The organism is Streptomyces sp. NPDC088707 (assembly GCF_044752725.1).
Lineage (GTDB): Bacteria > Actinomycetota > Actinomycetes > Streptomycetales > Streptomycetaceae > Streptomyces.
Genome location: NZ_JBIVLV010000003.1, coordinates 225946 through 680501, shown reverse-complemented (window position 1 = coordinate 680501; position 454556 = coordinate 225946). Strand labels below are relative to the sequence as shown.

Annotated in this window: 411 protein-coding genes, 19 tRNA genes, 1 other RNA gene, 1 pseudogene and 3 riboswitches (1 of these 435 running past the window's edge); of the genes and pseudogenes, 211 read left to right on the top strand and 221 right to left on the bottom strand. The window is 71.7% G+C overall.

All coding sequences use genetic code 11. The features are described from left to right. Nucleotides 1-1175 carry the 5' portion of an NAD(P)/FAD-dependent oxidoreductase gene (locus ACIP84_RS13940; RefSeq protein WP_401797966.1) on the bottom strand. The gene continues 190 nt to the left of window position 1, outside the view, so the window shows 1175 of its 1365 coding nt (coding positions 1-1175); the start codon lies at nucleotides 1173-1175; its stop codon lies beyond the left edge, outside the window. Nucleotides 1176-1527: 352 nt separating this feature from the next. Here ACIP84_RS13940 and ACIP84_RS13935 point away from each other — a divergent pair, with 352 nt between their 5' ends. Both ACIP84_RS13935 and ACIP84_RS13930 read left to right on the top strand, forming a co-directional pair. Beyond that, entirely contained in the window at nucleotides 1528-2322 is a 795-nt protein-coding gene (locus tag ACIP84_RS13935) for a helix-turn-helix domain-containing protein (protein WP_355969185.1), read from the top strand. Between the two features lie 209 nt (nucleotides 2323-2531). Beyond that, a complete protein-coding gene (locus ACIP84_RS13930) occupies nucleotides 2532-4625 on the top strand; it encodes a sigma-70 family RNA polymerase sigma factor (RefSeq protein WP_401797965.1) in 2094 nt (697 codons plus the stop codon). On the opposite strand, the gene ACIP84_RS13925 is transcribed toward ACIP84_RS13930, so the two are convergent. Together ACIP84_RS13925 and ACIP84_RS13920 are read right to left on the bottom strand one after the other, a co-directional pair. Then, complete coding sequence (locus ACIP84_RS13925) at nucleotides 4612-8031, bottom strand: AfsR/SARP family transcriptional regulator (RefSeq protein WP_401797964.1); 3420 nt, start codon at nucleotides 8029-8031, stop codon at nucleotides 4612-4614. The two genes, ACIP84_RS13930 and ACIP84_RS13925, sit on opposite strands and share 14 nt — an antisense overlap. Before the next feature lie 269 nt (nucleotides 8032-8300). Next, entirely contained in the window at nucleotides 8301-10571 is a 2271-nt protein-coding gene (locus ACIP84_RS13920; protein WP_401797988.1) for an asparagine synthase-related protein, read from the bottom strand. Between the two features lie 569 nt (nucleotides 10572-11140). Between ACIP84_RS13920 and ACIP84_RS13915 the strand changes: the two genes are divergently transcribed. The 6 genes from ACIP84_RS13915 to ACIP84_RS13890 all read left to right on the top strand — a co-directional run bounded on the left by ACIP84_RS13915 (nucleotide 11141) and on the right by ACIP84_RS13890 (nucleotide 17113). Beyond that, a complete protein-coding gene (locus ACIP84_RS13915; protein ID WP_401797963.1) occupies nucleotides 11141-12628 on the top strand; it encodes an MFS transporter in 1488 nt (495 codons plus the stop codon). A 213-nt stretch (nucleotides 12629-12841) separates the two neighbouring features. Next, nucleotides 12842-14026: an L-2-hydroxyglutarate oxidase gene (gene lhgO, locus ACIP84_RS13910; RefSeq protein ID WP_355969175.1), complete on the top strand. Its 1185-nt coding sequence runs from the start codon at nucleotides 12842-12844 to the stop codon at nucleotides 14024-14026. Nucleotides 14027-14072: 46 nt separating this feature from the next. Next, nucleotides 14073-14876, top strand: coding sequence for a tRNA (guanosine(46)-N7)-methyltransferase TrmB (trmB, locus tag ACIP84_RS13905; protein ID WP_401797962.1), 804 nt, complete (start codon nucleotides 14073-14075; stop codon nucleotides 14874-14876). Nucleotides 14877-14942: 66 nt separating this feature from the next. After that, a complete protein-coding gene (locus ACIP84_RS13900) occupies nucleotides 14943-16271 on the top strand; it encodes a PrsW family intramembrane metalloprotease (protein ID WP_355969169.1) in 1329 nt (442 codons plus the stop codon). Nucleotides 16272-16378: 107 nt separating this feature from the next. Further along, nucleotides 16379-16594, top strand: coding sequence for a hypothetical protein (locus ACIP84_RS13895; RefSeq protein ID WP_355969166.1), 216 nt, complete (start codon nucleotides 16379-16381; stop codon nucleotides 16592-16594). A 30-nt stretch (nucleotides 16595-16624) separates the two neighbouring features. Beyond that, on the top strand, nucleotides 16625-17113 hold the full coding sequence (locus ACIP84_RS13890) for a hypothetical protein (RefSeq protein WP_355969163.1): 489 nt from the start codon (nucleotides 16625-16627) through the stop codon (nucleotides 17111-17113). A gap of 72 nt (nucleotides 17114-17185) precedes the next feature. Here the strand turns inward: ACIP84_RS13890 and ACIP84_RS13885 are convergent, their stop codons facing one another. From ACIP84_RS13885 to ACIP84_RS13850, 8 genes are all read right to left on the bottom strand, one after another. Next, on the bottom strand, nucleotides 17186-18346 hold the full coding sequence (locus ACIP84_RS13885; RefSeq protein WP_355969160.1) for a M23 family metallopeptidase: 1161 nt from the start codon (nucleotides 18344-18346) through the stop codon (nucleotides 17186-17188). Between the two features lie 11 nt (nucleotides 18347-18357). Continuing rightward, nucleotides 18358-18503: riboswitch (cyclic di-AMP (ydaO/yuaA leader) on the bottom strand. 201 nt (nucleotides 18504-18704) lie between these two features. Continuing rightward, entirely contained in the window at nucleotides 18705-19952 is a 1248-nt protein-coding gene (locus ACIP84_RS13880; RefSeq protein ID WP_401797961.1) for a PP2C family protein-serine/threonine phosphatase, read from the bottom strand. Nucleotides 19953-20082: 130 nt separating this feature from the next. Beyond that, entirely contained in the window at nucleotides 20083-21306 is a 1224-nt protein-coding gene (locus ACIP84_RS13875; RefSeq protein ID WP_401797960.1) for an MFS transporter, read from the bottom strand. A 28-nt stretch (nucleotides 21307-21334) separates the two neighbouring features. Continuing rightward, entirely contained in the window at nucleotides 21335-22375 is a 1041-nt protein-coding gene (locus tag ACIP84_RS13870) for a PLP-dependent cysteine synthase family protein (RefSeq protein WP_401797959.1), read from the bottom strand. Between the two features lie 60 nt (nucleotides 22376-22435). Next, nucleotides 22436-22816, bottom strand: a complete 381-nt coding sequence (locus ACIP84_RS13865) for a hypothetical protein (protein WP_401797958.1) — start codon at nucleotides 22814-22816, stop codon at nucleotides 22436-22438. 112 nt (nucleotides 22817-22928) lie between these two features. Continuing rightward, nucleotides 22929-23669, bottom strand: a complete 741-nt coding sequence (locus ACIP84_RS13860; protein ID WP_401797957.1) for a MerR family transcriptional regulator — start codon at nucleotides 23667-23669, stop codon at nucleotides 22929-22931. 106 nt (nucleotides 23670-23775) lie between these two features. Further along, a tRNA-Met gene (locus tag ACIP84_RS13855) sits at nucleotides 23776-23849 on the bottom strand. A gap of 53 nt (nucleotides 23850-23902) precedes the next feature. Continuing rightward, complete coding sequence (locus ACIP84_RS13850) at nucleotides 23903-24397, bottom strand: rhodanese-like domain-containing protein (RefSeq protein WP_401797956.1); 495 nt, start codon at nucleotides 24395-24397, stop codon at nucleotides 23903-23905. Nucleotides 24398-24597: 200 nt separating this feature from the next. Here ACIP84_RS13850 and sigJ (ACIP84_RS13845) point away from each other — a divergent pair, with 200 nt between their 5' ends. After that, complete coding sequence (sigJ, locus tag ACIP84_RS13845) at nucleotides 24598-25551, top strand: RNA polymerase sigma factor SigJ (RefSeq protein ID WP_355969142.1); 954 nt, start codon at nucleotides 24598-24600, stop codon at nucleotides 25549-25551. Nucleotides 25552-25560: 9 nt separating this feature from the next. On the opposite strand, the gene ACIP84_RS13840 is transcribed toward sigJ (ACIP84_RS13845), so the two are convergent. The 6 genes from ACIP84_RS13840 to ACIP84_RS13815 form a co-directional block, all read right to left on the bottom strand. Continuing rightward, nucleotides 25561-26160 carry a phosphatase PAP2 family protein gene (locus ACIP84_RS13840; RefSeq protein ID WP_355969139.1) on the bottom strand — a complete coding sequence of 200 codons (600 nt, stop codon included), beginning with the start codon at nucleotides 26158-26160 and terminating at the stop codon, nucleotides 25561-25563. Then, nucleotides 26157-27551: a diacylglycerol/lipid kinase family protein gene (locus ACIP84_RS13835; RefSeq protein ID WP_401797987.1), complete on the bottom strand. Its 1395-nt coding sequence runs from the start codon at nucleotides 27549-27551 to the stop codon at nucleotides 26157-26159. The genes ACIP84_RS13840 and ACIP84_RS13835 overlap by 4 nt, the downstream gene beginning before the upstream one ends. Nucleotides 27552-27726: 175 nt before the next feature. After that, a tRNA-Lys gene (locus ACIP84_RS13830) sits at nucleotides 27727-27799 on the bottom strand. Between the two features lie 223 nt (nucleotides 27800-28022). After that, on the bottom strand, nucleotides 28023-30275 hold the full coding sequence (locus ACIP84_RS13825) for a DEAD/DEAH box helicase (protein ID WP_401797955.1): 2253 nt from the start codon (nucleotides 30273-30275) through the stop codon (nucleotides 28023-28025). 197 nt (nucleotides 30276-30472) lie between these two features. Beyond that, on the bottom strand, nucleotides 30473-31186 hold the full coding sequence (locus ACIP84_RS13820) for a hypothetical protein (protein WP_401797954.1): 714 nt from the start codon (nucleotides 31184-31186) through the stop codon (nucleotides 30473-30475). Between the two features lie 112 nt (nucleotides 31187-31298). Beyond that, on the bottom strand, nucleotides 31299-31649 hold the full coding sequence (locus ACIP84_RS13815; protein ID WP_187622110.1) for a metallopeptidase family protein: 351 nt from the start codon (nucleotides 31647-31649) through the stop codon (nucleotides 31299-31301). A gap of 104 nt (nucleotides 31650-31753) precedes the next feature. On the opposite strand from ACIP84_RS13815, the gene ACIP84_RS13810 reads away from it, so the two are divergent. The 3 genes from ACIP84_RS13810 to ACIP84_RS13800 all read left to right on the top strand — a co-directional run bounded on the left by ACIP84_RS13810 (nucleotide 31754) and on the right by ACIP84_RS13800 (nucleotide 32036). Next, nucleotides 31754-31826: transfer RNA gene (locus tag ACIP84_RS13810), tRNA-Glu, on the top strand. Nucleotides 31827-31866: 40 nt separating this feature from the next. Then, a tRNA-Asp gene (locus tag ACIP84_RS13805) sits at nucleotides 31867-31940 on the top strand. 22 nt (nucleotides 31941-31962) lie between these two features. Continuing rightward, nucleotides 31963-32036: transfer RNA gene (locus ACIP84_RS13800), tRNA-Phe, on the top strand. Between the two features lie 131 nt (nucleotides 32037-32167). On the opposite strand, the gene ACIP84_RS13795 is transcribed toward ACIP84_RS13800, so the two are convergent. From ACIP84_RS13795 to ACIP84_RS13785, 3 genes are read right to left on the bottom strand one after another with little or no spacing between them, the layout of a single operon-like run. Further along, nucleotides 32168-33010 carry a cytochrome c biogenesis CcdA family protein gene (locus ACIP84_RS13795; protein WP_355968951.1) on the bottom strand — a complete coding sequence of 281 codons (843 nt, stop codon included), beginning with the start codon at nucleotides 33008-33010 and terminating at the stop codon, nucleotides 32168-32170. Beyond that, nucleotides 33007-33789 carry a DsbA family protein gene (locus ACIP84_RS13790; protein WP_401797953.1) on the bottom strand — a complete coding sequence of 261 codons (783 nt, stop codon included), beginning with the start codon at nucleotides 33787-33789 and terminating at the stop codon, nucleotides 33007-33009. The genes ACIP84_RS13795 and ACIP84_RS13790 overlap by 4 nt, the downstream gene beginning before the upstream one ends. 55 nt (nucleotides 33790-33844) lie before the next feature. After that, the gene (locus ACIP84_RS13785; protein WP_401797952.1) at nucleotides 33845-34195 is read right to left on the bottom strand and encodes a hypothetical protein; all 351 of its coding nucleotides are present in this window, start codon (nucleotides 34193-34195) and stop codon (nucleotides 33845-33847) included. A gap of 183 nt (nucleotides 34196-34378) precedes the next feature. Between ACIP84_RS13785 and hrpA the strand changes: the two genes are divergently transcribed. The 3 genes from hrpA (at nucleotide 34379) to ACIP84_RS13770 (ending at nucleotide 38870) form a co-directional block, all read left to right on the top strand. Continuing rightward, entirely contained in the window at nucleotides 34379-38317 is a 3939-nt protein-coding gene (hrpA, locus tag ACIP84_RS13780) for an ATP-dependent RNA helicase HrpA (protein WP_401797951.1), read from the top strand. Nucleotides 38318-38404: 87 nt separating this feature from the next. Then, nucleotides 38405-38478 (top strand) — tRNA-Asp (locus tag ACIP84_RS13775). A gap of 128 nt (nucleotides 38479-38606) precedes the next feature. After that, nucleotides 38607-38870: a DUF6274 family protein gene (locus tag ACIP84_RS13770; RefSeq protein ID WP_355968961.1), complete on the top strand. Its 264-nt coding sequence runs from the start codon at nucleotides 38607-38609 to the stop codon at nucleotides 38868-38870. Between the two features lie 340 nt (nucleotides 38871-39210). On the opposite strand, the gene bldC is transcribed toward ACIP84_RS13770, so the two are convergent. Then, nucleotides 39211-39417, bottom strand: a complete 207-nt coding sequence (gene bldC, locus ACIP84_RS13765) for a developmental transcriptional regulator BldC (protein WP_003949541.1) — start codon at nucleotides 39415-39417, stop codon at nucleotides 39211-39213. A gap of 385 nt (nucleotides 39418-39802) precedes the next feature. Between bldC and ACIP84_RS13760 the strand changes: the two genes are divergently transcribed. Further along, nucleotides 39803-39997: a hypothetical protein gene (locus ACIP84_RS13760; protein ID WP_401797950.1), complete on the top strand. Its 195-nt coding sequence runs from the start codon at nucleotides 39803-39805 to the stop codon at nucleotides 39995-39997. 2 nt (nucleotides 39998-39999) lie between these two features. Here ACIP84_RS13760 and ACIP84_RS13755 read toward each other — a convergent pair whose 3' ends face one another. Beyond that, entirely contained in the window at nucleotides 40000-40920 is a 921-nt protein-coding gene (locus ACIP84_RS13755) for a hypothetical protein (protein WP_401797949.1), read from the bottom strand. A gap of 156 nt (nucleotides 40921-41076) precedes the next feature. On the opposite strand from ACIP84_RS13755, the gene ACIP84_RS13750 reads away from it, so the two are divergent. Together ACIP84_RS13750 and ACIP84_RS13745 are read left to right on the top strand one after the other, a co-directional pair. Further along, on the top strand, nucleotides 41077-42168 hold the full coding sequence (locus ACIP84_RS13750; protein WP_266967439.1) for a Glu/Leu/Phe/Val dehydrogenase dimerization domain-containing protein: 1092 nt from the start codon (nucleotides 41077-41079) through the stop codon (nucleotides 42166-42168). A 322-nt stretch (nucleotides 42169-42490) separates the two neighbouring features. Then, nucleotides 42491-42745 (top strand): DUF3073 domain-containing protein, encoded by a 255-nt coding sequence (locus ACIP84_RS13745; RefSeq protein WP_030318267.1) that lies wholly within the window; start codon nucleotides 42491-42493, stop codon nucleotides 42743-42745. A 186-nt stretch (nucleotides 42746-42931) separates the two neighbouring features. Here ACIP84_RS13745 and purM read toward each other — a convergent pair whose 3' ends face one another. The 4 genes from purM to ACIP84_RS13725 all read right to left on the bottom strand — a co-directional run bounded on the left by purM (nucleotide 42932) and on the right by ACIP84_RS13725 (nucleotide 47585). Then, nucleotides 42932-44005 (bottom strand): phosphoribosylformylglycinamidine cyclo-ligase, encoded by a 1074-nt coding sequence (gene purM, locus ACIP84_RS13740; RefSeq protein WP_401797948.1) that lies wholly within the window; start codon nucleotides 44003-44005, stop codon nucleotides 42932-42934. A gap of 73 nt (nucleotides 44006-44078) precedes the next feature. Continuing rightward, complete coding sequence (purF, locus tag ACIP84_RS13735) at nucleotides 44079-45605, bottom strand: amidophosphoribosyltransferase (RefSeq protein WP_355968970.1); 1527 nt, start codon at nucleotides 45603-45605, stop codon at nucleotides 44079-44081. A 218-nt stretch (nucleotides 45606-45823) separates the two neighbouring features. After that, entirely contained in the window at nucleotides 45824-46708 is an 885-nt protein-coding gene (locus ACIP84_RS13730; RefSeq protein ID WP_401797947.1) for an META domain-containing protein, read from the bottom strand. Nucleotides 46709-46793: 85 nt separating this feature from the next. Further along, the gene (locus ACIP84_RS13725) at nucleotides 46794-47585 is read right to left on the bottom strand and encodes a sterol carrier family protein (RefSeq protein ID WP_401797946.1); all 792 of its coding nucleotides are present in this window, start codon (nucleotides 47583-47585) and stop codon (nucleotides 46794-46796) included. A 79-nt stretch (nucleotides 47586-47664) separates the two neighbouring features. Between ACIP84_RS13725 and ACIP84_RS13720 the strand changes: the two genes are divergently transcribed. Next, a complete protein-coding gene (locus ACIP84_RS13720) occupies nucleotides 47665-48075 on the top strand; it encodes a nuclear transport factor 2 family protein (protein ID WP_355968979.1) in 411 nt (136 codons plus the stop codon). On the opposite strand, the gene ACIP84_RS13715 is transcribed toward ACIP84_RS13720, so the two are convergent. The 5 genes from ACIP84_RS13715 to purS form a co-directional block, all read right to left on the bottom strand. Further along, nucleotides 48063-48893: a M23 family metallopeptidase gene (locus ACIP84_RS13715; protein ID WP_401797945.1), complete on the bottom strand. Its 831-nt coding sequence runs from the start codon at nucleotides 48891-48893 to the stop codon at nucleotides 48063-48065. The genes ACIP84_RS13720 and ACIP84_RS13715 overlap by 13 nt on opposite strands. Nucleotides 48894-48923: 30 nt before the next feature. Next, nucleotides 48924-49529 carry an ArsR/SmtB family transcription factor gene (locus ACIP84_RS13710; protein WP_401797944.1) on the bottom strand — a complete coding sequence of 202 codons (606 nt, stop codon included), beginning with the start codon at nucleotides 49527-49529 and terminating at the stop codon, nucleotides 48924-48926. 102 nt (nucleotides 49530-49631) lie between these two features. After that, nucleotides 49632-51881 carry a phosphoribosylformylglycinamidine synthase subunit PurL gene (gene purL, locus ACIP84_RS13705; RefSeq protein ID WP_355968986.1) on the bottom strand — a complete coding sequence of 750 codons (2250 nt, stop codon included), beginning with the start codon at nucleotides 51879-51881 and terminating at the stop codon, nucleotides 49632-49634. Beyond that, a complete protein-coding gene (purQ, locus tag ACIP84_RS13700; protein WP_030318250.1) occupies nucleotides 51881-52561 on the bottom strand; it encodes a phosphoribosylformylglycinamidine synthase subunit PurQ in 681 nt (226 codons plus the stop codon). Before purQ ends, purL begins: the two co-directional genes overlap by 1 nt. Next, nucleotides 52558-52803 (bottom strand): phosphoribosylformylglycinamidine synthase subunit PurS, encoded by a 246-nt coding sequence (gene purS, locus ACIP84_RS13695; RefSeq protein ID WP_017240564.1) that lies wholly within the window; start codon nucleotides 52801-52803, stop codon nucleotides 52558-52560. The genes purQ and purS overlap by 4 nt, the downstream gene beginning before the upstream one ends. 366 nt (nucleotides 52804-53169) lie before the next feature. Between purS and ACIP84_RS13690 the strand changes: the two genes are divergently transcribed. From ACIP84_RS13690 to ACIP84_RS13670, 5 genes and pseudogenes are all read left to right on the top strand, one after another. After that, nucleotides 53170-53511 carry an Lsr2 family protein gene (locus ACIP84_RS13690; protein WP_401797943.1) on the top strand — a complete coding sequence of 114 codons (342 nt, stop codon included), beginning with the start codon at nucleotides 53170-53172 and terminating at the stop codon, nucleotides 53509-53511. A gap of 122 nt (nucleotides 53512-53633) precedes the next feature. Further along, nucleotides 53634-53705: transfer RNA gene (locus ACIP84_RS13685), tRNA-Gly, on the top strand. Nucleotides 53706-53785: 80 nt separating this feature from the next. Continuing rightward, a tRNA-Gly gene (locus tag ACIP84_RS13680) sits at nucleotides 53786-53861 on the top strand. Nucleotides 53862-54162: 301 nt separating this feature from the next. Continuing rightward, nucleotides 54163-54608: pseudogene (locus tag ACIP84_RS13675) on the top strand (DNA-binding response regulator); the annotation flags it as partial. Nucleotides 54609-54630: 22 nt separating this feature from the next. Continuing rightward, nucleotides 54631-54706, top strand: a tRNA-Gly gene (locus ACIP84_RS13670). An 84-nt stretch (nucleotides 54707-54790) separates the two neighbouring features. On the opposite strand, the gene ACIP84_RS13665 is transcribed toward ACIP84_RS13670, so the two are convergent. From ACIP84_RS13665 to ffs, 6 genes are all read right to left on the bottom strand, one after another. Beyond that, nucleotides 54791-55699, bottom strand: a complete 909-nt coding sequence (locus tag ACIP84_RS13665; protein ID WP_401797942.1) for a phosphoribosylaminoimidazolesuccinocarboxamide synthase — start codon at nucleotides 55697-55699, stop codon at nucleotides 54791-54793. A gap of 88 nt (nucleotides 55700-55787) precedes the next feature. After that, nucleotides 55788-57248 (bottom strand): N,N-dimethylformamidase beta subunit family domain-containing protein, encoded by a 1461-nt coding sequence (locus ACIP84_RS13660; RefSeq protein ID WP_355968993.1) that lies wholly within the window; start codon nucleotides 57246-57248, stop codon nucleotides 55788-55790. Between the two features lie 284 nt (nucleotides 57249-57532). Further along, nucleotides 57533-59605: a hypothetical protein gene (locus ACIP84_RS13655; RefSeq protein ID WP_401797941.1), complete on the bottom strand. Its 2073-nt coding sequence runs from the start codon at nucleotides 59603-59605 to the stop codon at nucleotides 57533-57535. 251 nt (nucleotides 59606-59856) lie between these two features. Continuing rightward, nucleotides 59857-61107, bottom strand: a complete 1251-nt coding sequence (purD, locus tag ACIP84_RS13650; protein WP_401797940.1) for a phosphoribosylamine--glycine ligase — start codon at nucleotides 61105-61107, stop codon at nucleotides 59857-59859. Between the two features lie 61 nt (nucleotides 61108-61168). Beyond that, nucleotides 61169-63328 (bottom strand): DNA polymerase III subunit gamma and tau, encoded by a 2160-nt coding sequence (locus ACIP84_RS13645; protein WP_401797939.1) that lies wholly within the window; start codon nucleotides 63326-63328, stop codon nucleotides 61169-61171. Between the two features lie 144 nt (nucleotides 63329-63472). Then, nucleotides 63473-63571: signal recognition particle sRNA small type (gene ffs, locus ACIP84_RS13640), an RNA gene on the bottom strand. Nucleotides 63572-63868: 297 nt separating this feature from the next. Between ffs and ACIP84_RS13635 the strand changes: the two genes are divergently transcribed. From ACIP84_RS13635 to ACIP84_RS13625, 3 genes are all read left to right on the top strand, one after another. After that, nucleotides 63869-63956 (top strand) — tRNA-Ser (locus tag ACIP84_RS13635). 262 nt (nucleotides 63957-64218) lie between these two features. Further along, nucleotides 64219-64980 carry a hypothetical protein gene (locus tag ACIP84_RS13630; RefSeq protein ID WP_401797938.1) on the top strand — a complete coding sequence of 254 codons (762 nt, stop codon included), beginning with the start codon at nucleotides 64219-64221 and terminating at the stop codon, nucleotides 64978-64980. 129 nt (nucleotides 64981-65109) lie between these two features. Continuing rightward, complete coding sequence (locus ACIP84_RS13625) at nucleotides 65110-68094, top strand: phosphotransferase (protein ID WP_401797937.1); 2985 nt, start codon at nucleotides 65110-65112, stop codon at nucleotides 68092-68094. Nucleotides 68095-68273: 179 nt separating this feature from the next. Here the strand turns inward: ACIP84_RS13625 and ACIP84_RS13620 are convergent, their stop codons facing one another. After that, a complete protein-coding gene (locus tag ACIP84_RS13620) occupies nucleotides 68274-68909 on the bottom strand; it encodes a TetR/AcrR family transcriptional regulator (protein WP_401797936.1) in 636 nt (211 codons plus the stop codon). A gap of 152 nt (nucleotides 68910-69061) precedes the next feature. On the opposite strand from ACIP84_RS13620, the gene ACIP84_RS13615 reads away from it, so the two are divergent. Further along, entirely contained in the window at nucleotides 69062-69253 is a 192-nt protein-coding gene (locus ACIP84_RS13615; RefSeq protein WP_401797935.1) for a hypothetical protein, read from the top strand. Nucleotides 69254-69410: 157 nt separating this feature from the next. Beyond that, nucleotides 69411-69839, top strand: a complete 429-nt coding sequence (locus ACIP84_RS13610) for a VOC family protein (RefSeq protein WP_401797934.1) — start codon at nucleotides 69411-69413, stop codon at nucleotides 69837-69839. A gap of 158 nt (nucleotides 69840-69997) precedes the next feature. Here ACIP84_RS13610 and ACIP84_RS13605 read toward each other — a convergent pair whose 3' ends face one another. Then, the gene (locus tag ACIP84_RS13605) at nucleotides 69998-70570 is read right to left on the bottom strand and encodes a hypothetical protein (RefSeq protein WP_401797933.1); all 573 of its coding nucleotides are present in this window, start codon (nucleotides 70568-70570) and stop codon (nucleotides 69998-70000) included. Between the two features lie 203 nt (nucleotides 70571-70773). Here ACIP84_RS13605 and ACIP84_RS13600 point away from each other — a divergent pair, with 203 nt between their 5' ends. The 4 genes from ACIP84_RS13600 to ACIP84_RS13585 all read left to right on the top strand — a co-directional run bounded on the left by ACIP84_RS13600 (nucleotide 70774) and on the right by ACIP84_RS13585 (nucleotide 74494). Beyond that, a complete protein-coding gene (locus tag ACIP84_RS13600; RefSeq protein ID WP_401797932.1) occupies nucleotides 70774-71184 on the top strand; it encodes a hypothetical protein in 411 nt (136 codons plus the stop codon). A gap of 55 nt (nucleotides 71185-71239) precedes the next feature. Next, entirely contained in the window at nucleotides 71240-71914 is a 675-nt protein-coding gene (locus ACIP84_RS13595) for an ABC transporter ATP-binding protein (RefSeq protein WP_401797931.1), read from the top strand. Then, complete coding sequence (locus ACIP84_RS13590; protein ID WP_401797930.1) at nucleotides 71911-74163, top strand: FtsX-like permease family protein; 2253 nt, start codon at nucleotides 71911-71913, stop codon at nucleotides 74161-74163. Before ACIP84_RS13595 ends, ACIP84_RS13590 begins: the two co-directional genes overlap by 4 nt. A gap of 121 nt (nucleotides 74164-74284) precedes the next feature. Further along, nucleotides 74285-74494: a DUF4287 domain-containing protein gene (locus ACIP84_RS13585; protein WP_355963310.1), complete on the top strand. Its 210-nt coding sequence runs from the start codon at nucleotides 74285-74287 to the stop codon at nucleotides 74492-74494. Nucleotides 74495-74503: 9 nt separating this feature from the next. Here the strand turns inward: ACIP84_RS13585 and ACIP84_RS13580 are convergent, their stop codons facing one another. Next, nucleotides 74504-75742 carry an MFS transporter gene (locus ACIP84_RS13580; protein WP_401797929.1) on the bottom strand — a complete coding sequence of 413 codons (1239 nt, stop codon included), beginning with the start codon at nucleotides 75740-75742 and terminating at the stop codon, nucleotides 74504-74506. An 86-nt stretch (nucleotides 75743-75828) separates the two neighbouring features. On the opposite strand from ACIP84_RS13580, the gene ACIP84_RS13575 reads away from it, so the two are divergent. From ACIP84_RS13575 to ACIP84_RS13555, 5 genes are all read left to right on the top strand, one after another. Then, nucleotides 75829-76812: a DUF5937 family protein gene (locus ACIP84_RS13575; protein ID WP_355963305.1), complete on the top strand. Its 984-nt coding sequence runs from the start codon at nucleotides 75829-75831 to the stop codon at nucleotides 76810-76812. 14 nt (nucleotides 76813-76826) lie between these two features. Beyond that, entirely contained in the window at nucleotides 76827-77789 is a 963-nt protein-coding gene (locus ACIP84_RS13570) for an alpha/beta fold hydrolase (RefSeq protein ID WP_401797928.1), read from the top strand. A gap of 181 nt (nucleotides 77790-77970) precedes the next feature. Next, complete coding sequence (locus ACIP84_RS13565; RefSeq protein WP_401797927.1) at nucleotides 77971-79029, top strand: aldo/keto reductase; 1059 nt, start codon at nucleotides 77971-77973, stop codon at nucleotides 79027-79029. Nucleotides 79030-79164: 135 nt separating this feature from the next. Continuing rightward, a complete protein-coding gene (locus ACIP84_RS13560; protein WP_401797926.1) occupies nucleotides 79165-79302 on the top strand; it encodes a hypothetical protein in 138 nt (45 codons plus the stop codon). Nucleotides 79303-79318: 16 nt separating this feature from the next. Next, a complete protein-coding gene (locus ACIP84_RS13555) occupies nucleotides 79319-80554 on the top strand; it encodes a winged helix DNA-binding domain-containing protein (RefSeq protein ID WP_401797925.1) in 1236 nt (411 codons plus the stop codon). A 64-nt stretch (nucleotides 80555-80618) separates the two neighbouring features. Here ACIP84_RS13555 and ACIP84_RS13550 read toward each other — a convergent pair whose 3' ends face one another. After that, complete coding sequence (locus tag ACIP84_RS13550; RefSeq protein WP_401797924.1) at nucleotides 80619-81248, bottom strand: MarC family protein; 630 nt, start codon at nucleotides 81246-81248, stop codon at nucleotides 80619-80621. Between the two features lie 143 nt (nucleotides 81249-81391). Between ACIP84_RS13550 and ACIP84_RS13545 the strand changes: the two genes are divergently transcribed. Both ACIP84_RS13545 and ACIP84_RS13540 read left to right on the top strand, forming a co-directional pair. After that, nucleotides 81392-81808, top strand: a complete 417-nt coding sequence (locus ACIP84_RS13545) for a YciI family protein (RefSeq protein WP_355963294.1) — start codon at nucleotides 81392-81394, stop codon at nucleotides 81806-81808. Nucleotides 81809-81997: 189 nt separating this feature from the next. After that, a complete protein-coding gene (locus ACIP84_RS13540; protein WP_401797923.1) occupies nucleotides 81998-84154 on the top strand; it encodes a TerD family protein in 2157 nt (718 codons plus the stop codon). Between the two features lie 38 nt (nucleotides 84155-84192). Here ACIP84_RS13540 and ACIP84_RS13535 read toward each other — a convergent pair whose 3' ends face one another. Then, nucleotides 84193-85650, bottom strand: coding sequence for an MFS transporter (locus ACIP84_RS13535; protein WP_401797922.1), 1458 nt, complete (start codon nucleotides 85648-85650; stop codon nucleotides 84193-84195). Nucleotides 85651-85715: 65 nt separating this feature from the next. Here ACIP84_RS13535 and ACIP84_RS13530 point away from each other — a divergent pair, with 65 nt between their 5' ends. Both ACIP84_RS13530 and ACIP84_RS13525 read left to right on the top strand, forming a co-directional pair. Beyond that, nucleotides 85716-86477, top strand: coding sequence for a TetR/AcrR family transcriptional regulator (locus ACIP84_RS13530; protein ID WP_401797921.1), 762 nt, complete (start codon nucleotides 85716-85718; stop codon nucleotides 86475-86477). A gap of 79 nt (nucleotides 86478-86556) precedes the next feature. Then, nucleotides 86557-86844, top strand: coding sequence for a metal-sensitive transcriptional regulator (locus tag ACIP84_RS13525; protein ID WP_401797920.1), 288 nt, complete (start codon nucleotides 86557-86559; stop codon nucleotides 86842-86844). Nucleotides 86845-87054: 210 nt separating this feature from the next. Here ACIP84_RS13525 and wrbA read toward each other — a convergent pair whose 3' ends face one another. Next, nucleotides 87055-87663, bottom strand: a complete 609-nt coding sequence (wrbA, locus tag ACIP84_RS13520; RefSeq protein WP_355963283.1) for an NAD(P)H:quinone oxidoreductase — start codon at nucleotides 87661-87663, stop codon at nucleotides 87055-87057. A gap of 202 nt (nucleotides 87664-87865) precedes the next feature. On the opposite strand from wrbA, the gene ACIP84_RS13515 reads away from it, so the two are divergent. Continuing rightward, the gene (locus ACIP84_RS13515) at nucleotides 87866-88501 is read left to right on the top strand and encodes a TetR/AcrR family transcriptional regulator (RefSeq protein WP_401797919.1); all 636 of its coding nucleotides are present in this window, start codon (nucleotides 87866-87868) and stop codon (nucleotides 88499-88501) included. Between the two features lie 82 nt (nucleotides 88502-88583). Here the strand turns inward: ACIP84_RS13515 and ACIP84_RS13510 are convergent, their stop codons facing one another. Then, nucleotides 88584-89363, bottom strand: coding sequence for a TetR/AcrR family transcriptional regulator C-terminal domain-containing protein (locus ACIP84_RS13510; RefSeq protein WP_355963277.1), 780 nt, complete (start codon nucleotides 89361-89363; stop codon nucleotides 88584-88586). A gap of 139 nt (nucleotides 89364-89502) precedes the next feature. Between ACIP84_RS13510 and ACIP84_RS13505 the strand changes: the two genes are divergently transcribed. From ACIP84_RS13505 to ACIP84_RS13485, 5 genes are all read left to right on the top strand, one after another. Beyond that, entirely contained in the window at nucleotides 89503-91773 is a 2271-nt protein-coding gene (locus ACIP84_RS13505) for an ATP-binding cassette domain-containing protein (RefSeq protein WP_401797918.1), read from the top strand. Between the two features lie 420 nt (nucleotides 91774-92193). Next, nucleotides 92194-92766, top strand: coding sequence for an RBBP9/YdeN family alpha/beta hydrolase (locus tag ACIP84_RS13500; protein ID WP_401797917.1), 573 nt, complete (start codon nucleotides 92194-92196; stop codon nucleotides 92764-92766). 10 nt (nucleotides 92767-92776) lie between these two features. After that, nucleotides 92777-93739: a prolyl aminopeptidase gene (gene pip / locus ACIP84_RS13495; protein WP_355963269.1), complete on the top strand. Its 963-nt coding sequence runs from the start codon at nucleotides 92777-92779 to the stop codon at nucleotides 93737-93739. Between the two features lie 57 nt (nucleotides 93740-93796). Next, on the top strand, nucleotides 93797-94447 hold the full coding sequence (locus tag ACIP84_RS13490; RefSeq protein WP_401797916.1) for an HhH-GPD-type base excision DNA repair protein: 651 nt from the start codon (nucleotides 93797-93799) through the stop codon (nucleotides 94445-94447). A 115-nt stretch (nucleotides 94448-94562) separates the two neighbouring features. After that, nucleotides 94563-96116, top strand: coding sequence for a M28 family metallopeptidase (locus ACIP84_RS13485; RefSeq protein ID WP_355963266.1), 1554 nt, complete (start codon nucleotides 94563-94565; stop codon nucleotides 96114-96116). Between the two features lie 17 nt (nucleotides 96117-96133). Here ACIP84_RS13485 and ACIP84_RS13480 read toward each other — a convergent pair whose 3' ends face one another. Then, a complete protein-coding gene (locus ACIP84_RS13480; RefSeq protein ID WP_401797915.1) occupies nucleotides 96134-97717 on the bottom strand; it encodes a helicase HerA-like domain-containing protein in 1584 nt (527 codons plus the stop codon). Nucleotides 97718-97813: 96 nt separating this feature from the next. On the opposite strand from ACIP84_RS13480, the gene ACIP84_RS13475 reads away from it, so the two are divergent. Continuing rightward, nucleotides 97814-98110 (top strand): type II toxin-antitoxin system VapB family antitoxin, encoded by a 297-nt coding sequence (locus ACIP84_RS13475; RefSeq protein WP_015034993.1) that lies wholly within the window; start codon nucleotides 97814-97816, stop codon nucleotides 98108-98110. Between the two features lie 117 nt (nucleotides 98111-98227). Beyond that, entirely contained in the window at nucleotides 98228-98857 is a 630-nt protein-coding gene (locus tag ACIP84_RS13470) for a LytR C-terminal domain-containing protein (RefSeq protein WP_355963260.1), read from the top strand. 89 nt (nucleotides 98858-98946) lie between these two features. Here the strand turns inward: ACIP84_RS13470 and upp are convergent, their stop codons facing one another. Further along, complete coding sequence (upp, locus tag ACIP84_RS13465) at nucleotides 98947-99582, bottom strand: uracil phosphoribosyltransferase (protein WP_150268034.1); 636 nt, start codon at nucleotides 99580-99582, stop codon at nucleotides 98947-98949. A 93-nt stretch (nucleotides 99583-99675) separates the two neighbouring features. Between upp and ACIP84_RS13460 the strand changes: the two genes are divergently transcribed. The 4 genes from ACIP84_RS13460 to ACIP84_RS13445 all read left to right on the top strand — a co-directional run bounded on the left by ACIP84_RS13460 (nucleotide 99676) and on the right by ACIP84_RS13445 (nucleotide 101336). Next, nucleotides 99676-99885, top strand: a complete 210-nt coding sequence (locus ACIP84_RS13460) for a hypothetical protein (RefSeq protein WP_355963258.1) — start codon at nucleotides 99676-99678, stop codon at nucleotides 99883-99885. Nucleotides 99886-100168: 283 nt separating this feature from the next. Next, nucleotides 100169-100702: a hypothetical protein gene (locus ACIP84_RS13455; protein ID WP_355963255.1), complete on the top strand. Its 534-nt coding sequence runs from the start codon at nucleotides 100169-100171 to the stop codon at nucleotides 100700-100702. A 62-nt stretch (nucleotides 100703-100764) separates the two neighbouring features. Beyond that, nucleotides 100765-101193 (top strand): tRNA adenosine(34) deaminase TadA, encoded by a 429-nt coding sequence (gene tadA / locus ACIP84_RS13450; protein ID WP_401797986.1) that lies wholly within the window; start codon nucleotides 100765-100767, stop codon nucleotides 101191-101193. Between the two features lie 55 nt (nucleotides 101194-101248). After that, nucleotides 101249-101336: transfer RNA gene (locus ACIP84_RS13445), tRNA-Ser, on the top strand. A gap of 232 nt (nucleotides 101337-101568) precedes the next feature. On the opposite strand, the gene ACIP84_RS13440 is transcribed toward ACIP84_RS13445, so the two are convergent. Beyond that, a complete protein-coding gene (locus tag ACIP84_RS13440; RefSeq protein ID WP_355963202.1) occupies nucleotides 101569-101733 on the bottom strand; it encodes a hypothetical protein in 165 nt (54 codons plus the stop codon). Nucleotides 101734-102565: 832 nt separating this feature from the next. Between ACIP84_RS13440 and ACIP84_RS13435 the strand changes: the two genes are divergently transcribed. The 5 genes from ACIP84_RS13435 (at nucleotide 102566) to ACIP84_RS13415 (ending at nucleotide 106148) form a co-directional block, all read left to right on the top strand. Further along, nucleotides 102566-102730: a hypothetical protein gene (locus tag ACIP84_RS13435; RefSeq protein ID WP_319315040.1), complete on the top strand. Its 165-nt coding sequence runs from the start codon at nucleotides 102566-102568 to the stop codon at nucleotides 102728-102730. Nucleotides 102731-102739: 9 nt separating this feature from the next. Then, nucleotides 102740-103033: a Dabb family protein gene (locus ACIP84_RS13430; protein WP_355963198.1), complete on the top strand. Its 294-nt coding sequence runs from the start codon at nucleotides 102740-102742 to the stop codon at nucleotides 103031-103033. Between the two features lie 223 nt (nucleotides 103034-103256). Then, entirely contained in the window at nucleotides 103257-104102 is an 846-nt protein-coding gene (locus ACIP84_RS13425; RefSeq protein ID WP_030318136.1) for an RNA polymerase sigma factor SigF, read from the top strand. 235 nt (nucleotides 104103-104337) lie between these two features. Beyond that, nucleotides 104338-105243 carry an RNA polymerase sigma factor SigF gene (locus ACIP84_RS13420; RefSeq protein WP_401797913.1) on the top strand — a complete coding sequence of 302 codons (906 nt, stop codon included), beginning with the start codon at nucleotides 104338-104340 and terminating at the stop codon, nucleotides 105241-105243. 50 nt (nucleotides 105244-105293) lie between these two features. Further along, nucleotides 105294-106148, top strand: a complete 855-nt coding sequence (locus ACIP84_RS13415) for a hypothetical protein (protein WP_401797911.1) — start codon at nucleotides 105294-105296, stop codon at nucleotides 106146-106148. Here the strand turns inward: ACIP84_RS13415 and ACIP84_RS13410 are convergent. Continuing rightward, entirely contained in the window at nucleotides 106135-107073 is a 939-nt protein-coding gene (locus ACIP84_RS13410; protein ID WP_401797909.1) for an oxidoreductase, read from the bottom strand. The genes ACIP84_RS13415 and ACIP84_RS13410 overlap by 14 nt on opposite strands. Before the next feature lie 206 nt (nucleotides 107074-107279). On the opposite strand from ACIP84_RS13410, the gene ACIP84_RS13405 reads away from it, so the two are divergent. Then, nucleotides 107280-107876 carry a TetR family transcriptional regulator gene (locus tag ACIP84_RS13405; protein WP_401797985.1) on the top strand — a complete coding sequence of 199 codons (597 nt, stop codon included), beginning with the start codon at nucleotides 107280-107282 and terminating at the stop codon, nucleotides 107874-107876. Between the two features lie 146 nt (nucleotides 107877-108022). Here the strand turns inward: ACIP84_RS13405 and ACIP84_RS13400 are convergent, their stop codons facing one another. Then, nucleotides 108023-108253, bottom strand: a complete 231-nt coding sequence (locus ACIP84_RS13400) for a hypothetical protein (RefSeq protein ID WP_401797907.1) — start codon at nucleotides 108251-108253, stop codon at nucleotides 108023-108025. Between the two features lie 214 nt (nucleotides 108254-108467). Here ACIP84_RS13400 and ACIP84_RS13395 point away from each other — a divergent pair, with 214 nt between their 5' ends. Next, nucleotides 108468-108911 (top strand): MarR family transcriptional regulator, encoded by a 444-nt coding sequence (locus ACIP84_RS13395; RefSeq protein ID WP_355963329.1) that lies wholly within the window; start codon nucleotides 108468-108470, stop codon nucleotides 108909-108911. A 15-nt stretch (nucleotides 108912-108926) separates the two neighbouring features. After that, nucleotides 108927-110558, top strand: coding sequence for an MDR family MFS transporter (locus ACIP84_RS13390; RefSeq protein WP_401797905.1), 1632 nt, complete (start codon nucleotides 108927-108929; stop codon nucleotides 110556-110558). An 81-nt stretch (nucleotides 110559-110639) separates the two neighbouring features. Here the strand turns inward: ACIP84_RS13390 and ACIP84_RS13385 are convergent, their stop codons facing one another. From ACIP84_RS13385 to ACIP84_RS13365, 5 genes are all read right to left on the bottom strand, one after another. After that, nucleotides 110640-111470, bottom strand: coding sequence for a TetR/AcrR family transcriptional regulator (locus tag ACIP84_RS13385; protein WP_401797903.1), 831 nt, complete (start codon nucleotides 111468-111470; stop codon nucleotides 110640-110642). A 35-nt stretch (nucleotides 111471-111505) separates the two neighbouring features. Next, on the bottom strand, nucleotides 111506-113032 hold the full coding sequence (locus ACIP84_RS13380; RefSeq protein WP_401797901.1) for an MFS transporter: 1527 nt from the start codon (nucleotides 113030-113032) through the stop codon (nucleotides 111506-111508). A 75-nt stretch (nucleotides 113033-113107) separates the two neighbouring features. Beyond that, nucleotides 113108-115255 carry an ArnT family glycosyltransferase gene (locus ACIP84_RS13375; RefSeq protein ID WP_401797899.1) on the bottom strand — a complete coding sequence of 716 codons (2148 nt, stop codon included), beginning with the start codon at nucleotides 115253-115255 and terminating at the stop codon, nucleotides 113108-113110. Next, nucleotides 115252-116535: a glycosyltransferase gene (locus tag ACIP84_RS13370; protein WP_401797897.1), complete on the bottom strand. Its 1284-nt coding sequence runs from the start codon at nucleotides 116533-116535 to the stop codon at nucleotides 115252-115254. The genes ACIP84_RS13375 and ACIP84_RS13370 overlap by 4 nt, the downstream gene beginning before the upstream one ends. Before the next feature lie 26 nt (nucleotides 116536-116561). Next, nucleotides 116562-118079, bottom strand: coding sequence for a sensor histidine kinase (locus ACIP84_RS13365; protein ID WP_401797984.1), 1518 nt, complete (start codon nucleotides 118077-118079; stop codon nucleotides 116562-116564). On the opposite strand from ACIP84_RS13365, the gene ACIP84_RS13360 reads away from it, so the two are divergent. Further along, nucleotides 118015-118287, top strand: coding sequence for a hypothetical protein (locus ACIP84_RS13360; RefSeq protein WP_401797989.1), 273 nt, complete (start codon nucleotides 118015-118017; stop codon nucleotides 118285-118287). The two genes, ACIP84_RS13365 and ACIP84_RS13360, sit on opposite strands and share 65 nt — an antisense overlap. On the opposite strand, the gene ACIP84_RS13355 is transcribed toward ACIP84_RS13360, so the two are convergent. The 4 genes from ACIP84_RS13355 to ACIP84_RS13340 all read right to left on the bottom strand — a co-directional run bounded on the left by ACIP84_RS13355 (nucleotide 118263) and on the right by ACIP84_RS13340 (nucleotide 121372). Further along, entirely contained in the window at nucleotides 118263-119006 is a 744-nt protein-coding gene (locus tag ACIP84_RS13355; RefSeq protein WP_355963175.1) for a response regulator transcription factor, read from the bottom strand. The two genes, ACIP84_RS13360 and ACIP84_RS13355, sit on opposite strands and share 25 nt — an antisense overlap. Nucleotides 119007-119090: 84 nt before the next feature. Then, nucleotides 119091-120095, bottom strand: a complete 1005-nt coding sequence (locus ACIP84_RS13350; protein WP_401797895.1) for an amidohydrolase family protein — start codon at nucleotides 120093-120095, stop codon at nucleotides 119091-119093. Beyond that, a complete protein-coding gene (locus ACIP84_RS13345; protein WP_355963172.1) occupies nucleotides 120082-120417 on the bottom strand; it encodes an antibiotic biosynthesis monooxygenase in 336 nt (111 codons plus the stop codon). The genes ACIP84_RS13350 and ACIP84_RS13345 overlap by 14 nt, the downstream gene beginning before the upstream one ends. 85 nt (nucleotides 120418-120502) lie before the next feature. Beyond that, on the bottom strand, nucleotides 120503-121372 hold the full coding sequence (locus ACIP84_RS13340; protein WP_401797893.1) for a DUF2797 domain-containing protein: 870 nt from the start codon (nucleotides 121370-121372) through the stop codon (nucleotides 120503-120505). A 25-nt stretch (nucleotides 121373-121397) separates the two neighbouring features. Between ACIP84_RS13340 and ACIP84_RS13335 the strand changes: the two genes are divergently transcribed. Continuing rightward, nucleotides 121398-121793, top strand: coding sequence for a hypothetical protein (locus ACIP84_RS13335; RefSeq protein WP_401797891.1), 396 nt, complete (start codon nucleotides 121398-121400; stop codon nucleotides 121791-121793). Here ACIP84_RS13335 and ACIP84_RS13330 read toward each other — a convergent pair. The 4 genes from ACIP84_RS13330 to ACIP84_RS13315 all read right to left on the bottom strand — a co-directional run bounded on the left by ACIP84_RS13330 (nucleotide 121778) and on the right by ACIP84_RS13315 (nucleotide 123781). Further along, nucleotides 121778-122602, bottom strand: a complete 825-nt coding sequence (locus tag ACIP84_RS13330) for a BRO family protein (RefSeq protein WP_401797889.1) — start codon at nucleotides 122600-122602, stop codon at nucleotides 121778-121780. The two genes, ACIP84_RS13335 and ACIP84_RS13330, sit on opposite strands and share 16 nt — an antisense overlap. A 143-nt stretch (nucleotides 122603-122745) precedes the next feature. Further along, nucleotides 122746-123111 (bottom strand): PH domain-containing protein, encoded by a 366-nt coding sequence (locus ACIP84_RS13325; protein ID WP_030318096.1) that lies wholly within the window; start codon nucleotides 123109-123111, stop codon nucleotides 122746-122748. A 274-nt stretch (nucleotides 123112-123385) separates the two neighbouring features. Next, nucleotides 123386-123458, bottom strand: a tRNA-Arg gene (locus ACIP84_RS13320). A gap of 232 nt (nucleotides 123459-123690) precedes the next feature. After that, nucleotides 123691-123781 (bottom strand) — tRNA-Ser (locus ACIP84_RS13315). Between the two features lie 341 nt (nucleotides 123782-124122). On the opposite strand from ACIP84_RS13315, the gene ACIP84_RS13310 reads away from it, so the two are divergent. After that, nucleotides 124123-124548, top strand: coding sequence for an SSI family serine proteinase inhibitor (locus tag ACIP84_RS13310; RefSeq protein ID WP_355963321.1), 426 nt, complete (start codon nucleotides 124123-124125; stop codon nucleotides 124546-124548). Between the two features lie 147 nt (nucleotides 124549-124695). Next, a complete protein-coding gene (locus ACIP84_RS13305; RefSeq protein WP_401797887.1) occupies nucleotides 124696-128643 on the top strand; it encodes a PAS domain-containing protein in 3948 nt (1315 codons plus the stop codon). Nucleotides 128644-128746: 103 nt separating this feature from the next. On the opposite strand, the gene ACIP84_RS13300 is transcribed toward ACIP84_RS13305, so the two are convergent. The 13 genes from ACIP84_RS13300 to ACIP84_RS13240 form a co-directional block, all read right to left on the bottom strand. Next, the gene (locus ACIP84_RS13300) at nucleotides 128747-130399 is read right to left on the bottom strand and encodes a long-chain fatty acid--CoA ligase (RefSeq protein WP_355963161.1); all 1653 of its coding nucleotides are present in this window, start codon (nucleotides 130397-130399) and stop codon (nucleotides 128747-128749) included. Between the two features lie 210 nt (nucleotides 130400-130609). After that, on the bottom strand, nucleotides 130610-131155 hold the full coding sequence (locus ACIP84_RS13295; RefSeq protein ID WP_073908966.1) for a SigE family RNA polymerase sigma factor: 546 nt from the start codon (nucleotides 131153-131155) through the stop codon (nucleotides 130610-130612). A gap of 125 nt (nucleotides 131156-131280) precedes the next feature. Beyond that, complete coding sequence (locus ACIP84_RS13290) at nucleotides 131281-132390, bottom strand: DUF1906 domain-containing protein (protein ID WP_401797885.1); 1110 nt, start codon at nucleotides 132388-132390, stop codon at nucleotides 131281-131283. A gap of 292 nt (nucleotides 132391-132682) precedes the next feature. Continuing rightward, entirely contained in the window at nucleotides 132683-133849 is a 1167-nt protein-coding gene (locus ACIP84_RS13285; protein ID WP_355963155.1) for a lipid-transfer protein, read from the bottom strand. Beyond that, nucleotides 133846-134253, bottom strand: coding sequence for a MaoC family dehydratase (locus ACIP84_RS13280; protein ID WP_401797883.1), 408 nt, complete (start codon nucleotides 134251-134253; stop codon nucleotides 133846-133848). Before ACIP84_RS13280 ends, ACIP84_RS13285 begins: the two co-directional genes overlap by 4 nt. Beyond that, nucleotides 134250-135278 (bottom strand): acyl-CoA dehydrogenase family protein, encoded by a 1029-nt coding sequence (locus tag ACIP84_RS13275; protein WP_401797881.1) that lies wholly within the window; start codon nucleotides 135276-135278, stop codon nucleotides 134250-134252. The genes ACIP84_RS13280 and ACIP84_RS13275 overlap by 4 nt, the downstream gene beginning before the upstream one ends. A 1-nt stretch (nucleotide 135279) precedes the next feature. Then, on the bottom strand, nucleotides 135280-136365 hold the full coding sequence (locus tag ACIP84_RS13270) for a bifunctional MaoC family dehydratase N-terminal/OB-fold nucleic acid binding domain-containing protein (RefSeq protein WP_401797879.1): 1086 nt from the start codon (nucleotides 136363-136365) through the stop codon (nucleotides 135280-135282). Further along, nucleotides 136362-137528: an acyl-CoA dehydrogenase family protein gene (locus ACIP84_RS13265; RefSeq protein ID WP_355963144.1), complete on the bottom strand. Its 1167-nt coding sequence runs from the start codon at nucleotides 137526-137528 to the stop codon at nucleotides 136362-136364. Before ACIP84_RS13265 ends, ACIP84_RS13270 begins: the two co-directional genes overlap by 4 nt. 197 nt (nucleotides 137529-137725) lie before the next feature. Further along, the gene (locus tag ACIP84_RS13260) at nucleotides 137726-138031 is read right to left on the bottom strand and encodes a hypothetical protein (protein ID WP_319315113.1); all 306 of its coding nucleotides are present in this window, start codon (nucleotides 138029-138031) and stop codon (nucleotides 137726-137728) included. Nucleotides 138032-138472: 441 nt separating this feature from the next. Next, nucleotides 138473-139039, bottom strand: coding sequence for an O-acetyl-ADP-ribose deacetylase (locus ACIP84_RS13255; RefSeq protein ID WP_401797876.1), 567 nt, complete (start codon nucleotides 139037-139039; stop codon nucleotides 138473-138475). Nucleotides 139040-139154: 115 nt separating this feature from the next. Next, nucleotides 139155-139364, bottom strand: a complete 210-nt coding sequence (locus ACIP84_RS13250; protein WP_355963140.1) for an antitoxin — start codon at nucleotides 139362-139364, stop codon at nucleotides 139155-139157. A 203-nt stretch (nucleotides 139365-139567) separates the two neighbouring features. Next, nucleotides 139568-139654, bottom strand: a tRNA-Ser gene (locus tag ACIP84_RS13245). A 48-nt stretch (nucleotides 139655-139702) separates the two neighbouring features. Beyond that, the gene (locus ACIP84_RS13240; protein ID WP_401797874.1) at nucleotides 139703-141124 is read right to left on the bottom strand and encodes a S1C family serine protease; all 1422 of its coding nucleotides are present in this window, start codon (nucleotides 141122-141124) and stop codon (nucleotides 139703-139705) included. Nucleotides 141125-141330: 206 nt separating this feature from the next. On the opposite strand from ACIP84_RS13240, the gene ACIP84_RS13235 reads away from it, so the two are divergent. From ACIP84_RS13235 to ACIP84_RS13225, 3 genes are all read left to right on the top strand, one after another. Continuing rightward, nucleotides 141331-142152: a glycerophosphodiester phosphodiesterase gene (locus ACIP84_RS13235; protein ID WP_355963136.1), complete on the top strand. Its 822-nt coding sequence runs from the start codon at nucleotides 141331-141333 to the stop codon at nucleotides 142150-142152. Between the two features lie 102 nt (nucleotides 142153-142254). Continuing rightward, on the top strand, nucleotides 142255-142857 hold the full coding sequence (locus ACIP84_RS13230; protein WP_355963134.1) for an ATP-binding protein: 603 nt from the start codon (nucleotides 142255-142257) through the stop codon (nucleotides 142855-142857). A gap of 305 nt (nucleotides 142858-143162) precedes the next feature. Further along, on the top strand, nucleotides 143163-144140 hold the full coding sequence (locus ACIP84_RS13225) for a DUF5926 family protein (protein ID WP_355963133.1): 978 nt from the start codon (nucleotides 143163-143165) through the stop codon (nucleotides 144138-144140). A gap of 219 nt (nucleotides 144141-144359) precedes the next feature. Here the strand turns inward: ACIP84_RS13225 and ACIP84_RS13220 are convergent, their stop codons facing one another. Continuing rightward, the gene (locus ACIP84_RS13220) at nucleotides 144360-145064 is read right to left on the bottom strand and encodes a hypothetical protein (protein ID WP_401797871.1); all 705 of its coding nucleotides are present in this window, start codon (nucleotides 145062-145064) and stop codon (nucleotides 144360-144362) included. A 219-nt stretch (nucleotides 145065-145283) separates the two neighbouring features. Further along, a complete protein-coding gene (locus ACIP84_RS13215; RefSeq protein WP_355963127.1) occupies nucleotides 145284-145964 on the bottom strand; it encodes a bifunctional DNA primase/polymerase in 681 nt (226 codons plus the stop codon). A gap of 565 nt (nucleotides 145965-146529) precedes the next feature. On the opposite strand from ACIP84_RS13215, the gene ACIP84_RS13210 reads away from it, so the two are divergent. Together ACIP84_RS13210 and ACIP84_RS13205 are read left to right on the top strand one after the other, a co-directional pair. Continuing rightward, entirely contained in the window at nucleotides 146530-147981 is a 1452-nt protein-coding gene (locus ACIP84_RS13210) for a PP2C family protein-serine/threonine phosphatase (protein ID WP_401797869.1), read from the top strand. A 139-nt stretch (nucleotides 147982-148120) separates the two neighbouring features. Continuing rightward, nucleotides 148121-149581: an aminopeptidase P family protein gene (locus ACIP84_RS13205; RefSeq protein WP_355963121.1), complete on the top strand. Its 1461-nt coding sequence runs from the start codon at nucleotides 148121-148123 to the stop codon at nucleotides 149579-149581. 63 nt (nucleotides 149582-149644) lie between these two features. Here the strand turns inward: ACIP84_RS13205 and ACIP84_RS13200 are convergent, their stop codons facing one another. Then, the gene (locus tag ACIP84_RS13200; RefSeq protein ID WP_355963119.1) at nucleotides 149645-150094 is read right to left on the bottom strand and encodes an ATP-binding protein; all 450 of its coding nucleotides are present in this window, start codon (nucleotides 150092-150094) and stop codon (nucleotides 149645-149647) included. Nucleotides 150095-150307: 213 nt separating this feature from the next. Here ACIP84_RS13200 and ACIP84_RS13195 point away from each other — a divergent pair, with 213 nt between their 5' ends. The 9 genes from ACIP84_RS13195 (at nucleotide 150308) to ACIP84_RS13155 (ending at nucleotide 160134) form a co-directional block, all read left to right on the top strand. After that, complete coding sequence (locus tag ACIP84_RS13195; RefSeq protein WP_355963117.1) at nucleotides 150308-151102, top strand: hypothetical protein; 795 nt, start codon at nucleotides 150308-150310, stop codon at nucleotides 151100-151102. A 113-nt stretch (nucleotides 151103-151215) separates the two neighbouring features. Then, the gene (locus tag ACIP84_RS13190) at nucleotides 151216-152013 is read left to right on the top strand and encodes a YcnI family protein (protein ID WP_355963115.1); all 798 of its coding nucleotides are present in this window, start codon (nucleotides 151216-151218) and stop codon (nucleotides 152011-152013) included. Between the two features lie 37 nt (nucleotides 152014-152050). Further along, nucleotides 152051-152782, top strand: a complete 732-nt coding sequence (locus tag ACIP84_RS13185; protein WP_355963112.1) for an SCO family protein — start codon at nucleotides 152051-152053, stop codon at nucleotides 152780-152782. Beyond that, nucleotides 152779-153246 (top strand): copper chaperone PCu(A)C, encoded by a 468-nt coding sequence (locus ACIP84_RS13180; RefSeq protein ID WP_355963109.1) that lies wholly within the window; start codon nucleotides 152779-152781, stop codon nucleotides 153244-153246. The genes ACIP84_RS13185 and ACIP84_RS13180 overlap by 4 nt, the downstream gene beginning before the upstream one ends. Before the next feature lie 45 nt (nucleotides 153247-153291). After that, complete coding sequence (locus tag ACIP84_RS13175) at nucleotides 153292-155253, top strand: copper resistance protein CopC (RefSeq protein WP_401797866.1); 1962 nt, start codon at nucleotides 153292-153294, stop codon at nucleotides 155251-155253. 3 nt (nucleotides 155254-155256) lie between these two features. Next, on the top strand, nucleotides 155257-156528 hold the full coding sequence (efeB, locus tag ACIP84_RS13170) for an iron uptake transporter deferrochelatase/peroxidase subunit (protein WP_401797864.1): 1272 nt from the start codon (nucleotides 155257-155259) through the stop codon (nucleotides 156526-156528). 81 nt (nucleotides 156529-156609) lie between these two features. Further along, nucleotides 156610-157545 (top strand): prephenate dehydratase, encoded by a 936-nt coding sequence (gene pheA / locus ACIP84_RS13165; RefSeq protein WP_055602630.1) that lies wholly within the window; start codon nucleotides 156610-156612, stop codon nucleotides 157543-157545. A 496-nt stretch (nucleotides 157546-158041) separates the two neighbouring features. After that, a complete protein-coding gene (serS, locus tag ACIP84_RS13160; RefSeq protein WP_355963101.1) occupies nucleotides 158042-159331 on the top strand; it encodes a serine--tRNA ligase in 1290 nt (429 codons plus the stop codon). Next, nucleotides 159328-160134, top strand: coding sequence for an HAD family hydrolase (locus ACIP84_RS13155; protein WP_355963099.1), 807 nt, complete (start codon nucleotides 159328-159330; stop codon nucleotides 160132-160134). Before serS ends, ACIP84_RS13155 begins: the two co-directional genes overlap by 4 nt. Nucleotides 160135-160291: 157 nt before the next feature. Here the strand turns inward: ACIP84_RS13155 and ACIP84_RS13150 are convergent, their stop codons facing one another. Both ACIP84_RS13150 and lpdA read right to left on the bottom strand, forming a co-directional pair. Beyond that, nucleotides 160292-160951, bottom strand: coding sequence for a rhomboid-like protein (locus ACIP84_RS13150; RefSeq protein WP_355963096.1), 660 nt, complete (start codon nucleotides 160949-160951; stop codon nucleotides 160292-160294). 55 nt (nucleotides 160952-161006) lie between these two features. Then, nucleotides 161007-162410: a dihydrolipoyl dehydrogenase gene (gene lpdA, locus ACIP84_RS13145; protein ID WP_401797861.1), complete on the bottom strand. Its 1404-nt coding sequence runs from the start codon at nucleotides 162408-162410 to the stop codon at nucleotides 161007-161009. Nucleotides 162411-162533: 123 nt separating this feature from the next. On the opposite strand from lpdA, the gene ACIP84_RS13140 reads away from it, so the two are divergent. Both ACIP84_RS13140 and ACIP84_RS13135 read left to right on the top strand, forming a co-directional pair. Continuing rightward, a complete protein-coding gene (locus ACIP84_RS13140; RefSeq protein ID WP_401797859.1) occupies nucleotides 162534-163214 on the top strand; it encodes a FadR/GntR family transcriptional regulator in 681 nt (226 codons plus the stop codon). After that, nucleotides 163211-164509 (top strand): CynX/NimT family MFS transporter, encoded by a 1299-nt coding sequence (locus tag ACIP84_RS13135; protein ID WP_401797857.1) that lies wholly within the window; start codon nucleotides 163211-163213, stop codon nucleotides 164507-164509. Before ACIP84_RS13140 ends, ACIP84_RS13135 begins: the two co-directional genes overlap by 4 nt. 73 nt (nucleotides 164510-164582) lie before the next feature. Here the strand turns inward: ACIP84_RS13135 and ACIP84_RS13130 are convergent, their stop codons facing one another. Genes ACIP84_RS13130 through ACIP84_RS13115 form a run of 4 tightly spaced genes read right to left on the bottom strand, consistent with a single transcriptional unit; the run spans nucleotide 164583 to nucleotide 168148 of the window. After that, nucleotides 164583-165302, bottom strand: a complete 720-nt coding sequence (locus ACIP84_RS13130) for an ABC transporter permease subunit (RefSeq protein WP_355963089.1) — start codon at nucleotides 165300-165302, stop codon at nucleotides 164583-164585. Nucleotides 165303-165316: 14 nt separating this feature from the next. Beyond that, nucleotides 165317-166228, bottom strand: coding sequence for an ABC transporter ATP-binding protein (locus tag ACIP84_RS13125; RefSeq protein WP_401797855.1), 912 nt, complete (start codon nucleotides 166226-166228; stop codon nucleotides 165317-165319). A 49-nt stretch (nucleotides 166229-166277) separates the two neighbouring features. Then, nucleotides 166278-167189: an ABC transporter permease gene (locus tag ACIP84_RS13120; RefSeq protein WP_355963085.1), complete on the bottom strand. Its 912-nt coding sequence runs from the start codon at nucleotides 167187-167189 to the stop codon at nucleotides 166278-166280. Next, nucleotides 167186-168148: an ABC transporter ATP-binding protein gene (locus ACIP84_RS13115; RefSeq protein ID WP_355963319.1), complete on the bottom strand. Its 963-nt coding sequence runs from the start codon at nucleotides 168146-168148 to the stop codon at nucleotides 167186-167188. Before ACIP84_RS13115 ends, ACIP84_RS13120 begins: the two co-directional genes overlap by 4 nt. Before the next feature lie 285 nt (nucleotides 168149-168433). On the opposite strand from ACIP84_RS13115, the gene ACIP84_RS13110 reads away from it, so the two are divergent. From ACIP84_RS13110 to ACIP84_RS13085, 6 genes are all read left to right on the top strand, one after another. Next, a complete protein-coding gene (locus ACIP84_RS13110) occupies nucleotides 168434-169267 on the top strand; it encodes a M24 family metallopeptidase (protein WP_401797852.1) in 834 nt (277 codons plus the stop codon). Then, nucleotides 169267-171060, top strand: a complete 1794-nt coding sequence (locus ACIP84_RS13105; protein ID WP_401797849.1) for an SDR family oxidoreductase — start codon at nucleotides 169267-169269, stop codon at nucleotides 171058-171060. Before ACIP84_RS13110 ends, ACIP84_RS13105 begins: the two co-directional genes overlap by 1 nt. Nucleotides 171061-171218: 158 nt before the next feature. Beyond that, entirely contained in the window at nucleotides 171219-172166 is a 948-nt protein-coding gene (locus ACIP84_RS13100; RefSeq protein WP_401797847.1) for a MerR family transcriptional regulator, read from the top strand. A gap of 122 nt (nucleotides 172167-172288) precedes the next feature. Continuing rightward, entirely contained in the window at nucleotides 172289-172861 is a 573-nt protein-coding gene (locus tag ACIP84_RS13095) for an RNA 2'-phosphotransferase (protein WP_401797845.1), read from the top strand. A gap of 189 nt (nucleotides 172862-173050) precedes the next feature. Further along, nucleotides 173051-173503, top strand: coding sequence for a hypothetical protein (locus tag ACIP84_RS13090; protein ID WP_401797843.1), 453 nt, complete (start codon nucleotides 173051-173053; stop codon nucleotides 173501-173503). A gap of 25 nt (nucleotides 173504-173528) precedes the next feature. Beyond that, nucleotides 173529-174422 carry an LLM class flavin-dependent oxidoreductase gene (locus tag ACIP84_RS13085; protein ID WP_401797841.1) on the top strand — a complete coding sequence of 298 codons (894 nt, stop codon included), beginning with the start codon at nucleotides 173529-173531 and terminating at the stop codon, nucleotides 174420-174422. Between the two features lie 159 nt (nucleotides 174423-174581). Here the strand turns inward: ACIP84_RS13085 and ACIP84_RS13080 are convergent, their stop codons facing one another. Then, nucleotides 174582-175103 (bottom strand): DUF6083 domain-containing protein, encoded by a 522-nt coding sequence (locus ACIP84_RS13080; RefSeq protein ID WP_401797839.1) that lies wholly within the window; start codon nucleotides 175101-175103, stop codon nucleotides 174582-174584. 260 nt (nucleotides 175104-175363) lie between these two features. Between ACIP84_RS13080 and ACIP84_RS13075 the strand changes: the two genes are divergently transcribed. Beyond that, entirely contained in the window at nucleotides 175364-176245 is an 882-nt protein-coding gene (locus ACIP84_RS13075) for an HAD hydrolase family protein (RefSeq protein WP_401797837.1), read from the top strand. Between the two features lie 106 nt (nucleotides 176246-176351). On the opposite strand, the gene ACIP84_RS13070 is transcribed toward ACIP84_RS13075, so the two are convergent. The 4 genes from ACIP84_RS13070 to ACIP84_RS13055 are packed head-to-tail and all read right to left on the bottom strand — an operon-like array spanning nucleotide 176352 to nucleotide 184308. Then, entirely contained in the window at nucleotides 176352-178064 is a 1713-nt protein-coding gene (locus ACIP84_RS13070) for a GAF domain-containing protein (protein ID WP_355963063.1), read from the bottom strand. Between the two features lie 48 nt (nucleotides 178065-178112). Beyond that, nucleotides 178113-181760, bottom strand: coding sequence for a thiol reductant ABC exporter subunit CydD (cydD, locus tag ACIP84_RS13065; RefSeq protein WP_401797835.1), 3648 nt, complete (start codon nucleotides 181758-181760; stop codon nucleotides 178113-178115). A gap of 19 nt (nucleotides 181761-181779) precedes the next feature. After that, nucleotides 181780-182781 (bottom strand): cytochrome d ubiquinol oxidase subunit II, encoded by a 1002-nt coding sequence (gene cydB, locus ACIP84_RS13060; RefSeq protein WP_355963057.1) that lies wholly within the window; start codon nucleotides 182779-182781, stop codon nucleotides 181780-181782. Nucleotides 182782-182799: 18 nt separating this feature from the next. Then, complete coding sequence (locus tag ACIP84_RS13055) at nucleotides 182800-184308, bottom strand: cytochrome ubiquinol oxidase subunit I (RefSeq protein ID WP_355963054.1); 1509 nt, start codon at nucleotides 184306-184308, stop codon at nucleotides 182800-182802. Between the two features lie 205 nt (nucleotides 184309-184513). Here ACIP84_RS13055 and ACIP84_RS13050 point away from each other — a divergent pair, with 205 nt between their 5' ends. Next, a complete protein-coding gene (locus ACIP84_RS13050; RefSeq protein WP_355963052.1) occupies nucleotides 184514-184894 on the top strand; it encodes a cyclophilin-like fold protein in 381 nt (126 codons plus the stop codon). 156 nt (nucleotides 184895-185050) lie between these two features. On the opposite strand, the gene hisC is transcribed toward ACIP84_RS13050, so the two are convergent. After that, on the bottom strand, nucleotides 185051-186154 hold the full coding sequence (hisC, locus tag ACIP84_RS13045; protein ID WP_401797832.1) for a histidinol-phosphate transaminase: 1104 nt from the start codon (nucleotides 186152-186154) through the stop codon (nucleotides 185051-185053). A 628-nt stretch (nucleotides 186155-186782) separates the two neighbouring features. Here hisC and ACIP84_RS13040 point away from each other — a divergent pair. The 3 genes from ACIP84_RS13040 to ACIP84_RS13030 all read left to right on the top strand — a co-directional run bounded on the left by ACIP84_RS13040 (nucleotide 186783) and on the right by ACIP84_RS13030 (nucleotide 190353). Next, entirely contained in the window at nucleotides 186783-187889 is a 1107-nt protein-coding gene (locus ACIP84_RS13040; RefSeq protein ID WP_030317999.1) for a LacI family DNA-binding transcriptional regulator, read from the top strand. Nucleotides 187890-188147: 258 nt separating this feature from the next. Continuing rightward, entirely contained in the window at nucleotides 188148-189539 is a 1392-nt protein-coding gene (locus ACIP84_RS13035) for a metallophosphoesterase (protein ID WP_401797983.1), read from the top strand. A gap of 160 nt (nucleotides 189540-189699) precedes the next feature. After that, nucleotides 189700-190353, top strand: a complete 654-nt coding sequence (locus ACIP84_RS13030) for a hypothetical protein (RefSeq protein ID WP_401797830.1) — start codon at nucleotides 189700-189702, stop codon at nucleotides 190351-190353. Between the two features lie 95 nt (nucleotides 190354-190448). On the opposite strand, the gene thiC is transcribed toward ACIP84_RS13030, so the two are convergent. Further along, nucleotides 190449-192242, bottom strand: coding sequence for a phosphomethylpyrimidine synthase ThiC (thiC, locus tag ACIP84_RS13025; RefSeq protein WP_355957295.1), 1794 nt, complete (start codon nucleotides 192240-192242; stop codon nucleotides 190449-190451). After that, nucleotides 192236-192382: riboswitch (TPP riboswitch) on the bottom strand. Its footprint overlaps the gene before it by 7 nt. Nucleotides 192383-192453: 71 nt before the next feature. Between thiC and ACIP84_RS13020 the strand changes: the two genes are divergently transcribed. Beyond that, complete coding sequence (locus tag ACIP84_RS13020; protein WP_401797828.1) at nucleotides 192454-193908, top strand: YibE/F family protein; 1455 nt, start codon at nucleotides 192454-192456, stop codon at nucleotides 193906-193908. Nucleotides 193909-194007: 99 nt separating this feature from the next. Here the strand turns inward: ACIP84_RS13020 and ACIP84_RS13015 are convergent, their stop codons facing one another. From ACIP84_RS13015 to ACIP84_RS13000, 4 genes are all read right to left on the bottom strand, one after another. Beyond that, complete coding sequence (locus ACIP84_RS13015; RefSeq protein WP_055599121.1) at nucleotides 194008-194451, bottom strand: SsgA family sporulation/cell division regulator; 444 nt, start codon at nucleotides 194449-194451, stop codon at nucleotides 194008-194010. 138 nt (nucleotides 194452-194589) lie between these two features. After that, nucleotides 194590-195327 carry an IclR family transcriptional regulator gene (locus tag ACIP84_RS13010; protein WP_401797982.1) on the bottom strand — a complete coding sequence of 246 codons (738 nt, stop codon included), beginning with the start codon at nucleotides 195325-195327 and terminating at the stop codon, nucleotides 194590-194592. Nucleotides 195328-195597: 270 nt separating this feature from the next. Then, nucleotides 195598-195816, bottom strand: a complete 219-nt coding sequence (locus ACIP84_RS13005) for a DUF5326 family protein (RefSeq protein WP_073908814.1) — start codon at nucleotides 195814-195816, stop codon at nucleotides 195598-195600. 144 nt (nucleotides 195817-195960) lie between these two features. Beyond that, nucleotides 195961-196278 carry a cupin domain-containing protein gene (locus tag ACIP84_RS13000; RefSeq protein WP_030317985.1) on the bottom strand — a complete coding sequence of 106 codons (318 nt, stop codon included), beginning with the start codon at nucleotides 196276-196278 and terminating at the stop codon, nucleotides 195961-195963. Nucleotides 196279-196329: 51 nt separating this feature from the next. Between ACIP84_RS13000 and ACIP84_RS12995 the strand changes: the two genes are divergently transcribed. The 5 genes from ACIP84_RS12995 (at nucleotide 196330) to ACIP84_RS12975 (ending at nucleotide 200059) form a co-directional block, all read left to right on the top strand. Next, entirely contained in the window at nucleotides 196330-196707 is a 378-nt protein-coding gene (locus tag ACIP84_RS12995) for a phage holin family protein (protein WP_355957288.1), read from the top strand. Between the two features lie 9 nt (nucleotides 196708-196716). Then, on the top strand, nucleotides 196717-197208 hold the full coding sequence (locus ACIP84_RS12990) for a low molecular weight protein-tyrosine-phosphatase (RefSeq protein WP_355957286.1): 492 nt from the start codon (nucleotides 196717-196719) through the stop codon (nucleotides 197206-197208). Further along, a complete protein-coding gene (locus ACIP84_RS12985; RefSeq protein ID WP_401797825.1) occupies nucleotides 197205-198338 on the top strand; it encodes a cystathionine gamma-lyase in 1134 nt (377 codons plus the stop codon). Before ACIP84_RS12990 ends, ACIP84_RS12985 begins: the two co-directional genes overlap by 4 nt. A 234-nt stretch (nucleotides 198339-198572) precedes the next feature. Further along, entirely contained in the window at nucleotides 198573-199469 is an 897-nt protein-coding gene (locus ACIP84_RS12980; protein ID WP_355957282.1) for a LysR family transcriptional regulator, read from the top strand. Nucleotides 199470-199564: 95 nt separating this feature from the next. Further along, nucleotides 199565-200059 carry an NUDIX hydrolase gene (locus ACIP84_RS12975; RefSeq protein WP_355957280.1) on the top strand — a complete coding sequence of 165 codons (495 nt, stop codon included), beginning with the start codon at nucleotides 199565-199567 and terminating at the stop codon, nucleotides 200057-200059. Here ACIP84_RS12975 and ACIP84_RS12970 read toward each other — a convergent pair. Then, nucleotides 200002-201294: a globin domain-containing protein gene (locus ACIP84_RS12970; RefSeq protein ID WP_401797822.1), complete on the bottom strand. Its 1293-nt coding sequence runs from the start codon at nucleotides 201292-201294 to the stop codon at nucleotides 200002-200004. The two genes, ACIP84_RS12975 and ACIP84_RS12970, sit on opposite strands and share 58 nt — an antisense overlap. 106 nt (nucleotides 201295-201400) lie before the next feature. Then, nucleotides 201401-202057: an HAD family hydrolase gene (locus ACIP84_RS12965; protein WP_401797820.1), complete on the bottom strand. Its 657-nt coding sequence runs from the start codon at nucleotides 202055-202057 to the stop codon at nucleotides 201401-201403. A gap of 149 nt (nucleotides 202058-202206) precedes the next feature. Between ACIP84_RS12965 and ACIP84_RS12960 the strand changes: the two genes are divergently transcribed. The 3 genes from ACIP84_RS12960 to ACIP84_RS12950 all read left to right on the top strand — a co-directional run bounded on the left by ACIP84_RS12960 (nucleotide 202207) and on the right by ACIP84_RS12950 (nucleotide 204194). Beyond that, complete coding sequence (locus tag ACIP84_RS12960; protein WP_401797818.1) at nucleotides 202207-203070, top strand: GNAT family N-acetyltransferase; 864 nt, start codon at nucleotides 202207-202209, stop codon at nucleotides 203068-203070. 139 nt (nucleotides 203071-203209) lie between these two features. Further along, the gene (locus tag ACIP84_RS12955; protein WP_401797816.1) at nucleotides 203210-203668 is read left to right on the top strand and encodes a MarR family winged helix-turn-helix transcriptional regulator; all 459 of its coding nucleotides are present in this window, start codon (nucleotides 203210-203212) and stop codon (nucleotides 203666-203668) included. A gap of 73 nt (nucleotides 203669-203741) precedes the next feature. After that, a complete protein-coding gene (locus ACIP84_RS12950) occupies nucleotides 203742-204194 on the top strand; it encodes a GNAT family N-acetyltransferase (RefSeq protein ID WP_355957268.1) in 453 nt (150 codons plus the stop codon). Between the two features lie 82 nt (nucleotides 204195-204276). Here the strand turns inward: ACIP84_RS12950 and ACIP84_RS12945 are convergent, their stop codons facing one another. Further along, a complete protein-coding gene (locus tag ACIP84_RS12945; RefSeq protein ID WP_401797814.1) occupies nucleotides 204277-205659 on the bottom strand; it encodes a serine hydrolase domain-containing protein in 1383 nt (460 codons plus the stop codon). A gap of 102 nt (nucleotides 205660-205761) precedes the next feature. Beyond that, nucleotides 205762-207246 carry a replicative DNA helicase gene (gene dnaB, locus ACIP84_RS12940; protein WP_355957252.1) on the bottom strand — a complete coding sequence of 495 codons (1485 nt, stop codon included), beginning with the start codon at nucleotides 207244-207246 and terminating at the stop codon, nucleotides 205762-205764. 423 nt (nucleotides 207247-207669) lie between these two features. Here dnaB and ACIP84_RS12935 point away from each other — a divergent pair, with 423 nt between their 5' ends. Then, nucleotides 207670-209007, top strand: a complete 1338-nt coding sequence (locus ACIP84_RS12935) for an MATE family efflux transporter (RefSeq protein ID WP_401797812.1) — start codon at nucleotides 207670-207672, stop codon at nucleotides 209005-209007. Between the two features lie 104 nt (nucleotides 209008-209111). Here ACIP84_RS12935 and rplI read toward each other — a convergent pair whose 3' ends face one another. The 4 genes from rplI to rpsF form a co-directional block, all read right to left on the bottom strand. Further along, on the bottom strand, nucleotides 209112-209558 hold the full coding sequence (rplI, locus tag ACIP84_RS12930) for a 50S ribosomal protein L9 (RefSeq protein ID WP_030317964.1): 447 nt from the start codon (nucleotides 209556-209558) through the stop codon (nucleotides 209112-209114). An 18-nt stretch (nucleotides 209559-209576) separates the two neighbouring features. Then, a complete protein-coding gene (gene rpsR / locus ACIP84_RS12925; protein ID WP_003967857.1) occupies nucleotides 209577-209813 on the bottom strand; it encodes a 30S ribosomal protein S18 in 237 nt (78 codons plus the stop codon). Between the two features lie 55 nt (nucleotides 209814-209868). Continuing rightward, nucleotides 209869-210471 (bottom strand): single-stranded DNA-binding protein, encoded by a 603-nt coding sequence (locus ACIP84_RS12920; protein WP_401797810.1) that lies wholly within the window; start codon nucleotides 210469-210471, stop codon nucleotides 209869-209871. Between the two features lie 74 nt (nucleotides 210472-210545). After that, nucleotides 210546-210836 (bottom strand): 30S ribosomal protein S6, encoded by a 291-nt coding sequence (rpsF, locus tag ACIP84_RS12915; RefSeq protein ID WP_015034882.1) that lies wholly within the window; start codon nucleotides 210834-210836, stop codon nucleotides 210546-210548. Between the two features lie 283 nt (nucleotides 210837-211119). Between rpsF and ACIP84_RS12910 the strand changes: the two genes are divergently transcribed. The 3 genes from ACIP84_RS12910 to ACIP84_RS12900 all read left to right on the top strand — a co-directional run bounded on the left by ACIP84_RS12910 (nucleotide 211120) and on the right by ACIP84_RS12900 (nucleotide 213786). After that, nucleotides 211120-211434: a hypothetical protein gene (locus ACIP84_RS12910; RefSeq protein ID WP_355957241.1), complete on the top strand. Its 315-nt coding sequence runs from the start codon at nucleotides 211120-211122 to the stop codon at nucleotides 211432-211434. Between the two features lie 119 nt (nucleotides 211435-211553). Continuing rightward, nucleotides 211554-212672 carry a peptidoglycan bridge formation glycyltransferase FemA/FemB family protein gene (locus ACIP84_RS12905; RefSeq protein ID WP_355957240.1) on the top strand — a complete coding sequence of 373 codons (1119 nt, stop codon included), beginning with the start codon at nucleotides 211554-211556 and terminating at the stop codon, nucleotides 212670-212672. Between the two features lie 82 nt (nucleotides 212673-212754). Further along, nucleotides 212755-213786: an alanine racemase gene (locus tag ACIP84_RS12900; protein WP_355957237.1), complete on the top strand. Its 1032-nt coding sequence runs from the start codon at nucleotides 212755-212757 to the stop codon at nucleotides 213784-213786. Nucleotides 213787-213816: 30 nt separating this feature from the next. Here ACIP84_RS12900 and ACIP84_RS12895 read toward each other — a convergent pair whose 3' ends face one another. Both ACIP84_RS12895 and ACIP84_RS12890 read right to left on the bottom strand, forming a co-directional pair. Then, entirely contained in the window at nucleotides 213817-215319 is a 1503-nt protein-coding gene (locus tag ACIP84_RS12895; RefSeq protein ID WP_401797808.1) for a glycosyltransferase family 87 protein, read from the bottom strand. Nucleotides 215320-215454: 135 nt separating this feature from the next. Next, the gene (locus tag ACIP84_RS12890; protein WP_401797806.1) at nucleotides 215455-218223 is read right to left on the bottom strand and encodes a transglycosylase domain-containing protein; all 2769 of its coding nucleotides are present in this window, start codon (nucleotides 218221-218223) and stop codon (nucleotides 215455-215457) included. Between the two features lie 372 nt (nucleotides 218224-218595). On the opposite strand from ACIP84_RS12890, the gene ACIP84_RS12885 reads away from it, so the two are divergent. The 3 genes from ACIP84_RS12885 to ACIP84_RS12875 all read left to right on the top strand — a co-directional run bounded on the left by ACIP84_RS12885 (nucleotide 218596) and on the right by ACIP84_RS12875 (nucleotide 221741). Continuing rightward, nucleotides 218596-219276: a PadR family transcriptional regulator gene (locus tag ACIP84_RS12885; protein ID WP_189833684.1), complete on the top strand. Its 681-nt coding sequence runs from the start codon at nucleotides 218596-218598 to the stop codon at nucleotides 219274-219276. 48 nt (nucleotides 219277-219324) lie between these two features. Further along, complete coding sequence (locus ACIP84_RS12880) at nucleotides 219325-220407, top strand: inositol-3-phosphate synthase (protein ID WP_355957230.1); 1083 nt, start codon at nucleotides 219325-219327, stop codon at nucleotides 220405-220407. Nucleotides 220408-220481: 74 nt separating this feature from the next. Then, nucleotides 220482-221741 (top strand): MFS transporter, encoded by a 1260-nt coding sequence (locus ACIP84_RS12875; RefSeq protein ID WP_401797804.1) that lies wholly within the window; start codon nucleotides 220482-220484, stop codon nucleotides 221739-221741. 81 nt (nucleotides 221742-221822) lie between these two features. Here ACIP84_RS12875 and ACIP84_RS12870 read toward each other — a convergent pair whose 3' ends face one another. After that, on the bottom strand, nucleotides 221823-223289 hold the full coding sequence (locus tag ACIP84_RS12870) for a CCA tRNA nucleotidyltransferase (protein ID WP_355957225.1): 1467 nt from the start codon (nucleotides 223287-223289) through the stop codon (nucleotides 221823-221825). A 210-nt stretch (nucleotides 223290-223499) separates the two neighbouring features. Between ACIP84_RS12870 and ACIP84_RS12865 the strand changes: the two genes are divergently transcribed. The 7 genes from ACIP84_RS12865 to trxA all read left to right on the top strand — a co-directional run bounded on the left by ACIP84_RS12865 (nucleotide 223500) and on the right by trxA (nucleotide 233171). Next, complete coding sequence (locus ACIP84_RS12865) at nucleotides 223500-225896, top strand: DUF6049 family protein (RefSeq protein ID WP_401797802.1); 2397 nt, start codon at nucleotides 223500-223502, stop codon at nucleotides 225894-225896. Between the two features lie 45 nt (nucleotides 225897-225941). Further along, nucleotides 225942-228194, top strand: a complete 2253-nt coding sequence (gene murJ, locus ACIP84_RS12860; RefSeq protein WP_401797800.1) for a murein biosynthesis integral membrane protein MurJ — start codon at nucleotides 225942-225944, stop codon at nucleotides 228192-228194. Between the two features lie 118 nt (nucleotides 228195-228312). Next, nucleotides 228313-230001, top strand: a complete 1689-nt coding sequence (locus ACIP84_RS12855; RefSeq protein WP_355957218.1) for a serine/threonine protein kinase — start codon at nucleotides 228313-228315, stop codon at nucleotides 229999-230001. Nucleotides 230002-230026: 25 nt separating this feature from the next. Continuing rightward, a complete protein-coding gene (gene sigM, locus ACIP84_RS12850; protein ID WP_401797798.1) occupies nucleotides 230027-230731 on the top strand; it encodes an RNA polymerase sigma factor SigM in 705 nt (234 codons plus the stop codon). Beyond that, nucleotides 230728-231687 (top strand): hypothetical protein, encoded by a 960-nt coding sequence (locus tag ACIP84_RS12845; RefSeq protein ID WP_401797796.1) that lies wholly within the window; start codon nucleotides 230728-230730, stop codon nucleotides 231685-231687. Before sigM ends, ACIP84_RS12845 begins: the two co-directional genes overlap by 4 nt. 139 nt (nucleotides 231688-231826) lie before the next feature. Beyond that, nucleotides 231827-232792, top strand: coding sequence for a thioredoxin-disulfide reductase (trxB, locus tag ACIP84_RS12840; protein ID WP_401797794.1), 966 nt, complete (start codon nucleotides 231827-231829; stop codon nucleotides 232790-232792). Nucleotides 232793-232838: 46 nt separating this feature from the next. Beyond that, nucleotides 232839-233171, top strand: a complete 333-nt coding sequence (gene trxA, locus ACIP84_RS12835) for a thioredoxin (protein WP_030321223.1) — start codon at nucleotides 232839-232841, stop codon at nucleotides 233169-233171. 127 nt (nucleotides 233172-233298) lie between these two features. Here trxA and ACIP84_RS12830 read toward each other — a convergent pair whose 3' ends face one another. From ACIP84_RS12830 to rpmH, 9 genes are all read right to left on the bottom strand, one after another. Beyond that, entirely contained in the window at nucleotides 233299-233916 is a 618-nt protein-coding gene (locus ACIP84_RS12830; protein ID WP_073908727.1) for a GNAT family N-acetyltransferase, read from the bottom strand. 159 nt (nucleotides 233917-234075) lie between these two features. Next, nucleotides 234076-235173 (bottom strand): ParB/RepB/Spo0J family partition protein, encoded by a 1098-nt coding sequence (locus ACIP84_RS12825; protein WP_401797792.1) that lies wholly within the window; start codon nucleotides 235171-235173, stop codon nucleotides 234076-234078. Next, complete coding sequence (locus tag ACIP84_RS12820) at nucleotides 235170-236246, bottom strand: ParA family protein (RefSeq protein WP_401797790.1); 1077 nt, start codon at nucleotides 236244-236246, stop codon at nucleotides 235170-235172. The genes ACIP84_RS12825 and ACIP84_RS12820 overlap by 4 nt, the downstream gene beginning before the upstream one ends. A 236-nt stretch (nucleotides 236247-236482) precedes the next feature. After that, entirely contained in the window at nucleotides 236483-237199 is a 717-nt protein-coding gene (rsmG, locus tag ACIP84_RS12815) for a 16S rRNA (guanine(527)-N(7))-methyltransferase RsmG (protein WP_055601064.1), read from the bottom strand. A 118-nt stretch (nucleotides 237200-237317) separates the two neighbouring features. After that, on the bottom strand, nucleotides 237318-237827 hold the full coding sequence (locus ACIP84_RS12810) for a R3H domain-containing nucleic acid-binding protein (RefSeq protein ID WP_148003353.1): 510 nt from the start codon (nucleotides 237825-237827) through the stop codon (nucleotides 237318-237320). Between the two features lie 29 nt (nucleotides 237828-237856). Continuing rightward, complete coding sequence (gene yidC / locus ACIP84_RS12805; protein WP_401797787.1) at nucleotides 237857-239185, bottom strand: membrane protein insertase YidC; 1329 nt, start codon at nucleotides 239183-239185, stop codon at nucleotides 237857-237859. 3 nt (nucleotides 239186-239188) lie between these two features. Continuing rightward, nucleotides 239189-239515 (bottom strand): membrane protein insertion efficiency factor YidD, encoded by a 327-nt coding sequence (yidD, locus tag ACIP84_RS12800; RefSeq protein WP_015034858.1) that lies wholly within the window; start codon nucleotides 239513-239515, stop codon nucleotides 239189-239191. Beyond that, the gene (rnpA, locus tag ACIP84_RS12795) at nucleotides 239512-239883 is read right to left on the bottom strand and encodes a ribonuclease P protein component (RefSeq protein WP_266967060.1); all 372 of its coding nucleotides are present in this window, start codon (nucleotides 239881-239883) and stop codon (nucleotides 239512-239514) included. The genes yidD and rnpA overlap by 4 nt, the downstream gene beginning before the upstream one ends. 21 nt (nucleotides 239884-239904) lie before the next feature. After that, nucleotides 239905-240042 (bottom strand): 50S ribosomal protein L34, encoded by a 138-nt coding sequence (gene rpmH / locus ACIP84_RS12790; protein WP_079045023.1) that lies wholly within the window; start codon nucleotides 240040-240042, stop codon nucleotides 239905-239907. Nucleotides 240043-240438: 396 nt separating this feature from the next. Between rpmH and dnaA the strand changes: the two genes are divergently transcribed. From dnaA to ACIP84_RS12735, 11 genes are all read left to right on the top strand, one after another. Continuing rightward, nucleotides 240439-242217 (top strand): chromosomal replication initiator protein DnaA, encoded by a 1779-nt coding sequence (gene dnaA, locus ACIP84_RS12785; RefSeq protein WP_355957196.1) that lies wholly within the window; start codon nucleotides 240439-240441, stop codon nucleotides 242215-242217. A 1011-nt stretch (nucleotides 242218-243228) separates the two neighbouring features. Next, the gene (gene dnaN, locus ACIP84_RS12780) at nucleotides 243229-244359 is read left to right on the top strand and encodes a DNA polymerase III subunit beta (protein WP_030205035.1); all 1131 of its coding nucleotides are present in this window, start codon (nucleotides 243229-243231) and stop codon (nucleotides 244357-244359) included. Between the two features lie 120 nt (nucleotides 244360-244479). Beyond that, nucleotides 244480-245358 carry a phosphogluconate dehydrogenase (NAD(+)-dependent, decarboxylating) gene (gene gnd, locus ACIP84_RS12775; protein ID WP_355957193.1) on the top strand — a complete coding sequence of 293 codons (879 nt, stop codon included), beginning with the start codon at nucleotides 244480-244482 and terminating at the stop codon, nucleotides 245356-245358. A gap of 60 nt (nucleotides 245359-245418) precedes the next feature. Further along, a complete protein-coding gene (gene recF / locus ACIP84_RS12770; RefSeq protein WP_355957190.1) occupies nucleotides 245419-246540 on the top strand; it encodes a DNA replication/repair protein RecF in 1122 nt (373 codons plus the stop codon). Continuing rightward, entirely contained in the window at nucleotides 246537-247100 is a 564-nt protein-coding gene (locus ACIP84_RS12765) for a DUF721 domain-containing protein (protein WP_401797783.1), read from the top strand. The genes recF and ACIP84_RS12765 overlap by 4 nt, the downstream gene beginning before the upstream one ends. A 396-nt stretch (nucleotides 247101-247496) precedes the next feature. Further along, nucleotides 247497-249527, top strand: coding sequence for a DNA topoisomerase (ATP-hydrolyzing) subunit B (gene gyrB, locus ACIP84_RS12760; RefSeq protein WP_355957185.1), 2031 nt, complete (start codon nucleotides 247497-247499; stop codon nucleotides 249525-249527). A gap of 41 nt (nucleotides 249528-249568) precedes the next feature. Beyond that, complete coding sequence (gene gyrA / locus ACIP84_RS12755; protein ID WP_401797781.1) at nucleotides 249569-252208, top strand: DNA gyrase subunit A; 2640 nt, start codon at nucleotides 249569-249571, stop codon at nucleotides 252206-252208. A gap of 106 nt (nucleotides 252209-252314) precedes the next feature. Next, nucleotides 252315-252881, top strand: a complete 567-nt coding sequence (locus ACIP84_RS12750) for a DUF3566 domain-containing protein (RefSeq protein WP_209495854.1) — start codon at nucleotides 252315-252317, stop codon at nucleotides 252879-252881. 109 nt (nucleotides 252882-252990) lie between these two features. Continuing rightward, nucleotides 252991-253064, top strand: a tRNA-Ile gene (locus tag ACIP84_RS12745). Between the two features lie 158 nt (nucleotides 253065-253222). Further along, on the top strand, nucleotides 253223-253357 hold the full coding sequence (locus ACIP84_RS12740; protein ID WP_003958712.1) for a DLW-39 family protein: 135 nt from the start codon (nucleotides 253223-253225) through the stop codon (nucleotides 253355-253357). 104 nt (nucleotides 253358-253461) lie between these two features. Further along, entirely contained in the window at nucleotides 253462-254814 is a 1353-nt protein-coding gene (locus ACIP84_RS12735; RefSeq protein ID WP_401797779.1) for a hypothetical protein, read from the top strand. A gap of 56 nt (nucleotides 254815-254870) precedes the next feature. On the opposite strand, the gene ACIP84_RS12730 is transcribed toward ACIP84_RS12735, so the two are convergent. Together ACIP84_RS12730 and ACIP84_RS12725 are read right to left on the bottom strand one after the other, a co-directional pair. Next, the gene (locus tag ACIP84_RS12730; RefSeq protein ID WP_401797777.1) at nucleotides 254871-256304 is read right to left on the bottom strand and encodes a protein kinase; all 1434 of its coding nucleotides are present in this window, start codon (nucleotides 256302-256304) and stop codon (nucleotides 254871-254873) included. A 60-nt stretch (nucleotides 256305-256364) separates the two neighbouring features. Next, nucleotides 256365-256913: a DNA-binding protein gene (locus ACIP84_RS12725; protein ID WP_055601717.1), complete on the bottom strand. Its 549-nt coding sequence runs from the start codon at nucleotides 256911-256913 to the stop codon at nucleotides 256365-256367. A 128-nt stretch (nucleotides 256914-257041) separates the two neighbouring features. Between ACIP84_RS12725 and ACIP84_RS12720 the strand changes: the two genes are divergently transcribed. Together ACIP84_RS12720 and ACIP84_RS12715 are read left to right on the top strand one after the other, a co-directional pair. Further along, a tRNA-Ala gene (locus ACIP84_RS12720) sits at nucleotides 257042-257114 on the top strand. Nucleotides 257115-257489: 375 nt separating this feature from the next. Beyond that, a complete protein-coding gene (locus ACIP84_RS12715) occupies nucleotides 257490-257876 on the top strand; it encodes a DUF6344 domain-containing protein (protein WP_401797775.1) in 387 nt (128 codons plus the stop codon). A 404-nt stretch (nucleotides 257877-258280) separates the two neighbouring features. Here the strand turns inward: ACIP84_RS12715 and ACIP84_RS12710 are convergent, their stop codons facing one another. Continuing rightward, nucleotides 258281-258994: a DUF5324 family protein gene (locus tag ACIP84_RS12710; RefSeq protein WP_355957172.1), complete on the bottom strand. Its 714-nt coding sequence runs from the start codon at nucleotides 258992-258994 to the stop codon at nucleotides 258281-258283. A gap of 175 nt (nucleotides 258995-259169) precedes the next feature. Between ACIP84_RS12710 and ACIP84_RS12705 the strand changes: the two genes are divergently transcribed. Continuing rightward, nucleotides 259170-259697 (top strand): peptidylprolyl isomerase, encoded by a 528-nt coding sequence (locus ACIP84_RS12705; protein ID WP_401797773.1) that lies wholly within the window; start codon nucleotides 259170-259172, stop codon nucleotides 259695-259697. 22 nt (nucleotides 259698-259719) lie between these two features. Further along, the gene (locus ACIP84_RS12700; RefSeq protein WP_401797771.1) at nucleotides 259720-260604 is read left to right on the top strand and encodes a rhomboid family intramembrane serine protease; all 885 of its coding nucleotides are present in this window, start codon (nucleotides 259720-259722) and stop codon (nucleotides 260602-260604) included. A gap of 315 nt (nucleotides 260605-260919) precedes the next feature. Here ACIP84_RS12700 and crgA read toward each other — a convergent pair whose 3' ends face one another. Further along, on the bottom strand, nucleotides 260920-261174 hold the full coding sequence (crgA, locus tag ACIP84_RS12695) for a cell division protein CrgA (protein WP_030321260.1): 255 nt from the start codon (nucleotides 261172-261174) through the stop codon (nucleotides 260920-260922). Between the two features lie 140 nt (nucleotides 261175-261314). Here crgA and ACIP84_RS12690 point away from each other — a divergent pair, with 140 nt between their 5' ends. The 6 genes from ACIP84_RS12690 (at nucleotide 261315) to ACIP84_RS12665 (ending at nucleotide 265631) form a co-directional block, all read left to right on the top strand. Continuing rightward, the gene (locus ACIP84_RS12690; RefSeq protein WP_355957165.1) at nucleotides 261315-262082 is read left to right on the top strand and encodes a DUF881 domain-containing protein; all 768 of its coding nucleotides are present in this window, start codon (nucleotides 261315-261317) and stop codon (nucleotides 262080-262082) included. Nucleotides 262083-262136: 54 nt separating this feature from the next. Then, a complete protein-coding gene (locus ACIP84_RS12685; RefSeq protein ID WP_401797768.1) occupies nucleotides 262137-262805 on the top strand; it encodes a class E sortase in 669 nt (222 codons plus the stop codon). A 64-nt stretch (nucleotides 262806-262869) separates the two neighbouring features. Beyond that, complete coding sequence (locus tag ACIP84_RS12680; protein ID WP_355957161.1) at nucleotides 262870-263031, top strand: hypothetical protein; 162 nt, start codon at nucleotides 262870-262872, stop codon at nucleotides 263029-263031. Continuing rightward, the gene (locus ACIP84_RS12675; protein WP_318208237.1) at nucleotides 263028-263666 is read left to right on the top strand and encodes an aminodeoxychorismate/anthranilate synthase component II; all 639 of its coding nucleotides are present in this window, start codon (nucleotides 263028-263030) and stop codon (nucleotides 263664-263666) included. The genes ACIP84_RS12680 and ACIP84_RS12675 overlap by 4 nt, the downstream gene beginning before the upstream one ends. Then, nucleotides 263663-264919 carry a class E sortase gene (locus tag ACIP84_RS12670; RefSeq protein WP_401797766.1) on the top strand — a complete coding sequence of 419 codons (1257 nt, stop codon included), beginning with the start codon at nucleotides 263663-263665 and terminating at the stop codon, nucleotides 264917-264919. Before ACIP84_RS12675 ends, ACIP84_RS12670 begins: the two co-directional genes overlap by 4 nt. 37 nt (nucleotides 264920-264956) lie before the next feature. Beyond that, the gene (locus ACIP84_RS12665) at nucleotides 264957-265631 is read left to right on the top strand and encodes a class E sortase (RefSeq protein ID WP_355957155.1); all 675 of its coding nucleotides are present in this window, start codon (nucleotides 264957-264959) and stop codon (nucleotides 265629-265631) included. A 97-nt stretch (nucleotides 265632-265728) separates the two neighbouring features. Here the strand turns inward: ACIP84_RS12665 and pknB are convergent, their stop codons facing one another. The 6 genes from pknB to ACIP84_RS12635 all read right to left on the bottom strand — a co-directional run bounded on the left by pknB (nucleotide 265729) and on the right by ACIP84_RS12635 (nucleotide 273918). Beyond that, nucleotides 265729-267753: a Stk1 family PASTA domain-containing Ser/Thr kinase gene (pknB, locus tag ACIP84_RS12660; protein ID WP_401797764.1), complete on the bottom strand. Its 2025-nt coding sequence runs from the start codon at nucleotides 267751-267753 to the stop codon at nucleotides 265729-265731. Nucleotides 267754-267908: 155 nt separating this feature from the next. Beyond that, on the bottom strand, nucleotides 267909-269375 hold the full coding sequence (locus tag ACIP84_RS12655; RefSeq protein WP_401797762.1) for a peptidoglycan D,D-transpeptidase FtsI family protein: 1467 nt from the start codon (nucleotides 269373-269375) through the stop codon (nucleotides 267909-267911). Continuing rightward, nucleotides 269372-270814, bottom strand: a complete 1443-nt coding sequence (locus ACIP84_RS12650; RefSeq protein WP_319315426.1) for an FtsW/RodA/SpoVE family cell cycle protein — start codon at nucleotides 270812-270814, stop codon at nucleotides 269372-269374. Before ACIP84_RS12650 ends, ACIP84_RS12655 begins: the two co-directional genes overlap by 4 nt. 26 nt (nucleotides 270815-270840) lie before the next feature. Then, nucleotides 270841-272334, bottom strand: coding sequence for a Stp1/IreP family PP2C-type Ser/Thr phosphatase (locus ACIP84_RS12645; protein ID WP_355957148.1), 1494 nt, complete (start codon nucleotides 272332-272334; stop codon nucleotides 270841-270843). Nucleotides 272335-272513: 179 nt separating this feature from the next. Further along, nucleotides 272514-273038 carry an FHA domain-containing protein gene (locus ACIP84_RS12640; RefSeq protein WP_401797759.1) on the bottom strand — a complete coding sequence of 175 codons (525 nt, stop codon included), beginning with the start codon at nucleotides 273036-273038 and terminating at the stop codon, nucleotides 272514-272516. Between the two features lie 10 nt (nucleotides 273039-273048). Further along, nucleotides 273049-273918, bottom strand: a complete 870-nt coding sequence (locus ACIP84_RS12635) for a DUF3662 and FHA domain-containing protein (RefSeq protein ID WP_355957145.1) — start codon at nucleotides 273916-273918, stop codon at nucleotides 273049-273051. A 659-nt stretch (nucleotides 273919-274577) separates the two neighbouring features. Here ACIP84_RS12635 and ACIP84_RS12630 point away from each other — a divergent pair. Continuing rightward, nucleotides 274578-274664 (top strand) — tRNA-Leu (locus tag ACIP84_RS12630). 176 nt (nucleotides 274665-274840) lie between these two features. On the opposite strand, the gene ACIP84_RS12625 is transcribed toward ACIP84_RS12630, so the two are convergent. The 3 genes from ACIP84_RS12625 to ACIP84_RS12615 all read right to left on the bottom strand — a co-directional run bounded on the left by ACIP84_RS12625 (nucleotide 274841) and on the right by ACIP84_RS12615 (nucleotide 275912). After that, nucleotides 274841-274914 (bottom strand) — tRNA-Met (locus ACIP84_RS12625). An 88-nt stretch (nucleotides 274915-275002) separates the two neighbouring features. After that, the gene (locus tag ACIP84_RS12620) at nucleotides 275003-275650 is read right to left on the bottom strand and encodes an MBL fold metallo-hydrolase (RefSeq protein ID WP_401797757.1); all 648 of its coding nucleotides are present in this window, start codon (nucleotides 275648-275650) and stop codon (nucleotides 275003-275005) included. 19 nt (nucleotides 275651-275669) lie between these two features. After that, nucleotides 275670-275912, bottom strand: coding sequence for a hypothetical protein (locus tag ACIP84_RS12615; protein WP_401797981.1), 243 nt, complete (start codon nucleotides 275910-275912; stop codon nucleotides 275670-275672). A 166-nt stretch (nucleotides 275913-276078) separates the two neighbouring features. Here ACIP84_RS12615 and ACIP84_RS12610 point away from each other — a divergent pair, with 166 nt between their 5' ends. The 5 genes from ACIP84_RS12610 (at nucleotide 276079) to ACIP84_RS12590 (ending at nucleotide 281850) form a co-directional block, all read left to right on the top strand. Beyond that, nucleotides 276079-277869, top strand: coding sequence for a sensor histidine kinase (locus tag ACIP84_RS12610; RefSeq protein WP_401797755.1), 1791 nt, complete (start codon nucleotides 276079-276081; stop codon nucleotides 277867-277869). A gap of 37 nt (nucleotides 277870-277906) precedes the next feature. Then, complete coding sequence (locus ACIP84_RS12605; protein ID WP_355957135.1) at nucleotides 277907-278566, top strand: response regulator transcription factor; 660 nt, start codon at nucleotides 277907-277909, stop codon at nucleotides 278564-278566. A gap of 241 nt (nucleotides 278567-278807) precedes the next feature. Then, nucleotides 278808-280307 carry a DUF2252 domain-containing protein gene (locus ACIP84_RS12600; RefSeq protein ID WP_401797753.1) on the top strand — a complete coding sequence of 500 codons (1500 nt, stop codon included), beginning with the start codon at nucleotides 278808-278810 and terminating at the stop codon, nucleotides 280305-280307. A 346-nt stretch (nucleotides 280308-280653) separates the two neighbouring features. After that, nucleotides 280654-281448, top strand: a complete 795-nt coding sequence (locus tag ACIP84_RS12595) for a hypothetical protein (RefSeq protein WP_401797980.1) — start codon at nucleotides 280654-280656, stop codon at nucleotides 281446-281448. Nucleotides 281449-281505: 57 nt separating this feature from the next. Continuing rightward, nucleotides 281506-281850 (top strand): rhodanese-like domain-containing protein, encoded by a 345-nt coding sequence (locus ACIP84_RS12590; RefSeq protein WP_055599075.1) that lies wholly within the window; start codon nucleotides 281506-281508, stop codon nucleotides 281848-281850. 36 nt (nucleotides 281851-281886) lie between these two features. Here ACIP84_RS12590 and ACIP84_RS12585 read toward each other — a convergent pair whose 3' ends face one another. The 6 genes from ACIP84_RS12585 to paaA all read right to left on the bottom strand — a co-directional run bounded on the left by ACIP84_RS12585 (nucleotide 281887) and on the right by paaA (nucleotide 286813). Beyond that, nucleotides 281887-283020 (bottom strand): acyl-CoA dehydrogenase family protein, encoded by a 1134-nt coding sequence (locus ACIP84_RS12585; RefSeq protein WP_401797751.1) that lies wholly within the window; start codon nucleotides 283018-283020, stop codon nucleotides 281887-281889. A gap of 124 nt (nucleotides 283021-283144) precedes the next feature. Next, nucleotides 283145-284248, bottom strand: coding sequence for a 2Fe-2S iron-sulfur cluster-binding protein (locus tag ACIP84_RS12580; RefSeq protein ID WP_401797749.1), 1104 nt, complete (start codon nucleotides 284246-284248; stop codon nucleotides 283145-283147). Next, nucleotides 284249-284746, bottom strand: coding sequence for a 1,2-phenylacetyl-CoA epoxidase subunit PaaD (gene paaD / locus ACIP84_RS12575; RefSeq protein WP_401797747.1), 498 nt, complete (start codon nucleotides 284744-284746; stop codon nucleotides 284249-284251). It abuts the gene before it with no gap. After that, the gene (gene paaC, locus ACIP84_RS12570) at nucleotides 284740-285480 is read right to left on the bottom strand and encodes a 1,2-phenylacetyl-CoA epoxidase subunit PaaC (protein ID WP_401797745.1); all 741 of its coding nucleotides are present in this window, start codon (nucleotides 285478-285480) and stop codon (nucleotides 284740-284742) included. Before paaC ends, paaD begins: the two co-directional genes overlap by 7 nt. Beyond that, nucleotides 285477-285764 carry a 1,2-phenylacetyl-CoA epoxidase subunit PaaB gene (paaB, locus tag ACIP84_RS12565; protein ID WP_055599070.1) on the bottom strand — a complete coding sequence of 96 codons (288 nt, stop codon included), beginning with the start codon at nucleotides 285762-285764 and terminating at the stop codon, nucleotides 285477-285479. The genes paaC and paaB overlap by 4 nt, the downstream gene beginning before the upstream one ends. Continuing rightward, entirely contained in the window at nucleotides 285761-286813 is a 1053-nt protein-coding gene (gene paaA / locus ACIP84_RS12560) for a 1,2-phenylacetyl-CoA epoxidase subunit PaaA (protein ID WP_401797743.1), read from the bottom strand. Before paaA ends, paaB begins: the two co-directional genes overlap by 4 nt. A 112-nt stretch (nucleotides 286814-286925) precedes the next feature. On the opposite strand from paaA, the gene ACIP84_RS12555 reads away from it, so the two are divergent. From ACIP84_RS12555 to ACIP84_RS12545, 3 genes are read left to right on the top strand one after another with little or no spacing between them, the layout of a single operon-like run. After that, nucleotides 286926-287762 (top strand): DUF5819 family protein, encoded by an 837-nt coding sequence (locus tag ACIP84_RS12555; RefSeq protein WP_401797741.1) that lies wholly within the window; start codon nucleotides 286926-286928, stop codon nucleotides 287760-287762. Then, the gene (locus ACIP84_RS12550; protein ID WP_401797739.1) at nucleotides 287759-289009 is read left to right on the top strand and encodes an HTTM domain-containing protein; all 1251 of its coding nucleotides are present in this window, start codon (nucleotides 287759-287761) and stop codon (nucleotides 289007-289009) included. The genes ACIP84_RS12555 and ACIP84_RS12550 overlap by 4 nt, the downstream gene beginning before the upstream one ends. Further along, nucleotides 289006-289683, top strand: coding sequence for a TrmH family RNA methyltransferase (locus ACIP84_RS12545; protein WP_355957108.1), 678 nt, complete (start codon nucleotides 289006-289008; stop codon nucleotides 289681-289683). Before ACIP84_RS12550 ends, ACIP84_RS12545 begins: the two co-directional genes overlap by 4 nt. Before the next feature lie 79 nt (nucleotides 289684-289762). Here ACIP84_RS12545 and paaN read toward each other — a convergent pair whose 3' ends face one another. Next, the gene (gene paaN, locus ACIP84_RS12540) at nucleotides 289763-291460 is read right to left on the bottom strand and encodes a phenylacetic acid degradation protein PaaN (protein WP_401797737.1); all 1698 of its coding nucleotides are present in this window, start codon (nucleotides 291458-291460) and stop codon (nucleotides 289763-289765) included. 124 nt (nucleotides 291461-291584) lie between these two features. On the opposite strand from paaN, the gene ACIP84_RS12535 reads away from it, so the two are divergent. Continuing rightward, the gene (locus ACIP84_RS12535; protein WP_401797735.1) at nucleotides 291585-293192 is read left to right on the top strand and encodes a 3-hydroxyacyl-CoA dehydrogenase; all 1608 of its coding nucleotides are present in this window, start codon (nucleotides 291585-291587) and stop codon (nucleotides 293190-293192) included. After that, complete coding sequence (locus ACIP84_RS12530; RefSeq protein ID WP_401797733.1) at nucleotides 293189-293782, top strand: TetR/AcrR family transcriptional regulator; 594 nt, start codon at nucleotides 293189-293191, stop codon at nucleotides 293780-293782. Before ACIP84_RS12535 ends, ACIP84_RS12530 begins: the two co-directional genes overlap by 4 nt. A 188-nt stretch (nucleotides 293783-293970) precedes the next feature. On the opposite strand, the gene ACIP84_RS12525 is transcribed toward ACIP84_RS12530, so the two are convergent. Further along, nucleotides 293971-294573 carry an Lrp/AsnC family transcriptional regulator gene (locus tag ACIP84_RS12525; protein WP_355957101.1) on the bottom strand — a complete coding sequence of 201 codons (603 nt, stop codon included), beginning with the start codon at nucleotides 294571-294573 and terminating at the stop codon, nucleotides 293971-293973. A gap of 177 nt (nucleotides 294574-294750) precedes the next feature. On the opposite strand from ACIP84_RS12525, the gene pdhA (ACIP84_RS12520) reads away from it, so the two are divergent. From pdhA (ACIP84_RS12520) to ACIP84_RS12490, 7 genes are all read left to right on the top strand, one after another. After that, on the top strand, nucleotides 294751-295911 hold the full coding sequence (pdhA, locus tag ACIP84_RS12520; protein ID WP_209499113.1) for a pyruvate dehydrogenase (acetyl-transferring) E1 component subunit alpha: 1161 nt from the start codon (nucleotides 294751-294753) through the stop codon (nucleotides 295909-295911). Then, the gene (locus ACIP84_RS12515; RefSeq protein WP_374194155.1) at nucleotides 295911-296975 is read left to right on the top strand and encodes an alpha-ketoacid dehydrogenase subunit beta; all 1065 of its coding nucleotides are present in this window, start codon (nucleotides 295911-295913) and stop codon (nucleotides 296973-296975) included. The genes pdhA (ACIP84_RS12520) and ACIP84_RS12515 overlap by 1 nt, the downstream gene beginning before the upstream one ends. Beyond that, the gene (locus tag ACIP84_RS12510) at nucleotides 296975-298378 is read left to right on the top strand and encodes a dihydrolipoamide acetyltransferase family protein (protein WP_401797731.1); all 1404 of its coding nucleotides are present in this window, start codon (nucleotides 296975-296977) and stop codon (nucleotides 298376-298378) included. Before ACIP84_RS12515 ends, ACIP84_RS12510 begins: the two co-directional genes overlap by 1 nt. 208 nt (nucleotides 298379-298586) lie before the next feature. Continuing rightward, nucleotides 298587-299486, top strand: coding sequence for an NTP transferase domain-containing protein (locus ACIP84_RS12505; protein ID WP_401797729.1), 900 nt, complete (start codon nucleotides 298587-298589; stop codon nucleotides 299484-299486). Then, nucleotides 299483-300874, top strand: coding sequence for a molybdopterin molybdotransferase MoeA (locus tag ACIP84_RS12500; RefSeq protein WP_401797727.1), 1392 nt, complete (start codon nucleotides 299483-299485; stop codon nucleotides 300872-300874). The genes ACIP84_RS12505 and ACIP84_RS12500 overlap by 4 nt, the downstream gene beginning before the upstream one ends. Next, a complete protein-coding gene (locus tag ACIP84_RS12495; protein WP_355957092.1) occupies nucleotides 300871-301956 on the top strand; it encodes a potassium channel family protein in 1086 nt (361 codons plus the stop codon). Before ACIP84_RS12500 ends, ACIP84_RS12495 begins: the two co-directional genes overlap by 4 nt. Nucleotides 301957-302089: 133 nt before the next feature. Further along, complete coding sequence (locus ACIP84_RS12490; RefSeq protein ID WP_355957089.1) at nucleotides 302090-303082, top strand: NAD(P)H-quinone oxidoreductase; 993 nt, start codon at nucleotides 302090-302092, stop codon at nucleotides 303080-303082. Nucleotides 303083-303315: 233 nt separating this feature from the next. Here the strand turns inward: ACIP84_RS12490 and ACIP84_RS12485 are convergent, their stop codons facing one another. The 5 genes from ACIP84_RS12485 to ACIP84_RS12465 all read right to left on the bottom strand — a co-directional run bounded on the left by ACIP84_RS12485 (nucleotide 303316) and on the right by ACIP84_RS12465 (nucleotide 308941). Continuing rightward, nucleotides 303316-303864 carry a bacterial proteasome activator family protein gene (locus tag ACIP84_RS12485; protein WP_015034799.1) on the bottom strand — a complete coding sequence of 183 codons (549 nt, stop codon included), beginning with the start codon at nucleotides 303862-303864 and terminating at the stop codon, nucleotides 303316-303318. A 97-nt stretch (nucleotides 303865-303961) separates the two neighbouring features. Further along, a complete protein-coding gene (locus ACIP84_RS12480) occupies nucleotides 303962-306826 on the bottom strand; it encodes an FtsX-like permease family protein (RefSeq protein ID WP_401797724.1) in 2865 nt (954 codons plus the stop codon). After that, entirely contained in the window at nucleotides 306823-307557 is a 735-nt protein-coding gene (locus ACIP84_RS12475) for an ABC transporter ATP-binding protein (RefSeq protein WP_355957081.1), read from the bottom strand. The genes ACIP84_RS12480 and ACIP84_RS12475 overlap by 4 nt, the downstream gene beginning before the upstream one ends. Before the next feature lie 140 nt (nucleotides 307558-307697). Next, complete coding sequence (locus ACIP84_RS12470; RefSeq protein ID WP_401797722.1) at nucleotides 307698-308432, bottom strand: PadR family transcriptional regulator; 735 nt, start codon at nucleotides 308430-308432, stop codon at nucleotides 307698-307700. Between the two features lie 95 nt (nucleotides 308433-308527). Further along, the gene (locus ACIP84_RS12465; protein WP_401797720.1) at nucleotides 308528-308941 is read right to left on the bottom strand and encodes a hypothetical protein; all 414 of its coding nucleotides are present in this window, start codon (nucleotides 308939-308941) and stop codon (nucleotides 308528-308530) included. Between the two features lie 37 nt (nucleotides 308942-308978). Here ACIP84_RS12465 and ACIP84_RS12460 point away from each other — a divergent pair, with 37 nt between their 5' ends. Continuing rightward, nucleotides 308979-309281 carry a hypothetical protein gene (locus tag ACIP84_RS12460; protein ID WP_401797718.1) on the top strand — a complete coding sequence of 101 codons (303 nt, stop codon included), beginning with the start codon at nucleotides 308979-308981 and terminating at the stop codon, nucleotides 309279-309281. A gap of 161 nt (nucleotides 309282-309442) precedes the next feature. Here ACIP84_RS12460 and ACIP84_RS12455 read toward each other — a convergent pair whose 3' ends face one another. Further along, on the bottom strand, nucleotides 309443-311107 hold the full coding sequence (locus tag ACIP84_RS12455) for a protein kinase (protein WP_401797716.1): 1665 nt from the start codon (nucleotides 311105-311107) through the stop codon (nucleotides 309443-309445). Nucleotides 311108-311382: 275 nt separating this feature from the next. Between ACIP84_RS12455 and ACIP84_RS12450 the strand changes: the two genes are divergently transcribed. After that, entirely contained in the window at nucleotides 311383-313011 is a 1629-nt protein-coding gene (locus tag ACIP84_RS12450) for a protein kinase domain-containing protein (protein ID WP_355957069.1), read from the top strand. A gap of 36 nt (nucleotides 313012-313047) precedes the next feature. Here the strand turns inward: ACIP84_RS12450 and ACIP84_RS12445 are convergent, their stop codons facing one another. The 3 genes from ACIP84_RS12445 to ACIP84_RS12435 form a co-directional block, all read right to left on the bottom strand. After that, entirely contained in the window at nucleotides 313048-314109 is a 1062-nt protein-coding gene (locus ACIP84_RS12445; RefSeq protein ID WP_401797979.1) for a phosphotransferase, read from the bottom strand. Between the two features lie 225 nt (nucleotides 314110-314334). After that, the gene (locus ACIP84_RS12440) at nucleotides 314335-314787 is read right to left on the bottom strand and encodes a pyridoxamine 5'-phosphate oxidase family protein (RefSeq protein ID WP_401797713.1); all 453 of its coding nucleotides are present in this window, start codon (nucleotides 314785-314787) and stop codon (nucleotides 314335-314337) included. Nucleotides 314788-314965: 178 nt separating this feature from the next. Continuing rightward, on the bottom strand, nucleotides 314966-315625 hold the full coding sequence (locus ACIP84_RS12435) for a response regulator transcription factor (protein WP_355957064.1): 660 nt from the start codon (nucleotides 315623-315625) through the stop codon (nucleotides 314966-314968). Nucleotides 315626-315962: 337 nt separating this feature from the next. On the opposite strand from ACIP84_RS12435, the gene pdhA (ACIP84_RS12430) reads away from it, so the two are divergent. The 5 genes from pdhA (ACIP84_RS12430) (at nucleotide 315963) to ACIP84_RS12410 (ending at nucleotide 321681) form a co-directional block, all read left to right on the top strand. Further along, nucleotides 315963-317141: a pyruvate dehydrogenase (acetyl-transferring) E1 component subunit alpha gene (gene pdhA / locus ACIP84_RS12430; RefSeq protein ID WP_355957062.1), complete on the top strand. Its 1179-nt coding sequence runs from the start codon at nucleotides 315963-315965 to the stop codon at nucleotides 317139-317141. A 2-nt stretch (nucleotides 317142-317143) separates the two neighbouring features. Beyond that, on the top strand, nucleotides 317144-318124 hold the full coding sequence (locus tag ACIP84_RS12425; protein WP_319315523.1) for an alpha-ketoacid dehydrogenase subunit beta: 981 nt from the start codon (nucleotides 317144-317146) through the stop codon (nucleotides 318122-318124). Between the two features lie 31 nt (nucleotides 318125-318155). Next, nucleotides 318156-319598, top strand: a complete 1443-nt coding sequence (locus tag ACIP84_RS12420) for a dihydrolipoamide acetyltransferase family protein (protein WP_401797978.1) — start codon at nucleotides 318156-318158, stop codon at nucleotides 319596-319598. 95 nt (nucleotides 319599-319693) lie between these two features. Further along, nucleotides 319694-320368: a GntR family transcriptional regulator gene (locus ACIP84_RS12415; protein WP_355957058.1), complete on the top strand. Its 675-nt coding sequence runs from the start codon at nucleotides 319694-319696 to the stop codon at nucleotides 320366-320368. Then, nucleotides 320365-321681 (top strand): nitrate/nitrite transporter, encoded by a 1317-nt coding sequence (locus ACIP84_RS12410; RefSeq protein ID WP_401797710.1) that lies wholly within the window; start codon nucleotides 320365-320367, stop codon nucleotides 321679-321681. Before ACIP84_RS12415 ends, ACIP84_RS12410 begins: the two co-directional genes overlap by 4 nt. Nucleotides 321682-321733: 52 nt before the next feature. Here ACIP84_RS12410 and ACIP84_RS12405 read toward each other — a convergent pair whose 3' ends face one another. Then, complete coding sequence (locus ACIP84_RS12405; RefSeq protein ID WP_401797708.1) at nucleotides 321734-322561, bottom strand: maleylpyruvate isomerase family mycothiol-dependent enzyme; 828 nt, start codon at nucleotides 322559-322561, stop codon at nucleotides 321734-321736. A 155-nt stretch (nucleotides 322562-322716) separates the two neighbouring features. On the opposite strand from ACIP84_RS12405, the gene ACIP84_RS12400 reads away from it, so the two are divergent. Then, nucleotides 322717-323514: a carbon-nitrogen family hydrolase gene (locus ACIP84_RS12400; protein ID WP_355957051.1), complete on the top strand. Its 798-nt coding sequence runs from the start codon at nucleotides 322717-322719 to the stop codon at nucleotides 323512-323514. Between the two features lie 100 nt (nucleotides 323515-323614). Here ACIP84_RS12400 and ACIP84_RS12395 read toward each other — a convergent pair whose 3' ends face one another. The 5 genes from ACIP84_RS12395 to ACIP84_RS12375 all read right to left on the bottom strand — a co-directional run bounded on the left by ACIP84_RS12395 (nucleotide 323615) and on the right by ACIP84_RS12375 (nucleotide 328873). Further along, nucleotides 323615-324466, bottom strand: a complete 852-nt coding sequence (locus ACIP84_RS12395) for a histidine kinase (protein WP_355957049.1) — start codon at nucleotides 324464-324466, stop codon at nucleotides 323615-323617. 205 nt (nucleotides 324467-324671) lie between these two features. Further along, a complete protein-coding gene (locus ACIP84_RS12390) occupies nucleotides 324672-325280 on the bottom strand; it encodes a hypothetical protein (protein ID WP_401797706.1) in 609 nt (202 codons plus the stop codon). Nucleotides 325281-325329: 49 nt separating this feature from the next. Then, on the bottom strand, nucleotides 325330-326787 hold the full coding sequence (locus tag ACIP84_RS12385; protein ID WP_355957044.1) for a hypothetical protein: 1458 nt from the start codon (nucleotides 326785-326787) through the stop codon (nucleotides 325330-325332). A 14-nt stretch (nucleotides 326788-326801) separates the two neighbouring features. After that, nucleotides 326802-327206: a hypothetical protein gene (locus tag ACIP84_RS12380; protein ID WP_355957042.1), complete on the bottom strand. Its 405-nt coding sequence runs from the start codon at nucleotides 327204-327206 to the stop codon at nucleotides 326802-326804. 140 nt (nucleotides 327207-327346) lie between these two features. After that, nucleotides 327347-328873, bottom strand: a complete 1527-nt coding sequence (locus tag ACIP84_RS12375) for a PLP-dependent aminotransferase family protein (RefSeq protein ID WP_401797703.1) — start codon at nucleotides 328871-328873, stop codon at nucleotides 327347-327349. 63 nt (nucleotides 328874-328936) lie between these two features. Here ACIP84_RS12375 and ACIP84_RS12370 point away from each other — a divergent pair, with 63 nt between their 5' ends. Next, on the top strand, nucleotides 328937-330229 hold the full coding sequence (locus ACIP84_RS12370; RefSeq protein ID WP_401797701.1) for a trans-sulfuration enzyme family protein: 1293 nt from the start codon (nucleotides 328937-328939) through the stop codon (nucleotides 330227-330229). Between the two features lie 12 nt (nucleotides 330230-330241). Here the strand turns inward: ACIP84_RS12370 and ACIP84_RS12365 are convergent, their stop codons facing one another. Next, entirely contained in the window at nucleotides 330242-330733 is a 492-nt protein-coding gene (locus tag ACIP84_RS12365) for an LURP-one-related/scramblase family protein (protein WP_401797699.1), read from the bottom strand. A 109-nt stretch (nucleotides 330734-330842) separates the two neighbouring features. On the opposite strand from ACIP84_RS12365, the gene ACIP84_RS12360 reads away from it, so the two are divergent. Then, a complete protein-coding gene (locus tag ACIP84_RS12360) occupies nucleotides 330843-332651 on the top strand; it encodes an NHL domain-containing thioredoxin family protein (RefSeq protein ID WP_401797697.1) in 1809 nt (602 codons plus the stop codon). Here ACIP84_RS12360 and ACIP84_RS12355 read toward each other — a convergent pair whose 3' ends face one another. Both ACIP84_RS12355 and ACIP84_RS12350 read right to left on the bottom strand, forming a co-directional pair. Beyond that, nucleotides 332652-332996: a hypothetical protein gene (locus tag ACIP84_RS12355; protein ID WP_355957030.1), complete on the bottom strand. Its 345-nt coding sequence runs from the start codon at nucleotides 332994-332996 to the stop codon at nucleotides 332652-332654. Nucleotides 332997-333054: 58 nt separating this feature from the next. Continuing rightward, nucleotides 333055-334362, bottom strand: coding sequence for a M18 family aminopeptidase (locus ACIP84_RS12350; protein ID WP_401797695.1), 1308 nt, complete (start codon nucleotides 334360-334362; stop codon nucleotides 333055-333057). Nucleotides 334363-334451: 89 nt separating this feature from the next. Here ACIP84_RS12350 and ACIP84_RS12345 point away from each other — a divergent pair, with 89 nt between their 5' ends. Beyond that, nucleotides 334452-335027: a YciI family protein gene (locus ACIP84_RS12345; RefSeq protein ID WP_401797693.1), complete on the top strand. Its 576-nt coding sequence runs from the start codon at nucleotides 334452-334454 to the stop codon at nucleotides 335025-335027. A gap of 119 nt (nucleotides 335028-335146) precedes the next feature. Here the strand turns inward: ACIP84_RS12345 and ACIP84_RS12340 are convergent, their stop codons facing one another. The 4 genes from ACIP84_RS12340 to ACIP84_RS12325 all read right to left on the bottom strand — a co-directional run bounded on the left by ACIP84_RS12340 (nucleotide 335147) and on the right by ACIP84_RS12325 (nucleotide 339898). After that, the gene (locus ACIP84_RS12340; RefSeq protein ID WP_401797691.1) at nucleotides 335147-336976 is read right to left on the bottom strand and encodes an acyl-CoA dehydrogenase; all 1830 of its coding nucleotides are present in this window, start codon (nucleotides 336974-336976) and stop codon (nucleotides 335147-335149) included. A 207-nt stretch (nucleotides 336977-337183) separates the two neighbouring features. Further along, nucleotides 337184-337756 (bottom strand): hypothetical protein, encoded by a 573-nt coding sequence (locus ACIP84_RS12335; RefSeq protein ID WP_401797689.1) that lies wholly within the window; start codon nucleotides 337754-337756, stop codon nucleotides 337184-337186. Beyond that, entirely contained in the window at nucleotides 337756-339537 is a 1782-nt protein-coding gene (locus ACIP84_RS12330) for an alpha/beta hydrolase (RefSeq protein WP_401797687.1), read from the bottom strand. Before ACIP84_RS12330 ends, ACIP84_RS12335 begins: the two co-directional genes overlap by 1 nt. A 4-nt stretch (nucleotides 339538-339541) precedes the next feature. After that, nucleotides 339542-339898: a hypothetical protein gene (locus ACIP84_RS12325; RefSeq protein ID WP_356549435.1), complete on the bottom strand. Its 357-nt coding sequence runs from the start codon at nucleotides 339896-339898 to the stop codon at nucleotides 339542-339544. Nucleotides 339899-340276: 378 nt separating this feature from the next. Between ACIP84_RS12325 and ACIP84_RS12320 the strand changes: the two genes are divergently transcribed. The 3 genes from ACIP84_RS12320 to ACIP84_RS12310 all read left to right on the top strand — a co-directional run bounded on the left by ACIP84_RS12320 (nucleotide 340277) and on the right by ACIP84_RS12310 (nucleotide 343184). Beyond that, nucleotides 340277-340780, top strand: coding sequence for an SseB family protein (locus ACIP84_RS12320; RefSeq protein ID WP_030321391.1), 504 nt, complete (start codon nucleotides 340277-340279; stop codon nucleotides 340778-340780). A 139-nt stretch (nucleotides 340781-340919) separates the two neighbouring features. Continuing rightward, complete coding sequence (locus ACIP84_RS12315; protein WP_073908507.1) at nucleotides 340920-341882, top strand: pirin family protein; 963 nt, start codon at nucleotides 340920-340922, stop codon at nucleotides 341880-341882. A 216-nt stretch (nucleotides 341883-342098) separates the two neighbouring features. Then, nucleotides 342099-343184 (top strand): AI-2E family transporter, encoded by a 1086-nt coding sequence (locus ACIP84_RS12310; RefSeq protein WP_401797684.1) that lies wholly within the window; start codon nucleotides 342099-342101, stop codon nucleotides 343182-343184. 70 nt (nucleotides 343185-343254) lie between these two features. On the opposite strand, the gene ACIP84_RS12305 is transcribed toward ACIP84_RS12310, so the two are convergent. Both ACIP84_RS12305 and ACIP84_RS12300 read right to left on the bottom strand, forming a co-directional pair. Then, a complete protein-coding gene (locus ACIP84_RS12305) occupies nucleotides 343255-344070 on the bottom strand; it encodes an MBL fold metallo-hydrolase (RefSeq protein ID WP_401797683.1) in 816 nt (271 codons plus the stop codon). A 166-nt stretch (nucleotides 344071-344236) separates the two neighbouring features. Then, nucleotides 344237-346357 (bottom strand): SpoIIE family protein phosphatase, encoded by a 2121-nt coding sequence (locus tag ACIP84_RS12300; RefSeq protein WP_401797681.1) that lies wholly within the window; start codon nucleotides 346355-346357, stop codon nucleotides 344237-344239. A gap of 171 nt (nucleotides 346358-346528) precedes the next feature. Here ACIP84_RS12300 and aspS point away from each other — a divergent pair, with 171 nt between their 5' ends. Continuing rightward, complete coding sequence (aspS, locus tag ACIP84_RS12295; RefSeq protein ID WP_401797679.1) at nucleotides 346529-348337, top strand: aspartate--tRNA ligase; 1809 nt, start codon at nucleotides 346529-346531, stop codon at nucleotides 348335-348337. A gap of 76 nt (nucleotides 348338-348413) precedes the next feature. Here the strand turns inward: aspS and ACIP84_RS12290 are convergent, their stop codons facing one another. From ACIP84_RS12290 to ACIP84_RS12265, 6 genes are all read right to left on the bottom strand, one after another. Then, complete coding sequence (locus tag ACIP84_RS12290; RefSeq protein ID WP_401797677.1) at nucleotides 348414-348854, bottom strand: hypothetical protein; 441 nt, start codon at nucleotides 348852-348854, stop codon at nucleotides 348414-348416. Then, nucleotides 348851-353470 (bottom strand): putative T7SS-secreted protein, encoded by a 4620-nt coding sequence (locus ACIP84_RS12285; RefSeq protein ID WP_401797675.1) that lies wholly within the window; start codon nucleotides 353468-353470, stop codon nucleotides 348851-348853. Before ACIP84_RS12285 ends, ACIP84_RS12290 begins: the two co-directional genes overlap by 4 nt. Next, on the bottom strand, nucleotides 353470-354117 hold the full coding sequence (locus ACIP84_RS12280) for a hypothetical protein (protein ID WP_401797673.1): 648 nt from the start codon (nucleotides 354115-354117) through the stop codon (nucleotides 353470-353472). Before ACIP84_RS12280 ends, ACIP84_RS12285 begins: the two co-directional genes overlap by 1 nt. Next, nucleotides 354114-354653, bottom strand: a complete 540-nt coding sequence (locus ACIP84_RS12275) for an SseB family protein (protein WP_401797671.1) — start codon at nucleotides 354651-354653, stop codon at nucleotides 354114-354116. The genes ACIP84_RS12280 and ACIP84_RS12275 overlap by 4 nt, the downstream gene beginning before the upstream one ends. Before the next feature lie 158 nt (nucleotides 354654-354811). Further along, nucleotides 354812-355696: a hypothetical protein gene (locus ACIP84_RS12270; protein ID WP_401797669.1), complete on the bottom strand. Its 885-nt coding sequence runs from the start codon at nucleotides 355694-355696 to the stop codon at nucleotides 354812-354814. Nucleotides 355697-355750: 54 nt separating this feature from the next. Next, nucleotides 355751-356584 carry a helix-turn-helix domain-containing protein gene (locus ACIP84_RS12265; RefSeq protein ID WP_401797666.1) on the bottom strand — a complete coding sequence of 278 codons (834 nt, stop codon included), beginning with the start codon at nucleotides 356582-356584 and terminating at the stop codon, nucleotides 355751-355753. Nucleotides 356585-357113: 529 nt separating this feature from the next. Here ACIP84_RS12265 and ACIP84_RS12260 point away from each other — a divergent pair. Both ACIP84_RS12260 and ACIP84_RS12255 read left to right on the top strand, forming a co-directional pair. Then, nucleotides 357114-357272, top strand: a complete 159-nt coding sequence (locus ACIP84_RS12260; protein ID WP_401797664.1) for a hypothetical protein — start codon at nucleotides 357114-357116, stop codon at nucleotides 357270-357272. Nucleotides 357273-357372: 100 nt separating this feature from the next. Further along, complete coding sequence (locus tag ACIP84_RS12255; protein ID WP_355956993.1) at nucleotides 357373-357723, top strand: DoxX family protein; 351 nt, start codon at nucleotides 357373-357375, stop codon at nucleotides 357721-357723. A 76-nt stretch (nucleotides 357724-357799) separates the two neighbouring features. On the opposite strand, the gene metG is transcribed toward ACIP84_RS12255, so the two are convergent. Continuing rightward, a complete protein-coding gene (gene metG, locus ACIP84_RS12250) occupies nucleotides 357800-359404 on the bottom strand; it encodes a methionine--tRNA ligase (RefSeq protein ID WP_401797660.1) in 1605 nt (534 codons plus the stop codon). Between the two features lie 89 nt (nucleotides 359405-359493). Between metG and ACIP84_RS12245 the strand changes: the two genes are divergently transcribed. Further along, nucleotides 359494-360150 (top strand): response regulator transcription factor, encoded by a 657-nt coding sequence (locus ACIP84_RS12245; protein ID WP_355956988.1) that lies wholly within the window; start codon nucleotides 359494-359496, stop codon nucleotides 360148-360150. Continuing rightward, entirely contained in the window at nucleotides 360147-361274 is a 1128-nt protein-coding gene (locus tag ACIP84_RS12240) for a sensor histidine kinase (protein ID WP_401797657.1), read from the top strand. Before ACIP84_RS12245 ends, ACIP84_RS12240 begins: the two co-directional genes overlap by 4 nt. A 55-nt stretch (nucleotides 361275-361329) precedes the next feature. Here the strand turns inward: ACIP84_RS12240 and ACIP84_RS12235 are convergent, their stop codons facing one another. The 3 genes from ACIP84_RS12235 to ACIP84_RS12225 form a co-directional block, all read right to left on the bottom strand. Beyond that, the gene (locus tag ACIP84_RS12235) at nucleotides 361330-363021 is read right to left on the bottom strand and encodes a methyltransferase (RefSeq protein ID WP_401797654.1); all 1692 of its coding nucleotides are present in this window, start codon (nucleotides 363019-363021) and stop codon (nucleotides 361330-361332) included. Between the two features lie 157 nt (nucleotides 363022-363178). Further along, complete coding sequence (locus ACIP84_RS12230) at nucleotides 363179-364366, bottom strand: 4-hydroxybenzoate 3-monooxygenase (protein ID WP_355956983.1); 1188 nt, start codon at nucleotides 364364-364366, stop codon at nucleotides 363179-363181. Between the two features lie 221 nt (nucleotides 364367-364587). Further along, complete coding sequence (locus tag ACIP84_RS12225; RefSeq protein ID WP_401797650.1) at nucleotides 364588-366621, bottom strand: VWA domain-containing protein; 2034 nt, start codon at nucleotides 366619-366621, stop codon at nucleotides 364588-364590. A gap of 257 nt (nucleotides 366622-366878) precedes the next feature. Here ACIP84_RS12225 and ACIP84_RS12220 point away from each other — a divergent pair, with 257 nt between their 5' ends. Then, complete coding sequence (locus tag ACIP84_RS12220) at nucleotides 366879-368945, top strand: PhoX family protein (RefSeq protein WP_401797977.1); 2067 nt, start codon at nucleotides 366879-366881, stop codon at nucleotides 368943-368945. Between the two features lie 31 nt (nucleotides 368946-368976). On the opposite strand, the gene ACIP84_RS12215 is transcribed toward ACIP84_RS12220, so the two are convergent. From ACIP84_RS12215 to ACIP84_RS12180, 8 genes are all read right to left on the bottom strand, one after another. After that, entirely contained in the window at nucleotides 368977-369966 is a 990-nt protein-coding gene (locus ACIP84_RS12215; protein ID WP_030323755.1) for a hypothetical protein, read from the bottom strand. A gap of 90 nt (nucleotides 369967-370056) precedes the next feature. Next, nucleotides 370057-371532: an APC family permease gene (locus ACIP84_RS12210; protein WP_401797646.1), complete on the bottom strand. Its 1476-nt coding sequence runs from the start codon at nucleotides 371530-371532 to the stop codon at nucleotides 370057-370059. 197 nt (nucleotides 371533-371729) lie between these two features. Beyond that, nucleotides 371730-373682: an FUSC family protein gene (locus tag ACIP84_RS12205; protein WP_401797643.1), complete on the bottom strand. Its 1953-nt coding sequence runs from the start codon at nucleotides 373680-373682 to the stop codon at nucleotides 371730-371732. Between the two features lie 123 nt (nucleotides 373683-373805). After that, nucleotides 373806-374042: a DUF2630 family protein gene (locus tag ACIP84_RS12200; RefSeq protein ID WP_030323750.1), complete on the bottom strand. Its 237-nt coding sequence runs from the start codon at nucleotides 374040-374042 to the stop codon at nucleotides 373806-373808. 18 nt (nucleotides 374043-374060) lie between these two features. Beyond that, nucleotides 374061-374996 (bottom strand): endonuclease/exonuclease/phosphatase family protein, encoded by a 936-nt coding sequence (locus tag ACIP84_RS12195; RefSeq protein WP_401797640.1) that lies wholly within the window; start codon nucleotides 374994-374996, stop codon nucleotides 374061-374063. Nucleotides 374997-375192: 196 nt separating this feature from the next. Continuing rightward, a complete protein-coding gene (locus ACIP84_RS12190; protein ID WP_355956967.1) occupies nucleotides 375193-375630 on the bottom strand; it encodes a hypothetical protein in 438 nt (145 codons plus the stop codon). A 10-nt stretch (nucleotides 375631-375640) separates the two neighbouring features. Further along, nucleotides 375641-376072 carry a hypothetical protein gene (locus tag ACIP84_RS12185; protein ID WP_355956965.1) on the bottom strand — a complete coding sequence of 144 codons (432 nt, stop codon included), beginning with the start codon at nucleotides 376070-376072 and terminating at the stop codon, nucleotides 375641-375643. A 37-nt stretch (nucleotides 376073-376109) separates the two neighbouring features. Continuing rightward, nucleotides 376110-376916 carry an alpha/beta fold hydrolase gene (locus tag ACIP84_RS12180; RefSeq protein ID WP_401797636.1) on the bottom strand — a complete coding sequence of 269 codons (807 nt, stop codon included), beginning with the start codon at nucleotides 376914-376916 and terminating at the stop codon, nucleotides 376110-376112. Between the two features lie 88 nt (nucleotides 376917-377004). On the opposite strand from ACIP84_RS12180, the gene ACIP84_RS12175 reads away from it, so the two are divergent. The 5 genes from ACIP84_RS12175 (at nucleotide 377005) to ACIP84_RS12155 (ending at nucleotide 381233) form a co-directional block, all read left to right on the top strand. After that, on the top strand, nucleotides 377005-378345 hold the full coding sequence (locus ACIP84_RS12175; protein ID WP_401797633.1) for a PLP-dependent aminotransferase family protein: 1341 nt from the start codon (nucleotides 377005-377007) through the stop codon (nucleotides 378343-378345). A gap of 69 nt (nucleotides 378346-378414) precedes the next feature. Beyond that, nucleotides 378415-378888 carry an Rrf2 family transcriptional regulator gene (locus ACIP84_RS12170; RefSeq protein ID WP_355957318.1) on the top strand — a complete coding sequence of 158 codons (474 nt, stop codon included), beginning with the start codon at nucleotides 378415-378417 and terminating at the stop codon, nucleotides 378886-378888. A 50-nt stretch (nucleotides 378889-378938) separates the two neighbouring features. After that, nucleotides 378939-380231: an MFS transporter gene (locus tag ACIP84_RS12165; protein ID WP_401797630.1), complete on the top strand. Its 1293-nt coding sequence runs from the start codon at nucleotides 378939-378941 to the stop codon at nucleotides 380229-380231. Next, a complete protein-coding gene (locus tag ACIP84_RS12160; protein WP_401797627.1) occupies nucleotides 380228-380683 on the top strand; it encodes a RidA family protein in 456 nt (151 codons plus the stop codon). Before ACIP84_RS12165 ends, ACIP84_RS12160 begins: the two co-directional genes overlap by 4 nt. Before the next feature lie 145 nt (nucleotides 380684-380828). Next, a complete protein-coding gene (locus ACIP84_RS12155; RefSeq protein WP_355956950.1) occupies nucleotides 380829-381233 on the top strand; it encodes a hypothetical protein in 405 nt (134 codons plus the stop codon). On the opposite strand, the gene ACIP84_RS12150 is transcribed toward ACIP84_RS12155, so the two are convergent. Then, nucleotides 381191-381769 (bottom strand): hypothetical protein, encoded by a 579-nt coding sequence (locus ACIP84_RS12150; RefSeq protein WP_401797623.1) that lies wholly within the window; start codon nucleotides 381767-381769, stop codon nucleotides 381191-381193. The two genes, ACIP84_RS12155 and ACIP84_RS12150, sit on opposite strands and share 43 nt — an antisense overlap. A 226-nt stretch (nucleotides 381770-381995) precedes the next feature. On the opposite strand from ACIP84_RS12150, the gene ACIP84_RS12145 reads away from it, so the two are divergent. Both ACIP84_RS12145 and ACIP84_RS12140 read left to right on the top strand, forming a co-directional pair. Further along, complete coding sequence (locus ACIP84_RS12145; protein WP_401797620.1) at nucleotides 381996-382964, top strand: ATP-binding cassette domain-containing protein; 969 nt, start codon at nucleotides 381996-381998, stop codon at nucleotides 382962-382964. Then, a complete protein-coding gene (locus ACIP84_RS12140; protein WP_355956943.1) occupies nucleotides 382961-383824 on the top strand; it encodes an ABC transporter permease in 864 nt (287 codons plus the stop codon). The genes ACIP84_RS12145 and ACIP84_RS12140 overlap by 4 nt, the downstream gene beginning before the upstream one ends. 7 nt (nucleotides 383825-383831) lie before the next feature. Here the strand turns inward: ACIP84_RS12140 and ACIP84_RS12135 are convergent, their stop codons facing one another. After that, complete coding sequence (locus ACIP84_RS12135) at nucleotides 383832-384203, bottom strand: VOC family protein (RefSeq protein ID WP_355956941.1); 372 nt, start codon at nucleotides 384201-384203, stop codon at nucleotides 383832-383834. Between the two features lie 173 nt (nucleotides 384204-384376). Between ACIP84_RS12135 and ACIP84_RS12130 the strand changes: the two genes are divergently transcribed. After that, on the top strand, nucleotides 384377-385624 hold the full coding sequence (locus tag ACIP84_RS12130) for a MerR family transcriptional regulator (RefSeq protein WP_401797976.1): 1248 nt from the start codon (nucleotides 384377-384379) through the stop codon (nucleotides 385622-385624). 10 nt (nucleotides 385625-385634) lie between these two features. Here ACIP84_RS12130 and ACIP84_RS12125 read toward each other — a convergent pair whose 3' ends face one another. The 3 genes from ACIP84_RS12125 to ACIP84_RS12115 are packed head-to-tail and all read right to left on the bottom strand — an operon-like array spanning nucleotide 385635 to nucleotide 387846. After that, the gene (locus ACIP84_RS12125) at nucleotides 385635-386063 is read right to left on the bottom strand and encodes a universal stress protein (RefSeq protein WP_401797616.1); all 429 of its coding nucleotides are present in this window, start codon (nucleotides 386061-386063) and stop codon (nucleotides 385635-385637) included. 52 nt (nucleotides 386064-386115) lie between these two features. After that, on the bottom strand, nucleotides 386116-386754 hold the full coding sequence (locus ACIP84_RS12120; RefSeq protein ID WP_355956936.1) for an FMN reductase: 639 nt from the start codon (nucleotides 386752-386754) through the stop codon (nucleotides 386116-386118). Nucleotides 386755-386757: 3 nt separating this feature from the next. Beyond that, complete coding sequence (locus ACIP84_RS12115; protein WP_355957314.1) at nucleotides 386758-387846, bottom strand: LLM class flavin-dependent oxidoreductase; 1089 nt, start codon at nucleotides 387844-387846, stop codon at nucleotides 386758-386760. Between the two features lie 109 nt (nucleotides 387847-387955). Here ACIP84_RS12115 and ACIP84_RS12110 point away from each other — a divergent pair, with 109 nt between their 5' ends. The 3 genes from ACIP84_RS12110 to cobM all read left to right on the top strand — a co-directional run bounded on the left by ACIP84_RS12110 (nucleotide 387956) and on the right by cobM (nucleotide 390173). Then, nucleotides 387956-388093 carry a DUF6126 family protein gene (locus tag ACIP84_RS12110; RefSeq protein ID WP_355956934.1) on the top strand — a complete coding sequence of 46 codons (138 nt, stop codon included), beginning with the start codon at nucleotides 387956-387958 and terminating at the stop codon, nucleotides 388091-388093. Nucleotides 388094-388200: 107 nt separating this feature from the next. After that, the gene (cbiE, locus tag ACIP84_RS12105; RefSeq protein ID WP_401797612.1) at nucleotides 388201-389427 is read left to right on the top strand and encodes a precorrin-6y C5,15-methyltransferase (decarboxylating) subunit CbiE; all 1227 of its coding nucleotides are present in this window, start codon (nucleotides 388201-388203) and stop codon (nucleotides 389425-389427) included. Beyond that, nucleotides 389424-390173 carry a precorrin-4 C(11)-methyltransferase gene (gene cobM / locus ACIP84_RS12100; protein WP_401797609.1) on the top strand — a complete coding sequence of 250 codons (750 nt, stop codon included), beginning with the start codon at nucleotides 389424-389426 and terminating at the stop codon, nucleotides 390171-390173. The genes cbiE and cobM overlap by 4 nt, the downstream gene beginning before the upstream one ends. A gap of 70 nt (nucleotides 390174-390243) precedes the next feature. Here the strand turns inward: cobM and ACIP84_RS12095 are convergent, their stop codons facing one another. Beyond that, complete coding sequence (locus ACIP84_RS12095; RefSeq protein ID WP_015034725.1) at nucleotides 390244-390318, bottom strand: 50S ribosomal protein bL37; 75 nt, start codon at nucleotides 390316-390318, stop codon at nucleotides 390244-390246. Nucleotides 390319-390417: 99 nt separating this feature from the next. Between ACIP84_RS12095 and ACIP84_RS12090 the strand changes: the two genes are divergently transcribed. Beyond that, nucleotides 390418-391095 carry a hypothetical protein gene (locus tag ACIP84_RS12090; protein ID WP_401797607.1) on the top strand — a complete coding sequence of 226 codons (678 nt, stop codon included), beginning with the start codon at nucleotides 390418-390420 and terminating at the stop codon, nucleotides 391093-391095. 70 nt (nucleotides 391096-391165) lie between these two features. On the opposite strand, the gene ACIP84_RS12085 is transcribed toward ACIP84_RS12090, so the two are convergent. Continuing rightward, the gene (locus tag ACIP84_RS12085) at nucleotides 391166-392299 is read right to left on the bottom strand and encodes a cobalt-precorrin-5B (C(1))-methyltransferase (protein WP_401797604.1); all 1134 of its coding nucleotides are present in this window, start codon (nucleotides 392297-392299) and stop codon (nucleotides 391166-391168) included. A gap of 12 nt (nucleotides 392300-392311) precedes the next feature. On the opposite strand from ACIP84_RS12085, the gene ACIP84_RS12080 reads away from it, so the two are divergent. Then, nucleotides 392312-393037 carry a cobalt-precorrin-6A reductase gene (locus tag ACIP84_RS12080; RefSeq protein WP_401797601.1) on the top strand — a complete coding sequence of 242 codons (726 nt, stop codon included), beginning with the start codon at nucleotides 392312-392314 and terminating at the stop codon, nucleotides 393035-393037. A 3-nt stretch (nucleotides 393038-393040) separates the two neighbouring features. Here the strand turns inward: ACIP84_RS12080 and ACIP84_RS12075 are convergent, their stop codons facing one another. Further along, a complete protein-coding gene (locus ACIP84_RS12075; RefSeq protein WP_401797598.1) occupies nucleotides 393041-394459 on the bottom strand; it encodes a fibronectin type III domain-containing protein in 1419 nt (472 codons plus the stop codon). Between the two features lie 199 nt (nucleotides 394460-394658). On the opposite strand from ACIP84_RS12075, the gene ACIP84_RS12070 reads away from it, so the two are divergent. Next, nucleotides 394659-396224 carry a serine hydrolase gene (locus tag ACIP84_RS12070; RefSeq protein ID WP_401797595.1) on the top strand — a complete coding sequence of 522 codons (1566 nt, stop codon included), beginning with the start codon at nucleotides 394659-394661 and terminating at the stop codon, nucleotides 396222-396224. Nucleotides 396225-396237: 13 nt separating this feature from the next. Here the strand turns inward: ACIP84_RS12070 and cobJ are convergent, their stop codons facing one another. From cobJ to ACIP84_RS12055, 3 genes are read right to left on the bottom strand one after another with little or no spacing between them, the layout of a single operon-like run. Then, on the bottom strand, nucleotides 396238-397722 hold the full coding sequence (gene cobJ, locus ACIP84_RS12065; RefSeq protein WP_401797592.1) for a precorrin-3B C(17)-methyltransferase: 1485 nt from the start codon (nucleotides 397720-397722) through the stop codon (nucleotides 396238-396240). Next, complete coding sequence (locus ACIP84_RS12060; protein WP_401797975.1) at nucleotides 397719-398354, bottom strand: precorrin-8X methylmutase; 636 nt, start codon at nucleotides 398352-398354, stop codon at nucleotides 397719-397721. Before ACIP84_RS12060 ends, cobJ begins: the two co-directional genes overlap by 4 nt. A 14-nt stretch (nucleotides 398355-398368) precedes the next feature. Then, nucleotides 398369-399640 (bottom strand): cobalamin biosynthesis protein CobG, encoded by a 1272-nt coding sequence (locus tag ACIP84_RS12055; RefSeq protein ID WP_401797974.1) that lies wholly within the window; start codon nucleotides 399638-399640, stop codon nucleotides 398369-398371. A 256-nt stretch (nucleotides 399641-399896) separates the two neighbouring features. Continuing rightward, a riboswitch (cobalamin riboswitch) is annotated at nucleotides 399897-400055 on the top strand. Nucleotides 400056-400090: 35 nt separating this feature from the next. On the opposite strand from ACIP84_RS12055, the gene cobN reads away from it, so the two are divergent. Continuing rightward, complete coding sequence (gene cobN / locus ACIP84_RS12050) at nucleotides 400091-403702, top strand: cobaltochelatase subunit CobN (protein ID WP_401797589.1); 3612 nt, start codon at nucleotides 400091-400093, stop codon at nucleotides 403700-403702. Here cobN and abc-f read toward each other — a convergent pair. Together abc-f and ACIP84_RS12040 are read right to left on the bottom strand one after the other, a co-directional pair. After that, on the bottom strand, nucleotides 403699-405306 hold the full coding sequence (gene abc-f, locus ACIP84_RS12045) for a ribosomal protection-like ABC-F family protein (RefSeq protein WP_401797586.1): 1608 nt from the start codon (nucleotides 405304-405306) through the stop codon (nucleotides 403699-403701). The genes cobN and abc-f overlap by 4 nt on opposite strands. Before the next feature lie 223 nt (nucleotides 405307-405529). Then, nucleotides 405530-405877, bottom strand: coding sequence for a DoxX family protein (locus tag ACIP84_RS12040; RefSeq protein WP_401797583.1), 348 nt, complete (start codon nucleotides 405875-405877; stop codon nucleotides 405530-405532). Between the two features lie 92 nt (nucleotides 405878-405969). Here ACIP84_RS12040 and ACIP84_RS12035 point away from each other — a divergent pair, with 92 nt between their 5' ends. The 4 genes from ACIP84_RS12035 to ACIP84_RS12020 all read left to right on the top strand — a co-directional run bounded on the left by ACIP84_RS12035 (nucleotide 405970) and on the right by ACIP84_RS12020 (nucleotide 409027). Continuing rightward, nucleotides 405970-406413: a MarR family winged helix-turn-helix transcriptional regulator gene (locus ACIP84_RS12035; protein ID WP_401797580.1), complete on the top strand. Its 444-nt coding sequence runs from the start codon at nucleotides 405970-405972 to the stop codon at nucleotides 406411-406413. 168 nt (nucleotides 406414-406581) lie between these two features. Further along, on the top strand, nucleotides 406582-407457 hold the full coding sequence (locus tag ACIP84_RS12030; protein ID WP_401797577.1) for an alpha/beta fold hydrolase: 876 nt from the start codon (nucleotides 406582-406584) through the stop codon (nucleotides 407455-407457). A 140-nt stretch (nucleotides 407458-407597) separates the two neighbouring features. After that, the gene (locus ACIP84_RS12025) at nucleotides 407598-408668 is read left to right on the top strand and encodes a hypothetical protein (RefSeq protein WP_401797574.1); all 1071 of its coding nucleotides are present in this window, start codon (nucleotides 407598-407600) and stop codon (nucleotides 408666-408668) included. Nucleotides 408669-408670: 2 nt separating this feature from the next. After that, nucleotides 408671-409027 carry a GntR family transcriptional regulator gene (locus ACIP84_RS12020; protein WP_401797571.1) on the top strand — a complete coding sequence of 119 codons (357 nt, stop codon included), beginning with the start codon at nucleotides 408671-408673 and terminating at the stop codon, nucleotides 409025-409027. A gap of 52 nt (nucleotides 409028-409079) precedes the next feature. On the opposite strand, the gene ACIP84_RS12015 is transcribed toward ACIP84_RS12020, so the two are convergent. From ACIP84_RS12015 to ACIP84_RS12000, 4 genes are all read right to left on the bottom strand, one after another. Then, nucleotides 409080-410039, bottom strand: coding sequence for a D-2-hydroxyacid dehydrogenase family protein (locus ACIP84_RS12015; protein ID WP_401797568.1), 960 nt, complete (start codon nucleotides 410037-410039; stop codon nucleotides 409080-409082). Nucleotides 410040-410136: 97 nt separating this feature from the next. Further along, nucleotides 410137-410574, bottom strand: coding sequence for a hypothetical protein (locus tag ACIP84_RS12010; RefSeq protein ID WP_401797566.1), 438 nt, complete (start codon nucleotides 410572-410574; stop codon nucleotides 410137-410139). Then, nucleotides 410571-412037 carry an APC family permease gene (locus tag ACIP84_RS12005; RefSeq protein ID WP_355956893.1) on the bottom strand — a complete coding sequence of 489 codons (1467 nt, stop codon included), beginning with the start codon at nucleotides 412035-412037 and terminating at the stop codon, nucleotides 410571-410573. The genes ACIP84_RS12010 and ACIP84_RS12005 overlap by 4 nt, the downstream gene beginning before the upstream one ends. Before the next feature lie 288 nt (nucleotides 412038-412325). Further along, on the bottom strand, nucleotides 412326-413288 hold the full coding sequence (locus tag ACIP84_RS12000; RefSeq protein ID WP_401797563.1) for a GlxA family transcriptional regulator: 963 nt from the start codon (nucleotides 413286-413288) through the stop codon (nucleotides 412326-412328). A 163-nt stretch (nucleotides 413289-413451) separates the two neighbouring features. Between ACIP84_RS12000 and ACIP84_RS11995 the strand changes: the two genes are divergently transcribed. Next, nucleotides 413452-414051, top strand: a complete 600-nt coding sequence (locus tag ACIP84_RS11995) for an MBL fold metallo-hydrolase (RefSeq protein ID WP_355956888.1) — start codon at nucleotides 413452-413454, stop codon at nucleotides 414049-414051. A 69-nt stretch (nucleotides 414052-414120) separates the two neighbouring features. Further along, complete coding sequence (locus ACIP84_RS11990) at nucleotides 414121-414480, top strand: hypothetical protein (protein WP_401797560.1); 360 nt, start codon at nucleotides 414121-414123, stop codon at nucleotides 414478-414480. 59 nt (nucleotides 414481-414539) lie between these two features. Here the strand turns inward: ACIP84_RS11990 and ACIP84_RS11985 are convergent, their stop codons facing one another. The 6 genes from ACIP84_RS11985 to ACIP84_RS11960 all read right to left on the bottom strand — a co-directional run bounded on the left by ACIP84_RS11985 (nucleotide 414540) and on the right by ACIP84_RS11960 (nucleotide 417663). Continuing rightward, nucleotides 414540-414815, bottom strand: a complete 276-nt coding sequence (locus ACIP84_RS11985; protein ID WP_355956883.1) for an SCO5918 family protein — start codon at nucleotides 414813-414815, stop codon at nucleotides 414540-414542. 158 nt (nucleotides 414816-414973) lie between these two features. Next, nucleotides 414974-415177 carry a cold-shock protein gene (locus tag ACIP84_RS11980; RefSeq protein ID WP_055598357.1) on the bottom strand — a complete coding sequence of 68 codons (204 nt, stop codon included), beginning with the start codon at nucleotides 415175-415177 and terminating at the stop codon, nucleotides 414974-414976. 371 nt (nucleotides 415178-415548) lie between these two features. Further along, on the bottom strand, nucleotides 415549-416016 hold the full coding sequence (locus ACIP84_RS11975; RefSeq protein WP_355956879.1) for a DUF1801 domain-containing protein: 468 nt from the start codon (nucleotides 416014-416016) through the stop codon (nucleotides 415549-415551). A gap of 123 nt (nucleotides 416017-416139) precedes the next feature. Then, nucleotides 416140-416769: a glyoxalase gene (locus ACIP84_RS11970; RefSeq protein WP_401797555.1), complete on the bottom strand. Its 630-nt coding sequence runs from the start codon at nucleotides 416767-416769 to the stop codon at nucleotides 416140-416142. 5 nt (nucleotides 416770-416774) lie between these two features. Next, nucleotides 416775-417221 (bottom strand): helix-turn-helix transcriptional regulator, encoded by a 447-nt coding sequence (locus ACIP84_RS11965; RefSeq protein ID WP_401797552.1) that lies wholly within the window; start codon nucleotides 417219-417221, stop codon nucleotides 416775-416777. 31 nt (nucleotides 417222-417252) lie between these two features. Next, nucleotides 417253-417663: a VOC family protein gene (locus ACIP84_RS11960; protein WP_355956870.1), complete on the bottom strand. Its 411-nt coding sequence runs from the start codon at nucleotides 417661-417663 to the stop codon at nucleotides 417253-417255. A gap of 243 nt (nucleotides 417664-417906) precedes the next feature. On the opposite strand from ACIP84_RS11960, the gene ACIP84_RS11955 reads away from it, so the two are divergent. Continuing rightward, on the top strand, nucleotides 417907-418437 hold the full coding sequence (locus ACIP84_RS11955; RefSeq protein WP_401797973.1) for a DM13 domain-containing protein: 531 nt from the start codon (nucleotides 417907-417909) through the stop codon (nucleotides 418435-418437). 62 nt (nucleotides 418438-418499) lie between these two features. Here the strand turns inward: ACIP84_RS11955 and ACIP84_RS11950 are convergent, their stop codons facing one another. Both ACIP84_RS11950 and ACIP84_RS11945 read right to left on the bottom strand, forming a co-directional pair. Continuing rightward, on the bottom strand, nucleotides 418500-418679 hold the full coding sequence (locus ACIP84_RS11950) for a hypothetical protein (protein WP_401797549.1): 180 nt from the start codon (nucleotides 418677-418679) through the stop codon (nucleotides 418500-418502). Nucleotides 418680-418725: 46 nt separating this feature from the next. Further along, nucleotides 418726-419637 (bottom strand): alpha/beta fold hydrolase, encoded by a 912-nt coding sequence (locus ACIP84_RS11945; protein ID WP_401797546.1) that lies wholly within the window; start codon nucleotides 419635-419637, stop codon nucleotides 418726-418728. A 70-nt stretch (nucleotides 419638-419707) separates the two neighbouring features. On the opposite strand from ACIP84_RS11945, the gene ACIP84_RS11940 reads away from it, so the two are divergent. Further along, nucleotides 419708-420361: a TetR/AcrR family transcriptional regulator gene (locus ACIP84_RS11940; RefSeq protein WP_401797543.1), complete on the top strand. Its 654-nt coding sequence runs from the start codon at nucleotides 419708-419710 to the stop codon at nucleotides 420359-420361. Here ACIP84_RS11940 and ACIP84_RS11935 read toward each other — a convergent pair. Further along, nucleotides 420340-420792: a hypothetical protein gene (locus tag ACIP84_RS11935; RefSeq protein WP_401797972.1), complete on the bottom strand. Its 453-nt coding sequence runs from the start codon at nucleotides 420790-420792 to the stop codon at nucleotides 420340-420342. The two genes, ACIP84_RS11940 and ACIP84_RS11935, sit on opposite strands and share 22 nt — an antisense overlap. Nucleotides 420793-420978: 186 nt before the next feature. On the opposite strand from ACIP84_RS11935, the gene sigJ (ACIP84_RS11930) reads away from it, so the two are divergent. Next, entirely contained in the window at nucleotides 420979-421911 is a 933-nt protein-coding gene (sigJ, locus tag ACIP84_RS11930) for an RNA polymerase sigma factor SigJ (RefSeq protein WP_401797540.1), read from the top strand. A gap of 111 nt (nucleotides 421912-422022) precedes the next feature. Here sigJ (ACIP84_RS11930) and ACIP84_RS11925 read toward each other — a convergent pair whose 3' ends face one another. The 7 genes from ACIP84_RS11925 to ACIP84_RS11895 all read right to left on the bottom strand — a co-directional run bounded on the left by ACIP84_RS11925 (nucleotide 422023) and on the right by ACIP84_RS11895 (nucleotide 428281). Further along, nucleotides 422023-423225: an NAD(P)/FAD-dependent oxidoreductase gene (locus tag ACIP84_RS11925; protein WP_401797537.1), complete on the bottom strand. Its 1203-nt coding sequence runs from the start codon at nucleotides 423223-423225 to the stop codon at nucleotides 422023-422025. Between the two features lie 123 nt (nucleotides 423226-423348). Further along, complete coding sequence (gene sigJ, locus ACIP84_RS11920) at nucleotides 423349-424293, bottom strand: RNA polymerase sigma factor SigJ (RefSeq protein ID WP_401797534.1); 945 nt, start codon at nucleotides 424291-424293, stop codon at nucleotides 423349-423351. Between the two features lie 170 nt (nucleotides 424294-424463). Beyond that, nucleotides 424464-424802, bottom strand: coding sequence for a MerR family transcriptional regulator (locus ACIP84_RS11915; protein ID WP_355956851.1), 339 nt, complete (start codon nucleotides 424800-424802; stop codon nucleotides 424464-424466). Nucleotides 424803-425502: 700 nt separating this feature from the next. Further along, nucleotides 425503-425814, bottom strand: coding sequence for an SCO5918 family protein (locus ACIP84_RS11910; protein ID WP_401797531.1), 312 nt, complete (start codon nucleotides 425812-425814; stop codon nucleotides 425503-425505). 49 nt (nucleotides 425815-425863) lie between these two features. After that, nucleotides 425864-426265 (bottom strand): CBS domain-containing protein, encoded by a 402-nt coding sequence (locus ACIP84_RS11905; protein ID WP_401797528.1) that lies wholly within the window; start codon nucleotides 426263-426265, stop codon nucleotides 425864-425866. Between the two features lie 35 nt (nucleotides 426266-426300). Continuing rightward, entirely contained in the window at nucleotides 426301-427821 is a 1521-nt protein-coding gene (locus ACIP84_RS11900) for a DEAD/DEAH box helicase (RefSeq protein ID WP_401797526.1), read from the bottom strand. A 256-nt stretch (nucleotides 427822-428077) separates the two neighbouring features. Continuing rightward, nucleotides 428078-428281 (bottom strand): cold-shock protein, encoded by a 204-nt coding sequence (locus tag ACIP84_RS11895; protein ID WP_030036716.1) that lies wholly within the window; start codon nucleotides 428279-428281, stop codon nucleotides 428078-428080. Nucleotides 428282-428816: 535 nt separating this feature from the next. On the opposite strand from ACIP84_RS11895, the gene ACIP84_RS11890 reads away from it, so the two are divergent. The 3 genes from ACIP84_RS11890 to ACIP84_RS11880 all read left to right on the top strand — a co-directional run bounded on the left by ACIP84_RS11890 (nucleotide 428817) and on the right by ACIP84_RS11880 (nucleotide 432157). Further along, nucleotides 428817-430091, top strand: a complete 1275-nt coding sequence (locus ACIP84_RS11890; RefSeq protein WP_401797522.1) for a M23 family metallopeptidase — start codon at nucleotides 428817-428819, stop codon at nucleotides 430089-430091. Between the two features lie 394 nt (nucleotides 430092-430485). Next, on the top strand, nucleotides 430486-431193 hold the full coding sequence (locus ACIP84_RS11885; RefSeq protein ID WP_401797519.1) for a DUF998 domain-containing protein: 708 nt from the start codon (nucleotides 430486-430488) through the stop codon (nucleotides 431191-431193). Between the two features lie 136 nt (nucleotides 431194-431329). After that, complete coding sequence (locus ACIP84_RS11880) at nucleotides 431330-432157, top strand: hemolysin III family protein (protein ID WP_401797517.1); 828 nt, start codon at nucleotides 431330-431332, stop codon at nucleotides 432155-432157. A 13-nt stretch (nucleotides 432158-432170) separates the two neighbouring features. On the opposite strand, the gene ACIP84_RS11875 is transcribed toward ACIP84_RS11880, so the two are convergent. Together ACIP84_RS11875 and ACIP84_RS11870 are read right to left on the bottom strand one after the other, a co-directional pair. Next, on the bottom strand, nucleotides 432171-432509 hold the full coding sequence (locus ACIP84_RS11875) for a MerR family transcriptional regulator (protein ID WP_355956841.1): 339 nt from the start codon (nucleotides 432507-432509) through the stop codon (nucleotides 432171-432173). A 1224-nt stretch (nucleotides 432510-433733) separates the two neighbouring features. Next, nucleotides 433734-433804 (bottom strand) — tRNA-Gly (locus tag ACIP84_RS11870). 402 nt (nucleotides 433805-434206) lie between these two features. On the opposite strand from ACIP84_RS11870, the gene dcd reads away from it, so the two are divergent. Together dcd and ACIP84_RS11860 are read left to right on the top strand one after the other, a co-directional pair. Further along, nucleotides 434207-434782 carry a dCTP deaminase gene (dcd, locus tag ACIP84_RS11865; RefSeq protein ID WP_017240230.1) on the top strand — a complete coding sequence of 192 codons (576 nt, stop codon included), beginning with the start codon at nucleotides 434207-434209 and terminating at the stop codon, nucleotides 434780-434782. Between the two features lie 13 nt (nucleotides 434783-434795). Then, nucleotides 434796-435293: a phosphoribosyltransferase gene (locus tag ACIP84_RS11860; RefSeq protein WP_015034639.1), complete on the top strand. Its 498-nt coding sequence runs from the start codon at nucleotides 434796-434798 to the stop codon at nucleotides 435291-435293. 86 nt (nucleotides 435294-435379) lie between these two features. On the opposite strand, the gene ACIP84_RS11855 is transcribed toward ACIP84_RS11860, so the two are convergent. From ACIP84_RS11855 to ACIP84_RS11845, 3 genes are all read right to left on the bottom strand, one after another. Next, nucleotides 435380-436285, bottom strand: coding sequence for a Yip1 family protein (locus tag ACIP84_RS11855; protein ID WP_355956836.1), 906 nt, complete (start codon nucleotides 436283-436285; stop codon nucleotides 435380-435382). A 375-nt stretch (nucleotides 436286-436660) separates the two neighbouring features. Continuing rightward, nucleotides 436661-438937 carry a (Fe-S)-binding protein gene (locus ACIP84_RS11850; RefSeq protein ID WP_355956834.1) on the bottom strand — a complete coding sequence of 759 codons (2277 nt, stop codon included), beginning with the start codon at nucleotides 438935-438937 and terminating at the stop codon, nucleotides 436661-436663. Between the two features lie 107 nt (nucleotides 438938-439044). After that, nucleotides 439045-439524 carry a sugar transferase gene (locus ACIP84_RS11845; RefSeq protein WP_355956832.1) on the bottom strand — a complete coding sequence of 160 codons (480 nt, stop codon included), beginning with the start codon at nucleotides 439522-439524 and terminating at the stop codon, nucleotides 439045-439047. A 202-nt stretch (nucleotides 439525-439726) separates the two neighbouring features. On the opposite strand from ACIP84_RS11845, the gene dnaK reads away from it, so the two are divergent. The 4 genes from dnaK to ACIP84_RS11825 are packed head-to-tail and all read left to right on the top strand — an operon-like array spanning nucleotide 439727 to nucleotide 443917. Beyond that, the gene (gene dnaK / locus ACIP84_RS11840) at nucleotides 439727-441574 is read left to right on the top strand and encodes a molecular chaperone DnaK (RefSeq protein ID WP_055602963.1); all 1848 of its coding nucleotides are present in this window, start codon (nucleotides 439727-439729) and stop codon (nucleotides 441572-441574) included. Further along, nucleotides 441574-442227, top strand: coding sequence for a nucleotide exchange factor GrpE (gene grpE / locus ACIP84_RS11835; protein ID WP_389032680.1), 654 nt, complete (start codon nucleotides 441574-441576; stop codon nucleotides 442225-442227). Before dnaK ends, grpE begins: the two co-directional genes overlap by 1 nt. A gap of 57 nt (nucleotides 442228-442284) precedes the next feature. Beyond that, complete coding sequence (gene dnaJ / locus ACIP84_RS11830) at nucleotides 442285-443466, top strand: molecular chaperone DnaJ (RefSeq protein WP_355956829.1); 1182 nt, start codon at nucleotides 442285-442287, stop codon at nucleotides 443464-443466. 4 nt (nucleotides 443467-443470) lie between these two features. After that, complete coding sequence (locus tag ACIP84_RS11825; RefSeq protein WP_355956827.1) at nucleotides 443471-443917, top strand: heat shock protein transcriptional repressor HspR; 447 nt, start codon at nucleotides 443471-443473, stop codon at nucleotides 443915-443917. 58 nt (nucleotides 443918-443975) lie between these two features. On the opposite strand, the gene ACIP84_RS11820 is transcribed toward ACIP84_RS11825, so the two are convergent. Both ACIP84_RS11820 and ACIP84_RS11815 read right to left on the bottom strand, forming a co-directional pair. Continuing rightward, nucleotides 443976-444449, bottom strand: a complete 474-nt coding sequence (locus tag ACIP84_RS11820; protein ID WP_401797508.1) for a hypothetical protein — start codon at nucleotides 444447-444449, stop codon at nucleotides 443976-443978. A 44-nt stretch (nucleotides 444450-444493) separates the two neighbouring features. Then, nucleotides 444494-445498: a helix-turn-helix transcriptional regulator gene (locus ACIP84_RS11815; protein WP_355956823.1), complete on the bottom strand. Its 1005-nt coding sequence runs from the start codon at nucleotides 445496-445498 to the stop codon at nucleotides 444494-444496. Nucleotides 445499-445865: 367 nt separating this feature from the next. On the opposite strand from ACIP84_RS11815, the gene ACIP84_RS11810 reads away from it, so the two are divergent. Further along, nucleotides 445866-446186 (top strand): hypothetical protein, encoded by a 321-nt coding sequence (locus ACIP84_RS11810; RefSeq protein WP_030323603.1) that lies wholly within the window; start codon nucleotides 445866-445868, stop codon nucleotides 446184-446186. A gap of 174 nt (nucleotides 446187-446360) precedes the next feature. Here ACIP84_RS11810 and ACIP84_RS11805 read toward each other — a convergent pair whose 3' ends face one another. Next, nucleotides 446361-446765: a TIGR03618 family F420-dependent PPOX class oxidoreductase gene (locus tag ACIP84_RS11805; protein ID WP_355956820.1), complete on the bottom strand. Its 405-nt coding sequence runs from the start codon at nucleotides 446763-446765 to the stop codon at nucleotides 446361-446363. A gap of 122 nt (nucleotides 446766-446887) precedes the next feature. Between ACIP84_RS11805 and clpB the strand changes: the two genes are divergently transcribed. Together clpB and ACIP84_RS11795 are read left to right on the top strand one after the other, a co-directional pair. Further along, nucleotides 446888-449482: an ATP-dependent chaperone ClpB gene (gene clpB, locus ACIP84_RS11800; RefSeq protein ID WP_401797503.1), complete on the top strand. Its 2595-nt coding sequence runs from the start codon at nucleotides 446888-446890 to the stop codon at nucleotides 449480-449482. Between the two features lie 267 nt (nucleotides 449483-449749). After that, a complete protein-coding gene (locus ACIP84_RS11795) occupies nucleotides 449750-450286 on the top strand; it encodes a YbjN domain-containing protein (protein ID WP_073908242.1) in 537 nt (178 codons plus the stop codon). An 84-nt stretch (nucleotides 450287-450370) separates the two neighbouring features. Here the strand turns inward: ACIP84_RS11795 and ACIP84_RS11790 are convergent, their stop codons facing one another. Then, the gene (locus ACIP84_RS11790; RefSeq protein ID WP_401797499.1) at nucleotides 450371-452905 is read right to left on the bottom strand and encodes a tetratricopeptide repeat protein; all 2535 of its coding nucleotides are present in this window, start codon (nucleotides 452903-452905) and stop codon (nucleotides 450371-450373) included. 73 nt (nucleotides 452906-452978) lie between these two features. After that, nucleotides 452979-454148: a pyridoxal phosphate-dependent aminotransferase gene (locus ACIP84_RS11785; protein WP_401797497.1), complete on the bottom strand. Its 1170-nt coding sequence runs from the start codon at nucleotides 454146-454148 to the stop codon at nucleotides 452979-452981. Nucleotides 454149-454556: the final 408 nt, after the last annotated feature.

Sequence of the window (454556 nt, the reverse complement as noted above, 5' to 3'; positions counted from 1 at the left end):
AACCAGGCCGGATATCCCTTGAGTTTCCGTCCGTAGACGTGGGCGACGCCCTGGTGGAGGCCGAGGGACGCCACGGAGCCGACGTACGCGTGCGCGTACTCCTTGAGCGGCTGCCCGCGCAGGGAGGCCGCGATGTTCTCGGCGAGGACCTTGGCCTGGCGGACGGCGTGCTGCGCGTTGGGCGCGCACTCCGTGCCGGGTGCCTTCGAGGTCACGTCGGGGACGGCGGCGGCGTCGCCGGCGGCCCAGGCGTGGGCGACGCCCTCGACGGCGAGCTCGGCCGTGCAGCGGAGCCGGCCGCGCTCGTTCAGCGGCAGGTCGGTCGCGGCGAGCACGGGGGCGGGCTTCACGCCCGCGGTCCAGACGACGGTGCGGGTGGGCAGCCGGGTGCCGTCGCTGAGGACCGCGATCCGGTCCTCGCAGGATTCGAGGCGGGTCTCCAGGCGTACGTCGATGTTCCGGCCGCGCAGCTCGCGGATGGCGTACTTCCCCATCTCCTCGCCCACCTCGGGCAGGATGCGGTCCGAGGCCTCGACGAGGACCCAGCGCAGGTCCTCCGGCTTGATGTTGTGGTAGTACCGCGCCGTGTAGCGGGCCATGTCCTCCAGTTCGGCGAGCGCCTCCACGCCCGCGTAGCCCCCGCCGACGAAGACGAAGGTCAGGGCGGCGTCGCGGATCGCGGGGTCACGGGTCGAGGAGGCGATGTCCATCTGCTCGATGACGTGGTTGCGCAGGCCGATGGCCTCCTCCACGGTCTTGAAGCCGATGCCGTGGTCGGCGAGGCCGGGGACCGGGAGGGTGCGGGAGACCGAGCCCGGCGCGATGACCAGTTCGTCGTACGTGAGGTCGACGGTGCCGGTGCCCTCCTCGGCGGTCGCGAGGGTGGAGAGGGTCGCGGTCCGCTTGGCGTGGTCGACGGAGAGGACCTCGCCGATGACGATCCGGCAGCGGTCGAGGACCCGGCGGAGCGGCACGACGACATGCCGCGGGGAGATCGAGCCGGCGGCGGCCTCGGGGAGGAACGGCTGGTACGTCATGTACGGCTCGGGGGTGACCACCGTGATCTCGGCGTCGCCGGCTCTGAGCTCGGCCCTGAGCTGCCGCTGGAGGCGCAGCGCGGTGTACATGCCGACGTAGCCACCGCCGACCACGAGAATGCGCGCAGGTTCCGTCACTGTCCCATGACGCACCGCCGTCCGTGGTTTGTCCACAGCCCCGGCAAATTGTGTGACCGGAGGGGTACGGAGGCGCGGGGTGGCGCGCAAGGGGAGGACGGGAGCAACGGCGCAGGTCAGGGTGGACGCGCCGGGTCGAGTGGAGGGCCGGAATCGGGAGTGTTCCCCTCCTTGCTCCGATCGGGGGGCGCACCGTACGGAACTCCCCCTTCTGAATTGACCCGGACTCAACTATGTTCGTACTTCGTCGGGGTGTCGGATGAGAGCGCGTGGACCGAAGCGCTCGCCGCCGGAAGCCCCGTTTCAGGGCGGGGAGTCTCCGGGGGGAGACATCATGAGCGGGGGAACGCTTATGCATATTCAGGATTCACGATGGCAGACGGGCGCCGGGACGGCGACCGTGGACGACGGCCCGCACACGGGCCTCGGCGGCTCGGAGCGCAACGGCGCACCGGTGTCCGGCAGGTCCGCGCCGCTGCGGGTGGACGCCCAGCGCAATCTGGAGCACGTCCTGCGCGCCGCGCGCGAGGTCTTCGGCGAGCTCGGTTACGGGGCTCCGATGGAGGACGTGGCGCGTCGCGCCCGCGTCGGTGTCGGCACCGTCTACCGCCGCTTCCCGAGCAAGGACGTGCTGGTCAGACGGATAGCCGAGGAGGAGACCTCCCGGCTGACCGAGCAGGCACGGGCCGCGCTCGGCCAGGAGGACGAGCCGTGGTCGGCGCTCTCCCGGTTCCTGCGGACCTCGGTGGCCTCGGGCGCGGGCCGGCTCCTTCCGCCGCAGGTGCTGCGGGTGGGCGTCGACGACGTCACGGTGCTGCCGCTCGGCGGCGGCTCCCAGGACGCGGGCGACGCGGCGCGGGTGCCGCACCAGCGGGTCATCGGCGAGCAGGCCGACGCGCGCGTGGTCGCGCCGCGGGCCGTACCGGCCGAGGAGAAGGACGACGCGGGTGCCGCGGAGCTCCTGGAGGTGGTCGGCCGGCTGGTCGACCGGGCGCGTGAGGCGGGTGAGCTGCGGACCGACGTGACCGTGGCCGACGTCCTCCTCGTCATCGCCACGGCCGCTCCGGCGCTGCCGGACGCGGTGCAGCAGGCGGCGGCCTCGACGCGTCTCCTCGACATCCTGCTCGAAGGGCTGCGCTCCCGGTAGGAGTCGGCTGCCCGCGCCCCGGCGCGGGTAGGGGTCCTTCGTGGTCCGGGCGGATCAACGAGCATGCCACGAACGTGTGAGCGGTTACGCCCGGATACCCGAAGTCACCCCGGATGAGTGGTAAGTGGACGCGGCGCTTCGGCGTGCCCGCGCTCTGTGGCACGCTTGGCCGGTGTTCGGGTCCGAGCGTGCGTACGGGGGCTTCCGCGATGAGCGGTGACAGTCGGGACGAGCCGCTCGGCGGCCCCGCCGAGGCGGAGGATCCGCCCTCCCGGCAGGTGCCGAGCCAGGGTGGGCCGGGAGGCCTCTCCGGTGTACCGGACACCGCCGGACCGGGTTCCGTGGGCGCGGGTTCGGCCGGTGCCGCCGGTCCCGTGGAGCCGCTCGACCCGAGTGTGCCGCAGCAGCGCGAGGGCAAGGCCTCCAGGTGGGGCGCCGGCTCCGGGGCGGAGGCCGGGTTCGGCACGGCCGGGACCGGTCCCGCCGCCGAGGACCACCACGAGCACGACACCGTCCTTCCGCCGCCCGTCGAACTGCCGCCCTCCGACTCCGAGCTCGTCCAGCTCATGCGGGACGGCGACGACTCCGCGTACGAGGAACTCTTCCGCAGACACTCCGACGCCGTACGCCGGTACGCCAGGACCTGCTGCCGGGACGCCCACACCGCCGACGACCTGACCGCCGAGGTCTTCGCCCGCACGCTCCAGGCGGTCCGCGGCGGAGCCGGTCCCGAACAGGCCGTACGCGCCTATCTGATGACCACCGTCCGGCGCGTGGCCGCGAACTGGACGAAGACGCAGAAGCGGGAACACCTCGTCGAGGACTTCGCGGTGTTCGCGGCCGAGGCCGCCCGCTCCTCCGAGGTCTCCGACCAGACCGCGTCCTTCGGGGCGGGCCTCGACCTCGGCGCCGACGTCCTGGCCATGCACGAGGCGGAGCAGTCGCTCGCCATGCAGGCCTTCCGCTCGCTGCCCGAGCGCTGGCAGGCCGTGCTGTGGCACACCACCGTCGAGGAGGAGTCCCCGAGCGAGGTCGCGCCGCTCTTCGGCCTGACCGCCAACGCCACGGCCGTACTCGCCAGCCGCGCCCGCGAAGGCCTCAAGCAGGCCTACCTCCAGGCCCACGTCAGCCAGTCCCTGACGGCCGGCGGCGACTGCGCCCGCTACGCCGACCGGCTCGGCGCCTACGCGCGCGGCGGTCTGCGGATGCGCGCCGAACGCGGACTGCGCAAGCACCTGGACGAGTGCGCCAAGTGCCGGCTCGCCGCCGGTGAGCTGGCCCACGTGAACGCAGGGATCCCCGCGCTGCTTCCGGTCGCCGTCATCGGCTGGTTCGCCGCCGGGTACTCGCTCAAGGCCGCCGGCGTCGTCGCCGGTGGAGCCGTCGGCGCGGGCGCGGCCGGTGCCGCGGCCGCCGCCACCGGGTCGTCCGGCGGTGCGGCCTCCGGGGGCGCCGCCGCCGAGGGACTCGGCGCGCCCGCCAAGGCCGGGATCGCGGCGGCCGTGGCCGTCGCCGCGGCCGCCGGACTCGTCTGGGCCATGGCCGGGGACCCGCAGCCCGTGGCAGCGCCCAGACCCAGCCAGCCCGTCGTCACCCCCGTCGTACCGGCGGAGCCCCCGCCGCCGGCGAAGCCGACGCCGAAGCCCGTACCGCCGCCGCCCGTGACGTCCGAGCCGCCGCCCGCGCCGACGCCGGCCCCCACATCGCCTCCCGCGAAGCCCACGCCGAAGCCGACGCCCGCGAAGCCGTCACCGAAGCCGCCGCCGCCGAAGCCCAGCCCCACGCCGGAGCCGGCACCCACACCCACGCCGACGCCCAGCCCTGAGAAGCCCTCGCCCAAGCCGGCGCCGCCGCCCGCCCCGCCGAAGGTCTACCAGGTCAACGAGCTGGACTACGGGATCTTCGGCGACGGCACGAAGCCCGAGGTCGCCCTCTCCGACAGCAGCTGGATGTGGCAGCGCGAAAGCCTGTCCATCGGCGGCACCCCGTACGCGCACGGGGTGAGCGTCCACGCGCCCTCGTCCCTGCTGATCGACCTCAACCGCCAGTGCACGAGTTACGACGCGATCGTCGGCGTCGACGACCTGAGCGCACTGCTCGGCGTCGGCGGCGTCCGGTTCTCCGTGTACGGGGACGAGGAGCGGCTCTGGCGCTCCGACGTGGTCCGGGCCGGCGACCCGCCGGTCCCGGTGCACGTCGACGTCTCCGGCCGCCGCACGATCCGCCTGGTGGTGGAGGAGCACACGCCGTTCGGGCGGGCCGCGGTCGCCGACTGGGCGCAGTCGCGGATCAGCTGCTCCTGACGGTCCCGTCCGTCTCGGGTCCGCCCGGTTCGGGCCGCGCGGCGGCGCTCTCCGCGAGGGCGAGGACCTCGTCGACGCCGAGGCCCTCGCCCGCCGCGCGGGCGGCGGCGACGCCCGGCGGACCGAGCGCCGCGAGCGCCCGGTCGGTCACGTCCCGGAGGTCCTTCAGGCCGGGGACCGAGCGGGGCAGCTCGGTGCGCCAGCCCTCGACGGCCGCCATGATCCTCACCGCCAGAGCCGGTTCGCCCGCCGAGGACAGGACGACCGCGAGGCCCTCCCCCAGGCCCGAGACGATGAAGTCCGCGCACTGCGCGTCCCGCGCGCTGCGCAGCGCCTCGGTGGCCGTGGCGACGGCGGACGCCCGCCCCTCGCCCGCCTCGACGCGCGCGGACAGCCCCACGAGGACCGCCTCGAAGTGCGGTGGCGGTGCCCCGGTCGCGACCGTGCGGCCCGCCTGCTCCAGCTGGGCGCGGGCCTCCGCGACCTCACCGCGGTACAGCGCGAGGGCCGCCCGCAGGAAGCAGACGAACACGCCGGTGTCCCGCACGCGGTAGCGCTCCGCCTCCCACGAGGCCTCGTCGAGCCCCTTCTCCGCGGCCTCCATGTCTCCCGTTTGATAGGCGAGTTCGGCCAGACGGGCGAGGAGGAACGGCGACTCGGCGTGCGCGCCGACCTCACGGGCCAGCCGGAGGGCCTCCTCGTACGCCTCCCCGGCCTCCTCGGTGCGGCCGCGCAGCATATGGGCCTCGCCCACCGCGCTCGCGATCTGGGCGCCCATCCAGCGGTCGCCGACGCTCCGGGCGAGGTCGCGGAGCTCGGCCAGGTCCTCGTCGATGCCGGGCATGCCGCCGGGCATGTCGACGACCATGTGCGTACGGAACATGAGGCTGACGCCGACCTCCCAGTCGCCGCCGTGGCGGCGGCAGTTGGCGACGGCCTGGTCGAGGAGGTCACGGACCACGGCCGGTTCCTCGGTGAGGTACGCGGTGAACGGCCAGAGCAGGCCGGGGAACCGGGCGCCCTCGGGGCCGGGCGGCTCGCCGAACGCCGTCCGCACGCGGCGGGCGAGCGCGAGCGCCTCCGGTTCCTCGAAGTCCCGCAGGGTGCGGCTCTCGACCTCCAGGAAGAACTGCAGCATGCGCAGGCGCATCCGGGGCCAGTAGCGCGGGTCGTCAGGGTCGTCCGGATCGTCGCCGAGCGCGACCGTGCGGTCGACCCAGGTGAGGCCCTCGGGGCGGTAGTTGCGCAGCCACCAGAACCAGCCCATGGCGAAGACCAGGCGGTGGGCGGTGGCCTCGTCGGGGGAGGTGACGACGGTGCGGTGCAGGGCGGCGCGGATGTTGTCCAGATCGCGTTCGATCCGCTCGATCCACGGAAGCTGCTCGGCCGAGCGGAGTTTCGGCTCCGCGGTCTCGGCGAGGGCCGCGAAGTGGGCGGTGTGGGCCGCCTCGACGGCGGCGAGGACCTCCGGGGCCTCGGCGGCGCGCTCGACCGCGTACTCGTGGATGGTCTCCAGGAGCCGGTACCGCATCTCGCCGCCCTCGACGGGGGTGGCGACCACGAGGGACTTGTCGACCAGGGCGCCGAGCGGATCCGCCGCGCGCGGGGAGAGGGCCTCGGCGGCGGCGAGGTCCCAGCCGCCGGCGAAGACCGAGACCTGGCGGAGCAGGGTGCGCTCGTCGGGGTCGAGCAGGTCCCAGGACCAGTCGACGACCGCGCGGAGCGTCTGCTGGCGGGGCAGGACCGTGCGGGAGCCGGAGGTGAGGAGACGGAAGCGGTCGTCGAGGCGGTCGGCGATCTGGCGCGGGGTGAGGAGCCGGAGCCGGGCGGCTGCCAGTTCGATGGCGAGGGGCAGGCCGTCAAGGCGGCGGCAGATCTCGTCGACGGCGGCGCCGCCGTCCCGGGTGAGGTCGACGTCGGGGCGTACGGCGCGGGCGCGCTCGGCGAAGAGGCGGTGCGCGGGGTCCGGCGGCAGGGGTTCGAGGGGGCGGACCGACTCCCCCGGGATGCCGAGGGGTTCGCGGCTGGTGGCGAGGATGCGGAGCTGCGGGCAGTCGGTGAGGAGGGTCTCGGCGAGGGCGGCGGCCGCGTCGATCACGTGCTCGCAGTTGTCGAGGACGAGGAGGAAGGGGCGGCGGGCGAGGTGCTCGACGAGATGGGCTGTGGGGTCGTCCTGGAGGGTCACGCCCTCGCGGGTGATCAGGTTGACCTCGCGGAGCCGGAGCGCGGAGAGGACGGCGCCGGGGACGGCCTCGGGGTCGTCGAGCGGGGCGAGTTCGGCGATCCAGGCGGCGGGGGCGAGGGGGTCGGGGGCGGCGGACTCGACGGGGGCGGGGGCGGCGGGGGCGTCCGGGGCGTCGGCCGGGGCGAAGACCCTCAGGGCGGCCTCTTCGGCGAGCCGGGTCTTGCCGGAGCCGCCGGGGCCGGTGAGCGTGACGAGGCGGAAGCGGTCCAGATCGGCGTGGATCGCGGCCAGCTCGGGCTCCCGGCCGACGAAGGAGGTGAGGCGGGGGCGGATGTTGCCGGGGGCGGGAGTGAGAGTTGAGGAGGAGGAGGAGGTGGCCGGGGGTGTCGGGCGACGCGGGTGGTCCGGCGGTGACGTGGGCCGCGCGTCGGCAGCGGTCTGCGGCCCCCACGGGGCGCCCGTACGCGCAGGAGTCGGGGGCGGGCTCGGGGCAGGGGTCGGGGGCGGACCCGCGAGGAGCTCCCGGTGGAGGGCGGCGAGTTCGGGGCCGGGGTCGGCGCCGAGGGCGTCCGCGAGGGTACGGCGGGCCGACTCGAAGGCGGCGAGGGCGTCGGCGTGCCGGCCCTCGGCCCGCAGGGCGCGGATCAGCTGGGCGTGGAAGGGCTCGTCGTACGGGTACGTGGTGGTGAGCCCGGTCAGCTCCGGTACGAGTCCGTCGGTGGCGCCCCGGCGCAGGTCGGCCTCGACGCGCTGCCGCAGCGCCGCGAGCCGCTGCGCCTCGGGACGGACGCCGGCCGGGCCGGACAGGTCGGCGAGGGCGGGCCCCCGGAAGAGGCCGAGGGCCGGGCGGAGAAGGGCGGCGGCCTTCTCCGGGGCGCCGGCGTCGAGGTGGGCCGCCGCGTCCTGGACCTGGCGCTCGAAGACGTACAGGTCGATGTCCTCGGGAGCGGCCACGAGCCGGTAGCCGGGGCCGGGGGTGGAGGCGACGGCATCGCTGCCGATGGTCCGCCGGAGGCGGCCGACGAGGGCCTGGAGGGCGGCTGGGGCGTCCTGCGGCGGGGAGTCCCCGTACACGTCGTCGGCGAGCTCGGTGACGGATGCGGGGTGTCCGCCGCGCAGCGCGAGGGCGGCGAGCAGGGCACGCAGCCGGGCGCCGCCGAGGGGGAGGCGGCGGCCGAGGGGGTCGAGGGCCTCGGTGGTGCCGAGGATGAGATACCGCACCGGCTCATTGTGTCCGGCGGCCGTTGCGTGCGCCTCGGGGTTTACCCCGGTGCGCCCTCGGGGTCCGCCGTCAGAAGCCCGAGGTGTCCAGGGCGGAGCCGGGGGCGGTGAGGCGGCGCGACGAGTGTCCCCGGCTTGTGGATGGACCTGTGTCCTCAGTCGCCGCCGGAGGGTTCGGTGCACACGCGGTCGACGGGGTCGGTGGCCCGCCGGGCGGGTTCGTTGCGGACTCCGCCGTGGTCATGGCGTCTCGTCTCGCGGTCAGGGTTTCACGCCGGGAGGGACCTCGTCGCCGGGATCAGGGGACCCTGGACCGCGCGATGGGCGCGGGGTTCTGTCGTGCTGGTCCAGCAGGAGCCCCGGCGGGACATGAGGCGGCGGAGCCAGAGTTCGGTGGAGACGAGGTCCGCGAGGCCGTCGAGGGGGACGGGGGCGCCGTCGGCCGCTGCGCGGAGGGCCTCGCGGACCACGCGTGCCTCGATCAGGCCCGCGTCGGCGAGCAGCGGGGCGTCGAAGAGGACGATCAGCTGGGGGAGCGCCGCGCGCAGGCCCGCGCGGGTGGCGCCGGCCGGGACCGCCGGGTGGGGGGCGCCCCAGCCCGCGGGGAGGTCGTGGATGCCGGCGCCGGACAGCACCGTGCGCAGGACGCCCGCGCGGGCGTCCGGCTGGACCCGGAGCGCTTCCGGGAGGACGCGGCAGGCCCGTACGACCTGGTTGTCGAGGAAGGGGGCGTGCAGGCGCTGGCCACGGATCTCCGCGGCCTGTTCCAGGACCCGGTGGTCGGCCGCCGCCCGCGCGAGCGCGGCACGCGCGCGTGCTTCGCCGGGGCGCTGGACGGAGGTCGGCAGGGTCGCCGCCCGGTTCAGACGAACCGATACTTCAGCCAGCGCCTCCCCCGTCAGCCACCGCGCCGCGGGCCCCGGCCGGGACCAGGTGAGCGCCGAGAGGGACGCCTCCAGGGGGCCGAAGCCGTCCGGAGCCGTGCGGTTCGCCTCCAGGACCCGCTGGGCGGCCGCCTCCAGGCCCGTCCGGTACGGGGTACGGGCCAGCTTCCGCGCCGCCCGGTACACCGTCAGCGGCACCAGGAGCGAGCCCGCCGACGTCCCCGAGGCCTTCGCGAGCGCCGTCACCGGACGCACCAGGGAGCGGCGCCTGCGGTCCATCAGGAGGTCCGCGAGGCGTGCCGGGTGCGCGTCCAGGACCTGCTTGGCGCCCATGCCGGTGAAGTGGTCGGCGCTGCCTCCCGCGAGCCGTCTCCGATGCCGTTCGGCCGTCACGAGGGACGGCCCCGGCTCGTCCGTGAGCGGCCCGTCGAGCGCGGCGTACGGGAGCGCCTCCTCGCCGCCTGCGACGACCACGTGATGCAGCCGCGGGTCGGCCGCGAGCGCCCCGGCCCGCTTCAGTTCGTCCTCCCGTTCCGCACCCGCGCGCGTGGCCAGGTCGTTGAAGGTGACGGCGAGCAGCCGCTCCCCCGCGCCCGTGCCCTGCCCGGTGATCGTGCCCGGCACCCCGGGGAGGCCCGCCGCGAGCAGCGCGAGGGTGCCGGACGCGCTGCCGCCCGAGAGGTCGGCGCCGATGCCGGGCGCCGGGCCGGCGCCCCGGGCCGCGCGCCGGTCGGCCGGCCCCATGCCGGGCACCGGGCCCGGGTCGGGCAGTGGCGCCTCGGGCGCGTGCCGGGGGGCGGTGAGCCGCGCGCGTACGGCTTCGATCAGGGCGTCCTTGACCCCCTCCACGGCCTGCCGGGGGTCGGCCTGGGCCGCCGCGACCGCGAGCGAGGCGACCTGCTCGTACCCGGTGATCTCGCGCGAGCCCTCCCGCAGGATCAGCGCGTGCCCCGGCGGCACCCGCCTGACCCCCTCGTACGGGGTGGAGTCGCGCAGCGCCTCCGGGGTCTCCGGGCAGGCGAGCAGCGCCGCGAGGTGGCCGATGTCGAGCTGGGCCTCGACCAGGTCGGCGAGCGGCAGGGCGGCGGTGGCGAAGGCGGTGCCGCCGGCCCACGGGGTGTGGAACACGGGCCGGGCGCCCGCGAGATCACCGGTGACGGTGACCCGGCGGCCGGCCTTGACGACCGCGGTGTAGCTGCCGGGCCATGCCGTGAGATGCCGCAACGCGCCCCCGCGCGCGGTGAGCAGGCCGATCCGCAGTTCCTCGTCGCTGGCGGCGCAACAGCCGAGGACGGCGAGACGGGTGTGGTCGTCGACGGCCACGACGCGCACCTCGTCGGGGCGCCAGTCGCCGACCGCCCACAGCGGATCGGGGTCGCCCCAGAGGAGTTGTGCGCCGACCGGTTGCACCGTGCGCCCCTCGGTGGCGGCCGCGTGGCCGTAGCCGGGGCCGTAGCCGGAGCCTGAGCCGAGGTCTGCGCTTGAGCCCGAGACGTGGCCGGCGCCCGCGCCGGAGCCGTATCCGGCACCCGAGCCGTATCCGCCCGAGCCGGAGCCGTATCCGCCGCCGTACGGGCCGCTCACCGAGCCCGCCCGGGCCCCGGCCGTCGTTGCGAAGCCCGCGGCGACACTGCTCCAGCCCACCAGCCATCGCATCGGCGCCTCCACATCCGTTTCGGTGGGAGACATGCTGCCACGACAACGGCGCACGGGGCGGAGTCCGGGTGCACGCGCGCGAAAGCCGAATGCGCCCCTGGCATGGGCCAGTTGGACACCGGCGTCATTCGGCCAAATATCGACCCTCCCCGAGGGGGTTGAGAAGCGTCCGGGACACCTGCCCACGCACACCGCCTCACACCTGCCACCGGCAGCCCGGGAGGCGCTCCCGCCTCCCGGTGCCGTCCGCCGCCCGCGGGGAATGGGGCGGCGGTATCCCCCAGCCCACTGGTCCGGGACACTTCCCGGCCGAGCGGGCCGACCCACGCGCTACTCATGGAAGCGCTCCCCCGGGCACGCCGAGAGAGCGCACGGCCGGGCGCACGGCCACACGGCGGGAGCACGAGCCGGTCCGCCGAGCCCGGCTGTCGGTCTTTCACACAACAATCTCGCCATACGGAACACCGCCCCTTAACGGTAGGGATGCGGCGAACTACGCTGTGTTTACGAATGCCGCACGCCTATGCCCGGCGTCGTGGCGGCCGTCTGGGTTGTCGAGGGGTGGCGTCATGTCCAGGGAGCAACGCGGGCCGAACGAAAAGCTCGGCACGGTTCTCGCCCTCGCGGGAATCAGCAACGCCGGGCTGGCCCGGCGCGTCAACGACCTCGGTGCGCAACGGGGCCTGACGCTTCGCTATGACAAGACATCGGTCGCCCGGTGGGTGTCGAAGGGCATGGTGCCGCAGGGCGCCGCGCCGCATCTGATCGCCGCCGCGATCGGGCAGAAGCTCGGCCGGCCCGTGCCGCTGAACGAGATCGGGCTCGCCGACGCCGACCCCGCGCCCGAGGTGGGCCTCGCGTTCCCGCGCGACGTGGGCGAGGCGGTGCGCTCGGCGACCGACCTGTACCGGCTGGATCTCGCCGGGCGGCGGGCCGGCGGCGGCGGGATCTGGCAGTCGCTCGCCGGCTCCTTCGCGGTGAGCGCGTACGCGACGCCCGCGTCCCGCTGGCTGATAACCCCGGCCGACCCTTCGGTGGAGCGCGAGGCACCGCGCCCACCGGGAGCCGGGATCACCGGCGGGGGCGGGAGCGGGGGCGCCACGGGCGGCGCGGCGGCAGCCTCGGTCGCCGCCGAGTACGTGCGCGTGGGGCACAGCGACGTCGCCAAGCTCCGCGAGGCCGCCGAGGACGCGCGCCGCTGGGACTCCAAGTACGGCGGCGGGGACTGGCGTTCGTCCATGGTCCCCGAGTGCTTACGCGTGGACGCGGCCCCGCTGCTGCTCGCCTCGTACTCCGACGAGGTCGGCCGGGCCCTCTTCGGCGCGACCGCCGAGCTCACCCGGCTCGCCGGCTGGATGGCCTTCGACACCGGACAGCAGGAGGCCGCCCAGCGCTACTACATCCAGGCGCTGCGGCTCGCCCGCGCCGCCGCCGACGTGCCCCTCGGCGGCTACGTCCTCGCCTCGATGTCCCTCCAGGCCACCTACCGGGGCTTCGCCGACGAGGGCGTCGACCTCGCCCAGGCCGCGCTCGAACGGAACCGGGGCCTCGCCACCGCCCGCACCATGTCCTTCTTCCGGCTCGTCGAGGCACGCGCGCACGCGAAGGCCGGTGACGGGGTCGCCGCGGCGGCCGCGCTCAAGTCCGCCGAGGGCTGGCTGGAGCGCTCCCGCGAGGGCGACGGCGACCCGACCTGGCTGGGCTTCTACTCGTACGACCGGTTCTGCGCCGACGCCGCCGAGTGCTACAGCGATCTGAAGGCGCCGCGCGAGGTGCGCCGCTTCACCGAGCAGGCGCTCTCGCGGCCGACCGAGGAGTTCGTCCGCTCCCACGGGCTGCGGCTGGTGGTCTCCGCCGTCGCCGAGCTGGAGTCGGGCAACCTGGACGCGGCCTGCGCGGCGGGCACGCGCGCGGTGGAGGTGGCGGGGCGGATCTCGTCGGCGCGGACGACGGAGTACGTACGGGATCTGCTGCACCGGCTGGAGCCGTACGGGGACGAGCCCCGGGTCATGGAACTGCGGGAGCGGGCCAGGCCGCTCCTCGTCGCACCGGCGTGAGGGGCGGGGGCGCCGCTCGTCGCCCCCGACGCGAGGGGTGTGACGTGAGCCGACGGGCCCCGCGTCGGCGCGGCCTGCGTCGGCGTGGCCTGCGTCAGCCCGCCCCGCGTCGGCGCGGCCCGGTTCGGCGTGACCTGCGTCTCGTGCCGTCGTGCGAGGTTTCACGGCATTGTCAGTGGGCCAGTGCACTATCGGGGGTGGGAGGTGGCGCTGGTGTTTGACTGTGACGTGCTGGTGATCGGCGGCGGGATCGTCGGTCTGTCGACGGCGTACGCCCTGACGCGCGCCGCTCCCGGCACCCGGGTCACGGTCCTGGAGAAGGAGCACGCGCTCGCGAGCCACCAGACCGGGCGCAACAGCGGGGTGATCCACAGCGGGATCTACTACCGGCCGGGGTCGCTCAAGGCCCGGTTCGCGGTCGAGGGCGCGGCCGAAATGGTCAAGTTCTGTGCGGAATGGGGCATTCCGTACGAGGTGACGGGCAAGCTCGTCGTCGCCACCGCGCGCGAGGAGCTGCCCCGGCTGCACGCGCTCGTGCAGCGCGGCAGGGAGAACGGCATCCCGGTGCGCGAGCTCGGTCCCGCCCAGATCAGCGAGTACGAGCCGCGGGTGACGGGCCTGGCCGCGATCCACGTCGGCACGACCGGCATCTGCGACTACGGGGCGGTGTCCCGGCGGCTCGCCGAGTCCTCGCGGGCCCGGATCCTGTACGGGGCGGAGGTCACCGTCATCGACCGGCGGCCCTGGGGGGTCGCCGTGCGGACGGCGGACGGCCGGGTGGTGCGGGCGCGGGTCCTGGTCAACTGCGCGGGGCTGCACTGCGACCGGATCGCGCGGCTCGCGGGCGACGACCCGGGCATGCGGATCGTGCCCTTCCGGGGGGAGTACTACGAGCTCAAGGACCCCTCCCTCGTGCGGGGCCTCGTCTATCCGGTGCCGGACCCGGCCTTCCCCTTCCTCGGGGTGCATCTGACGCGGGGGATCGACGGCGGCGTCCACATCGGGCCGAACGCGGTCCCGGCGCTCGCCCGGGAGGGGTACGGCTGGTCCGTCGTCCGCCCGCGCGAGCTGGCCGGCACGCTCGCGTGGCCCGGCTCGTGGGCGATCGCCCGGGCCCACTGGCGGTACGGGGCGGGTGAGCTGCGGCGTTCGGTGTCGAAGCGGGCCTTCACGGAGGCGGTGCGACGGCTGCTGCCGGTGGTGTCGGAGTCGGACCTGCGACGGGCGGACGCGGGGGTGCGGGCGCAGGCCGTGCTGCGGGACGGGACGCTGGTCGACGACTTCCTGATCCGGGAGGCACCGCGGACGGTCCACGTCCTGAACGCGCCGTCGCCCGCGGCGACGGCGTCGCTGCCGATCGGACGCGAGGTGGCGGGGAGGGCGCTGGCGCGGCTGTAGCCCACCGCCGGGCGGTCGGCACGGTTCGCCGTAGAATCGGGGCATTGTGTCTGAGCAGCCAGAGAACTTCGCGCGCCCCGTCGCCGACCCCGCCGAGTCCGTACGGCCCGTCTCGCAGCGGGGCAGCCAGCGGTTCGCGGCCGGTGAGGGCCCCCTGCCCGATCCCGCCGGGTCTCACCACGAGCGGCGGATCCGCAGCTTCCAGCCGCGGCGCAGTCGCGTCACCACGGGTCAGGCCGAGGCCCTCCTGAAGCGGTGGCCCGACTGGGGTCTCGACATCGACGGCAAGCGGGTCCTCGACCTCGGCGAGATGTTCGACGGGCTCCCCGTCGTCCTCGAGATCGGCTTCGGCATGGGCGAGGCGACCGCGCAGATGGCCGCCGCCGACCCCGGCACGGGCATCCTCGCCGTCGACGTCCACACCCCCGGCCAGGGCAATCTGCTCGGTCTCGCCGACCGGAACGGCCTGACCAACATCCGGGTCGCCAACGGCGACGCGATCATCCTGCTCCGCGAGATGATCGCCAAGGACTCCCTCGACGGCTGCCGCGTCTACTTCCCGGACCCCTGGCCCAAGGCCCGCCACCACAAGCGGCGCCTCATCCAGCCCGAGTTCCTCAGCCTCCTCGCCACCCGGCTCAAGCCCGGCGGCGTGCTGCACTGCGCCACCGACTGGGAGTCGTACGCCGAGCAGATGCTGGAGGTGCTCTCCGCGCACCCCGACTTCGAGAACACCCGGGCCGACGGCGGTTTCGCGCCGCGGCCCGACTTCCGGCCGCTCACCCGCTTCGAGGGGCAGGGGCTCGACAAGGGCCACGTCGTGAACGATCTCCTCTTCCGGAGGAAGTGACCCGGGGCGATCCCGGGGGCTCAACCCCTTTCCCGGCTGTCGGTGGAGGTCGTTAGGGTCGCTCACGTGTCCTTCCCCGTCCCCACCGAAGCCGGTGCCGCTCCCGTCCCCCACCGGGACACCGAGGAGCCGGCCTTCCCTGCCGCCGCCGACCGGTCCCAGTGGCGCTACCGGCCCCGCCGGGACTTCTGGCGCAGCAGGCTGGTCCGGGCCGTCGCCCTGGTCACCGTGCTCGCGATCTGCGCGCTGTTCATCCTCGGGCTGGTCCGCGAGCAGACCGGCACCGAGGGCTTCCTCGTCGGCCTGGGCCTCGCCGTCCTGCCCGTACCGCTGCTGATGGCGGCGTTCCGCTGGCTCGACCGGGTCGAGCCGGGTCCCTGGAAGAACCTGCTCTTCGCGTTCGCCTGGGGCGCCTTCGCCGCCGCGCTCGTCGCGATCCTGGCGAACTCCTTCGCGGTCCGCTGGATCGCGACGGCCACCGCCGATCCCGCCTCGGCGGACACCCTCGGCGCGACCGTCGTCGCGCCCGTGGTGGAGGAGACCGCGAAGGCCGCCGCGATCCTGCTGCTCTTCCTCTTCCGCAGGAAGCACTTCGGCGGGCTCGTCGACGGGGTCGTGATCGCCGGGTTCACCGCGACCGGTTTCGCCTTCACCGAGAACATCCTCTACCTCGGCAACGCCTTCGGCGAGGACCAGGAGTTCGGCTCCACCGGCCTCGGCTCGGTGACCGCGGCGACGTTCTTCGTCCGGGTCGTCATGTCGCCGTTCGCGCATCCGCTGTTCACCGTGCTCACCGGCATCGGCTTCGGCTTCGCCGCCCTCGCGCCGCGCGGCAGGCGCCTGCGCCGGGTGCTGCTGCCGCTCGCCGGGCTGCTGCTCGCGATGGGCCTGCACGCCGCCTGGAACGGCTCGGCCACCTTCGGCGGCCCCCTGACCTTCTTCGCGGTGTACGGGGCGCTCATGGTCCCCGCCTTCGGCCTGCTGACCTGGCTCGCGGTCTGGAGCCGGCAGCGCGAGCTGCGCACGATATCCGGCGAGCTCCCGGCGTACGCGGCGGCCGGCTGGCTCTCCCCCACCGAGCCGCTCGCGCTCTCCTCGATGCGCGCCCGCCGGCTGGCCCGCTCCTTCGCCGCCCGTACGTACGGGGCACCGGCGGCGCGGGCCGTAGGCGAGTACGAGTCCTTCGCGACGACCCTGGCGTTCCTGCGGGACCGGGCCCGGCGCGGCACGGCCGGACCCGACTTCCCGGCCCGGGAGCAGGAGTTGCTGCACCACCTGTGGCAGCGCCGGACGGTCGCCTCCCCCGCCCTCACGTACGCGGCGCGGGCGACGGGCCAGGTCTGGGCGCCGCCGCAGTATCTGGACTACGACGGCTTCAATCCGTACCGCAGCTAGCCGCGGACGCGACCGCCCCCCAACAGCCGCCGCGAACTGCCGGTGGCGGTCCGCGGGGCCTCCTAGCGTGCCGGTACACCTTTCGTACCCATCCAGGAGGTTGCAGCATGAAGTACACGAGTCGCCCCGCTGTCGGGGGTACCGCGGCCGCGCTCGCGGCCGCCGCGCTGGTTCTCGGCGGAGCGGGTGCCGCGTCCGCGCAGTCCTCGCCCAAGCCCGGGCAGATCACCTCGGCGCAGCTGGAGGCGCACCTGGCCAAGGCGGTCGAGCAGGAGCGCACGGCGGCGGCCTGCACTCCGGCCTGCGCCGGTCAGATCGTGTAGCGGTCCCACCCGACGGACGAGGAGGTGGAGATGAGCACCGCGGACCGTTCCGGAGCGGGCAGGACATGGTGCCCGAGCGGCAAGGCCGACGCACCGGAGTCGGTCGTCCTGGGAGTGCGGTCGGGGCAGGGCGGCGAGGTGGTGTACCTCGCCGATCCCGTGCCGGCCCGAGACGTCCTGCCGGTCGTCCCGAAGGATGTCGAGCCGACCCGGGTCCTGCGCTTCGCGTCGCACTGCGTCAGCAACTGTCTGCACCGCAGGGGCAATGACTGCGGCCTGGTGGAGCGGGTGGCCGCGACGCCGGCGGACGAGCAGCGGAGCGTGCCGCGGTGTCATCTGCGCCCCCACTGCAAGTGGTGGGTGCAGGTCGGTGTGGACGGCTGCCGCAGGTGCCCGGCCCTGGCGACCACCGTCGTCGAGGGCGACGACCTGGGTGCGCTGGTCGCCGACCCCGGCACCACCCAGGAGCAGTTGGACGCCTGGATCGCGGAGGCCGGAGCCGGCGTGCCCGCACGGTAGGGCGGGCGGACCCGCGTCGCCCTCGTGGCGACGCGGGGTGGGCCGGAGGCCGGTGGGCCGGAGGCCGGTGGGTCAGAGGCTGAGGCCCTTGGAACGCAGCCACTCCGCCGGGTCGAGGCCGGAGCCGCCGGGCGTGTGCACCTCCATGTGGAGGTGGGCGCCGGTGACGTTGCCGGTGGCGCCGACGCGGCCGATCGTCTCGCCGGTGCCCACGGTCTGGCCCGCGGAGACCGTCATGGAGGACATGTGGGCGTACCAGATCTCGGTGCCGTCCGAGAGCTCCAGGACGACGCGGTAGCCGTACGAGCCGGACCAGCCGGCCGACTTGACGGTGCCGCCGTGGACCGCCTTGAGCGGGGTGCCGGTGGGAGCGGCGAAGTCGAGGCCGGTGTGGTAGCCGGAGGACCACATCGAGCCGGACTGCATGTAGGTGGCGCTGAGGCTGTAGGAGGAGAGCGGCAGCGTGTAGCTCGCGGCCAGTTTGGCGAGGCGCTCGGCCTCGGCCGCCGCCTCGGCCTTCGCCCTGGCCTCGGCTTCCGCCTTCGCCTTGGCCTCCGCCTCGGCCTTGGCCTTCGCCTCGGCGGCCGCCTTCTCCGCCGCGTCGGCCTTGGCCGCGGCCTCCGAGGCGGCCTTCTCGGCCGCCGCCTTCTCCGCCGCGGCCTTGTCGGCGGCGTCGGCGGAGGCCTGCTGCTGCTCGGCCTGCTGGAGGATGCGGGCGCGCAGGGCCTCGCCCGCGTCGCCGGCGCCGGGCGCGGCCTTCGTGGCCGGGCCGTCCTGGGTGACCAGGCCGGCCTGCTGCATCTGCGGGGCCTTGGCGCCCTGCTCGTCGTCGAGGGTGGCGTACGTGGCGCCGGTGAGCGGGTTCGGGTTGGCGCGGGCCGCGCTGACCGTCTCCTGGGTCTCCTCGGGGAGGAGGTCGCCGACACCGGGGAGGTCGTGGGCGTCCGGCAGGTGGAGGTCGGGCAGGTCCGGGAGCGATATGGCCACCGGGGGCTTCTCCTGCGCGGTGGCGAGGCCACCCGCACCGACGGCCGCGATCACACCGACGCCGAGGACGGTGGAGGAGCGGGCGAAGTTGGAGCGCTGCTTGACGACACGGTGGCGGCCGCCGGAGCGGCTCTCGGCGCGGAGGGATCCCTCGGTGGGGTTCCACTCGGTGTCCGGGGCGGCAGGACCCGCACCACCACCGAAAGCATCGAAGGGGGCTTCGGGTGCGGGAGTGTTGGACGCCACGAAGGCGCGCTCCTTTCCTTCCTTCTCGCCTACCGGGTTAGCTGACGGGTTCGGAGCAGGAAGGTCTCCTACGGGCACGGTCGCACGAGTGCGAGGGCCCGATTCACCCCAAGTAGTGGTTCCCCGGTTCCTTTTCAGGATTCGGCGCGTGCGCACGGTGCCGCCTCTTGCGACGGCTGGGACGACCGCGCTGCGTTATCGAACGTTAATAGACACGGGGTGCCGATTCCAAGCTGTTCCTCTTGATCATTCATTGAATTGGGAGGGAATGGTCCGAGTTGACCCCCCTTCAGCAAGGAAGGCCCAAACCCTCGCGATCTGACGTTATGTCAATTGTTATCGCAGTGACACCTTGCGGCTACGGCCGGTGACCGGGCCCGCCGCCGGGGGATCCGGACCCGCCAGGGGATCCGGACCCGCCCGGCGGCACCACCGGCATCGTCCGGCGCCGCTCCGGCTGCCCCGTCGCCGGACGGCTCACCGCGAGCAGCGCCATGTCGTCGGTCGACCCGCCGCCCGTGTGCAGCCGTACGTCGTCCACGAGCGCGTCGAGCAGCTCCTCGGGCCCGGGGAAGATCCGCCCGGCGAGCCGTTCCCCCGGGTCGTAGAACACGCCCCCGGCGTTCCGCGCCTCCGAGAGGCCGTCGGTGTAGAGGAGCAGGGTCGCGCCCGGCGGGTACGGCCGCGCCTCGGCCCGGTCCGGCCACGCCGCCAGATCGCCCATGCCGAGCGGCAGCGCCGGCTCGCCTGGCTCCATCGTGTCCAGGCGCCCGTCCGCGTACAGCATCAGCGGAGGCGGGTGCCCGCGGTTGACGACCCGTACGAAACCGTCGAAGGTGCCGCTCCCGTCACCGCGCGGGATCTCGGCGAGCACGGCCGTGGTGAAGCCCTCGAAGGCGTCGAGCCCGTGCCGGCGGGTGCCTTCCCGGGCGAGGGCCCGCTCCAGCCGCTGCGCCACGCCTTCCAGGGTCCGCTCCTGCTCGGCCGCCTCCCGGAACGCCCCGATGACGACGGCGACGGCCTCGACCGCGTCCATGCCCTTGCCCCGGACGTCGCCGACCACGAGCCGTACCCCGTAGGGCGTGTCCTGGACGGCGAACAGGTCGCCGCCGATGAACGCGTCCGCCTGCGCCGCCTCGTACCGCGCCGCGCACTGCAGCCCCCCGATCCGCTCGGCGGGCGTCGGCAGCACCGCCTTCTGCGCGGTCTCCGCGATCACCCGCGCCGAGGCGAGCCGCTCGCCGCTGCGGAGGACGACCCGGTTGATGAGCATGGCGAGCGCGGAGACCGTGAGCACGGTCAGGACCTCGGTGAGCGAGGGGATCTCGGTCGCGGTGTCGTTGTAGACGTGCAGCCCGACGGAGGCGAGGACGGCCGCGATCCCGGTGAGCAGCGTCGTGAGGGTGGAGAAGAACGGCGCCGCGATCAGCGGGGCCGCCGAGAACATCGGCGCCGCGCTGTACTTCGGCGGCGTCAGGACGTCGAAGAAGACCCCGCCCACGATGATCAGCGGCGGGAGCGCCCGGATGAACCTCCGGGCGCTCCCGTACGGGCGGCGGCCCTCGCCGCCCCGCCGCCCGCCGATCACTCCTGGGGGGTGCCCCACCTGTGCTCTCCTGCCCGGTCCGTACCCGGCCGCGGCCCGTACCGCGCCCTCCCAGGGTGGCCGCCACCGCCCGGGGCGGCGACTCCCACGGGGCCGACTGGCGTACGGCCCGGGAGTGACCCGCCCCCGCTCAGTCCGCCGGTGCCGCTCCCTCCGCCAGCCGCCCGCCCCTCGCCAGGAGGGCCATCGCCGCAGCGCACCCCCACCCCACCGCGCACAGCGCGAGCCACGGCGCCGCCGACCACCCGGTCACGTCGAGCAGCGCGCCCGTCCCCAGGTTCCCCAGGGTGATCCCGATCCCGCACACCGTGTTGTAGAGCCCGTAGTGGGTGGCCACCCAGCGCCCCCGGGACAGGGCGACGACGGTGTCCATCTCGTACGGGTAGAGCACCGCGTTCGCGACGGCCAGGACGGCCGCGCACAGCAGCAGCCCCACCAGGCCCCGGCCGAGGGCCGCCGGGAGCAGGAACGCCCCGCCCATCAGGGCGAGCCCGAGGACCAGACAACGCTCCCGGCTCAGCCGCCGCCCGCACCAGGCGGTGATCCGCAGCTGCCCGGCGAGCGCGACCAGCGCGGAGACGACGAAGAGCGCCGTCGTGGGCCCCGCGCCGCCGGCGGCGAGCGGCAGCGCCAGATAGACCTGGAAGGACAGCACGTAGGAGCCGGTCATCGCGAGCGAGAAGAGCCAGAAGGTGCGGTGGGAGAGCACCGTGCGGAACTGCCCGCGCCCCTCCCCGTCCCGCTCCCGCCGCTCCCCCCGGGCGGGCATGTACCGGAGCTGTACGAGGGTCAGCCCGGCGAACAGCAGCGCCGCCACCCCGCACGTGAGCCGGAACGACACCCCCGTCAGGGCCACCCCCACGAGCGGCCCGAGCAGGATGCCCGCCTGGTAGTGGACGTTGAACAGCGCGAAGGCCTCGACCCGGCGCTCCTCCCCCGCCTCCGCCGCGAGGCAGGCCCGTACGGCGGGGTTGAACAGCGCCCCCGCGAGCCCGGTCGCGAGCGAGGCGGCGATCAGCATCGGGAGCGACTGCGCGAACGCGAGCGCCCCGAAGCCCGCCGTCCGCAGGGCGCAGCCCGCCACGATGAGCGGCTTGAAGCCGAGCCGGTCGGCGAGCGCCCCGCCGACGAGGAACATGCCCTGCTGGGAGAGGTTCCGGGCGCCGAGCACGAGCCCGACCGCCCAGGCCGCCATGCCGAGCCCGTCCGCGAGGTGCGCGGCCAGGTACGGCATGAGCATGTAGAAGCCGAGGTTGATGGTGAGCTGGTTGAGGAAGAGGAGCCGGACGGCCGGGTCGAAGGTGCGGCTCTGTTTCCAGACCCCGCCCTTGGGCGGCGTTGCCGTGGTGGTCATCGCGCCGCCCCCGTCCGCGCCGTCGTGGTCAACGCGCCGCCCCCGTCCGGTCCATGACCCTGCGGGTCCAGCCGCTGACCGTGTCCGCGGAGACGTACCCGGCGGGGTCCTCCCGCACGGGCCCGTCGAGGAGGCCGTGGGCCGCGCAGAACTCGTCGTTGAAGACGGTGTCGAAGTACCGCTGCGGCCCGTCGGGGAAGACGGCCGCGATCCGCGTCCCGCGCGGCCGGGTGCGGGCCAGCCAGCCGGCGACCAGCGCGACCGCGCCGACGCTCCAGCCGCCCGTGGCGAACTGGCGCGAGGCCAGGCGGCGGGCTGCCCGTACCGCCTCGGCGGGGCCCACCCAGTGGATCTCGTCGAAGGCGCCGTGGTCCACGTTGCCCGGGTGGATGGAGGAGCCGAGGCCGCGCATCAGCCGCTCCCCGGCCGGCAGGCCGAAGACGGTGGAGCCGACGGAGTCCACGCCGACGAGTTCGAGCGCGGGGCTGCTGGTGGCGCGCAGGGCCCGGGAGATCCCGGCCGAGTGGCCGCCGGTGCCGACCGCGCAGACGAGGACGTCGATCCGGTCGAGCTGCCCGGATAGCTCGGCGGCGAGCCCCGCGTACGCGTCGGGGTTGTCGGGGTTGCCGTACTGGTCGGGCCACCAGGCCCCGTCGAGGCTCACGAGCAGCTCGGCGACCCGGTCCATCCGGGCCTGTTGCCAGCCGCCCAGGGGGCTCGGCTCCCGTACGACGTGGACCCGGGCGCCGTGGGCGACGAGCATCCGCTCGACGATCGGTTCGAGGCCGGGGTCGGTGACGACGTGCACCGGATGGCCGTGGAGGACCCCGGCGAGGGCGAGGCCGAGGCCGAGGGTCCCGGAGGTCGACTCGACGATCGGGGCGCCGGGCCGCAGCTCCCCGCGCCGGCGGGCCTGTTCGACCATGTAGAGGGCGGCGCGGTCCTTGATGCCGCCGAAGTTGAATCCTTCGAGCTTGGCCCAGTAGCCGTCGTCCGTGCGGAGGACGGGGGTGTTGCCGACGGTCTGCTCGGCGACGGGCGGCAGGCTGCCGGACAGCAGGTTGTTCATGGGGGCGTCCTTGGGGTGAGTACGCGGAAGGGGCCTGGTCACGCGAGGGCGAGACCCGGCTCAGTTCCGGTCCACTCCGAGGGCGATCAGCAGCCGGCCCGGCTCGGGGCCGGGTCCCGCCCCGCCCCGGACGCAGCGCGCGCGGGGGCCGGTGCGGAGGTCGGCCGCGTACGGCAGGAGCACGGCTCCGCCGGCGTCCGGCGCGGCGAGGGGCGCGGCGGCGGTCTGCGCGGGGAGGTGGATGTCGAAGGACCATCCCTCTCCGGAGCGCTCGCAGCCGTGCGGCGGCGCGGGGGCCGAGACGGCGGCCGCGGAGCCCGAGGGCGGCAGCAGGTGCCCGTGGGAGCCGTGGCAGACGCTGGCGAGGAGGGCGAGGAGCGCGAGCAGGACGAGGACGGCGGGCGCCCGCCGGCGTACGTCACTCACTCGCTCGTCACTCATGGTGCGGGTGACACTACGGTGAGGCAGGGTGCGTGCACAAAGGGACAGGCACGGTTCTGGCCACCGTTCACCTCCGGCATCCGGAGGCGTTCGGACAGCCCGGCCGGAAGGACTACAGGTTCCGCTCCGCGTAGATCTCCATCGCGTCCCGGACGAGGACCGCCGTGCCCTCACCGTGCTTGTCGTAGTGCGCGGTGAAGCGCGGGTCGTCGACGTACATGCGGCCGAGACCGATCACGTACTCCTTGCTCGGCGTCGTGGTGGTGGACAGCCACGCGACCTGGCGTCGCGCGATCTCCTGCACCGCGTCGCCGCCGGCGGCGAGCCCGTCCTTGAGCGCCTGCGCGAAGTCGCGGGCGATGCCGGCCTGCTCGTCCATGAACGCCTTCTTCTGCGCGTCGGTGAGCGAGCGCCACCACCGGTCGCTGTTCTCGTACGCGTGGCGGCCCCAGCGCTCGGTCACCTCCCGCTCGTACACCGTGTGGTCGAAACCGTCGAACACTTCGTCGGCCATGAGTTCTTCTCCGTTCTCGGTCTTGTGGAGAGTGGTCCGCACCGAGGCGATCTGCCGGCCGATGCGTTCGCGCTCCTGCTCCAGGAGCGCGAGATGGGTGCGCAGGGCGGCGGACGTGTCCCGCTGCCCCGCGAGGACCTCGGCGATCGCGGGCAACGAGAGCCCCAGCTCGCGCAGCAGCAGAATCCGCTGCAGGCGCACGAGCGCCGCCTGGTCGTAGTACCGGTAACCGTTCGCGCCGATCCGGCTCGGCTCCAGCAGCCCGCGGTCCCCGTAGTGCCGGAGGGTGCGACTGGTGGTGCCTGCCTTCTTGGCGATCTCTTGGATCGACCACTCCATACCGAGAACGCTAGATCTTGACGCTGCGTAAAGGTCAAGCACCGACGTCAGGAAACGACGAAGGCCCGGATCCAGTGACTGGATCCGGGCCTTCGTTGCTACTGAGTAGCGGGGACAGGATTTGAACCTGCGACCTCTGGGTTATGAGCCCAGCGAGCTACCGAGCTGCTCCACCCCGCGTCGGTAAACATGACTGTACGGCATGACCGGGGCGATCCGGAAATCGGTTTCCGTCAGCAGCCGCAGTCGTCCGAGTCCACCGGCGCCGTGAGCGGGTCCGCGCTCTTCTCCGCGGGCCCCTCCCAGGTCTCGTACGCGAAGCCCTCGCGGACCCAGTACTCGAAGCCGCCGAGCATCTCCTTCACCTGGAACCCCAGCTCCGCGAGGGCCAGCGCGGCGCGCGTGGCGCCGTTGCAGCCGGGGCCCCAGCAGTACGTGACGACCGGCACGGACGGGTCGAGCAGCCGCTCGGCCTGCTCGGGGATGAGCGCGGTCGGCAGGTGGACGGCGCCGGGGACGTGCCCCTGGTCCCAGGAGGCGGTCGAGCGCGAGTCGATCACCACGAAGCCCGGGTCGGTGCCGTCGGCGGCCGCGGCGGCCAGCGTGGAGGCCACGTCGGAGACATCGGCGTGGAAGGCGAGGCTCGCGGAGAAGTACGCGGCAGCGGCGGCGGGAGCGGCCGGCGGGGTGCGGAGTACGGCGTTGACCTGCGAAGTTGTCGTCGTCATGGGAATCAATCTACGGATGATGATCACCGCGCTGAAGGGACGATCCCCGGCGCTCCGAGCCATCGACCGGGGAATCCCGGGCGTTCTCCGTCAGGCGGCGTGGATCTCACGCACCGGAACCCTCGGGACCGCTGATGCCCCGTTCAGAAGGGGCGTGACAAGAGGCGTCACATCGACGAGGTTTGATCCGTCATGACGACATGACGGGACGCGAACGGGGAGATCGACGAGTGGACCAGATCCGCGACAACCACACCGACGGCAAGGACCTGCTGGCCCGCCGCTTCGAGGCCGACCGGGGGCATCTGCGGGCGGTGGCGTACCGGATGCTCGGCTCGCTCAGCGAGGCCGAGGACGCCGTCCAGGAGGCCTGGTTCAAGCTCAACCGCAGTGACGTCAGCGCCGTGGAGAACCTGAGCGGCTGGCTGACCACGGTCGTCGGCCGCGTCTGCCTCGACATGCTGCGCTCGCGCGGCTCGCGCCGCGAGGACCCGCTGGAGTACTACGTCCCCGACCCGGTCGTCCGGGTCGCCGACACCACCGACCCGGAGCACGCGGCCGAGGTCACCGAATCCGTCGGCCTCGCTCTCCTCGTCGTCCTGGAGACCCTGGGCCCGGCCGAGCGGCTCGCGTTCGTCCTGCACGACATGTTCGCCGTCTCCTTCGACGAGATCGCGCAGATCGTGGACCGCACCCCGGCCGCCACCCGCCAGCTCGCCAGCCGCGCCCGCCGCCGCGTGCAGGACGCCACCCCCGCCCCGGGACCCGACGCGCGCCGGCAGCGGGAGATCGCCGACGCCTTCCTCGCCGCCTCGCAAGGCGGCGACTTCGAGGGCCTGCTCGCCGTCCTCGACCCGGACGTGGTGCTGCGCGCGGACGGCGGCCGGACGCTCGCGGCCGTCTCCAAGCTCGTACGGGGCGCCGAGGCGGTCATCTCGCAGGCCCTCATGTACGCCAGGTTCCGGCAGGCCGCGCTGCCCGTCGTGGTCAACGGCGCGCCCGCGTTCGTCGCGGTCGCCGACGGCCGCCCGACCGTCCTCATGTCGTTCACGATCGCCGGGGACAGGATCGTCGAGCTGCAGATCCTGGCGGACCCGGAGCGTCTCGCCGCGATCGACCTCTCTGAGGAGGACCTGGCCCGCGCGACGTACTGAGACGCCGCGTCACTTCCCCCTGGCGGCCGTCAAGGAGGCCACGGCCGCCAGGGAGACGGCGGCGCTCGCGACGCCGAGGACGGCGCCCGCGGCGACGTCACCCGGGTAGTGCACCCCGGTGTGGACACGGGAGTAGCCCACCGCCATCGCCAGGACCTGCAGGGGCACCGCGACCGGCGGGAAGACGACCCCCGCGGCGGTCGCGAAGGCCACCGCCGACGCGGTGTGCCCGGAGGGGAACGACGCCGAGTCCGGCATCGGCACATGGCGGCCCACCACGACCCGGGCCGCCTCACGGTCCGGTCGCGGCCTGCGGACGAGACGCTTGCCCAGCAGGTTGGCGGTGGCCGAGGCGACGGCCACCGCCCCGACGCCGGCCAGGGCGGCGCGCCGCGGCCGGCCGGGGACCAGGGCGAGCCCGGCCGCCACGGTGAACGAGATCTTGGAGTGGTTCGCCGCCCTCGACAGCCTGCGGAGGCCCGTGTCGAGCGTGGGCGTGGGGGTGGCGGCCACGGCGGCGTAGACGGCCCCGTCGATCGCGCGGAGGTCCCTGAAGACAGCCCGGACGGGGTTCGTGGCGGGGGTGGGAGGGGGAGTGGTGCCGGTCATGAGCCGCTGCTCCTCGGAGGGGTCTGGAAGGCGATTTCGGTGATGCGCCGCCAGTCGAGGCGCGGCTGGGGCTCGATGACGCCGGGCCGGTGGCGCGGCACGAGCACCCGCAGGGCGCGGGGGCGCAGGGTGCAGACGACGGGGGTGGGGAGGGTCAGCGCCTCACCGTCGACGGCGACGGCGATGGTGCCGGGGGTGCCGGGGGCCCGGGCCGGCGCGGGGACGAAGGCCGAGGGGGGCGCGGGGACGGGGGCCGCGGCCTTCCCCGTCACCTCGACCCGAGCGGCCGTCAGGACGTTCAGCCCGGTCGAGTTGGTGCCCAGTACGGCCATCTCGGCGGCCTGCGCGGCCCCGTCGACCCGGATGGCGATCACCCCGAGCTCGCCGCCGTCCAGGCGCGGTCTCCTGGCGGCGGCGGCGCCGAACGGATCGGGCGCGGCGTACGCGTTGTTGCTGACGAGGAGGGCCTGCTGGGCGGGGAGCGGGTGACCGTCGGCGGTCGCGTCGAGACGGTCGCCGCCACCGCCCTGGAGCAGGTCGGGGAGGACGTCGACGGCGGTGCCGGCCTTCGCGTCGCGGTACTCGGGGAGCTGGACGACATCGGCGTACACCCCGAAGGAGACGGTGTTGACGAACGCCCGCCCGGACACCGAGCCGAGGTCGACCCGGAGTTCCTCGCCGTCGACGAGGGCCTCCAGGCAGGTCGCCGGGTCGGCGCGGTCGAGCCCCAGGTCGAGGGCGAAGTGGTTGCGGGTTCCGGCGGAGATGACGAGGAAGGGCAGGTCGTGCTCGGCGGCGACGGCGGCGACCAGCGCCTGGGTGCCGTCCCCGCCGGCCACTCCGAGCAGGTCGGCGCCGTCGGCGACGGCCTCCCTGGCGAGCGCGGCGACATCGGTCTCGACGGACGGATCGATGAGGACGACCCGCGCGCCCAGCTTCTCGGCCTTCTCGACGAGCCCGAAGCGGGCGACCTTCCCGCCCCCGGACTTCGGGTTCATGATCAGTACGGGGCGCTTCGGCCGGGGCCGCCGCTTCGGCCGCGGACGGACCGGCGTGCCCTTCGTGTCCCGGATGAGGCGCAGGGCGGCCCGAGCGCAGCCCAGCGCCACGCTCCACGACGCGAGGGCCCCGAGCCCGGTCAGCCAGGGGCCCCAGGCGACGTACAGGACGAGGACGGCGAGCGGCGCGGCGACGGCCAGCAGGGCGCCTGCCGCCCGCAGCGGCCCGCGGTGGGCGAGGAACCACCAGATGCCCACGGCCGAACAGACGAGCCCGACGAGCGCGCCCAGGAGGACCAGCAGACCGGCGCCGCCGAGCCCCGTCAGCAGCAGCAGGACCGCCGCCGCGGCGGCGCCGAGCGCCCACCGCGCCAGCGTCCTGGCCCGGCCCATCGGATCACCCGATCCGTTCACCGTCACGGTCCCCACCTCCACGCTCAGCGTCCACGAACCAGATTCACCCACGGTGCCTCACACCGCGTCCCGGATACGGAAGCGCCCCGACCGGTCGAAACCGGTCGGGGCGCTTCTCGGCAACTCGGAGACCGAAGCCCCCGCCTGCCACACGTAGGCCGTGTGGGACTCGAACCCACAACCAACGGATTAAAAGTCCGCTGCTCTGCCAATTGAGCTAACGGCCCGTGGACAAGCACACCCGTGCAGCATAGCCCGAGAGATCCCCCGAACCGATCGGGTATACGCCGACGGCCCGGGCCCCGTTCCCCGGACGGCGCGTTCGACGGGCTCCGAAGCGGCCCCCGGGCGCTGCGTTCCGGTCGGGAGAAGGACCGGTTCACCAACGCGCAGGGCCCGTACGGCACCGAAGTGCTGTACGGGCCCTGCGTGTTGTCAGGTCAGCCGACCTCAGCCGTTGCGCTTCCAGCGCGGCTTGTCGTCGCGGCGGCCGAAGGAGCCACCGGTCGAGCCGGTCGAACCGGTGCCGCGGTGGTCGTCACGGCGGCCGTACGGGCGGTCGCCGCCACCCGCGCGGAAGCCGCCGGCGGGGCGGTCGTCGCGACGGTCGCGGTTGAACGGACGGTCGCTGCCACGGTGGCCGCCGGCCGGACGGTCGTTGTCACGACGCTCGAAAGAACGGCCGCCGCGGTCGTCACGGTTGAAGCCACCCGAGGGACGGTCGTCACGACGGAAACCACCGGCCGGACGGTCGTTGTCACGACGCTCGAAAGAACGGCCGCCGCGGTCGTCACGGTTGAAGCCACCCGAGGGGCGGTCGTCACGACGGAAGCCACCGGACGGACGGTCGTTGTCACGACGGAAGCCACCACGGTCGCCACCACGGTCGTCGCGGTTGAAGCCACCCGACGGACGGTCGTCACGACGGAAGCCACCGGACGGACGGTCGTTGTCGCGACGGAAACCGCCACGGTCGCCACCACGGTCACCGCCGCGGAAGCCGCCGCGGTCGCCACCACGGTCACCGCGGTCGTCGCGGTTGAAGCCGCCGCGGTCACGACGCTCGTAGTTGCCCCGCTCGTCGCGGGCCGGGCGCTCCTCGCGGCGCTGCTCCTCGGCACGGGCGGCACGCTCGGCCTCGACGGCGGCGGCCGCGACCTCGGCCTCGGCGGCCTCGGTCACCTCGGCGACGGCGGCCTCGGGGTCCTCGCCGCGCTCACGGGCGGCGCGGGCCACCAGGCGGTCGGCCTCCTCGCGGAGCTCGACGGCGCGGCGCTGCAGGCGCTCCAGCTGCTTGGTCAGGTCGACGACCTCGCGCTCGGCCTGCTTGGCCGAGTTGTTCGCCGAGTCGGCCTGGACCTCGGTCAGCGAACGGGCGCCGGTGATCTCGGCGACCTCGGGGTCGAACGCGCCGGCACCACCGACGATGTGGCGCGAGGCGTCGACGCCCGCGTCCTCCATCAGACGGAAGATCTGGCGGCGCTGGTGCGGCAGGGCCAGGGAGACCACGACACCGGAGCGGCCGGCACGGGCGGTACGGCCCGAGCGGTGCAGGTAGTCCTTGTGGTCGCCGGCCGGGTCCACGTTGAGGACCAGGTCGATGCCGTCGACGTGGATGCCTCGGGCGGCGACGTCGGTCGCGACGAGCGCGTTGACGTAGCCCTTCTTGAAGTCCTCCAGGACGCGGGTACGGGCGCCCTGCGTCATGCCGCCGTGCAGCGCGTCGGCCTTCACACCGGCGTCGCACAGCTGCTCCGCGATGCGGTCGGCGCCCAGCTGGGTGCGGACGAAGATGATCGTGCGGCCCTTGCGGGCGGCGATGGCGGCGGTGACCGGCGCCTTGTCCTTCGGCTTCACGACGAGGACGTGGTGGGTCATGGTCGTGACGTTGCCCTGCGCGCTGTCGACCTCGTGCGTGACGGGGTCGGTCAGGTAGCGCTTGACCAGGGTGCCGATCTCGTTCTCCATGGTGGCGGAGAAGAGCATGCGCTGGCCGCCGCCGGGGATCTGGTCGAGCAGTTCGGTGACCTCGGGCAGGAAGCCCAGGTCGGCCATCTGGTCGGCCTCGTCGAGGACCGCGATCTTGACCTGCTCCAGGGAGCAGGCGCCGCGGTTGATGATGTCGCGCAGTCGGCCCGGGGTGGCGACGAGGACGTCGACGCCGCGCTCCAGGGCGTAGATCTGGTTGCCCATCGACGTACCGCCGCAGACGACCTTCATCTTGAGGCCGAGCACGTCGCCGTACGGCTGGAGGGCGTCCGCGACCTGCATCGCGAGCTCACGCGTCGGCGTGAGGATGATGCCGCGGGGCTTCTTCTTCTCGGTGTGACCGTCGGCGAGGCCGGCGAGCAGCGGCAGACCGAAGGAGAGGGTCTTGCCCGAGCCGGTGCGGCCACGGCCCAGGATGTCCTTGCCGGCCAGGGCGTCCGGGATGGTCGCCGCCTGGATCGGGAAGGGGGTGGTGACGCCGTTCTGCGCGAGCTTGCGCACCACGCCGTCCGGCAGACCGAGGTCGCCGAAGGTGATGGTGGGCTCGGCGGGCTCCTCGACGGAGTCGTCGTCGGAGTCGATGTCGATGTCGAGGGCCTCTACGGCCTCGGCGAGGTCGTCGGTGTCGATCTCGAGGATCGCGACAGCCTCGGCGGCGTCGACGATCTCGTCGTTCTCGGGCATGACGGCGTGATCAGAACTGAAAATGGACATGCGAAATGCGAAACCTTCCGGAGTCTCGGCACGCGCCCGTCAACTCCGTGATTTCGCAAACGACCGCCTCAATGCGGTCAGCCACGGCTAGGGAGAGTACGCGCCACACGGCGCTCTTCTGTGTCGGCGCCGGGCAATGGGATCAAACGATCTACCACCATACGCACCCTCCCCCACCTATGGCAAATCGGACTCCCTCACACCGGTCCGACCTGCGGAGACGCCACCGGCTCCGGGGGTGCTCCCGGTCCGTCCGCCGCACGCAGCGCACCCATCTGGGTGTCGGCTCCGGGTGTCGGGGGGTCGGTCGGATGGGAGGTCGGTTCCGGGGTCGGCTCGGGAGTCGGCTCCGCGGTCGGTTCGGGCGTCGGTTCGGGTGTCGGCTCCGCGGTCGGTTCCGGGGTGGGCGTGCCCCCGCCGCCCGGACCGCCGGCGCCGCCGCCGTTCGCCGCGCCGCCGTTGCCGCCGCCCGCGCTCCCGCCACCACCGCTACCGCTGCCGCCGCCCCCCGCGGCACCGCCCGAGCCGCCGCCCGGGCCGTCCTGACCCCCCGTCGGCTGCGGCTTCGACGGGCCGCCGGCGCCACCCGGACCCTCCACCGGCAGCACCGTGCCCGGGGAGGGCTTCGCCGTGCCCGAGGGGGAGCCGCTCGGCACCGGGGACCCCGTACCGGAACCGGCCACGTCGGGGCCGCCGGCGTCCGGCCGGCCGTTCCACGAACCGGCGTCACCGCCGGGCTCCCCGGCCGCACCGCCGCCGGACTCGGTCGCCACGCCCCGCTTCCCGCCGGACGCGCCGGGCGCCGGCTTCGCCCCCTCGTCACTCACACTCATACAGCCGCTCAGACCGGCACAGGCCGCGACGGCCAGCGCGGCGGCGGCCCAGCTGACACGGGTGGGCAAATGGCGCACGGGGGCACCTCCAGGACACGACAGGCAGGAACGGAACGCGTTGCCCTGCCCAACTCCCCCGGCGCCACAAGGGACACGCCCGAAAGGTCCCGGGCGTGCGCCCGGGGTCCGCTCAGCCGTAGCCCAGGGCGTGCAGCCGCTCGTCGTCGATGCCGAAGTGGTGGGCGATCTCGTGCACCACCGTGATCTCGGTCTCCGCGACCACGTCCTCGCGCGACTCGCACATCCGCAGCGTCGGCCCCCGGTAGATCGTGATCCGGTCCGGCAGCACACCGGCGTACCACTCACCACGCTCGGTCAGCGGCGTCCCCTCGTAGAGCCCGAGCAGGTCGGGATCGTCCGGGGCGGGCTCGTCCTCCACGAACACCGCGACGTTGTCCATCAGCCGCGTCAGCTCCGGCGGGATCCGGTCCAAGGCCTCGGCGACCAGCTCTTCGAACTCCTCGCGCGTCATCTCCAGCACGCGCCCATTGTCCCCCCGCCGGAAACCGTTTTGGCGATAGCGCCCGGCATCCCATATGCTTCTCACGTCCCCGACGCACTGAGAAGTGCGCAGGTGAGCCTCTAGCCCTCATCGTCTAGTGGCCCAGGACGCCGCCCTTTCAAGGCGGTAGCACGGGTTCGAATCCCGTTGGGGGCACGCAGTACCGTGTGCGAGACTAGTGATCGCGCACAAGCTTGGCTCTGTGGAGCAGTTGGTTAGCTCGCCACCCTGTCAAGGTGGAGGTCGCGGGTTCAAGTCCCGTCAGAGTCGCTGAAGCTGGAGACGGCTTCGTGGCTGGGTAGCTCAGTTGGTACGAGCGATCGCCTGAAAAGCGATAGGTCGCCGGTTCGACCCCGGCCCCAGCCACAAACAGAAGGCCCCGTTCGAAAGAACGGGGCCTTCGTCGTTCCCAGAACCGGAGCGGCAGGAACCGAGACGTCCGGCCGGCACCGAGTCGTCCGTACGGGGAGGGGGCCGGCGCCCCCCTCCCCGTGCCGTCAGACCTCCTCGCGCTCCCCCGAACGGCTCCCCCGCCTCGCCCGCAGCGCGAGCACCAGCGCCACCACGGCCACCACCGCGACGAGCAGCGCCCAGTCCGGGACCGCCCGGCCGAGCGACGCCACCCGCTGCTCCACCGCGAACGACTCGTCCACCGACAGCAGGCCCGGCAGCGCGGTCGTCCCGTCGAAGACCAGGAAGAGCGTCCCGAGGGCCACGAAGAACAGGCCCGAGAGCAGCGACGTCGAGTGGAGCGTGAGGGGACCCGCCCGGAGCGGCCGGCCGCGCAGCCAGGACCGTCGGCCCAGGTCGTACCGCTCCCAGAGCAGCGCGAGCACGAACAGCGGAACGGCCATGCCGAGGGCGTACACGGCGAGGAGCAGTCCCCCGTACGCCGGGCTGCCGCTCAGCGCCGCGACCGTCAGGACGCTGCCGAGGATCGGGCCCGCGCAGAAGCCCGCGAGGCCGTAGACCAGGCCGAGGGCGTAGACGGAGAGCGCCGAGGTGGGCCGGATCCGGCCGCTCGCCCCGGCGATCCGACGGGAGGCGAAGCCCAGCCCGAGGATCTGCAGGACGCCGAGGCCGATGATCAGCCAGCCGCCGGCGGTGACGAGCAGGTCCCGGTGACCGTAGAAGAGACGGCCCGCGAAGGAGCCCGCCGCGCCGAGCGGGACGAGGGTCGTCGCCAGACCCGCGTAGAGGATGCCGGTCCTGGCCACCAGCTTCGCGCGCGTGTCGATCGAATACGCGAAGAAGGCCGGCAGGAGCAGGGCGCTGCACGGGCTGAGCAGGGCGAGCAGGCCGCCGAGGAAGGCGGCGAGGTAGCCGATGCCGGAGGTCACCGCGCGGAGCCCGAGCCGGGCTTCGTGGCGCCGTCGGTCGGCTCGGCCGTCTTCGGCCCCTTCGAGGCCTTGGCGGCCTTCGCAGCGGCCTCGATCGTCTCCGTGAACGTCTCCAGCGGCTGCGCGCCGGCGATCGGCCGGCCGTTGATCAGGAAGGACGGGGTGGAAGTGGCGCCGAGGGAGTAGCCCTGCTCCTGGTCCGCGCTCACGGCCGCGCGGGCCGCCGCCCCCTCGCTGTCCTTCGCGAACCGGGCGGCGTCGGGGACGCCCGCCTCCTTCGCCAGGGCCGCGATCCGGTCCTTGCCGAAGCCCTTCTCCTTGGCGCCCTCCGCGTAGGCCGCCTTGTGGAACTCCCAGAACCGGCCCTGCTGCCCGGCGGCCCAGGACGCGCGGGCGACCGCCTCGGACTCCTCGCCGAAGATCGGGAAGTTCCGCCACTCGATGCGCAGGGTGCCCTCCTCGACGTACTTCTCGATCAGGACGGGCTCGGTGTCCCGGGCGAACTTCCCGCAGTAGCCGCACTTGAAGTCGGCGTACTCGATGAGCACGACGGGAGCGTCGGCGCGGCCGAGGGCGAGCTCGTCGGAGGCGTCGCGGCGGGCGTACGCCTCCAGTTCGGCGTAGACGCCGGCCGAGGGGTCGGCGGAGACCTCGGCGACGGAGGAGGAGCCGGCGGTGCCGGGGGACGCGGGCTTGGTGGCGGTGTACGAGACGACGCCGAGCAGGACGGCGGCGACGGCCACCCCGGAGACGACGACGATCGGCTTGGACCTGGACATGCGGAAGCGCTCCTGAGGAGAGAGGGAGGAGGGACGGCGGAGGACGGCCGTCCGTCTAGACCCTCAGGACCGAGAGCTCCACGGGAGACAGGGGTACGCGCGCGGGTGGCTCCCGTCCCGCCGACACGCCCCGGCCGGCCGCGTCCCGTTCCCGGGCGCCGCACGGCGTCCGGTCGGCGGCCAGGGCCGGCAGCAGCTCCGCGAAGGCGTGCGCGCGCGGTGGTACGACGGGGCCCGCGGCCCCCTCGTCGACGGGGTGGCCCGGGTCGCAGCCGGGTACGGCGGCGCCCAGGACGACCGGGGCCGTCCCCGCGGGCGTGGCCGACGTCGCACCGCACACCAGGAGTCCGAGGACCAGCGCCACGAGCGCGGCGAACGCCGCCGGCACGCGGGTGGTGCGGAACATACGAAACCTCTCCGGTCCGGTCGACGTGCCCGAAATAGTACGCACCCCACCACCCCGCACCCGGAAGCCACCCGTCGCCGGGCACCCGCGGGCGCCCCGGGGAAGCCACTCGTGCGGTCCCCGGGCGGCCACTCGTAAATCGGTTCGCCGCTTCTCGGCCGCAGGTGCGATCCTGGATCCCGTATGTCTACTTCCTTCGCCGCCCTCCAGTCCGTCCTGGCCGAGGTCTCGCTGCGGGACTCCCACCGGCTCGGCCGCCGTCTCGAAGGCGCCCGCCGCATCCGCAAGCCCGAGGCCCGCGCGGCCGTCCTGGACGAGATCGCCGTCGAGGCGGCCAAGGCCAAGGAGCGCGTCGACGGGCGCGCCTCCCGCGTGCCCGCGGTCACGTATCCCGAGCAGCTACCCGTCTCGCAGAAGAAGGACGAGATCCTGGAGGCGATACGCGACCACCAGGTCGTGATCGTCGCCGGTGAGACGGGTTCGGGAAAGACCACCCAGATCCCGAAGATCTGCCTGGAGCTCGGCCGGGGCGTCCGGGGCATGATCGGGCACACCCAGCCCCGCCGGATCGCCGCCCGCACGGTCGCCGAGCGGGTCGCCGAGGAGCTGAGGACCCCGCTCGGCGAGGCCGTCGGCTGGAAGGTCCGCTTCACCGACCAGGTGAACCCCGACGCGACCTTCGTGAAGCTGATGACGGACGGCATCCTGCTCGCCGAGATCCAGACGGACCGCGAACTGCGCGCCTACGACACGATCATCATCGACGAGGCCCACGAGCGGTCCCTCAACATCGACTTCCTGCTCGGCTATCTGGCACAGCTGCTCCCGAAGCGCCCCGACCTCAAGGTCGTGATCACCTCGGCGACCATCGACCCGGAGCGCTTCTCCCGCCACTTCGGCGACGCCCCGATCGTCGAGGTCTCCGGCCGTACCTACCCGGTCGAGGTCCGCTACCGGCCGCTCCTCGAAGAGGACTCGGAGGAGAGCGACCGCGACCAGATCACCGCGATCTGCGAGGCCGTCGACGAGCTCCAGTCCGAGGGCCCCGGCGACGTCCTGGTCTTCCTCTCGGGTGAGCGCGAGATCCGTGACACCGCGGACGCGCTGCTCAAGCGGCAGCTGCGCGGCACCGAGGTCCTCCCGCTCTACGCCCGGCTGAGCCACGCCGAGCAGCACCGGGTCTTCCAGGCGCACTCCGGCCGCCGGATCGTCCTCGCGACGAACGTCGCCGAGACGTCCCTGACCGTCCCCGGCATCAAGTACGTGATCGATCCGGGCACCGCCCGCATCTCCCGCTACTCGCACCGGACCAAGGTGCAGCGGCTGCCGATCGAGCCGGTCAGCCAGGCCAGCGCCAACCAGCGCAAGGGCCGCTGCGGCCGCACGTCCGACGGCATCTGCATCCGGCTGTACTCGGAGGACGACTTCCTCGCGCGGCCGGAGTTCACGGACGCCGAGATCCTCCGGACGAACCTGGCCTCCGTCATCCTCCAGATGACCGCCGCCGGCCTCGGCGACATCGAGAAGTTCCCCTTCATCGACCCGCCGGACCACCGCAACATCCGGGACGGCGTGCAGCTCCTCCAGGAACTGGGGGCGATCGACCCGGCCGAGAAGGATCCGAAGAAGCGGCTCACCCAGCAGGGCCGGAAGCTCGCCCAGCTGCCCGTGGACCCGCGGCTCGCCCGGATGGTCCTGGAGGCCGACAAGAACGGCTGCGTCCGCGAGGTCATGGTGATCGCGGCCGCCCTCTCCATCCAGGACCCGCGCGAGCGGCCGGCGGAGAAGCAGGCGCAGGCCGACCAGCAGCACGCCCGGTTCAAGGACGAGACGAGCGACTTCCTCGCCTTCCTGAACCTCTGGCGGTACGTCCGTGAGCAGCAGAAGGAGCGGGGTTCCAGCTCCTTCCGCCGGATGTGCAAGCAGGAGTACCTGAACTTCCTGCGCATCCGCGAGTGGCAGGACATCTACGCGCAGCTGCGGACGGTCGCGAAGCAGCTGGGCATCCATGTGAACGAGGAGGACGCGCCGGAGCAGTCCGTCCACATCTCGCTCCTCGCGGGCCTCCTCAGCCACATCGGCATGAAGGACGTGAAGGACGGCGCGAAGAACGACTACCTGGGTGCCCGCAGCGCCAAGTTCGCGATCTTCCCCGGCTCCGCGCTCTTCAAGAAGCCCCCGCGCTTCGTCATGTCCGCCGAGCTGGTGGAGACCTCGCGCCTCTGGGCCCGGGTCAACGCGCGCGTGGAGCCCGAGTGGATCGAGCCGCTCGCCCAGCACCTGGTGAAGACGACGTACAGCGAGCCGCACTGGGAGAAGGACCAGGCGGCCGTGATGGCCTTCGAGAAGGTGACGCTGTACGGCGTCCCGATCATCGCCGACCGCAAGGTCAACTACGGCCGGATCGATCCGGAGGTCTCCCGCGACCTGTTCATCAGGAACGCGCTCGTCGAGGGCGACTGGCGCACCCACCACAAGTTCTTCGCGGACAACCGCAAGCTCCTCACCGAGGTCGAGGAGCTGGAACACCGCGCGCGGCGCCGGGACATCCTGGTCGACGACGAGACGCTCTTCGACTTCTACGACAAGCGTGTCCCCGAACACGTCGTGTCCGGAGCCCACTTCGACTCCTGGTGGAAGCACAAGCGCCACGACGAGCCGGAGTTCCTGGACTTCGAGCGCGAGATGCTCATCAACGAGAAGGCCGCCGGGGTCACCAAGGACGACTACCCGGACTCCTGGCGGCAGGGTCCGCTGAAGTTCCGGGTGACGTACCAGTTCGAGCCCGGAGCGGACGCCGACGGCGTGACCGTCCACGTCCCGCTCCAGGTCCTGAACCAGGTGACGGACGACGGCTTCGAGTGGCAGATCCCCGGTCTGCGCGCCGAGGTCGTCACCGAGCTGATCCGCTCCCTGCCGAAGCCGATCCGCCGCCACTACGTGCCCGCGCCGAACTTCGCGTCCCGCTTCCTCGACGCGGTCGTGCCCGTGCAGGAGCCGCTGGCGGGGGCGCTCGCCCGCGAGCTCCAGCGGATGGTCGGCGTGCCGGTGACGGCCGACGACTTCGACTGGGCGAAGGTCCCCGAGCACCTCAAGGTGACGTTCCGGATCGTCGACGAGCGGCGCAGGAAGCTCGCCGAGGACAAGGACCTGGAGACGCTGCGGCTGCGACTGCGCCCGAAGGCCCGCAAGGCCCTCTCCCAGGCCGCCGCGGCGGCCACCGGGGGTCCGGACGGCTCCGGGCCCTCCCTGGAGCGCGCCGGGCTCACGGACTGGGCGATCGGGACGCTCACGAGGGTCTTCGAGACCAAGCGCGGCGGGCAGCCGGTCAAGGCGTACCCGGCGCTCGTGGACGAGGGCGCGACCGTCGCCGTACGGCTCTTCGACACGGAGGCCGAGCAGGCGCTCGCGATGTGGCGGGGCACCCGGAAGCTGATCATGCTGAACATCCCGGTGAACCCGGCGAAGTTCGCCTCGGACAAGCTGACCAACCAGCAGAAGCTGGCCCTGTCCTCGAACCCGCACGGCTCGATCCAGGCCCTCTTCGACGACTGTGCCACCGCGGCGGCCGACAAGCTGATCGCGGAGCACGGCGGCCCCGCGTGGGACGAGGAGTCGTTCCGGAAGCTGTACGACAAGGTCCGCGCGGACCTGGTGGACACGACCGTGCGGACGGTGGGCCAGGTCCAGCAGATCCTGGCGGCCTGGCAGGCGTGCGAGCGCCGGCTGAAGTCGACGAACAGCCTGGCGCTGATCGACAACCTGACCGACGTGCGCACGCAGCTGGCCTGGCTGATGCCGGCCGGCTTCGTCACCCGTACGGGCCTGAAGCGGCTGCCCGACCTGATGCGCTATCTGGTGGCGGTGGACCGGCGGCTCCAGCAGATGCCGACCGGGGTCCAGCGGGACACCACCCGGATGGAGAAGGTCCGGGAGATGCTCGACGAGTACGCCTGGCTCCTCGAACAGCTCCCCCAGGGCCGTCCGGTGCCGTCCGAGGTGACCGACATCCGCTGGATGATCGAGGAGCTGCGGGTGAGCTACTTCGCCCACGCGCTGGGCACGGCGTACCCGATCTCGGACAAGCGGATCGTGAAGGCGATCGACGCGGCGGCCCCGTAGCGGACCGTCGCCGTCGGTGAGTTCGACCGGACCCCCTGACCTGCTGTACAGTCTTGCTCGCAGCCGCTTACGAGGGGCTGCGAGCAAGGCTCTGTGGAGCAGTTGGTTAGCTCGCCACCCTGTCAAGGTGGAGGTCGCGGGTTCAAGTCCCGTCAGAGTCGCCTCACCGGAAAGGCCCGCATCGTGAGATGCGGGCCTTTCTTTGTGTTCCCGTGTCTTGACGGGGCCACAGGCCCGCCGGTACCCCGGACATCAGGGATACGGGGGCCCACACCGGAGGTGGTCGCGCATGGCCGCGGCGTCCGCAGCACGGCACGAGACGAGAGCACTGCTGCGCGCCCATCTGGCGGCCGCGTCCCGGTACGGACACCTCACCCGCCACTGCGTGGTCTGCCATCGCCTCCTGCGGCTCTCCATGGACCTCCCGGAGCCCGAGGGGCCCGGGGAAGGACCGGAGGGGCCCGGGGAAGGGCGCCAGGAGCCGGAGCGCCCGGCGGACGGGCCCGGGGAGCCGGCGGACGGCAGTGGGGACGAAAGTCCCACCGACCCATGACCAACGGCGGGTTGAGGCCGTTCCGCGAAGTGGCAGGCTGTTCTTTGGCAAGAGTCGGCCAGTGTGACGGGAGTCACTGAGGCAGTTTCAGAAACCGCTTCACTTACACCCTCCCTACACCGGCCCGATTTAATGTGTGCAATTGCACCGCCCTCCGAAGAGTGGCGCCGGGCACAAAAGAAGATCGCGCCAGACCCGGCGGAGTCCAGCGCGATCGTTGACGAAGGCCTGTTGGGGCAGGAATCCGTCGGCAGAGCTAGGGGTGGGCGACCGGATTGGGGGATCCGGACAGGCCCGGTGTTACGGGGTACTGCAGGTACTGCGGGGTGTCTGCGCGACCTCAGGCCTCGCTGCGCTGCTGCGGAATACCCGCCAGCAGAGCGCGAACCTCAGCTTCGCGGTACCGGCGATGCCCACCCAGGGTGCGGATGGACGTGAGCTTCCCGGCCTTCGCCCAACGGGTCACCGTCTTCGGGTCCACGCGGAACATCGTGGCAACCTCGGCAGGGGTCAGCAGCGGCTCGGCATCAGGGGTGCGAGCGGTCATGAGCGGCCTCCTCGGGAGAACCGAACCATCTCGGTTCTTTCCTCTAAATTCTGCACCTTGACCCGCGTTGCCCGAAATGGCAGAAGCGGGCCGAGTCGGTTATAGGACGAACGGCTTGTCCTCGGCACTACAACTACACCATCCGTCCAGCCACGTCGGCCAAACCGATGGAATTGCCCTCGCAGGTGTTCATCAGCGGCGGAAGTCGATGGACCATGCCATAACGGACAGTCACGCCACTGTGACGATCAGTCACAGAGCGATCAGGAGTCCTCAGACCCCCCATAGAGTGCAATGCTGAGCGTTCCGCCCATAGATGGACGGAAGGAACCCTCCCCGGACTCCTTGTCCTATTTTGGCACGAGGGTGGGTGATGGACGCAAGGGTGCGTTACGTGCTGTCCGTCACGCTTGAGCCAAAGGCCCGGATCGGGACCAACGTCCCCGCCCGGCGGGTGCCGAAAGGCCCGACACCGCTCGGCATTCAAAACCGGGCAGGCGGTATCCGGACACCCTTGAAGATCATTTACACCCGTCGGACATGTCTTGTCGATACCGACCTGACGAAGATGCCCGACTGATGTCAATTCGCGAAGCGAAGATCCCTGACCACCCGCCAGCGCTCCGCGAGCCGCCCGTACGCCTCGCTCGCCCGCTCGCCGTCGCCGGCCCGCAGCGCCGCGAGCCCCTCCGCCAGCTGCGCCGCCGACCGGTCCGCCGCCAGCCACTCCTCCGGCACCGCGTGCACCAGACCACCGAAGTCCAGCTCCACGAGCGCCCGCGGATGGAACTCCTCCAGCCAGCGCCCCACCTCGATCAGGCCCTCCGTCATCGGACCGTCGTCGATCGACTCCCGCAGGGCCCGCAGCGCCCGCGCGAGACGGCGGCGCGCCTGCGCCATCGTCGTCCGGTAGCGCAGCACCGGAGCCCTCCCCTCACCGTCCGCGCCCGCACCCGCCGCGCTTGCACTCGCCGCGCCCGCGTCTCCCGCGCCCTCGGCCGCGCCGGCCGGCCGCTCCCCCGGCTCGTACTCCCGGTCCTCGTCCCCGAAGAGCGCGAACCAGCGCAACGGCACCTGCCAGACCGCCGTACGGATCCACGGACGCGCGTCCGGGTTCCTGCTCAGCCAGCGCTCGTAGTCGCTCTCCACCTGGACGCGCACGACCGGGGGCAGCATCGCGTCGAGCACCGGCTCAGGGAACTGGCCGGCCAGCTCCTGGAGCGCCAGCCACCCCCGCAGCCGGGTCCGCCACGGGCAGATCACGACCACCCCGTCCAGCCGGGCGACGAAGGCCTCCCCGCTCTCGTGGACCGGCACCGGGACCGGCGGCGTCGGCAGCAGGTCGGCCAGCGAGCGCCGCAGCTCCTCCTGCGCCCCCGGGGTGCGCGGCAGGCGGGCGTACCGGGCCCAGTGGGTCCGCTCGGGCTCGGGGAACGCGGCCAGCGGCTCGTACACCCGCAGATAGGACGCGTAGGGGATGAGGACCGAGGAGGCGACCGACATGTCGCGAATCCTTCCACGGAGGTACTCCGGGAGGGGGTGATCCTGAGCACTGCGGCCGATCTACGCCCAGGTAGGACTTACTCTCTTGCCGAACTGGTCCTCCCCCCACCCACAGGGAGGTCCGCAACCGCCGCTTCGTACTTGGGAGTCACCACCGTGACCGATGTGACCGGCGTTCCTGCTGATGTACTGCACACCCTGTTCCACTCGGAGCAGGGTGGCCACGAGCAAGTCGTGCTCTGCCAGGACCGCGCCACCGGCCTCAAGGCCGTCATCGCCCTCCACTCCACCGCCCTGGGCCCCGCCCTCGGCGGCACCCGCTTCTACCCGTACGCCACCGAGGCCGCGGCGATCGCCGACGCCCTCAACCTGGCCCGCGGCATGTCGTACAAGAACGCCATGGCCGGTCTCGACCACGGTGGCGGCAAGGCCGTCATCATCGGCGACCCGGAGAAGATCAAGACGGAGGAGCTCCTCCTCGCCTACGGCCGCTTCGTCGCGTCCCTCGGCGGCCGGTACGTCACGGCCTGCGACGTCGGCACCTACGTCGCCGACATGGACGTCGTGGCGCGCGAGAACAAGTGGACCACCGGCCGCTCCCCCGAGAACGGCGGCGCCGGGGACTCCTCCGTCCTCACCGCCTACGGCGTCTTCCAGGGCATGCGCGCCTCCGCGCAGACCCTCTGGGGCGACCCGACGCTGCGCGGCCGCAAGGTCGGCGTCGCGGGCGTCGGCAAGGTCGGCCACTACCTCGTCGAGCACCTCCTGGAGGACGGCGCCGAGGTCGTGATCACCGATGTGCGTGAGGAGTCGGTGCGCCGGATCACGGACAAGCACCCGCAGGTCACCGTCGTCGCCGACACCGAGGCGCTGATCCGCGTCGAAGGTCTCGACATCTACGCGCCCTGCGCGCTCGGCGGCGCCCTGAACGAGGAGACCGTCCCGTTCATCACCGCGAGCATCGTCTGCGGCGCGGCCAACAACCAGCTCGCCCACCCGGGCATCGAGAAGGACCTCGTGGAGCGCGGGATCCTCTACGCGCCCGACTACGTGGTCAACGCCGGTGGCGTGATCCAGGTCGCCGACGAGCTGCACGGCTTCGACTTCGACCGCTGCAAGAAGAAGGCGACGAAGATCTTCGACACCACGCTGGAGATCTTCGCACGTGCGAAGGCCGACGGGATTCCGCCGGCCGCCGCGTCCGACCGGATCGCCGAGCAGCGGATGGCCGACGCGCGACGCGCCTGAGCCTGACCGGGGCCGGCCCGTCGCCGGGGTGACCGTGAGGTGTCCGTGGGAGGTCCACGGAGCGGCCACGGGGAGACTTCGCTCACGCCCCTCGGCGGGTCGGCCCTCAAGAAGAGGTTAAAATCGCGATTGACCAGCGAGGAAAGGGCACCTCGATGGTTCTGTACCGGGGTATGTGATGCGCGCGGCGTACCGTAGACCCGCGGAAACAGGTACCGTTGAAGCCCTACGGACCGGTCTCTCTGTCGAGAGTCCGTTCCGAATCATGAACGCGTGTCAAGACTCTGGGGCCACCGAGCCCCGTCACCGAGGGGGTCGAGCCATGGGGCGCGGCCGGGCAAAGGCCAAGCAGACCAAGGTCGCCCGCCAGCTGAAGTACAGCAGCGGCGGGACAGACCTGACGCGTCTGGCCAATGAGCTGGGCGCTTCGACTTCGAACCAGCCGCCGAATGGCGAGCCGTTCGAGGACGACGACGAGGAAGACGACCCGTACGCCCAGTACGCGGATCTCTATAACGAGGACGACGAGGACGAGGACGACGAGTCCGGTCCGAGCGCGTCCCCGCGTCGCGCTTGACCTTCTGAATCGCATCGCAGAAACCCGGTCCGGGATCACCCGGCCGGGTTTCTGTGCTGTCCGCGTCCGGGCCTCGCAGGGCCCTGAGCGGGGAGCAGGGCCCCTGATCCGGGGCGCGGGGCGCTCCGTACGAACGCGAACGGGGCGCCCCCTCAGGAGCGCCCCGTCACCTCGTACCGGCGAGGGTTACTTCGCGTAGTCCCCGACCAGCTCGGCGCCCGTGGTGTGCGTGCGACGCTCGGTGATCTCGCCCGCGACCCAGGACTCGACGCCCCGGTCCGCCAGCGTCGTCAGGGCCGCGTCCACGAACTCGGCCGGCACGACCGCCATCATGCCGACGCCCATGTTCAGGGTCTTCTCCAGCTCCAGGCGCTCCACCTGTCCGGCCTTGCCGACCAGGTCGAAGATCGCGCCCGGCGCCCAGGTCGAACGGTCGACCGTGGCGTGCAGGCCGTCCGGGATCACCCGGGCCAGGTTGGCCGCCAGACCGCCGCCCGTGATGTGGCTGAACGCGTGGACGTCCGTGGTCCGGGTGAGGGCCAGGCAGTCGAGCGAGTAGATCTTCGTGGGCTCCAGGAGCTCCTCGCCGAGCGTCCGGCCGAGCTCGTCGACCCGCTGGTCGAGCGTCATCCCGGCGCGGTCGAAGACCACGTGGCGGACGAGCGAGTACCCGTTGGAGTGAAGACCGGAGGAGGCCATGGCGATGACCGCGTCCCCCGTACGGATGCGATCGGCGCCGAGCAGCCGGTCGTGCTCCACGACACCCGTGCCCGCGCCGGCGACGTCGAAGTCGTCCGGGCCGAGGAGGCCCGGGTGCTCGGCCGTCTCGCCGCCGACCAGCGCGCAGCCGGCCAGGACACAGCCCTCGGCGATGCCCTTGACGATGGCGGCGACCCGCTCCGGGTGGACCTTGCCGACACAGATGTAGTCGGTCATGAAGAGCGGCTCGGCGCCGCAGACGACGATGTCGTCCATGACCATCGCGACCAGGTCGTGGCCGATCGTGTCGTACACGCCCATCTGGCGGGCGATGTCGACCTTCGTCCCGACGCCGTCGGTGGCGGAGGCGAGGAGCGGACGCTCGTAGCGCTTGAGGGCGGAGGCGTCGAAGAGGCCGGCGAAGCCGCCGAGGCCACCAAGGCCCGCGACTTCTGCGCGCTGCGTCTTCTTCACCCACTCCTTCATGAGCTCGACGGCGCGGTCACCCGCTTCGATGTCGACGCCCGCGGACGCGTAGCTGGCACCAGTGGTCTCAGACATGCTGAAGAACTTTCGTGTCGTACTGCGGTTGCAGCGGGGTCTTCCGGGCGACGGAGCTCACGGGCGACGGAGCTCACGGGCGACGGAGCGCGTCGGAGGCCGCCGTGGCAGCGGGACCCGCGGCCAGTTCGGTCTCCAGGAGCTGCTTGCCGAGCAGCTCGGGGTCCGGCAGCTCCATCGGGTACTCGCCGTCGAAGCAGGCACGGCAGAGGTTCGGCTTCTGGATCGTGGTCGCCTCGATCATCCCGTCGAGCGAGATGTACGAGAGCGAGTCCGCGCCCAGCGACTTGCCGATCTCCTCGATCGACATGCCGTTGGCGATCAGCTCCGCGCGGGTGGCGAAGTCGATGCCGAAGAAGCAGGGCCACTTCACCGGCGGCGAGGAGATCCGGATGTGGATCTCGGCCGCGCCGGCCTCGCGGAGCATCTTGACGAGGGCGCGCTGGGTGTTGCCGCGGACGATCGAGTCGTCGACGACCACCAGGCGCTTGCCCTTGATGACGTCCTTGAGCGGGTTCAGCTTCAGCCGGATGCCGAGCTGGCGGATGGTCTGGGAGGGCTGGATGAAGGTGCGCCCGACGTAGGCGTTCTTCACCAGGCCCGCGCCGAACGGGATGCCCGAGGCCTCGGCGTAGCCGATCGCGGCCGGGGTTCCGGACTCCGGCGTCGCTATCACCAGGTCGGCCTCGACGGGCGCCTCCTTCGCCAGGCGGCGGCCCATCTCCACGCGGGAGAGGTACACGTTCCGGCCGGCGATGTCGGTGTCCGGGCGAGCCAGGTAGACGTACTCGAAGACACAGCCCTTGGGCTTCGCTTCCGCGAATCGCGAGGTGCGGATGCCGTTCTCGTCGATCGCGATCATCTCGCCCGGCTCGACCTCGCGGACGTAGCTGGCGCCGCAGATGTCGAGGGCGGCGGACTCGGACGCGACCACCCAGCCGCGCTCCAGGCGGCCGAGGACCAGCGGGCGGATGCCCTGCGGGTCACGGGCCGCGTAGAGCGTGTGCTCGTCCATGAAGACGAGGGAGAAGGCGCCCCGGACATCGGGAAGGACCTTGGCGGCCGCCTCCTCGATGGTGAGCGGCTTGCCCTCGTCGTCCACCTGGGCGGCGAGGAGCGCCGTCAGCAGGTCGGTGTCGTTGGTGGCCGCGACACGGGTGCTGCGGCCTTCCTTCTTGGGCAGGTCAGCGACCATTTCGGCGAGCTGCGCCGTGTTCACCAGGTTGCCGTTGTGGCCGAGCGCGATGGAGCCGTGGGCGGTTGCCCTGAACGTCGGCTGCGCGTTCTCCCACACGGAGGCCCCGGTGGTCGAGTAGCGGGCGTGACCGACCGCGATGTGACCTTGGAGGGAACCGAGAGAGGTCTCGTCGAAGACCTGGGACACGAGGCCCATGTCCTTGAAGACGAGGATCTGGGAGCCGTTGCTGACCGCGATTCCCGCGGATTCCTGGCCCCGATGCTGGAGGGCGTAGAGCCCGAAGTACGTGAGCTTTGCGACCTCTTCACCCGGAGCCCAGACACCGAAGACGCCACAAGCGTCCTGGGGGCCTTTCTCGCCGGGGAGCAGGTCGTGATTGAGTCGACCGTCACCACGTGGCACGTTTCCGAGTGTAGACGGGCTCGACCACTGGTCCGAATTGAGGAAATGCGGGGTCCACCCTGCTCGTGCGATCGCACGAAATGATCATCTCCGGCTCGGAGAGGCCTACGAGGCAGGCGCGGTAAGGGATTCCCGCCCCGCGACCCTCCCGAGCGGACGCTCGTACCAGGACGGGAGCGCCGTAGCGATGTGACGGAGGGCACCCCGGGGAGCCTCGTTCACCGGGACGCCGGGGGCTCTTGGCCCTCCGTTCCGCCCGCTCCTTCGGAGGTTCCGCCAGTCCCGGTGGCCGCCTTGGCGCTGAGGCCCTTGCCGTCGGCGTCGGTGAGGGTCAGCGTCCGGTGGTCCAGGCGATAGGTGAGCGGGCCGTCGAGAAGCTCGTACAGCCGGGTCTCCAGCTGCATCTGCGGGCTGGTGCACATCATCCGGGTGGTCGCCGCCGGGCCGTCGATCGTGAGGGTCTTCCCCTCGACGCGGGCGGTCGCTGCGAAGTTGTTGCAGCCCAGGTTGCCGCTGACCCTGCCGTCCGCGCCGAGGACGAGACGGGCCTTGTCGCCGCTGCCGGCGGGCAGCGAGGACGCGGTGTCCCCCGAGACCAGCCCGTCGATCTTCCAGGTGGTGCCGCGCAGCGGGAGGTCCGCCTCGGCGGCCAGCTCCAGGCCGTTGCGGCCGTCCGGGGAGGTCAGGGTGAGGGCCTCGCCCTTCTGCCTGCCCTTGAGGGTGCCGGTGAAGGCCTTGACCAGGTCCGTCTCGAAGCGCTGCCGGTCCTCGGGACAGCCCATCTCGGTGATCTCCTGCGGGGAGACGGTCAGGGTGTCCCCCTTCACGGCGACGGTCGCCCCGAAGGTGTTGCAGCCGCTGTTCCCGCGGGCGCGGCCGTCCGCGCCGAACTCGACGCGGGCGCCGTCCGGGGCGGCGGACCTGCGGCCGTCGACCGTGACGGCGCCGATCGTCCAGTGGGTACCGGCGACGGGCAGGTCGGGGGAGACGGTGTCGGAGCCCGGGCCGGCGGTGCCGCCCTCCGTACCGCAGGCGGCGAGGAGGAGGGCCAGGGCGGCGGCGGATGCGGCGGATACGAGGGTGCGCGGCGTCTGCGTCTGCATGGCGGTGGGACGGGCCGCGGCGGAAGTCGGTTCCGCCTCGGCTCCGGGGCGGCGCCACCGGGACCCTGGCCGTCCGTACGGAATCTCAGCCCATCAGGGGCAGGAGGTCCTCCAGGTCGGCCCGCTCGCCGCTCGCGCGGACCCGGGCCGCGTCCAGCTCCGTCGCCCACTCCGCCCGCCCGGTCGCGAGCCGGATCCAGGTCAGCGGGTCGGTCTCGACCACGTTGGGCGGGGTGCCCCGGGTGTGCCGGGGGCCCTCCACGCACTGCACCACCGCGTACGGCGGGATCCGCACCTCGACCGCCCCGCCCGGGGCCTTCGCCGCGAGGGCGTCGGCGAGCAGCCGGGCGCAGGCGGCGAGGGCCTGCCGGTCCAGCGGGATGCCGGCGCCGGTCGCCGCGTTGAGGTCGTCGGTGTGGACGACGAGCTCGACGGTCCGGGTGACGAGGAAGTCGGCCAGGGTCATCGCGCCGAAGCTCACCGGCAGGAGCCGGTCCTCCGGTGCGTCCACGAGCATCCGCTCGTAGTCGGCCGCCACGCGCGCGTAGAGCCCCGGCAGGTCGGAGGCGTCCAGACCGCGGGTGTGCTCGTCGATCCGCTCGGCGGCTCCGGCCGTCCTGAACGGCCAGTCGAGGAGAGCCAGCCGGTCCTGTCCCACGCGCTCCGGCGCGGCCAGGAGCTGCGGCACCGAGTCGACCATCCACGCGAGATGCGCCGCCAGGTCCCGTACCGTCCACTCCCCCAGCCGGGTCGGCCCGTCGAGCTGCTCGGGTGTGAGCGCCGCGACCGCCTCCCGTACATGGGCGAACTGGGCGAGCACGGCCGCCCTGGTCTTGGCGGAGTCGTAGCGACGGGTGCGCTTCTTGGCCGGTGGCATGGGGGCGAGGGTAGTCGGAGACTGGAAGGGGAGGGCTTCCGGCAGCGCACCCGTTTCGACCGAGAGGGGTCGATGAGCGATGGCTGAGCACCCTGACGCCGCCCTGATCCGCCGGGGCTTCGACGCCTGGACCAAGGGGGATATGGACGCCGTCGGCGAGATGATGACGGCCGACTGCACGCACCACTCGCCCGGCGAGAGCCAGATATCCGGGCACATCAAGGGCCGGGACAACGTCCTCGACATGTACCGGAAGATGTTCGAGCTGACCCGTGGCGAGATGCGGGTCGAGCTGCAGAGCGTCACCGTCGACGGCCGGGGCCACGTCGTGGCGGCGAACAGGTTCTACGCCACGCGCGAGGACAAGGGCATGGGCATCGAGATGAACGGCGCCCTCGTCTTCACCGTCATCGGCGGCAAGATCTCCGACATCGACGAGTGCGTCGAGGACATCGACGTCTCCGACGCCTTCTGGGGTCAGGCCGAGTAGACCGGCTCGGGCGGCACCTCGAACGTCTCACCGTTCTTCGGTACGCCGACACCGCGCCAGGTGAACGGCACCCCGCTCGCCGTGGCCAGGTCCGGGCCGTCCATCAGCTGGAAGTGCACGTGCGGCTCGGTGGAGTTGCCCGAGTTCCCGCACCGGGCGAGTTCCTGGCCGGCCGTGACCCGGTCGCCCGGGCGGACGGCGAGGGAGCCTCGCCGCAGATGCGCGTACATCGCGTACGTACCGCCGCCGAGGTCGAGGACGAGGTGGTTGCCGGTGATCCGGTGGGCTCCCCCGATGCTCCGCGCGCCGGCCTCGACGAGCAGCAGATAGAGGACGCCGAGCAGCGAACTGCGGCTGAGGTGGTCCCGCTGTCCGTCCTCGGCGTGCACGACGGTCGCGTCGGCGACCGAGAGCAGCGGCGCGCCGAAGGCCGGGAAGTCCTCGCTCCGCCGGACCACCGGCCACAGCCAGGCGAAGCCCGGCCGGGGCTTCTCCCCGTCCTCCCGGGTGATGTCGATCGCGTACGTCTGGCCCAGCTGGTGGGTGCCGTGGCTGGGCGTCCGGTCGGCCGGGCTGTTCAGCGCCGACCAGCGGCCGGTGACCGGCGGGGCCACCTCGACCGTGGCGCGGGGCGTGGCCATGACCCGGCTGCGGGCGGTCCGGGAGAGACCGGCGCCGAGGATCATCGCGACGACCACGGGCAGCCAGCCCACCCAGTACGGGTACGGCAGCTCGACGACGAACGAGGCGATCACCTGGACGACGAACGCCAGCCAGAGCACGCGGTGGAGGACCATCAGCGGTTTGCGCGAGGACATCCGGATTCCCCCTGAGGATCGTGGTGTCGGTTACGGGCGGGCCGCGGTGAGGACCACCAGGAGCGGCACGACCCGGGCTCCGGGGACCTCGTAGCGACCGCGTCCGACGGTCTTGAGCCAGCCCGCGCCGGTCAGCTGGCGCAGGTGGTGGTAGATCTGGCCGGTCGTGCCGGTCTCCTGGAGCTCCGCGAGTTCGGCGGCGGTGCGCCGGCCACCGAGGATCTCCCTCAGCAGGCGGAGCCGTACAGGATGGCCGAGCGCGGCGAAGGACTCGGCGGCGTCCGCCCACTCCTCCTCGAACAGCTGCCCGGTGAAGGCGCCGAACTGCCACTCGTACCGCTCGTCGGTCGGCAGCCTGACCGTTCCCGTGAAGACGACCGCGCCGTCCTCGCCCCGGTCCCCCGGGCCCGCGGCGAGCTGGGCCTTGAGGCTTTCGAGGGCCCAGAGCGGGCTGTCCGTGACCTCGGGAGCGGGGCGGCCGGCGGCGTGGGAGCCACGGTCGGCCGCGCGTTCCGCCACCCGTCCGGCCGCGGCTTCGGCCGCGCTCTCGGCCCCGCTTTCGGCCGCGGCCTCGGCCGCGCTCTCCAAGGCGGCGATACGCCGTTCCAGCGCGACGACCCGCTCTTCCAGCTCCATGCCATCGAGATTACGTAGTTACGTAATCCTCCGCAAGCGGGAAACGCGAAAGCCCCCGCCCGGACCCTTCGGTCCGGACGGGGGCTTCCCCGGTGCTCCGTATCAGGCCAGCAGGGCCGGAATCGTCGCCTCGTGCGCCGTGCGCAGCTCCGTCAGGGAGAGCGCGAACTCGCCCTGGACGTCGACCGCGTCCCCGTCGACGACACCGATCCGCGCCGCCGGCAGACCCCGCGCACCGCACATGTCGGTGAAGCGGAGCTCCTCGCTGCGCGGGACGGCCACGACCGCGCGGCCGGCCGACTCGCTGAAGAGGAACGTGAACGCGTCCAGGCCCTCCGGGACGACCAGGCGCGCGCCGTTCCCGCCGCGCAGGCAGGACTCGACGACCGCCTGGACGAGACCGCCGTCGGACAGGTCGTGCGCGGCGTCGATCATGCCGTCGCGCGAGGCCGAGATCAGGATCTCGCCGAGCAGCTTCTCCCGGTCGAGGTCCACGGCCGGCGGCAGACCGCCGAGGTGCTTGTGGACGACCTCGGACCAGGCCGAGCCGCCGAACTCCTCACGCGTGTCACCGAGCAGGTAGAGGAGCTGGCCCTCTTCCGCGAAGGCGATCGGCGTACGGCGGTTGACGTCGTCGATCACACCGAGGACGGCCACGACCGGCGTCGGGTGGATCGCGACCTCACCGGTCTGGTTGTACAGCGAGACGTTGCCGCCGGTCACCGGGGTGCCGAGCTGCAGGCAGCCGTCCGCGAGACCACGGGTGGCCTCGGCGAACTGCCACATCACGGCCGGGTCCTCGGGCGAACCGAAGTTCAGGCAGTCCGAGATCGCCAGCGGCTTCGCTCCGGAGGCGGCGACGTTGCGGTACGCCTCCGCCAGCGCGAGCTGCGCACCCGTGTACGGGTCGAGCTTGGCGTACCGGCCGTTGCCGTCGGTCGCCATGGCCACGCCGAGGTTGGTCTCCTCGTCGATGCGGACCATGCCCGCGTCCTCGGGCTGCGCCAGGACCGTGTTGCCCTGCACGAACCGGTCGTACTGGTCCGTGATCCAGGACTTCGACGCCTGGTTCGGGGAGGAGACCAGCTTCAGGACCTGGTCCTTCAGCTCCTCGCCCGTCTGCGGCCGGGGCAGCTTGCCGGCGTCGTCGGCCTGGAGCGCGTCCTGCCACTCCGGGCGGGCGTACGGCCGGTGGTAGGTCGGGCCCTCGTGGGCGACGGAGCGCGGCGGCACGTCGACGATCTGCTCGCCGTGCCAGAAGATCTCCAGACGCTCGCCCTCGGTCACCTCACCGATGACGACGGCGATGACGTCCCACTTCTCGCAGATCTCCAGGAAGCGGTCGACGTGCTCGGGCTCGACGATCGCGCACATGCGCTCCTGCGACTCGCTCATGAGGATCTCCTCGGGCGAGAGGGTCGCGTCGCGCAGGTGGACCCGGTCGAGCTCGACGCGCATGCCGCCGGAACCGGCCGAGGCCAGCTCGGACGTGGCACAGGAGAGCCCGGCGCCGCCGAGGTCCTGGATGCCCGCGACCAGCTTCTCCTTGAAGATCTCCAGGGTGCACTCGATGAGGAGCTTCTCCTGGAAGGGGTCGCCGACCTGGACCGCCGGGCGCTTGGTCGGCTTGGTGTCGTCGAAGGTCTCGGACGCGAGGACCGAGACGCCGCCGATGCCGTCGCCGCCCGTGCGGGCGCCGTACAGGATCACCTTGTTGCCGGGGCCCGAGGCCTTGGCGAGGTGGATGTCCTCGTGCTTCATCACGCCGATGCAGCCGGCGTTGACCAGCGGGTTGCCCTGGTAGCACTCGTCGAAGACGACCTCGCCGCCGATGTTCGGCAGGCCGAGGCAGTTGCCGTAGCCGCCGATGCCGGCGACGACACCGGGCAGCACGCGCTTGGTGTCGGGGTGGTCGGCCGCGCCGAAGCGCAGCGGGTCGACGACCGCGACCGGACGGGCGCCCATGGCGAGGATGTCGCGGACGATGCCGCCGATGCCGGTGGCCGCGCCCTGGTAGGGCTCGATGTACGAGGGGTGGTTGTGCGACTCGACCTTGAAGGTGACCGCGTACCCCTGGCCGACGTCGACGACGCCGGCGTTCTCACCGATGCCGACGAGCATGGCGTCGTTGGCGGGGACCTTCTCGCCGAACTGCTTCAGGTGGACCTTGCTGCTCTTGTAGGAGCAGTGCTCGGACCACATGACGGAGTACATGGCGAGCTCGGCGCCGGTGGGACGGCGGCCGAGGATCTCGCGGATGCGCGCGTACTCGTCCTCCTTGAGGCCGAGCTCCTTCCAGGGCTGCTCGCTGTCCGGCGTCTCGCTCGCGTGCTTGACGGTGTCGAGGCTCATCAGGCGTTGACCAGCTTCTTGAGGATCGAGGTGAAGAAACCGAGGCCGTCCGTCTTGCCGGTGCCGACGAGCGGCTCGACGGCGTGCTCGGGGTGCGGCATGAGGCCGACCACGTTGCCCGCGGCGTTGGTGATGCCCGCGATGTCACGCAGCGAGCCGTTGGGGTTCACGTCCAGGTAGCGGAAGGCGACCCGCCCCTCGGCCTCCAGCTCGTCGAGCACACGCTCGTCGGCGACGTACCGGCCGTCCATGTTCTTGAGCGGGACCTCGATCTCCTGGCCCTCGGTGTAGTCCGAGGTCCAGGCGGTCTCCGCGTTCTCCACCCGCAGCTTCTGGTCGCGGCAGATGAAGTGGAGGTGGTTGTTGCGCAGCATCGCGCCCGGCAGCAGATGGGCCTCGGTGAGGATCTGGAAGCCGTTGCAGATACCGAGGACGGGCATGCCCGCCTTCGCCTGCTCGATGATCGTCTCCATCACCGGCGAGAAGCGGGAGATGGCTCCGGCCCGCAGGTAGTCGCCGTAGGAGAAACCGCCGGCCAGGACCACGGCGTCGACCTGCTTGAGGTCCTTGTCGCGGTGCCAGAGCGATACGGGTTCGGCGCCCGCGAGGCGGGCTGCACGCAGCGCGTCCTGGTCGTCGAGCGTTCCGGGGAACGTGACGACGCCGATGCGTGCGGTCACGACTCCACCTTCACGATGAAGTCTTCGATCACGGTGTTGGCAAGGAAGGTCTCGGCCATCTCATGGATGCGGGCGAGGGCGGCGTCGTCGACCGGTCCCTCCACCTCCAGCTCGAAACGCTTCCCCTGACGGACGTCGGCGATTCCGGCGAATCCCAGGCGGGGCAGTGCTCGCTGCACCGCCTGCCCCTGAGGGTCGAGGATCTCCGGCTTGAGCATGACGTCGACTACGACGCGTGCCACTGGCACTCCCGGTGGTGTGTTGCGTGGGCGGTTCCCTCAGCGTACCTGTCTCCAAATTCTACGCGGGTAGAGATCTGAAGGATCCTACAAAAGCCAGGCCACGGCGCCGCTCCACCAGCGATCACAGACCATGACCCCGTCCGAGCACACCCACGCAAAATTCGAGTGAAATATTGCGGACCTCATTGCACCGGGACACGCTGAAACAATTGCCAGGGCTTCACAATGCGACGCCCACCGCTGTACAAAGGAATCGAGAAGAAATCAGCATTGTCGCGGCACAGCCGTACGGTCGGCATCGCCGCACGTCAGAGGCGTCACAAGCGCCCCCTCTGCGGCACCGGCCGCAGGAAAGGACCGATATCCGTGGCTCAGCGTGTGGTGGTCACAATCTCCGACGACATGGACGGCGGAGAAGCGGCTGAAACGGTCGCGTTCGGCCTCGACGGGAAGATGTACGAGATCGACCTGAATGCAGCCAATGCAAAGAAACTCCGCAAGGCACTCGCCCCGTACCTCGCCGCCGGACGCAAGGTGCCGGCGAAGGCAGTGACCGGTCAGAGCGTCTCCCTGGAGTCGTACACCCACACCTCCCTCGCCCCCGACCCGGCGGCGGTCCGCGCCTGGGCGCAGTCCAACAGGATGGAGGTGCCCGCGCGCGGCCGGATCCCGAAGCGGGTCTACGAGGCCTTCCGCGCCGCGAGTTGAGCGGGCCGGCCGCCGGCCGCCGACGCGGCGGGGCGAGCCGATTTGCATTGCACCCCCCATGATCCGCTAAAGTCTGGAACACGCCGAGGGGCGAGGCCGCAAAGCCCCACCTCACGCAGCGTGCGGGTGTAGTTCAGTAGCAGAACAGCCCCCTTCCAGGGGGAAGGCGCAGTGTGCAATTCCTGTCACCCGCTCTGCATCGCAAGACCGAGCACTCCGGTGCATCAGGTAGAGTGGTGCTCGCACCGCCCAGTGAAAGCTGAGCGGCAGCAATGCGGACGTGGCTCAGTTGGTAGAGCATCACCTTGCCAAGGTGAGGGTCGCGAGTTCGAATCTCGTCGTCCGCTCCAGATCGAAGGCCCCGGTTCTCTGGAACCGGGGCCTTCGGCGTATCCCTGAGCCCCGAGCGCTCCCAACTGCCGTCCTCCCCATGACATGTGTCAGGAGCGGCCGGTGGCAGCGCGCACTGCCGGACGGCCCGCGATCTGGGCGGAGTGCGGCACCCACCCCCGCCCCGCCGCCCGAAGCACTCGACGCCACCGGCCTCGACGCCGAGGGCCGCCGCGACACCTGGGAACCCGTCCGCGCCCTCCGCGACGACGGCACCACCGTGCTGCTCACGAGGACGACGGACCGATGTCGCGGTGTTCGGATCCGCAGATGCCGCGGGCGGACGGTGTGAGGGTCGCCACAGTCCTGCGGGACGAACTGCCCACCTGCCGCACCATGACCGTGACCGGACACGGCCGTCCCGGGCACCTCGAGCGGGCCCTCTCGGCCGGTGTCCGCGGCTTCGCCCCGAAGACCGTCAGCGCCCAGCGGCTCCCCGAGATCATCCGTACCGTGCACGCCGGAAACCGTTACGTGGAACCGGAGTTGGCGGCCGACGCCATCGCCGCAGGGGACTCCACGCTGACCGCGCGGGAGGCCGAGGTGCTCGCATTCTCCGCCGACGGGGCACCCGTCTCGGAGATCGCCGGCGCGCCTCGCTCTCCCCCGGAACCGTCCGCACCCACCTGTCCTCCGCCGCCGCCGAACTCGGTGCCGGGAACCGGCATACGGCGGTGCGTCTCGCGCAGGCGAAAGGATGGGTATAGTTGGCTTCGCGCTACGGCGCATGCGGACGTGGCTCAGTTGGTAGAGCATCACCTTGCCAAGGTGAGGGTCGCGAGTTCGAATCTCGTCGTCCGCTCCATGAAGAAGCCCCCGGTCGAATCGACCGGGGGCTTTCTCGTGTCCCGAGGTGGGCCCCCGGCGCGAACGCCGGGGGCCGCGGACCTCAGAAGCTGTCGGACCAGGACGCACCGGTCAGCAGCTCGTACGCCTCCAGGTACTTGGCGCGCGTGGCCTCCACGATCTCCTGCGGGAGCGGCGGCGGGGGCTGCTCGCTCCTGCGGTCCCAGCCGGAGGCCGGGGACGTCAGCCAGTTGCGGACGAACTGCTTGTCGTACGAGGGCTGGGCGCGGCCCGGCTCCCAATGGTCGGCCGGCCAGAAGCGCGAGGAGTCCGGGGTCAGCACCTCGTCGCCGAGGACGAGCGTCTCCCCGTCGAAGCCGAACTCGAACTTGGTGTCCGCGAGGATGATCCCGCGCTCGCGGGCGATGTCCCGGGCGCGGCCGTACACGGCGAGGGTCGTCTGGCGCAGCAGCGCGGCCGTCTCGGCGCCGACCTGGCGGGCGACCTCCTCGTACGACACGTTCTCGTCGTGGTCGCCGACGGCGGCCTTGGTCGCCGGGGTGAAGATCGGGGCGGGCAGCTCGGAGCCGTCGGCGAGCCCCTCGGGCAGCGCGAGGCCGCAGACCGTGCGGGACTCGTCGTACTCCAGGAGGCCGGAACCGGTGAGGTAGCCGCGGGCCACGCACTCGACCGGGACCATGTTCAGCGACTTGCAGACCGTGGTGCGGCCCGCCCAGTCGGCGGGGGCGCCGGCCGGCAGCTCCGTCGAGATCACATGGTGCGGGACCAGGTCGGAGAGCCGGTCGAACCACCACAGGGAGAGCTGGGTGAGGACCCGGCCCTTGTCGGGGATCTCGGTGGGCAGCACCCAGTCGTACGCGGACATGCGGTCGCTCGCCACCATCACGAGGTCCCCGTCCTCGTTCCGGTACAGGTCGCGCACCTTGCCCGTGTGGAGATGGGTGAGGCCCGGGACCTGGACGGGCTCGGGCTTTTCTACGAATCCGGACACGGTTCCTCCGCGTAGGTTGATCCAGGAGCGTGTCCGATTCTCTCGCACATCCGGGCGGCCCCGGCCGCCCGGCCGTGTGACCCCCCGCTCAGTCCCTCTTGCAGATCCGGTCGAGGAGGTTCGCGGTGGCGCGCTGGACCCGGGCGTCGACATGGCCCGGCCGGTCGAGCGCCGGCGACCAGGCGAAGGTGCCGGAGGCGAAGACCCAGGCACCCGAGGGCGCCCGGTAGAGACTCGTCTCCTGGTGCCGGAGCGCCCCCTCGCCGTCGCGGTAGGGCGAGTGGGCGAGCAGGATGCGGCCCTGGTGCTCGGGGAGCGCCGTCCGCGGGAAGTAGCGGTCGGCCTCGCCCGCGACCAGGCCGGGGAGCTCGTCGCCGTCACCGGCGCCGGTGGCGTCCCAGAGCCAGTGCTCGGCGTTCCGTACGACCAGCGGGTGCGGTTCGGGCACCCGGCCCGCGTACTGGATGCCGAGGAGCTGCTGCTCGGGCCGGTCGACCTCGCGCCAGAGCGCGGGCCGGCCGGGGCCGCGGCGCTTGCGGCAGGTGAGGAGCCGATCCGGCACCCCGGACGGCGAAGGGCCCAACTCCACCTGCCAGTACATGGTGTTGGCGGAGAGGAAGACCAGCGAGGTGCCCTGGTCGCGGGCGAGCTCGACGGTCTTGCGCATCGGCACCGACCAGTACTCGTCGTGCCCGGGGAAGACCAGGCCCCGGTAGCGGCTCGGGTCGACCCGGCCCGCGTGCAGATCGCGGGTCTCGGCGTACGCCAGGTCGTATCCGTAGCGCTCGGCCCAGCGGATGAAGTCGTAGGCGTGCCCGACGTGGAGCGGCAGCCCCGCGCCCGCGTACGGGCGGTCGAAGGAGACGGTGACGGCCGCGTCCTGCTCGCCGAGCAGCCGACCCTCCTCGTCCCAGGCGTGGTAGAGGCTGGCGCCGGTGTGGCCGTCCTCCGGATAGAGGTTGTACGCCTGCCAGGTCACGTCCGGGAGGACGAGGAGCAGATCGGCCGGGTGGTTGTCGCGGACCGTGAAGGGGATGTGCGAGCGGTAGCCGTCGGCGGTGGTGAGGACCGCGACGTACGCCCCGATCGACCAGTAGCTGGGGACCTGCAGCCGCCAGGACTGCCACCAGTGGTGGCAGGAGACCGTGCGGTCGGCGGTCAGCGGGGCCGGCTGGACGATCCCGGACAGCCGGGGGCTCGTGGTGATCTTCGCGGCGCCGTCGCCGCCGTAGTGACCGATCCGGTAGACGTCGACCGAGAACTGCTGCGGCGGGTCCACCGTGATGTGGAAGTCGATCGACTCGCCCGGTGCCACGGCTCCGTCGGAGGCGAAGCCCTTGATCTGGCGCCGGACGTCGTCGGCCGTGCGCGGGCCGCCGCTGCCGCCCCGGGCCAGGATCTCGTCCGCGTACCAGGGGACCATCTGCCCGGTGTCGTCGAAGTAGTTCTCGGAACCGCGCAGCCAGGGCAACGGGCCCTGGCCGAACGGATCGGTGACGGCGTGCGCGAGCGCACCCGACTCCCACCGTCTGATCTGGTCCGCCCCCATGCTGCGCCCCTCCCTCGACTCCCCCGGGTCGGCTGGTCAGTGCCTGTGGCTTGTGTGTCCGTGTGCTGGTGTCGCCTCGTGCCCCTGGTTCAGGCCCTCGGTTCGTGCCTCTGTCAGTGACGGTCTCCAGCACATCACATAACGCACGCACTCCGTCACCGTTCGTCGTGAATTGACGAGAGTGGAAGACAGCGCTCCGAAACGGGTGATCTCCAGGGCCCTTCCGGACGGCTTCCGGGACGCTCCGGACGGCCTCCGGTGCTCCCGGCGGGGCCACCGGAGGCTCAGACCAGGCGTACGGGCTTCTCGGGGCGCACCCCCGTGCGGGCCAGCCAGGCCCGCAGCGGCTCCGGGTCGCCGTCCTCGACGAGCGCGAGGACGCGCGGGCCGAGGTCCGTCGCCCGCTCGCCGCCGACGAGCAGCGCGGGACCGTCGAGCCAGTCGAGGCCGGGGGTGGCCTCGGCGGTGTCCACCGCCGCGCAGCAGACCATCGCGGTGACGTGGTCGGCGAGCAGGTCACGACCGGAGCGGGGCGGCTGGAGCGGGAAGAGCGGCAGCGGGCCGTCCGGGCCGCTGACGACGGGAGATGTGCTGCCGGAGTGCCGGTCGTCCTTCTCGGCGCTGCGGGCCGCCGCCTCCGCGCTCAGGGCGCTGGCGGCCACGCGCGCCTCCCGGGCGGCCTCCTCGCGCGCGAGGAGCGCGCTGAGCGCGCCGGCGAGCGCCTCGGCGGCGGGGTTGACGGTCTCCTCGTCGTCCTCGGCGTCCTCGTCCCCCTCGGCGTCCTCGGCGGCGATGTCGAGGTCGGCCACGACGGCGGTGTGGATGTCACCGGCGGTGGCTGTGGTGACGTCCGTGCCGGGGTCTGTTGCGGTGGCGGCATCGATGGCGGCGATGTGGCTGTCGTCCGCCGGGACCGCGCGCTCGCGGGATGCGGCCTGCGCCGTGGCCGCCACGTCGGCGTAGGCATCGGTGTCGGTATCGGTACCGGTATCGGTGTCGGTGTCGAGATCCGCGTCGGCAACGGCCCGAACATCGGCATCGACATCGGCATCGGCGGGTTTCGTCGGCTCCGTCGAGAGGTGGGCGATCACCCGGGTCAGGGTCGGACCGTCGGCCGTGCCCTGACCGCCCCCGCTCCCGCCCCCCGCCGCGACCTCCGCCAGGCCGAGGCCGTCGAGGACCTGGTGCAGCCGGGCCGCGTCGGTGCGCCACTTCCGGTCGACGACCTCCTCCGGATACTGGCTCCACTCCACCGGGGACCAGTCTGGCCCGGGCTCGGCCGGGCCGCCGTGGAAGAGACGGGCGGCGAGCAGCGAGGTGGCCTCGTCGACCGCGCCGGGCTCCTCCAGGAGGTCGCAGGCGGGGCGCTCGCCGAGGCGGGAGGAGAAGCCGTCCGCGAGCCGGTCGCGGCGGGAGAGCTCGGTCAGGGCGGAGACCACGCCGGCGTCGAGCTTGGCGGGCCAGCGGCCCATCCGCCAGGCGGGCAGCGCGACGCGGGTCAGGAGCCGGTCCCAGCCCGCGTACGCCAGGCCGACCTGCTCCTGGGCGACGATCCGGACGCCGTAGTCCACGGCCTGGGCGCGCTCGGAGCCGGCGGCGGCGACCCCGCGCTCCATCTCGGCGGCGTGCCCGCGGCAGGCGCGGAGGAGGACGCGGGCGACCTGCCCGACGGCGCCCGCGCCGATGCGGCGGACCGGGTCGAGACCGGGGGTGCCGGGCACGGCCACGGCGGCGTCCAGGCCGCGGACGAAGCGGCGGGCCGCCGCTATGTCGGGGTGTGCGGCGGGGCCCGTGCCGGCGACGACGGGGGCGAGGACCGCCCTGAGCTCGCCGACGCGCATCCACCACAGGAAGGGCGAACCTATGACGAGAACGGGGGCGCCTTCGCCCTCCCCCTCGCCGCCCGGTGTGCGCAGCGCGCGGTGGGCCCGGTGGGTGCGGTCCTCCAGCCAGCTGTCGCAGTCCGGGGTCAGGGCTATCGCGGCCGGCGCCGGGACGTCGAGCCGGTCGGCAAGGTCCCGGACGAGCCGGTAGAGGTCGGGGGCGGCGGTCTCGGCGAGCTCCACCGTCGGTGTGGCGGCCGGACGGGCCCGGGCGACGACGAGGGCGACGGCGGTGGCGGCGATCAGGACGAGGACCGCGAGGACGGTCACCACCCAGCGGGCCGCGTCCCAGCCGGAGCCGGTGAAGTGGCCGGTGACCCCGCCCGCGTACAGGACGACGGCCACGGCGGCGGGCAGGACCGCGAGGCCCAGCGCCCTGCCGCGGACCCGGAGGACGGCGAGGGCCCGGGAGCGCGCGGCGCGCGCTCCCCACTCCTCGCCGACAACGGAACCGGTACCGGACACGCCGTACATCACCCCCTCCTGCCCTCGTCGGGACTGCCTGTGGCGGTGTTGCTCACTCCCCCACTGTGGCACCCGACACCGACATCGCAATGCCGGTGGGCCAAGTGCCGGAACGCCTTCGCCGCACCCTAGTTGGGGCTTGGGCGGACGTCATCCGGATGGCCCAGCCGTCACTCGAAGGTATGGCTTTGGGCAAAGGTGATGGATTTCGCGCGACCGTACGATCCACCGCACGGCCGCGCGAGAGATCGGCGGTCCCGTCAGGCCTCGGCGGCCTTGCGCGCGATGTCCGTACGGTGCTGGGAGCCGTCAAGGCGGATACGGCCGACCGCCGCGTAGGCACGCTCGCGGGCCTGTGCCAGGTCCGTTCCGGTCGCGGTGACCGAAAGGACGCGGCCGCCCGCGCTGACGATCGCGTCGCCGTCCCGCTTCGTCCCGGCGTGCAGCACGTACGCGAGCGGGGCGTCCTTCTCCGCGACCTCGTCGAGGCCCTCGATCGGGTCGCCCGTGCGCGGGGTCTCCGGGTAGTTGTGCGAGGCGACGACCACGGTGACCGCGGCGTCGTCGCTCCAGCTCAGCGGGGCCTGGTCGTCCAGGGTGCCGTTGGCGGCGTTCAGCAGGACGCCGGCCAGCGGGGTGCGGAGCCGGGCCAGGACGACCTGGGTCTCGGGGTCGCCGAAGCGGGCGTTGAACTCGATGACCCGGACACCGCGGCCGGTGATCGCCAGACCCGCGTACAGGAGGCCGGAGAACGGCGTGCCGCGGCGGCGCAGCTCGTCGACCGTCGGCTGGAGGACGGTCGCGAGGACCTCCTCGACCAGCTTCGGGTCCGCCCAGGGCAGCGGCGAGTAGGCGCCCATGCCGCCGGTGTTCGGGCCCTCGTCGTCGTCCAGAGCGCGCTTGAAGTCCTGCGCGGGCTGGAGCGGGAGGACGGTGGTGCCGTCGGTGATGGCGAAGAGGGAGACCTCGGGGCCGTCGAGGAACTCCTCGATGACCACCCGGTCGCACGCGAGCGCGTGGGCCCGTGCCTGCGCGAGGTCGTCGGTGACGACGACGCCCTTGCCGGCGGCGAGGCCGTCGTCCTTGACCACGTACGGAGCGCCGAAGGCGTCGAGCGCCTCGTCGATCTCCTCCGGGGTCGTGCAGACGTAGCTGCGGGCGGTGGGCACCCCGGCGCCGGCCATGACGTCCTTGGCGAACGCCTTGGAGCCCTCCAGCTCCGCCGCTTCCCGCGACGGGCCGAAGACGGGGATGCCGGCCGTGCGGACGGCGTCGGCGACACCGGCGACGAGCGGAGCCTCCGGGCCGACGACGACCAGGCCGACGCCGAGCTCGGTGGCGAGGCGCGCGACGGCGTCGCCGTCCAGCTGGTCGACGGGGTGCAGCTCGGCGACCTCCGCGATTCCGGCGTTGCCGGGCGCGCAGTGCAGAGCGGTGACGTCGGGATCGAGAGACAGAGAGCGGCACAGGGCGTGTTCGCGGGCGCCGCCGCCGATGACGAGGACCTTCACGCCAGTCAGAGTAGCCCGACGACCGGGATGCCCCTTGTGCGGGCCACTGAACGAGACGCCCCTACTCGTTCGTGTATTCCTCCACAACCGTGGCTCCGAGCTCGCGCACGATCAGGTCGTGGCCGGAGAGGGCGGAGTCGACGAGGTCCGGATCGTCCTCCTCCGGCACGTCGTCCTCGGGCGCCACGGGCTGCGGCGCGGGCGGCGTGTACGCGGGCGCGGGGGCCTGCGGCGGGGCCTGCTGGAAGGAGGAGGGCGCGGGGGCGGACGCGGGCGCGGACGGCGACTGCGGCTGTACGGGGGCGGGAGGCGGCGCCTGCTGGAAAGACGGCGCGGGAGCGGGCGCGGACGCCTGCGGGCGGCCGAAGCCTCCCGTTCCGCCCGATCCGCCGAAGCCGGTCGCCGCGGGCGGCGGCGAGGCACCGCCCGAGGGGTCGATGATCGCCTCGATCTTCCAGTTCACGTGGAACTGCTCGGCGAGGGCCTGCTTCAGAACGTCCTCGCTGCCGCTGCTCGCGAAGTTGTCGCGGGCTCCGGCGTTGAGGAAACCGAGCTGGAGCGTCGTGCCGTCGAAGCCCGCGACCTGCGCGTTCTGGCTGAGCAGGATCCAGGTGAAGCGGCGCCGGTTCTTCACGGCGTCGAGGATCTGCGGCCAGAGGTTGCGCACCTGGGCGGTGTCACCGCCGCCGCCCGAGGCGGCGGGGGCGGGCGCGGGGGCCTGCGGCGCGGACTGCGCGTGGACGGGGGCCGGGGCGGCCGGGGCCGCTGCGGCGGGCGCGGCGGCACCGGGCCAGGCACCGGGTGCGCCGCCGCCGGGGGTGGCGGCCCCGGGCCAGGCGCCCGGGCGGGGGGCGGCGGGCTGCGCGTGCACCGGCTCGGACGCCGGAGCGGGCGCGGGCGCCGAGGCCTGCGCGGCCTGCGCGGCCTGCGGCGGAGCCTGTACGGGCATGGGGGCGGGGGCCGGCGGGGGCGGGGCCATCGGCGTGTGGGCGTCGGGCCCGGGGACGTACCCCATGGCGGGCACGGGCGCTCCCGGCGTGAAGACGGGCGCGGGCCCGGTGGCCGCACCGCGCTCCAGCCGGTCGAGGCGCGCCTGCACGGAGCGCTCGTCGTCGAAGGCGGCGGGCAGCAGCACGCGTGCGCAGATCAGCTCCAGCTGGAGCCGGGGCGAGGTGGCGCCCCGCATCTCGGTCAGACCGGTGTTGACCAGGTCGGCGGCCCGGCTGAGCTCGGCGGCACCGAACACGGACGCCTGGGCCTGCATGCGCTCGATCACATCGGCCGGGGCGTCGATGAGCCCCTTCTCGGCGGCGTCGGGCACGGCGGCGAGGATCACCAGGTCGCGCAGCCGCTCCAGCAGGTCGGCGACGAAGCGGCGCGGGTCGTTGCCGCCCTCGATGACCGTGTCGACGACCTCGAACGCGGCGGCGCCGTCACCGGCGGCGAAGGCCTCCACGACCGCGTCGAGCAGCGAGCCGTCCGTGTAGCCGAGCAGGGAGGTGGCCATGGTGTAGGTCACACCGTCGTCGGCGGCTCCGGCGAGCAGCTGGTCCATGACGGACATCGAGTCACGCACGGAACCGGCGCCGGCGCGCACGACGAGCGGCAGCACACCGTCCTCGACGGGGATGCCCTCTTGCCCGCAGACGTCGCGCAGGTACTCCCGCAGGGTGCCGGGCGGGACGAGCCGGAAGGGGTAGTGGTGGGTCCGGGACCGGATCGTCCCGATCACCTTCTCGGGCTCGGTCGTGGCGAAGATGAACTTGAGGTGCTCCGGGGGCTCCTCGACCACCTTCAGCAGGGCGTTGAAGCCCGCCGGGGTGACCATGTGGGCCTCGTCGATGATGTAGATCTTGTACCGGCTCGACGCGGGCCCGAAGAAGGCCTTCTCGCGCAGGTCACGGGCGTCGTCCACACCACCGTGCGAGGCGGCGTCGATCTCGATGACGTCGATCGACCCCGGCCCGTTCCGCGCGAGGTCACGGCAGGACTGGCACTCCCCGCAGGGCGTGGGCGTGGGCCCCTGCTCACAGTTCAGACACCGCGCCAGGATGCGCGCACTGGTCGTCTTGCCACAGCCGCGGGGACCGCTGAACAGGTACGCGTGATTGACCCGGTTGTTCCGCAGGGCCTGCTGCAACGGGTCGGTGACATGCTCCTGCCCGATGACCTCGGCGAAGGACTCGGGGCGATAGCGGCGGTAGAGCGCGAGAGACGACACATGTACGAGGTTATAGGCGCCCACCGACAACCCGGGAAAAACCGCCACCGGAAGCCGCCGCCCGCACCGGCGTCCGCCTGGCTCCCGCCTCGTACGGGAACGAAAAGGCCCTTCGTACGGGAGCGCAAGCGCCCCTCCTGCGGGAACGCAAGCGCCCCCCACGCACCTGCCAGAGCCGACCTACCCTTGCTGCCTTCCGGCCCTGGGGGAGTTCAGTCAGATAGCACCGCGTGAGGGGCTCCGCCCAGAGTACCCGATGGCGAACCCCCCGAAGCCCCGCCCCCTGGCTCCCCACCGGAGCACTCCACCGAAGACCTCGCAGGAGACCTCGCCGGAGATCTCGCCGAGACCTCGCAGGGGAGGCACCGGAGAGGCGCCGGGCATGTCGCCGGAGACGTCACCGCAGAGGCACGGGCAGGTCGCCGGACACGTCACCGCAGACGTCTCCGGACAGGTGGCCGGCGCCTCCCCGGGCGCCTCACCACCCCCCACCAGGATCGAGTTCGCGAGCACCCTCTTCGGTCATGTAATGTTCGCGGCGGAGGATTCGCCTAGAGGCCTAGGGCGCACGCTTGGAAAGCGTGTTGGGGGCAACCCCTCACGAGTTCGAATCTCGTATCCTCCGCCATTGCTCTCACCGGGCAATTCGTTGAAGGGCCCCACCGTTCGCGGTGGGGCCCTTCGGCGTTTCCCAGGCATCGGGGTCGAAGGTGCCGTTGCGGCAGCTCCCACCGTCGTGATCGCAGGGCCGGAGACACCGGTCCCGCGATGCACACGTGTGCGGCCCCCTGGCGTCCGTCCGTCTCGGTTTCCGTCTCCTGTCATTCCCGTACTGCGCGGTGCGCGGCGTCGGTACATTGGCACGCAAACACCACGCGGAGGGGGACCCAGTGGTCGAGAAGATCGTCGGTGGACTCGTTCTTGCCCTGCTCACCTATGTGGGCCGCACCCTCTGGCAGAACCGGCGGCACCTGAAGCTGTTGCTGGTCCTTCTCGCACCGTGGCGCCGCACACGGGTGTCGGTGGCCGTGCTGCTGCGGGTGCAGGAGGAGGACACGTTCGTCCTGTTCGCCACGCCTTCCCGACCCGGCGCCTTCGGTCCCCCGGGTGGAGTGGTGAAGTACCGCGAGACGGCCCGGGACTCCCTGGAGCGGCTGGGCTTCGAGCCCGAACAGCGCGGCCGCGCCGTGATGCGGCTCGACCTGCGCGGCTTCCTCTCGGGCAGCCGGGTCCTCGCGTTCGCGCGTTGGCTGCACCGCGGGGACGGCCGGGAGCCGGCGACCGAGTGCCTGCGGCGCGAGCTCGTCGAAGAACTGGGCGAGGTCGGGCACGAGGAGCTGGTGGACCTCGCCAAGGCCGTGGCGTTCCAGCACGTCCGGCGCGTCATCGACGGCCCCATGAAGGTGGCCGGGGAGTCGTACCGGCAGCTTCGGTTCCTCGAGGTGTACGACCTCCTGACGGACCGGCCCGAGGCCGAGGAACTGCGTTCCGCACTGATCGCCCTCGCGAACGAGCAAACGGAGACCGGCGTCGTCTGCGCCACCCGCAGGGAGATAACGCTCGGCCGGGCCGGCGCCCACGTGGTGCTGCCGCAGTCCGCCTTCCTGGTCGGCGACCGGCGCCACCGCGAGGACCTCCACCCCGCGAGCTGACCTTTCAGGTGTCTTCGTCCGAACCCATGGCGGCGGCCCCCCGGCTCTGCTGGGATATGGCGACCAGGGCTGAGCAGCACCGAAGAGCCTTGCGTACCAAGCACTTGAGGGGGCTCAGTGACCGGTGGCGTGACCCAGGACATTCTCAGGCATTCGGCGGACTTACTCGAGAGGGCGCTGGACGACGCGCTCCACGCGGATCCGTCGCGGGAGATGCGCCTGCGCAAGGCACGTGAGGGTCTGCTCAAGACCCGGGAGCAACTCGCGAACGGCTACCCGTACATCCCCGGGTACCGCATCGCGAACGGCGCGTCGACCGTCGCCGATTACTACATGCAAACGAACATCGAACGGGCGCGCGAACTGCTGGAGCTCGCCGTCCACCTCCTGGAGTCCGAGCGGAACGACGACGGCAGGTACACGCCGACGATCGAGCACTGCCGGGAGCGGCTGGAACTGCTCGGCCCGGCACCCGCCTCCGCGGTGGGCAGGGGGCCCGTGCCGGGCCCCGGAGCGGTTCCCGGCCCGGCCTCCGCCGGCCTGCTTCCTCAGCAGGCCACGGGCACGGGCACCGCGGAAGGCCCCGCCGTGGCGGTCTCCGCCGCCGCGGCCTCGGTCGCCCCGCCGTCCGGTGGCGCCGCCGCCGCCGCGGCCTCGGTCGCCCCGGCATCCGGTGGCAGCGCCGCCACCGCGGCGGCAGCGGCGGTGGACGCCGTGGCCGCCGGAGGCGGCGTCGCGGTCTCGGTGGCCGCCGGCGGCGAGACGGCCACCGCCGGCGTCGCGGCCAACCGGTTCCCCTCGCAGATGAGCACCACCCGGGACTGGGACACGCTCCTCGGCGACTGGCGGTCCGGCCCGCCCGACGACGACACGGTCCGGCGGCTGGTGGCGGAGCTGGGAGCGCGCATCACCGAACTGTTCGGCAAGCACGCCCCCGTCTCGTCCGAGTCGCTCCTCCCGGTCCTCGACGAGGACCTGCAGGAGCTCCCCGTCCTCCTCGCCTTCGTGTCCGTGCCCGGCGACGACGCCCAGGCGCTGCACCAGCGGGCCAAGGACGCACGCAGCACCTGCCGTTCGGAGATGCTGTCGTACGCCAAGGGCGACACGGTGGTCGACGTACGGGTACTGCGACGGCACTGGCTGGCCAGCGCGCTCTGGAACTACGCTGTGGAAGGCCACTGGCACTCCAGCGGCTACCAGACCCTCGCCGACATCCTCGGCTACCTCCAGCTCATCCAGATCTCCTACCGGTACCACGAGGCCAGGCGCGAACAGCTGCTGGACGTCACCGAGACGGCGGTCCTGCTGGCGCTCGGCGAGCTGCGCGACCCCGAGCTCAACCGGGTGCCGTACGTCTACGGCTGGCTGCGGCACGCCATCGGCATCCACCTCCTCGTGGGCGGCCCCGACCCGACCGCGCCCAAGGAGCTGCGCTTCAACGAGCTGATCCAGGACCCCAGATTCGCCGACCGGCACATCTACGCCGAGTACTGGGCGGTCCGGGTCCTCAACCGCTGGACCGAGGAGAACCGGCACCGCAGCAGCGTCGCCCTCACCCTGCTCAAGCTGTCCGGCTGGAAGGCCGACCGGCTGGACCGCCTGCTCGACCTGCTCTACTCCTCCACCGGCTTCTACGGCGACACCGGGACCCAGGAGGAACGGCAGGAGGCGCTCGCCTTCTGGCGCAAGGCGGGCCGCGACATGCTGGCCACGATCCGGATGGTGCGGGTCGCGAGGAACCCCTGGGAGTCCGGTTCCGCCACGGCCACCGGCTTCCTGTCCATGGGCGACCAGGACGCGTCCGTACAGGTCTCGAACCGCCTGCTCCAGGGCATCGCCGCCGAACTGGCACCCGGTCCGCAGGGAACCATGGTCCAGGGCGCGCTGTTCGCCGGACGGCCCGTGCCGACCTTCCTCGCCCTCGACAGCTTCGGCCCGGTCGGCGTGCTCAAGATCGACGAAGTGGCCAAGGTCCGCAGGGAGAAGGAGAACTTCGACCGGTTCGCGGAGGCGTACCTGCGCCCGGTGTACCGGGCCAGCAAGTGCGTCGTGGGCAGCACCACCATCGCCGACAGCAGCAACGGCGATCTGTACCAGGGCATCTTCACCTCCTACGTCTTCCGGCACCGCGACGAACCGAAGACGCTCCGGGACTGGGTGCGCACCGCGGACCCCGCCGAGCTCCAGCCGGTCATCGAGGAAGTCTTCATGGACGCGCTCGGCCCGTGGCTGAGCCAGGCCCAGCGGACCATCGGCGACCTGCGGGGGGAGTATCCGGCCCTGCGTCCGGTCGCCTTCGAGCTGACCAGCTACGCGCCGGGCAAGAACGTGGAATCCGAGCTGGAGCACTTCCGGCTGCCCGAGGTCGCGGAGATCTTCGGCATCGAGGGCGGACTGCCTTGGCAGCACCGCACGCTGGAGCACCTGCTGGACAACTCCGCGCTCGGCTCCAGCCCCTTCGCCGCCGATCCCGCCTACAGGTCCGTCACGAACCCGCTGTGGCTGGTCGCCCACATGGCGGAGACCGGCAAGCGGGACCCCGGGACGGAGGACCTCTTCGAACGGCTCCTGTACGACCGCCAGTACGGCGTCACCACCGCCTCCTACCTGACCTGCATCTGCCACGGCGACCTGCACGCCGAGAACGTCCTGGCCAGCGGACCGGACGGCCGGCGCCCCGATCTCTACGTCATCGACTTCGAGACCACCCACCAGGGACACATCTGCAAGGACTTCGCCCGCCTCGAATCCGCCCTGTGGTCACGGACGTTCTCCTGGAACCAGGAGCAACTCCAGGAGGTGCGCTCCTGGTTCGTCGGATCCCTGCGCGGCACGGCCATGTGGGAGCCGGACATCCCGGAGGACGCTGACCCGGACGTGCGGCGCGTGCTGCTGTGCATCGCGAAGCTGCGCGCCATCCTCAAGGGCTGCGAGCAGAAGAACTGGCCGTTCGGCGAGGCCGAGTACCAGTGGGCCCTGCTGGCGTCCCTGCTGCCCTTCGCCCGCTACCGCGACCACGAGGACCAGGTGAACCGGCACTTGCCCTTCCTGCTGGCGGCGGACGTCGCCGACGTGCTGGTGGAGCACGCCGAAGGGGCGGCTTCCGGGGGTTAGCCCCCAGATGCCTCGGGGGTTCGAGAAGGCCCCGCTGCTTGCGGCGGGGCCTTCGAGGTCGGGCCTGTGGGCGGCTTGGCCGACGTTGTCGGGTGTGGATGGTGTGGCCGGTGTGGCCGGTGTGGCTGACGTGGCCGAGGTGGCCGAGTTGGCCGAGGTCGCCGAGGTCGCCGACGTGGTCAGTCCTCCTCGGTGGGGAGACCGGTTTCGAGGAGATCGAAGACGTACGCCGCCTCCGGGGCCACGGCGGCCGAGATCCGGGCGTTGGACTCCCCGGCGAGGGTGAGCTCCTGGATGCGCTGGAACAGCAGGCGGTGGGCGGCGCCGAGGAGAGCCGCGGCGGCCCGGGGGGCGATGGCCGGGGCGTGGGCGGGAGGGGCGGCGGCCGCCAGGGCCTCCCCGAGGGCCTCCTCGCGCAGGTCGTGGAGCTCGCGCAGGCGCGCGCTCAGGGTGGGGCTGTCGGCGATCATGCGGGCGAACTCCGGCCCGGCGAAGCCCGCGACGGGGTCGCAGGTCTCGACCGCGGCGGTGAACTCGCGGCGCAGCGCGGAGAGCGGCGACTCGCCCGCGGCCCGGTCGGCGACCGCGCGGGCCAGGGTCGCGGTGAACGCCTCGTGGTGGTCGAGGGCCAGGTCCTCCTTCCGCGGGAAGTAGTTGGTGACCGTCTTCTTGGCGACGCGGGCCGCCGTGGCGATCTCGGCGATGGTCGTCTGCTCGAAGCCCTGCTCCATGAAGAGGCGGGTGGCGTGGTCGGAGATCAGCTGCCTGGTCTCCTGCTTCTTGGACTCACGGAGTCCCATGCTCTCGGTACCCATGAGCGAATCTTACACACGACGTAAAAATATGCTTGACGCACTCGTCTGGCCACGCGTAAAGTTACGTCCGTTGCAAAAATCGCCCCGTAGAAGGATGGGGTTGTAGAGGCGTAACGGCGTAGAGCCGAGGAACCCAAGGGAAGAGGCCGCGTATGCGCACGCCGAAGCAGGATCTCGCCGCGTTCAGTACGGCGTTCAGCACCGCCTTCCGTGCCGAACTCGGCGCCGCCGCCCGGGACACCGGGCCGGCGCCCACGACCCGGCGCCCCCCGCGCCGCGAGCTGCCGCGCACGGGCCGCGACGGGGCGCGTCACCGGTTCCAGGCGCCGCGCCGCACGTACTGAGAACGGACGGGCGGGGCTGCCCGCCTGCAGCCCACGCAGAGTCGGCCACACAGCCTCACGGCCGCACGCACGCAGCCCACGGCCGCACGCCTGCCGACCCGCTCACTTCGCCCACCCCCTCACTTCGCCCACTCGACCTGCTTCTCGAGGAGCCCCCGTGAACGTCTCTACCTCCACCCTCTCCCTCACCGTCGCCGACGTGGACGCCTCCCGGGAGTTCCTCACCACCCACCTCGGCTACCAGGTGGCCATGGCCGCCGACGGCTTCGCCTCGTTGACCCGCGAGGACGCCGCCGTCGACATCGTGCTGCTGCGCCGGGGCACGGACGTCCTGCCGCCCGAACAGCGCGACCAGCGGGCCGCGGGCCTGATCCTGGCGTTCACCGTCACCGACCTCGTGGCAGAAGAGGCCCGACTGCGGGCCGAAGGCGCTCCCATCACGATGCCGCTGCGCGAAGAGCCCTGGGGTGAGCGGTTGTTCCAGCTGACCGACCCCAACGGCGTCGTGATCCAGCTGGTCGAATGGGTCACGCCCTCCGCCGCCCCCGACACCAGCACTGGCACCGCCTCCCCCGCGCCACGATGACCGGACTCGCCGCGCCGAGCCGCCGGACCCGAGCACACCATCCGCCGCGAACAGGTGTGGACGGTCACCAGCGGCACCCTTCCCCCTCCGCCGTGCATGCCGGTGGGCCGGGACGCATTGGCGTCCCGGCCCACCGGCGTTCGTGTGTGCCTGTGTCGCTACACGGGGCAGGGGCGGTACTCGAGGCTGAGTTCGCGGTCGACGGCGTAGCTGGTACGCATCGACGCGTCGATCACCTGCTGCCAGGAGCCGTACTTGGCGTACAGCTGGTCCGCGGTGGGGCCGAGCGGGTTGCCGTACTTGGCGATGTTCCGCTGCTCGAGGATCCGGACCTCCTCCGGGGTCATGCCGGCGCGGGTGATCTCCTTGGCCTGGTTCCGCATGTCGACCAGCTCACGGGCGATCTCCTCGTCCGTGGCACCCGCCTCACGCATGGCGGCCTCCGTGCGGTGCATGTCCTCCAGGAGCCCGTGGTACCGCATCCGGGTCCGTTGGGCCTCGACCTTCTCGTCCATCGGCAGCACGCGGATCCGGCAGACGACGGGGTCGGTGCTGGGACAGGGGTCGTCGACGGAGACAGGCCGGGCGAGCGGGGCGGTGATGACCGACCCACACGCCTCGACGGCACCGGCACCGGCGGAACCGGCGGTCCCGAGAAGGGCGACGGCGGCGACGAAGGGGAGAAGGGCGCGGCGGAGTGTGAAGGAAGGAGAGGAGGAGGAAAGAGGCATGCGCGCATCTTTGGGGCTGCGGCGGTACGCCTTCACGGAGGCGCACCGGTGATCACTCCTACGGGGTCCGGGTCCAGTGGGGCGGCCTGGATTCACTGGATCGGGGGGTGATGGGAGGGAGGGACGTTACTGCGGCTACCGGTGTGTAGTGATGTCGATACTTTCTGTGATGACCAGTCGGCACGACCAAACAGGGGTTATCGATGAGGAAGTTCGCTACGGCGGTGGCGGCCGCGGGGCTGTTCTTCGGGGGGATGGGGGTGGCGGTGGCGGACTCGTCTTGGCACGAGTTGGTTATGGAAACTCCGGGTGTGGCGTTCGAGGGCAAGTACCAGTGGCAGCCCACAACCAAGGTGCCGAGCGGACTTCATCTGAAGGGCCAGCTGCGGGACGAAAACGGAAACGACGGCCACAACGTCTACCTGCGCACCAAGGTCGAGGGCTACGCCTGGGGCGATCTCAAGGGCGTCCAGAGGAAGAGCGTGAAAGTCGACAAGGTCTTCTACGACGGAGCCGTCCTGAAGACCAAGAAGGTGCGGTTGCACGCATGCATCGATCGTGGATCGCTGCGACCTGACTACTGCTCGCCAGAGCGGCTGTTCTCGCGGAAGTAGTCACAGGTTCCGGGAGCCGCGGGCACGCGGCTCCCAACGCCCAGGGAGCACCAGCATGGACGTCATCCTCCGCGCCGACGGCGTGGATCTCTTCTACGGCACTGAGCAGGCCGTCAGCAACGCGGATTTCATGCTCAAGCGCGGCGAGGTGGCCGCCATCATGGGCAGCAGCGGGTCGGGGAAGTCGTCGCTGCTGTATTGCCTTGCGGGGGTTCTGCCACCGACCAACGGCACCGTGACCTTCGACGGGATCCCGCTCGCGAGCCTCCCCGACGGTGAGCTGAGCGCCCTGCGTCGCACCCGTCTCGGGTTCGTCTTTCAGTACGGGGAGCTGCTGCCCGAACTGACCGTCGAGGAGAACGCAGCCCTTCCTCTTCGGCTCGCCGGCATCAGCAAGGTGCATGCCCATGCCGTAGCCGCCCAGGTTCTGGGGCGGCTCGGGATGGGTGATCTATTGCGGCGCAGAACCTCGAAATTGTCCGGAGGTCAGAGTCAGCGCGTTGCGGTGGCACGCGCTCTGGTCCACCGGCCTGACGTGGTGTTCGCGGACGAGCCGACCGGCGCGCTCGACAGTGCCAACGCGGCGGCTGTCTTGGAGGAGTTCCTTCAGTTAGCGCGCAGGCAAAAGACGGCCGTCGTCATCGTCACGCACGATGCCGACGTCGCCGCGCGGGCCGATACGCAGTACACGATGTCGGATGGCGTTCTGGCCCAGCGGGTGGCGGTGTGAATGCGTTCGCCCTCGGATTGCGTCTGTTGTGGGGAAGCGGGCGTAGGGGGCGCGTTCGTTTCCTTTTGATGGCGCTGGGCTCGGCACTCGGAGTGGCATGCCTTGCCGCAGTCCTCACTATTCCGGCGATCCTCGCCGCTCACGATGCGCGCACGGCCTCCCGTGAACCGAACCCAGGGACCAGTAACACCCTGTACCAAGAGTTTCGGGATCCGTACGGGTCGCAGCCACTGCATCGGGTCTTCGTCGCACGTACAGGGCCTGGGCCCAGTCCGGTGCCCCCGGGTATTGAGAAGCTCCCCGCCGCCGGCGAGGCAATCGTCTCGCCGAAACTCGGTGAAATTCTTGCGGCCAATCCAAGGACGGCCGGTCTTATCCCGGGCCGCGTAACCGGCACCATCGCGCCGGAGGGATTGGGGGACTCCGAGGATCTGTACGCGTACATCGGCACCACTCCCGCCAAGCTGACCGAAGCAGAGCAGCTGGGCAGCTTTGGCGCCGGTCGGTCTTGGCGGCAGATTGTCGAGCCGTCGACCCTCGACATCCTTCGGTTCACCCTCGGGTGCATCGTGCTACTCCCGCTCGTCATCTTTCTCTCCGTCTGTGCGCGGCTCTCCGGAGAGTCGCGTGCCCGACGGCTCGCCGCCCTCCGGCTCGTCGGGCTCAGCGTGAAGGACACTCTGCGGGTCAACGCTGGTGAGAGCGTCGTCGCCGCTTTGGTCGGGGCAGTCCTCGGAATCACGGGGTATCTCGGCGTCAACGACATCGCAGCTCGGGTCGGGTTGCCGGGCTTGCACTGGTATCCCGCGGACGGACGACCCTCCGTAGCGACCGTGGCAGTGTGCCTGGTGGGATGTCCAGCGCTCGCTTGGGTGGTAGGTCAGTTCAGTGCCCGGCGGGCCGCCCTGTCGCCGATCACTGTGCGACGGACCGGGGAGCGCAAGCCTCCGAGGAAGTTCGGGACGCTGCTGTTGGTCCCCGGGGTTGGGATCATCTGCGGATACTGCGTGCTCAGTGTCATGGGACGCGACCCGTCCGGCGGGTCGGCCAGTTCTCTGCTGGTTCCTGGTGCCGTGCTGTTGACCGGTGCCGGACTCGTATTTGGGTTGGCGCCTATCACTGCGTGGCTCGCGCGGCGGATGGCCGGGGCGGCCAAGTCGCTGCCGATGGCGCTGGCGATGCGGCGTAACGAGGTAGATCCCGGTTCATCGCTGCGGGTGGCTACGGGCCTTGTTCTGTTGGTGTTCGGTGCCTCACTCACTCAGGGGGTGCTCATCGAGCTCGGCCAAGCCAGCCAACGAACTGCGCCCCTTCAGGAGTACAACGTCCATCTGAGCGGCCTGGATCCGGAGCAGCGGAAGGCGCTCGCGAAGGTGTCGGGTGTGCGGACGCAGGTGGTCTCCTACAGCTCCTGGGATCCGCTGGACGGCAGCGACGTACCCCACGCCAATCTCGTGGTTGCGACCTGCGCGCAGCTCTCCACGTCTACGGAGCGAGCCACAGGCTGCGTAGACGACAGAATCATGCAACTGCGCGACAGGCGTTCGAACTTCAAGTACGACCCAAAGGCCGGAGAACGCTACCCGTTTGCATTGAAGGACGGCCGGAAGGTCACTTTCACTGTGCCCCACGAAAGGGTCGACGTACTTCCCTGGGACGTCTCTGTCTTCGATTCGGGTGTCCTGCTCGTTCCCCCTTCCCTCCTTCCCTCCCCCCTCGCGGACGCATCCGGCACCCTCACCCTCGTCAGCGATTCCGACCCCGCCACCATCCGCTCCGTTCTCGACGGCATCGGAGCCGTCGCGCCCACGTCCCCTGTCGAGCCCGTCGGGATCGTCATCGACTCGCTTGCCCAGCTCACCGTCATTCGGAGTCTGCTTGCCGTCGGGATGGTGCTCGGGCTGGTCATCGGGGTGGCCGCGTTCGTCGTGTCTGTGGCCGATCGGGCCATGGAGCGGCGGGGGCAGGTGACCGCGCTCGCGCTTCTGGGGGCTCGGGCCGGGACGTTGCGGGGGGTGCAGGTCATGCAGGTGTTGCTGCCGCTTGCCGTGGGGCTGGGGGGTGCCATCGTCGCCGGGTGGCTTGCCGAGTCCAGCTATCTGATCACCGGGGGTGGGGCCGTGCACTGGGACTGGGAGGGGCTGCCCCTGCTGTTCGCCTGCGCCCTGGGTGTCCTGCTCGTCGCCGCGCTCGCCTCCGTGCCCATGGTGCGGCGGCACATCGATCCCGAGCACATTCGGCGGGATTGATCTTGCGGCGCCGATGAGTTTTCGGTGGGGTGGGGGTCTCCCTAGGAGTACGGCGTCGGCGTACCGACGCCGTTGCCCGCCCTCACCCACCCAGCCGCCCCACCCATCCCGGAGACTCCCCATGGCCGAGAACGTCGTCAAAGGGCCCGCCAGTTACTTCCCCTCCATCGAGAAGAAGTACGGCCGGCCGATCTCCGAGTGGCAGGACCTCATCCGTTCCTCGCCGCTCGCCAAGCACATGGAGCTCGTCTCCTGGCTGAAGGCCGAGCACGGGCTCGGCCACGGGCACGCCAACGCACTCGTGGCCCACACCCTCGCCGAGGGGAAGTAGCCGCCGGATTCACGCCGCCAGTTCGTGGGCCGTGCGGGCGTTCACCCTCGCCGTCAGCGCCGCCGTGGCCACCGCCGCGGCGGTGCCCGCCACCAGGGCCGTCCACCACAGCACCGACGGACCCAGCGTCGTGTACACGGCCACCCCCAGCGTCAGCGCCGCGAAGCGTGCGAGACCCCACGTCCAGCTGAAGGCGCCCTGGTAGCGGCCTCGTGCGTGGGCCGGGGCCAGGTTGGCGACCACGCCCGCGGCGATTCCCGCCACCACCACCTCGCCCAGGGACCAGACCACGACCGAGACCGTGTAGCCCACGACGCCGTCCGCCAGTCCGGTCAGTGCCACCCCGCCCGCGATCAGTGTGCCGCCCGCGCCCTGCACCGCCAGCTGCGGGAACCTCGACAGCCTCGCCGTCGCGAACGGCTGCAGTGCCACCACCAGGATCGCGTTGACCGCCGCCATCGCCCCGTACACCGCCGGTGACAGGCCACTGTCGTGGACCGCGAGCGGCAGGGCCACCTCGGTCAGCGAGTACACGAAGAGCTGCACTCCGAAGAGGGGGAGCAGGAGTAGGGCCAGGCGGTCCCGGAGGACCACTCCGTAGCCGATGCCGTCCTTCTTCTCCTGGGGTTCCCCGCCCGGCGTGTCCGAGGTCCCCGGGCGCTTCGGGTCCTTCAGGCGGACCGCCACCACCAGCGCGTACGCCAGCATCGAGCCCGCGTCCACCGCGAACAGCAGCCAGTAGCCCCGCGCCGCCAGGTAGCCGCCGAGGACTCCCGCGACCGCCGTGCCGATGTTCACTCCCCAGCCGAACAGGGCGTACGCGCGGCGGCGCCGCTCGCTGTCCACCGCGTCCGCGAGGAGCGCGTACGCCGCCGGCGAGACCGTGCTGCCCGCCGCGCTGATCAGCAGCGCCGCCGCTGCCATCGTCCACACGCCGGGGGCGAGGAACAGCGCGCCCTGCGCCGCCGACGCTCCGATCAGGCCGATCAGCATCGTCGGGCGGCGCCCGATCCGGTCGGCCAGGATGCCGCCCACGGCCGGGCCCAGGAGGTTGCCCGCGCCCAGGGCTCCCAGGACGTACGAGGTCTCCGCGCCCGTCACTCCCCGGGCGGCCAGGAAGAAGACCAGGAACGGCGTCACGAGGTAGCCGAGCCTGTTGACGATCGTTCCAGCGAAGATCGTCCAGACGACGGAGGGAAGTCCTCGGAAGGAGGACGGGATCAGGGAGGACGCAGTGAGAGGGGGCATGCGTCGAGGTTGCCCGCGCCGCACACCCGCCTCCATTGATTAAGCTCTGACCGAATCCAATCACCGGACCCAGTCGACTCTAGGACGTGGACCTCTTGGAATCCGGGCTCAGCTTCTCCGCCGCCGACCTCGCCCAGACCCGTTTCGCCGTCTCCCCCATGTGGGAGGTCGTCACCAGCTACCGCGTCCTCGTCGGCCGGCCCGACCCCGGTCCCCATCGCCGCTGGGTCGCCCAGGTCCGGCCCCGGATCGTGCGGGCCGGACTCGACCGCGGGTGGCTCGCCGCACTCGTCCCCGCCCACGGCTACCTCGCCGACTTCCTCAACCCCACCCCCGCCGGGCCCTTCCCCACCCTCGACACCGAGCTGGGCGCCGTTCTCCGTACGCCCGTCGAGCAGGTCCGGGACGATCTCCGCCCCCTGGCGGGAGGTGAGTACCGCGACCGGCTCCGGCTGCTGCACGACGACCCTCCCGCCGTTCTCCGCAAGGTCGTCGACGAGATCGAGGCCTACTGGGAGCTGGCCCTCGCCCCCTACTGGGCCCGGATCCAGCACGTCCTGGAGGCCGACGTCTTCCATCGGGCCCGGCAGGTCGCCGAACACGGTTCGGCGCGGGTGCTGAGCGAGCTCCACGACACCGTGCGGTGGGACGACGGCACCCTGCGGCTCGTACGGCGACACTGCGCGCTCCGTCGCGACCAAGCCGGGTCCGGGCTGCTGCTCGTCCCCTCCGTGTTCGCCTGGCCCCGGGTCCTCACCCGGTCCGTCCATCCCGACCCTCCTCAACTCGCCTACCCGGCGCGGGGCTTCGGTGCCGTCTGGGAGCCCCGTACCGGCGACGCCACCGAGGCCGTCGCCGCCGTCCTCGGGCGCTCCCGCACCCTGCTCCTCACCGAGCTCGACACCCCCGCGTCGACCACCCAACTCGCCGCCCACTGCGGCCTGTCCGCCGCCGGCGTCTCCCAGCACCTCATCGCCCTGCGCAACGCCGGTCTCGTCACCGCCCACCGCAGCGGCCGCTCCGTCCTCTACGCCCGTACGGCCGTCGCCGATCAGCTCCTCAACCCGTAGGGGATCATGGAGGGATGACATCTTCCTCCAGTCCCTCCTGGTCAGAGCGGTTCGTGGTCCGTGACGGCGTGCGGCTCTCGTGTCGCGATTGGGGCGGCCCGGGTGACCTGGATGACCTGGATGACCTGGATGACCAGGGTGACCGGAGTGACCAGGGTGACCAGGGTGATCGGAGTGACCAGGGTGATCGGTGCGGACAGGGTGGTGGTCTCGGGGGCGACGTACTCCTTCTCCACGGGCTCGCCGGGCACGCCGGCGAGTGGGACGACACGGCCCGGCTGCTCCGGGACTCCGGCCACCGTGTCGTCGCCCTCGACCAGCGCGGGCACGGCGGCAGCGACCGCAACCCTTCGGACGGGGACGTCTCACGGGCCGCGTACGTCGCCGATGTCCTCGCCGTCATCGAGCAACTCGGTCTCGACCGGCCTGTGCTGATCGGTCAGTCCTTGGGCGGGAGCACCGCTCTCCTCACCGCCGCCGCCCACCCCGGTCTGCCGCGCGCCCTCGTCCTCGTCGAGGCCGGGCCCGACGGGGCGAAGCCCGGCGTCCAGGAGCAGATCGGCAGCTGGCTGCGGGCCTGGCCGGTGCCGTTCCCCTCACGCGCGGCGGCCGTCGCCTACCTCGGCGGCGGCACGGACGCCGTCGGCGAGGGCTGGGCGAGCGGGCTGGAGGAGCGGGCCGACGGCCTGTGGCCGCGCTTCGACCCCGAGGTCATGGTCCGGTCCCTCGACGAGAGCGTCACCCGTGCCTTCTGGGACGAGTGGTCCGCCATCACCTGCCCCACACTCGTGGTCCTCGGCCAGGGCGAACACGGCGGGATCATCGGCGGCGAGGAGTACGCGGAGATGGTCCGCCGCCGCCCCGCGCTGCACGGCACCAGCCTGCCCGGCACCGGCCACGACGTGCACCTGGAGCAGCCGGGGGTCCTCCACCGGCTGATCGTCGACTTCCTCGCGGACGGGACCGGGGCGGTCTAGGGAGGGTGGGGGAAGGTCGGGTCGATGCGGTCGGAGCGGCCGGGGCGTTCGGGCCGGGTCGGGTGCAGCCCCCGCCGGTCGGCCGCCATCGGCCACTGTCCCCGTCCGTCGGCCCCGGCCCTCCAGGACGCCGCACCCGGGCCCTTGCCTTGGAGTGCACTCGAATTCCTAGAGTGCGCGCATGCGCTATCGGGTACTCGGCGGGACCGGGTTCGAAGTAAGTACGTACTGCCTCGGCACGATGATGTTCGGAGCCGTCGGCAATCCTGACCACGCCGACTCCATACGCGTCATCCATGCCGCCCTCGACCGGGGCATCAACTTCGTGGACACCGCCGACATGTACTCCTCGGGCGAGTCCGAGGAGATCGTCGGCAAGGCACTGCGCGACTCCAGCCGGCGGGACGCGACCGTCCTCGCCACCAAGGTGTACTTCCCCGTCGGCGGCGAGGGCCCCAACCGGGGCGGCCTCTCCCGTCGTTGGATCACCCGGGCCGTCGAGAACAGCCTCAAGCGGCTCGGCACCGACTGGATCGACCTCTACCAGGTCCACCGGCCCGACCACCGCACGGACATCGAGGAGACCCTCGACGTCCTCGGCGACCTCGTCGGCCAGGGCAAGATCCGGGCGTTCGGCTGCTCCACCTTCCCCGCCGAGGAGATCGTCGAGGCCCACGCCGTCGCCGAACGGCGCGGCCTGCGCCGCTTCCGCTCCGAGCAGCCGCCGTACTCGCTGCTCGCGCGGGGCGTCGAGGCCTCCGTCCTGCCCGTCGCCCAGCGGTACGGGATGGGCGTCCTGACCTGGTCTCCGCTCGCCTCCGGCTTCCTCACCGGCACGTACCGCAAGGGGCAGCCGATCGACCTCACCCGCGGGCGCGCCGCGCTCACCCCGCACCGCTTCGACCCGGCGATCCCCGGCAACGCCGCCAAGCTCGACGCCGTCGAGGAGTTCATCGCCCTCGCCGACGAGATCGGCTGCTCCCTGCCCGAGCTCGCCCTCGCCTTCGCCGCCTCGCACCCGGCCGTGACCTCCGTCATCATCGGGCCGCGGACGATGGAGCAGCTGGAGGGGCTGCTGAAGGGCGCGCCCGTCGTCCTCACGGACGAGGTCCTGGACCGGATCGACGCGATCGTGCCGCCGGGCACGAACCTCTACCGCGCGGACGGCGCCTGGCAGCCGCCCTTCCTGACCCAGCCCGCGCTGCGGCGGCGGCCGTTGGAGGAGCGGGCGGCCGGGTAGGGCCACCCGCCGCCGCCACCCCGGGCACCCTGCGGCGCTTGGCGCTCGACCGGGAGGTCGACGTCCGGGCGCTGCTGCCGCTGATCACGGCGCCGATGCCGGGGGTGGGCTGCGCGCGGGACGCCACCGGCCCCGGTGGAGAACAGCCGGGCGCCGCACGCGGCGATCGCCGGCAGCGCGTACGCGGAGCTCGGCGCCGGTCATGTCGTCTTCTTCGAGGAGGACGAGTTCGTGGAGACCGTGACGGATTTCCTCGTTCCGGTCGGTGTGTGAGGCCATGCTTGGCCGCATGGGTGCGACGAGGACGAGAACGATCGGCGCCGCCGAGCGCAGGGTGCGGCTCGGGGTGCGGCATCGGCTGGCCGGGAGCGCGCGGGCCGGGTCGGCGGAGGAGGTCGCGCGGTCGCTCGTCGCCCTGCACGGGACCGACCCGGCGAGCGTGTTCCTCGCCGTGGGGGCGCGGCTGGCCGGGAAGGCCGGGCCCGTGGCGGAGGTCGAGCGGGCGCTGTACGAGGACCGGTCGCTGGTCCGGATGCACGGCATGCGGCACACGGTCTTCGTCCTCCCCGCCGCGCTCGCCCCGGCCGTCCAGGCCTCGACGACGGACCCGGCGGCCGTCCGGGAACGCGCCTCTCTGCTGCAGCACTTGGCGGCCGGCAGCGACTTCGACGCCGCGTGGCTGGCGGAGACCGAGCGGCTCGTCCTCGCCGAACTGGGCGTGCGGGGCGAGGCGACCGGGGCCGAACTCGGCCGTGCTGTACCGGCGTTGAGATCGACGTACCTGTACGGGAAGGGCACGCGGCAGGAGGGTGTCCAGTCCGTCGGGAGCCGGGTGCTGCGGGTGCTCGGCATGGAGGGGCGGATCGTACGGGGCCGGCCCCAGGGCACCTGGACGTCCAGCCAGTTCCGCTGGGCCCGTCCCGCCGGTCCGGGGTACGGGCCGCCTTCCGCGCTGGATCCGAGGTCCGGGCCGCCTTCCGCGCCCGATCCGGCCACGGCGCGCGCCGAGCTGATCCGGTGGTGGCTCCGGGCCTGCGGGCCCGCCACCGAGGCGGATCTGAAGTGGTGGACGGGGTGGAGGGTGACGGACGTGCGCGGGGCGCTCGCCGCCGTCGGGGCGCTGCCGGTGACCCTCGACGAGGGGACCGGCTTCGTCCTGCCGGACGACCTCGACCCCGTGACGGAACGGGCGGCGGTGCCCGAACCGTGGGCGGCGCTGCTGCCCGCGCTCGACCCGACGGCGATGGGCTGGCAGGCGCGCGACTGGTACCTGGACCCGGGGCACCGGGCGGCGCTGTTCGACCGCAGCGGGAACATCGGGCCGACGGTGTGGTGGGACGGCCGGATCGTCGGCGGGTGGGCCCAGCGCCCGGACGGCGAGATCGTCCACCGGCTCCTGACGGACGCGGGCGCGGCGGCCGGGCGCGCGATCGGCGCGGAGGCGGAGCGGCTCGCGGGGTGGGTCGGGGACGTACGGGTGACGCCCCGGTTCCGCACGCCGCTGGAGCGGGAGTTGGGCGCCTGAGCCCCGTACTCCTGGAGCCTGCGCCCCGTAGCCCTGGAGCCTGAGCCCATCCCGCTCCGTTCACTCACGTGCGCAGGTTCAGGCCCGGGACGCCGAGTTCCGAGAGGCCGTCCAGGATCAGGTCCACGCCGACGGCCGCGAGCAGCAGGCCGAGCAGGCGGCCGAGGAGCTCGATCGTGGCGTGGTGGGTGCGGCGCAGGACGCGGGCGAGCAGCAGCACGCAGATCAGGTCGAGCGCGATGACGGACACGTACGCGCCCACGACGGTCGAGCGCCAGCTGAAGGAGTCTCGGGCGGCCGCCTCGACGAGCACGGCCGTCATGGCGAGCGGGCTCACCACGTACGGCATGAGCAGCTCGCGCACGCCGCTGACCAGGTCGGGGGCGTCCTGGCGGGCGGTGTTGGTGCCGAGGTGGAGACCGAGGACGAGCCCGACGGCGTAGATGAAGAAGATGACGCCGCCCGCGAGCTGGAGGGCCGCGGTGCTGATGTGGAAGACGTTCAGCAGCCACGGGGCCGTGATGCCCATGACCAGGCCGACGAGGACGGCCGCGCCGGAGGAGATGAGGGCGATGGTCCGCGTCTGGCTCACGGGGTGGACCTGGGCGAGGCCGGCGAAGGCGAGGAGGACCTTCGGGGGGCCGACGACGGAGAAGAAGGTGATGAAGGCGGCGGAGTAGCTGAAGGCGTTCACACCGGAATCATGATGCGGGCGGGTGATTTATCCGTCTTTTCCGGCTGATGCCCGCGCGGTGTCGAGAACCGGTCCTCCGCTCCGACTGTCCTGCGAGAGGCAGTACGCCCAGGAAGCCGAGAACGACGAGCGAGGAGGACGTCATGAAGTACCTGGTGATGGTGCAGGGCAGTCAGGCCGACTACGAGGCCATGGTGGGCAAGCCCACCGACAGCAGCCCCGCCTGGACCAAGCCGGACCTCAAGGCGATGTTCGAGCACATGAACACGATCAACGAGGAGCTGGCGGCGAAGGGCGAGATGCTCGACGCCCAGGGCCTCGCGGCCCCGTCCACGACCCGCTTCGTGACGGTGGACGGCGACGGCAGGCCGGTCGTCACGGACGGCCCCTACGCGGAGACCAAGGAGGTCATCGCGGGCTACTGGCTCCTCGACTGCGCCTCCCTGGAGCGCGTGACGGAGATCGCCGCCCAGGTCGCCCGCTGCCCGCAGCCGGCGGGCGCCCCGGAGTACGCGGTCGTCATCCGGCAGGTCGACGAGACGGGCCCGACCCAGGACTGACGGCGTGAACCGGCCGTCAGCACTCCGATGAGCCGCTCGGCAAGCCTGTCTTCCGCTTGCCGAGCGGCCCTTTCCAGCCATCGACTCACACCGTTAGTCCAGGTTTCACATTCCCTCCCCATCCTCCTGTTACGGACGCTACGGTTCCCCCTGAGACGCACATCACATCGCGAGGGTCCGGGGGGACGCATGCACGAGATGGCCAAGGGAGCCAACATCGGACTGGCTGCACTCAGCGACGACACCGGGGCGGTCGTCGTCGGTCTGAGCTGGAGCAGCGCGTCCGGCGACGGCGACGCGGATGTCTCGGTGCTGCTGGTCGACGGCGACGGCAAGGTCCGCAGCGACTCGGACTTCTACTTCTACAACCAGCCCGCCGCCGAGGACGGCAGTGTGCAGCTCCTGGGCAAGGTCCCCACGGAGAACGGCAGCGAGGACCGGATCAGCCTCGACCTCACGGCCATCCCCCCGGACGTCGCCACCGTCGTCGTGGCGGCCAGTCAGTACGGCGGTGCCTGCTTCGGGGATCTGGACGACCTGCGCATGACCGTCACCGATCGCTCGGGCGAAGCGCTCCTCGGGTTCTCGATCCCGGACGCCACGATCGAGACGGCCTTCATCTTCGGCGAGCTGTACCGGCGGAACGACGAGTGGAAGTTCCGTGCCGTGGGCCAGGGATACGAAACCGGCCTCGCCGGTCTCGCCACCGACTTCGGCATCGCGGTCGACGAAGGTGACGACGACGAAGTCGAGGGGCCGGGCAGCGCGGAGATACAGGGCGGGGAGCAAGCCGTCGTGGACGGCCGCTCCAAGGCCGCAGGGGATGCCGGGTATGCCGAAGAGACGTCCCTCGGCTTGGCCGAAACCGGCGTACGGGCAACCGGCGCTCCCCGGCTTCCGGCGCAGGCCACCGTCTCCACGGATCGCACGGCACCGGCCCCGGGCGGGACGGCCGCCGCCCCTGCCCCGCAGGCGGACATGCCCCAGCCGAGCCGCCGCCGCGGCACGCGCACGGCCAAGAAAAAGGTCACTCTCCCGAAGGCCGCGAAGAAGACCCTGGCGGAGAACGACTCGTGGAAGCCGGCCCGGCTCTTCCCCGTTCCCTCCTACAAGAGCGATCGTGAGCGGGAGGTGCGCGCCACATCGGTCCTGCTCTCCGTCATGGCGGAGGTGCCTGAGTTCGGTCGCCGCCTTACCGCTGGTTTCGGGGCTCCCGCCGGCCGGATGCAGACATTCACCGAGGTATCGATCCCCCACGGCAACAGCCCGAAGCGCCCGGACGGGGTCATCCGGACGGAAAGGGCCGGGAAACTCTGGACCGCGCTCGTGGAGACAAAGACCAACGGCAACCCACTGAAGTCGGAGCAGGTCCAGAACTACATGGACATCGCCGCGAGGCGCGGTTACGAGGCCGTCATCACCCTGTCCAACGACGTGGCCCTGGAGGGCAGTCCGCTCGTCGAGGTCAAGACGGACGGCAGGCGCAAGCACAAGGTCTCTCTCTGGCACCTCTCCTGGGCTGAGGTGGCGCACCAGGCACAGATGCTCATTCGACACGAAGGCGTCGGCAATGCCGCACATGCCTGGCTCCTTCAGGAACTGCTCCACTACCTCCAGCACGAGAACTCCGGCTGCCACGGCTTCCAGAACATGGGGCCGTCATGGGTTCCCGTGCGAAACGGGATCGACGGCGAGACCCTGTGCCAGGGGGATCCCCGTGCGGTGGAGGTCGTGGAGAGCTGGGAACGGCTGATCCGCCAGGTCTGCCTCCGGCTGGGCGGCGAACTCGGACAGAAGACCCTGCCGGTGCAGAGGGCCAAGCGCGGCTCCGACCCGAAGTCCCGGCGCGCGGAGCTGGCCGACCGGCTCTGCGAGGAAGGCAAGCTCTCCGCCGAGCTGCGGGTCGACGGCGCCCAGAGCATCCTCTCCCTCACAGCGGATCTCCGGACCGGCAAGATCCGCACGTCCATCGACGTCCCCGCACCCGACGGCGCCTACCCCCTGTCGGTCGCGAAGCGGCTCCTGCGCGTGCTGAACGAAGCACCCGCCGACCTGCATGTGGAGACGCTGTTGGAGGGGCGGAACGGACCACGCGGCACCCTGGAGCGGCTCCGTCCCGAGCCTGGGGATCTGCTGCCCAAGGACAGCGCGGCCATCACCGGCTTCCGGCTGTCCCTCTTCAAGGGCATGGGCAGCAGCCGGGGCAGCACGGAGTCGGGGTTCATCCGCAGCATCGACGAGGCCGTCGACCGCTTCTACAGCTCGGTCGTCACGCATCTCAGTCAGTTCGAGCAAGGACGTGCTCCACGGGTGACGTCCGGCGCCGACACGTCCGGAGTCCACTGATCCCGCGCCGCCCACCGGCCGCAACGGTGTTCCCGCTCTCAGTGGATACCGTGCGGGCCGCCCGTCATGTGCGGGCGGCCCCTCGGGATCAGCAGGGGGGATGCCAGGGCCGCGGTCGCTGCCGTGAGGGTGCAGAGGGTGTACGCGGCGGTCAGGCCGGCCGGGGTGGGGGTCGGGGTGGCCGTGGTGGTCAGGGCGAGGGTGGAGACGAGCGCGACGCCGATCGAGCCGCCCAGTTCGTGGAAGGTGTTCACGATGCCGGAGGCGAGGCCCGCCTCGTGCGGGGCGATCAGGCCGAGGGCCGTCGTCGTCGCCGTGACGAAGACCGCCCCGAGGCCGAGCGACGCCGTCGCGAGGGACGGCAGGAGCGTGGTCCACGGGCCGGACGCGGGGTCGGCGAGGACCAGCGGGAGGCAGCCGAGGGCCGCGACCGCCAGTCCTCCCGTGGCACAGACGCGCGGGCCGGCCGTGCTCACCAGGCGGGAGCCCAGGTGGGCGCCGATCGCCGTGGTGAGTGCCACCGGGAGGAACAGCAGCCCGGTGCGGAGGGCGTCGAGGTGGTGGACGTGCTGCAGGTGCATCGAGCCCAGGAAGAAGAACGAGATCAGGAGCGCCGTCGCGACCAGCATGAGGAGTGAGCCCACGACGACCGGTCGCCGGGTGAGCATCCGCAGGTCCATCAGCGGGACGCGGGTCCTCCGCTCGGTCGCCGCGAAGGCTCCGTAGAGCACGAGCGCGCCCAGGAGGGGCAGCAGCGTCGCCGTCGACGTCCAGCCGGAGTCGCCCGCCGTGACCAGGCCGTAGACGAGGGCGCCGGTCGCCGTCGTGACCAGGAGGGCGCCGGGGACGTCCAGGCCGCCGCCGCGCCGCGCGGGCTTCGCCGTCGCCGGGACGAACCTCGGCAGGGCCGCCAGGACCGCGAGGCCCACCGGGACGTTGACGTGGAAGATCCACGGCCAGCCCGGGCCCGAGGTGAGGGCGCCGCCGAGCAGGACGCCCACCGCCGATCCCGTACCGCCGACGGCCGCCCAGACGCCCAGCGCCCTCGGCCGCTCCGGGCCGTGGAACACGGTCGTGACCAGGGCGAGTGCCGCCGGGGAGAGCAGTGCGGCGCCGACGCCCTGGGCGATCCGGCCGCCGAGCAGGACGCCGGCGTTCGGCGCGAGGCCGCAGCCCAGGGACGCGGCGGTGAAGAGGGCGAGGCCGATGAGGAGGACCCGGCGGGCGCCGAGGGCGTCGGAGAGTCGTCCGCCGAGGAGCATCAGCCCGCCGAAGCAGAGGGTGTACGCGGTGACGACCCAGGTCAGGGCGGTGCGCCCGAGGTCGAGGTCGGTGGCGAGGGCGGGCAGCGCGACGTTCACCACGGTCACGTCGAGCACCAGCATGAACTGGGCCGCGCAGATCAGCGCGAGGGCTTTCCAGCGGCGCGGGTCGGGGCGCGGGTGGTCGTGGGCCCGGGCGTGGGCAGGGGAGGGTACGGCGGAGTCGGTGGGCATAACTGAACTGTACGGCACAGTACAGTTGAACTCAAGAGTACAGTTTCCTTGGGTAGGGTGAGGCCATGGACGCCCAGCCCGCACCGGCCGCCAAGCCCGCCCCCACCGGCCCCCGCGCCGCCCGCAAGCGACAGGCGATCGTCCGGGCCGCCCGCGATCTCTTCCTCCGCGAGGGCTTCGGCGTCGGCATGGACGCCATCGCCGCCGAGGCCGGCGTCTCCAAAGTGACCGTCTACAACCACTTCGGCAGCAAGGAAGCCCTCTTCACCGCCGTCGTCGCGGGCGGCCTCGACGAGCCGCTCGGCGGCAGCGGACGAAGCGAGCGGTGTGAACAGGGTGAGCAGAGCGAGGAGGGCAGACAGGGGGGACACGGCGGTCAGGGCGGTGGGAGCGACGCGCCCGATCTCGCGCGGCTCGTCGAGGCCGACGGACCCGACGCCCTCAAGGCCGCCCTCACCGACGCCGGTCGCGCCTGGGGCCGCGCCCTGCGCGCCGACACCGAGGGGCGCGCCCTGCGCACCCTCGTCGCCACCGAGGTGCACCGCTTCCCCGAGCTGGGCCGCGCCTGGCGCGCGCACGGCCCGGCCGGCCACCACCCGGCCGTCACAAACGCCCTGCGCGCCCTCGCGGACCGGGGGCTCCTCGACATCCCCGACCTGGAGGTCGCCGTCCTCCAGCTCTACTCGCTGCTGGTCTTTCCGCAGATGGTGTTCGAGCAGCACGGGACGGAGCTCGGCGAGGAACTGGGCGAGCGCCTCGTCGTCGACGGTGTCGAGATGTTCCTCCGGCGGTACGCGCCCACGCCCTCGTCCACGCCCGCATCCTGACGCAGGTGTCATCCTTGGTCTTCGACGGAGCCCCGCACGGGGAGTAAATTACCCCCTGGGGTATCGATGAGGAGTAGCTGTGGAACTGGATCTCGCTGGTGCGGAGCTGAAGTCGGTACTGAACCGGCTCCGCCGGGCTCAGGGCCAGATCTCCGGCGTGATCCGGATGATCGAGGAAGGCCGCGACTGCGAGGAGGTCGTGACCCAGCTGGCCGCCGCCTCCCGGGCTCTCGACCGGGCCGGGTTCGCGATCATCGCGACCGGCCTCCAGCAGTGCCTGACCGACGTCGAGGACGCCCGCCGCAAGGGCGAGGACCGCGACGCGATGCGCGCCCGGCTGGAGAAGCTCTTCCTGTCGCTGGCGTGACCGCCCCTCGCTGGAGGGACCGCCTGGCGCTGGCGTGACCGCCCCTCGCCGGAGGGACCGCCTGGCGCTGGCCTGACCCGCCTGGCGCTGGCCCGACCTCGCTCTTCGAGACGCCGACGTGCCCCCGGGGGATCTCCCCCGGGGGCACGTCTTCTACGGCGGCCTTCGCGGCGGCGGCCGTGGCAGCCGCCGTGACCGCCGTAGGCGCGGTCAGTCGGTCGCGAGGCCCTTGAGGCGCTTCGCGATCGTCGTCAGACGGCGGCCCTGGTAGCGGGCGGCCTGGAGGACGTTCTCCTCCGGGGCACCGTTCGCGCCCGGGTGGGCGGTGCCGTACGGGTTGCCGCCGGCCGCGTAGACCGCCGGGTCCGTGAAGCCGGGGGAGACGATGACCGAGCCCCAGTGGTGGAAGGTGTTGTAGAGCGCGAGCAGCGTCGACTCGTTGCCGCCGTGCAGGTTGTGGGCGCTGGTGAAGGCGGTCGCGGGCTTGTCCGCCATGACGCCCTGCTGCCAGAGGCCGCCCGTGGTGTCGATGTACTGCTTCAGCTGCGCGGCCACGTTGCCGAAACGGGTCGGGGAGCCGAGCGCGTAGGCGTCCGCCCACTCCAGGTCCTCGAGCGTGGCGACCTCCACGTCACCCGTGGCGTCCACGTGGGCGCGCCAGGCCGGGTTCGAGTCGATGGCGGCGGCCGGGGCGAGCTCGGGCACCCGGCGCAGCCGCACCTCGGCGCCGGACTTCTCCGCGCCCTCGGCGACGGCCTGGGCGAGCTGGTGGACGGCACCCGTGGCCGAGTAGTAGATGACGGCGACCTTCACGGACATGGCGATCTCCTCAGGCGGAAGCGGATCAGTTTCCGTTTCAATGACAGGAGCCTAAACGGATTGCTATCCACTTTGCAAGGGGAACGGGTATGCTCACATCGAGGGCTACCGGAACGGGGAGACGGGGCGCGAGAAGACAAACAGCGCGCCACAGCGCGCGACAGGGCGCACAGGCGGCGCACCCAAGAACAGGAGTCGGCAGATGAGCACCGAGATCCCGCGGGCCGGAGGCACGGCGGCACCCCTGCTCGGACTCCTCCCCACCGCCGGAACCCCCGCACCCGAGCGCGCCGACGCCGCCCGGAACCGGCGCAAGATCCTCGACGCCGCCGCCCGGATCGTGAGCGAGGACGGCCCCGAGGCCGTCACCATGAACCAGGTCGCGCACGCCAGCGGCATAGGCGTCGGCACGGTCTACCGCCGGTTCGGCGATGTCTCCCAGCTCCTGTGGGCGCTCCTCGACGACCGCGAGCGCCAGTTCCAGGAGGCGTACATGAGCGGCCCGCCGCCGCTCGGTCCCGGCGCTCCGGCCGACGCCCGGCTCGACGCCTTCCTCGACGCGCTCGTCGACCGGGTCGGCGAGCAGCGCGAGATCCTGCTCGCCGCGCACTCCGCCGCCCCCCGCGCCCGGTATCACAGCGGCGCGTACCGCGTCATGCACACGCATGTGGCCCTGCTCATCGGGCGGCTGCGGCCCGGCTCCGACAGCACGCTCCTCGCGCACATGCTGCTCGCGCCGTTCTCGCCGGACGTGATGCACCATCTGGCGGTCGAGCAGGAGCTGTCGGCGGACCGCCTCAAGGAGGGGGTACGGGAGCTGCTACGGCTGCGGGCCTGAGCCCTGGACCGGTGGCCGGGGGCCCGGAGCGCCCTGAGCCGGTGACCGGGGGCGGCCGGCCGCCCCGGATCAGTGGCCTCGGTCAGATCCCGCCCAGCGCCGCCAGGCCGTCCAGCACCCGCTCCAGACCGAAGCGGTACGCGTGTTCCGCGTCGTACAGGCCGTCGTACGCGATCGCCGCCGCCTCCCCCACCCGGCTCGCCAGCGGAAACCGGGACTGGTCCAACGCCCTTGCCAGCAGCGGCTCGTGGGCGTCCCACCACTCCCCGTCCGACATGGCGCTCTCCCGCTCCACGGCCCGCGCGTCCAGCTCCGCCCGGGCGCCGGACTGGACGAAGCCGAGGACGTACGTCAGCGCCGAGTCCCTGGCCACGTCGTCGAGGCCCAGGCCCTCGAAAGCGCCGAGTTCGTACTCGTACTTGGTCATCACGCCGGGTCCCAGCGGGGCGCGCACGATGCGCAGTTCGACCAGCCACGGGTGGCTCAGGTGCAGCGCGCGGTTCGCGTCCGCGACCGCCGTGACGCGGTCCCGCCAGGAATCCTCCGGGCGGAACGGCGGTCGGTCCATGCGCAGGAAGACGGCGTCCAGCATGAGGTCGAGCAGCTCGGCCTTGCCGGGGACGTACGTGTAGAGCGTCATCGGGGTCACCCCGAGGTGCTGGGCCACCGCGCGCATGGTCAGCGCGTCCAGCCCGCCGGCGTCCGCGAGGGCGAGGGCCGCGTCGACGACCGCGTCGACGGTGAGGCCCTGCCTCGGGCCGCGGCGCCCGGCCGGGGCGGCCGAGCCGTCGCGCCACAGGAGCTCCAGGGTGCGCGCCGGGTCGCCCGCGCCGCTGCTGCTCTTCCCCTTCGCTCCCGCCATGTCGCTTCCGTCCTTCATCGCGTTCTTCGCGTTCTCGCGCTTTTCGCGTTCTCGCAGGTCAGGATAGCTCCCGCTTACTTTGTACGCTGTATAGAGTACGCTTCCCCAGCACACAGGACGACCACCGGAGGGCGCACGCATGAACCACCCCGTCGCAGCGGACAGCCACCACGTCATCCAGGTCCGCGGGGCCAGGGAGAACAACCTCAGGAACGTCGACGTCGACCTCCCCAAGCGCCGCCTCACCGTCTTCACCGGAGTCTCCGGCTCCGGGAAGTCCTCCCTCGTCTTCGGCACCATCGCCGCCGAGTCGCAGCGCCTGATCAACGAGACCTACAGCGCCTTCCTGCAGTCCTTCATGCCGTCGCTCGCCCGCCCCGACGTCGACGGACTGCACAACCTGAGCGCCGCGATCGTCGTCGACCAGGAGCGGATGGGCGCCAACTCCCGCTCCACCGTGGGAACCGCCACCGACGCCTACACGATGCTGCGGATCGTCTTCAGCCGCCTCGGCACCCCGCACGTCGGCACCTCGGGCGCCTTCAGCTTCAACCTGCCCGAGGGCATGTGCCCGCGCTGCGAGGGCACCGGCCAGATCTCCGACATCGACGTCGACGAACTCGTCGACCGCACCAAGTCCCTCAACGAGGGCGCCATCACCGTGCCGGGCTACGCCGTCGACTCCTGGATGTGGCAGGTCATGGCCCACTCCGGTTTCTACGACCCCGACAAGAAGCTCGCGGACTTCACCGACCAGGAGTGGGAGGACTTCCTCCACAAGCCGTCCTGCAAGGTGAAGGTCGGCACCAACAACTTCACCTACGAGGGCCTCGTGGTGAAGCTCCAGCGGACCGTCCTCGCCAAGGACCGGGAGGCCATGCAGGCCCACATCCGCGCCTTCGTCGACCGGGCCGTCGGCTTCCGGACCTGCCCCGAGTGCGAGGGCGCCCGGCTCACCCGGGCCGCGCTGTCCTCCCGTATCGACGGGGTCAACATCGCCGAGTGCTCGGCGATGCAGATCAGCGACCTCGCCGCGTTCGTCCGCCGGATCGAGGACCCCTCCGTCGCCCCGCTCCTCGCCGGTCTGCGCGAGCTCCTCGACTCGCTCGTCGAGATCGGCCTCGGCTACCTCTCCCTCGACCGCTCCTCCGGCACGCTCTCCGGCGGCGAGGCGCAGCGCGTGAAGATGGTGCGCCACCTCGGCTCCCCGCTCACCGACGTCACGTACGTCTTCGACGAGCCGACCACCGGGCTCCACCCGCACGACGTACGACGCATGAACGACCTGCTGCTGCGGCTGCGCGACAAGGGCAACACCGTCCTCGTCGTCGAGCACAAGCCCGAGGTCATCGAGATCGCCGACCACGTCGTCGACCTGGGCCCGCGGGCCGGCACCGCGGGCGGCGAGATCTGCTACAGCGGAAACGTTCCCGGACTGCGCACCTCCGGCACCCTCACCGGCAACCACCTCGCGCACCGGGCGAAGCTCCGTGCGGAGGTACGGGTCCCCAGCGGCGCGCTGAGCATCACCGGCGCCACACAGCACAACCTCAAGGACGTGAGCGTCGAGATCCCGGCCGGGGTCCTGACGGTCGTCACGGGCGTGGCGGGCTCCGGCAAGTCCTCCCTCATCCACGGCAACCTGCCGGGCCGCGAGGGCGTCGTCGTCGCCGACCAGTCCCCCATCCGGGGCTCGCGCCGCTCGAACCCGGCGACGTACACCGGGCTCCTCGGCCCGATCCGCACGGCCTTCGCCAAGGCCAACGGCGTCAAGCCGGCCCTCTTCAGCGCCAACTCCGAGGGCGCCTGCCCGCGCTGCAACGGCCTCGGGCTCGTCTACACCGACCTCGCCATCGCGGCGGGCGTCGCGTCGGTCTGCGAGGAGTGCGAGGGGAAGAGGTTCACGCCCGAGGTCCTCACCTACCGGCTGAACGGGAAGAACATCCACGAGGTCCTGTCGCTGTCGATCGAGGAGGCGTACGAGTTCTTCACGGCCAAGAGCCAGGCCCGCACGATCCTCGGCCGCCTCAAGGACGTCGGCCTCGGCTACCTGCGGCTCGGGCAGCCGCTCAACACGCTCTCGGGCGGTGAGCGGCAGCGTCTGAAGCTGGCGATCCACATGGCGGAGAAGGGGGCGGTCTACGTCCTCGACGAGCCCACCACCGGGCTCCACCTGGCCGACGTCGACAAGCTCCTCGCCCTCCTCGACCGGCTCGTCGAGGCCGGCAACACGGTCGTCGTCATCGAGCACCACCAGGCGGTGATGGCCCACGCGGACTGGCTGATCGACCTGGGGCCGGGGGCGGGGCATGACGGGGGGCGGGTGGTGTTCGAGGGGACGCCGGCGGAGCTGGTGGCGAAGTCGGACACGCTGACGGCGCGGCACCTCCGCGAGTACGTGGGCGCCTGACGCGACGGCCCCGCCCTGGGGCCCCCCCGTGTGGGCAATCGTCCCGCGGGGCGGGACGGGTGGGCACGCGGGACGGCGCGCTCTGGCGGCGCCCCCGCCCCCTGTGCCTGGACCCGCCACCAGCTGTGCGCCGCACCTGGGGTGCGGGTTCAGGCGCGGAAGCCCAGGCCCGGCAAAGGGCACCGTCCGTCGTGCCCACCCTCCCCCAGACCCCGTCCGGGGGGACCCCCACGCCCCAGCGGAACGAATGCCCACAACGGGGGTGGCGGACGGGCACCGCCCCGGCGGGTGGGTGCCGCCTCAGCGGAGCGAAGGGGGCGCGACGAGGACGGGGGTGCTGGCCCGGCTGGGGTGTTGGAGGTGCGTCCAGGTGTTGGGATCGGGTGGACCCCGGCTCGGTTCCACCCGCAGCATTCCCCCATGACCGACCCCTCCAAGACCTTCCTCATCCTGCACGGTTTCCAGAACCGCCGGCCCCCCGAGCACTGGCAGCACCAGCTCGCGCAGCAGCTTCGGGACCGCGGCCACGACGTGCGCTACCCGCAGTTGCCCGAGCCCGACGCGCCCGTGCTCGGCGACTGGCTCGCCGCGCTGGAGGAGCACGGCGCGCGCCCCGCCCGGGGCGAGTTCGTGGTGCTCGCGCACAGCCTGGCCGTGCTGCTCTGGCTGCGGGCCGGCGCCCGCCGGCCGGACGCCGACCGGGTGCTGCTCGTCGCCCCGCCCTCGCCCCTCGTCACCGCCGGGATCCCCGAGATCGCCGCCTTCGCCGACGGGCTCGACCTGACGGAGGCCCGGCTCGACGCGCGTCTCGTGTACGGCGACGGCGACCCGTACTGCCCCGGCGGCGCCGACCTGCACTACGGCCGCCCGCTCGGCCTCGACATGGATCACGTACCGGGTGGGGAGCACCTCAACCCCGCCTCCGGGTACGGGGACTGGCCCTCGCTCCTGGAGTGGTGCGAAGACCCGGTGGTGCGGATCAAGGGTCACTAGGGTCGGTCGGATGTACTCCGACAGCACCGCACCGTACGACCAGGGCCTGCTCGACGTGGGCGACGGCAACCGCGTCCACTGGGAGGTCTCCGGCAACCCGGAGGGCCGGGCCGCGCTCGTCGTCCACGGCGGCCCGGGCTCCGGCTCCTCGCCCCGCAGCCGCCGCTTCTTCGACCCGGAGGCGTACCGCCTGGTCCTGTTCGACCAGCGGGGCTGCGGCCGCTCCACCCCGCACGCGAGCGACCCGGCCGCCGACATGGGGGCGAACACGACCGCGCACCTGGTCGCCGACATGGAGCGGCTGCGCGAGCACCTGGGGATCGACCGCTGGCTGCTGTACGGCGGCTCCTGGGGCTCCACCCTGATCCTGGCGTACGCGGAGGCGTACCCGGAGCGGGTCACGGAGATCGTGATCGCGGCGGTGACGACCACCCGGCGCTCCGAGACGGCCTGGCTGTACGAGGGGGTCGGGCGGTTCTTCCCCGAGGCGCATGAACGGTTCCGGGCGGGGGCGGACCACGCGGAGGACCTGGTGGGCGCCTACGCCGCCCTGATGGACCACCCCGACCGGGCCGTACGGGAGAAGGCCGCCGCCGACTGGTGCGCCTGGGAGGACGCGGTCCTGTCGATGGAGGGCCAGGGCACCCCGTACACCGACCGGGTCGACGACACCCGGCTCGGCTTCGTCCGGATCTGCGCGCACTACTTCGCGCACGGCGCCTGGCTGGAGGAGGGCGCCCTGATCCGCGACGCCCACCGGCTGGCCGGCATCCCCGGTGTCCTGATCCACGGCCGGCTCGACATGGGCGGCCCGCTCGGCACCGCCTGGGAGCTGTCCCGGGCCTGGCCGGACGCCGAGCTGCACGTGGTCGAGACCGCCGGTCACCTGGGCGGGAAGGAGACGGGGGAGCTGATCCTCGCCGCCCTCGACCGCTTCGCGACGGGGGGCTCCCCCGCCCGGGCGAAGCCCTGAACCCGGGGAGGGTGAGTCCACCGGGCGATCACCACGGCCGGGCGGGATGATCGAACCATGAGTCCCGTGTCCAAGAGCCCCGCCGCCCCGCACCCGAAGCACCCCGAGATCCGTCTCGCGCAGCAGGCGGAGGCCGACGCGCTGCTCGGCCGCTCACCGCTTGCCGCGCTCGTCGGCATGCTGCTCGACCAGCAGGTGCCCATGGAGTGGGCCTTCTCCGGGCCGTACACCATCGCCCAGCGGCTCGGCGCGGACGATCTCGACGCGCACGAGATCGCCGCCCGGGACCCGGAGGAGTTCGCCGCGCTGCTCTCCGAGAAGCCGGCCGTGCACCGCTACCCCGGGTCGATGGCCCAGCGCGTACAGCAACTGTGCGCGTTCCTCGTCGAGGAGTACGGGGGCGACGCGGAGGCCGTCTGGGCGGACGCGGCGACCGGGAAGGAGCTGCTCGGGCGGCTCCAGGCGCTGCCCGGCTTCGGCAAGCAGAAGGCGCAGATCTTCCTGGCCCTGCTCGGCAAGCAGTACGGGGTGCGGCCGACGGGCTGGCGGGAGGCGGCGGGCGCGTACGGCGAGCAGGGTTCGTACCGTTCGGCCGCCGACATCACGGGCCCGGAGTCGCTGGTGAAGGTGCGGGCCCACAAGCAGGAGATGAAGGCGGCGGCGAAAGCGGCGAAAGCCGCCAAGGAGTCTAAAAGCGATGGGAATTGAGAATTCCAGATTTCAATCCTGCTCTATGTGACAGGAATTGTGGAGAAGGTGTTCACAGGATGCCCTGCCGATCGCTAACTTCCCCTCAACCTCGTCCGTAACGGGAAGGACTTCTGTGAACGCTACCCAGCGCCGGGCCGCGGCCGTTCTGGCCGCCGCCGCCCTCGCCACCCCGCTGGTGCTCGCCTCCCCCGCCACCGCGGTGAAGGACCCCACGGCCGCACCCGCCCGCGACGCCGCCAGGCTGGCGAAGAAGCTGGTCCGCGAAACCACTGGCCAGGACGCCTACAAGCACCTGCAGAAGTTCCAGGCGATAGCCGACTCGGCCGGCGGTCACCGCGCGGCCGGCACGCTCGGGCACGACGCCTCGGCCGCGTACGTGTACCAGCAGCTCAAGAAGGCCGGATACGACGTCTCGTACGAGCAGTTCGACTTCATCTACACCCAGACGCTCGCCGAGAAGGTCTCCGTCGAGTCGCCCGCGCCGCGCGCCCTCGACATCCGCGCCATGACGTACACCAAGTCCACCCCCGTCGGCGGCATCAAGGCCGATCTGGTCGCCGTGCCCGTCGACGCCGACGGCACCACCGGCTGCGAGCCCGCCGACTACGCCTCCGGCACCTTCACCGGCAAGGTCGCGCTCATCAAGCGCGGTGGCTGCTCCTTCGCCATCAAGCAGGAGCAGGCCGCCGCGGCCGGCGCCGCCGGCGCGATCATCTACAACAACGCCGAGGGCATCCTCTCCGGCACCCTCGGCGAGCCGGCCGCGGGCAAGATCCCGACCGGTGGCATCAGCCTGGCGGAGGGCGAGAAGCTCGCCGCCGACCTCGCCAAGGGCGCCGTCAAGCTCTCCTTCGAGATCCGCCAGCTCCAGGAGAAGCGCGTCACCAACAACGTCATCGCGGAGACCAGGGGCGGCAACGCCGCCAACACCGTGATGCTCGGCTCGCACCTCGACTCCGTCACCGCGGGCCCCGGCATCAACGACAACGGCTCCGGCTCCGCCGGCCTGCTCCAGACCGCCCTGGAGCTCGCCAAGTCGAAGGACAAGGTCCGCAACAAGGTCCGCTTCGCCTGGTGGTCCGCGGAGGAGAACGGCCTCCTCGGCTCCGACCACTACGTCAAAAACCTGACCGCGCTCGACAAGAGCGAGATCAAGCTCTACCTCAACTTCGACATGATCGCCTCGCCGAACTACGGCCTGTTCGTCTACGACGGCGACAACTCGGACAACGTCGGCGAGGGCGCCGGCCCCGCGGGCTCCGCCCAGCTGGAGCGCGACATCACCGACTTCATGACCTCGCGCGGCCTCCCGCACGAGGGCACCGACTTCTCCGGCCGCTCCGACTACGGCCCGTTCATCAAGGTCGGCATCCCCTCCGGCGGCACCTTCACCGGCGCCGAGGGCATCAAGACCGCCGCCCAGGCCGCCAAGTTCGGCGGCACGGCGGGCGTCGCGTACGACGTGAACTACCACGCCAAGGGCGACGACCTGAAGAACATCAACATGAAGGCCTTCGACGCCAACATCAAGGTCATCGCCAACGCCGTGGGCACCTACGCCCACGACATCTCCTCGCTGCGCAAGCCGGTCGTCTCCACCCCGACCACCGGCGGCACGGGCAGCGGCGGCGGCCTGCACGACGACCACCACGAGGTCACCGAGTAGGAGCCGAGCGGGTCCCGCTACCTCCTGCGGCGGGCGGTGCCGAAGACCGAGCGGCTGATCTCCCGGCCCAACTGGCTGCCGATCGACCGCGCGAGGGACGTGAAGATCCCACTGCCCACCACCTGTTCGGCGAGGGAGGGCTCCGGCTTCGGAGCCCTCCCTCCCCCCTGCTTCCGCTCCTTCTCCGCCTCCTTGGCGGCCGCCGCCTCCAGCGCCGCCGCCTCCGCCGCCTGCTGCTCGGCCGTCAGCTTCTCGTACGCCGACTCGCGGTCCACCGCCTCCGCGTACCGCCCGTAGAGCGGCGAGCCCTTCACCGCCGCGTCCAGGGCGGCCGCGTCGACCGGGCCCATCAGCGACTCCGGCGCCCGCAGCCGGGTCGCCGCGACCGGGGTCGGGGCGCCCTTCTCGCTGAGCACGGTGATCACCGCCTCGCCCGTGCCGAGGCCCGTGAGGACCTCCTCCAGGTCGTACGGCGAGTTCGGGAACGTCCGTACCGTCGCCTTCAGGGCCTTCGCGTCGTCCGGGGTGAAGGCGCGCAGCGCGTGCTGCACCCGGTTGCCGAGCTGCGCGAGCGCGTCCGACGGCACGTCCTTCGGCGTCTGCGTCACGAAGAACACGCCGATGCCCTTCGAGCGGATCAGCCGCACGGTCTGGGTGATCGACTCCAGGAACGCCTTCGACGCGCCCTTGAACAGCAGATGCGCCTCGTCGAAGAAGAAGACCAGCTTCGGCTTCTCCAGATCGCCGACCTCCGGCAGGTCGTTGAAGAGGTCCGCCAGCATCCACATCAGGAACGTCGAGAACAGCTGCGGCTTGTCCTGCACCGACGGCAGCTCCAGGACCGAGACGATCCCGCGCCCGTCCGCCGCCGTCCGCAGGAACTCGCTGGTGTCGAACTCCGGCTCCCCGAAGAACCCGCCCGCGCCCTGCTGCTCGAAGGCCGTGATCGACCGCAGGATCACCCCCGCCGTCACCGTGGACAGCCCGCCGATCCCCTTGAGCTCGGCCTTCCCGGTGTCCGACACCAGGAACGCCACCACCGCCCGGAGGTCCTTGAGGTCCACCAGCTCCAGACCCTTGGAGTCGGCGTAGTGGAAGATCAGGCCGAGTGACTGCTCCTGCGTCTGGTTGAGCTGGAGCACCTTCGACAGCAGTACGGGGCCGAAGCTGGTCACGGTGGCGCGCACCGGGATGCCTGGGCCGGTCCCGCCGAGCCCGTAGAACTCGCAGGGGAAGCCCGTCGCCCGCCACTCCTGGCCGACCTGGGCGGCCCGCTCCCGGACCTTCTCGCCGTCCTCGCCGGGGGCGGAGACGCCGGAGACGTCGCCCTTGATGTCGGCGAGGAAGACCGGCACGCCGTTCGCCGAGAGCTGCTCGGCGATCAGCTGGAGCGTCTTCGTCTTGCCGGTGCCGGTCGCGCCGGCGACCAGTCCGTGCCGGTTGAGCACGGGCAGCGGGATGCGGATCTGCGCGTCCGGGTGACATGCGCCGTCCCAGAGCAGTGCCCCCAGATCGAGTGCCGCGCCCTCGAAGGCGTACCCGGCGGCGATCTCGGCGGCAGGGCCGCCCAGCGCGGCCGGTGGCTCCTCGCTCACGCTCATCACGGCACCCCAATTCCGGTTTGTCATGGTTCGCACCAGCATCCCACTGCCCGTGCATGGCTGCGCCGGGAGCCGCTCGCCCGGTAGGCTTTCCGTGTGATCTTCAAGCGCATCGGAAACGGAAAGCCGTATCCCGACCACGGCCGGGAAAGCACCCGGCAGTGGGCGGACGTCGCCCCGCGCCCGGTCCGCCTCGATCAGCTGGTCACCACCAAGGGCCAGCTGGACCTGGAGACGCTGCTCGCCGAGGACTCCACGTTCTACGGCGACCTCTTCGCGCACGTCGTGAAGTGGCAGGGCGATCTCTACCTCGAGGACGGACTGCACCGCGCCGTCCGCGCGGCGCTCCAGCAGCGCCAGGTGCTGCACGCCCGCGTCCTGGAAATGGACTGAGCCGGCGCCGACCGGCCCCGCACGCACTGACCCTTTCGGGGTCAGTTCGCCCCCATCCGGACGCGATCACATGATCATCAAGTAGGCATCGCCGACGGGCGGCATTACGCTGCGCTCATGAGCATGCTCACTCCCCCCGGAATGGGCGGAAAGTACCGCATCACGGGGGACGTCTACCCGCGCATGCGCCGCCCCCACCGCCGGCGCAGGATCATCCTCGCGTCCGCCGCCGCCGTGGTCGTGCTCGGCGCGGCCGGCTGGGGCACGCTCCAGCTCGTCGACGTCTTCTCCGGCGACGCGGGCACCAAGGCGACCGCCGGGAAACAGGCCGACTGCAAACCCGTCGCCCGGGCGACGGCCCCGCCCGCGGCCGCTCTCCCCAAGCCCGCCCAGATCACGGTCAACGTCTACAACGCGACCCCGCGCAGCGGGCTCGCCAAGACGACCGCGGACGAACTCAAGAAGCGCGGCTTCAAGATCGGCAAGGTGGGGAACGCACCCGCCGCCTACGACAAGAAGGTCCCCGGCGCCGGTCTGATCCTCGGCGCCACCACCGCCACCAAGGGCGTCTTCCCGGTCCTCGGCACCCAGCTCGCGGGCGCCACGACGAAGACGGACACCCGGGGCACGGCGGACGTGGACCTGATCATCGGGACCGCCTTCAAGAACCTGGCCCCGAAGAAGACGGCGGACGCGGCCCTGGTCGCCCTGACCAAGCCCGCGCCCGTACCGACCGGAAAGTGCTGACGTAGCGGCTGCTGCGGCGGTTGCTGTGGCAGCTGGGGGCTGTTCGGCGGAGCCGACAGCCCGCTTATTCGGCGGAGCCGACAGCCCGCTTATTCGGCGGAGCCGTACATGCGGTCGCCCGCGTCGCCCAGGCCCGGAACGATGTAGCCGTTCTCGTTGAGACGCTCGTCGACCGAGGCCGTCACGACGGTGACGGGGGTGCCCGCCAGCTCGCGCTCCATGATCTCGACGCCCTCCGGGGCGGCGAGGAGCACGACCGCGGTCACGTCGTCGGCGCCGCGCTTGATGAGCTCCTGAATGGCCGCGACGAGCGTGCCGCCGGTCGCCAGCATCGGGTCGAGGACGTACACCTGGCGGCCCGAGAGGTCCTCCGGCATGCGCGTGGCGTAGGTCGACGCCTCCAGCGTCTCCTCGTTGCGGATCATGCCCAGGAAGCCGACCTCGGCGGTCGGGAGCAGCCGGACCATGCCGTCGAGCATGCCGAGCCCGGCGCGCAGGATCGGGACCACCAGCGGACGCGGGTACGACAGCTTCACGCCGGTCGTGGGCGTGACGGGGGTCTCGATGTCGACCTGCTCGGTCCGGACGTCCCTGGTGGCCTCGTAGGCGAGCAGGGTGACCAGCTCGTCGGCGAGCCGACGGAAGGTCGCGGAATCCGTGCGCTTGTCGCGCAGCGTGGTGAGCTTGTGGGCGACCAGCGGGTGATCGACGACGTGGAGACGCATGACTCAACAGTAGCCCGCCCCGCACTGGCATCGACCCACGCCACTGGGGGAAGGTGGGTGGCACGGGGACCCAGCGATGGGGTGGAGTGGCCGATGCCCGACCTGGAAGAACCGGCCGACGGCGCCGCCGAGAGGGCGGCCCGGCGACCGGCACCGGAGACCGACGCGGAGCGCCGCAGGCGCCGCGCCCAGTTCCTGCGTGAACTCGGCGAGGCGAAGGCGCTGCGCGAGCGCGTCCAGCCACGCCGCGCGCGTGCGGCCCGGATGCGCCAGGCCATGCGCATGCGCACCTTCCGCTGGTGAGGAGCCCGCCGGAGACCCGTCGGGAGCCCGCGGAGGCCCGTCGGGAATCCGCCGGCTCCCGCCCGCTCCGCCCCCGGCCGCGCCCCCGTCCCGTCCCCCCGTGCGCCCCCTGCGTGCGCCGGGGTCGCACGCCCGCCCGATCGCGGGGTCGTTCAGACTGATGCACGACGCAAGAGCCGAAGACCTCTCCTGTGGGCGTCGTATCTGTCACGATGCCGATTGGGCGGGGCATCAGGAGCGCGCCGCCGGATCGTCACACCTCTGATCAGTGGGAGAGAGTCAGGTGTACTTCGCCGCACTGCTCGCGCGCACCGAAGACGGGTGGGAAGCGAGCGACACGGAGCTCGACGACGTGGAGACCCTGTCGGATCTGACCGAGCTCGCCCGCGAGGCCTCGGACGACGACACGGTGATCGTCTTCATCGAGCAGGAGGACGCGTGGTTCGGGATCGTACGGATCGAGGGTGAGGAAGACCCTCGCGTCTACGTCTCGGACGGCGCCGCCGCCGCCCGTTCCTCGTACGGGGAGATCCTCACCCGGGAGATCCTCGGCGACGACCTGGACGACATCGTCGACGAGCTCGAATCGCTGGACCTGGACGGTACGGAGGACGGGGAGCCGCTCGACGGCGACACGGACGACGACGAGGAGACGAGCGTCGCGGCCGAGGCCGTGCCGGCCGCTCCGGTCGGCGACCGGCTGATCCTCGCGGACCTCGGCATGTCCCCGGCGGATCTGCTGGCGCTCGACAGCGACGCGCTCGCGGAGATCGCGGACGCGCTGGGGGCCGCCGAGGTCCTGGAGGCCGTCCGCTAGTGGCACGCGCTGTACCTGTCGTACCCGTACCCGACCCCGTTCGGGACCCCTGGCGGGACGCCATGCGGCTCGCCCTCACCGAGGCCGACGCGGCCGTACCGGCCGGTGACGTACCGGTCGGCGCGGTCGTGCTCGGCCCCGGCGGTGCCGTGCTCGCCCGCGGGCACAACGAGCGTGAGGCGACCGGCGACCCCACCGCGCACGCCGAGGTGCTCGCTCTGCGCCGGGCGGCCGCGGCGACCGGGGAGTGGCGGCTGACGGGCTGCACGCTGGTCGTGACCCTGGAGCCGTGCGTGATGTGCGCGGGGGCACTCGTCCAGTCGCGGGTCGAGCGGGTGGTGTTCGGCGCGCCGGACGAGAAGGCGGGGGCGGCGGGTTCGCTCTGGGACCTCGTACGGGACCGCCGGCTCAACCACCGGCCCGAGGTCGTCCAGGGCGTGCTCGGCGAGGAGTGCGCGGAGCAGCTCACGGCCTTCTTCCGCACCCTCTGACCTGGCACGGGATACGGATTTCATCGCAGCGCGACTTTCGGCTAAGCTCTCTCTCGGTAGCGTGTCCGAGCGGCCGAAGGAGCTCGCCTCGAAAGCGAGTGTGGGGAAACTCACCGAGGGTTCAAATCCCTCCGCTACCGCCAGCAAGAACCCCCTCCGATCCGTGGAAACGGATCGGAGGGGGTTCTTCTTTGCTGCCTCCCGACGGGTCGGGAGGGGGCCCCTGGCCCTCCGTCAGGCGGAGTCGCCAGGCGCCGCGCGCTTCGAGGACGGCCGGGCCAGGTTCCCGCTCATGCCGTCGGGGCTGCGGCTCGACCACGTCCTCGGCTGTCTCGCCCTCGTCTCGCTGGGCCACCTCGTGCTCGGCGGGGGACCCTACGACCTGCGGCCCCGCGCACTCTCCAGGAGTTCGATGCCGCCGATGACGACCAGGACGATTCCCAACGGTCGCCCCCTGAACCAGCCGAATTCGAGATCCGGGAAGAACAGGGCGAGCACGCCACCCGCGATGATTGCCGCGAGGCCGAAAATTCGCTTCATACCGGTGATCCCCCTGGGGTATGCCTGCGCTCGGTAAAGAAACCGCCAACTCGTCTCCACGGTACGTCATATGGTGTGCTCGCCGCCCGAGCCGATGGCCGAATTGCGAAGGCCGGGCCGAAAACCGACTGCCCGGGCGGGCCGATGGCCCGGAGACCGGGAACGGCAGCCGGGTGGGATCGTCCCCTCGACGCCACAGAGGCCCCTGACCGGTGGGGCCGGCGAACCGCCCTGCGGCTGCGAGCCGCGCTCGGGGCGGCGCATACGGACGGGCTCACGAAGCAACCCAGGGCGGGGCGCCATCCCTTCGGAATACACGAGGGTCCGGTCCGGAATCGGCCCGATCCCGTGCCGTCGCCGCACGGGATTCCGGATGCCCTCGTATCCGCCGGTGCAATTCACCGAGGGCTGCACGCAGGCCCCGAAAGCGCCTACGACGTCCACGACATTGCCTTCGGCAGCGGTCCGCGCCGCATTCCCCGTAATGCCGTGAACACCTCGGAAGCGCGTCGGGGGAGGTCCGGGCGGAAGCAAGGACGGGGGGAGCGGCATCGGGGGGACAAGCCGCTCCCCCCGATGAGAACCGGTCCTACAAGCCCGCGCCGCAGTCAGGGGGAAGCTCGCGGCGCGGACCCCGCAGTGCGGGCCGGTTCCAGGAGCCCTTCCGATTCCTGCCAGATCCTCCGGGCTCGACATCCATCCTGCTCCGCCGTCACCCTTCCGGGGGGCGGCGAAAGGCCTCGATCAACGGGCCCTTGGTCCATAAAGCCTCGGTTAGAGTGGCGCGGTCGTACGGCGGGGGAACAGGCGGGGGAACAGGGGAGGGCTGGCAATGGCGCAGGCGAAGAAGGTCGCGCTCTACGCGGTCGCGGTCTTTGTGCTGTACACGATCATCACGTCCCCTGCCAGGGCCGCCGATCTCGTACAGGTAGGGTTCGAGGGCATTTCCAGCGCCGCCCAGGGTGTCGGCGAGTTCATGACCGAACTCATCAACTAGGAGCCCTTCGTGATCCGCCATCTGGTCCTCTTCAAGCTCAACGACGGTGTCGCGCGCGACGAGCCGCGCGTCGTCGCCGGTGTGGACGCGTTCCGCGCCCTCGGCGACCAGATCCCGGAGCTGCGCTTCTGGGAGTGCGACTGGAACATCACGGACCGGCCGATCGCGTACGACTTCGCCATCAACTCGGCCGTCGAGGACACCGACGCGCTCCAGCGCTACCTGGACCACCCCGCGCACCAGGCGGGTGTCGCCCAGTGGCGCGAGTTCGCCACCTGGGTGATCGCGGACTACGCGTTCTAGTCCCCGGTCGACACCAGGCCCCCCGCCGTCGAGGTGGGGGGCTTTTCCGTGTCTGATTCCACGCGTGACCTCCCCTTTTTCCGTCAGTATGCCCTCAACACGTCACTATGCGGTGCTTGCACACAGTGGACATGTCTTGTGATGCTATGACCGCTTTTGACGGATGAGTTGACCGTAGTTGACCCAGTCGACCAGCAAGACCAGCCAAAGGGGTGGCGTGAACGTGCCGGCCAGTACAGCGCCTCAGGTCCCGCCCCAGCACGAGGCGGGTGGCGCGGAGACCCCCCGCCCCCGGCCCCAGAGCACCCGTGGCGCGGACACCCGCGCCCTCACCCAGGTGCTCTTCGGGCAGCTCAAGAACCTGGAACCGGGCACTCCGGAGCACCACCGGGTGCGCGGGGCCCTCATCGAGGCGAACCTGCCGCTCGTGCGGTACGCGGCGGCGCGCTTCCGCTCCCGCAACGAGCCGATGGAGGACGTCGTCCAGGTCGGCACCATCGGCCTCATCAACGCCATCGACCGCTTCGACCCCGACCGCGGTGTCCAGTTCCCGACGTTCGCCATGCCGACCGTCGTCGGAGAGATCAAGCGGTACTTCCGCGACAACGTCCGCACCGTGCACGTGCCCCGCCGCCTGCACGAGCTCTGGGTCCAGGTGAACGGCGCCACCGAGGACCTCACGACCGCCCACGGCCGCTCCCCCACGACCGCCGAGATCGCCGAGCGGCTGCGGATCGGCGAGGACGAGGTGCTCGCCTGCATCGAGGCCGGCCGCTCGTACCACGCGACCTCCCTGGAGGCCGCACAGGAGGGCGACGGGCTGCCCGGCCTCCTCGACCGGCTCGGCTACGAGGACCCCGCGCTGGCCGGCGTCGAGCACCGCGACCTCGTCCGGCACCTGCTCGTCCAGCTGCCCGAGCGGGAGCAGCGGATCCTGATGCTGCGCTACTACAGCAATCTGACGCAGTCCCAGATCAGCCAGGAACTCGGTGTCTCCCAGATGCATGTGTCAAGGCTCCTCGCCCGCAGCTTCGCGCGTTTGAGATCCGCAAACAGAATCGAGGCGTAGCTGAATCGGGTAGACCGGTTCGGAGCAGTTCTGCGGCGCCCCAAATGCCGTACACCCCTTGTTTCCTGCGGATATGCGCCCTCGGCTTGTCGACAAGTCACTACAGCGTGTTGCCGACATGTGACATTCTGCTGGAACCGAGTTTGCCGCAGCCCCGCCGCCGGTATTCAGGTGGTGGCTGCGTTCCTCAGATGGTCGCGGCCACCGCGACCGTCCGCGACCTCAAGGGGGTGGCATGTCCACAGAACTGGGCAGCTCGAAGGTGCTCACGCTCACGCCCGTTCCCGTGCCCACGCAGACGACGGCGCCGACCGCGACCGACAGCGCCGAGGCCACGCCTCCGCCGATGGCCGTGACGTCGGGAGCCCTCGACACCCGCACCCTCTCGCGCTCCCTCTTCCTGAGGCTGCGCGCCCTCGACACCGAGGGCGCCGTCGCGGACAGCCCGGAGCGGACCTACGTCCGCGACACGCTCATCGAGCTCAACCTCCCCCTCGTGCGGTACGCAGCGGCCCGTTTCCGCTCCCGCAACGAGCCGATGGAGGACATCGTCCAGGTCGGCACCATCGGCCTCATCAAGGCGATCGACCGCTTCGACTGCGAACGGGGCGTGGAGTTCCCGACGTTCGCGATGCCGACGGTCGTCGGTGAGATCAAGCGCTTCTTCCGCGACACCTCCTGGTCGGTCCGCGTCCCGCGCCGGCTCCAGGAGCTGCGCCTCGCCCTCACCAAGGCCAGCGACGAGCTCGCGCAGAAGCTCGACCGCTCCCCCACCGTGCCCGAACTCGCCGCCGTGCTGGGGGTGTCGGAGGAGGACGTCGTCGACGGCCTCGCCGTGGGCAACGCCTACACCGCGTCCTCGCTCGACTCCCCCTCGCCCGAGGACGACGGCGGCGAGGGCTCCCTCGCCGACCGCCTCGGCTACGAGGACACGGCGCTCGAAGGCGTCGAGTACCGCGAGTCGCTCAAGCCGCTGCTCGCCAAACTCCCGCCCCGGGAGCGGCAGATCATCATGCTGCGCTTCTTCGCCAACATGACCCAGTCGCAGATCGGCGAGGAGGTCGGCATCTCGCAGATGCACGTCTCGCGGCTGCTCACCCGCACCCTGGCCCAGCTGCGCGACGGCCTCATCGCCGACTGAGTTCCGCGAAGGGCTCCCTTGTTGACGGTTCGTCAGACAGACTGGCGGCCATGAGGCGAAGGAAGCCCGGACTCGTGGCGGTCGCGCTCTGCCTCGGCGGGGTGCTGACCGCCTGTGGCGGCGGAGGAGACGGCGAGGGGTACGCGGCGGTGGGCGCCGGCCCCTCCCCGGGAGCGGCGGGCGTCCCCTCGGGCGCGGTCACCCTGGTACCCCTGGACGGCCCCGCGAGCGGGGACACGTCCAGCACGTCGTCCCCGTCACCGGAACCGCGCACGGTCCCAGGCACGGACCCGGGCGGGTCGGCCACGGCGCCGGCGGACGGCGCCACGAGACGCCCGGGCACACCCGGGCCCTCCGGATCCAGTACCGGATCGAGTACGGGGTCGGGCGCCGGATCGAGTACGGGGTCGGGCACGACCTCGCCCGGCGGCTCGGACACGGGCTCCGGCTCCGGCTCCGGCTCCGGTGGTACGTCCACGCGCCCCGGCGCCGGCACCCCTCCCCGTACTCCCTCCGCCCCGCCCCCGAAGCCCGCGCCCGGCACCACCGCCCCGGCACCCCCCACGACCACGGCACCCACGCCGACGCCCGCCCCAGGGCCCGCCGTGGTCACCGTCTCCGCGCCCGTCCTGGCCGACGGCGACCGGCGCTGGTGCGAGAAGGTGACGGTCACCTTCCGGAACAGCGGTGGGACGGCGGCCCGTTCGGGCACGGTCACGTTCGCCACCCACGTCATCGGCGCCCTCGGGGTCGACTGGGCGACACTCACGTCCACCCAGCCGCTGCCCGCACCGATCGCCGCCGGGGCGGCGCGGACGGAGACGTACACCGTGTGCGTGGACTCCTGGCGGGTGCCGCTCGGGATGCGGATCGACACCCGGAAGGTCTCCGCTACCTGGCGGTGACGGGGAACCTCACCTCGGTCAGGCCCTCCGAGCGCTCCCACAGCTCCCGCCCCGTCCCCGGGTCGGCGGACGCGGCGGAGGGACGTACCCGGGTCGGCGCGCCCCGCAGCTCGCCCATGCCGTCGGGCCCGATGAACTCTCCGCCCTCCAGACCCGGTTCGGTCGCCGCGTACAGCTGCGGCAGCGCGCCCCGCTCGGGGCGCTGGGCGAGCAACGGGTTGCCGATGCGGCCGAAGACCAGCTTCACGAGGCCCGAGGTGTCCCGGGTCTGGAGCCGGGTCGCGGTGTAGCCGGGGTGGGCGAGGACGCTGCGGACCGGGCTGCCGGACGCGCTCAGGCGCCGGTGCAGTTCCTGCCCGAAGACGGCGTTGGCGAACTTGGACTGGTTGTAGAAGGCCATGGGCGCGTAGCCGCGCGCGCCGGTGAGGTCGTCGAGGCGGAGGCGGCCCTGGCGGTGGTTGATCGAGCTGACCGTGACCACCCGGGGGTCCCGTCCGGCGGCGAGCAGGTCGAGCAGCAGCCCGGTGAGCGCGAAGTGGCCGAGGTGGTTGACGGCGAACTGGACCTCGTGGCCCTGGGGGCTCAGCGTGCGGGGCGGCGCCATCACTCCCGCGTTGTTGACGAGGACGTCCAGCCGGGGGTGCTCCTCGCGCAGCCGGCCGGCGAAGGCGCGCACCGAGTCGAGGTCGGCGAGGTCGAGCGGCCGTACGGCGAGCAGGCCCGGCGCGATCCCGGCCGCGACGAGCTCGTCCACGGCACGGCGGCCCCTCTCCTCGTCCCGTACGGCGAGGATCACACGGCCGCCCCGGCGGGCGAGCTCACGAGTGGTGGCGAGGCCGAGGCCGCTGTTGGCCCCGGTGACGACGAAGAGCCGCCCGGTCTGGTCCGGAATCCGGTCGGCGGTCCAGCGCTGCTTCTTGGTCATGCGGCACACGCTGCCGCCTGTGTCACCGAGTGTCAAGCATGGGTGTTGGTGTCATGGAGGCGTCCTGGTGCCGTCGGGGGCACCGCGTTACGATTCCGACCGTGAGCACCCGCCCCGAAGTCGACTCCGGCACCGGCCGCGCCGCCGGCCCCGCCCCCGCCGCCCGCACCGGTACCGGCCGGACCGCTGCCCCCGCTCCCGCCAGCCTGGCCCAGCGCAAGCGTCAGCTCGTCGCGACCGAGCTCACCGAGGCGGCCCTCCAGTTGCTCGCCCTCAAGGGCTTCGACGCCGTCACCGTCGACGAGATCGCGACGGCGGCCGGGGTCTCCAAGCGGACCTTCTTCCGCTACTTCGCGTCCAAGGAGGACGTGGTCGTCCAGTTCCTGGCCGACATGGGCGCCGACATGCGCGCGGGCCTCGCCGCCCGGCCCGCCGGGGAGCGCCCCTCCGAGTCGCTCCTGCACGCCGTCTCGGTACCCCTGACGATCTGCGACGCCCACGCCGACCGGGCCCTGCCGGTGGTCCGGCTGATCCTGCGCACCCCCGCCCTCCTCGCCCGCTTCCTGGAGCACCAGGCGCGGTGGCGGGAGGACCTGACGGAGGAGCTGGCGGCCCGAGTCGGCCGCGACGCCGGTGCCGACCTCTACCCGCGGCTGGCCGCGGGCATGGCGCTCGCCGCCTTCGACGCCGTACTGCACCGGTGGAGCGAGGGCGAGGACGCGGGGAGCTCCGAGGACCCCGGCGCCCTGATCGGGGAGGCCTTCGCGGTGCTCGCACCCGCCCTGGACTCCGTCACCCCATGAGCGGCGCTCGCATGCGCCCTCACTCCGTCACCCCATGAGCGGTGCTCGCACCCGCCCTCACTCCGTCACCCCATGAGCAAGAAAGGTGGGCCGGGCCCGCGTGACGCGGATCCGGCCCACCCGGGGCTCGACGAAGGACGGGTCGGTCAGCGCAGGGCCAGCCAGGCGACGGCCGCCAGGACGACGATCACCGCGGCCACGCCCACGATCAGGCCGACCTTCGGGCCGCCGCCCGACGTGGCCGCGGCCTGCGGCTGACGCTGCTGGGGGGCGCCCTCGTCGACGAAGGCGCGGAACATCTGGGTGTTGCCGGCGGGGTCGTAGGAGCCCTCGGGGCCCTGGCCCTGGCCGTACGGTGCTTGGGGGTTGTGTGCCATGGGTCAGGACCCTAGCGAAGTACGGGTGAGGGGCCCAAGCCCCGTACCCCCACCTCTGCGGAACCGTCCGCGACCCACACCTCCGCTCCACCTTTGCCTATTCTTTAGCGCCGTTTGACCGATTTAGTTTGCCTGGAGCAACCATCCATCTCTATGGTTGCCCTAAGCAACAACATCTGTGGAGTGCCTGATGGACGACTCGATGGACAGCTCGATGCACCCGGGCAACCGCTACGAGAACCTCGCCCGCCAGGTGAGCGCCATCGGAGCGGTGAAGCGCGGACTCGCGCGGGTCCTGCCCGCCGAGTGCCCCGGCGGATCCGCCATCGTCCTCGCCCTGCTCAACCACCACGGCGACATGCGGATGGGCCGGGTGTCCGAGCTGATGGCCGTCGACATGTCGGTCAGCAGCCGTCACGTGGCCCACACCGTGGACCGCGGCTGGGTCGAGCGCCTGCCCGACCCCGCCGACCGGCGCTCCCGGATCCTGCACCTGACCCGGGCGGGCGAAGACATGCTCGCCGTCCTCGACCGACGGCTGACCGACATGCTCGCCCGCACCCTCGCGGAGTGGTCCGACGACGACGTCGAACTGCTCACCACCCTGCTCGCCCGCCTCCGCGATTCCTTCGGGGACTGCCGGGCCCACCACGCTTGAGAACGAAGGAACTTGATGGCTACGACCACCACACCAGAGACCGGTGTGAGCGGCGGGAGCGCCAAGCAGGGGGACACCGCCTCCGGCGGCGCCCCGATGACCCACAAGCAGATCATGGAGGCGCTGTCCGGGCTGCTGCTCGGCATGTTCGTCGCCATCCTGTCCTCGACGATCGTCTCCAACGCCCTCCCCCAGATCATCACCGACCTGGGCGGCGGCCAGTCCGCCTACACCTGGGTGGTCACCGCCGCACTCCTGTCGATGACCGCGACCACCCCGCTCTGGGGCAAGCTCGCGGACCTCTTCTCCAAGAAGCTGCTCGTCCAGATAGCCCTGATCATCTACGTGGCGGGCTCGGTCGTCGCCGGTCTCTCGCAGAGCACCGGCATGCTCATCGCCTGCCGTGTCGTGCAGGGCATCGGCGTCGGCGGTCTGACCGCCCTCTCACAGATCATCCTGGCCGCGATGATCGCCCCGCGTGAGCGCGGCCGGTACAGCGGCTACCTCGGCGCGACCTTCGCCGTCGCCACCGTCGGCGGCCCGCTGCTCGGCGGTGTCATCACCGACACCGACTGGCTCGGCTGGCGCTGGTGCTTCTACGTGGGCGTGCCCTTCGCGATCTTCGCGCTGATCGTCCTGCAGAAGACCCTCAAGCTCCCCGTCGTGAAGCGCAAGGTCAAGGTCGACTGGGCCGGCGCCTTCTTCATCAGCGCCGCGGTCTCCCTGCTCCTCATCTGGGTCACCTTCGCGGGCGACAAGTACGACTGGATGTCCTGGCAGACGGCCGTGATGGTGCTCGGCGCGATCGCGCTCGGCGGGATCTTCCTGCTCGTCGAGTCGAAGGCGAGCGAGCCGATCATCCCGCTCCGCCTCTTCCGCAACCGCACGATCACCCTGGCCTCGCTCGCCTCGCTCTTCGTGGGTGTCGCGATGTTCGCCGGCACGGTCTTCTTCAGCCAGTACTTCCAGCTGGCGCGGAACGAGTCGCCGACGATGTCCGGCGTCCTCACCATCCCGATGATCGCGGGCCTGTTCGTCTCCTCCACCGTCTCGGGTCTGATCATCACCAAGACCGGCCGGTGGAAGGCGTGGCTGGTCAGCGGCGGCGCCCTCGCCGCGGGCGGCCTCGGCCTGCTCGGCACGATCCGCTACGACACGACGTACTGGCACATCGCGCTGTTCATGGCGGTCCTCGGCCTCGGCCTCGGCATGATGATGCAGAACCTGGTGCTCTGCACCCAGAACCAGGTGGCCCCCGCCGACCTCGGCGCGGCCTCCTCCGTCGTCACCTTCTTCCGCTCCCTGGGCGGTGCGATCGGTGTCTCGGCGCTCGGCGCGGTCATGGCCCACCGGGTCACCGACTACGTCAAGGAGGGCCTGGCCGAGCTCGGCCCGAAGGCCGCGGCCGCCATGGGTCAGGGCGGGACGGGCGGTGGCATCCCCGACATGGACAAGCTGCCGGCCCCGATCCGCACGGTCATGGAGAGCGCCTACGGACACGGCGTCGGCGATGTCTTCCTCTACTCGGCGCCGTTCGCGCTGCTGGCCTTCGTGGTGACGCTCTTCATCAAGGAAGTCGCCCTGAAGAGCGGCTCGGCGAAGACCGACGAGAAGCCGGTGGCCGCGGAGACCGCCGCGGAGGCCTAGAAAGACTCCCGGCCGCGCTTCGAGCGGAGGCGCGGCCGGGTCGAGTACGGAGCGGCGGGCAGGGGACGGCCCGCCGCTCCGTCATTTCCTGCTATCGGGGACCTGTGCTCCACCGGCCTCGGTCCCACCGGCCTCGGTCCCCCCGGCCTCGGTTTCACGGGAAACCATCGTCTCGATGCCGGCGACCAGGACGTCCAGCGCGTAGGCGAAGTCCCGGTCCCAGATCTGGGTGACGCTGCCGTGGGAGGCCCGCTCGTCGAGGATCTCCGCCATGGGTTCGAGGGTGTTCAAGAACCTCGGGTCGTCACGGAAGGCCTTGATCGACTCCGCGTAGAAGTCGTCCTGCGACATCCCGGCCTCCGCCGCACGCCGCCCGAACTGGGACTCGATCGTCCCGTAGCCGTAGACGAACTGGAAGACCGCCGACATCGCGCTGGGCTGACGGTCCATCGGCAGACCGGTGTCGCCGATCGCCTCCTGGATCTTGGCGCCGACGGCGATCGCGTGCGGGCCGATGTTCAGGTACTGCCCGGCACTCGGAGACATCCACGGGTGGCGTACCAGCATCCGGCGGTATTCCAGGGCGAGCACCCGGATCATGTCCCGCCAGCCGTCGGCGGCTTCCACCGCCCCGAGGTCGAACTCGCCGTAGACGCTGTCCATGGCGAACTCGATGATGTCGTCCTTGGTGTCCACGTACCAGTACAGGGACATCGCGGTGACGTTCAGCTCGGCCGCCAGCTTGCGCATCGACAGCTTGGCCAGGCCCTCCTCGTCGAGCATCCGGATCGCGGCGGCGACGATCCGGTCCCGGTCGAGACCGGCCGGACCACCGCCGCTCCGCGGGGTCCGGGTCTCCAGCCAGACGCTGGAACGCGCCGGGTTCTTCGCCCGGTCGGCTGCCTTGACCATCGCGTTCCTCCGTCTGTCAGTTCTCCGTGACCATGCTAGGCAGCGATCGGCTGCTCGGGCGTCAGAGCCTTCTCCGTCCGCTCGGCCCGCCGGAGCAGGGCCGCCGCCACCAGACCGCCCGCGAAGACGGCGATCGCTCCGACCAGCTGGCTGGTCTGGAGGCCGGAGGCGAAGGCGTCCGCGATCTCCCGCCGCTCGGCCTCGCCGCCGGCTGAAGCCAGGGCGGCCGGAAGGGAGGTCGCGGTGACGGCGACGAGCGCGGCGAAGCGCGCGTTGAGAACGGCGCCGAGGACGGCGACGCCGAGGCCGTTGCCGAACTCGGCGAGGGTGCCGTTGATCCCGGCGCCCACGCCCGCCTTCTCCGGCGGGATCGAGCTCATGATCGCGTTGGCCATGGCGGGGGACGAGACGGCGATGCCGCCGCCCATCAGGACCAGGCCGAGGAGCATGCCCGCGTAGCTGCCGTCGGTGCCGCCGCCGAGCAGCGAGATCGAGGTCAGGCCGCCGGCGACCAGGGTCATGCCGAGGACCACGGTGGGCGGGGTGCCCAGCTTCATGACGATCTTCGGGCCGATGCCGGTCAGGTTGAGACCGACGATCGTCAGCGCGAGCGGCGCCATCCGCAGACCTGCGTCAAGGGGTTCGTAGCCGAGCACGAACTGCAGGTGCTGGGTGAGCAGGAAGAGCGAGCCGCCCATGCCGAAGACGACCAGGATCGAGCCGCCGATGGCGCCGACGAACTTCTGGTTCCGGAAGAAGTGCATGTCGAGCATCGGGTACGGGGTGTGCAGCTCCCACAGCGCGAACGCGCCGAGACCCAGCAGCCCGATCGCGGCCGGGACCAGCACCTGGGCGGAGACCCAGCCGTGCTCGGGGCCGCTGATGATCGCGTACACGACGGCGGTCATGCCGCTGGTCGAGAGCAGCGCGCCGAGCAGGTCGGGGCGCTCGCCCTGCGGGTTCTTGGACTCCGGTACGAGCTTGAGGACGGCGGCCAGGGCCACGACGGCGACCGGGATGTTGATCAGGAAGATCATTCCCCACGAGAAGTGGTTCAGGATCACGCCGCCGATCAGCGGCCCGCCGGCGAAGCCGAGGGAGGCGACGGTGGACCAGAGCGCGATGGCCTTGACCCGCTCCGAGTCGTCGAAGATCTGCATGACGACCGCGAGGGTGGTGGTCATGAGGAGCGCGCCGCCGACGCCCATGCCGGCACGGGCGGCGATCAGCTGCGTGGTGGAGTCGGCGATTCCGGCGGCGAGCGAGCCGATGCCGAAGAGCGCGAGTCCGATCGCGAGCAGCTTCTTGCGTCCGTAGCGGTCGGCGGCGTTGCCCGCGCTGAGCAGCAGGCCGGACTGGACGAGCGAGTACGCGTTGATCATCCACTGGATGTCGGTGGTGCTCGCGTGGAGTTCGGAGGTCAGCGACGGGATGGCGACGCTGAGGACGGTGTTGTCGAGCAGCACGGTGAGCTGGGCGAGGCAGATGACGCCGAGGATCAGCCAGCGCTGGGGGTGACCGCCGGTGGCGGTCGGTTCGGTCGCGGCGGTCGTCGCCGTCATGGGCAGGACTCCTTGTACGGTGTACGGGACTAGGTCTCGTACACCGTACAAGGGGTCTCTTACGCTGTATAGCGCTTATTCGCTTATCGTGGTCACCTCGGCGGTCAGGTCGTAAAAGGTGGCATCGCCGACCGTGACCTTCTCGAAGGTCTCCGCCACCCAGGCGGAGATCTCCGAGTTGCCTCCGGGGCCACCGCCGCCGCCCATGCGGCCACCACCGCCCTCACCGGTTCCGCCGCTCTCGCCGCTGCCGATGAAGTAGTGGATCCTTCCGTCGGCGACGTACTGCTTGAACTGCGCGAGCGTCGGGGAGGGGTCGCTGCCGTTGAAGCCGCCGATCGCCATGACCGGCTTCCCGGTGGCGAGCTGGTAGCCGGCCGCGTTCTGGGCGCCGACCGTGGCCGCGACCCAGGTGTAGGCGTCGGCGTCCTTGAGGAGCGCCGCCTTCGCCTCCGTACCGACGGCGGCGCCGTTGAGCAGACCGCCCATGCCGCCGCCACCGCCTCCGAAGCCCTCGCCCCGGGTCATCCCCTGCGGCGGGGTGCCACCGGGGGGCAGCCGGCCCGGGCCGTTCGGCAACTGACCGCCGGTCTGGCCGCCCTGACCACCCGGCATCTGGCCGCCCTGGCCGCCGCCGGGGAATCCGCCGCCCTCGACCATCCGCATGCCGCCACCGCCGCCGGGACCCCGGCCACCCATCGCGCCGCCCGCCGGGCCCGCCGTGACGATCGAGCCCTGGTGTCCGGCGGCCACCGTCGCAAGGGTGTACGCGAACGGACCCGCGAGTCCCGCCGCCAGGCCGAGGCCCGCGACCCCGAGGCCGAGCCGCCGGTCCACCCGGCCCGCGAACAGCAGCCCGAGCGCGGCCACCGCGCCCGCGACCAGGACCGTCCAGCGCAGCCACGGCAGCCAGTCCGGCGTCCGTCCGAGCAGGGTCCAGCCCCACCAGGCGGTCACCGCCACCGTCACCGCGAGGGCCGCCGAGGCGAGCAGCCGCGTGCGCTCCTCCCAGAGCACGGCCGCGCCCATGCCGACGAGCGCCGCGAGGTACGGGGCCAGGGCCACCGTGTAGTACTCGTGGAAGATGCCGGCCATGAAGCTGAACACGGCCAGCGTGATCAGCAGCGAACCGCCCCACACCAGGAACGCCGAGCGTGCCGTGTCCGTCCTGGGCGCCCGCCGGGTGACGACGAGCCCCGCGACGAGCAGGATCAGCGCGGCCGGCAGGAGCCAGGAGATCTGGCCGCCGACGGAGTCGTTGAACATCCGGACGATGCCGGTCTCACCCCAGCGGCCACCCCCCATGCCACCACCGCCACCGCCGCCGCCGACGCTGCCGGTCTCGTCGCCGTTGATGCGGCCGAGACCGTTGTAGCCGAAGGTGAGCTCCAGGAAGCTGTTGTTCTGCGAGCCTCCGACGTACGGGCGGGAGGACGCCGGCCACAGCTCGACCAGGGCCACCCACCAGCCCGCCGACCCCAGCATCGCGAGCCCCGCGAGGGCGAGGCGGCCGATCCGGCGCCCGAGGCCGCCCGGCGCGCACACCCCGTAGACGAGGGCGAGCGGCGGCAGGATCAGGAAGGCCTGGAGGGTCTTCGCGAGGAACGCGAACCCGAAGGCCACCCCGGCCCACACGAGCCACCTCGCCGCACCCCGGTCCGTTTCGAGCGCGCGCAGCACGCAGTACACGGCCACCGTCATGAGCAGGGCGAGCAGCGCGTCCGGGTTGTTGAAGCGGAACATCAGCGCCGCCACGGGCGTGAGCGCCAGGACGACGCCCGCGATCAGGCCGGCGCCCGCGCCGAACCTGCGCCGTACGGCCGCGTAGAGCACCGCGACGGTCGCCACGCCCATGAGGACCTCGGGCACGAGGATCTGCCAGGAGCCGAGGCCGAAGAGCCGGACGGAGAGGGCCATCGGCCAGAGGGCGGCCGGCGGCTTGTCGACGGTGATGGCGTTGGCCGCGTCGAGCGAGCCGAAGAAGAAGGCCTTCCAGCTCTCGCCGCCCGCCTGGACGGCGGCGGAGTAGAAGGAGTTGGCGTAGCCGGAGGCGCTCAGGTTCCACAGATAGAGCACGGCGGTGACGGCGAGCAGGCCGAGGAACGCGGGTCGGACCCAGCGGGCGTCCTCGGCACGGCCGCGCCACAGCCGGGTGAGCGGGCCACCGCGGGACGGCGCGGCATGGGCCGCGCCGTCCGGCGTGGCCAGGGAGGTCGAAGTCATCGGTCGTTCCTTGGGTCGTTCCTTGAGGCGGACCGCTCGGGGAAGACCCAGAGCCGGAAGAGCAGGAAGCGCAGGACGGTCGCGGCCAGGTTGGCGACGACCAGGACGGCGAGTTCGGTGGAGTGCGCGGGATCGCCGGTCGCCGCGCCGAGAGCGGCCAGCGAACCGCTGGTCAGGGCCAGGCCGATGGCGAAGACCACGAGGCCCTGCGCCTGGTGGCGGACGGCCCGGTCACGGCCCCGTACCCCGAAGGTGAGCCGCCGGTTCGCCGCCGTGTTGGCGACGGCGGAGACGAGGAGCGCGGCGGCGTTGGCGATCTGCGGGCCGACGCCGAGCCGGAAGAGCGAGTACAGGGCGACGTAGAAGAGCGTCGACAGGGCCCCGACCACGCAGAAGCCGACCAGCTGGCGGGCGAGTCCGCCCGGCACACCGGTGAGTTCACGGTCCCGGGGATCGTCCCCGAAGGGCCTGGCCAGCCGGTCGAGCGGCAGCGAACCCGTCGCGAGAGCCCGGCCCACCCGCCAGACGCCCTTCAGGTCGTCGGTGGCCGTGCTCACGATATGCACGGTGGAGTCGGGGTCGTCGACCCAGTCGACGGGCACCTCGTGGATGCGCAGCCCGGCCCGCTCGGCGAGGACCAGCAGCTCGGTGTCGAAGAACCAGCCGGTGTCCTCCACCATCGGGAGCAGCCGCTCGGCGACCTCGCGCCGGATCGCCTTGAACCCGCACTGCGCGTCGGAGAACCGGGCGGCGAGCGAGCCCCGGAGGATCAGGTTGTACGCGCGGGAGACGAACTCCCGCTTCGGGCCGCGCACCACCCGCGAGGAGCGGGCGAGCCGGGAGCCGATCGCCAGGTCGGAGTGGCCGGAGATGAGCGGCGCGACCAGCGGGAGCAGCGCGTTCAGATCGGTGGACAGGTCGACGTCCATATAGGCGAGGACGGGCGCGTCCGAGCCCGACCACACCGTCCGCAGCGCCCGGCCGCGCCCCTTCTGCTCCAGCCGTACGGAGCGCACCTCGGGCACCTCGGCGGCGAGCCCGGCGGCGACCTCGGGGGTGGTGTCGGTGGAGGCGTTGTCGGCGACGGTGATGCGGAAGCCGTACGGGAAGGTCCGGAGCAGGTGTTCGTGGAGCCGGCGGACGCACGGCTCCAGGTCCTTCTCCTCGTTGTAGACGGGAATCACCACGTCCAGGACGGGCCGTCCGGCCGTGTCCACCGGCAGGTGTTCCCGGGCGGGGAGGGCTCCGGGCGTGGGCCCCGCGATCGTTGGGGTTCGCATGCCACCGACCCTCGCCGGGGCCGCTGTCACGGCTGTGTGATGAGCCTGTGGCCTGCCTGTGAGGGGGCTTCCGCAGGGGACGCGGCGGGCAGCCGGACGGTGAAGACGGTCCGGCCCGGGGCGCTCTCGACGCCCACCTCGCCCCCGTGCGCGCACACGACCGCCCGGACGATGGCGAGCCCTAGGCCGGTGGATCCGGCGTTGCGGGAGCGGGAGGCGTCGCCGCGGGCGAACCGCTCGAAGACGGAGGGCAGGAGCGCGGCCGGGATGCCGGGCCCGTCGTCCTCGATCCGGACGAGAACCGCGCCGGGTTCCGTACCGACCCGCGCGGTGACCCGGGTCCCCGGCGGGGTGTGCGTCCGGGCGTTGGCGAGGAGGTTGACGAGGACCTGCTGGATCCGGGCACCGTCCGCCCGTACGGCGCCGGCGCCGTCCTCGGGCAGTTCGAGGGACCAGTGGTGGTCCGGACCGGCGGCGCGGGCGTCGCTCACGGCGTCCACGACCAGCGGGACGAGGTCGGTGGGCTCGTACGAGAGGGGGCGCCCGGCGTCCAGCCGGGCGAGCAGCAGCAGGTCCTCCACGAGGCCCGTCATCCGGGTCGCCTCGGACTCGATGCGGCCGAGGGCGTGCCGGGTGTCGGGCCCGCACTCCTCGCGGCCGCGCCGGGTCAGCTCCGCGTACCCCCGGATCGAGGCGAGCGGGGTGCGCAGTTCATGGCTGGCGTCGGCGACGAACTGCCGGACGCGGGTCTCGCTCTGCTGGCGGGCGTCGAGCGCCGAGTGGACGTGGTCGAGCATCCGGTTGAGGGCGGCGCCGACCTGGCCGACCTCGGTCCGCGGATCGGCCTCCGCGTCGGGGACCCGCTGGTGGAGCGCCACCTCACCGCTGTGCAGGGGCAGCCGGGCGACCTGCCGTGCGGTGACGGCGACCCGGTGCAGCGGCCGCAGGGCCACCCGGACGAGCACGGTTCCGGCGAGCGAGGCGGCGAAGAGCCCGGCGCCGGTGACGCTGAGCTCGACGAGGATCAGGGTGGACAGGGCGTCCTCGACCTCGGTGAGGGGGATGCCGATGAGGAAGGCGCCACGGCTGCCCTCCGCGTACTCGACCCGGTAGGAACCCAGGCCGCCGGGGAGATCGACGGTGTGCGGCCGTCCGTCACGCGGGACGGCGGAGAGCGCCGACATCTGGGCGGCGTCGAGCTTCTCGACGGGGAACAGCGGCTGGTACGCGCCGGTCTCCCCCGCCGTCTCCGTCGAGTAGCCGGCCTCGGAGACCTCCCCACCGGTCAGGACCGCACCGAGCGTCCCTATCGGCGCGCCGGGGTCCTTGAGGAAGCCGAGCGGCGGCCTTTCCGGCTTCTCCCTCTCCGGGTCGGGCAGGCCGACGCGGTCCGGCGGCCCGGCGGCCCGCGTGGACACGCTGCGGAGCCCGTCGTCTGCCTGGTCGTACAGGTACGAGCGGAACGCGATCGTCGTGACCGTGCCGATGACGGCCGCGACGACCGCGATCAGCGCGACCGCCGAGACGACGAGACGGGTGCGCAGCGACCACGGCCCCCGGGCCCCCGACGACGAGGTCGGGGACGACCGGGGCGGGGATGACCGGGTCGGGGATGACCAGATCCGCGACGACCGGGCCGGGGATGACGCGGTCCGCGAGGATCCGGTCCGCGACGACCGGGTCCGCGACGATCGGGTCCGCTGCCCTGCGCCTCTCACCACGAGCCGCTACTCCCCCGGCTTGATGAGATAGCCGGCCCCGCGCCGGGTGTGGATCATCGGGGCACGCCCCGCGTCGATCTTCCGCCGCAGATACGAGATGTAGAGCTCGACGACATTCGCCTGGCCGCCGAAGTCGTACGACCAGACGCGGTCGAGGATCTGCGCCTTGCTGAGCACCCGCCGCGGATTGCGCATCAGATAGCGCAGCAGCTCGAACTCGGTCGCCGTGAGGTGGATGGAGTCGCCGCCCCGGGTGACCTCGTGACTGTCCTCGTCGAGCGTGAGGTCCCCGACGGCGAGCAGCGACTCGCTGCGCGCGAGAGCCGCGCCCGACCTGCGGATGAGCCCGCGCAGCCGGGCCACCACCTCCTCCAGGCTGAACGGCTTGGTGACGTAGTCGTCGCCTCCGGCCGTGAGCCCGGCGATCCGGTCCTCGACGGCGTCCTTCGCCGTCAGGAACAGCACCGGCACGTCGGGCAGTTCGCGCCGGATCCGGCCGAGCAGGCTGAGGCCGTCGACGTCGGGCAGCATGATGTCGAGGATGACGGCGTCGGGCCGGAACTCCCGCGCGGAACGCAGGGCGGCCGCCCCGTCCCCGGCACTGCGCACCTGCCAGCCCTCGTAGCGCAGGGCCATGGAGAGCAGCTCGGCGAGCGGGGCCTCGTCGTCGACGACGAGAACACGGACGGCGGTTCCGTCGGCACGGAGCAGGTCGGCGCGGGTGCCGGTACGGCGTGTGGTGACGGTCATGGAACCCACACTGTCGGCCGCCGCTGAGAGGCCTCTTGCCCTTCCCTGTGAATTCCCTGAGAAAGGGCCGTCGAGGCCTGGCCCTCAGGGTTTCACGTGAAACAGCGCGGCGCCGTTCTCGTACAGGACACCCCGGAGCCAGTCGTCCCCGAGCCCGAGGCGTTCGAGGGCGTGGAGCTGGTGCACGTACGGATACGGGATGTTCGGGAAGTCGGAGCCCAGGAGGATCCGGTCCCCGACGTCCACGAGCCGCTTGAGCTCCGCGCTGGGGAAGGGCGCGAGCCGCTCGCTGAAGTCGGTGAAGGCCATGGTGGTGTCGAGGTGGACGCCCTCGTACCGCTGGACGAGGTCGAGGAACTCGCCGTACTCGGGCATCCCCATATGGGCGACGATCACCCGGAGCCGGGGGTGGCGGGAGAGCAGCCGTCCCATCGGCCCGGGTCCGGTGAAGGTGCCCGGGGTGGGCCCGGAGCCGCAGTGCACCACGATGGGGGTGCCGGAGTCGGCCAGGGCTCCCCAGACCGGGTCCAACCGCACGTCGTTAGGGTCGAAGCCGCCGACCTGGAGGTGCACCTTGAAGACCCGGGCCCCCGCGTCGAGCGCCTCCCGGACGTACCCCTCGACGCCCGGCTCGGGGAAGAAGGTCGCGGTGTGCAGGCAGTCGGGGGTCCGGGAGGCGAAGTCGGCCGCCCAGGAGTTCAGCCAGGCGGCCATCCCGGGCTTGTGCGGATAGAGCATCGCGGTGAACGCGACCGCCCCGAAGCCCCGCAGGAGGGCGAGCCGGCGCTCCTCCTCCTCGCGGTAGGTGATGGGCCACTCCGTACCGGTCAGGGGGCCGACGGCGTCGAAGTAGGCCCAGACCTTGTCGAGGACGTTCTGCGGCATGAAGTGCGTGTGCACGTCGACGAGCCCGGGAATCCCGAGCCGCCCGACGAGCGCCCGGATGTCGTCGCTCTCGCGGGCCTCGCGGGCCTCGCGGGCCTCGCCGCTCGGGTCGCTTCCGCCGCTCGCGCAGCTCCGGTCGCTTCCGCCGCTCGCGCAGCTCCGGTCGCTTCCGCCGTTCGCGCCGCTCTCGTTACTCGCGCTCAAAGCTGTAACTCCGCTCGACCTTGCCGATGTGGACGCTGTAGCTGTCGTACCAGTGCTCCCGCCCCTGCGCCTTGGCGGCCCGGTGCTCGGCGTGCACCCGCCAGGCGTCGAGCGACTCCAGGTCCCGGAAGTAGGCGACGGTGATACCGATGCCACCGGGAGTACGGGCGGACTCGTGGCCGAGGAAGCCCGGCATCTCCCGGGCGAGTTCGTCCATCCGCGCGGCCGTCTCGGCGTAGCCCTCGGGGGCGTCGGGCCGGATCGAAGTGAACACAGCGGTGTAGTAGGGCGGTTCGATGTCCGCCACCAGCTTGGGGGTCATGTGATCACCCTCGCCGGGCCGGGTCGGGGATGTCCACGGCCCCCGGGGAAAGGGATCCAAGACTTTACGAAGGGACGGCGGGCCGTCAGAAGAGCTCCCCCTGGCTGCTCAGGTCGACGGCGGGCGCCGCCTCCGACACCGGCACGGAGAAGGCGTCCTCCTCCCCGGCACCCTGCAGCACCCAACCGCCCATCAGCCGGGTGTCGAGCGCGATACAGCGCCCGCCGGGGTCGAGCAGGTGCAGATCGGGCCCGGCCGCGGCGAGCAGCCGCCCGCAGACGACACCCCCGTCGACCAGCTCCGTGACCGTGCCCGCGAACGGCGGCAGCCCGTCGAGACCGAAGGCCTCGGCGTGGTCGCGTGCGGCGAAGTCCAGCGGCTGCAGGGTCTCCGTCCAGCCGCCGACCTCCCGCGCCCGCCCGTACAGCTCCCGCACCTCCAGGGCCCGGTCCGGGGCGGGCGGCAGGGTGTGCCGGGCGGCGCGCTTCCGCTCGTACGCCACCCGGTCGGGAACCCCGAGCGCCTGCCGCAGCACCTCCTCGGTCCGCCGGGCGGCCATCAGCGGCCCCCGCCCGAGCCAGCTGAACGCGACGGCGCCCTGTTCGAGCAGCCGCGCCTCGCCCCGGGCCTCCGCGGTGATCCCGACCTTGGTCATCCCGGGCCCGAACCAGGCCAGGTAGACCCGGTACGGCTGCGGATCGTCCAGGAAGGTGTCGGCGGCGACGGAACGGGCCCGGTCGAGCCGCGCGCACTCGCCGCACCGCCCTCCGGTGGCACGTCCGGGCACGACGGACTCCAGCGGGCAGGGATTCCCCCGCGCCCCCGGACACCGGCGCTCCCCCACGGCCCGGAAGGCGAGCCGCTGACCGTACGCGAGGTCGCTGACCCTCCCGCCCCGCCACCGCAGACCGGGCGCGCCTCCGCTCCAGGTGATCCCCCGACACCGCCACTCCACGCCCGCGCCTCCCTATGCTCCCCGGATGTCCAGTCTCCGCCACATCCGCTTCCAGTCCCCTGCCCCGGGCCCGCGGGGCAACCACCCCGGGGTCTTCGGCCTGACCAACCTGCTGGCCCGGGAGGGCAGGCTGTCCCCCGAGGAGTGGGCGGTCTGGCGCTCCTCGAACGACTGGTACGACGCCCACTTCCCCGACCCGACCGCGGTCGACCCGACGGTCTACGACCCGGATCTGAACCCGGGCGCGGCCGCCTGGTTCCGCCCGGCGGCCGCCGAGGCACTGGCGCGGGTCGCCCCGTACCTGCGCATCCTGCGTGACCACGGGGTGCCCTGCGTCCGCCTGGAGTCGGCGGACCCGGGCCGGGTCGTCTACAGGGACGCGTACCAGATCGTCGTCGTGCCGGCTCAGGGCAGGACGTAGATCCGAGCCCCGTCGGCGTCGGGTCCGCCGACCTCCCGGATGCACCCGCGCTCGATGAGGTGACGCACGCAGTCCCGGACGCGCTCGCCGGTGAGACCGGTGCGCCGGCCGATGTCCTGGGCCCGGTAGCGGACGCCGCCGCGGACCAGGGCGGGGGCGAGGCAGCTCGCGACCGTGCGCACGTCCCCGGTGACGGCCCAGGACTCGACGAGCTGCTGCGGGGTGAGCGCGACGGCGGCGCCGGCGCGCTGGCGGGGCACGGAGAGCCGTTCAAGGGAGTCGGCGACCCTTGAGAGACTCCGCCGGGTCTCACGGAGCAGCTCCGCGTACTCGGTGTGCTCGGCGTACGCGACGGCCCGCTCGTCGAACTGCCCGTCGAGCCGTACGAGGACGTCGACGAGCTCGGGCGGCAGCACGAACCCGCCGTGCACGGGGGAGGGTTCGAGCCCGTACCCCCCGTACCGCTGGACCGCCGCTATGACCTCGGCCGTCCACGCCCGGAACGGCCCTGCCTCCGGTCTCCGGCAGGCCCCGACGAGCTGTACGAGCCCCTGCAGGCTCACCATCCGCGTCGACGCCCGGATCCCGCACCGGCCGGAGAACTCCTCGCCCCCGGCGAGCTCCCGCGCGGACGCCAGGCACGTCCCGGGCAGCGCCACCGTCCGCAGCGCCTCCCGGCTTCCCCCGTACCCCAGCCGCTTCGCCACGTCCACGACGGGGAACCAGTGGGTCCCGTCGTACGCGGTCAGCCGCCGCAGGGGCGCACCGGTGGCGGCGTACACCAAGTCATCGATGTCGATCGCGTCCATCGATCATCACCTCCGTCTCGCAAGCTAGGACGAAGGCATATTCAACTGACATGCAAATCAGACAGGTTCACCCAAAAGGGGAGAGATTCCCGGGTATATCCCCGGAAATCCCTCCCCCACACCTGCGCAGACGGGCTGCCGCCCTAGCGGGCGACGAACTGCGTGAGGATCGCCTGCACCTCGTAGATGTCGACGCCCTTGGTGAAGGTCTTCTGGACCGGCAGCTGGCTGCCCGAGATCCAGATCTTCAGCTCGGCGTCCAGATCGAAGGTGCCGGCGGTCTCGACCGCGAAGTGCGTGATGCTCTTGTACGGGATCGAGTGGTACTCGACCTTCTTGCCGGTGATGCCCTGCTTGTCGACCAGCACGAGCCGCCGGTCGGTGAAGAAGATGGTGTCGCGGATCAGCAGGTACGCGGCGTGCACCTGCTCCCCCTGCCCGAGCAGCCGCGCGTAGTCCTGCTGCGCCTGCGCCGGATCAATCGCGTGCGCGTTCCCGAAGAGCGCCATGCCCCAACCCCCACATCGAAGAGAAAAGAACGATCATCCGACCCTAACCCTCCACCCCGACAACACCGAAGGCCCCGGACTCTCGCCCGGGGCCTTCGACCTACTGTGCCTCGGACATCGACCTCAGCGCCCACGCGCTCGGACCCGACAGCAACGGACAGGTTGTGTAGCCAGATGCCGTTACGAGATCGTCGGCGCGGCTGATCTACGCGTTGATGTCACCCGCTGATGCCAGAGGCCCCCTGGACGATGTCCAGGGGGCCTCTCATCTGTGTGCACTCGGCAGGATTCGAACCTGCAACCTTCTGATCCGTAGTCAGATGCTCTATCCGTTAAGCTACGAGTGCTTGTTCTTTTGTTTTGCCTTCGCTCCCCGGTCTTTCGACCCGCTCGCGGCGACAGACAGAACATTACATGACTGCCGCCGCCATGTGAAATCCATTGGCCTCACCCCTTGTGACCTGCGGAAACGTCGCACGGGCCGTGATTGCGGCCGGATCGTGGGGGGTGGCGGGGCGCCGCGCTGTGGGCCGGAAACGGCCGAAGCCCCGGCCTGTGGGGCCGGGGCTTCGGTAGGGGCGGAGGCGGAGGGATTTGAACCCTCGATGGGCTTTAAGACCCAAACCGCATTAGCAGTGCGGCGCCATAGACCGGACTAGGCGACGCCTCCATGCACCTCACGCATACGCGGGTGGTGCGTGCAGATGATGACACAGGCGAACCGGCTGTCACCAATCGATTCTCACCGTACTAGCCCTCCGGGGTCGAGGGCAAAGCCCAGCGGCACCGACGTGGCGCCCGCCGAACCCTCCGAAGCCGGGCCCGCCCGAGCCGCCGGACTCACGGCGGCCGCCTCCGCGCCGACACCCGCGCCCGCCCGTCGCCCGCCCGGCGCACCCCGCTTGCGCAACGCCCGGCCGCCCCGAGCGTTAGACGGGGTGGGAGCACGTCGTGCGCCCGCGTCCGTCGTGCACCGCCGCTCCCCGCTCGCCCCCGCTCCTGGAGATCCGCATGCTGCGCCGCCTCGTCCTCGCGTCCCTCGCCACCGCCGCCGCCGGCACCGCTGGGCTCGGTCCGCTCCCGCCGCTTCCCCTGTTCACGCCGCCCGAGCAGCTGACCGTGACCGTCTCCGAGAGCGGCCATCCGGACGCCGACGGCACCTTCGAGCTGAGGTGCGACGACCGCGCCGGCGGAAACCACCCGGCGCGCGAGAACGCCTGCGAGCGCCTCGACCGGCTCGCGAAGGAGGGCGCGAACCCCTTCGAGCCCGTGCCCGCGGACCAGTTCTGCACCCAGGTCTACGGGGGGCCCGCCCTCGCCCACGTCACCGGCACCTGGCAGGGCCGCACGGTCGACGCCCGCTTCTCCCGTGCCAACGGCTGTGAGATCAACCGCTGGGAGAATCTGGAGCCGGTCCTTCCTCTTGTCCGGGGATGAGACAGGATGGGACGGGATGAGACCGGGGTCACCCCCCGGAGGCTCCCTTAGACTCCCTTCCGTGACAGGGTGCGGCCCGAGGGGCAAGATGGGGCCGGCCGGCCGATAGGGCATGCACGTTGCAGTGCGTCAGGGAGGAACGTCGTCGTGAGCAGCAGGCCATCCCGGGGCGCTGCTCGCCTCGCAGCCATACTCGACGCCCTCCCCGACGGCCTCGTGCTCGTCAACTGCAACGGCACGGTCGTCAACGCCAACACGATCGCCCTCGGCATGTTCGAGACCCCGGGCACCGCACTCGTCGGACGCGGCCTGCTCGATCTCCTGCCCGGCTTCGACTCCCGCCTCATCCCCGGCTCCATGCGCCGCCCGGAGGGCACCGACGAGCGCGGCCGCACCAAGCCGACCCGGATGATCGCCCGCCGCACCGACGGCAGCGAGTTCGCCGTCGAGGTGACGAGCGCCAGCCTGGAGGACGGCCGCGAGGCCTACGACTCGTACGGCGGCTACACCGGCGACGAACTGCTCATGCTGGTCGTCCGGGACCTCACCGGCACTCTCGACACCGAGGCGGAACTCGCCCGCTCTCAGCGGCAGACCGAGATGATCCTGCGCGCCGCGGCCGAGGGCGTCGTCGGCACGGACACCGACGGCCGCGTCGTCCTCGTCAACCCGGCCGCCGCCCAGATCCTCGGCTACCGCGCCGGCGAACTCGGCGGCCAGGAGCTGCACCCGCTGATCCTCGCCAAGCGCCCCGACGGCGAGCCCTTCCCGTACGAGGAATCACCGCTCGCCGACACCCTCAAGTCCGGCCGCAAGCACCGCGTCCGCGGGCAGGTCCTCTGGGCGAAGAAGGGCGACCGCGTGCCGGTCGACCTGACGACCGCCCCGGTCCGCGACGGCGACCAGCTCGTCGGCGCGGTCATGACCTTCACCGACCGCAGGCCGTACGAGCAGCTCGTCGAGGAACACGCCGCCGAGATCAAGGAACTCACCGAGCGGAACGCCGCCGAACTCGCCGACCGCGCCGAGCGGAACGCCGCCGACCGGGAGGCGCAGCAGGAGCGGTACGCCTCCCTCGCCGCCCGGCACGAGCAGCTCACGGCCGTCCTCGCCGAGTCCCTGCGCGGCCCCCTCCAGGAGCTGCGCACCCAGCTGAGCGCCCTCGCCGCGGACGACGCCGGACAGCTCTGGCCCGAGGCCAACCAGGTGCTGCACCACCTCGCCGCCGGGTACGCCCGTATGACGGCGCTCGTCGACAACGTGCTGGGCTACCAGCGCCTGGACGCGGGCGCGGAGGCGCTGGACAAGCGCGTCGCGCTCCTCGACGGGGTCGTGACGGCGGGCATCGACGGGGCCGTCGACCTGATCGGCCCCGGCCGCGCCCAGTTCGCCGTGCACGCGCCGCCCATCGAGGCCGAGGTCGACGCGCCCCGGCTCGCGACCGCGCTCGCGCACCTCGTCGCGGACGTCGCGGGCGTCGACGCGACCGGCAAGAACCGCGCCACCACCCAGGGGTCCGGGCCGGCCGACTCCACGATCGTCGTCGCGGCCGCACAGCGCGGTGACGTCGTACGGATCGAGGTCCGCGGCCCGTACGCGGGCGGCGACCCGGTCCACGGGCCGGTGGTACGCGGCATCGTGGCGGCGCACGGCGGTGTCGTGCAGACCCACGAGGTGCCGGGGACGACCGGCGGCGCGTATGTCCTCGAGGTCCCGGTCGGTACGGGGCGGGGCACGGTCCCCGCGACGGAGACGGGCCGTGCGGGCGGGCCGGGCGGCGCGCCCGGACTCGGACCGGTCGGCGGGCAGGTCGGTGGCGGCCGGGAGGCGCTCGCGCTCCCCGCGCAGGCTTCCGCGCCCGTCTCGGCCCCCTCCGGTTCCTCGGGCCCCTCCGGTTCCTCGGCTCACTCCGGTTCCTCCGGTTCCTCCGGTTCCTCCGGTTCCGTCGGATCCCCCGCTCCTTCCGCTCCTCTCGCGCTCGCCGTCGACTCCTCGGAGACCTCCGGCGGCGGACGGCGACGCGCCCGACGCAGTTCCACGGACGCCTTCCTGGAGAGCTCGGTCGCGCCCGAGGGCGGTGCCGAGCCCAGCGGGCGGCGCCGTGCCCGTACGGCGGAGGCCGCCGGCGGACCCGCCGAACTGATCCCGGCCCAGCAGAACTCGGGCGGGCAACAGGCCGTTCCCGCCACCGGTTCGACGCCGGGCGCCCCCGGCGCCCCCGCCGTCGAGCCGACCGGGCGCCGGCGCGGCCGGCCCGCCGAGGGGTCCGTCGTGACCGCTGCCGAAGGCGCGCAGGGACGGGCCGCGCTCGGCGCCGCCGTGCCGCCGCAGGGCGTCGCCGTCGAGCCCTCGGGGGCTCCGTCGGCCCCCGCGTTCGCCCGCGCCCTGCCGGCCGTGGCCTCCGCAGAGGTCGCGTCCGAACCTCAGCCCAGCGGGCGCCGTCGGCGTGCGCTCGCCGCCGCGCAGGAACGGGCGGCGGCGGCCGACGCCGGGCCCCGGACGCCGTTCGCGCTCCCGCCCGCCGACGCCGACCGTCCCCCCGAGCCCGAAACGGCGCCGTTCGCGGGACCGGGCGTCCCCTCTCCCGTCGCCGGGCCGCTGCCGGTCTCCGACGAGGGGCAGCACGAAGCCGTACGGGGTGTCCCCGGCGCCGGGCACACGCCTCCGCAGCCCCATCCGCACGCCCAGCCGCCGGCCGAGCCGACCGGGCGCCGCCGGGCCGTCACGCCTCCGCCGCCCGAGCCGGAGCCGCTGCCGCCCCTGCCGTCGATTCCGCAGGCCCAGGGCCCGGCCCGGTCCGCGTCCGCCGCGCCGGCCGAGCCCCGGGACACCACCAGTTCCGGATCCGGGACCGGGGCCGCCGGCACCGGGGCGTCCGGCACCGGCTCCGTACCGCTGCCGCCCGAGCTGCCCATGCCGAAGGACTCGACCCAGGGTCGGGCGTTCAGCGTGCGCACCCTCGGGCAGGGCGTCCCCTTCGTCCCGCCGCCCGCCGCGGCGGGTCCGGCGACCCCTGCCGTCTCTCCCGTCCCGGCGACCCCGGCGGCCCCGATGGCCCCCGGCGCGCCCTCCCACGGCGCCGGTGGCACGGGCGGCTCCAACGGCTCGGGGCGCCGGCGCCGGCTCGCCACCCCGCCGGAGGCCGATCCGCCGGTCCCGTCCGCACCCCCCGTACCGGCCCACGGCGATGCCAGGCCGCACCCGCAGGCGGACACCCCGGCGCAGACGCCGTCCCGCGCACCCGAGGGCCGCGCGTACGCCATAGGAGCGCCCGCCGAGGGCTCCGCCGAGGGTCCCGAGCCGCTCGACGGCCCCGGTGGCGCCGTCGAGGTCGCCAACCGGCCCGCGCCGCGCCCCGTCGACGACGAACTCCCCCCGGAGCCCCTCGACAACCCGCGCCGGCTGCTCGTCTGGCCCGCCCCCGACGTCTCCACCCAGCAGGCGCTGAGCGACCGGGGCTACCGGCCGGTGATCGTGCACTCCCGCGAGGAGGTCGACGCCCAGATCGCCGCCTTCCCGGCCGCGCTCTTCGTCGACCCGCTGACCGGGCCCATCACCCGTACCGCGCTCCAGTCGCTGCGCCAGGCCGCCGTCGCCGCCGAGGTGCCCGTACTCCTCGCGGCCGGGCTCGGGCAGGCGACCCGGGAAGCCGCGTACGGCGCCGATCCGGCCGTACTCCTCAAGGCGCTCGCCCCGCGCGACAGCGAGCAGCACCCGTCCCGCGTCCTCCTGATCGAGGAGAACGAGGACATCGCGGAGGCGCTCGCGGCCACCCTGGAGCGGCGCGGCATGCAGGTCGCGCGGGCGGCCACGGACACCGAGGCGGTCACGCTCGCCACCCAGACGCGGCCCAACCTGGTGGTGATGGACCTGATGCAGGTGCGTCGCCGCCGGGCCGGGATCATCGACTGGCTGCGGGCGAACGGCCAGCTCAACCGCACCCCGCTCGTCGTCTACACCTCGACCGACCTCGTCGAGGAGGAGCTGCCGACGCTGTCCTCCGGCGAGACGGTCCTCTTCCTCGCCGAGCGCTCGAACAGCGCCGAGGTCCAGGCCCGGATCGTCGACCTGCTCGCGAAGATCGGCACCAACTAGACCGACCAGCCGGTCACGGACGCGCGTACGCGATACGGGTGGGGGGAGGGCCTCGTCGAGGCCCTCCCCCCACCCGTATCCGTAGCCGGTGCGAGATCCGCGCCTACAGCTCCGTCACGTCCAGCTCGCCCGCCGCGTACTGCCTGCGGATGACCTTCTTGTCGAACTTGCCGACGCTCGTCTTCGGTACCGCCGGCACGAGCGCCCAGCGCTCCGGGAGCTGCCACTTGGCGATGCCGCCCTCGTCCGCGAGGAAGGCCTTCAGCGTCTCGTAGTCCGCCGTGGCACCGTCCTTGAGGACGACGGTCGCCAGCGGGCGCTCGCCCCACTTCTCGTCCGGCACGGCGACGACGGCGGCCTCGGCGACCTCCGGGTGCGCCATGATCGCGTTCTCCAGCTCGACGCTGGAGATCCACTCGCCGCCGGACTTGATGACGTCCTTGGCGCGGTCGGTGAGGGTGAGGAAGCCGTCCGGGCTGATCACGCCGACGTCACCGGTCTTGAGCCAGCCGTCCTCGCTGAACTTGTCCGCCGGGCGGATGGCCTCGCCGTCGATGCCGCCGAAGTACGAGCCCGCGATCCAGGTGCCCCGCACCTCCAGCTCTCCGGCGGACTCGCCGTCCCAGGGCAGGTGTTCGCCGGCCGGGCCGACCAGACGGGCCTCGACGCCGGCCGGGAAACGGCCCTGCGTGACGCGGTACGGCCACTCCTCCTCGGCGGTGAGGCCGTGCGGCGGGTGGGCCATCGTGCCCAGCGGGGAGGTCTCGGTCATGCCCCAGGCGTGACAGAGACGGACGCCGAGCCGGTCGTACGCCTCCATGAGCGCGGGCGGACAGGCCGCGCCGCCGATGGTGACCTGGGACATCGACGAGAGGTCACGGGGGTGGGCGGTGACCTCGGCGAGCAGGCCCTGCCAGATGGTCGGGACGGCGGCCGCGTGGGTCGGCTTCTCGCGCTCGATCATGTCGGCGAGCGGGGCCGGCTGGAGGAAGCGGTCCGGCATGAGCATGTTGATGCCGGTCATGAAGGTGGCGTGCGGCAGGCCCCAGGCGTTGACGTGGAACTGCGGGACGACGACCAGGGTCGTGTCCCTGTCGGTGAGGCCCATCGACTCGGCCATGTTCACCTGCATCGAGTGCAGGTAGATCGAACGGTGCGAGTAGACGACACCCTTGGGGTCGCCGGTGGTGCCGGAGGTGTAGCACATGGCGGCGGCCGAACGCTCGTCCAGCTCGGGCCAGTCGTACGTGGTCGGACGGCCCGCGATCAGCTCCTCGTAGTCGTGCACGCGGGGGGCCACGCCGTCCAGGACGGAACGGTCGCCGGGGCCCGCGACCACGATGTGCTCGATCGTCGGCAGGTGCGGCAGCAGCGGAGCGAGGAGGGGGAGCAGGGAGCCGTTCACGAGGACGACCCGGTCGGCGGCGTGGTTGACGATCCACACCAGCTGCTCGGGGGGAAGACGGAGGTTGAGGGTGTGCAGGACCGCGCCCATGGAGGGGATCGCGAAGTACGCCTCGACGTGCTCCGAGTTGTTCCACATGAGGGTCGCGACCCGCTGGTCGCCGGTGACCCCGAGTTCGTCGCGCAGGGCGTTGGCCAGCTGGTGCGCGCGTGCTCCGGCCTCCGCGAACGTGCGGCGCTGCGGCTCGGGCTCGCCCGTCCAGGTGGTGATGATCGACTTTCCGTGAATCGTCATTCCGTGCTTGAGAATGCGGCTCACGGTCAGCTGTACGTCCTGCATGGTGCTGTACACGGGGCGTCCTCCCGGTGGGCGCTACGTGGCAGAAAGGGTGTGGCGATTCTGCGCACGTACCGCTCGGTATGTCACTACCCGAGAGTACGGAAAATGCCAGTGATCACTGGCACGAGTGGCACACTGTGCCGATTGCGGAGGATTTCTCCCGCTTGCTGGTCGGTTGCTGCGTGCTCGGTGCCCGCCCGCTGCCCGCCTTCGCCGCGCCCCCTATCGGACGGGGGTCAGTTCCGGGTCCTCGCGGAGCTTGCCGAGCGCCCTCGACACCGCGCTCTTCACGGTGCCGACGGACACCCCCAGGACCTCGGCGGTCTGGGCCTCGCTGAGATCCTCGTAGTACCTGAGAACGACCATCTGGCGCTGCCGCTCGGGCAGCTTCAGCACCGCACGCCACATCGCGTCGTGCAGCACCTGCCGTTCGGCCGGGTCCGGCTCCGGGACACCGGAGGGCTCCGGCAGCTCGTCGCAGGCGAACTCGTCGACCTTGCGCTTGCGCCACTGCGACGTGCGGGTGTTCAGCAGCGCACGGCGGACGTAACCGTCCAGGGCGCGGTGGTCCTCGATGCGCTCCCAGGCGACGAACGTCTTGGCCAGCGCGGTCTGCAGCAGGTCCTCGGCGTCGCAGGGGTTGGCGGTCAGGGAGCGCGCGGTGCGCAGGAGCACGGGCCCACGCGCCCGTACGTACGACGAGAAGGTCGAGTACGACGCGTACTGCGAGGCACCGGCGCAGACGGGGCCAGAGGGTGGCGGAGTCATGACTCCACGCTATGAGGGGAGGGGCGCCCGGCGGATCGGCCCCAGGTCCCGACCCGCGGTCCGCCTCAGGTTGTAGGGGCGGGGACGGCCCGACCTCCTCTGGGTGGAGAACCCTCGGGGCGACCTCAGGGTCGGGGGACGGGGGGTACCGCCTCGGAAAGCCGGGCAGCGTCGGTGGTCCCGTCCCCGCGAGTGGCCGCGGGGACGACCCGCGCGACGGGCGCGTCCATCGCGTTCCGGTCGAGGTCGAGGCGGCGGCCGCCGTACGCCTCGCTGACATTGCCCGCGTACTGGTGGATCCGGGCGTGCGGTGTCCAGGCCTCCGGCTGCAGCACCGGCTCGGTGTACAGCGCGGGCCGCCCCAGCCAGCGCGCGAACCACATCACGGCGGGCAGGTCCTGCGTCCCCGCCCGCCGCGCGGCCTCGATGTCCCGTACGCCCGTGTCCGCGCTGCTGTAGTACCCGGGCACGTAGCCGAGACGACGCACCTCGCGGTTCCAGGCGCGGACGAAGGAGAGGGTGGTCGCCGCGCAGCCCGCGTCGTCCTGGTCGTACGCCTCGATGTCGAGGTAGAGCGGGCTGCTCACGTCCAGCCCCAGAGCCTGCGCGGCCCGTACCGCCTCGCCCCCCTCCCGGGTGCCCTGGCTCACCGGGCTGCTGCCGATGGCGAACGGCCGCTTGGCGACGGCGTTCACACACGGCGCCTGGGACCCCACGAACAGCGGCAGCAGCCGCCAGCCCATGGCATCGACGGAGGCGACCCAGGCGGGAGTCAGCTCCCGCTGGGTGGGGCAGCCACGCCCCCGTCCGCCGAAGTAGATCCCGACGGCCCCGTACGGCGAACTGCTCCAGGCCCTCATCACCGTGAGGGACGGCGCCTCACAGGTGTCGAAGGCCTGCCCGACGTAGTGCACGAGCGCGGGGGCGGAGGCGACTCCGCCGGGCGCGGAGCTCGGGGCGGCGGGGGCGGACGCGTCTCGGCCGGGCGCGGAGGTCGGGGCGGCGGGGGCGGACGCGTCTCGGCCGGGCGCGGAGGTCGGGGCGGCGGGGGCGGACGCGTCTCTGCCCGGCGCGGAGGTCGGGGCGGCGGGGGCGAGGGGAGCGGTCGGGGCGGCGGGGGCGAGGGGACCGGCGGCGGGGGTGGGACCCGCCGGGGCGCGGTCGGGGGCGACCGCCGGTTCGGGGGCGACCGCCAGGGCCGCCCCGGCCAGCGTCGCCACGACGGCCCCGACCATGATCCGCAGCCGCACCTGGCGCCAGGTGCGGGCCCCGGCCCGCGCCCCGGGAGTCGGCGCGGACGGCGGCTGGGTCGCCGGCGGAGTCGGGGTCGGGGGCGGGGTCGGGGCCGGCCTCGGGTCCGCTGAGGCCGCCCGTGCGGGAGCGGGCTCTGAGGCCGCCCCTGCGGGAGCGGGCGGGGGAGTGGGGGCGGATGCCCGTGCGGGAGTGGGCTCCGGTCGTGGTGCGTGTGTGCTCATGGCGCGAGTGAAGAACCGCCCGCCCCGGGCGGCCACCGCTGAGGCCGTCGCCTCAGCCGTCCGTGCCCAGGATCAACCCGGACGTGGGAACCCCCGTGCCCGCCGTGACCAAGGTCCGCTCCGCCCCGGGTATCTGGTTCACGGAGGACCCGCGGAGCTGCCGTACCGCCTCCGCTATGCCGTTCATACCGTGCAGATAGGCCTCGCCGAGCTGTCCCCCGTGCGTGTTCAGCGGGAGCGCGTCCGCCGCGACGAAGTCGGCCGCCTCCCCCGGACCGCAGAAGCCGAACTCCTCCAACTGCATGAGCACGAACGGGGTGAAGTGGTCGTAGAGGATGCCCACGTCGATCTCGCCGGGCGCGAGGCCGGAGGTCCGCCAGAGCTGCCGGGCCACGACCCCCATCTCCGGAAGCCCCGTCAGCTCGTCCCGGTAGAAGCTGGTCATCGCCTCCTGCTTCCGGCCGGCTCCCTGTGCCGCCGCCAGGATCACGGCCGGCGGGCACCGCAGGTCGCGGGCGCGCTCGACGGAGGTGACGACGATCGCCTGGCCGCCGTCGGTCTCCTGGCAGCAGTCGAGGAGCCGGAGCGGCTCGACGATCCAGCGCGAGGCGGCGTGGTCGGCGAGGGTGATCGGCTTCCCGTGGAAGTACGCGGCGGGGTTGCGGGCGGCGTGGCGGCGGTCGGTGACGGCGACATGGCCGAAGGCGTCCGGGGTCAGCCCGTAGGTGTGCAGATACCGCTGGGCGATCATCGCGACCCAGGAGGCCGGGGTGAGCAGCCCGAAGGGCAGCTGCCAGCCGAGTGCGACGCCCTCGGCGGAGGGTTCGCGCTGCTGGACCCCGGAGCCGAAGCGCCGCCCTGAGCGCTCGTTGAACGCCCGGTAGCAGACCACGACCTCCGCGACGCCGGTGGCGACCGCGAGCGCCGCCTGCTGCACGGTGGCGCACGCCGCCCCGCCGCCGTAGTGCACGCGGGAGAAGAAGGACAGCTCGCCGATGCCGGACGCCTGGGCGACGGTGATCTCGGGGTTGGTGTCCATCGTGAAGGTGACCATGCCGTCGACGTCGGCGGGGGCGAGCCCGGCGTCGTCGAGGGCCGCGCGCACCGCCTCGGCGGCGAGCGACAGCTCGCTGCGGCCCGAGTCCTTGGAGAACGCGGTGGCCCCGATGCCCACCACGGCCGCCCGGCCGCCGAGGCCGTCCCGGGTACGGAGACTCATCGCGGCACCTCCACGGTGACCGTCCCCGTGACGTGGTGCCCGAGCCCGTTCGCACCGACGACCCGGACGTGTGCGGTGTCCCCCTCGACCTCGGTGACCGTGCCGGTCAGCACCATGGTGTCGCCGGGGTGGTTGGGGGCGCCGAGCCGGATGGCGACCCCGCGGAGGACGGCGCGGGGGCCGAAGTGGTCGGTGATGTACCGGCCGACGAGGCCGTTGGTCGTGAGGATGTTCATGAAGATGTCCGGGGAGCCCTTCTCCCTGGCCAGTTCGGCGTCGTGGTGCACGTCCTGGTAGTCGCGGGAGGCGACGGCCCCGGCGACGATCAGGGTGCGGGTGATCGGGATCGTCAGCGGCGGCAGCTCGTCCCCCGGCTCGACGAAGGTCCCGGTGCCGGGCTTCATGACAGGTCTCCTTCAGCGAGCAGGTCGCCGAGTTCGGCGAGGAGTTCGGTGCCGCAGCCGAGATGGGCGTCGAGCTGCCTGCCCCACAGGAAGTGCCGGTGCACGGGGTGGTCGAGGTCCGCGCCCATGCCGCCGTGCAGATGCTGCCCGGCGTGCACGACCCGCTTCCCCGCCTCGGAGGCCCACCAGGCGGCGGTCAGGGCCGCCCCGCGGGCGTCCAGGTCCTCGTCGTGGCGCCAGGCGGCCTCGTAGGCGGTGACCCGGATGGTCTCGGTGTCCATATGGGCGTCCGCGGCCCGCAGTTGCACGGCCTGGTGGGTGGCGAGCGGGCGGCCGAACTGCTCCCGTACGGAGGTGTACTCCACGGCCCTGGCCAGCGACCCGGCGCAGACCCCGGCCTGCAGCCCGGCGAAGGCGACCCGGGCGGCGGCGAGCACGTCCGCATGGGCAGCGCCCTCCCCGAGCCGCTCCCCCGCCGCCCCGTCGAGGACGAGCCGGCCGGCGGACCAGGGTGCGGTGAGCTCGACGGGATCGACCCGGGCCGCGTCCTCGGTGCGGACCAGCCAGAGGGCACGGTCCGCGTCGGGGACGAGGACATGGGTGGCGTCCCTGAGCCACGGCACCCAGTCCACGGCCCCGCTGAGCCTCCCCTCGCGCGAGGTGACGGTGCCGGAGCCCGGGAAGGCCCCCGTCACCACCGTCGTACCGTCGCGGAGGCCGGGCAGCAGCCGGGCGCGCTGCTCGTCCGTGCCGTGCCGGACGACGGCGAGGATCCCGTACACACAGGTCGCGGCGAACGGCACCTGGGCCGTCACGCGTCCCTGCTCCTCCAGGAGGAGGACCAGGCCGAGCAGTCCGGTCTCCTCGACGGAGCCGGGCAGCCCGGCGGCGCAGAGGGCCTTCCAGAGCTCGGCGTCGCTGCCGGTGCCGGCCGCCCTGAGCCGCTCGTGGGTGGCGAGGTCGGCGAAGATCCGGGCGGCCAGCTCACGGGCGGCCTCCTGCTCCTCGGTGGGGGTGAAGTCCATGTCAGTCCTCCCCTCCCGCGCGGAAGACGGGAAGCTCCAGCTCCTCGTCGACGCGCAGGAACTCCAGCCGCACCGGCATCCCGATCCGCACCTTGTCGTACGGCACGCCCACCACGTTGCTGATCATCCGTACGCCCTCGGCGAGTTCGACGAGACCGACCGCGTACGGCGGGTCGAAGGCCGGGAAGGACGGGTGGTGCATCACCACGTACGAGTAGACCGTCCCGGCGCCGCTCGCCTCGACCGTGTCCCACTCCGGCGAACCGCAGTCGGCGCACCCCGGCAGCCAGGGGAGACGGAGGGCGGCGCAGTCGCCGCAGCGCTGGATGAGCAGCCGGTGCGCGGCCACGCCCTCCCAGAATCCGGCGTTGTCCCGGTTGACCACGGGCCGGGGCCGGCGGGCCTCCGGCGGCTTTCCCGCCGACCGGCTCCCCTCCGGCTGCTTCCCCCCGGCCCCGGGGCCGGGCTCCGGCCCGCGCGGGCGCGCGGCGGGCGCGTACTTGAGGATGCGGAAGCGGTGGGTGCCGGCCGGCTGCCCGCCGGCGCGGACGTCGGTCCGGGTGGTGACGAAGTGCCCCGGCCCCAGCTTGGTGGTCTTGAGGGCCGACACGGACTCGATGACGGTGTCGAAGCTGATCTCGTCGCCGGGCCGCAGCGGCCGCAGGTACTCCTGCTCGCAGTCGGTCGCGACCACCGAGGTGTATCCGGCCCCGTCGAGGAGGGCGAACAGCTCCTCGTGGGCGGAGGAGCGGTCCGTGTGCCCCGAGAGACCGCCCATCGTCCAGGCCTGGAGCATCGTGGGCGGGGCGACGGCGCCGGGCCCCCGGTAGGCGGGATGGTCGTCCCCCATGGCCTCGCACCAGTGGCGGATCATGGGCAGGTTGACCGGGTCCTTGCCGGTGCCGGCCGTCGCGGCGGACCGCCCCGCGAACCCCGCGAGCCGCCGCTCGTACAGCCCGTCCGACGACGACTCCGGCCTGTCCGGCGAGGGGTCTGTCCTGTCCGGCGACGGATCCGGCCCGTCCGACGACGACTCCAGCCCGTCCGGCGACGGATCCGGTCCGTCCTGGCTCCGTGTGAGGGTCATCGCCGACCCCTCCCCTTCATGCCGAGCCGCATCCTCGCGACGATCTCGCGCTGCACCTCGCTCACCCCTCCCCCGAAGGTGTTGATCTGCGCGGCCCGGTTCATGCGCTCCAGCTCACCGCCGTCGAACTCCCCCGGCGATCCCGCTCGCACCGTCCCCGACCCACCCGCGATCTCCTGACATATTCGATACACCTCCACCGCCGATTCGGTTCCCACGAACTTCACGCCGCTCGCGTCGCCGGGGGCCAGCCGTCCGGCCCCCACGTCTCCCACCAGACGCCAGTTCAGCAGGCGTGTCGCGGCCAGCCGGGCATGGGCTTCGGCGGCCCGGATCCGCACCCACGGCTCGTCAATGCGACGCCTTCCCGTCACCGGATCGGGGGTACGGGCCCGGTCGAGCACCGCGGCGAAGAAGTCCTCGGCCTGCATGCCGATCGCGGCGAGCGCGACCCGCTCGTGGTTGAGCTGGTCGGTGATGAGCCCCCAGCCCCCGTGCTCGGGCCCGACGAGGTTCCCGGCGGGGACGCGTATCCCGTCGTAGTAGGTGGCCGTGGTCGTCAGCCCGCCCACGGTCGCGATCGGGGTCCAGGAGAAGCCCGGGGCGTCCGTGGGGACGAGGACGATCGAGATGCCCTTGTGCGGAGGCGCGTCGGGGTCGGTGCGGCAGGCGAGCCAGATCCAGTCGGCGTTCTGGGCGTTGGAGGTGAAGATCTTCTGGCCGTCGATCAGCCAGGACTCACCGTCGCGGACCGCGCGCGTCCGGAGGGAGGCGAGGTCCGTGCCGGCCTCGGGCTCGCTGTACCCGATGGCGAAGACGGTCTCGCCGCGCAGGATCCGGGGCAGGAAGTAGGCCTTCTGCTCCTGGGTCCCGTAGGTCATGAGGGTGGGGCCGACGGTGTTGAGCGTGACCATCGAGACGGGGGCACCCGCGCGGTACGCCTCGTCGAAGAAGACGAACTGCTCGTCGGGACCCCGGCCCTGACCGCCGTACTCCTCGGGCCAGCCGAGGCCGAGGAGCCCGTCGGCGCCGATCCGGCGGAGCAGCCGGCGCTGGGCGCCGGTGTCGGAGGCGGGCGGCGGGCCTTCGGGCATCAGGTCCCGGAAGTACGCGCGGAGTTCGGCGCGCAGCCGTAGCTGCCGCTCGGTCGGGGCGAGGTGCACGGCGACGGCCTCCCGTGGGACGACTGAGGTTTCTGACTGTCCGTCAGATTCAGGACGTCTGTCAAGGTCGGCGACCGACCGCGCACCCGGCGGCACACGCAGGACGGCCCGCGCGCCGGTACCGAAGTACCGGCGCGCAGGCCGTCGTTCACACCGCGGTCACGCCCCCCGTCGGGCCGGCTGCCGTGCCGGGTCGGTCACCACCACGGGTGGAAGTTGACCACCGCGTTGTTCTGGGCGATGTGGGTGAAGGCGGAGCCGTTCACGCTGGCCGTGTTGTTCTGGTTGGAGGCACCGGAACCGGTCGCCACCTGCTGCGTCGTGGTCGAGTTGCCGAAGTTGTCCCCACCCACGCCGCTGCCGATGATCGTGGCGACGCTCGTGTTCGATCCGTCGTCCGCGAACCCGCCGTTGTCGGCCTGGGCCACCCCGGTGAAGAGCGCGGCGGCGAGGGGCAGGGCGGCGGCGACGGCGAGGATGCGGGCGGTACGGATGCTTGCCATGTCTGTTCCTCCGGGAACTGAAAGCTGGTGCTGTGCACGGAACTGCTCTGAAGTGCTCTGACGTGCTCTGAAGTGCTCTGAAGTGCTCTGTGGTTTCTGGAGTCTTCTGAAGTACGGCCATGTCCAGGGCAGTTGGCCGACCGCCCCGGTCGTTCGTGCTCGACGTCGCGAATCCAGAGTTGCCCACCGAATCCCCGGCGAACCACCCCGGAGCGCCCGATTCCCCCGCAAGCGTGAGGACAAGCAGATAAACCCGGCGGCATCGAGCAAAGGCCCAGCTCAGCCGGGGGGACAGGCATTCAGGACAGCGGCAGCCCGGACGCCGCAAGGGAGGAAGCGTTCCGGCAGATTTTCCGCCAATCTCCCCACCGGAAGATCGCGACGGCGCGTCCCCGGCACGCGGAAACCGAACGGACAGGCAGAACGAGACGAAGGTTCGACCTACGGAACGTCCCGCTCCCCCACGGCCGCCTCGAAGGCCGCGTAGGCCGGGGCGTCGAAGAGGACGAAGCGGACTTCCTCCACGTCGGTGGGGGTGGCTCGTACGGTCTGCACGGCGATCCTGGCACCGTCGTCGAGCGGCCAGCCGTAGATCCCGGTGGAGATGGCGGGGAACGCGACCGTGCGGTCACCCGACTCGTCCGCGATCCGCAGGGATTCGCGGTAGCAGGAGGCCAGCAGCTCCGAACGGTCCTCGTCGCGCGACCAGACCGGTCCCACCGTGTGGATCACGTGCCGGGCCGGCAGCCGCCCCGCCGTGGTCGCCACGGCCTGCCCGGTGGCCAGCCCCTTGCCGTAGTGCGAGCGGCGCAGGTCCTGGCAGGCGGCGAGGATCTCGGGACCGCCCTTGCGGTGGATGGCGCCGTCGACCCCGCCGCCGCCCAGCAGCGAGGAGTTCGCGGCGTTCACGATCGCGTCGGCGGCCTCGGCCGTGATGTCCCCCTGCACGAGCACGATCCGCACCACGACAGCGCTCCTTCGTCCGGCCCCGTCTCTCCGACACCCCATGAAACCCGAGGCACCCACCGCGCCGCATCCCCCGAGGCACCCACCCCGCCGCATCCGAAGAAGGCGCCCCGGATACGGATCCGGGGCGCCCCTGACGGTCGCTTCGCGTCTCGCGCTACTGCTGCGGCGGAGGCTGGGGCGGAGAGTCCGGCTGCTGACCCGTGCCTCCCAGTTGCTCCTTGAGCTTCTCCTGGGCGGTGTCGACCTGGCTGCTGTACTTGCTCTGCGTCTTCCCGTCGACGTAGTCGCCGCCCTTGTCGACGCCCTTGGAGGCCTGATCCTCGTGGCCCTTCAGCATTCCCTTGAGCTTGTCGAACACAGACATCCTGGCCCTCCTAGCCACTGTTCCAGCCCCTCCAGCATCACGGCACCACTCGGGTCCCGCATCCGCAGAGGGAGCCCGGAAGGGCCCGGGGGCCACTCCGGAAGGCCGCGGCGCCCGCGCGGACCCCCTGCCCCCGCACACGACGAAGGGGCGCTCCGGCATCCGGAGCACCCCTTCCGACCAGCGCTTTCGCCGGTCCACTGCGGTGGGTGTGGGATTTGAACCCACGGAGACATCGCTGCCTCGACGGTTTTCAAGACCGTTCCCTTAGGCCGCTCGGGCAACCCACCCCGCGCCGGTGGTGTGTCCACGTGCGGCGCGGGGGACAGCCTAGCCGGTCAGCTGTCGCCGGTGCGTTCGCCGAGGGTGACCGTGGCCGTGGAGGTCTTGCCGTCGCGCTCGTAGGTGATCTCGACCTGGTCGCCCGGCTTGTGGGTCCAGATCTCGCTGATCAGGGAGGGGCCGCTGTCGATCTGGTGGTCGCCGAAGCCGGTGATCACGTCACCGGCCTTCAGGCCCGCCTTCGCCGCCGGGCCGTCGGGGGTCACCGAGGGGGTGCCGCCCGAGCCCTGGGAGGCGATCGTCGCGCCCTCGCCCTGCTCCTGCATGTTCACCGTCGCACCGATCACCGGGTACACCGGCTTGCCCGTCCTGATCAGCTGCTGGGCCACGTTCTTCGCCTGGTTCACGGGGATCGCGAAGCCCAGGCCGATCGAGCCCGCCTGGGACTGGCCGAAGCCGCTGCCGGTGGACTGGATCGCCGAGTTGATGCCGATGACCGCGCCGCTCGCGTCGAGCAGCGGACCGCCCGAGTTGCCCGGGTTGATCGACGCGTCCGTCTGCAGCGCGCTCATGTACGAGTTGCTGCCGCCCGAACCGTCGCCCGACGCGACCGGTCGGTTCTTGGCGCTGATGATGCCCGTCGTCACCGTGTTCGACAGGCCGAAGGGCGCACCGATCGCGATCGTCGAGTCGCCGACCGCCACCTTCTCGGAGTCGCCGAGCGGCAGCGGCTTCAGCCCCTTCGGCGCGTTCGTGAGCTTCAGTACGGCCACGTCGTAGCCCTCGGCCCGGCCGACGACCTCCGCGTCGTACGACTTGCCGTCCGGGAACGTCACGGAGAGCGTGCCGCCGTCCGCCGCCGACGCCACCACGTGGTTGTTGGTGACGATGTGGCCCTCCTGGTCGTACACGAAGCCCGTGCCCGTACCGCCCTCGCTCTCGCCCTGCGAACCGCCCGACTTCGCCTGGATGGTGACCACGCTCGGCAGCGCCTTCGCGGCGACCGCGGCGACCGTGCCGGGTTCGCGCTTGAACGACGCCGGGGCCTCGCCCGAGGAGACCGTCGTGGAGCTGACGCCGTCGTCACCGCGCTGGGCGGCCCAGTAGCCGATGCCACCGCCGATGCCGCCGGCGACGAGCGCCGCGACCAGGACCGCCGCCACCAGGCCGCCGGTCCGCCGACGGGGCGCCGCGGGCGCGGGCGGCAGCGGGGCGCCCCAGGCGGGCACGGTCGGCGGGGGCGGCGGCCAGCCGGCTCCCGCGGCGGGGGCGGGCACGGGGGCCGGCGCGGGCTCGGGAGTCGGCGCGGGGGTCGGCTCCTGGGCCGGCGCGGGGGTCGGCTCTGGGGCGGACGCGGGGGCCGGCGTCGACGCCGAGGGCGTCGTCGGAGGGGTCGGAGGGGTCGCAGGGGTGGACGGAGTCGACGGGGCAGCCGGGTGGTCCGCCGGTACCGCCGTGCCCTCGTTCTCGGTGCTCACAGCTCGCTCTCCTCGTTGACTGCGCGGGGTGGGGTGGTGGTACCTACTGGTCACCTACGGGATCCAGGGTGCTGCACCAGCTTTTCCCACAGGACGTCAGGCCGCTGTAAGGCGGAGCTGTGCGTTCACCCCCCTCCCTTTATATACGGACAGAACGGACACCTTCCGGTGTGCCCGCTCCGCCCCGCCAATGGCACCATGACGCCGTGACTCACGCACGGCAGCACCCGAACAGCGTCCCCCTCCAGGTCGTCGCCCACCGTGGAGCCTCCGAGGACGCACCGGAACACACCCTGGCCGCCTATGTGAAGGCCATCGAGGACGGCGCCGACGCCCTGGAGTGCGACGTCAGGCTCACCGCCGACGGCCATCTCGTCTGCGTCCACGACCGCCGCGTCGACCGCACGTCGAACGGCCGCGGCGCCGTATCCGCCCTGGAACTCGCCGATCTCGCCGCCCTCGACTTCGGCGTCTGGAAGGGCCGCGACGACTCCGGCGAGAGCCCCGACTGGGGCGACCCCGGGTACACCTCCGTGCTCACCCTGGAGCGGCTCCTCGAGCTGATCTCCGACGCCGGGCGCCGGGTCGAGCTGGCCATCGAGACCAAACACCCCACTCGCTGGGCGGGCCAGGTCGAGGAGCGGCTGCTCCAGCTCCTCAAGCGTTTCGGCCTGGACGCGCCCGCGTCCCCCGCCGAATCCCCCGTACGCGTCATGAGCTTCTCGGCCCGCTCCCTGCTCCGGATCGCCACCGCGTCGCCGACGCTCCCCACCGTCTCCCTCGCCCAGTTCGTCTCGCCGCGGCTGCGCGACGGACGGCTCCCCGCGGGCGCGCGCATCGCCGGGCCCTCGATCCGGATCGTCCGCCACCACCCGGCCGTGATCCTGCGGCTCCAGAAGGCCGGGCACCAGGTCCACGTCTGGACCGTGGACGAGGCGGAGGACGTCGAGCTCTGCGAGCGTCTCGGCGTGGACGCGATCATCACCAACCGCCCCAAGCAGGTGCTCGCCCAGCTGCGCCGCGACTGAGGATTTCAGCGACTCCAGCCCCCTCTTTCCCTTGCGCCACAAAGCTTCACAGGGCTTACAGGGAGTGCACCGGCGCGTTCCGCGCGTACGCGATCGTCACGAGTGCCTCATCGCACACGGACTGGCCGGTTTCCGGTCCAGGCCATTGGGGCATTCACACGGTGGCGTGGGGCAAAGGAGGTCTCGGGGGTGGCGTTGGTGGTGGCACAGGAGGTGCCCACGTCGTCGAGCATGGCCGTACCCCATGGCCCTGCGGGCGTGGGTGAGGCGAGACACCGGATGCGGGACGAGCTGTACCGCAGCGGGGTGTCCGATTCGGTCGTCGACGACGCGGTGCTGATCCTTTCCGAGTTGCTCAGCAACGCCTGCCGGTACGGCAGGCCGCTGGGGCACGCGGATCGGGGCGACGGGGATGTACGGGCGGCCTGGCGGGTGGACCCGGCGGGCGGCCTCAGGGTCGAGGTCACGGACGGAGGCGGTCCGACCCGGCCCGTTCCGGCGACGCCGTCGGTCACCGCACGGGGCGGCCGCGGGCTGAACATCATCAGCGCGCTGGCCCAGGACTGGGGTGTACGGGACAGCGCGACCGGCGAGGTCACGGTCTGGGTGGTGGTGACCGAGGGCCACCGCCGCGAGGACTTCGCGTCCCGCGTCGGCGGCGGCTCCCGCTTCGACATCCTGGACGCGTACGACGACCTGGATTGACGTCGTACGACGGCTGGGTCGACGTCGTAGGACGGCTGGGTCGGCGTCGTACGAGGATCCCGACCACGGACGACGCGCGATCCCGGCGCCGTACGAGGATCCCGACCACGGACTCGCGATCCCGGCGGCCGGTGATCGGCGACCGGCGGCCGGGGCGCACACGGCGAATCCGGGCCCGCACGGCGCCCGGTGGCCGCGCCCCCTCCCAGGGGCAGCGGCCCGCCTGAAGGGCGTCGGTGCGCGGTGCGGCTAGGCTCGCGCCCGGAACAAGCACCGCACCGCCGCGATCGGGAGAAAGCCACACCATGGCCAAGAAGCGCCCCCAGACGAAGGCCGGCAAGACCGGTCAGGCACAGGTCACGAACGGGGAGATCCCGGTCGTCGGGGCGCGCGAGCCGTGCCCGTGCGGTTCGGGCCGCCGCTACAAGGCGTGTCACGGCCGGGCCGCCGCGCACGCCGTGACCGAGCTCGTCCAGCGCCCCTTCGAGGGCCTGGCCGGCGAGTGCGACTGGGTCGCGCTGCGCGAGCTGGTGCCCGCCGCCACCGTGCCGCTCACCCTCAAGGGCGGGCTCCCGGAGGGCGTTCCCTCCGTGACGCTCGCGACCGTGCTGCCGATGGCGTGGCCGGCGCTCCGCCGCGACGACGGCTCCGTCCTGCTCGCCCTGCAGAACGACTCGACCTCCGGCGACCTCGCCCGCGACCTCGCCGACACTCTCCAGCGCGCCCTGGAGACCGAGCCGGGCAACCCGGTCCCGCCGCGCCGCGTCCCGGCCGAGGGCCCGCGTCTGCAGGACCTGCTGGACGCGGACGCCGCGTTCGCCCCCGAGGTCCACTCGGGCTTCGAGTTCTGGATCCCGCAGTCCTCGGACGGCGCCGACCCGGAGGTCGCCGCCTCCCTGGAGCGGGCCAACGCGGCCGCGATCCCGACCGTGAAGCTGGCGAGCGTCGACTCGGCGTACTGGTGCGAGACCCCGGACAAGAACCACCTGCGCTGGGTCATGCCGTACCCGGAGGAGAAGCTTCTCGACGCGCTGGCCCGCCTCCAGGCGGCCGGCGGTACCTCCATCGGCGCGGACACCCGCCTCGTCGGTTCGTTCCGCGCGCACGGACTCATGGTGCCGGTCTGGGACCTGCCGACCTCGATGACCGCCGAGGAGTGCGAGAAGCCGGCCGCCGAGTTCGCCGAGCGGCTGGCCGAGGCGCTCGCCTCCGACGCTCCGCTCACCGCGGAGGAGCGGCGCGCGCGTGGCGGCCTCACGAACCGTCAGGTGACTCTCAGCTGATACCCCGCGTGGTATCGGTGACTGACAGACCGACCAGTCGGTGACTTCCGCCACAACCCGGTCTGCGGACGGGTAAATCCCTGTCCGAATAACCGAGATCGAATTTGCGAACAGCAGATCTCTTGTTACCGTTCTGGAAGCCCGGTCGCTGGTGCATCCCCCGTCGCCAGCGATCGGGCCTTTCCATGTCCGCCTCCGGCAGGTCCGGGGCGTCGACGCTCAACTTCCTTCGCTGTCCGCCGTGTTGCTGCCCGCCCGCAGCAGCAGCGGGGTGTTGCCCCCCTCGCCGGTGCCCGCGAATTCCGCTACCGCCGTATAGGCCGTGGCCACCCCCAGGCCGCGCTCCCTGGGTGTTTCACAGGTTCCCGGTTCGTCCTGCGCGGCGACCGGGCAGCGGACCTGAACGGTCCGCCCACCGGGCGCCATGAGGGTCAGAAACGCGTCGAGATTCTGGCCGGTCGCGTTCCGGTAGTACGTACGCCCCCAGGTGTCGGGACCCTCCGCCAGGACGCAGGTCTGCGCCTCGACCCCTTCGGGAGAGGCGAGTTCCGGCCCACAGTTCGTGACCCGCTCCGGGGACGCCTGAGCGGTGGGGGCGTTACGGGGAGTGACGGGGGTGGCGGGAGTGCGGGGGGAGATCGGGGTGGCCGGGTCGACGGCGGAGGCAGCCGGGTCGCTGCCGGAGGCGGCGGTGTCGGTGCCGGGCTCCGTACGGGGGCCGACGCCGATCCCCTTCAGCAGGTCCCCGGGTTTCGCGTCGCCGGCATCGGCCGCACCCGCCGGCCGTGCGGACCCGTCCGCCGGCCGTGCGGACCCCCTCGCCACGGGCTCCCCCGTCGGCCCCGCCATCGCGACCAGCGGCAGCAGGACGGCGACCGTGACGGCGGCGCCGAGTCCGACCACGCGGAGGTTCACCGGACCCATGCGCCCCACCTGCTCCTGCTCGGCTGGAGATCTTGAACGGTGGGGTGAACATAGCGGCGGCCGGCGGGCGCGCGGTGGGCCGCGCGCCCGTTTCCCGTACAAGTCGGACCAGGACACACCCGTTCGGGTGAAGGGCGTCCCGCCGCGCCGGTGCCACCGGTGCCAGTGCCAGTGCCACTACCGGTGCCGCCACCAGTACCGCCGCCCCAAGTACCGCCCTCAGTACGCCAGCCGGCTCCCGCCGCCCGGTGTGCTCGTGCTCGCCTCCACGAGAGCGTCGACCACCGCCTCCACGTCCGGCAGCCACGGCCGGGCCGAGCCCGCGAGCGGGGCCCGCTCCCAGCGGACCTGTCCGGTCCCGGCGACCGAGGGCGGCAGGAGCAGATAGCCGCCCTCTCCATGGAAGCGCAGCGAGCTGGGGACGCTGTCCTTCGCGTACAGCAGCTCGCCGAGCCGTTCGAGGCCGTACGGGGCCACGAGGATCGACCAGCGCGTCGGGGTCGCGACCACCGGGCCGAGCCGCATGCCCATGGCGTCGAGCGCGGCGAGCGCCCGCGCTCCCGCGACCGCGGGCAGGCTGACCGCGCAGGGCGCGCCGCCGCCGGTGGCGAGCACCACCGGGGCGTCCGGGCGCCGGGTCCACCACCAGCGGATCATCCGCTCGTCGGTGGTGGCCGCGAGCAGTCCGGGGTCGTAGGGGTGCGCGCCGGGCACCACGCACTCGGGGTCGGGGCAGGAGCACGCGGCTCCCGCGGACGTGCGGGTCGTCGCTCTCAGGCCCGCTCCCGGCAGGACGGGCCAGTCCCATTCGACGGCGAAGGCGACCACCGCGTCGAGCCGGGCGGTCCTCGCCTTGCGCCGGAACCGGAGCCTGCGTCGCCTTCCGAGGATCTCGCGCATGAGCGCTCGTTCCTTTCCGTTGAACGCCGAATCCACATCACACCATGTGCGGGACACTTCACCGTGCGTATCAGCGCGTACCGGGTCGGCGGGGTGGTGGCCCCTGTCGGAGCGGGGCCGGCCGTGCCGGAACCAGGTGGAACCACGTGGAAACCAGATGGAGCGGTTCAGTACCAGGTGGAGCCAGGTCAGAACGAGGTGGAGCCAGGTCAGCACCAGGGGCGGGTCAGAACACGTTCCCCGCCACTCGGTGACGGGCTGCGGCCTGCGGCATGTAAGACGCCGGGGTTCCGCGTCGCGTTCCGGGGCAGCTCCAACTGCCCCTGCCTGTCACCGATTACGTACCCAGCACGCTCGGAATGACGCGCTTTCAAACGACGCCAGTCGACCGCAAAAGGTGCACACCGGGGACAATTTTCGGCCAACTTAGCCAGGACTTCAACCCTCGCGCACGACCTCACGGACACCACAAGTCCCGTGGGGACAATGCTGGACATCGTTCCTCTTGTGCGTGTACATGTGGATGCATCGAGCGGCTCAGAATGACATGGGGGTTTGCGATGCTATGGCGTCAAACGCACCGGTCGGAAAGCCGACTGACATGAGCGCCCCACACATGCCGAAAGTGGCCGGAATCGATTCCACGGTTCCCGGGCCCCCGCACACTACGGCGCCCCTCCCCGGGGTCCCCGCGGCGGCAGCACCCTCCGATCCGGTCTCCCCACCGGGAGCGCTGATCCAGGACCGGCTCGCCACCTGGGTCTCCGACCTCACCACTTTCCACGAACTCACCGAGCGCCTCATCAGGACCGCCTCCCTCGACGAGGCCCTCCGCGAGGTGCTCGGCGCCGGCGCCGCCCTCGTCGGAGCCCGCCGCGGCATGGCCGTCCTCGAACCGGCCGACGGGCTCGGCCCCGCCTCCACCATCGGCCTCGGCCTCGCCCACGCGGACCTCGGCACGATCGAGACCGTCCCGCGCGGCACCAGCAGCTACGGCCGCCTGCTCGACGTCCTCCCCGATCCGGTCCACCCGGAGCGGGTCCCCGACCCGATCGCCATCCGCGACGTCCGCACCGAGGAAGGCCTCGACCCGCGCCACCGCGAGGTCGCCGCCCGCCTCGGCTACGCCGCCAGCTACGCCCTCCCGCTCGCCACCGAGGAGGCCGGCCGGCTCGGCGCCGCCGTCTGGCTCTACGACGAGCCCGCCGAGCCCACCGACCGCCAGCGCCACCTCATCGGGCTCTACGGCCGCTTCGCCACCGAGCACGTGGCCCGGCTCCTGCAAGTCGAGCGCGCCCGCGTGCAGGTCGCGACCATCGCCGAGGAGCTGCTCCCCAGCCGCCTCCCCCGCGTCCTCGGCGTCCAGCTCGCCGCCCGCCACCGCACCGGCCCCCGGGGCGGCGGCGACTGGTACGACGCGCTTCCGCTGCCCGAGGGCGCCCTCGGTCTCGCCGTCGGCTCGGTCTCCGGCACCGGACCGAGCGCGCTCGCGGCCATGGGGCGGCTGCGCGCCTCCCTGCGCGCGTACGCGGTGATGGAGGGCGAGGACCCCGTCGCCGTCCTCTCCGACCTGGAGCTCCTGCTCCGGCTCACCGAACCGGCCCGCTCGGCGACCGCGCTCTTCGCGTACGCCGAACCGGCGCGGCGCCGGATCGTCCTCGCCGGCGCCGGACACGCGCCGCCGCTGGTCATCGGCGAGCGGCGCACCGAGTTCGTCGAGACCTCGCTCTCGGCCCCGCTCGGGATGCTGTCCTGCTGGGAGGCACCGAGTGTGGAGCTGTCCCCGGAGCCCGGAGAAACGGTGCTTCTCTACACCGACGGTTTGCTTCGCCGTACCGGCGACGCGATGGACCGGGCCTTCGCCCGGCTCCACGCGGCGGCGTCGAGCGTGCCGAGGGCGGACCGGGGCGACCCGGGCGCCGTCGCCGACCACGTCCTGCGGACCATGCTGCCCGAGGGTCTCGACACCGCCGTGGACGGGGAGGACGTGGTCCTGCTCGCCGCCCGCTTCGACTGAGCGGCACGGGGCGGCCGCCCGCGTGGGCACACGTAAGCGGAGCGTGATATTCCGGTAATGGGTCTTCCGGCCCTGGGCCCCCTTCCGTACGACCGTACGATGGTGGGGGTTCAGTGTCGTACCAAGAGGAGGCAGACCCGTGGCCGAGGAGCTCACGCCGGAGACCCCGGAAGAGACTGAGGAACAGGCGATCAAGCAGCGGAAGAACGGCCTGTACCCGGGCGTCTCCGACGAGCTGGCCGAGAACATGAAGTCCGGCTGGGCCGACACCGAGCTGCGCGGCCTCGAGCCGATCGCCCAGGCCGACAGGACCGCCGAGCGCCGCGCGGCGCTGTCCGCCCGCTTCCCGGGCGAGCGCCTGGTCATCCCGGCCGGCAAGCTGAAGACCCGGTCGAACGACACCGAGTACGCCTTCCGCGCCTCCACCGAGTACGCGTACCTCACCGGCGACCAGACCCAGGACGGCGTCCTGGTCCTGGAGCCGACGAAGAGCGGCCACGAGGCGACGATCTACCTGCTGCCGCGCTCCGACCGCGAGAACGGCGAGTTCTGGCTGGACGGCCAGGGCGAGCTGTGGGTCGGCCGCCGCCACTCCCTCACCGAGGCCGAGCAGCTCCTCGGCGTCCCCGCGAAGGACGTCCGCGAGCTGGCCGAGGCGCTGCGCGAGGCCACCGGCCCCGTCCGCAACGTCCGCGGCCACGACGCCGGCATCGAGGCCGCGCTGACCGACAAGGTCACCGCCGAGCGCGACGAGGAACTCCGCGTCTACCTCTCCGAGGCCCGCCTCATCAAGGACTCCTTCGAGGTCGCCGAGCTGGAGAAGGCCTGCGCCTCCACCGCCCGCGGCTTCGAGGACGTCGTCAAGGTCCTCGACAAGGCCGAGGCCACCAGCGAGCGCTACATCGAGGGCACCTTCTTCCTCCGCGCCCGCGTCGAGGGCAACGACATCGGCTACGGCTCCATCTGCGCCGCCGGCCCGCACGCCACCACCCTGCACTGGGTGCGCAACGACGGCGACGTCCGCTCCGGCGACCTGCTGCTGCTCGACGCCGGCGTGGAGACCACCGAGCTCTACACCGCGGACATCACCCGCACCCTGCCGATCAACGGCCGGTACACCGAGCTCCAGCGCAAGATCTACGACGCCGTGTACGAGGCGCAGGAGGCCGGCATCGCCGCGGTGAAGCCCGGCGCCGCCTACCGCGACTTCCACGACGCCGCCCAGCGCGTCCTCACCGAGAAGCTCGTCGAGTGGGGCCTCGTCGAAGGCCCGGTCGAGCGCGTCCTGGAGCTCGGCCTCCAGCGCCGCTGGACCCTGCACGGCACCGGTCACATGCTCGGCATGGACGTCCACGACTGCGCCGCCGCGCGCACCGAGGCCTACGTCGACACGACCCTCGCGCCGGGCATGTGCCTGACCGTCGAGCCGGGTCTGTACTTCCAGGCCGACGACCTGACCGTGCCGGAGGAGTACCGCGGCATCGGCGTCCGGATCGAGGACGACATCCTCGTCACCGAGGACGGCAACCGGAACCTCTCGGACGCGCTGCCGCGCCACGCCGACGAGGTCGAGGCGTGGATGGCCGCGCTGAAGGGCTGACCTCCGCGTACGTTGGAACCGAAGGGCCCTCGCCGACCGACCGGCGGGGGCCCTTCCCCGTACTCACGCGAGGAGCAGCGAAGGGCTGTCCTTCCACTTCAGGATCTTGTCGAAGCTGACCACCGCGCCGCCCCGGCCCGACCGGTTGCCGAACTGCACATGGTCCGCGAGCTCCTCGATGAGGCGCAGCCCCCGGCCGTGCTCGGCGTCCGACGGCGCGGCGGGCAGCTCGGCACCGGGGAAACCGGGGCCCGAGTCCGCCACCTCGATACGACAGGTCTCGCCGTCCAGGTACGCCGTCACCCGATAGGCCCTGCCGGCCGCACCCGGCCCGTCCGGGCCGTCACCGCCGTGCTCGACCGCGTTCGCGCAGGCTTCGGTCAGCGCGACCGACAGTTCGTACGACACGTCGGGATCGACACCCGCCGTCTCCATCGTGCCCATCAGCAGCCTTCGGGCGAGAGGCACGCTCGCGGCTTCGCGCCGCAGATGGAGTGACCACCAGATGCTCATGCTCCAGCCTCCCGGCAGCGGCTCGACATACCGATACCTATTGCCGGACAGACCCCTTCGTAAGCGCACGGACGCGTCAAGAGCGCTCGATCGGCGGATGCACCGGGCCCGTGCGCCGGTGTATGTCACCTCGAAGACCCGCAAGAGCCCCAAGAACGACCTTCTGGACCTGCCTCATATCGGTGGGGCCCGTGGTGCGATGATGGGCCCGCCATGAATGCCCCCGCGCTCGCTCCACGGCTGCTGAGGGCCGCGGTGTTCACCGCGGTCTGCGTCGTGCTGTCCGCGCTCGGGCACGCCATCGCCGCCTGTGCGGGCATCGCCCTGTGGACGCTGCTCGCCGGATTCCTCGGCGTCTTCGGCATCACGGTCCTCTTCGCCGGACGGGAACGCTCGCTCGGCTTCGTCGTCGCTGCCCTCGCCGGCGGCCAGCTCGGTCTGCACGCCCTCTTCGGCCTCGGCCAGCGCCAGCTCGGCCTGAGCGCCCAGGCCGACGACGCCCTCGTACGGATGGCGGCGCGGCTGGTCTGCGGCGCGGGGACCTCGTCCCTCACCTCCGCCGACGCCACCCGGGTCATCCGCGACGCCGGGCTCGACCCGGCCACCGCGCAGTCCGCTGCCCACGCCCACCTCGGGCACACGGCCGCCACGGCGACCGCGCCCGCCGGTGAACTGCTGCCCGGTCTGCCCATGCTCCTCGGCCATCTGCTGGCCGCCGTGGCCACGGGCTGGCTGCTGCGCCGCGGCGACCGGGCCCTGCGCCGTCTCGTGGAACTCTCCGAGCAGGGCGCGACGGAGCTCGCCGAGTGCGCCCTCGTCCGCTCGCTGCGGGCCGCGCTCCGGCTCGTACGGGCGCTGCTCAACGGCCTCGCGGCGGCGCCCGGCGCGGGGCCGCGGCGGACGGTCCGCACGGCCTTCGACTCCTCGCCGCCACCGGTGGCGGAGGCACTCCTGCACACGGTGATCAGGCGGGGCCCGCCGGCCGCCGACTGCGTCCTCGCAGCCTGACACGGACCGCTCACAGGGAGCGGGGCCGTGCTCGTCCGCACGCCGGTCCGGGGTCCGTCCCCCGGCGCGCCGGACTCCCTCGTCCTCCTCTCCGAGCTGGAGTGTCTTCTGCCATGACCGTTTCCCGTGTCTCCTCCCGCCTCTCCGCCACCCGGGTCGCCCTCGCCGGCGGCATCGCCCTCTCCTCCGTCGTGCTGCTGTCCGGCACGGCGTTCGCGCACGTGAGCGTGCAGCCGCAGGGCGAGGCCGCCAAGGGCGGCTACGCGACCGTCAACATCAAGGTCCCGAACGAGCGCGACAACGCCTCCACCGTGAAGCTCGAGGTCAACTTCCCGCTCGACCACCCGCTGGCCTCCGTCATGCCGCAGCCCGTCCCCGGCTGGAAGGCCGAGGTGACCAAGAGCAAGCTCAGCAAGCCGCTGGAGCTGCACGGCAAGACGATCAACGAGGCCGTCTCCAAGGTGACGTGGACCGCCGACGGTTCGAAGATCGGCCCCGGCCAGTTCCAGCAGTTCCCGCTCTCCCTCGGCCAGCTGCCCGAGGACACCGACCAGCTGGTCCTCAAGGCGATCCAGACGTACGACAACAAGGAGGTCGTGCGCTGGATCGAGGAGCAGAAGGAGGGCGCTGAGGAGCCGCAGAACCCCGCCCCCGTCCTGAAGCTCTCCGCCGCCTCCGCCGACCACCACGGCGGCGCCGCCGCCCCGTCCGCCTCGGCCTCCACCGCGACGGACGAGAAGGCCGGGCACGACGAGAAGGACGGCCACGACGACAAGGCCGACGAGAAGAAGGAGACGGCCTCGGCCGACTCCTCCGACACCACGGCCCGGATCCTCGGCGTCATCGGCATCCTCGTCGGCATCGCCGGCGTCGCGTTCGGTGTCCTCGCCGGTCGCCGCCGCTCGGCCTGACGGCCGCACTCCACCAGCGAATCCGGAAAGAACCAGCATGTCCGCAGAGAAGACACCCTCTCCGAAGCCCGAGGACGGCCCCGCCCGTCCCGGGCGCCGCACCCCGCTGATCGTCGCCGCGGTCGCGATCGTCGCCGCGATCGGCATCACCGCCGCCGTCGGCCTCGGCGGCGACGACGGCAAGCCCTCGGCCGGCGGCTCGGGCTCGGTCGCCGTGGTCTCCGGCGGTGACGACACCACCAAGGCCGCGACCGTCCTCGACCGGCCGTTCACCAAGCCCGGCCTCGTCCTCACCGACACCAAGGGCCAGAAGTACGACCTGCGGGAGCGGACCAAGGGCAAGCCGACGCTCATCTACTTCGGCTACACGCACTGCCCCGACGTCTGCCCCATGACGATGAGCAACATCGCCATCGCCAAGAAGCAGCTCCCCAAGGCCGACCAGGACAAGCTCCAGGTCGTCTTCGTCACCACCGACCCCGAGCGGGACACCCCGGCCGAGCTGGCCAAGTGGCTGCCCGCCGCGGGCGACCCCTCCTTCACCGGTCTCACCGGCTCGTTCTCCACCATCCAGGCGGGGGCGCGGCAGATCGGCATCGGCATCGACCCGCCGAAGAAGGAGAACGGCAAGGTCGTCTCCATGCACGGCGCACAGGTGATCGCCTTCTCGCCGACGACCGACCAGGGCTATGTCCTGTACGGCGAGGACACCAGCGTCGACGACTACGCCAAGGATCTGCCGAAGCTCATCAAGGGGGAGAACCCGTGAACCGCCGCACCACCACCCTGTCCGCCGCCGTGGCGCTCGCCGCCGCGCTCGCGCTGACCGGGTGCTCGTCCTCGTCCGAAGCGTCCGAGGACGGGAAGCCCGATCTGAAGGTCAGCGGCGCGTTCATGCCGCAGCCGGTGATGGACATGGCCGGCGGCTTCCTCACCATCAAGAACGACAGCGGCACCGCGGACAAGCTCACCTCGGTCACCAGCGCCCTCTCGGACGACGTCACGATCCACGAGACGAAGAACCAGAAGATGCAGGAGGTGAAGTCCTTCGACATCCCCGCGAACGGGGAGTTGAAGCTCGCCCGCGGTGGCAACCACATCATGTTCATGGAGCTGAAGAAGAAGCCCAAGCAGGGCGAGAAGGTCAGCATCGAGCTCCACTTCGAGAAGTCCGACCCGATCAAGGTCGACCTTCCCGTCGAAGCCGCCAACCACAACCCGCAGCAGCACTGAGCGCGTTGACGGAGTTCTCACAGAACTGACGGAGTGAACCGGAAGATGACAACCACCGCCCCGCGCCTCGGTACCGCCCTGGCCCGGCTGCTGATACTCGCGGCCGCGCTGCTCGGCACGCTGCTCGCCGGCGCCGCCCCCGCGTCCGCGCACGCGGCGCTGACCGGAAGCGATCCGAAGGACGGGGCGGTGGTCGCCACCGCTCCCAAGGAGGTCAACCTCACCTTCTCCGAACAGGTCGCCATGAGCGCCGACTCGATCCGGGTCCTCGACCCGGCGGGCCGGCGGGCCGACACCGGCGAGATACTCGACCTCTGCAGCGGCTCGATCGTCCGCTACGGGGTGGCGCTCCGGGCCGGGCTGCCCGACGGCACGTACACCGTGGCCTGGCAGACCGTCTCGGCCGACAGCCATCCCATCTCCGGTGCCTTCACCTTCTCCATCGGCGCCCCCTCCACGACATCCGTCGCCCTGCCCGACCGGGCGGCCGGCGGCGGTCTCGTCGGCACCCTCTACGGCATCGCGCGCTACGTCTCGTACGCCGGGTTCGCCGTCCTCGTCGGCGGCGGTGCCTTCGTCCTGGCCTGCTGGCCGCGCGGCGCGAGCGTCCGCCCCGTCCAGCAGACCGTAGTCCGGGGCTGGCTGACCCTCACCGGCGCCACCCTCGTCATGCTGCTGCTGCGCAACCCGTACACCGGCTCCGGTGAACTCTCCGACGCCTTCGACCTGGCGGGTCTGAAGTCCGTCCTGGAGACGAAGACCGGCGCCGCCCTCACCTCCCGGCTGCTGCTGCTCGGCGCGGCCGCGCTCTTCGTGGCCGTCCTCTTCGGTGCCTACGCCCGGCGGACCGACCCGAAGGAGAAGAAGGACCTCGCTTTCGGGCTCGGCCTCGGCGGCACCGTCGTCGCCGCCGGAATCGCCGGTACCTGGGCCCTGGCCGAGCACGCCTCGACGGGTATCCAGCCCGGGATCGCCATGCCCGTCGACATCCTGCACCTGCTGGCCGTCGCCGCCTGGCTCGGCGGTCTCACGGTGCTGCTCGTCTCCCTCTACAAGGCGCCGTCCGTCGACCGCTCGGCGATCGAGCGCTTCTCCAAGGTGGCCTTCGGCTCCGTGGCCGTCCTCGCGGCCACCGGGCTCTACCAGTCCTGGCGCCAGGTCGGCTCCTGGTCCGCGCTGACCGGGACCCGCTACGGGCAGCTGCTGCTCGTCAAGGTCGGCCTGATGTGCGTCCTCATCGGCATCGCCTGGATTTCGCGCCGCTGGACACAGCGCCTCGCCGACCCGAAGCCGGCCGAGGAGGCCGAGGCAGAAGAGGCCGAGGCCGAGGCCCAGGAGAACTCGGAGGCAGAAGAGGCCGAGGCCGGGGAGAGCGCGGGGAGCACCGCGACCACCGCGACCACCGCGACCACCGAGGCCACCGACCCGCGGCGGGCCGCTCAGCTCGCCCGGCAGCGGGCCGCCGTCGCCACCGCGCGGCGCAAGCGGGAGCGGGACGCCGACCCCGAGCGGGCCGGTCTGCGCCGCTCGGTGCTGACCGAGGCCGCCGTCGCCGTCGTACTCCTCGCCGTCACCACCGTGCTCACCTCGACCGAGCCCGGCCGCACCGAGGAGGAGGCGGGGCGGGGCGGCACCGCCGCGTCCGGCCCGGCCGCCGTGCCCGACCGGCCCGTCGACATCCGGCTGCCCTTCGACACCGGCGGCGTCGACGGCAAGGGAATCGTCCGGCTCAGCCTCGACCCCGGCCGTACCGGCGCCAACGCGCTGCACCTCTTTGTCGAACGGCCCAACGGAAAGCCGCTGGACGTGCCCGAGATCAAGGTCGCCCTCACGCTGGAGGCCAAGGACGTCGGTCCGCTTCCCGTCGCCCCGGACAGGATCCAGACCGGGCACTGGAGCGCGAGTGGCGTCCAGATCCCGATGCCCGGGGAGTGGCGGATCCAGGTCACCGTCCGGACGTCCGAGATCGACCAGACCACCATCGAGAAGAACGTGAAGATCGGCTGATCCTTGACCGAGAACAACACTCTTGAGATCTCCCGGCGTCGGCTGCTCGGCACCGTCGGCGCGGCGGGCGCCGCCGGACTCGTCATCGGCGCGGCAGGCGGCGTCGGCGTCACCACGGCCGGCTCGGCCGACGGCACCACCGACGGGGCCGGCACCGACGGCACCCCGCCGCTGACCACGGTCGGTTCGACCGAGGTGATGTTTCACGGGAAACATCAGGCGGGCATCACCACGCCCTCGCAGTCCCGGGGGCATCTGATCGCCTTCGACCTCGCCCCGGGCGCCGGCCGCAAGGAGGCGATGGCCCTGCTGCGCCGCTGGTCGGAGACGGCGAAGGCACTGATGGCGGGCAAGGCCCCGGCCGGTGACACCGGCGTGGCGCTCGACGCGGGCCCGTCCTCCCTTTCGGTCACCTTCGGCTTCGGCCGTACGTTCTTCGACAGGACCGGGCTCACCGCGCGCCGCCCCGCCGCGCTCGACCCGCTGCCCGCCTTCTCCGCAGACGCGCTGGACGCGCGGCGCTCGGAGGGCGATCTGTGGGTGCAGATCGGCGCCGACGACGCGCTCGTCGCCTTCCACGCGCTGCGCGCCCTCCAGAAGGACGCGGGCGACGCGGCCCGGGTGCGCTGGCAGATGAACGGCTTCAACCGCTCGGCCGGTGCGACCGCGAGGCCGATGACGGCCCGCAACCTGATGGGCCAGATCGACGGCACGGGCAATCCGAAGGTCACCGACCCCGACTTCGACCGGCGGATCTTCGTCCCCGCGGGCACCGGGGCCGCGACGGAGTGGATGGCCGGTGGCTCGTACGCGGTGGTGCGCCGGATCCGGATGCTGCTCGACGACTGGGAGAAGCTGCCGCTCGACCGGCAGGAGAAGGTGATCGGGCGGCGGAAGTCCGACGGGGCCCCGCTCACCGGCGGCAGTGAGACCTCCGAGCTCGACCTGGACAAGCGCGGTCCGGACGGGGCGACGGTCATCCCGGACAACGCCCACTCCCGTATCTCCGCCCCCGAACAGAACGGCGGGGCGGCGATGCTGCGCAGGCCGTTCTCCTTCCACGACGGGATCGCTCCCGACGGGACACCGGACGCCGGTCTCCTCTTCGTCTGCTGGCAGGCCGACCCGCTGCGGGGCTTCGTGCCCGTGCAGCGCAAGCTCGACCGGGGCGACGCGCTGTCCGCGTTCATCCGTCACGAGGCGAGCGGCCTCTACGCGGTCCCGGGCGGTCCCGCCGAGGGCGAGTACGTGGGACAGCGGCTCCTGGAGTCCTGACCCGCCGGGTCGGCCGCCGGCGGGCACGCGCGTCCCGCCGGGCGGGCCGCCCGCGGCCCCGGGGCCCATTAGGGTGACGGTATGTCCGCCACCCGGTACACGTATCTCGGCCCCGAGGGCACCTTCACGGAGGCCGCGCTGCGTACGCTGCCCGAGGCCGCGACGAGGGAACTCGTCCCCATGGTCTCGGTCCCGGCCGCGCTCGACGCCGTACGGAACGGGGAGGCCGCCGCCGCTCTCGTCCCGATCGAGAACTCGGTCGAGGGCGGGGTGACCGCGACCCTCGACGAGCTGGCCTCCGGCGAGCCGCTGATGATCTACCGCGAGGTACTCCTGCCGATCGCCTTCGCGCTGCTCGTGCGGCCGGGGACCAAGCTGTCGGACATCAAGACCGTGACGGGCCACCCGGTGGCCCAGCCTCAGGTCCGGAACTGGCTGCGGGCGCACCTGCCCGAGGCGCTGTGGGAGTCGGCCGCGTCCAACGCGGACGGGGCCCGGCTGGTGCAGGAGGGCCGCTTCGACGCCGCTTTCGCGGGGGAGTTCGCGGCGGTGACGTACGGCCTCGAGGCGCTGGTCACCGAGATCCACGACGCGGAGAACGCCGAGACCCGGTTCGTCCTGGTGGGCAGGCCGGCCCGGCCGGCGGCGCCGACCGGCGCGGACAAGACCTCGGTGGTGCTGTGGCTGGGTGACGATCATCCGGGTGCCCTCCTCGAACTGCTCCAGGAATTCGCGGTGCGCGGGGTGAACCTGATGCTGATCCAGTCCCGGCCCACGGGGGCGGGGATCGGGAACTACTGCTTCGCCGTGGACGCCGAGGGCCATATCTCGGACCGGCGGGTGGGCGAGGCGCTGATGGGGCTCAAGCGGATCTGCCCCAAGGTGCGCTTCCTCGGCTCGTACCCGAGGGCGGGCGTCGCGGTCGAGGACGTGGCGGCGCTGCGGCGCGGCACCTCGGACGGGGAGTTCATGGCGGCCTCCGACTGGCTGGCGAGGGCCCAGGACGGTCGGGCCTGACCCGATGGTGACCGAACGGTCCCGACGACGGGAGCGTTCGTCCACAGGTGCGAACCACTAGTCCTACCTGCGTATTTTCACTTTCCCACAGCAGTTATCCACAGGCTCTGGGCTCGACCTGGGGACAAGTCGACAGCGCGCCCCGACAAGGTCGACAAATCGCCCTAGCCACTCCTCGACCCCACCCGACTGTCCACAGCACGGGGAAGAAGCCCTCGTCAGCACGGTTCGCTCGACCAACTCTTTGGAGCGAGCAATTCCCACCCAAATGAGTGCCTCAATGGTGTTTGGTCACGGAATTCCCAGGGTCGGGGCGGGAAATCCACGCGATCTTCCCCGTAGTCCACAGATCTTCCGCACAGCCTGTGGATAACTAAATGCAGGGCCCGGCTCCCGGCATTCTCACAGGTATCAATTCGGGCATAACGTCATGCGTGACAACACGCGTGACGTTATCCGGTGGGGGCGGGCGAACGGGCACCGGTAGCCTGGTGGGGTGATTGACCTTCGCCTGCTCCGTGAGGACCCCGACCGTGTTCGCGCCTCCCAGCGCGCCCGTGGAGAGGACGTCGCGCTCGTCGACGCCCTGCTCTCCGCCGATGAGCGGCGCAGGTCGTCCGGCGTCCGCTTCGACGAGCTCCGATCCGAGCAGAAGGCGCTCGGCAAGCTGATCCCCAGGGCCACCCCGGAGGAGCGCGCCGAGCTCCTCCTGAAGGCCGAACAGCTCAAGACCGACGTCAAGGCCGCCGAGGCCGAGCAGAACGAGGCCGACGAGACGGCCAAGCAGCTGCTGCTCCAGCTCGGGAACATCGTCCACACCGACGTCCCGGTCGGCGGCGAGGAGGACTTCGTCGTCCTCGAGACGCACGGCACCATCCGCGACTTCGCCGCCGAGGGCTTCGAGCCCAAGGACCACCTGGAGCTCGGCGAGGCGCTCGGCGCCATCGACGTCGAGCGCGGTGCCAAGGTCTCCGGCTCGCGCTTCTACTACCTGACCGGCGTGGGCGCCCTCCTGGAGCTCGCCCTGGTCAACGCGGCGATCGCGCAGGCCACCGAGGCCGGCTTCATCCCCATGCTGACCCCGGCGCTCGTCCGTCCGCGCGCCATGGAGGGCACCGGCTTCCTCGGCCAGGCCGCGGAGAACGTGTACCACCTGGAGAAGGACGACTACTACCTCGTCGGCACGTCCGAGGTGCCCCTCGCGGCGTACCACATGGACGAGATCATCGACGCGGACAAGCTGCCCCTGCGGTACGCCGGCTTCTCGCCCTGCTTCCGCCGCGAGGCCGGCACGTACGGCAAGGACACCCGCGGCATCTTCCGCGTCCACCAGTTCGACAAGGTCGAGATGTTCTCGTACGTCGCGCCGGAGGACGCCGAGGCCGAGCACAAGCGGCTCCTGGAGTGGGAGAAGCAGTGGCTGACCGGTCTGGAGCTGCCGTTCCAGGTCATCGACGTCGCCACCGGTGACCTCGGTGCCTCCGCCTCCCGCAAGTTCGACTGCGAGGCGTGGATCCCGACCCAGGGCAAGTACCGCGAGCTGACCTCGGCCTCGAACTGCGACAGCTTCCAGGCCCGCCGTCTCTCCGTCCGCATGCGCGACGAGCAGGGCGGCAAGAAGACGGTGCAGCCGCTCGCCACCCTGAACGGCACGCTGTGCGCCGTACCGCGCACGATCGTGGCGATCCTGGAGAACCACCAGCTGCCCGACGGTTCCGTGCGCGTCCCGGAGATGCTGCGGCCCTACCTGGGCGGCCGTGAGGTCCTGGAGCCGATCGCCAAGTGAGCCCCTTCCCCTACCGCCTGGTCGCGACGGATCTCGACGGCACGCTGCTGCGCGCCGACGAGTCCGTCTCGGCCCGCACGCGGGACGCGCTCGCCGCCGCCACGGAGGCGGGCGCCGCGCACATCGTCGTCACCGGCCGGGCGGTGCCCTGGACCCGGCACATCCTGGACGACCTCGGCTACGAGGGGATCGCGGTGTGCGGGCAGGGCGCGCAGGTCTACCACGCGGGTGAGCACCGGCTGCTCACCTCGCTGACCCTGGACCGGCAGCTCGCGGGGCTCGCCCTCTCGAAGATCGAGGCGGAGGTCGGCCCGCTGGCGCTGGCCGCGAGCCGGGACGGCCTGGAGGGCGAGGTCCTGATGGGCCCCGGCTACCGGCCGCACCCGGGACCGCTGCCGTACGTGCCGTACGAGGACCCGGCGGAGCTGTGGGCGGCGCCGCTGACCAAGCTCTACCTCCAGCACCCGACGCTGTCGGACGACGAACTGACCCGCGCCGCCCGTGCCACGGTCGGCGGTCTCGTGGACGTCGTCATGGCGGGGCCCGGTGTGGTGGAGATCCTGCCGCTCGGCCTGAGCAAGGCCACCGGCCTCTCGCTGGCGGCGCGCCGGCTGGGGGTGAAGGCGGCGGAGACGATCGCCTTCGGCGACATGCCCAACGACATCCCGATGTTCGGCTGGGCGGCCCACGGCGTGGCCATGGGCAACGCGCACGACGAACTCCGCGCGGTGGCGGACGAGGTCACCACCTCGAACGAGGAGGACGGCATCGCCGTCGTCCTGGAGCGCCTGCTGTCGGTCTGACCGGCTGCTGCGGTGCCGTCGCTCTGACCGGCTGCCATGTGCCGCCGGTCCGAGCGGCCGCGGGGAAAAGAGAAGGGGCGGCCTCGCGTGGACCTGGTCCACGCGCTCGAAGCGGCCGCCCCCTCTTTTCGGGAGATCCCCCGTGTCCCCCGTACAACTAGTGTGCGCCGGGCCCCCGTTCGGGGGCGACCGGTTTTCCGCGGGTGAGCGGGTAGCAGGCGAGGCCGATGGCCAGGGAGATCGCGTGCCCGAGGTCGGTGTACGTGCGGTCGGTGAGCAGCGGTACGACGAAGAAGGCCACCACTCCCACGAGGTAGAGCCAGCGCCAGGGGCGGGCGAGCCGGTACGTGAGGATGCCCGCCGAGGCGGCGAGACCGTAGCTGACCCCGATGTCGACGACATGCGCCATGCTGCGCGGCACGTCGTGGAGGCGGATGGCCACGAGGACGACCTGCTGGCTGATCAGAGTGGCCGCGATATGGGCCGTGGCGACGACGAAGAGCCATTTCGCCGTGCCGAGCCATCGCTCCACGGGCGCGTGGATCAGCTCGAACAGCGCCGCGTACAGGAGCAGGTCGGCCGGGTTCTCGATCCAGAACGCGCTGCCGAGCAGGGCGCGCAGCGGATGGTGGGACAGCTGGTGGAGATTGCTGCTGTTGCGGTGCAGCAGGTAGCTGTCGAGGCCTTGGGGGGACAGCGCGATGACGAGGCTGGTGATCGCGATGACCGCGAGCCAGAGATGCGTACCGGGTGACGAACGCACCCACGACCTGATCGGTCGGGACGGTTCGCCACCCGGGAGGGTCTCGGGAGGCACATGTCCGTGCCTATCACCCCGAACCGGCGGAAACCTCTGGAAACCTCTGGAAGTCTCAGAAATTGATCATGTGTCCGGCGATGCCGTGGATCGCTTCCTTCACGGCCTCGCCCAGCGTCGGGTGCGCGTGGACGTTCCGCGCGACCTCGTGGACGGTGAGGTCCCACTGCTGCGCCAGGGTCAGCTCGGGGAGCAGCTCGGTGACGTCGGGGCCGATCAGGTGGGCGCCGATGATCTCGCCGTGCGTCCCGTCCGCGATGATCTTGACGAAGCCGGTGGCGTCGCCGAGACCGTGCGCCTTGCCGTTCGCCACGAAGGGGAACTTGGCGACCTTGACGTCGAAGCCCTTCTCGCGGGCCTGCGCCTCGGTCCAGCCGAAGCTGGCGATCTGCGGCTGGCAGTAGGTCGCGCGCGGGATCATCGGGTAGTCGAGCTCCATGGTCTCCGCGTCCCCGATGGTCTCGGCGGCGATGACGCCCATGGCCTCGGCGGTGTGCGCGAGCATCAGCTTCGCGGTGACGTCACCGATGGCGTAGATGTGCGGCACGGAGGTGCGGCAGCGGCCGTCGACGTCGATCGCACCGCGCTCGGTGAGAGCGACGCCGGTGGCCTCCAGGCCGTAGCCGGTGACGTTCGGGGCGAAGCCGATGGCCTGGAGGACCTTGTCGGCCTCCAGGACCTTCTGGACGCCGTCCTTGCCGGTGACGGTGACGCGGACCTGCGGGCCGGACTCGTCGATGGCCTCGACGCGGGTCGAGGTCAGGACGTCGATGCCGAGCTTGCGGTACTGCTTCGCCAGCTCCTTGGAGACCTCTTCGTCCTCCAGCGGCGCGATCCGGTCGAGGAACTCGACGATCGTGACCTTGGTGCCGTAGTTGTTGAGGACGTACGCGAACTCGATGCCGATCGCGCCGGCGCCGGCGATGACGATCGACTGCGGGGCGTCCTCGGCGAGGATCTGCTCCTCGTACGACACGACGCGCTCGCTGCGGGCGGTGCCCGGGAGCAGGCGGGGGGTGGCGCCGGTGGCGATGATGCAGTGGTCGAACTGGATCGTCTCCGAGGTGCCGTCGGACTTGGCGACCTGGAGGGTGTTCGCGTCGAGGAAGGTTCCCCGGCCGTCGAACTCGGTGATCTTGTTCTTCTTCATGAGGAAGTGGACGCCCTTGACGCGGCCGTCCGCGACCGAGCGGCTGCGGCGGAACGCCTCGGTGTAGTCGAAGGAGACGGTGCCGTCCACCTTGATGCCGAAGGTCTTGGCCTCGTGGTTGAAGATGTGGGCCAGTTCCGCGTTGCGCAGCAGTGCCTTGGTGGGGATGCAGCCGACGTTCAGGCAGACACCGCCCCAGTACTTCTCCTCGACGACCGCGACCCGCTTGCCCAGCTGGGCGGCGCGGATGGCGGCGACGTAGCCGCCGGGGCCAGCTCCGAGTACGACGACGTCGAAGCGGTCTGACATGACTGACTCCCGAGGGTGGTGAGGGTGTTCGGTCCGCGTACGGGCCCACAGTAGTCCGGTGGCCCGCCCGCAGTCAGTTGTAGGATGACCGGGCAACCGGGCAAATGGAGAGGTCGGAACGGCATGGCACTCAGGGCGACGGGGCGGACCTCGCTGGTGGACTCCGTGGTGGACCAGCTGCGGACACAGCTCGCGGACGGCGAGTGGGCGGTCGGCGACCGCATCCCGACCGAGCACGAGCTCGCCCAGCAGCTCGGTGTGGGCCGCAACACCGTCCGCGAGGCGGTCAGGGTCCTGGTCCACGCGGGCCTGCTCGAATCCCGTCAGGGCAACGGCACCTTCGTCAGGTCGACCGCCGATCCGGCGGCCGTGCTGCGCGGGGTACGGCACGCGGGCGCGGCCGACGTCCTCGAACTCCGGGTCGCCCTGGAGGCCGAGGCGGCGCGGCTCGCGGCGGCCCGGCGGGACACCCACGACCTGCTGCGGCTCCGGGCCGCCCTCACCACCCTGCGCGAGGAGGGCGACCGGGACGCGGACGCCGACCTCGCCTTCCACCTCGCGGTCGTCGGCGCCACCCACAACGCGGCCTTCGTCGAGGTCTACCGCTTCTTCTCCGCCCAGGTGCACGAGGTGCTCGTGGAGGCCCTCGGCGACCGGGAGATGCCGCCGGTCGACATCGACGCCCACGAGGCCCTGGTCACGGCGATCGAGGCGGGCGACCCGGAGGCGGCCGAGCGCCAGGCCCGCGAACTGCTGCGGGTCCCGATGGAGACCGTCGCGGCACTGACGGAGGACGCCCGATGAGCGCGGAGACCCGTACGGCGGGATCCGCCGCGCCCTCGCCCGTACCGCCGCCCGTGCTCGTCGACGCGGAGGCCGGGGTCGCGGCGTCGGCCGCCGGGGCGGCGGCGCGGCGGGCGCTCCTCGCGCGTCCGGCGCTGCTCCTGGTTGGGATCGTGCTGGCCTCGCTGAACATGCGGGCCGCGCTCGCGAGCGTGGCGCCGCTGGTAGGCGAGATATCCGGGGCCTTCGGGCTCTCCTCGACGGCGAGTTCGCTGGTGACCTCGGTACCGGTGCTGTTCCTCGGCGTGGGCGCGCTGGTCGCGCCCTGGCTGGGGCGCCGCTTCGGCGCCGAACGCGTCCTGCTCGCGGCCCTGCTGCTGCTCGCCGTCGGCATCCTCGCGCGCGTGCTGCCCTCCGTGTACGCGCTGTATGGCGGCGGCATCCTCGTCGGCACCGCGATCGCCCTGCTCAACGTGCTGATGCCGGGCCTGATCAAGCGGGACTTCCCGGACCGGGCCGCGGCCATGACCTCGGTCTACACGGGCGCGATGATCGCCGGTGCGACGGTCGCGGCGGCGGCCGCGGTGCCGCTGGAGAAGGCGCTCGGCGGCGGCTGGGAGGGCTCGCTCGGCTTCTGGTCCCTGCTCGCCGTGGTCGCCGCGGTCGCCTGGCTGCCCCAGGTGCTGATCGCCCGGGGCCGCACGGGTCACGAGGTACGGGCCGTGCCGGCCGCCGGCGCCCGCCAGGTGAGCGTCTGGCGCTCGGCACTCGCCTGGCAGGTGACGCTCTTCATGGGCCTGCAGTCGCTGTGGTCGTACGTGCTGATCGCCTGGATGCCGACGATCTTCACCGACCACGGGATGAGCCGTTCCACGGCCGGTGTCGTCTTTGCCTTCAACAACCTGATCCAGGTCGCGGGCGCGTTCGTGGTCCCGCTGCTCGCCGGCCGGATGCGGAGCCAGCGTCCGCTGATCGTGCTGGTCACCACGCTGGTCGCGGCCGGTTACGCCGGTCTGATGGTGGCGCCGGTGGAGGGTGCCTGGCTCTGGTCGGCGGTGCTCGGGGTCGGCCAGGGCGGGGCGGTCGGTCTCGCCCTGACCCTGATCGTGCTGCGCTCCGGGGACGCGGTGACCGCCGCCCGGCTGTCCGGGATGGCCCAGACGGTCGGCTATCTGCTCGCCGCCGCCGGCCCTCTCGCGGCCGGCGCCCTGCACCAGGCCACCGGCTCCTGGACGCTGCCGATCTGCGTGGTCCTCGGCGTCTGCGCGGCGGCCCTCACCGTGGGGCTCTTCGCCGCCCGGGATCGGACGGTGTGAGGGGAGGGGGGTTGCGGTGCGGCTCCGGGGTGGGGCTCCCGGCCTCGGAGCCGTACCGCTTCCGTGTCCGCTTCTACTCCTCGCCCGCCAGCTTCAGCGTGCGGAGCTTGAAGCCGGCGAACCAGGTCGCCACGATCGTGACCGCGGAGAGGAGCACGACCGCCGTGGTGAGGCCGACCTCCGAGGTGACCAGTCCGTCGCCGGTGACCTTCTCGGCGAGGGCGAGCGCCCACTGCTGGACGCTCAGGGTGCGCGCCCCCTCGATCAGGGAGCCGAACAGGGCCTCCCACACCAGGGCGTAGACCAGGCCGATGACCACCGCGTGCCGGCTGATCGTGCCGAGCAGCAGGAACAGCGCGCTGTACGCGATGGAGGCCACCAGCGCCGCCACCGTGTACGCCACGGCCACCTGCTGGCCGTTGCCGTTGAGGATGAAGCCGGCGATGAACGTCGGTACCGCCGAGAAGACCATCGTCACCGCGATCGCGACGATCAGCTTCGTGAAGATGATCGAGGGCCGCTTCACCGGCTTGGACAGCAGATAGACGATCGAGCCGTCGTCGATCTCGGGTCCGATCGCGCCCGTCCCGGCGATCACACCGATCAGCGGGACCATCGTGGCCAGCGCGAAGCCGCCGAGGACATCGGCCGCGACCTGGTCGTCCGCGCCGTTGAAGGCGCGCACCGCCGCGGCGATGAGGAGCAGCATGGCGGGCAGCAGGAAGAGGATCAGGGCCCGGCGGCGGCCGAGGAGAGCCCGGTAGGTGAGCCGGGCGACTGTGGGGTTGTACATCGGTCAGGCTCCTTTCAGGCCGCGACGAGGTATGAGAAGACCGATTCGAGGGACTCGTCCGAGGGCGAGACCGTCAGCAGACGGATCCCCCGCTCACGCGCGACCTTCGGCAGCAGCTCGGTGAACCGACCGAAGTCCACCGCCTGGATGCGCAGTCCGCCCTCCACGTGGTCGACCTCGATGCCGGCCGTGGACGGGTCGGCGATCAGCGCCGCGGCGAGTGCCCGGTCGTCGCTGGAGCGGACCAGGTAGCGGTGCGGCCGGTCCGTCATCAGCCGGCGGATCTTGCGGAAGTCTCCGGAGGCGGCGTGGCGCCCGGCCACGATCACCTCGATGTGGGAGGCGAGCTGCTCGACCTCCTCCAGGATGTGCGAGGAGAACAGCACCGTGCGGCCGTCCGCGCCCATCTGCCGCAGCAGGTCCATCAGCTGCATGCGCTGGCGCGGGTCCATGCCGTTGAACGGCTCGTCAAGGAGCAGCACCGACGGGTTGTGCACGAGGGCCGAGGCCATCTTCACGCGCTGGCGCATGCCCTTGCTGTACGTGGAGATCTTGCGGTCCTGCGCGTACTCCATCTCGACCGTGGCCAGGGCCTGCCGGGCCTCCTCGGCGCCGAGGCCCTGCAGTTCCGCGTTCGCCACGACGAACTCGCGGCCGGTGAGGAAGTCGTACATCGCCTCCCGCTCGGGCACGACGCCGATCTCGCGGTAGACCGACTCGTTCCCCCAGACCGTCTGCCCGTCGAGGGTGACGCTGCCGGTGGAGGGGTCGAGGAAGCCGCCCATCATGTTGATCAGGGTGGACTTGCCCGCGCCGTTCGGCCCGAGGAGGCCGGTGACACCCGGTCCCACCGTCATCGTGACGTCGTTCACGGCCACGACGTTTCCGAACCAGCGGGAGACGTGGTCGATGGAGAGGATGCTCATGGGCGCAGCCCATTCCTTAGAGGGGTGGTGGCGGGCGACGGGAGGGCGGTCACAGCCCGACCTTTCGGTAGCGGCGCATCAGGGTGCCGTACGAGCCGGCGACGAGCGCGAGGACGACCAGCAGATAGACCGCGCCGACACCGGCGCCCGGTCCCTCGCCTCCGGGGAAGGAGGAGGGGGCGCCGAGGAAGGCGGTCTGCACGCCGTCGATCAGCGTGATCGGCGAGAACAGGCCGAGCCAGGAGATGGCGCCGAGGTTGTCCGTGCCGTACGCGATGCCCTGGAGCGTGGAGACCGCTCCGTACGAGATCGTCAGCGCGCCGATCACGGCGGCGACACCGAAGCCGCGGCGCGGGGTGAGCGCCGCCATGACCAGTCCGACGCCGCCGAACAGCAGGGAGAGCAGGGCCACGGAGACCAGTCCCTGGCCGAACATCTGCGTCTGGGTGCCGAAGTCCATCTTGGCGAGCAGGGAGCCGATCCAGAGGATCAGGAGGGGGACCGCGGTCAGCAGGAAGAGCGCCGAGGCCATCGCGCCGAACTTGGCGAGCACGTAGTCCGCGCGCTCGATCGGCCGGGAGAAGTAGAGCGGAACGGTCCGGAACCGGAGGTCGCGGGAGACCGACTGCGGCGCCTGGGAGGCCAGGTAGATGCCGATGACGACCTGGAGGAAGATCGCGTACTGCGTGTACTCGATCGACAGCTTGGACTGCTTGGTGACGACCGCGACCGCGACGATGATCAGCGCGGGTACGCACATCACTCCGAAGAGAAGCATCGGCAGCACCTTGGACTTGGCGCTGCGGCCGAGGCCGTACGCGCCGCGCAGGGACTGCGAGAACAGCGACCTGCGCGCGTACGCCCGGCCGAGACGCGGGCCGTCGTAGGAGCGGTAGCCGATGTTGTGGATGCGGGTCGTGTCGGGAGCGGCCTGGGAGGGCTGCGGGATCTGGGTGCTCATCGGGCCGGCACCTCCTCGTGCTGGGTCGCCTCGGGCTTGAAGACCTCGGCGATGTGGTGGCGGCGCTGCTCCATGCGGACGAGACCGAGGCCGAGGTCGGCGACGGTGTCCCGCACGAGGTCGTACGTCTCCTCTCCGGCGGCCTCCAGCAGGAGGATGTGGCCGGCGCCGGGCAGGCCCTCCTCCACGCCCGCGTGGAGCGTGACACCCGCGGCGGTGAGGGCGGCGCGGAGGGCCGCCGTGCCGTCGGTGTGCACGTCGGAGTCGGTGACCTCGACGGCGAGGGTCGTCGTCGTCCGGGTGAAGTCGCTGGTGGAGCTGGAGCGGAGGAGGCGGCCGCCGTCGATGACGACGACGTGGTCGCAGGTGCGCTCCAGCTCACCGAGGAGGTGCGAGGTGACGAGGACGGAGATGCCGAAGTCGGTCCAGACCCGGCGGATCAGTCCCAGCATCTCGTCCCGCCCGACCGGGTCCAGACCGTTCGTCGGCTCGTCCAGGAGGACCAGCTTCGGGTCGTGGACCAGGGCCTGGGCGAGCTTCACGCGCTGCTTCATGCCCGTCGAGTAGCCGCCCATCGGGCGGTACCGCTCCTCGTACAGACCGACGTGCCGCAGCGTGTCCGCGGTCCGCTCGCGGGCGGCGGTCGCGGGCAGCCCGGACATCCGCGCCATGTGGACGACGAACTCGGTGGCCGAGACGTCCGGCGGGAGGCAGTCGTGCTCGGGCATGTAGCCCACGCGCTCACGGATCTCCGCGCCGTGCGTACGGACGTCCATGCCGAGGACCTGGGCGGTGCCCTCCGTGGCGGGGGCGAGCCCGAGCAGGATTTTGATCATGGTGGACTTGCCGGCTCCGTTGGCACCCACGAGTCCGGTCACACCGGGCCCGATGTCCAGGGAGAGCCGGTCAAGAGCGGTCACCCGGGGGAACCGCTTGCTGAGGCTTTCGGTCGCGATCACAGTCACGCCTTCGACGGTAGTGGCCTGCGCCACAGCGGTCGTCAGCCCAACGGCTCGATCCTTGTCCGACCAGAGGAGTACAAGCCAGTAGGGGAGCTCGCGACGAAAGTCTTTTTCCACAGGCCTGCGGCTGCTCGGGGTGGGACGAGACGGCCGCTTTTCCACAGGGCGTCGTCCGACCCCTTGACGCAGCCGCCGAGCATTGTCACATTCATCGGTGTCAAGTTACGGACGCGTAGCGCAGTCGGGCGCTCACACGGGACGGCGGGTGGCATGGCCTCAGCGATGACAGGCGAACTCTCCGCGGAGCTACGGGGGTTCAGGGACGTACAGCGGCTCTCCTACGAGTGCGCGGAGGCCGTCGCGGCCCAGCTGAAGCCGGGGGTGACCGAGCGCGAGGCCGCGCGGATGCAGCGCGAGTGGCTGTACGAGCGGGGGGTGCGGGACTGGTTCCACCGGCCGTTCGCCTGGTTCGGGGACCGCACCGCCTTCGTCGACTTCAAGATCCCGCTGCAGTTCTTCCCGACCAACCGGCGCCTGGAGCCGGGGATGCCGTTCATCCTCGACATGGCCCCGGTGTTCAAGGGGTACACGGCCGACATCGGCTACAGCGGCTGCCTGGGGCTCGATCCCCTGCACGACAAGCTGCTCGCCGATCTCCGGGACCACCGCGAGCTGATCCTGCGCGAGGTGCGCGAGCGCCGCACGCTCCGCGAGATCTACCAGGACGTGGACCGGCTCATGGTCCGCCAGGGGTACGCGAACCGGCACCGGGCCTATCCCTTCGGCGTCATCGCCCACAAGATCGACCGGGTGAAGGAGCGCCGCTGGTCGCCGACCGTCTTCGGCTTCGGCACGCAGGCGCTCAAGGGCCTCGCGAGCGACGCCCTGCACGGGCACCGGGACGGCTGGTCGCCGCTCTGGTCGCCGTACACGTTCTCCGACCACCCGCCGCAGCCCGGCCTGTGGGCGGTCGAGCCGCACCTCGGATTCCGGGGGACGGGCGCGAAGTTCGAGGAGATCCTGGTCGTCACCGACTCCCGGGACCCCGAGCAGAGCGCGTTCTGGCTGGACGACGATCTGCCGCACGTGCGGCGATGGAACGAGGGGGCGGTCTGATGGCGGGGCTCAACGGAGCGCGGGAGCGCTGGGTCCGTACGGGCGGGGTCGAGCTGTGTGTCGCCGAACTCGGCGAGGAAGGCCGTCCCACCGTGCTGCTCGTGCACGGCTACCCGGACTCCAAGGAGGTGTGGACGGAGGTCGCCGCCCGGCTGGCCGAGGACTTCCACGTCGTCCTCTACGACATCCGCGGCCACGGCCGCTCGACGGCGCCGGCACCGCTGCGCGGCGGCTTCACCCTGGAGAAGCTGACGGACGACTTCCTCGCGGTCGCGGACGCCGTCAGCCCCGACCGGCCGGTCCACCTCGTCGGCCACGACTGGGGCTCGGTGCAGTCCTGGGAGTTCGTGACCGTCCCCCGCACCGAGGGCCGGATCGCCTCCTTCACCTCCATGTCGGGGCCCTCCCTCGACCACTTCGGGCACTGGATCAAGCGGCGGATGACCCGGCCCACCCCGCGCCGGGTCGGCCAACTCCTCGGCCAGGGCGCCAAGTCCTGGTACGTGTACATGCTGCACACACCCGTGCTGCCGGAGCTCGCCTGGCGCGGCCCGCTCGGCAAGCGCTGGCCGAAGATCCTGGAGCGCGTCGAGAAGATCCCCGCCGGTGACTACCCGACCCCCTCGCTGCCGAGCGACGCGGCGCACGGCGCCTGGCTCTACCGGGACAACGTCCGGGCCCGCCTCGGCAGGCCGCGCCCCGACGCGTACGCACACGCGCCCGTGCAGCTGATCACGCCGACCGGAGACGCCTTCCTCTCCGAGCGGCTCTACGACGACCTGGGTGAATGGGTGCCGGAACTCACCCGGCGCACGCTGCCGGCGAAGCACTGGGTGCCGCGCACCCGGCCCGACCAGCTGTCGGCCTGGATCGGCGAGTTCGTCCGGACCCACGAGGAACCGGCCACCAGGGCGCCCGCGGCGGTCGCGGCGGCGGTGGCGAAGAGCGGCGTCAAGCCGGCCTACGCGGAGCGGTTCGGCGGCCAGCTGGTCCTGGTGACCGGGGCGGCCAGCGGCATCGGACGGGCCACCGCCTTCGCGTTCGCCGAGGCCGGCGCCCGCGTCGTCGCCGTCGACCGGGACACCGAGGGCGCGGTCCGCACGGCCGAGATGGCCCGGCTGATCGGCGCACCGGAAGCCTGGGGCGAGACCGTCGACGTCGCCGACGAACAGGCGATGGAGAAGCTCGCCGCCAAGGTGGCGAGCGAGTACGGAATCGTCGACGTCCTCGTCAACAACGCGGGCATCGGACTCACCGGCTCCTTCTTCGACACGACCAGCGAGGAGTGGAAGCGGGTCCTGGACGTCAATCTGTGGGGTGTGATCCACGGATCCCGGGTCTTCGGCGCGCAGATGACGGCGCGCGGCCAGGGCGGCCACATCGTCAACACCGCGTCCGCCGCGGCGTTCCAGCCCTCCCGGGCCCTGCCCGCGTACAGCACGTCGAAGGCGGCGGTGCTGATGCTCAGCGAGTGCCTGCGTGCCGAGCTGGCCGACCAGGGCATCGGGGTGTCCGCGATATGCCCCGGCATCGTCAACACCAACATCACGGCGACCGCCCGGTTCGCGGGGGTCAGCGACGAGGCGGAGGAGAGGCGGCGCCAGCGGAAGGCGTCCCGGCTGTACGGCCTGCGGAACTTCCCGCCGGAGAAGGTCGCGGACGCGATCCTGGGGGCGGTCCTGCACAACCGGGCGGTCGTCCCGGTGACACCCGAGGCACGGGGCGCGCACTTCCTGTCCCGGCTCAGCCCGGGGACGCTGCGGGCCTTCGCGCGGTGGCAGCCGCCGGCCTAGGCCCTGTCCTCACACTCCCGGCGTCGCCCGAAGGGCGGCCCCGGGGCAGACGGGAGTTCGACGACGGGGCCTAGGGCGCGAGCGGCGGTCGTACGATCGGTCCCCTGCAGGAGGGCCCCGCGGCGGCGGGGTGGAGCGAGCGGTCGGTGGGAGCGGGTTTGTCCGAGCAGTCAGCACAGCCGGAGTACCGGATCGAGGATCTCGCCCATCACAGCGGGGCCACGGTCCGGACGATCCGCGCCTACCAGGACCGCGGGCTGCTGCCCCGCCCGGAGCGGCGGGGCAGGTCGAACGTGTACGGGGACGCGCACCTCGCGCGGCTCCGGCAGATCGCCGACCTCCTCGACCGGGGCTACACCCTGGCCTCGATCAAGGAGCTCCTGGAGGCCTGGGACACCGGCCGGGGACTCGGCGGGGTACTCGGCCTGGTCGCCGAGGTGCACGGCCCGTGGACGGACGAGGAGGCGGACCGGATCTCCCGCGCGGAGCTCGACGCCCGCTTCGGCGGCACGCCGGACGAGGCGGCCATTCTGGAGGCCGTCGAGCTCGGCGTACTGGAGCTGCTTCCGGACCGTGAGACGGAGGAGTACCTCGTACCGAGTCCCCAGGAGCTCGCGGTCGCTGCCGAGTTGTACGGGGCGGGGGTTCCGCTCGCGGCAATCACCGGTCACCTGAGGGAACTTCGGGGCCAGGTGGAGCACATAGCGTCCCGCTTCCTGGAGTTCACGACCGAGTACGTCTTCGCGCGCTACCTGGAGCACCGGCCGCCGACGGACGCGGACGCGAGCGAGGCGGCGACGATGGTCCGGCGTCTCCGGCCGCTTGCCCAGCAGACGGTGGACGCCGAACTGGCACGGGCGATGAGGCTGTTGGCCACCCGACACCTACAGCTCCATCTGTCGCCGCACGCGCCCCTGGTGAAGGACGACGAGCCGCGGCCGGTGTCGCTACCGGCCGGGACCGTGCGGGCCGTTCAGGGTCTGGTGGGGCCGGAAGGGGTTGCGGCGTTCATTGCGGCAGCCGCCGAACGAGAGGTTCACAAACGGACATTGGATACTCTCGCCTCAAGTCACCATATAGATAGCGAGATTACTCAATCCATCTGATAATCAAGGTTTGTTGTCCACAGAATCGCCAACTAGCCTGTGGATAACTCACTTTGGCTGTGGATCAAACCTGTGTACCAAAATCAATGGCCCGACGATCCGGGCTCCGCCATCCTGACGGAATGACCCGACAACATCCCCCACAGCAACCACCGGACGAACGCCGTACGGTGAGAATCTCGAAGTACCTCTCCAAGCATCTGCGCCACCAGCCCGCGCGCATCGGCCTCGTCCTCGACGCCCAGGGCTGGACGGAGATCGACGCGCTGCTCGCGGCGCTCGCCCGGAACAACTTCCCGATCACCCGCGCGGAACTCGACCACGTCGTCGCGACCAACGACAAGAAGCGATTCGCCGTCGAGGGCACCCGCATCCGCGCCAGCCAGGGCCACACGGTCGAGGTGGACCTCGACCTGCCGCCCGCGGAACCGCCCGCGTACCTCTACCACGGTACGGTCGCCGCGGTGCTTCCCGCGATCCGGGCGGAGGGGCTGCGCCCCATGGCCCGCCACCACGTCCACCTCTCGCCCGACCGGGAGACCGCGACCCGGGTCGGCGCACGGCGCGGCCGGCCGGTCGTGATCACCGTCGACGCCGGCGCCATGCACCGGGCCGGACACGTCTTCCGCGTCAGCGCCAACGGGGTCTGGCTCGCGGACACCGTCCCGCCGGAGTTCCTCCGCCTCCCTGACTGAGGCCGCCGGCTCAGGTTCGGCTGGCGGCGGCTCGGCTCCGTTCACCGGCTGGCGGCGGCCCGGCTCCGTTCCGGCTGAGACCTCCAGCTCCGGTCCGGCTGAGACCTCCGGCTCGGGTCCGGCTGAGACCTCCGGCTCCGGTCCGGCTGAGACCTCCGGCTCGGGTCCGGCTGAGGCATGATCGTTCCCATGGCTCACCCTCACCTGCCCAGCACCGAAGCGGCCGTCGTCGCGATCCGCGAGCTCGCCCGGGAGTTCAACCTGGAGATGACGGTGACCGACGACATCGGCGCGGACCAGACGTCCCGGCGTATGTCCGCCGGCGCGTTCGCCGTCCTCGACGACGACGGCTCGCTGCCGCACGAGGCCTATGTCGAACTGGGCGGCGCGCCCTCCGTCACCGTCCAGCTCTTCCCCGAGGACGACGCCCGGATCATCGTCGACGGCATCGAGTTCGCGGACGTCCCCCGCGACTCCGTCCCCGCCTTCGTCCGCGCGGTCCACGGCGGCATCGCCCACGTGAAGGGGCGTTTCTTCCCGCCCGGCTGGTGGCTGGTCGTCCCGCTCCCCGGCGACGAGACGTACAAGGAGCTCGTCCCCGGCGCCTCACTCACCCCCTGGATGAACCGCAACGTCCGCTGAACCTCCCGCGCGTATCGTGGCAGTCATGCGCTTGAGTACGGTGATCCTCCCCATCCACCGATGGAGCGAGGGGCAGAAGACCTGGCAGCGGGCCGAAGAACTCGGCTTCCACGCCGCTTACACCTATGACCACCTGTCCTGGCGGACCTTCCGGGACGGCCCGTGGTTCGGAGCCCTGCCCACGCTCACGGCGGCGGCCACGGCCACCGAGCGGATCCGCCTCGGCACGCTCGTGACCTCGCCGAACTTCCGCCACCCGGTGACGCTCGCCAAGGAGCTGATGGCACTCGACGACATCTCCGGCGGACGGATCACGCTCGGCATCGGCGCGGGCGGCAACGGCTTCGACGCCACCGCGCTGGGGCAGGAGCCGTGGACACCGAAGGAGCGCGCCGACCGCTTCGCCGAGTTCGTGCCGCTGCTCGACCGGCTCCTCACCGAGGACGCGGTGACGCAGCAGGGGACCTTCTACTCGGCGGACGAGGCCCGGAACATCCCCGGCTGCGTCCAGCGCCCCCGCCTGCCGTTCGCGGTCGCGGCGACCGGTCCTCGCGGGCTGAAGCTGGCGGCCCGGTACGGGCAGGCGTGGGTGACGACGGGTGACCCGAAGATCTTCGAGGAGGGCACCCCGGAGCAGTCGGTGGCGGCGCTGCGCGGCCAGATCGAGAAGCTGGGCAAGGCGTGCGCCGACACCGGACGCGAGGTGACCGAGCTCGACAAGATCCTGCTGACGGGCTTCACCCCGGACCGCGGCCGCCCGCTGGAGTCCGTGGACGCCTTCGTCGACTTCGCGGGGCGCCACCGCGAGCTGGGCTTCACCGAGATCGTGATCCACTGGCCGATCCCGGACTCGGACTTCGCCGCCGACCAGCGGGTCTTCGAGCAGATCGCCACGGAGGCGCTCGGCAAACTGGGCTGACGGCACGACGGCGCCGGCGCTCGGACGGCCTGCGCCGGCCCTCGGCGGTCGACGTCCGCCCTCCGGCGGCCGGCGCAGATGCCCGGCCGGCCGACGCCGGCGCTTTTCGGGCGACTGACGGCGGCATGCGCTCGCCGAGGCGGGTGTGCGCCCGGTGGATCAGGCGATCCGCCGGGCGTGGCCCCGCCACAGGGCCAGCAGGGCGAGGGAGCCGACCGGTTCCGGACTCGCCGCGCAGACGTCGAAGTGACTGACCCGGCACGTGTCGGACGGCACGGCGGAACCCAGGTTGACCGCGGTTCCGTCCCCCGCGATCCGCCACCGGCTGCCCGCCGGAACGGCGGCGGTGGCCAGTTCCCCGGGCTCGATCATGATCCAGCGGCCCCGCACCGTCCGGTACCAGACACCCTGGCCCCCGCACCGCCGACAGGCGGAGGCGGCCGGCCCCGCCGCCCTCGGTACGGCGGACGCCGTACCCCCGGAACGGGGCTCCGGTACGCCGACGGCCGCGCGCCGCACATCCCGTATCGCCTCCCCGAGGCGGACGTCCCGTACGGCGCCGCCGCCGCGCACCGCGAAGGCCGCGGCGTCGACCAGACCCGCCAGGACGTCCCCCACCAGCACCGGATCCCGGGCGGGATGCGCCGCACCCGCTCCCTCGCACGGCGTGCAGAGGACCATGCCGAGACTCGGGACCCATGTCCCGTACCGCGCACCGCAGGAGTCGCACTCGTCGTTTCTCCGGCCCGAGCCCATGCCCCGCCCCCTTGAGACGTCATCAGCTCTCAGAGATCTTCCCCCTCAGCCCGAAAACGAACGGACGTTTACGGCCACGTCGGGGCGTAAGCACCCGTCCGCCTGGGCAGGGCCCGCCCGAAAACCAGCCACTCATATGTGCAGCTCCCCGCACGCCCGTGCGTTCGGTGCGGAAGAATGGTGCGGTGACCACTCCCCGTTCCCCGCGCACGCCCGCCCCGACGGTCCGGCTGATCGCCACCGATCTCGACGGCACGCTCCTGCGCGACGACAAGTCCCTGTCCGAGCGCACGGTCGCCGCCCTCGCCGCCGCCGAGCAGGCCGGGATCGAGGTCTTCTTCGTCACCGGCCGCCCGGCCCGCTGGATGGATGTCGTCAGCGACCACGTCCACGGCCACGGCCTCGCGATCTGCGCCAACGGCGCCGCCGTCGTCGACCTCCACTCCGGAGGCACCTTCGTCGAGGTGCGCCCGCTGGAGCGGCCCGCCGCCATGGACGTCGTCGTGGCCCTGCGCGCCGCCGCGCCCGGGGCCTCCTTCGCGGTCGAGCTCACCACCGGAATCCACTACGAGCCGCACTATCCGCCGTTCCACCTCGACCCCGGCGCGACCGTCGCCACCGCCGAGAAGCTCCTCTTCGAGGAGGCGCCCGGCGCCGCGGCCCCGGTCCTGAAACTGCTCGCCAAGCATCCGGACCTCGACCCCGACGTGTTTCTGGCGGTGGCCAGGGAGGCCGCCGGAGACCGGGCGTCGTTCACCCGCTCGGGGCCCTCCGCCCTCATCGAGATCAGCGGCCTCGGCGTCTCCAAGGCGTCGACCCTGGCCCGGTGCTGCGCCGAGCGCGGGATCACGGCCGACGAGGTCGCGGCCTTCGGCGACATGCCCAACGACATCGAGATGCTGAGCTGGGCGGGCCGTTCGTACGCGATGGGCGAGGCGCACCCCGATGTGATCGCCGCCGCATCCGGCCGTACGGTCGGCAACAACGAGGACGGGGTGGCCGTGGTCGTCGAACAGCTGGTGGCCGAGGCACTGCGGGTGGCAGGAACCACGACACCGCAGGGCTGAACCCCAGCTGTCAGTCCCCAGGCCTCAAGCACAAGCCTCGGGCTTCAGGTCTCAGGCCGAAGCCGCGCGTCTCAGACCTCAAGGCACCGGCGTGAGGCCTCCGGGCCTACAGCGGCGCCTCCCACACCACCGTCGTCCCGCCGCCGTCCTCCCCGATGCCCGGCCCGCACCAGCTCGCGCCGCCCAGCGACTCGGCCCGGCGCGCCAGGTTGCGCAGACCGCTGCGCCGCCCGCCCGCCGGGATGCCGATACCGTCGTCGGCGACCTCGAGCCGTACCCCGGCGGAGCCGTCGGGGAGGGTGACGCCGGCGTCGACGACCACCTCGATCCGGCTCGCCTCCGCGTGCCGGAAGGCGTTGGACAGCGCCTCGCGCAGGGCGGCGATGAGGTTCTTGCCGGTGAGTTCCCCGACCGTCGCGTCGATCGCGCCCAGGAAGCGGTGGGCGGGCTTGAAGCCCAGGGGCACGGCGGCCATGTTGATCTCCCGCAGGACGCGCGTGCGCAGCCCCGACGGGGCCTCCGCGGGTCCCTGCTGGAGCGCGAAGATCGCCGTACGGATCTCCTGGATGGTCACGTCCAGTTCGTCCACGGCCTTGCCGACGCCCTCGCGCACGGCCGGCACGATCGACCGGCGCTGGGCGCTCTCCAGCATCATGCCGGTGGCGAAGAGCCGCTGGATGACGAGATCGTGCAGGTCGCGGGCGATCCGGTCGCGGTCCTCGTACACGGCGAGGCGCTCCCGGTCCCGCTGCGCGTCGGCCATCATCAGGGCCAGCGCCGCCTGCGAGGCGAACTGGGTGGCGAGCGTCCGCTCCATCTCCGTGAACTGGCGCCCGCCCCGCACCCGTGGGGTGGCGAGCGCGCCGAGCACCCGTCCGCCGCTCTGCAGCGGCAGCATCATGCTGGGGCCGTACGGGGACGTCAGCCGGCTGATCATGCGGGGGTCGGTCGAGGCATCCGTGACGAAGACCGCCTCGCCGTCCAGGAGCCGCCGCACCACGGCGCTCTCGGGCGGGATCACCACGCCCAGCGACTTCGTGGGCCGGGGCGAGGAGACGGCGACGATCTCCAGACCGCCGTCCTCGACGGGCAGCATCACGATCCCCGCGTCGGCGTCGGCGAGGCGGCGGGCCTGCTCGGCGACGACGGTGAGGGCGTCGTCCGCGTCCCCGCCGGAGAGCAGCGCGGTGGTGACGGCGACGGAGCCGTCGATCCACCGTTCGCGCTGGCGGGCGGCCTCGTACAGGCGGGCGTTGCCGATGGCGATGCCCGCCTCGGTGGCGAGCACCCGGACCATGTGGACGTCGTCGTCGTTGAACTCGGCGCCGCCGTTCTTCTCCGCGAGGTAGAGGTTGCCGAAGATCTCGCCCTGGACCCGGATGGGAACACCGAGGAAGGTCCGCATCGGCGGGTGCCCTGGAGGGAAGCCCGCGGCGCGCGGATCGGCGGAGAGGTCGGCGAGGCGGATGGTCTGGGGGTCGCGGATGAGCGCGCCGAGCAGTCCCGCGTGGCCGTCGGGGCGGTGCCCGATCCGGCGGGCCACCTCCTCGTCGACGCCGAAGGTGACGAAGTCCGACAGGCCCTTGCCCTCCTCGTCGACGACGCCGATGGCGGCGTAGCGGGCGTCGGCGAGTTCGGCGGCGGTCTCGCAGATGCGGTCGAGGGTGGAGTGGAGTTCGAGCCCGGTGCCCACCGAGCGCATGGCTTCCAGGAGCTGAGGCACGCGGGCGGTGAGCTCCGTGGACAGCCCCTGGAGGCTGCGGGTGGCCTGGGTGGCGGCTTCCAGGGGGTCCGAGGCGTCGGACGCTGCGGCGGTCATGGCCTTGAGCCTAGTAAGTCCTATTTGGCGAGAAAAGTCAGCCGGTGCCTACGATCGCGGCCCGAGGCGCTCCCGTTCGCTCCCGGGGGTCGTCCCCGCGCCCGCGCCGACGGCCAGCAGGTCGGTCTCCCGCTCCTGCTCCAGCATCCGGCGCAGCGGCCCGTCCGCCTCGGCGAGCTCCGCGTACGGGCCGCGCTGCACGGTCCTGCCCTCGTCCAGGACGAGCACCTCGTCGACCGCGTCGAGTCCGTGCAGCCGGTGGGTGATGAGGACGGTCGTACGGCCTTCGGTGGCCCGGAGCAGATCGTCGGTGAGCGCGTCTGCGGTGGCCAGGTCCAGGTGCTCGGCCGGCTCGTCGAGGACGAGGACGGGGAAGTCGGCGAGCAGCGCGCGGGCGAGTGCCAGGCGCTGCCGCTGACCGCCGGACAGCCGGGAGCCGTGCTCGCCCACGAGCGTGTCGAGCCCCTCCGGGAGTCCGTCGACCCAGTCGAGCAGCCGGGCCCGGCGCAGCGCCTCGCGCAGTTCCTCGTCACTCGCCCCGGTACGGGCGAGCCGCAGGTTCTCGCGGACGGAGCTGTCGAAGAGGTGGGCGTCCTGGGCGCAGAGGCCGACGAGCCGCCGCACGGCGTCGCCGTCGAGCTCCCAGGCGGGCAGCCCGCCGAGCCGGTACATGCCGGCCTCCACGTCCAGGAAGCGCAGCAGCACCTGGGCGAGCGTGGTCTTGCCTGAGCCCGAGGCGCCGACGACGGCGATCCGGCGTCCGGCCTCCAGGGTGAGCCGGAAGTCGGCGAGCGCCTCCCGGTCCTGCCCGGCGTGCCGGGCGGAGAGCCCGGACAGTTCCAGCGGGAACGGGCTCGCCGGGGGAGTCGCGGGCCGGGCCGGTTCGAGTACGGGGACGGGGGCGTCGAGCACCTCGAAGACCCGCTCGGCACTGTGCTTGACGCGCTGCCGGTACTGGACGGCGAGCGGCAGCCCGGTGACGGCCTCGAAGGCGGCGAGCGGGGTGAGGACGACCACGGCGAGGGCCACGCCGTCGAGCCGCCCGTCCGCCACGGCCCGGACCCCGACGACGGCTGCTGCCGCCACCGTCAGGCCGCAGACCAGGGCGGAGAGTCCGGCGCCGAGCGCGGCGGCCGCGGCCTGCCGGGAGGCGATGCCGGTGAGGGTACGGTCGGCGGCCCGCGTCCGTTCGATCCGGTCGCGCAGGGCGCCGGCGACGGTCAGTTCGGCGCAGCCTCGCAGCAGATCGGCCACGGCGGTCGCCAGGGCGCCGCGCGCGGGGGCGAGCCGCCGTTCGGCACGGCGGGCGAGCGCCCCGCCGGCCGCCGGCACGAGGACCCCCGCGACGAGCAGGCCCACGGCGAGGACGGCACCGGCCTCGGGCAGCAGCCAGGCGGTGAACCCGGCGGAGGCGATGCCCACGACGAGCGCGGCGCCCGCCGGGAGCAGCCAGCGGAGCCAGTAGTCCTGGAGCGCGTCGACGTCCTGGACGAGTCGGGAGAGCAGGTCCCCGCGGCGGGTGCGGCGCAGGCCGGCGGGCGCGATCCGCTCCAGACGCCGGTAGACGGAGACCCGGAGCTCGGCGAGCATCCGGAGGACGGCGTCGTGCGAGAGGAGCCGCTCGGCGTACCGGAAGACGGCCCGCCCGATGCCGAACGCGCGGGTGGCGGTGACGGCCACCATCAGGTAGAGCACGGGGGGCTGTTCGGAGGCACGCGAGATGAGCCATCCGGACACGGCCATGAGTCCCACGGCGGACCCGAGCGCCAGACTCCCCAGCAGCAGGGCGAGCCCCATCCGCCCCTTGAGCTCGCCTGCCATGTCCCGGACCCGGGTGAGAACGGCCACCCGTGTGAGAACGGCCGTCGGACCCGTGGGCGCGTGTTCCGCCTCGGACGGAATCGGTGGGCACGCCCCCGCGGCGCCGCCTCCCTCCGACACCGCACCCGCGCCCGCACCCGCACCACCGGCACCGGCACCGGCACCGGCACCGGCACCCAGGCTTTCCGTCCCGGCACCCGCACCACCGGGACCGGCACCCTCGCCCGACGGCGCCTCGCCGACCCGCACCACCCGGTCCGCGACGGCGAGCAACGCCGGCCGATGCGCCACCAACAGCACCGTCCGCCCCGCCGCCAGCCGCCGCACCGCGTCGACGACACCCGCCTCCGTCTCCCCGTCCAGCGCCGCCGTCGGCTCGTCGAGGAGCAGCACCGGCCGGTCCGCGAGGAAGCCCCGCGCCAGCGCGAGCCGCTGCCGCTGCCCCGCCGAGAGTCCGGCCCCGTCCTCACCGAGCGGGGTGTCGAGCCCCTGCGGCAGCCCCGCGACGAACCCGTCCGCCCCGGCGTCCCGCAGCGCCTCCCGTACGGCCTCGTCCGAGGCGTCCGGGCGGGCGAGCCGTACGTTCTCGGCGATCGTCCCGGCGAAGAGATACGGCCGCTGTGGCACCCAGGCGATCCGCGACCGCCAGGCCTCCAGGTCCAGCGAGGCGAACGACTCGCCGCCGACCCGTACGGAACCACCTTCCTCCGGCGCGGCGAACCCGAGGACGACATCGAGCAGCGTCGACTTCCCGGCCCCGCTCGGCCCGACCAGGGCCACCGTCTCCCCGGGCTCGACCGTCAGGGACATCGCGTCCAGCGAGGGCTCGGCGCGTCCGGCATGACGTACCGACACGCCCTCCAGCTCCAGCCGTACGGACTCCGGGGCCGCGCTCCCGCCCCCGCCCCGTACCGGCTCCTCCAGGACGTCGAAGATCTCCTCCGCCGCCGCGAGGCCCTCCGCCGCCGCGTGGAACTGCGCGCCGACCTGCCGCAGCGGCAGATAGGCCTCGGGCGCCAGGATCAGGATGACGAGCCCGGTGTACAGGTCGAGCTCACCGTGGACGAGGCGCATGCCGATGGTCACGGCGACGAGCGCGACCGACAGGGTCGCCAGGAGTTCCAGGGCGAAGGAGGAGAGGAAGGCGATCCGCAGCGTGCGCATGGTCGCCCGGCGGTACTCCGAGGTGATCGCGCGGATCGACTCGGCCTGGGCCTTCGCCCGGCCGAAGATCTTGAGGGTGGGAAGCCCGGCCACCACGTCCAGGAAGTGCCCGGAGAGCCGGGAGAGCAGCTTCCACTGCCGGTCCATCCGGGCCTGGGTGTACCAGCCGATGAGGATCATGAAGACCGGGATGAGCGGCAGGGTGACGACGATGATCGCCGCCGAGACCCAGTCCTCGGTGACGATCCGGGCCAGCACGGCCACGGGCACGACGACCGCGAGCCCGAGCTGGGGCAGATAGCGGGCGAAGTAGTCGTCGAGGGCGTCCACACCGCGCGTGGCGAGGGCGATCAGCGAGCCGGCCTTCTGACCGCTGAGCCAGCCCGGACCGAGCGCGGCCGCACGGTCGAGAAGCCGGCCGCGCAGTTCGGACTTGACCGCCGCGCTCGCCCGGTGCGCGGCGAGCTCGGTCAGCCAGGAGACCAGCCCCCGTGCCACCGCGATCAGCGCGAGTAGCAGCAGGGGGGTGGTCAGGGCGGAAACCGACTGGCCCTTCTGGAAGGACCCCACCACGATCTCGGCGATGAGCATCGCCTGGGCGATGACCAGCGCCGCCCCGACGAGGCCGAGCGCGACCACCGCGATCAGGAAGACACGGGTGGCCCTGGCGTACCGGAGCAGGCGCGGATCGATCGGTTTCACGTGAAACATGCTCCCTGGAGAGGGCCGGTTAGTGGGTCCCGGCGATGTGCTGCGTACCGATCCGCTTGCGGAACACCCAGTAGGTCCAGCTCTGGTAGAGCAGCACCAGCGGGGTCGCGATCGCCGCGCACCACGTCATGATCTTGAGCGTGTAGGGGCTCGACGACGCGTTCGTCACGGTAAGGCTCCACTCCGGGTTGAGCGAAGACGGCATGACGTCCGGGAAGAGCGCGAGGAAGAGCATCGCCACGGCCGCGGTGATGGTGACGCCCGAGAGCGCGAACGACCAGCCCTCGCGGCCCACCTTGATGGCGGCGATCGCTCCGACCAGGGCCGCCACCGCGATCAGCATCGCCGCGAGGCTCCAGCTGTCCCCGGTGTGCAGCTGGGTCCAGGTCAGGAAGCCGAGCGCGGCCACCGCCGTGACCAGGCCCAGCTTGAGCGCGAGCGCCCGTGCCCGGAGACGGATGTCGCCGACCGTCTTGAGCGAGACGAAGACCGCGCCGTGGAAGGTGAAGAGCGTCAGGGTGACCAGGCCGCCGAGGAGCGCGTACGGGTTGAGCAGATCCCAGAAGCTCCCGACGAACTCCATGTTCTCGTCGATCTTCACGCCCCGGACGATGTTGCCGAAGGCCACGCCCCAGAGGAACGCGGGGATCAGCGAGGTCCAGAAGATGGCCTGCTCCCAGTTGCGCTGCCAGTCCTCCTCGGGCCGCTTCGCCCGGTACTCGAAGGCGACCCCCCGGATGATCAGGCACACCAGGATGATCAGAAGCGGCAGGTAGAAGCCGGAGAACAGCGTCGCGTACCACTCGGGGAACGCGGCGAAGGTCGCACCGCCGGCGGTGAGCAGCCACACCTCGTTGCCGTCCCAGACGGGTCCGATGGTGTTGATGAGGACCCGCTTCTCGGGCCGGTCGCGGGCGAGCAGCTTGGTGAGGATCCCGACCCCGAAGTCGAAGCCCTCGAGGAAGAAGTAGCCGATCCAGAGGACGGCGATGAGTACGAACCAGACGTCGTGGAGTTCCATGCCTCGATCTCCTGAGCCTCAGTACGAGAAGGCCATGGGGCGGTCGGGGTCACGAGAGTCCCCGCCGATCTTGGTGGGCGGGTTGAGGTCGTCCTCGCTGAGCTCCGGAGGGCCGGCCTTGATGTACTTCACGAGGAGCTTGACCTCGATCACGGCGAGCACGGCGTAGAGCGCGGTGAAGACGATCATCGAGGTGAGCACCTCGCCCGTGGTGGTCCCGGGGGAGACGGCGTCCCGGGTGCGCAGCACTCCGTAGACGACCCAGGGCTGACGGCCCATCTCGGTGAAGATCCAGCCCCAGGAGTTGGCGATCAGCGGGAACGCCATGGTCCAGAGGGCGACGATCCAGTACCACTTGCCCAGGCGGGGGCTGAGTGCCTTCCGCTTGAACAGGACCAGGTTCGGCACTTCGTCCTCACCGGTCCGCAGCCCCGGTGCCAGCATGAACTTCTTGCGGGTCAGCCAGAGACCCAGCATGCCGATGGCCAGCGAGGCCATGCCGAAGCCGATCATCCAGCGGAATCCCCAGTACGCGACGGGAATGTTGGGCCGGTAGTCGCCAGGGCCGAACTTCTCCTGCTCGGCCTTGTTGATGTCGTTGATGCCCGGGACGTACGAGGTGAAGTCGTCGTTCGCCAGGAACGACAGCAGGCCCGGGATCTCTACGGCCACCTTGTTGTGGCCCTTGTCGACATCGCCGTACGCGAAGATCGAGAACGGCGCGGGTGCTTCACCGTCCCAGAGCGCCTCGGCGGCGGCCATCTTCATGGGCTGCTGCTTGAACATGACCTTGCCGAGCAGGTCTCCGCTGATCGCGGTGCCGAGGCCGGCGATGATCAGGGTGATCAGGCCGAGCCGCAGCGAGGTCCGCATCACCGGGATGTGCTTCTTGCGCGCCAGGTGGAAGGCGGAGATGCCGACCATGAACGCGCCGCCGACCAGGAAGGCCGCCGTCATGGTGTGGAAGAACTGGGTGAGGGCGGTGTTCTGGGTGAGCACGTGCCAGAAGTCGGTGAGCTCGGCCCGGCCGCGCTCCTCGTTGATCCGGTAGCCCACCGGGTGCTGCATCCAGGAGTTCGCCGCGAGGATGAAGTACGCGGAGAGGATCGTGCCGATCGACACCATCCAGATGCAGGCGAGGTGGATCCGCTGGGGGAGCTTGTCCCAGCCGAAGATCCACAGACCGATGAAGGTCGACTCGAAGAAGAAGGCGATGAGCGCTTCGAACGCGAGCGGCGCACCGAAGATGTCACCGACGAAGCGCGAGTAGTCGGACCAGTTCATGCCGAACTGGAACTCCTGCACGATGCCGGTGACGACACCCATGGCGATGTTGATCAGGAAGAGCTTGCCCCAGAACTTCGTCGCCCTGAGGTACTTCTCGTTCTCCGTGCGGACCCATGCGGTCTGGAGACCTGCGGTGAGGGCGGCGAGGGAGATCGTCAGGGGGACGAAGAGGAAGTGGTAGACGGTGGTGATGCCGAACTGCCAGCGTGCCAGGGTCTCTGGCGCCAGAGCGAGGTCCACGTCGTTTTCTCCTTACATCGCCGTGGTCACATCGGCAGTTTGCCCGGATAATCCCACCAAACAAGGGACGAACCAGGACACGCTTGTGAACGCGTTCACATTCACAAGCATTATTACTCATACGAAATCCGTACCTCCAGCCGGGGGTCCCTCTACCGAAGGCCACCTCTTCCCAGGGCCTTCAACATATTGTTGAATCCGGGGCATGACCCTTCGGATACGCATCGTCTGGCCGGCCGGACACACCACGGCCACCCTTGAGGAAACCCCCACGAGCACAGCGCTCGCGGGGGCTCTCCCGATCTCCTCCACCGCCCGGACCTGGGGCGAGGAGGTCTACTTCGACACTCCGGTCGCCGCCTCCGTCGAGGCCGGGGCGCGGCAGGTCGTCGACGCCGGCACGGTGGCCTTCTGGACGGAGGGCGACGCGCTCGCCCTTCCCTACGGCCCCACCCCGATCTCACGGGGCGAGGAATGCCGGCTCGCGAGCCCCTGCAACGTCCTGGGCGCGCTCGACGGGGACCCCCGGATCCTGGCCACCGTCCGGGACGGCGACCCGATCCGGGTGGAACGCGTCCACGGCTGACGGCACCGGGGCAGGTCGACGTACCGACCGGTCGACGGCGCCGGGGCAGGTCGACGTACCGACCGGTCGACGGCGCCGGCCGGTCCGAAGGGACCAGCCGGTTCGACGACACCGGCCGGTCGGGCGGTCATCGGCCGGCCGGACGCCGGCGCGTGCTCAGCCCTCCTTGCGGAAGCCCTCCGCCGCCTTCAGGAACAGGTCGTTCGCCTCGGACTCGCCGATCGTGACGCGCACGCCCTCGCCGGCGAACGGCCGCACCATCACCCCGTGCCGCTCGCACTCCGCCGCGAAGTCCAGGGTTCGCTCGCCGAGCCGCAGCCAGACGAAGTTCGCCTGGGTGTCCGCCACGGTCCAGCCCTGCGCCACGAGACCCGCGTGGACCCGCTCGCGCTCGGCCACCAAGGAGCCGACCCGCCCGAGCAGTTCGTCCTCGGCCCGCAGCGAGGCCACCGCCGCGTCCTGGGCGAGCTGGCTCACACCGAACGGCACGGCCGTCTTGCGCAGCGCCGCCGCCACCGGCTCGTGGGCGACCGCGAAGCCGACCCGCAGCCCCGCCAGGCCGTACGCCTTGGAGAAGGTCCGCAGCACGGCGACGTTCGGCCGGTCGCGGTAGAGCTCGATGCCGTCCGGGATGTCGGTGTCGCGGACGAACTCGCGGTACGCCTCGTCGATCACGACCAGGACGTCGGAGGGCACCCGGTCGAGGAAGCGCTCCAGCTCGGCCCGGCGCACCGCGGTGCCCGTGGGGTTGTTGGGGTTGCAGACGAAGATCAGCCGGGTCCTGTCGGTGATCGCCGCGGCCATCGCGTCGAGGTCGTGCACCTCGCCCTCGGTCAACGGCACCTGCACCGAGGTCGCCCCGCTGATCTGCGTGATGATCGGGTACGCCTCGAAGGAGCGCCAGGCGTAGATGACCTCGTCGCCGGGGCCGGAGGTGGCCTGGAGGAGCGACTGGGCGACGCCGACCGAACCGGTGCCGGTGGCCAGGTGCGAGACGGGCACGCCGAAACGGTCGGCCAGCTCCTCCGTCAGACCCGTGCAGGCCATGTCCGGGTAGCGGTTGAAGTTCGCGGCGGCGGCCAGCGTGGTCTCCATGACCCCCGGCAGCGGCGGATACGGGTTCTCGTTGGAGGACAGCTTGAAGGCCACGGGCCCACCCGAGGCCGCCGGCCTGCCCGGCTTGTAGGTGGGGACGCCGTCCAGCTCGGCGCGCAGCTTCGGGCCCGTGCTCGTCCCGCTGGTCCCGCTGGTCTCGCTCACTCTGTGGCCTCCTCGACCGTCCGTACCGCCAATACTCCTCACCTTAAGAGGATTCCCCTCCGCTGCGAATGGGCTGTGGACAACAGGAGGGACACGCTGGGGACACGCCCGCCGGGAACGACGCCCGGAGCGACGTCCGAACGCCCCGGAAGCGCCACCCCGCCACGGCGCCCCGAACGCCCCGGAAACGACCCCGCCGCGGGAACCGCGCGGCCCTGGAGCGCCCCCGGCGCGGTCTCCGCGCGCGCCACCCGAGCGACCCGGCGACCGCCCCCGGCACGCCACCCGCCACGCCACCCTGAGCGGGGCGCCGGAGCTGCCCGGGGAGCCGCCCCGCGAGCCGTCCCTGGAGCGGCCCCGCACGAGGGGGGAGCGCGTGCCCGGGTGGCGCGCGCCGGTGGCGGGCGCCGTAGCGCGCATCCCCCGTAGAGGTGAGTTGAGACCTCTTCGAGACCTCGCCCCCACGCCAGGCCTACGCCGTTCGGCAACCACTGGTCCCATGGCGAAGGCCCTAACTACCTTGGATTCCTTGCCTATTGACGTCTTTCAGCCATGCAGAAACGTGCCTGTCAACGCCTGCATATGCGACCGGCCCAACCGCCCCTCATCGCCCTACTATCGGCTCGCCATGACAGCAGCAGGGAAGCACCAGGTGAGCCGGGCACAGACCCGGGGAAGCCGGCAGGGCCGGGCAGGCATCCGGGACGTGGCCGCCGCCGCCGGGGTCTCCATCACGACTGTCTCCGACGCGCTCAACGGCAAGGGACGACTCCCCGACGCCACCCGCCGTCACGTGCGCGAGGTCGCCGACCGGCTGGGCTACCGCCCGTCCGCGGCGGCCCGCACGCTCCGCACCGGGAAGTCGGGACTCATCGGCCTGACCGTGACCACGTACGGGGATGAACCTTTCACCTTCACCGAATTCGCGTACTTCGCGGAGATGGCCAGAGCAGCCACATCGGCGGCGCTCGCGCGGGGCTACGCCCTGGTCATCCTCCCCGCCACCTCCCGCCATGACGTCTGGTCGAACGTCGCCCTCGACGGCACCGTCGTCATCGACCCCTCCGACCACGACCCGGTCGTCACCGAACTGGTCCGGCAGGGCCTGCCCGTCGTCTCCGACGGACGCCCCGCCGGCACCCTTCCGGTCACGGCCTGGGTCGACAACGACCACGAAGCCGCCGTTCTCGATCTGCTCGACCACCTCGCCGACGCCGGCGCCCGCCGCATCGGTCTCCTCACCGGAACCACCACCGACACCTACACCCGCCTGTCCACCACCGCGTACCTCAACTGGTGCGAGCGGGTGGGCCAGGACCCCGTCTACGAGGCCTATCCGGCGCACGACCCGTGCGCGGGCGCCGTCGCGGCCGACCGGCTGCTCGCCCGACCGGACCGGCCCGACGCCGTGTACGGCCTCTTCGACCCCAACGGAACCGACCTCCTCGCGGCCGCGCGCCGCTACGGGCTGCGCGTCCCGGACGACCTGCTGCTGGTCTGCTGCAGCGAGTCGACCGTCTACGCCACCACCGAACCGCCCATCACGACGCTCTCGCTCAAGCCGCGCCGGATCGGCACGGCCGTCGTCCAGCTCCTCATCGACGCCATCGAAGGGATCGACACCGACGGCCCGGTCGAGCGGGTGATACCGACGGAACTCATCGTCCGCACCTCCTCGCAGCGCCGGTCACCGCGCACCACCGTCAGCCCGCCGCGCTCACCCGCGAAGGACTGACACCCCGCCAACCGGCGCCACCGAATCCGCCGTCCCCGCCCCTGCCCGTGGGCCGGGACGGCGAAACCGGCCACCGAACCGGCCTCAACCCTGGACTCGACCTTCTCAATTCGGGCGAAACAACCGGTGAACCCGGAGTGGACCCGGATTCACCACCCCTGGTGCGTCACACAGGAGGACCCTCATTCCTATGATGGGCGCACGACATCGCGGACCACCCCGACCAGGCCGGTCCGCGATGTGCAGGGCATCGCGACCGTGGTGGAGGGGTCCATGACTCAGGGGGCCGGGCAGGAGCCCGTGGTGCGCACGGCGACATTGCGTGACTTCCGCGTACCGCCGTACGCCCGCGTGCCCGTACAGGGCCACGCCACCGATCCGACGACCACGGAACCTCTGCCGGTGCCGCCACCGGCCGAACCCGCTCCCCCGGAGCACGCACCCGTGGCCGCACCCGCCGCACCCCCGCACGCGCCCGGCGCGCCCACGGCCGGTCCGCCCGCGACCGCGCCTGCGCCCGCGACCCCGCCTGCGCCCGCTCCCGCCGAGCCGACCCTGCATCTGGGACGCCGTACCGCTCCCGCGTACGCCCCTGCCTCAGCCCCGGCTCCGGCCCCGGCTCCGGCCCCGGCCACCGCCCCGGCCGGCTCCTCCATCGTCTCCGTCGCCACCGGCCACCCCGGGAACGCCTTCCCCGAGGACGGGATGCCCGAGGGCTACACCCCGACCGAGCGCGACCTCCCGGTCATCAACCGCGGGGACACCGTGCAGGTCCCGGTCGCGTCCGAGCCGGCCCCCGCCGCCGAGCCGGCCCCCGCGAGCGGCGAAGGCCCAGGCCCGCTCTTCGTCGTCGGCGACGTCCACGGCTACCTCGACGAGCTGGTCGAGGCCCTCCGCGCCCAGGGCCTCATCGACGAGAACGGCAGCTGGGCCGCGGGCAACGCCCGCCTCTGGTTCCTCGGCGACTTCACCGACCGCGGTCCCGACGGCATCGGCGTCATCGACCTCGTCATGCGCCTCTCCGCCGAGGCCGCCGCCGCCGGCGGCTACTGCAAGGCCCTCATGGGCAACCACGAACTGCTGCTCATCGGCGCCAAGCGCTTCGGCGACACTCCCGTGAACTCCGGCGCGGGCACCGCCACCTTCCAGGCCGCCTGGCTGCTCAACGGCGGCCAGAAGCACGACATGGACCGGCTCCAGGACGTCCATCTGCAGTGGATGTCCCGGCTCGACGCCGTGGTGCAGGAGGACGACCACCTTCTCCTGCACTCCGACACCACCGCGTACCTCGACTACGGCCAGACCATCGAGGACGTCAACGACACGGTCCACGAGATCCTCAACCGGAACGACGCCGACGAGGTCTGGGACGTCTTCCGCAAGTTCACCAAGCGCTTCGCGTTCCGCGACGAGGGCGGCCCGCAGGCCGTCCAGGAGCTGCTCTCCACCTACGGCGGCTCCCGGATCGTGCACGGCCACAGCCCCATCCCGTACCTCCTCGGCCAGGTCGGCACGGAGGACGGCGAGGGCAATGCGGGCCCGCTCGTCGACGGACCGCACGTGTACGCGGACGGTCTGGCGATCGCGATGGACGGCGGAGTGACCATGGCCGGAAAGCTACTGGTCGTCCAACTCCCCCTGAACGGCTGACGCATAACCCTCCGCATCCGAGGAAGTCGAATTCCGGAAACACCCTGTCAGCGCGTGGCACCACCGCAATACCATCGTGTTCATCCGTAGCAGGCTCTCCTCCGTTTCCGCCCAACCGACCGTTTCGCACGGCTGATCCGGGCCTACGGAGCATCGGGGGATGCACATGAACGTGGCTCCGCACCTGCTGACCGAGGACCGTGCCGAGTACGAGCGGGTCCTCGACGACGCACTGAGCACCGCCCACGCACGTCCGGATCTCGCCGGAGCGGGAACCCGGCTCACACTCGCCCAACTGCGCTCCCTGACCCTGAACGCGACGACTCTGGTCACCAGCGCCGCGGCGAGCGAGTACGACCACTTCGTGAAGGTCCGCGAGCAGCACCGCGCGGCCCTCGGGACCAGGACACCGGCGTCCCAGGACCGCCCGGGCCCCGGGCCCGGCGTCGTCGCGATCCTCACCGTCATGGTGCCCGTCCTCGCGGGCGCGGCCGCCGTCATCTTCCTGCTGGTCGGTGCGGTCCTGCATGCCGTCGCCCCCACCGTGGCGTTCGGGGCGACCCTGCTCACGGCGGGCCTGGTCTTCGGCTCGGTGGCGGCCGCCGGACTGCTCGGCGCGGCCGCCGGGCTCCTCGTGACGGCCCTGCGCAACAGTCCGGCCGCGGTGAGCAGGGGCGGTCCGCCCGCACCGGACGACGAACTGACCCGCGCCCGGGAGGCCTGGCGCCGCGCACTCCTCGAACGGGGCATCCTGCCCTTCCTCCGCGACGTCCTCGCCGCCACCACCCCACCCACCGGCCCACCCGGCACCTGACACACCACCGGCCCGCGACTCCCCCGGGGTCGCGGGCCGGCACAGTCTCCGGGCAGCGGTCAGCCAGCCAACGGCGATCAGTCGGCCGACGGCGGTCAGTCCGCCAGCGGCAGGTAGACGCGGTTGCCGGTCGCCGCGAACTCGGCCGACTTCGCGGCCATGCCCGCCTCGATCTCGTCCGCCTTCAGGTCGCCGCCGTGCTCACGCCGGATGTCCTGCGAGATCTTCATGGAGCAGAACTTCGGACCGCACATCGAGCAGAAGTGCGCCGTCTTCGCGGGCTCCGCGGGCAGCGTCTCGTCGTGGAACTCGCGCGCGGTGTCCGGGTCGAGGGCCAGGTTGAACTGGTCCTCCCAGCGGAACTCGAACCGCGCGTCCGAGAGCGCGTCGTCCCATTCCTGCGCGCCGGGGTGCCCCTTGGCGAGGTCCGCCGCGTGGGCCGCGATCTTGTACGTGATGACACCGGTCTTCACGTCGTCGCGGTTGGGCAGGCCCAGGTGCTCCTTGGGCGTCACGTAGCAGAGCATCGCCGTGCCCCACCAGGCGATCATGGCGGCACCGATGCCGGAGGTGATGTGGTCGTACGCGGGAGCGACGTCCGTGGTCAGCGGGCCGAGCGTGTAGAACGGCGCCTCCTCGCAGATCTCCTGCTGGAGGTCGATGTTCTCCTTGATCTTGTGCATCGGGACGTGGCCCGGGCCCTCGATCATGGTCTGCACGTTGTGGCGCTTCGCGATCGTGTTGAGCTCGCCGAGCGTGCGCAGCTCCGCGAACTGCGCCGCGTCGTTGGCGTCCGCGATGGAGCCGGGGCGCAGGCCGTCACCCAGGGAGTACGTGACGTCGTACGTCGCGAGGATCTCGCAGAGCTCCTCGAAGTGCGTGTAGAGGAAGTTCTCCTTGTGGTGCGCGAGACACCAGGCGGCCATGATCGAGCCGCCGCGCGAGACGATGCCGGTCTTGCGGCGCGCGGTGAGGGGCACGTACGGCAGGAGTACGCCGGCGTGCACCGTCATGTAGTCCACGCCCTGCTCGGCCTGCTCGATGACCGTGTCCTTGTAGATCTCCCAGGTCAGGTCCTCGGCGCGGCCGTCGACCTTCTCCAGCGCCTGGTAGAGCGGCACGGTGCCGATGGGCACGGGGGAGTTGCGCAGGACCCACTCGCGGGTGGTGTGGATGTTGCGGCCGGTGGACAGGTCCATGACCGTGTCGGCGCCCCACTTGGTCGCCCAGGTCATCTTCTCCACCTCCTCCTCGATGGAGGAGGTGACGGCGGAGTTGCCGATGTTGGCGTTGACCTTCACCAGGAACCGCTTGCCGATGATCATCGGCTCGATCTCCGGGTGGTTGACGTTCGCCGGGAGCACCGCGCGGCCCGCGGCGATCTCCTCCCGTACGACCTCGGGGGAGACGTTCTCCCGGATCGCCACGTACTCCATCTCCGGGGTGATCTCCCCCCGGCGGGCGTACGCGAGCTGGGTCACGGCCTGGCCGTCGCGGCCGCGGCGCGGCACACGCGGCCGGCCGGGGAAGACCGCGTCGAGGTTCCTCAGTCCCCCGCCGCGCGGCGAGGTGTGCTTGATGCCGTCGTCCTCGGGGCGGGCCGGGCGGCCCGCGTACTCCTCGGTGTCGCCGCGCGCGATGATCCAGTTCTCGCGCAGCGGCGGAAGGCCCCGCCGCACGTCGGTGTCGACGGTGGGGTCGGTGTACGGGCCGGACGTGTCGTACAGCGTGACGTCCTTGCCGTTGGTGAGGTGCACCTGACGGACCGGCACCCTGAGGTCGGGGCGCGAGCCCTGGACGTACCCCTTGTGCCAGCCCGGCGTGCGGGCGCCGTCGGCAGAGGTGTCGTCCTGCTCGGAGGCAGGCGTGCGTGCATCCTGAATGGTCATGAGACCGATCTCCCTACGCCGGCATTACCCGGTAACAGGTTCGGCGGTCGGCGCAGCCTCCTCCCGTACGTACATCAGTACGCGCGTACGGTGATCAGCGCCCTCTCAGCCCGGTGCTCCGAGCTCCCGCGTGTGCAAAGGTGCCACCACGCTAGCGTCATCCCTGGCGTGCTGAACAGTGGGCCCCCGCCGTTCTTGCGATGATCGGTCGGTGACTTCCCCCCAACAGACTCCCGAGCCGCACGGCCACGACCAGGATCACAGCCCTCACGGGCACGGTTCCGCGCACGGATCCCACAGATCGCACGGGTCCCACGGATCGCAGGGATCCCACGGATCGCACGGGCACGGTCCGGCGCACGGATCCCACGGGCACAGCCACAGCCACGGGCCCGCCATCCCGGTGTCCCGGCATCTGCGCAGGGTCATCGCCGCGATCCTGATCCCCTTCGCCACGGCGGTCGTGGTCGGGCTCGTGGTCCTGTGGCCCGGTGGCACCCCGCCGCACGAGCGCACCGGTGTCGGCTTCGACCGGCAGACCGAGCAGGGCAAGGTGGTCGCCGTCCAGCACGTGGACTGCGCCTCCGTGAACGCGGGACAGGTCCCGCCGACCGGCGACACCTCGACCCCGTCGGGACGCGAGGCGGTCAACGCGCAGCAGGGGGAGTGCGCGAAGGCGACGATCGAGGTCACCAGCGGTCCGGAGAAGGGGCGCACGTTCACCGAGATCGTGCAGCCGGACGCGCCGCGCCAACTGCACGAGGGTCAGGGCGTGGTGGTGGCGTACGCCCCCGACGCCCCGCGCGATCTGCAGTACTCGGTCACCGATGTGAACCGGAAGCTCCCGCTGGCCGTGCTCGCCGGGATCTTCGCCGTCGCGGTCGTGGTCGTCGGCCGGATGAAGGGCGTGATGGCCCTCATCGCGCTGGTCGTCAGCTTCCTGATCCTGACGTTCTTCATCCTGCCGGCGATCCTGGAGGGGTCGAACCCCCTGGTCGTGGCGGTGGTCGGATCGAGCGCGATCATGCTGATCGCGCTCTACATGTGCCACGGGCTGTCGGCCCGTACCTCGGTCGCGGTGCTCGGGACGCTGATCTCCCTGCTGCTGACCGGTCTGCTCGGTTCGGTGTTCATCGGCTGGGCCTCGCTGAGCGGCAACACCGACGACAACACCGGCCTGATCCACGGCCTGTACCCGGACATCGACATGTCCGGCCTGCTCCTGGCCGGAGTGATCATCGGTTCGCTCGGTGTGCTCGACGACGTCACGGTCACCCAGACGTCCGCGGTCTGGGAACTGAACCAGGCCGACCCTGGCATGGGGCCGCGCGCGCTGTACCGGGCCGGGATCCGGATCGGCCGCGACCACATCGCCTCGGTCGTGAACACGCTGATGCTCGCCTACGCGGGTGCCGCCCTCCCGCTGCTGCTGCTCTTCTCCATCGCGCAGAGCAGCATGGGGACGGTGGCCAACAGCGAGCTGGTCGCCGAGGAGATCGTCCGGACGCTCGTCGGGTCGATCGGTCTGGTCGCCGCCGTGCCGCTCACCACCGTGCTCGCGGCCCTGGTGGTCTCCGCCGACCGCAAGGGCGCCGAGGGCCGGCCGGGCACGGACATCGGGAAGCCCGCGGCGGTACGGGGCGGACGGCGCCGCCGCGCGAAGTGAGGTACACCGGTCGGCAGGCGCCGAGCCGGTACGTGGGGACGCGCGCCGAGCCGGTACGCGGGACAGGCGCAGAGCCGGTACGCGCGGACGGCCGCAGGCTCAGGCGGCCGGGCCCGCGTTCTCCTCGGCCAGAATCCGGCCCAGTGCGGCCTCCAGGTTGTCCTCGAAGTCGCCGAGCGTCCGTTCCTGGCCGAGTGGAACCAGTTTGTCCGTACGGTCGAGGAAGGCGACCAGCGGCGGTGCGCTCGCCCGGAACAGGGCGCGATCGCCGCCGACCTGGAGCCGGATGGAGACGTCCGAGAGGCCCTCGGGCTCTGTCGGGGCGATGTGCACATCGCCGTCCCCGCTGGGCCGGTTGATCCCGTCGAGCAGCAGCTCCCTACCGAACGCCCAGGTCACAGGCGCGTCCCCGGGAAGGTGGAAGGTCATCCGCACCGCGTAGGGATCCCGGGTCTCGTATCGGAGTTCCACCGGGATCTTGAAGGAGAGCTCCTCGGAGACGAGGAAGCTCATCAGGACCTCGGCCTGAACCGACTCTCGCATCATGTACCCCGCAGTAGATGAAGCAGTTGTGTGAACACAGCTGCTGAAAGCTGTGACCGAAACGGCCAGGAATGATCCCCCGTGGCCCTCTTGACGCAATCGTGCTGTAAGCACTAGCAGATCACAAGGAGTGATTTTTCAGATACTGATAGAGAAAGCGAGCGAACTGAAGAGCCTCCCGATCTCTGTGCGTAGTCGCTCGACAGCTGGGAGCAACCGTTCTTCCTGGTGAAGGGGGAGGGAAATGGCCATTGCGGCCGCCGTGGAGCCCGCGGTGATGGGGATTGCGGCACAGACCGTGCCGAGCGCATATTCCTGACGTTCCACCAGGGGCTCCATTCGCCCCAAACCGCCCAAACGCTCCAAAAGCACGCGGCGGTTACGCACCGTGTACGGAGTGATGGCTTCCACCGGGTGGCGGTCAAGGTGGTCTTGACGAGATTTCAGATCGAGTTGGCTCAACAGGCACTGCCCGATCGCATGGGCATGCCCGGTCTCGCGAAAGTCGGCCCATTCCTCGACCGCGGGGGCGGAAGGGGTGTCGGCGACAGCGACGAGCTCGATCTCCCCCTCGCGGTAGAGAGCGAAGTACACGGGCACGCCGATCGCGTCCCGCCACTGGGCAAGGGAGTCTTCGATCTTGATGCGACGATTCTGCACATCTCCGCCGCCGGCCAGTCGGACCGCGGCGTCGCCCAGGACGAACACACCCTTCTCGCGGACCAGATAGCCCTCGTGCGTCAGGGTGCGGAGCAGGTGATACGTGGTGGGCAGCGGAAGGCCCGTCTCGCGGGCGAGTTGCTTGGCCGGGGCGCCTTCCGCATGGGAGGCGACGGCCTCCAGAAGTCTCAGTGCGCGCTGCACCGAGCCGATCAGGGTAGGCGCAGCCGTCTGCGTAGCCGTGGCCAAAGGTCACCCCCAGGCGTGACGACGGATGCATCGCACCCGCCCGCGGGGGCCGCCCCCGCGCGCCCGCCGGGCCTGGGAAACCGCTGGTCAGTACGGAGGTCTACGCCTGTAGTCCCCAACGCGGCGGAGGGATTCCACTGTAGTGGCAGCCCCTGGGCCCGCGCCCTGATTCGACCAGCGCGTTCCCCCGGCCGGGCTAATACCCTCCGTCGCCTTCATACCGATCGGTAGCCTGTGCTACCACTCCTCGCGCGACCGGTCAGAGGAGCTGAACTTCCGTACGACGTAGATCAGTCCGGCGACGAGGGCCACGAAGAGCAGCACCTTGAAGAGCAGTCCGACCACGAAGGCCAGCACGCTGGTGATCAGTCCGCCGAAGACGAGCAGTGCGAGTACGGGTATGGCGACCCACTTGACCCACCACGGCAGTCCCGCGAGAACCTCCTGTACGGCCATCGTCCTCTCCCTCGCTCTCGAAGATCTGTTCCGCGCACTCCGCGCCGAACACCCTCAAGGCTAGGGTCCGGATGAGGCGCACGGGGGCCCTGCGGCCCCCGCTCTCCCCTGATCCGCCCCCTAGGGGCTCCGCCCGCCCGACCCTCAGGCCTCCGGCGGGGAGAAGACCACCATCACCCGCAGGTCCTCGCTGATGTGGTGGAACTTGTGCTCCACCCCGGCCGGCACATAGACCACGCTGCCGCGCGCCACCTGGGTCGTCTCCGTCCCCACCGTGATCGCCGCCCGGCCGCTCACCACGAAGTACACCTCGTCCTGGCGGTGCGGCTGCTGCGGGTCGAGTTCCCCGGCGTCCAGCGCGTACAGGCCCACCGACATGTTCCGCTCCCGCAGGAACTGGAGGTACGCGCCCTTGTTCGCGGCACGCTCCGCCTCCAGTTCGTCCAGTCGGAATGCCTTCATCGCCTGTCAGCCCCTGCCCTCGGCCCGATCATGTCTGCCACGATCAGACACATGATGAATTTCGTAGTCAAGACGCTCGCCAACGCGGGCGCCCTGGGAGTAGCCATCTGGCTGCTCCAGGACATCACCCTGACCGGTGAGAGCACCGGCAAGAAGGCCCTGACCCTCATTCTCGTCGCACTTGTCTTCGGGCTCGTGAACGTCGTGGTCAAGCCGCTCGTCCAGCTGCTGACGCTTCCGCTCTTCATTCTGACGCTCGGCCTGATCACCCTCGTGGTCAACGCCCTGATGCTGCTCCTCACCTCCTGGCTGGCCGAGCAGTTCGACCTCAGCTTCCATGTGGAGGGCTTCTGGACCGCCGTCCTCGGCGGCCTGATCATCTCCGTCGTCTCGTGGGCGCTGAACATCGTGCTCCCCGACGGCGACTGAGCGCCGACCATGACCTACCGCGTCTGCTTCGTCTGCACCGGCAACATCTGCCGCTCGCCGATGGCCGAGCACGTCTTCCGCAGGCAGGTGGAGGACGCCGGCCTCGGCACCCTGGTGGAGGTCGACAGCGCCGGAACCGGAGGCTGGCACGAGGGCGACGGCGCCGACCCGCGCACGGTCGCCGTTCTCGAGGAGAACGGCTACACCTCGGCGCACACGGCCCGCCGGTTCCGCGCCTCCTGGTTCCCCGCCGTCGACCTGGTGATCGCGCTGGACGAAGGGCATCTCCGAGAGCTCCGCGAGCTCGCCCGGACGCCCGAAGAGGCGGCGCGCATACGACTGCTGCGCTCCTACGACCCGGCCGCCGGGGCCGGACTCGACGTCCCCGACCCGTACTACGGGGGCCGCGAGGGCTTCGAGGAGTGCCTGGAGATGGTGGAGGCCGCGAGCGCGGGACTGCTCGCGGCCGTACGCCGTGAACTGGAGGAACGGACACCGTGACCGACAAGCACTACGGCGACGGCACGCGCGCGGTCCGGGCAGGGCTGCCCGAACCCGTGAAGTACGAGCCGACCCTGCCGGGGCCGGTCTTCGCCGCGCACTTCCATCTGCCGGGCGAGCCGACCGGCGGATACGCGTACGGCCGCGACGAGAACCCGACGTGGACCCATCTGGAGCGGGCGATCGGCGAGCTGGAGGCGCCGGGGGAGCAGGGCGTCGAGACGCTGGTCTTCGCCTCGGGCATGGCCGCGATCTCCGCCGTCCTCCTCTCGCAGCTGAAGACGGGCGACGTCGTGGTCGTGCCGAGCGACGGCTACCAGGCGCTGCCCCTGCTGCACGACCAGCTGAGGGCGTACGGCATCGAGGTCCGCACCGCGCCCACCGGCGGCGACGGACAGCTCGCCGTCCTGGAAGGGGCCCGGCTGCTGTGGATCGAGACGCCGTCCAACCCCGGCCTCGACGTCTGCGACATCCGGCGGCTGGTGCGCGAAGCGCACGCCGCGGGGGCGCTCGTGGCCGTCGACAACACGCTCGCCACCCCGCTCGGCCAGCGCCCGCTCGAACTGGGCGCGGACTTCTCCGTCGCCAGCGACACCAAGGGCATGACCGGGCACGGCGACATCCTGCTCGGCCATGTCAGCTGCCGTGATCCCGAACGAGCCGCGGAGGTACGGCGCTGGCGCAAGGTCGTCGGCGCCATTCCCGGGCCCATGGAGGCCTGGCTGGCCCACCGTTCACTCGCCACGCTGCAGCTGCGGATCGACCGCCAGTGCTCCACCGCGCTCGCGCTCGCGCAGACGCTCGCGGGGCGCGCGGACGTGACCGGGCTGCGCTACCCGGGGCTGCCCGACGACCCCTCGCACGCGGTGGCCGCCCGGCAGATGCGGCGCTTCGGGTCCGTGGTCTCCTTCGAACTGGCGGACCGGAAGCGGGCCGATCGGTTCCTCGACGAGCTGAGAATCGTGGACGACGCGACGAGCTTCGGCGGCGTGCGCTCCACGGCTGAGCGGCGCGGGCGCTGGGGTGGGGACGCGGTCGCGGAGGGCTTCATCCGGTTCTCGGTCGGCGCGGAGGACCCGGAGGACCTGATCGCCGACGTGCTGCGGGCTCTCGACGAGGCCGGGTCCTAGTCCCCCGTACGCCGTCAGGCGCACGGAACGAGACGCTCCGAGCCTCCCCCCTCGTGGCTCGGAACGCCTCGGTTCCACGCGCGGAGACCGCCTGAACAAGGCTAGTTGACTGTGCGTCAGTGTCCAATCACGGTAGCGACAGAGACCTATCGACTTATTTATAGTTGGACGGTCCTGAGGCGCAGTCAGCCGACCGCCTGAGTCGAACGGCCGCACGGCCGGGAGGGGACGGACATGGATCTGGCTCTGCTGCGCACGTTCGTCACGGTGCACCGGGCCGGCTCCTTCACCCGCGCCGCCGCGCTTCTCGGGCTCTCGCAGCCCGCCGTCACGAGTCAGATCCGGACCCTCGAACGACAGCTCGGTCGGCCGCTCTTCCTCAGACAGGCCCGCGGCGTCACGCCGACCACCATCGGCGACGAGCTCGCCCACCGCGCCGCTCCTCATCTGGACGCCCTCGTCGAGATAGCCGGGACCGGCCTCGACGAGGAGAGCGGTGTCCGCACCCTGCACGTCGCCGGGCCCCCGGAGTTCACCGCGCTCCGCGTCCTACCGGCCCTCACCCCGCTGGTCGGCCAGGGCCTCGCCGTGCGGGCGTCGTTCCTCGGCAACACCGAGGAGGTCCTCGACGGGCTCGCCGCGGGCCACCACGATCTGGCCGTCGCCACCGCCCGCCCCCGGGGCGGCCTGATCGTCTCCACCCCGCTCTGCGACGAGGAGTACGTGCTGGTCGCGGCCCCGCGCTGGGCGGCCCGGCTCTCCCCCGACACGCTCCTCCGCAAGGGCGCGGTGGTCCTGGAACAGCTTCCGGTGGTCGAGGTGCACGAGTCGCTGCCGTTCGTGGCCCGCTACTGGGCGAGCGTCTTCGAGACCAAACCGGCGATCGCCGCCACCGTGATCGCCCCCGACCTGCGTGCCGTACGGGAGTCCGCGGCCTCCGGCGCCGGGCTCGCCGTGCTGCCCCGCTACCTGTGCGAGGAGGCCCTGGAGCAGGGCCGGCTCGTGGCGCTGCTCGATCCTCCGGTTCCTCCCCTGCGGACCTACTTCCTCGTCGTACGGACGGGGACGCTCGCGCTGTCGCCCATCGCCCGCGCGCACGAGGAGCTGCTGCGGGCCGCGGGGGACTGGTGAGCCTCCGTGGGGCGCATGGCCCTCCGCGGGGGACTGGTGAGTTTCCGCCGGGGACGGCGCGTTTCAGGACACCCCGGACGGGCCATTTTCTTCCCATGAACGAACGGCCCACGAACGAACGGCCCGTGATCAAGCGCACCGCACGCGCCATCCTGCTCGACGGGGACGACCTCATCCTCATCAAGCGCACCAAGCCGGGGATGGACCCCTACTGGCTCACGCCCGGTGGCGGTGTGGAACCCACCGACGCCACCGTCGTCGAGGCCCTCCACCGCGAGGTCCACGAGGAGCTCGGCGCCAAGATCGTCGATGTGGTGCCCTGCTTCGTCGACACCGTCGAGCACATCGTCGACGGCGGGGTCTCCGGGGTGAAGGTCCAGCACTTCTTCGTGTGCCGGCTCGACTCCATGGACACCGCGCTGCGGCACGGCCCCGAGATGGACGAACCCGTCGGCGAGTACGAGATCGTCCGGGTGCCGTTCAGCCGGGTCGGCATCGCCGCCGTGCACCTCGTCCCGCTCTCGCTGCGCCACTACCTCGACGGCAACATCGAGGGCGTCCGCGCGATGCACGCCCCCGACCTCGGCTGATCGTCGGCCGCGGAGGCCAGCTCGGCGAGGAAGTCGTGCCGGATGCGCTCCGCGGGGACCCCCGCTCCCCGCAGCGCGTCCACGCCGCGCCGGACCATGCCGAGGGGCCCCGAGAGATAGGCGTCGCGTTCGCTCCAGGAGCCGTGGCGGCAGACGGCCTCCGGGAGTCGTCCCTGCTCTTCGGTGACCGTGTGGACGGAGAGCCAGGGGAAGGTCTTCTGGAGCCGCAGCATCGTGTCGATGTCGTAGAGGTCGTGGCCGCTGCGGGCCCCGTAGAAGACGTCGACCGGACGCCGGTCCCCGTGCTCGGCGACGTCCTCCACCAGGGCCTTGATGGGCGCTATCCCGGTCCCGCCGCCCACACAGAGCAGGCCCGTGTCCGAGTCGTGGTCGACGGTCATGGAACCGGCCGGCGGGCCGAGACGCAGAACGTCCCCGGGGCGCGCCCGGTGGACCAGCGCGTTGGACACCCAGCCCGCCGGGACCGCCTTCACGTGCAGCGAGAGCAGTCCGTCGGGCCGGGGTGCCGCGGCGAACGAGTAGTGACGCCATATCCGCGGCCACCACGGGGTCTCCAGCGTCGTGTACTGCCCCGCGAGGAAGGGGTACGGCTGGTCGGGCCGGAGCGTGACGACGGCGATGTCCGAGGTCCGCAGATCGTGGGAGACCACCTCGGCCTGCCACCAGGCGGGCGCCGAGCGCTCGTCCTCCGCCGCCGCGTCGATCATGATCTGGGAGATCGTCGTGTACGTACGGACCCAGGCCGCCTGGGTCTCCTCGTCCCAGGTCGTCGTCGCGTACCGCGTGAGCGCGCCGATGAGGGCCTCGCCGACGGCCGGGTAGTGGGCGGAGTGGGTGCCGTACTTGCGGTGTCCCCTGCCGAGGTTCTGCAGGTACGCGGTGAGCACCGGGGTGTCGTCCATATGCTCCGCCGCGGTGAGCAGCGCCTTCAGGAGCCGGTCCCGCTGGGTGTCCATGGCTGCGGGGAACATCTCGCGCAGCCCCGGATTCCCTATGAAGAGAAGTGCGTAGAAGTACGAGGTCACCCGGTCGGCGACCGGCGCGATCTCCGCAAGGGTGCGGCGGACGAGCACCGCGTCGGCGGATGCTTCCGCGGATATCCGGGGCTCGTTCCCGTCATCCGGCGGGCGGTGGGGCTCGTTGCCGCCCCCCGCCGGGCGCTCCGGCCCGTCCCCGTCCTCCGCTGCCCTCGTGGTGGTCGGAGCATCCATCATGTGCCTCGCCCTATCGCTGGCCGGCTTCCGTGGACGCAGCATGACCCCTCCGAACAGCGCTTCGGAGAGAAAGCGACGTTCTCGGGCCAAAGGGCAGGGTTTCTGACTAAGCTGCGCTGTTTCGGACGAGGGCGTAGGCCTCGCGCAGATCCCCGCCGGTGTAGCTGTGGCGGGCGAGCCCGGCGAGATGGTGGTCCGCGTTCACCGCCACGGTGTCCTGCACGATCGCGAAGAGCTCCGCGTCGGACATCGAGTCTCCGTAGGCGACGCAGTGGGCGGGGTCCACCTCGTACTCCGTGCAGAGTTCCCGTGCGATCCGTACCTTCGCCCGCGCGTTGAGGATGCCGGGCCGGTGGATCGGCTCCGTGAAGGGGACGGCGGGCCAGTGCGACCCGTGCACCGCGTCGACACCCCAGTCGAGAAGCCGCTCGACGAAGAAGTCGGGAGAGAGCGAGATGACCGCACAGCGGTCGCCCCGGTCCCGGATGTCGGCCCAGACCTCGCGAATGCCGCTCAGCCAGGGCGCCCCTTCGAAGGCCGCCGCGACCTGGTCCACGGTGAGCGCGGACCACAGCTCGCGCGCCCGGACGGCGAACTCGTCCGGGGTGAGCCCCTGCAGGAGGAAGCTCTTCTCCAGGGCGGCGATCTCCTCGTCGACGCCCAGCTGCCGGGAGATCTCCACCGCCGCGGCCGAGCCCCGGATCAGGGTGCCGTCGAGGTCGAAGAGGTGCAGTCGCCGCTGTCGTGGTTTCACGTGAAACATGGTCTCCGTCCCACGACGTGGAATCAACGCCCCTTTCCGGCTACCCGCCGGCCCGCGCCTGTTCCACGCTGGCCCGCGCCGCGCACACGTATCGGCCAGATCCGCTAAAGCGGTGGACGGAAGATCACCGCGTCGGCCAGCCTGACACCATGCCGATCTCCCCCTCCTCGCTCGCCCAGCTCCCCATCCGGCGTCTCGGCGTGGACGACCTCCTCGCCTGCGCCGACCTCTCCGAGAACCGGGGCTGGCCGCGTGAGGAACACAAGTGGGGCCTCCTGCTCGCCGCGGGCACCGGCTACGGCATCGACGACCCTTCCGGAGCGGGGCTGATCACGTGCTCCGTGGTCACGTCGTACGGCCCCGGGCTCGCAGCGATCGGCATGGTGCTGGTCGCCGAGCAGTACGCACGCCAAGGAGTGGGACGCCGTCTCATGGAGCACGTCCTGGCGGAGGCCGGGGACACCCCCCTCACCCTGCACGCCACACCGTACGGACAGCCCCTCTACGAGCAGCTGGGCTTCACGGAGACGGGTCGCGCGGAGATGGTGCGCGGGCGCTTCACGTTCGCCGCACCCGCCCCGGCCGTTCCGGTCCGCCCGGCGACGGCGGAGGACCTCCAGGCGATTCTGCGCCTGGACCACGAGGTCTTCGGTCTGGACCGCACCCCTGTGATCACCCGGCTGCCCGCGTTCGCCGACTATCTCCGGGTAGCGGAGGAGGACGGCGAGATCACCGGCTTCGCGGCGGCCTGGCCCAACATGGACACCCATGTCGTCGGGCCGCTGATCGCCCGGGACCCCGGCACGGCCCAGGCTCTGATCGCCTCACTCGCGGCCGCCACCGACCGACCGCTGCGGACGGACATCGACGTGCGGCACGCGGCGCTGCTGAGCTGGCTGAAGGAGAACGGCCTCGACCCGATCGCCTTCAACGCGGTGATGGTCCGCTCCCTCCCCGACCTCCCCGGTGACTGGAGCCGCCGCTTCGCTCCCCTGACCGTCGCGGCCGGGTAGCACGAGGATCGGTCCGCCGGCCTCGTGACGGGATGGGACCCATCCCCCAGATTTACTTGCACACGCGCATTATTGCGTCGCATCGTCTACCCTGGGTTCGAGAACCACTCCGGTGCCGAGGAGAGACCGAGGAGAGACCATGACCGCGACGGACCCCGCACTCACAGCGCTCTCCCAGCGCTGGTGCGCCCTCTCCCTGCTGCACGGCAGGATCGAGTCGCACATCGAGCGCGCCCTGGAGTCGCGTCACGGTCTGAGCGTGCGGGAGTACTCGCTGCTCGACGTCCTCAGCCGCCAGCACAGCGGACCGGGCGGGCACCTCCAGATGAAGCAGGTCGCCGACGCGGTCGTCCTCAGCCAGAGCGCCACCACCCGGTTGGTCACCCGGCTCGAGGACCGGGGTCTGCTCACCCGGTACCTCTGCGCCACCGACCGGCGCGGCATCTACACCGATGTCACCGAAGCCGGCCAGAAGCTCCTGACAGAGGCCCGCCCCACCAACGACAGCGCTCTGCGCGAGGCGCTCGACGAGGCCGCCAAGAACCCGGAGCTGGCCCCGCTGGTCCAGGTCGTGGAAGGCGTGAGCGTTCCCGCCTGAGGCACGGACCGCCCGCCCCGCGCGGGCACGCCGTCCGTGCCGCGGTGACATCCCCCGGCGTACTCTGCGGGGCATGAGCGATCTTGAGATACGCCCCGCCACCGCGGAGGACCTCGAAGCCATCGTCGCGATGCTCGCCGACGACCCGCTGGGCGCGCAGCGCGAATCCCCGGACGACCTCGGCCCCTACCTCGTGGCCTTCGAGCGCCTGGCGAACGACCCCCAGCAGCACCTCGTCGTGGCCGTCCGCGAGGACAAGGTCGTCGGCACCCTCCAGCTGACGGTCATCCCCGGCCTTTCCCGCCGGGGTGCCACCCGCTCGATCATCGAGGGCGTCCGCATCCACGCCGAGGAGCGCGGCAGCGGCCTCGGCACCCAGCTCATCGAGTGGGCCGTCGAGGAGTCCGGACGCCAGGGCTGCCGGCTCGTCCAGCTGACCTCCGACGTCACCCGCACCGATGCCCACCGCTTCTACGAGCGGCTCGGCTTCGAGGCCTCTCACCTGGGCTTCAAGAAGAACCTCTGAGGCAGCGCACTCCCTCGGCGGGCCGGAACTCGATCCCGGCCCGCCGAGGTCGCTTGTTTCACGTGAAACACCGCAGAACGACTCAGAGACCGCGCCAGCCCGCCTCGTCCACACCGCCCGGCACCACGTCCGCGGGCGCGTACGGCTCCCGCGTGAAGACGAAGGAGCCGAGATCGAGATGGCTCACGCTGCCGTCGGCGCGCCGCACCGCCCGGAGCGTCTCCCCCTCGTAGTAGCCGTTCAGGCCGATCCAGCCGCCCTCGGGGAGTGCACGGAAGCGGGCCCGCCGCCCGGCTCCCCGCAGGGGTTCGAGCACCACGCTCCGCTCGGGGCCGATCCGGAGCCCATAGGCGTACGTGCCCCAGTACCAGGGACCTGTCAGGGCCAGCAGCTCCTCGTCGGCCTCGGCCTCCGGAAGCGGGCGCCAGGGCTCCGGGAACCTCGGCTCCGCCTCCGCCACGATCCGTACGAGATCGGCGGCCACGACCCCTGTCAGCGGCCCCGAGGTGGCATTGGCGAGGGCGATCGCCGCCAGCCCGTCCTCCACGCTCACCCAGAGGGCGGCGACGAAACCAGGGAGCGATCCGGTGTGGCCGATCAGGGTCCGGCCGTCGTTACGGACCAGCTGGAGACCCAGCCCGTAACCTCCCTCCCAGTCCCCCTCGCCGACCGGGGCGGCCGGGGCCCGCATCTCCGCCACGGAGGACGCGCCGAGCACCCGCTCGTGGCCTGCCGCGAGGAAGCCGGCGAAGCGGGCGAGATCGCCCGCCGTCGACCAGAGCTGACCGGCCGGCGCCATCAGCCCGAGGTCCTCGGACGGCTCCGGCAGCATGACATCGGCCCAGGGGTGTACCGCCCAGCCGCCCGCGTGCGGGGCCACCGGGTCAAGCGTCGTACGGCTCATCCCGAGCGGCTCCAGGATCTCGCGCCGCAGCGCCTCCTCCCAGGAGACCCCCCGCACGGCCTCCACCAGTGAACCGAGCAGCGTGTACCCGGGGTTGGAGTAGTGGTGGCGGCGCCCCGGCGCCTGGAGGAAGGGCTGCTCCCCCAGGACCTCGGAGAGCCCCGGCCGCAGCTCTGCGGACGAGCGCTCCCACCACTGACCGGGCGTCTCGGCCGCGAGACCGCCGCTGTGCCCGAGGAGCTGAGCAATCGTCACGTCTCCGACGCCCGTGCCCTTGAGATGCCGCTCCAGCGGATCGTCCAGCCCGAGGAGCCCCTCGTCCCGCAGCCGCATCACCAGCACGGCGGTGAACACCTTGGTGATCGACCCGATCCTGAACTGGGTGTCGGCGTCCGGCGCGTGCCCGTCCACGCAACTGCGCGAGCCGCTCCACACCAGCGCTCCGTCGCGCACCACGGCCCCCACGAAGGAGGGCGCCCGCCCCTCGGACTGGGCGACCGCGACGCGATGCAGCAGAGCCCGCTCGGTACCGGGCAACAGGGATTCGAAAGGTGTCGTCATGAACCCCATCCAACGCGATCTTTCCATGAAGCGAACCGGCCACGAGCTGTTCCCCCACGAGGAGATCAGGGACGAGGTCGTTCCCGCGCTCCTCGGGCGAGGTCAGGTCTGAGCCATGTCCACGAAGCGTGAGTAGTGGCCCTGGAAGGCCACGGTGATCGTCGCCGTCGGGCCGTTACGGTGCTTGCCGACGATGATGTCGGCCTCGCCCGCTCGCGGTGACTCCTTCTCGTACGCGTCCTCGCGGTGCAGCAAGATGACCATGTCCGCGTCCTGCTCGATCGAGCCGGACTCACGCAGGTCGGAGACCATCGGCTTCTTGTCGGTGCGCTGCTCGGGGCCACGGTTCAGCTGGGAGAGCGCGATCACCGGCAGCTCCAGCTCCTTGGCGAGGAGCTTCAGGTTTCGCGACATGTCGGAGACCTCTTGCTGACGGCTCTCCTGCCGCTTCGAGCCACCGGACTGCATCAGCTGCAGGTAGTCGATGATGACGAGCTTGAGCCCGTTGCGCTGCTTGAGCCGGCGGCACTTCGCCCGGATCTCCATCATCGACAGGTTCGGGGAGTCGTCGATGTAGAGGGGGGCCTGGGAGACGTCCGGCATGCGGCGGGCGAGCCGGGTCCAGTCCTCGTCGGTCATCGTGCCGGAGCGCATGTGGTGCAGCGCGACCCGGGCCTCCGCCGAGAGCAGACGCATCGCGATCTCGTTGCGGCCCATTTCGAGGGAGAAGATGACGCTGGGCAGGTTGTGCTTGATGGAGGCCGCGCGCGCGAAGTCCAGGGCGAGGGTGGACTTACCCATGGCGGGACGCGCCGCGATGATGATCATCTGACCGGGGTGCAGGCCGTTGGTGAGCGAGTCCAGGTCGGTGAAGCCGGTGGGCACACCGGTCATCTCACCGCTGCGGGAGCCGATCGCCTCGATCTCGTCGAGCGCCCCCTCCATGATGTCGCCGAGCGGCAGGTAGTCCTCGGTGGTCCGCTGCTCGGTGACCGCGTAGATCTCGGCCTGGGCCGAGTTCACGATCTCGTCGACGTCACCGTCGGCCGCGTAGCCCATCTGCGTGATCTTGGTGCCGGCCTCGACGAGGCGGCGCAGCACGGCCCGCTCGTGGACGATCTCCGCGTAGTACGAGGCGTTGGCCGCCGTCGGTACCGACTGGACCAGGGTGTGCAGGTAGGAGGCACCGCCGACGCGGGTGATCTCGCCGCGTTTGGTGAGCTCGGCGCCCACCGTGATCGGGTCGGCCGGCTCGCCCTTGGCGTAGAGGTCGAGGATCGCCGCGTAGACGGTCTCGTGGGCGGGCTTGTAGAAGTCGTTGCCCTTGATGATCTCCACGACGTCGGCGATGGCGTCCTTGGAGAGCAGCATGCCGCCGAGGACGGACTGCTCGGCATCGAGGTCCTGCGGGGGCACCCGCTCGAAGCCGGAGAGCCCGCCGTCCCAGGGTCCGCCTTCGCCGCCCCGCTCGTGCTGGTCGTCCCGACTCCGGCCGCGACCGCGCCCCTCGCCGCGGGTACGGGTGGGCAGTCGGTCGCTCGGTCCGCTGTCGGCCCAAGGGTCGTCCAGGGGCTCGGGAATGCTCACCAAGCACCTCCTCCCGTCCGCTCCGCGGACCTCGCCATGCCACTCTTTCTTACGCCACGGGCTTGATCAACGAGTGGCTTTGCGACCGCTTCTAGCGCGTCGGGCGCCGGACCACGGTAGGCCCGCGAGAGGCGTCAGCCAATCTGGTTATCCACAGGCCCTGTGGGTGAAGGGCCTCAGCCTGTGGAGAACTCGCCGGAACCTGTGCACGGACCGGGGGACAGCCATGTGGACAAACTCATAGGCACCCCCGCCTCACGGCCCTGACCTGCCCTTTTCCCATCCACGGGCTGTGGGGGAGAAAAACTTTTCCCCCTGGACCAAGATCAGAACAAACGACCCACACCCGAAGCGCCTTGCCCCGGATAAGTAAGGATCACGAAGGCATTGCATCTCTTACCTGTGGAAGATTAGATTGACCTCATGACCCAGGCGCCCGCGACGCCCAAGGCCGTCCGCCGACAGCACGACCGCGAGATCGTCTCCCTCGCCCTGCCGGCCTTCGGCGCTCTTGTCGCCGAGCCGCTCTTCCTCATGGTCGACAGCGCCATCGTCGGGCACCTCGGCACCCCCCAGCTCGCCGGTCTCGCGATCGCCGCCGCCCTGCTGACCACCGCCGTCAGCGTCTTCGTCTTCCTCGCCTACGCCACCACGGCCGCCGTCTCCCGCCGCGTCGGCGCCGGTGACCTCCAGGCGGCGATCCGGCAGGGCATGGACGGCATCTGGCTCGCCCTCCTGCTCGGCGCCGCCGTCGTCGCGGTGACCCTGCCCGCGGCGCCCTGGCTCATCGATCTCTTCGGGGCCTCCGACACGGCCGCACCCTACGCCGTCACGTACCTCAGGATCTCCAGCCTCGGCATCCCCGCCATGCTGGTGGTCCTGGCCGCCACCGGCGTCCTGCGCGGCCTCCAGGACACCCGTACACCGCTCTACGTGGCCATCGGCGGCTTCGCGGCCAACGGTGCGCTCAACGTCGGTCTGGTCTACGGCGCCGGTCTGGGGATCGCGGGCTCGGCCTGGGGCACGGTGATCGCCCAGTGCGGCATGGCCGTCGCCTACCTCGTCGTGGTCGTACGGGGAGCCCGGCGCCACGGAGCCTCCCTCCGCCCCGACGCGACCGGCATACGTGCCTCCGCCCAGGCCGGAGTGCCGCTCCTCGTCCGTACGCTCTCGCTCCGCGCGGTCCTGATGATCGCCACGGCCGTCGCGGCCCGGATGGGCGACGCGGAGGTCGCGGCCCACCAGATCATCCTGTCCCTGTGGAGCCTGATGGCCTTCGCCCTCGACGCCATCGCGATCGCGGGCCAGGCCATCATCGGCCGCTATCTCGGCGCGGACGACGCCGAGGGCGCCCGTCAGGTCTGCCGTCGCATGGTCCAGTGGGGCGTGGTCTCCGGCGTGGCGCTCGGGGCGCTGCTCATCGTCGCCCGCCCCCTGTTCATCCCGCTCTTCACCAGCGACACAGCCGTCCAGGACACCCTGCTCCCGGCCCTGCTCGTGGTCGCGATCTCGCAGCCGATCTCCGGGGTCGTCTTCGTTCTCGACGGCGTCCTGATGGGTGCGGGGGACGGCCCCTACCTGGCCTGGGCCATGCTGCTGACGCTCGCGGTCTTCGCCCCGGTGGCCCTGCTGGTCCCGGCGCTCGGCGGCGGTCTGACGGCGCTCTGGTGGGCGATGACGCTGATGATGTCCGTCCGGATGGCCACGCTCTGGTTCCGCTCCCGCTCGGGCCGCTGGATCGTCACCGGTGCCACACGCTGAATGTTTCACGTGAAACGCCCTGTTTCACGTGAAACGGCGAAAGGGCCGCACCCCGAGGGGTGCGGCCCTTCCTCACTGCTCAGCGCAGAGCGCCGGCGGCAGCGTTACGCGGCGACGATCTCGACGCCGAGCTTCGCGGCCACGTCGGCGTGCAGACGCACGGACACCTGGTGCGAGCCCAGGGTCTTGATCGGCGAACCGAGCTCGACGCGACGCTTGTCGACGTCGGGGCCACCCGCGGCCTTGATCGCCGAGGCGATGTCGGCGGGGGTCACGGAGCCGAAGAGACGGCCGGCGTCGCCGGAGCGAACGGCCAGGCGCACCTTCGTGCCCTCGAGCTTGGCCTTGATCTCGTTGGCCTGCTCGATGGTCGCGATCTCGTGGATCTTGCGGGCGCGGCGGATCTGCGCCACGTCCTGCTCGCCACCCTTGGTCCAGCGGATGGCGAAGCCACGCGGGACCAGGTAGTTGCGGGCGTAGCCGTCCTTGACGTCGACGACGTCGCCGGCGGTGCCGAGGCCGGAGACCTCGTGGGTCAGGATGATCTTCATTATTCGGTCACCCTTTCCTTATCGCGCGGTGGACGTGTAGGGCAGCAGCGCCATCTCACGGCTGTTCTTGACGGCCGTGGCGACGTCACGCTGGTGCTGCGTGCAGTTGCCGGTCACGCGGCGGGCACGGATCTTGCCGCGGTCGGAAATGAACTTCCGCAGCATGTTCGTGTCCTTGTAGTCCACGTACTGGGTCTTGTCCTTGCAGAACGCGCAGACCTTCTTCTTAGGCTTGCGCACAGGCGGCTTCGCCATGGTGTTTCTCCTGTGTGATCAAGAATGGGGGTACGAGCTGCTTCTAGGGCGTGCCCTAGAAGGGGGGCTCGTCCGAGTAGCCGCCGCCGCTGGAGTTTCCACCCCAGCCGCCTCCGCCGCCCTGCTGCTGGCCGCCGCCGGAGGAGGAAGAGGAGCCGCCGGTCGCCCACGGGTCGTCGGCGGGAGCACCGCCACCACCCTGCTGGCCACCGCCGGAGTTTCCACCCCAGCTGCCACCGCCGCCGGCCTGCTGGCCGCCGCCGCCCCCGCCGTAACCACCCTGGCCGCTTCGACCGGTGGTCTTGGTGACCTTGGCCGTGGCGTTCTTGAGGCTGGGGCCGACTTCCTCGACATCCAGCTCGTAGACCGTGCGCTTGACGCCCTCACGGTCCTCGTAGGACCGCTGCTTCAGTCGGCCCTGCACGACGACGCGCATGCCTCGCTGAAGCGACTCGGCGACGTTCTCCGCCGCCTGACGCCAGACCGAGCAGGTGAGGAAGAGGCTTTCGCCGTCCTTCCACTCATTGGTCTGACGGTCGAAGGTGCGGGGGGTGGACGCGATACGGAACTTCGCGACCGCCGCACCGGACGGGGTGAAGCGCAGCTCGGGGTCGTCGACAAGATTGCCGACGACCGTGATGACGGTCTCGCCTGCCATGGGGGAACCTCTCGGCGGGATTGCTTCTGGCTGCTTTGCTGCTACTCGGATCCGAAGACCACTGAGCTAGTCGCTCAGTGGGTCTCGGGACGGAGGACCTTGGTCCGGAGGACCGACTCGTTCAGGTTGAGCTGTCGGTCGAGCTCCTTGACGACCGCAGGCTCGGCCTGCAGGTCGATGACCGAGTAGATGCCCTCGGGCTTCTTCTTGATCTCGTAGGCGAGACGACGACGGCCCCAGGTGTCGACCTTCTCGACCTTTCCGTTGCCCTCACGGACGACGGAAAGGAAGTTCTCGATCAGCGGGGAGACAGCGCGCTCCTCGAGATCGGGGTCGAGGATGACCATCACTTCGTAGTGACGCATGTGGAACCCACCTCCTTTGGACTCAGCGGCCACGGTCGTTCCGTGGCAGGAGGGTCGTGATGCGTAAGCAACGGTATCCGCCACCACTGACAGTCCCCCTCGCGAACGAGGGGCACTGCCGGGATCCAGACGGACCAGGGCAGACACCGGTGCAGACCGTACAGAGTACCCGCTCACCGCCCTCCGGTTGAAATTCACTGGTGAGGGGACGCAATCTGTACACAACGGATGTCGGCGGCGCTACGATGCGCCGCCTTCCGGCAGCTACGCCAGGAGGTGCCCCATGGCACAGGCAATGCGACCCGACCCCGGCCACTCCCTCTTCGCCACCGACGGCAAACCGCACCCCATCCAGGACGCCCTGGTGGGAGTGACGCTGGTCCTCGGCGTCATCGCCTTCATCACCGCGCAGTTCCACAGCCTGCACCTGCTGAGCTCCTGGACGGGGCTCATCGGCGTCCTGACCGGCGGCTACGGACAGTTCATCTCCGTGACGACACGCGAGCGCTTCCTGCTGATCCTCGGGCTCGGCGCGTCGGCGTTCGGCTTCTACCTCGGCATGGCCCACGGCGGGCTGTTCGGCGGGGTCGTGAGCTGAGCCCAGGGCCACGTCAGGACGCACACACCCATTCGGGGCGCTCCCCGGTCACAGTAGGCTTCGGCGCGAGAGCCGGAGCCCCTGACCGATGGGGACACACCTGCCGAGGAGCGCCCCGCATGAGCCTGACCCTGAGGACCATCAGCCGTGAGCAGCATCTGGCGTACATCCAGAGCCAGCCCGCGGCGAGCCACTGCCAGGTCCCGGCGTGGGCTGATGTGAAGACCGAGTGGCGCTCGGAGAACCTCGGCTGGTTCGACAAGAGCGGCGAACTCGTCGGCGCCGGCCTGGTGCTCTACCGCCAGCTCCCGAAGATCAAGCGCTACCTGGCCTATCTGCCCGAGGGCCCGGTCATCAACTGGCACGCGCCCAACCTCGACGACTGGCTGACGCCGATGCTGGCGCACCTCAAGCAGCAGGGCGCCTTCTCGGTGAAGATGGGCCCGCCCGTCGTCATCCGGCGCTGGGACTCGGCCGCCATCAAGTCCGGCATCCAGGACCCGGACGTCAAGCGCCTCAAGGACGTCGAGGCCACCCACATCGAGCCGCGTGCCTTCGAAGTCGCGGACCGGCTGCGGAAGATGGGCTGGCAGCAGGCCGAGGACGGCGGCGCCGGCTTCGGCGACGTGCAGCCCCGCTACGTCTTCCAGGTCCCGCTCGCGAACCGCTCGCTCGACGACGTCCTCAAGGGCTTCAACCAGCTGTGGCGCCGCAACATCAAGAAGGCCGAGAAGGCCGGCGTCGAGGTCGTCCAGGGCGGCTACGAGGACCTGGCGGAGTGGCAGCGGCTGTACGAGATCACGGCCGTCCGTGACCACTTCCGGCCGCGCCCGCTCTCTTACTTCCAGCGCATGTGGACCGTCCTCAACAGCGAGGACCCCAACCGCATGCGGCTCTACTTCGCCCGCCACAACGGCGTGAACCTCTCCGCGGCGACGATGCTCGTCGTCGGCGGCCACGTCTGGTACTCCTACGGCGCCTCCGACAACATCGGCCGTGAGGTCCGGCCCTCGAACGCGATGCAGTGGCGCATGCTGCGCGACGCGTACGCGATGGGCGCGACCGTCTACGACCTGCGGGGCATCTCGGACTCGCTCGACGAGACCGACCACCTGTTCGGGCTCATCCAGTTCAAGGTGGGCACGGGCGGCGAGGCCGTCGAGTACGTCGGCGAGTGGGACTTCCCGCTGAACAAGCTGCTGCACAAGGCGCTCGACATCTACATGTCGCGCCGGTGACCCGTGCCGTGCCGCTGACGTTTCCGTAGTCTCGTACATACCTTTGATACACCGCTGCCATCAGAAAGGTTCCGGGCCGGCCATGGCGCTCTCCCTCTACGTCGACACCGCTCGCTGGCGCGCGCACCAGAAGACCGTCATCGACCAGTTCCCCGGTGTCATCCCGGTCTGCAAGGGCAACGGTTACGGCTTCGGCCACGAACGCCTCGCGGACGAGGCGGCCCGGTTCGGCGCCGACATGCTCGCCGTGGGCACCACGTACGAGGCCGCGCGGATCAAGGACTGGTTCAGCGGCGACCTGCTGGTCCTCACCCCCTTCCGCCGGGGTGAGGAACCGGTTCCGCTGCCCGACCGGGTCATCCGCTCCGTGTCGTCCGTGGACGGCGTCCACGCCCTGGTGGGGGCCCGGGTCGTCATCGAGTGCATGAGCTCGATGAAGCGGCACGGCGTCCGCGAGGAGGAGCTCCCGCAGCTTCACGCCGCCATCGAGGACGTACGCCTGGAGGGCTTCGCGCTCCACCTCCCGCTGGACCGCCCGGACGGCACCGACGCCGTCGAGGAGGTCATCGGCTGGATGGACCGGCTCCGGGCCGCCCGGCTGCCGCTGCACACCATGTTCGTCAGCCATCTGCGGGCCGAGGAACAGGCGCGGCTCCAGCAGCAGTTCCCGCAGACCCGCTTCCGCGCCCGCATCGGCACCCGGCTCTGGCTGGGCGACCACGAGGCCACCGAGTACCGGGGCGCCGTCCTCGACGTGACGCGGGTCTCCAAGGGCGACCGGTTCGGCTACCGCCAGCAGAAGGCCGCGTCGGACGGCTGGCTGGTCGTCGTCGCCGGCGGTACCTCGCACGGTGTGGGCCTGGAGGCCCCCAAGGCGATGCACGGCGTCATGCCGCGCGCCAAGGGCGTCGCACGGGCCGGTCTCGCCACCGTCAACCGGAACCTCTCGCCTTTCGTCTGGGCCGGGAAGCAGCGCTGGTTCGCCGAGCCGCCGCACATGCAGGTGTCGATCCTGTTCGTGCCGGCCGACGCCCAGGAGCCCCGGGTCGGCGACGAGCTCGTGGCCCATCTGCGCCACACCACGACGCAGTTCGACCGGCTCGTCGAGCGCTGAGCCGGCCGGTCGCCCCGCACCCCCGGGAGCTCAGCTCCTGGGGGTTCCCCATTCCACCAGCAGCGCGTCCTCGGCGACCGGGGCCGCGTGCCGGGCGGGATGGGCGGCCCTGCCCCGCACGAAGACGTCCTCCGCGCCGTCCAGGACGCCTCCGGAGGGGTCGTCCGCGCCGTCCTGCCGGACCGGGTCCTTCTCGGGCGTGAGGATGTCGCGTACGACCATGACGCACAGGTACAGGGTGCCGAGCAGGTGCAGCACGATCGCGAACTGGTAGCCGTCCACCGGCAGACCCTGCTTGGCGTTGCCGCTGGTCGTGAACGCCAGGTACATCCAGACGCCGACGAAGTACATGACCTCGCACGCCTGCCAGATCAGGAAGTCGCGCCAGCGCGGCCTCGCGAGCGCCGCCAGCGGCACCAGCCACAGCACGTACTGCGGTGAGTAGACCTTGTTGGTCAGGACGAACGCGGCGACGATCAGGAACCCCAGCTGGACGAAGCGGGGCCTGCGGGGCGCCGTGAACGCCAGGTAGGCGAGCCCGCCGATCGCCGCCAGCATCAGCAGCAGCGCGTACAGGTTGGCCTGGCCCGGCGTTATCGCGTGGCCCGTCCGCTGGCTGACCAGCAGCCAGATCGAACCGAAGTCGACGTTCCGGTCCCGGCTGAAGAGGTAGAACTGCTTCCAGCCCTCGGGGGCGAGCAGCATCACGGGCAGGTTCACCACCAGCCACGCGCCGCCCGCGGCCAGCACCGCCGTCCCGTACTCCCGCCACTTCCCGGCCCGCCAGCAGAGCAGCAGCAGCGGGCAGAGGAGCAGTATCGGGTAGAACTTGGCGGCGGTGGCCAGGCCGAGCAGGATCCCGAAGGCCAGCGGCCGTTCGCGCGACCACATCAGGACCGCGGCGGCCGTCAGCGCGACGGCCAGTATGTCCCAGTTGATCGTCGCGGTCAGCGCGATCGAGGGCGCCAGGGCGACGAGCAGGCCGTCCCAGGGCCGCAGCCGGTGCGTCCGGGCCACACAGACCGCGAGGACGGCCGCGCAGACCATCAGAAGACCCGCGTTGGCCAGCCAGTACGACTGCTCGCGCTGCATCGTGTCGCCGCCGCCCGGCGTGAGCCAGGCCGCGACCTCCATGAAGAGCCCGGTCAGCACCGGGTACTCGAGGAACGGTATGTCGCCGCCCAGCCGGTCGAAGTAGGGCACCAGCCCCTCGGCGAAGCCCCGTCCGGTGAAGAGGTGCGGGATGTCCGAGTAGCAGGCATGGGTGTACTGGGAGGTCGTGCCCCGGAACCAGGCCCAGTTGTAGCAGGGCAGCTTCTGCACCATGCCGAGGGCGAACATGCCGATGGCCACAAGGGCGATCACCCGCACGGGCGTGAACTGCCCGGTGCCGGTCCGCGCCCGGCGGCCGTAGGGGCCGCCGATCAGTTCGCTGCCCGCGGCGGCCACCTTGTCCCGGTGGGTGGGGATGACCGTCTGCGGGCGGCCCTGGGGCCGGTCCTGCGGCGCGCTCGTCTTCTGGAGGCTCGGCATGGGGGACATCCTGCCGTACGGCTCCGGGAAAACGGCGAGGGCCGCCGCGGCCGGCCCGTACGGAAGGTACGGATCGGACGCGGCGGCCCTCGTCCCGCGCGTCGGCGGGGGACCGGGGAGTGCCCCGGCGGCGGATCAGGGGACGAAGCTCCCGCTGCCGGGCTTGCCGTTCCCGCCGCCCGGACCGTTCCCGTCGTCCGTCGGTGTGCCGGTCGCCGTCGGTGTGTCGGTGGTGGGCGGCGTGGTGGTGGGCTCCCCGGTGTTGCCGCCGGGATCGCCCGGTTCGTCCGTGCAGCCCCAGCCCCAGACGCCACAGGTCGTCTTGTCCGGCTTCGGCGTCCGCGACGTCGTCGGGGGAGTCGTCGTGGGCGGCGGCGTGGTGGTCGGCGCGGTCGTCGTCGGCGTGGCCGAGGTCTCGGTGGGCGTCGGCGTGGCCGTCGGGGTCGGCGTCGGGCTGGCGGCGCCACCACCGAAGACGGCCTCGGCGCCCTCCAGCTTCCCCGGCTCGGGGAAGGACTTGGCCGGGTAGCTCTCCACGGCCTCGGTCATGTAGTCCTGCCAGATCCGCGACGGGAACGACGAACCGTGGATCTTCGGCTGGTCACCCGTGCCGAACATCTCCTGGAACTCGCGGTTCTTCTTCGTCTCGTCGTCGTCGAACCGGTACATGTCGATCGCCGTCGACAGCTGCGGGGTGTACCCCACGAACCAGGCCGACTTGTTGCCGTCGGTGGTACCGGTCTTGCCGGCCACCTCGCGCCCCGGGATCCGGGCCTTCCGGCCGGTGCCCTCTTCGTCCTCCACGACGGAGCGGAGGACGTCGGTGACGTTGTTGGCGACGGCCGGGGAGAAGGGATTCTTGGTCTCCGTCTTGTGCTCGTGGATGACGACGCCCTCCTTCTTCACGGACTCCACCGAGTAGGGGTCGTTCTGCTCGCCCTCGTTGGCGAAGGTCGCGTAGGCGCCCGCCATGCGGATGGCGCTCGGGCTGGAGATACCGAGGGAGAACGAGGGCACCTCGCCCCCGACGAGCGAGTCGGGGCGCAGGCCCGCGTCGACGGCGGCCTTGCGGACCTTGTCGATGCCGACGTCCATGCCGAGCTGCACGTAGGGCGAGTTCGCCGACTTGACCATGGCGCGACGCAGCGTCATGTCCTTGTAGCTCGCGTCGTCGTCATTGGTCTGGAGCCACTCCTCGCCCTTCTCGTTGTGCCAGATCTCACCGTTGTACTTGCGGATCTTCAGCTCGTTCTTGCCGGAGTAGCGGCTCTTGTCCGGGTCCACGATCGTGCGGCTGGAGGCGTCCTGCTCAGGCCCCAGACTCTTGTCCCTGACCCCGTCCCGCATCGCGGCGGCGAGGACGAACGGCTTGAACGTCGATCCGACCTGGGCGCCGGTGTTGTCGGCGTTGCTCCGGAAGTGCTTGGTCGCGTCGACACCGCCGTAGAGCGCGACGATCTTGCCGGTCGCCGTGTCGACCGAGGCGCCGCCGAACTGCACGTTCGTGTCCGTCTTGGGGCGCTTCTTCGGGTCGATGTACTCGTCGAGGATCTTCGTGACCGAGTCCTCGAGAGCGTCCACCTTCTTCTTCTCGAAGGTGGTGTAGATCTCGTAGCCGCCGCGCTCCAGATCCTGTTCGGTGATGCCGAACTGGGCCTTGATGTTGGCCTTCGCGGTGGTGACCAGATAGCCGATCTGACCGCTGAGGTTGGCGCTCTTCTTGGGCTTCTCGACCTTGGGGAACGTCATGTACTTCGCGCGCTCCGCGGCCGGGAGATGCCCGTCCTTCTGCATCTCGTCGAGGATCCACGACCACCGGTCGGTGGCCCGCACGGTGTTCTTCTCGGGCGTGGCCTCGGAGTCGATCTCGGGGTAGCCGGCGGGGTCGTAGTACGTCGCGCCCTTGAGGACCGCGGCGAGCAGCGCCGACTGGCTGGGGTTGAGCTTCTCGGCGTCGACGTTGAAGTACGCGCGGGCCGCCGCCTGGACACCGTAGGCACCACGGCCGTAGTACGCGGTGTTCAGGTAGCCGGCCATGATCTCGTCCTTGTCGACCTCGCTGCCGACCTTCATGGAGATGAAGAGTTCCTTCACCTTCCGGCTGAGGGTCTGCGACTGGTCGTCGAGGCGGTTGTTCTTCACGTACTGCTGGGTGATCGTCGAACCACCCTGGGTCTCACCGCCCTTGGCCATGTTCCACACGGCACGGCCGATGCCCATGGGGTCGATTCCGGAGTCGTCCCAGAAGGTCTTGTTCTCCGCCGAGATCACGGCGTTCTGCATGGACTTCGGGATCTTCTCGAACGGGACGATCTGGCGGTTGGTACCGCTGCCCGTCGCGACCATCCGGGTCTTGTCGGACCAGTAGTAGATGTTGTTCTGCGACTTCGCGGTCAGCGCCTCGTTGGGGATGTCCACCTGCGTGTACGCGATCGCGGCCGCGCCCATCAGGCTGGCCGTGAAGAACAGGAAGGTACCCGTCACGAGCTTCCACGACGGCATCCAGCGACGCCAGCCGTACTTTCCGTAGCGGGGGTAGTCGATGATCCGCTTCTTGCCCGGCGGACGTCCGCCGGCACCACGGCCGGGACCGCCGCCGCGTCCGCCACCGCCGCCACCACGCCGTCCGCCCCCGGGCCCACCAGGACCTCCGGGGCCGGCCTCGGCTCCCCTCCGGCGGCTGCCGCGCTGCGCGGCCCTGCGGGCCTCCGCGCGACCCCCGTAGGGCCGCTGCTCCTCCCCCGGGGAGGAAGGGGGCCCGTACGAGGCCGACGGGGCCCCCGTACCGACGTCATGGGCCGGGGCCGACCTGCGGCCCACCGGCTGCTGGGCAGCGCGCCGTGCCGCCGCGCGACCGCCCGTCGGCGGCTGCTGCGGCGGCATTTTGCGACGATGCTCGCTCATCGAACGACTACTCCTCGGGCAGGCGTGAACGCCTGGAAGCGGCAGTTGAGTTCCGGTCCCCCCGAAATGCGCACGGCCGGAACCCCATCGGAGGCCCCTCCGTATCGCAGCCGGTCACCCGGAGCACTGACGCCCCTCGGCAGCGCTCGGTTCCCGGTGTTCTGCATGCCGCACAGACTACGCACGGCCAAAACCCACCTAGGGCCGGAGTTCACCCCAAATCAGGCAAGTCGAACGCTGCGAATTGACGATGTGACGCCGGTCACGGCGGGCCCACTTGTCGGGACCTTCGGGCCGTTCTATCGTGCTGATGTATCGAGTCGATACATCAGCACGGCATAAGAGCCCCGAAGGCGGAGGAGGAGGCGACGCATGAGCAGACGCTCCGGCATCCTCGAGTTCGCCGTCCTTGGCCTGCTGCGCGAGGCTCCGATGCACGGGTACGAGCTGCGGAAGCGCCTCAACACCTCGCTGGGCGTCTTCCGGGCCTTCAGCTACGGAACGCTGTATCCCTGCCTCAAGACGCTGGTCGCCAACGGCTGGTTGATCGAGGAACCGGGCAGCGCTCCCGAGGAGGCCCTCGCCGCTTCACTCGCAGGACGCCGAGCCAAGATCGTCTACCGGTTGACGGCCGCGGGTAAGGAGCACTTCGAGGAGCTCCTGTCCCACACCGGCCCGGACGCCTGGGAGGACGAGCACTTCGCGGCACGCTTCGCCTTCTTCGGGCAGACCGAGCGCGAGGTGCGGATGCGGGTCCTGGAGGGCCGCCGCAGCCGGCTGGAGGAGCGCCTGGAGAAGATGCGCGCCTCCCTGGCCCGGACCCGGGAGCGCCTCGACGACTACACGCTTGAGCTGCAGCGCCACGGTATGGAGTCCGTGGAGCGCGAAGTGCGCTGGCTGAACGAGCTCATCGAGAGCGAGCGGGCAGGGCGGGATCAGCGATCCGGCCCCGACGCCCCCGCTCTGCACGACAACGATTCTGGAGAAACGGGCGGCCTGCCCCGGCACGGGGGCAGTACCCGGCCGGATCCGTCCGACGACACCGCAAAGTGAAACCCTGCGCACAGCAGGGCTTCCACGATCACACAGGGAGCAACCGGAATGGGTTCGGTTCGCGTAGCCATCGTCGGCGTGGGCAACTGCGCCGCCTCGCTGGTTCAGGGCGTCGAGTACTACAAGGACGCCGACCCGGCGGCCAAGGTCCCCGGCCTGATGCACGTGCAGTTCGGCGACTACCACGTCCGTGACATCGACTTCGTCGCGGCCTTCGACGTCGACGCGAAGAAGGTCGGCCTCGACCTCTCGGACGCCATCGGCGCCAGCGAGAACAACACCATCAAGATCTGCGACGTCCCGAACAAGGGCGTCACGGTCCAGCGTGGTCACACCCTCGACGGTCTCGGCAAGTACTACCGCCTGACCATCGAGGAGTCCGCCGAGGAGCCGGTGGACGTCGTCCAGATCCTCAAGGACCGCCAGGTCGACGTTCTCATCTGCTACCTGCCGGTGGGTTCCGAGGACGCCGCGAAGTTCTACGCCCAGTGCGCCATCGACGCCAAGGTCGCCTTCGTCAACGCCCTTCCGGTCTTCATCGCCGGCACCAAGGAGTGGGCTGACAAGTTCACCGAGGCGGGCGTCCCGATCGTCGGCGACGACATCAAGTCGCAGGTCGGCGCGACCATCACGCACCGCGTGATGGCGAAGCTGTTCGAGGACCGCGGTGTCCGTCTTGAGCGCACCATGCAGCTCAACGTCGGCGGCAACATGGACTTCAAGAACATGCTCGAGCGCGACCGCCTCGAGTCCAAGAAGATCTCGAAGACCCAGGCCGTCACCTCGCAGATCCCCGACCGCGAGCTGGGCGAGAAGAACGTCCACATCGGTCCCTCGGACTACGTGGCCTGGCTGGACGACCGCAAGTGGGCGTACGTGCGCCTTGAGGGCCGCGCCTTCGGCGACGTTCCGCTGAACCTCGAGTACAAGCTCGAGGTGTGGGACTCCCCGAACTCGGCGGGTGTCATCATCGACGCCCTGCGCGCCGCGAAGATCGCCAAGGACCGCGGCATCGGCGGCCCCATCCTCTCCGCGTCGAGCTACTTCATGAAGAGCCCGCCGGTGCAGTACTTCGACGACGAGGCCCTGGCCAACGTCGAGAAGTTCATCAAGGGTGAGGTCGAGCGCTAAGCTCCGCGCGCTTGTCGATGGAGGGTCCCCGCGGCACTGCCCGGGGGCCCTCTTCGTATGTGAGTCTTGCTGCCATGTCCGTCGTACGTGATCTGCGCGTACTCCTGCGCCTGAGGAACTTCCGCCGCCTGCTCGCCGTCCGGCTGCTCTCCCAGTGCGCCGACGGCGTCTACCAGGTGGCTCTTGCCACGTACGTCGTGTTCTCCCCCGAGAAGCAGACCTCCCCCGCCGCGATCGCCTCCGCCATGGCGGTCCTGCTGCTGCCGTACTCGCTCGTCGGTCCCTTCGCGGGTGTGCTCCTCGACCGCTGGCAGCGCCGCCAGGTCTTCCTGTACGGCAACCTCCTGCGGGCCCTCCTCGCCGGTGGGACGGCCGTGCTCGTCCTCGCCTCCGTACCCGAGTGGCTCTTCTACGCCTCCGCGCTCTCCGTCACGGCCGTCAACCGCTTCGTCCTCGCGGGGCTCTCGGCCTCCCTCCCGCGGGTCGTCGACGAGGAACGGCTGGTCGTGGCGAACTCGCTCTCCCCCACGGCCGGCACCCTCGCCGCGACCGTGGGCGGCGGACTCGCGTTCGGCATCCAGCTGATCGCCGACAGGTCCGACGCGGCCGTGGTGGCCTTCGGTGCCTTCCTCTACCTGTGCGCCGCCCTCGCCTCGCTACGGATGTCCCGGGAGCTCCTGGGCCCCGATCCGGCCCTCGTGCGCCAGCGGCTCAGCTCCGCCCTGGCCTCCACGGCCCGAGGGCTGGGCGAGGGACTGCGCCACCTCTCGGAGCGACGACCCGCCGCTCGCGCCCTCGTCGCGGTGGGGCTCATGCGCTTCTGCTACGGCGCCCTGCTCGTCACGGTGCTCATGCTCTGCCGCTACGAGTGGGGCTCCACGGAGTCCGAGGGGCTCGGGCTCCTGGGCATCGCCGTCGGAACCTCGGGCGCGGGGTTCTTCGCAGCGGCCCTGCTCTCCCCGTGGGCGGTGGGGCGGCTCGGGCCCTTCGGCTGGATGACGGTGTGCGCGGCGACGGCCGCCGTGCTCGAACCGGTGCTGGGCCTGACCTTCGCCCCGATGCCCTTCTTCGTCGCCGCCTTCGTCCTCGGCCTCACCACCCAGGGCTCCAAGATCGCGACGGACACGGTGGTGCAGACCTCCGTGGACGACGCCTACCGAGGGCGGGTCTTCGCGCTGTACGACGTGCTGTTCAACGTGGCCTTCGTGGCAGCTGCAGGGGTCGCGGCGCTGATGCTGCCGCCCGACGGCCGGTCCACGCTGCTGGTCGTGCTGGTGGCTGTGATCTACGCGGGGATCGCACTGACCTTGCGCGGGAGACGCACGGAGGGGTGACGTTTCACGTGAAACATCACCCCTCACGACTGTCGTCCGGGCCGACGTTTCACGTGAAACATCGGCGCGCACGGTCGGCACTCAGCCCTGCGTGGCCCACCACTCCTTGAGCGCCGCCACGGCCTGGTCGTGCGCCATCGGCCCGTTCTCCAACCGGAGCTCCAGCAGGAACTTGTACGCCTGCCCGATGGCGGGACCGGGGCCGATGCCCAGGATCTCCTGGATCTGGTTGCCGTCGAGGTCGGGACGGATCGAGTCGAGCTCCTCCTGCTCCTGGAGCTGGGCGATGCGGTCCTCCAGGCCGTCGTAGGCGCGGGAGAGCGCGCCGGCCTTGCGCTTGTTGCGGGTGGTGCAGTCCGAGCGGGTCAGCTTGTGCAGCCGCGAGAGCATCGGGCCGGCGTCCCGGACGTAGCGGCGTACGGCCGAGTCGGTCCACTCGCCGGTCCCGTAGCCGTGGAAGCGGAGGTGCAGCTCCACAAGCCGCGAGACATCCTTGATCATCTCGTTGGAGTACTTGAGCGCGGTCATGCGCTTCTTGGTCATCTTCGCGCCCACCACCTCGTGGTGGTGGAAGGAGACCCGACCGTCCTTCTCGAAGCGGCGGGTGCGCGGCTTGCCGATGTCGTGGAGCAGGGCCGCGATGCGCAGCACCAGGTCGGGGCCGTCCTCCTCCAGGTCGATGGCCTGGTCGAGCACGGTCAGTGAGTGCTCGTAGACGTCCTTGTGACGGTGGTGCTCATCGCTCTCCAGACGCAGCGCCGGCAGCTCGGGGAGCACATGGTCGGCGAGACCCGTGTCCACGAGGAGCCCGAGGCCCTTCCTGGGGTGGGAGGAGAGCAGCAGCTTGTTGAGCTCGTCACGGACCCGCTCGGCGGAGACGATCTCGATCCGGCCGGACATCTCCTTCATCGCCGTGACGACCTCGGGGGCCACCTCGAAGTCCAGCTGAGCGGCGAAACGCGCGGCCCGCATCATGCGCAGCGGGTCGTCGGAGAAGGACGCCTCCGGCGTACCCGGCGTGCGCAGCACGCGGGCGGCGAGGTCCTCAAGGCCGCCGTACGGGTCGATGAACTCCTTCTCCGGGAGCGCCACGGCCATGGCGTTGACGGTGAAGTCACGCCGGACGAGGTCCTCGTCGATGGAATCGCCGTAGGAGACCTCGGGCTTGCGCGAGGTCCGGTCGTAGGCCTCCGAGCGGTACGTGGTGACCTCGATCTGGTAGCTCTGATCGACGTCTCCGACGCGGGCCTCCTTCTGGCAGCCGACGGTCCCGAAGGCGATGCCGACCTCCCACACCGCGTCGGCCCAGGGACGGACGATCTTCAGTACGTCCTCGGGGCGGGCGTCGGTGGTGAAGTCCAGGTCGTTGCCGAGCCGGCCGAGCAACGCGTCCCGTACCGAGCCACCGACCAGCGCGAGGCTGAACCCGGCCTCCTGGAAACGGCGGGCGAGGTCGTCGGCGACAGGGGACACACGGAGCAGTTCACTTACCGCGCGGCGTTGCACCTGGCTCAGTGCAGTCGGGGTGTCTTCGTTGGCGTTCGGCACAACAGAAAAGGGTACGTGCCCCGGCCCGCGCCGACGTCCTCGTTTTCCCGTGGTCGGTGTACCGGGAACCCCCGGAGGGCCCCGTCGAAGATCGGCTGGAGCAGTCCCCGGCACTTGCTCCCAGCGTGCCTCGTTACCATGCCTGGACACAGCAACCGGGAACCACCCACCCCACTGGCACCAGAGACAACGACGAGGACGGGCGAACGCGTGGCCGAGGCGGCAGACATCCAGGGGACCGGTCCCTCACCTGCCCGCCGATGGCTGCGGCGCACGATCACCGTCGCCTTCGGGGCGCCACTCCTCGCCGGCCTCCTCCAGGCCCCGGCCACGTCGTCGCCGGCCGCCGCAGCCGAGGACGCCACCGTCTCGAAGACCGTCGATGTGTCCCTCGACACGCTGGCGCCCAGCGCGCCCGTCGAGGGCGACACGGTCACCATCACCGGCACGGTGACCAACCGGAGCAAGAAGACGGTGACCGACGCGACCGTGGACCTGCGCGTCGGGCCGCAGATGACGAGCCGCAGCGAGATCGAGCAGCTGACGGGGCGCACCGGCTACCGGCCCTACAGCGACCCCGCCCCCCTCGACGACGCTCCCACGGTCAAGATCCCCCGGCTGAACCCCGGCCTCAGCGCGGACTTCTCCCTCTCCGTGCCGGTCTCCGACCTCGGACTCGACGAGGCGGGCGTCTACCAGCTGGGCGTCTCACTCACCGGTCAGACCCCGGACCACCGCTACGACCGGGTGCTCGGCATCGAGCGGACCTTCGTCCCGTACCAGCCCGAGGCCACCGAGAAACGGACACAGCTCACCTACCTCTGGCCGCTGATCTCCTCGGCCCACGTGTCGGCGGAGACGGCCACCGACGACCAGCAGACCCCGGTGTTCGAGGACGACGCCCTGGCGGCCGAGCTGAAGCCGGGCGGGCGGCTCGACGAGCTCGTCTCGCTGGGCAAGGACCTCCCGGTCACCTGGGTGGTCGACCCGGATCTCCTGGCCTCCGTCGACGCCATGGCGAACGGCTACCGCGTCAAGGACGGCACCCTGCACGTCCCCGGCAAGCACCAGGCCCTCGCCGAGCGGTGGCTGGACTCGCTGGAGAAGGCCGTCCAGGGCCACAAGGTCGTGGCCCTGCCCTTCGCCGACCCCGACCTCGCCTCCCTCGCCCACCGCGGCAAGGACGTCCCCGGCTCACTGGGGCACCTCCAGTCGGCGACCGCGCTCGCCGGGACGACGGTCGAGACGATCCTCCACGTCCAGCCCGCCACCGACTTCGCCTGGCCCGTCGACGGGGCCGTCGATCCGTCCATCGTGGCGGTGGCGACCTCGGCCGGTGCCGACAAGGTGATCGCCCGCAGCGACAGCGTCCGCGACGACCTCCCCTACACGCCCACCGCGGCCCGCCCCTTCAGCAACGGCACGACCGCCGTGGTGAGCGACGCGCTCCTGTCCACGACCTTCGAGGGGGACATGGTCCGGACGGAGAACTCGACGCTCGCGGTCCAGGAGTTCCTCGCCCAGTCCCTGGCGATCACCCTGGAGCAGCCGGAGGACCAGCGCAGCGTCGTGGTCGCCCCGCAGCGGCTGCCGACCGTCGCGCAGGCGCAGACCATGGCGACCGCCCTGCGCGGGCTCTCCGCCAAGCGGTGGAGCCAGCCCAGCGACCTCCTGGCGGCCGCCGCGGCCAAGCCGGACCCCGACGCCTCCACCGCGGTGCCCGCCGGCTCCCGGTACCCGAAGAAGCTGCGCGACCGGGAGCTTCCGGTCCAGGCCTTCCGCGACATGAAGACCACACGCGACGAGTTGGACGACTTCAAGGTCATCCTCACCGCCCAGTACCGCGTCGTGCCCCCCTTCACCAACGCGATCAACCGCGAGATGTCGACCTCGTGGCGCGGGCAGGCCCGAGCCGCCGCGCTCTACCGGATCAACGTCCTGGAGTATCTGCAGACCCTCACCGAGGGGGTCGAGCTGGTCGACAAGTCCGACCTCACGCTCTCCGGCCGCAGCGCGACGATCCCCGTGACCGTCCAGAACAAGCTGCTGCAGGACGTGCATCTCGTGCTGCGGCTCACCTCCGGCAGCAAGAACCGCCTCAACCTGAACGGCGAGCGGTACAAAGAGCTGCCCGTGAAGATCAGCGGCGGCCACAGCCAGTCGGTGAAGTTCTCCGCCTCCGCCAACGTCAACGGCCAGGTGCCGATGACGGCCCAGCTCTACACCGAGGACGGCACCCCCTACGGGCAGCCGATGACGTTCACCGTGAAGGTCTCCGAGATCACCGCCACGGTGATGCTGGTGATCGCCGGTGGCGTCCTCCTCCTCGTCCTGGCCGGCGTGCGGATGTACAGCCAGCGCAAGCGGGTGGCCGCGCGGAACGCCGAGGCCGAGGCGGCGGAGGACACCGCCCCGGAGGCGATGGAGCCGCAGCCGGAATCCGGGGTGGATCCCGAGGCAGGACCCGGGTCCGACACGCCGAGGAAGCCGGAAGCCGCTTCGGAGGAGCCCGACGCGGGCGAACCCGAGCAGGCGAGTGACCCGACACCGGACACCGGGCCCGAAAGCGGTGACCCGTCGGGCACGGGTGAGAAAGTGGACCGTTGAGCGATGCCGTGGCCGGTCGGCCGGGGACGATGAGGTGGGGTAACCATGAACGCGCCGTACGACGGTGACCGCGGCCAGGGCGCGGGCGGCACCCCGCCGTCCGGTGGGACGCCCGCGGCACCCCCCGGCTCCGGCCACCCGCCGGTGCCGCCCCCGCCGCCCGCCGCCACCGGCCCGCAGGGGCACGCCCCCTACGTGCCGGACGGCTATGCGCAGGACGGCTACCAGCAGAACCCGTACGCCCAGGACCCCTACGTCCAGGACGCCTTCACCCACGACCCGTACCGGGCCCAGGACCTGTCCGCGCAGGACCCGGTGACCGAGGCGCTCTACGACCGCGCCGCACACCCGCCGCCCCCGCCCGGCACGTACCCGGAGCCGCAGCCGCTCTACCAGCAGCCGGCCGCGCCCCCCCATGCGCCCGACCCCCGGGTGTGGGCCCAGACCCCGGCGCCGGAGCCCGAGGGCCCCTCCCGCCACCTTCCGTACGGTGACGACGCGCGCACCGTCCAGTTCACCGGCGTCGACGACCTGGTGACCCGGGCCGGCGGGGAGGAGCCCGAGCCGGACGCCTTCGCGCACCTCTACCGGGACCAGCAGATGCCCGGCCAGGTGCCCCCGCCCGCCCCGGAGCCGGATCCCATGCCCGCGCCCGCCCCCAAGAAGTCCGGCCGCGCCTCGGGGCTGCTCAAGTCGAGCGCGGTCATGGCCGCCGGAACCCTGGTCTCCCGGCTGACCGGCTTCGTCCGCAGCCTGGTGATCACCGGCGCGCTCGGCGCCGCCCTGCTCGGTGACACCTTCACCATCGCCTACACCCTGCCGACGATGATCTACATCCTCACCGTCGGCGGCGGCCTCAACTCGGTCTTCGTCCCGCAGCTCGTCCGCTCGATGAAGAACGACGAGGACGGCGGCGAGGCCTACGCCAACCGCCTGCTCACCCTGGTGATGGTGGCGCTCGGCGCGATCGTGGTCCTGGCCGTCTTCGCGGCACCGCTGCTGATCAGGCTGATGTCGAACACCATCGCCGACGACGCCGCGGCCAACAGCGTGGCCGTGACCTTCGCCCGCTACTGCCTGCCCACGATCTTCTTCATGGGCGTGCATGTGGTGATGGGTCAGATCCTCAACGCCCGCGGCAAGTTCGGCGCGATGATGTGGACGCCGGTCCTCAACAACATCGTCATGATCGTCACCTTCGGCCTGTTCATCTGGGTCTACGGCACCTCCGCCGAGTCCCACATGGGTGTGCAGACCATCCCCGAGGACGGCATCCGCCTGCTCGGCATCGGCACCCTGCTCGGACTCGTCGTCCAGGCCCTGGCGATGATCCCGTACCTCCGGGAGACCGGCTTCCGCTTCCGGCCCCGCTTCGACTGGAAGGGCCACGGGCTCGGCAAGACGGTCAAGCTCGCCAAGTGGACCGTGCTCTTCGTCCTCGCCAACCAGGCGGGCGTCCTGGTCGTCACCCAGCTCGCCACGGCGGCCGGTGAGGAGTCCGGGAAGAACGGTGCCGGCTTCCTCGCCTACTCCAACGCCCAGCTGATCTGGGGCATGCCGCAGGCCATCATCACGGTCTCCGTCATGGCCGCGCTGCTGCCGCGGATCTCCCGCGCCGCCCACGACGACGACCCGGGCGCCGTCCGGGACGACATCTCGCAGGGCCTGCGCAACTCGGCCGTCGCGATCGTCCCCGTCTCCTTCGCCTTCCTGGCGCTCGGCGTCCCGATGTGCACCCTGCTCTACGCCTCCAGCGGCATCGAGGCGGCCCAGGGCATGGGCTTCATCCTGATGGCCTTCGGCCTCGGCCTGATCCCCTACTCCGTCCAGTACGTCGTGCTCCGGGGCTTCTACGCCTACGAGGACACCCGGACGCCCTTCTACAACACGGTCATCGTCGCCGCCGTCAACGCGGCCGCCTCCGCGATCTGTTACGTCGTCCTGCCCGCCCAGTGGGCCGTCGTCGGCATGGCAGCCTCGTACGGCCTCGCCTACGCCGTCGGTGTCGGCATCGCCTGGCGCCGCCTCCGCAAGCGGCTGGGCGGTGACCTGGACGGCACCCACGTGCTGCGGACCTACGCCCGCCTGTGCATGGCCTCCGTACCCGCTGCCATCGTCTCCGGCGCCGCCGGGTTCGGCCTGCTGAAGCTCCTCGGCGAGGGGGCGTTGGGCTCGCTCGTCGCCCTGATCGTCGGCGGTGCGGTGCTCCTCGGAGTCTTCTTCGTCGCGGCCAAGCGCATGCGGATCGCGGAGCTGAACACCCTGGTGGGGATGGTGCGCGGACGCCTGGGACGCTGAGTCGTCAGCTCCCGCACAACCATCGGGGGGAACCGCGTGTCGTGCATAGCGTCCGACTGTGGGCACAATTGGCTTGGCTGTTGGATGTGGCGCAACGGATGGGGAGGCAGGAACGACGGTGGCGGAACGTAGCACGGCTGCCGTCGACGTGGCCGACAACAGCGGTGACGACCCGCTGACCGCCAAGGCGGACACGGCCGCGACCGACGGGGTGGCGGACATGAAGAAGACGGCGGAACAGCCCGCCGAGGTCACGGACACGAAGGCGGTCGAACGACACAGCGGCGAACAGCCCTCCCTCACGGCTCCGGAACTGCACAGCGGCCACAAACTGGCGCGGCGCTACCGGCTGGAGGAGTGCGTCACCCGACTGGACGGCTTCAGCAGTTGGCGTGCCGTCGACGAGAAACTGAGGCGTGCCGTCGGGGTCCATCTGCTGCCCGCCGACCACCCCCGGGCCCGTTCGGTCCTGGCCGCGGCCCGCTCCTCGGCCCTCCTCGGCGACCCCCGCTTCGTGCAGGTCCTGGACGCGGTCGAGGAGAACGACCTCGTGTACGTCGTGCACGAGTGGCTGCCCGACTCCACCGAGCTGACCACGCTTCTCGCGGCCGGCCCCCTGGAGCCCCACGACGCCTACCAGCTCGTCAGCCAGGTCTCCCAGGCCATGGCCGCCGCCCACCGCGAAGGCCTGGCCCATCTCCGGCTCACGCCGAGCGCCGTCCTGCGCAGCTCCACCGGCCAGTACCGCATCCGTGGCCTGGCCGTGAACGCCGCCCTGCGCGGCATCACCGCCGAACGTCCGCAGCGCAACGACACCGAGGCCATCGGCGCGCTCCTGTACGCCGCGCTCACCCAGCGCTGGCCGTACGACAGCGACGCCTACGGCCTCTCCGGCCTGCCCAAGGGCGTCGGCCTGCTCCCGCCCGACCAGGTCCGCGCCGGTGTCCACCGGGGTCTCTCCGAGATCGCCATGCGCGCCCTGGCCAACGACGGGGCCACCGCCTCGCGCCAGGAGCCGCCCTGCACCACTCCGGACGAGCTGGCCAAGGCCGTGGCCGCCATGCCCCGTGTGAAGCCGCCGGAGCCCGAGTTCACCGCCCCGCCCGAGTACCAGCGCACGACGTACCAGCAGGGCACGTACGGACGTCCTCAGCCGCGTCCGGCGACCACCCAGCCGGTGGTCATCCCGCCGCCCCCGCTGCAGAGCCGTACCGGCAGGGCCCTGAAGTGGGCCGTCTCCGCCCTCCTGATCGCCGCCCTCGGCCTCGGCAGCTGGCAGATCGCGGACCGGCTCCTCGCGACGGACTCCGGGCAGAAGGAGACGCCGGTCCCGACAGCGACGGCCGACGAGAAGCCCGCCCCGCTCAAGCCGGTCGCCATCGAGTCGGCCCACGACTTCGACCCGCTGGGCAACGGCTCCGAGAAGCCCCAGGCCATAGACCTCGCCTATGACGGCGATCCCAGCACGTACTGGTACACCGAGAACTACCACGGCCCCGGCTTCGCCAATCTGAAGACCGGCGTGGGCCTCGTGCTCGACCTGGGCAAGGCGCAGAAGATCAGCGAGGTCGACCTGTCGTTCGTGGGCCACACCTCGGTGGAACTGCGCACGGCGCCCTCCGACGCGACGTCGGAGCCGACCCTGCCCGACGCGTTCACGACCCAGGCGGCCGACGACGGCAGTCAGGTGACCCTGAAGCTCACCAAGCCCGTCACGACCCGCTACGTTCTCGTGTGGCTGACGGAACTGCCCTCCAACGACGGGGGCTACCGGGGCAAGCTGAACGAAGTCAAGATCATGGGCTGACGACCGCAGGGGAGGGGGCTCACCGTTGGACCGACCGATAGACGACGCCACGGACGACCAGGAACTCCTGGCTCGCCATGTCGCCGGCGATCCCGACGCCTTCGGTGAGCTCGTACGGCGCCACCGCGACCGGCTCTGGGCGGTGGCCCTGCGCACCCTGGGAGACCGCGAGGAGGCCGCTGACGCCGTTCAGGACGCCCTGCTGTCGGCCTTCCGGGCCGCCCACACCTTCCGCGGCCAGTCGGCCGTCACGACGTGGCTCCACCGCATCACGGTGAACGCCTGCCTCGACCGCCTCCGCAAGACGGCCTCACGCAGGACCTCACCCGTCGACGACAACGACCGGTTCGAGCAGCTGCTCGAACCCCACGAGTCCGCCGAGGCCCCCGTGGAGCGGCAGGACGTCCACCGTGAGGTCCTCGCCGCACTGGGTTCGATCCCCGCCGACCAGCGCGCCGCCCTCGTCCTGGTCGACATGCAGGGATACCCGGTCGCGGAAGCGGCCCGTATCCTCGGCGTTCCCACCGGCACGGTGAAGAGCCGCTGCGCGCGCGGACGGGCACGACTGCTTCCGATGGTCACTCATCTGCGCGTCGACACCGTGGGTAACGAAGCCCCCGAGGGGGGAAGGAACCGGACGCCGGGGACATCCGTCCCACCGGTGCCGGGGTCGACGGACACCGGACCGACTGATCCAGCTGCTGTGAAGGGCGGAGGTGGGCGCACGTGACTTCCACGGCCGGCAGGGCCAACACCACACAGCACCCGGACGTCTCGGAAATCTCCGATCTGACCGAGGGGCTCCTCCCACCGACCCGCTCGGCCGCCGTCCGCCGACACCTGGACGGATGCCCCCTCTGCGCGGACGTACGCACCTCCCTGGAGGAGATCCGAGGACTGCTCGGCACTCTGCCGGGGCCGCCCCGCATGCCCGCGGAGATCGCCGGACGGATCGATGCGGCCCTCGCCGCCGAAGCCCTCCTCAACGCCACCACGCCGGAGAGCGACACCCCCGTTTCACGTGAAACATCGGCCGCCGCCACAGCAGCCCCCTCGGACTCTCCCGCGCCTGTCACGGACCGCCCCGCCACGCGCGTCACGGACCGCCCCGCCGGCCGCTCCGGCGCCGCCAGCGGCCCCGGGCGGGCCGGGAAGCCCCGCCGCCGTCGCATCGCCCTGCTCTCGACGCTCGGCGCCGCCTTCGGTGCCGTGGTCCTCGGCACGAGCCTCTATCTCAGCCAGGCGGGCAACGTCACCGCCGGTGGTGAGGCGGACGACACCAAGAAGGCCGATACCGTCGCCGGGGCGGCCCTGACCCCCTTCTCCGGCTCCCCGGTCGAGGACCGGGTCCACGCGCTTCTGACCGAGGACCAGCCCGCCGGGACACCCCGCGGAATCGGACCGGAATCAATGTCCGCCGAGGCCGAGACCGGGGCCCCCGAACGGACCAGGGACACCGCCGTCCCCGGCTGCGTCCTGGCCGGCACCGGCCGGTCCGACGCCGTCCTGAGGCACGAGCAGGGCGAATATCAGGGGAAGCCCGCCTATCTGCTGGTGCTCACCGATCCCGCGGACAGCAGCCGGGTCCAGGCCTATGTGGTCGACGCCACCTGCGCGCAGCGGACCACCGGGAGCGGAAGCGCCGACGCCGATCTCCTGTTCAGCGGGACGTACCCCCGCTCCTGACCTCTCTCTCCGTCCGACGGCGGTGCCGCGCGGCAATTTCGGGAATGTACGCCCCTTAGGATCCGTTGGGTGGGGTGAGAGTGACCGAGACAACCGCCCCCGTAGGCAGTGCCAGTCTGCAGAGACGAGGAAGAAACCCGTGAGCGACGTCCGTAACGTGATCATTATCGGCTCCGGGCCCGCGGGTTACACCGCTGCGCTCTACACCGCCCGAGCGTCGCTGAACCCCCTGGTCTTCGAAGGTGCCGTCACCGCCGGTGGCGCGCTCATGAACACGACCGAGGTCGAGAACTTCCCCGGCTTCCGCGACGGCATCATGGGCCCGGACCTGATGGACAACATGCGGGCCCAGGCCGAGCGCTTCGGCGCCGAGCTCGTCCCCGACGACATCATCGCCGTGGACCTGTCGGGTGAGATCAAGACCGTCACCGACACCGCCGGCACCGTGCACCGCGCCAAGGCCGTCATCGTCACCACCGGCTCGCAGCACCGCAAGCTCGGCCTCCCGAACGAGGACACTCTCTCCGGCCGCGGTGTCTCCTGGTGCGCCACCTGCGACGGGTTCTTCTTCAAGGACCAGGACATCGCCGTCGTCGGCGGCGGCGACACCGCGATCGAGGAGGCCACCTTCCTCTCGCGCTTCGCCAAGACGGTCACCATCGTCCACCGCCGGGACACCCTCCGTGCCTCGAAGGCCATGCAGGAGCGCGCCTTCGCCGACCCGAAGATCTCCTTCGCCTGGGACAGCGAGGTCACCGAGATCCACGGTGAGCAGAAGCTCAGCGGTCTGACCCTGCGTGACACGAAGACCGGCGAGACCCGCCAGCTGCCCGTCACCGGCCTCTTCATCGCCGTGGGCCACGACCCCCGGACCGAGCTCTTCAAGGGCCAGCTGAACCTCGACGAGGAGGGCTACCTCAAGGTCGCCGCCCCGTCGACGCGCACCAACCTCACGGGTGTCTTCGGTGCCGGCGACGTCGTCGACCACACGTACCGTCAGGCCATCACGGCCGCCGGCACCGGCTGCTCCGCCGCGCTGGACGCCGAGCGCTTCCTGGCCGCCCTCGCCGACAGCGAGAAGCTGGCCGAGACCCCCGCGGTCTGACCCCGTCTCTCCTCACCCCACACCCCGCGAGATCAAGGAGGCCGCTGTGGCCCTGAAGACTGTGACCGACGCTTCCTTCGAAGAGGACGTCCTCAAGAGCGACAAGCCCGTCCTGGTGGACTTCTGGGCCGAGTGGTGCGGCCCGTGCCGCCAGATCGCCCCGTCGCTCGAGGCCATCGCCGCCGAGCACGGCGAGATCGAGATCGTGAAGCTCAACATCGACCAGAACCCGGCCACGGCTGCCAAGTACGGCGTCATGTCCATCCCGACGCTGAACGTGTACCAGGGCGGCGAGGTCGTGAAGACGATCGTCGGTGCCAAGCCCAAGGCCGCCATCCTGCGCGACCTCGAGGGCTTCGTCGAGCCGACCAAGGCCTGACGCTCCCCCTCTGCTGCACCGTTTCACGTGAAACAGGAGCAGCGTTTCACGTGAAACAGAGACGGCCCGCCCTCGTCAGGGGGCGGGCCGTTCTTGTGTCCCGAGCGAGCCGCCCCGCGGCCCGGCACTACAGGGGACGCAGGACGGGTTCCTTCTGGACCGCGCCGAGGAGCCGGTCGAGCGCCATCTCGACGTCCTCCTTCCAGGAGAGCGTCGTCCGAAGTTCCAGCCGCAGCCTGGGGAAGGCCGGATGCGGCCGCACCGTCTTGAAGCCCACCGCCAGCAGATGGTCGGCCGGCAGCACGCAAGCGGGCTCCTTCCACCGGGCGTCCCCGAACGCCTCGATGGCCTTGAAGCCCCTCCGCAGCAGATCCTTGGCCACGGTCTGTACGACCATCCGGCCCAGCCCCTGCCCCTGGTAGCCCGGCATGATCCAGGCCGTCATCAACTGCGCGGCATCGGCCGCCACAGGGCTCGTGGGGAAGGCGGTGGAACGCGGGACATAGGCCGGGGGAGCGTAGAGGACGTAGCCGACCGGTACCTCGTCGACATAGACCACCCGGCCGCAGGAGCCCCACTCCAGGAGAACGCCCGAGATCCAGGCCTCCTTCTCCGGTTCCGAACGCCCGGCCTTCACCGCGGCTTCCCCGCTGACCGGGTCGAGCTCCCAGAAAACGCAGGAGCGACACCGTTTGGGCAGATCCGGAAGGTTGTCCAGTGTGAGCGGTACGAGCCGACGCCCCACGGCCGCGCCTCACTTCCCTCGCGATCAAGCACGGATACGCCTCCTGGAATCGTATCGATCGGTTGATCGGGACGACACCGCTCATAGGCAAAGGGCGGGCCGCGTTCCGGTGAAACCGGAGCACGGCCCGCCCTCAGCGGCCTTGGACGACGGAAGGCGTCAGCCCTCCGCCCCCTTCTCGGCGTTCTTCTGGTCCATGACCCGCCCCTCGCCGGGAGCCAGGGTCGCCAGGATCCGGTCCAGATCCTCCACCGAGGCGAACTCGACGACGATCTTTCCCTTCTTCTGACCGAGGTCGACCTTCACCCGGGTCTCGAAGCGGTCCGAAAGGCGGGAGGCGAGATCCGTGAGCGCGGGCGAGACGCGGCCACCGGCACGCGGCTTCGTCGGCTTGACCGCACCGCCGGGCTCCTCGGAGCCCATGAGGCTCACCATCTCCTCGACGGTGCGCACCGAGAGACCCTCGGAGACGATCCGGTACGCCAGCTTGTCCTGGGCCTCCGGGTCCTCGACACCGAGCAGCGCCCGCGCGTGGCCGGCCGAAAGCACTCCGGCGGCGACCCGGCGCTGCACCGGCGGGGAGAGACGCAGCAGGCGCAGCGTGTTGGAGATCTGCGGGCGGGAGCGCCCGATCCGCTCCGCGAGCTGGTCGTGGGTGCAGCCGAAGTCCTTGAGCAGCTGCTCGTAGGCGTGAGCCTCTTCGATCGCGTTCAGCTGGGCGCGGTGCAGGTTCTCCAGGAGCGCGTCCAGGAGCATCTTCTCGTCGTCGGTGTCCCGGACGATCGCCGGGATCCGCTCAAGACCCGCTTCCTTGGACGCCCGAAGACGCCGCTCGCCCATGACCAGCTCATAGCCCTCGTCATCGGTCTTGCGCACGACGACGGGCTGGAGGAGGCCGACCTCCTTGATGGAGACGACGAGCTCCGCCAGGGCGTCCTCGTCGAAGACCTCACGCGGCTGGTGCCGGTTGGGAACGATGGAGTCGAGCGGAAGCTCGGTGAAGTAGGCACCCGCCGGAGGCTCCGGCCGGACCGCCGGCTCGGCGTCGTTCCACGACGGCGCCGACTCCGGAGACTGCGCGCTCTGCGGGAGGGACGCCAGCTTCGCGGCCGCCACCCCCCGGCCCGAGGGCATGGCGGGGGCCGCCGCACCCGGCGAGGCCACACCCACGCCACCCGACGGCGACTGCCGTTCCTGGGGAGCAGCGGGGATCAGCGCACCGAGCCCACGCCCCAATCCCCTACGTCGCTCACTCACTGGATCCCCTCCGACATGCTGCGCTGGTGGTTCTGGTGCCCGACATGGGCGTGCTGCGGGTCATAGTGCACGGCGGCCCCCCGCAGGGCGATCTCACGAGCCGCTTCGAGATACGACAGGGCACCGCTGGAGCCCGGGTCATAGGTGAGGACCGTCTGCCCGTAGCTGGGTGCCTCCGAGATGCGGACGGACCTCGGAATGCTGGTCCGCAGCACCTCCTCGGCGAAGTGGGTGCGCACCTCGTCGGCGACCTGGGAGGCGAGCCTCGTCCGGCCGTCGTACATGGTGAGCAGGATCGTCGAGACATGGAGCGCCGGGTTGAGGTGCCCCCGGACCAGGTCGACGTTCCGCAGGAGCTGGCCGAGCCCCTCCAGCGCGTAGTACTCGCACTGGATCGGGATCAGCACCTCGGCTCCGGCCACCATGGCGTTGACCGTGAGGAGACCGAGCGAGGGCGGGCAGTCGATCAGGATGTAGTCGAGCGGCTGCTCGTAGGCCTGGATCGCCCGCTGCAGGCGGCTCTCACGGGCCACGAGCGACACCAGCTCGATCTCCGCGCCGGCGAGGTCGATGGTCGCGGGGGCGCAGAAGAGGCCCTCGACATCCATGACCGGCTGCACGACTTCGGAGAGCGGCCTGCTGTCCACGAGAACGTCGTAGATCGAGGGGACCTCGGCGTGGTGGTCGATGCCGAGCGCCGTGGAGGCGTTGCCCTGGGGGTCGAGGTCGATGACCAGGACCCGGGCCCCGTGGAGGGCGAGGGACGCGGCAAGGTTGACGGTCGTGGTCGTCTTGCCCACGCCGCCCTTCTGATTGGCGACCACCATCACGCGAGTCTGCGCCGGGCGGGGAAGTCCCTCGCCGGCACGACCCAGGGCCTCTACTGCCAGCTGGGCAGCACGACCAATGGGGGTGTCGTCCATCGGGGGCGGTGTTTCACGTGAAACATCCTCCCCCGCCGATTCGGTTCGGGGACCGGGGACCGGATCGGTCATCGGTCCCGCGATGTTGGCGTCGGACCGCAAGGATTCACTCTCCTCGGCTTCAGGCTCGCGATGGGGAGAGCCTGCCATGCTTTCGGGGTCGTGAACCAGCGAGGCCGGTGGTTCTGTGGGTGAATCCACCTCTGTGGACATCTCCGTAACCCTCACGGGTGGGTTCACGCGGGATCTACGGTCCCGGGGCGTGGCAGCCGCGCGACCGCGGCTGATGATCCCCTGCAGCAGTGAGCGATGTTTCACGTGAAACACCATGCCCCTGCTGCCCGGCCGGGACCGTTCGACACTCCGAAATGGTACGAATGCGACGCTCAGCGGCGTCGACGGGTCTTGCTCGTCCGGGCGGCCTTGGCACGCTTGGCGGCGAACCGCACACCACCCGGGCTCTCGCCGACCTCCACCCGTACGACCGTGGACAGCGGATCGACGATCCCCTCGCCCACCTGCAGCACGGAGGTCTCCACCACACCGAGACGGGAGAGCGCGGCGCGAGCCCCGTTGATCTCCTCCTCCGCGGTGTCACCCTTGAGCGCCAGCATCTCTCCGTACGGACGCAGCAGAGGAACGCCCCAGCCGGCCAGCCGATCGAGCGGCGCCACCGCGCGGGCCGTCACCACGTGCACGGGCGTGATCTTGCCGAGCATCTCCTCCGCGCGCCCCCGGACCACAGTCACATGGTCGAGGCCGAGCAGCTCGACGACCTCCTGAAGGAAGTTCGTCCGGCGGAGAAGCGGCTCCAGAAGCGTGATCTTCAGGTCGGGCCTGACCAGCGCCAGCGGAATACCGGGAAGCCCGGCGCCCGAGCCGACATCGCAGACGGTGACGCCCTCGGGGACGACCTCGGAGAGAACGGCGCAGTTCAGCAGGTGCCGCTCCCAGAGCCGCGGGACCTCACGCGGGCCGATCAGACCGCGCTTCACACCCGCGTCCGCGAGGAGCTCCGCGTACCGCACGGCCTCCGGGAAGTACTCACCGAAGACTGTCCGCGCCTGCTCCGGAGCCTCGGGGAGCTCCGCTTCCTCCGTCACGGGAACCGTCCTTCCGTACCGCCCGCATCAGGTGCGGGCGCACTGTGGTGGCTGACTATCAAGGCTGACAAAGATCGGCCCCGCCTGCGAACAGACGGGGCCGACACTACGTGAGGGTTCAGGCCGGGAGAACAACGACGAAGCGCTGCGGCTCCTCGCCCTCGGACTCGCTGCGCAGACCGGCGGCGGCGATCGCGTCGTGCACGACCTTGCGCTCGAACGGCGTCATCGGGTCCAGCTTGACCGGCTGGCCGGTGGACTTGACCTCGCCCGCGGCCTTGGCGCCCAGCTCGGCGAGCTCGGCACGCTTCTTGGCGCGGAAGCCGGCGATGTCGAGCATCAGACGGCTGCGGTCACCGGTCTCCCGGTGCACGGCCAGCCGGGTCAGCTCCTGGAGCGCCTCCAGGACCTCGCCGTCGCGGCCCACGAGCTTCTGCAGCTCACGAGCCGAGTCGCTGATGATCGAGACCGCGGCCCGGTCCGCCTCGACGTCCATGTCGATGTCGCCGTCGAGATCGGCGATGTCGAGCAGGCCCTCGAGGTAGTCGGCCGCGATCTCACCCTCCTGCTCCAGGCGGGTCAGGGTGTCGCCACCCTCGGCGGCGGCGGAGATGGTGCCTTCCGTCACGGATGGACTCCTTCTTGCTTCGGCGAGGCTTACTTCTTGGAGGACGGGTGCTTGGGCCGCTGCTGGCCCTTGCGCTGGCCGGACTTGCCCTGCTGGCGGGAGCCTCCGGAGTTGGCACGGGGACGCGCGGGCTTGTCGCCCTGCGCCTCGTCCTTCGGCTCTTCCTTGGCGGCGGCCGTGGCCGAACCCTGGGGCTTCTTCTCGAGCGAGGTGGTCGGCGCCTCTTCGGCGGCCGGCTCGGAAGCTTCCTCGGTGTCCTTCGCCGTGGCGTGCTGGGCCGCGGCGGCCTGGCGCTGGGCCTTGGTCTGACGCTTGGGCTGCTGGCGCTTGGCGGCGGGACCGCCCTCGGCCTCGGCCTCGATGGTGTCGCTCTTGATCACGGTGCCGTCGGCCTGGGCGGCGAAGCCGGCCTTGGTCAGGCCCGAGAAGAAGCGTCGCTCGTTCTCGTTCCGGTCGCTGGTGCTCTTGGCGACGATCACCTTGACGATGGCCTTGCGCCGACGGCCGCGGACCTCTTCGTGCTGCGTGATGCTCTTCAGCAGACGCTGCAGGTAGGAGTCCTGCGCCTTGCTGCCCGGGGTCGGGTTCTGGTTGATCACGTACATCTGCTGGCCCATGGTCCACACGTTGGTGGTCAGCCAGTAGACGAGGACACCGACGGGGAAGTTGATGCCCATGACGGCGAAGATCACCGGGAAGATGTACATGAGCATCTTCTGCTGCTGCATGTACGGGGTCTTCACCGAGAGGTCGACGTTCTTCATCATCAGCTGGCGCTGGGTGAAGAACTGCGAGGCCGACATCATGACGATCATGACCGCGGTGACGATGCGGACCGAGACCAGCGAGGCGTCGAGCGCGGCGACCTCGGCGGCGGAGTCGGTGAACTTCGACGCCAGCGGGGCACCGAAGATGTGGGCCTGACGGGCGCTGGCCAGCAGGGTGTCGTCGATGACGCCGATGGTCTTGCCCGAGGCGATGCTGGAAAGCACGTGGTACAGGGCGAAGAAGAACGGTGACTGCGCCAGGATGGGAAGGCACGAGGAGAGCGGGTTGGTACCCGTCTCCTTGTACAGCTTCATCATCTCTTCGGACTGACGCTGCTTGTCGCTCTTGTAGCGCTCCTGGATCGCCTTCATCTTCGGCTGGAGCGCCTGCATGTTCCGCGTCGACTTGATCTGCTTGACGAACAGCGGGATCAGACAGATACGGATCAGCACCACGAGGGACACGATGGAAAGGCCCCAGGCCCAGCCCGTGTCAGGGCCGAAGATCGCCCCGTACACCTTGTGGAACTGGACGATCACCCATGAGACAGGTGTGGTGATGAAGCTGAACAGACTGGCAATCGTGTCCACTAATCAGGCTCCTTGAGCATTGGGCGAGGTCTCTGCGGCCGGGCTCGTCTCGGCGGTGGACCCGCCCTTGTCGCCGCGCAGCGCGTTCCTCAGCATTTCGTGCCAGCGCGGGCGCTTACGCGGGGGGACATGGTCCACGCCGCCGGGCGACCACGGGTTGCACCGCAGGATGCGCCAGGCGGTCAGGGCTGTGCCCTTGATCGCGCCATGCCGGTCGATGGCCGTGAATCCGTAGTGGGAACACGACGGGTAGTACCGGCAGACGGGCCCGAGAAGCGGGCTGATCGTCCACTGGTACAGCTTGATGAGAGCCAGCAGCGGGTACTTCATCGCGCGCCCCCTCCCAGCAGCCGCTGAAGAGCGGCGTCCAGGTCTCGGGACAGCTGTGCGTGTTCGGCGTCGCCGGCTCCGGGCAACGCCCGTACGACCACCAGGCTACCGGGGGGCAGCTCGGCGAGCCGGTCGCGGACGAGGTGGCGCAGACGACGCTTCACTCGGTTGCGTACGACCGCACCGCCCACGGCCTTGCTCACGACGAAACCCGCACGTGCCGGGGGAGCGCTCTCCCCAGGCGCGTGCGGGTTCGTTGCACCGCTGCGTAGGTGGACGACGAGGAGCGGGCGACCGGCCCGGCGACCTCGGCGTACCGCGGTTGCGAAGTCCTCGCGCCGCCTCAGCCGATTCTCGGTAGGCAGCACGTCATGACCTGCTTAAGCAGATCAGGCGGACAGCTCAGTGCGACCCTTGGAACGGCGGTTCGCAAGGATGGCTCGGCCGGCACGCGTACGCATCCGCAGGCGGAAGCCGTGGGTCTTGGCGCGACGACGGTTGTTCGGCTGGAAGGTGCGCTTGCTCACTCGGGGGCTCCAGAAATGATTCGTAGATGGCGGGACATCGCCTGGCTGTCACCGTGCGCCCACGAGTAGCTCGCAATACGCCCGAGTGCACCGCTACACGTTCACAAACCGTGATCTTTGCCCATCGGAGGCAGGCGGCAGCAGCCATCGACAACTCGACCTGGTCACGGTACGCGCGGCTACGCCATCCGGTCAAACCGACCTGTCGCCACCTCCCATTGTGCACAGGCTGTGGACAACAACTTGAACCACGTCAGCCGCCGCGACTACCGTGGTTGGACTCCACAATCTTTTCCGTTCTGTCCTTACCTGTCCTCACGGGTCCGTCCTCACGGACATCGACCCACCGTCCCCCGAGAACCACACCATCGTGGGACCTGCGAGAAAGCGTGCCCTGTGGCTGACGTTCCTGCTGATCTTGCCGCAGTGTGGCCACGCGTCCTCGAGCATCTCCTCGCAGAGGGCCAGCAGGGAATCGAGCCCAAGGACAAGCAGTGGATCGAGCGCTGCCAGCCCCTCGCCCTGGTCGCCGACACGGCGCTCCTCGCCGTACCCAACGAGTGGGGCAAGCGCGTCCTCGAGGGCCGGCTCGCCCCGCTGATCAGCGAGACCCTCAGCCGTGAGTGCGGGCGCCCGATCCGGATCGCGATCACCGTCGACGACTCCGTCGGCGAGCCGACCCCGCCGGCGCCCCCGCTCCAGCAGTCGCAGCAGCCGCGCTACGACGAGCGCCAGCAGCCCGGGCCGTACGAGAAGTACGACGGCGGCTACGGCCACCGGCCGATGCCCGACGACGGGCTGCCCACCGCCCGCCCGGCCTACCCGGACTACGCGCAGCAGCGCCCCGACCCCGGCGCCTGGCCGCGCACGCAGGAGGACCTGTCCTGGCAGCAGCCCCGGCTGGGCGGCTACCAGGAGCGGGCCCCGTACACCGGCCCGACCGGCCCCGAGCAGTCCCGGCCGTCGCGGTACGACGAGCCGCCCCGGGGCTACGAGCAGCAGCGGCCCGAGCGCGCCGAGCTGCCCGACCCGCAGAACCACGGCGCCCGCCCAGGGCCCCGGCCCGGCGGTCCGGGGGGTGGCGGCCCCGGCGGCGGCCACGGTTCCTCCTCCGCGCAGGGCTCCGGAGCGCCCGGTGAGCAGCACGCGCGGCTGAACCCCAAGTACCTCTTCGACACCTTCGTGATCGGTTCCTCGAACCGCTTCGCGCACGCGGCCGCGGTCGCGGTGGCCGAGGCGCCGGCCAAGGCGTACAACCCGCTCTTCATCTACGGGGAGTCGGGCCTCGGCAAGACCCATCTGCTGCACGCGATCGGGCACTACGCGCGGAGCCTCTACCCGGGCACGCGCGTGCGGTACGTGAGCTCGGAGGAGTTCACGAACGAGTTCATCAACTCGATCCGCGACGGCAAGGGCGACGCCTTCCGCAAGCGCTACCGCGACGTGGACATCCTGCTCGTCGACGACATCCAGTTCCTCGCGAGCAAGGAGTCGACGCAGGAGGAGTTCTTCCACACCTTCAACACCCTCCACAACGCGAACAAGCAGATCGTGCTCTCGTCGGACCGGCCGCCCAAGCAGCTGGTGACCCTGGAGGACCGGCTCCGCAACCGTTTCGAGTGGGGCCTCACCACCGATGTGCAGCCGCCGGAGCTGGAGACGCGTATCGCGATCCTCCGCAAGAAGGCGGTGCAGGAGCAGCTCAACGCCCCGCCGGAGGTACTGGAGTTCATCGCGTCCCGGATCTCGCGGAACATCCGTGAGCTGGAGGGCGCGCTGATCCGGGTGACGGCCTTCGCGAGCCTCAACCGGCAGCCGGTGGACCTCGGCCTCACCGAGATCGTCCTCAAGGACCTGATCCCGGGCGGCGAGGACTCGTCGCCGGAGATCACGGCACCGGCCATCATGGCGGCCACCGCCGACTACTTCGGTCTGACGGTGGAGGACCTCTGCGGATCCTCGCGCAGCCGCGTCCTGGTGACGGCCCGGCAGATCGCCATGTATCTGTGCCGCGAGCTCACGGATCTGTCGCTGCCGAAGATCGGCGCGCAGTTCGGCGGCCGTGACCATACGACGGTGATGCACGCGGACCGGAAGATCCGCGCGCTGATGGCGGAGCGGCGCTCCATCTACAACCAGGTCACCGAGCTCACCAACCGCATCAAGAACGGCTGACGGCCCGGCCGGCTGCGGCCGGCCTCCGAAGGGCGCCCCGGGACACCTCCCGGGGCGCCCTTCGGCGTCCCCCGGGACTCCCGGAGAGCGGTCCGGGAGTCGCCTTGAGGCGGTCTTCCGGCTCTCCCGGCGTTCTCCTGGAGCCGTCCTCAGGCTGTCCACAGGGGCTCCGGGAAGCCTTCGGGACCCCTCCGGAAGGCTTCCCGAGCCGTCCTGGAGACGCCGAGAGGGCCTCCGGGAGCCCGCCCTGAGCGCCCGCGACCACTGCCCGGGACCCCTTACGGGGGACGGACTGTTCGATTACTCCGTTCCGGTGGCGGGTTCTCCACAGATTGCGGGATGATCTCCCGTCCACAGGGTGGGGACTGTCGAGTTATCCGGATTATGTCCACAGGCCGGACTGCTGACAGATCATCACCCCAGGTCAGACCCCTGTGGAATTGTTGGTAAAAGATCTCCACAGGCTGTGGACAGAACTTTCGTCCACAGGGGCTCCCGAAGGTTGTCCACCGGCTGCCCACAGGGAGGGGTCCGTTGCCCACAGCTTCTCCACACCCCTGTCCACTGTTCGGCAACGAAACACCCCCGCTCACTGGCCCGAGTGAAAGCCGTCACACCAAGGGAGACGTTTGGGCTGTGGGGAACCTGGGGAAAGCTGGGGACAGCGCTGGGGAGAACTCCCCCTGGCCTGTGTACCGGGTGTGCAGAACTTTCGGGTGTCCACAGAGAACCCCAGTTGTCCACCGGCTCCACCCACAGGCGCAGTGGACAAAAAACCGGGCCTGACCTGGGAAAACGACGTTATCCACCGTTTCCACAGGCCCTACTACTACTCCCACTTAGAGTTAGCTAGGAATCCGCTTCGAAGTGGGGCCTGTGCACAACTCGGCGCCGGAGCTCCGACGCGCTCTCGTCGCGACTTGACCCCGAGCAGCACCGAGTGTCGGCGGCGTACGTCAGACTGGTTCCCGCAGTCGACGAAGAGCCAGCAACAAGCAGGAGGCGGTTCCGGTGAAGATCCGGGTGGAGCGCGACGTACTTGCCGAGGCGGTGGCCTGGGTGGCCCGCAGCCTCCCGGCCCGTCCGCCGGCCCCCGTCCTCGCGGGCCTTCTGCTGAAGGCCGAGGACGGCGCGCTGAGCTTCTCGAGCTTCGACTACGAGGTCTCGGCGCGAGTCTCCGTCGAGGCCGAGGTCGAGGAGGACGGCACCGTCCTCGTCTCCGGCCGACTGCTCGCCGACATCTGCCGTGCTCTCCCCAACCGACCGGTGGAGATCTCCACAGACGGTGTACGGGCGACCGTGGTCTGCGGCTCCTCCCGCTTCACCCTCCACACCCTGCCTGTGGAGGAGTACCCGGCGCTGCCGGAGATGCCCACCGCGACCGGCACCGTCCCCGGTGAGGTCTTCGCCTCCGCCGCCGCGCAGGTGGCCATCGCCGCCGGCCGCGACGACACGCTGCCCGTGCTCACCGGTGTGCGCATCGAGATCGAGGGCGACACGGTCACCCTGGCCTCCACCGACCGCTACCGCTTCGCGGTCCGCGAGTTCCTGTGGAAGCCGGAGTCCCCGGACGCCTCCGCGGTCGCCCTGGTGCCCGCGAAGACCCTCCTGGACACCGCCAAGGCGCTCACGAGCGGCGACACGGTCACCCTGGCGCTCTCGGGCTCCGGCAAGGGCGAGGGCCTCATCGGCTTCGAGGGCGCGGGCCGCCGCACCACCACCCGTCTCCTCGAGGGCGACCTGCCGAAGTACCGGACGCTCTTCCCCACCGAGTTCAACTCGGTCGCGGTCATCGAGACCGCCCCGTTCGTCGAGGCCGTCAAGCGCGTGGCCCTGGTGGCCGAGCGCAACACCCCGGTCCGGCTGAGCTTCGAGCAGGGCGTGCTGATCCTGGAGGCCGGCTCCAGCGACGACGCACAGGCTGTGGAGCGCGTCGACGCGCAGCTCGAGGGCGACGACATCTCGATCGCCTTCAACCCGACCTTCCTGCTGGACGGCCTGAGCGCGATCGACTCCCCGGTCGCCCAGCTCTCCTTCACGACCTCCACCAAGCCCGCGCTGCTGAGCGGCAAGCCGGCCGTGGACGCCGAGGCGGACGAGGCGTACAAGTACCTGATCATGCCGGTGCGCCTCAGCGGCTGAGCCGGCTGACGTCGGTCTCTTCGGGGAATCGCCTGAGCGGCTGACCCCACAGGTGTGCACCCGGGTCCGGGCGTAGGCTCGGATCCGGGTAAACCGCACACGACGCTTAAGGAATCTCTGATGGAGCTCGGTCTCGTCGGTCTCGGCAAGATGGGCGGCAACATGCGTGAGCGCATCCGCCGCGCAGGCCACACCGTCATCGGATACGACCGCAATCCGGACCTCGCCGATGTCCACAGCCTCGAGGAGCTTGTGGGCAAGCTCAAGGGGCCCCGCGTCGTGTGGGTCATGGTTCCGGCCGGTGCCGCGACCCAGTCCACCATCGACGAGCTGGCCGACCTGCTCTCCCCCGGCGACATCGTCGTGGACGGCGGCAACTCCCGCTGGACGGACGACGAGAAGCACGCCGAGGAGCTCGCGGCCAAGGGCATCGGCTTCGTCGACTGCGGCGTCTCCGGTGGTGTCTGGGGCCTGGAGAACGGCTACGCGCTGATGTACGGCGGCTCCGCCGAGGACGTCGCGAGGGTCCAGCCGGTCTTCGACGCGCTCAAGCCCGAGGGTGAGTTCGGCGCCGTGCACGCCGGCAAGGTCGGCGCCGGCCACTTCGCGAAGATGGTCCACAACGGCATCGAGTACGCGATGATGCAGGCCTACGCCGAGGGCTGGGAGCTCCTGGAGAAGGTCGACTCCGTCACCGACGTGCGCGAGGTCTTCCGCTCCTGGCAGGAGGGCACGGTCATCCGTTCCTGGCTGCTGGACCTCGCGGTCAACGCCCTGGACGAGGACGAGCACCTGGACAAGCTGCGCGGCTACGCGTCGGACTCCGGCGAGGGCCGGTGGACGGTCGAGGCCGCCATCGACAACGCCGTACCGCTGCCGGCGATCACCGCCTCGCTGTTCGCGCGGTTCGCCTCCCGCCAGGACGACTCCCCGCAGATGAAGATGATCGCCGCGCTGCGCAACCAGTTCGGTGGCCACGCGGTCGAGACGAAGAAGTAATCCACAGGCTGTGCACCCCGCGGTGCACAGCCGCCGGGGGAAGAAGGTCGGCGCCCAACCATGCACGTCACGCATCTCTCGCTGGCCGACTTCCGCTCCTACGCCCGGGTCGAGGTCCCGCTCGACCCGGGCGTCACCGCGTTCGTGGGCGCGAACGGCCAGGGCAAGACCAATCTGGTCGAGGCCGTCGGCTATCTCGCGACCCTCTCCAGCCACCGCGTCGCCTCCGACGCCCCGCTCGTCCGGATGGGCGCGGAACGCGCGGTGATCCGCGCCGCCGTCACCCAGGGCGAGCGTTCCCAGCTGATCGAGCTCGAACTCAACCCGGGCCGGGCCAACCGTGCCCGTATCAACAGGTCCTCGCAGGTCAGACCGCGTGACGTGCTCGGAATCGTACGGACCGTGCTGTTCGCGCCCGAGGACCTCGCCCTGGTGAAGGGCGACCCCGGCGAGCGCCGGCGCTTCCTCGACGAGCTGATCACGGCGCGCACGCCGCGCATGGCAGGCGTGCGCTCCGACTACGAGCGCGTGCTCAAGCAGCGCAACACGCTCCTGAAGTCCGCGGCGATGGCACGGCGGCACGGCGGCCGCGGCATGGACCTGTCCACCCTCGACGTCTGGGACCAGCACCTGGCGCGGGCCGGGGCCGAGCTGCTCGCCCAGCGGCTCGACCTGATCGCCGTACTGCAGCCGCTCGCGGACAAGGCGTACGAGCAGCTCGCGCCCGGCGGCGGACCGGTTCTCCTGGAGTACCGGCCCTCCGCGCCGGGCCCCGGGCACACCCGCGAGGAGCTGTACGCACAGCTGATCGCCGCGCTGGCCGAGGTGCGCAAGCAGGAGATCGAGCGGGGCGTCACCCTCGTCGGACCCCACCGGGACGAGCTGCTCCTCAAGCTCGGCGAACTGCCCGCGAAGGGATACGCCAGCCACGGCGAGTCCTGGTCCTACGCGCTGGCGCTGCGGCTCGCCTCGTACGACCTGCTGCGGTCCGAGGGCAACGAGCCCGTCCTCGTCCTCGACGACGTCTTCGCCGAGCTGGACGCGCGGCGCCGCGAGCGGCTCGCGGAGCTGGTGGCGGGCGGCGAGCAGGTCCTGGTGACGGCCGCCGTCGACGACGACGTACCGGGGGTCCTCGCGGGGACGAGGTACCAGGTGGCCGGAGGGGCGGTGGAGCGCGTATGAGCGAGGAAAACCTTCCCCAGCCTGTGGATACTCCTCCGGTGCCGGCCGTTCCCGAACCCTCGGGTGTGGATCTCGCGCGGGTCGCGCTGCGCGCCGCCAAGGAACAGGCCAAGGCCAAGGGCGCCGCCGCCCAGCAGAAGAAGCAGGCCCGGCGCGGGGGCGGCCTGCGCTCCGGCGCGCGCGCCGACGGGCGCGACCCGATGGCGCTCGGCGCCGCGATCAACCGGCTGATCACCGAGCGGGGCTGGGAGACGCCGGCCGCGGTCGGCGGGGTCATGGGCCGCTGGCCGCAGATCGTCGGCGAGGACCTGGCCAAGCACTGCGTCCCCGTCAAGTTCGACGACGAGCCGGACGCGCGGGTGCTGACCGTGCAGTGCGACTCGACGGCGTGGGCCACGCAGCTGCGGCTGCTCGCGCCGACGCTGGTGGCGCGGCTCAACGAGGACCTCGGGCACGGGACCGTGCGGATCATCAAGGTCCTGGGGCCGGGCGGGCCCCGGCGTGGGTACGGGCCGCTCAGGGCGCCGGGGTCCGTGGGGCCCGGAGACACGTACGGATAGCCGTTCGACGCGGGCGGCCTCCCACGGTGCGGGTCCGGGCGGAGCCTGGCGCGGGAGCCCCGCGGGTGGAGCCCGCCGCGGGACCGCCGTGCGATCAGCTGTGTCCGCCTTCCCCCGGACTCCGTCCGAGGAGACTCCCGCGCCTGCGGAGCGACCGCCCGCGGCCGGTGCCACTCGCCGTCACAGCCCGAAGCGCTGGGTGGCCGTCAGGGGGCTCTGAAGCCCCTGTCCGGATATGGGGAGTCGTTTGGCTCCCGCTCAGGGCGGCACATGCGGACTCAGGCACCGGCAAACCCCCATGACTGTCGGCGCTACCGGTAGACTGGGAGACAATCCCGCCACCCTGCGGAACAAGTCGAACGACGCAGCCGCTCCCGTATGCCCGGAGAACGGCCTGTGCTGTGCCAGAAAGGGCGCTTCGTGGCCGATTCCGGCGACCCCAACGAGAACAACCAGTACACCGCCAGCAACATCCAGGTCCTCGAAGGCCTGGATGCCGTGCGCAAGCGCCCTGGCATGTACATCGGCTCGACCGGCGAGCGCGGTCTGCACCACATGGTGCAGGAGGTCGTCGACAACTCGGTCGACGAAGCCCTGGCCGGCCACGCCGACACCATCGACGTGACGATCCTGGCCGACGGCGCCGTGCGCGTCGTCGACAACGGCCGTGGCATCCCCGTGGGCATCGTGGCCTCCGAGGGCAAGCCGGCCGTCGAGGTCGTGCTGACCGTGCTCCACGCCGGCGGCAAGTTCGGCGGCGGCGGCTACGCCGTCTCCGGCGGTCTCCACGGCGTCGGCGTGTCGGTCGTGAACGCCCTGTCCACCAAGGTCTCCGTCGAGATCAAGACGGACGGCCACCGCTGGACGCAGGACTACAAGATGGGCGCCCCGACCGCGCCCCTCGCGCAGCACGAGGAGACCACCGAGACCGGCACCTCGGTCACGTTCTGGGCCGACCCGGACATCTTCGAGACGACCGAGTACTCCTTCGAGACGCTCTCGCGCCGCTTCCAGGAGATGGCCTTCCTCAACAAGGGCCTGACGATCACGCTCACCGACGAGCGCGAGTCCGCCAAGGCCACGGTCGGCGCCGACGACCCGGACGCCGAGGCGGCCGCCGAGCCGGCCGCGCGCAGGGTGGAGTACCACTACGAGGGCGGCATCGTCGACTTCGTGAAGTACCTCAACTCGCGCAAGGGCGAGCTGGTCCACCCGACCGTCATCGACCTCGAGGCGGAGGACAAGGACAAGGCCCTGTCCCTCGAGGTCGCGATGCAGTGGAACAGCGGCTACAGCGAGGGCGTGTACTCCTTCGCCAACATCATCCACACCCACGAGGGCGGCACGCACGAGGAGGGCTTCCGCGCTGCGCTGACCTCGCTGATCAACAAGTACGCGCGCGACAAGAAGCTGCTCCGCGAGAAGGACGACAACCTCACGGGCGACGACATCCGCGAGGGCCTGACCGCGATCATCTCGGTCAAGCTGAGCGAGCCGCAGTTCGAGGGCCAGACCAAGACCAAGCTGGGCAACACGGAGGTCAAGACCTTCGTCCAGAGGGCGGTCTACGAGCACCTCAACGACTGGCTCGACCGCAACCCGCTCGAAGCCGCGGACATCATCCGCAAGTCGATCCAGGCCGCCACCGCGCGCGTGGCCGCGCGCAAGGCGCGCGACCTGACCCGCCGCAAGGGCCTGCTCGAGTCGGCGTCGCTGCCGGGCAAGCTGTCCGACTGCCAGTCGAACGACCCGGCCAAGTGCGAGATCTTCATCGTCGAGGGTGACTCCGCCGGCGGCTCGGCCAAGTCCGGCCGCAACCCGATGTACCAGGCCATCCTGCCGATCCGCGGCAAGATCCTGAACGTCGAGAAGGCCCGGATCGACAAGATCCTGCAGAACACCGAGGTCCAGGCGCTCATCTCGGCCTTCGGCACCGGTGTGCACGAGGACTTCGACATCGAGAAGCTCCGCTATCACAAGATCATCCTGATGGCGGACGCCGACGTCGACGGCCAGCACATCAACACCCTGCTGCTGACCTTCCTCTTCCGCTTCATGCGGCCGCTGGTCGAGGCCGGTCACGTCTACCTCTCCCGTCCGCCGCTCTACAAGATCAAGTGGGGCCGGGACGACTTCGAGTACGCGTACTCGGACCGGGAGCGGGACGCGCTCGTCGAGCTGGGCAAGCAGAGCGGCAAGCGGATCAAGGAAGACTCGATCCAGCGCTTCAAGGGTCTCGGCGAGATGAACGCCGAGGAGCTGCGCGTCACCACCATGGACGTCGAGCACCGCGTACTCGGCCAGGTCACCCTGGACGACGCCGCGCAGGCCGACGACCTGTTCTCGGTGCTGATGGGCGAGGACGTCGAGGCACGCCGCTCGTTCATCCAGCGCAACGCCAAGGACGTTCGCTTCCTCGACATCTGAGTCGGTCTCAGCTGACCGTACGAAAGGACTGACGACCAGCAATGGCCGACGAAACCACCCCGACCGGGACCACCGAAGAAGAGCCCGTGCTGCGGATCGAGCCCGTCGGGCTCGAGACCGAGATGCAGCGCTCGTACCTCGACTACGCGATGTCCGTCATCGTGTCCCGCGCGCTGCCCGACGTACGCGACGGCCTCAAGCCCGTCCACCGGCGTGTGCTGTACGCGATGTACGACGGCGGCTACCGGCCCGAGAAGGGCTTCTACAAGTGCGCCCGCGTCGTCGGTGACGTCATGGGTACGTACCACCCGCACGGCGACTCCTCGATCTACGACGCGCTCGTCCGCCTCGCCCAGCCCTGGTCGATGCGCATGCCGCTCGTCGACTCCAACGGCAACTTCGGCTCCCCGGGCAACGACCCGGCCGCCGCCATGCGTTACACCGAGTGCAAGCTCATGACGCTGTCGATGGAGATGCTCCGGGACATCGACGAGGAGACCGTCGACTTCCAGGACAACTACGACGGCCGCAACCAGGAGCCGACGGTCCTGCCGTCCCGGTTCCCGAACCTGCTGATCAACGGCAGCGCCGGCATCGCCGTCGGTATGGCCACCAACATCCCGCCGCACAACCTCCGCGAGGTCGCGGCCGGTGCGCAGTGGGCGCTCGAACACCCCGACGCCAGCCACGAGGAGCTCCTCGACGCCCTGATCGAGCGGATCAAGGGCCCGGACTTCCCCACCGGCGCGCTCGTCGTCGGCCGCAAGGGCATCGAGGAGGCGTACCGCACCGGCCGTGGCTCGATCACGATGCGCGCGGTCGTCGAGGTCGAGGAGATCCACAACCGCCAGTGCCTGGTGGTCACGGAGCTCCCGTACCAGACCAACCCGGACAACCTCGCGCAGAAGATCGCCGACCTGGTCAAGGACGGCAAGGTCGGCGGCATCGCCGACGTCCGCGACGAGACCTCGTCCCGGACCGGCCAGCGCCTCGTCATCGTGCTCAAGCGCGACGCCGTCGCCAAGGTCGTCCTCAACAACCTGTACAAGCACACCGATCTGCAGACGAACTTCGGCGCGAACATGCTGGCGCTCGTCGACGGCGTGCCGCGCACCCTCTCGCTCGACGCGTTCATCCGCCACTGGGTGACGCACCAGATCGAGGTCATCGTGCGCCGGACCCGCTTCCGGCTGCGCAAGGCCGAGGAGCGCGCCCACATCCTGCGCGGTCTGCTCAAGGCGCTCGACGCGATCGACGAGGTCATCGCGCTCATCCGGCGCAGTGACACGGTCGAGGTCGCCCGCGGCGGCCTGATGGACCTGCTCCAGATCGACGAGATCCAGGCCAACGCGATCCTGGAGATGCAGCTTCGCCGGCTCGCCGCCCTGGAGCGCCAGAAGATCGTCGCCGAGCACGACGAACTCCAGGCCAAGATCAACGAGTACAACGCGATCCTGGCCTCGCCCGAGCGCCAGCGCACGATCGTCAGCGAGGAGCTGGCCGCGCTCGTCGAGAAGTTCGGCGACGACCGCAGGTCCAAGCTCGTGCCCTTCGACGGTGACATGTCCATCGAGGACCTGATCGCCGAGGAGGACATCGTCGTCACCATCTCGCGCGGTGGCTACGTGAAGCGGACGAAGACCGAGGACTACCGGTCGCAGAAGCGCGGTGGCAAGGGCGTGCGGGGCACGAAGCTGAAGCAGGACGACATCGTCGACCACTTCTTCGTCTCCACCACCCACCACTGGCTGCTCTTCTTCACCAACAAGGGCCGGGTCTACCGCGTCAAGGCGTACGAGCTGCCCGACGCCGGCCGGGACGCGCGCGGCCAGCACGTGGCCAACCTGCTGGCCTTCCAGCCGGACGAGCAGATCGCCCAGATCCTGGCGATCCGCGACTACGAGGCCGCGCCGTACCTGGTGCTCGCCACCAAGGCCGGCCTGGTCAAGAAGACCGCGCTGAAGGACTACGACTCGCCGCGTTCCGGTGGTGTCATCGCGATCAACCTCCGGGAGACGGACAACGGCGCCGAAGGCGTCGCCGACGAGCTGATCGGGGCCGAGCTGGTCTCGGCCGAGGACGATCTGCTGCTCATCAGCAAGAAGGCGCAGTCGATCCGCTTCACCGCCACCGACGACGCGCTGCGTCCGATGGGACGCGCCACCTCGGGCGTCAAGGGGATGAGTTTCCGCGCCGACGACGAACTGCTCTCGATGAATGTCGTCCGGCCCGGTACGTTCGTCTTCACCGCGACCGACGGCGGGTACGCGAAGCGCACCCCCGTCGACGAGTACCGCGTCCAGGGCCGTGGCGGCCTCGGTATCAAGGCCGCCAAGATCGTGGAGGACCGCGGCTCGCTCGTGGGCGCGCTGGTGGTCGAGGAGACGGATGAGATCCTCGCCATCACGCTGTCCGGCGGTGTGATTCGTACGCGAGTCAACGAAGTCAGGGAGACCGGCCGTGACACCATGGGCGTCCAGCTGATCAACCTGGGCAAGCGCGATGCCGTCGTCGGCATCGCACGGAACGCCGAGGCCGGTGGCGAGGACGAGGACATCGACGAGGCAGTCGACGCCGAGGGCGCCGTGGAGGCGTCCGAGGCGGCGGTGGTCGAGACCGTCGTGGTCGAGACCGAGGCAGTCGAGGGCACGGAGCCCTCGGCCGGGGAGCACGAGGAGTAAGAGCGTGAGTGGAGCCACGGGCGCCGGATCGGCGGCTGCCGGAGCTTCTGCTGGTGCTGGAGCGAACGGCGCCCGTGGCCCCGCCACGGACTCCCAGGGGGTTGCGGTGACGGACACTCGGGGGCAGCAGCCCTCGTACGAGACCTACAACGGGCCGCTGCCCGGCGAGCGCACGGGTGCGCAGCAGCCGGGGGCGCCCTACCACCCGCCGCAGGCGTACGGCGCTCCGGCGTCGGGCGGTACGGCGGGCGGACAGACCGGTGCCGTGCGCCGGCCGCGTACGGGGGCCCGCACGACGCCCCGTACGCGCAAGGCGCGGCTGCGGGTGGCCAAGGCCGACCCGTGGTCGGTGATGAAGGTGAGCTTCCTGCTCTCCATCGCGCTGGGCATCTGCACGATCGTCGCGGCGGCGGTGCTGTGGATGGTCATGGACGCCATGGGCGTCTTCTCGACGGTCGGCGGCACGATCAGCGAGGCCACGGGCTCGAACGAGTCCAACGGCTTCGATCTGCAGTCGTTCCTGTCGCTGCCGCGGGTGCTGATGTTCACCTCGGTGATCGCCGTGATCGACGTGGTCCTGATGACCGCGCTGGCGACGCTGGGCGCGTTCATCTACAACCTCTCGGCCGGCTTCGTCGGCGGCGTGGAGCTCACGCTCGCCGAGGACGAGTGACGGGCGAGTGACCTGCGAGGGGGCCGGTCGGTTACCGATTTTGGGACTGGCCCCCCGGTGCGCTAATGTTCAGGAGTCAGCGCGCGGGACACACACCGCAGAGCGCGGCGGGGCTATAGCTCAGTTGGTTAGAGCGCATCCCTGATAAGGATGAGGCCACAGGTTCAAATCCTGTTAGCCCCACAGTGTCGATCGACCCGGACGGTTCCTCCGTCCGGGTCGATTTGTTTGTCCGGGCGCCTTGGAAGGTTTGAACCTCGCACAGGTCACCGATCGGTATCGGTCGATGTGTAGAGTGGGCGTCAGAAGTCTCCTACGTCAACGAAAGACGAGGTCGCGCGGTGAAGAAGCTTCTCCTGGTCGCACTGGCCGCCATCGGCGGGCTCCTCGTGTACCGCCAGATCCAGGCGGATCGCGCCGAGCAGGACCTGTGGACGGAGGCGACCGACTCCGTGCCCGCAGGTTCCGGTGTCTGAGACGAAAACCGTCTGTGGGTGAAGCCCCGGCCGCGCGAGAGCGGGCCGGGGCTTCGCTTTGCCTGAGCAAATTTTCTACTTGCTTAAGTGAAGAGGAGCAGCGCGTGAAGACGCAGGCCGGCACCGGCCGGAGGGCGGGGGCCCTGATCGCGGCGGCCGCGGCGGTGGCAGCGGTCGTGGCACTTCCCGGACAGACGGCGGCGGCCGCGGTCGCGGGGAACGCGGCCGCGTGGAGTGCGGCCGCCGAGGGCGCCGGCGCGTGGAGTACGGCCGCCGGGGGCGCCCTTCCGCCGTACACCTTCGACAGCGCGGCCCAGCGCGTCCAGGGCGCCGCCTCCAGCTCGGACGCCGTGGAGCTGAGGACCGGGCGGACCTACCGCGACACGCTCAAGAGGAACGGCAAGGTGTACTACCGGGTCGACCTCGATCAGCAGAACGCGTACGTCTCCGTCGTCGCGGTGCCCAAGGCCGGCGGCAAGGTCGAGTACGGCGACGGCTTCAAGGTGAGCATGCAGGACGGCTCGGGCACCGAATGCGGATACCAGCAGGCGAACTTCTCCTCCAGCGAGTTCACCCGGCCGCTCGCCGCCTACGCCCGCCGCATCGTCGACGCCGACAGCTCCACCTGCCAGCGCGCCGGTGCCTACTACGTCCTCGTCGAGCGCGAGTCGAAGGCGAGCACGGACGACTGGGAGCTGGAGATCCGCTACGCGGCCGAGCCCGTGCTGAAGAAGGCCGGCCCGACCGAGCTTCCCGAGGTCTGGGCCTCCGGCACGCCCGGGCCGCCCGCGGGAGGCCCCCAGCCGCGTCAGGGCGGCTCCGGCGTCCATGACGCCACCTCGCTGTCGCAGGGTGAGTGGCGGTCCGACATCCGGCCCGGCCAGACGCTCTTCTACCGGGTGCCGGTCGACTGGGGGCAGCAGCTCTTCGCCACCGCGGAACTCGGCAGCAGCGCCACCGGCGACGAGTACATCGGCCACGCCCTGGTCCTCTCCCTGGAGAACCCCGCGCTCGGGCACGTCGACGAGAACACCGTCAGCTACAGCGGCAAGCCCGCGACGCTCGCGCTGGACGCGCTGCGACCGGTGGCCCACGAGAACCGCAGCTCGTACGACGAGGCCACCAGCGGGATGCGCTTCGCGGGCTGGTACTACCTGTCGGCCACGCTCAACCCGGCGATGGCCAAGGAGTACGGGGACAAGACGGTGCCGCTGACCCTGCGCGTCTCGCTGCGGGGCGATGCGAGGCCGGGGCCCGGGTACGACGGGGATCCCGGGCAGTTCAGCGTGACCGCCGAGGACAAGGAGGCGGCGGAGAAGGGCGTCTCGGGCGCGCAGGCGGCGTCGGGGAGCGACTCCATGCGGGTCGTCGCGGCGGCCGGGATCGGCAGCGGGACGGTCCTGCTGCTCGGACTCGGCGGGTGGACGCTGGTGGCGCGGAGGCGGGCGGCGGCGTAGGACGGGGTGGGGCGGGGCGGCCCTTCCGCCCGCCCCGCCGGGGCGCTCGGGGCGGCTCAGGTCTGGGCGAGGGCCCACAAGCCGACCGCGAAGCAGACCAGTGCCAGCAGCAGGACCGGGATCGCCACCTTCGGGGGCGGTCCCGGTCGGCGTACCGGTGCAGGGACAGGGGGCGCCGCCGCCGGGGCTCCGACGGCGGCCCAGTGCTGCGCGGGAACCTGAACGGGTCGGGCGGTGTATGGATGAGTAGGGGGAGTAGGAGCTTGTCCGTACGGCACCGCCGAGGTCGGTGCCCGGTCGAAGGAGGGGGTCGGGTGGCCGACCGGCGGGGGCAGGTGGAAGCTGCCCGTCTCGGAGGGCCCGGGCAGCGGCGCGGGAGCCGTGGCGGGGGCGGCGAGCGGGGCCGTGGCCGGGGTGACCGGGTGCTGGGGCTGGTAGTGCGGCTGTGGGGGCTGCTGCTGAGGCGGCGGTACGGGCGTGGTGGCGGGCGTCGGTACGGCGCCGGGGGCCACGTCGGGTGCGGCGGGCGTCGGGGCGCTCAGGGGGGCGCCCTGGGCGGTCGTGGCCGCGTCGCCGACCGGGCCGGTGGGTGCGGCGGTGTCCGCGCGGCCCGTCGGCCCCTGGGGGCCGAAGCCGGGCGGCAGGGGCCCGAGTTGGTCGAAGATCTCGACCGGGTCCTCGTCGGGGCGCGGCTCGGGAAGCATGTCGACGGCGGCGGTCAGGGCCTTGCGCGCGCCCGTGGCCGTCCGGAAGCGGGCCTGCGGATCGGGCTGCAGCAGACCGGCGAGCACCTGCCACAGAGGCTCCGGGACGCCCTCGGGGGCGCCGGGAGTGCCGTGCGTGAGGAAATGCTCGACCAGGGCCTGCGAGTCCGGCTTGCGGCCCTGGAGCAGATAGAGGGCGACCAGGCCGACGGCGAACAGGTCGGCGGTGAAGTCGGGTTCGGCACCGAGGAGCTGCTCGGGCGCGAAGTACCCGGGCGTGCCCACCACATAGTCGGTCTCGGTGAGGCGGGGCTCGCCCTTGCGCATGGAGATGCCGAAGTCGGACAACCGCAGATGCGGCCGCCCGGTCCCGGTGACGTCCATCAGGATGTTCGCGGGCTTGATGTCGCGGTGCACGACCCCCTCGGCGTGCACCGTGGCCAGGCCCGAGAGCAGCTGGTCGAGCAGGACGCAGACGAACCGGGGCGGCAGCGGACCGTAGTCGCCGATGACGTGCGCCAGAGAACCGCCGGCGACCAGGTCCATGGTGAACAGGACCTTGTCGTCGTCGGCGGCCCAGCTGGCCGGGGCGAGGACGTGCGGATGGTCGATCCGCAGCGCCTGCTCGCGGACGAAGCGGAGCAGCGTGTGCGCGTCGCTCTGCAGCAGCACCTTGGCCGCCACATAGCGCCGGCGCCGGTGGTCCCAGGCGCGCCACACGGCGCCCGCCCCGCCCCGTCCGATCGGGTCGACCAGCTCGTACCGACCAGCGAATACCTCACCCATCGTGCTGTGTCCGCTCCCCGTTGCCTCGTCTGGCGGCGCTGCCGGCCGGCTGCCGGCGCGTCAGTTCTGGTGCGACTCGTAGTGCGCGACCGCGTCCGCGGTGCGCCCCGCGCCGTACACCCGGAGGAACTCTGCCAGTTCCGGGTGGGCCGGGGCGAGGGAGTCGGCGGCGTCGATGATGTCGCCGGCCGCGGCTACGGAGCGCAGCAGCGACTGGATCTCGCGGACCACCCGGCGGACGGTCGGAGCGCCCGAGCCGGTGGCCGGCTGGCCGGTGCTGGTCAGGACGGAGCCGCCCTGCGACTTCTTGACCTCGTCCATCCGGTCGGTGGCCTCGGCTGCGCTGACGGTGCCGTCGGCGACCTGCACGGCGAGTTCCTGGAGTGCCTGGACGCGCTGGACGACGGCCGGGTTCCCGATCTTGGCCCGCTGGCCGCTCATCAGCTGGGACAGCATGGGCGCGGACAATCCCAGCACGGCCGCGAGCCTGGCCTGATTGAGTCCGAGATCGTCGATCAGCCGACGGAAGAGCGCCCCCAGCGGCTCTCCGTACCAACTGCGCTGAAGCTCTCTGGCTCGCGCCGTGGCTTCCTGCTGCGCTGCGTCCATTTCTTCTCCCCATCCCTAGGTTCGCCACTGCGAACCTCGCTCAGCATCTTACGGAGCGTGGTCGCGGACCGGGAGTCCCAATCCTTTTGCCGGGCATGGGGGGTGACCCGGTACGCTGTTCTCGTTCCGGGGCCTTAGCTCAGTTGGTAGAGCGCTGTCTTTGCATGGCAGATGTCAGGGGTTCGACTCCCCTAGGCTCCACGACAAGCACCCCCTGTGAACTGCGGAAACGCAGGTCACAGGGGGTGTTTTCGCGTTCTGGCGCCGGAGGGGTCCGAGAGCGGCGGCCGGGGTTCCTGCCCGCCGCGACCTCCGTGACGCGGCCGGTCGGGACCCGCGACGCGTGCTCCAGACCCTCGGCCTCCGTCTCGGACGGGAGGATCTGCGACCCGACCGAGCCGATGCGCGGGGCGCTCATGCGGGTCCGCTGCTCCGGACGGGTGGTGTTCATCGGAAGAACTGCGCGACGGCGGCGACGTTCCGTGGAAATTGGGAGCGCATCCACATCATGAGGAAAGTACGTAAAGCGCGCAAACCGAAATGAACCATTCGAGATCGTCACGAAAGTGAGGGGCCATGGCCACCGCCAAGGTCAAGCAGTTCTGGACCGCCTTCATCTCCGTCCTCTTCGCCCTGCTCGCCTCCGTCGGCCTGGCGGGCACCGCCGCCGCGACCCAGCAGCCCGCCGTCCAGCAGCCGGAGGAGCCGGCCGGCCCCACCACTGCCGCGCCCGCCGTCGGGGAGAAGCGGGCCGCACTCGCCTCCGTACCCGCGCAGAGGGCCCATCGGTGGCCGCTCGTCGGGGACCGCTCCCTGCCGCCCACGATCAAGCAGCGCATCGCCGCCGAGGCCCACGGTTCCTCTCCCGCCACCCGTAACCGCTCCGCCGCCGGCGTGACCGCCGCGGCCGAGAACGACGAGCCGGCCGCGCTGACCGAGCTGGCGCTCGCCGCGGCGGCGTAGGGCGTGGGGAGACGACGATGCGCACTCCCCGCACCCGTGTCCGCAACCGTGTCCGCACTCGTGTCCCCACCCGTATCTGCACTTCTTCGTACGACTCCGACTCGTACGACCCGGCAGAACCCGGTAGGACTCGGCAGCACCCCGGCAGCGGCAGGACCCGGCAGGACTCCCGCGACAGCAGGATCCGTCAGGAACCTCTACCTGTGGACGGGACTCACAGGACTCACAGGACTCACAGGACTCGCAGCACTCCTAGCACTCGTAGGACATGCAGCATCCGCAGGACTCGCAGACTTCGGCAGGACCCCGCGGGACTACGCGGGAACCAGGACCCCGGCCGACTTCGGCAGGGCCCTGGTGGAACCCGGTAGGACCTCGGCGGCACCCAGCGGCACCCCGGTCGGTCAGCGGCGCTCGTCGCGATCGGCGGCTTCCTCGGCTGCGGCAGCGGCTTCGGCCTCGGTCTCCTTGGCCTCCACCTCCGGGTCGAGGGCATCCCCACCCTCGTCGTAGGACGTCAGTACGGAACCCTCCTCCTCCACCTCGGTGGCAGCGGGCGGCTCGACCAGCCAGTCGGGATTGGCCTGCTTGTCCCACCACTTCCAGGCGGCGAACGCGCCGCCGGCGAGAACGCCCAGGACCAAGAGGCCCTTGGCGAGGCGTCCGGCCCGTGCCCGACGCTCGTGCTTCTTCACGATCTTCTGGATTTCCCTCGGCGTCACCTGACCGCGCAGCGCGGCCCAGGCGGCAGTCGAACGCGACCCGGCCTCCTCAAGGACGGGACCGGTCGCGGCGACCGCCTGCTCGACACGGGGAACGGTGTAGTCGGCCGCCTGACGGCAGGCCCAGCGGGTCTTGACCGCCGCACGCTGTGCGGCCGCGTCGACCCGCGGCGGGACATGCGGTGCGACATACGAGTCGTACTGCGCACGAGCCTGCACCCGTGCCTGTTGAGCGGCCTTCGAAACCTTCGGCGCGATCAGTACACGCGCCTCCTGGGCGTAGTGCGCGGCCTGGTCCTTGGCCGTGCCGGCGTACGGCGCCACCACTTCCGCGGCGTGCAGGACGCTCTCCTTCGCCGAATCTGACGCGGCGCGCACGCTCTCCATGCGGGTCACGGGATTCCTCCTCCTCGGTGGCGACGATGTCGGTATTTCGCCTTTCCATCCTTTTCGAAATCATGCCCCCCGGAGCCAGGTACGGCATGTGGGGTGGGCATCCGGGGCATGCGAGGATCGGACACGCCAGCAACAGACGTGACATGACGCGACATGACGTGGACGGAAGGCGACCGTGGCCGAGCAGCTGTACGCGATCCTCAAGACCAGCCTGGGTGACATCGAGGTGCGGCTGATGCCGTTCCACGCGCCGAAGACGGTCAGGAACTTCGTCGAGCTCGCCGGTGGTGAGCGCGAGTGGACGCACCCCGCGACCGGCACGGTCTCCTCCGACCCGCTCTACGACGGCACGGTCTTCCACCGGGTCATCAAGGGCTTCATGATCCAGGCCGGCGACCCGCTGGGGAACGGCACGGGCGGTCCCGGCTACGAGTTCGCCGACGAGTTCCACCCGGAGCTCTTCTTCGACCGCCCCTACCTGCTGGCCATGGCCAACGCAGGCCCGGGCACCAACGGCTCGCAGTTCTTCGTCACCGTCGCTCCCGCGACCTGGCTGAACCGCAAGCACACGATCTTCGGCGAGGTCGTGGACAACGGGAGCCGGAAGGTCGTGGACGCGATCGCGGCGACCGCGACGGACCCGCACACCGAGCGGCCGCTGCAGGACGTGGTCATCGAGTCCGTGGTGATCGAGAAGCGCTGAGGCGGAAGGGACGGCACCTCTCATGGAACCGAAACCCTCCGAGAACAAGCACGCCGGTCTGCCGCGCTGCTACCGCCACCCCGAGGTGGAGACCGGCGTCCGCTGCACGCGCTGCGACAAGCCGATCTGCCCGTCGTGCATGGTCTCCGCCTCCGTCGGCTTCCAGTGCCCCGACTGCGTACGCAACGGTTCGGGGACCGGCCACGCGGCCGACGCCAACCAGCCGCGGACGCTCGCGGGCGGCCGGGTCGCGGCGGACGACCGCCTCGTCACCAAGATCCTCATCGGGATCAACCTCGCGGTGTACCTGGCCGTACTGGTGTTCGGCGACCGGCTCGTCGACGAGCTCGTGCTCATCGGCTACGCCTACAGCCCGGCGCTCGGCGAGCTCGTCGGGGTCGCCGACGGCGAGTGGTACCGGCTGCTGACCTCGACCGTCCTCCACCAGGAGGTCTGGCACATCCTCTTCAACGTGCTGGGCCTGTGGGTGATCGGCGGGATCGTCGAGCCCGAGCTGGGCCGGATCCGGTACGCGGCCCTGTGTCTGCTCTCCGGTCTCTCCGGCTCCGTGCTGGCCTATCTCGTCGCCGCGCAGAACCAGCCCTCGCTCGGCGCCTCCGGCGTGGTCTACGGCCTGATCGGCGCCTGGGTGGTGCTCGCCCGCCGGCGCCGTCACGACATGCGGCCGGTGATCCTCTTCGTGGCCCTGTCGCTGCTCATGACGTTCACCCGACCGGGGATCTCCTGGGAGGCCCACGTCGGCGGTCTGGTCGCGGGCATCGTGGTGACGTACGCGCTCGTGCACGCGCCGAGGGCCCGCCGGGACCTGGTGCAGTACGGGGCGCTGGCCCTGGTGCTGCTGCTCGACGTGGGGATCGTGCTGGCCCGATCGGCGGCGCTCACCTGAGCGCATAGGGCTGTGGACGAGCTCCTCTGTGAGCTTTCCCCAGAGTTATCCACAGTGCGTGGCGATTCCTCCCCGCGCTATGGGGAAAGACTGCGCCCCTCGCCTCTGACCTGGTGTTTCTCCAGGGAGGCGAGGGGCGTTGCGGTCTCCGGCGAGGGTGATTCCGGTCATACCGGCGTCAACCTCGTGCGAGTTATCCACAGATCTTCGTAAGTTATCCAGTGCTGTGCACAACGCTGTGGATAAGTTCAGGGGAGAGCTTGACGAGCAGCCGGTACGACCGCTAGTCGGCCGCCGTACCCCTGCTGTTCGCCGCTACTTCCACTGCGTGGAGACACCGAAGCCGGCCGCGATGAAGCCGAAGCCCACCACGATGTTCCAGTTGCGGATCGACTCGATCGGCATCGAACCGTCGGTGACGTAGAAGACCACGATCCACACCAGACCGATGGCGAACAGCGCGAGCATCACAGGCGCCACCCAGCTGCGGTTGGTCAGCTTGATCGAGGTGGCCTGCTTCGCGGGCGGGGGCGTGAAGTCGGCCTTCTTGCGGATCCGTGACTTCGGCACGAGGGACTCTCCTGTCGATGCGCTGCGTGACCGCGCAGGGAACTGTGGCTGGCGCCGGGATGTGACGAAGGAGGACGACTGCGTCCCCCAGGCGTCCGTTAGCGTAGTGGTTCCGCGGCACCGAAGGGGATCAGGGTACGTTGAGCAATTCCGCCGGCACTCCCGAAGGGCCTGGCCGCACCGCGAGGTGGCGCCCGGTCCAGGTGCTCACCCTTGCCGTTTTCGCCCTCGCCGGACTGATCTTCGTCACGAGCTTCAACACCGCCAAGGGCACCAACATCCGCACCGACGCCTCACTCCTGCGGCTCTCCGACCTGATCGAGGAGCGCAGCCACAAGAACGCGGGCCTCGACGAGTCGGCCTCCGCCCTCCGCTCCCAGGTCGACTCCCTCGCCGCCCGCGACGACGGCTCCACGCGCGCGGAGGACGCGAGACTCGACGCGCTCGAGGCGGCGGCGGGCACCACCGAGATCTCCGGCTCCGGTCTCACCGTCACCCTCGACGACGCCCCGCCGAACGCCCAGGCCGCCCCCGGCTACCCCGAGCCGCAGGCCAACGACCTGGTCATCCACCAGCAGGACCTCCAGGCCGTCGTCAACGCCCTGTGGCAGGGCGGCGCCGAAGGCATCCGGGTCATGGACCAGCGGCTCATCTCCACCAGCGCCGTGCGCTGCGTCGGCAACACCCTGATCCTCCAGGGCCGCGTCTACTCGCCCCCGTACAAGATCACCGCCGTAGGTGACCGGGGGAGGCTGACCAGGGCGCTCGCGGGCTCCCCGGCGATCCAGAACTACCAGCTGTACGTGAAGGCGTACGGGCTCGGCTGGAAAGTCGACGAGCACCGGGCGGTGACTCTTCCCGGCTACTCGGGCACAGTGGACCTCCACCAAGCGAAGCCGGTGAGCTGACACCACACGCACGGCCGGGGTGGCACCGCCGGGAGCCGACTGCGGGAGGGGCGCTTGCGTCTCGTCGTGAGGACCTTCAGCGAGCTGTGCATCACCGTCGGCGCCCTGATCGTCCTCTTCGTCGGGTACGTCCTGTACTGGACCGGTGTCCAGGCCGCGAGCGCGAGCGCCGGCCAGATCGACACCCTCCAGCGCGAGTGGACCGTCACCCCGGTCCGGACCGCCGCCCCCGTCCCCGGAGCCGCGCCGTACGCCCCCGGCAAGGGCATCGCCGTCATGTACGTCCCCCGGCTGGGCAGGGACTGGAAGTGGCCCGTCCTCCAGGGCACCGGGGTCGGCACCCTGAAGAAGGGACTCGGCCACTACGCCGGCACCGCCCGCCTCGGCGCGACCGGGAACTTCGCCGTCGCCGGCCACCGCCGCACCTACGGCGACCCGTTCAAGGACTTCCCCCGGCTGCGCGAGGGCGACGCGATCGTCCTCACCGACGGGACGACCTGGTTCACGTACCGCGTCGACCGCGCCCCGCACCGGACCGTGCCCACCGACGTCGGCGTCATCGACCCGGTACCCGCGAAGTCCGGATTCGACGGGCCCGGCCGCTACCTCACCCTCACCACCTGCGAACCCGAGTGGGGCAGCAGCCACCGGCTCGTCGTCTGGGCCCACCTCGACGCCACCCGGCCGGTCGCCGACGGTCGTCCACAGGCTTTGGACAGCTGACCCCCCACGGCCCCCTCGCCCCGTACTCTGGTCCCCGTAACGAACGGAAGGGGCGGTCGACGTCATGTACGGCTGGATCTGGCGGCATCTGCCGGGCAACGCGTGGGCGCGGGCGCTGATCTCGATCGTGCTGGTCCTCGCGGTCGTGTACGTCCTCTTCCAGTATGTGTTCCCCTGGGCGGAGCCGCTGCTTCCGTTCAACGATGTGACGGTGGACGGCCAGTGAGCGCGCGAATTCTCGTCGTCGACAACTACGACAGCTTCGTCTTCAACCTCGTTCAGTACCTCTACCAGCTCGGCGCGGAGTGCGAAGTCCTCCGCAACGACGAGGTCGAGCTGAGCCACGCCCAGGACGGCTTCGACGGCGTCCTGCTCTCGCCCGGCCCCGGCGCGCCCGAACAGGCCGGGGTCTGCATCGACATGGTCCGGCACTGCGCGGCCACCGGCGTGCCCGTCTTCGGCGTCTGCCTCGGCATGCAGTCGATGGCCGTGGCGTACGGCGGGGTCGTCGACCGGGCGCCCGAGCTGCTGCACGGCAAGACCTCCCTCGTCACCCACGAGGGGCAGGGCGTCTTCGCCGGGCTGCCCTCGCCGTTCACCGCGACCCGCTACCACTCGCTGGCCGCCGAGCCCGCCGCCCTGCCGGCCGAGCTCGAGGTCACCGCGCGGACCGAGGACGGCATCATCATGGGCCTGCGCCACCGCGAACTGTCCGTCGAGGGCGTCCAGTTCCACCCCGAGTCGGTCCTCACCGAGCACGGGCACCTGATGCTCGCCAACTGGCTGGAGCAGTGCGGCGACAAGGGGGCGGTCGGACGGTCGGCGGGGCTCGCGCCGGTGGTGGGCAAGGCCGTCGCGTGACGACGGGCTCTCCGTGGTTCCGGGACACGAACGAGCCGGAGCCCGAGCCGATACCCGCGGACCCCCACGGGGTCCCCTCGCCGTACCAGGAACCGGCTCCGGCGCCGTACCCGTACCCGTACACCGAGCAGGCGGCCTACCAGGAGCCCCAGCCCTACCAAGAACCCGCGCAGGCCTATCAGGACCCCGCGCGGACGTACGGGCAGCCCGCCCCGACGTACCGGGAGCCCGAGCCCGTGTACGAGGCCGCCTACGAGACCACCCACGACGCCTCCCCCGAGGCTCCCCGCGAGGACGCCCCCACGCCCCCGTACGAGCCGTACGAGGCGCCTGAGACCCCTCGGCCCTCCCGTCGGCGCTCCTCCGACGACACGGCCGTCCTGGAGGCCGTGGAGCCCCTTCCCGGGCCCGGCCGGGCCGAACGCCGCCGCGCGGCCAAGGGCGGCAGCCGGGGCAAGAGCCGCCGGGGCGGCCCGACGACCCCCACGGGCGGCGCCGCGACCGGCGCACCGCCCGCGGCACCGCTCTCCCGTGTCGAGGCCCGGCGCGCCGCCCGCGCCGCCAAGGACAGCGTCGGTGTCATCGCCAGCCGCGCCGTCGGGGAACTCTTCATCACCTTCGGCGTCGTCATGCTGCTCTTCGTCACCTACCAGCTGTGGTGGACGAACGTCCTCGCCGGCCAGGAGACCGACCGGGCCAAGGAACAGATCGAGGACACCTGGGCCAAGGGCGACGCCGACAAGGACGCCGGCACGCCGGGGGCGTTCGAGCCCGGCGAGGGCTTCGCCATCATGTACATCCCCAAGCTGGACGTCGTCGTCCCCGTCGCCGAGGGCATCAACAAGGCGAAGGTCCTCGACAAGGGCATGGTCGGCCACTACGCCGAGGGCAAGCTCAAGACGGCCATGCCCTCCGACAAGCAGGGCAACTTCGCCGTCGCCGGCCACCGCAACACGCACGGCGAACCGTTCCGCTACATCAACCGGCTGCAGCCCGGCGACCCCATCGTCGTCGAGACCCGGAACGCGTACTACACCTACGAGATGGCGAGCATCCTGCCGCAGACCGCGCCCTCGAACGTCTCCGTGATCGAACCGGTGCCGAAGGGCTCCGGCTTCACCAAGCCCGGCCGGTTCATCACCCTGACCACCTGCACGCCCGAGTTCACCAGCACCTACCGCATGATCGTGTGGGGCAAGCTGGTCGAGGAACGCCCGCGCAGTGAGGGAAAGCCGAAAGCGCTCGTAGGCTGAGACCCCACACCTCCGGACGGGACGACGGGACGACCTAGTGGCACGCGTGCGCAATCGGATCGCCGGAGTCATCAGCTTCTTCGGCGAACTCCTCATCACGGCGGGCCTGGTGCTCGGCCTCTTCGTCGTCTACTCCCTGTGGTGGACCAACGTCCTCGCCGACCGCGCCGCCGACCAGGACGGCGCCCAGGTCCGCGACCGCTGGGCCGACGGGCCCGGGGCGCTCGACACCAAGGACGGCATCGGCTTCCTCCACGTGCCGGCGATGAACAACGGCGAGGTCCTGGTCAAGCAGGGCACCGAGAGCGCCATCCTCAACAACGGCGTCGCCGGCTACTACACCGACCCGATCAAGTCCGCGCTCCCGCAGGACAAGCAGGGCAACTTCACGCTCGCCGCGCACCGGGACGGACACGGCGCCAAGTTCCACAACATCCACAAGTTGAAGAACGGCGACCCGATCGTCTTCGAGTCCAAGGACACCTGGTACGTCTACAAGGTCTACAAGTCCCTGCCGGAGACCACGAAGTACAACGTGGACGTCCTCCAGCCCGTCCCCAAGGAGTCGGGGAGGACGAAGCCCGGCCGGTTCATCACCCTGACCACCTGCACCCCCATGTACACCTCCGACTACCGGTACATCGTCTGGGGCGAACTGGTGCGCACGGAGAAGGTCGACCGCGACCGTACGCCTCCGGCGGAGCTCCGCTGAGGCGACCCGCGCGGGAAAAGGGGAGAGCCCCGGCATCCACTGGATGCCGGGGCTCTCCCCTTCGAACGGTCCGACCGTCCGCGCGGTCGTGGCGGCCTCAGTCGAAGATGCCGCCGACCCCGCCGTTGTTGTCTCCGCCACCGGGATTGCCGCCCTGGTTGCCGCCGCCGCCCATCGTGAAGACGGTGACGGTGTCCCCGGTCTTCACCGGCGTACCCGCGGGCGGGTTCGTGGCGACGACCGTGGCGTCCTCCTTGTCCGAACCCTGCTGGACGACCACCAGACCGAGCGCCTCGAGCTGCGCCTTGACGTCCTTGAAGGGCCGGCTGGTCAGGTCGCCCGGGATCGGAACCTGGGTCTGCTGCGGGCCCTTGGAGACCTTCAGCGTGATCTGGGTCTCCTTGGACTGGTCCGAGGGACCCTGCGGAGTCTGGTCGACGACGATGCCCGCGGGCTGGTCGGAGTCGACGTCCTCCTTGGTGATGTTGGTGAAGCCGACCCCGTTCAGCTGCTGAACGGCCTGGTCGTAGCTCCGCGTCTTCACGTCGGGGAGCTGCAGCAGCTTCTGCTTCGCGACGGTGATCGTCACCTCGGAGTTCGTCTCCGCCTTGGTGCCGCCGTCCGGGTTCTGCTGCAGGACCGTGCCGGGGTCCTCGTCGGACTCCTGCTGTTCGACCTTGACCTTGAAGCCCTTGGCCTTCAGGGACTGCTCGGCGCGCTCCTGGGACTGCTCCTGGACGTCCGGAACCTCCACGAGCGGCGCGCCCTCGGAGACGTACACCTGGATCGTGGCACCGGTGTCGATCTTCGCGGTGCCGTCCGCGACGGGATCCTGACGGCAGATGGCGCCCTTGGGCTGGTCGCAGCGCTCGGTGCCGGCCTCTTGCACCTTCACCTCCGCGTTGGTCGCCCGCTCCGTCGCCACCGCGACCGTCTGGCCGACCAGCTGCGGAACGGCGACCTGCCGGGTGCCGTCCTTCTTGTCGAACAGCGAGACACCGATGAAGATCGCGCCGACGAGCACCAGGATGCCCGCGAGGGCCAGCAGGATCGTCGAGGTGTTCGACTTCTTCGGGCCGCCGCGACGGCGGTCCGGGCGGTCGTCGTAGCCGTAGCCGTCGTCCGTGTTGATCGGGGGCAGCATCGAGGTCTGGCCCGCCGGGTCGGCCTGGCGCAGCGCCGTCGTCGGCTGGTCCTCCGGATAGCCGCCGTAGCCCCCGCCGTACGCGGGGGCGCCCGCCATGCCCATCCCCATGCCCATCGCGGCGGCGGCCGCGACCGGCTGTCCGTCGAGGCAGGCCTCGATGTCCGCGCGCATCTCGTCGGCGGACTGGTACCGGTAGTCGGGGTCCTTGACCAGCGCCTTGAGGACGATGGCGTCCATCTCGGGCGTGATCTCGTGGTCGAAGTTGCTCGGCGGCTGCGGCTCCTCGCGGACGTGCTGGTACGCGACCGCGACCGGGGAGTCACCGATGAACGGGGGACGGACGGTGAGGAGCTCGTACAGCAGGCAGCCCGTGGAGTACAGGTCGGAGCGGGCGTCGACCTGCTCGCCCTTGGCCTGCTCGGGGGAGAGGTACTGGGCCGTGCCGATCACCGCGGCGGTCTGCGTCATGGTCATGCCGGCGTCGCCCATGGCGCGCGCGATGCCGAAGTCCATGACCTTGACCTGGCCGGTGCGCGTCAGCATGACGTTCGCCGGCTTGATGTCACGGTGCACGATGCCGGCGCGGTGCGAGTACTCCAGTGCCTGGAGGATGCCGACCGTCATCTCGAGGGTGCGCTCGGGCAGCAGCTTGCGCCCGGAGTGCAGCAGCTCACGCAGGGTCGACCCGTCGACGTACTCCATCACGATGTACGGGATGGAGACGTTGTCGACGTAGTCCTCGCCGGTGTCGTAGACCGCGACGATCGCCGGATGGTTCAGCGATGCGGCGGACTGTGCCTCACGGCGGAACCGGGCCTGGAAGGACGGATCGCGGGCCAGGTCGGCCCGCAGCGTCTTCACGGCGACGGTGCGGCCGAGCCGGGTGTCCTGGGCGAGGTACACCTCGGCCATGCCACCACGGCCGAGCACCGAGCCCAGCTCGTACCGGCCGCCGAGGCGACGCGGCTCTTCCATAGCTAATCCAGCCCTCTCCGTCTGTCCCGACCGCACCCATGGGTGGTCCGGCGGTGTGTGCTGTTCGCGGATACGGTACCGGCCCCGGGAAGACGATCCGCCCGGGGCCGGTAGCTGATACCTGACCGGTACCTGGCATGAACGGGGCTGAGACGTCAGCCCCGGGTCTTCAGGACCGCCTTCATCACGGCCTTCGCGATCGGGGCCGCGAGACCGCCACCGCTGATGTCCTCACGCGAGGTGCCCGCCGAGTCCTCGACGATCACGGCGACCGCGACCGGGGAGCCCTCGGCGGTCTTCGCGTACGAGATGAACCAGGCGTAGGGGCGCTTCGCGTTCTTGTCGCCGTGCTGCGCCGTACCCGTCTTGCCGCCGACCTTGACGCCGTCCATGTTCAGGTCGGCGTTGCCGCCGGTGCCGTTGGTGACGACGCTCTCCATCATCTGCTGGAGCAGCTGCGCGTTCTCCTGCGAGACCGGGCGGCTCATCTCCTCCGGCTCGGTCTTCTTGAGCAGGTCGACGTTGGGGGCGCGCAGCTCGTCGATCATGTACGGCTTCATCAGCTTGCCGTCGTTGGCGATCGCCGCCGTGACCATCGCCATCTGGAGCGGGGTGGTCGCGGTGTTGAACTGGCCGATGGAGGAGAGGGCGTTGCCACCGCGGTCGGCCGTCTTGTCGTAGACCGAGGCGGAGGAGCGGACCGGGGTGAACTGCTCGGCGTTGAAACCGAACTTCTCGGCCATCTCCACCATCTTGTCGCGGCCGACGTCGTCGCCGAGCTTCGCGAACACCGAGTTGCAGGAGATGTCGAGGGCACGCTTCAGGCTGGCGTTGGCGCAGCCCTGGGCGTGGTTGACCATCTCCCGGTTGGAGAGGGGGATCTTCCAGCCCTCGGGAGTGTCGGTCTTCGCGTCGATGTCCTTGACCTTGCCGTTCTCCAGAGCGGCGGCGGCGGTCACGACCTTGAAGACGGAACCGGGCGGGTAGATCTCACGGATCGCGCGGTTCTGCTTCGGCTTGCTCTTGTCCTTCTCCAGCGCCACCCAGGCCTTCTCGTCCTTGGCGGAGTACCCGGCGAAGGAGGAGGGGTCGTACGAGGGGGTGGACGCGAGCGCCAGGATCTTGCCGGTCGACGGCTCGATGGCCACGACGGCACCGGTCTTCTTGCCGAGCCCCTCGAAGGCGGCCTTCTGCGCGGCGCCGTTGAGGGTGGTGACGACGTCACCGCCCTTCTTCTTCTCGCCGGTGAACATGGCGAGCGTGCGGTCGAAGAAGAGCCGGTCGTCGTTGCCGGTGAGGATGCCGTCCTCGATCTTCTCGATCTGGTTGGCGTCGTAGGCCTGCGAGGCGTAACCGGTGACCGGGGCCCACATGGGGCCGTCGGTGTAGGTGCGCTTGAACTTGAAGTACTCGTCCCCGGAGTCGACCGAGCCGGTGACCGGCTTGCCGTCGACGATGATGTTGCCGCGCTCGTTCGCGTAGCGCTCGATCTGCACCCGGCGGTTCTTGGGGTGGGCGTTCAGCTCGTCCGCACGGACGAACTGGAGCCAGTTGTCGCGCACGAGCAGGGCGAGGATGAGCAGGCCGCAGAAGATCGCGACCCGGCGCAGCGGCTTGTTCACGGACGGACCACCTGGGTCATCTCGGCGTCGGGGGACGGGGCGGGCGCGGGCGCGGGCCGGCGCGCGGTGTCGCTGATCCGGATCAGGATGCCGATCAGAGCCCAGTTGGCGATCACGGAGGATCCGCCGTACGCGAGGAACGGCATGGTCATACCGGTGAGCGGGATGAGCCCCATCACACCGCCGGCGACGACGAAGATCTGGAGCGCGAACGCGCCGGAGAGGCCCATCGCGAGCAGCTTGCCGAAGGGGTCGCGGGCGGCGAGCGAGGTGCGGATGCCGCGCTCGACGATCAGCCCGTAGAAGAGCAGGAAGACCATCACACCGGCGAGCCCGAGCTCCTCGCCGACCGTGGCGAAGATGAAGTCGGAGTTGGCGGCGAACTGGATCAGGTCGGAGTTGCCCTGGCCGAGACCGGTGCCGAGGATGCCGCCGGAGCCGAAGGACATCAGCACCTGGGTCATCTGGTCACAGGCGTACGCCATGTTGGTGCCGGGAGGCGCCGTCTTCAGGCACTCGAACGGGTCGAGCCAGGCCGCCACACGGGACTGCACGTGGCTCGCCGTGGAGCCGACGACCACCGCACCGGCGACGGCCATCAGCAGACCCATGACGATCCAGCTGGTCCGCTCGGTCGCCACGTACAGCATGATCACGAACATGCCGAAGAACAGCAGCGACGTACCCAGGTCGTTCTCGAAGACCAGGATGAGGAGGCTGACCGCCCAGATCGTCAGGATCGGGCCGAGGTCGCGGCCGCGCGGCAGGTAGAGCCCCATGAAGCGCCGGCTGGCCAGGGCCAGGGCGTCACGCTTCACCATCAGGTAGCCGGAGAAGAACACCGCCAGGACCAGCTTCGCGAACTCACCGGGCTGGATGGAGAAGCCGCCGACACGGATCCAGATCTTGGCACCGAAGACGTCCGCGCCGAGGCCGGGGACGAGCGGGAGCAGCAGCAGGACGAGCGCCACGACCATGGAGATGTACGTGTACCGCTGGAGGACCCGGTGGTCCTTCAGGAGCAGCAGCACGCCCACGAACATGGCGATGCCGATGGCGGAGTACATCATCTGGTTCGGTGCGGACGCGCTGAACGCGCCGTACTGGCGTTTCGCCAGGGCGATCAGCCGCGGCGACTGGTCCAGACGCCAGATCAGCACCAGGCCCATGCCGTTGAGCAGGGTCGCCAGGGGCAGCAGCAGCGGGTCCGAGTACGGGGCCCACTTCCGCACCACGAGGTGGGCGACGCCCGCGAGCAGCGCGAGCCCGAGCCCGTACCCGAGCATGCCGGCCGGGACCTTGCCGTCGATGGCCAGGCCCACGTTGAGGTAGGCGAACACCGGGATGATGACGGCGAACGCCAGCAGCGCCAGCTCGGTGTTGCGGCGGCTCGGCGCCTCGATCGCGCCGATGGTGGTCGTGTTGGTGACAACGCTCATGGTGGTGAAAGGCCCCCTACGGGTGCTTACTGCTTGCCGCAGTTCGAGGCCAGCTTCTGCTCCTCCGCGGTGAGGGTGGGACCCGGGGTCGGAGCGGCTGTGGTGGGCTTGGGGTCAGGGGTGGCGGCGCCGTCCGGCGTCTCGGCCGGCGGCTTGCTCGCCTGGTCGGCCGCCTTCTCGGCGGCCGCGCGGCGCTCCGCGGTCTTCTTGCAGGCCGAGGCCTGCACGGCCAGCTCGGCGATCTTCGTCTCGGCCTTGGCGAGGGTGCCGCCCGTGATCGTGTCCTCGACCTGCTTCTGCTGGTACGCGGGGAGGTACTTGAGTTCGATCTCGGGGTGGTCCTTCTCGACCTTCGACAGCGAGACCCAGGCAAGGTCCTGGCTGATGCCCTGGTACAGCGCCACGTGCTGGTCCTTGGACCCGACGAAGTACTGGGTCTGCGTCCAGCGCCAGCCGCCGTACAGCCCGCCGCCGATGATCGCGAGGACCAGGATCAGGAAGAAGGAGCGCTTCAGCCACTTGCGGCCCTTGCGCGGCTTCACGAAGTCGTCGTCGGTGTACGACTCGAAGGAGCCCTGCGGGGGCATTCCGCCGTAGCCGTGGTCCTCGCCGCTCCCGGGCGGGCCGAACCCGCCGGCGGGCGGCTGCTGGTGCGGCGCCGGGCGGCCGAGCCCGGAGGCGCGGCCGGCCGGGGTCTGCATCGCCCCGCCGTCGTTCAGCTGGGCGGCCTGGTTCTCGGCGACCGCGCCCACGATGACCGGGGTGTCGCTGAGGTGACCGGCGAGGGTGTCGCCGCCGTCGACGTCCAGGACGTCGGCGACGATCACCGTGATGTTGTCGGGGCCGCCGCCGCGCAGGGCGAGCTGGATCAGCTCCTGCACGGTCTCCTGCGGGCCCTGGTAGCTGGCGAGGGTGTCCTCGAGCGTCTGGTGCGAGACCACGCCGGACAGCCCGTCGGAGCAGATCAGGTACCGGTCGCCGGCCCTGACCTCACGGATGGAGAGATCGGGCTCGACGTGGTCGCCACTGCCGAGCGCGCGCATGAGGAGCGAGCGCTGCGGGTGGGTGGTGGCCTCTTCCTCGGTGATCCGGCCCTCGTCGACGAGCCGCTGGACCCAGGTGTGGTCCTGGGTGATCTGGGTCAGCACACCGTCGCGCAGCAGATAGGCGCGCGAGTCGCCGACGTGCACCAGACCGAGTCGCTGGCCGGTCCACAGCAGGGCGGTGAGCGTGGTGCCCATGCCCTCGAGCTGCGGGTCCTCCTCGACCATCATCCGGAGCTGGTCGTTGGCGCGCTGCACCGCCGTACCGAGCGAGGTGAGGATGTCGGAGCCGGGGACGTCGTCGTCGAGCGTGACGAGGGTGGAGATCACCTCGGAGGAGGCGACCTCACCGGCGGCCTGGCCGCCCATGCCGTCGGCGATGGCGAGCAGCCGGGGGCCGGCGTAGCCGGAGTCCTCGTTGCCCTCGCGGATCATGCCCTTGTGCGAGCCCGCGGCGAATCGCAGGGACAGAGTCATGCGCACCTGCCCTGTCGACGCTGCATCGGGGTACAGCCGGTCTCGACCCACACTGCCCACCCTCCGGTCGCTCCGGTCACGCCGGTCGCTCCAGTCGCTCCGGTCGGGAGCCCGGCACGGCCTGTGGCGGGGACCGTCCCGACTCGCTCGCTCCGCTCGCGCCTATTCATGATGTAGCACTACTTCCGCAGCTCGATGACGGTCTTGCCGATGCGGATCGGCGCGCCCAGCGGAATGGGTGTGGCGGTGGTGAGGCGGGTCCGGTCGAGATACGTGCCGTTCGTGGACCCGAGATCCTCGACGATCCACTGGCCGTCCCGGTCCGGGTAGATCCTCGCGTGCCTGCTGGACGCGTAGTCGTCGTCCAGCACGATCGTCGAATCATGGGCCCGGCCCAGCGTGATCGTCTGCCCCTGGAGGGCGACGGTCGTGCCGGTGAGGGTGCCCTCGGACACGACCAGCTTGGTCGGGGCGCCGCGGCGCTGCCGCCCAGCGCCCGCGGTCTGCTGGCCGCGCTGCTGCGGAGGCGCGGCGGCCTGCCGCGCCTGCTGCTGCTGCGGTCGCGCCTCCTGGCGCCGTGAACCGCGCTGGGTGACCCGCGTACCGAAGAGGTCGCTGCGGATGACCTGGACGGCCACGATGACGAACAGCCACAGAACGGCCAGGAAACCCAACCGCATGACCGTCAGGGTCAGCTCTGACATTGCCCCCGCTTCACCCTTCGGCTTGCCGGTAAACGATGGTGGTGCTGCCCACGACGATCCGCGAGCCGTCGCGGAGCGTAGCGCGGGTGGTGTGCTGCCCGTCCACCACGATGCCGTTGGTGGATCCCAGATCCTGGATCGTCGAGGGCGTTCCGGTCCGGATCTCGCAGTGCCGGCGGGAGACGCCGGGATCGTCGATCCTCACGTCCGCGTCGGTGCTGCGGCCGAGGACCAGGGTCGGGCGCGAGATCTGATGGCGGGTGCCGTTGATCTCGATCCAGCGGCGCACCTGGGTGCCCGCTCCCCCGTGCGTACCGGGGCCGGGGGCCGCGGGACGGCCCGCGGCGGCGGCCGCCGGCCGGTGGCCGGGAGCGCCGGGCGGCGGGGAGGCGGGCATGGGCGGGGCGCCGGCCGGGGGGTACCCGTAACCGCCGCGGCCCTGTCCCTGGCCCTGCTGCTGGTGAGGCTGCTGCTGGCCGCCCGCGGGCGGCTGCGACTGTGACGTACTCGACGCCAGGGTGCGGCTGCGGACGCGGTACAGACCGGTGTCGAGGTCCTCGGCCTTCTCCAGGTGGACCTTGATCGGTCCCATGAAGGTGTACCGCTGCTGCTTCGCGTAGTCCCTGACCAGGCCGGCGAGCTCGTCGCCGAGCTGACCCGAGTAGGGGCTGAGGCGCTCGTAGTCCGGCGCGCTCAGCTCCACGATGAAGTCGTTGGGGACGACGGTCCGCTCGCGGTTCCAGATCTGCGCGTTGTTGTCGCACTCGCGCTGGAGCGCGCCCGCGATCTCGACAGGCTGGACCTCGGACTTGAACACCTTGGCGAAGGTGCCGTTGACCAGACCTTCGAGACGCTGCTCGAAACGCTTCAGGACTCCCATGGGGCACCTCCTCCGTCGTTGTCGTCCTGGTACTGCTTACTGATCGTATCCACGCGTCGGGAAATCGGCTGGTTCCCCTTCTCTGCCCTGTGGACGAGTGTCACCTCTCACAAGCTTTCCCCACGGATCGTAGAGGCGGCCTGTGGACAGTGTCCCGCACCCGGCTGTGGGAGCGGGGGCTCGGTCGAGGTCTGGGGGTGGTTCGGGGGTGGTTCGGGTCGATCCGGGCCTGTTCGAGGGCGATCCGGGCCGGAACGGGGGCGGTCCGAGGCCGGAACGGGGGTGGAACGGGACGGGTCGGGGGCGGATCAGGGACGGAGCGGGGGCGGTCCGAGGCCGGATCGGGGCCGGATCGGGGGCGGTCCCAGACTGTCCCGGGTGATACATCCCTCTTTCTTGCCCCTCCTCCCTCTTCTCCGTCTCCTTCCTCTTCTCCGTCTTCCTCCGCTTCATCCCTCCGCCTTCCCTCCTGTCTCCCCTTCGCCTGGTGTCCTTCCCCCACCCTCCTTCCCCTCTCTGCGCATCTGTCCCTCCCTCACCTTGGTCTGCGTGAGCGGAGGCCAAACAACGGATGTGAATCCACGGTCTGCGACGTGCTAATCTTCTGATGTCGCCAGGCGCTCGCACCGCAAAGTGAGAGAGCCCGGAGCACACCCAATGCGCGGGTGGCGGAATAGGCAGACGCGCTGGATTCAGGTTCCAGTGCCCGAAAGGGCGTGGGGGTTCAACTCCCCCCTCGCGCACCAGTAGGAAACGGTCGGCATCGTGATCACGATGCCGACCGTTTTCGTTTGTCCCCTGATGTGACCAGGTGGACTGACCTCGGGTGGGGTGAGCGGACGGGGTGTGAGGTGGCTCGCAGACGACCGGGGTCGGAGGAACGCGAAAGGGGCCCGGCATCAGCCGGGCCCCTTTCTTCTCGTAGCGGGGACAGGATTTGAACCTGCGACCTCTGGGTTATGAGCCCAGCGAGCTACCGAGCTGCTCCACCCCGCGTCGGTGATGCCACTCTACACAAGTTCGAGCCCGCCCCCTCCCGCCCACCATGACCAAGGTCACACCGGACGCCCGCGGGTGGCGCGGGTCAGCGGATTCCCGTCCGGTCGAGCAGGGCCGTGGGGCCGTGCCCGGTGAGCAGCCGGGTGTCCCCCGGGCAGAGGTCGGTGACCAGACGGAGGGAGTCCTCCATGCTCGGCGGGCTCGCGGTCGGCGCGTCCGCGCGTCCGCGGCCGCCCGCGAGCAGGGTGTCGCCGGTGGCGAGGAGGGGCTCGTCGCCGTCGTCGAAGCGGAACATCACCGAGCCGCTGGTGTGGCCGGGCGTGTGCAGCACCGTGACGGTGCCGGCGGCGAGGGCCAGTTCACCGCCCCGCTCGGGGAGTTCGCGCACCTCGTCCGGTTCCCGGTCCGGGTGGCCGACGAGCAGGTCGCGGGGAAACGAGTCGGGCAGCCCCCTGGCGGGAGCGCCGAGTTGGTAGCGGTCGGCCGGGTGGATCCAGGTGGGGACGCCGTAGTGCCGGGCGAGCGGAACGGCGTCCCAGGTGTGGTCCATGTGGCCGTGGGTGATGAGGATGGCCTCGGGTTCGAGGCGGTGGGCGCGGACGGTTCGCAGGACGGTCTCGCGGGACTCGTGTCCGGGATCGACGACGAGGCAGGGGTTTCCCGGTCCGGCGGCGACGATGTGGACGTTCGTTCCGAACATGCCGGTGGCGGCGGTCAGGACGAGCAGGCGCATGGCTGGGGACCTCGTACGTTCAGCGCGCGCCGACCGGTTCCGGCAGGGCGGCGAGTTCGGCCAGGGCCTCCGGGGGAAGGGTCAGGGAGCCGGCCTCCACGTTGTCCTCCAGGTAGCGGCGGGTCTTGGTGCCCGGGATGACGGCCACGTGCGAGAGTTCGCTCTGTACGGACGCCACCGGGTGGAGCGCGTGGGCGCGGCCGATCTCCGCGACCGAGGCCTCGGAGAGCCCGATCGCGCCGAGCTTGCCCTCCTTCACCAGCTCCGCGAGCGCGCCGCGGCGGGGCGGCCCGGACGGGGCGCCGGGCCACGGCGCGCGCTGCGGGTCCGGTGGCCGCGGGCGGCTGTCCCGGGGCGCGACTTTTGTCGACGGCGGGTGCGACGAAAGAGGGACGACCCGGGACCGGCCCGCCGCCTACGGTGCGAGCGTGGACGTTACGTCGAAGTCGGGGACCCGGAGTTCGTACGGGATCGGGGCCGCGCTCGCCGCAGGGTGGGCGTGGTTCGCGGTGCCGGGGCAGTGGTCGGGGCGCAGGATCACCGGTGAGCTGGCACTCGCCGCGGTCGTCGCGCTGCTCGGCGCCGGGACCGAGGACCTCCTGGGCGGCGAGGGCTGGGTGCTGGGCCTCGTCGCCGCCGGGTCCGCCCTGCTGTCCCTCGTGCGCCGCAGACTGCCCGCGAGCGTGCTCGTCCTGACCGCGGGACTCACGCCCTTCGTGCCCGGCTTCGGGCCCCTGCTGCTGGTCGTCGGCTGGTCCTCCGGCCGGTACATCGCGGGGGCGGGCCGCGCGCTCGCCGCGTTCATCGCCGCCTTCGTCCTGAACGTCGGGGGGAGCCTCGTGGGGCCCTGGGAGGGCGGCCGGCTGCTCACCATCGCCCTCACGGCGACCCTCTACTACCTGGGCACCACCCTGGCCCCCGGCCTCGCCCACCGCTACTGGACCCAGCGGCGGACCCTGCTCCACGCGCTCCAGGAGCGCAACGCCCAACTGCTGCGGGAGCGGACCATGGTGGTCGGGCAGGCGCGGCTGCGGGAGCGACAGCGGATCGCCCAGGACATGCACGACAGCCTCGGGCACCAACTGGCCCTGATCGCCGTCCACACCGGAGCCCTCGAAGTGGACCGGGAGCTGAGCGACCGCCAGCGCGAGGTCGTCGGCGTCCTGCGGAACGCGTCGGTGACCGCGATGCACGAGCTGCGGGAGGTCGTCGGGATCCTGCGCGACGGGATCGAGGCCCCCGACGGTTCGGCGGCCGCGGCACCCGGGCGGTCCGGGGGCGAGACGGGCCGCGCGGCGCGCGGGATCGCGGGCATCGAGGGACTCGTCGAGGCGGCGCGCACGGCCGGCACGGCGGTCGGCCTGAGACGCTCGGGGGAGGAGCGGTCACTGGCTCCGGCCGCCGACCACGCCGCGTACCGGATCGTGCAGGAGGCCCTCACCAACGCCTACAAGTACGCGCCGGGGGCGGCGATCGGCGTCGACCTGCGGTACGAGCCGGACACCTTCGTCGTCGAGGTCCTCAACGAGAAGCCCACCGAGGAGCCCGCCAAGGACGTGGTGAGCGGCGGGCAGGGGCTGACCGGTCTCGCCGAGCGGGCCCGGCTGGTGGGCGGCATGTGCCACGCGGGCCCGGCCGACGGCGGCGGGTTCCGGGTCGCCGGGATGCTGCCCTACGGCGCGGCGCCCCTCGCGGAAGCAGCGCCTTTGGTCGATGCGGCCGACGACTTCCGGCAGCAGACCACGAAACCGCTGGTGGGTGATGGTCGTCCGGTCGCGGTCGGACCGACCGACTGGACGTTCACGGAGCGGGAGCTGGCCATGGCGATGCGTGGGGGAAGAGGCAGAAGCACGGGCGGGTCGATCGCGCTGGGCTGCGGGATCGCGTTCGCCGCGTTCGCCCTGCTCGTGGTGGTGGCGGGCGTCGGTGTCTACTTCCTGATGGGATCGGTGAAGGAGGGGATGATCGAGCCCGCGCAGTACGACGCGGTGAAGGTCGGGGCGCCGGAGAAGGAGGTGCGCGACCGACTCCCGTCCGGCGACACGATCGCCACCGCCGGCCTCAGCGGCAAGGGACCGGCGCAGCCGGAGGGCGCCGACTGCCTGGTGCTGATGTCCTCGGAGCTCAGCGACTCCTTCGAGAAGGAGCCTGTTTTCCGGTTCTGCTTCAAGGACGGCAAGCTGATCGAGAAGAAGTCGTACGAGGTCGAGGCGCGCTAGCGCCGACCCGCCCGTACCGGAGCCGTGGGGAGTAGCTGTGGCAGGGCAGCCCATCAGGGTCGTGATCGCCGACGACGAGCCGCTGATCAGGGCCGGGATCCGGATGATCCTCACCTCCGACCCGGAGATCGAGGTCGTCGCCGAGGCCGCCAACGGCCGGGAGGCGGTCGAGGCGACACGGGCGCACGCCGCCGACGTGGTGCTGCTCGACATCCAGATGCCGGTGCTCGACGGCCTCTCCGCGCTGCCGGAGATGCGCCGGGCGGCGCCCGCGGCCCGGGTGATCGTCCTGACGACCTTCGGGGAGCGGGACAACGTCCTGCGGACGCTGGAGCACGGGGGCGCCGGGTTCCTGCTGAAGGACACGGCACCCGCGGAGCTGATCCGGGCCGTACGGGCTGCCGCGGCGGGCGACGCGTATCTGTCGCCGGCGGCGACCCGCCATGTCGTGGAGCGGCTCGCCACGGGCCGGGAGGCGGCCCGCGCCGAGGAGGCACGGGGGCGAGTGGCGGGCCTGAGCGAGAAGGAGCGCGATGTGCTGGCACTGCTCGGCGAAGGGCTCTCCAACGCGGACGCGGGGAAGCGGCTCCACATGAGCGAGGCCACGGTGAAGACGTATGTGAGCCGGATCCTCGCCAAGCTGGACTGCGAGAACAGAGTCCAGGCGGCACTGCTGGCACGCGACGCGGGGCTGTAGCGGGCCTGCAGCGGGCCTGCAGCAGGCCCGCATCAGGGCTCTGCAGTGCTCGTGCAGGAGCGCTCCGCGCCCTGCCCGCACGCGGCGGGCGGGGGGCACGGCGCAGGAGGTGACAGAGCAGGCCGTCGCCGTCCGGAGAGTTGTCCACAGGCCCCTGTCCACAGGGGCAGACGACCGCTCGGGTGCGGCGGTACCGTCAGGCCGGATGATGTTGGACTTTCGTATCGGGGGAGGGCAGGCCATGGACGACAACCAGGTCGTCGTGCCGGGACAGCGCGACACGGACGGCGCCGCGGACGGCGGGTCGGACAGCGGCTCGGACGGCGTGCGCGTGCCGCACGTGCCGGGCTTCGCCCGCCGGGCCGCCGTCGGCGGCGGGACCGCCGCGACCGCGGCCTCCCCCAAGGAACGCGGCAAGGCACTGCGCGAGACCGTCCCGCGCTCCGCCCACCGGCAGCCCGCCCTCGCCGCCGACCGTCCCGACGCCGTCCGGGCCGTCGAGGAGTCGAACCGGGACCGCGTCCCCGAACTCGCACCGATACGGGTCGGCAGGATGGCGGCCAGCCCCTTCACCTTCCTGCGCGGAGCCGCCGGGCTCATGGCCCAGGACCTCGCCGGCACCCCCGTCACCGGGATCGCCGCCCAGCTGTGCGGCGACGCCCACGCGGCCAACTTCGGGCTCTACGGAGACGCGCGCGGCCGGCTCGTCATGGACCTCAACGACTTCGACGAGACCGTCGTCGGCCCCTGGGAATGGGACCTCAAGCGGCTCGCCACCTCCCTCGTCCTCGTCGGCCGGGAGGTGGGAGCGAGCGAGGACCTGTGCCGGGCCGCCGCCTTCGACACCGTCGGCGCCTACCGGCGCACCATGCGGCTGCTCGCCCGCCTGCCCGCCCTCGACGCGTGGAACGCCATCGCCGACGAGGAGCTCGTCTCCCACACCGACGCCCGTGACCTCCTCGGCACCCTGGAACGGGTCTCCGCCAAGGCCCGCAACAACACCAGCGCCCGGTTCGCGGCCCGCTCCACCGAGGCCGTCACCGACACCGAGGGCGGCGGCCGCCGCTTCGTGGACGCTCCCCCGGTCCTGCGCAGGGTGCCGGACAGCGAGGCGGCCGCCGTCGCCGCCTCCCTCGGCCCCTACCTGGAGACCGTGTCCGAGGACCGGCTGCCGCTCCTCGCGCGGTACGCCGTCCACGACGTCGCCTTCCGGGTCGTCGGCACCGGCAGCGTCGGCACCCGTTCCTATGTCGTGCTCCTCCTCGACCACCGGGGCGAGGCGCTCGTCCTGCAGGTGAAGGAGGCGCGGCCGTCCGCCCTGCTGCCCCATCTGCCGACCGCCGGATTCACCGTGCCCGATCCCGGCCACGAGGGGCGGCGCGTGGTGCTCGGGCAGAAGCGCATACAGGTCGTGAGCGACATCCTGCTCGGATGGACCACGGTGGAAGGGCGCCCCTTCCAGGTGCGCCAGTTCCGCAACCGAAAGGGCAGCGTCGACCCCGCCGCACTCACCGTGGACGAGGTCGACGACTACGGCCGGATGACCGGGGCCCTGCTCGCCCGCGCCCACGCCCACAGCGCCGACCCGCGCCTGATAGCCGGGTACTGCGGGAAGAACGAGGAGTTCGACGAGGCCGTCGCCGCGTTCGCCGTCTCCTACGCGGACCGCACCACCGCCGACCACGCCGACCTGCTCACCGCCGTCCGAGCGGGCCGCATAGCGGCGGAACTGGGCGTCTGACCGACGCCCCGAGCAGGCCGCGGGGCGCGCCGCGCGCCGCCGGGGCACGGGGGAGGACGGGCACGGCGGCTCGCTGCCCCTGTCCGGGGCATGAGGGGGGAGGGTGGGGAGGGGGAGGGGAGGGGGGGGAGGCCCCCCCGGAAGGACCGTAGGCTGGGTGGGACGAGCCGGAACGAGGACGTGGGCGGGCGTAGACGTGAGCGTGCACCAGGGTGCGAACGAGGGCCCCGAGAGCGAGCGGCCTCAGGACGAGCCGTCCCCGAGCGAGTCGCCGCAGCAGGAGTCGGGCCGAGACGAGTCGCCGCGGCAGGGACCCGGCGGGGACGAGGCGCCTGCGGGCGGGGCGCTGCGGGCCGAGCAGCAGGACGAGCGGCCCGAGGCGCGGCTGGAGCGGGCTGTGCGGGTGGCCGAGCAGGCGCTGATCGAGTTCGAGATCGCCGTCGAGACCTTCCGCGTCGAGGTGGACAACTTCTCGCGGCTGCACCACCAGAAGCTCGGCCCGATGTACGCGCGGCTCGACGAGCTCGACGCCCGGATCGCCGAGGCGCGGGCGGCGCGGACCGGAGACCCCGAGGATCTGCGGCGTGCGCAGGAGGCACGGGCCGCCGTCATGCCGATGCCCGGGGTGGACGAGCTGTTCCACGACTGGATCGACTCCGACGGCTTCTCCCCCGAGGCCGAGGCCATGCTCACCGACCGTCCGGTGCGGCCGCCGAAGCGGGTCCGGCCCAACGAGGAGGTCCGCAGGCTCTACCGGGAGCTGGCCCGCAAGGCCCACCCCGACCTGGCCCGCGAGGAGGACGAGCGGAAGCGGCGCGAGGAGTTCATCACGCGGGTGAACGCCGCCTACGCCCGCGGCGACGAGGCCGCCCTTCGTGAGCTGTCCGCCGAGTGGGAGGCCGGTCCCGTGCCGGCCGAGGAGCGGCTCAGCGAGAGCGAGGAGCTGTACGCGCGCCTCGAGTGGCTGGCGCAGCGCAAGGACATGCTGTCGACGCTGGCGCGCGAGCTGGAGGAGAGCGCGATCGGCGCGATGCTGCGGATGGCGCCGGAGGACCCGGACCGTCTCCTGGACGAGATCGCGGAGCAGCTGCTCGCGCAGGTCTCCGAGCGGGAGAGCGAGCTGGCCGGGCTGGTGCAGTAGGTTTTTCCGTGCGCTCGAGACCCTTCGGGCGGTACTGATCGAGAGAAGGCCGGTCCCATGAATTTCTCCCCTCTGCCCTCGGTGGACGCGGCTTCCGTGCCGGCCGATGCCCTGGTGCTGGACGTCAGGGAGGACGACGAGTGGGCCGCCGGGCATGTCGAGGGTGCGCTGCACGTGCCGATGAGCGACTTCGTGGCCCGCTTCGGTGAGGTGACCGAGGCGGTGGCCGAGCGCGGTCGCGCGTATGTGATGTGCCGGGTGGGTGGCCGGTCGGCGCAGGTCACCCAGTACCTGGTGCAGCAGGGCTTCGACGCGGTGAACGTCGAGGGCGGCATGCTCGCCTGGGACGGTGCCGGACGTCCGATGGTGACGGGTACCGGAAGCCCGGCCTTCGTTCTCTGACGTTCCTCCGGCTTTCCCGCCCGGCTCCGGCGGGGCTCAGTCGAGGGGGTGGGCGGCCAGGAGGTCGCCCAAGGCGTCCTCGTGGGCCGCGGCGGGGCCGAGGGACAGCTCCAGGTGTTTGGCCCAGGCGTGGAAGCGGTGCAGCGGGTAGTCGGTGTCCGCGCCGAAGCCGCCGTGCAGGTGCTGAGCGGTCTGCACCACCCGGCGTACGCCCTCGGAGGCCCAGATCTTCGCGACGGCGATGTCCCCTTCGGCGGGGAGTGCCGCTTCGGCTCCGCTGGACAGGCGCCATGCCGCCTGCCAGAGGGTGACCTCCATGGCCCGCAGGTCGATGTAGCGGTCGGCGGTCTGGACGGCGACGGCCTGGAAGGTGGCGACGGGGTGGCCGAACTGTTCGCGTTTTCCGGTGTATTGGCTCGTCATGGTGAGGACGGCCTCGCCGAGGCCGAGGGCGAGCGCGCAGGTTCCGGTGGTGAGGAGTCCGCGCAGCCAGTCCCAGGCGCCTTCGGCGTCGATGACGTCGGTGCTGTCGAGGCGGACGGCGTCGAGCCGTAGTTCCGCGAGGAGTTCGCCGCTGGTGGAGTACTGGGCGGTGAGGGTCAGTCCGTCGTGTGTGCGGGGCAGTAGGGCGAGGACGGTGGCGCCGTCGGGGGTGTGCGCCGGTACGGCGATGATGTCGGCGCCGTGGGCCCAGGGGACGGCGGTCTGCAGGCCGTCGAGGATCCAGTCGGTGCCGTCGCGGTGGGCGGTGACGGCGCGTTCGGCGGGGTCGTGGCCGGTGCGTCCCTGGGAGGCGGCGGTGAGGACGAGTTCGCCGCGGCTTACGCGGGGGAGCAGTTCGGCGGCTGTCTTCGGGGGTGCGTACCGCTCGATGGTCGTGGCGACGGCGCTGGTCTCCAGGAGGGGGACGCGGGCCAGGACGCGGGCCGATTCGCGCAGGACGAGGCAGAGGGCGACGGGGTCGAGTCCGCCGCCGCCGTGCTCCGGGGACACCACGAGGCCGAGGAGGTCGGCGGTGGCCAGGCGGGACCAGAGCGGTCGGTCGAGGTCCTCGGAGACGGCGCCCGGGGTGAGGGCGGGGCTCGGTACCGCGTCGGGTGTGACGCCCGAGAAGACCGCCTTGGCGGCCTCGACGGCTGCCTGCTGCTCTTCGGTGAAGGTGAAGTCCACTGCTCTGCCCTCCCGTTGTGCCCCTGCTGGTCCTGACGGTTCGTCAAGATAGAACAGGTTCTAGTGGAAGGGAATGGGGGCGCCACAGTCGGGTCGGAGGGCTGTGGCGCCGGTTCCTGCCGCGTCAGCGGTCGAAGTCCAGCTCCACGTCCGGCGTGACCGGGTGGGACTGGCAGGCCAGGACGTATCCGGCTTCGGTCTCCTCCGGTTCCAGCGCGAAGTTGCGGTCCATCCGCACCTCTCCGCCGACGAGGAAGGCGCGGCAGGTCCCGCACACTCCGCCCTTGCAGGCGTACGGGGCGTCCGCGCGGGAGCGGAGCACCGTGTCGAGGAGGGTCTCGCCGCGGTCCACCGGCCAGGTGCCGGACCGGCCGTGCAGGGTCGCGGTCAGCGTGGCGTGCGCGGGGGTGTCGGCGGTGGGGCCCGGGGCGGGCGCGGAGCCGTCGTCGACGTGGAAGATCTCCTGGTGGATCCGGCCGCGGTCGACCCCGAGGCCGCGCAGGGCCCGCTCGGCGCCCTGGACGAGTCCGAAGGGGCCGCAGAGGAACCAGCCGTCGATGGCGTCGACGGGCAGCAGAGAGGGCAGGAGCGCGGCGAGCCGCTCGCGGTCGAGCCGGCCGGACGGCAGACCCGCCTGCTGCTCCTCCCGGGAGAGGACGGTGACCAGCTGGAAGCGGTCGGGGTAGCGGTCCTTCAGGTCGGCGACCTCGTCGAGGAACATGGTGGACGCGGCGGTGCGGTCGCTGCGGATCAGGCAGAACCGGGCCTCGGGCTCGCGGGCGAGCAGGGTGGCCGCGATCGACAGGACCGGGGTGATGCCGCTGCCGCCGACGACGGCCGCGAAGTGGCCGGGGCGCGGGGCGAGCGTGAAGCGGCCCATCGGTTCCATGACCTCGACGAGGTCGCCGGCGGCCAGTTCCTTGAGGGCGTACGTCGAGAAGGCGCCGCCGTCGACGAGCCGGATGCCGACGCGCAGGACGGGGGCCTCGCCGGCCGGGGTGGCGGGGGCGCAGATGGAGTAGGTGCGCCGGATCTCCTCCCCGTGCTCGCCGGTGCGGCGCAGGGCGAGGTGCTGGCCGGGGAGGTGTCGGTAGGTGTCGTGGAGCTCGGGCGGGACGGCGAAGGTGACCGCCACGGAGTCGTCCGTGAGCTGCTCGACCTCGCTGACCCTGAGGGGGTGGAATCCGGCCCGTCCGCCGGCCCGGGCGCCCGCGCCTGAGGACTCCATCTACAGCTCCTTGAAGTGGTCGAACGGTTCGCGGCAGGCGGTGCAGCGGCGCAGGGCCTTGCACGCGGTGGAGGAGAAGCGGCTGAGGAGTTCGGTGTCGGTGGAGCCGCAGTTGGGGCAGCGGATCGCCAGGGTCAGCGGTATCGGGCCGCCGGCCGGGCCCTGGGGGCGCGGTGGTGCGACGCCGAACTCGGCGAGCTTGCGCCGTCCTTCCTCGCTGATGTCGTCGGTGGACCAGGCGGGGGCGAGGACGGTGATGACGGAGACCTCCGGCATGCCGTGCTCGTGGAGGGCTCGCTCGATGTCCGTGGACATGGTCTCGACGGCGGGGCACCCGGTGTATGTCGGGGTGAGGGCGACCTCGACCCGGCCGGGTCCGGTGACGTGGACGCCGCGCAGGACGCCGAGCTCCGCCAGGGTGAGGACGGGCAGTTCGGGGTCGAGGACGGCGCCGGCGATCCGGCTCAGCTCCTCCTCCAGGGCCGTCATGGTCACCATGTCGCCCCCGGGTGGCTGCGGTGCAGGTGCTGCATCTCGGCGATCATCCGTCCGAACGGCTCGGTGTGCAGTCCCTGCCGGCCGGCGCCGGCGGCCCAGGCGCCGGTGCGCGGTCCTTCGGGCACGGTGAGCGTGGCCCGGCCGAGGACGTCGGTGACCGAGGCCAGCCAGGCGCTCTCCATGGCCGTGTGGTCCACGTCGATTCCCTCGACGGGCTGGAACAGTTCGCCCGTGTACCGCCAGAGGGTGTCGCAGGCGCGCTGCATGCGCCGGTGGCTCTCGTCGGTGCCGTCGCCGAGGCGCAGTGTCCAGTGCTCGGCGTGGTCCTGGTGGTAGGCGACCTCCTTGACGGCCTTGGCCGCGAGGCCGGCGAAGGGTCCGTCGCCGGAGGCCAGCTGCCCGTACAGGAGTCGCTGGTAGGTGGAGAAGTAGAGCTGCCGGGCGATGGTGTGGGCGAAGTCGCCGTTCGGCTGCTCGACCAGCTGGGCGTTCCGGAAGGAGCGCTCCTCGCGGAGGTAGGCCAGTTCGTCCTCGTCGCCGACGAGGGAGAGCAGGACGCGGGCCTGGCCGAGGAGGTCGAGTGCGATGTTGGCCAGGGCGACCTCCTCCTCCAGGACGGGGGCGGAGCCCGCCCACTCCCCCAGGCGGTGGGAGAGGACGAGGGCGTCGTCGCCGAGGGCGAGGGCGGCGCCGGTGATCGTGGCCGTCCCGCTCGTGGCCGGGGTGGTGCTCACAGGTGCTTCACCCCCTCCGGGATCTCGTAGAACGTCGGGTGGCGGTAGGGCTTGTCCGCGGCGGGCTCGAAGAACGGGTCCTTCTCGTCGGGCGAGGAGGCGGTGATCTCCGCGGAGGGCACGACCCAGATCGACACGCCCTCGCTCCTGCGGGTGTACAGGTCGCGGGCGTTGCGCAGGGCCATCTCCGCGTCGGGGGCGTGGAGACTGCCCGCGTGGGTGTGGGACAGTCCGCGGCGGGAGCGCACGAACACCTCCCACAGCGGCCAACCGTCGCTCGTCATGCCTGTGCCTCCCCGTGCTTGCCGGTGTGCTGGTGCTGCTCGGCGTGGTGCTTGTCCACGCGGTGCTTCTCCGCGTGGGCCGCCGCGGCCTCTCTGACCCAGGCGCCGTCCTCGTGGGCCTGGCGCCGGCGGCTGAGCCGCTGCTCGTTGCAGGGGCCGTTGCCCTTGAGGACGTCCCAGAACTCGGTCCAGTCGATGGCGCCGAAGTCGTAGTGCCCGCGCTCCTCGTTCCATCGGAGGTCGGGGTCGGGGAGGGTGAGTCCGAGGGCCTCGGCCTGCGGGACGGCGATGTCGACGAAGCGCTGCCGCAGCTCGTCGTTGGAGTGCCGCTTGATCTTCCAGGCCATCGCCTGGGCGGTGTGGGTGGACTCGTCGTCCGGCGGGCCGAACATCATCAGCGAGGGCCACCACCAGCGGTCCACGGCGTCCTGGGCCATGGCGTGCTGCGCCTCGGTGCCGCGGAAGAGGGCGAGCAGCGCCTCGTACCCCTGGCGCTGGTGGAAGGACTCCTCCTTGCAGACCCTGACCATCGCGCGGGCGTACGGCCCGTAGGAGCAGCGGCAGAGCGGGACCTGGTTGGTGATCGCGGCGCCGTCCACGAGCCAGCCGATCGCGCCGACGTCGGCCCAGGTCAGCGTGGGGTAGTTGAAGATCGAGGAGTACTTCTGGCGGCCGGAGTGGAGCTTGTCGAGCAGCTCGTCGCGGCTGGTGCCGAGGGTCTCCGCGGCGCTGTACAGGTAGAGGCCGTGGCCGGCCTCGTCCTGGACCTTGGCCATGAGGATCGCCTTGCGGCGCAGCGAGGGCGCGCGGGTGATCCAGTTCGCCTCCGGCTGCATGCCGATGATCTCGGAGTGGGCGTGCTGCGCGATCTGCCGGACGAGCGAGGCGCGGTAGGCCTCGGGCATCCAGTCGCGCGGCTCGATCCGCTCGTCGGCGGCCACTGCGGCGTCGAACACGGCCTCGTAGGCGGCCTGCTCCGCCGCCACGGCCGCGTCCGACCCGGCGGGCGCGCCCGTGGTCTCTGCCGTCCCTGCCGTCACTGCGGTCATCGGACTCCCTACCGACCGATCGTTCGGTTGAATAGCTTCAATGGTGAGTCGGCGGCCCGTATGGTGTCAACCCTGTGGATAACCGAGGTGGGCCGATCGAGATCGGGGCGGGATGGACGCGTACGTCGAAAAAGGCGCCGCCGACGCGGACGACGGCCGCCCGACGCCCCCGGCAGGCACCGGGAACCGGCCCCCGGTCGGCACCGGGCACCAGGCCCCCTCGGACCCCGTGACAGAGCCCCCGGGCCACCCGGGCGACGGCTCGGACGCACCGCCCGCGGCGGAACGCGCCGGCGTCGGGATCATGGCCCTGTCGATGCCCTACCAGGTCGTCCTCGCCGTGGCGCTCGCCGTCGCCGGGGTCTTCGCCTGCGTGCATCTGGCGATGGTGTTCCTGCACGTCGCGCCGTCCAACACGCTGACCAAGCGGCACGGCCAGGCGGTCGACGACTGGGTCTATCCCGAGTTCGAACAGAACTGGAAGCTCTTCGCGCCCAACCCGCTCCAGCAGAACGTCTCCGTCGAGGTCCGGGCCGAACTCGTCGCCGCCGACGGCAGCCGCCGCACCACCGGCTGGATCGACCTCACCGCGCAGGACGCCGAGGCGATCCGGCACAACCCCATGCCCAGCCACGCCCAGCAGAACGAGCTCCGGCGGGCCGTGGACTTCTACCTCAACTCGCACGCCGAGGACCACACTCCCCACGGGATGCGTGGCCGCCTCTCGGAGGAGTACATGCGCCGGATCGCGATGCTCCGCCTCGCGGACCGGTCCGGTGACGTGGAGCGCGTCCAGCTCCGCACCGTCACACGGGCGGTCGCCGCCCCCTCGTGGAGCTCCGAGAAGACCGGCACCGCTCCCTCCTACCGCGACTTCCCGTGGTGGCCGGTCACCGACGCCGACCGGCCCGCCGGGGTCGACAGAAGCCGCGCGGAGGCGGGCCGATGAGCGCCTCCGCCGCCCCCACGCCCCCGCGTGGCCGGGCCCGCGAGCCCTTCGACCGTCGGCTCGCCCGAGCCGTCCAGAACGTCACGGGCCGCGCCCTCGGCCCGTACCAGACCGCGATCGTGCGGATCGGCTTCTCGCTGACCTGGCTGGTCTTCCTGCTGCGCGAGCTGCCGTTCCGGCACGAGCTGTACGGACCCGACGGCCCCTGGTCCTGGGAGATGGCCCGCCGGCTGATCGCCGACAACCGGTCCTTCACCGTGCTCATGTGGTCGGACGGCCGGCTCTGGTTCGAGCTCGTCTACGGGCTCGCCGTGCTCTCGGCCGTGCTGCTCCTGCTCGGCTGGCGCACCCGCGCCGTGTCGGTGGTCTTCATGGCCGGTGTGCTCTCGCTGCAGAACCGGTCCGTCTTCGTCGGCGACGGCGGCGACAACGTCCTCCACCTCGCCGCGATCTACCTCGTGCTGACCCGCTGCTCCCGGGTGTGGTCCCTCGACGCGCGGCGGGCCGCCCGCGAGGCCCGCGCCGCGGAGGCCGGCGAGCCCCCGCGCCACGATCGCGTCGGCCCGCTCCTGTGGACGGTGCTCGGCGGCTTCCTCCTCGCCACCACCTGGTTCAGCCAGGTCACCGGCGAGTGGTGGCTGCCGGTGCTGCTGTGGGTCCTGTGGCTGGGGAACGGCCTGTGGTGGCTGGTGTGCCGGTTGGCGCCCGGGGAGCCGCGCACCCTGCTCGACGCCCTCGCGAACCTCGCGCACAACGCCGCCCTGTTCGTGATCATGGCGGAGGTCTGCCTGATCTACGCCACGGCCGGCTGGTACAAGATCCAGGGCTCGCGCTGGCAGGACGGCACCGCGCTGTTCTACCCGCTCAACCTCGACTACTTCACGCCCTGGCCCGCCCTCTCCGAGCTGCTCGGGACCAGCGGGGTCATGGTGATGCTGCTGACCTACGCCACGGTGATCGTGCAGGTCGCCTTCCCGTTCACGCTCTTCCACCGCAAGGTCAAGAACGTCCTGCTCGTCGCGATGATGCTGGAGCACGCCGGGATCGCGGTGCTCCTCGGGCTGCCGGTCTTCTCGCTCGCGATGATCTCCGCCGACGCCGTGTTCCTGCCGACGGCGTTCCTGGTGGCGCTCGGCGCCCGGGTCGCACGGGGCAGGGACCGGCTGCGGCGGCGGGCGCCCGCCGGGACGGTGCCCGAGCAGCGCCGTACGGGTGAGGAGCACGGTCCCCGTACCCTCGTCGGGTGAGCACCACCGAAGAGACGGCAGCGCCCGAGGCGTCGGAGCCGGTCCAGTACGACGAGGGCTTCGGCCCCGAGATCGGCGTCGGCCCGCACCCCGCGCCGTGGCCCGAGGACGAGCGGTACGACCCCGAGCTGCTCGCCGGCGGCGACCGGCGCAATGTCGTGGACCGCTACCGGTACTGGACGCGGGAGGCGGTCGTCGCCGACCTGGACACCCGGCGGCACGACTTCCACGTGGCCGTGGAGAACTGGGGCCACGACTTCAACATCGGTTCGGTGGTACGGACGGCCAACGCGTTCCTGGCGAAGGAGGTCCACATCGTGGGCCGGCGGCGCTGGAACCGGCGCGGCGCCATGGTCACCGACCGCTACCAGCACGTCCGGCACCACCCGGACACCGAGTCGCTGACCTCGTGGGCGGCGGCCGAGGGCATCCCGGTCATCGGCATCGACAACCTGCCGGGCGCCGTACCGCTGGAGCGGACCGTGCTGCCCCGCCGGTGCGTGCTGCTCTTCGGGCAGGAGGGCCCGGGGCTCACCGAGGAGGCCCGCGCCCATGTGGAGATGGTCTGCTCGATCGCCCAGTTCGGCTCGACCCGCTCGATCAACGCGGGAGCGGCCGCCGCCATCGCCATGCACGCGTGGGTCCAGCGCTACGCGGAGATCGAGATCCCTTAGGAGGGATCGGATCTCCTGACGCGGGAGAACGCCGGGGAAGCCGCGTGGAGGCCCCTGGGAGCCCCCACGCGGGTGTGCCTCAGGCCTGGCGGCGGACCTCCACCACCCGGAAGCGGTTGGAGACGAAGGCGCCGTCGCACAGGGCGGCGTTCGCCGCCGGGTTTCCGCCGGAGCCGTGGAAGTCGGAGAACGCGGCGGTCTGGTTCACATAGACCCCGCCCGTGAGGTTCAGCGACAGCTGCGCCGACTCCTCCAGGCAGACCTCCTCCACCGCGCGCTCGACGTCCGCCGACGTCGTGTAGGCCCCGACCGTCATCGCGCCCTTCTCGCGGACCGTGCGCCGCAGCAGCTCCAGGGCGTCGGCGGTGGAGTCCACCGAGACGGCGAAGGAGACCGGGCCGAAGCACTCCGAGAAGTACGCGGCCTGGGCGTCCGGCTTGGAGCCGTCCAGCTTCACGACGACCGGCGTACGGACCACCGCGTCCGGGTACTCCGGGTGGACGACCTCGCGGGAGGCGAGCGCCACCTCGCCGAGACCGGCGGCGGCCTCGAGCCGCGCCTTCACGTCCGGGTTGACCAGGGCGCCCAGCAGACCGTTCGCCCGGGCGTCGTCGCCGAGCAGACCGCCGACCGACGCGGCGAGGTCGGCGACGACCTCGTCGTACGACTTGGGGCCCTGGTCGGTGGTGATGCCGTCGCGGGGGATCAGCAGGTTCTGCGGGGTGGTGCACATCTGGCCGCTGTACAGGGACAGCGAGAAGGCCAGGTTGGCGAGCATCCCCTTGTAGTCGTCGGTGGAGTCGACCACCACCGTGTTGACGCCGGCCTTCTCCGTGTAGACCTGCGCCTGGCGGGCGTTGGCCTCCAGCCAGTCGCCGAAGGCGGTCGAGCCGGTGTAGTCGATGATCCGGATCTCGGGGCGCACGGCCAGGGTCTTGGCGATGCCCTCGCCCGGCCGCTCGACGGCGAGCGCGACCAGGTTCGGGTCGAAGCCGGACTCGGCGAGCACCTCACGGGCGACCCGCACGGTCAGCGCGAGCGGGAGCACCGCGCGCGGGTGCGGCTTGACCAGGACCGGGTTGCCGGTGGCGAGGGAGGCGAACAGGCCCGGGTAGCCGTTCCACGTGGGGAAGGTGTTGCAGCCGATCACCAGGGCGATGCCGCGGCCGACCGGGGTGAACTCCTTGCTCAGCTCCAGCGGGTCACGCTTGCCCTGCGGCTTGGACCAGTCGGCCCGGCCGGCGGGGGTGCGGGTCTGCTCCGCGTACGCGTACGCCACGGCTTCGAGGCCGCGGTCCTGGGCGTGCGGGCCGCCGGCCTGGAACGCCATCATGAACGCCTGGCCGCTGGTGTGCATGACGGCGTGGGCGAACTCGTGGGTGCGGGCGGAGATCCGGGCGAGGATCTCCAGGCAGACCAGGGCGCGGGTCTCGGCCCCGGCGTCGCGCCAGGCACCCATGCCCGCGCGCATCGCGGGGAGCAGGACGTCGATGTCGGCGTGCGGGTACTCGATGCCGAGCTCGGGGCCGTACGGCGAGGTCTCGCCGCCGGTCCAGCCGTCCGTGCCGGGCTGGTCGAGCTCGAAGCGGGTGTTCAGCAGGGCCTGGTGGGCGGCGAGACCGGCCGCCGCGTCGAGCGAGCCGTCCTCCCCGTACGCCTTCGGGTGCTCGGGATACGGCGACCAGTAGGCGCGGGTCCGGATGGTGTCGAGCGCCTGGTCGAGCGTGGACCGGTGCTTCTCGGCCAGTCGGTCGGTGGTCGGCAGAGCGGTGGCCATGGGTGGACCAACTCCTCGTCGAGCTGGGCAGGGAGACACGTACGGAGTTAGAGTAACCGAACGATCGGTCGGGACAAGGGGGCCTGTCGATCCTGTGGAAAACCCATCGGGGAGGATCACTCCTATGAGCGCCAACGTGACCGTCAGGGGGAGCGACGACGTGACCGCCAGTGAGCCTGCCGCCGCCGTGGAAGCATCCGAAGCCGCAGCCGGAGGGGCCCTGGCCCCGGTCGGGCGGGACCGGACCGTCGCCGTCGTCGGCACCGGCACCATGGGCCAGGGCATCGCCCAGGTCGCCCTGGTCGCCGGCCATCCCGTGCGGCTCTACGACAGCGCCCCCGGCCGCGCCGAGGAGGCCGTGGCCGCCCTCACCGCCCGCCTCGACCGCCTCGTCGAGAAGGGGCGTCTCGACGCCACCGCGCGCGAGGCGGCCGTCGGACGCCTGTACGCCGCCCGGGACCTCGCGGAGCTCGCGGACGCGGCGCTCGTCGTCGAGGCGATCGTCGAGCTGCTGCCCGTCAAGCAGCAGCTCTTCGCCGACCTGGAGAAGGTCGTCGGCGACGACACCGTCCTCGCCACCAACACCTCCTCGCTCTCCGTCACCGCCATCGCGGGAGGCCTGCGGCTGCCCGGCCGGTTCGTCGGACTGCACTTCTTCAACCCGGCGCCGCTGCTCCCCCTCGTCGAGGTCGTCAGCGGCTTCGCCACGGAGCCGGACGTCGCCACCCGCGCGTACGAGACGGTGAAGGGCTGGGGCAAGACCCCGGTGCGCTGCGCGGACACCCCCGGTTTCATCGTGAACCGGGTCGCCCGCCCCTTCTACGCGGAGGCGCTGCGGGTCTTCGAGGAGGGCGCGGCCGACCCGGCGACCATCGACGCGGCCCTGCGCGAGTGCGGCGGCTTCAGGATGGGCCCGTTCGAGCTGACCGACCTCATCGGCCAGGACGTGAACGAGGCCGTCACCCGGTCCGTCTGGGAGTCCTTCTTCCAGGACCCGAAGTTCACGCCCTCGCTCGCGCAGCGGCGGCTCGTGGAGTCGGGGCGCCTGGGCCGCAAGACGGGCCAGGGCTGGTTCTCGTACGCGGAGGACGCCGAGCGGCCCGAGCCGCACACGGCGGCGCCCGCGGAGGCGCCGGAGCGGATCGCCGTACGGGGCGACCTCGGGCCCGCGGAGCCGCTGATCGGGCTCTTCGAGGAGGCCGGGATCACCGTCCGGCGCAAGGGCGGCAACGGGTACATCCTGCTGCCCGGCGGCGGCAGGCTCTGCCTCGTCGACGGAGAGACGTCCTTCGAGTACGACACCGACGAGATCGTCTACTTCGACCTGGCGCTCGACTACGCGCGCGCGACCCGGATCGTGCTCTCCACCCGGGAGGGGACCTCGGAGGAGACGCTCGCGGAGGCGGTCGGCCTCTTCCAGGCGCTCGGCAAGCGGGTGTCGGTGATCGGCGACGTGCCCGGCATGATCGTCGGCCGTACGGTCGCCATGCTGGCCGACCTCGCCGCCGACGCCGTCGACCGGGGCGTCGCCACCGCCGAGGACGTGGACACGGCCATGCGGCTCGGCGTCAACTACCCGGCCGGCCCGCTGGAGTGGGCCGGGAACGTGGGCCACGCGCGCGTGAGGGACCTCCTCGACGCGATGCACGACCGCTACCCCACGGGCCGGTACGCGCCGAGCCTGGGCACGGCACGCCGGGGGTACGCCGAGGACGCGGAGGCCTCCCGATGACCACCGCCAAGCGCGACACCTACACCCCCGAGACGCTGCTCTCGGTCGCCGTGCGGGTCTTCAACGAGCGCGGCTACGACGGCACGTCCATGGAGCACCTCTCCAAGGCGGCCGGGATCTCCAAGTCGTCGATCTACCACCATGTGTCCGGCAAGGAGGAGCTGCTGCGGCGGGCGGTCAGCCGGGCGCTCGACGGGCTCTTCGCGATCCTCGACGAGCCGGAGGCGGGACGCGGCCGGGCCGTCGAGCGGGTCGAGTACGTCACGCGCCGCACCGTCGAGGTGCTGATCGCGGAGCTGCCGTACGTGACGCTGCTGCTGCGGGTGCGCGGCAACACCGGCACCGAGCGGTGGGCCATGGAACGGCGGCGCGAGTTCGACCACAAGGTGGCCGACCTGCTCAAGGCGGCCGCCGAGGAGGGCGATCTGCGGGCCGATGTGGACATCCGGCTCGCGACCCGGCTGCTCTTCGGCATGATCAACTCGCTGGTGGAGTGGTACCGGCCCCATCCGGACGCGACGGTGGAGCGCGAGCAGCTCGCCGAGACCGTGGCGCACCTGGCGTTCGACGGGCTCAGGACGGCCCGCTGAGGGACCGCGGAACCCGCTGGGGGCTCAGTGGGGCCCTGGGGCCCGGCTGAGGGGCCAGCCGGCCGCCCAGCCAGCCCGGGCCCGCCAGTCAGCCGGGCCCCAGCGGGGCGTGAGTGGATCCATGGCCTGTGACGCGGCAGAGGACGGCCCCCGCCGGGGGTCGTCCTCTGCCGCGTCGGGGGTGGGCGTCAGGCGTGGGGGTCCGTGTTGAGGTCCGTCTCCTCGAAGACCAGCAGCGTGCGTGTGGACAGCACCTCGGGGATCGCCTGGATCCGGGTGAGGACCAGTTCGCGCAGTGTCCGGTTGTCTGGCGTGTGCACCAGCAGCAGGACGTCGAAATCGCCGCTGACCAGCGCGATGTGCGTGGCCCCCGGCAGCGCGCCGAGCTGCTCGCGGACCGTGCGCCAGGAGTTCTGGACGATCTTGAGCGTGATGTAGGCGGAGGCGCCGTGGCCCGCCCGCTCGTGGTTGACCCGGGCGCTGAAGCCGCGGATCACCCCGTCGTCGATGAGCCGGTTGATGCGCGCATAGGCGTTGGCCCGGGAGACGTGCACCCGCTCGGCGACGGACCGCACCGAGGCGCGACCGTCCGTTTGCAGCAGCCGCAGGATGTCCCGGTCGATCGCGTCCAGCGGGCGCGCCGGAAGGGCGCCCGTCGGCGTGCCGATCGGGGCGCTCAGGGCCTCGCCGGGTACCTCGCCCCCGGTCCCGCGGAGCGCGCCGCCCGGGTCGCCGCCCGTGTCGTCGTCCGGAGCCCCGCTCCGGTCGACGGCCATTTGTTCATCCGCCATGTGCCCCCGCCTCTCTCCGGTGGACGACCTGTACTCATCCCAGGCTGTGGAGAACCGTTTGTCCACAGGCTGCGGGTGCCTGTAGCCAAAATGCCTCCACGACCGAACAATCGGTAGGTGAGGCGCGCCACACTCGCGCCACCCGCCTTCGGGTCTTATGCCCGCTCCCACGAGGAGGTGGACTCGTTGCAACAGCGCAGTTCGACAGTCCAAGAGCCGCCCGGTGCCGTTCCCGCCTACCGGCCGACCCCGCCGCCGGCGTGGCAGCCGCGTACCGACCCCACCCCGCTGCTGCCCGACACCGAGCCGCTGCGCGTGCTCGGCACGGACGCCGTGGCCGACGCCGACCCCGCGCTGCTGCTCCGGCTCTACGCGGAGCTGATCCGCGGCCGCCGGTACAACACGCAGGCCACCGCCCTCACCAAGCAGGGCCGGCTCGCCGTGTACCCGTCCACCCACGGCCAGGAGGCGTGCGAGATCGCCGCCGCCCTCGCCCTGGAGGAGCGGGACTGGCTCTTCCCCTCGTACCGCGACACCCTGGCCGCGGTCGCCCGGGGCCTCGACCCCGTGCAGGCCCTGACGCTGCTGCGTGGCGACTGGCACACCGGGTACGACCCGCACGAGCACCGCATCGCGCCGCTCTCCACGCCGCTGGCCACCCAGCTCCCGCACGCGGTGGGCCTCGCGCACGCCGCCCGGCTCAAGGGCGACGACGTCGTCGCGCTCGCCATGGTCGGCGACGGCGGCACCAGCGAGGGCGACTTCCACGAGGCGCTGAACTTCGCGGCCGTCTGGCAGGCCCCCGTGGTCTTCCTCGTGCAGAACAACGGCTTCGCGATCTCCGTACCGCTCGCCAAGCAGACCGCCGCCCCGTCCCTGGCCCACAAGGCCGTCGGATACGGGATGCCCGGCCGGCTCGTCGACGGCAACGACGCGATCGCCGTGCACCAGGTGCTCACCGAGGCGGTGGCCCGCGCGCGGCGCGGCGGCGGCCCCACCCTCGTCGAGGCGATCACCTACCGGATCGACGCCCACACCAACGCCGACGACGCCACCCGCTACCGCGCGGCCGGCGAGGTCGAGACCTGGCGGGCGCACGACCCGATCCTGATCCTCGAACGGGAACTGACCGAGCGCGGCCTGCTCGACGAGGACGGCAGGCGCGCGGCGGCCGAGGCCGCCGAGACGATGGCCGCGGAGCTGCGCGAGCGGATGAACGCCGACCCGGTGCTGAACCCGATGGACCTCTTCTCGCACGTGTACGCGGAGCAGACCACGCAGCTGCGGGAACAGGCGGCGCAGCTGCGCGCCGAGCTCGAAGCCGAGGGTGAGGCGTGATGACGACGGCGACGACCGGATCCACGGCGGACAGGACCGCCGGGAACACCGGTAAGGGCGGCGGGGCCGGAAAGGCCAAGCCCGCCACGATGGCGCAGGCGCTCCAGCGCGCCATGCGCGACGCGATGGCCGAGGACCCGACCGTCCATGTGATGGGCGAGGACGTCGGCACCCTCGGCGGGGTCTTCCGGGTCACCGACGGGCTCGCGAAGGAGTTCGGCGAGGACCGCTGCACGGACACCCCGCTGGCCGAGGCCGGCATCCTCGGCGCGGCCGTCGGCATGGCCATGTACGGCCTGCGGCCGGTCGTCGAGATGCAGTTCGACGCGTTCGCCTACCCGGCCTTCGAGCAGCTGCTCTCCCACGTGGCGAAGATGCGGAACCGGACCCGCGGCGCGATGCCGATGCCGATCGTCATCCGCGTCCCGTACGGCGGCGGGATCGGCGGCGTCGAGCACCACAGCGACTCCTCCGAGGCCTACTACATGGCCACCCCGGGACTCCACGTCGTCACCCCGGCCACCGTCGAGGACGCCTACGGGCTGCTGCGCGCGGCCATCGCCTCCGACGACCCGGTGGTCTTCCTGGAGCCCAAGCGGCTCTACTGGTCCAAGTCCGACTGGTCCCCCGAGGCGCCCGCCGCCGTGGAGCCGATCGGCAAGGCCGTGGTGCGACGGCGGGGCACCGGTGCCACGCTGATCACCTACGGTCCCTCCGTGCCCGTCTGCCTGGAGGCTGCGGAGGCCGCGCAGGCCGAGGGCTGGGACCTGGAGGTCGTCGACCTGCGCTCGCTCGTCCCCTTCGACGACGAGACGGTCTGCGCCTCGGTACGGCGCACCGGCCGCGCGGTCGTCGTCCACGAGTCGACGGGCTTCGGCGGCCCCGGTGCGGAGATCGCCGCGCGCGTCACCGAGCGCTGCTTCCACCACCTGGAGGCGCCGGTGCTGCGGGTCGCGGGCTTCGACATCCCGTACCCGCCGCCGATGCTGGAACGGCACCATCTGCCGGGCGTCGACCGGGTCCTGGACGCGGTGGCACGGCTGCAGTGGGAGGCGGGAAGCTGATGGCACAGGTGCTCGAGTTCAAGCTGCCCGACCTCGGTGAGGGACTCACCGAGGCGGAGATCGTCCGCTGGCTCGTCGCTGTCGGCGACGTCGTCGCCATCGACCAGCCGGTCGTCGAGGTCGAGACGGCCAAGGCCATGGTCGAGGTGCCCTGCCCGTACGGCGGAGTCGTCACCGCCCGGTACGGCGAGGAGGGCACCGAACTGCCGGTCGGCGCGCCGCTTCTGACGGTCGCGGTGGGTGGCACGGGCGCACCGGAGGAGCTCGCGGAGGCGGCTCCCGGAGCCGCCCCGACGGTGGGGGAGACCGCCGCCGAGTCCGCGGTGTCGTCCGAGTACTCGGGCAATGTGCTCGTCGGGTACGGCACGGCCGGGCCCGTCGCCCGGCGCCGCCGCGTACGCCACGCCGCGGCGAAGGCCCCCGCCCCGGCCGCGGCCCCGGTCGCGGCGGCCGCTCCGGCTCCCGTCGCTGTGCCCGTCGCCGGGCCCGTCCCGGGCCAGGAGGGCCCGGTGCCGGTCATCTCGCCGCTCGTGCGGAAGCTGGCCAGGGACCGGGGGATCGATCTGCGCGAGGTGCGCGGATCGGGGCCCGAGGGACTGATCCTGCGCGCCGACGTGGAGCTGGCCATCGCGGCCCTGGAGCGGCCCGTCGCCGCGCCCGCGCCCTCCCCGGCCGCCGCGCCCGCCGTGGCGCCCTCCCCCGCGGTCGCTTCGGCCGGCGAGCGGGTGCCGCTGCGCGGGGTCCGTGGAGCCGTGGCGGACAAGCTGTCGCGCAGCCGCACGGAGATCCCGGACGCGACCTGCTGGGTGGACGCCGACGCGACCGAGCTGATGGCCGCGCGGGCGGCGATGAACGCGGCGGGCGGGCCGAAGATCTCCCTGCTCGCGCTCCTCGCCCGGATCTGCGTCCACGCCCTGGCGCGGTTCCCCGAGCTCAACTCCACCGTGGACATGGCGGCCAGGGAGATCGTCCGGCTGCCGGCCGTGCATCTCGGCTTCGCCGCCCAGACCCCGCGTGGTCTGGTCGTCCCCGTGGTGAAGGACGCGGGGACCCGGACGGCCGAGTCGCTGACGGCGGAGTTCGCCCGGCTGACCGAGGCCGCACGGGAATCGGCTCTCACCCCGGCCGATCTGACGGGTGGCACGTTCACCCTGAACAACTACGGGGTGTTCGGGGTCGACGGGTCCACGCCGATCATCAACCACCCCGAGGCGGCGATGCTCGGCGTCGGCCGGATCATCCCCAAGCCCTGGGTCCACCAGGGCGAACTGGCCGTACGTCAGGTGGTGCAGCTCTCGCTCACGTTCGACCACCGCGTCTGCGACGGCGGTACGGCGGGCGGGTTCCTGCGGTACGTGGCGGACTGCGTCGAGCAGCCCGCGGTCCTGCTCCGCACGCTCTGACACCGGGCGCTCCGGCGGGACCTGACAGGTCTCGCCGGAGCTGCCTGGCTGGCCGGACCTGGCCGGGTCCCGCCGGAGCCGCTCGCGGTCCCGCCGGAGCTGCCGGGTCCCGCAGGAGCCGGCTCCGGACGGTCCTCCGGACCCGTCCGCCGTCCGTCCCGCGAGACGCGCCCGACGGCGGGAAGGGGCGGCGGACCATACTGCTGGGGTGACCACCCCACATGACGCCGTCGTGCTCGCCGGAGGCGCTGCCCAGCGGCTCGGCGGAGCCGACAAGCCCGGAGTAAGGGTCGGAGGCCGGGCGCTGCTCGACCGGGTCCTCGCCGCGTGCCGTGGCGCGGACCGGACCGTGGTCGTGGGCGATTCCCGCCCGACCGTCCGCCCCGTCCGCTGGACCAGGGAGGACCCGCCCGGAGGAGGGCCGCTCGCCGCGCTCGACGCGGGAGTACGGAAGAGCGGTGCGGGCGCCCGCGCCGGAGGCGGCATCGGAGCCGGGGACGCCGGGGCCGATGTGCTGCTCGTCCTCTCCGCCGACCTGCCCTTCCTCGACGAGGACACCGTCCACCGACTGCTCGGCGCACTCGCCGACACCCCCGACGCCGAGGCCGCGCTCCTCACCGACGCCGGGGGGCGGGACCAGCCGCTCGTCGCCGCCTACCGAGCGGCTCCGCTCCGGCGGGAGCTGGCGCGGATCACCGAGGAGCGCGGCACCCTCGCCGGCGGCCCGCTGCGGCAGCTCACCGGCGCACTCCACCTCACCCGGGTAGCCGCCGGGCCCCTGGCCTCCTTCGACTGCGACACCTGGGAGGACATCGCCACGGCCCGGGCCCGCATCAGGGAGCATGGGACCGTGCTGGATGAATGGATCACCGCAGTCAAGGACGAACTGGGCATCGAGCTGGACGTCGACACCGGCGTCCTGCTCGATCTGGCCCGTGACGCCGCCCATGGAGTGGCCCGCCCCGCCGCACCCCTGACCACCTTCCTGGTCGGATACGCGGCGGCGCGCGCGGGCAGCGAGGGCGGCCCCGAGGCGGTCGCCGAGGCCGCCCGCAAGGCCGCCGCGCTGGCCCAGCGCTGGGCCGCCGAGCAGGACGAGGCCGGATGACCCTGAAGGAGCCCCTCCCGGTGGCCCCCGGAACCGACGACGCGCGGGCCGGGCAGCCGCACCGGGCCACCGCCTGGCCCGAGGCCCGCGCCGCGGCCGTCCGCGCCGGGGCCTCCGCGCGGGCCGGCCGGGCGCCGCTCGGCGTACCCCTCGGGCAGGCACTCGGCCAGGTCCTGGCCGAGCCGCTGCGCGCCCTCACCGACCTGCCGCCCTTCGACACCTCCGCCATGGACGGCTGGGCGGTCGCGGGTCCCGGCCCCTGGACCGTACGCGCGGAGGGCGCCGTTCTCGCCGGACAGACGGCCGCGGCCGTGGCGGTCGACGGCGAGGCCGTACGGATCGCCACCGGCGCCCGTGTCCCCGCCGGGACCACCGCTGTCGTCCGCACCGAGCACGCACGCACCGAACACGCGGTGCTGCGGGCCCTGCGCGAGGTCGTACCGGGGCAGGACATCCGGCCCCGGGGCCAGGAGTGCCGTGCCGGCGACGAACTGCTGCCCGCCGGCACCGTCGTGACGCCCGCCGTGCTCGGCCTCGCCGCGGCCGCCGGCTACGACGAGCTCCCCGTACCGCCGCGCCCCCGGGTCGAGATCCTCGTCCTCGGCGACGAACTGCTCACGACGGGTCTCCCCCACGACGGCCTGATCCGGGACGCCCTCGGCCCCATGCTCGGCCCGTGGCTGGCGGCGCTCGGCGCCGACGTCCTCGCCACCCGCAGGATCGGCGACGAGGCCGAGGAGCTGTACGCGGCCGTCACCTGTTCCGCCGCCGACCTGGTCCTCACGACCGGCGGGACCGCCGCCGGGCCCGTGGACCACGTCCACGGCGTACTGGACAAGGCCGGCGCGACCCTCCTCGTCGACGGCGTGAAGGTCCGGCCCGGTCACCCCATGCTGCTCGCCCGCCTCGCGGCCGAGCCCACCCGGGCCGAGCCCGCGCCGTCGGAGCCCACCCGGGCCGAGCCCACCCGGGCCGAGCCCGGGCCGTCGGAGCCCACCCGGCCGGAGCGCCCGCACGTCCGTCATCTCGTCGGGCTTCCCGGCAACCCGCTCGCGGCCGTCTCCGGGCTTCTGACGTTGGCGCAGCCGCTCCTGGCCGCCCTGACCGGGGCCGCGGCGGCTGCGCCCGCCCCGCCCCGCGTCCCCGTCCAGGACGAGGTGCACGGGCATCCGTACGACACACGGCTCGTCCCGGTCGTCCGCCGTGGTGGACGCGCCGTGCCCCTGCGCTACAACGGACCGGCCATGCTCCGGGGCATCGCCGCCGCAGACGGCCTGGCCGTCGTCCCGCCCGGCGGCGCCCGCCCCGGACAGGAACTGGACGTCCTCGACCTTCCCTGGCCGGTGGCCGAGGGGGCCGTACCGGCCCAAGGAGCGTGTTTCACGTGAAACTTCCCAGTCGTGACGCGATGGCCCGCCACGCGGACGAACGGATCTCCGGCCCGCAGATCAGGCTGCCGCGCCGGGAGGTCGAGCGGCCCCTGCGCCAGGTCGGCAAGCGGCTCCTGATGGCCCTCGGCGTGCTGGTGGTGACGGTCCTCATCGTCTACGTCGACCGTGAGGGTTACCACGACAACGCCAACGAGACGCTCGACTTCCTCGACTGCGCCTACTACGCGACCGTCACGCTCTCCACCACCGGATACGGCGACATCGTCCCGTACAGCGACTCGGCTCGGCTCGCCAACATCCTGCTGGTCACGCCCCTGCGCGTGCTGTTTCTGATCATCCTGGTCGGCACCACCCTCGAGGTCCTCACGGAGCGGACCCGCGAGGAGTTCCGGCTGAACCGCTGGAGGTCCACCTTGCGCGACCACACCGTCATCGTCGGCTTCGGCACCAAGGGGCGGTCCGCGATCCAGACGCTCTGCGCGACCGGTCTCAGCAAGGAGCAGATCGTCATCGTCGATCCCTCCAACAAGGTGATCGAGACGGCGAACGCGGACGGCTTCGTCGGCGTGGTCGGCGACGCGACCCGCAGCGACGTCCTGCTCCGTGCCGAGGTGCAGCGGGCCCGGCAGATCGTCATCGCCACCCAGCGCGACGACACGGCCGTCCTGGTCACCCTCACGGCCCGGCAGCTCAACCGGGGCGCGAAGATCGTCGCCGCGGTCCGTGAGGAGGAGAACGCGCCGCTGCTGCGCCAGTCCGGCGCGGACGCGGTCATCACCAGCGCCAGCGCCGCCGGGCGGCTGCTCGGCCTCTCGGTGCTGAGCCCCAGCGCCGGCACGGTGATGGAGGACCTCATCCAGCAGGGCTCCGGCCTCGACCTGGTCGAGCGCCCGGTGACCAAGAGCGAGGTCGGGAAGAGCGTGCGGGAGACGGGTGATCTGGTCGTGAGCGTGCTCCGCGGCCACCGGCTGCTCGGTTACGACGACCCCGCGGCCAGCCCGCTCCAGCTCACCGACCGGGTGATCACCATCGTGCGGGCCGCGCCGATCACCCCGCTCAGGACGCCGCCGGAGGACTGAGCCGGCAGGGCTGATGCCGGAAGCCTTAGGACGGACGGGCTGAGCAAGGAAGCGTGAGCCGGCAGGGCTGAGCCCGGCAGCGTGAGCACGGAGCACCGCGTCTCCGGCCGGTGCCGGGAGTAGCCTCGCCGCCATGTATGCGATCACGATTCCGGAACCCGGTGGTCCCGAGGCCCTCGTCTGGGCCGAGGTGCCCGATCCCGTACCCGGCGAGGGCGAGGTCCTCGTCGAGGTGGTGGCGAGCGCGGTCAACCGCGCCGACCTGCTCCAGCGCCAGGGCTTCTACGACCCGCCGCCGGGCAGCTCGCCGTACCCCGGCCTGGAGTGTTCGGGCCGGATCGCCGCACTCGGCCCGGGGGTGTCCGGCTGGGCCGTCGGCGACGAGGTCTGCGCGCTGCTCGCCGGCGGCGGTTACGCGGAGAAGGTCGTCGTGCCCGTGGGGCAGCTGCTCCCGGTCCCGGAGGGCGTCGACCTGGCGACGGCCGCGGCACTCCCCGAGGTCGCCTGCACCGTCTGGTCCAACATCTTCATGATCGCGCACCTGCGTCCCGGCGAGACGCTGCTCGTGCACGGCGGTGCGAGCGGGATCGGCACGATGGCGATCCAGCTGGCGAAGGCGGTCGGGGCGCGGGTCGCGGTCACCGCCGGCGGCCCCGAGAAGCTGGCGCGCTGCGCCGAGCTCGGCGCGGACATCCTCATCGACTACCGCGAGCAGGACTTCGTCGAGGAGCTGGCCAAGGCGACGGACGGGGCGGGTGCGGACGTCATCCTGGACATCGTCGGTGCCAAGTACCTGGAGCGGAACGTGAAGGCGCTGGCCGTGAACGGCCGGCTCGTCGTCATCGGCCTCCAGGGCGGAGTCAAGGGCGAGCTGAACCTCGGGGCGCTGCTCGCGAAGCGCGCCGCGGTCATGGCGACCACGCTGCGGGCCCGTCCGGCGGAGGAGAAGGCGGCGATCGTCGCCGCCGTACGGGAGCACGTCTGGCCGCTGATCGGCGCGGGCACGGTCAGGCCGGTCGTGGACCGGACGCTGCCGCTGAACGACGCCGCCGAGGGCCACCGGGCGCTGGAGTCCGGCACCCATGTGGGCAAGATCCTGCTCGTGGCCCCTCAGCGCCAGGGCTGACGGACGCGGCCTGGGCCTCACCGCCCGGCCGGCGTGGGCCCTCCGGCCACAGGCACCCCGCAGCCGGCTGCCTGCCTGTGGCCGTGCGCGGGGCCGCCTGTGGCCGTGTGCGGGGCCGCCTGTGGCCGTGTGCGGCCTCGGGCAGTCCCCGCACCCGCCGCCCTCCCCGTACGGACACGTGAGGGGCCCGGCACGTTGTGTGCCGGGCCCCTCCTCGTGTCCTCCGTCGTGGCCTACAGGTACGGCCCCGAGCGGACCGCGTGGCCGGGGCCGCGGTCGTCGTCGTCATCGTCGTGCGACGCACCCGGCGGGAGCGCCCTGCGCATCTGCTCCAGCTGGGCGCGGGCCGCCATCTGCTGGGCGAAGAGCGCCGTCTGGATGCCGTGGAAGAGGCCCTCGAGCCAGCCCACCAGCTGCGCCTGCGCGATGCGCAGCTCCGCCTCCGAGGGGATCGCCTCGTCCGTGAACGGCAGGGAGAGCCGCTCCAGCTCCTCGACGAGCTCGGGCGCGAGTCCGTCCTCCAGCTCCTTCACGGAGCTGGCGTGGATGTCCTTGAGCCTGACGCGGCTGGCCTCGTCGAGAGGTGCCGCGCGTACTTCCTCCAGGAGCTGCTTGATCATGCTGCCGATCCGCATGACCTTCGCAGGCTGCTCGACCATTTCCGTCACCGGGACCTCGCGGGGTTCGTCGTCGCCCTGAGTGCCGCCGAGCGCCATCCCGTCCTGTCCCACGATGAGGACCTGGGGGCTCTCCTGCGACCTGTCATTCCTCGGCATCTCCATGCCGCCATTCTCTCGTACACATGCGTCACCAGGGGGTGTGCCCCCGTACGAGGGTGATCCACCCTCGTACGGGGGCACAGGACGACAACGAAGACCGTCAGGTCGCCTCGCGCCGGGACAGCGCGCCGCGCGAGCGGGTCACCAGGGCGGCGAGCAGCGCGGCACCCACGGGTACGGCGATGAGCAGGCCGGCGAGGGTCTCCCAGGGGATGACGATCGGGACGTACGGCGCGTCCGAGGCCGCGCTCCAGCCCTGGGCGACGGATTCCTCGTGCCAGCGCATCTGCTGCCGCTCCTCGTTGAGCCGGAGGCCCATCGCCGGCAGCACTCCGGCGGCCGAGCCGAGGAGTACGCCCATGGCGGCGACGACACCGCACTGGAAGCCGCTGAGGGTCCGGCGGACCCGCGGCGGGGCGCCCACGGCGGCGAGCGTCTTCAGATCGGCCTCGGCGTCGGCCTGGGCGAGCCCGGTGGCGATGCCGGCGGCACCGACGGTGACGAGCCCCGCGAAGATCGCCAGCGACAGCAGGATGAGGCTGTTGGCGCTGACGAATCCTTCCTCCACACGGAGATCGACGTTGCTGCCGAGCTTGGTGAGCTCGCCGTCGAGCTTCTGGCGTGCCTCGGTGTCGGGCAGCCGGTCGGTGCTGGCGTACACGCCGAGCGGCGCCGTCGCGAGACCGGCGGCCTTGGCGGTGGCCGGGGTGATCAGGGCCTGGACGCCGTAGGACTTCTCGTCCCCGGGCACCTGGTAGGCGGGCAGGGAGACGACCTTGCCGGGAGCGGGCCTGCCCGTCTCGGAGGCCTTGTCGGCGGCGGCGAGGTCGGTGATCTTCTTGATCCCGAAGGTGCCGTTCTTGGCGACGTTGACGGGGTTGAAGCTGACGACCTTGCCCTCGTCGAGGGCCTTCACGGTCGCGGGGTCGTCGAGGCCGAGCACCTTCAGGAGCGCGGCGTCGGCGACGAGGAGCCCGCCGTCGGCGACGTACATCCCGCTGCTCCGGCCCTCCTTGCAGCGCCAGTCGTCGGTGAGCATCTTCCGTCGCTGCTCGGGCGTGTACTTCTCCGAGGGGTCTCCGCCGCCGGGGAGTGCCCGGTACACGGGGCACTCGTTCGCCGGGGGCACGACGACCTCGAAGCGGCCGCAGCCCGGACCGCTGTCCCACGGCTGGCAGCTGGGCTTGCCGACCGAGACGCGCGCGACATCCGCGCGGACGTCGACGGGGACGTACCGCTGGATCGCCTCGCGGACCGCGGGGACGTCCCGGCCGCCTTCCTCCGTGACGAACGCGGCGACGGTTCCGTGCGGCAGCTGGGCGCTGTACTCGGCCCTCTGCTGGGCCTCGTCGCTGGCCATGTACGTGGAGACGGCGACCGTACCGGCGACGGCGGCGAGGACGGCGGCGACGGCGGGTGCCGTACGGCCCCGGTTGCGCACGGCGTCCCGCAGCGCGAGCCGCGGCGACAGCGGCAGCCAGCGGCCGGCCCGGCCGAACAGTCCCACCAGGGCCGGGGTCATGGCGACGACGCCCAGCTCGGCGATGGCCGAGCCGCCGGCCACGACGATGAACTGCTGGGTGACCATGGAGCCGAAGAGCGCGATCGCGCCGCCGATCAGAAGGGCCGCGAGGCCGATCAGGGGCAGCACCCGGCTGCTGCGGCGGACGCCGCGCCGGCCGGTGAGCGAGGCGAGGACGGTCTGCCGGGAGGCGGTGATCGCCGGCACGATGGCGGCGAGCAGGCCGGTCAGCACGGCGAGCAGCGCGATGCCGAGGATTTCGAGCGGCCGGATGTCGAAGGCTCCGAACCGCTGGCCCATGGTCTCCTCCAGGTACGGCTGGAGCGCCTTGGTGAGGATCAGGGCGAGGACCGTGCCGGTGACCGCCGCGGCGACACCGATGACCAGACCGCCGCTCAGCACGATGGCCCGGACGTGGCTGCGGGCGCCGCCGTTGGCACCGACCAGACCGAGCTGGCGGCGCGAGCGACGGGCGCCGACCGCGAAGGCGGGTCCGGCGAGCAGGCAGATCTCCAGCATCGCGAGACCGACGACGGTGCCGAGGGCGGCGAGTTCGGCGGCCTTCGCCCCCGAGCCGGCCTCGTAGTTGCCCCAGTTCTCCTTCTGGTAGAGCGGCACCTCGGAGTCGGCCGGCGGGTCGAGGATCACGGCACGCGAGGAGACGATCACGCCCTTGGCGTTGAGCTCCTTGACCATGTTCCACGTGAAACCACCGGACTTGCGCACCAGGTACGTGGTGCTGGTGTCGGGCTTCTGCAGACCGGTCTTCTCGACGGCCTTCGCGTACGGGGCGAGGAAGGCTCCCGGGAGCGCGTTGACCTGGACGGCCTTCAGATCGTCGGGAATCTCGTAGGAGCCGACGATCCGATACGGGCGGTCGAAATTGCGTGCGGAAAGGGTCGAGCCGACCGACAGCCCACTGCTCTCCAGGAAGTTCGAGGTCGCGACGACCTCGTCGTTCTTCTCCGGGTAGCGCCCCTCCAGCAGGGTCGTGATGCCCCGGGCGATCGGATCGGCGGCCTTGAGCTCACGCACCTGGGTGACGAGCAGGCCGTGCTTGGTCGTCAGCTTCGCCGAGCCGGAGCTGTCCGTGAGGACGGTGGAGCCCGCGGGGAAGGTCTTGGTGACATCGGTGGGGCCGCTCGGCCACGTCGTGTTCTCGTAGTCCTTGGCCGGCGTGTTCATGTCGCCGAGCGGGTCCTGGAAGATCGGCACGCCGCCGAAGCCGGGGTCCTTGAACTGGGCGTCGGCCGCGCCGATCATGCGGTCCGCCCGCTCGGCGGGGGACAGCTCGGAGCTGCGGAAGGTCAGGTCGAGGGCGCTGACACCCAGGATCGGCAGGGCGATCATGGCGAGGACGAGGGCGCTCCGGCCCTTGGAACGCCAGGCGTCGCGGCGGGCGATCCGGATCGCGGCCCGCCAGGAGTGGAACCAGGTCTTCACGCCTCAGCCACCTGGCCCGACAGCAGGGAATCGGCCTCGCTGCGCACGGTCTGGTCGACGATGGCGCCGTCCCGCAGGAACACGACCCGGTCCGCCCAGGCCGCGAACCGCGGCTCGTGGGTGACGAGGACACCGGCGGCGCCGGCGTCGCAGCGGCTGCGGAGCAGGGCGAGCACGGACTCGCCGGTCTCGGAGTCGAGGGCGCCGGTCGGCTCGTCGGCGAGGACGAGCCGCCGGTCGCCGACGAGCGCGCGGGCGATGGCCACACGCTGCTGCTGGCCGCCGGACATCTCGTCCGGGAAGCGGTCGGCGAGGTGGCCGAGGCCCATCTCCTCCAGGGCCTTGAGGGCCTCGACGCGCGCCTTGCGGGAGGAGGTCCCGTCCAGTTCGCGGGGCAGGGCCACGTTCTCGGCGGCGGTCAGGGCGGGGATGAGGTTGTAGTCCTGGAAGACGTAGCCGATGCTGCGGCGGCGCAGGGCCGCGAGCTCCTTGACGCTCGCCTCGGTGATGTCGGTGTCCTCGACGATCACGCGGCCCGAGGTGGGGGTGTCGAGGCCGCCGGCGATGGTGAGGAGCGTGGACTTGCCGGAGCCGGACGGGCCCATGACGGCGACGAGTTCACCCGGGTACACGGCGAGGTCGATGCCGCGCAGGGCATGCACCTCGGTGGCACCCGCGCCATGGACGCGGGTCAGGTTCTGGAGTTGCAGCACGGGCTGCTGTGCGGACATGAGGGGTCCCCCCTTGGGCGTACTCGGCGGTCGGCCGGGTACGGGAGCGAGCGGTGGAAAGGTGATGCGGGAGTGGTACGGCGGGTGGTGTGCGGGCCGTACGGCGGGTGAGGTGCGAGCGGTGGGGCGCGACCGTGCGGTCAGCGCGCCCCGGCCACGGGTGACGCGGCCTCGGGTGGTGCGGCTTGGGTGGGCGCCGTGTCGGCGCCGGTCGGGGTGGTCGCGGCCGGTGCCTCGGCGGTCCCGCCGACCGTGCCCCCGGGAGTGCCTCCGGTGGTGCCCCTGGTCGTCGTCGCCCTGGTCGCCGCGGCCGACCCGGCGTCCGCGGCCGTCGCCGACAGGCGGATCAGCCGGGACTCGCAGTGGTCGAGCCAGCGTGCCTCGGCCTCGGTCTGGAAGATCAGCTGCTCCAGGACGAGCAGCCAGGCGACGTCGTCCCGCTCCCGCGCCCCGCCGCTCTCGACGGCGACGAGCGCCTGGGCCTTGAGGCGGGTGTAGTCCTGCATGGCCTTCACGGTGTGGCGGCGCTGGGACTGGATGACGTCGCGGATGTCGACGCCGGAGGCGCCCACGGCCATGGCGAGCTTGATGGCCAGCTCGTCGCGGGCGGGGCTGGTGCGGTCCACCGGCTTCTCGAACCAGGTCCTGAGTTCGGTGCGGCCGCTGTCCGTGATCGCGTAGAGCGCGTGCCCGGCCGCGTCCTCGCCGCTCTGGGCGACCATGCCGTCGCGTTCGAGCCGGTTGAGGGTCGTGTAGACCTGGCCCACGTTGAGCGGCCAGGTGGAACCGGTGCGGGACTCGAACTCCGTACGGAGCTGGGAGCCGTACCGAGGGCCGCGTTCGAGGAGGGCGAGAAGCCCGTGGCGGATCGACATACTCAGTATGTATACCGGGTATGTCGTCGCGGACAACCGTCCTGAGACGGAAGAGGCACGTCCGCCTCAAGGGGGACCCGGGCGGGCCGAGGGGCTCAGCGGCGCCGCATCCGGAGCCCGAGGAAGCCGATTCCGAGCCCCATCAGGGCGAGCCCGACCCCCAGCGTGAGCACGGGAATCCGCTGGTCGACGAGGGGTGGCGCGGATTCGGCCGCCATGCGCGGCGCGGCGCCCGGCCGGCTCGCGGGAGCCGCCTCAGGTGCGACGGCCTCCTCCTCGCGTACTCCCTCGTCCTCCTGCCCGACGGCCGCGGGGCCCTCGGGGCTCTCCGGGTCTGTTGCAGTTTCGGTACGAGAGTCCTCCGGCGGGTCCGTGTCGTCGGAGGACGGTGGCACGGAGCGGCCGGGCCTCGGCCGCCCCTCGCCCGCGGGCCGGCCCGCCAGCGACGCGGAGCCGTCGGGGGAGGGCGCGTCGCTGGGCTCGTCGCTCGGCGCGGCGGGGGGCGCCACCCCGGTTCCGGTGGCGGCGGGCGCGGGAGGCGCGGGCGTGCCGGCACCCCAGGTCCGCCCCGGGGAGGTGGGGGCGGAGGAGGAAGGGGAGGGGGTGACCGTCGCGGAGGGAGTGCCGGAGGAGGGTGACGGGGCGACGGACGTCCGGGAGGGCGAGGGCGGCGGCGACGTGGTGGCCGACGGCGCGGTCGGGGCCGTGGCCCCCACCGAGCTGACGGGCGCCTCGGCTCCGTACGCGAACGGCTCCCCGTACAGAACGCACGCGCAGGCGAACACGCAGGTGAGAGCGGGTCCGAGGGCCCGCGCCCGTGCCCTGCGGAGTGCTGGAGTCACCGGGTGACCCCCTCCCGTGCCGAGCCGACGAGATAGTGGACTCAGCGTCACATGTCGGGACGCTTCCGGCATCCGGGACGGGGTCAGCAGACGTAAAGGGGCGTCAGGAGGAGTAAGGGCGGGCCCCGCAGCGGCACGGACGAGTCCGTGGGCAGGGGCGGATCCGTCCTACTGCGGCGGGTTGCCCGTCGAGATCTTCAGGGTGAACTCGGCGTCCTTGTCGGTGATGTCCTCGCCGGCCGGCGGGTACTGCTCAAGGACCGTGCCCTCGCCGTACGTGGACTCGTCCACCGGGGTCTGCGTCATGATCTTCCAGCCCGCTGCTCGTACGCAGTCCTTCACCGAGTAGATGTTCTTGTAGGTGAAGTTGGGGACCTCGAACTTCTCCGGGTCGTCGCTCGACTCCGTCGGCTGGCTGCACTTCTTCGGGTCGATCGTCTTGGTCAGGTCCGGGCCCTTGTGGCCGGGGGCCGCCGACTGGCTCTGCCGGGTCTCCGTGCCGCCCGTGCCTCCGGCCTCGGGGGTGTCCTTGTCGTCCCGGTTGAGGAAGGCGACGAGGCCGCCGATCGCGAGCAGGGCGACGAGGGCCGCGCCCACGATCACCGGCGTGTTCCGCCGCGAGCCGCCACCCGTCGGGGTGGGCGCGGGGGTGTGGACCGGGGCGTACGGCGCGGGGGTGGGCGCCTGGTACGGGCCCTGCGGGGCGGGGGCCTGGGTGTGGTACGCCGGAGCGGGCGTCGGCGCCTGCTGCGGATAGCCGTACGAAGAGGCGGGCGCCGGGGTCGCCGGACCGTACGGTCCCGGCGTCGGCGGCTGGTAGGGGTGCTGCACCCCGTGCGGTGCGGAATGCGGGGCCGGCGGCGGGGTCTGGCCGACGGGCGGGAAGACCGCGGAGCCGACGCCCGCACCGCTGGTGACGGGACCGCCGGGGACGATCACCGGGGCACCGGTCTGGCCGGCGGAGAGCACCCGGAGGCACTCGTCGCGCATCGCGGCCGCGCTCGGGAACCGCTCGTTCGGGTTCTTTCGCAGCGCGCGGGCGACGAGTGCGTCCATCGCCGGCGTCACGGCCCGGTTGACCGTCGACGGGGCGACCGGCTCCTCCTGCACGTGCGCGTAGGCGATGGCCAGCGGGGAGTCGGCGTCGAAGGGGAGCCGGCCGGTCAGCAGCTGGAAGAGCATGATGCCGACCGAGTAGAGGTCGGAGCGGGCGTCCACCGCGCGCCCGAGGGCCTGCTCGGGGGAGAGGTACTGAGGGGTGCCGACGACCATGCCGGTCTGCGTCATCGACGTGACGCCGGACTGCATGGCCCGCGCGATGCCGAAGTCCATGACCTTGACCACGCCGCGCTTGGTCTGCATCACGTTGCCGGGCTTGATGTCGCGGTGGACCAGCCCCATCTCGTGGCTGACCTCGAGGGCGGCGAGCACGTCGGCCGTGACCTTCAGCGCCTTGTCGGCCGGCATCGCGCCGTACTGCTGGATGTCCGAGGCGAGGACCGAGCCGAGCGGCTGCCCCTCCACGTACTCCATGACGATGTACGGCATGACGGCGCCGTCGAGGGTGTCCTCGCCGGTGTCGAAGACCGAGACGATGTTGGTGTGCGACAGCTTCGCGACCGCCTGCGCCTCGCGGCGGAAGCGCTCACGGAAGGACTGCTCACGGCCGAGCTCGGTGTGCAGCGTCTTGATGGCGACCTGGCGGTCGAGTGCGCTGTCGTAGGCCAGGTAGACCGACGCCATGCCGCCCTCGCCGAGAAGGTCGCGCAGCTGGTACCGGCCGCCCGCGACCGAACCGCCCGCATAGCGGCCCTGTGCGCCGTCCTGGCTCATCTGTGCTCCCCCATACGCGCGCGTGGCGGCGTCGATCCGGAATTTCCTGGCCAAGTCTGCCCGAGGGCAGTGACACGTCAAGCCAGGTGCCCGTTCCGTGACCCTCCGCACAGGAAGGTCCCCCGAACCGTTTCGGCGGGGGCGGAGGAATCCTGCCGAATTTGCACAGGTGTACGTGGAAGGGATTGGATGGCCGGTCCATCTCGGACCGTGGTGTCGTACGGAGCCTGTAGCGTGACGACTGGACACGGCACGACAGACGACGGCGAGGACTGATGGCACCCGAATCCGGAGCAGGCGGCGGTGTGCCCGACTCGTCGGCGGAGTCCTGGGGCGTCGGCGGGGTCGTCGGCGACGGCCGCTACCGCCTGACGCACCGTCTGGGACGCGGCGGCATGGCGGAGGTCTTCGCGGCCGAGGACGTACGGCTCGGCCGTACGGTCGCGGTCAAGCTCCTGCGCGCCGATCTCGCCGAGGACCCGGTCTCCAAGGCCCGCTTCACCCGTGAGGCGCAGTCCGTCGCCGGGCTCAACCACCACGCCATCGTCGCGGTCTACGACTCCGGCGAGGACCTCGTCGCCGGCCGGCCCGTGCCGTACATCGTGATGGAGCTGGTCGAGGGCCGCACCATCCGCGACCTGCTGCTGAGCGCCGAGGCCCCCGGGCCCGAGCAGGCCCTCATCATCGTCTCCGGAGTCCTGGAGGCGCTGGCCTACTCGCACCAGCACGGCATCGTGCACCGCGACATCAAGCCGGCGAACGTGATCATCACCCACGGCGGCGCCGTGAAGGTCATGGACTTCGGCATCGCCCGCGCCCTGCACGGCGCGCAGTCGACGATGACCCAGACCGGCATGGTCATGGGCACCCCGCAGTACCTCTCCCCGGAGCAGGCGCTCGGCAAGGCCGTCGACCACCGCTCCGACCTGTACGCGACGGGCTGCCTCCTCTACGAACTCCTCGCGCTGCGGCCCCCGTTCACCGGCGAGACCCCGCTGTCCGTCGTGTACCAGCACGTCCAGGACGCGCCGGTCCCGCCGTCCGACGTCACGCAGTCCGTGCCGCCGGAGCTGGACGGCCTGGTGATGCGCTCGCTCGCGAAGGACCCGGACGACCGGTTCCAGAGCGCCGAGGAGATGCGCGGCCTCATCCAGTACGGCCTGCAGATGCTGCAGCAGCAGGGCGGTCACACCGGCACGTGGAACACCGGGCCGGTCGAGGCGCACGAAGGCGGGCACACCCCGGTCGGCGGCATGGCCGCGACGACCGCGATGGGCCACCCCATGCACGGCGAGACCGCGCAGGGCCCGATCCTTCCGCCGCGGAACCCGGAGGACGGCGGCGTCGGCGGGTACGGCGGCTACGACAGCGGTACGGGCGGGAACGGCGGCTACGGCCAGGACGGTCCGTACGGCTCGCACAGCGGGGGCAACGGCCGCCGCGGCAAGATCTGGCTGTTCGCCGCGCTCGCGCTGGTCGCGGTCGTCGCCGGTGTCGTCTACGCCCTGGACAAGGCGGGCGACACGGGCAACCAGAAGGGCGGCACGCCGACGCCGACGGTCTCGACCTCGCCGTCGACGCAGTCGGAGGAGCCGACGCCCTCGGAGGAGCCCTCCGAGCAGCCGTCGACCGACCCGGGCACGTCGGACGGGGGCGTCACGGAGGCGCCGTGGCCGCCGCCGACCACGTACCAGCCGACGACCCGGCCGCCGACCACGACTCCGCCGACGACCGAGCCGTCGAAGACGACCGAGCCGCCGACGGAGCCCACGGACGAGCCGACGGAGCCGACGGATCCGCCCACCGATCCCACGGACCCGCCGTCGACCGGCACGACCACCGATCCCACCGGGGGCGGCAACAACTCGGACCCGCCGCCGACGGACGGCACCGAGACCGGCTGACCGGGCTCGGCCCGGGCCCCCGGCCCGGACGCCGCCTCACCCCGCGAACGCGTCGCTCACCGCCTCGTACTCGCGGGTCCACCAGACCGCCAGGGCCGACACCGCAGGAAACTGCGGGTCGGCCCTTCGGTCGTGCAGCTGGTAGCGCCAGCGCAGGGTCCAGAAGTCGTTGAGCCGCTCCCACCACACCCGGTGCGCCGCCGCCGCCAGCTCGGCGCGGTCGGCGCCGGTCGCCCGCCGGTACGCGCGCGCGTACGCCCGCACCTTCTCCAGGGCCAGCTCACCTCCCGGCCGTACGAAGAAGATGGCGGCGGCCCTGACCGCCTCCTCGGCCCTCGGGCGGACCCCGAGCCGGTCCCAGTCGATGATCGCGGCGGGCTCGGCGCCCCGGTAGAGCAGGTTCAGCGGGTGGAAGTCGCCGTGCACCCAGCCGGCGGCCGCGGCGGGCGGCGGCCGGTGGTGGGCGTGCTGGGCGAGAAGCCGGCGGCGCTCCCTGAGCCGGTGCTCGGCGAGCGCGTCGAAGCTGTCGCGGGGGCGGTGGGCGCGGGCCAGGCGGATCAGCTCGTCGATGGCCCGGAAGGTGTCCTGGAGGTCGGCGCTGGCGCAGACACCGTCGTCGGCGGTGACGCCGGGCGCCCCGTCGGGCCCTGAGGGCTCCATGACCCGGTCCAGGGCGGTGTGGACCTGTCCGAGGAGGGTGCCGAGGCGCCGGGAGCAGCCCGTGGAGAGCTGGGCGCCGTCGCGGTGGCGGCCGTCGACCCAGGGGTGCAGGGCGTAGCAGTGGCCGTCGACGACGGCGACCGTGCGGCCGGTGGTGTCGGGCAGCGGCGGGGCGACGGGCAGACCGAGGGCGTGCAGCCGCTGGGTGGCGCGGTGCTGCCGGGCGATGGTGGCGCGGTCGGCGGTGGGGGCGTCGAGGTGCTGCTTGAGGAAGTAGGTGCCGCGGGTGGTGGAGAGGCGGAAGCCGCGGTTGAGCAGCCCCTCGGCGACGGGCACGCAGGAGAGGGGTTCTCCGGCGTGCCGGTGGCGGCGGAGCAGGGCGCCGACCGGTGGGACGGGAGGAGCGCCGGCAGGTGGGACGGGAGGAACACCGGCCAGTGGCTCGGGAGGAGCGCCGGCGGGTGGGGCGACGGCGGGCCGGGCGCCGGCGGGTGGGGCGCCGGCGGGCCGGGCGCCGGCGGGTGGGGCGCCGGCGGGTGGGGCGCCGGCGGGTGGGGCGCCGGCGGGCCGGGCGGCGCCCGGTCGAGCGCCGGGCCGGGGGGTGGGCGGTCCGGCCGGTGGAGTGAGCGTTTCAGATGAGCGCGGCACCCGCCAGATGTTAGATCACGCTACGTGGTGGAGGTGTCGCCGGACGGAGTGGGGGGCGGGGCGGGTCCCCGGGGTCTCGCTCGCGTAGTCGAGCGCGTGCACCGTCACGAACTGCGGTTCGATCCGCATGTAGACCGGGTCGAAGGCCTCGCCGTCCACCAGCTCGGGCTCGGCACCGAACTCCGCGAGCTCCTCCGCGGTCGGCTCGACGATCTCGGCGGTGCCGGTGAACTGCACGGACCAGAGGTTCGCGGACCCGGAGCTGAAGTTGTCCGCACCGTAGGCGACGACGCTGCCGTTGCAGGCGCGGTGGTAGCCGAGGCCCCGGTGCAGCCGGATCAGGACGCGGCCGTCGGCCACGATGTGGCGGGCGGGGGCGACGAACGGCATCGCCCGCATGCTCGTCGCCACCCGGCCGTACGACACACGGCCGAGCAACTCGATGGCGCGGATCTCGTCGGTGGACATGGCATCCACTCTCCGCCACCGGCACCGTGTCGGAGAAGGGGCCCCTGCCCCGGTTTCGCGGGGACGTAGGTCCCGAATCGGGGCGGCCGGCCGCGCTCTGGCCCGTACGGGTGAGGGCCCCGAACGGCCGGTCCGGCGTCACGACGGCGCGCGGCCGGCTCCGGGGCCCCGCCGTGCGTCAGTGGCGCTCCGCCTGGAGCCGCGCCACGTAGGCGGCGGCCTGCGAGCGCCGCTCCATGCCCAGCTTCGACAGCAGGCTGGAGACATAGTTCTTGATGGTCTTCTCCGCGAGGTGGAGCCGCTCGCCGATGACCCGGTTGGTCAGGCCCTCGCCGATCAGGTCCAGGATCCTGCGCTCCTGCTCCGTCAGGTTGGCGAGCTTGTCGTCACCCTTCGGATTGTTGCCGTCGCGCAGCCGCTCCAGGACGCGGGCGGTCGCCACCGGGTCGAGCAGCGACTTGCCGGCCGCCACGTCGCGTACCGCGCTCAGGAGTTCGTTGCCGCGGATGGCCTTGAGGACGTAACCCGAGGCCCCGGCCATGATCGCGTCGAAGAGCGCCTCGTCGTCCGCGTACGAGGTCAGCATCAGGCACTTGATGCCCTCGTCCTGCGAACGGATCTCCCGGCACACCTCCACCCCGCTGCCGTCCGGCAGCCGGACGTCGAGCACGGCGACGTCGGGACGGGTCGCGGGGATCCTGACCAGCGCGTCCGCCGCCGTCCCGGCCTCCCCGACCACCTCGATGTCGTCCTCCACGGAGAGCAGCTCGTGGACGCCGCGCCGGACCACTTCATGGTCGTCCAGCAGAAATACCCGGATTTTTCCTTCTTCGCGCACGCAGTCAGTCTCACATATTGGCTCTTCCCGCGCCCGGGGTGCGCGGGATAACGTGCCGGATGTTCCGACGACGGCGTCGGGCCGTTGTCCATGCGCTGACCAGCAGCGAGTCCCCTTTTCTCGATTTACTTGGAAATCCAAGCAAAATCGCAGGTCAAGTGGGGTTTCGCGGGAATGCCGCACTATGGGTAACGTGCCTATGACGGCGCTCGCCGGGGCACCTGTCACGCCCGACTCCGGCCGCGTCGCACCCACCCCGTGCGAAGGGTACGGATAAGGCGGAGCCGCACTGGCTTACCGGCGAACCCGGAGGCCGGACCGACGGAGGAGCACGCACGTGACCGTGGAGAGCACTGCCGCGCGCAAGACGACGCGACGCAGCAGCGGCGCCAAGCGCACCACCAGCGCCGCAAGCGCGAAGAAGGCACCGGCAGCGCAGGGCGCAGAGCCCGAGCTCGTCCAGCTGCTGACGCCCGAGGGAGAGCGCGTCCAGCACCCCGATTACGACATCGACCTGAGCGCCGAGGAACTGCGCGGTCTCTACCGCGACATGGTCCTCACCCGTCGCTTCGACGCCGAGGCGACCTCGCTGCAGCGTCAGGGCGAGCTGGGCCTGTGGGCCTCGCTGCTCGGCCAGGAGGCCGCGCAGATCGGTTCGGGCCGCGCCCTGCGGGACGACGACTACGTCTTTCCGACCTATCGCGAACACGGTGTCGCGTGGGTCCGCGGCGTCGACCCGACGAATCTGCTGGGAATGTTCCGCGGTGTGAACCACGGTGGCTGGGATCCCAACAGCAACAATTTCCACCTCTACACGATCGTCATCGGCTCCCAGACCCTGCACGCCACGGGGTATGCGATGGGTATCGCCAAGGACGGCGCGGATTCCGCCGTGATCGCCTACTTCGGTGACGGTGCCTCCAGTCAGGGCGACGTCAACGAGGCGTTCACCTTCTCCGCGGTCTACAACGCGCCCGTCGTGTTCTTCTGCCAGAACAACCAGTGGGCGATCTCCGAGCCCACCGAGAAGCAGACCCGCGTCCCGCTCTACCAGCGCGCCCGCGGCTTCGGCTTCCCGGGCGTCCGGGTCGACGGCAACGACGTCCTGGCCTGCCTCGCGGTCACCCGCTCCGCCCTGGAGCGCGCCCGCCGCGGCGAGGGCCCGACCCTCGTCGAGGCCTTCACCTACCGCATGGGTGCCCACACCACCTCCGACGACCCGACGAAGTACCGCCGGGACGAGGAGCGGGAGGCCTGGGAGGCCAAGGACCCGATCCTGCGCCTCAAGGCGTACCTGGAGAGGGAGGGGCACGCCGACGAGGCCTTCTTCGAGGCCCTGGAGGCCGAGAGCGAGGCGCTCGGCAAGCGCGTCCGCGAGGGTGTGCGCAACATGCCCGACCCGGACGACATGGCGATCTTCGACAATGTGTACGCGGACGGGCACTCGCTCGTCGACGAGGAGCGCGCGCAGTTCGCCGCCTACCAGGCGTCCTTCGCGGATGGCGAGGTCAAGTAACCATGGCTGTACAGAAGCTTCCGCTCGCCAAGGCGCTCAACGAGTCGCTCCGCAAGGCGCTGGAGACCGACCCCAAGGTCCTCATCATGGGCGAGGACGTCGGCAAGCTCGGCGGTGTCTTCCGGGTCACCGACGGTCTGCAGAAGGACTTCGGCGAGGACCGGGTCATCGACTCGCCGCTCGCCGAGTCCGGCATCGTCGGCACCGCGATCGGTCTGGCCCTGCGCGGCTACCGCCCGGTCGTCGAGATCCAGTTCGACGGTTTCGTCTTCCCCGCGTACGACCAGATCGTCACGCAGCTCGCCAAGATGCACGCCCGTGCGCTCGGCAAGGTCAAGATGCCCGTCGTCATCCGTATCCCGTACGGCGGCGGCATCGGCGCGGTCGAGCACCACTCCGAGTCCCCCGAGGCGCTCTTCGCGCACGTCCCGGGCCTCAAGGTCGTCTCGCCGTCCAACTCGTCGGACGCCTACTGGATGCTCCAGCAGGCCATCCAGAGCGACGACCCGGTCATCTTCTTCGAGCCCAAGCGCCGCTACTGGGACAAGGGCGAGGTCGACACCGAGGCCATCCCCGGCGCGCTCCACGACGCCCGGGTGGCGCGCGAGGGCAGCGACCTGACGCTCGCCGCGTACGGGCCGATGGTGAAGGTCTGCCTGGAGGCCGCCGCGGCCGCCCAGGAGGAGGGCAAGTCGGTCGAGGTCCTGGACCTCCGCTCGATGTCCCCGATCGACTTCGACGCCATCCAGCGGTCCGTCGAGAAGACCGGCCACCTCGTGGTGGTCCACGAGGCCCCGGTCTTCTACGGCGCCGGCGCGGAGATCGCCGCCCGGATCACCGAGCGCAGCTTCTACCACCTGGAGGCTCCCGTCCTGCGGGTCGGCGGCTACCACGCGCCGTACCCGCCGGCGCGCCTGGAGGAGGAGTACCTGCCGGGTCTGGATCGCGTGCTCGACGCCGTCGACCGCTCGCTGGCGTACTGAGGAGAGCACCGTGACGATCCGCGAATTCAAGATGCCCGATGTGGGCGAGGGCCTCACCGAGGCCGAGATCCTCAAGTGGTACGTCCAGCCCGGTGACACGGTTGAGGACGGCCAGGTCGTGTGCGAGGTCGAGACTGCCAAGGCCGCGGTCGAGCTGCCGATCCCGTTCGACGGCACGGTCCACGAGCTGCGCTTCCCCGAGGGGACCACGGTCGACGTCGGCCAGGTCATCATCTCGGTGAACGTCGGCGGCGGGGCCGCGCCCGAGGCGCCGGTGGCCGAGGCCGCTCCGGTCGCCCAGGCCGCGGCGCCCGCTCCGGTCGCCCCGGCCGCCGAGGAGGAGGCGGCCGAGCCGCAGGGCCGTACGCCGGTCCTCGTCGGCTACGGCGTGGCCGCCAGTTCCACCAAGCGGCGCCCGCGGAAGGCGGCGCAGGGGGCGGTCCCGGCCGCTCCCGCCGCTCCGGCGCAGGCCGCTCCGGCCGCCGTCCCCGTCGCCGTTCCGGTCTCCGTGCCGGAGCAGCTCAACGGGCACGGGCACGGCGCCGGGCGACCGCTGGCGAAGCCGCCGGTCCGGAAGCTCGCGAAGGACCTCGGCGTCGACCTGGCGACGGTCGTCCCGACGGGCCCGGACGGCATCATCACCCGGGAGGACGTCCACGCGGCGGCCGCTCCGGTGTCCGCGCCGGCCGTCGAGGCCCCGGCCCCGGCGCCCGTGGCCCAGCCCGTGGCCGCCCCGGCGGCCGTGCAGGCCGCTCCCGTCGTGTCGACCGACGCCCGGGAGACCCGTGTCCCCGTCAAGGGTGTACGGAAGGCCACGGCGGCGGCGATGGTCGGCTCGGCCTTCACCGCCCCGCACGTCACCGAGTTCGTGACCTTCGACATCACGCGCACGATGAAGCTGGTCGAGGAGCTCAAGTCCGGTACGGACATGGCGGGCCTGCGGGTCAACCCGCTGCTCCTCATCGCCAAGGCCGTCCTGGTCGCCGTCCGGCGCAACCCGGAGATCAACGCGGCCTGGGATGAGGCGGCGCAGGAGATCGTCCTCAAGCACTACGTGAACCTGGGCATCGCCGCGGCCACCCCGCGCGGTCTGCTCGTGCCGAACATCAAGGACGCGCACGCGCAGACCCTGCCCGAGCTCTCGGCGTCGCTGAGCGAGCTGATCTCCACGGCCCGCGAGGGGAAGACGACCCCGGCGGCGATGCAGGGCGGCACCTTCACCATCACCAACGTCGGCGTCTTCGGCGTCGACACCGGTACGCCCATCCTGAACCCCGGCGAGTCCGCGATCCTCGCGGTCGGTGCGATCAAGCTCCAGCCCTGGGTCCACAAGGGCAAGGTGAAGCCGCGCCAGGTCACGACGCTGGCCCTCTCCTTCGACCACCGGCTGGTCGACGGCGAGCTCGGCTCCAAGTTCCTGGCGGACGTCGCCGCGATCCTGGAGCAGCCGAAGCGGCTGATCAGCTGGGCGTAGTGCGCGGGTTCGCCCGTTTCACGTGAAACATGAGGCCCCGTCCATGATGTGGACGGGGCTCTCTGTTGCACCTCTGTTGTATCTATTCTGTGCGCATGCCCTCAGCGCCAGCCGGTCCCGCCCCGCAGCCCACCAGGCAGCCCCCCGCGGCCGATCGTGTCTACATGCACGTCAAGCAGGCCGTCCTCGACCGGCGCTACGAGGGAGGCACCCTTCTCACCGAGGGCGAACTGGCCCTTGCCGTGGGGGTGTCACGGACACCGGTCCGCGAGGCGCTGCTCAAGCTGGAGATGGAAGGGCTGCTCAGGCTCTACCCGAAGAAGGGCGCCCTCGTCCTCGCCGTCTCGGCGCAGGAGATCGCCGACGTCGTCGAGACCCGGCTGCTCGTCGAGGAGTTCGCCGTCCGCCGGGCCGTGCCCGCGCCCGCCTCGCTCGTCGAGCGCCTTGAGGAGCTCCTGGCGGAGCAGAAGCTGCGCGCCGCGGCCGGGGACCTCGCCGAGGTGGCGGCCACCGACCGGTGCTTCCACGCCGAGATCGTGCAGCACGCCGGCAACCAGATCCTCTCCCGCCTCTACGACCAGCTCCGCGACCGCCAGCTGCGGATGGGCGTCGCCGTGATGCAGTCCCAGCCCGACCGCGTCGCCAAGAACATCACCGAGCACGCCGAGATCCTCGACCGGATAAGAGCCGGCGACGCCGAGGGCGCGGCGCACTGCGTCCGCCAGCACCTCAGCTGGGTCAAGGTCCTGGTCCGGGGTGAGGACCGATGAGCAACCGCAACGGCCACGGCTCCGCCGTCACCCTCCCCGGCGATCCGCCCGGCGGCCGCCGGGCCGCCCTCGTCTGGGGCGTCGGTGTCGCCGTCTACTTCGTCGCCGTCATCTTCCGCACGTCCCTCGGGGTCGCCGGACTCGACGCCGCCGACCGCTTCGACGTCAACGCCTCCGCGCTCTCCACCTTCTCCATATTCCAGCTGCTCGTCTACGCGGGCATGCAGATACCCGTCGGCCTCATGGTCGACCGCCTCGGCACCAAGAAGGTCCTCGCCCTCGGCGTCGTCCTCTTCACCCTCGGCCAGCTGGGCTTCGCGCTCTCCCCCTCTTACGGCACCGCGCTCGCCTCCCGGGCACTGCTCGGCTGCGGCGACGCCATGACCTTCATCAGCGTCCTGCGGCTCGGCAGCCGCTGGTTCCCGGCCCGCCGCGGCCCGCTCATCGGCCAGGTCGCCGCGCTCTTCGGCATGGCCGGCAACCTGGTCTCCACCGTCTTCATCGCCCGCGCCCTGCACGGCCTCGGCTGGACGACCACCTTCGTCGGCAGCTCCCTCGCCGGCGTCGTCGTCCTGGTCCTGCTGCTGCTCTTCCTCAAGGACCACCCCGAGGGATACGAACCGCAGCCCGCCACCCACGCGGGCGCCGCCTTCGTACGCCGTCAGATCGCCGAGTCCTGGCGGGAACCCGGCACCCGGCTCGGCATGTGGGTGCACTTCACCACCCAGTTCCCCGCGATGGTCTTCCTGCTGCTGTGGGGACTGCCGTACCTGGTCGAGGCGCAGGGACTGTCCCGGTCGACGGCGGGGACCCTGCTCACCCTGGTCGTCCTGTCGAACATGGTCGTCGGCCTCGCGTACGGGCAGATCATCGCCCGCCACCACACGGCCCGCGCCCCGCTCGCCCTCGGCACGGTCGCCGCCACCGCCCTGCTGTGGGCGACCACCCTCGCGTACCCCGGCGACCACGCCCCGATGTGGCTGCTCGTCACCCTCTGCCTGGTCCTCGGCGCCTGCGGACCGGCCTCGATGATCGGCTTCGACTTCGCCCGCCCGGCGAACCCGCCGGAGCGTCAGGGCACCGCGTCCGGCATCGTCAACATGGGCGGCTTCGTGGCCTCGATGACGACGCTGCTCGCCGTGGGCGTGCTGCTCGACGCGACCGGTGACAACTACCGGATCGCGTTCTCGTCGGTCTTCGTCCTGGAGGCCCTGGGCGTCGTGCAGATCCTGCGCCTCAAGGCCCGTACCCACCGCAGGGAACGGGACCGGCTCGTCGCCAGCAGGGTGGAAGCCGTACACGTACCCGTCTAGGCAAGACCGCCGGACAGCGCAGCACCGGGGTGCGAGCCGCCGCGGGGCCGAACTAGCGGGGAGTCACCGCGAAGTTGTCGAGGATGGCCTGCGCCAGCGCCTCGTCGCCCTCCGTCTTGACCCGGTCGGCCACATCGGCCGGCCGGACCCGGCCGCAGGCGAGACGCACGAACGTCTCCCAGTCCGTCGCGAGCGTCACCGCGGGACCCAGCGAGGGCGCGCCGTCGATGGAACCCCGGCCCTCCGCGTCGACCCGTACCGTCCGCAGGAACTCCAGCGGGCCGCTGACGTCGACGACGACGGCCGAAGAGGCGGGCGCTCCCGCGTCCTTGGCGACGACCTTCGGCAGGGCCTCCAGGAGCACGTCACGCGTCACGTGGGCGCCCGCCGAGTCCAGGTTGCCCGGCGTGCCGAGCGCGACCCGCAGGTCCTGCTCGTGCACCCACACGTCGAAGGCCCGCATCCGGTACGCCAGTTCCAGGGACTGCTCGGCGCCGAGGGGGGCGCGGATCAGGTGCTCGGGGGAGCGGTTCTCGTTGCGGAGCTGCCGGGCCCGGCGGATCAGGATGTACTCCAGCTCCGAGGTCATCTCCGGCGCGGTGTGGTGCCGCCGCACGTCGACCTGGACCTCCATGTAGCGCGCGAAGTCACTGCGTACGTGGTAGAGATCGCGCGGCAGGGAGTGGATCGGGCGCGGGTCGCCGAGCATCTCGGTCTCCATGCCGATCACATGGGACACGATGTCCCGCACCGACCAGCCGGGGCACGGTGTGGGCCGGTTCCACTCGCCCTCCACGAGCGGCTGCACCAGCTCGGCTATCGCCTCGATGGAGTGGGTCCAGGCGTCGGCGTAGTTCTGGAGGCTGGGATGGACGGTCACGGGACCCCTCGGCGGTTCTTCGGTGCGCGGGCTGAAAACACGACTGGGTGGGAGGCTCGGACGCTAAGTTACGCTGCCCGAAGGCACCCCGGCAGTGCTTTCGTGTGACGATCGTAGGCCGGTGTTGACGGCTCGAATGCCAGGACGGTGGTAGTGTGCGCGCCTCGCTGATCCAGATCGCGGTAGACCCGGACGAACCGGTCGACGCCCGACGAGCCCGAGTGGCCCGTCTCGTACGGGAGGAGTCCGGCCGCGCCGACCTCGTCGTCCTGCCGGAACTGTGGCCCATGGGGGCCTTCGCGTACGAGTCCTTCGCCGCCGAGTCCGAGCCGCTGAACGGCCCCACCCACCGCGCGATGGCCGCCGCCGCGCGCGACGCCGGGGTCTGGCTGCACGCCGGTTCGTTCGTCGAGGCGGAGGGCGGGGCGCTGTACAACACCTCGCTGGTCCTCTCCCCCGACGGCGAACTCGCCGCCTCCTACCGCAAGATCCACCGCTTCGGCTTCGACAAGGGCGAGGCGGTGATGATGGCCGCCGGGGAGGACCTGGTCACCGTCGACCTGCCGCACCTCACCGTCGGCGTCGGCACCTGCTACGACCTGCGCTTCCCCGAGCTGTTCCGCGGGCTGGTCGACGCGGGCGCCCAGGCCTTCGTCGTCCCGGCCGGCTGGCCGGCCCGCCGCCGCGCCCACTGGAGCCTGCTCGCCCGGGCCCGCGCCGTCGAGAACCAGGCGTACGTCCTCGCCTGCGGTACGGCGGGCACGCACGCGGGGGTGGAGCAGGCCGGGCACTCGATCGTCGTCGACCCCTGGGGCGAGACCCTCGCCGAGGCGGGCCCGGACGAGGAGATCCTCCGGGTGGTCCTGGACCCGGCGAAGGTCACGGCGACCCGCGAGCAGTTCCCGGCGCTGAAGGACCGGGTGCTGGGCATCGCGCCCCCGAAGCGGGGCTGACGGCACCGGCCCCGCAGGCGGCCCTCATCGGCGGGGACCGCCCGCGGGGGCCGTGGGCGGGCCGACGCCTTCTCTCGTACGAGCTCCGCGGCGCGGCCCGCTACGCCTGCGCCGGGGCCTCTCGCCGGACGATCTCCGACTCGTCCGGGAGCAGGCCGGTGAGCTCCTGCCAGATCCGCTTCGGGGCGACGCGGCGCAGCCGGAACGGGCTGCCGGCCGTCACCTCGCCCTCCGCGACCGGCTCGGCGGGCAGCTCGCGCAGCCAGTAGCCGAGCGGACCGCAGTCCCAGGCGGCGACCACGCGGGCCGTCACACCCGCCACCCCCTCCTGGCGGCCCTGCCAGGCCGCGGTCATCCGCCAGTTGGAGCGCACCTCCACGATCAGCTGTGCGAGCAGCGTGGCGGTGCCCTCCGCCGCCCCGGCCGCGCGCAGCGCCTCGACGACCAGGTGCCGCTCGTCCGCGCCGGGTGTCGACGCGGCCTTCTCCAGGGCCTGGAGGCCCGCCTCGAGGACGCCGATGGTCGTCTCGACGACCTGCTCCCCGGCCTTGTCGACGCCCGCCGCGTCGGACTGGCGCAGGGCGATCAGGTCGGCCAGCGTCCACACCGTGGTCCGCGGCTCGACGAGCCGGTAGACCGCCTCCTCCTCGCCCGGCCAGGTCTCGTGACAGACGACGTGGTCGTCGCCGATGAGCAGCCCGTGGTGCAGGGTGCCCTGTCGGCCCCCCGCTTCGAGGGAGACGATCACGGAGGGGTTGACGAGGGTCTGCATCAGGGGCAGCAGGAGCGTGGACAGCTCCCCGGCCCCGCTCATGAGCCCGGCGTCCCGGAGCCGCGCCTCGGCGGGCGCCATGGACTCCGGGACCGGCTGACCGGTCGCCAGCTGGGCGAGGACGAAGACCTCGTCGTCGGCCAGCCGGAAACGGGAACGGGTCACGTCGAAGGAAGGCATGTGTCGCTCACTCGGGTAGGGCGGGTAGGGCGGGTGCGGCAGGTGCGCTGCGTGGGGCCGGTGCGCTGCGTGGGGCGGGCGCGCTGCGTGGGGCGGGTGGTGCGGCGTGTACGACGGCGGGAGCCCGGGCGTGTACGACGGCGGGAGCCCGGGCGGGGCGGCGGAGGGGGTTCGGGTCGGGAACGGAGGGGGTCCGGGTCGGGAATCAGTACGTCGCCTCGGTCCAGAAGTGGGTCACGCGGGAGATGCCCGCCTTCACCGCGCCGATCCGGGTCAGGGCCGACCGGTCGACGCCCGCGAAGATCAGACCCAGGGCCAGGTCGCCGCCCTCCGCGCGCCCCTCGACCCGCACGGAGAGCCGGCGGTTCTTGCCGCGCCCCGACTCGCGGACGGTGATCCTGACCCCCGGGTCCTCGTCGTCGGGCTCGCGGGTCAGCACGTAGGCGTTCTTGTCGAGGGCCGCGAGCCGGTACCGGTCGCCCGCGTACTTCATCGTCAGGGCGCGCTGGTCGAGCGTGGCGCCGAACCGGTTCCGCGTCACGTACACCATCCGGTCGCCGACCCGCAGCGTGGACCGGTTCAGGGTCGGCAGCTTGAGCCCCTCGGCGTGCATCCCGCGGGCCTCGAAAGAGGCCACGGGGAGCAGCCCGCCGCGCACCTCCGAGACGAGCGTCTCGGGGTTGGCGCGGGGGAGGGGCGCCGTCAGCGTGATCTCGCCGAACTCCGGCGAGACCCCCTTCCAGCCCGCGCTGTAGTGGTGCCGGTTCCCCTCCTTCCACGCCTGGAGTTCGAACGGGCTGACCTGGGTGTGCATGAACGGATTCCTCTTCGGTCTCAGGGATCTCGGGGTGTCGCGGCCGGGGTCAGTCGAAGGGGTTCAGGGCACTGCCCAGCTTCTTCGCTCCGCTCGCGATCCCGGAGCCCACGTCGGAGGCCTTGTCGCCGATCCAGTCCCCGGCCTGCTCGATACCCTTCCCGATGGCCTCGTGGTTGTCCCAGATCAGCGCGGCTCCGTAGGCCACGCCGGTGCCGACGGCGAGGCCGAGGGTGACCGGGGTCGGGGCGACGGTCAGGGCCGTCATCGAGGCGCTGAACGCCGTTCCGGTGAGGTCCGAGGCGAACTTCGCCGGGTCGGCCTTGATCATGTCCGTGTTGTACGTGGTGAGGTTGGCGATGCCGTACGCGGTGGCCGCGACGCCGCCGACGACACCGGCGCCGCGCAGTACGCCGGCCGCCTTGGCGGCGTTGGCGAGACCGCCGTTCTGCGCGACCTTCAGGAGGTTGGCCTCGGCGGCGGTCGGCATGAAGAAGGCGCCGTTGCGCATGAACCCGCCGAGCATGGCGGCCTCGTCCGAGCCGGTCAGCGCGGTCGCGAGACCCGGCGGCACCTTGCTGAGCAGGCTGCCGGGAGCCGCGCCCGCGAGCCGCATGTTGAAGTGCTTGGACAGGAAGGTGCCGGGCGCGGTGGGGTGGACGAACGGCGGCCGGATCGCCTTGGACAGCTTGTACGAGTACAGGCCGGCCGCGGTCAGGGCGCCCGCGAACGCGCCCGCCGTGACGGTGCCCTTGGTGAACCCGGCGACCAGGTCGGCCAGCTTCTCGTTGCCGGTGAGCTTGGCGATGCCGTCGCGCTGGAGCCGCTGGACGTAGTCGTCGAGCGTCTCGTCGTCCTTCATCTTCAGCCAGGCCAGGTTCATCCGGTCGTCCTTGGCCTTGTCGTCGGCCGCGGCGACCTTCCCGGCGTCACCGTTGAACCCGGTGCCGGCGGTGGCGTCGTTCTTGTTGCCCTGGCCGTCCTTGACCACGGCCTCCAGGTCCTTCTTCAGGTCCTGGTCGGCGAGGTCGAAGGCCTTGACGCAGCCGTCGATGTGCTCGGTCCAGGCCGTCTCGGCCTCCCGCACGCTCTTGGCGCCGTCCGGGTCGTGGTGCAGGGCGCTGCGCTCGCTCGGCGAGAGCCGCTCGTAGTCGTAGGCGACCCGGCCCTGCTCGGACACCTTCATCCCGGCCTTGACGGCGTCGGCGCGGGCGTTCTCCAGCTGCTTCTTCAGCTCGGTGAACTGCTCGTGGGCGTTGCGCAGCACCGTCGCGGTGGCCTTCGCCTGGGTCTGGGCGGCCTGGTACTCGTAGCGGGTGGCCGCGAAGTTGGTCTGCGCGGCGGTGGCGCTCTCGCCCAGCCAGGCCTGGGAGGTCGTCAGCGATTCGACGCTGTCGCGGTAGCGCTCCTCGACCTTCTTCAGGTCGCCCGCCATCTCGGTCCACTTGTCGGCGGTGGTGGCGAGCTTGCCCAGGTCGGTCGTCATGATCTCGGAGTACGTCAGCATGTACGTCCGCCCCCTCAGTACTGCTCGATGCGCGAGGTCGGCCTGACCCCGGCGAGACGGGCCCGGTTGTCGAGCTCCTGCTGGCCGAACGTGAGCGCGGTGCTGCGCAGGGCGGTCTTCTCGGAGGCGAGGCGGGCGAGGAGTGTCTTCACCTGGCTGTCCCAGGTGGTCTCGACCGTCTTCAGGCCTGCCGCGGTCGCCCAGCCCTCGAAGCCGCCGACGGCAGCGGTCGTGGCGGCGTCGGCCACCTTGGCGGCCTTCGCCGTGTCCGGTTCCAGCTCGTTCTCGATGGTGTTTGCCGCGGCCTTCTTCTTTGCTGGTGCGGTAGCGAGGCTCGGCGGCCCACCGGACGTGCCTCCGCCACCGCCGCCGCCATCGAGCTGGTTCAACCGCATGCCGACGGGGGCTTGTTCGGTCACGCCGGACCGTATTCCGGCCCAGTCCTCGTCAAAACCCATGCCGCTGCGCCCCCATGAGAAAGAATGATCATCACTTTGCAGGTGCACCGTATGTTTCCGTGGTGAGGCCCGGGATGCAAGGCTGGAACGCTCCTGCCTGGTCAGAGCGTGATGCCCTGCAGCGACGCGCCCGGTTCCGCACTTGTGCCCCCGCCCGTTTCGGCGTCCGGGTCCGCGTCCGGCCCTCCTCCCGGGGCCGGCGCGTACTCCGCCCAGGCCGCCGCCAGTCTCCGCACCGCCTCCGTGAGCACCTCCCGCGGCAGCAGGAAGTGCAGCCGAAGATGCCGGACGCTGCCGCCGAGGGCATCGGTGGTCGCACCCGGCAGGACGGCCACCCCGTGCCGGAGGGCGACCTGGGCGAAGGAGACGCCGTCGCCGTGCGGCAGCTGCACCCAGAGGGTCTGGCCGCCGGTCGCCGGGGCGCAGGACCAGGACGGCAGCAACCGGGCGAGCTCGGCCCGCAGATGGGCGTGACCCGCGCGGAGGGTGTGCAGCCGGGCGGCCCGTACGGGCGCGAAGCCGGCGAGGAGACGCGCGGCGACCAGCTGGGACGGCACGTCGCAGCCCAGGTCGTGCAGGGCCTTCAGCCGGGCGAGGCGGGCGATCAGCGGGGCCGGGCCGCGCACCCAGCCGATCCGCAGCCCGCCCCACACCACCTTGCTGAGCGAACCGACCGCGATCACCTCGCCGTACGCGGACAGGGGCCGCGGTTCCCGCCCGGTGCCGAACGCCAGGTCGCCCAGCACCTCGTCGTCCACGAGCGGCACCCCCAGCGCGTTCGCCGCCTCCACGAGCCGGCGCCCGGCGAGCGGCGGGAGCACCGTGCCCGTGGGGTTCTGGAAGCGGGCCACCACATAGGCCAGGGCGGGACGGTGGCGTTCCATCACCCGTACCGCCTCCGCCACGTCGAGCCCGTCCGGCCCGACCGCCACCGGCAGCGGCACCGCCGCGGCCTCCCGGAACAGGTCGAGCGCCCCCGGATACGTCGGCGCCTCCACCAGCACCCCGTCCCCCGGCGCGAGCAGCAGCCGGGCGAGCAGCGAAAGCCCCTGCTGCGCACCGGTGGTGACCAGGATCTGCCCGGGCCCGGTCGGCACGCCCCGCTCCGCGTACCGCGCGGCCACCGCCTCCCGCAGGACGCCGAGACCGCCCGGGTGGTAGCCGAGGTCCCCGCCCGGCAGGACGATCGAGCGGTACGCCTCCGCCAGCTCGGGCGGCGGCTCCACGGGGGCGGCGCAGCTGAGCAGGATGACGTCGTCCGGCGCCTCCAGGAGGTGCAGGAACAGCGGGTTGGAGGTCTCCGTCACACGGGGCGCGACCCCCGCCCGGGGCGCCTCCGGCGCGAGCGCGGCCCGGGCGACCCGGGTCCCGCTGCCCTGCCGCCGGACGAGCCGCCCCTCCTGGCGCAGGGTGTCGTAGGCCGCGACCACCGTCGTACGGCCCACGGCCAGGGCCTTCGCGAGCCGCCGGTCGGGCGGCAGCAGGGTGCCCGGGGGCAGCGCGCCCTCGTCGACGAGGCGGCGCAGCCGGGCCGCGAGCAGCAGGTAGAGCGGCCCGCGGCCGGCGGACCAGCGACCGAGCCGGGAGACGAGGTCGTCGGGATCGGGGGAGTGACCGATTGGCTTCATGGCCGAACCAATCTGCCGGGATTGGACCTGGGAACGCAAACGCCCGGTCCACAGACTGAGTTCATGAGCACCGACTCCACGTCCGCCACGTCCGCCGTGTCCGCCGCGCCCGCCGTCTCCGCCCCGTCCCCCACGGCCTCGTCCACCGCCTCGTCCACGGCCTCGCCGTCTCCCCGCCCCGAGACCCTCGCCGTCCACCCGCCGCACGTGGAGATCACCGGCAGCAGGCCCCTCGGCGTCCCGCTCCACCAGGGCCATGTCTTCGCCTTCGAGTCCGCCGACGCCCTCGCCACCGCCTTCACCTCCACGGAGGCCTTCCTCTACAGCCGCCACGGCAACCCCACCGTCCGCACCCTGGAGGACGCCGTCGCCCGCCTCGAAGGCGGCACCGCCGGCGTCTCCTTCGCCTCGGGCATGGGCGCGGTGAACGCCGTCCTCCTCGGTCTGCTGGGCAGCGGCGGCCACGTCATCGCGCAGACCTGCCTGTACGGCGGCACGTACGGGGTCCTCACCGACCTCGCCACCCGCTGGGGCGTCGACGTCACGTACGTCTCCGGCACCGACCCGGAGGAGGTCCGGGCGGCGCTGCGGCCCGAGACCCGGCTGCTCTACCTGGAGACCATCGCCAACCCGACCACCCGGGTCTCCGACGTGCCCGCCCTCGCCGCCGTCGCCGCCGAGGCCGGGGTCCCGGTCGCCGTCGACAACACCTTCGCCTCGCCGCTCCTCTTCCGGCCGCTCGACCATGGCGCCGACATCGTCATCCACTCCGCGACCAAGTACCTGTCCGGGCACGCCGACGTCCTCGGCGGGATCGCCGTCTTCAAGGACGCCGGGCTGTACGGGCGGATCCGCCACCACGCGGTCGAGCAGGGCGCGTCCACCGACCCGTTCGCCGCCTGGCTCACCCTGCGCGGCATGCAGACCCTCTCCCTGCGCATGGAGCGCCAGTGCGCGAGCGCCGCCGACCTGGCGGCCCGGCTCGCCGCCCACCCGGCGGTGGCGGCCGTACGCCACCCCGCCCTCGCCGACCACCCGGACCGGGCGATCGCCGCGCGCCTGCTGCCCGCCGGCGGAGGCGGTGTGATCTCGGTGGACCTGGCGGGCGGCCGGGAGGCGGGTCGCACGTTCGTCGAGGCGGTCCGGCTCGCCTCCCTCAGCGTCTCTCTCGGCGATGTGAAGACCCTGGTGATGCACCCGGCCTCCACCTCCCACCACCAGCTCGACGCGACGGCCCTGGAGGCGGCGGGGATCGGCCCCGGCACGGTCAGGATCTCGATCGGCATCGAGCACGTCGAGGACCTGTGGGCGGACCTGGAGCAGGCGCTGGAGCAGGCGCTGAAGACAGCCGTGTAGGAGGCGGTCGCGTCAGTCCTCCCGTTCCCGTTCGGCCATCCGGATCACGCAGACCGCGACCGCGACGAGCAGTGCGGCGTCCGTGTCCTCGCGGACCACGTTCACCGCGTACGTCTCGCGGACGCGGAACCACTGCCGGGAGATGTGGGCCAGGAGTTCACCCTCGTACTCGACGGTGAACTCCCGGTCCAGGATCCGGCCGCTGACATCGAGCTCCGTGCCCTCGACCAGCGTCACCCGGTAGTGGTTGCGCAGCAGCGAGAGCCGTTTGCGGCGGACGGTCGCCAGCGGCCGCTCGTCGCGCTCGATCGTCATGGTGTCCCGCAGGCTGAACATCTTCTGCCGCAGGGTGATCAGGACCTGCCCGTCGGGGTCCTTCAGCTCCAGGGTGTCGCGCAGGCGCATGGCCTTGCCGTCGGCGAGGAAGGCGTGGCGGCCCTGCTCGTCCTCGATCCAGTAGTCGTCGCCGATCGCGAAGATCTTGTCCCGTACGAGATATCTCACCCAGCCATGCCTGCCCGCAGAGCGGTGTCTCTCACCCGGGTCCCACCCGTACGGCACCCTGACGTCAGCGCGTGATCCGGCATTCACACCCGGATGGCAAGCTTGAAGGATGAACGATGCTGCCTCGGCGCCCACCCCCGCGCCCGCACCCCGCAAGCGTGCCCGTGTCCGCGCCCCCGAGCTGATCGGCAGGGGCGGCTGGCTGAACACGGGCGGAGACGATCTGACCCTCGCCGACCTGCGAGGAAAGATCGTCCTGCTCGACTTCTGGACGTTCTGCTGTGTGAACTGCCTGCACGTGCTCGACGAACTGCGTGACCTGGAGGAGAAGCACCGCGACACGCTCGTCATCGTCGGCGTGCACTCGCCGAAGTTCGTGCACGAGGCCGAGCACCAGGCCGTCGTCGACGCCGTCGAGCGGTACGAGGTGCACCACCCCGTCCTCGACGACCCGGAGCTCGCGACCTGGAAGCAGTACGCCGTGCGCGCGTGGCCGACGCTCGTCGTGATCGACCCCGAGGGCTACGTCGTCGCCCAGCACGCCGGTGAGGGGCACGCCAACGCGATCCGGACCCTCGTCGAGGAGCTGGAGGCCGAGCACGAGGCCAAGGGGACGCTCCGGCGCGGCGACGGGCCGTACGTGGCGCCCGAGCCCGTCGCCACCGATCTGCGCTTCCCCGGCAAGGCGATCCTGCTGCCCTCCGGGAACTTCCTGGTCTCCGACACCACCCGGCACCAGCTCGTCGAGCTGGCCGCCGACGGCGAGACCGTCGTACGGCGGATCGGGGAGGGCGTCTTCCGGGAGCCGCAGGGTCTCACGCAGCTCCCCGACGGCACGGTCGTGGTCGCGGACACCGTGAACCACGCCCTGCGCGTCCTCGACCCGGCGACCGGTGCGATCGAGCGGATCGCCGGCACCGGGAAGCAGTGGTGGCAGGGCTCCCCCACCTCCGGGCCCGCCCTGGACGTCGACCTGTCCTCGCCGTGGGACGTCGCCTGGTGGCAGGGCAAGGTGTGGATCGCCATGGCCGGCGTCCACCAGCTGTGGACGTACGACCCGGCCACGAAGACCGTCGAGGTCGCGGCCGGCACCACCAACGAGGGCCTCGTCGACGGGCCCGCCGCCGAGGCCTGGTTCGCCCAGCCCTCCGGGCTGTCCGCCACCGAGGACCGGCTGTGGATCGCCGACTCCGAGACCAGCGCCCTGCGCTGGATCGACACCGACGGCGTGGTCCACACCGCCGTCGGCACCGGACTCTTCGACTTCGGCCACCGCGACGGCGCCGCCGGCCAGGCCCTGCTCCAGCACCCTCTGGGCGTGACCGCCCTCCCCGACGGCTCGGTCGCGGTCTCCGACACGTACAACCACGCCCTGCGCCGCTACGACCCCGCGTCCGGCGAGGTGACGACGCTCGCCACCGACCTGCGCGAGCCCAGCGACGCGGTCCTCGTCGACGGCGACATCGTGGTCGTCGAGTCCGCCCGGCACCGGCTGACCCGGCTGCGGCTGCCCGAGGAGGCCGTCCAGGTCGAGGCCGTCGCCCACCGCACCCGGCGCGAGGCCACCGAGGTCGCCCCGGGCCGCCTCCGGCTCGACGTGGTCTTCCAGGCGCCCAACGGCCAGAAGCTGGACGAGCGGTACGGCCCCTCGACCCGCCTCCTGGTCTCCTCGACCCCGCCGGAGCTGCTCCTCGCGGGCGGGGGCACGGGCACGGACCTGTTCCGGGAGCTCGACCTGAACCCCGAGCTGACCGAGGGCGTCCTGCACGTGTCGGCGATGGCCGCGTCCTGCGACGACGACCCCGCGAACGAGTACCCGGCCTGCCACGTCCACCAGCAGGACTGGGGCGTCCCGGTGAAGATCACGGAGTCGGGCGTGTCCCGGCTGCCGCTGATCCTCGCCGGTATGGACGCGTAGTCAGCGGACGAGACCCTGGTTCCTGGACGGCCGCCCCGCGGCGGCGTCCAGGCACCCGTCGACCCAGGCGGCCGGGTCGTGCACGGCCCGCTCGCCGCCCATGCCCTGCCGCTCCATGAGCACGCACTCCCCGGCGAGCAGCGCCTTCGTCCGCGTGCCGTCCACGTCGTACCCGCGGATCCGGGACGCCATGATGAAGCCGCCCTCGTAGGCGATGTCCGTCCCCCACGGCGGCCGGTCGTTGTACGTGCCGATCAACACCCCCGCCACCGCCGTGGCGACCGCGACGGCGCCCCCGACACCCGCGATGAACCTGCCCCGGGAGGGCCCCTCATGACGATGCATGGGACGACCCTGCCAAGCGGCACCTTTCGCGGATGTTTCGCGGCCGGGGCCGCGGTACTCAGCCCTCCAGGAAGGCGACCAGGGCGTTGGCCAGCAGGTACGGGTCCTCGGCGCCGCAGAGTTCGCGGGCGCTGTGCATGGAGAGGATCGCCACGCCGATGTCGACCGTCTTGATGCCGTGGCGGGCGGCGGTGATCGGGCCGATCGTCGTGCCGCAGGGCATGTCGTTGTTGGAGACGAACGACTGCCACGGCACGCCCGCCTTCTCGCAGGCGGCGGCGAAGACCGCGCGGCCGCTGCCGTCGGTGGCGTACCGCTGGTTGACGTTCACCTTCAGGATCGGGCCGCCGTTGACGCGCGGGTGGTGCGTCGGGTCGTGGCGCTCCGCGTAGTTCGGGTGGACGGCGTGGCCGGTGTCGGAGGAGAGGCAGACGGTGCCGGCGAAGGCCCGGGCGCGGTCCTCGTAGGCGCCGCCGCGCGCGTACACCGAGCGCTCCAGGACGTTGCCGAGGAGCGGGCCCTGGGCGCCGGTGTCGGCTTCGGAGCCGTTCTCCTCGTGGTCGAAGGCGGCGAGGACCGGGATGTACGGGAGGTCGTCGCGGCCCGCGAGGGAGGCGAGTGCGGCGACCGCGGCGTGCACGGACAGCAGGTTGTCCATGCGCGGCCCGGCGAGCAGCTCGCGGTCGCGGCCCAGATAGGCGGGCGCGTCGACGGCGTGCACCATCAGGTCCCAGCCGCTCACGTCCTCGGCGTCGACGCCCGCCTCGGCGGCGACGAAGGAGATCAGGTCGCCCTCGTGGACGTCCCCGATGCCCCAGATCGGCTGCATGTGGCGCTGGCGCTCCAGCTTGAGGCCGTCGTTGACACCCCGGTCGAGGTGGATGGCGAGCTGCGGGACGCGCAGCAGCGGCCGGTCCACGTTGACCAGGTGGTGGCTGCCGTCGCGGAGGGTGAGCCGCCCCGCGAGGCCGAGGTCGCGGTCGAGCCAGGTGTTGAGCAGGGTGCCGCCGTAGATCTCGACCGCGACCTGCCGCCAGCCGTGCGCGCCCATGTCGGGCTGCGGCTTGACGCGCAGGTTGGGGGAGTCGGTGTGGGCGCCGACGATCCGGTACGGGGTGTGGGCGGCGGCGCCGGCCGGCACGTACCAGGCGATGATCGCGCCGCCGCGGATCACGTACTTCCCGCCGCTCGTCGCGTCCCACGCGGCCGTCTCCTCGACCCGGCGGAACCCGGCCTTCTCAAGCCGCTCGGCGGCGCTCGCGACCGCGTGGTACGGCGACGGTGAGGCCGTCAGGAAGGCCATGAGGTCGTCGGTGTGTCCGCGGTCGAAGGGGCCTGCGGCGGGACGGGAGGCTGCGCTGCTCATGGGTTCCACCTTACGCAGGGCCCGGTATACGAATACGGGGCCCCGCAGAACGCTCGCCCCGCGCTGCCGCGTGAGGAGATCCTTCGGTCATGGAATTCCTCTGCTACCACCGGGACCGGGCCGGCTCCCTGTCGCTGCGCCACGCGTTGAACGAGGCCCACCTGGCCTACATGGACCGGTACGCCAAGGAGATGATCGCCCGGGGGCTGACCTTCGGCGAGGACGGCGAGACGCTGAGCGGCAGCGTGCACATCCTCGACCTGCCCGATGCCGGCGCCGCCCGCGCGTTCGCCTTCGACGAGCCCAACTACCAGGCCGGTGCCTACCGGGACGTGATGCTGCGCCGGTGGCGCAACGTCCTCGGGCGCACCATGTGGGACTTCCCCGGCGGCCGGACCGGCGGCGACCGCTTCCTGGTGATCGGCCTCGGCACGGCCGCGGCGACGGCGGAGGCCGTCGACCTGGAGGCGCCGTCGGACTGGGAGGACCGGGAGGATCTGATCCTCTACGGGCCGCTGCTCTCCGACGACGGCGCCACCTGGCTGGGCACGGCGGCGCTGGTCAGGGCGTCGGACCCGGAGGCGGCCCGCGGCGTCCTGCCGACCCCGGACGCGTACGCAGCCGTCGAGGTGCACGACTGGCAGTTCGGCGGCCGGCCCTCGTAAGGGAGTCCGCCCCCTCCGCAAGAAGGAGCCTGCCCGCTCAGGAACCCCGCCCGCGCACAAGGGAACGGCCCGCCCCCCTCCCCGGGGACGGGCCGTGCCTGTGTGAACGGGGGCGCGTCCTAGAACGCGGCCTCGTCCAGGTCCATCAGCGAGCCGTCGACGGCCTCGGCGAGGGCGCGCTCGGCGCTCACGCCCGGCAGGATGTTGGCGGCGAAGAACTTCGCGGCCGCGATCTTGCCCTGGTAGAAGGCGACATCATTGCCGGTCGCACCGGCGGCCAGCTTCTCGGCGGCGACGGCCGCACCGCGCAGCAGCAGGTAGCCGACGACGACGTCGCCGGAGGCCAGCAGCAGGCGGGTGGTGTTGAGGCCGACCTTGTAGATGTTCTTGACGTCCTCGCCGGTGGCGGTGAGGTCGGTGATCATCGTGCCGACGATGCTCTCCAGGTCGACGGCGGCCTTGGCCAGCGCGTCGCGGGCGCCGGCCAGGTCCTCGCCGCCGGTGCCGACCGCGAGGAACTTCTTGATCTCCTCGGACAGCGCGTTCAGGGACGCGCCCTGGTCGCGGACGATCTTGCGGAAGAAGAAGTCCTGGCCCTGGATGGCCGTGGTGCCCTCGTAGAGGGTGTCGATCTTGGCGTCCCGGATGTACTGCTCGATCGGGTACTCCTGCAGGAAGCCGGAGCCGCCGAAGGTCTGGAGCGACTGCGCGAGCTGCTCGTAGCCCTTCTCGGAGCCGTAGCCCTTGACGATCGGGAGCAGCAGGTCGTTCAGGCCGTGCAGCGCCTTGGCGTCCTCGCCGGCCGCTTCCTTGATCGCGATCTCGTCCTGCACGGAGGCCGTGTAGAGGACGAGGGAGCGCATGCCCTCGGCGTACGCCTTCTGCGTCATGAGCGAGCGGCGGACGTCGGGGTGGTGCGTGATGGTGACCTTGGGCGCGGCCTTGTCCATGAAGTTCGCCAGGTCGGTGCCCTGGACGCGCTCCTTGGCGTACTCCAGGGCGTTGAGGTAGCCCGTGGAGAGGGTGGAGATCGCCTTCGTGCCGACCATCATGCGGGCGAACTCGATGATGAGGAACATCTGGCGGATGCCGTCGTGCTTGTCGCCGATCAGCCAGCCCTTGGCGGGGTGCTGGTCGCCGAAGGTCATCTCGCACGTGTTGGAGGCCTTGAGGCCCATCTTGTGCTCGACGTTGGTGGCGTAGACGCCGTTGCGCTCGCCCAGCTCGCCGGTCTCCCAGTCGAACTCGAACTTCGGGACGAGGAAGAGGGAGAGGCCCTTGGTGCCGGGGCCGGCACCCTCGGGGCGGGCGAGGACGTAGTGGAGGATGTTCTCCTCCATGTCGTGCTCACCGGACGTGATGAAGCGCTTCACGCCCTCGATGTGCCAGGAGCCGTCCTCCTGCTGGGTGGCCTTGGTGCGGCCGGCGCCGACGTCCGAGCCCGCGTCGGGCTCGGTGAGGACCATGGTGGAGCCCCAGCGCTTCTCGACGGCGATCTGCGCGACCTTCTTCTGCGCCTCGTTGCCCTCGGTGTAGAGGATGCCGGCGAACGCCGGGCCGGAGGAGTACATCCAGATGGCCGGGTTCGAGCCGAGCAGCAGCTCCGCGTACGCCCAGATCAGGGAGCGCGGGGAGACGGTGCCGCCGATCTCCTCGGGGATGCCCAGACGCCAGTACTCGGACTCCATGAAGGCGTTGTACGACTTCTTGAAGGTGGCCGGCACGGGGGCGGTGTTGGTCTCCGGGTCGAAGACCGGCGGGTTGCGGTCGGCGTCGGCGAAGGACTCCGCGAGCTCGTTCTCGGCGAGGCGGCGGATCTCGTCGAGGATGCTCTTGGCGGTCTCGACGTCCATCTCCTCGAACGGCCCGGAGCCGTACACCTTGTCGCGGCCGAGGACCTCGAAGAGGTTGAACTCGATGTCGCGGAGATTCGACTTGTAGTGCCCCATGGCGACGGCTCCGTTAAGGCTCGGGGAGGCGGATGTCCTGGTACGCGCGTGGCCGTGCTCGTACTACCGGTGAGTAGCCCACGCTTCTCTACGATGATGCTACCCACCGGTAATAAGAGCAACCCCTATCCGGCCATCTGTGACACGAGCCGCAGAAAAAGGGCCCGGGGCATGTGCCCCGGGCCTCCCTCCGCCGTGCGCGCCGTCTCAGTACAGACCCTTCAGGTCCGTCCCCTCGGGGGCGCGGAAGCAGCCGGAGACGACGTTGACGACGATCATGTTCTTCTTCTTCGGGTCCGTGCTGCCGACCCACAGCTCCGCGTTGACGGCGAAGTGCTCCTTCTCGGACTCCGCCGTCAGCTCCAGGCTCCTGGCCTTGCTGCTGTTCGGCCCGTACGAGACGACCTTCCAGCCCTTCGTGGGCAGTGCCTGGTGGAGCCGCTCGAAGCCCTGCTTCAGCTCCTCCTCCGTGGCGTCGTACACCGACCAGGGGTGGCGGATCCTGAAGAGGTGCTCGCGGTCCTCCTTGCAGGTGGAGGCGCCCGCGCCGCCCGGGGTGGTCTGCGCGCCCGGAAGCCCGATCATGTCGAAGACCTGGCTGGAGATCTCCTTGGTGCGCGTCCGCGCCTTCTCGACGTCGAGGGTCGTCGGGGTGTAGCCGAGGTCGTCGGCACCGCCGGTGTCGTTCATGGAGCATCCCGTCGCGAGGGTGGTGAGGCAGAGGAGGAGGGCGGCGAGCGCCGTCCCGCGGACTCTGCTCGGGTGGTTTCCGGTCTTCATCAGTCCTCGTTCACCTCGTCGTACCGTCCGGTCACGACCTTCGCCTGGTTCTTGAGACTCTCGGACTCGGGGGTCCAGTAGTCGCTGTGGCCGCTGGTGTCCACGTCCATCCGGTGCGCGCCGAACAGCTCGTCGGAGGGCACGGTCTGCACGTAGCCGGCGTTGAACGGGACACCGTTCCAGGTCTCGACGCCCCACGTGTAGCCGCCGAGCCCGGCGATCTTGCCGCCCGCCGGCACCACGTCGCTCGTCGCCGCCTCGGACCAGACGTGGTCCTTGCCGACGTCGAGGTCCTCGGCCCTGCCGGTGAGCATGCCGGGACTGCCGACCGCCACGATGTCGTCGGCGGCCAGATCACCCTTGTTGGAGGCGTCGCCGACGACCGTCGAACCGTAGCTGTGGCCGATGATCGTCGTGTGGCTGTTGTCGGGGCCGCCCTGCACCGTCTCCAGACCGTCCATGAACTGGAGCAGCTTGGGGGAGCCGTTGTACGCGAAGTCCTTCTGCATGGCGTCGGGGGCGAGCGACTGCGGAGCGTCGTAGCCGAACCACGTGATCGTGGAGACGTTCTGCCCCGGCGCCATGGCGTGCGACTCGTGCCACAGGTCCGTCATCCGTGAGATGTCGCCGTCGAAGTCCTTCAGGTTCGTCGTCGTGCCCGGCACGTAGACGGCGGTGTGGTCGGCCGTGTCGGGGTTGCCGTTGGCGATGATCGCCCGCCCGATGCCCTCCTTGTCGTAGCCGAGGAGGTACGCCTCCGGCAGGCCCTCCCTGCCGGTGGCGTCGAAGCGGGCCTGGATCGAGTCGCTGCCCTTGAGCTGCTCCTTCAGCCGCTCCTGGTCCTTCTGCCACTGCTTGTACTCGGGGCTGAGGACCGCGGCCGGGTAGCTGCCGTTCGGGTTCGGGATGTACTGGTTCGGCGCGGGCTTGTTCAGGTCCGTCTGGATCTGCGCCCTGGTCTCGGCGAAGACCATGCGGTTGGCGTCGTCGCGGACCGAGGACGGGATGCCGTCCAGGGCGCCGACGGAGGCCGGGTAGAGCGTCGCGTACTCGTCGCGCTGCTCCTGGCTGAGGCCGTTCCACCAGTCGGCGTTCTCCTTGGCGGACTTGCCGTGCGGGATCCTGTCGTCGTCGGCGTACTTCCCGGCGGCCTGCTGGAGGGCCTTGGTGTCGGCGGCGGCGTCGACGAGGTCCTCGGCGCTGACCTCCAGACCGGGATCGGCCTTGAGCCTGCGCAGGGCGGCCGCGTACCTGCTGTCGATCTCGTCGGCCTCGCGCACGGCGTCGCCGATGCGCTCGGCGATGTCCTCGGCCTTGCCCTTGTTCGCGTCGGGGCTGCCGACGCCCTCGTCCCTGCCGGGCGCGAGCGGGACGGGGGCGCCGTGCTCGGCGGTGTTGGTGCCGGGCGAGAGGACGAAGGAATCGGTCGGGTACTCGACCGAGCCGTCGGGCTTCACGGTGAACTTGAGGTTCTCCGCGTCCTCCAGCGCCTGCTTCAACTTCCTCTGCGGGGCCGCCAGTTCGGTGGCGAGGCCGTTGAGCGCCGTACGGATGAGGCCGCACTCGGTGTGCAGGTACTGGTAGTTGCGGGAGAGCTGCTGGACGTCGGCGCCCGCCCTCGTGGCGGTCTCGCCCTTCTGCGTGTCGTGGATCTTGGCGAACATGCCGTTGTCGACACGGTCCTTGTCCGCGTTGGCGCGGGAGCTGACCTTGCCCCAGCCGTCGGCGGCGTCCGAGAACTCGTCGAGCTTCACATCGCGCAGTTGCTGCCAGGTGGGCACGGGCTCAGCCTTCCTTCTGCGCGGGAGCCGGCGCCTCGGACGCGATCTTCCGCTGTGTCGCGGCCTCGCGCTCGCCGAAGTCCCGGCCGGCGCTCTTCAACGCGCCTTCGAGGCGACCGCACTCGTCGCGTACGGCGGTGAGGCGGGCCTTCCAGGTGCCGAGGATCTCAGTGAGGGCGCCCGAGGAGGCGAAGCCGGCGGTGCCGCCGCCGACGCCCTCGTTCGCGGTGTCGAGGTCGGTGAGCGAGGTGGTGGTGGAGCTCCGCAGCTCGCCGGCGGTGTTCCCGGCCTCGTGCCACGGGCCCACGTCGGCCTTCAGGTTCGCGTTGCCGCCGCCACCGCCGGAATCGGGGGCGGGCACGCCGGCGAGGGTCATCGCCGCGGGCTGTCCGGGCTGCCCGGGCGGTGCGGATCCGCCGAACAACTCTTCCCAAGTGGCGTTCAGCGCCATGTTCCACCCCCGTGGTGACCGAAATTGCTCCCGCGAACCTAGCAAGAGGCGGCGTTGCGCACGAAAACGCGTACGGGTGGTGGACGGGGCGGGTGGGCGCGGTGAAGGTGGGGACGCGGAGGGCGGTGGGGCGGGGCCTTGCGCGGACGGTGGGGCGGGATCTTGTACCGGCGGCGGGGCGGGGACGCGGAGGGCGGTGGGGCGGGGACTTCCACGGGCCCGGGGGGCGGGCGCGTGGGTGACCCGTGCCCAGTGCTGCGACCGTCCCCGGGTCGATAGGCTGGCCCCATGTACGGCTACGAGCAGAATCCGGGTGCCCAGCAGCAGTACGCCCCGCCGCAGCAGGGCGGGATGCAGGCCGGCATGCAGGGGGGAATGCAGGGAGGCATGCAGGGCGGGTACGGGCAGCAGCCCCCGCTCTACCCGGAGCCCTCGCCGCCCTCCCTCGCCGACGCGGTCCGCGCCTTCACGACCGGCACGCTCGCGCCGGAGGACTTCCAGCAGATCTTCGCGACCTCGAAGGTCTACTGCCCGCGCGGCGACAACCCCGGCTTCCTGGCCCTGCACAACACCCAGCAGCCGGTCATCCCGATGTTCACCTCGCTCAAGGAGCTGCGGCGGTACGCGGGCAAGGAGTCGAAGTACTTCGTGATCACCGGTGCCGAGGTGATCGACCTGCTGCCGACCGGCTACGGCTTCGTCCTCGACATGGAGGGCGATCACCGGATGGTCTTCGACGCGAAGGCCGTGGAGCAGATGGTCGACTTCGCGATGCGCAGGATGTACGGCTGACGCAGGCTTGTCCCAAGACGTGGGGAGAGCGCCCGGGAGGAATGACTCCCGGGCGTTCCGCGTTATGGGTGGCAAGAAGTTCATCGTTCAACTAAAGTGGACGTACAAGGTCGGAGAAGGCCGCTCTAGGAGGTCCGTCATGCCCGCAGTGACTGTCGAGAACCCGCTCACCCTGCCGCGCGTGGCCGCCCAGGCCGACGCCGCTCCGCGCCCGGTGCTCGCCGTGACCACGGCTCCCTCGGGCTTCGAGGGCGAGGGCTTCCCGGTCCGCCGCGCCTTCGCGGGGATCAACTACCAGTACCTCGACCCGTTCATCATGATGGACCAGATGGGTGAGGTGGAGTACGCGCCCGGCGAGCCCAAGGGCACGCCCTGGCACCCCCACCGGGGCTTCGAGACCGTCACCTACATCATCGACGGGACCTTCGACCACCAGGACTCCCAGGGCGGCGGCGGCACCATCACCAACGGCGACACCCAGTGGATGACGGCCGGCTCCGGCCTCCTCCACATCGAGGCGCCGCCGGAGTCCCTCGTCGTCAGCGGCGGCCTCTTCCACGGCCTCCAGCTGTGGGTGAACCTGCCCGCGAGCGACAAGATGATGGCCCCCCGCTACCAGGACATCCGCGGAGGCCAGGTCCAGCTGCTCACCTCCCCCGACGGCGGCGCGCTGCTCCGCGTCATCGCGGGCGAGCTCGACGGCCACGACGGGCCGGGCATCACCCACACCCCGATCACGATGATCCACGCGACCCTGCGCCCGGGCGCCGAGATCACCCTGCCGTGGCGCGAGGACTTCAACGGCCTCGCGTACGTCATGGCGGGACGCGGCAGCGTGGGCGCGGAGCGGCGCCCGGTCCACACGGGCCAGACCGCCGTCTTCGGAAAGGGCGGCTCGCTGACCGTCCGCGCCGACGAGAAGCAGGACGGGAACACCCCGGACCTGGAGGTCGTGCTCCTCGGCGGGCAGCCGATCCGTGAGCCGATGGCCCACTACGGCCCGTTCGTCATGAACACCCAGGCCGAACTCCGCCAGGCTTTCGAGGACTTCCAGGCGGGCCGGCTCGGCACGATCCCGGCGGTCCACGGCATGGGCGAGTAGGCAGGAACCGCAGGAACCGCAGGAACAGCAGGACTCGGTACGGGGTCGGGCGGCGCGCCCGGCCCCGTACGCGCGCGTGGGTGTCCGTACGGGACGGGCTCCCGACGCGTACGCGCGCGGGGGTCTCCGCAGAGGGCGGCGCACCCCTGACGCCCCGTCACCCGTACGGTCGGTCCGCGCGCGACGACACGCCGGAGAGCGTGGTCCGGTGGTCGGGTGCAGACGTCGTCCCCGCTCCTTCCCGAACCCGCCCGCCGGGCCGCCGCCTGGTGCGTCGTCCTGCTCCTCGCGGCCGGGGTCGCCGCCGTCGGCATCTGGCTGTGCGTCGTCTTCGAGACGGTCGTCACCCCCGTCCTGCTCGCGATCCTCGGTACCGCGCTCCTCGGGCCCCTCTACCGGCGCCTGCTCCGGATGAAGGTCCGGAGGTCGTCCGCCGCCGCGCTCACCGTCGTCGCCGTCCTCGCCGTCGTCGGCGGAGCCACGTACATCGTCGTCGCCGCGCTCATCGAGACCGGCGACCAGATCATCGCCTCGCTCCGGCAGGCCGCCACCGACATCGCCGAGCACCTCGGCCCGGCCGGGACCTCCCTCGACGACCTCGCCGAGAACGCCGAGGGCCTCCTCAAGGAGTTCGGCGGCACGGCCGCGTCGGGCGTGCTCACGGGCCTCAGCGTCGTCGGCGGGATGCTCGCCACCGCCGCCCTCTCCCTGGTCCTGATCTTCTTCTTCCTGCGGGACTCGGACCGGGCCGCAGGCACCCTGCGCACCCTCGTCCCCCGCACCACCGGCGACCTCGTCGAGGCCATGGCGCGCCGGGCGTTCGAGGCCGTCGAGGGCTTCATGCGCGGGACGACCTTCGTCGCCCTCGTCGACGCGGTCCTCATCGGCCTCGGCCTCGTCGTCCTCGACGTGCCCGGCGCGGTGGGGCTCGCCGCGCTCGTCTTCGTCACCGCCTACATCCCCTACCTCGGCGCCTTCCTCTCCGGAGCGATCGCCGTCCTCGTCGCGCTCGCGGACCGGGGCTTCGCCATCGCGCTATGGGTGCTCGGCATCGTCCTGGCCGTCCAGATGATCGAGGGCTACCTGCTCCAGCCGATGGTGCAGAGCCGGACCGTGCAGATGCACCCGGCCGCGGTGATGCTGGCGATCACGGCCGGGGCATCCGTCGCGGGCATCCTGGGCATGCTGCTCGCCGTACCGCTGACCGCCGCGGCGACGGGGATCCTCGGCGAACTGCGCACGAGGTACGGGGCTCCCCGCGAGGCCCCTGACGACCCCGCCGGCCCCGCCCGTAGCGGCTAGGCCGCAACCGCCCGGGCCGGCACCGGCTAGGCCGCAACCGCCCGGACGGCAAGCCGACCGGCCTCAACCGCTAGGCCGGCACCGGTCCGTCCGGCTGGAAGGAGGCCAGGAGCTGTTCCAGGGCCGCCTGGTCGGGGCCCACGAAGGGGTCGGAGTCCGGGACCATCGCGATCGTCTCGATCATCCGGTCCAGCATCCGTACGGCCGGCGGCAGATGCGTGCACAGCACGATCTCCGGGTCCATCTCCCGTATCGGCTCGATCGTCGCCCGGTACTTCTCCGGGTCCACGAGGTGCGCCCAGGGGCTGTCGATCGTCGCCCACATCAGCTGCGCCTGCCGCAGGTCCTCCGGCTTGAGGTCGCTCGCGTGCCCGCTCTCCGCGACCTCCGCGCTCGGCATGGTCCCGCCGAAGCAGTCGGAGCTGAAGCAGAAGCGGGTGCGGTCGTCGTAGAAGCCGACGGTGGCGGGGTTGTCGAAGAGCGGCGGCCGGAAGGCGCGCAGGGCGCGGTCGCCGACGTCCAGGGACTGGCCGGGATTGAGGAAGTACACCCGGTCCATGGGCAGCGGGCGTTCGGTGGTCATCTCGCCGGCCCCGAGGAACGTCGTGATCACCCGCGCGTCCGGGGCGGCGTCGAGGAGGTCGAAGATGCCGCCGGTGTGGTCCCGGTCGGGATGGGTCAGCCAGATCCAGCGCACGTCGGCCGGGTCGACGACCTCGCTGAGGGCCGCGACGAAGTCACGGTCGGGGAGGGAGACGCCGGTGTCGACGACGACGGGCTCGGTGGCGGTGACGACATAGGCGTTGACGGGCAGGTGCCCGATGCCCGGGACTTCGAGGCTGTCGGCCAGCACCGTGGTGTCGCTGCCGACCTTGTGGGTGTCCATGGCATGCTCCGTGGTCCCCCCGGCGAAGGTCCCCCGGCCGCACGGGTCACCCGGACGGCCGTACGCCACCAGTCTGCGCCGCTTACGGGAGCCCCGCACGCCCCGCCTGCGAAAGCGCCGGACACGAGAGCTCCGCCCACGCGGCCCGCGAAGGGCATCCCGCGGGCTACGCGCAGCAGCCCTGTCCCGCGTCCGGTTCGTTCAGCTCGAACCAGATCGCCTTGCCCTCGCCGCGCGGGTCGACGCCCCACGCGTCCGCGAGCATCTCCATCAGGACCAGGCCGCGCCCGCTCGACGCCATCTCGCCCGGGTGGCGCTTGTGCGGCAGTTCGTCGCTCCCGTCGGAGACCTCGACGCGCAGCCGCCGGGCCTTCTCCCCGCAGGCGACCTCGGCGACGAGGAGCGCGTCCCCGTCCGTGTGCACGAGGACGTTGGTGACCATCTCGGAGACCATGAGGACCGCCGAGTCCAGCTGGTCCTCGTCCCGCCAGTCGTGCAGCAGCTGCCGTACCTGCTCGCGCGCCGCGGCGATCCGTTCCGGCTCGGCCTGCGCGATCGTCATCAGGGTGCGGCGCGGCGCCTCCGGGAGCGTGCCGGCGGGCCGGCGGGAGAGCAGCAGCACGGCGATGTCGTCCTCGCGGCGGTCGGCGAGCGGCCCGGTCGTGTAGTGGGAGCCGGGGCCGTGGACGGCTTCCACGAGGGTGTCGGCGAGCGCCTCCAGGTCCTCGCCGTCGTGGGACTCCAGGAGCTCGCGGACCCGTTCCCAGCCGGTGTCGAGGTCGTGCCCGCCGGTCTCCAGGAGGCCGTCGGTGCAGATCATCAGGGTCTCGCCGGGTTCCAGGGTGAGCCGGGTGGTGGGGTAGTCGGTGTCGGGGTCGATGCCGAGGGGCAGGCCGCCCGCGGTGGGCCTGAGAAGAACCGTTCCGTCGTTCATCCGCACCGCCGGGTCCGGATGCCCGGCCCGCGCGATGTCGACGGTCCCGCTCTCCAGGTCGACCTCCAGATAGAGGCAGGTGGCGAAGCGCGGACCGCCCTCGCCCTCCCCGTCGTCGCCGTCGGTGATCCCGTACAGGAAGCGCGAGGCGCGGGAGAGGACGGCGTCCGGCCGGTGGCCCTCGGAGGCGTACGCGCGCAGGGCGATCCGCAGCTGCCCCATCAGGCCCGCCGCCCGCACGTCGTGGCCCTGGACGTCGCCGATCACCAGGGCGATGCGCCCGGAGCGGCGCCCGCCGGTGCGGGAGGTGCCGCCGGGCAGCCGGATCATGTCGTACCAGTCGCCGCCGACCTGGAGCCCGCCGCCGGTCGGCACATACCGCGCGGCCACCTGGATGCCGGGGATGCCCGGCCCGAGGACCGGCATCATCGTCCGCTGCAGTCCGAGCGACAGCTCGCGCTCGGACTCGGCCACGCCCGCGCGTGCGAGGGCCTGGGCGAGCATCCGGGCGACCGTCGTCAGCACCGACCGCTCGTCGGGGGTGAAGGCCACCGGGTGCTTGAAGGCCGCCATCCAGGCCCCCATCGTGCGGCCGGCGACGACCAGCGGCACGAAGGCCCAGGAACGGCGGCCGAAGCGCTGCGCGAGCGGCCAGGTCACGGGGAAGCGGCGCAGGTACTCGTCGGGGGTCGGCAGATAGATCGCCCGGCCCGTCCGCGCGGCCTCCGCCGCCGGGTAGTCGGTGTCGAGCGACATCGACGAGAACGGGCCCTCGTCGCCCTCGCTGTGCCCGTGGTGGCCTATGACCGTCAGCCGGTCGCCCGCCACCCCGAAGACCGCGAGCCCGTCCGGCGAGAACCCGGGCATCGAGAGGGAGGCGGCCACCCGCAGCACCTCGGCCGTCGACCGGGCCTCCGCGAGCGCCCGCCCGGCGTCGAGGAGGAACGCCTCGCGGGACCGGCGCCAGTCACCCGTGACGGGGGTGCGCGCGGCGGTCCCCGGCACCTGCTCGGCGACCTCCTGCAGGGTGCCGACCAGCTGGTAGTCGTTCCCCTCGATGAGCGGCTTCGACCTGCTCCGTACGGTACGGATCACCCGGCCGTGCCCGTCCATGATCCGCAGCCGCGCCTCGGCGAGCGTCCCCTCGGCGACGGCGAGGTTCACGACCCCGTCGATCTCGTTCCAGTCGACGGGATGAAAGCGCGAGCGCACGGCCGCCTCGGTGAGCCGAACGGGCTCCGCGGGCAGCCCGAGCAGCCGGGCGGCCTCGGCGTCGAGCGAGACGATCCCGGACGCGTTGTCCCAGCGCCACAGGCCGGTCGCGATCGCGGCCAGGACGTCCTCGGTGCGCATTGCCCCACTTTATGAATATCGGACACCAGATCGCCACTGAGCGTATTCGAAAACCGATCTCGGCCCGGCCGGTACTCTGGGTGGGTCTGCCCTCGTGTCCTGTGACATCTGTGACAGGGGCCACAGGGCGGCGCCCCACGACCACAGATCCCGAAGACTGGATGAACGACGATGCATCGGTACAGGTCCCACACCTGCGGCGAGCTCCGCGCCTCTGACGTCGGCACCGACGTCCGGCTGAGCGGCTGGCTGCACAATCGGCGCGACCTGGGCGGCATCCTCTTCATCGATCTGCGCGACCACTACGGCATCACGCAGCTCGTCGCACGGCCCGGCACCGCCGCGGCCGAGGTCCTCGACAAGCTGACGAAGGAGACCGTCGTCCGCGTGGACGGCAAGGTCGTCTCCCGTGGCGCGGACAACGTCAACCCGGAGCTCGCCACCGGCGAGATCGAGATCGAGGCCGCCACGGTCGAGGTCCTGGGCGCGGCGAAGCAGATCCCCTTCACCGTCAACGCCGACGACGGCGTCAACGAGGAGCGGCGCCTGGAGTACCGCTTCCTCGACCTGCGCCGCGAGCGCATGCACCGCAACATCATGCTGCGCTCCGCCGTCATCGCCTCCATCCGCTCCAAGATGGTGGCCCTCGGCTTCAACGAGATGGCGACCCCGATCCTCGCCGCGACCTCCCCCGAGGGCGCCCGCGACTTCGTCGTCCCGTCCCGTCTGCACCCGGGCAAGTTCTACGCGCTGCCGCAGGCGCCGCAGCAGTTCAAGCAGCTGCTCATGATCTCCGGCTTCGACCGCTACTTCCAGATCGCGCCCTGCTTCCGCGACGAGGACGCCCGCGCGGACCGCTCGCCGGGCGAGTTCTACCAGCTCGACGTCGAGATGAGCTTCGTCGAGCAGGAGGACGTCTTCCAGCCGATCGAGAAGCTCATGACGGAGCTCTTCGAGGAGTTCGGCGGCGGCCGCCACGTCACCTCCCCGTTCCCGCGGATCCCGTTCCGCGAGTCGATGCTGAAGTACGGCAACGACAAGCCCGACCTGCGCACCTCCCTCGAACTCGTCGACATCTCCGACGTCTTCGAGGCCTCGGAGTTCAAGGCCTTCGCCGGCAAGCACGTCCGCGCGCTCGCCGTCCCGAACACGGGCGACCAGCCGCGCAAGTTCTTCGACCAGCTCGGCGACTTCGCCGTCTCCCTCGGCGCGAAGGGCCTGGCCTGGGTCCGCGTCGGCGAGGGCGGTGCGCTGACCGGCCCGATCGCCAAGTTCCTCACCGAGGAGAACATCAAGGTCCTCACCGAGCGCCTCGGCCTGGAGCCCGGCCACGCGATCTTCTTCGGCGCGGGCGAGTTCGACGAGGTCTCCAAGATCATGGGCCCGGTCCGGGTCGAGGCCGCCAAGCGCGCCGGCCAGTTCGAGGAGAACGTCTTCCGCTTCGCGTGGATCGTGGACTTCCCGATGTACGAGAAGGACGAGGAGACCGGCAAGATCGACTTCTCGCACAACCCCTTCTCGATGCCGCAGGGCGGCCTTGAGGCCCTGGAGACCCAGGACCCGCTGGACGTCCTCGGCTGGCAGTACGACATCGTCTGCAACGGCATCGAGCTCTCCTCGGGCGCGATCCGGAACCACGAGCCCGAGATCATGTTCAAGGCCTTCGAGATCGCGGGCTACTCGCGCGAGACGGTCGAGCACGAGTTCGCGGGCATGCTCCGCGCCTTCGAGTACGGCGCCCCGCCGCACGGCGGCATCGCCCCGGGCGTCGACCGCATCGTGATGCTCCTCGCCGACGAGCCCAACATCCGCGAGACGATCGCCTTCCCGCTCAACGGCAACGCCCAGGACCTCCTGATGGGCGCCCCGACGGAGCTGGACGAGTCCCGCCTGCGCGAGCTGAACCTCCAGCTCCGCAAGCCGGTCGAGAAGAAGACGGTGGACGTGACGGACGCGGTCCACCCGGACGCGGCGCGGTAGTCACTCGCCTGGAGCGACGAAGGGCCCGGAATCCTCACGGATTCCGGGCCCTTTCCGTTCGCTCACCGCGGGCGGTTCACGCCGCCGCGGCGCGGAACCTCTCCAGCGAGGAGGCGAGGTCACGGGCGGCGCCGCTCTCGGCCGGAAGCCGCGAGAGGAGCTCCCGCTCCAGTGCCTCCGCGGGCCGCAGCACGGCCTCCACCAGCTCGTCGGGGCCACAGGTCCCCACGACCGTCCCGTTCGCCGACACGGTGACGATCCCCTTGCGGCCACGCCGGAAGTCGAGCCGGAACGAGGAGTCGGTGCCCGCGAACGACGCGTTCTTCCGCTCCCCGGCGACGAGGGGCCGGAGCGCGTCCAGCAGCAGCGGCACCGACAGGTAGATCATCATCCCCTGGTCGGGGACGTGCCCCGCCGATCCAGCGGTTCCGCTCTCCCCCTCGCACACCATGTCACCGAGGTCGAAGTCACTGGCCTCACCCTGGTCGGGGCGCACGCTGAACGTCAGTCTGATCACGGGCGGTAGCTCTTTCCCATCGGGAAGAAGGTGACGATGCGGTTTCCTTCGGTGGAGTCCACGACCAGACGGTAGTTGGCCCGCATGCCGTTCACCGTCATACGTTTCTCAAAGGTCTGGTACTGGTTGTTCGGATCGGACATCCGGTTTCCCTTCTCCACCATCTTCTCAGCGGCCGCCTCCACCTGCGCGCGCGTCGTGGTGGGAGGCATGAGGTCGCCGTGTCCTCCCTTGGCGGTACCACTGATGTGCCGTTCGTCGATGTGCCGCCACCCCTGCTTGGCGTTGCCGTCCTCCAACCTCGGCTTGGCCCGGCACAGTGCCAGCCCGAGGGGATCGATCCAGGTGTACGGGTTGGGCCCGTACCACCGCGGGTTCGGGCCGCCTTCCAGTCCGATCGGATCCGGGCTCACGTAGTGCGAGACCTCGGGGTCGTAGTACCGGAAGTAGTTGTAGTGCAGAAGGCTTTCGGGATCGAAGTACTGCCCGGGGAAGCGCAGTGGTGTGTAGGCCGTACTGTCCGAAGCCCATGTCGTGGTGCCCCACAGGGTGCGGCGACTGCGCCACGCGAGGGTTCCCGACTCCTGGACGAGCTCGGTCGGGCTGCCCACCAGATCGGTGACGATGGCGAAGAACCGCTCGTCAACCACGTCCTGGGGGGCGTCCCGGCCCACGATGCGCTCGGTCTGGGCCAGTGGCCGGAGTTCGTCGTGGTCCCAGGTGAGGGTGACGGCGTGGGAGGCATCGGCGCCGAAACTGGTCTCCTCGCACAGGGTGACGCCGTCCCAGGTGAAGGTCGTCTCCTCCACCGTGGAGTGCCCGTCGGCACCGAGACGCTGCTTCGCGATCCGGCGCCCCAGCGCGTCGTAGCGGTACCGCCACGCTGTCCCGTCAGGCGTCGTCACGGACACGAGCCGGTCCTCCGCGTCCCACGTGTAGTGCCAGGTGTCGGCCTTCCGCGACAGACGCGTCCTGCGGCGCAGCACCGTCCGTCCCTGCGCGTCGTACGAGTAGTGGACGTCGCCGGCCCGGGACACCCGTGTGCCGGAGTAACTGCGTTCGCCGGTCGCCTCCTGGCCGGGGTGGGACCGGGGCCAGGAAGCAGCGCTGAGATTCCCCGACGCGTCGTACACGTACGCCTCCGCCCAGTCCTCCGCCCGGACCGTCGTCACCCGTCCGACCGGATCGAGGTCGAAGCGGCGGGGGCCGGTGAGCAGGTCGTCGATGCCCACGAGACCCCCGTCCTCGCGATACTCGTAGCCACGCCGCTGCAGAGTCCGGTCCCCGCCGACGACCTGCTGGTGCGTGAGGCGGCCCATGGCGTCGAAGCCGTGTCCGAGGGTGATGCCCTCGCCGATGCGTCGGGCCAGCTCCTGCCCCGCCGCGTCGTAGACGAAGGTGAGTGTCCGCCCCGAGGTGGTGAGCGAGTCCCTGCGCCCGGCCGGGTCGTACGTCCACGTGCTGACCGCACCGGTGGGGGTCGTCCTCCCGCTGCGACGGCCCTGCGCGTCGTAGGCGAAGGCGACCGTCCTGCCGTTCACCGTTTCCGACTCCAGGCGTCCGAAACGGTCACGCATCCGCACGAGTGCGGCGTCGGCGCACGTGGCCCGCGCCAGCTCGTCGAAGATGTCGTACTCGAAGGTGGTGACCGTGCCGGCGACGTCCTTGAGGACGACCTGACCCAGTGTGTTGTGCTCGTACCGGATCCGCTGACCGAGACCGTTGGTCCTCGTCAGGAGACGGCCGGCCACGTCGTACGTGTACGCGAGCGTCCGGTCGTCGAAGTCGGTCTCGCGGAGAACCCGCCCGACCGGATCGTACGAGTAGGTCCACACGAGACCCCGCGGATCGGTGACCCGGGTCAGGCGCAGATTCGAGTCGTAGTCGAACGCGTACTGCGCTCCGTCGGGGTCGGTCCGGCCCGCCAGCAGGTCGAAGTCCGTGTACGTGTAACGGGTGACCCCTCCGAGGGCGTCGACGTGGCTGGTGCGGTTGCCCTCGCCGTCGTAGGTCCATCGCTGTTCGCTACCGTCGGGGTCCCGACGACGCGCGAGTCTCCCCTCGACCGTCCACTCGAAGGCGGTGATCGCACCGAGCTCGTTCGTCGCGGTGACCATGCGCCCGAACGCGTCGTGCGCGTAGCGGGTGACCCCGCCGAGGGGGTCGGTGAAGGAGATGACGAGCCCCGCCTTGTCGCACACGACGGTCGAGGTGTTGCCGGCCGTGTCGGTCGTGGCGCACAAGTGCCCCGCCGCGTCGTACGCGTAGTGCGTGGTGGCCCCCGTCGGTTCGGTGAGCGTTGTGCGGTTGCCGCGCGCGTCGAAGCTCTGGCGGACGGCGTTGCCGTCCGCTCCGATGACGCGCACCAGGTTGCCGGCCCCGTCGTACTCCGCCCGCGCCCTTCGTCCGTCCGAGCGCTCCACCTCGATCGCCCGGCCGGTTTCGTCGTAGGTGACACGGCTGACGTGCCCCAGCGGGTCGGTCTGGGACAGCAGCCGGTTGTGGCGGTCGTAGGCGAAGCGCTGGACCGCACCCAGGGCATCGATCTCCGCCACGACCTGCTCGCGGTCGTTGACCAGGTGGCGCTCGGTGTGGCCCATGCCGTCGGTGACCGTGGTGACGCGGAGGCCGGTGGCCGCGTCGACACCGTCCCAGGTGAAGGTCGATTCGAGGTGGCCGTTGGCCCCGGACTGGTACGTGCACCGGTCCTCGGCGTCGTAGACGTAGTCGAAGCGATGGCCGTTGGTGTCCGTCCAGGACGTGATGCGGCCGTGCTCGTCGCAGTCGAACAGGACCGGACGGCCCGAGGACCCGGTGACTTCTGTCAGGTGGCCGTCCGTGTAGCCGTACCGCAGGATTTCCTGGTCGGATCCGTCCGGTGCCGCGCCCGCGAGGCGGAGGGCGGTCACGCGGCCCTCGTCCGTGGTGAGCTTCAGGTGGTAGCCGCCGTGGTGGACGATCGAGGCCGGGGCGCCCGCCACGTCGTACTCGAAGGTGATCCAGCGGCCGTTGCGGTCGTCGATCTGAGCCAGGAGGGCGAGTTCGTCGTCGTGGTCGGCGAAGTGCAGGACCGTTCCGGTGAAGGGGTCGGTGATCGTGTAGCCGCCGTCGACCCGGTCGAGGGGCCACTGTCGTCCGTGCGTGGGCAGGACCGGGACGCCGGGAGCCGGGTGCGGGTACGCGAGGAGGCTGCCCTCGTCGCAGCTGAAGACCAGGCCCTCCGCGTCGATCTCGAGTCGCTGGTCGAGAGTCGACGACCACGCCGGTCCGAACCAACGGCCCGAGCGGCGTGCGGAGTCGAAGGTGCGGCGGAAGATGATCGGAAGCGACCCCGGCAGGGTGATGTCCGTCTGCGGGAGCAGCATCCGGCCCGTCGCGATGTCGACCGGGTCCTTCTTGCAGACGGTCTCGTTGCACGTCTTGCCGTTGGCGTCCGGGTTCTTCTCGTGGTCCCCGCGGCTGCCGGGCGGCTTCTTCCCGTCGGGCAGGTGCTTGGTGCCGTTCAGGCCGGCACGCAGACCGCTGCGGAGGGCACCCGCGCCCTTCGTCCCGATCAGTTCGGGGACGAGCCGGCCGAAGAACTCCGACGGGTCGCCCTTCGCCGCGTCCCAGGCGTTCTTCAGCGCCCGGTCCGGGTTGGCCGCAGTGGACACCAGGCCGGCGAGCGTCATGTTGACGCCCTTGTAGTACTCCGCCGGGTGGGTCAGGTTGTACGGGTCCACCGGGTTGACCGAGCGGACGAAGTTGAGCAGGCCGGCCGTGCCCTTGACGATGCCGCCGCCGAAGTGGGCCAGTTCGATGCCCTGGCCCAGGCCGTAGTCCATCAGCTCCAGCTTGGCCCGCTCGCGGCCCGTCGGCTCCTTCGGCGCGTGCGCGAGGGCGGCACTGACGGCCGCCTTCGCGGTGTCCCCGGCCTCGTCGCGGGCCTTCCGCGCGTCGTTCAGGATCTCCTTGGCCCGCTGCCGCTTGGCCTTGCCGGGGTCGGAGAAGGGCCCGGGGTCCGGCAGCGGACTGTCCCCGGTGCGGGCCGCGTTGTAGGCGTCGACCTTCTTGTTGTACGTGGCGACCGCAGCCTTGGAGTCCCCGTCGCCCTCCTTGTAGAGGGCTACCGCCTCGCGCGCCTTGCCCTGCGCGCTCACGACCGCCTTGGAGTACGTCTCCAGGGCCTTGGCCGCGTTCTCCATCGCGTCCGCCGCGTGCAGCCAGTCCGTCGGCAGCGTCGAGAACTTCTCCCGGAACGCGTCGGCCGCCTCGCCCTTCCAGTGACCCGAGTCCAGCTTCCGCATGCCGCTGCCGACCAGGTCGAACGCGCGTTGGAAGTCCCGGAGGTTCTTCACCGCCTCGGCGATCTTCTCCGGCTTGCCGTGGATCAGCTCGTTCGCTTCCTCGGTCTGCCCGAGCTGCTGCTCCCCGACCTGCGCGCCGAGCGAGGACGCGGTCTCGTCGCCCCAGTCCTCGACCGAGTCCGCGATCTCGTGCGCACCGATCTTGTCCAGGCCCTGGCCGGCCTTGTCGGTCACATAGTCGACGCCCTCACCGACGAGCTCCTTGCCCTTGTCGATGCCGTCACCGATCTTGTCGATGCCCTTGTCGACCAGACCTCCCCAGTCCACCATCAGCGGTTCTCCCCCCAGCGCGGCTGTTCGGCCTGTTCGACGGTCGCCTGGTCGGGGTCGAGGTCCTCCTTGAGACGGCCGTCCAGGCGGTCACGCATCGCGGGGTCGATCATTCCGCTGCGCTCCATCGAGTCCAGCTGCGCGTCCATGACGTCGTAACCGGTGTTCTTCCAGGTCTGCTTGACCTCGTCGTGAGCGTCGCTGAAGGACTCCCCGCTCCAGTCCGCGCCGTCCCACATGTGCTGGTCGCGGATGCTGTCCCAGCTCTTCTGCTTGACCTCGTCCTCGGAGAGGTGCGGGTTCCCGTTGAGGGAGTTCACGCCGATCTTGATCGAGTCCTTGATGTACTGCTCCTGCTCCGCGAACGAGCCGGCCGACAGGCCTACCGCCTGCGCGAAGCCGTTTCCTCGCAGGGTGAGGGCGCGTATGCCCCACTCCCAGCGGTCACAGAACGTCTCGAACTGCGACGTCAGGCCGCCGTGCCCCAACTCCAGCCCCGAGAGGGCCAGATCGGAGAAGCCGCGGCCTGTCGACGCCTCCCCGACCATGCCGAGCTCCTTCAGCTCGGCATGCGCCAGGTCGATGCCCTTCGCTATCTCCGTCAGCGCCGCCGCCGGCGCCGCCAGGTCGGGCTTGTCCCCACTCATCGCGTCCCCGTTCCCCCGAGATCCACCGTGTCCTCCAGGTCCACCGCCACCTCGTCCGGGACGATGCCCGCCACCGGCGGGAAGACCATGCCGTCCGCACTGCCCGCGTCCAGCGCGACTCCGCCCGGGCCGGGCAGCATCGGCACCATCACGTCGAGGAGCCGCGCGCCCAGAACCGTCTGGTACGTCCACTCCCGCGCCGACTCCCCGCGCGCGTCGGCGAAGCGCGCAAGCGCCTCCTCGTCCGAGAACGCGCAGATCCACCGCACTCCGTTGGAGTCCGCGGTCCACAGGCTGTCCTGGTCGTCGAACGGCACCAGGACGGCCGTACGCCGGAATTCGCCGAGCAGTCGTGCGAACCGGCGCCGTGCCTCCGCGATCCCGTCGGCCTGCTCCGCCTGCGGCACGGCCCGTGCAGCAGGGTCCTCCGAAGTCCTCCCCATGTCCGGACGCGCCACTTCGACGTGCGCGTCCGCCAACTCCGACAGCCTTGAAACCTGACGGGACTTCGGTCCGTCGCCCCCGTTGTCATTCACCCACGCATGCTGCCATGTGCCCGTTCACATGAGCAACGAGCTTGTGTTCGATTCGGTCCGTCCGAACCGGATCCTTATGCGCCTGGTGGCAGTTCAGCAGACGGGAAAGGGGCCTGGGGACGACGTCGTCCCCAGGCCCCTTCCGTGCGGTCGCCGGTCTACTCGTCCGCGAAGATCTCCTCGGCCGAGTCCGCCGTGACGGCGCGCGTCAGCCAGGCGCGCAGCGTCTCGGGGTCGCCGCAGCCGGTGACGCGGTCGTGGACGTCGTGGGGGACGGCGATGCCGCGCTGCTCAAGGACCAGCAGTATGGCGTCGGCGCTGGCTTGGGCACGGCCCTCGGCACGGCCCTCGGCGCGACCCTCGGTCCGGCCCTCGTCTCGGATCTCCTCCGAGAGGTACGACTTGTAGAAGGAGAGGTCCACGGCCACCAGCGTCCTCCAGAGGTCTTGGGCCGGGCGCTTGCTCAGCCCCTGTGCGGTGAATTCGATGATCGGGTCGGCGACGCTCTCGGGAACGTCCCGCAGAGCGGTGGACAGTGCTTTCAGTATGGCACCGATGTCCGGATCGCCCGCGTGCGTGATGGCCGACAGGGTGGCCAGCGCGAGGTCCTCGCCCGCCCTGACCGGATCGGTGATGACCGGCATGTTGTGCGGACCCACGACGATGGGCCGGATGCTGAGGGTCGGCATGTACGCCGGTCCGCTGGCGGCCGGCCGGGCGGCCCATTCCGCCGTGGCGCGGTCCTGGCAGACGACCAGCAGCGCGGTCGGCAGCGCGTACTTCGTCCACAGGTACGAGACGTAGTACGCCCAGCTCGCGGGCTTGGACAGGTCCTTCTTGCCCTGGGCCTCGATGGCGAGGAGGAGGGAGCCGTCTTCGGCGCTGTCGAGCCGCAGCAGGGTGTCGACGCGGCGTTCGACCGGTCGGGTCTCGGTGAGGTCGTTGGGCAGGACGACCGCGTCGATGACGGCCGGCAGGGGGAGATCCAGCACGTTTTTCAGGCGGCTGAAGAGGTGGAGGTCGTGCCGGAAGATGTGGTGCATCGCTTCATGCGGTGGGTTGACCACGTGGTTCCTAGGAGTGGGGTCGGCGGCTGGTCAGCTGTGGCAGCCGCCGCAGGTGCCGGGTTCAGGGGCGCGGTAGGCGCGGTCGCAGGTGTCGCAGTTCTGGAGGGGGTGTCTCGCCGACGGTCTCTCCGTGCGGAACTGCGGCAGGGGCGGGAGTTGGGCCGTGAGGCGGTGGGCCAGGAGTGCGGCCGGGCGGTGCAGGGGTTCCTGGGGCAGGTCGTGGGTCAGAGCGCGGTGTACGGCTTCGGGGGGCAGGTCCCGTTCGAGCCAGGCCGCGACGCCGGGGACGAGGTGCTCGGCGTCCGTGGCGGAGATCAGGAGCCTCGGGTCCGTGCGGCGGAGGCCGGAAAGCACGCCGAGGGCGGTCTGGAGCAGGTCGGGCGTCGGGTACACCGGCTCGGGCACGGCGGGCAGGACGCGGCGGCGCGGTGGTTTCTCGGCGGTCCGCCGGGGCCGGGGCGGGGGGCTCGGTCCGTCCTCGCCGCCCGTCCGGCCCGGCTGGTTGCAGGAGACCGTACGGGTGACCATGCGGCCCTGCTGGGTCCGTAAGCGCGTGCGCCGCAGATAGCCGTGGGCCTCCAGCTCGCGAAGGGCGCCGGCGATCCGGGTCTTCCCCTCGGGGAAGCGGGCGGCGAGGGTGTCGATGTCGACCTTGGCGCCGCTGGGGAGCGACTGGATGTGGACGGCCAGACCGATCGCCAGCAGCGACAGCTCGGCGTGCTGGGCGAGATGGTTGCCGACCACCGTGAAGCGGGTGGTGTGGCGGACGTTGTCGTGGGTGACGCCGCCACACTGAGAAGAGTGGCTTTTCCCGTCGTTACGGGACTCGGCAGCCGGGCGCACGCTAGTGTTCTTGGTACCCATCGGGAAGCCCTAACTTCCTTGGTGGTCAGGCCCCCGTACCGGGATTCGCACTCCCGGCGGGGGCCGACGCATGTCAGCAGTGGTGTGGTGTGTCGCGCTGAGCGTAGATCAACCAACCCGCCCCTTGGCCAGCTGATTTGGGCATATTCACTCAAGCGAGTGAGTGCGGCCTCGGCGGGGAGGAAGGGTGGGGTCTGGTTCGGTTTCTTTCTCTCTGTGGTCGTCCTTGAGGAGACCGCCCGCCCCACCGAACCCCGCGTTCCCGGGGCCCGGTGACTCTCGCATCTCCGCAGGTCAGAGGTGCGGCAGGTCCATCTCAGCCCATACGGTCTTCCGGGGTACGAGGCCGCGCTCGACGCCCCACCGGTCGGCCGGCGCCCCTACCAGAATCAGTTCACGTCCCGAGTCGCCCTCGGGGCGCGCCGGTTGGGCTCGGGGAAGCTTCTCGCCCCGCGTGTCCGTCACCTCGACGCGGAGGACGCCCGACCGGGACAGGAGTGCGAGCCGGAAGCCTCGGCCGGCGACCCTGTTGATCGACAGGACCGCATGCGAGGTCAAGGTCCACTCCCAGCCGGACGGAGAGCGGTACGAGATGGTCGCGACCGTGCCCTTCGGCAAGACCGTCACCCTGCCCGATCCGGTGGGGAGGGAACTGGACACGGAGCCCTTGAAGAACTGGGTTCGCTGAAATTCTTCGCGCGGGCCGTCACACTTCCCCGACCCGCTCCGTCAGTGCTGTGTCCGGCTCGGTCGAGGCGGACACGGGAGAGGCTGAAGGAGCCGTCGCGATGTTCACCGAGATGTCCACCACCGCCGTCGTCGTCACCGCCGTCGCCGCCTTCATGGCCGGGTTCTCGGGGGCCTCGATCTTCTTCCGGGCGAAGTTCGTCGTCGAGCCGCTCGCCGCGTACGGCGTCCCGCAGGCCTGGTGGAACTGGCTCGGGGCCGCCAAGGCCGCCGGGGCCGTCGGGCTCCTCGTCGGGTTCTTCGTGCCGGTGATCGGGACCCTCGCCGCGATCGGGCTGGTCCTGTACTTCGCCGGGGCCGTGATCACCGTGCTCCGCGCCCGGTCCTACGGCCACGTGCCCTTCCCGCTGATCTACATGGCGCCCGCCGTCGCCGTCCTCGTGATCGTCTGAGCCACCCGCGACGGCGAAGGCCGCCGCCCCCGGAGAGGGGGCGGCGGCCTTCGCCGTACGACAGGGGACGTCGGCGTCAGTCCTTCTTCTCCTCCAGGCGCGGGAACAGCACCGCGCCCTTCGTCACCGTCGCGCCCGCGGAGAGCTGCCCCCACGTGCCGGCGGACTGGACCGGCTGGGCGGCCAGGGCGCCCAGGGACGCCTCGGCGCCGAGGGACTCCCACAGCGCCTGCGAGGTCTCCGGCATGATCGGGTTCAGCAGGACGGCGACGGCGCGGAGGGACTCGGCGGCCGTGTAGAGGATGGTCGCCAGGCGGGCCCGGCCCTCCTCCGACTCGTCCTTCGCGACCTTCCACGGCTCCTGCTCCGTGATGTAGCCGTTGACCTGCTTCACGAAGTCGAAGATCGCCAGGATGCCGGCCTGGAAGTCCAGCTCCTCGCCGATCTTCGCGTCGGCCGTCGCGACGGCCTTGGCCAGGCCCTCGTGGATCGCCTTCTCCGCGTCGCCGTCGGCCGTCGAGGCCGGCAGCGCGCCGTCGAAGTACTTGCCGACCATGGCCGCGACGCGGGACGCCAGGTTGCCGTAGTCGTTCGCCAGCTCGCTCGTGTAGCGGGCCGTGAAGTCCTCCCACGAGAACGAGCCGTCCTGGCCGAACGCGATCGCCCGCAGGAAGTACCAGCGGTACGCGTCCACGCCGAAGTGCGAGGTCAGGTCCTGCGGCTTGATGCCGGTCAGGTTCGACTTCGACATCTTCTCGCCGCCGACCATCAGCCAGCCGTTGGCCGCGACCCGGCCCGGGACCGGCAGGCCCTGCGCCATCAGCATCGCCGGCCAGATCACCGCGTGGAAGCGCAGGATGTCCTTGCCGATGAGGTGGACGTTCGCCGGGAAGGTCTCGTCGAACTTCTCCGGGTTCTCGTTGTAGCCGACGGCCGTCGCGTAGTTGAGCAGCGCGTCGATCCACACGTAGATGACGTGCTTCTCGTCCCACGGCACCGGGACGCCCCAGTCGAACGTCGAGCGCGAGATGGAGAGGTCCTCCAGGCCCTGCTTGACGAAGTTCACGACCTCGTTGCGGGCCGACTCCGGCTGGATGAAGCCCGGGTTGGCCTCGTAGAACTCCAGGAGCTTCGGGCCGTACTCGCTCAGCTTGAAGAAGTAGTTCTCCTCCTTGAGGATCTCCACCGGCTTCTTGTGGACCGCGCACAGCTTCGTGCCGTCCTCGGCCTCGATGAGGTCGCCGGGGAGCTTGTACTCCTCACAGCCCACGCAGTACGGGCCCTCGTAGCCGCCCTTGTAGATCTCGTCCTTGTCGTACAGGTCCTGCACGAACTCCTGGACGCGGTCCGTGTGACGCTTCTGCGTGGTGCGGATGAAGTCGTCGTTCGCGATGTTCAGGTGCTCCCAGAGGGGCTTCCACGCCTCCTCGACGAGCTTGTCGCACCAGGCCTGGGGCGTGACGTCGTTCGCCTCGGCCGTGCGCATGATCTTCTGACCGTGCTCGTCCGTGCCGGTGAGGAACCACACCTTCTCGCCGCGCTGACGGTGCCAGCGCGTGAGCACGTCGCCTGCGACGGTCGTATAGGCGTGGCCCAGGTGAGGAGCGTCGTTGACGTAGTAAATGGGGGTCGTGACGTAGAACGCCTTCGCCCCCTGCTTCTCGGATCCAGTGGCCGCCATGGTCGAAATCCTAACGGTCGTACGAAGATCCACTCACATCGATAAGCCCGGGGGCGGGCGGCGGGCCGGGCACGGGGAGGATGGAGGCCATGCGTGTACTGGTAGCCGAGGACGAACGCCCCCTCGCCGAACTCGTCGCCACCGGACTGCGGCGCGCGGGCTTCGCCGTCGACACCGTCCACAGCGGCGACGCGGCCCTCGACCACCTCGGGCTCCACCCGTACGACGTCCTCGTCCTCGACCGCGACCTGCCCCGCGTCCACGGCGACGAGGTCGCCCGCCGCCTCGTCGCCGAGGGGTCCCCCACCCGCATCCTCATGCTGACCGCCGCCACCGCCACCGAGGACCGCGTCACCGGCCTCGACCTGGGCGCCGACGACTACCTCGGCAAGCCCTTCGAGTTCCCCGAGCTGGTCTCCCGGGTCCGCGCCCTGCGGCGCCGGTCCGCCCGCGCGGCCCTGCCTCCGCTCCTGGAGCGGTACGGGCTCCGCATGGACACCGTCCGGCGGACCGCCACCCGCGACGGGCGGGACCTCGACCTCTCCCCGAAGGAGTTCTCCGTCCTCCAGATCCTCCTGGAGGCCGACGGGGCGGCCGTCTCCGCCGAGGAGCTCCTCGACCGCGCCTGGGACGCCCACGCCGACCCCTTCACCGGCGCCGTACGCGTCTGCATGAGCAAGCTGCGCGCGAAGCTGGGCGAGCCGGCGCTGATCAGGACGGTGCAGGGTGTGGGGTACCAGCTGTGAGGCCGGGCGGTGACGCGGGATACCTGGGGTCAGGCTCCACGATCCGGACGCGGATCGCGCTCGTGTACGGGGGCGCCTTCCTGGTCCTCGGGACGGTGCTGCTGCTCGTCGTGAACCTGCTCGTCCTCGCCGGCACGGACGACGAGACCGACGCGATCGTGGCCCGCGCCCACGGGGCCGGGAACGGGGTGGCGAGCGGTGCCGGGAACGGGGTCGCCGTCGTGGAGGCGTACGAGCTGGGGGACGACATCAGCCGCGCGGCCGGCGAGCAGATGCTCATGTGGTCGGTCCTCGCCCTGCTCGTCATGGCCTGCTGCGCCGTCGTCGTCGGCTGGTGGACCGCCGGTCGCGTGCTCCGGCCCGTGCACGAGATGACCGCCCGCGCCGCCCGCCTCTCCGAACGCAATCTGCACGACCGGATCGCCGTCTCCGGACCCGACGACGAGCTGAAGGAACTCGGCGACACGATCGACGCGCTGCTCGGCCGCCTGGAGACCGCCTTCGACAGCCAGCGCCGGTTCATCGCCAACGCCTCCCACGAGCTCCGCACCCCGCTCGCCACCCAGCGCGTCGCGATCCAGGTCGGTCTCGACGACGACTGCGACGTACGGCAGGTGCTCCTCGACGCCAACCGCCGCAGCGAACGCCTCATCGACGGTCTGCTGCTGCTCGCCCGCAGCGAGCGCGGGCTCGCCGAACGCGAGGACGTGCGGCTCGGGGAGCTCGCGGAGGAGGAGTGGGCGGACGCGTACGTGGTGGCCGACGGCGGTGTCGTACGGGGCAGCCGGGTGCTGCTCGGGCAGCTCGTACGGAACCTCGTCGCCAACGCGGTCGCCTACAACGTGCCGGACGGCACGGGCACGGTCGACGTCCGGGCCGAGGAAGGGGTGCTCACGGTGACCAACACGGGACCCGTCGTCCCGCCCGACGAGGTGGCCGGGCTCTTCGAACCCTTCCGGCGCGGCGAGGGGCGGGACCGGATGGGGCCGGGCGCGGGGCTCGGCCTGTCCATCGTGCGGTCGATCGCGGAGGCGCACGGCGGGCGGGTGCGGGCGGTGGCCCGGGGCGCGGGGGAGGGCGGCGGCCTGGTGGTGACGGTGACCCTGCCGGTCACCGCCGCCTGAGGCCCTGCCGTCCACTGCCGCCTCCGCCCCCTGAGGTCCTGCCGGCGGGCCCGTGTTACCGCCGGCGGGCGTGCAGCACGTGGGCCTCCAGGGGCAGCGGGCTGTGGCCGACGAGGGTGAGTCCGGCGTCGGCGAGCAGCCGGGCGTAGGCGGCGGCCGTACGCTCCCGCCCTCCCGTGTTGCACATCATGTGGAGGTCCCAGGCCGTCGCCAGGGAAGGCGTGGGGTCCTCGGGCAGGAGGCGCTCCACGATCAGCAGGTCGGCCTCCGGCGGCATCGCGGCCGCGCAGTGGCGCAGGATCTCCAGGCACCGCTCGTCGTCCCAGTCGTGCAGGACCCGGGAGAGCACGTACACGTCCCCGTCCGGCGGTACGTCCGCGAAGTCGCCGGTCACGAAGGCGCACCGCTCAGCGACGGTGCCGACGGTGCCGAGCCGGGTCCGGGCCGCCTCGACGACGTGGGCGCGTTCGAGGAGGACCCCGCGCAGGGCGGGGTGCGCGGTGAGCAGACGCCCGAGGAGTTCCCCGGTGCCTCCGGCGATGTCCACGACGGTGCGGCCGCTCGCGCCGGCCGCCGCGACGACCGGGTGCTGCGGCAGCGGGTCGAACATCGGGGCGCTCGCCGTCATGGACCGGTCGAACCGGGCGGCGAGCTCGGGGTCGCGCGCGAAGTGGTCGAAGTGGTTCTCGCCGTACCGGTCCTCGAACCCCGGCTCTCCCGTCCGCACGGTGTGCGCGAGCCGGGCGAAGGACTCGTAGAACGGCCCCCCGTACATCAGCGCCAGCGCCCGCACCGAGCCCTCGGCGTCCTCGCGCAGCAGCAGCCCCGCCTCCGTCAGCAGGAACGTGCCCCGCGCGCCGGGCTCCTCGGCCACCACGCCCACCATGGCGAGGTACCGGAGCAGCGTCGCCAGGTTCTCCGGCCGGGCGCCCACCACGGGCGCCAGCTCCTCTGACCCGCGCGCGGTCGACGGGCTCATCGCCTCCGCCAGCCGCAGCTCCGCGCACGCGGCCAGCGCCTGCGTGGTCCAGGCGCCGGTCAGCAGGCGAAGGAGCGTTTCCGCCGGATGCGAGGACGGCCGCCCGGCGAGGTGCTCGGCCAGGACGTCCCGGTGGTCACCGCGCGCGTACAGCTCCACCCGCCGGTAGGGCGTCTTCGTCTCGTCGGGCGCGGCGAAGTAGAAGACGGTCCCGTCCTCGTGCGGGTTGTAACCGCCGCCGTCCGGCGCCGCGCCGTGCCGCAGGAAGCCCGCCCGCAGCCCGCGCAGCACCAGCGGGTCCGGCCGCTCGACGTCGAAGGCCAGATGGGCCTCCCGGTCGGCGGCCCGCTCCTCGGCGGCGACCGCCGCCGCCGACCCCGCCGGATCGGTCAGCACGAACACCTCGACCGCACGCCGCTCGCCGCCCGGCCCGTACACCGCCGGGCGGAGGATCCGTACGTCCAGCTCCCCGGCGCCCAGTCCGTGCCGTGCCGCCAGCCGGTCCCTCACCACCACGCTCGGCCGCGCCTCGCCGTCCGGGGACAGTCCGGCGGCGGCCAGCTCCGTCCGGAGGGCCCGTTCGTCGGGCGGGGAGACGAGCAGCGCGGCGTGCGCGAACCGGCAGCGTTCGGTCATCGCCCGCAGCTCGGGTCCGTCGAGCCCGGGCAGGACGCGCGCCAACAGGTCGGGCGTCTCCTGCTCCCGTACGAAGTCGGCGGTGGCGCGCAGACGTGCGACGTCGGTGGGGGCCGGGGTGGTGGTCGTCATCGCGGGGGTTCCTTCGGGGAGGGGAAGGGACGGCGGAATGCGGGCAGGGGAGGGCGGAGCCACGGCCTCTGGGGCGGGACCGGGCTCTCCACGGCCCTACGGAAGGAAGGAAGGAAGGAAGGAGGGAGGGACGGACGGACGGAGCGAAGGAGGAAGGTCAGACGCCGACGTAGTTCTCGGCGAACCAGTCCTGTTGGGTACGGGAGTTCCGCAGCGCCTCCATACGGGCGCGCCGCAGCCCCTCCTGGAAGGGGGAGGTGCCGCCGTCGGGGCCGGGCACGCGGTGGAGGAGCTGGATCATCCAGTGCGAGAACTCCTGGGCGCGCCAGATGTGTCCGAGACAGCGCGCCGAGTACGCGTCGAGTCCCGCCGGGTCCCCGTGCAGCAGGTCGTCGGCGAGGGCGCGGGCGAGGATGTCGGCCCCGAGCACGGCGAGGTTGGCCCCCTTCGCGGCGGAGGGGCTCAGCAGGCTCGCGGCGTCACCGACGAGGAACAGGGGTCCGTGGCGCAGCGGTTCGAGGACGTCCGACTCGAAGTCGACCACCGTCCGCTGCAGGATGCCGCCCCGCCTCAGCGGCCCGAACTCCCCGGCCCGCATCCGCAGGTCCAGCTCGTCCCACACCCGCTCGTCGGGCCAGTCGTCCGGGACGGTGCCGCGCGGGCACTGGAGGTAGTACCGGGTGACCTCGGGCGAGCGCGCCATGTGGCCCGCGAAGCCCCGGGCATGTGTGGCGTACCCGACGGCGTCCAGGCTCGGGGGTGCCTCCGCGAGGAGTCCGAGCCACGTGACCCCGTGGTCACGGTGGTGGTGCCGCACCGAGCCGGGTGGCAGCGAGCGGCGCCCCGCCCCGTACCGCCCGTCGCAGGCGGCGACGTACCGAGCCCGCCAGTGCGCGGTGCCGCCGTCCGGCTCCCGTACGGCCACCGAGGGGCGCGGCCCGTCGAGGCCGGTCACGTCGACGGCCTCGGTCTCGAAGCGGATCCGCCCGCCGGCGCCGAGGAAGAGCCGGACGAGATCGGTGACCAGGTCGTGCTGCGGGTAGACGGTGTGCGGCTCGCCCTTGCCGAGCCGGCCGTAGTCGAGCCGGAACCGCCCGCTCTCGGTGCGGAACTCGCAGACGGCGTGCTCCTGCCCGCGCTTGCGCAGCCCCTCGTCGAGGCCGTGCCGGGCCAGTACCCGCGCGGTGTGCGGGGCGAGGAAACCGGCCCGCGCCCGCTGCTGCACGTGCTCGCGGCTCGCCCGCTCCAGGACGACACAGTCGACGCCGCTGCGGAGGAGGAGGTTTCCGAGCACCAGCCCGGCGGGGCCCGCGCCGAGGATGACGACGTCGGCGGAACGGGTCATGTCCGGTGCGGATAAGGGATGTTGACGTGCTGTCACGAGAATGGATCTTAGGGGCGGGGAAACTCAGCGGACGCTGAATATCACCCGAATGCCGCACAGGAAGAGAAAAGGATTCTGCCGGGGAGCGCGTGCGGGGACTCGTGCCGCGCGGTTCACGCGCGCGGGCCGGGTCCGGGAAGATCCCGGACCCGGCCCGCGCCGTGGAACTCCTTCTCGGACCCTCAGAACTCCAGACCGGCGAGCAGGCCGGCGTAGAAGGCCGCGTGCGCGGTCGCGGCCGGGGCCGTGCCCGCGAAGTACGTGGCGGTACGAGGAGTGCCGTCGAGCTTCCGGACGAAGTCGAAGGCCTTGTTGTCCTCCTCGCCCCAGACCACGAACCGCCAGTGCAGCGGACGCTCCGCCGCCTCGGCCAGGGCCGCGGTGGCGGCGGGCTTCGACTCCGGCGCGCCGTCCGTCTGGAAGACGACCAGGGCGGTACGGGTCGGGTCGGCCTTCTCGTGGTGGGCGAGGACCTCTTCCACGGCGCGGTGGTAGTTGGTCCGGCCCAGGCGGCCGAGGGTGGAGTTGACCTCGTCGATACGGGTCGGCGTGAGGTCGGCCGGGGTCAGCTCGACCGTCCCGTCGATGTCCGTCGAGAAGAACACGGTCGTGACGGTGGCGTCCTCGTCGAGGTGCGCCGCGAGCGCGGTCACCTGCTCGGCGAGCCGCTGCACGGACCCGTCCTTGAAGTACCCGCGCATCGAACCGGACCGGTCGACGACGAGGTACACGGCGGCCCGTGCCCCGGCGAGCCCCTGCGCCTCCAGCTGCGCGGCGGCGGCGGCGTGGGCGTCGGCCAGGTGCGCGGGAAGGCTGTCGCCGGAGGCCGGGACGGCGAGGGTCGCCTCCGGCGCGGTGGCGGCGACGACCGGTTCCGCTTCGGCTGCGACCGGCTCCGCCTCGGCAGCGACCGGTTCCGACTCGGCTGCGGCGGCGACGAACTCCGGCTCCGGGGCAGGCGCCTCGTCGACGGGCTCGGCCTCGGCCTGCGGCTCCGCGGCCACGGCCTCGGCCGGCTCGGCCTGCGGCTCTTCGGTGGCTTCCGCCGCCGGGGTCGTGTCATCGGCGACGACTGCGGCCTCGGGCTCGGTGTCCTGCTCCTGCGGGGCGGCTTCGGCCTCCGTGGCGGGAGCGTCGGTGACGACGTCGGTCGCCTCGGCGACGGGGGCCGTCTCGGGCTCCTCCGTCGTGTCGGCGTCAGTGGCCGTGGTCGCCTCGGCCTCGGGCTCAGTCGCGCTCGGCTCCGGCTCCACGTCGGACGTGTCGGCGGTCGCCTCGGGCTCGACGGCGGCGGGCGCCTCCGCCGTGTCGGCGTCGGCAGCGGTGCTCGCCTCCGGCTCCACCCCGTCGGCCTCGGCCTGCGGCTCGGCCGCCTCCGTGGGCGCGGTCTCCGCCTCGGGCTCGGCCGCCGCCTCCGCCGGGGCTTCGGCGTTCGCGGTCGCGTCCGTCGAGTCGATGTCCGCCTCGACCGGCTCGGCCTCCGCAGCGGCAGCAGGCGCCTCGGCCGCGGCCGGCACCTCCACCTCGACGGCCGGCTTCTCCGCCTCAGCGGCAGGTGTCTCCACCTCGATGGCAGGCTTCTCCGCCTCAGCGGCAGGCGTCTCCACCTCGACGGCCGGCACCTCCACCTCGACGGCCGGCACCTCCACCTCGACGGCCGGCACCTCCACCTCGACGGCCGGCGTCTCTGCCTCGGCCACCGGCGACTCGGCCTCCGCCGTCACCTCCGCCTCAGCGGCAGGCTTCTCCGCCGCGACGGCGGTCTCCGCCTCGGCCACCGGTGTCTCCGCGGCAGCAGCGGCAGCGGCAACAGGCTTCCCCGTCTCCGCCACCGGCGTCTCCGCCTCCGCCACCGGCTTCTCCGGTGTCGTCGACGGCGTCTTCGCTCGGGCCCGCGGGATCTGCGGGTTGTCGAACGACGCCGCCACCAGGTCGTCCGCCGCCCGGCGGGCCACCGCCTCCGACGTGTCCGTGGATCCCGTCCCGGTCCCGGACGACGCCGTGGCCCTGGCCGTGGTCGTCGTCGCGGCCGAAGACGCGGCCGCGACCGTCGCCTCGGCTGCAGTCGTCTTCTCGGCCGTCACCGTCCCCGAAGGCGAAGCCGTCGCCGTCGCCGTCGACGTGGTCTCACGCGTCTGGGGCGGGACGACGGAGGTCGCCGGGGATTCCTCGCGGTCTCGGCCGAACACCTTGCGCAGCATGCTCCGAATACCCATGGGCGAACCCTTTCGCATGAGTGGGGTGCGTGTGAATGTCCGTACTGGGCGTTTCGGGACGTTCATCCCTGGCCAGGGCGGACACGTAAGGTTAGCGGCCACCCCTCCCCTCCTCGGCGACCCGGTCGCCCCCGGTTGCCGTGCATTCATTCGGCGTTCACCCGGACGCCGTCCCTGTGCAGATGTGCGCACATAGCGTCGCCGCCGAAGGTCTACCCGACACCATGTCGGCGCAGCGTGCGCCGGAGGAGGACGAAGTGCGCAAACTGCTGCCGCTGCTGAGCACGAACCCCCACGGAGGCGGACGTTCCGCTCTCACCTGCCGTTACCGCTGCGGTGACGCCTGCTTCCACGAGGTTCCCAACACCAGCGACAACGAGTACGCCGGCGACGTCATAGCCGGTGTCCTCTCCCGCCGTTCGGCCCTCCGTGCCGCCGCCGTCGTGACGGTCGCCTCCGCCGCCGGTGGCGCCCTCGCGTTCGGCAACGCGCCCGAGGCCGTCGCCGGCCAGGAGACCTTCGGCCACGGTCACGGTCACGGCTCCGGCAAGGCCGACGGCGCCCGCGGCCTCCGCTTCACGCCCGTCGCGCCCAACACCGCCGACAAGGTGACGGTCCCCTCCGGCTACGCGCAGAACGTGGTCATCCGCTGGGGCGAGCCCATCCTCCGCGGCGCCCCGGCCTTCGACTCCGAGAAGCAGACGGCGAAGGCCCAGGCCGGTCAGTTCGGCTACAACAACGACTTCCTCTCCCTGCTGCCGCTGCGCGGGGAGCGCGACCGCCAGGTCCTCGTCGCGAACCACGAGTACACCGACGAAGTCCTGATGTTCCGCAACTACGACGCCGCGAACCCGACCCGTGAGCAGGTCGAGATCGCCTGGGCCGCGCACGGCCTCTCGGTCGTCGTCGTCCAGGAGGAGCACCGTACGGGCAAGCTCACCCCGGTCTCCCGCCACCACCTCAACCGCCGCCTCCACACGACGAGCGAGTTCGAGGTGACCGGCCCCGCCGCGGGCGGCGCCCTGCTGAAGACCTCCGCCGACCCCGAGGGCCGTACCGTCCTCGGCACGCTCAACAACTGCGCCGGCGGCACCACCCCGTGGGGCACCACCCTGCACGGCGAGGAGAACTTCAACCAGTACTTCGCCAACGGCTCCAGCGCCACCGACAAGCGCTACGGCGTCGGCACCGGTGCCACCGAGCGCAAGTGGGAGCGGTTCGACAAGCGCTTCGACCTCAAGCAGGAGCCCAACGAGGTCCACCGCTTCGGCTGGGTCGTCGAGCTCGACCCGTACGACCCCGACTCCACCCCCCGCAAGCGCACCGCGCTCGGCCGCTTCAAGCACGAGGCCGCGCAGCCCCGTCTGACCGCCGACGGCCGTCCGGTCGTCTACATGGGCGACGACGAGCGGTTCGACTACTTCTACAAGTTCGTGTCCAGCAAGCGGATGAAGAAGGGGAACTCGCGGGCCGCCCGCGAGCACAACCTCACCCTGCTCGACGAGGGCACGCTGTACGTCGCCAAGCTGACCGGCGACTCCCCGGCCGCCGAGATCGACGGCACCGGAAAGCACCCCGCCGACGGCGAGTTCGACGGTTCCGGCGTGTGGATCCCGCTCGCCACCGGCGACGTCTCGCACGTCCCCAGCATGACCGCCGAGGAGGTGTACGTCTTCACCCGCCTCGCCGGTGACAAGGTCGGCGCGACCAAGATGGACCGCCCCGAGGACGTCGAGCCGTCCCCGCGCACCGGTCGCGTCTACGTCGCGCTCACCAACAACACCGACCGCGGCAAGGCCGGCAAGGCCGGCGCGGACGAGGCCAACCCGCGCAACCTCAACAAGCACGGGCAGATCCTGGAGCTCGCCGAGAACTGGGACGACCCGTCCTCCGACGGTTTCGCCTGGCGTCTCTTCCTGGTCGCCGGTGACCCGAACGACCCGGCCACCTACTTCGCCGGCTACCCCAAGGAGAAGGTCTCCCAGATCTCCTGCCCCGACAATGTGGCCTTCGACCCGCACGGCAACCTGTGGATCTCCACGGACGGCGCCCAGCTCGGCTCGCACGACGGCCTGTTCGGCGTCGCGACGCAGGGCGAGCGCCGTGGTGAGCTGAAGCAGTTCCTGACCGTGCCCAGGGGTGCCGAGACCTGCGGCCCGATCATCCAGGACCGCCGTGTCCTGGTGGCCGTGCAGCACCCGGGCGAGATCGACGGCGCCTCCGTCGAGAACCCGAAGTCGGAGTGGCCCGACGGACCCGGCAGGATCGTCCGCCCGTCGGTCGTCGCCGTGTGGCGCACGGACGGCGGCGACATCGGCGTCTAGCGGAGCGCGCCCCGGGGGGTGGGGTGCTCGCTCACTCCACCCCCAGGCCCTCTCTGAACCGGACGAACTGCTCCTCGGGGTCCCCCGTGTACGCCCACGGCACCCACGCCGCGCGAGCCCCGAGCATCCCGAGGAGTTCCCGCGCGATCTCCACCTGGCCCGCGTAACAGGCGGCGTGGACAAGGAAGTTGAGGTCGCCGACCTCTTCCGGTGCCACCGGCGCCCCCGGATCGCGGCCGCCGATCCAGCGCGCGTGGGTGCGCCGCAGCTCCGTCACCGCGAGCTCGTGCTTCCAGTGCTGGTCGAACCCGCGCACCGGGCCCCGGCCGAGGGCGCCGTCCGCTATGTACCGGTACTCCTCCACCCGGGCCACCTGCACGAGGACGGGCAGCGGGGAGCCGGGCGGCGCCACCCCCGCGGCGTCCCGCGCGAAGTCGTACATGCTGCCGTGCGTCCCGTGCCACCGCGCCGACCAGTAGCGCAGCACCTGGATGTGGCCCTCCGTGTTGTACGGGTCCCGGCGCCGCAACTCGTCGAACCAGTGCCGCAGTTCGCGGCGCGGCACCCCGCCCTCGTAGAGCCTGGCCACGGAGAGCAGCGACACCCACGGCATGGGGTCGGCGGGCGCCGCCTCGGCCGCGCCCCGGCAGGCGTCGACGGCGGCGTCGATCCGGCCCCGCTCGACGGCCGCGCCGCGGCCGGCCGCGATGGCCGCGTCGAAGACCCGTACCACCTCGGTCGCGGCCCGCAGCACGGCCGCGTCGGGGTTGCCAGGCTCGGCGGCCCGCCAGGTCTCCACGGTGGAGCTGCCCGCGGCCGCGTGCGAGAGGAGCCGCAGCCGGTGGGTGCGGCGCGCCCAGTGGTCGCCGGTGGCGGCGAGCAGGTCCCGTACGCCCTGCCAGCGGCCGATGACGATGTCGTGCCGCGCCTCGGTGAGGGCGCGGTCCCCGAAGTCCGGGTCGAAGTCGGGCGCGAAGCGCTCCTGACGTGCCGAGCGCGCGGAGCGGCGGCGTACGGCCATCGGGGGCCTCCTTCGGGTTCGGCTGCCGTCAGAAGTGGTGACTCGCTTGTGTTCCCGTGCTCGTGGCTCTGCTCTTGGTGACGGCCGGGATCAGAAATCCGTTGCGTAGCTCTTGTCCCTGGTTCCGCTCCGCGCGCGGGTGGCCGGGCCGGAGCCCTCCGCGGCGGCCATCGCGCGGGCGGCGTCGAGTCGGGCCGGGCGGTAGTAGTCGCTGCCCTTGCGCCAGTACACGACGAGCGGGACGACCCCGAGGAGCAGGCCGCCGAGGCCGATCGTGAGGGCGGTGGTGGAGAGCTCACCGAGCGATTCGACGAAGGTCCAGAGCATGAACGCGGAGCCGAGCAGCGGCCAGACGCCGCCGAGGAGCAGGTTCTTCACGGAGCGCAGGAGGACGGACTTGTAGGCGACGACGGCGGCGATGCCCGCGAGGCCGTAGTAGAACGCGATCTGGAGTCCGATCGCGGAGACGGCGTCGCGGAGGACCTGCTGCACGGAGCCGGCGGCCGCGGCGGCCGCGAACAGCAGCAGGGCGGCGCCGCCGACGGCGACGATCGCGACCCACGGGGTGTTCCAGCGGCGGTGCACGGCGCCGAGCGCGGACGGCAGGGTCCGGTCGCGGCCCATCGCGAAGAGCGAGCGGGTGACCTGGAGGAGGGTGGTCTCCAGGGTGGCGACGGTGGACAGCAGGACGGCGACGACGAGGAGTCTGCCGCCGACCCCGGGCCAGATCTCCTGGCCGATGACGGCGAGGACGTTGGGTCCCGCGGTACGGATCTCCTCCGCGCTCAGCAGGACGTTGACGACGACGGTGACGGCGACGAAGAGGAGGAAGACGAAGCCGACGCCGACGAGGGCGGCGAGTCCCGCGGTGCGGCGGCTGTTCCTGGTCTCCTCGCTGAGGTTGCTGGTGACGTCCCAGCCCCAGTAGTAGAACGCGGCGATCAGCGCGCCGGCGGCGAAGCCCTGCGTACCGTCGAACTGGCCGAGGCCGAACCAGGACCAGTCGAAGGCGGTGGCCCGCCCGCGGTGCGCCACGGCCGCCAGGATGAAGCCGACCAGGATCAGCATCTCGACCCCGGACATGATCAGCTGGGCGCGCACCGTCAGCCGGGCGCCGCCCAGGACCACGAGCAGCATCATGAGGAACCAGCCGGCACCGACGGCCGCCGCGAGCGGGGTGCTGTCGGCGAGGTCCTGGTCGATCAGGGCGAGCGTGAGGGAACCGGCGGGCAGCGAACCGGCCACCATGAAGACGGTGGCGGCGAAGACGAGGGCCCAGCCGGACAGGAAGCCGAGGAACGGGTGGAGGGTGCGGCCCACCCAGGAGTAGCCGGCACCGGCGTTGACGTCGATCCGGCCGAGGCGGGCGTACGCGAGGACGATGCCGAACATCGGTATCGCGCAGTACAGCAGGGCGGCGGGTCCCGCGTAGCCGACGGCGCCGAAGAGCACGGCGGTGGTCGCGGCCATCGAGTAGGCGGGGGCGCTGCCGGCGACGGCCATCACGATCGTGTCGAAGGTACCGAGGACATTGGGCTGGAGCCCTCTGTTCGTGGTGGTACGCATGGCGGTGTCCTCGGGGCGCGGGGGGTGAGGCAGGACGAAGTGGCCCGTCCGCCGCGCCGGTTGCCGACGGCGGCGGGCGCGGATCACGGTGAGATCGAGCGCATCGTAGTCGCCCGGATGGCTTGGGGTAACGGCGGTGGGGAGGGTTCCGTTCCGTGACCGCCGGTAAGTCCTCCCGTACGCCCCCGGGGGAAGGTTTACCGCAGGTCGGGACCGGCGATGGCGCGGGCCGCGCTGACCTCGCGGCGGAGGGGTGCGAGGACTCCGTTCTCGTCGCCGGGAAGCGCGCTGCGGACCTCGACCAGGGTGTCCGATGCACGGATCCCCTGCGCGAGTTCGCGCAGTTCGCGTGCGACGGCGGTGACCTCGGCGGGGTCGGGGCCGGCGGCGCCGTGATCGACCCGGATCCGGGCGGCGGTGGTGGCGTCCACGATCCGCTCGACGGCCACGACGAGCGGCCACCAGGCGGTGGCGCGGGTCCCGGTCGGCGGGGGCTCGGTGAGGGCCCGCTGGAACTCGGAGCGGACGGTGGACAGATCGCGGTAGAGCTTCCGCCGGGCGCGCAGCCGCCCGCCCTGGTCCTCCGTCCCGCCGAACGCGCCGCTCACATAGGTGGCGGTGTCGGCGACGGCGTCCGCGAGCCGGTCCCCGATCCGGGAGTGCCAGGACTCGGGCCAGAGGAGGTAGCCGGCGATCAGCGCGATGCCGCAGCCGATCAGCGAGTCGTACAGGCGGGGCATGACGAGGTCGAAGCCCTGCTGGTTGAGGGTGTCGGAGAGCAGCAGGATCACCGGGGTGATGGCCGCCGTCTGGAAGGCGTACCCCTTGGCGGAGAACGCCGGGATGAGGGCGGCGAGCACGCACATCACGGGGACGTCCCACCAGCCGCGCGGCACCTCGGCGAGCACGAGGGCGGCGAGGAGGAGCCCGGCGGCGGTGCCGAAGGCGCGGAGCACGGCGCGGGAGAACACCGAGCCGAAGTCGGGCTTCATGACGAAGGTGACGGTGAGCGCGACCCAGTAGGAGCGGGGGACGGGGATCAGCGAGACGAGGGCCTGCGCGAGCCCGATGCAGAGGGCGAGCCGGAGCCCGTACCGCCAGGACGCCTCGGAGAACAGGGCGGCGCGGGCGGCCCGGCGGACGCGGACCCGGAGCGCGGCGGGGCGGCCGAGCCGGTCGTCGACGTTGTAGGCGTCGGGCTCGGCCTTGTCGACGACGGCGGCGGCGTACCGCAGGGCGTGGTCGACGGCCTTCTCGGCGGGCCGTTCCGGGGTCGGCAGTTCGAGTACGGGTGCCCCGGTGCGGCCCTCCTCGACGGCGTCGGCGAGGTCGCGCACGGCCGCGGGGATCGTGGCGGACAGCGTGCCGTGGAGCCGGGCGCGGAGGTGGGCGGCGGGGGCGGCCTCGACGAGCGGGATGACGGCGTTGAGCTGCGCGAGCAGCCGGACGAGGGACGGCGCGCGGCCGTGCTGGCGGGCGCGGCGGGCGAGGACGAGGTCGTAGGACTGGTTGAGGGAGGCGGTGACGGCCTGCCGCTTCTCGTCGTACCCGAGGGTGCCGGTGGCCTCGTACAGCTCGGCGACGGAACGGTAGGTCGCGGCGACGGCGGACCGCTCGGGCGCGGCGCGGCGCAGGGGCCAGCCGAGCAGGGTGAGGACCAGCACGAACAGCCCGCCGACGCCGAGCAGCAGGGGCGCCTTCCACCAGGGGTCGGGCATGGGGAGCCCGGCCCCGACGACGGCGTTGAGGAGCAGGAGCAGCCCGGAGACGGAGGCGACGGCGCCGATCGAGGAGATCATCCCGGAGACGAGCGCGACGAGTGTGAGCACGGCGACGGCGGCCCAGCCGTGCCCGAAGACGAGGGTTCCGAGGGTGACGCCGACGGCGCCGAAGAGCTGCGGCACGGCGATGTTGAGGATCCGCATCCGGTAGGCGTCGGCGGTGTCGCCGATGACCCCGGAGAGGGCGCCCATGGACACGAGCGCCCCGTAGGCGGGCTGCCCGGCGGCCAGCCCGACGGCGAGCGGCGCGGACAGCGCGACGGCGGCGCGTCCGACGGCGGCCCAGGGGACGGGGGTGGGCGCGGGCTTGAAGCCGGCGGTGAGCCAGGCGGGTGGGGCGAGCCGTACGGGCCGAGCGGGGCGTGCCATGCGCCCAACGTACTGGCCGCGCCGCCCCCGAGCGCCCCGCCTCCGTGCGGGCCGCATTCCGCCGCCCGCCGTGCGACCGACCGCGGCGGGGCAGCCTGGGCCCGGCAAGGGGGGTGGGCGGCGTCAGTTGCGGTAGGACTCGACCTCGGTGGCCGGGCGGAGGGCCGCCGTGTCCGGGTCCTCGCCGAACTCCGCCTTCGCCCTCCGCTGCCGCAGCAGGTCCCAGCACTGGTCGAGCCGGACCTCCAGTTCCGACAGCCGCGCGCGTTCCTCCGGGAGGAGGCCGCCCGTGCGTTGCCGTAGGGCGCGTTCCTCCTCGACGAGGGCGCCGATGTCGTCCAGGATCTCCTCGTTCTCCATGTCCTCAAGGGTGGACGATCAGCGCGGCCCGCGCAGGTCGAGATCCGCGAGGACCGCCCGGTGGTCGGAGCCCGGGAGGTCGAGGAAGCGGACCTCGCGGACGCTGAAGTCCCTCACCAGGACGTGGTCGATCTGGACGAAGGGCGGCAGCGGCGGTCCCTCCATCGGCCAGGTCGGCGTGCGGCTGCGGTCCGCCCGGCGCGCCGCGTCCTGGAGCCCGCCCGCCGCGAGGATCGCGCGGAAGGCCGCGTGGTCCTGGGAGGCGTTGAAGTCGCCCGCGACCAGCATCGGCCCGGTGCGCTGGGCCGCGACGGTGTCCTTCACCCGCCCCAGTTCCCGCTTCCACAGGGACACCTGCCCCGGGACCGGCGGCAGCGGGTGCGCCAGCTGGAGCCGTACCGGCACGCCCGCGATCTCCGCCGTGGCGCCGGGCATGCCCATGGCCGCCGGGATCATCCGCCAGTCGGTCAGCGGGTACGAGCTCAGCAGGATCGAGCCGACCGATCCCTCTCCCTCGACGGAGGCGTAGTGGGGCAGCGCGTCGGCGAAGGTCCTGGTGAGGGTGGTCCGGCAGGCGCGGTCGCATTCCGACACGAACACGAGCTGGGGTCGTTCCCGTCGCACCACCTGGGCCAAGGCTCCCGTGCCCTGGCCGAATTCGACGTTCGCCGCGACGACCTTCACCCGCGCCAGCGGCAGGCCGTACGGGATGACGGTCTGCGGCATGTACGGCACGGCGCTCCAGGCGGTCGCGCCGAGGACCAGGACCGTCACGAAGGTCAGCACCCGGCGCCGGGCGGCGGCGGCGAGGAGCAGGGCGAGGGCCGCGGGGACCGTCAGCCAGGGGAGGACCGAGAGGAGTTGGGGGACGGGGGTCGTCGCGTCCGTGTCCAGGGCGCGGCAGGCCGCGATCAGGGCCGGTACCACCATGAGCAGCCCCGCGGCCCAGGCCATGACGCGGCGCCTGGGCCGGAGGGGCGGTGGCTCGGGAGCCGGCCCCGGAGCGGAGGCGGAAGCCGTTCCGGAAGCCGTTCCGGAGGCCGATCCGGGGGTCGGCTCGGGGGTCGGCTCGGGGGTCGCTTCGGCGGGGCTGCTGTTCACGGGTTCCGCCGTCTCCCCGTGCTCCGCGGTCTGGACTCGGTCCACCCCGTCAGTGTCGCAGGGCCTGCGCGATCTCCGCCTTCGGTTCGCCCGACAGCGTCCGATTGCTGCGGGCCGTACCGGTCTTGGACTTCCCGGGTTCCACTCCGTCGATGCTCAGGACGACCGAGTCGAGGAAGTTCCCGTCCGCGTCCCGGAAGGTGACCATGATCGTGTAGTCGGCGTTCGTGTCCTTCGGGTTGGTCGCCGTGATCTCGGCGACCGTCCGGTCCCCGTCGGTGCTCGTCGGTCCGGCCTTCACGTCGCCGGTGGCCTTCGCCCCGTCCTTGACCTCGTTCATCTTCTCCTCGGCGGCCGAGGCGACGGCCGCCGTGGCGGTGGAGACGATGTCGCCGGCCGTCTCCTTGACGGTGTCGCATCCGGTGACCGTGAGGGTGAGCGCGGTGGTGGCGGCCAGGGACAGGGCCGCTGCCGTGGTGCGTCTCATCGTCCGCCCCTCAGAACTTCTCTTCCCGGCCGTACGCCTCGTCCGTCGCGAGCGCCCAGATCACGAAGACCGAGATGGCCATCGAGAACAGCGCCCACCACGGCTGGTACGGCAGGAACAGGAACTGGAACAGGAGGTTGAGGGAGGCGAGCGCGATACCGGCGACCCGGCCCCACTCCGCTCCCTTGAGGATCCCGAAGCCGGCGATCGCGACCACGATGCCGAGGATCAGATGGATCCAGCCCCAGGTGGTGAGGTTGAACTTGAAGACGTAGTCGCCGACGCGGGTGTAGACGTCGTCCTCGGCGATGCCTGCGATGCCCTGGAAGACGTCCATGAACCCGGTGACGAGCATGAGGACGCCGGCGAAGAGCGTGCCGCCGCTCGCCCAGGCGGCTGTGGAGGACGTGGGCCTGCGGGGTGGTGCCGTGTTCTGGCTCATGGACCCATCGTCGGAGCGTTCGTACCGTCGCGAACGTTCAGCTGGGCCGTACGAGTGAGCGGAGGTAGTCCTCCAGTACGGCGTTGAACGCGTCGGGGCGCTCCAGGTTCGGCAGGTGCGCGGCCTCCTCGATCACGGCGAGCGTGGAGTGGGGGAGGAGCGCGTGCATCTCCTCCGCGTCGGCGACCGGGGTGTACGAGTCGTCCCTGCCGACCACGACGAGCGCGGGGACCGGCACCGTCGTCAGCGTCTTCCGGTAGTCCGGGCGCTCGGCCCTGCCTCGCAGCGCGGCCGCCGCGCCGGCCGGGTCGGTCGCGCACATCATGCGGTGCACGTGCGGGGCGGCGTGGGTGTTGTACGGGGCCACCATCCGGTCGAGGACCTCGTCTGCGTACCCGCGCATCGCCTGGGCGCCGCCCGCGACCAGCCGGTCGGCCATGGCGTTCCTGGCGGCCTTGCCCTCGTCGGTCTCGGCGGCGGGGAAGGTGTCGGCGAGGACGAGGCCCCGGACGCGCTCCGGGTGGCGGCGGTAGAGCTCCATGGCGATCTGGCCGCCCATGGAGAGCCCGGCGAGGACGCAGTCGTCGATCCCCAGGTCGTCCAGGAGGTCCCTGAGGTCCTCGGCGAAGACACCGAGGCCGGTGGCGTCGGGATGGGCGCCGAGCGGCGTGGCGCCGTAGCCGCGCAGGTCCGGGGCGATCACGCGGTGCGTGTGCGAGAAGTGGTCGAGCTGGGGCTGCCACATCGTGTGGTCGAAGGGGTGGCCGTGGACGAGGAGGAGGGCGGGGCCCTCGCCCCTGTCCGCGTAGTGGATCTCGGCGTTGGCGGTACGGGTGACGTCCATGTCCGCAGGCTAGGCAGCCGCAACTGCTCGGTGCAATAAGATCTTTGCTCTCGGTGCAATCGGTTCGGGGGCGGAGGGGTGGTGCGGCATGGAGGAGTACCGGAGGATCGCCGACCGGGTCGAGGCCGCCGTACGGGACGGGCGGCTGCGCCCCGGTGACCGGCTGCCGCCGCAGCGCGTCTTCGCCCGCCGGCACGCCATCGCGAACTCGACGGCCATCCGCGTGTACGGCGAGCTCGCCCGGCGCGGCCTCGTCGTCGGGGAGGTCGGGCGCGGCACCTTCGTCCGGGCCGCGCCCCCGCTCCCGGGGCCCGCGCTCGCCGAGGCGACCGGCGCCGCACCCGTCGACCTCCAGCTCAACTACCCCGTGGCCCAAGGGCAGTCGGAACTGATGGCCCGTGCCCTCGCGGCCCTCGCCCGGTCCGACGTGCTGGCCGAGGCCGTCTCCCGGCCGGCCGCCGCCACCGGCACCCCGGAGGCCCGTGACGCGGCGGCGACCGTGCTCGCCCGGCCCGGCTGGGCGCCCGACCCCGAGGGCGTGCTCTTCGCCGGGAACGGCCGGCAGGCCATCGCCGCCGCCCTCTCCGCCCTTGTTCCCCCGGGCGGCCGGCTGGCCGTCGAGGCCCTCACGTATCCCCTGGTCAAAGCGGTCGCCGAGACGCTCGGCATCCGGCTCGTGCCGCTCGCCCTGGACGAGGAGGGGGTACGGCCCGAGGCGCTCGCGGCGGCTCACCGGGCGGCGCCGCTGGCCGCCGTCTACCTCCAGCCCACCCTGCACAACCCGCTCTCCTCGACCGCGGGCGAGGGGCGCCGGGCCGAACTGGCCGAGCTGCTGCGGAATCTGGACCTGACGGCGGTCGAGGACACCACCTGGGCCTTCCTCGTGCCGGACGCGCCCGCGCCGCTCGCCGCGCACGCCCCCGAGCGGGTCCTCCTCGTCGACAGCCTCTCCAAGCGCCTCGCCCCCGGTCTGACCGTCGGCTATCTCGTCGTCCCCGGGCCGTTCCGGGCGGCGGTGGCCGACTCCCTGCGCTCCGGCGCCTGGACGGCGGGCGGGCTCGCCCTCGCGGCCGCCACCCGGTGGACCGCGGACGGGACGGTCGCCGAGGTGGTGGCGGCCAAGCGGGCGGACACGCGGGCGCGGCACGCCCTGGTCCGGCGCCGGCTCGCCGGGCAGGCCGTCCGGAGCTCGCCGTACGCGTACTACTGCTGGTGGGAGCTGCCCGCGCCCTGGCGGGCCGAGACCTTCGCGGCGGCGGCCGCCGCACGCGCGGGCGTGGCGGTCACCCCGGGCGGCGCCTTCGCGGTGGGGGGCCGGGACGGTACGGGGACGGCGCCGGACGCGATCCGGATCGGGCTCGCGTCCCCGCCGCGAGCGGTTCTCGACGAGGCGCTGGGGAGGCTGGCCGCGCTGGCGGCGGAGGTCTGAACAGGCCTCCTCCGAGGGCCTCGTTGCTTGCCCCCTCTATCCTGGACATGTATGGTCCAGGATATGAAGATGAGCGAGGGCGTGGAATGGGCGCTGCACAGCTGCCTGAACCTGGCCTGGATCGGGTCCGAGCGGGCGGTCACCGCCGCGCGTCTCGCGTCCTATCACGAGCTGCCCCCCGCCTATCTGAACAAGCAGCTCCAGGCGCTCGCCCGCGCCGGGATCGTCACCTCGGTCTCCGGACCCAAGGGGGGCTTCCGGCTGGCGCGCGCCCTCGACCGGATCACGCTGATGGACGTCGTCGCCGCCGTCGAAGGCCCTGACGAGGCCTTCCGCTGCACCGAGATCCGCCAGAAGGGACCCGGCGCGGGGGCTCCGGAGACGTACGCCGCGGAGTGCGCCATCGCCGGGGCCATGGGGCGGGCCGACCTGGCCTGGCGCCGGGAGCTCATGGCCCAGACCCTGGACGACGTCCGGGTGCGGGCCGAACTCCAGGCGCCGGCCGCGCCCGAACGGCTCCGCCGCTGGTTCGCCAACGTCTGACACGGCCGCCCTCCCGGGTGCGGGAGGGCTTCTGAAGGGGGTAATTCTGGATGTTAGATGTCCAGCTTGAGAAGGGGCGGGCAGACCAGGCGAAGGGCACGGCGCGAGGGGGGCCGCCCGCCGTCGCCGCCGTGACGCTCGGCGTCTTCACCGTCATGACCGCCGAACTGCTGCCGGTCGGACTGCTCACACCGGCCGCCGCCGACCTCGCCGTCTCCAAGGGCACCGCCGCCCTCATGGTGACCGTGCCCGGCCTCGTCGCGGCCCTCGCCGCGCCACTCGTCACCGTCCGCGCCGCCGGCGCCGACCGCCGGGCCCTCCTGGTCGCCCTCCTGCTCCTCGCCGCGGCCGCCAACCTCGTCTCGGCCCTCGCCGGACACCTCGCGGTCGTCCTCGCCGCCCGGGTCCTGCTCGGCATCGCCATCGGCGGCTTCTGGGCACTGGCCGGCGGCCTCGCCCCCCGGCTCGTGCCCGCGGGCGCCGTGGGACGGGCCACCGCCGTGATCTTCGGCGGCGTCTCCGCGGCCTTGGTCCTCGGCGTCCCCGCGGGCACCTTCCTCACCGAACGGGCCGGCTGGCGCTGGGCGTTCGCGGCCACCGGGGTACTCGCCCTGCTCGCGGCGGCCGCACTCCGGGCCCTGTTGCCACGCCTGCCGGGAAGGGGCGCGGGCGCGGGCGTCGACGCGGGCGCGGGGACGGACGTCGGCGGGGGTACGGGGACGGGCGCGGGCGCAGGGACCGGCACCGCCGCCGCCCGCTCGGGCCCGGCCACCCTCCTCGCCCTCCCCCGCCGCAACCGGCGCGTGCGGGCCGGGCTGCTGCTCACCCTCGCCCTCGTCACCGGGCACTTCCTCGCGTACTCCTTCGTCCGCCCGCTGCTCACCGACCACTCCGGGATCCCCGGCTCGCTCCTCGGCGCCCTGCTCCTCGGCTACGGCGTCGCGGGGGTCGCCGGGAACTTCCTCGCCGGCTCCCGGGCCGCCCGCTCCCCGGGCCGTGCGCTCGCGGTCATCGCCGCCGCGCTCGGCACCGTCCTCCTCGCCGGGTTCCTCCTCGGCGACTCGGCGGTCGCCGGCGCCGGGCTGCTGCTCCTCTGGGGCCTCGCCTACGGCGGGGTCTCGGTCGCGCTCCAGTCCTGGTTCATGGCCGCCGCCCCCGACGACGTCGAGACCGCCACCGGCCTCAACGTCAGCGTCTTCTGCCTCGCGATCGCGCTCGGCGCCCTCCTCGGCGGGCTCCTGGCCGACACGTACTCCCTCGACACGGTGCTCCTCGCGGGCGCCGCACTGACCCTGGCCGCGGCCCCCGTGGCCGTACTCTCCGGAAGGAACGATCACTCATGACCGCCCAGCCCGCCGCCGACCAGGCCCCCACCCCTGCGCGGACCGCTTCCGACCAGCGGGTCATCACCAACCCCGGCACCCTCCACGACCCTGCGCCCTTCGGCTACAGCCACGCCGTCTCCGCGCCCGGCGAGCTGGTCTTCATCGGCGGCCAGTACGCCTCCGACGCGTCCGGCGCGCCCGTCCCCGTCGACTTCGCCGCCCAGGTCGAGCTCTCGCTCGTCAACCTGAGGCTCGCCCTCGAAGGCGTCGGCCTCGGTCTGGAGCACGTCGTCCGCCTCGGCTCGTACGTCGTCGACCACGACATGGCCAAGCTGGAGGCTCTCGGCAAGGGCCTGCACGCCCACTTCGGCGAGCGGCTGCCGGCCCAGACCCTCAGCGGCGTCGCGGCGCTCGCCCTGCCCGGCATGCTCTTCGAGATCGACGCGGTCGCCGTACGCCCGGCCGCCTGACCCCGCCGCCCGGCCTCGCCGTCGGCGTCACCGCCTGACCCCGCCGCCCGGCCTCCGCCTGATCCACTTGCGGGGCGCCGGGCGCGGGTGTGCCCTTGAGGGTGCGGGAAGCAGCAGGGGGGCGAGAGACGAAGGAGCTCCTGCCATGGCCGCACACGCAGCGATACCCGTCCGGAAGCCGTTCAGCACGCACGGTCTGGCCACCCCGATCGTCATCGGTGTCCTGTACGGCCTCTACGCCGCGACCGTGGCCCGCCAGGGCGGCCCCACCACCCTGGGACAGCTGTGGCTCGGCCTGATCTCGGCTGTGGTCCTTGCCGCCGGGATCTACGTCCTCCGTCGCTACGGCCGCGACCTGCCCCGCGAGGCGAGGGCCGCCGCCTGGGCGTCCCTGACGGGCATCGCGGTCGGCTTCCTCTACAGCCTCTCGGGCGCCAGCGTCCTGTCGTCGAGCGGACTCGGACTGGCCTTCGCCGCGCTCAACGGCGCCGCCGCCTACTACCTCTTCTACACCCACGAGGACGCCGAGGGACGGCCCGCGCCGTACTGACGGGTCCCACCCCCGGCAGGACCCCTCCTCCCGCCGTCGCGGCGGCGCCGGTGGTAGGCGACCGCCACGGCGGCGAGCAGCACCGGCCAGGCCAGGAGCGGCGCGTAGCAGACGGCCAGCAGGGCGTCCTGTGCCGGTGTGGAGGGGATGGCGGGCCCCAGGTCCGCGTACGCCGCGTACGCGCCCCAGGCGGCGATCGCGCACAGCCCCGCCACCCCGGCCAGGGCCGCGCCGGTCGCGGCGGCCGGGTTCACCCGGCGCCCGCCGAGGAACGGCATCCAGCGCGGGAGGACCTCGCCCCAGGGACGGACCAGCCCCAGGGTGAGGAAGGCGAGCAGTTCGGACACCACGCTGAGGGAGACGACGTACACGGACTCCCCCACGCCCATGGCGTTCCACCCGGCGTCCCGGGTGACCGGAAGGCCGGCGACGAGCGCGAGCCGCCACAGCCCTGACGGGAGGGTGACGAGCGGAACGGCGTGGGCGGCGAGGACGGCCCAACGGGGCACGCCGGGAAGGGCCTTGGTACTCATCATGGGATCAGCGTCCCGCCGGACCCCGCCCCCGGCCGTCGCCCCGGAGACCGTTCCGCCTCCGCCGGGCGGGGGAGACGCGATCCTCCGGGAGACGGGGACCACGCCACGTGGTGGAAGACCTGCCTCCGCCGCCCTGGCGATCAGGCCGCGGCCGACGGAGACTGGGAGGAGCGCTCTCTTTCGCGCGCGTCTGCTCCGCGCCCTCTTCCCCTGGAGGATCCACGGCATGACCGACCTCGCCATCGAGACCGAGGGCCTGGTCAAGGTCTTCGGCAGCAACCGCGCCGTCGACGGCATCGACCTCCGCGTGCCCACCGGCACCGTGTACGGGGTCCTCGGGCCGAACGGCGCCGGCAAGACCACCGCCGTCAAGATGCTCGCCACCCTGCTCCGCCCCGACGGCGGCCGGGCCCGCGTCTTCGGCAAGGACGTCGTCAAGGACGCCGACACCGTGCGGGGCCGGGTGAGCCTCACCGGGCAGTACGCCTCCGTCGACGAGGACCTGACCGGCACCGAGAACCTCGTCCTGCTCGGCCGGCTGCTCGGCCACACCCGGCCCGCCGCCCGCGAGCGCGCCGCGCAGCTGCTCGCCGCGTTCGGGCTCGCGGACGCCGCCGACAAGCAGGTCAAGAACTACTCGGGCGGCATGCGGCGCCGCATCGACATCGCCGCGTCCATCCTCAACACCCCCGACCTGCTGTTCCTCGACGAGCCGACCACCGGCCTCGACCCGCGCAGCCGCAACCAGGTCTGGGACATCGTCCGCGCGGTGGTCGCCCAGGGCACCACCGTCCTGCTGACCACCCAGTACCTGGACGAGGCCGACCAGCTGGCCTCCCGGATCGCCGTCATCGACCACGGCAAGGTGATCGCCGAGGGGACGAAGGGCGAGCTGAAGGCCTCCGTCGGCTCCGGTTCCGTGCACGTACGCCTCCGCAACCCCGAGCAGCGGCCCGAGGCCCGGCAGGTCCTCGTGGACGCCCTGAACGCCACCGTCCAGCTGGACGCCGACCCGGTCGCGCTCACCGCCACCGTCAACGGCCACGGGACGGACCTCGGCGCCGCCGAACAGGCCGCGCGCGCACTGGCGGAGCTGGCGCGGGCCGGGATCACCGTCGACAACTTCGCGCTGGGCCAGCCCAGCCTCGACGAGGTCTTCCTGGCACTGACGGACAGGAAAGGAACGACGGCATGACCGTCACCACCGGCAAGGACACCCGGACGACCGACACGCTCGACTTCGTCGCCCCGAAGGCCGACGAACTCGCGGCGCTGCTCGTGGGCCACTCCCGCCCGCCGCGCCCCAGCGCGCTCTCCGCCTCGATGACCTTCGGCTGGCGGGCCATGCTGAAGATCAAGCACGTGCCGGAGCAGCTGTTCGACGTGACGGCGTTCCCGATCATGATGGTGCTGATGTACACGTACCTCTTCGGAGGTGCGCTGGCCGGCTCCGTCTCGTCGTACATCCAGTTCCTGCTGCCCGGCATCCTCGTGATGAGCGTCGTGATGATCACGATGTACACGGGGGTCTCGGTCAACACCGACATCGAGAAGGGCGTCTTCGACCGCTTCCGCACCCTGCCGATCTGGCGGCCCGCGCCGATGGTCGGCTATCTCCTCGGCGACGTCGTCCGCTATCTGATCGCCTCGGCCGTGATGCTGACCGTCGGCATGCTCATCGGCTACCGGCCGGACGGCGGGGTCGTGGGCGTGCTGCTCGGGGTCGCGCTGCTCGTCGTCTTCTCGTTCGCGTTCTCGTGGATCTGGACCATGTTCGGTCTGCTGCTGCGCAGCGAGAAGTCCGTCATGGGCGTCTCGATGATGGTGATCTTCCCGCTGACGTTCCTGTCGAACGTCTTCGTCGACCCGAAGACGATGCCGGGCTGGCTCCAGGCGTTCGTCAACAACAGCCCGGTGACCCACCTGGCGACGGCGGTACGCGAACTGATGGCGGGCGACTGGCCGGCCGCCGACATCGCCTGGTCGCTCGGGTGGTCGGCGGTGCTCGTGCTGGTCTTCGGAGCGATCACCATGCGGCTCTACAACCGCAAGTGACGGACGGCTACTTCCCGCGCGGGGTGGTCTGCTGGACCGCCCAGCGGTTGCCGTCCGGGTCGGCGAAGAAGACGAACGAACCCCACGGCATGTCGGCGATCTCGCTGACCGTGATCCCGCGCGCGGTGAGGTCGCGGTGCGCCTCCTCGATGTCCGCGACGACGACCTGCATGTTGTCCAGGGAGCCCGGGGCCATCTCCGTGACGCCCTTGCCGAAGGCGATCGAGCAGGCCGAGCCCGGCGGGGTCATCTGCACGAAGCGGATGTCGTCGCTGACCGGGATGTCGTGGTCGGCGTGGAAGCCGACCTGCTCGTAGAAGGCCTTGGCCAGGTCGATGTCGGTGACGGGCACGCCGATCAGTTCCAGCTTGATGTCCATGAGGGCATCATGCGTCGGGCGGCGGCCCGGCGCGCGGCGTGCTCCGCCGCGCGGTCGACCTTCCCCCGCGGGGAAGGCCCAGCATCGGGCGTGCCGGGCGGAGGACCCGGTACAGGGAGGAGAATCGAGCCGTGCGCGACGAAGAGCCCATGCCCGCGCCCGTGGCCGGGCCGATGCTGACCATCGGGGACTTCGCGCGCGCTTCGCGGCTCTCCGCCAGGGCGCTGCGCCGCTACGACGAGCTCGGCCTGCTGCCGCCCGCCCGCGTCGACCCGTTCACCGGCTACCGCTACTACGCCGTGGAACAGCTCGAACGGGCCCGGCTGATCTCCTGGCTGCGGCGGATCGGCATGCCGCTCGCCGAGGTGGGACGGGTCTGCGCGCTGTACGCCTCGGACGCGTCGGGCGCGGCCCGTGCGATCCGCGGCTACTGGGCGCGGGTCGAGTCGGAGACCGCGGCGCGGCGGGATCTGGCGGCCTCCCTGATGGACCGGCTGAAGGGACCCACCGACGTGACGGATGAGATGACGGGCGAGACGAGCGACGAGACGGCTGACGGGGTGAGCGACGGGACGGCCGACGGGGTGACCGACGGGGTGACCGACGGGACGGCCGACGGGGTGACCGACGGGGTGACCGACGGGACGGCCGACGGGGTGAGCGCCGCGCGCGCCGGGGCACGCGGCGGGGCGGTCACCGGGACGACCGGCCGGCCCGCTTTCGTCCTGCGGACCGCCGTACGGCTCGACCGCGGTCTCGTCCGCGCCGTCCAGCAGGACGCGGCCCACGCGGGCCCGCACCTCCTGGCCGTCGCCGACGGGTACGGCCCCGAGGGCGAGCGGGCCGCGCTGGCCGCGGTCGGAGCGCTGGAGGCCGTACCGCCACCGGCCCCCTCGGCGCGTGCCGGGGACGTGCTCAACGACCTGGAGGACGCGGTGCGCACGGCCGACGGCGCGGTCTCCGGCCTCGCCGAGTCGGGCACGACCCTGACCGCGGCCGTGTGGACGGGCGGCCGCCTGGCCCTCGCGCACGTGGGCGACTCGCGGGCCTACCTGCTGCGGGACGGCGCGTTCGTCCGCCTCACCCGTGACCACACCGTCGTCCAGGCCCTCGTCGACGCGGGCGAACTGGACCCGGCCGAGGCGGCGGACCGCCCCGACCGGGCGCTGCTCCTGAAGGCCCTGGACGGCGGGGACGTGCCGCCCGACCCGGAGCTCGGAGTGCACGAGACACGGCCGGGCGACCGCTATCTGCTGTGCACGGACGGGCTTTCGGCGGTCGCGGCGGCCGACGACATCCGTCGCGCGCTCGCCGCGGGCGTCGGCCCGGACGAGGCGGCGGAGGCGCTGGTGGCACTGGCGCGGGAGCTGGGCGGCCCGGACAACGTGGCATGCGTGGTGGCGGACGTGGTGCCCGCCTGAGGAGGGCCTGTCAGTCCGCCGTGCCCCGGACGACCACCACCGGGCACGGGGCGTGCTGGGTCACCCTGCTGGAGACGGAGCCCAGGACCGCCGCCTTGAAGCCGGTGTGGCCGCGGTCGCCGACGACCAGCAGGGACGCGCCCTCGGCCTGGTCGATCAGGGCCTGGGCCGGGTTGCCGCTGACGACCGTACGGGTCACGCCGGCGGCGACGGCCGGGTCGAGCGCCTTGGCCAGGGACTCGTCCAGGGACTGCTCGGCGAGCAGCTGGGGGTCGAAGTCCGGCGGTACCCCGGGCGCCGTCGACCAGGACGCCGGGTACTCCCATCCGATGACCGCCTGGAGGGAGTCCCCGGTGAGGGCGGCCTGCCCGGCCGCCCACCGCAGCGCTTTCAAAGACGGTTCCGAGCCGTCCACGCCCACCACGATCCTGCCGGCCATCGCCGATCTCCGTTCGTTGTCGGGAACCCTCTCCCACAACGTAACAAAAGGATCAATCCAGGCGCAGATCGGCCAACTGCTTCTCGAACGGGACGACCTCGTCGTCGTCGAGCCGCCGGGACGGCCGGGTCGCGACCGTGTCGGCGAACTCGTTCCCCGCCCGGGTGATCCGGGTGGGCAGTCCCTCCCCCCATCCCGTCGGGGAGGCCTCGTCGCCGCCGGTGCCCCAGTCCTCCGACGCCGCGTAGACGGCGGTCGGGACGACGAGGGCCCGCAGATAGGCGAAGAGCGGCCGCAGGGCGTGGTCGAGGACGAGCGAGTGCCGGGCGGTGCCGCCGGTCGCCCCGATGAGGACCGGGGTGCCGGTCAGCGCGGCCGGGTCGACCAGGTCGAAGAACGACTTGAACAGGCCGCTGTACGAGGCGGTGAAGACGGGGGTCACCGCGATGACCCCGTCGGCTCCGGTGACCGCGTCGAGCGCGTCCTGGAGCCGCCCGGAGGGGAAGCCGGTCACGAAGTTGTTCGCGATGTCCACGGCCAGGTCGCGCAGTTCGACGACCTGGACGTCGACGGCGTACTCCTGCTCGGCGAGCCGGTACCGCGCGGCCTGCAGGAGCCGGTCGGTGAGCAGCCGGGTGGAGGAGGGGGAGCTGAGGCCGGCGGAGACGGCGACCAGCTTCAGGGTCTGCATGGCTTACGACTCCTTCTCGGTACGGGCCTTGAGGACGGCGGGGTGGAGCGGCGCCGTGTCCGGGACTCCGGCCGGGCGCAGGTTGGCGAACTCCTTGCGGAGCACCGGCACGACCTCCTCGCCGAGGATGTCGAGCTGCTCCAGGACCGTCTTGAGCGGCAGTCCGGCGTGGTCGACCAGGAACAGCTGGCGCTGGTAGTCGCCCACGTAGTCGCGGAAGGACAGGGTGCGCTCGATGACCTCCTGCGGCGAGCCGACGGTCAGCGGGGTCTCCCGGGAGAACTCCTCCAGGGAGGGGCCGTGGCCGTAGACCGGGGCGTTGTCGAAGTACGGGCGGAACTCCCGTACCGCGTCCTGCGAGTTCTTGCGCATGAAGACCTGGCCGCCGAGGCCGACGATCGCCTGCTCGGGGGTGCCGTGGCCGTAGTGGGCGTACCGCTGGCGGTAGAGGCGGACCATCTTCTCGGTGTGCTGCTTGGGCCAGAAGATGTGGTTCGCGAAGAACCCGTCGCCGTAGTAGGCCGCCTGTTCTGCGATCTCGGGGGAGCGGATGGAGCCGTGCCAGACGAACGGCGGGACGCCGTCGAGCGGGCGCGGGGTGGAGGTGAAGCCCTGGAGGGCGCTGCGGAACTTGCCCTCCCAGTCGACCACGTCCTCCCTCCACAGCTTGTGGAGGAGCGCGTAGTGCTCGATGGCGAGCGGGATGCCCTGCCGGATGTCCTGGCCGAACCACGGGTAGACGGGGCCCGTGTTGCCGCGGCCCATCATCAGGTCCACGCGGCCGTCGGCGAGGTGCTGGAGGGTCGCGTAGTCCTCGGCGATCTTCACCGGGTCGTTGGTGGTGATCAGCGTGGTGGAGGTGGAGAGGACCAGGTTCTCCGTGCGGGCGGCTATGTGCCCGAGGAGGGTGGTGGGGGAGGAGGGCACGAACGGCGGGTTGTGGTGTTCACCGGTCGCGAAGACGTCGAGCCCGACCTCCTCGGCCTTGAGCGCGATGGCGACGGTGTTCTTGATCCGCTCGTGCTCGGTGGGGGTGCGGCCGGTGGTGGGGTCGGTCGTCACGTCGCCGACGGTGAAGATCCCGAACTGCATCGTGCTCACCTCTCGCGTTCCTGGTGCCTCGCGGCTAGTGGTTGAAGCTTAAACTATCCCGCTCAACGGTGCCACCCCTCCGTGTATTCCGGCCCGCACTCTGGACCGCATGACCGACCTGACCGACCTGGAGCGCTGGAAGGAGCGGGGAGTGATGCTCCGCGTCTTCGTCTACGTCTTCGCGACGCACGCGTTCGCCGGCTTCGTCTGGATCCTGTTCTACGTCGGGCAGAACGCCCAGAAGTAGGCGCCGCCCGAGAGCCCGCGCGGGCGGCCGGGCGACGTCCCCGGCGAAGGCCCGAGTGGGGCCCGCCACGTACCGCCGGAAAGCGGCCCTCACGTAAAGTCGCGCAGGTGAACGGTGCGATAGCGGTCGTCGGAATCGGCGCGGACGGCTGGGACGGGCTCCCCGAGAACTCCCGCCGTGTCCTGCGGACCGCCGAGGTCCTGATCGGCGCCCCCCGCCAGCTCGACCTCCTCCCCGGCGGCGACTGCCCCGGCGAACGCGTCACCTGGCCCTCCCCGCTCCGCCCCGCCGTCCCCGGACTGCTCGCCGCCCACGCGGGCCGCGCGATCGCCGTCCTCGCCAGCGGCGACCCCTCCTTCTACGGCATCGGCCGCACCCTCGCCGATACCGTCGGCGCCGACCGGCTCCGGATCCACCCGCACCCGTCCTCCGTCTCGTACGCCGCCGCCCGCCTCGGCTGGCCCCTGGAAGCCGTCGAGACCGTCTCGCTCGTCGCCCGCCCCCTCGGCGCGCTGTCCGCCGCGCTCCACCCCGGGCGCCGGCTCCTCGTCCTCGGCGAGGGCCCCGAGACGCCCGCACGGGTCGCGGCGCTGCTCCGGGAGACCGGCTGGGGCGGCACCCGGATCCGGGTCCTGGAGCAGCTCGGCGGGGACCGCGAGCAGGTCCTCGACGGCACCGCCGCCGACTGGCCGTACGAGCGGACCGACGCGCTCCACGTCCTCGCCCTCGACTGCGCCCGGGACCCGGACACGCTCCGGCTCGGCGCGGTGCCGGGTCTGCCGGACGAGGCGTACGAACACGACGGCCAGCTCACCAAGCGGTACGTCCGCGCCGCCACGCTCGCCGCCCTCGCGCCCGCGCCCGGCGAACTGCTCTGGGACATCGGCGGCGGCTCCGGCTCCATCGGCATCGAATGGATGCGGGCCCACCGCTCCTGCCGGGCGCTCGCGGTCGAGAAGTCGGAGGAACGGGCGGCGCGGATCACGCGGAACGCCGACCGCCTCGGCGTGCCCGCCCTGCGGGTGGTGACGGCCGCCGCCCCGCTGGGCCTCGCCGGTCTCCCGACCCCCGACGCGATCTTCATCGGCGGCGGCCTCACCGCCCCCGGCCTCCTCGACGCCTGCTGGGACGCGCTGCCCGCCGGCGGCAGGCTCGTCGCGAACACCGTGACGCTGGAGTCCGAGGCGCTGCTCGCCGACCGCTACCGCCGCCACGGCGGCGAACTGGTCCGGCTCGCCGTGGCCGCCGCCGTCCCCGTCGGCGGCTTCACCGGCTGGCGCCAGGCGATGCCGGTCACGCAGTGGTCCGTAACGAAAGGTTCTGAAGAGCGATGACCGTCTACTTCATCGGCGCGGGTCCCGGCGCGGCCGACCTGATCACCGTGCGCGGCGCGCGGACGCTCGCGGCGTGCGGGGTCTGCCTGTACGCGGGCTCCCTCGTCCCGACCGAGCTGCTCGCCGAGTGCCCCCCGCAGGCGCGGCTCCTCGACACGGCGCGGATGGACCTGGACCAGATCGTCGCCGAGATCACCGCGGCCCACGAGGCCGGCCAGGACGTGGCCCGGCTGCACTCGGGCGACCCGTCGGTGTTCAGCGCGATGGCCGAGCAGATGCGACGCCTGGACGCGGCGGGCATCCCCTACGAGGTCGTCCCCGGCGTCCCGGCCTTCGCCGCCGCCGCTGCCGCGCTGAAGCGGGAGCTCACGGTCCCGACGGTCGGCCAGACGGTGATCCTCACCCGTATCGCGCAGCAGGCCACGCCGATGCCCGAGGGCGAGGACCTGGCGACCCTGGGCCGCAGCGGCGCGCTGCTCGTCCTGCACCTGGCCGCGCGGTACGTGGACCGGGTCGTCGCCGAACTCGTCCCCCACTACGGCCAGGACTGCCCCGCGGCGGTCGTGGCGATGGCCAGCCGCCCCGACGAGATCGTGCTGCGGGGCACCCTGGAGGACATCGCGGCCCAGCTGAAGGAGGCCGGCATCACGAAGACGGCCGTCATCCTGGTCGGCCGCACGCTGGCGGCCTCGGAATTCCGCGACAGCCACCTGTACGACCCGGCCCGCGACCGCCACACCTGCTGACGGCGGCGGTGCGGGAACGCGCCGGGGCCCCGGGGAGTCCGATCCCCGGGGCCCCGGCGCGTGGACGGCGTCAGGCGTTGGGCCGCTTGCCGTGGTTCGCGTTCTTCTTCTTGCGGGCGCGCCTCTTGTTGCCTCGCTTGGCCATGGGACTCCCTCTCGCTCGGGGGATATGCCCTCGCCAGCCTAGGTTCGGGACCCAGGGGCCGCATGTCGGCCTTCGGCGCCGGTGCGGTCTCATGGAGGCGTGACTGTCTACGACGTGGCCCGGGCGCTGCCGGGCATCGAGGAACTGCGCGACCACAGCCGGGGGCTCGCGATGGTGGAGGCCGTGCTGAGCCCGGAGTGGGAGAGCCGGTACTACTCCTTCGACGCGCACTGGTCGGAGACCGAGCAGCTGGCGTCGATGAAGGACGGCCAGGGTGGCGAGTACACGATCGTCCTGTCCGCGGCGGGGGCCTTCGCGCGGGGCTTCGACCACGAGTCGCCGATGAGCCCGTTCGGGGCCGTCGCGGACGGGGGGACGTGGCCCGGCGTGCTCGACGGAGTCCCCGAAACGTTCCGGGAGTATCTGACGGAGCCCGCGTTCACGGACGAGGACGGGGTCCACGTGACCACCGCCTGCCTGTGGCGCGAGACCGCCGACACGGCCTGGCACACGGGCCCGGTCGAGTTCACGGACCTGGAGGACCACGAGGACCCGGACGGCGCCGGCGGCCTTTTCCACCATCTGACGGACCGCTCGGCGGAGGCGTACGCGGAGTGGGCCTCGGACTACTACGAGCGGTCGGTCGACCTCGACGCGGTCCGGCACGTCCTCGCCCTGCGCCCGCTGACGGCGGAGGTCGTCGCCGCCCTCAATCCCGAGGTGACGCTCGCGGACCTGGCGGAGGACGTACGGGAGATCGGCTACCCGACGGCCTGACGCCGGTCACCGACCAGTCCCGCCGCCGGCGGTCGGCTACGCGCCGACCAGTCCTGCCGCCGGCGGTCGGTTACGCGCCGCCCGGTCCCGCCACCGCCGACCGTCCCACCACCGTCCCGGCCCGGTCGATGCAGATCACGTCCACCGCCACCGGGGCGCCCCGCAGCACCGCCAGGGCCTCGTCGCGGGCCCGGGCGGCCACCAGGTCGCCCAGCGGAACGTGCGCGGCCTCGCAGAGGCGGAGGGCCGCCAGGCCCGTGTTCGCCCCGGCGATCTCCGCCGCGAGGGACTCCGGCGCGCCGCCCGTCCGGGCCAGCTCCGCCAGGAAGCCCTTGTCGACCTGGGAGCGGGCCGAGTGGAGGTCCAGATGGCCGGCGGCCAGCTTGGAGAGCTTCGCGAAGCCGCCGCAGATCGTGAGGCGGTCGACGGGGTGGCGGCGGACGTACTTCAGGACCGCACCCGCGAAGTCGCCCATGTCGAGGAGCGCGATCTCCGGCAGGTCGTAGAGCGCGGCGACGGTCCGCTCCGACGTCGAGCCCGTGCAGCCCGCCACGTGCGTCAGACCGCCCGCGCGGGCCACGTCCACGCCCCGGCGGATCGAGTCGATCCACGCCGAGCACGAGTACGGGACCACGATCCCCGTCGTGCCGAGGATCGACAGGCCGCCCAGGATGCCGATCCGGGGGTTCCAGGTGGAGCGGGCGATCTCGGCGCCGTCGTCGACGGAGACCGTGATCTCGACGTCGCCGCTCCCGCCGTGCCGGGCCGCGACCTCGGCCACGTGCTCCCGCATCGACTGCCGCGGCACCGGGTTGATCGCCGGCTCGCCGACCTCCAGGGGCAGGCCGGGCAGGGTGACCGTGCCGACGCCCTCACCGGCCCGGAAGACGACGCCCGAGCCGGCCGGCAGGAGCCGTACCGTCGAGCGGATCACGGCGCCGTGCGTGACGTCCGGGTCGTCGCCCGCGTCCTTGGTCACGGCGGCCATGGCCGTACCGGCGCCGGCGTCGAGGGACTCCGCCGTGAGCGCGAACGACGGCGTCTGGCCCTTGGGCAGCGTGATGGTCACCGGGTCGGGGAAGTCGCCGGTCAGGAGCGCGGTGTACGCGGCGGTCGTCGCCGCCGTCGCGCACGCACCCGTCGTCCAGCCCGGGCGCAGACCCGTGTGCTTGAGTTGGGCCTCACGCCCGCCGCCTGAAGTCACGAAGAGGCTCCTGTGCACATACTCATTCTCGGGGGGACCACCGAGGCCCGCGCCCTCGCGGGCCTGCTGCACGCCGAGGCCCGGGTCACCAGCTCCCTCGCGGGGCGGGTGACGAGCCCCCGGCTGCCCGAGGGCGAGGTGCGGATCGGCGGGTTCGGCGGCGTCGACGGGCTCGTGGAGTGGATCGGCGGGAACGCGGTGGACGCGGTCATCGACGCCACGCATCCCTTCGCCGAGCGGATCAGCTTCCACGCGGCCCGGGCGGCCGCCACCGCCCATGTTCCCCTGCTGGCGCTGCGCCGCCCCGGCTGGGTCCCGGCGGAGGGCGACGACTGGCGCTCCGTGGCGTCCCTCGAGGCGGCGGCCGGGGCCCTCGACGGCCTCGGCGACCGCGTCTTCCTGACGACCGGCCGGATGGGCCTCGCGGCCTTCGCGGACCGTCCGGAGTGGTTCCTGGTCCGCTCGGTGGACTCCCCGGAGGCCCCGATGCCGGCCCGCACGGAGATCCTCCTCGACCGGGGGCCGTTCACCCTGGACGGCGAACGGGAGATCCTGGCCCGCCACCGGATCGACGTCCTGGTGACGAAGGACAGCGGCGGCGCGGCGACCGCCCCGAAACTGACCGCGGCCCGCGAGGCGGGCGTCCCGGTCGTCGTGGTCCGCCGCCCTCCGGCCCCGGAGGGCGTACCGGTGGCGGCGACCCCCGAGGAGGCCGCCGCCTGGGTACGGGCGACGTGAGGCTCAGCCCTCGTCCGGGGTGCCCAGCTCCGTGACCTCGACCCATTCGATGGCCGGGTCGGGGATGTAGAGCATGTTGTTCGCGGTGTCCACGGCGATCACCGCGTAGAGCACCGTCTCGCCGTCCGCCGCGCTCTCGTGGACGTACGAGGAGGCCGTCGGCAGCAGGTACTCGACGCGGTGGGCGACCCAGGCGGTGCCGCCCTCGCCGTCGTCCCACAGCGTGGCCTTGAAGACCTCGTACCGTTTGAGGTCGCCCTCCGTGTTCGGCGTCCACGCGAGGTGGACGCCGTCCTCCTGCGCGGTCGCCGTCAGGCCCTTGACGGCCGCCGGGGCGGTCCAGTCGTCGTGCGTGGCGGTGACGGCGGTCCGGGCGGAGGTGTTGCCGGCGGCGTCGACGGCCGAGACCCAGTACGTGTAGGCCGTCCGCTCGGCGGCGACGGCGTCCGTCCAGGTGGTGCCGGTGACACCGGTCGCGACCTGGGCGACCGGGTCCGTGGTGCCCTTGCGCTGCCGGTGCACGTGGTACTTCGCCGCGCCCGCGACGGGCTTCCAGGTGAGCGTGACGCCGGGGGTGCCGTCGTCCGCCGTCACGCCGGCCGGCGCGGCCGGGGCCGTACGGTCGACGGTGGTGACGGCGAGGTCGGCGCCGCCCGGGGACTCGTTGCCGGCCCTGTCGACGGCGCGGAGCTCGTACAGGAACCTTTCGCCGGTGGCCGGCGGGGAGTTCACGTACGAGGTGCCGGTGACCAGGGAGGTGGAGCTGCTGACCCTCGTCCAGGTGGCGGAGGTGCTCGGGCGCCGGTACACGCGGTAACCGGCGTGGTCCATCTCCTTGTTGGCCGCCCACTTCACGGTGACCCGGTTGAGCGCGCGGTCGTACGCGAGGGACGCGCCGGCCGGCGCGAGCGGGCGGACCTTGTCGGCGGTGGGCGAGGTGTCGGGCGTGTAGCCGAACGTGACGTTGGCGGCGCCCGTCCAGGTCGCGTAGGACACGTGGATCGTGTGCCGGCCGGCCGGGACGGTCACGGCGACGGTCTTCTTCTGGGTGGCGGAGACGTTCTTCCACAGGTCGATCTTCCGGACGCCGTCGAGGGTGACGCGGATGCCGTCCTGTGCCGCGGCGGTGAACGTGAAGGGGCCGCCGGAGCCGAAGTCGCGGGTGACGGACCAGCGGACGGAGAAGTTGTCCCTGGGCAGTGTGACGCCCGCCGGGTCGCCGGTGCCGTAGTTCTCGGCGATGACGCTGTCGCAGGTGGTCAGCCTGGGCGTGCCGGTGAGCGTGGTGTTGGCGTAGTACTCCGCCTTCCACACCGGGGCGGTGCAGGTGACGGCGGCGGAAGCCGGGGTGGCGGTCAGCAGACCGCCGGATGCGGCGAGCGCGGCCGTCGTGGCCAGGGCGCTCAGCCGGTTACGAGTCATCACAGGGAGAGGGCCCTTTCCGGACCTACGGGAAACAGGTGAGAGGCATGCGGACCCGTGGGGGAGCCGGGCGGTCCGGGTGGGGCCGGGTCACCGCCGGATGCGGACTCTACCGGCCGGTTCAGGCGCTGGACCAGCGAGTTGCGGCCCCCGCTCCGCCCGGCGCGACAGCGGCTTGCTCCGGGCGTTCAATGGAAGCGTGGTTACCGTCCGATGGCTGGTCACAGCGGGGCTCGCGTCCGTACTCGGCGCGGGTTCCCTCGCCGGGACCGCTCCGAGCCCGACTCCCACCCCCGAGCCTCCCCCGGCCCAGCCGCCGGCCCTGCTCGACCGGGCGGACGTGGACCGGGCCGTCGCCCGGGTCGACCCGAGCGTGGCGGAGCTGATGAGGAAGACCGGGGTGCCCGGGGTCTCCGTCGCCGTCGTTTACAAGGGCGAGGTCGTCCACATCAAGGGGTACGGCGTGCGCGAGGTCGGCAAGGACGGGAAGGTCGACGCCGACACCGTCTTCCAGCTCGCCTCCGTGTCGAAGCCGATCGCCTCCACCGTGGTCTCCGGAGCGGTCGGCGTGGACGGCTGGCAGAAGCCCGTCAACCCCGAACTCCCCGAGTTCCGGCTGAAGGACCCGTGGGTGACCGGCCACGTGACCGTCGCCGACCTGTTCTCGCACCGCAGCGGCCTCCCCGACCACGCGGGCGACCTGCTCGAGGACCTCGGCTACGACCAGGAGTACATCCTGTCCCACCTGCGGTACGAGCCCCTCGCGCCGTTCCGCGCCAGCTACGCGTACACCAACTTCGGCCTGACGGCGGCCGCCGAGGCCGTCGCCGCGGAGAAGGGCGTGTCCTGGGCGAAGCTCGCCGAGGACACCCTCTACAAGCCGGCCGGCATGAACGACACCAGCTCCAGCTTCCAGGACTTCGTCTCCAACCCCGACCGGGCACACGGCCACGTCAAGCAGGCCGACGGGACCTGGAAGGCGCAGTTCGTCCGCGACCCCGACGCCCAGTCCCCCGCCGGCGGCGTCAGTTCCTCGGCCCGTGACATGGCGACCTGGCTGCGGCTCCAGCTCGCCAACGGCTCGCTCGACGGGAAGCGGATCGTCGCCGAGGACGCCCTCGACCTCACCCACCACCCCGAGTCCGTCGCCAACCCGGCGCAGGCGCCCGCCGCGCGGACCGGCTTCTACGGCCTCGGCTGGAACGTGTCGTACGACGACGAGGGCCGGCTCCGCCTCTCCCACACCGGCGCGTTCGCGCTCGGCGCGCACACCAACGTCACGATGCTGCCGGGCGAGCAGCTCGGGATCGTCGTCCTCACCAACGGCGCGCCGGTCGGCGTCGCCGACACCGTCGCCCTCGACTTCTTCGACACCGCGCAGGACGGGAAGCCGAGCCGGGACTGGCTGCCGCTGGTCAACGCCCTGTACGAGCAGGAGGCGGAGGCCGGCCGCTCGGCCACCGACTTCGCGAGGACACCGGCCGACGCGACGCCCGCGAAGGCGAACAGCGCCTACACCGGCACGTACGGCAGCGACTACTACGGCCGTCTGACGGTGGTCGAGGAGAACGGCGGTCTGGTCCTGCGACTGGGGCCGGAACCGCAGTCGTACCGGCTCACGCACTACGACGGCGACACGTTCAGCTTCCCGACGCGCGGGGAGAACGCCGTCGGCCCCACGGGCGTCACGTTCTCCCCGGACGGCAGGACCGTCCGCGTCGAGTACCTGGACGAGACGGGCCTCGGCACCTTCACCCGTCAGTGAGTCCCGCCGTCCGTCAGCCGTAGCGCCGCGGCGTCCACGTGATCATCCGGCCGTCGGCACGCTCGACCGCCCTCGTCTGCGAGGAGCCGACGAGGAGCAGGGTGCGCATGTCGACCTCGGACGGCTCCAGGGTCTTCAGGGTCACCACGCGGACCGACTGCTCGGGGCCGCCGACGTCGCGGGCGACGACCACCGGGGTCTCGGGCGACCGGAGTTCGAGCAGGAGGTCGCGGGCGGCGGCCACCTGGTGCGTACGGGACTTCGACCCCGGGTTGTAGAGCGCGAGGACCAGATCGGCGGCGGCCGCGGCGCGCAGCCGGGCCTCGATGACGTCCCAGGGCTTGAGCCGGTCGGAGAGGGAGATCGTCGCGTAGTCGTGGCCGAGCGGGGCGCCCGCGGCGGCGGCGGCCGCGTTGGCGGCGGTCACCCCCGGGAGGACCCGTACGGGCACGTCCGCGTACTCCGGCTCGCAGGCGACCTCCAGGACGGCCGTGGCCATCGCGAAGACGCCCGGGTCGCCGCCGGAGACGACCGCGACCCGGTGGCCGCGACGGGCCAGGTCGAGGGCGAACTCGGCGCGCTCGGACTCCACCTTGTTGTCCGAGCCGTGCCGGATCTGCCCGGGGCGCAGCACCGGCACCCGGTCCAGGTAGGTGGTGTAGCCGACGAGGACGTCTGCGTTGACGAGCGCGCCGCGCGACTCGGGGGTGAGCCAGGGCGCGCCGGCCGGGCCGGTGCCGACGACGACGACCTCGCCCCGCTCGCGTACGGCGGGTTCGCGGTCGATACGGGAGGGCAGCACGGCGACGGAGAAGTAGGGGACGGAATCGGGATCGACGTCCACGAGGTCGCCGGTCCGCTCGCCCGCCATGAACGCCCGCTCCACGTACCGGGCGTCGTCGAGCCGGCCGGCCCGCTCCAGGGCCCGCTTCACGGTGGGGAAGGTGCGGCCGAGCTTCATCACGACCGCCGAGTCGGTGCCCGCGAGACGGGCCGTCAGCTCGTCCTCCGGCAGGGTGCCGGGGATGATCGTGAGGACCTCCTCCGCCTCGCACAGCGGCTCGCCGAGCCGGGCGGCGGCGGCGGACACCGAGGTGACCCCGGGGATGACGGTCGTGTCGTAGCGGTCCGCGAGGCGCTTGTGCATGTGCTGGTACGAGCCGTAGAACAGCGGGTCGCCCTCGGCGAGGACGGCCACGGTGCGGCCGGCGTCGAGGTGCGCGGCGAGGCGGGCCGCGGCCTCCTCGTAGAAGTCGTTCAGAGCGCCCCGGTAGCCGCCCGGGTGGTCCGTGGTCTCCACCGTGAGCGGGTACATCAGCCGCTCCTCGATGTGGTCCTCACGGAGGTGCTCCGCGGCGATCGAGCGCGCGATGGACCGGCCGTGGCGGGCCGAGTGGTACGCGATCACGTCGGCGGCGGCGATGGCCTTCACGGCGGCCACCGTCATCAGGTTCGGGTCGCCGGGGCCGAGCCCCACGCCGTACAGCTTGCCGGTCACTTCTGAATCTCCGCTTCGTGGGCGATCGCGTTGATCGCGGCGGCCGTCATGGCGCTGCCGCCGCGCCGGCCCCGTACGACGAGGTAGTCGAGGCCCAGGTCCTGCGCGGCCAGGGCGTCCTTGGACTCGGCGGCGCCGATGAAGCCGACCGGTATGCCGAGGACGGCGGCGGGCCTTCCGGCCCCCTCCGCGACCATCTGCAGGAGGTGGAAGAGGGCGGTCGGTGCGTTGCCGATGGCGACGACGGAGCCTTCGAGGCGGTCCCGCCACAGTTCGAGGGCGGCGGCGGAGCGGGTGGTGCCGAGTTCGGCGGCGAGGGCCGGCACGGACGGGTCCGAGAGGGTGCAGATCACCTCGTTGTCGGCGGGCAGCCGGCGCCGGGTGACACCGCTCGCGACCATCTGCGCGTCGCAGAGGATCGGTGCTCCGGCCTTGAGGGCGGCGCGGGCGTTCGTGACGACCCGCGGCGACCAGGCGATGTCGCGTACGAGGTCGGTCATGCCGCAGGCGTGGATCATCCGGACCGCCACCTGGGCGACGTCGGCGGGCAGGCCCGCCAGATCCGCCTCGGCGCGGATCGTGGCAAAGGACTGGCGGTAGATCTCCGCCCCGTCCTTCTCGTAGTCGAACATCCTGTTGTTCTCGCTCATCTCGTCGTGCGGGCCGCGGTCACGGCTTCGGGCAGGGCGGTACGGGGGGTGGGGACGCCGTCCACCAGGTAGTCGCCGCCGGCGGTGGCGAGGACGTCGGTCCAGGCGCCGTGCGGGTGACCGCAGCGACGCTCGCACCCGGAGAAGTGCACGGGGAGGACGGGGGCGGCGGTCGTGCTGCTGCTGACGGGGCCGGGGTGGCCGGGGCGCCCCGGGTGTCCCGGGTGTCCGGGGACGGCGTCGGCGCGGACGTCGGCGAGGGACTTCGCGCAGCCGGGCCGCCCGGTGCAGGCGGTGACACCGGCCCAGGGGGAGTCGGGACGGGTGATGAGCCCGGCCGCGTCGAGGGCGGGCAGCCGGTCGGCGCCGACCCCGGCCACGACGACCCCGCGCCAGGGTGTGAGCCGGACCTCCTCGGCGGGGAGCAGGGCCCGGAGCTGGGCGGCGGTGAGCCGGCCGAGCGGGGCGAGCACGGAGAGGGCGGCGGGCCCGAGGACGCCGGGGGAGAGGGGACGGCCCCGGGGGAGTTCCGGCGCGGGCACGGGCCGGGCCGTCACCCCCGATTCCAGCGGGTCCACCGGGTACGCCTCGGGGAGTTCCCGGACCCGCCAGGCCCCGGTTCCGGCCTTCCGCGCGGCGGCCAGGAACCCGCCCGCCACCGCGAGGGCCGCGGTGGGCGCGTCGGAGCTCGCGAGCCGGACGGCTCGCCCGCCGACGTGCAGCTCCGCCTCTCCGCCTCCCACTGCGACCAAGGTCACATCCCCGCCGAGCCCGGCGACATCGCCGCGTCCGTCGTCGAGGACGAAGAGGAACCGGCCGGAAAGGGCCGCCGCCCAGGGCGCGGAACGCAGGAGGGTGTCCAGCTCGCGGACCCACAACTGCACGTCGGCGGCGCCGAGTCCGTCGAGGCCCGAGGCCGGGGAGGCGACGATGTTGCGGACGCGTTCGTGGGTGGGGGAGGGCAGCAGGCCCGCCGCGTCGAGGAGTGCCGCCAGCTCGGCCCCGCAGTCGTCGGCGAGGCCGCGCAGCTCGGCGTTGCCGCGCGAGGTGATGCTGAGCCGTCCGTCGCCCAGGGTCTCCGCTGCGTCCGCCAGCGTCTCGACCTGACGGGACGTCAAACGGCCTCCGGGCAGGCGGAGTCGGGCGAGACGGCCGTCGTCGGCGGAGTGCAGGCGCAGCGCCCCGGGGCACGCGTCGCCACGGTCCCGTATGCGAGGTTCGCCCGGGTCGGGCGTCGGGGGCGGGGTGGGCGGCATGGCGGCGAGCATACCGACGGGTCGCCGGGCGGCCACCGGGCGCGATCCGGCCGCCACGGGGCCCTCCCTTCGGCCGTGGGCCGGCCGGCGCGGTGGGCGGCGGAGGCCGGAGCCCGGTCCGGCCGCGGTCGGAACGGGGGCTCCGTCCGCACGGTGAACGGCAGCGTGAACCGCACGGTGATCCGCGGTGTGAACCGCACGGTGGACCGCAGCGTGATCCGCAGTGTGATCCGGCCGACTCCGCCACCCGACCCGGCCCGTCGACCGCACGATCTACTATGCAGACGGCATGGGGTCCCAGGACCCCGGGGAGGAAGCCCGGTGAGAATCCGGCGCGGTCCCGCCACTGTGAGCCGGCCCGGGCTGTGCGTCTGCACGCCCCCGGGACGGTGAGTCAGGAACTCCCGCCGTCCATACGACCACCCGGGGCGCGGACAACCCCGAGGAAGGCCTGCGCTCGCCATGCTTCTGCTGCTGTCGCACTCCGACACCGACCTGCTCAGCGCCCGCGCGGCCGGCGGCCCGGTGGAGTACCGCTTCGCCAACCCCGCCCGTCTCCCCCTGGCCGAGCTGAACGGCCTCCTGGCCGAGGCCGAGCTCGTCGTCGTACGGCTCCTCGGCGGCCTCCGTTCCTGGGAGGAGGGCCTCGACGCGGTGCGCGCGGCCGGAAAGCCGGTGGTCGTCCTCAGCGGTGAACAGGCCCCCGACGCCCAGCTGATGGAGGCGTCCACCGTCCCCGTCGGCGTCGCCACCGAGGCGCACGCCTACCTGGCCCACGGCGGCCCGGCGAACCTGGAGCAGCTGGCCCGCTTCCTCTCCGACACCGTCCTGCTCACCGGGCACGGCTTCGAGTCCCCCGCGGCCGCCCCCACCTGGGGCCCCCTGGAGCGCGCCGCCCGCACGACGACCGGCCCGACCGTCGCCGTGCTCTACTACCGCGCCCACCACATGAGCGGGAACACCGCCTTCGTCGACGCGCTCTGCGAGGCTGTCGAGGACGCCGGCGCCCAGGCCCTCCCCCTGTACGTCGCCTCCCTGCGCGCCCCCGAGCCGGAGCTGCTCGACCGGCTCCGCACCGCCGACGCGATCGTCACCACCGTCCTCGCGGCGGGCGGCACCAAGCCCGCCGAGGCGCAGGCCGGCGGCGACGAGGAGGCCTGGGACGCGGGCGCGCTGGCCGCGCTCGACGTGCCGATCCTGCAGGCCCTCTGCCTGACCGGTTCGCGCGCCGCCTGGGAGGAGAACGACGAGGGTCTCTCCCCGCTGGACGCCGCGAGCCAGGTCGCCGTCCCCGAGTTCGACGGCCGGCTCATCACCGTGCCGTTCTCCTTCAAGGAGATCGACGAGGACGGGCTGCCCGCGTACGTCGCCGACACCGAGCGCGCCGCCCGCGTCGCCGGGATCGCCGTACGGCACGCCCGCCTCCGGCACATCCCGAACGCCGAGAAGAGGCTGGCGCTCGTCCTCTCCGCGTACCCGACGAAGCACTCCCGCATCGGCAACGCCGTCGGCCTCGACACCCCCGCCTCCGCCGTCTCGCTGCTGCGCCGCCTCCGCGCGGAGGGGTACGACTTCGGGCCCGTCGAGGAGCTGCCCGGCCTGGTCTCCGGCGACGGCGACGAGCTGATCTACGCCCTCATCGAGGCCGGCGGCCACGACCAGGACTGGCTGACGGAGGAGCAGCTCGCCAAGAACCCGGTCCGCATCCCGGCCGCCGACTACAAGCGCTGGTACGCGACCCTCCCGGAGGAGCTGCGGACCCACGTCGAGGAGCACTGGGGCCCGGCGCCCGGCGAGATGTTCCTGGACCGGTCGCGCAACCCCGAGGGGGACATCGTCCTCGCGGCCCTCCGCCGAGGGAACCTGCTGATCCTCATCCAGCCGCCGCGTGGCTTCGGCGAGAACCCGATCGCGATCTACCACGACCCCGATCTCCCGCCGTCCCACCACTACCTGGCCGCCTACCGCTGGATCGCCGCCCGCGCCGAGGACGGCGGCTTCGGTGCCGACGCCATGGTGCACCTGGGCAAGCACGGCAACCTGGAGTGGCTGCCCGGCAAGAACGCCGGCCTGTCTGCCGCCTGCGGCCCCGACGCGGCCCTCGGCGACATCCCGCTGATCTACCCGTTCCTGGTCAACGACCCGGGCGAGGGCACCCAGGCCAAGCGCCGTGTGCACGCCACGCTCGTCGACCACCTGGTGCCGCCGATGGCCCGCGCCGACTCGTACGGCGACATCGCGCGCCTGGAGCAGCTGCTCGACGAGTACGCGCAGATCTCCTCCATGGACCCGGCGAAGCTGCCCGCGATCCGCGCCCAGATCTGGACGCTGATCCAGGCCGCCAAGCTCGACCACGACCTGGGTCTGGAGCAGCGTCCCGAGGACGACGGCTTCGACGACTTCCTGCTGCACGTCGACGGCTGGCTGTGCGAGGTCAAGGACGCCCAGATCCGCGACGGTCTGCACGTCCTCGGCGGCGCCCCGGAGGGCGAGGCCCGGGTCAACCTGGTCCTCTCCATCCTGCGCGCCCGCCAGATCTGGGGCGGCACGCAGGCGCTGCCCGGTCTGCGCGAGGCCCTCGGCCTCGACGAGTCGGCCGCGACCCGCACCACCGCCGACGAGGCGGAGGCGAAGGCCCGCGAGCTGGTCGAGGCGATGGAGGCGGCGGACTGGTCCGTGGACGCGGTCCCGGCGGTCGCCGCCGCGTACGGTGCCGAGGTGCACGCCGTGCTCCGCTTCGCCTGCGAGCAGGTCGTGCCGCGGCTGGCCGCCACCACCGACGAGCTCAGCCACGCCGTGCACGCCCTGAACGGCGGCTTCGTCCCGGCCGGCCCGTCGGGTTCGCCGCTGCGCGGCCTGGTCAACGTCCTGCCGACCGGACGGAACTTCTACTCGGTCGACCCGAAGGCCGTGCCGTCCCGGCTCGCCTGGGAGACCGGTCAGGCGCTCGCCGACTCGCTCCTGGAGCGCTACCGCACCGACAACGGCGAGTGGCCGACGTCCGTGGGCCTCTCCCTGTGGGGCACCAGCGCGATGCGCACCGCCGGCGACGACGTCGCCGAGGCCCTCGCCCTGCTGGGCGTCCGCCCGCTGTGGGACGAGGCCTCGCGCCGGGTGAACGGTCTGGAGCCGATCCCGCTCGCCGAGCTGGGCCGCCCGCGCGTGGACGTCACCCTGCGCATCTCGGGCTTCTTCCGGGACGCGTTCCCGCACGTCATCGGCCTCCTCGACGACGCCGTCCGGCTCGTCGCGGGCCTGGAGGACGAGTCCGCCGAGGACAACTACGTCCGGGCGCACGCGCAGGCCGACCTCGCCGAGCACGGCGACGAGCGGCGGGCCACCACCCGTATCTTCGGTTCCCGGCCCGGCACGTACGGCGCGGGCATCCTCCAGCTGATCGACTCCCGCGACTGGCGCACCGACGCCGACCTCGCCGAGGTGTACACGGTGTGGGGCGGTTACGCGTACGGGCGCGGGCTCGAAGGCCGCCCGGCGCGCGCCGAGATGGAGACGGCGTACAAGCGGATCGCGGTGGCCGCGAAGAACACCGACACCCGCGAGCACGACATCGCCGACTCCGACGACTACTTCCAGTACCACGGCGGCATGGTGGCGACCGTCCGCGCGCTCAAGGGCACGGCCCCCGAGGCGTACATCGGCGACTCGACCCGCCCCGAGACCGTCCGCACCCGGACGCTCGTCGAGGAGACCTCCCGGGTCTTCCGCGCCCGTGTGGTCAACCCGCGCTGGATCGAGGCGATGCGCCGCCACGGCTACAAGGGCGCGTTCGAGCTGGCGGCGACCGTCGACTACCTCTTCGGGTACGACGCCACGACCGGTGTCGTCGCCGACTGGATGTACGACAAGCTCACCCAGGAGTACGTCCTCGACCCGGAGAACCAGGCCTTCCTGAAGGAGGCCAACCCCTGGGCCCTGCACGGCATCGCGGAGCGGCTCCTGGAGGCCGAGTCGCGCGGCATGTGGGAGAAGCCGGACCCGGAGACCCTGGCCGCGCTGCGCCAGGTGTTCCTGGAGACCGAGGGCGACCTCGAAGGCTCCTCCGACGAGGACTAGGTCCTCACGGGCCTCACCAGGGCGGGGGCCGGCGCCAGTTCCAGGCGGCGACCCCGGAAGCCCTCCCTGAGGCGCCGGTCGTGGGTGACCACGACCAGCGTGCCCGGGTAGTGCGCGAGCGCGGCCTCGATCTCCTCCACGAGCGCCGGGGCCAGATGGTTGGTCGGCTCGTCGATGAGGAGGAGATCGGCCGGTTCGGTGACGAGACGGGCCAGTTCGAGTTTCCGGCGCTGTCCTGTCGACAGATACCGGACCGGGGTCGTCAGGTCCCCGGCGGAGAAGAGACCGAGGGCGAGCAGTTCGTCCGTACGGTCCGCTCCGAAGGCCTCGCCCACCGTACGGGGGTCGGCGGGCGGGGCCGTCTCCTGACGGAGCATGCCGACCCGGACCGGCGCCTTCACCGTGCCCGCGTCCGGGGCGAGTTCGCCCGCGAGCACCTTCAGGAGCGTGCTCTTCCCGGCGCCGTTCGGCCCGGTGACCAGGAGCCGCTCGCCCGGGTCGAGGTGCAGGGCGTCGAGCCGGAGCCGGCCGTCCACGCGGACGCCGGCGAGGTCGACGGGCGCGCCCTCCCCACGGAGCTCCGCGCGGAACCGCAGCGGCTCCGGCGGCGCCGGCACCGGGGCGGTGGTCAGCCGGGCGAGCCGCTCGCGGGCGGCCCGGATCCGGCTCATCGCCCCGTGCGCCCGTGACCGCGCCCGGAAGGCGCCCGCCCCGCTGAACGAGGCCGGTGCCTTGCGCGGGATGGCCGAGAAACGGTCGATGTTCGTGTCGGCGAGCGCCCTGTACCGGGCGAGTTCGGCCCTCCACTCCTCGTGCTCCCGCTGTCTGCGGGCCCGTTCGGCGGCGCGTCCGGCGAGGTAGCCGCTGTAGCCGTCGCCGTAGCGGCGGACGGTGTGGCGGTCCTCGTCGACCTCCAGGACGGCGGTGGTGACCCGGTCGAGGAAGACCCGGTCGTGGGAGACGGCGACGACCGTGCCCCGGTGGGTGCGCAGCCGCTCCTCCAGCCAGGTCACGGCCTCGTCGTCGAGGTCGTTGGTCGGCTCGTCGAGCAGTAGCAGTTCGGGCTCGGCGGCGAGGACGGCGGCGAGTGCGAGCCGGGACCGCTGTCCGCCCGAGAGGGTGCCCAGGGGGCGGGCCAGGTCGAGCGGGCCGCGCTCGCCGAGCCGCCGGAGCGTGGTCTCGACCCGCCGGTCGGCCCCGGCACCGCCCCGCGCCTCGTGGGCGGCGAGCAGCTCCGCGTACCCGGCGAGGTCGCCGGTCTCGGCGAGCGCGGCCTCGGCCGCCCGGATCGCCCGCTCCAGCTCCCGCACGTCCGCGAGCGCCTGGTCGACGGCGTCGCCGACGGTCGCGGTCGGGGGCAGGTCCAGGGTCTGGGCCAGGTGGCCCGTGCCGCCGGGGGACCGGACGGTCACCGTGCCGTTGTCGGCGGTCTCCAGGCCGGCGAGGAGCCGGAGGAGGGTGGACTTCCCGGAGCCGTTGTCACCGACGACGCCGAGGCGCTCACCGGGGCGGACGGTGAGGGAGACCCGGTCGAGCACGGTGCGGTGCCGGACGTGCCGGTCGTCGTAGCGCTTGCTGACGTCGGTGAGATGGACACGGAACAAGGGCGATCTCCTGTGCGTCGACGACAGATCGGGTGGAGATAGAGACGAGACGTCTCGTCTTCTGTCGTCGACGGTACTCCAGGCGCGACCCCCTTCGCAAGACGTTCCGTCTCGTTGGGTGGGGGTGTCGGGTCGGGAGCGCCGGGCAGGGGGCGGCAGGCGGGCAGTGCCGGACCGGGAGCGGCGGGTCGGGAGCGCCGGGTCGGGAGCGCCGGAGTGAGAGTCAGGCCGAGGTCGTGCGCAGCACCAGCGCGGCTATCGCGAGCAGGGTGATGACCACGACTGGTGCCACCTCGTAGTCCTTCGCCCGCAGGTGGGTGATCAGGGCGCCGATGAAGTAGAGCGTGACGCCGATCGCCGCCGCCCCGCCGAGCGCCGGCACGGCGAGCCCCGCGAGCAGGCCGAGCGCACCCGCCGCCTTCAGCGTCGCGAGGCGCGGCAGCCAGGATTCCGGCACGTCGAGCCTGGTCATGTTGCCGACGATCTGCGGGTTGCGGGTGAAGGTCAGGAAGGCCGAGGCCGACAGCGCGAGGGCGAGCAGCGCGGCGACGACGACATAGCCGATGAACATGGACGTACTCCAATGATCCGAGTGCCTCAATCGTTGAACTGTATCAACGATTCCCCGTGCTCCACAATAGGTCCGCTGCTACGGTGGAGGACATGGCAGCTCTCCCGACCGACCGCCTCGGCTTCCTCCTCTCCTTCCGCGGGGAGCTCACCGGTGCGCGCATCCGCGCCGCCCTCGGCGTCGCGGGACTGCACCCGAGGAACGCGATGACGCTGATGCAGCTCGCCCCCGGGTCCATGAGCCAGCGCGAGCTGGCCGCCGCCATGGAGGTCGACCCCAGCCAACTGGTCGCGATCCTCAACGAGCTGGAGTCGGACGGGCTCGCCGAGCGGCGGCGCGACCCGGCCGACCGGCGCCGCCACATCGTGGAGATCACCGAGGCGGGCACGGCCGCCCTGGACCGGGTCGACGCGGCCGTGAGCGCGGCCGAGCGCGAGCTCTTCGGCGACCTCACCGAGGCCGAACAGGTCCTGCTGCGCGGTCTGCTGGACCGGGTCGTCGTGGACGCGGCCGATCACGAGTGCGACGCCGGGTGAAGACCCGGGGTCACCCTGACCGCGACGCCGGGTGAAGACCCGGGGTCACCCTGACCGCGACGCCGGGCAGGAGGATTCCCTGAGGAGCGCGCGCGACCGATGAGTTCCGGTGGGGCCGGGGGTCTACCCCCATGAACACCCGCACGGCCCACCACCGAGGAGCTGACCATGGTCGAGACCGACACCCGCGTCCTGGACACCGCCGGCGCGATCCTGCGCTACGACGTACGCCCCGGGACCGGGACCGACGAGCGCCCCCTGCTGATGATCGGGTCCCCGATGGACGCCACCGGCTTCACCACGCTCGCCTCCCACTTCGCCGACCGGACCGTCGTCACGTACGACCCGCGCGGGGTGTCCCGCAGCGAGCGCACCGACGGCGCGGCGGAGACGCTCCCCGAGGAGCACGCCGACGACCTGGCCCGGCTGATCGAGGCGCTCGGCGCCGGCCCCGTGGACGTCTTCGCGAGCAGCGGCGGCGCGGTCAACGCCCTCGCGCTGGTCGCCCGGCGCGGCGACCTCGTCCACACGCTGGTCGCGCACGAGCCCCCGACCGCCCGGGTCGTCCCGGACCGCGAGGCGGTCCTGGAGGTCTGCGCGGACGTCCACGCCACCTATCTGCGGGACGGCTGGGGACCGGCGATGGCCAAGTTCCTGGCGCTGACCGCCCGGACGGGCGAGTTCCCGGCGAACTGGGCCGAGGAGCCCGCCCCCTCTCCGGCCGCGTTCGGCCTGCCGGCCGAGGACGACGGCTCGCGCGGCGACCCGCTGCTCGGCCAGAACATGCGCGGCTGCACCTCCTACGCCCCCGACTTCGCCGCCCTGCGCGCCGCGCCGACCCGGATCGTCGTCGCCGCCGGCAAGGAGTCCGAGGGCACCTTCGCCGCCCGCGCGGCGGTCGCGGTCGCCGAGGGTGTCGGCACCCCGCTCGCCGTCTTCCCGAGCCACCACGGCGGCTTCCTGGGAGGCGAGTTCGGCCAGCAGGGCGCTCCGGCGGAGTTCGCGGAGGCCCTGCGTGCGGTGCTCGACGACAAGACCGACTGACCTTCCGTGTCAGCCCTTTCGCGCGGCGGCGGCCTGCACGGCCGCCGCCGCGTCGGCGTCGCATCTGGAGAGAAGGGTGAGTTGTTCTAGCGAAGTGCGAACAACTTGTTCTATCCTGGTGCGAACAAGGGAGGTTCCCCATGGACCGAGCCAGGCCGTCCACACCCGCCGTGCCCGCCGCTCCGGCGACGACACCCGCGACCCCCGCGACACCCGTGCCATCCGCGCCATCCGTGACGCCGCCGACTCCGGCCGCCACGCGCCGTCTTCGCGCGCTCGCCGCGTTCCCGTTCGTCCTCGCCCTCGTCGGCCACCTGACGCTGCTCGCCGTCTGGCACGACCGGATCCCCGAGACCCTCGCCACCCACTTCTCCGGGGCCGCCGGTGGCCGGGCCGACGGCTTCACCGGCCGCACCGCGTTCATCGTCATCAGCGTCGCCCTGCTCGTAGGACTCGGCACCGGCTGGACGGTCCTCGTCCGCCGCACCGCACTCTGGGGCGCGTGGGCGACGGCCGGACTCGCCGGAACGCTGCTCGTCCTCCTCGTACGGGACAACCTCGACGCCGTCGACCCGGCCCGGGTCGTCTCGCCGCTCACCGACCTGGCGCTCGCCGCGGCCATCGCCGCCCTGTGCGCCCTCGCGGGCTGGGCGCTGACCCGCCTCGTACCGGCCGGCGGGACGACCGGGGCCCTCGCGGGCGAACCCGACGCACCCCGGCTCACCCTCGGCGCGAGCGAGGTCGCCGGCTGGACCCGCGCCACCACCTCCCGGCCGCTGACCGTCCTCGCGGCGCTCGCCCTCGTCGCCGTCCCGGTCGGCCTGGTCCTCGCGCCCTGGCCCGCAGCCCTGCTCGCACTGCTCGGCCTGGTCGTCGGCGTACCGGGGCTCGCCCTCGCCCGGGTCCGGGTCAGCGTCGACCGGCGCGGCGTCACCGTCCGGCCCTCGTTCGTCTCCCGGCCACGCGTGCGCGTGCCGCTCGACGAGGTCACGGGCGCGAGCGTCCGCGAGCTCGACACCGCCGCCGTGCTCGCCGACTACGGCGGCTGGGGCTACCGGGTCCGCGCCGGCCGTACGGGCGTGGTGCTGCACTCCGGCGAGGCCCTCGTCGTACGGCGGGACAACGGCCACGAGTTCGCGGTCACCGTGCCCGACGCGCGCACGGCGGCCGCCCTCCTCAACACGCTCGCCGAACGGCATGGGAAGGTCTGACCGTGCTCTTCCGTGTCGACCCGGCCTCCGCCGTGCCCCTCGGCGACCAGATCGCCGCCTGCGTCCGGGGCGCCCTCGCCGACGGCTCCGCCGCGCCCGGCGAGCGCCTCCCGGCCGCCCGGGACCTCGCCGACTCCCTCGGCGTCAACGTCCACACCGTCCTCCGCGGCTATCAGCGGCTCCGCGAGGAGGGCCTGATCGAGCTCCGCCGGGGCCGCGGCGCCCTCATCGTCCCCGGCGCCACCGCCCCCGACCGCGCCCGCCTGGTCTCCCGGCTCCGAGAGGCGGCAGCGGACGCCCGTGAACTGGGCCTGACGGAAGAGGAGTTCGTGGACCTGGCGCGGACGAGCCTGGCCTAGGGCGCGGCATCTCGTGCGGACGAGCCGGGACCGGGCCGTCCCACCGCCCGGCTCAGCCCAACTCCCGTACCGGCGCACCCGCCAGAAACGCCTCGATGTCCTCCACCGCCTGCCCGAAGTACCGCCCGTAGTTCCCCGCCGTCACATAGCCCAGGTGCGGCAGCGCGAGCACGTTCGGCAGGGACCGCAGCGGATCGTCCGCGGGCAGCGGCTCCGTCTCGAAGACATCGAGCCCGGCCCCCGCGATCCACCCCTCGCGCAGCGCCCGCAGCAGCGCACCGCCGTCGACGAGCCCCGCACGGGAGGTGTTGACGAGGTACGCGTGCGGGCGCATCGCCCGTAGCTCGGGCTCCCCGACCAGGCCGCGCGTCCGGTCCGAGAGCACCATGTGGAGCGAGACGAAGTCGCTGTCCGCGAACAGCTCCCGCTTGTCCTTCGCGCGCCGTACGCCGTGCTCGGCGGCCCGTTCCTCCGTCAGGTTCGGGCTCCACGCGCGCACGTCCATCCCGAAGGCGAGGCCGATCCGGGCCACCCGGGCGCCGATCTTGCCGAGCCCGACGAGACCGAGGGTCCGGCCCGCCAGGTCGGCGCCGACGGTGGACTGCCAGGGCCCGCCCTCCCGCAGCGCCCGCGCCTCGGCCGGTACGTGCCGGGCCAGGCCGAGGAGGAGTGCCCAGGTGAGTTCGGTGGGCGGCTCGGAACTGCTGGCCGTGCCGCAGACGGTGATCCCGCGCGCGCGTGCGGCGGCGACGTCGACGGAGGCGTTGCGCATCCCGGAGGTGAGGAGGAGCCGGAGCCGGGGGAGCCGGGCCAGGAGGTCGGCGTCGACGGGGGTCCGTTCCCGCATGACGACGAGGATCTCGCAGTCCTCGACGGCGGCGACGAGCGCGTCCCGGTCGGTGAGGTGCTCGCGCAGGACGCGTACCTCGACGCGGTCGGCGAGCGGGCTCCAGTCGGCGGAGGTCAGGGCGACGCCCTGGTAGTCGTCGAGTACGGCGCAGCGCAGCTTCATGACGGCATGATCGCGCACGGCCCGAGGAGGGCGGGGCTGACCCCACCCTCCTCGGGCCGTGGCGGTCCGGAGTCCGATCGAGCCGGGCTCCCGCGGGTCACCGACGGATGGTGTCGTCGGTCTTGAGGTCGTTCAGGGCGTCCTCGAAGTCGTCGACCTCGTCCGGGCAGTAGACCTGGAGAACGATCCGCTCGACCTGGACGGCCTTGGTGTCGGTGATGACGGGACGCATCCCGGGGCCGGTGGCGCCGTTCCCCTGCTGGATCTTCCACAGAGCCGTCTTCAGGGCGTTGCCCGGGTCGTCGCAGACCGGACCGCCGTCGGTGCCCAGCACCTGTTCGACGGTGTCGGTGTCGGGGGACGGGTATCCCGCCCTCACCAGCTCCTCCTGGAGCCGGCGGGCCTTGGACGCGGACTCGTTGCTCGTCGCCACGGTCTCGTACCGGAGGAGGCCGGTGATGACGAGCCCGAGGAGGATCACGATCGCGCCCCAGTAGATCCACTTGTGCTCGGAGGCGAACCGGGTGGGGCTCATGCCTGCTCTCCCTCGCTCGGAGCGGTGGCGGTGGCCGTCTTCCAGCTCGGCTTGCGGAACCTCAGGAAGGCCCACGGGATGAGCAGGCCCAGGATGACGAGGCCGCCGCCGACGATGGCGACGTACGACCAGACGCTGCCGCTGCCGAACTGCGAGCTCGGGATGAAGCCGATGCACAGGGCGGCGAGCGAGGCGAGCAGGCCGACGACGCACAGCACGCCCAGCGCGGGTGCGCGGTAGCCGCGGGGGTGGTCGGGCTGGGTCTTCCGCAGCCGGATCGCCGCGGCGAACATCAGCAGGTAGACGATCAGGTACACCTGCGTGGTGATGACCGAGAAGATCCAGTAGACGCTGGAGACGTTCGGGATCAGCGCGTACCCGAGGGCGATGACCGTGGTCACGACGCCCTGGGTGACCAGGATGTTCTGCTGGATGCCGTTCTTGTTCAGCTGCTGCAGGAACGGCGGCAGGTAGCCCTCCTGGCGGGAGATCTCCAGCAGGCCCTTCGAGGGGCCCGCGAGCCAGGTGAGCATGCCTGCGAGGGAGGCGGACACCAGGGCGACGGCCGCGATCGGGGTGAGCCAGCCGATGTGGAAGTACGCGAAGAAGGCGTCGAAGGCCTGCATCACGCCCGCCGTGAGGCTGAGCTGGTCGGCGGGGACGACCCAGCTGATGGCGAGCGCCGGCAGGATGAAGATCAGCAGCACCAGGCCCATCGCCAGGAACATCGACTTGGGGTACTCCTTCGCCGGGTCCTTGAGCGAGGAGACGTGCACGGCGTTCATCTCCATGCCGGAGTACGACAGGAAGTTGTTGACGATCAGGACGAGGCTGGCGAGACCCGTCCACTGCGGGAAGAGGTTCGCGGCGGTCATCGGGGCGGCCGAGGGGTTGCCCTGGCCGAGGAAGACCATGCCGAGGACCACCAGCAGGGTGCCGGGGATCAGGGTCCCGATGATCAGACCCCAGCTGGCGAGGCCGGCCAGTGCCTTCGTACCGCGCGAGGAGATCCACACGCCCGTCCAGTAGAGGACGACGATGACGATCGCGGTGTACGGGCCGTTGGAGGCGAGGGCCGGGTCGATGATGAAGGCGATGGTGGACGCGACGAACCCGAGCAGGCTCGGGTAGTAGAAGATCGTCATCGCGAACTGGCACCACACGGCCAGGAACCCGAGCGGTTTCGACAGGCCCTCCGAGACCCACCGGTACACGCCGCCGTTCCAGCCGGAGGCGAGCTCCGCGGAGACCAGGGCGGTCGGCAGCAGGAACACGATCGCCGGGACGAGGTAGAGGAACACGCAGGCCAGGCCGTAGACGGCCATGGTGGGCGCGGCCCGCAGACTCGCCACCGACGCCGTGGTCATCAGGGCGAGCGTCACCCAGGTGAGGGTGGTGGGCGCGGGCCGCGTCGCCGCCGCCCGTGGCCTGGGTACGTCGGCCGACGTGTCGATGCTGCTCATGGGGCCCTCCCTCAGGTCGCGCGATGAGCCCAAGCTCGGTCGCGCGGGGGTCTTCCACAAGCGGAGGACGTCCGGACGGGGGACCCGGTGTGCGGGCCCCGGGTCCGTCGGTGGACAGTCCGTCAGCTCGTCAGTCCGTCAGCTCGTGAGTCCCTCAGCTCGTGAGTCCCTCAGCTGGTGAGCCCGTCAGCTCGTGAGTCCGTCAGCGTGGGGCCTCCAGAACGTCCGCCACACGGTGGTGTTCGCCGGCTCGGCCCTGGCCCTGACGGCCGCGGCGCTCGTCCGACCTCAGACGGTGGGCGTACGGGTGAAGGAACGGCGGTACGACCGGGGCGGGACCCCGCGGCGGCGGACGAACTGGGCGCGGAGCACCGCCGCGCTCCCGAAGCCGACCGCGCGGGCGATCTCCTCGACCGGCAGCTCCGTGGTCTCCAGGAGCTCCTCGGCCCGGCTCAGCCGCAGCGAGAGCAGCCACGCGTGCGGGGTGGTGCCCGTGGAGGCGGCGAACCGGCGGGCGAAGGAGCGGCGGCTCATCAGCGCCCGCCGGGCCAGTTCCGCGACGGGAAGGGGCTCGTGGAGGTGTTCCCGGGCCCAGGCGAGGACGTCGGTGAGCCGGTCGTCGCGGCTGTCCTCGGGCACGGGCGTGGCGAGGTACTGGGCCTGGCCGCCGTCCCGGTGGGAGGGGAGCACGAGGTCCCGGGCGATGGCGTTGGCCGTGGTGGCCCCGTACTCCCGGCGCAGCAGGTGCAGGCAGAGGTCGAAGCCGGCGGCGGCGCCCGCGCCCGTGACGATGGGGCCCTGGTCGACGTAGAGGGCGTCGGGTTCGACGGTGACGTCCGGGTGGCGTTCGGCGAGGAGTCCGGCGAACCGCCAGTGCGTGGTGGCCCGCCGCCCGTCGAGCAGCCCGGCCGCGGCGAGCGCGAACGCCCCGACGCAGTGGGCGGCGACGAGCGCCCCGCGCGCGTGGGCGGCGGCCAGCGCGTCGAGCACCTCGGGCCCGGGAGGCGTACGGAACTCGGCCCAGGGCAGGGCGATCACGAGGTCGGCGGCGGCCAGCCGGTCCAGACCGTGCTCGACCACGAGGGGCAGACCGACGTCGGTGCGGACGTTTCCCGGCCGGTCGGTGCAGAGAGCGAAGTCGAAGAGCGGAAGGCCCCCGCCACGCGCGTCGAACACCTCGGAGACGATGCCCGCGCCGAGCATGCCGACCCCGTGCGGGGCGTAGGCGGCGACGGTGACGAAGGGCGGCATGGGGCCGAGTGTGGCACGCGCCCCGGGAGCGGCACCGGGGGCGGTGGCCGCGGCGACCGGCACGGGACGTGGACGCGGTCCGGGACGACGATGGCACGATTCCCGCGATCGATGGCAGTACGGCCACTCGTGAAGATCCCTGCCGCGCAGAAGACTTGGGGACATGACGAACCACGACGCACCCAGCGCCCGCACCGCCACCTACACGATCCTGACCACCGGATACACGCTCTCCACGGGCCCCGGGGTCGCCGCCACCGTCTCGTACGTGACGGACGGCGACCGGCACGTGATCGTCGACCCCGGCATGGTGGCGAGCCGCGACCGGATCCTCGGCCCGCTCGCCGAGCTCGGCCTGGGACCGGACGACATCACCGACGTGGTGCTCAGCCACCACCACCCCGACAACACCATGAACGTCGGCCTGTTCGGCCGGGCCCGCGTCCACGACCACAAGGCGATCTACGAGAACGACCAGTGGACCGACCGCGACGCGGAGGGCCACGAGCTGGCCCCGTCGCTGCGGCTGATCCGTACTCCCGGCCACAGCCCCGAGGACATCACCCTCCTCGCCGGCACCGACACGGGCGTCGTCGCCTTCGTGGGTGACCTGTGGTGGCGGCCGAACGGCCCGGTGGAGGACCCGGTGGCCCCCGACCACACGGTCCTCAAGGACTCCCGCCTCCGCGTCCTGGCCACGGCCGACGTGATCGTCCCGGGCCACGGCCCGGCGTTCCCGGCGGACGACACGGCGCCGCTGTAGCGGGCGGCGGGGCGGCGGTCCTCCCGCGGTACGGCCACGGGGCCGGAGCGCCGCCTAGAATGGACTTCCATGTCGAAGCCTGACGAGCTGCTCGTTGACATTGCCGCCACGGTGGAGTCCGGGCAGAGCAACCAGATGTCCATGACGGTGGTCGCGGGGGGTGTGGTCCTCACCGGTCGGCTGGCCCCGGAAGCCCTGTGGCGACAGCGGGTGTCGGAGGTCCTGACGGACTCCGCCCGCCTGGGCGAGTTCTCGGGCGTCTTCAGCCCCTCCGAACGCGCGGACGGACCACCCACCCACCTGCACTTCCACCTCGCCCGGATCCTCCAGGGCACGGTGGGCATCCCGGAGACCGGCGGCATGTACCGGGTCGCCCTCGAGGATGTCAGCGCCTGGACGGTGGGCGACTTCAGCTACTTCGATCAGTGACCGGTCCGGAGCGCGTCGCGCTGTCAGAGGGTCGTCGACCGGTCAGGAAGGGCGTCGACCTATCCGAAGGTCGTCTCGGAGGGTGAGGCCTGCTCCTCGGCGGTGACGGTGAGGCAGGTGAAGCCGAGCTTCGTCATGGCCCGCACGACCTCGCCGACGCTGAAGTCGCGGCGGTCCTGGCGGGTGACGACCTCGCCGACCTGCTTCACGGGGTACTGGCGCCGCCCGATGACGACGACGTCACCGATGGCGGGCTCGGGCTTGACGCCCTTCATGGATTCGATCACGCCGGCTTTGGTCAGCTCGAACGGGAAGCGGGCGATGACACAGCGCATGGTGACTCCTGCGGAGAAGTGGTCCAGAAGGGGGCCGGCCAGGAAATTCCCGCAGCCGATGAGGGGTACTGAAGAGTACGGTTGCAAAGAGCTGAGGCCCGCACCCCAAAGGTGCGGGCCTCAGCTCGTCATCCTGTGCTACGCGTCAGCGCCGGGTGTCAGGCGGGGACGATGTTCTCGGCGGTCGGGCCCTTCTGGCCCTGCGCGATGTCGAAGCTCACCTTCTGGCCTTCCTGCAGCTCACGGAAGCCGGAGGAGGCGATGTTCGAGTAGTGGGCGAAGACGTCGGGGCCGCCACCGTCCTGCTCGATGAAGCCGAAGCCCTTTTCCGAGTTGAACCACTTCACGGTGCCAGTCGCCATACCAAATTCTCCTTCGGGGCAGTGCTCGGAGCGCACACAGTGTGTGCTCCGTGTCGCTGCGATGATCGCCCCGTCCGGAAAAAAGCCCGGAAATGAAAAAGGGTGCCCAGCGCCGGAAAACCGGAAGGGCACTCGTACGTTCGGGACCCACAACTGCAACTGATATCGACAGTAGCACGACGGGGCGGAGCGTGCGGGGTGAGATTTCCCGCTGGCGCATCCCGTGTGTTTACATGACAAATTTTCACCGCGCGTAGCTTCGAATTCTCACGGGGCGACCTCGGAGTTCTGCCTGCGGGGCCCCCGGGAGCGGGCGACCGGCGCGCTCGGCCCGAGCCGCACGCCGGCCACGTACCGCCCGCGCGCGAACGTCAGCCGGCGGCCTGCGCGATGAGCGCGGCGATCCGGGTCTCGTCGGCGTCGGTGAGCTCGGTCAGGGCGTAGCTGGTCGCCCACATGGCGCCCTCGTCGAGCTGGGCGAGGTCGCTGAAGCCGAGCGTGGCGTAGCGGCTCTTGAACTTCTGCGCGCTCTGGAAGAAACAGACGACCTTGCCGTCCTTGGCGTACGCGGGCATCCCGTACCAGGTCTTCGGCGCCAGGCCCGGCGCGTGCTCCTTGACGATCGCGTGGATCCGCTCGGCCAGGACCCGGTCGGTGTCCGTCATCTCGGCGATCTTCGCCAGGACATCGGCCTCCCCGTCGGCCTTGGCCGAGCGCGAGCCGCGCCGAGCGGTGCTCTTGAGCTCCGTGGCGCGCTCCTTCATCGCGTCACGCTCCTCCTCGGTGAAGCCGTCGTACTTCGCGCTGCTCTTGCCCTTGGCGGGGGTGCTGTTCGACATGACGGGGATTCCTCTCACAAGGCCGGACGGGGTGGCTACTGCGTACGCGTGCGGGGTACGGGCGCGCGGGCTGCGGGCTGCGGGCTGCGGGCGTGCGGGCGTGCGGGCGTGCGGGGTACGGCGTCAGGACGCGGCGGCCACGGCGGCGGGCTCCCAGGTGAACCCGTCCGGGTCCGTGAAGGCGCCGGTGCCCTCGCCGCCGAGCGCGATCCGGTGGGACCCCTCGCCGTCGACGGGGACGCCGACGTCCTTCGCGAGGGCACGGCGCCCGTACAGGGCGAGCCTGACCGGGCTCCCCTCGGCGGCGGCGAACTCGACGTACTTGCGGCCGAAGCTCTTGCCGACGGTGAGGCCGTGCTCGACGTAGAACGCCCTGCTCGCGGCGACGTCCGCGGCTCCGAGCAGGACGACGAAGGACTCGACGCGGCCGGTGGCCGGGCCGGTGTCCTTCTTGTTCGAGGTGGCGACCTTCCAGATGGTGCCGTCCGGGGCCTGGAAGACGCCGCCGTAGCCCCAGAAGGACTTCGAGGCGGGCTTGAGCGAGATGGCGCCGGCGGCGAGGGCCGCGTCGGTGAAGTGCCGGACGTCGGCCGGCCGGTCCACCGTGAGGGAGAGCGAGAAGCCGCGGAAGCCGGTGGTCGGCGTGTCGCAGGCCCGCAGGCTCACATGGGCGCCGAGACCGGCGGCGGTGTAGAAGCGGTCGGCGGCCGGGAGGTCGGCCACCTCGAGGGTGACGGAGGCGATGGCGTTCATGAGAATCACGCTAGGTGCGGGGCGGTCACCGGTGCTTCTCGATTCCTGACCGGTCGGGTGACCTGCTTCGCCACGCACGACGGCAGCCCGGCCTCGCCGTCGGCGACCTGGCGTCGGTAGACGCTGGGCGACACACCGACGAGCTCGGTGAAGCGGGTGCTGAAGGTGCCGAGGGAGGAGCAGCCGACCGTGAAGCAGACGTCGGTGACGCTGAGGTCGCCGCGCCGGAGCAGCGCCATGGCACGCTCGATGCGCCGCGTCATGAGGTAGGAGTACGGGGCCTCGCCGTACGCCTGCTTGAACTGGCGGCTGAGATGCCCGGCCGACATGTTCACCCCGCGGGCGAGCGCCTCGACGTCCAGCGGCTGTGCGTACTCCCGGTCGATCCGGTCACGAACGCGGCGCAGCCGCGCCAGATCACTCAGCCGCTGCGCTTCGGTCAGTGCGCTCATCCACGCAGGATGACACATGAGGGGAATCCTTTCAGCGGAGTTGCTGGACCCGGACGAGGTTGCCCGCGGGGTCGCGGAAGGCGCAGTCCCGCACGCCGTACGGCTGGTCGGTCGGCTCCTGGACCACCTCGGCGTCCCCGGCCTGGACCTTCTCGAAGGTGGCGTCGAGGTCGGGGGTGGCGAGCAGGATCCAGCCGTAGGTGCCCTTGGCCATCATCTCGGCGATGGTCCGCCGCTCGGCCTCGGTGATCCCCGGGTCGGCGCCGGGCGGCGCGAGGAGGATCGACGTACCGGGCTGTCCGACGGGTCCGACGGTGATCCAGCGGGTCCTGCCCTGGCCGACGTCGCTGCGCACCTCGAAGCCGAGCGCGTCGCGGTAGAAGGCGAGGGAGGCGTCGGGATCCTCGTGCGGGAGGACGGTGGTGTGAATCGTGAGGTCCATGCCCACAAGCTAGTTGGGCACGTACGCCCCCGCTTCTCGATTCCTGACGGATGCCGCGATGAGCCGGTCGCGAGCCGATCGCTCTGGTACGGGGGGCCCGCGCCGTACTTGAATGGCGGGGACGGAGGCAGTGGCACCCGAGAGGAAGAGGCGCGGACGGTGGCAGACGGGACGGAGAACGATCCGGGGCGGACGCGTCGACGCGGGAGGCGGCGGCTGCTCGCGGCCGGTCTGGTGGTGCTGATGCCGGTGCTGGGCGCGGGCGTGTACTGGTTCCAGCCGTGGAAGCTGTGGCAGGACCACACGGTGCACGAGGCGTTCCCGACCGCGCCGGGGAACCCGTCCGCCACGGCGGCTCCGGGGGACGCGGCGAACCCGGCCGCGCCGGGGGCCACGGGCGGCCCCGGGGACCCCGCCGGCCCGAGGGCGGTCGCCCGGGGCGACCTGATCAGCCACGAGCACGCGACCACGGGTACGGCCAGGCTCGTCCGCCTCCCCGACGGCTCGCACGTCCTCCGGCTGGAGAACCTCGACACCAGCGACGGCCCCGACCTGCGCGTCTGGCTGACCGACGCCCCGGTGAAGGAGGGCGCGGCCGGCTGGCGGGTCTTCGACGACGGCAGGTACGTCAGCCTCGGCAGGCTCAAGGGCAACAAGGGCGACCAGAACTACCCGGTGCCGGCCGGAGTGGACGTCGCCGCCTACTCCAGCGTCACCATCTGGTGCGACCGCTTCGACGTCTCCTTCGGCGCGGCGAAGCTCCGGGCGGTGTAGCACGGTCCGCCTCTTCGCCTCTTCGCCTCTTCGCCCCTTCGCCCGTTCGCCCGTGAGGGCGCTCAGGCGGTTTCCAGGACGGCGGCGGGGAGCGCTGAGCCGAGGATCCGCGTACGGGGGAGGGTGAGGACGCCGCCCCGCGAGACGGGTGCCAGGCCGTCGGTCCCGTGCGCGCGCGGCAGGCTGTAGCCGCCGAGGGCGATCGTCCGGGGCTCGGCGAGCCACGTCGTTCCCTCGGTCACGCGGCGCCCTGCCGATGCCCTGTCCCTCGCCCTCACCGCCCGCGCGCTACTGGCCCTGCTCGTCGCGGGCGCCCCCGTCCTGGCCCTCGCCGATGAAGCGGCGCAGTTCCGCGCAGAGGGCGCCGGGGTTGTCCAGCTGGACGAGCGTGCGTGCCTCGGGGATCTCCACGTAGCGTCCGCGCGGCAGCAGTTCGGCGAGTCCGCGGCCAGTGGCGGGCGGCATCAGGAGGTCCTCGGCGCCCCAGGCGACCAGCGCCGGGCGGTCGAACTCCCGGAGTCTCTCCGCCGCTTGGAGGTACGTGTCCTTCTCCGTGCCGCGGAGGAACGCGGCGAGGTCCCGGCGGATCGCGCGCCGGGTGAGCAGGGGCCGGTACCAGCGGCGTACCAGCGCGTACGGGATCGGCCGCTTAGCCATCCCGCCCAGCGAAGTCCTCATCCGGACGAGGAAGGGGACCCGGAAGGACTGGAGCAGCAGGAAGAGGCCGCCCGGGACGCGGCTCGCCGCGTGCAGGGTCCTGCCCTGGACGCCGGGCGGGTAGTTGTCCAGCGCCTCGCACGAGGTGAGCACCAGGCGGCCGACGCGCTCGTCGCGCACGCCCACGAGGAGCTGTGCCGTGCCGGCGTCGTTCTGGACCAGGGTGACGTCGCGCAGGTCGAGGCGTTCCAGGAACTCGGCCAGGAGCGCGGCGACTCCGTGCGCCGACAGGTCCGCGTCCGGCCGCATCGGCCTGCGGTGGCTGCCGAGCGGCAGGACGGGCACCACGACGCGGAAGTCCCCGCGCAGCTCCTCGACGACCGCGTCCCAGACCGACTCGTCGAAACCGAGTCCGTGGACGAGCACCACGACGCCCTTGTCCCCGGCTGCGTCCCCGTCCCCGCCTCTGCCCCCGCCTTCGTCCTCGCCTCCGCCCGTGTCCGTGTAGTCGATGACGCCTGCACTCAGTTCGATCTCGTACAACGGACGACCCCCGCCTCGATACGACTCCGACTCCCACTGGATAGACCGATCTAGTGAGAGACTAGCGAGGGTGAGGACCACGGGCGACACCAGGCAGCGCATCGTCACCGCCGCGACCGAGCTTTTCCGGCGCCAGGGCTACGCGGCCAGCGGGATGAAGCAGATCGTCGCGGCGGCGGACGCCCCGTACGGATCGGCGTACCACTTCTTCCCCGGGGGCAAGGCCCAGCTCGGCGAGGAGGTCGTCCGTACCTCGGGCGCGGCCTATCTGGCGCTGATCGCCGAACTCTTCCCGACCGCCACCGCCACCGCCACCGCCACCGAGGACGTAGACGTGGCCACGGGCCCGGGCACGGCCACGGACATGGCCGCCGTGACCGCCGACGCGTTCATCGCCGCGGCGGAGACACTCCGCGAGCTCGACTTCGCGGACCCGTGCCCGATCGCCACCGTCGCGCTGGAGGTGGCCAGCACCCATGAACCGCTGCGGCTCGCCACGGCCGAGGTGTTCGCGAGCTGGACGGACGGCCTCGCCGCCTTCTACAGGGCGGGCGGCATCGCCGAACCCGCGGCGCACGAGACCGCGAGCTCGGTGATCGCCCTGCTGGAGGGCGCGTTCATGCTGGGCCGCGCCGCACGCAGCACCGATCCGGTGACGGCCGCGGCGCGGGCGGCGGCGGCCGTCGTGCGGGCGGCCATGTCTCAGGAGGCAGAGTGCGCGTAGGCGGCCTCCGCCGTCGGACGCAGCCGCTGGAGCACGACACGCCCCAGATCGAGCAGGCTCAGGCCGAACATCAGCACCCCCAGCGGGAGATGAACGGCCATCACGTGGTTGACGCCCATGACCACCTGCAGGGTCCCGAGGAGCAGGAAGCCGGTCGCGTAGAGGGCGGGCCGGCCCGGGCCGCCGCCCGGCCGCCACGCCAGGATCGCGGCGAGCAGGTACAGCATCGACATCGCGTACATGCCCTTGGATCCGAGGTCGTGCAGGGTCGACCCGACCTCCGAGGTCAGCGCCGTTCCGGCCGTGACGGCCTGGAAGAAGATGCCCGCCGTCTGCAGGGCGATCGAGACGCGCACGAACCCCGCGAACCGGCCGCCGCGCCGCCCCGCCACCACCGCTGCCGGTGCCGCCGCCGTGTCCGCTGCCGTCATCGACGCCGCCGTCCCCGCTGTCGTCCGCGTGGCCATGGTGATCCCGTCCTTCCGCTGCCGGTCGCTCTCTCGACACTCCGACGACGCAGCCCGCGAGAATGTGAGGCGCTGTACCGGGGTTACGGAGTGATGCGCGTCTCACCGATCACGGCGGGCGCGGATCGAACGGAGGGGGACACCACCACCATGAGCGGCAGTCGTACGGAACCAGAACGCGGGCTCACGCCCGCATCCGCCCACCCCGAGGGCGAGTACCGGCAGTTGATCAACGTCGCCTACCGGCTGCTCGGCTCCCTCGCGGAGGCCGAGGACGCCGTTCAGGAGGCCTTCGCCCGCTGGTACGCGATGTCCGGCCCGCAGCAGGAGGCCGTCGAGACGCCCGGTGCCTGGCTGACGACGGTGGTCGGCCGTATCTGCCTGGACGTCCTCGGTTCGGCGCGGGCGCGCCGCGAGCGCTACGTCGGCGAATGGATCCCGGAGCCCCTGCCCGACACGACGACGTGGCTGAACGGCCGGCCGGGCGACGGCGGGACCGACCCCGCGGACCGGATCGCCCTCGACGAGTCCGTCGACATGGCCTTCCTCGTCGTCCTCGAAGCCATGACCCCGGCCGAGCGGGTGGCGTTCATCCTGCACGACGTCTTCCGGTACCCGTTCACCGAACTGGCCACGATCGTCGGCCGTACACCCGCGGCATGCCGGCAGCTCGCCTCCTCGGCCCGTCGGCGCGTCCGGGCGGCCCGTGAACCGGAGCCGCCGACCGGTGTGCAGGCGCGCGTCATCAGGGACTTCAAGCAGGCGTGGGAGGCCCAGGACATCGCGGCCCTCGTCGGCCTGCTCAACCCCGACGCCACGGTGGTCGTCGACGGCGGCGGCCTGGTCGGCGCGGCCCTCCGCCCGATCACCGGCGCCGGGGAGATCGCCCGCTACATCGTCGCGATCGGTGACATGGCGCCCGGCATGACGCTCCAGGTCCGCACGGTCAACGGCCGCCCCGGCCTGGTGGCCCGACGGGGCGGCACGACCGTGACGGTGGCGGCGTTCGGCTTCGCGGGCGAGCGGATCACGCACGTCTGGGCGGTCCGCAACCCGGAGAAGCTCCAGCCCTGGACGGAATGAGAAGGCCGGGAGCGGCGCCGGACACGCTCCACGCGCTCGCCCGGGCACACGCCCCTTGGGCCCCGGGGGTCTCCGGGCTCTCCGGAGTCCCCCGGGCCTTCGGGCCGCGGGTCAGGCCGCTGCCTCGACCTGTGCGGGGTTCCGGGTCTCCTGCCGCGCGACACGGTGGCGCCGGGTCGGCATGCCCAGGGTCGGGTTGGCGACGCCCCAGGCCGCGCCCTTGCAGATCAGCTCCTTGTAGCGCGCGGCCATGCGGCCGGTCAGGGCCTTCTCGACCGCTCGGTCGTCGGCGGTGACGAACTGGATCAGAGCCTCGCCGCGGCCGAGGGAGACGCACTGCTGGGCGTAGCGGATGGAGACGTGGGGGACCTTGGTGCCGGCCAGCCGCGCGGCGATCGCGTCCGCGGCCTGCCAGGCCATGGGGACGCCCGAGGCGCAGGACATGCGCAGCGGCTTGTCCTCGGGGCCGAGGGCCATCGCCGCGTCGCCCACGGCGTACACGTCCGGGTGGGAGACCGACCGCATCGTGCTGTCGACCACGATCCGGCCGTCGTCGGCGAGCTCCAGGGTGGTGGCCCCGGCGATCGGGTGGACGGCGAATCCGGTGGTCCAGACGGTGACGTCGGCGGGGACGGTCCGGCCGTCGGCGGTGGTGACGCGGTCCGCCTCCACGGCCTCGACCGCGGCGTGCTCGTGCACCGTGATGCCGAGCCTGCCCACCACCTTCCGCAGGTGGGCGCGGCCCTTCTCGGAGAGCCAGTCGCCGAGGGCGCCGCGGGCGGCCAGGGAGACGGTGAGGTCCGGGCGGGCCTCGGCGATCTCGGTGACGGCCTCCAGGCCGGTCAGGCCGCCGCCGACCACGAGGACCGTCCCGCCGGCGTCCAGGGCGGCCAGGCGGTCGCGCAGGCGGAGGGCGCCGGGTCGGCTGGAGACCTCGTGGGCGTGTTCGGCGGTGCCGGGGACGCCGCCGTCGTTCCAGCCGCTCCCGAGGGCGTAGACGAGGGTGTCGTACGCCAGTTCCTCCCGCCCGGGGCCGTTCGCGGCGGCGAGCGCCACGGTCCTGCGGTCCACGTCGACGGCGGTGACCTTCGCGAGCTTCAGTTCCACGCCCGTGCCCGCGAACATCTCGTCGAACGGCCGGGGCTTGAGGTCCTGGCCGACCGCGAGCTGGTGCAGCCGGACGCGCTCGACGAAGTCGGGTTCGGCGTTGACGAGGGTGATGGTGACGTCCTCGCGGTGCAGCCGCTTGGCGATGCGGCCGGCGGCGAGGGCACCGGTGTAGCCGGCTCCGAGGACGACGATGCGGTGCTCCATGTCCGTGCTCCTGTCTGGGCGGGTCCGCCGCTGTCCGGCGTGGTCTCGCACCTTGAACCGGACAGCCCCGCGTTTCCTGACAGGGTCGGAATGTGAGCTGGGTCACATCGCCCTCGGTGGGTGTCAGAGGGTGTGCAGCGGCCCCGCTCCGTGGTCGGTGGCGGCCCACAGCTCGGTCGCGCGGACGAGCTTGTCGGGGTTGACCTGGTTGCGGATCGCCACGATGCCCTCCGGGCCGACCTCCAGGCAGGTGATGCCGATGACCCGGCCGTCGACGACGGCGACCATGGCGGGGCCGCCGTTGGCGGTCGTGGCGTAGAACTCGGCGGTACCGCCGAGCAGGTTCCGCTTGGCCTTGCCGGGCTTGAACAGGCCGCGCAGGAACGTGGCGACCGCGAGCGCGCCCTCGAACGCCTTCGCGCGGGCCGGGACCTTGCCGCCGCCGTCGCCGACCGAGACGGCGTCCTCGGTGAGCAGGCGGATGAGGGGTTCGGTGCGGCCGCTGGTCGCCGCGGCCAGGAACTCCTCGACGATGCGCCGGGCGGCGGCCTCGTCGATCTCGGTGCGGGCCCTGCCGTCCGCGACGTGCTTCTTGGCCCGGTGGTAGGTCTGCTGGCTGGAGGCCTCGGTGATGTCCAGGATCTCGGCGATCTCCCGGTGCGGGTGGTCGAAGGCCTCCCGCAGCACGTACACCGCCCGCTCGTTGGGGGACAGGCGCTCCAGGAGGACGAGGACGGCGTACGACACCGACTCGCGCTGTTCGGCGGTGTCGGCGGGGCCGAGCATCGGGTCCCCGGTGAGCAGCGGCTCGGGGAGCCATCGGCCCACGTACGTCTCGCGCCGGGCGCGTGCCGAAGTCAGCTGGTTGAGGCAGAGGTTGGTGAGGACCTTCGTCAGCCAGGCCTCGGGCACCTCGATCCGCCCGGCGTCGGCCGCCTGCCAGCGCAGGTACGTCTCCTGCACGGCGTCCTCCGCCTCGCTCGACGAGCCGAGCAGCCGGTAGGCGATGGCCTCGAGCCGGGGCCTGGCGGCCTCGAACCGGTCCACGTCACTCATGATCAGCGCCATGCCCGCGATCCTAGGCGCCCCGGGTCCGGAGCGGCAGATGGGACGGCGCTCTCCCCGCGCTCACGGTGCTTTCCCTGCGCTCGTACCGTGCTCTCCCCGCGCTCGTACGGCGCTCTCGGGAGCCACGTCTGTGCCTGGCGCCCGCCGGTGTCCGGCGGGCGGGCACCGTCTCAGTCCGCGGAGGGCGGCTTCGCCTCGTCGGCTGCGCGTCGGTACTCGGCGTTGATGCGCTGCGCCTCTTCGAGCTGGTCCTCGAGAATGATGATGCGGCAGGCGGCCTCGATGGGGGTGCCCTGGTCGACGAGCTCTCGGGCGCGGGCGGCGATGCGCAGCTGGTAGCGGGAGTAGCGGCGGTGGCCGCCCTCGGAGCGCAGCGGGTTGATGAGGCGGGCTTCGCCGATCGCGCGCAGGAAGCTCTGGCTCGTACCGAGCATCTCTGCCGCCCGGCCCATCGTGTAGGCGGGGTAGTCGTCGTCGTCGAGACGGCCGTAGGAGTCGTCTGCTGTCATCGGCACCTCTTTCATGGAACGCGTCGAGGGGCCCTGGCGCCGTACGGCACCAGGGCCCCGAAGGAACTACTACACCACCTGCCGGCCCTGATACCGCGCCGGCCCTCTGTGTCCGCGGACCCGACCTGGCCGCTGTCGGGAGTGCGGGGATCGCGGTTGCTCGACCGGAGACCACCTCACTGTCGATGTCCTGCGGTACCCAGTCACTCGTGACCGGGCACTGCGCTCCTGCTGGGTGCTGCGTACTGCTGGGTACTGCTTGGGTACTGCTCTATTGCTGGGTACTGCTTGCGCGTACCGCGTCTTCCACGACCGCGGACCCGCTCCGGCGGCCCCTGATCACTGCGGGCCACCCGGTCCGGCAGTCAGTCCCGTCGCCGTCCCACGACAACCCTGGCTTCGGAACTCCACCGCCGTACCGTCCTGCGACAACCTGTACCGCTCCTGGCAGTTCGTCTCTGCCAGGCCCTGTTTTCTCTCTGGGCTACGAGAGAAAACATAGACGTGCTGATCTCCAATGTCTACTCTGGCCGCCATAGATTTTCGCGCGTCAGACAGTGAGATCCGGTACGCGGGCGGGGACGGGGCCACCGGTACGCGGCAGGGGGACACCAGTACGCCGGAGGGCCCGACCGGCAGGTGCGGGTCGGGCCCTCGGGGGTGCTTCGGGTGGCGGCTCAGGCTCTGCCGTGGGCCACGTTCAGGATGTCACCGGCGTGCCGAGCATCGCGGAGGCGTGCTCGAACGCGTCGGGGGCGTGGGTGGGCACGACGGCTCGGGGAAGGGCGCGGCAGGTGAAGCCGAGCTTGGTCATGGCCCGGGAGACTTCGTCGGCGCTGAAGTCGCGCCGGTCCTGGCGGGTGATGACTTGGCCGACCTGCTTGACCGGGTAGGTGCGGCGGCCGATGATCACGGACTCGCCGACCACCTCCTCGGGCTTGACGCCCTTCATGGAGTCCAGGACGCCGCTCTTGGTGAGCTCGAAGGGAAAGCGGGCGATGACACAGCGCACGATGCCTCACAGGGAGAGGAATGGATGGTTCCGGCGTGGAGAGGCGGTTTCAGGCACAGACGAGGGCGAGGGCGCCGGGGGCGCCGTCCCGTACGTCCGCGCAGGACGGCGAGGTGAGCAGGCGGAGGTGCGGGGCGTGACCGCCGACCGCTCCGGCGGGCGAGGTGAGCGGCCCGTGGTCGTCGGGGACGTCACGCAGCTGGAGCCGGTCGGTGTAGGCGGGGCTTTCGCGGACGGTGGTGAGCCGGGCCTCGGTGACCAGTCCGGTGCACACACCGTCGTCGTCGCAGACGAGCAGGTACCCGGTACGGGCACCGGCCATGACGGACAGCGCCACCTCGACGGTCATGTCGTCGCAGACCCGCGGTACGGCCGTGTCCTCGGCGTCGGCCTCCCTCCCGTGCAAGCGGAGGGAACTCGCCGAGTCGACGTGCATCGGGAACAGCGTCACAACATGCCTCCTGCAGAGATGGGTCGGCCTCCGGGTCACGCGGTGTCAGGCCGCCGCGTCGACGGCGGTACGCCGCCGCCGCGCCGGGCCGCTGCGGCGGGACCGCGCCGACCGCGGGGCGCGGCCCGGCGCTTGCGCTGCTCGGCCGGCGGCGCGGTGATCGTCACGGGGATGCCGGAAGGGGCCTGGGCTCCCGTGATCCGGCGCAGTGCCTCCTCGCCGGACCGGACCGGCGTGGTCTGGGGCACGATGCCGGCGGCCGTCATGAGGCGCGCCATGTCGCGGCGCTGGTGGGGGGTCACGAGGGTGACGACGCTGCCGGACTCGCCGGCTCGCGCGGTACGGCCGCCCCGGTGGAGGTAGTCCTTGTGGTCGGTCGGAGGGTCGACGTTGACGACGAGGTCGAGGTTGTCGACGTGGATGCCGCGGGCCGCGACGTTGGTCGCCACGAGGACGGTGACATGCCCGGTCTTGAACCGGGCGAGGGTGCGGGTGCGCTGCGGCTGTGACTTCCCGCCGTGGAGGCCGGCGGCGCGGACGCCGCAGTCGAGCAGGTCCTGGGTGAGGCGGTCCACGGCGTGCTTGGTGTCAAGGAACATGATCACGCGGCCGTCGCGCGCCGCGATCTCCGTCGTCAGCCGGGCCTTGTCGGCGCCGTGCACGTGCAGGACGTGGTGCTCCATCGTGGTGACCGCGCCCTGCGAGGGGTCCACGGAGTGGACGACGGGGTCACTGAGGTAGCGGCGGACCAGGAGGTCGACGTTGCGGTCCAGGGTGGCGGAGAACAGCATGCGCTGGCCCTCGGGGCGGACCTGGTCCAGGAGCGCGGTGACCTGCGGCATGAAGCCCATGTCGGCCATCTGGTCGGCCTCGTCGAGGACGGTGGTCGCGACCTGGTCCAGCCGGCAGTCACCGCGGTCGATGAGGTCCTTAAGGCGGCCGGGGGTGGCCACGACGACTTCCGCACCCCCACGCAGTGCCGCTGCCTGCCTGCCGATCGGCATTCCGCCGACCACGGTGGCCAGGCGCAGCTTCACGGCGCGGGCGTAGGGGGCGAGGGCGTCGGTGACCTGCTGGGCGAGTTCCCGGGTGGGGACCAGGACCAGGCCCAGGGGCTGTCGCGCCTCGGCACGCCGACCGGCCGTGCGGGCCAGCAGGGCCAGGCCGAAGGCGAGGGTCTTGCCGGAGCCGGTCCGGCCGCGGCCGAGGACGTCACGGCCCGCCAGGGAGTTCGGCAGTGTCGCCCCCTGGATGGGGAACGGCACGGACACGCCCTGCGCGGTGAGCGCGGCCAGGAGCTCGCCGGGCATGTCGAGGTCGGCGAACGACTCGGCGGCGGGCAGCGCCGGAGTGATCGTCTTCGGCGGGGCGAACTCTCCCTGTACCGCGGCGGACCGCCGGCCGTATCCGCCCGAGCGGTTCGGGGCGGACGAGCGGTTCGGGGTGGACGAACCGAAGCGACTGCCTCGACCGGAACCGGCGGGGGAGCCGTACGCGTGGCTGCCGCCGCTGCGGCGGGCACGGGAGGAACGGCTGTTCGTGCGTGTGGGGTTCATGCAGAACCTTCCTTGATACGGCGCGTATCGAGGAATTCCGGCAGCGGATGAACAGCGCTGGGAATCACAGGCACGGGCCGAAATGAATGCGAAAGAGAGCAGATCTGCTCAGAAAGAGAATGGCGGGCGCGCAACCGGGTGGCAGAAAAGAGGCGGTGGGCGCAGGCGCAGGCGCAGGTGGAAACCTGCGAAATGGATGCAGCTGGGGCCCGCACCCCGAGGGATGCGGGCCCCAGCTGCAAGTGGTGCGTCAGCGTCAGGCGGTCACGATGTTCTCGGCCGTCGGGCCCTTCTGGCCCTGCGCGATGTCGAAGCTCACCTTCTGGCCTTCCTGCAGCTCGCGGAAGCCCTGGGCGGCGATGTTCGAGAAGTGGGCGAACACATCGGCGCCGCCACCGTCCTGCTCGATGAAGCCGAAGCCCTTTTCCGCGTTGAACCACTTCACAGTGCCAGTAGCCATGTCATGTCTCCTTTGGGGCAGTACGCCGGCGTCCGTACCGTACGGATGCCGTGTCGCCGCGATGATGCCCTGCCCGGAAAATGACCGGAAATAAAGCGCTTCCGTGCGGCGGGGCCGACCGGATGCGCTTGAAGATTTGCGGGTACCAAAACTGCAACTGACTTCGACAGTAGCACGCCGTCGCAGAATGTGGGCGGCGAGTATTTCCCCCTGCGTGGTGCCGACAAAAACCCTCCCTGCCGGGGCCGCTAAATTCTCCGGCGGCGGACACAGGTATTCATTCACCTCGGGTACAGCGTCTCTCTCACGGGCGGATTGACGGGAATCGAACCCGCGCCATCGGCCGGGGAATCGCACGGAGGGGGCACGCCGGCTCCCGCCCGGCGGTCCGGTGCGGCTGGACGGGTGTAGTTCGATACCGACTCCGGCGCCGTCCGCCGGGAGCGCCGCCCGGCCGGATTACATGGGCCTGCGCCTCGGCGCGGGGCGTGCCGGTGCCTTTCACGGGCCCGGACCCGACGACTGGAAGAGCACCATGGCAGAGCGCCACCCTCGCAACCGCACCGGCCGCACCCCGCTACGTCGCGGGCTCGCCGCCGCTGTGCTCGCGGTCGGCATGCTGACGGCCGCGGCGGCACCCGGATTCGGAACCGGCTCGACCCCGCCGGCGCCCGGACCGCAGTTCACCCCGTTGACGGCGGCGGTGATGACCGAACCGGCGCCGTTCCGGGCCACGGACGGCAAGACGCACCTCTCGTACGAACTGCTCACCACGAACGCACTGTCCAGCAGCGCACAGGTGCGGCTCGACCGTGTCGAGGTCCTGGACGCCCGCACGCACCGGGTGGTGGGCGCGCTGAGCGGCCAGGCGCTGGCCGATGCCGCCAACCCGGTGGGTGACCCCCTGCCGGGTGCGGACGGGTACACCTCGGCGCCCCCGGGGCCGACGCCGACCGTCATCCCGGGCTCCCAGCAGTGGGTCGTCTGGATCGACCTGGCCCTGGACCCCGGCCGGCGGGTGCCCGAGGTCCTCGAACACCGTCTCTCCGGCGCCGTCCTCAGCGGCTCCGGTTCCTCCCCGTTCGAGGAGACGGTCCAGGTCACCCCCACCGACCGCACCGCGCCGCTGAACCTGAACGCGCCGGTCCGCCCCGGCACCTGGTACTCCAGCGAGTCGTGCTGCGGCAACACCCACCACCGGCGCGGCCTCGGTCCGATCAACGGCCGCTTCTACGTACCGCAGCGGTTCGCGATCGACTGGTACCGGGTCGGCGACCAGGGACAGACCTGGGAAGGCGACCCCGCCCGGCTCACCAGCTACCTGAGCTACCGCCAGCCGGTCGTGGCGGCGGCCGGCGGCAGGGTCGTGGAGGTCCAGGACGGGATCCCGGACAACACACCGCCCGTCACCCCGCCGGTCCCGCCGATCGACGAGACCGTCGGCAACCACGTCACCGTGGAGGTCGCGCCGGGCCGCTACCTGCTCTACGCCCACCTGAAGCCCGGCTCGCTCAGGGTCCGGGAGGGCGACCACGTCGAACCCGGCCGGGTCCTCGGCCTGATCGGCAACAGCGGCAACTCGACCACGCCGCACCTGCACTTCCAGGTGATGACCACGCCCGAGTTCTTCCCGACCGACAGCCCGCCGTTCACCTTCCGGAAGTTCCGTGTCGTCGGCCACGTCGAACCCCGGATCTGGGACGACAACCTGGGCCTCCAGCCGACCGGAGTCCTGCCGATCACCCCCTCGCCCCACGACGGCCCCCACCGCGCCCGTTACCCGCTCGACCGCGAGGTGCTGGAGTTCTGACCACTCCCGGCCACCCCCGGCGCGTGACGCCCGGACAGGCCCGGACGACGACGAAGGCCCTGGTCTCCGACCAGGGCCTTCGTCCACGAGCGGACCACGGGAGTCGAACCCGCGCCACATGCCAGGGAACCGCCCGGCACTTGCGTCCCCGTACCAGCCTCCGCACAGCGGAAACGCGTGTCGGAAGCTGCTTCTCCGCTGCCGTTCCGGCCCCCTTGTCGTCCGCTGTTCACCGCCTCCACCGGCACGTTGTGGCCCGACTCCTGGGACGGCGTGCGCGAGTGGGAGGCCGCCCCGCCCGGCATGTGAGCCAGGGCACATGGAGGGGAGCGATGACTCTTCTCCTTGTCGTCGGTCATGTAGGTGACCACAACGAAGCGAGGAAGGCCCCGCCATGACCGACATGCTCACCGCGCCCCGTCACGTCCTTGCCGCCGCGCCCGCGTCCCGATCCGCCGTGCGGTGGTCCGGTGCCGGTGGTGTGGCGGCGGGTCCGCTGTTCCTGGCGGCCGGGCTTGCCCAGGGGTTCACTCGGGACGGCTTCGATTTCATGCGGAACGCGATCAGCCAGCTGGCTCTCGGCGAGGCGGGCTGGATCCAGACGGCGAGCTTCGTGCTCACCGGTGTCCTGCTGGCCGCCGCCGCGGCCGGCCTGCGGTGGGCGCTGCGCGGCGGCCCCGGCGGCACATGGGGCCCGGCGCTGGTCGGGGTCTTCGGCGTCTCCTTCTGGGCCGCGGCGGCCTTCCCGGCCGACGCTGGGGCGGGTTTCCCCACCGGCGCACCCGAGGCGGCGACCGCGATGAGCGGACACGGCGCCGTCCACATGGCCGCCGGGATGATCGGCTACCTGGCCCTGTGTGCCGCGTTCCTCGTCCTGGCCCGTCCGCTCGCCGCCCGCGGCCTGCGGGGCTGGGCCGCCGCGTCCCGCGTCGTCCCCGTGGTCGTCCTCGCCGGGTTCACGGCCTCGGCCGCCTCGGTGCTCGCGTTCACCGCCGGTGCGGGCCTCGGCCTGCTGTGGCTGAGCGCGGTCACGGCCCGCCTGTGCTCCTCGGCGGCAGGTCACGCCACAGGGACGCCGTGCGGGGACGCGGGTTGCCGGTGACCGGAGGCCCCGCGACGTCCACGGCGCCAGCTCCTGGCAGGCGGCCCTGTCCGCGACCGTGAGGCGACTGACCCGGAGCGTGCGATGAAGTGGGCCTCCGGGACTCCCGTTCAGGGTCGGTTCCTAGCATGTGCACATGGTTGCCAGAGAAACTCAGCACTCCGATGGGGGAGGGGAAGCCGTGTCCCGAGACGGCGCCGAAGCCCGTCCTGCTTCCTTGCCGACGGGAGAGCGACGAGAGCCCACCAGCCCTTCCTCTGCATCGCACCGAGACAGGACCGCCGAGGGCTCCCACCCGGTCCCTGATCTCGTCGAGCGGGTGGCCGATCTGGTGGAACCGATCAAGCCGAAGCTGCGCGGCTGGCTCCATGCCGGCATGGTCCCCGCATCGCTGGCGGCGGGCATCGTCCTCATCTGCCTGGCAGGGACACCACAAGCCGTGCTGGCCTGCACCGTGTACTCCGTGACGGCCTGGCTGCTGTTCGGCACCAGCGCCGTCTACCATCTCGGCACCTGGGGACCACTCGGCGAGGCCGTTCTGCGCCGCCTCGACCACGCCAACATCTTCCTGATCATCGCCGGCACATGCACGCCGCTCGCCGTGCTCCTGCTCTCCCACGACCAGTGGACGTTCCTGCTGTGGATCGTGTGGGCGGGCGCCCTGGTCGGCATCGCCTTCCGTGTCCTGTGGGTCGGAGCACCCCGCTGGCTGTACACCCCCTGCTACCTGGCCCTGGGCTGGGCACCCGTGCGATACCTGCCCGACTTCCTGCACAACGGCGGGGTGGCCGTGGTCTCCCTGGTCGTGACCGGCGGGCTTCTCTACAGCGCGGGCGCCGTCGTCTACGCCCTCCAGCGCCCCGACCCCTCACCCCGCTGGTTCGGCTTCCACGAGGTCTTCCACGCCCTGACCGTCGCAGCCTTCACCGCGCACTACATCGCCATCTTCCTCGCCGCCTCCTGACGGCGAACTCACCTCAGGCCGCGGCCGGCGGGTGGGCCGTTTCGGCCGCGCGCCGGTATTCGGCGTTGATGCGCTGCGCCTCTTCGAGCTGGTCTTCGAGGACGATGATGCGGCAGGCGGCCTCGATCGGTGTGCCCTGGTCGACGAGTTCCCGGGCGCGGGCGGCGATGCGCAGCTGGTAGCGGGAGTAGCGGCGGTGGCCGCCCTCGGAGCGCAGGGGGGTGATGAGGCGGGCTTCGCCGATGGCGCGGAGGAATCCTTGTGTGGTGCCGAGCATTTCGGCGGCGCGGCCCATCGTGTAGGCGGGGTAGTCGTCGTCGTCGAGACGGCCGTACGAGTCGTCTGCTGTCATTTGCACCTCTCTCTGGGAACGCACGGAGGGGCCCTGGTGCCGTACGGCACCAGGGCCCCGAAGGAACTTCTACACCACGTGCCGGCCTTGATACCTCGCCGGCCTCTTGTGTCCGCAGACCCGGCCCAGTCGCTGTCGGGAATGCGGGGATCGCGGTTGCTTGACCGGAGACCACCTCACTATCGATGTCCTGCGGTACCCGGACTCGATGCTTCCGTCCGGGCGATCCTGATGGTGCTTCGTTCCTCCGTTCTTCCCTCGGTAATCAACTACCTACTACAGGGGTACTGCGTACTACTGGTACTGCTCTACTGCGGGTACTGCGGGTACTGCGAACCGCTCAGTGACCTGTGACAGCGCCACTCTTCGGCAGCCAGCCCCGTCGCCCGTCCTGCGTCTGCTCTGGCTTAGAACCCCACTGCCGAACTTCCCGGTGCGCGCGTCCGCAGCCGACGCCTTCACCAGGGGTACTACTCGCTACCTCACTGCTGGGTACTGCGCACTGCACTCACGGGTACCGCACCTGCCATGACCGCGGTCCCGCTGCGGCGGCCCCTGATCACTGCGGGCCACCCGGTCCGGCTGCCAGCCCCGTCGCCGTCCTGCAACATCCCTGGCTTCGAGGCTCCGCCGCCGCACCGTCCTGCGAACTCCAACTACCTGTACTGCTGGTACTGCTTGCCGGCAGTTCGTCTCTGCCAGGCCCTGCTGTCTTTCTGGGCTACGAGAGAAACCATAGCGACGCCAATGCTCAATGTCTACTCCGGCCGACATAGATTTCTGTGAGTCCAGCGACGAGGTAATCGGTCTCGGCAAGTGACCCAGGTGCGTCGGCCCGGGGCGGAGCGCATACCCGGGACGACTGCCGTCGCGCCGAGGCGGCGGCGTTCAGGAGGCGCTGCACGGACCGGGAGCGGTTGACGAGCCGGAGCCCGCGTCCCTGTCCGGGCCACTGGTCGAGGACGGCGAGGAAGCCGGAGTCGCAGAAGACGACCCGGGCGGTGTCCAGGACCAGGCCGGTGCAGCCGTTGTCCGCGCCCGAGTCGTGCACGGCGGCGGAGTCAGGGGTGGCGTGGGGAGCGGGCACTATCAGCGTGATGCTCGTGCCCCTCGGGGGAGCTCGTCCGTCAACTCTCCCAGGTCCTCGGCCGAGTCGGCGGGCGAGTCCCAGAGATCTGGACAACGACGAAGCCCCAGGTCGCTGACCTGGGGCTTCGTAAGAAGAGCGGATGACGGGAATCGAACCCGCGCTATAAGCTTGGGAAGCTCATGTTCTACCATTAAACTACATCCGCACAGCGGCCCGATGAACGGTGCCGCATCGTTGCACACTGTACCCCATGCGCCACTTGAGGCGAAGCTTGCGCCTTTTCGGGTGCGGAGTGCCGCCTGGAGGGTGTCCCGTTGATCCCCTAATGTGGCTTCCCGTCCACCACATGTGTAGGGGAAGGGACTTGATGGGTTCGATGGAGCGCACCGTCGTCCGTTGTGCCGAAGGGCATGTGTTCAGTACCGCTTCGTTCCCGCTGCAGCAGCTCGGGGCCGGGCGGATCGGGCCAGGGCGGCTCATCCGGTGTCCGCGCTGTGCGCGGCTGCGGCATGCGGTGCCGGTGGAGTCCGGACGGCGCTGAGCAGCGCCCGGGGCGCGGATGCCTGCCGATTGGGGCAGGTCCGCGCCCTCTGCGTATCGTGGGGGCGTGCTTCTCTCAGACAAGGACATCCGGGCCGAGATCGATGCCGGACGGGTGCGCATCGACCCGTACGACGAATCCATGGTGCAGCCCTCGAGCATCGACGTGAGGCTTGACCGCTTCTTCCGGGTGTTCGAGAACCACCGCTACCCCCACATCGACCCCGCCGTCGAGCAGCTCGACCTGACCCGTGAGGTCGAGCCCGAGGGTGACGAGGCGTTCATCCTCCACCCCGGCGAGTTCGTGCTCGCCTCGACCTACGAGGTCATCACCCTCCCGGACGACATCGCGTCGCGTCTCGAGGGGAAGAGCTCCCTCGGGCGGCTCGGGCTCGTGACGCACTCGACCGCCGGGTTCATCGACCCCGGCTTCTCCGGGCACGTGACCCTGGAGCTGTCGAACCTCGCCACCCTGCCGATCAAGCTCTGGCCCGGGATGAAGATCGGGCAGCTGTGCATGTTCCGGCTGAGTTCGCCCGCCGAGTTCCCGTACGGGAGCGAGCGGTACGGCTCCCGGTACCAGGGGCAGCGGGGGCCGACGGCCTCCCGCTCGTTCATGAACTTCCATCGGACCCAGGTGTGAGGCGGTCGCAGGCATGAGTGAGGTACGCGAGAACCTGACGTACGAGGGTTTCGGACGCGCCGTCCGTGAGCTGGCGCAGACGATCGCCGACGACGGCTACGAGCCCGACATCGTGCTCTCGATCGCCCGCGGCGGCGTCTTCGTCGCCGGCGGTCTGGCCTACGCCCTGGACTGCAAGAACATCCACCTCGTGAACGTGGAGTTCTACACCGGTGTGGGCACCACGCTGGAGATGCCGGTCATGCTGGCGCCCGTGCCCGACGCGATCGACTTCAGCGACAAGAAGGTGCTCATCACCGACGACGTCGCCGACACCGGCAAGACGCTCAAGCTCGTCCACGACTTCTGCGTCGACCACGTCGCCGAGGTCCGCTCCGCCGTCGTCTACGAGAAGTCCCACTCCCTCGTGAAGTGCGAGTACGTGTGGAAGAAGACCGACGAGTGGATCAACTTCCCCTGGTCGGTCGAGCCGCCCGTCGTCAAGCGCGAGGGCCAGGTCCTCGACGCCTGAGCCGGCGCCCGCGCGACGGAATGACGAGAGGCCCCCACCGCCTGCGGTGGGGGCCTCTCCGTGTCTCGTCCCGTGACGTCGGAGCGTCAGAGCATGCCGAGCTTGATCAGGCTCAGCAGCGCCACCAGCTGGATCGCCGACGCGCCCAGCGCCTTCGGCCACGGCAGGTCGTGCGAGCGGCTCACCATCATCGTGAAGAGCGCCCCGGCCGCCAGCCAGGTCAGCCAGCCGAGGACCTGGACCAGGCCGTTCTCGCCGCCCAGGAAGAGCGCGAAGACGAGCCGCGGCGCGTCCGTGATCGACATGATCAGCATCGACAGGCCCACCGTCGGCTGCCATGCCCCGTCGCCGCCCAGCTGGCGCGCGAGGGTGTGCGTCACCGAGCCCAGGATCAGTCCGCCGACGACGAAGCCGAGGGCGGTCATCAGGACGTACGGGATCGCCGTCGACAGGGTGGCGTTGATCGCCTCTTCGCGCGCCTTGTCGAAGCCGAAGATCGCGAGCAGCCCGTAGAGGAAGGTGACGATCAGCGCGGGGCCCCACACGGCGTGGTCCCGCATCCGCAGGAACGTGTCCGCGGGGCGCAGCACGATGCCGCTCAGGAGCGCCTTCCACGGGAGCCGGGGGCCCGTCGGGACGGGCGCGGCGCCGGCGTGGTGGGTCGCGGCGTTGCCGTAGGGGTCGTCGACGCTGAACATCTGGGTGTGGCCCGGGTTGTTCGCCGTCGCCGCGTGCGGGTGCTGCGGCTGGCCGTAGGGTTCGCCGAAGTACTCCGGCTCCCCGTAGGGCTGCCCCTGGTGTCCCTGCTGCCCGCGCTGGTGCCCGGGAGGACCTTGGTGTCCCTGCTGCCCCTGGTGCCCCTGCGGTGGCTGCTGTTGCCACTGCTGCTGCGGGTACGGCGGCGGGGCCGCGTTGTACCCGTACGGCGCCTGCTGCGGTTGATTGTGCGGGGGGCGGTTGTCCCGGCCGCGTCCGTTCCTGAATCCAGCCACGTCGTCGAACGTACCCGCTTCCGCTGTGCGGGCGCTCCCCGGACCTGTCCTTGCCACTGAGCTGTGACATCCCCTAGGGGGTTGAGCGGACCCGCTGTGGGCCGTGACACGGTCGGCGGGCAGGCTTGCGGTCGTCGTTACGAATCCGACGTATCGCCTCAATGTCGTACTCGTAGCTTCGATGTCGTACTCGTGGCTTCGGAGATGTCAGCGACCCGAGCAAGGAGTTCTTCCGGTGCGTGCCACCCGTCGTTCCGCCCGTACCGCGGCACAGAAGGCCTGAGGCGGCCGATCGCGTCCCGCCTGACGGAGTCGGCACGACGAAGAGGGCCGCCCCGCGATCTCGCGGGGCGGCCCTCTCTCACGTACCGGGTGCTACTTCGCCGGTTCCGGCTCCGGCTCCTCGGCCGGCTCCGGCTCCGGGTCCACCGGGGTCTTCACCGATTCGAGGAGCAGCTGGGCCACGTCGACGACCGTGACGGACTCCTTGGCCTTGCCCTCGTTCTTCTTGCCGTTGACCGAGTCGGTCAGCATGACGAGGCAGAACGGGCAGGCGGTGGAGACGATGTCCGGGTTGAGGGACAGGGCCTCCTCGACGCGCTCGTTGTTGATGCGCTTGCCGATCCGCTCCTCCATCCACATCCGGGCACCACCGGCGCCGCAGCAGAAGCCGCGCTCCTTGTGGCGGTGCATCTCCTGCTGGCGCAGGCCGGGGACGGCGGACATGATCTCGCGCGGCGGCGTGTACACCTTGTTGTGACGGCCCAGGTAGCACGGGTCGTGGTAGGTGATGAGGCCGTCGACCGGGGTCACCGGGACCAGCTTGCCCTCGTCGATGAGGTGCTGGAGCAGCTGGGTGTGGTGGATGACCTCGTACTCGCCGCCGAGCTGCGGGTACTCGTTGGCGATGGTGTTGAAGCAGTGCGGGCAGGTCGAGACGATCCGCTTCGCCGACTTCGGCTTCTTCGTCGACTCGTCCACCTTCCCGTCCTCGTCGAGGGACTCGCCGAACGCCATGTTCAGCATGGCGACGTTCTCCTGGGCGAGCTGCTGGAACAGCGGCTCGTTGCCCAGGCGGCGGGGGGAGTCACCGGTGCACTTCTCGTCGCCGCCCATGATCGCGAACTTGACGCCCGCCATGTGCAGCAGCTCGGCGAAGGCCTTGGTGGTCTTCTTGGCCCGGTCCTCCAGGGCGCCGGCGCAGCCGACCCAGTAGAGGTAGTCGAACTCCGAGAGGTCCTCGACGTCCTTGCCGACGATCGGGACCTCGAAGTCGACCTCCTTGGTCCACTCGACGCGCTGCTTCTTCGCCAGGCCCCAGGGGTTGCCCTTCTTCTCCAGGTTCTTGAGCATCGTGCCGGCCTCCGAGGGGAAGGCGGACTCGATCATCACCTGGTAGCGGCGCATGTCGACGATGTGGTCGATGTGCTCGATGTCGACCGGGCACTGCTCGACGCAGGCGCCGCAGGTGGTGCAGGACCACAGGACGTCGGGGTCGATGACGCCGTTCTCCTCGGCGGTGCCGATGAGGGGGCGCTCGGCCTCGGCGATCGCCGACGCGGGGACGTCCTTGAGCTGCTCCTCGGTGGCCTTCTCGTTGCCCTCCATGTCCTTGCCGCCGCCGGCGAGCAGGTACGGCGCCTTGGCGTGCGCGTGGTCGCGCAGCGACATGATGAGGAGCTTGGGGGAGAGGGGCTTGCCGGTGTTCCAGGCGGGGCACTGCGACTGGCAGCGGCCGCACTCGGTGCAGGTGGAGAAGTCGAGGATGCCCTTCCAGGAGAACTGCTCGACCTGGGAGACGCCGAAGACGGCGTCCTCGGCCGGGTCCTCCCAGTCGATCTCCTTGCCGGCCGTGGTCATCGGCTGGAGCGCGCCCAGCGCGGTGGAGCCGTCGGCGTTCCGCTTGAACCAGATGTTCGGGAAGCCGAGGAAGCGGTGCCAGGCGACGCCCATGTTCGTGTTGAGCGAGACCGTGATCATCCAGGTGAAGGACGTGACGATCTTGAGCGCCGCGACGAAGTAGGTGAGGTGCTGGATCGTGCTCAGGTCCAGGTTGTCGAGCAGCGCGATCAGCGGGTACGAGGCGAAGAAGCCCGGCTCCCAGCCGGTGACGTGGTGCTGGACGCCTTCGAGGGCCCGCAGCGTCATGATGCAGAGGCCGACGATCAGGATGACGGCCTCGACGAAGTACGCCTGGCCGGTCTTGGAGCCCGCGAAGCGGGACTTGCGGCCCGCCTTGGTGGGCTTGCTGAGCTGCCGGATCACGATGAGGGTCACGATGCCCAGGACCGTCATCAGGCCGAGGAACTCGGTGAAGATCTCGTACGGCAGCCAGTCGCCGATGATCGGGATCAGCCAGTCGGCCTGGAAGAGCTGGCCGAAGGCGTTGACGATCGTCAGGAGCAGCGAGAAGAAGCCCACCGCCACGAACCAGTGCGCGAAGCCGACGATGCCCCAGCGGTTCATCCGGGTGTGGCCGAGGAATTCCTTGACCAGGGTCACGGTGCGCTGGGTGGGGTCGCCGGTGCGGGTGCCGGCGGGCACGGGCTGCCCGAGGCGCACGAACCGGTAGATCTGCACGGTGGCACGACCGAACAGCGCGACGGCCACCACCGTGATGGCGATCGACACGATGATCGCGGCGAGTTGCATGAGGGGCTCCTCGGGCGGGCCTACTAAGCGGTAACTTATGGAGTCCGTGCTGAGATTACCCGTTCGGGGCCCCGTGCTGTAGCGGCGCTCGCGGTGATCTGTGTCGCTCAGGCAAACCTTGCCGCGCGACGTTTGCGGACTGCTGGAAGCGTACGCGCCAGGATCGTGAGATCCATCCCCAGCCAGTGGTGGTCCACGTAGTGGAGGTCGAGCAGCTCGCGCTCCTCCCACGGCAGGTCCGAGCGTCCGCTGATCTGCCACGGTCCGGTCAGCCCGGGGCGTACGGAGAGCCGGCGGCGTCCCTCGCCCGCGCACTCGCGGTGGCCAGGGGTGAGGGGACACGGTCCGACCAGGGACATGCGGCCGCCGACGACATGGACGAGGAGCGGCAGCGCGGCCAGCGGGCTCTTCGTGCGGAAGGTCAGCATCGTGAAGGGTTCCCCCTCCAGGCCCGCCACCGTGCGGCGGCGCAGCACCGCGCCGTTGCCGCCGAGGCCGACGGACAGGGCGGTGCCCGCGATCAGGGGCGAGAGCACGAGGAGCAGAAGGAGCCCGGCCGTCAGGTCGACCGCTCGCTTCGCCGTCATGCGCGCACACCCTTCGGCGGGAATCCTGGGATATGTCCGGACCCTCTCATGCGAACCCGGTCGAAGCGGGGAACGGCACGCCCTGTGAGCGATGGGGGCGGTGAAGAGTTGAGCCCCCTCCGCTCAGGTCTGTTGACGCAGTCCGGGTCGTCATGCATCCTTGAGTCAGATCCACTCAAGTACGTCAGCTGGAGGAATCGAAATGGCACGTGCGGTCGGCATCGACCTGGGCACGACTAACTCCGTCGTCAGCGTTCTGGAAGGCGGCGAGCCCACCGTCATCACCAACGCCGAGGGCGCCAGGACCACGCCGTCCGTCGTCGCCTTCGCGAAGAACGGCGAGGTGCTCGTCGGCGAGGTGGCCAAGCGTCAGGCCGTCACCAACGTCGACAGGACCATCCGGTCGGTCAAGCGCCACATGGGCACCGACTGGAAGATCGAGATCGACGGCAAGAACTTCAACCCGCAGCAGATGAGCGCCTTCATCCTGCAGAAGCTGAAGCGCGACGCCGAGGCCTACCTGGGCGAGAAGGTCGTCGACGCGGTCATCACCGTGCCGGCGTACTTCAACGACTCCGAGCGCCAGGCCACCAAGGAGGCCGGTGAGATCGCGGGCCTCAACGTCCTGCGCATCGTCAACGAGCCGACCGCGGCCGCTCTCGCGTACGGCCTCGACAAGGACGACCAGACGATCCTCGTCTTCGACCTCGGTGGCGGCACCTTCGACGTGTCCCTCCTGGAGATCGGCGACGGCGTCGTCGAGGTGAAGGCCACCAACGGTGACAACCACCTCGGCGGTGACGACTGGGACCAGCGCGTCGTCGACTACCTGGTGACGCAGTTCCAGAACGGCCACGGTGTGGACCTGGCCAAGGACAAGATGGCTCTCCAGCGTCTCCGCGAGGCCGCGGAGAAGGCGAAGATCGAGCTCTCGTCCTCGACCGAGACCTCCATCAACCTGCCGTACATCACGGCCTCCGCCGAGGGCCCGCTGCACCTGGACGAGAAGCTCACCCGAGCCCAGTTCCAGCAGCTGACCTCGGACCTGCTCGACCGCTGCAAGGTGCCGTTCCACAACGTCATCAAGGACGCGGGCATCAACCTCTCCGAGATCGACCACGTCGTTCTCGTCGGCGGTTCGACCCGTATGCCGGCCGTCGCCGAGCTCGTCAAGGAGCTGACCGGCGGTCAGGACGCCAACAAGGGCGTCAACCCGGACGAGGTCGTCGCCATCGGCGCCGCGCTCCAGGCCGGTGTCCTCAAGGGTGAGGTCAAGGACGTCCTGCTCCTCGACGTGACCCCGCTGTCCCTCGGCATCGAGACCAAGGGCGGCATCATGACCAAGCTCATCGAGCGCAACACCACGATCCCGACCAAGCGGTCCGAGATCTTCACGACGGCCGAGGACAACCAGCCGTCCGTGCAGATCCAGGTCTACCAGGGCGAGCGCGAGATCGCGGCGTACAACAAGAAGCTCGGCATGTTCGAGCTGACCGGTCTGCCGCCGGCCCCGCGTGGTGTCCCGCAGATCGAGGTCGCCTTCGACATCGACGCCAACGGCATCATGCACGTGACCGCGAAGGACCTCGGCACGGGCAAGGAGCAGAAGATGACCGTCACCGGCGGCTCCTCGCTGCCGAAGGACGAGGTCGACCGGATGCGCCAGGAGGCCGAGCAGTACGCGGACGAGGACCACCGTCGCCGCGAGGCCGCCGAGTCCCGCAACCAGGGCGAGCAGCTCGTCTACCAGACGGAGAAGTTCCTCAAGGACAACGAGGACAAGGTCCCCGGTGACGTCAAGGCCGAGGTCGAGGCCGCGCTCGTCGAGCTGAAGGACAAGCTCAAGGGCGAGGACACCGCCGAGATCCGCACCGCCACCGAGAAGGTCGCGGCCGTCTCCCAGAAGCTCGGCCAGGCGCTCTACGCCGACGCCCAGGGCGCACAGGCCGCGGGCGGCGACGCCGGCGCCGGGCAGCAGGCCCAGGCGGACGACGACGTCGTCGACGCCGAGATCGTGGACGAGGACAAGCCGAAGGGCGGCGCTGCCTGATGTCGGAGGAGACCCCGGGCTTCGAGGAGAAGCCCGAAGTCCCCGCCGACGGCACGCCCGAGGAGCCCGAGACCGCCGCTGCCGCCGCCTCCGCCGACAAGGCGGAGGGGGCGGCCCCGGCCGGGGACGCTACTGACGTAGCTCTGCTGGCGCAGCTGGACCAGGCCCGCAAGGCGCTCGAGGAGCGCACCGCGGACCTCCAGCGGCTCCAGGCCGAGTACCAGAACTACCGCCGCCGCGTGGAGCGGGACCGGGTCACGGTCAAGGAGATCGCCGTCGCGAGCCTCCTGAGCGACCTGCTCCCGGTGCTCGACGACGTCGGCCGGGCCCGGGACCACGGCGAGCTCGTGGGCGGGTTCAAGTCGGTGGCCGAATCGCTGGAGACCGTCGTCGCCAAGATGGGTCTGCAGCAGTTCGGCAAGGAGGGCGAGCCCTTCGACCCGACGATCCACGAGGCCCTGATGCACTCGTACGCGCCGGACGTCACCGAGACGACGTGCGTGGCGATCCTGCAGCCCGGGTACCGGATCGGCGAGCGGACCATCCGGCCCGCCCGCGTGGCCGTCGCCGAGCCCCAGCCGGGCGCGGCACCGGCCAAGGACGACGCGAAGTCGTCCACGGACGAGGAGAGCGGTGCCCCCGAGGAGGGGTAGCGCGACCGACAGCACAGCGGTGACAGACCCCGGAGCAGTCCGGAAGGAGGGACGTCGATGAGCACGAAGGACTTCGTCGAGAAGGACTACTACAAGGTTCTCGGCGTCCCCAAGGACGCCACCGAGGCCGAGATCAAGAAGGCGTACCGGAAGCTCGCCCGCGAGAACCACCCGGACGCCAACAAGAACGACGCCAAGGCCGAGGAGCGCTTCAAGGAGATCTCCGAGGCGAACGACATCCTCGGCGACCCCAAGAAGCGCAAGGAGTACGACGAGGCCCGCGCCCTCTTCGGGAACGGCGGCTTCCGGTCACCCGGCGGCCCCGGCGGCGGCTCGTTCAACTTCGACCTGGGCGACCTCTTCGGAGGCACCCAGGGCGGCGCGGGCGGCGGCTTCGGTGCCGGCGGCGGCGGCATCGGGGACGTCTTCGGCGGCCTGTTCAACCGCGGCGCCGGTGCGGGCCCCCGCACCCAGCCGCGGCGCGGTCAGGACATCGAGTCCGAGGTGACGCTCAGCTTCACCGAGGCCATCGAGGGAGCGACCGTACCGCTGCGGATGTCCAGCCAGCAGCCGTGCACGGCGTGTTCGGGCACCGGCGACAAGAACGGCACCCCCCGGGTGTGCCCGACCTGCGTCGGCACCGGACAGGTCTCGCGCGGCAGCGGCGGCGGCTTCTCGCTCACCGACCCCTGTGTGGACTGCAAGGGCCGCGGCCTCATCGCCGAGAACCCCTGCGAGGTCTGCAAGGGCAGCGGCCGGGCCAAGTCCTCCCGCACCATGCAGGTCCGCATCCCGGCGGGAGTCTCGGACAACCAGAAGATCCGGCTGCGTGGCAAGGGAGCGCCGGGGGAGCGCGGTGGGCAGCACGGCGATCTGTACGTCGTGGTGCACGTCGACACCCACCCGGTCTTCGGCCGCAAGGACGACAACCTCACCGTCACCGTGCCGGTCTCCTTCACGGAGGCGGCCCTCGGCGGCGAGATCAAGGTGCCGACCCTCGGCGGCCCCGCGGTCACCCTCAAGCTGCCCGCGGGCACTCCGAACGGCCGGACCATGCGCGCCCGGGGCAAGGGCGCGGTCCGCAAGGACGGCACGCGCGGCGACCTGCTCGTCACGGTCGAGGTCGCGGTGCCGAAGGAGCTGGACGACAAGGCACGTGACGCCCTGGAGACCTATCGCGAGGCGACCGCCTCCGAGGACCCCCGGGCGGAGCTGTTCCAGGCCGCGAAGGGAGCGTGACCCGGTGGACGGGCGCCGACGCAATCCGTACGAACTGACCGACGAGTCGCCGGTGTACGTCATCTCGGTGGCGGCCCAGCTCTCCGGTCTGCACCCGCAGACCCTCCGTCAGTACGACCGTCTCGGTCTGGTCTCCCCGGACCGTACGGCGGGCCGTGGCCGGCGCTACTCGGCCCGTGACATCGAGCTGCTCCGTCAGGTGCAGCAGCTGTCGCAGGACGAGGGCATCAACCTGGCCGGGATCAAGCGCATCATCGAGCTGGAGAACCAGGTCGCGGCGCTGCAGAACCGGATCGCGGAGCTGTCGGCGGCCGTCGACGGCGCTGCGGCGGCGATGCGGCAGCGCGAGGCCCAGGTGCATGCCTCGTACCGGCGCGATCTGGTGCCGTACCAGGACGTGCAGCAGGCGAGCGCGCTGGTGGTCTGGCGCCCGAAGCGCACCGGCGAGTAGTTCCCGGACGGCGAAGCCCCCTCCACGACGCGCGGAGGGGGCTTCGCCGTTCACGCGTTCACGGGATGAGCTCCGCCACGATGTCGCCGAGCGTCTCCCACCAGGGCGCGGCGCCCGTGCCGAACGCTGCGGCGAGGGCGGTGCCGACGGCGTGGTCGAGCGGGGTGAGGGCGGCGGCCGGGTCCCAGTCGGCGTCGACCCTGCCGTCCCCGGCGGACTCCAGGGTGCCGAGCGCCTTCCCGTCGCGGGTGAGCCGGCTGTCCATGTGCGAGCAGGGGACGAGCCGGTAGCGGACGCCGTCGACGCGGACGTCCACCCGGTAGGAGCGGCGCAGCAGCCGGGCGCGGGCCGGCCTGATGACGGCGGGTCGCCCGCCCACCGTCAGCGCGAGCAGGGCGGCCTTGCGGGTGCCGATCGGCGTGTGGGTGTCCGGGCGGGTCCCGGGGGCCCGTACGAGCTCCACGGTGGGCAGGTCGTGCCCGGAGACGCGGAGGGACCCGGCGGGCCCGTCGAGGTCGATCTGTACGTACACGGTGGTGAGTTGTCCCGTTCGACGCTGGTCAGGTGTCTGGGTGGTCAGTTGTCTCCCTCGAGGATGCCCGACTGCGCGATCAGGTAGCCGAGCTGGGCCCGGCTGCCGCTGCCGAGGGCGGCGGCGAGTTTGGCGATGTGGGCGCGGCAGGTGCGCACGTTCATGCCGAGGCGGCGGGCGATGGCCTCGTCGACGTGACCCTCGACGAGGAGTTTGGCGATGGAGCGCTGGACGCCGCCTATGCCGTCGACGGAGGGGCTGTACGGGATCTCGTCCTCCCATGGCACGCCGTGCAGCCAGAACTGGTCGAAGACGCCGACGAGGTACTGGACGAGGCCCTCGTGGCGGAGTTCGAGGGCGACCTGGCGGTCGCTGCGCGCGGGCACGAAGGCGACCTTGCGGTCGACGATGATCAGCCGGTCGACGATCTCCTCGAGGGTGCGCAGTTCGAGCCCGTACGGCGCGACGCGTTCGACGTAGGCCAGCGTGGCGGGATGGTGCCGGGCCGTGTGCTGGTAGAGCGTGCGCATCCGGACACCGCGGTCGAGCAGGGGCTCCATGCGGCGCAGGGCGGCTTCGAGGGTCTCGGGGCGGCGGCCGCTGCCGGGCTGGATGGTGAGGAGTTCCTCGGTGCACTCGTTGATGGCGCGGTCGAGGGCGGCGTTGATGACGCTGAGGCCTTCGAGGACCGTGATGGCCTGGGCGCCGGAAGGGTCCTGGGTGTGGATCGCCATGAACGGCTCGAAAGCGTCCGCGAGGGCCAGCGCGTGCTGGCGCCGGACCTGTATCTCCTGCTCGATGGGGTGCACGAGCTGGTTGAGCGCGATCGACGGCGGAACGGGACGCAGGCACTGGCTGTCGTCCGGGTCCGGGTGCAGGAGGGACAGTTCCCTCAGGCAGGGGGCGGCTTCGGCGTCCGCACGGGCTATGCGGCCGGTGCGGAGCGCACTCGCATAGAGCTCCTTGCCCACGTCGCATAGTTCACCGTGACTGTGCTTATGACCGGACTCGTCGCATTCTCGCCTCATTTGCACCCCCCTCAGGGTCATGAATTACAGGAACATGATGCCCGGGTTGGCTGGTGGAAAGGGGCGGGAGTGAGCCATCGTCTTACTCGCGGGGGGGAGGTAGTGATCAAAAGAGGTGGAGATCGGCCATGACCAGGATGGTTCGTGCACTTAGCGCCATAGCCGTTGCGGCGGCTGCTCTCGGCGCACTCGCCGTCGGCGAGCCCTCGTGGGAGAGCACCCCGGCGCATTCCGTGGCAGGGCCGGACGAGCCCTCGTGGGAGAGCAACCCGGCACACGACGTGGTGGCGGGACCCGGCGAACCCTCGTGGGAGAGCTCGCCCCGGGACGTCGTACGCGCCGCTCCCTACGAGCCGTCGTGGGAGATCGCTTCCAGGGGTGCGGGGGCGTGACCGTGCCGCCGGACGACCCCAGGTTCCGCCGGGAGATGGCTTCGGCCTACCGGTCCGGGTGGCACTTCGTCGACCTCGCCACGGCAATCCCCCACCGTGGCGACGCGCTGAAGATCACCCTCTTCGGAGAGCCGATCGTGGTGGCACGGGAGCAGGACGAGGACGTCCGCGCCTACCGCTGCCTCCGCCGTCCCCGCGGCGCCCCACAGCCCATCCGCTGTGCCATCCGGTACGGCATGATCTTCGTCAACCTCGACCAGCGGGACCACCAGCTGATCGAGCCCGAGACCATCACCGCCACCCCCCGCAGTGCCTGAGCGATTCCCCCGTCGTTGTAGATCGCTCCGGCACTTCCCCCACACAGCGGCGCCATCGCGGACCTGAAACGCGATGGCGCCGCTGTGCTGCCCGGACGTCTCCCGCGCGGGGCGGGCCCGGACGTCTCCCGTGCGGGGCCGGGCCCGGACGCCCCTCGTACGGGCCCGGGTCCGTCAGGCGCGTCCCATCGCCCGCGTCAGGGCGATCTCGATGACCACCCGGTCCGGGTTCTCCGCCGGCGTGCGCCCGTAGCGCTCCGCGTAGCGCGCCACCGCGTCCGCGACGACCTCCGCCTCCGTACGGATGTGCGCGACGCCCTCCAGGGTGGCCCAGCGGCCCTTGTCGACCTGGCAGACCGCCACCCGCGCGCCGTCCGCGCCCGCCGCCAGGACGTTGGCGACCTTCCGGCTGTGCTTGTTGGTGATGACCCGGGCGTATCCGCCCTCGGGGTCGTAGGTGACGCCCACCGCCACGACGTGCGGGGTGCCGTCCGGGCGCGGGGTGGTCAGGGTGCACATGTGGTACTCGCGCCAGAAGCTGAGGTACGAGTCGGAGGGGTTCCTCGGGTCGGTCGCCATGCACGGAAACTACCCGGGGCAGAGCTCTCCCCAACACCTTGAGCGCAAGCGGCTCAACTTTGTGTACCCTGGATGAGTCATAAAGGGAGAGGACCCGGACCGACCCAGGAGGAGCACCGCACGTGGACGCCGAACTGACCAACCGCAGCCGGGACGCGATCAACGCGGCCAGCAGCCGCGCCGTGTCCGAGGGGCACGCCGACCTGACCCCCGCGCACCTTCTGCTCGCGCTGCTCACCGGTCAGGACAACGAGAACATCACCGACCTGCTCGCCGCCGTCGAAGCCGACCAGGCGGTCGTGCGCACCGGCGCGGAGCGGCTGCTCGCCGCCCTGCCGAGCGTCACCGGGTCCACGGTCGCGCCCCCGCAGCCCAGCCGCGACTTCCTCGCGGTCATCGCCGACGCCGACCGGCAGGCCAAGGAGCTCGGCGACGACTACCTGTCCACCGAGCACCTCCTCATCGCGATCGCGGCCAAGGGCGGCCAGGCCGGTGAGATCCTCGACGCGCAGGGCGCGAGCGCTTCGAAGCTGCTCGACGCGTTCGAGAAGAGCAGGGGAGGACGCCGGGTGACCACACCCGACCCGGAGGGGCAGTACAAGGCGCTGGAGAAGTTCGGTACGGACTTCACCGCCGCAGCGCGCGAGGGCAAGCTGGACCCGGTCATCGGCCGCGACCACGAGATCCGCCGCGTCGTGCAGGTGCTGTCCCGCCGCACCAAGAACAACCCGGTCCTCATCGGTGAGCCCGGCGTCGGCAAGACCGCCGTCGTCGAGGGCCTCGCCCAGCGGATCGTGAAGGGCGACGTACCCGAGTCGCTGAAGAACAAGCGGCTGGTCTCGCTCGACCTGGGCGCGATGGTCGCCGGCGCCAAGTACCGCGGCGAGTTCGAGGAGCGGCTGAAGACCGTGCTCTCGGAGATCAAGGCGAGCGACGGCCAGATCATCACCTTCATCGACGAGCTGCACACGGTCGTCGGCGCGGGCGCCGGCGGCGACTCCTCCATGGACGCGGGCAACATGCTCAAGCCCATGCTGGCCCGCGGCGAGCTCCGCATGGTCGGCGCGACCACCCTCGACGAGTACCGCGAGCGGATCGAGAAGGACCCCGCCCTGGAGCGCCGCTTCCAGCAGGTCCTGGTCGCCGAGCCCACGGTCGAGGACACCATCGCGATCCTCCGCGGGCTCAAGGGCCGGTACGAGGCCCACCACAAGGTGCAGATCAACGACTCCGCCCTGGTGGCCGCCGCGACCCTCTCCGACCGGTACATCACCTCCCGCTTCCTCCCCGACAAGGCCATCGACCTCGTCGACGAGGCCGCCTCGCGGCTCCGGATGGAGATCGACTCCTCGCCCGTGGAGATCGACGAGCTGCAGCGCTCCGTGGACCGGCTCCGCATGGAGGAGCTGGCACTCAAGAACGAGACGGACCCGGCGAGCAGGCAGCGGCTGGAGAAGCTGCGGCGGGACCTCGCCGACCGCGAGGAGGAGCTGCGCGGCCTGACCGCCCGCTGGGAGAAGGAGAAGCAGTCCCTCAACCGGGTCGGCGAGCTGAAGGAGCGCCTCGACGAGACCCGCGGCCGCGCCGAGCGCGCCCAGCGCGACGGCGACTTCGACACCGCCTCCAAGCTGCTCTACGGGGAGATCCCGGCCCTGGAGCGGGAGCTGGAGGAGGCGAGCGAGGCCGAGGCCCAGCAGGAGTCCTCCAAGGACACGATGGTCAAGGAGGAGGTCGGCCCCGACGACATCGCGGACGTCGTCGGCGCCTGGACCGGCATCCCAGCCGGCCGCCTCCTGGAGGGCGAGACGCAGAAGCTGCTGCGCATGGAGGACGAGCTCGGCCGGCGGCTGATCGGCCAGTCCGAGGCCGTCCAGGCGGTCTCCGACGCCGTGCGCCGCACCCGCGCGGGCATCGCCGACCCCGACCGTCCCACCGGTTCCTTCCTCTTCCTCGGCCCCACGGGTGTTGGCAAGACGGAGCTGGCGAAGGCGCTCGCGGACTTCCTCTTCGACGACGAGCGGGCCATGATCCGCATCGACATGTCGGAGTACGGCGAGAAGCACAGCGTCGCCCGGCTGGTCGGCGCGCCTCCCGGCTACGTCGGGTACGAGGAGGGCGGCCAGCTCACGGAGGCGGTCCGCCGCCGCCCGTACAGCGTGGTCCTGCTCGACGAGGTGGAGAAGGCGCACCCGGAGGTCTTCGACGTCCTGCTCCAGGTCCTGGACGACGGACGGCTGACCGACGGGCAGGGGCGGACGGTGGACTTCCGCAACACCATCCTGGTCCTCACGTCGAACCTCGGCAGCCAGTACCTGGTCGACCCGCTGACCGCCGAGGACGTGAAGAAGGAGCAGGTGCTGGAGGTCGTCAGGGCCAGTTTCAAGCCGGAGTTCCTCAACCGGCTCGACGACCTGGTGGTCTTCTCCGCCCTCGACCGGGCCGAGCTGGGCCGGATCGCGCGGCTCCAGATCGACCGGCTCGCCAAGCGGCTCGCCGAGCGGCGGCTCACCCTGGACGTCACCCCGGAGGCCCTGGAGTGGCTCGCCGAGGAGGGCAACGACCCGGCGTACGGCGCCCGGCCGCTCCGCCGCCTCATCCAGACGGCGATCGGCGACCGGCTCGCCAAGGAGATCCTCGCGGGCGAGGTCCAGGACGGCGACACGGTCCGCGTGGACCGCTTCGAGGACGGCCTGATCGTGGGGCCGGCGGGTCGCTAGGAGGCCCTGAGGGCCCCGTCACCGCCCCGGGCCGGCCCGGGGCGGTGACGGGGCCCTCGCCACGTACGAGGAGGGTGACCCCGTCCTCGTACGTGACCCGCACGGAGGTGTGCGGCCCCTCCGTTTCCTTTTCACGCTTTTCCCTGCGGGGATCTCCCCGGGCGCACCGGTTCTTGTCAGCCCGCAGCGGATCGCGGGAGGCAGGGCTTGCCACAGACCGCCCGGCATGGGGGAGGATGGCGACATCCGTACGAAGGGAAATACACGGTGAGCATCGACCCGTCCTCGATTCCGAATTTCGGGGGCCAGCCCCAGCCTCAGGCCGCAGGACCGGCGGGCCCCGTCGTCCCCGACCAGGACCTCGTCAAGCAGCTCCTCGAGCAGATGGAGCTGAAGTACGTCATCGACGACGAGGGTGACCTCGCGGCGCCGTGGGAGGAATTCCGCACGTACTTCATGTTCCGCGGCGAGGACGAGCAGCAGGTCTTCTCGGTGCGGACGTTCTACGACCGCCCGCACTCGGCCGACGACCGCGCCAAGATCCTCGACGCGATCGACGACTGGAACCGCCGCACCCTGTGGCCGAAGGTCTACACGCACCTGCACGAGGAGGAGGACGGCTCCGCCACCCTCCGTCTCATCGGTGAGGCCCAGATGCTGATCGGCACCGGCGTCGCCCTGGAGCACTTCGTGTCCTCCACGGTCAGCTGGGTCCGCGCCTCCATCGAGTTCGACAAGTGGGTCGTCGAGCAGTTCGGCCTGGAGTCCCCCGAGGACAAGGCCGCGGGCGACGAAGAGGCCTGAGCCTCCCCCGCAGCACGCCGAGAGCCCGGCCCCTTCCTAGGGGCCGGGCTCTCGGCGTGTGCGGTGCTTCACCTGAGCCGTGGTTCACCCGCGCCGCCACCGCCGTCTCCGCCGCACCTCGGCCTCCGCGGCCACCACCCTCTCGCGGGCGTCCCGGGTGCGGCCGTGCCCGGACCCGTACACGCGCGTGTAGTCGTCGGCGACGGAGCGGAAGAGACCCGCGGCCTCCCTGGGCTCACCGAGCCTCATCAGCGCGAGTCCGAGGTTGAACCGGCTGGTGACGGTATGGAGGTGGTCGGGCCCGAGGACGCGCTCGCTTCTCGCGATGACGTCGCGCAGCACCAGGGCGGCCTCCTCGTGCAGCGCGAGGTCGCTGAGCGGTGCCGCGAGGGCGAGTCGGCTGGACAGCACAGCCGGGTGGTCGGGTCCGTGCAGCCGCTCGTGGGAGGCGACGACCCCGCGGAGGAGGTCGGCGGCCTCCTGGTGCTCGCCCAGGCCCTGCAGGGGAATGGCGAGTTTCTGGCGGCCGAAGAGAGTGGCGGGGTGGTCCGTGCCGAGCACCCGCTCGCGGTCCGCGACCACGCCGCGGAGGAGGTCCGCCGCCTCCTGGTGAAGGCCCAGGTCGTCGAGGGCGAGGGCGAGCGAGCTACGGCTGGTGAGGGTGCTCGGATGATCCGCTCCGAGCACCCGCTCCCGGTCGCGGGCGATCTCGCGGAACAGGCCGGCGGCTTCCTGCTGCTGCTCGAGGACGTCGAGGACGACGGCGTAGTCGTGGCGGCTTTCGAGGGTGTCCGGGTGATCTCTGCCGAGGACGCGTCCACGGGCGGAGGCGACCTCACGAGAGGCGTCGCGGCAGTCGTGGAGCCGGCCGAGCCGATAGAGGTCCCCCGCGAGGAGGTGGCGGCTCGTCAGGGTGTCGGGGTGGTCGGCTCCCAGGACACGGGCCTCCGCCTCGGCCAGGTGCCGGCGGAGGATGAACGTCGGCAGGTCGCCCCTGCGGTCCGCCTCCAGCACGCTCAGGAGCCGGGACACGCTGTCCCGCGCGGAGGGGAAGGCGGCCGCCGGCGCGCGCTCCAGGAGAGCGGGCAGGTGGGGAGCGAGGAGCCGGGCGACCGGCCGCCCCGCCGCGCCCGCCGCCACGGCGTCGTCCACCGCCGCGGTCAGGCCCGCGTCGAGCGCGGCGCGCCAGGCCGCGGAGTCGGCACCCGGCACGGGCAGGGCCATGACGTCCCGCACCACGGGGTGCAGCACCACCTGGACGATGCCGTCCTCCTCCTGCTGCTCCGCGCCGGAACGGAGGGCCTGCGTGTGCGGAGTGCCGACGAGGCCGTACCGATCGAGCCCGGCGAAGGCCGCGTCGAGCGCCGCCGGTGGGACCGCCTCGCCGGTCACCCGGCCGAGCAGACCGGGGGTGATGAGCGACCGGGGGACCGGTGCCGCCTCCAGCAGGGCCAGGAGCCGCAGCAGCGGTCGGGCCAGGGTGTGCCCGTCGGAGCGGAGCTGGTCCAAGGACACGTCCCAGGTGTGCCGCACCAGCGTCCGCGCCACCTCGGGGTCCGCCGCTCGGGGGTCCGCCGCCGCGACCAGTCCGTCGAACTCCGCCTCCAGCGCGTGCTGATAGGAGGAGAAAGTGCGGTAGCGGCTGGTGGCGGTCGCCAGGTACCGGCCGGCGGCCTCGAGCGCCAGGGGCAGTCCGCCCAGGCGCTCCGCCAGTTCCCGGGCCTCCGCGTGGCTCCCCGCCCCGGGAGCCGCGTCGCACAGCACGGCGGCGGCGTCGTCGCCGTCCAACGGGGCGGGCCGTACGAGTACCGCCCGCGGTCCCCAGACGGACCTGGCGCTGTCCCGGCTGGTGAGGAGCAGCAGCCCCGCTCCCTCCGCGCGCACCCAGCCCCGGTAGGAGGCCGGCGGGTCGGCATCGGTGCTGAGCCGCGCGGGGGTGTCCACGTTGTCGATGACGATCAGCCAGTTCCTCCTGGCCGCCAGGTGCTCCCAGACGACGTCGACGAGGACCGCCTCGCCCCGTTGGGCCTCGTGGAGCGAGCCGTCGTCGAGCCCGAGCGCCTGGGCGATGCGGGTGAGGTCGTCGGCGAGACGTGTGAGGTCGTCCTGCCATCGGACCCAGAAGACGTCCTTGCCGTCCTGCCGGGCGCGTCGGGCGTGCTCGGCGGCGAGCGTGGTCTTGCCGAGGCCGCCCGTCCCGCAGATGACACCGAGCCCCCCGGCGCCTCGGAGGAGCTCGTCGAGGACGACGAGTTCGTCCGCGCGCCCGCGGAACGGGAGCGGGGAGGCCGGTGGCCGGAGCGAGGGATGGACCGCGGCGGCCGGTACCCAGTCCCGGCCGACCCCGCCCCCCGCGCCGGACGGGGAGCCCGCGGGGGCGGCCGGGCCGGCCGGCCGCTCGCGCAGGGCGAGGAGGGAGATCGGGAGGCTGAGCGCGGCGACGGTCCCGCCCACGACACTGGCCGTCTGGTCGGCGGCCTCGAGGCCGAAACGGGTGACCGCCCAGACGATCGCCCCCGTCACCGCCGCCGCCACCGGAGCCAGCAGCAGCCGGGTCAGCAGCCTCCGCCGTCCACCGCCTCCGTCCATCGGCCGGTCGCTCCCCCGTCGTCTGTCCATCGCCGTCCCCCCTCGCCCTTCCCGTTCCTCCTGCATGGTGCTCCCGTTCGCTCCGGGGAGCGTGCGGCGGGGTTCAGGCCAGGCGCTTGAGCCGGGAGACGGCCTCCTCCAGGACCTCGGTCTTCTTGCAGAAGGCGAAGCGGACGAAGGGGGCGCCGGCCTCGCGGTGGTCGTAGAAGACGGCGTTCGGGATGGCGACGACCCCGGCGCGCTCGGGCAGCGAGCGGCAGAAGGCGAAGCCGTCCTCGGCGCCGAGGGGGCGGATGTCGGTGGTGACGAAGTAGGTGCCGGCCGGCTTGTAGACCGCGAAGCCCGCCTGGGCGAGGCCCTCGCTCAGCAGGTCCCGCTTGGCGGAGAGCTCCGCGCGCAGGGTGTCGAAGTACGCGGCCGGGAGGCGCAGGGCCTCGGCGATCGCGTACTGGAAGGGGCCGGAGGACACGTACGTGAGGAACTGCTTGGCCGAGCGGACCGCGGAGGTCAGCTCGGGGCTCGCAGTGACCCAGCCGACCTTCCAGCCGGTGAACGAGAACGTCTTGCCGGCCGAGCCGATGGTGACCGTGCGCTCCCGCATCCCGGGCAGGCTCGCGATCGGCAGGTGCTCGGCGTCGTCGAAGACCAGGTGCTCGTACACCTCGTCGGTGACGACGAGCAGGTCCCGCTCGACGGCGAGCTCGGCGACGGCCGTCAGCTCGGCCCGGGTGAGGACGGTGCCGGTGGGGTTGTGCGGGGTGTTGAGGAGGATCAGCCGGGTCCGGTCGGTGACGGCGGCCCGCAGTTCGTCGAGGTCGAGGACGTAGGAACCGTCGTGGGGGCGGAGGGTCACGGGGACCCGGGTCCCGCCGGCCATCGCGACGCAGGCGGCGTACGAGTCGTAGTACGGCTCCAGGGCGATGACCTCGTCGCCGGGTTCGACGAGGGCCAGCAGCGCGGCCGCGATCGCCTCGGTGGCGCCCGCGGTGACGAGCACCTCCGTGTCGGGGTTGTGGTCGAGGCCGTACCGGTCCCGCTGGTGGTCGGCGATGGCCGCGCGCAGCTCGGGGACACCGGGGCCGGGCGGGTACTGGTTGCCGCGGCCGTCCCGCAGCGCGCGGACCGCCGCCTCCCTGATCTCCTCGGGGCCGTCGGTGTCGGGGAAGCCCTGACCGAGGTTGATGGCCCCGGTCCTGGCGGCGAGGGCGGACATCTCGGCGAAGATCGTCGTCCCGAACTCGGCGAGGCGGCGGTTGAGCGGCGGTCGTGTCATGACGGCCATCCTGCGGGGAAGCTCTGGACTTCCTCAAGTGCGCTTTGACGGGGGGCGCCTGAGGGAATCTCCCTCGCACAACCGAACGGGGGTAGTACTGATGGAGATCTTCTTGTTCATCGTCCTGGGGTTCCTGATCGTCGCGGGGGTGCTCGTCGCCGTGTGGGGCAGCCGCAGTGGCGGGACCCCGCGGCCGCGGTCGCGGGGGCGGCGGTCGAGCGGGGCGAGCGGCGGCGGCATCACCTGGGCGGACGGCGGCAGCGGGAGCAGTTGTGGGGGCGGCTCCAGCTCCTGCGGGGGGTCCTCCAGTTCCTGTGGTGGCGGCGGGGGTGGTTGCGGCGGCGGAAGCTGACCGCGGGGTCGGCTCCCCAGCCGTGTGGCACGTGACGTGGGCAATCTGCAGGGACT

Coding starts and splice junctions, on each gene's coding strand:
- ACIP84_RS13580 (WP_401797929.1), bottom strand. CDS start 75,742: ATGCCCCCTCTCACTGCGTCCTCCCTGATCCCGTCCTCCTTCCGAGGA.
- ACIP84_RS12450 (WP_355957069.1), top strand. CDS start 311,383: ATGGCACCCGAATCCGGAGCAGGCGGCGGTGTGCCCGACTCGTCGGCG.
- ACIP84_RS12885 (WP_189833684.1), top strand. CDS start 218,596: ATGAGCAGACGCTCCGGCATCCTCGAGTTCGCCGTCCTTGGCCTGCTG.
- ACIP84_RS13490 (WP_401797916.1), top strand. CDS start 93,797: ATGAGTCCCGTGTCCAAGAGCCCCGCCGCCCCGCACCCGAAGCACCCC.
- ACIP84_RS11915 (WP_355956851.1), bottom strand. CDS start 424,802: ATGACAGCAGACGACTCCTACGGCCGTCTCGACGACGACGACTACCCC.
- ACIP84_RS12920 (WP_401797810.1), bottom strand. CDS start 210,471: ATGGCAGGCGAGACCGTCATCACGGTCGTCGGCAATCTTGTCGACGAC.
- ACIP84_RS13380 (WP_401797901.1), bottom strand. CDS start 113,032: ATGACGGCGACGACCGCCGCGACCGAACCGACCGCCACCGGCGGTCAC.
- paaA (WP_401797743.1), bottom strand. CDS start 286,813: ATGACCGCAGTGACGGCAGGGACGGCAGAGACCACGGGCGCGCCCGCC.
- ACIP84_RS12385 (WP_355957044.1), bottom strand. CDS start 326,787: ATGCTGACGTACTCCGAGATCATGACGACCGACCTGGGCAAGCTCGCC.
- ACIP84_RS12140 (WP_355956943.1), top strand. CDS start 382,961: ATGACCGTCACCACCGGCAAGGACACCCGGACGACCGACACGCTCGAC.
- ACIP84_RS13870 (WP_401797959.1), bottom strand. CDS start 22,375: ATGAACAACCTGCTGTCCGGCAGCCTGCCGCCCGTCGCCGAGCAGACC.
- ACIP84_RS13745 (WP_030318267.1), top strand. CDS start 42,491: ATGGGGCGCGGCCGGGCAAAGGCCAAGCAGACCAAGGTCGCCCGCCAG.
- ACIP84_RS13000 (WP_030317985.1), bottom strand. CDS start 196,278: ATGAAGGCATTCCGACTGGACGAACTGGAGGCGGAGCGTGCCGCGAAC.
- ACIP84_RS13110 (WP_401797852.1), top strand. CDS start 168,434: ATGACAGGCGAACTCTCCGCGGAGCTACGGGGGTTCAGGGACGTACAG.
- ACIP84_RS12030 (WP_401797577.1), top strand. CDS start 406,582: ATGGTCGAGACCGACACCCGCGTCCTGGACACCGCCGGCGCGATCCTG.
- ACIP84_RS12640 (WP_401797759.1), bottom strand. CDS start 273,038: ATGTCAGAGCTGACCCTGACGGTCATGCGGTTGGGTTTCCTGGCCGTT.
- ACIP84_RS12455 (WP_401797716.1), bottom strand. CDS start 311,107: ATGAGCCAGGACGGCGCACAGGGCCGCTATGCGGGCGGTTCGGTCGCG.
- ACIP84_RS13070 (WP_355963063.1), bottom strand. CDS start 178,064: ATGACCGCCGCAGCGTCCGACGCCTCGGACCCCCTGGAAGCCGCCACC.
- cydD (WP_401797835.1), bottom strand. CDS start 181,760: ATGTTTCACGTGAAACCGATCGATCCGCGCCTGCTCCGGTACGCCAGG.
- ACIP84_RS13890 (WP_355969163.1), top strand. CDS start 16,625: ATGAGCACCGCGGACCGTTCCGGAGCGGGCAGGACATGGTGCCCGAGC.
- ACIP84_RS13080 (WP_401797839.1), bottom strand. CDS start 175,103: ATGGTCCTCTGCACGCCGTGCGAGGGAGCGGGTGCGGCGCATCCCGCC.
- ACIP84_RS13420 (WP_401797913.1), top strand. CDS start 104,338: ATGTCCACAGAACTGGGCAGCTCGAAGGTGCTCACGCTCACGCCCGTT.
- ACIP84_RS12200 (WP_030323750.1), bottom strand. CDS start 374,042: ATGGAGAACGAGGAGATCCTGGACGACATCGGCGCCCTCGTCGAGGAG.
- metG (WP_401797660.1), bottom strand. CDS start 359,404: ATGGCGGCCACTGGATCCGAGAAGCAGGGGGCGAAGGCGTTCTACGTC.
- ACIP84_RS12175 (WP_401797633.1), top strand. CDS start 377,005: ATGGAGGAGTACCGGAGGATCGCCGACCGGGTCGAGGCCGCCGTACGG.
- ACIP84_RS12525 (WP_355957101.1), bottom strand. CDS start 294,573: ATGGCGGATGAACAAATGGCCGTCGACCGGAGCGGGGCTCCGGACGAC.
- pheA (WP_055602630.1), top strand. CDS start 156,610: ATGTCCGCCACCCGGTACACGTATCTCGGCCCCGAGGGCACCTTCACG.
- ACIP84_RS13005 (WP_073908814.1), bottom strand. CDS start 195,816: ATGGCCGTACAGGAGGTTCTCGCGGGACTGCCGTGGTGGGTCAAGTGG.
- ACIP84_RS13345 (WP_355963172.1), bottom strand. CDS start 120,417: ATGACCCCCAAGCTGGTGGCGGACATCGAACCGCCCTACTACACCGCT.
- ACIP84_RS13595 (WP_401797931.1), top strand. CDS start 71,240: ATGGACGTCATCCTCCGCGCCGACGGCGTGGATCTCTTCTACGGCACT.
- aspS (WP_401797679.1), top strand. CDS start 346,529: ATGCATCGGTACAGGTCCCACACCTGCGGCGAGCTCCGCGCCTCTGAC.
- ACIP84_RS12145 (WP_401797620.1), top strand. CDS start 381,996: ATGACCGACCTCGCCATCGAGACCGAGGGCCTGGTCAAGGTCTTCGGC.
- thiC (WP_355957295.1), bottom strand. CDS start 192,242: ATGACCATTCAGGATGCACGCACGCCTGCCTCCGAGCAGGACGACACC.
- ACIP84_RS13355 (WP_355963175.1), bottom strand. CDS start 119,006: ATGACCGTCACCACACGCCGTACCGGCACCCGCGCCGACCTGCTCCGT.
- ACIP84_RS13385 (WP_401797903.1), bottom strand. CDS start 111,470: ATGGTCAAGGCAGCCGACCGGGCGAAGAACCCGGCGCGTTCCAGCGTC.
- ACIP84_RS13515 (WP_401797919.1), top strand. CDS start 87,866: ATGAGCACCGAGATCCCGCGGGCCGGAGGCACGGCGGCACCCCTGCTC.
- ACIP84_RS13895 (WP_355969166.1), top strand. CDS start 16,379: ATGAAGTACACGAGTCGCCCCGCTGTCGGGGGTACCGCGGCCGCGCTC.
- ACIP84_RS12415 (WP_355957058.1), top strand. CDS start 319,694: ATGCCCTCAGCGCCAGCCGGTCCCGCCCCGCAGCCCACCAGGCAGCCC.
- ACIP84_RS13865 (WP_401797958.1), bottom strand. CDS start 22,816: ATGAGTGACGAGCGAGTGAGTGACGTACGCCGGCGGGCGCCCGCCGTC.
- paaB (WP_055599070.1), bottom strand. CDS start 285,764: ATGACGAGCGACGGTTGGCCGCTGTGGGAGGTGTTCGTGCGCTCCCGC.
- ACIP84_RS12700 (WP_401797771.1), top strand. CDS start 259,720: ATGGAACCGAAACCCTCCGAGAACAAGCACGCCGGTCTGCCGCGCTGC.
- ACIP84_RS12180 (WP_401797636.1), bottom strand. CDS start 376,916: ATGGACGTCACCCGTACCGCCAACGCCGAGATCCACTACGCGGACAGG.
- ACIP84_RS12475 (WP_355957081.1), bottom strand. CDS start 307,557: ATGTCCGCACAGCAGCCCGTGCTGCAACTCCAGAACCTGACCCGCGTC.
- ACIP84_RS13710 (WP_401797944.1), bottom strand. CDS start 49,529: ATGGAGCTGGAAGAGCGGGTCGTCGCGCTGGAACGGCGTATCGCCGCC.
- gnd (WP_355957193.1), top strand. CDS start 244,480: ATGGAGCTCGGTCTCGTCGGTCTCGGCAAGATGGGCGGCAACATGCGT.
- purL (WP_355968986.1), bottom strand. CDS start 51,881: ATGAGCCTCGACACCGTCAAGCACGCGAGCGAGACGCCGGACAGCGAG.
- ACIP84_RS11960 (WP_355956870.1), bottom strand. CDS start 417,663: ATGGACCTCACGATTCACACCACCGTCCTCCCGCACGAGGATCCCGAC.
- ACIP84_RS12470 (WP_401797722.1), bottom strand. CDS start 308,432: ATGTCGATCCGCCACGGGCTTCTCGCCCTCCTCGAACGCGGCCCTCGG.
- ACIP84_RS12270 (WP_401797669.1), bottom strand. CDS start 355,696: ATGCACCACATCTTCCGGCACGACCTCCACCTCTTCAGCCGCCTGAAA.
- sigJ (WP_401797540.1), top strand. CDS start 420,979: ATGAGCGGCAGTCGTACGGAACCAGAACGCGGGCTCACGCCCGCATCC.
- ACIP84_RS13310 (WP_355963321.1), top strand. CDS start 124,123: ATGCTGCGCCGCCTCGTCCTCGCGTCCCTCGCCACCGCCGCCGCCGGC.
- ACIP84_RS11990 (WP_401797560.1), top strand. CDS start 414,121: ATGTCGAAGCCTGACGAGCTGCTCGTTGACATTGCCGCCACGGTGGAG.
- ACIP84_RS13825 (WP_401797955.1), bottom strand. CDS start 30,275: ATGTCCATTTTCAGTTCTGATCACGCCGTCATGCCCGAGAACGACGAG.
- ACIP84_RS12935 (WP_401797812.1), top strand. CDS start 207,670: ATGACCCAGGCGCCCGCGACGCCCAAGGCCGTCCGCCGACAGCACGAC.
- ACIP84_RS12880 (WP_355957230.1), top strand. CDS start 219,325: ATGGGTTCGGTTCGCGTAGCCATCGTCGGCGTGGGCAACTGCGCCGCC.
- ACIP84_RS12645 (WP_355957148.1), bottom strand. CDS start 272,334: ATGACTCTGTCCCTGCGATTCGCCGCGGGCTCGCACAAGGGCATGATC.
- ACIP84_RS12390 (WP_401797706.1), bottom strand. CDS start 325,280: ATGCACACCCAGGTCAGCCCGTTCGAACTCCAGGCGTGGAAGGAGGGG.
- ACIP84_RS12120 (WP_355956936.1), bottom strand. CDS start 386,754: ATGCAGACCCTGAAGCTGGTCGCCGTCTCCGCCGGCCTCAGCTCCCCC.
- ACIP84_RS12945 (WP_401797814.1), bottom strand. CDS start 205,659: ATGACGACACCTTTCGAATCCCTGTTGCCCGGTACCGAGCGGGCTCTG.
- ACIP84_RS13920 (WP_401797988.1), bottom strand. CDS start 10,571: ATGCGATGGCTGGTGGGCTGGAGCAGTGTCGCCGCGGGCTTCGCAACG.
- ACIP84_RS13330 (WP_401797889.1), bottom strand. CDS start 122,602: ATGGACGCGATCGACATCGATGACTTGGTGTACGCCGCCACCGGTGCG.
- ACIP84_RS13400 (WP_401797907.1), bottom strand. CDS start 108,253: ATGGCACACAACCCCCAAGCACCGTACGGCCAGGGCCAGGGCCCCGAG.
- ACIP84_RS11790 (WP_401797499.1), bottom strand. CDS start 452,905: ATGGACAGACGACGGGGGAGCGACCGGCCGATGGACGGAGGCGGTGGA.
- ACIP84_RS12160 (WP_401797627.1), top strand. CDS start 380,228: ATGACCGCCCAGCCCGCCGCCGACCAGGCCCCCACCCCTGCGCGGACC.
- ACIP84_RS13915 (WP_401797963.1), top strand. CDS start 11,141: ATGTCCAGGGAGCAACGCGGGCCGAACGAAAAGCTCGGCACGGTTCTC.
- ACIP84_RS13220 (WP_401797871.1), bottom strand. CDS start 145,064: ATGGGTCCGGTGAACCTCCGCGTGGTCGGACTCGGCGCCGCCGTCACG.
- ACIP84_RS11970 (WP_401797555.1), bottom strand. CDS start 416,769: ATGAACGCCATCGCCTCCGTCACCCTCGAGGTGGCCGACCTCCCGGCC.
- ACIP84_RS13660 (WP_355968993.1), bottom strand. CDS start 57,248: ATGGGGGCGGACCAGATCAGACGGTGGGAGTCGGGTGCGCTCGCGCAC.
- ACIP84_RS12215 (WP_030323755.1), bottom strand. CDS start 369,966: ATGGCCGTACGCCGCCGCTCCGCGCGCTCGGCACGTCAGGAGCGCTTC.
- ACIP84_RS13615 (WP_401797935.1), top strand. CDS start 69,062: ATGCGCACGCCGAAGCAGGATCTCGCCGCGTTCAGTACGGCGTTCAGC.
- ACIP84_RS13200 (WP_355963119.1), bottom strand. CDS start 150,094: ATGAGCATCTGGTGGTCACTCCATCTGCGGCGCGAAGCCGCGAGCGTG.
- purM (WP_401797948.1), bottom strand. CDS start 44,005: ATGTCTGAGACCACTGGTGCCAGCTACGCGTCCGCGGGCGTCGACATC.
- ACIP84_RS13785 (WP_401797952.1), bottom strand. CDS start 34,195: ATGTTCCGCACCACCCGCGTGCCGGCGGCGTTCGCCGCGCTCGTGGCG.
- ACIP84_RS13175 (WP_401797866.1), top strand. CDS start 153,292: ATGACAACCACCGCCCCGCGCCTCGGTACCGCCCTGGCCCGGCTGCTG.
- ACIP84_RS12000 (WP_401797563.1), bottom strand. CDS start 413,288: ATGCCGCCCTTCGTCACCGTCGCCGCCTACGCCCCGCACGGGGTCGGC.
- ACIP84_RS11925 (WP_401797537.1), bottom strand. CDS start 423,225: ATGGAGCACCGCATCGTCGTCCTCGGAGCCGGCTACACCGGTGCCCTC.
- ACIP84_RS13395 (WP_355963329.1), top strand. CDS start 108,468: ATGCACCCGGGCAACCGCTACGAGAACCTCGCCCGCCAGGTGAGCGCC.
- ACIP84_RS12135 (WP_355956941.1), bottom strand. CDS start 384,203: ATGGACATCAAGCTGGAACTGATCGGCGTGCCCGTCACCGACATCGAC.
- ACIP84_RS13725 (WP_401797946.1), bottom strand. CDS start 47,585: ATGCCACCGGCCAAGAAGCGCACCCGTCGCTACGACTCCGCCAAGACC.
- ACIP84_RS12995 (WP_355957288.1), top strand. CDS start 196,330: ATGATGAATTTCGTAGTCAAGACGCTCGCCAACGCGGGCGCCCTGGGA.
- ACIP84_RS12395 (WP_355957049.1), bottom strand. CDS start 324,466: ATGCCTTCCTTCGACGTGACCCGTTCCCGTTTCCGGCTGGCCGACGAC.
- ACIP84_RS12410 (WP_401797710.1), top strand. CDS start 320,365: ATGAGCAACCGCAACGGCCACGGCTCCGCCGTCACCCTCCCCGGCGAT.
- ACIP84_RS12900 (WP_355957237.1), top strand. CDS start 212,755: ATGGCGCTCTCCCTCTACGTCGACACCGCTCGCTGGCGCGCGCACCAG.
- ACIP84_RS12530 (WP_401797733.1), top strand. CDS start 293,189: ATGACCACCGCCAAGCGCGACACCTACACCCCCGAGACGCTGCTCTCG.
- ACIP84_RS13555 (WP_401797925.1), top strand. CDS start 79,319: ATGGGTGCGACGAGGACGAGAACGATCGGCGCCGCCGAGCGCAGGGTG.
- ACIP84_RS13275 (WP_401797881.1), bottom strand. CDS start 135,278: ATGGACTTCACCCCCACCGAGGAGCAGGAGGCCGCCCGTGAGCTGGCC.
- ACIP84_RS13335 (WP_401797891.1), top strand. CDS start 121,398: ATGTCCAGTCTCCGCCACATCCGCTTCCAGTCCCCTGCCCCGGGCCCG.
- ACIP84_RS13790 (WP_401797953.1), bottom strand. CDS start 33,789: ATGTCCAGGTCCAAGCCGATCGTCGTCGTCTCCGGGGTGGCCGTCGCC.
- ACIP84_RS13390 (WP_401797905.1), top strand. CDS start 108,927: ATGGCTACGACCACCACACCAGAGACCGGTGTGAGCGGCGGGAGCGCC.
- ACIP84_RS13730 (WP_401797947.1), bottom strand. CDS start 46,708: ATGCAGACGCAGACGCCGCGCACCCTCGTATCCGCCGCATCCGCCGCC.
- ACIP84_RS13565 (WP_401797927.1), top strand. CDS start 77,971: ATGCGCTATCGGGTACTCGGCGGGACCGGGTTCGAAGTAAGTACGTAC.
- sigJ (WP_401797534.1), bottom strand. CDS start 424,293: ATGGCGCTGATCATGAGTGACGTGGACCGGTTCGAGGCCGCCAGGCCC.
- ACIP84_RS13210 (WP_401797869.1), top strand. CDS start 146,530: ATGGCGTCAAACGCACCGGTCGGAAAGCCGACTGACATGAGCGCCCCA.
- murJ (WP_401797800.1), top strand. CDS start 225,942: ATGAACGCGCCGTACGACGGTGACCGCGGCCAGGGCGCGGGCGGCACC.
- ACIP84_RS12905 (WP_355957240.1), top strand. CDS start 211,554: ATGAGCCTGACCCTGAGGACCATCAGCCGTGAGCAGCATCTGGCGTAC.
- ACIP84_RS12280 (WP_401797673.1), bottom strand. CDS start 354,117: ATGAGTGGGGACAAGCCCGACCTGGCGGCGCCGGCGGCGGCGCTGACG.
- ACIP84_RS12345 (WP_401797693.1), top strand. CDS start 334,452: ATGGAATTCCTCTGCTACCACCGGGACCGGGCCGGCTCCCTGTCGCTG.
- ACIP84_RS12580 (WP_401797749.1), bottom strand. CDS start 284,248: ATGGAGTCCTCAGGCGCGGGCGCCCGGGCCGGCGGACGGGCCGGATTC.
- ACIP84_RS12315 (WP_073908507.1), top strand. CDS start 340,920: ATGCCCGCAGTGACTGTCGAGAACCCGCTCACCCTGCCGCGCGTGGCC.
- ACIP84_RS13040 (WP_030317999.1), top strand. CDS start 186,783: ATGACAGCAGCAGGGAAGCACCAGGTGAGCCGGGCACAGACCCGGGGA.
- ACIP84_RS11985 (WP_355956883.1), bottom strand. CDS start 414,815: ATGCGCTGTGTCATCGCCCGCTTCCCGTTCGAGCTGACCAAAGCCGGC.
- ACIP84_RS12980 (WP_355957282.1), top strand. CDS start 198,573: ATGGATCTGGCTCTGCTGCGCACGTTCGTCACGGTGCACCGGGCCGGC.
- ACIP84_RS12620 (WP_401797757.1), bottom strand. CDS start 275,650: ATGCGCCTGCTCGTCCTGACCGCCGCCACCGGCATGTTCGGAACGAAC.
- ACIP84_RS13470 (WP_355963260.1), top strand. CDS start 98,228: ATGAGCATGCTCACTCCCCCCGGAATGGGCGGAAAGTACCGCATCACG.
- bldC (WP_003949541.1), bottom strand. CDS start 39,417: ATGACCGCTCGCACCCCTGATGCCGAGCCGCTGCTGACCCCTGCCGAG.
- ACIP84_RS12955 (WP_401797816.1), top strand. CDS start 203,210: ATGACCGCGACGGACCCCGCACTCACAGCGCTCTCCCAGCGCTGGTGC.
- ACIP84_RS13585 (WP_355963310.1), top strand. CDS start 74,285: ATGGCCGAGAACGTCGTCAAAGGGCCCGCCAGTTACTTCCCCTCCATC.
- gyrA (WP_401797781.1), top strand. CDS start 249,569: ATGGCCGACGAAACCACCCCGACCGGGACCACCGAAGAAGAGCCCGTG.
- ACIP84_RS11805 (WP_355956820.1), bottom strand. CDS start 446,765: ATGGCGACCGACCCGAGGAACCCCTCCGACTCGTACCTCAGCTTCTGG.
- ACIP84_RS12425 (WP_319315523.1), top strand. CDS start 317,144: ATGGCTGTACAGAAGCTTCCGCTCGCCAAGGCGCTCAACGAGTCGCTC.
- ACIP84_RS13440 (WP_355963202.1), bottom strand. CDS start 101,733: ATGAAGCGAATTTTCGGCCTCGCGGCAATCATCGCGGGTGGCGTGCTC.
- ACIP84_RS12235 (WP_401797654.1), bottom strand. CDS start 363,021: ATGACGACCACCACCCCGGCCCCCACCGACGTCGCACGTCTGCGCGCC.
- ACIP84_RS13375 (WP_401797899.1), bottom strand. CDS start 115,255: ATGACTTCGACCTCCCTGGCCACGCCGGACGGCGCGGCCCATGCCGCG.
- ACIP84_RS12970 (WP_401797822.1), bottom strand. CDS start 201,294: ATGATGGATGCTCCGACCACCACGAGGGCAGCGGAGGACGGGGACGGG.
- ACIP84_RS12115 (WP_355957314.1), bottom strand. CDS start 387,846: ATGCAGTTCGGGATCTTCACCGTCGGCGACGTGACGACCGACCCCACC.
- ACIP84_RS12005 (WP_355956893.1), bottom strand. CDS start 412,037: ATGAGCAGCATCGACACGTCGGCCGACGTACCCAGGCCACGGGCGGCG.
- ACIP84_RS12015 (WP_401797568.1), bottom strand. CDS start 410,039: ATGAAGCTGCGCTGCGCCGTACTCGACGACTACCAGGGCGTCGCCCTG.
- ACIP84_RS13545 (WP_355963294.1), top strand. CDS start 81,392: ATGAAGTACCTGGTGATGGTGCAGGGCAGTCAGGCCGACTACGAGGCC.
- ACIP84_RS12040 (WP_401797583.1), bottom strand. CDS start 405,877: ATGTTCATCGGCTATGTCGTCGTCGCCGCGCTGCTCGCCCTCGCGCTG.
- ACIP84_RS12370 (WP_401797701.1), top strand. CDS start 328,937: ATGAGCACCGACTCCACGTCCGCCACGTCCGCCGTGTCCGCCGCGCCC.
- ACIP84_RS12635 (WP_355957145.1), bottom strand. CDS start 273,918: ATGGGAGTCCTGAAGCGTTTCGAGCAGCGTCTCGAAGGTCTGGTCAAC.
- ACIP84_RS11880 (WP_401797517.1), top strand. CDS start 431,330: ATGGTTGCCAGAGAAACTCAGCACTCCGATGGGGGAGGGGAAGCCGTG.
- ACIP84_RS12360 (WP_401797697.1), top strand. CDS start 330,843: ATGAACGATGCTGCCTCGGCGCCCACCCCCGCGCCCGCACCCCGCAAG.
- ACIP84_RS13125 (WP_401797855.1), bottom strand. CDS start 166,228: ATGAGCATCCTCTCCATCGACCACGTCTCCCGCTGGTTCGGAAACGTC.
- ACIP84_RS13755 (WP_401797949.1), bottom strand. CDS start 40,920: ATGTCGGTCGCCTCCTCGGTCCTCATCCCCTACGCGTCCTATCTGCGG.
- ACIP84_RS12155 (WP_355956950.1), top strand. CDS start 380,829: ATGGCCGCACACGCAGCGATACCCGTCCGGAAGCCGTTCAGCACGCAC.
- ACIP84_RS12440 (WP_401797713.1), bottom strand. CDS start 314,787: ATGTCCACCGACGAGATCCGCGCCATCGAGTTGCTCGGCCGTGTGTCG.
- ACIP84_RS11890 (WP_401797522.1), top strand. CDS start 428,817: ATGGCAGAGCGCCACCCTCGCAACCGCACCGGCCGCACCCCGCTACGT.
- ACIP84_RS11975 (WP_355956879.1), bottom strand. CDS start 416,016: ATGTCGAACAGCACCCCCGCCAAGGGCAAGAGCAGCGCGAAGTACGAC.
- ACIP84_RS12350 (WP_401797695.1), bottom strand. CDS start 334,362: ATGAGCAGCGCAGCCTCCCGTCCCGCCGCAGGCCCCTTCGACCGCGGA.
- ACIP84_RS12285 (WP_401797675.1), bottom strand. CDS start 353,470: ATGGTGGACTGGGGAGGTCTGGTCGACAAGGGCATCGACAAGATCGGT.
- ACIP84_RS13215 (WP_355963127.1), bottom strand. CDS start 145,964: ATGCGCGAGATCCTCGGAAGGCGACGCAGGCTCCGGTTCCGGCGCAAG.
- ACIP84_RS13135 (WP_401797857.1), top strand. CDS start 163,211: ATGAGCGCGGAGACCCGTACGGCGGGATCCGCCGCGCCCTCGCCCGTA.
- ACIP84_RS12515 (WP_374194155.1), top strand. CDS start 295,911: ATGACGACGGCGACGACCGGATCCACGGCGGACAGGACCGCCGGGAAC.
- ACIP84_RS13435 (WP_319315040.1), top strand. CDS start 102,566: ATGGCGCAGGCGAAGAAGGTCGCGCTCTACGCGGTCGCGGTCTTTGTG.
- ACIP84_RS12715 (WP_401797775.1), top strand. CDS start 257,490: ATGGCCACCGCCAAGGTCAAGCAGTTCTGGACCGCCTTCATCTCCGTC.
- ACIP84_RS12600 (WP_401797753.1), top strand. CDS start 278,808: ATGGACGACAACCAGGTCGTCGTGCCGGGACAGCGCGACACGGACGGC.
- ACIP84_RS12550 (WP_401797739.1), top strand. CDS start 287,759: ATGAGCGCCTCCGCCGCCCCCACGCCCCCGCGTGGCCGGGCCCGCGAG.
- ACIP84_RS12035 (WP_401797580.1), top strand. CDS start 405,970: ATGGCAGCTCTCCCGACCGACCGCCTCGGCTTCCTCCTCTCCTTCCGC.
- ACIP84_RS13015 (WP_055599121.1), bottom strand. CDS start 194,451: ATGCGAGAGTCGGTTCAGGCCGAGGTCCTGATGAGCTTCCTCGTCTCC.
- ACIP84_RS11850 (WP_355956834.1), bottom strand. CDS start 438,937: ATGCAACTCGCCGCGATCATCGTGTCGATCGCCATCACGGTGGTGGCC.
- pip (WP_355963269.1), top strand. CDS start 92,777: ATGTACTCCGACAGCACCGCACCGTACGACCAGGGCCTGCTCGACGTG.
- upp (WP_150268034.1), bottom strand. CDS start 99,582: ATGCGTCTCCACGTCGTCGATCACCCGCTGGTCGCCCACAAGCTCACC.
- ACIP84_RS12305 (WP_401797683.1), bottom strand. CDS start 344,070: ATGGACACCCACAAGGTCGGCAGCGACACCACGGTGCTGGCCGACAGC.
- ACIP84_RS13620 (WP_401797936.1), bottom strand. CDS start 68,909: ATGGGTACCGAGAGCATGGGACTCCGTGAGTCCAAGAAGCAGGAGACC.
- ACIP84_RS13120 (WP_355963085.1), bottom strand. CDS start 167,189: ATGAGCACCCAGATCCCGCAGCCCTCCCAGGCCGCTCCCGACACGACC.
- ACIP84_RS12055 (WP_401797974.1), bottom strand. CDS start 399,640: ATGCTCGCCGCCATGCCGCCCACCCCGCCCCCGACGCCCGACCCGGGC.
- ACIP84_RS12190 (WP_355956967.1), bottom strand. CDS start 375,630: ATGAGACGCACCACGGCAGCGGCCCTGTCCCTGGCCGCCACCACCGCG.
- ACIP84_RS13840 (WP_355969139.1), bottom strand. CDS start 26,160: ATGACCGGCACCACTCCCCCTCCCACCCCCGCCACGAACCCCGTCCGG.
- paaD (WP_401797747.1), bottom strand. CDS start 284,746: ATGGTGACCATGACGGCCCTGGAGGAGGAGCTGAGCCGGATCGCCGGC.
- ACIP84_RS11885 (WP_401797519.1), top strand. CDS start 430,486: ATGACCGACATGCTCACCGCGCCCCGTCACGTCCTTGCCGCCGCGCCC.
- ACIP84_RS13095 (WP_401797845.1), top strand. CDS start 172,289: ATGACCCGACAACATCCCCCACAGCAACCACCGGACGAACGCCGTACG.
- ACIP84_RS12420 (WP_401797978.1), top strand. CDS start 318,156: ATGCCCGATGTGGGCGAGGGCCTCACCGAGGCCGAGATCCTCAAGTGG.
- ACIP84_RS11845 (WP_355956832.1), bottom strand. CDS start 439,524: ATGACGGCGAAGCGAGCGGTCGACCTGACGGCCGGGCTCCTTCTGCTC.
- lpdA (WP_401797861.1), bottom strand. CDS start 162,410: ATGTCAGACCGCTTCGACGTCGTCGTACTCGGAGCTGGCCCCGGCGGC.
- ACIP84_RS12535 (WP_401797735.1), top strand. CDS start 291,585: ATGAGCGCCAACGTGACCGTCAGGGGGAGCGACGACGTGACCGCCAGT.
- ACIP84_RS11875 (WP_355956841.1), bottom strand. CDS start 432,509: ATGACAGCAGACGACTCGTACGGCCGTCTCGACGACGACGACTACCCC.
- tadA (WP_401797986.1), top strand. CDS start 100,765: ATGCGGCTCGCCCTCACCGAGGCCGACGCGGCCGTACCGGCCGGTGAC.
- yidD (WP_015034858.1), bottom strand. CDS start 239,515: ATGAAGTACCCGCTGCTGGCTCTCATCAAGCTGTACCAGTGGACGATC.
- ACIP84_RS11980 (WP_055598357.1), bottom strand. CDS start 415,177: ATGGCGACTGGCACCGTGAAGTGGTTCAACTCGGAAAAGGGCTTCGGC.
- ACIP84_RS12170 (WP_355957318.1), top strand. CDS start 378,415: ATGAGCGAGGGCGTGGAATGGGCGCTGCACAGCTGCCTGAACCTGGCC.
- ACIP84_RS12650 (WP_319315426.1), bottom strand. CDS start 270,814: ATGAGCGTTGTCACCAACACGACCACCATCGGCGCGATCGAGGCGCCG.
- ACIP84_RS12895 (WP_401797808.1), bottom strand. CDS start 215,319: ATGCCGAGCCTCCAGAAGACGAGCGCGCCGCAGGACCGGCCCCAGGGC.
- ACIP84_RS11785 (WP_401797497.1), bottom strand. CDS start 454,148: ATGACACGACCGCCGCTCAACCGCCGCCTCGCCGAGTTCGGGACGACG.
- ACIP84_RS12130 (WP_401797976.1), top strand. CDS start 384,377: ATGCTGACCATCGGGGACTTCGCGCGCGCTTCGCGGCTCTCCGCCAGG.
- ACIP84_RS12500 (WP_401797727.1), top strand. CDS start 299,483: ATGACCCTGAAGGAGCCCCTCCCGGTGGCCCCCGGAACCGACGACGCG.
- ACIP84_RS13370 (WP_401797897.1), bottom strand. CDS start 116,535: ATGCGAACCCCAACGATCGCGGGGCCCACGCCCGGAGCCCTCCCCGCC.
- ACIP84_RS13280 (WP_401797883.1), bottom strand. CDS start 134,253: ATGAAGCCCGGCACCGGGACCTTCGTCGAGCCGGGGGACGAGCTGCCG.
- ACIP84_RS13510 (WP_355963277.1), bottom strand. CDS start 89,363: ATGGCGGGAGCGAAGGGGAAGAGCAGCAGCGGCGCGGGCGACCCGGCG.
- ACIP84_RS13140 (WP_401797859.1), top strand. CDS start 162,534: ATGGCACTCAGGGCGACGGGGCGGACCTCGCTGGTGGACTCCGTGGTG.
- ACIP84_RS13875 (WP_401797960.1), bottom strand. CDS start 21,306: ATGACCACCACGGCAACGCCGCCCAAGGGCGGGGTCTGGAAACAGAGC.
- ACIP84_RS11935 (WP_401797972.1), bottom strand. CDS start 420,792: ATGACGGCAGCGGACACGGCGGCGGCACCGGCAGCGGTGGTGGCGGGG.
- ACIP84_RS13655 (WP_401797941.1), bottom strand. CDS start 59,605: ATGTACGGCGTGTCCGGTACCGGTTCCGTTGTCGGCGAGGAGTGGGGA.
- ACIP84_RS12990 (WP_355957286.1), top strand. CDS start 196,717: ATGACCTACCGCGTCTGCTTCGTCTGCACCGGCAACATCTGCCGCTCG.
- ACIP84_RS12225 (WP_401797650.1), bottom strand. CDS start 366,621: ATGGGTATTCGGAGCATGCTGCGCAAGGTGTTCGGCCGAGACCGCGAG.
- ACIP84_RS13570 (WP_401797928.1), top strand. CDS start 76,827: ATGACATCTTCCTCCAGTCCCTCCTGGTCAGAGCGGTTCGTGGTCCGT.
- ACIP84_RS12510 (WP_401797731.1), top strand. CDS start 296,975: ATGGCACAGGTGCTCGAGTTCAAGCTGCCCGACCTCGGTGAGGGACTC.
- ACIP84_RS12150 (WP_401797623.1), bottom strand. CDS start 381,769: ATGATGAGTACCAAGGCCCTTCCCGGCGTGCCCCGTTGGGCCGTCCTC.
- ACIP84_RS11995 (WP_355956888.1), top strand. CDS start 413,452: ATGACGAACCACGACGCACCCAGCGCCCGCACCGCCACCTACACGATC.
- ACIP84_RS13325 (WP_030318096.1), bottom strand. CDS start 123,111: ATGGCGCTCTTCGGGAACGCGCACGCGATTGATCCGGCGCAGGCGCAG.
- ACIP84_RS12890 (WP_401797806.1), bottom strand. CDS start 218,223: ATGAGCGAGCATCGTCGCAAAATGCCGCCGCAGCAGCCGCCGACGGGC.
- ACIP84_RS12485 (WP_015034799.1), bottom strand. CDS start 303,864: ATGGAGATGCCGAGGAATGACAGGTCGCAGGAGAGCCCCCAGGTCCTC.
- ACIP84_RS12910 (WP_355957241.1), top strand. CDS start 211,120: ATGGCACAGGCAATGCGACCCGACCCCGGCCACTCCCTCTTCGCCACC.
- pknB (WP_401797764.1), bottom strand. CDS start 267,753: ATGGAAGAGCCGCGTCGCCTCGGCGGCCGGTACGAGCTGGGCTCGGTG.
- ACIP84_RS12975 (WP_355957280.1), top strand. CDS start 199,565: ATGAACGAACGGCCCACGAACGAACGGCCCGTGATCAAGCGCACCGCA.
- cobM (WP_401797609.1), top strand. CDS start 389,424: ATGACCGTCTACTTCATCGGCGCGGGTCCCGGCGCGGCCGACCTGATC.
- ACIP84_RS13535 (WP_401797922.1), bottom strand. CDS start 85,650: ATGCCCACCGACTCCGCCGTACCCTCCCCTGCCCACGCCCGGGCCCAC.
- ACIP84_RS12245 (WP_355956988.1), top strand. CDS start 359,494: ATGCGTGTACTGGTAGCCGAGGACGAACGCCCCCTCGCCGAACTCGTC.
- ACIP84_RS12265 (WP_401797666.1), bottom strand. CDS start 356,584: ATGGGTACCAAGAACACTAGCGTGCGCCCGGCTGCCGAGTCCCGTAAC.
- ACIP84_RS12965 (WP_401797820.1), bottom strand. CDS start 202,057: ATGTTTCACGTGAAACCACGACAGCGGCGACTGCACCTCTTCGACCTC.
- ACIP84_RS12725 (WP_055601717.1), bottom strand. CDS start 256,913: ATGGACGCAGCGCAGCAGGAAGCCACGGCGCGAGCCAGAGAGCTTCAG.
- dnaK (WP_055602963.1), top strand. CDS start 439,727: ATGGCACGTGCGGTCGGCATCGACCTGGGCACGACTAACTCCGTCGTC.
- ACIP84_RS12335 (WP_401797689.1), bottom strand. CDS start 337,756: ATGAAGACCGGAAACCACCCGAGCAGAGTCCGCGGGACGGCGCTCGCC.
- ACIP84_RS13860 (WP_401797957.1), bottom strand. CDS start 23,669: ATGGAGTGGTCGATCCAAGAGATCGCCAAGAAGGCAGGCACCACCAGT.
- ACIP84_RS12730 (WP_401797777.1), bottom strand. CDS start 256,304: ATGGGTGAGGTATTCGCTGGTCGGTACGAGCTGGTCGACCCGATCGGA.
- rpsR (WP_003967857.1), bottom strand. CDS start 209,813: ATGGCGAAGCCGCCTGTGCGCAAGCCTAAGAAGAAGGTCTGCGCGTTC.
- ACIP84_RS13410 (WP_401797909.1), bottom strand. CDS start 107,073: ATGACCAAGAAGCAGCGCTGGACCGCCGACCGGATTCCGGACCAGACC.
- ACIP84_RS12555 (WP_401797741.1), top strand. CDS start 286,926: ATGGACGCGTACGTCGAAAAAGGCGCCGCCGACGCGGACGACGGCCGC.
- ACIP84_RS13105 (WP_401797849.1), top strand. CDS start 169,267: ATGGCGGGGCTCAACGGAGCGCGGGAGCGCTGGGTCCGTACGGGCGGG.
- ACIP84_RS12010 (WP_401797566.1), bottom strand. CDS start 410,574: ATGAGCCCCACCCGGTTCGCCTCCGAGCACAAGTGGATCTACTGGGGC.
- ACIP84_RS12060 (WP_401797975.1), bottom strand. CDS start 398,354: ATGTTCGACTACGAGAAGGACGGGGCGGAGATCTACCGCCAGTCCTTT.
- ACIP84_RS13295 (WP_073908966.1), bottom strand. CDS start 131,155: ATGACTCCGCCACCCTCTGGCCCCGTCTGCGCCGGTGCCTCGCAGTAC.
- ACIP84_RS13850 (WP_401797956.1), bottom strand. CDS start 24,397: ATGACGACGACAACTTCGCAGGTCAACGCCGTACTCCGCACCCCGCCG.
- ACIP84_RS13085 (WP_401797841.1), top strand. CDS start 173,529: ATGCGCTTGAGTACGGTGATCCTCCCCATCCACCGATGGAGCGAGGGG.
- ACIP84_RS12875 (WP_401797804.1), top strand. CDS start 220,482: ATGTCCGTCGTACGTGATCTGCGCGTACTCCTGCGCCTGAGGAACTTC.
- ACIP84_RS12960 (WP_401797818.1), top strand. CDS start 202,207: ATGCCGATCTCCCCCTCCTCGCTCGCCCAGCTCCCCATCCGGCGTCTC.
- ACIP84_RS13250 (WP_355963140.1), bottom strand. CDS start 139,364: ATGTCTGTGTTCGACAAGCTCAAGGGAATGCTGAAGGGCCACGAGGAT.
- ACIP84_RS12340 (WP_401797691.1), bottom strand. CDS start 336,976: ATGGGGCACTACAAGTCGAATCTCCGCGACATCGAGTTCAACCTCTTC.
- ACIP84_RS12300 (WP_401797681.1), bottom strand. CDS start 346,357: ATGCGCACCGAGGACGTCCTGGCCGCGATCGCGACCGGCCTGTGGCGC.
- wrbA (WP_355963283.1), bottom strand. CDS start 87,663: ATGTCCGTGAAGGTCGCCGTCATCTACTACTCGGCCACGGGTGCCGTC.
- ACIP84_RS13270 (WP_401797879.1), bottom strand. CDS start 136,365: ATGACCCTCACACGGAGCCAGGACGGACCGGATCCGTCGCCGGACGGG.
- ACIP84_RS13225 (WP_355963133.1), top strand. CDS start 143,163: ATGGCCAAGAAGCGCCCCCAGACGAAGGCCGGCAAGACCGGTCAGGCA.
- dnaJ (WP_355956829.1), top strand. CDS start 442,285: ATGAGCACGAAGGACTTCGTCGAGAAGGACTACTACAAGGTTCTCGGC.
- ACIP84_RS13290 (WP_401797885.1), bottom strand. CDS start 132,390: ATGGTCGGGGCCGTCGTGGCGACGCTGGCCGGGGCGGCCCTGGCGGTC.
- ACIP84_RS12075 (WP_401797598.1), bottom strand. CDS start 394,459: ATGACTCGTAACCGGCTGAGCGCCCTGGCCACGACGGCCGCGCTCGCC.
- ACIP84_RS12375 (WP_401797703.1), bottom strand. CDS start 328,873: ATGAAGCCAATCGGTCACTCCCCCGATCCCGACGACCTCGTCTCCCGG.
- ACIP84_RS13720 (WP_355968979.1), top strand. CDS start 47,665: ATGGCTGAGCACCCTGACGCCGCCCTGATCCGCCGGGGCTTCGACGCC.
- cydB (WP_355963057.1), bottom strand. CDS start 182,781: ATGGAACTCCACGACGTCTGGTTCGTACTCATCGCCGTCCTCTGGATC.
- ACIP84_RS13090 (WP_401797843.1), top strand. CDS start 173,051: ATGGCTCACCCTCACCTGCCCAGCACCGAAGCGGCCGTCGTCGCGATC.
- ACIP84_RS12255 (WP_355956993.1), top strand. CDS start 357,373: ATGTTCACCGAGATGTCCACCACCGCCGTCGTCGTCACCGCCGTCGCC.
- ACIP84_RS13185 (WP_355963112.1), top strand. CDS start 152,051: ATGTCCGCAGAGAAGACACCCTCTCCGAAGCCCGAGGACGGCCCCGCC.
- ACIP84_RS11965 (WP_401797552.1), bottom strand. CDS start 417,221: ATGAGCGCACTGACCGAAGCGCAGCGGCTGAGTGATCTGGCGCGGCTG.
- ACIP84_RS13260 (WP_319315113.1), bottom strand. CDS start 138,031: ATGGCAAGCATCCGTACCGCCCGCATCCTCGCCGTCGCCGCCGCCCTG.
- ACIP84_RS13415 (WP_401797911.1), top strand. CDS start 105,294: ATGAGGCGAAGGAAGCCCGGACTCGTGGCGGTCGCGCTCTGCCTCGGC.
- ACIP84_RS13130 (WP_355963089.1), bottom strand. CDS start 165,302: ATGTACAACCCCACAGTCGCCCGGCTCACCTACCGGGCTCTCCTCGGC.
- ACIP84_RS13480 (WP_401797915.1), bottom strand. CDS start 97,717: ATGAGCGTGAGCGAGGAGCCACCGGCCGCGCTGGGCGGCCCTGCCGCC.
- ACIP84_RS12205 (WP_401797643.1), bottom strand. CDS start 373,682: ATGGCACGCCCCGCTCGGCCCGTACGGCTCGCCCCACCCGCCTGGCTC.
- ACIP84_RS12195 (WP_401797640.1), bottom strand. CDS start 374,996: ATGGCCTGGGCCGCGGGGCTGCTCATGGTGGTACCGGCCCTGATCGCG.
- ACIP84_RS12210 (WP_401797646.1), bottom strand. CDS start 371,532: ATGCGTACCACCACGAACAGAGGGCTCCAGCCCAATGTCCTCGGTACC.
- ACIP84_RS12320 (WP_030321391.1), top strand. CDS start 340,277: ATGTACGGCTACGAGCAGAATCCGGGTGCCCAGCAGCAGTACGCCCCG.
- ACIP84_RS11955 (WP_401797973.1), top strand. CDS start 417,907: ATGCCGGTGCTGGGCGCGGGCGTGTACTGGTTCCAGCCGTGGAAGCTG.
- ACIP84_RS12025 (WP_401797574.1), top strand. CDS start 407,598: ATGGACCGAGCCAGGCCGTCCACACCCGCCGTGCCCGCCGCTCCGGCG.
- paaN (WP_401797737.1), bottom strand. CDS start 291,460: ATGGCCACCGCTCTGCCGACCACCGACCGACTGGCCGAGAAGCACCGG.
- hrpA (WP_401797951.1), top strand. CDS start 34,379: ATGTCTACTTCCTTCGCCGCCCTCCAGTCCGTCCTGGCCGAGGTCTCG.
- ACIP84_RS13255 (WP_401797876.1), bottom strand. CDS start 139,039: ATGGGGTGTCGGAGAGACGGGGCCGGACGAAGGAGCGCTGTCGTGGTG.
- grpE (WP_389032680.1), top strand. CDS start 441,574: ATGTCGGAGGAGACCCCGGGCTTCGAGGAGAAGCCCGAAGTCCCCGCC.
- ACIP84_RS12680 (WP_355957161.1), top strand. CDS start 262,870: ATGTACGGCTGGATCTGGCGGCATCTGCCGGGCAACGCGTGGGCGCGG.
- ACIP84_RS13715 (WP_401797945.1), bottom strand. CDS start 48,893: ATGTCCTCGCGCAAACCGCTGATGGTCCTCCACCGCGTGCTCTGGCTG.
- ACIP84_RS12185 (WP_355956965.1), bottom strand. CDS start 376,072: ATGAGCCAGAACACGGCACCACCCCGCAGGCCCACGTCCTCCACAGCC.
- ACIP84_RS12765 (WP_401797783.1), top strand. CDS start 246,537: ATGAGCGAGGAAAACCTTCCCCAGCCTGTGGATACTCCTCCGGTGCCG.
- ACIP84_RS12820 (WP_401797790.1), bottom strand. CDS start 236,246: ATGGCAGGCTCTCCCCATCGCGAGCCTGAAGCCGAGGAGAGTGAATCC.
- ACIP84_RS12110 (WP_355956934.1), top strand. CDS start 387,956: ATGACCGACCTGACCGACCTGGAGCGCTGGAAGGAGCGGGGAGTGATG.
- ACIP84_RS13930 (WP_401797965.1), top strand. CDS start 2,532: ATGAGCGGTGACAGTCGGGACGAGCCGCTCGGCGGCCCCGCCGAGGCG.
- ACIP84_RS13500 (WP_401797917.1), top strand. CDS start 92,194: ATGACCGACCCCTCCAAGACCTTCCTCATCCTGCACGGTTTCCAGAAC.
- ACIP84_RS12355 (WP_355957030.1), bottom strand. CDS start 332,996: ATGCATCGTCATGAGGGGCCCTCCCGGGGCAGGTTCATCGCGGGTGTC.
- ACIP84_RS12950 (WP_355957268.1), top strand. CDS start 203,742: ATGAGCGATCTTGAGATACGCCCCGCCACCGCGGAGGACCTCGAAGCC.
- ACIP84_RS12490 (WP_355957089.1), top strand. CDS start 302,090: ATGTATGCGATCACGATTCCGGAACCCGGTGGTCCCGAGGCCCTCGTC.
- ACIP84_RS13770 (WP_355968961.1), top strand. CDS start 38,607: ATGGCCGCGGCGTCCGCAGCACGGCACGAGACGAGAGCACTGCTGCGC.
- ACIP84_RS11815 (WP_355956823.1), bottom strand. CDS start 445,498: ATGACCCTGAGGGGGGTGCAAATGAGGCGAGAATGCGACGAGTCCGGT.
- ACIP84_RS12590 (WP_055599075.1), top strand. CDS start 281,506: ATGAATTTCTCCCCTCTGCCCTCGGTGGACGCGGCTTCCGTGCCGGCC.
- ACIP84_RS13050 (WP_355963052.1), top strand. CDS start 184,514: ATGACCCTTCGGATACGCATCGTCTGGCCGGCCGGACACACCACGGCC.
- ACIP84_RS13505 (WP_401797918.1), top strand. CDS start 89,503: ATGAACCACCCCGTCGCAGCGGACAGCCACCACGTCATCCAGGTCCGC.
- ACIP84_RS13195 (WP_355963117.1), top strand. CDS start 150,308: ATGAATGCCCCCGCGCTCGCTCCACGGCTGCTGAGGGCCGCGGTGTTC.
- ACIP84_RS13030 (WP_401797830.1), top strand. CDS start 189,700: ATGCACATGAACGTGGCTCCGCACCTGCTGACCGAGGACCGTGCCGAG.
- ACIP84_RS11860 (WP_015034639.1), top strand. CDS start 434,796: ATGAGTGAGGTACGCGAGAACCTGACGTACGAGGGTTTCGGACGCGCC.
- ACIP84_RS13190 (WP_355963115.1), top strand. CDS start 151,216: ATGACCGTTTCCCGTGTCTCCTCCCGCCTCTCCGCCACCCGGGTCGCC.
- ACIP84_RS13530 (WP_401797921.1), top strand. CDS start 85,716: ATGGACGCCCAGCCCGCACCGGCCGCCAAGCCCGCCCCCACCGGCCCC.
- ACIP84_RS13540 (WP_401797923.1), top strand. CDS start 81,998: ATGCACGAGATGGCCAAGGGAGCCAACATCGGACTGGCTGCACTCAGC.
- ACIP84_RS11895 (WP_030036716.1), bottom strand. CDS start 428,281: ATGGCTACTGGCACTGTGAAGTGGTTCAACGCGGAAAAGGGCTTCGGC.
- ACIP84_RS12230 (WP_355956983.1), bottom strand. CDS start 364,366: ATGACCCGTTCCGCCGACGTCGTCATCCTCGGCGCGGGCCCCGCCGGG.
- ACIP84_RS13600 (WP_401797932.1), top strand. CDS start 70,774: ATGAGGAAGTTCGCTACGGCGGTGGCGGCCGCGGGGCTGTTCTTCGGG.
- ACIP84_RS12125 (WP_401797616.1), bottom strand. CDS start 386,063: ATGGCCGGCAGGATCGTGGTGGGCGTGGACGGCTCGGAACCGTCTTTG.
- ACIP84_RS13835 (WP_401797987.1), bottom strand. CDS start 27,551: ATGGGCCGGGCCAGGACGCTGGCGCGGTGGGCGCTCGGCGCCGCCGCG.
- rpsF (WP_015034882.1), bottom strand. CDS start 210,836: ATGCGTCACTACGAAGTGATGGTCATCCTCGACCCCGATCTCGAGGAG.
- ACIP84_RS13460 (WP_355963258.1), top strand. CDS start 99,676: ATGCCCGACCTGGAAGAACCGGCCGACGGCGCCGCCGAGAGGGCGGCC.
- ACIP84_RS13285 (WP_355963155.1), bottom strand. CDS start 133,849: ATGAGTCTCCGTACCCGGGACGGCCTCGGCGGCCGGGCGGCCGTGGTG.
- ACIP84_RS12165 (WP_401797630.1), top strand. CDS start 378,939: ATGTTAGATGTCCAGCTTGAGAAGGGGCGGGCAGACCAGGCGAAGGGC.
- rplI (WP_030317964.1), bottom strand. CDS start 209,558: ATGAAGATCATCCTGACCCACGAGGTCTCCGGCCTCGGCACCGCCGGC.
- sigJ (WP_355969142.1), top strand. CDS start 24,598: ATGACGGGACGCGAACGGGGAGATCGACGAGTGGACCAGATCCGCGAC.
- ACIP84_RS13605 (WP_401797933.1), bottom strand. CDS start 70,570: ATGCCTCTTTCCTCCTCCTCTCCTTCCTTCACACTCCGCCGCGCCCTT.
- recF (WP_355957190.1), top strand. CDS start 245,419: ATGCACGTCACGCATCTCTCGCTGGCCGACTTCCGCTCCTACGCCCGG.
- ACIP84_RS13935 (WP_355969185.1), top strand. CDS start 1,528: ATGCATATTCAGGATTCACGATGGCAGACGGGCGCCGGGACGGCGACC.
- ACIP84_RS11900 (WP_401797526.1), bottom strand. CDS start 427,821: ATGAACCCCACACGCACGAACAGCCGTTCCTCCCGTGCCCGCCGCAGC.
- cobN (WP_401797589.1), top strand. CDS start 400,091: ATGCTTCTGCTGCTGTCGCACTCCGACACCGACCTGCTCAGCGCCCGC.